431 protein-coding genes, 12 tRNA genes, 9 rRNA genes, 2 other RNA genes and 3 riboswitches (1 of these 457 only partly in view) are annotated in these 461,373 nt (G+C 55.3%); of the genes, 197 read left to right on the top strand and 257 right to left on the bottom strand.

The genetic code is table 11. From position 1 onward, the window contains the following. Both LG301_RS02270 and LG301_RS02265 read left to right on the top strand, forming a co-directional pair. On the top strand, positions 1-1,123 hold the 3' portion of the coding sequence (locus LG301_RS02270; protein ID WP_404473059.1) for a glycerate kinase. 17 nt of this gene lie to the left of the window's left edge; 1,123 of the gene's 1,140 nt are visible here — the last part of the coding sequence; the start codon falls outside the window, past its left edge; it ends in the stop codon at positions 1,121-1,123. Between the two features lie 227 nt (positions 1,124-1,350). Beyond that, positions 1,351-1,827, top strand: coding sequence for a Dps family protein (locus tag LG301_RS02265; RefSeq protein WP_404473057.1), 477 nt, complete (start codon positions 1,351-1,353; stop codon positions 1,825-1,827). A 75-nt stretch (positions 1,828-1,902) separates the two neighbouring features. Here LG301_RS02265 and LG301_RS02260 read toward each other — a convergent pair whose 3' ends face one another. Both LG301_RS02260 and LG301_RS02255 read right to left on the bottom strand, forming a co-directional pair. Then, positions 1,903-3,369 (bottom strand): aminoacyl-histidine dipeptidase, encoded by a 1,467-nt coding sequence (locus LG301_RS02260; protein WP_404473055.1) that lies wholly within the window; start codon positions 3,367-3,369, stop codon positions 1,903-1,905. A 93-nt stretch (positions 3,370-3,462) separates the two neighbouring features. Further along, positions 3,463-5,607 (bottom strand): tRNA(Met) cytidine acetyltransferase TmcA, encoded by a 2,145-nt coding sequence (locus LG301_RS02255; RefSeq protein WP_404473053.1) that lies wholly within the window; start codon positions 5,605-5,607, stop codon positions 3,463-3,465. Positions 5,608-5,923: 316 nt separating this feature from the next. Here LG301_RS02255 and dctP point away from each other — a divergent pair, with 316 nt between their 5' ends. The 4 genes from dctP (at position 5,924) to LG301_RS02235 (ending at position 10,804) form a co-directional block, all read left to right on the top strand. Continuing rightward, positions 5,924-7,027 carry a TRAP transporter substrate-binding protein DctP gene (gene dctP / locus LG301_RS02250; RefSeq protein WP_404473051.1) on the top strand — a complete coding sequence of 368 codons (1,104 nt, stop codon included), beginning with the start codon at positions 5,924-5,926 and terminating at the stop codon, positions 7,025-7,027. 62 nt (positions 7,028-7,089) lie between these two features. Further along, complete coding sequence (locus tag LG301_RS02245) at positions 7,090-7,593, top strand: TRAP transporter small permease subunit (protein WP_404473050.1); 504 nt, start codon at positions 7,090-7,092, stop codon at positions 7,591-7,593. Beyond that, complete coding sequence (locus tag LG301_RS02240) at positions 7,590-8,918, top strand: TRAP transporter large permease subunit (protein ID WP_404473048.1); 1,329 nt, start codon at positions 7,590-7,592, stop codon at positions 8,916-8,918. Before LG301_RS02245 ends, LG301_RS02240 begins: the two co-directional genes overlap by 4 nt. Positions 8,919-9,103: 185 nt before the next feature. Next, complete coding sequence (locus LG301_RS02235) at positions 9,104-10,804, top strand: ABC transporter permease (RefSeq protein ID WP_404473046.1); 1,701 nt, start codon at positions 9,104-9,106, stop codon at positions 10,802-10,804. 16 nt (positions 10,805-10,820) lie between these two features. Here LG301_RS02235 and LG301_RS02230 read toward each other — a convergent pair whose 3' ends face one another. After that, positions 10,821-11,918 carry an ABC transporter ATP-binding protein gene (locus LG301_RS02230; RefSeq protein WP_404473044.1) on the bottom strand — a complete coding sequence of 366 codons (1,098 nt, stop codon included), beginning with the start codon at positions 11,916-11,918 and terminating at the stop codon, positions 10,821-10,823. Positions 11,919-12,142: 224 nt separating this feature from the next. Between LG301_RS02230 and LG301_RS02225 the strand changes: the two genes are divergently transcribed. Continuing rightward, positions 12,143-13,168 carry a Fe(3+) ABC transporter substrate-binding protein gene (locus tag LG301_RS02225; RefSeq protein ID WP_404473042.1) on the top strand — a complete coding sequence of 342 codons (1,026 nt, stop codon included), beginning with the start codon at positions 12,143-12,145 and terminating at the stop codon, positions 13,166-13,168. 121 nt (positions 13,169-13,289) lie between these two features. Here LG301_RS02225 and polA read toward each other — a convergent pair whose 3' ends face one another. Continuing rightward, on the bottom strand, positions 13,290-16,070 hold the full coding sequence (polA, locus tag LG301_RS02220) for a DNA polymerase I (protein WP_404473040.1): 2,781 nt from the start codon (positions 16,068-16,070) through the stop codon (positions 13,290-13,292). A gap of 173 nt (positions 16,071-16,243) precedes the next feature. Between polA and LG301_RS02215 the strand changes: the two genes are divergently transcribed. Both LG301_RS02215 and speA read left to right on the top strand, forming a co-directional pair. Next, positions 16,244-17,200 (top strand): homoserine kinase, encoded by a 957-nt coding sequence (locus LG301_RS02215; protein WP_404473038.1) that lies wholly within the window; start codon positions 16,244-16,246, stop codon positions 17,198-17,200. Next, on the top strand, positions 17,200-19,119 hold the full coding sequence (gene speA, locus LG301_RS02210) for a biosynthetic arginine decarboxylase (RefSeq protein WP_404473036.1): 1,920 nt from the start codon (positions 17,200-17,202) through the stop codon (positions 19,117-19,119). The genes LG301_RS02215 and speA overlap by 1 nt, the downstream gene beginning before the upstream one ends. A gap of 245 nt (positions 19,120-19,364) precedes the next feature. Here speA and LG301_RS02205 read toward each other — a convergent pair whose 3' ends face one another. Further along, entirely contained in the window at positions 19,365-20,030 is a 666-nt protein-coding gene (locus LG301_RS02205; RefSeq protein ID WP_263066222.1) for a fumarylacetoacetate hydrolase family protein, read from the bottom strand. 137 nt (positions 20,031-20,167) lie between these two features. Further along, entirely contained in the window at positions 20,168-21,130 is a 963-nt protein-coding gene (gene thpD / locus LG301_RS02200) for an ectoine hydroxylase (RefSeq protein WP_404473034.1), read from the bottom strand. Between the two features lie 320 nt (positions 21,131-21,450). On the opposite strand from thpD, the gene LG301_RS02195 reads away from it, so the two are divergent. Continuing rightward, a complete protein-coding gene (locus LG301_RS02195; protein ID WP_404473032.1) occupies positions 21,451-21,924 on the top strand; it encodes a DUF4124 domain-containing protein in 474 nt (157 codons plus the stop codon). A gap of 665 nt (positions 21,925-22,589) precedes the next feature. Here the strand turns inward: LG301_RS02195 and LG301_RS02190 are convergent. Next, positions 22,590-23,654, bottom strand: a complete 1,065-nt coding sequence (locus LG301_RS02190; RefSeq protein ID WP_404473030.1) for a phage portal protein — start codon at positions 23,652-23,654, stop codon at positions 22,590-22,592. Then, positions 23,651-25,441, bottom strand: a complete 1,791-nt coding sequence (locus LG301_RS02185) for a terminase large subunit domain-containing protein (protein ID WP_404473028.1) — start codon at positions 25,439-25,441, stop codon at positions 23,651-23,653. The genes LG301_RS02190 and LG301_RS02185 overlap by 4 nt, the downstream gene beginning before the upstream one ends. A gap of 143 nt (positions 25,442-25,584) precedes the next feature. Here LG301_RS02185 and LG301_RS02180 point away from each other — a divergent pair, with 143 nt between their 5' ends. The 29 genes from LG301_RS02180 to LG301_RS02040 all read left to right on the top strand — a co-directional run bounded on the left by LG301_RS02180 (position 25,585) and on the right by LG301_RS02040 (position 47,266). Beyond that, positions 25,585-26,400 (top strand): GPO family capsid scaffolding protein, encoded by an 816-nt coding sequence (locus tag LG301_RS02180; RefSeq protein WP_404473026.1) that lies wholly within the window; start codon positions 25,585-25,587, stop codon positions 26,398-26,400. 45 nt (positions 26,401-26,445) lie between these two features. Next, positions 26,446-27,468, top strand: a complete 1,023-nt coding sequence (locus tag LG301_RS02175; protein ID WP_404473024.1) for a phage major capsid protein, P2 family — start codon at positions 26,446-26,448, stop codon at positions 27,466-27,468. Beyond that, positions 27,468-28,148 (top strand): phage terminase small subunit, encoded by a 681-nt coding sequence (gene gpM, locus LG301_RS02170; protein WP_404473022.1) that lies wholly within the window; start codon positions 27,468-27,470, stop codon positions 28,146-28,148. Before LG301_RS02175 ends, gpM begins: the two co-directional genes overlap by 1 nt. A 104-nt stretch (positions 28,149-28,252) precedes the next feature. Continuing rightward, positions 28,253-28,714, top strand: a complete 462-nt coding sequence (locus LG301_RS02165) for a head completion/stabilization protein (RefSeq protein ID WP_404473020.1) — start codon at positions 28,253-28,255, stop codon at positions 28,712-28,714. After that, a complete protein-coding gene (locus tag LG301_RS02160; RefSeq protein WP_404473018.1) occupies positions 28,711-28,926 on the top strand; it encodes a tail protein X in 216 nt (71 codons plus the stop codon). Before LG301_RS02165 ends, LG301_RS02160 begins: the two co-directional genes overlap by 4 nt. A gap of 23 nt (positions 28,927-28,949) precedes the next feature. After that, entirely contained in the window at positions 28,950-29,294 is a 345-nt protein-coding gene (locus tag LG301_RS02155; protein ID WP_404473016.1) for a putative holin, read from the top strand. After that, positions 29,291-29,560 (top strand): phage holin family protein, encoded by a 270-nt coding sequence (locus tag LG301_RS02150; RefSeq protein WP_404473014.1) that lies wholly within the window; start codon positions 29,291-29,293, stop codon positions 29,558-29,560. Before LG301_RS02155 ends, LG301_RS02150 begins: the two co-directional genes overlap by 4 nt. A 1-nt stretch (position 29,561) precedes the next feature. Continuing rightward, positions 29,562-30,374 (top strand): N-acetylmuramidase domain-containing protein, encoded by an 813-nt coding sequence (locus LG301_RS02145; protein ID WP_404473012.1) that lies wholly within the window; start codon positions 29,562-29,564, stop codon positions 30,372-30,374. Then, positions 30,371-30,721, top strand: coding sequence for a hypothetical protein (locus LG301_RS02140; RefSeq protein ID WP_404473010.1), 351 nt, complete (start codon positions 30,371-30,373; stop codon positions 30,719-30,721). Before LG301_RS02145 ends, LG301_RS02140 begins: the two co-directional genes overlap by 4 nt. Next, a complete protein-coding gene (locus LG301_RS02135; RefSeq protein ID WP_404473008.1) occupies positions 30,705-30,842 on the top strand; it encodes a hypothetical protein in 138 nt (45 codons plus the stop codon). The genes LG301_RS02140 and LG301_RS02135 overlap by 17 nt, the downstream gene beginning before the upstream one ends. Continuing rightward, on the top strand, positions 30,839-31,324 hold the full coding sequence (locus tag LG301_RS02130; protein WP_404473006.1) for a phage tail protein: 486 nt from the start codon (positions 30,839-30,841) through the stop codon (positions 31,322-31,324). The genes LG301_RS02135 and LG301_RS02130 overlap by 4 nt, the downstream gene beginning before the upstream one ends. Next, positions 31,321-31,776 (top strand): phage virion morphogenesis protein, encoded by a 456-nt coding sequence (locus tag LG301_RS02125; RefSeq protein ID WP_404473004.1) that lies wholly within the window; start codon positions 31,321-31,323, stop codon positions 31,774-31,776. The genes LG301_RS02130 and LG301_RS02125 overlap by 4 nt, the downstream gene beginning before the upstream one ends. 78 nt (positions 31,777-31,854) lie before the next feature. Beyond that, positions 31,855-32,424 carry a phage baseplate assembly protein V gene (locus LG301_RS02120; protein ID WP_404473002.1) on the top strand — a complete coding sequence of 190 codons (570 nt, stop codon included), beginning with the start codon at positions 31,855-31,857 and terminating at the stop codon, positions 32,422-32,424. Continuing rightward, positions 32,424-32,762, top strand: coding sequence for a GPW/gp25 family protein (locus tag LG301_RS02115; RefSeq protein ID WP_404473000.1), 339 nt, complete (start codon positions 32,424-32,426; stop codon positions 32,760-32,762). The genes LG301_RS02120 and LG301_RS02115 overlap by 1 nt, the downstream gene beginning before the upstream one ends. Further along, a complete protein-coding gene (locus tag LG301_RS02110; protein WP_404472998.1) occupies positions 32,759-33,664 on the top strand; it encodes a baseplate J/gp47 family protein in 906 nt (301 codons plus the stop codon). Before LG301_RS02115 ends, LG301_RS02110 begins: the two co-directional genes overlap by 4 nt. Then, a complete protein-coding gene (locus LG301_RS02105; protein WP_404472997.1) occupies positions 33,657-34,745 on the top strand; it encodes a phage tail protein I in 1,089 nt (362 codons plus the stop codon). Before LG301_RS02110 ends, LG301_RS02105 begins: the two co-directional genes overlap by 8 nt. Beyond that, on the top strand, positions 34,742-35,101 hold the full coding sequence (locus tag LG301_RS02100; protein ID WP_404472995.1) for a phage tail protein: 360 nt from the start codon (positions 34,742-34,744) through the stop codon (positions 35,099-35,101). Before LG301_RS02105 ends, LG301_RS02100 begins: the two co-directional genes overlap by 4 nt. A gap of 9 nt (positions 35,102-35,110) precedes the next feature. Then, entirely contained in the window at positions 35,111-37,141 is a 2,031-nt protein-coding gene (locus tag LG301_RS02095) for a DUF1566 domain-containing protein (protein ID WP_404472993.1), read from the top strand. Between the two features lie 65 nt (positions 37,142-37,206). Next, complete coding sequence (locus tag LG301_RS02090) at positions 37,207-37,599, top strand: four helix bundle protein (protein ID WP_404472991.1); 393 nt, start codon at positions 37,207-37,209, stop codon at positions 37,597-37,599. A gap of 397 nt (positions 37,600-37,996) precedes the next feature. After that, on the top strand, positions 37,997-38,995 hold the full coding sequence (locus LG301_RS02085) for an RNA-directed DNA polymerase (protein ID WP_404472989.1): 999 nt from the start codon (positions 37,997-37,999) through the stop codon (positions 38,993-38,995). Then, on the top strand, positions 38,992-39,513 hold the full coding sequence (locus tag LG301_RS02080) for a hypothetical protein (RefSeq protein WP_404472987.1): 522 nt from the start codon (positions 38,992-38,994) through the stop codon (positions 39,511-39,513). The genes LG301_RS02085 and LG301_RS02080 overlap by 4 nt, the downstream gene beginning before the upstream one ends. Before the next feature lie 198 nt (positions 39,514-39,711). Next, the gene (locus tag LG301_RS02075) at positions 39,712-41,220 is read left to right on the top strand and encodes a phage tail sheath protein (protein WP_404472985.1); all 1,509 of its coding nucleotides are present in this window, start codon (positions 39,712-39,714) and stop codon (positions 41,218-41,220) included. Between the two features lie 36 nt (positions 41,221-41,256). After that, the gene (locus LG301_RS02070) at positions 41,257-41,766 is read left to right on the top strand and encodes a phage major tail tube protein (protein WP_404472983.1); all 510 of its coding nucleotides are present in this window, start codon (positions 41,257-41,259) and stop codon (positions 41,764-41,766) included. 65 nt (positions 41,767-41,831) lie between these two features. Continuing rightward, positions 41,832-42,185, top strand: a complete 354-nt coding sequence (locus tag LG301_RS02065) for a phage tail assembly protein (protein ID WP_404472981.1) — start codon at positions 41,832-41,834, stop codon at positions 42,183-42,185. A 32-nt stretch (positions 42,186-42,217) separates the two neighbouring features. Beyond that, a complete protein-coding gene (locus LG301_RS02060; RefSeq protein ID WP_404472979.1) occupies positions 42,218-42,343 on the top strand; it encodes a GpE family phage tail protein in 126 nt (41 codons plus the stop codon). Positions 42,344-42,387: 44 nt separating this feature from the next. Further along, positions 42,388-45,171 (top strand): hypothetical protein, encoded by a 2,784-nt coding sequence (locus LG301_RS02055; RefSeq protein WP_404472977.1) that lies wholly within the window; start codon positions 42,388-42,390, stop codon positions 45,169-45,171. A 5-nt stretch (positions 45,172-45,176) separates the two neighbouring features. Then, positions 45,177-45,626, top strand: coding sequence for a phage tail protein (locus LG301_RS02050; RefSeq protein ID WP_404472976.1), 450 nt, complete (start codon positions 45,177-45,179; stop codon positions 45,624-45,626). Further along, on the top strand, positions 45,623-46,624 hold the full coding sequence (locus tag LG301_RS02045; protein WP_404472974.1) for a contractile injection system protein, VgrG/Pvc8 family: 1,002 nt from the start codon (positions 45,623-45,625) through the stop codon (positions 46,622-46,624). The genes LG301_RS02050 and LG301_RS02045 overlap by 4 nt, the downstream gene beginning before the upstream one ends. Before the next feature lie 96 nt (positions 46,625-46,720). Beyond that, the gene (locus tag LG301_RS02040; RefSeq protein WP_404472972.1) at positions 46,721-47,266 is read left to right on the top strand and encodes a hypothetical protein; all 546 of its coding nucleotides are present in this window, start codon (positions 46,721-46,723) and stop codon (positions 47,264-47,266) included. A 58-nt stretch (positions 47,267-47,324) separates the two neighbouring features. Here LG301_RS02040 and LG301_RS02035 read toward each other — a convergent pair whose 3' ends face one another. The 4 genes from LG301_RS02035 to LG301_RS02020 are packed head-to-tail and all read right to left on the bottom strand — an operon-like array spanning position 47,325 to position 49,455. Beyond that, on the bottom strand, positions 47,325-47,447 hold the full coding sequence (locus LG301_RS02035; RefSeq protein ID WP_404472969.1) for a hypothetical protein: 123 nt from the start codon (positions 47,445-47,447) through the stop codon (positions 47,325-47,327). Beyond that, on the bottom strand, positions 47,444-47,803 hold the full coding sequence (locus LG301_RS02030; protein ID WP_404472966.1) for a hypothetical protein: 360 nt from the start codon (positions 47,801-47,803) through the stop codon (positions 47,444-47,446). Before LG301_RS02030 ends, LG301_RS02035 begins: the two co-directional genes overlap by 4 nt. 10 nt (positions 47,804-47,813) lie before the next feature. After that, on the bottom strand, positions 47,814-48,686 hold the full coding sequence (locus LG301_RS02025) for a hypothetical protein (RefSeq protein WP_404472964.1): 873 nt from the start codon (positions 48,684-48,686) through the stop codon (positions 47,814-47,816). A 25-nt stretch (positions 48,687-48,711) separates the two neighbouring features. Then, a complete protein-coding gene (locus LG301_RS02020) occupies positions 48,712-49,455 on the bottom strand; it encodes an XRE family transcriptional regulator (protein WP_404472962.1) in 744 nt (247 codons plus the stop codon). A gap of 96 nt (positions 49,456-49,551) precedes the next feature. On the opposite strand from LG301_RS02020, the gene LG301_RS02015 reads away from it, so the two are divergent. The 15 genes from LG301_RS02015 to xerC are packed head-to-tail and all read left to right on the top strand — an operon-like array spanning position 49,552 to position 56,707. Then, on the top strand, positions 49,552-49,764 hold the full coding sequence (locus LG301_RS02015) for a hypothetical protein (RefSeq protein WP_404472960.1): 213 nt from the start codon (positions 49,552-49,554) through the stop codon (positions 49,762-49,764). Between the two features lie 37 nt (positions 49,765-49,801). Further along, positions 49,802-50,005, top strand: coding sequence for a hypothetical protein (locus tag LG301_RS02010; protein ID WP_228168520.1), 204 nt, complete (start codon positions 49,802-49,804; stop codon positions 50,003-50,005). A 37-nt stretch (positions 50,006-50,042) separates the two neighbouring features. Beyond that, the gene (locus LG301_RS02005; RefSeq protein WP_404472957.1) at positions 50,043-50,234 is read left to right on the top strand and encodes a hypothetical protein; all 192 of its coding nucleotides are present in this window, start codon (positions 50,043-50,045) and stop codon (positions 50,232-50,234) included. After that, positions 50,227-50,511, top strand: a complete 285-nt coding sequence (locus LG301_RS02000; RefSeq protein ID WP_390903862.1) for an ogr/Delta-like zinc finger family protein — start codon at positions 50,227-50,229, stop codon at positions 50,509-50,511. The genes LG301_RS02005 and LG301_RS02000 overlap by 8 nt, the downstream gene beginning before the upstream one ends. Further along, the gene (locus LG301_RS01995) at positions 50,508-50,900 is read left to right on the top strand and encodes a hypothetical protein (protein ID WP_404472955.1); all 393 of its coding nucleotides are present in this window, start codon (positions 50,508-50,510) and stop codon (positions 50,898-50,900) included. Before LG301_RS02000 ends, LG301_RS01995 begins: the two co-directional genes overlap by 4 nt. Before the next feature lie 10 nt (positions 50,901-50,910). Next, the gene (locus tag LG301_RS01990) at positions 50,911-51,318 is read left to right on the top strand and encodes a hypothetical protein (RefSeq protein ID WP_404472953.1); all 408 of its coding nucleotides are present in this window, start codon (positions 50,911-50,913) and stop codon (positions 51,316-51,318) included. Continuing rightward, positions 51,315-51,671 carry a hypothetical protein gene (locus LG301_RS01985; RefSeq protein WP_404472951.1) on the top strand — a complete coding sequence of 119 codons (357 nt, stop codon included), beginning with the start codon at positions 51,315-51,317 and terminating at the stop codon, positions 51,669-51,671. The genes LG301_RS01990 and LG301_RS01985 overlap by 4 nt, the downstream gene beginning before the upstream one ends. Continuing rightward, entirely contained in the window at positions 51,668-51,940 is a 273-nt protein-coding gene (locus LG301_RS01980; protein ID WP_404472949.1) for a hypothetical protein, read from the top strand. Before LG301_RS01985 ends, LG301_RS01980 begins: the two co-directional genes overlap by 4 nt. Then, positions 51,940-54,243, top strand: coding sequence for a replication endonuclease (locus tag LG301_RS01975; protein WP_404475137.1), 2,304 nt, complete (start codon positions 51,940-51,942; stop codon positions 54,241-54,243). Before LG301_RS01980 ends, LG301_RS01975 begins: the two co-directional genes overlap by 1 nt. 14 nt (positions 54,244-54,257) lie before the next feature. Next, positions 54,258-54,551 (top strand): hypothetical protein, encoded by a 294-nt coding sequence (locus LG301_RS01970; protein WP_404472947.1) that lies wholly within the window; start codon positions 54,258-54,260, stop codon positions 54,549-54,551. After that, complete coding sequence (locus LG301_RS01965) at positions 54,544-54,732, top strand: hypothetical protein (RefSeq protein WP_404472945.1); 189 nt, start codon at positions 54,544-54,546, stop codon at positions 54,730-54,732. Before LG301_RS01970 ends, LG301_RS01965 begins: the two co-directional genes overlap by 8 nt. Further along, positions 54,722-55,069 carry a hypothetical protein gene (locus LG301_RS01960; protein WP_404472943.1) on the top strand — a complete coding sequence of 116 codons (348 nt, stop codon included), beginning with the start codon at positions 54,722-54,724 and terminating at the stop codon, positions 55,067-55,069. Before LG301_RS01965 ends, LG301_RS01960 begins: the two co-directional genes overlap by 11 nt. Continuing rightward, the gene (locus tag LG301_RS01955) at positions 55,066-55,356 is read left to right on the top strand and encodes a hypothetical protein (RefSeq protein WP_404472941.1); all 291 of its coding nucleotides are present in this window, start codon (positions 55,066-55,068) and stop codon (positions 55,354-55,356) included. The genes LG301_RS01960 and LG301_RS01955 overlap by 4 nt, the downstream gene beginning before the upstream one ends. Continuing rightward, positions 55,353-55,562 (top strand): hypothetical protein, encoded by a 210-nt coding sequence (locus tag LG301_RS01950; protein ID WP_404472939.1) that lies wholly within the window; start codon positions 55,353-55,355, stop codon positions 55,560-55,562. Before LG301_RS01955 ends, LG301_RS01950 begins: the two co-directional genes overlap by 4 nt. Continuing rightward, positions 55,559-56,707, top strand: a complete 1,149-nt coding sequence (xerC, locus tag LG301_RS01945; protein WP_404472937.1) for a tyrosine recombinase XerC — start codon at positions 55,559-55,561, stop codon at positions 56,705-56,707. The genes LG301_RS01950 and xerC overlap by 4 nt, the downstream gene beginning before the upstream one ends. A gap of 89 nt (positions 56,708-56,796) precedes the next feature. Here xerC and LG301_RS01940 read toward each other — a convergent pair. The 7 genes from LG301_RS01940 to LG301_RS01910 form a co-directional block, all read right to left on the bottom strand. Continuing rightward, positions 56,797-56,872: transfer RNA gene (locus LG301_RS01940), tRNA-Thr, on the bottom strand. Positions 56,873-56,944: 72 nt separating this feature from the next. After that, a tRNA-Gln gene (locus LG301_RS01935) sits at positions 56,945-57,019 on the bottom strand. 5 nt (positions 57,020-57,024) lie between these two features. Then, positions 57,025-57,100: transfer RNA gene (locus LG301_RS01930), tRNA-Phe, on the bottom strand. A gap of 178 nt (positions 57,101-57,278) precedes the next feature. Further along, positions 57,279-57,554, bottom strand: a complete 276-nt coding sequence (locus LG301_RS01925; protein WP_404472935.1) for an oxidative damage protection protein — start codon at positions 57,552-57,554, stop codon at positions 57,279-57,281. A gap of 62 nt (positions 57,555-57,616) precedes the next feature. Beyond that, on the bottom strand, positions 57,617-58,714 hold the full coding sequence (gene mutY, locus LG301_RS01920) for an A/G-specific adenine glycosylase (protein ID WP_404472933.1): 1,098 nt from the start codon (positions 58,712-58,714) through the stop codon (positions 57,617-57,619). A gap of 93 nt (positions 58,715-58,807) precedes the next feature. Then, positions 58,808-61,141, bottom strand: coding sequence for an AsmA family protein (locus LG301_RS01915; protein WP_404472931.1), 2,334 nt, complete (start codon positions 61,139-61,141; stop codon positions 58,808-58,810). Beyond that, entirely contained in the window at positions 61,142-61,624 is a 483-nt protein-coding gene (locus tag LG301_RS01910; protein WP_404472929.1) for an acetyl-CoA sensor PanZ family protein, read from the bottom strand. Positions 61,625-61,829: 205 nt separating this feature from the next. On the opposite strand from LG301_RS01910, the gene hisB reads away from it, so the two are divergent. From hisB to LG301_RS01885, 5 genes are read left to right on the top strand one after another with little or no spacing between them, the layout of a single operon-like run. Next, on the top strand, positions 61,830-62,423 hold the full coding sequence (gene hisB, locus LG301_RS01905; protein WP_263066228.1) for an imidazoleglycerol-phosphate dehydratase HisB: 594 nt from the start codon (positions 61,830-61,832) through the stop codon (positions 62,421-62,423). A gap of 10 nt (positions 62,424-62,433) precedes the next feature. Continuing rightward, positions 62,434-63,075, top strand: a complete 642-nt coding sequence (gene hisH / locus LG301_RS01900) for an imidazole glycerol phosphate synthase subunit HisH (protein WP_404472927.1) — start codon at positions 62,434-62,436, stop codon at positions 63,073-63,075. 11 nt (positions 63,076-63,086) lie between these two features. Next, positions 63,087-63,833 (top strand): 1-(5-phosphoribosyl)-5-[(5-phosphoribosylamino)methylideneamino]imidazole-4-carboxamide isomerase, encoded by a 747-nt coding sequence (hisA, locus tag LG301_RS01895; RefSeq protein WP_404472925.1) that lies wholly within the window; start codon positions 63,087-63,089, stop codon positions 63,831-63,833. Beyond that, positions 63,830-64,603: an imidazole glycerol phosphate synthase subunit HisF gene (gene hisF / locus LG301_RS01890; RefSeq protein WP_404472923.1), complete on the top strand. Its 774-nt coding sequence runs from the start codon at positions 63,830-63,832 to the stop codon at positions 64,601-64,603. Before hisA ends, hisF begins: the two co-directional genes overlap by 4 nt. Before the next feature lie 9 nt (positions 64,604-64,612). Then, positions 64,613-65,119 (top strand): hypothetical protein, encoded by a 507-nt coding sequence (locus tag LG301_RS01885; protein WP_404472921.1) that lies wholly within the window; start codon positions 64,613-64,615, stop codon positions 65,117-65,119. Between the two features lie 8 nt (positions 65,120-65,127). Here LG301_RS01885 and LG301_RS01880 read toward each other — a convergent pair whose 3' ends face one another. After that, positions 65,128-65,730 carry a YjaG family protein gene (locus tag LG301_RS01880; protein WP_404472919.1) on the bottom strand — a complete coding sequence of 201 codons (603 nt, stop codon included), beginning with the start codon at positions 65,728-65,730 and terminating at the stop codon, positions 65,128-65,130. 111 nt (positions 65,731-65,841) lie between these two features. Here LG301_RS01880 and LG301_RS01875 point away from each other — a divergent pair, with 111 nt between their 5' ends. After that, a complete protein-coding gene (locus LG301_RS01875; RefSeq protein ID WP_404472917.1) occupies positions 65,842-66,534 on the top strand; it encodes a type 1 glutamine amidotransferase in 693 nt (230 codons plus the stop codon). Positions 66,535-66,563: 29 nt separating this feature from the next. On the opposite strand, the gene mnmH is transcribed toward LG301_RS01875, so the two are convergent. The 4 genes from mnmH to LG301_RS01855 all read right to left on the bottom strand — a co-directional run bounded on the left by mnmH (position 66,564) and on the right by LG301_RS01855 (position 70,675). Continuing rightward, the gene (mnmH, locus tag LG301_RS01870; protein ID WP_404472915.1) at positions 66,564-67,655 is read right to left on the bottom strand and encodes a tRNA 2-selenouridine(34) synthase MnmH; all 1,092 of its coding nucleotides are present in this window, start codon (positions 67,653-67,655) and stop codon (positions 66,564-66,566) included. After that, positions 67,652-68,689 (bottom strand): selenide, water dikinase SelD, encoded by a 1,038-nt coding sequence (gene selD, locus LG301_RS01865; protein ID WP_404472913.1) that lies wholly within the window; start codon positions 68,687-68,689, stop codon positions 67,652-67,654. The genes mnmH and selD overlap by 4 nt, the downstream gene beginning before the upstream one ends. Before the next feature lie 84 nt (positions 68,690-68,773). Continuing rightward, complete coding sequence (radA, locus tag LG301_RS01860) at positions 68,774-70,144, bottom strand: DNA repair protein RadA (RefSeq protein ID WP_404472911.1); 1,371 nt, start codon at positions 70,142-70,144, stop codon at positions 68,774-68,776. An 81-nt stretch (positions 70,145-70,225) separates the two neighbouring features. Further along, entirely contained in the window at positions 70,226-70,675 is a 450-nt protein-coding gene (locus LG301_RS01855; protein WP_044630451.1) for a copper resistance protein NlpE N-terminal domain-containing protein, read from the bottom strand. Positions 70,676-70,867: 192 nt separating this feature from the next. On the opposite strand from LG301_RS01855, the gene hisC reads away from it, so the two are divergent. Next, a complete protein-coding gene (gene hisC, locus LG301_RS01850; RefSeq protein ID WP_404472909.1) occupies positions 70,868-71,929 on the top strand; it encodes a histidinol-phosphate transaminase in 1,062 nt (353 codons plus the stop codon). Between the two features lie 155 nt (positions 71,930-72,084). Here the strand turns inward: hisC and rrf (LG301_RS01845) are convergent. From rrf (LG301_RS01845) to ilvC, 5 genes are all read right to left on the bottom strand, one after another. Next, positions 72,085-72,200, bottom strand: a 5S ribosomal RNA gene (rrf, locus tag LG301_RS01845). A 133-nt stretch (positions 72,201-72,333) separates the two neighbouring features. Continuing rightward, positions 72,334-75,224: ribosomal RNA gene (locus tag LG301_RS01840) — 23S ribosomal RNA — on the bottom strand. A 293-nt stretch (positions 75,225-75,517) separates the two neighbouring features. Next, positions 75,518-77,050 (bottom strand): 16S ribosomal RNA (locus LG301_RS01835). The 16S, 23S and 5S rRNA genes sit together here, the layout of an rRNA operon. A gap of 451 nt (positions 77,051-77,501) precedes the next feature. Then, the gene (pssA, locus tag LG301_RS01830; RefSeq protein ID WP_404472907.1) at positions 77,502-78,389 is read right to left on the bottom strand and encodes a CDP-diacylglycerol--serine O-phosphatidyltransferase; all 888 of its coding nucleotides are present in this window, start codon (positions 78,387-78,389) and stop codon (positions 77,502-77,504) included. A gap of 146 nt (positions 78,390-78,535) precedes the next feature. After that, positions 78,536-79,552, bottom strand: coding sequence for a ketol-acid reductoisomerase (gene ilvC, locus LG301_RS01825; RefSeq protein ID WP_404472905.1), 1,017 nt, complete (start codon positions 79,550-79,552; stop codon positions 78,536-78,538). Between the two features lie 194 nt (positions 79,553-79,746). Here ilvC and ilvY point away from each other — a divergent pair, with 194 nt between their 5' ends. Beyond that, positions 79,747-80,634 (top strand): HTH-type transcriptional activator IlvY, encoded by an 888-nt coding sequence (gene ilvY / locus LG301_RS01820; protein ID WP_404472904.1) that lies wholly within the window; start codon positions 79,747-79,749, stop codon positions 80,632-80,634. Positions 80,635-80,733: 99 nt separating this feature from the next. On the opposite strand, the gene ilvN is transcribed toward ilvY, so the two are convergent. From ilvN to rluD, 5 genes are all read right to left on the bottom strand, one after another. Beyond that, complete coding sequence (ilvN, locus tag LG301_RS01815; protein ID WP_009101679.1) at positions 80,734-81,225, bottom strand: acetolactate synthase small subunit; 492 nt, start codon at positions 81,223-81,225, stop codon at positions 80,734-80,736. After that, positions 81,225-82,949 (bottom strand): acetolactate synthase 3 large subunit, encoded by a 1,725-nt coding sequence (locus tag LG301_RS01810; protein ID WP_290955174.1) that lies wholly within the window; start codon positions 82,947-82,949, stop codon positions 81,225-81,227. Before LG301_RS01810 ends, ilvN begins: the two co-directional genes overlap by 1 nt. A gap of 498 nt (positions 82,950-83,447) precedes the next feature. Continuing rightward, a complete protein-coding gene (gene clpB / locus LG301_RS01805) occupies positions 83,448-86,027 on the bottom strand; it encodes an ATP-dependent chaperone ClpB (protein WP_404472901.1) in 2,580 nt (859 codons plus the stop codon). Positions 86,028-86,181: 154 nt separating this feature from the next. After that, a complete protein-coding gene (pgeF, locus tag LG301_RS01800; RefSeq protein WP_404472899.1) occupies positions 86,182-86,937 on the bottom strand; it encodes a peptidoglycan editing factor PgeF in 756 nt (251 codons plus the stop codon). Then, on the bottom strand, positions 86,934-87,893 hold the full coding sequence (gene rluD, locus LG301_RS01795; protein WP_404472897.1) for a 23S rRNA pseudouridine(1911/1915/1917) synthase RluD: 960 nt from the start codon (positions 87,891-87,893) through the stop codon (positions 86,934-86,936). Before rluD ends, pgeF begins: the two co-directional genes overlap by 4 nt. A 208-nt stretch (positions 87,894-88,101) precedes the next feature. Between rluD and LG301_RS01790 the strand changes: the two genes are divergently transcribed. The 3 genes from LG301_RS01790 (at position 88,102) to LG301_RS01780 (ending at position 93,107) form a co-directional block, all read left to right on the top strand. Then, positions 88,102-88,914, top strand: a complete 813-nt coding sequence (locus LG301_RS01790) for an outer membrane protein assembly factor BamD (RefSeq protein WP_404472896.1) — start codon at positions 88,102-88,104, stop codon at positions 88,912-88,914. A gap of 243 nt (positions 88,915-89,157) precedes the next feature. Continuing rightward, positions 89,158-90,867, top strand: a complete 1,710-nt coding sequence (locus LG301_RS01785; protein WP_404472894.1) for a methyl-accepting chemotaxis protein — start codon at positions 89,158-89,160, stop codon at positions 90,865-90,867. Positions 90,868-90,950: 83 nt separating this feature from the next. Continuing rightward, positions 90,951-93,107: a putative bifunctional diguanylate cyclase/phosphodiesterase gene (locus LG301_RS01780; RefSeq protein ID WP_404472892.1), complete on the top strand. Its 2,157-nt coding sequence runs from the start codon at positions 90,951-90,953 to the stop codon at positions 93,105-93,107. 45 nt (positions 93,108-93,152) lie between these two features. Here the strand turns inward: LG301_RS01780 and LG301_RS01775 are convergent, their stop codons facing one another. Beyond that, the gene (locus LG301_RS01775; protein ID WP_404472890.1) at positions 93,153-94,787 is read right to left on the bottom strand and encodes an NAD+ synthase; all 1,635 of its coding nucleotides are present in this window, start codon (positions 94,785-94,787) and stop codon (positions 93,153-93,155) included. Between the two features lie 146 nt (positions 94,788-94,933). Between LG301_RS01775 and LG301_RS01770 the strand changes: the two genes are divergently transcribed. Continuing rightward, positions 94,934-95,200, top strand: a complete 267-nt coding sequence (locus tag LG301_RS01770) for a PP0621 family protein (RefSeq protein WP_404472888.1) — start codon at positions 94,934-94,936, stop codon at positions 95,198-95,200. A 24-nt stretch (positions 95,201-95,224) separates the two neighbouring features. Here LG301_RS01770 and thiO read toward each other — a convergent pair whose 3' ends face one another. Beyond that, on the bottom strand, positions 95,225-96,325 hold the full coding sequence (gene thiO / locus LG301_RS01765; protein ID WP_404472886.1) for a glycine oxidase ThiO: 1,101 nt from the start codon (positions 96,323-96,325) through the stop codon (positions 95,225-95,227). Between the two features lie 100 nt (positions 96,326-96,425). Between thiO and LG301_RS01760 the strand changes: the two genes are divergently transcribed. Further along, positions 96,426-96,962 carry a GspH/FimT family pseudopilin gene (locus LG301_RS01760; RefSeq protein WP_404472884.1) on the top strand — a complete coding sequence of 179 codons (537 nt, stop codon included), beginning with the start codon at positions 96,426-96,428 and terminating at the stop codon, positions 96,960-96,962. 34 nt (positions 96,963-96,996) lie between these two features. On the opposite strand, the gene trxB is transcribed toward LG301_RS01760, so the two are convergent. Next, positions 96,997-97,947 (bottom strand): thioredoxin-disulfide reductase, encoded by a 951-nt coding sequence (gene trxB, locus LG301_RS01755; protein WP_404472882.1) that lies wholly within the window; start codon positions 97,945-97,947, stop codon positions 96,997-96,999. A gap of 276 nt (positions 97,948-98,223) precedes the next feature. Here trxB and acnA point away from each other — a divergent pair, with 276 nt between their 5' ends. Next, a complete protein-coding gene (acnA, locus tag LG301_RS01750; protein ID WP_404472880.1) occupies positions 98,224-100,956 on the top strand; it encodes an aconitate hydratase AcnA in 2,733 nt (910 codons plus the stop codon). 75 nt (positions 100,957-101,031) lie between these two features. On the opposite strand, the gene LG301_RS01745 is transcribed toward acnA, so the two are convergent. The 4 genes from LG301_RS01745 to fliD (LG301_RS01730) form a co-directional block, all read right to left on the bottom strand. Then, entirely contained in the window at positions 101,032-102,711 is a 1,680-nt protein-coding gene (locus LG301_RS01745) for an NAD-dependent malic enzyme (RefSeq protein ID WP_404472878.1), read from the bottom strand. A gap of 349 nt (positions 102,712-103,060) precedes the next feature. After that, positions 103,061-104,272, bottom strand: coding sequence for a YeeE/YedE family protein (locus LG301_RS01740; protein WP_404472876.1), 1,212 nt, complete (start codon positions 104,270-104,272; stop codon positions 103,061-103,063). A gap of 350 nt (positions 104,273-104,622) precedes the next feature. Further along, positions 104,623-106,026: a flagellar filament capping protein FliD gene (gene fliD, locus LG301_RS01735; RefSeq protein WP_404472874.1), complete on the bottom strand. Its 1,404-nt coding sequence runs from the start codon at positions 106,024-106,026 to the stop codon at positions 104,623-104,625. A gap of 233 nt (positions 106,027-106,259) precedes the next feature. After that, complete coding sequence (gene fliD, locus LG301_RS01730; RefSeq protein WP_404472872.1) at positions 106,260-107,612, bottom strand: flagellar filament capping protein FliD; 1,353 nt, start codon at positions 107,610-107,612, stop codon at positions 106,260-106,262. A gap of 251 nt (positions 107,613-107,863) precedes the next feature. On the opposite strand from fliD (LG301_RS01730), the gene LG301_RS01725 reads away from it, so the two are divergent. Further along, on the top strand, positions 107,864-108,193 hold the full coding sequence (locus tag LG301_RS01725; protein ID WP_404472870.1) for a hypothetical protein: 330 nt from the start codon (positions 107,864-107,866) through the stop codon (positions 108,191-108,193). Between the two features lie 392 nt (positions 108,194-108,585). Further along, positions 108,586-109,599, top strand: coding sequence for a serine hydrolase domain-containing protein (locus tag LG301_RS01720; protein ID WP_404472868.1), 1,014 nt, complete (start codon positions 108,586-108,588; stop codon positions 109,597-109,599). Here the strand turns inward: LG301_RS01720 and LG301_RS01715 are convergent, their stop codons facing one another. The 24 genes from LG301_RS01715 to rlmE form a co-directional block, all read right to left on the bottom strand. Then, positions 109,600-110,160, bottom strand: a complete 561-nt coding sequence (locus LG301_RS01715) for a YqhA family protein (protein ID WP_404472867.1) — start codon at positions 110,158-110,160, stop codon at positions 109,600-109,602. 13 nt (positions 110,161-110,173) lie between these two features. Further along, the gene (locus tag LG301_RS01710) at positions 110,174-110,764 is read right to left on the bottom strand and encodes an exopolysaccharide biosynthesis protein (RefSeq protein ID WP_404472865.1); all 591 of its coding nucleotides are present in this window, start codon (positions 110,762-110,764) and stop codon (positions 110,174-110,176) included. After that, positions 110,757-111,221 (bottom strand): TerB family tellurite resistance protein, encoded by a 465-nt coding sequence (locus tag LG301_RS01705; protein WP_404472863.1) that lies wholly within the window; start codon positions 111,219-111,221, stop codon positions 110,757-110,759. The genes LG301_RS01710 and LG301_RS01705 overlap by 8 nt, the downstream gene beginning before the upstream one ends. 81 nt (positions 111,222-111,302) lie before the next feature. Continuing rightward, positions 111,303-112,316 (bottom strand): nucleoid-associated protein, encoded by a 1,014-nt coding sequence (locus LG301_RS01700; protein ID WP_404472861.1) that lies wholly within the window; start codon positions 112,314-112,316, stop codon positions 111,303-111,305. A 46-nt stretch (positions 112,317-112,362) separates the two neighbouring features. Next, positions 112,363-113,124 (bottom strand): ABC transporter permease, encoded by a 762-nt coding sequence (locus LG301_RS01695; RefSeq protein ID WP_404472859.1) that lies wholly within the window; start codon positions 113,122-113,124, stop codon positions 112,363-112,365. Then, positions 113,121-114,056 (bottom strand): ABC transporter ATP-binding protein, encoded by a 936-nt coding sequence (locus LG301_RS01690; RefSeq protein WP_228168759.1) that lies wholly within the window; start codon positions 114,054-114,056, stop codon positions 113,121-113,123. The genes LG301_RS01695 and LG301_RS01690 overlap by 4 nt, the downstream gene beginning before the upstream one ends. Positions 114,057-114,157: 101 nt before the next feature. Further along, entirely contained in the window at positions 114,158-114,436 is a 279-nt protein-coding gene (locus tag LG301_RS01685; RefSeq protein WP_016915098.1) for a peptidylprolyl isomerase, read from the bottom strand. A 55-nt stretch (positions 114,437-114,491) separates the two neighbouring features. Continuing rightward, positions 114,492-115,577 (bottom strand): serine hydrolase, encoded by a 1,086-nt coding sequence (locus LG301_RS01680; protein ID WP_404475135.1) that lies wholly within the window; start codon positions 115,575-115,577, stop codon positions 114,492-114,494. Between the two features lie 62 nt (positions 115,578-115,639). Then, entirely contained in the window at positions 115,640-116,746 is a 1,107-nt protein-coding gene (locus LG301_RS01675) for a heparan-alpha-glucosaminide N-acetyltransferase domain-containing protein (protein WP_404472857.1), read from the bottom strand. A 164-nt stretch (positions 116,747-116,910) separates the two neighbouring features. After that, positions 116,911-119,073 (bottom strand): polyribonucleotide nucleotidyltransferase, encoded by a 2,163-nt coding sequence (pnp, locus tag LG301_RS01670; RefSeq protein WP_404472855.1) that lies wholly within the window; start codon positions 119,071-119,073, stop codon positions 116,911-116,913. 136 nt (positions 119,074-119,209) lie between these two features. Beyond that, complete coding sequence (gene rpsO / locus LG301_RS01665) at positions 119,210-119,479, bottom strand: 30S ribosomal protein S15 (protein WP_009723734.1); 270 nt, start codon at positions 119,477-119,479, stop codon at positions 119,210-119,212. Positions 119,480-119,612: 133 nt separating this feature from the next. Beyond that, on the bottom strand, positions 119,613-120,533 hold the full coding sequence (gene truB, locus LG301_RS01660; protein WP_404472853.1) for a tRNA pseudouridine(55) synthase TruB: 921 nt from the start codon (positions 120,531-120,533) through the stop codon (positions 119,613-119,615). Further along, a complete protein-coding gene (gene rbfA / locus LG301_RS01655) occupies positions 120,533-120,949 on the bottom strand; it encodes a 30S ribosome-binding factor RbfA (protein ID WP_404472851.1) in 417 nt (138 codons plus the stop codon). Before rbfA ends, truB begins: the two co-directional genes overlap by 1 nt. A 17-nt stretch (positions 120,950-120,966) precedes the next feature. After that, on the bottom strand, positions 120,967-123,510 hold the full coding sequence (gene infB / locus LG301_RS01650) for a translation initiation factor IF-2 (protein ID WP_404472850.1): 2,544 nt from the start codon (positions 123,508-123,510) through the stop codon (positions 120,967-120,969). 27 nt (positions 123,511-123,537) lie between these two features. Then, complete coding sequence (gene nusA / locus LG301_RS01645; protein WP_263066272.1) at positions 123,538-125,052, bottom strand: transcription termination factor NusA; 1,515 nt, start codon at positions 125,050-125,052, stop codon at positions 123,538-123,540. 69 nt (positions 125,053-125,121) lie between these two features. Next, on the bottom strand, positions 125,122-125,583 hold the full coding sequence (gene rimP, locus LG301_RS01640) for a ribosome maturation factor RimP (protein WP_263066273.1): 462 nt from the start codon (positions 125,581-125,583) through the stop codon (positions 125,122-125,124). Positions 125,584-125,933: 350 nt separating this feature from the next. Beyond that, a tRNA-Met gene (locus LG301_RS01635) sits at positions 125,934-126,010 on the bottom strand. A gap of 164 nt (positions 126,011-126,174) precedes the next feature. Continuing rightward, positions 126,175-126,261: transfer RNA gene (locus tag LG301_RS01630), tRNA-Leu, on the bottom strand. Between the two features lie 34 nt (positions 126,262-126,295). Beyond that, entirely contained in the window at positions 126,296-126,655 is a 360-nt protein-coding gene (secG, locus tag LG301_RS01625; protein ID WP_404472847.1) for a preprotein translocase subunit SecG, read from the bottom strand. Between the two features lie 4 nt (positions 126,656-126,659). Then, positions 126,660-127,409: a triose-phosphate isomerase gene (gene tpiA, locus LG301_RS01620; RefSeq protein ID WP_263066276.1), complete on the bottom strand. Its 750-nt coding sequence runs from the start codon at positions 127,407-127,409 to the stop codon at positions 126,660-126,662. Between the two features lie 92 nt (positions 127,410-127,501). Further along, the gene (gene glmM / locus LG301_RS01615; protein WP_404472845.1) at positions 127,502-128,851 is read right to left on the bottom strand and encodes a phosphoglucosamine mutase; all 1,350 of its coding nucleotides are present in this window, start codon (positions 128,849-128,851) and stop codon (positions 127,502-127,504) included. After that, a complete protein-coding gene (folP, locus tag LG301_RS01610) occupies positions 128,848-129,765 on the bottom strand; it encodes a dihydropteroate synthase (RefSeq protein WP_404472843.1) in 918 nt (305 codons plus the stop codon). The genes glmM and folP overlap by 4 nt, the downstream gene beginning before the upstream one ends. A gap of 101 nt (positions 129,766-129,866) precedes the next feature. After that, positions 129,867-131,864, bottom strand: coding sequence for an ATP-dependent zinc metalloprotease FtsH (gene ftsH / locus LG301_RS01605; protein WP_404472841.1), 1,998 nt, complete (start codon positions 131,862-131,864; stop codon positions 129,867-129,869). A 212-nt stretch (positions 131,865-132,076) separates the two neighbouring features. Beyond that, positions 132,077-132,724 (bottom strand): 23S rRNA (uridine(2552)-2'-O)-methyltransferase RlmE, encoded by a 648-nt coding sequence (gene rlmE / locus LG301_RS01600; protein ID WP_404472839.1) that lies wholly within the window; start codon positions 132,722-132,724, stop codon positions 132,077-132,079. Positions 132,725-132,838: 114 nt separating this feature from the next. Between rlmE and yhbY the strand changes: the two genes are divergently transcribed. Then, complete coding sequence (gene yhbY, locus LG301_RS01595; RefSeq protein ID WP_404472837.1) at positions 132,839-133,165, top strand: ribosome assembly RNA-binding protein YhbY; 327 nt, start codon at positions 132,839-132,841, stop codon at positions 133,163-133,165. A 118-nt stretch (positions 133,166-133,283) separates the two neighbouring features. On the opposite strand, the gene greA is transcribed toward yhbY, so the two are convergent. The 3 genes from greA to carA form a co-directional block, all read right to left on the bottom strand. Then, positions 133,284-133,760 (bottom strand): transcription elongation factor GreA, encoded by a 477-nt coding sequence (greA, locus tag LG301_RS01590; protein ID WP_404472835.1) that lies wholly within the window; start codon positions 133,758-133,760, stop codon positions 133,284-133,286. Next, positions 133,757-136,987 carry a carbamoyl-phosphate synthase large subunit gene (gene carB / locus LG301_RS01585; RefSeq protein ID WP_404472833.1) on the bottom strand — a complete coding sequence of 1,077 codons (3,231 nt, stop codon included), beginning with the start codon at positions 136,985-136,987 and terminating at the stop codon, positions 133,757-133,759. The genes greA and carB overlap by 4 nt, the downstream gene beginning before the upstream one ends. A gap of 77 nt (positions 136,988-137,064) precedes the next feature. Then, on the bottom strand, positions 137,065-138,210 hold the full coding sequence (carA, locus tag LG301_RS01580) for a glutamine-hydrolyzing carbamoyl-phosphate synthase small subunit (protein WP_404475133.1): 1,146 nt from the start codon (positions 138,208-138,210) through the stop codon (positions 137,065-137,067). A 186-nt stretch (positions 138,211-138,396) separates the two neighbouring features. Here carA and LG301_RS01575 point away from each other — a divergent pair, with 186 nt between their 5' ends. Then, the gene (locus LG301_RS01575; RefSeq protein WP_404472831.1) at positions 138,397-138,597 is read left to right on the top strand and encodes a hypothetical protein; all 201 of its coding nucleotides are present in this window, start codon (positions 138,397-138,399) and stop codon (positions 138,595-138,597) included. On the opposite strand, the gene dapB is transcribed toward LG301_RS01575, so the two are convergent. After that, positions 138,594-139,400: a 4-hydroxy-tetrahydrodipicolinate reductase gene (gene dapB / locus LG301_RS01570; RefSeq protein WP_404472830.1), complete on the bottom strand. Its 807-nt coding sequence runs from the start codon at positions 139,398-139,400 to the stop codon at positions 138,594-138,596. The two genes, LG301_RS01575 and dapB, sit on opposite strands and share 4 nt — an antisense overlap. A gap of 114 nt (positions 139,401-139,514) precedes the next feature. Next, positions 139,515-139,796 (bottom strand): DUF2218 domain-containing protein, encoded by a 282-nt coding sequence (locus LG301_RS01565; RefSeq protein WP_404472828.1) that lies wholly within the window; start codon positions 139,794-139,796, stop codon positions 139,515-139,517. 172 nt (positions 139,797-139,968) lie between these two features. On the opposite strand from LG301_RS01565, the gene LG301_RS01560 reads away from it, so the two are divergent. After that, positions 139,969-140,913 (top strand): HNH endonuclease, encoded by a 945-nt coding sequence (locus LG301_RS01560; RefSeq protein WP_404472826.1) that lies wholly within the window; start codon positions 139,969-139,971, stop codon positions 140,911-140,913. 66 nt (positions 140,914-140,979) lie between these two features. On the opposite strand, the gene dnaJ is transcribed toward LG301_RS01560, so the two are convergent. The 3 genes from dnaJ to grpE all read right to left on the bottom strand — a co-directional run bounded on the left by dnaJ (position 140,980) and on the right by grpE (position 144,951). Further along, complete coding sequence (gene dnaJ / locus LG301_RS01555; RefSeq protein WP_404472824.1) at positions 140,980-142,131, bottom strand: molecular chaperone DnaJ; 1,152 nt, start codon at positions 142,129-142,131, stop codon at positions 140,980-140,982. Between the two features lie 111 nt (positions 142,132-142,242). Next, on the bottom strand, positions 142,243-144,177 hold the full coding sequence (gene dnaK, locus LG301_RS01550; protein WP_404472822.1) for a molecular chaperone DnaK: 1,935 nt from the start codon (positions 144,175-144,177) through the stop codon (positions 142,243-142,245). A gap of 144 nt (positions 144,178-144,321) precedes the next feature. Then, a complete protein-coding gene (gene grpE / locus LG301_RS01545) occupies positions 144,322-144,951 on the bottom strand; it encodes a nucleotide exchange factor GrpE (RefSeq protein WP_404472820.1) in 630 nt (209 codons plus the stop codon). A gap of 202 nt (positions 144,952-145,153) precedes the next feature. Here grpE and recN point away from each other — a divergent pair, with 202 nt between their 5' ends. Further along, positions 145,154-146,827 (top strand): DNA repair protein RecN, encoded by a 1,674-nt coding sequence (gene recN / locus LG301_RS01540; RefSeq protein ID WP_404472818.1) that lies wholly within the window; start codon positions 145,154-145,156, stop codon positions 146,825-146,827. Between the two features lie 42 nt (positions 146,828-146,869). On the opposite strand, the gene LG301_RS01535 is transcribed toward recN, so the two are convergent. Continuing rightward, positions 146,870-147,736 (bottom strand): LysR family transcriptional regulator ArgP, encoded by an 867-nt coding sequence (locus LG301_RS01535; protein WP_404472816.1) that lies wholly within the window; start codon positions 147,734-147,736, stop codon positions 146,870-146,872. A 289-nt stretch (positions 147,737-148,025) separates the two neighbouring features. On the opposite strand from LG301_RS01535, the gene LG301_RS01530 reads away from it, so the two are divergent. After that, on the top strand, positions 148,026-148,637 hold the full coding sequence (locus LG301_RS01530; protein WP_404472814.1) for a LysE/ArgO family amino acid transporter: 612 nt from the start codon (positions 148,026-148,028) through the stop codon (positions 148,635-148,637). A 91-nt stretch (positions 148,638-148,728) separates the two neighbouring features. On the opposite strand, the gene fur is transcribed toward LG301_RS01530, so the two are convergent. Further along, a complete protein-coding gene (gene fur, locus LG301_RS01525; protein WP_263066293.1) occupies positions 148,729-149,181 on the bottom strand; it encodes a ferric iron uptake transcriptional regulator in 453 nt (150 codons plus the stop codon). Positions 149,182-149,253: 72 nt separating this feature from the next. Between fur and LG301_RS01520 the strand changes: the two genes are divergently transcribed. After that, positions 149,254-149,724, top strand: coding sequence for an outer membrane protein assembly factor BamE (locus tag LG301_RS01520; protein WP_404472812.1), 471 nt, complete (start codon positions 149,254-149,256; stop codon positions 149,722-149,724). Between the two features lie 6 nt (positions 149,725-149,730). Here LG301_RS01520 and LG301_RS01515 read toward each other — a convergent pair whose 3' ends face one another. Both LG301_RS01515 and LG301_RS01510 read right to left on the bottom strand, forming a co-directional pair. Further along, on the bottom strand, positions 149,731-150,042 hold the full coding sequence (locus LG301_RS01515; RefSeq protein ID WP_404472810.1) for an RnfH family protein: 312 nt from the start codon (positions 150,040-150,042) through the stop codon (positions 149,731-149,733). Then, on the bottom strand, positions 150,032-150,466 hold the full coding sequence (locus LG301_RS01510; RefSeq protein WP_404472808.1) for a type II toxin-antitoxin system RatA family toxin: 435 nt from the start codon (positions 150,464-150,466) through the stop codon (positions 150,032-150,034). Before LG301_RS01510 ends, LG301_RS01515 begins: the two co-directional genes overlap by 11 nt. A gap of 125 nt (positions 150,467-150,591) precedes the next feature. Here LG301_RS01510 and smpB point away from each other — a divergent pair, with 125 nt between their 5' ends. The 5 genes from smpB (at position 150,592) to LG301_RS01485 (ending at position 155,898) form a co-directional block, all read left to right on the top strand. Then, positions 150,592-151,083: an SsrA-binding protein SmpB gene (gene smpB, locus LG301_RS01505; protein WP_263066297.1), complete on the top strand. Its 492-nt coding sequence runs from the start codon at positions 150,592-150,594 to the stop codon at positions 151,081-151,083. Positions 151,084-151,127: 44 nt separating this feature from the next. Continuing rightward, positions 151,128-151,508: a transfer-messenger RNA gene (gene ssrA / locus LG301_RS01500) on the top strand. Positions 151,509-151,868: 360 nt separating this feature from the next. Beyond that, complete coding sequence (locus tag LG301_RS01495; protein WP_404472806.1) at positions 151,869-153,584, top strand: methyl-accepting chemotaxis protein; 1,716 nt, start codon at positions 151,869-151,871, stop codon at positions 153,582-153,584. A gap of 90 nt (positions 153,585-153,674) precedes the next feature. Next, positions 153,675-153,775, top strand: a riboswitch (TPP riboswitch). 48 nt (positions 153,776-153,823) lie between these two features. Further along, positions 153,824-154,606 carry a 3-oxoacyl-ACP reductase gene (locus tag LG301_RS01490; protein WP_404472804.1) on the top strand — a complete coding sequence of 261 codons (783 nt, stop codon included), beginning with the start codon at positions 153,824-153,826 and terminating at the stop codon, positions 154,604-154,606. 11 nt (positions 154,607-154,617) lie between these two features. Then, the gene (locus LG301_RS01485) at positions 154,618-155,898 is read left to right on the top strand and encodes an LLM class flavin-dependent oxidoreductase (RefSeq protein ID WP_404472802.1); all 1,281 of its coding nucleotides are present in this window, start codon (positions 154,618-154,620) and stop codon (positions 155,896-155,898) included. A gap of 46 nt (positions 155,899-155,944) precedes the next feature. On the opposite strand, the gene LG301_RS01480 is transcribed toward LG301_RS01485, so the two are convergent. Both LG301_RS01480 and LG301_RS01475 read right to left on the bottom strand, forming a co-directional pair. Continuing rightward, the gene (locus LG301_RS01480; RefSeq protein ID WP_404472800.1) at positions 155,945-157,390 is read right to left on the bottom strand and encodes a sodium:solute symporter family protein; all 1,446 of its coding nucleotides are present in this window, start codon (positions 157,388-157,390) and stop codon (positions 155,945-155,947) included. A gap of 83 nt (positions 157,391-157,473) precedes the next feature. After that, positions 157,474-157,585, bottom strand: a riboswitch (TPP riboswitch). 92 nt (positions 157,586-157,677) lie between these two features. After that, positions 157,678-158,619 carry a sodium-dependent bicarbonate transport family permease gene (locus LG301_RS01475; RefSeq protein WP_404472798.1) on the bottom strand — a complete coding sequence of 314 codons (942 nt, stop codon included), beginning with the start codon at positions 158,617-158,619 and terminating at the stop codon, positions 157,678-157,680. A gap of 142 nt (positions 158,620-158,761) precedes the next feature. Here LG301_RS01475 and LG301_RS01470 point away from each other — a divergent pair, with 142 nt between their 5' ends. Both LG301_RS01470 and nhaD read left to right on the top strand, forming a co-directional pair. After that, a complete protein-coding gene (locus tag LG301_RS01470; RefSeq protein ID WP_404472796.1) occupies positions 158,762-159,736 on the top strand; it encodes a LysR family transcriptional regulator in 975 nt (324 codons plus the stop codon). A gap of 205 nt (positions 159,737-159,941) precedes the next feature. Beyond that, a complete protein-coding gene (nhaD, locus tag LG301_RS01465; RefSeq protein WP_404472794.1) occupies positions 159,942-161,420 on the top strand; it encodes a sodium:proton antiporter NhaD in 1,479 nt (492 codons plus the stop codon). 62 nt (positions 161,421-161,482) lie between these two features. On the opposite strand, the gene LG301_RS01460 is transcribed toward nhaD, so the two are convergent. The 4 genes from LG301_RS01460 to LG301_RS01445 form a co-directional block, all read right to left on the bottom strand. After that, complete coding sequence (locus tag LG301_RS01460) at positions 161,483-164,101, bottom strand: EAL domain-containing protein (RefSeq protein ID WP_404472792.1); 2,619 nt, start codon at positions 164,099-164,101, stop codon at positions 161,483-161,485. 5 nt (positions 164,102-164,106) lie between these two features. After that, positions 164,107-164,778 (bottom strand): glutathione S-transferase, encoded by a 672-nt coding sequence (locus tag LG301_RS01455; RefSeq protein ID WP_404472790.1) that lies wholly within the window; start codon positions 164,776-164,778, stop codon positions 164,107-164,109. A 205-nt stretch (positions 164,779-164,983) separates the two neighbouring features. Then, the gene (locus LG301_RS01450; protein WP_404472788.1) at positions 164,984-165,562 is read right to left on the bottom strand and encodes an antibiotic biosynthesis monooxygenase; all 579 of its coding nucleotides are present in this window, start codon (positions 165,560-165,562) and stop codon (positions 164,984-164,986) included. Positions 165,563-165,690: 128 nt separating this feature from the next. Beyond that, a complete protein-coding gene (locus LG301_RS01445) occupies positions 165,691-165,918 on the bottom strand; it encodes a DUF2835 family protein (protein WP_404472786.1) in 228 nt (75 codons plus the stop codon). Positions 165,919-166,117: 199 nt separating this feature from the next. Here LG301_RS01445 and LG301_RS01440 point away from each other — a divergent pair, with 199 nt between their 5' ends. After that, complete coding sequence (locus LG301_RS01440) at positions 166,118-166,717, top strand: putative metalloprotease CJM1_0395 family protein (RefSeq protein WP_404472784.1); 600 nt, start codon at positions 166,118-166,120, stop codon at positions 166,715-166,717. Between the two features lie 63 nt (positions 166,718-166,780). Here the strand turns inward: LG301_RS01440 and LG301_RS01435 are convergent, their stop codons facing one another. The 8 genes from LG301_RS01435 to LG301_RS01400 form a co-directional block, all read right to left on the bottom strand. Further along, positions 166,781-168,496, bottom strand: a complete 1,716-nt coding sequence (locus LG301_RS01435) for a putative bifunctional diguanylate cyclase/phosphodiesterase (RefSeq protein WP_404475131.1) — start codon at positions 168,494-168,496, stop codon at positions 166,781-166,783. Between the two features lie 287 nt (positions 168,497-168,783). After that, positions 168,784-169,263 carry a C40 family peptidase gene (locus LG301_RS01430; protein ID WP_404472782.1) on the bottom strand — a complete coding sequence of 160 codons (480 nt, stop codon included), beginning with the start codon at positions 169,261-169,263 and terminating at the stop codon, positions 168,784-168,786. Positions 169,264-169,338: 75 nt separating this feature from the next. After that, positions 169,339-169,968 (bottom strand): histidine phosphatase family protein, encoded by a 630-nt coding sequence (locus LG301_RS01425; RefSeq protein ID WP_404472780.1) that lies wholly within the window; start codon positions 169,966-169,968, stop codon positions 169,339-169,341. Positions 169,969-169,992: 24 nt separating this feature from the next. Next, positions 169,993-170,808, bottom strand: a complete 816-nt coding sequence (gene phnE, locus LG301_RS01420) for a phosphonate ABC transporter, permease protein PhnE (RefSeq protein WP_404472779.1) — start codon at positions 170,806-170,808, stop codon at positions 169,993-169,995. A 57-nt stretch (positions 170,809-170,865) separates the two neighbouring features. After that, positions 170,866-171,693, bottom strand: a complete 828-nt coding sequence (phnE, locus tag LG301_RS01415; protein ID WP_404472777.1) for a phosphonate ABC transporter, permease protein PhnE — start codon at positions 171,691-171,693, stop codon at positions 170,866-170,868. Beyond that, the gene (gene phnC / locus LG301_RS01410; RefSeq protein WP_404472775.1) at positions 171,690-172,565 is read right to left on the bottom strand and encodes a phosphonate ABC transporter ATP-binding protein; all 876 of its coding nucleotides are present in this window, start codon (positions 172,563-172,565) and stop codon (positions 171,690-171,692) included. Before phnC (LG301_RS01410) ends, phnE (LG301_RS01415) begins: the two co-directional genes overlap by 4 nt. A 123-nt stretch (positions 172,566-172,688) precedes the next feature. Next, complete coding sequence (gene phnD / locus LG301_RS01405) at positions 172,689-173,654, bottom strand: phosphate/phosphite/phosphonate ABC transporter substrate-binding protein (RefSeq protein ID WP_404472773.1); 966 nt, start codon at positions 173,652-173,654, stop codon at positions 172,689-172,691. Between the two features lie 103 nt (positions 173,655-173,757). Beyond that, on the bottom strand, positions 173,758-175,512 hold the full coding sequence (locus tag LG301_RS01400; RefSeq protein ID WP_404472771.1) for a bifunctional diguanylate cyclase/phosphodiesterase: 1,755 nt from the start codon (positions 175,510-175,512) through the stop codon (positions 173,758-173,760). 378 nt (positions 175,513-175,890) lie between these two features. Between LG301_RS01400 and LG301_RS01395 the strand changes: the two genes are divergently transcribed. Then, on the top strand, positions 175,891-177,630 hold the full coding sequence (locus LG301_RS01395; RefSeq protein WP_404472769.1) for a methyl-accepting chemotaxis protein: 1,740 nt from the start codon (positions 175,891-175,893) through the stop codon (positions 177,628-177,630). Positions 177,631-177,653: 23 nt separating this feature from the next. Here LG301_RS01395 and LG301_RS01390 read toward each other — a convergent pair whose 3' ends face one another. The 4 genes from LG301_RS01390 to LG301_RS01375 are packed head-to-tail and all read right to left on the bottom strand — an operon-like array spanning position 177,654 to position 182,031. Then, positions 177,654-179,570 carry an alkaline phosphatase family protein gene (locus tag LG301_RS01390; protein ID WP_404472768.1) on the bottom strand — a complete coding sequence of 639 codons (1,917 nt, stop codon included), beginning with the start codon at positions 179,568-179,570 and terminating at the stop codon, positions 177,654-177,656. A gap of 33 nt (positions 179,571-179,603) precedes the next feature. Continuing rightward, positions 179,604-180,968: a sensor histidine kinase gene (locus LG301_RS01385; RefSeq protein ID WP_404472766.1), complete on the bottom strand. Its 1,365-nt coding sequence runs from the start codon at positions 180,966-180,968 to the stop codon at positions 179,604-179,606. Then, complete coding sequence (locus LG301_RS01380) at positions 180,965-181,639, bottom strand: winged helix-turn-helix domain-containing protein (RefSeq protein ID WP_404472764.1); 675 nt, start codon at positions 181,637-181,639, stop codon at positions 180,965-180,967. The genes LG301_RS01385 and LG301_RS01380 overlap by 4 nt, the downstream gene beginning before the upstream one ends. A gap of 11 nt (positions 181,640-181,650) precedes the next feature. Then, positions 181,651-182,031: a PepSY domain-containing protein gene (locus LG301_RS01375; protein ID WP_404472762.1), complete on the bottom strand. Its 381-nt coding sequence runs from the start codon at positions 182,029-182,031 to the stop codon at positions 181,651-181,653. 155 nt (positions 182,032-182,186) lie between these two features. Between LG301_RS01375 and LG301_RS01370 the strand changes: the two genes are divergently transcribed. Beyond that, a complete protein-coding gene (locus LG301_RS01370) occupies positions 182,187-182,663 on the top strand; it encodes a PepSY domain-containing protein (protein WP_404472760.1) in 477 nt (158 codons plus the stop codon). Positions 182,664-182,864: 201 nt separating this feature from the next. Continuing rightward, on the top strand, positions 182,865-183,863 hold the full coding sequence (locus LG301_RS01365) for a DUF1853 family protein (protein ID WP_404472758.1): 999 nt from the start codon (positions 182,865-182,867) through the stop codon (positions 183,861-183,863). A 12-nt stretch (positions 183,864-183,875) separates the two neighbouring features. Here the strand turns inward: LG301_RS01365 and proB are convergent, their stop codons facing one another. From proB to rplU, 4 genes are all read right to left on the bottom strand, one after another. After that, positions 183,876-185,015 carry a glutamate 5-kinase gene (gene proB / locus LG301_RS01360; protein ID WP_404472757.1) on the bottom strand — a complete coding sequence of 380 codons (1,140 nt, stop codon included), beginning with the start codon at positions 185,013-185,015 and terminating at the stop codon, positions 183,876-183,878. A gap of 81 nt (positions 185,016-185,096) precedes the next feature. Beyond that, entirely contained in the window at positions 185,097-186,290 is a 1,194-nt protein-coding gene (gene cgtA / locus LG301_RS01355; protein WP_404472755.1) for an Obg family GTPase CgtA, read from the bottom strand. 141 nt (positions 186,291-186,431) lie between these two features. Beyond that, positions 186,432-186,689 (bottom strand): 50S ribosomal protein L27, encoded by a 258-nt coding sequence (gene rpmA, locus LG301_RS01350; RefSeq protein WP_404472753.1) that lies wholly within the window; start codon positions 186,687-186,689, stop codon positions 186,432-186,434. Positions 186,690-186,718: 29 nt separating this feature from the next. Then, entirely contained in the window at positions 186,719-187,030 is a 312-nt protein-coding gene (gene rplU / locus LG301_RS01345; RefSeq protein ID WP_404472751.1) for a 50S ribosomal protein L21, read from the bottom strand. A gap of 285 nt (positions 187,031-187,315) precedes the next feature. Between rplU and ispB the strand changes: the two genes are divergently transcribed. The 3 genes from ispB (at position 187,316) to LG301_RS01330 (ending at position 189,598) form a co-directional block, all read left to right on the top strand. Then, a complete protein-coding gene (gene ispB, locus LG301_RS01340; protein ID WP_404472749.1) occupies positions 187,316-188,320 on the top strand; it encodes an octaprenyl diphosphate synthase in 1,005 nt (334 codons plus the stop codon). 112 nt (positions 188,321-188,432) lie between these two features. After that, positions 188,433-188,509, top strand: a tRNA-Pro gene (locus LG301_RS01335). Positions 188,510-188,689: 180 nt separating this feature from the next. Beyond that, positions 188,690-189,598, top strand: a complete 909-nt coding sequence (locus tag LG301_RS01330) for a homocysteine S-methyltransferase family protein (protein ID WP_404472747.1) — start codon at positions 188,690-188,692, stop codon at positions 189,596-189,598. Here the strand turns inward: LG301_RS01330 and LG301_RS01325 are convergent. The 4 genes from LG301_RS01325 to LG301_RS01310 all read right to left on the bottom strand — a co-directional run bounded on the left by LG301_RS01325 (position 189,595) and on the right by LG301_RS01310 (position 195,049). Next, entirely contained in the window at positions 189,595-191,856 is a 2,262-nt protein-coding gene (locus LG301_RS01325; RefSeq protein ID WP_404472745.1) for an ATP-dependent DNA helicase, read from the bottom strand. The genes LG301_RS01330 and LG301_RS01325 overlap by 4 nt on opposite strands. Next, a complete protein-coding gene (locus tag LG301_RS01320) occupies positions 191,853-193,541 on the bottom strand; it encodes a VRR-NUC domain-containing protein (RefSeq protein WP_404472744.1) in 1,689 nt (562 codons plus the stop codon). Before LG301_RS01320 ends, LG301_RS01325 begins: the two co-directional genes overlap by 4 nt. A gap of 32 nt (positions 193,542-193,573) precedes the next feature. Next, positions 193,574-193,945, bottom strand: a complete 372-nt coding sequence (locus LG301_RS01315) for a hypothetical protein (RefSeq protein WP_404472742.1) — start codon at positions 193,943-193,945, stop codon at positions 193,574-193,576. 198 nt (positions 193,946-194,143) lie between these two features. Beyond that, the gene (locus tag LG301_RS01310; RefSeq protein WP_404472740.1) at positions 194,144-195,049 is read right to left on the bottom strand and encodes a LysR family transcriptional regulator; all 906 of its coding nucleotides are present in this window, start codon (positions 195,047-195,049) and stop codon (positions 194,144-194,146) included. Positions 195,050-195,159: 110 nt separating this feature from the next. Between LG301_RS01310 and LG301_RS01305 the strand changes: the two genes are divergently transcribed. The 7 genes from LG301_RS01305 to LG301_RS01275 all read left to right on the top strand — a co-directional run bounded on the left by LG301_RS01305 (position 195,160) and on the right by LG301_RS01275 (position 202,366). Beyond that, positions 195,160-196,527, top strand: coding sequence for an aspartate aminotransferase family protein (locus LG301_RS01305; protein WP_404472738.1), 1,368 nt, complete (start codon positions 195,160-195,162; stop codon positions 196,525-196,527). Continuing rightward, positions 196,524-197,225, top strand: a complete 702-nt coding sequence (locus LG301_RS01300) for a CoA transferase subunit A (protein WP_404472736.1) — start codon at positions 196,524-196,526, stop codon at positions 197,223-197,225. Before LG301_RS01305 ends, LG301_RS01300 begins: the two co-directional genes overlap by 4 nt. Continuing rightward, positions 197,215-197,868 (top strand): 3-oxoacid CoA-transferase subunit B, encoded by a 654-nt coding sequence (locus LG301_RS01295; RefSeq protein WP_404472734.1) that lies wholly within the window; start codon positions 197,215-197,217, stop codon positions 197,866-197,868. The genes LG301_RS01300 and LG301_RS01295 overlap by 11 nt, the downstream gene beginning before the upstream one ends. Then, complete coding sequence (locus LG301_RS01290; protein ID WP_404472733.1) at positions 197,868-199,151, top strand: ArgE/DapE family deacylase; 1,284 nt, start codon at positions 197,868-197,870, stop codon at positions 199,149-199,151. Before LG301_RS01295 ends, LG301_RS01290 begins: the two co-directional genes overlap by 1 nt. Further along, a complete protein-coding gene (locus tag LG301_RS01285) occupies positions 199,148-200,335 on the top strand; it encodes an acetyl-CoA C-acyltransferase (RefSeq protein WP_404472731.1) in 1,188 nt (395 codons plus the stop codon). The genes LG301_RS01290 and LG301_RS01285 overlap by 4 nt, the downstream gene beginning before the upstream one ends. Before the next feature lie 62 nt (positions 200,336-200,397). Further along, complete coding sequence (gene nhaC / locus LG301_RS01280) at positions 200,398-201,876, top strand: Na+/H+ antiporter NhaC (protein ID WP_404472729.1); 1,479 nt, start codon at positions 200,398-200,400, stop codon at positions 201,874-201,876. A gap of 85 nt (positions 201,877-201,961) precedes the next feature. Continuing rightward, the gene (locus tag LG301_RS01275; protein WP_404472728.1) at positions 201,962-202,366 is read left to right on the top strand and encodes a universal stress protein; all 405 of its coding nucleotides are present in this window, start codon (positions 201,962-201,964) and stop codon (positions 202,364-202,366) included. A gap of 26 nt (positions 202,367-202,392) precedes the next feature. Here LG301_RS01275 and LG301_RS01270 read toward each other — a convergent pair whose 3' ends face one another. Genes LG301_RS01270 through LG301_RS01255 form a run of 4 tightly spaced genes read right to left on the bottom strand, consistent with a single transcriptional unit; the run spans position 202,393 to position 207,785 of the window. Beyond that, the gene (locus LG301_RS01270; protein WP_404472726.1) at positions 202,393-202,701 is read right to left on the bottom strand and encodes a GIY-YIG nuclease family protein; all 309 of its coding nucleotides are present in this window, start codon (positions 202,699-202,701) and stop codon (positions 202,393-202,395) included. Positions 202,702-202,710: 9 nt separating this feature from the next. Then, positions 202,711-206,199, bottom strand: a complete 3,489-nt coding sequence (locus tag LG301_RS01265; protein WP_404472724.1) for a putative bifunctional diguanylate cyclase/phosphodiesterase — start codon at positions 206,197-206,199, stop codon at positions 202,711-202,713. Positions 206,200-206,235: 36 nt separating this feature from the next. Then, positions 206,236-207,291, bottom strand: a complete 1,056-nt coding sequence (locus LG301_RS01260) for a Bug family tripartite tricarboxylate transporter substrate binding protein (RefSeq protein ID WP_404472722.1) — start codon at positions 207,289-207,291, stop codon at positions 206,236-206,238. Positions 207,292-207,323: 32 nt separating this feature from the next. Next, entirely contained in the window at positions 207,324-207,785 is a 462-nt protein-coding gene (locus tag LG301_RS01255) for a YchJ family protein (RefSeq protein WP_404472719.1), read from the bottom strand. A 176-nt stretch (positions 207,786-207,961) separates the two neighbouring features. Here LG301_RS01255 and LG301_RS01250 point away from each other — a divergent pair, with 176 nt between their 5' ends. Next, positions 207,962-208,273 (top strand): hypothetical protein, encoded by a 312-nt coding sequence (locus LG301_RS01250; protein WP_404472717.1) that lies wholly within the window; start codon positions 207,962-207,964, stop codon positions 208,271-208,273. A gap of 80 nt (positions 208,274-208,353) precedes the next feature. Here the strand turns inward: LG301_RS01250 and argE are convergent, their stop codons facing one another. After that, entirely contained in the window at positions 208,354-209,523 is a 1,170-nt protein-coding gene (gene argE, locus LG301_RS01245; RefSeq protein WP_404472715.1) for an acetylornithine deacetylase, read from the bottom strand. Between the two features lie 214 nt (positions 209,524-209,737). On the opposite strand from argE, the gene ugpB reads away from it, so the two are divergent. The 7 genes from ugpB (at position 209,738) to phnE (LG301_RS01210) (ending at position 216,810) form a co-directional block, all read left to right on the top strand. Beyond that, the gene (ugpB, locus tag LG301_RS01240; RefSeq protein ID WP_404472713.1) at positions 209,738-211,063 is read left to right on the top strand and encodes a sn-glycerol-3-phosphate ABC transporter substrate-binding protein UgpB; all 1,326 of its coding nucleotides are present in this window, start codon (positions 209,738-209,740) and stop codon (positions 211,061-211,063) included. A 98-nt stretch (positions 211,064-211,161) separates the two neighbouring features. Further along, positions 211,162-212,046: a sn-glycerol-3-phosphate ABC transporter permease UgpA gene (gene ugpA / locus LG301_RS01235; protein WP_404472711.1), complete on the top strand. Its 885-nt coding sequence runs from the start codon at positions 211,162-211,164 to the stop codon at positions 212,044-212,046. Positions 212,047-212,077: 31 nt separating this feature from the next. Further along, on the top strand, positions 212,078-212,920 hold the full coding sequence (gene ugpE, locus LG301_RS01230) for a sn-glycerol-3-phosphate ABC transporter permease UgpE (RefSeq protein ID WP_404472709.1): 843 nt from the start codon (positions 212,078-212,080) through the stop codon (positions 212,918-212,920). A 1-nt stretch (position 212,921) separates the two neighbouring features. After that, on the top strand, positions 212,922-213,977 hold the full coding sequence (locus LG301_RS01225; protein ID WP_404472707.1) for a sn-glycerol-3-phosphate import ATP-binding protein UgpC: 1,056 nt from the start codon (positions 212,922-212,924) through the stop codon (positions 213,975-213,977). Between the two features lie 208 nt (positions 213,978-214,185). Next, a complete protein-coding gene (gene phnD / locus LG301_RS01220; RefSeq protein WP_404472705.1) occupies positions 214,186-215,061 on the top strand; it encodes a phosphate/phosphite/phosphonate ABC transporter substrate-binding protein in 876 nt (291 codons plus the stop codon). A 143-nt stretch (positions 215,062-215,204) separates the two neighbouring features. After that, on the top strand, positions 215,205-216,008 hold the full coding sequence (gene phnC, locus LG301_RS01215) for a phosphonate ABC transporter ATP-binding protein (RefSeq protein ID WP_404472703.1): 804 nt from the start codon (positions 215,205-215,207) through the stop codon (positions 216,006-216,008). A 1-nt stretch (position 216,009) separates the two neighbouring features. Next, positions 216,010-216,810, top strand: a complete 801-nt coding sequence (gene phnE, locus LG301_RS01210) for a phosphonate ABC transporter, permease protein PhnE (protein ID WP_404472701.1) — start codon at positions 216,010-216,012, stop codon at positions 216,808-216,810. A 27-nt stretch (positions 216,811-216,837) separates the two neighbouring features. Here phnE (LG301_RS01210) and LG301_RS01205 read toward each other — a convergent pair whose 3' ends face one another. Both LG301_RS01205 and LG301_RS01200 read right to left on the bottom strand, forming a co-directional pair. Continuing rightward, positions 216,838-217,503, bottom strand: a complete 666-nt coding sequence (locus LG301_RS01205; protein WP_404472699.1) for an SDR family oxidoreductase — start codon at positions 217,501-217,503, stop codon at positions 216,838-216,840. Positions 217,504-217,644: 141 nt separating this feature from the next. Next, positions 217,645-218,649, bottom strand: coding sequence for a porin (locus LG301_RS01200; RefSeq protein WP_404472697.1), 1,005 nt, complete (start codon positions 218,647-218,649; stop codon positions 217,645-217,647). Between the two features lie 456 nt (positions 218,650-219,105). On the opposite strand from LG301_RS01200, the gene LG301_RS01195 reads away from it, so the two are divergent. Together LG301_RS01195 and LG301_RS01190 are read left to right on the top strand one after the other, a co-directional pair. After that, the gene (locus LG301_RS01195) at positions 219,106-220,269 is read left to right on the top strand and encodes a glycosyltransferase family 4 protein (protein ID WP_404472695.1); all 1,164 of its coding nucleotides are present in this window, start codon (positions 219,106-219,108) and stop codon (positions 220,267-220,269) included. Beyond that, positions 220,232-220,771 (top strand): phosphatase PAP2 family protein, encoded by a 540-nt coding sequence (locus LG301_RS01190; RefSeq protein WP_404472694.1) that lies wholly within the window; start codon positions 220,232-220,234, stop codon positions 220,769-220,771. The genes LG301_RS01195 and LG301_RS01190 overlap by 38 nt, the downstream gene beginning before the upstream one ends. Positions 220,772-220,913: 142 nt before the next feature. Here the strand turns inward: LG301_RS01190 and LG301_RS01185 are convergent, their stop codons facing one another. Further along, entirely contained in the window at positions 220,914-221,045 is a 132-nt protein-coding gene (locus LG301_RS01185; protein WP_404472692.1) for a hypothetical protein, read from the bottom strand. A gap of 741 nt (positions 221,046-221,786) precedes the next feature. Here LG301_RS01185 and LG301_RS01180 point away from each other — a divergent pair. The 4 genes from LG301_RS01180 to LG301_RS01165 all read left to right on the top strand — a co-directional run bounded on the left by LG301_RS01180 (position 221,787) and on the right by LG301_RS01165 (position 223,584). Next, positions 221,787-221,921: an entericidin A/B family lipoprotein gene (locus LG301_RS01180; protein ID WP_404472690.1), complete on the top strand. Its 135-nt coding sequence runs from the start codon at positions 221,787-221,789 to the stop codon at positions 221,919-221,921. 5 nt (positions 221,922-221,926) lie between these two features. Continuing rightward, positions 221,927-222,454, top strand: a complete 528-nt coding sequence (locus LG301_RS01175; RefSeq protein ID WP_404472688.1) for a YqiA/YcfP family alpha/beta fold hydrolase — start codon at positions 221,927-221,929, stop codon at positions 222,452-222,454. An 87-nt stretch (positions 222,455-222,541) separates the two neighbouring features. Beyond that, positions 222,542-222,718, top strand: coding sequence for a DUF6435 family protein (locus LG301_RS01170; RefSeq protein WP_009097255.1), 177 nt, complete (start codon positions 222,542-222,544; stop codon positions 222,716-222,718). 8 nt (positions 222,719-222,726) lie between these two features. Then, positions 222,727-223,584, top strand: a complete 858-nt coding sequence (locus LG301_RS01165; RefSeq protein ID WP_404472686.1) for a ChaN family lipoprotein — start codon at positions 222,727-222,729, stop codon at positions 223,582-223,584. A 37-nt stretch (positions 223,585-223,621) separates the two neighbouring features. Here the strand turns inward: LG301_RS01165 and LG301_RS01160 are convergent, their stop codons facing one another. The 5 genes from LG301_RS01160 to glnA form a co-directional block, all read right to left on the bottom strand. Next, positions 223,622-224,791 carry a diguanylate cyclase gene (locus tag LG301_RS01160; protein WP_404472684.1) on the bottom strand — a complete coding sequence of 390 codons (1,170 nt, stop codon included), beginning with the start codon at positions 224,789-224,791 and terminating at the stop codon, positions 223,622-223,624. 144 nt (positions 224,792-224,935) lie between these two features. Next, positions 224,936-226,366 (bottom strand): nitrogen regulation protein NR(I), encoded by a 1,431-nt coding sequence (ntrC, locus tag LG301_RS01155; protein WP_404472683.1) that lies wholly within the window; start codon positions 226,364-226,366, stop codon positions 224,936-224,938. Further along, on the bottom strand, positions 226,363-227,421 hold the full coding sequence (gene glnL, locus LG301_RS01150; RefSeq protein WP_404472682.1) for a nitrogen regulation protein NR(II): 1,059 nt from the start codon (positions 227,419-227,421) through the stop codon (positions 226,363-226,365). Before glnL ends, ntrC begins: the two co-directional genes overlap by 4 nt. A gap of 275 nt (positions 227,422-227,696) precedes the next feature. Next, positions 227,697-228,242, bottom strand: a complete 546-nt coding sequence (locus LG301_RS01145) for a DUF4124 domain-containing protein (RefSeq protein WP_404472680.1) — start codon at positions 228,240-228,242, stop codon at positions 227,697-227,699. A 138-nt stretch (positions 228,243-228,380) separates the two neighbouring features. Further along, positions 228,381-229,787 carry a glutamate--ammonia ligase gene (glnA, locus tag LG301_RS01140; RefSeq protein ID WP_404472678.1) on the bottom strand — a complete coding sequence of 469 codons (1,407 nt, stop codon included), beginning with the start codon at positions 229,785-229,787 and terminating at the stop codon, positions 228,381-228,383. A 556-nt stretch (positions 229,788-230,343) separates the two neighbouring features. Between glnA and LG301_RS01135 the strand changes: the two genes are divergently transcribed. The 6 genes from LG301_RS01135 to LG301_RS01110 all read left to right on the top strand — a co-directional run bounded on the left by LG301_RS01135 (position 230,344) and on the right by LG301_RS01110 (position 235,471). Then, a complete protein-coding gene (locus tag LG301_RS01135; RefSeq protein WP_404472676.1) occupies positions 230,344-231,003 on the top strand; it encodes a hypothetical protein in 660 nt (219 codons plus the stop codon). Positions 231,004-231,160: 157 nt separating this feature from the next. Next, positions 231,161-231,481 (top strand): hypothetical protein, encoded by a 321-nt coding sequence (locus LG301_RS01130; protein ID WP_404472674.1) that lies wholly within the window; start codon positions 231,161-231,163, stop codon positions 231,479-231,481. Between the two features lie 474 nt (positions 231,482-231,955). Further along, on the top strand, positions 231,956-232,690 hold the full coding sequence (locus LG301_RS01125) for a metal ABC transporter ATP-binding protein (RefSeq protein ID WP_404475129.1): 735 nt from the start codon (positions 231,956-231,958) through the stop codon (positions 232,688-232,690). After that, the gene (locus LG301_RS01120) at positions 232,674-233,564 is read left to right on the top strand and encodes a metal ABC transporter permease (RefSeq protein ID WP_404472672.1); all 891 of its coding nucleotides are present in this window, start codon (positions 232,674-232,676) and stop codon (positions 233,562-233,564) included. The genes LG301_RS01125 and LG301_RS01120 overlap by 17 nt, the downstream gene beginning before the upstream one ends. Before the next feature lie 52 nt (positions 233,565-233,616). Further along, positions 233,617-234,654, top strand: a complete 1,038-nt coding sequence (locus LG301_RS01115; RefSeq protein WP_404472670.1) for a metal ABC transporter solute-binding protein, Zn/Mn family — start codon at positions 233,617-233,619, stop codon at positions 234,652-234,654. Positions 234,655-234,766: 112 nt separating this feature from the next. Continuing rightward, the gene (locus LG301_RS01110) at positions 234,767-235,471 is read left to right on the top strand and encodes a cupin domain-containing protein (protein WP_404472668.1); all 705 of its coding nucleotides are present in this window, start codon (positions 234,767-234,769) and stop codon (positions 235,469-235,471) included. On the opposite strand, the gene LG301_RS01105 is transcribed toward LG301_RS01110, so the two are convergent. Then, positions 235,468-235,833, bottom strand: coding sequence for a DUF6164 family protein (locus LG301_RS01105; RefSeq protein ID WP_404472666.1), 366 nt, complete (start codon positions 235,831-235,833; stop codon positions 235,468-235,470). The genes LG301_RS01110 and LG301_RS01105 overlap by 4 nt on opposite strands. 2 nt (positions 235,834-235,835) lie before the next feature. Beyond that, entirely contained in the window at positions 235,836-236,369 is a 534-nt protein-coding gene (gene gloA / locus LG301_RS01100; RefSeq protein WP_404472665.1) for a lactoylglutathione lyase, read from the bottom strand. A gap of 189 nt (positions 236,370-236,558) precedes the next feature. Here gloA and LG301_RS01095 point away from each other — a divergent pair, with 189 nt between their 5' ends. The 4 genes from LG301_RS01095 to thiE all read left to right on the top strand — a co-directional run bounded on the left by LG301_RS01095 (position 236,559) and on the right by thiE (position 239,152). Beyond that, complete coding sequence (locus LG301_RS01095; protein ID WP_404472663.1) at positions 236,559-236,933, top strand: DUF2237 family protein; 375 nt, start codon at positions 236,559-236,561, stop codon at positions 236,931-236,933. Positions 236,934-237,140: 207 nt separating this feature from the next. Beyond that, the gene (locus tag LG301_RS01090; protein ID WP_404472661.1) at positions 237,141-237,485 is read left to right on the top strand and encodes a hypothetical protein; all 345 of its coding nucleotides are present in this window, start codon (positions 237,141-237,143) and stop codon (positions 237,483-237,485) included. A gap of 76 nt (positions 237,486-237,561) precedes the next feature. Further along, a riboswitch (TPP riboswitch) is annotated at positions 237,562-237,654 on the top strand. Between the two features lie 24 nt (positions 237,655-237,678). Beyond that, a complete protein-coding gene (gene thiM, locus LG301_RS01085) occupies positions 237,679-238,518 on the top strand; it encodes a hydroxyethylthiazole kinase (RefSeq protein WP_404472659.1) in 840 nt (279 codons plus the stop codon). Then, a complete protein-coding gene (gene thiE / locus LG301_RS01080) occupies positions 238,508-239,152 on the top strand; it encodes a thiamine phosphate synthase (RefSeq protein WP_404472657.1) in 645 nt (214 codons plus the stop codon). Before thiM ends, thiE begins: the two co-directional genes overlap by 11 nt. Here thiE and yegQ read toward each other — a convergent pair. The 49 genes from yegQ to LG301_RS00835 form a co-directional block, all read right to left on the bottom strand. Then, the gene (yegQ, locus tag LG301_RS01075; RefSeq protein ID WP_404472655.1) at positions 239,128-240,498 is read right to left on the bottom strand and encodes a tRNA 5-hydroxyuridine modification protein YegQ; all 1,371 of its coding nucleotides are present in this window, start codon (positions 240,496-240,498) and stop codon (positions 239,128-239,130) included. The genes thiE and yegQ overlap by 25 nt on opposite strands. 156 nt (positions 240,499-240,654) lie before the next feature. Then, complete coding sequence (locus tag LG301_RS01070; RefSeq protein ID WP_404472653.1) at positions 240,655-241,530, bottom strand: DMT family transporter; 876 nt, start codon at positions 241,528-241,530, stop codon at positions 240,655-240,657. A gap of 108 nt (positions 241,531-241,638) precedes the next feature. After that, entirely contained in the window at positions 241,639-243,009 is a 1,371-nt protein-coding gene (locus LG301_RS01065) for a D-alanyl-D-alanine carboxypeptidase family protein (protein ID WP_404472651.1), read from the bottom strand. Positions 243,010-243,198: 189 nt separating this feature from the next. After that, positions 243,199-243,585 carry a 50S ribosomal protein L17 gene (gene rplQ, locus LG301_RS01060; protein WP_263066368.1) on the bottom strand — a complete coding sequence of 129 codons (387 nt, stop codon included), beginning with the start codon at positions 243,583-243,585 and terminating at the stop codon, positions 243,199-243,201. A gap of 39 nt (positions 243,586-243,624) precedes the next feature. After that, a complete protein-coding gene (locus LG301_RS01055) occupies positions 243,625-244,620 on the bottom strand; it encodes a DNA-directed RNA polymerase subunit alpha (RefSeq protein WP_009099031.1) in 996 nt (331 codons plus the stop codon). Positions 244,621-244,748: 128 nt separating this feature from the next. After that, positions 244,749-245,369 (bottom strand): 30S ribosomal protein S4, encoded by a 621-nt coding sequence (gene rpsD, locus LG301_RS01050; protein ID WP_404472648.1) that lies wholly within the window; start codon positions 245,367-245,369, stop codon positions 244,749-244,751. A gap of 12 nt (positions 245,370-245,381) precedes the next feature. Continuing rightward, a complete protein-coding gene (gene rpsK / locus LG301_RS01045) occupies positions 245,382-245,768 on the bottom strand; it encodes a 30S ribosomal protein S11 (protein ID WP_009099028.1) in 387 nt (128 codons plus the stop codon). Positions 245,769-245,820: 52 nt separating this feature from the next. Continuing rightward, positions 245,821-246,177 carry a 30S ribosomal protein S13 gene (gene rpsM / locus LG301_RS01040; RefSeq protein WP_404472646.1) on the bottom strand — a complete coding sequence of 119 codons (357 nt, stop codon included), beginning with the start codon at positions 246,175-246,177 and terminating at the stop codon, positions 245,821-245,823. A 121-nt stretch (positions 246,178-246,298) separates the two neighbouring features. Beyond that, on the bottom strand, positions 246,299-246,412 hold the full coding sequence (gene rpmJ, locus LG301_RS01035) for a 50S ribosomal protein L36 (RefSeq protein ID WP_009099023.1): 114 nt from the start codon (positions 246,410-246,412) through the stop codon (positions 246,299-246,301). A 51-nt stretch (positions 246,413-246,463) separates the two neighbouring features. Further along, a complete protein-coding gene (secY, locus tag LG301_RS01030; protein WP_263066371.1) occupies positions 246,464-247,795 on the bottom strand; it encodes a preprotein translocase subunit SecY in 1,332 nt (443 codons plus the stop codon). Further along, a complete protein-coding gene (gene rplO / locus LG301_RS01025) occupies positions 247,796-248,230 on the bottom strand; it encodes a 50S ribosomal protein L15 (protein WP_263066372.1) in 435 nt (144 codons plus the stop codon). Positions 248,231-248,233: 3 nt separating this feature from the next. Beyond that, positions 248,234-248,416, bottom strand: coding sequence for a 50S ribosomal protein L30 (gene rpmD, locus LG301_RS01020; protein WP_087108933.1), 183 nt, complete (start codon positions 248,414-248,416; stop codon positions 248,234-248,236). Between the two features lie 6 nt (positions 248,417-248,422). After that, on the bottom strand, positions 248,423-248,923 hold the full coding sequence (gene rpsE / locus LG301_RS01015; protein WP_078089853.1) for a 30S ribosomal protein S5: 501 nt from the start codon (positions 248,921-248,923) through the stop codon (positions 248,423-248,425). A gap of 11 nt (positions 248,924-248,934) precedes the next feature. Continuing rightward, positions 248,935-249,285, bottom strand: a complete 351-nt coding sequence (gene rplR, locus LG301_RS01010) for a 50S ribosomal protein L18 (RefSeq protein ID WP_008959159.1) — start codon at positions 249,283-249,285, stop codon at positions 248,935-248,937. 9 nt (positions 249,286-249,294) lie between these two features. After that, entirely contained in the window at positions 249,295-249,825 is a 531-nt protein-coding gene (rplF, locus tag LG301_RS01005; protein ID WP_009723891.1) for a 50S ribosomal protein L6, read from the bottom strand. Between the two features lie 9 nt (positions 249,826-249,834). Beyond that, the gene (gene rpsH / locus LG301_RS01000) at positions 249,835-250,227 is read right to left on the bottom strand and encodes a 30S ribosomal protein S8 (RefSeq protein ID WP_404472643.1); all 393 of its coding nucleotides are present in this window, start codon (positions 250,225-250,227) and stop codon (positions 249,835-249,837) included. 32 nt (positions 250,228-250,259) lie between these two features. After that, on the bottom strand, positions 250,260-250,565 hold the full coding sequence (gene rpsN / locus LG301_RS00995; protein WP_009099007.1) for a 30S ribosomal protein S14: 306 nt from the start codon (positions 250,563-250,565) through the stop codon (positions 250,260-250,262). A 10-nt stretch (positions 250,566-250,575) separates the two neighbouring features. Beyond that, the gene (rplE, locus tag LG301_RS00990; RefSeq protein WP_009099005.1) at positions 250,576-251,115 is read right to left on the bottom strand and encodes a 50S ribosomal protein L5; all 540 of its coding nucleotides are present in this window, start codon (positions 251,113-251,115) and stop codon (positions 250,576-250,578) included. Between the two features lie 18 nt (positions 251,116-251,133). Further along, the gene (rplX, locus tag LG301_RS00985; protein ID WP_007111996.1) at positions 251,134-251,448 is read right to left on the bottom strand and encodes a 50S ribosomal protein L24; all 315 of its coding nucleotides are present in this window, start codon (positions 251,446-251,448) and stop codon (positions 251,134-251,136) included. 14 nt (positions 251,449-251,462) lie between these two features. Then, the gene (rplN, locus tag LG301_RS00980) at positions 251,463-251,834 is read right to left on the bottom strand and encodes a 50S ribosomal protein L14 (RefSeq protein ID WP_009723896.1); all 372 of its coding nucleotides are present in this window, start codon (positions 251,832-251,834) and stop codon (positions 251,463-251,465) included. A 50-nt stretch (positions 251,835-251,884) separates the two neighbouring features. After that, complete coding sequence (rpsQ, locus tag LG301_RS00975; RefSeq protein ID WP_009099001.1) at positions 251,885-252,145, bottom strand: 30S ribosomal protein S17; 261 nt, start codon at positions 252,143-252,145, stop codon at positions 251,885-251,887. Between the two features lies 1 nt (position 252,146). Beyond that, positions 252,147-252,338 (bottom strand): 50S ribosomal protein L29, encoded by a 192-nt coding sequence (gene rpmC, locus LG301_RS00970; RefSeq protein ID WP_009098999.1) that lies wholly within the window; start codon positions 252,336-252,338, stop codon positions 252,147-252,149. Further along, entirely contained in the window at positions 252,338-252,751 is a 414-nt protein-coding gene (gene rplP, locus LG301_RS00965; RefSeq protein WP_007112000.1) for a 50S ribosomal protein L16, read from the bottom strand. The genes rpmC and rplP overlap by 1 nt, the downstream gene beginning before the upstream one ends. Positions 252,752-252,766: 15 nt before the next feature. Beyond that, complete coding sequence (gene rpsC / locus LG301_RS00960) at positions 252,767-253,471, bottom strand: 30S ribosomal protein S3 (protein WP_263066376.1); 705 nt, start codon at positions 253,469-253,471, stop codon at positions 252,767-252,769. A gap of 11 nt (positions 253,472-253,482) precedes the next feature. Beyond that, positions 253,483-253,815 carry a 50S ribosomal protein L22 gene (rplV, locus tag LG301_RS00955; RefSeq protein WP_009098995.1) on the bottom strand — a complete coding sequence of 111 codons (333 nt, stop codon included), beginning with the start codon at positions 253,813-253,815 and terminating at the stop codon, positions 253,483-253,485. Between the two features lie 18 nt (positions 253,816-253,833). After that, positions 253,834-254,109: a 30S ribosomal protein S19 gene (gene rpsS / locus LG301_RS00950; protein ID WP_027337511.1), complete on the bottom strand. Its 276-nt coding sequence runs from the start codon at positions 254,107-254,109 to the stop codon at positions 253,834-253,836. A gap of 33 nt (positions 254,110-254,142) precedes the next feature. Next, complete coding sequence (gene rplB, locus LG301_RS00945; protein ID WP_263066377.1) at positions 254,143-254,973, bottom strand: 50S ribosomal protein L2; 831 nt, start codon at positions 254,971-254,973, stop codon at positions 254,143-254,145. Between the two features lie 17 nt (positions 254,974-254,990). After that, positions 254,991-255,287, bottom strand: coding sequence for a 50S ribosomal protein L23 (gene rplW / locus LG301_RS00940; RefSeq protein ID WP_009098989.1), 297 nt, complete (start codon positions 255,285-255,287; stop codon positions 254,991-254,993). Continuing rightward, positions 255,284-255,889 (bottom strand): 50S ribosomal protein L4, encoded by a 606-nt coding sequence (rplD, locus tag LG301_RS00935; protein ID WP_263066378.1) that lies wholly within the window; start codon positions 255,887-255,889, stop codon positions 255,284-255,286. Before rplD ends, rplW begins: the two co-directional genes overlap by 4 nt. Before the next feature lie 15 nt (positions 255,890-255,904). Then, complete coding sequence (gene rplC / locus LG301_RS00930; RefSeq protein ID WP_404472637.1) at positions 255,905-256,543, bottom strand: 50S ribosomal protein L3; 639 nt, start codon at positions 256,541-256,543, stop codon at positions 255,905-255,907. Positions 256,544-256,692: 149 nt separating this feature from the next. After that, positions 256,693-257,004 (bottom strand): 30S ribosomal protein S10, encoded by a 312-nt coding sequence (gene rpsJ / locus LG301_RS00925; protein ID WP_009098983.1) that lies wholly within the window; start codon positions 257,002-257,004, stop codon positions 256,693-256,695. A 160-nt stretch (positions 257,005-257,164) separates the two neighbouring features. Beyond that, complete coding sequence (tuf, locus tag LG301_RS00920; RefSeq protein ID WP_263066380.1) at positions 257,165-258,358, bottom strand: elongation factor Tu; 1,194 nt, start codon at positions 258,356-258,358, stop codon at positions 257,165-257,167. A gap of 29 nt (positions 258,359-258,387) precedes the next feature. Next, positions 258,388-260,511 carry an elongation factor G gene (fusA, locus tag LG301_RS00915; RefSeq protein WP_404472634.1) on the bottom strand — a complete coding sequence of 708 codons (2,124 nt, stop codon included), beginning with the start codon at positions 260,509-260,511 and terminating at the stop codon, positions 258,388-258,390. A 162-nt stretch (positions 260,512-260,673) separates the two neighbouring features. Beyond that, the gene (gene rpsG / locus LG301_RS00910) at positions 260,674-261,144 is read right to left on the bottom strand and encodes a 30S ribosomal protein S7 (protein WP_009098975.1); all 471 of its coding nucleotides are present in this window, start codon (positions 261,142-261,144) and stop codon (positions 260,674-260,676) included. 144 nt (positions 261,145-261,288) lie between these two features. Continuing rightward, entirely contained in the window at positions 261,289-261,663 is a 375-nt protein-coding gene (gene rpsL / locus LG301_RS00905; RefSeq protein ID WP_009098973.1) for a 30S ribosomal protein S12, read from the bottom strand. 196 nt (positions 261,664-261,859) lie between these two features. Further along, positions 261,860-266,074 (bottom strand): DNA-directed RNA polymerase subunit beta', encoded by a 4,215-nt coding sequence (rpoC, locus tag LG301_RS00900; RefSeq protein WP_404472632.1) that lies wholly within the window; start codon positions 266,072-266,074, stop codon positions 261,860-261,862. A gap of 10 nt (positions 266,075-266,084) precedes the next feature. Continuing rightward, on the bottom strand, positions 266,085-270,161 hold the full coding sequence (rpoB, locus tag LG301_RS00895) for a DNA-directed RNA polymerase subunit beta (RefSeq protein ID WP_404472630.1): 4,077 nt from the start codon (positions 270,159-270,161) through the stop codon (positions 266,085-266,087). A 355-nt stretch (positions 270,162-270,516) separates the two neighbouring features. Continuing rightward, entirely contained in the window at positions 270,517-270,888 is a 372-nt protein-coding gene (gene rplL / locus LG301_RS00890; protein WP_038480362.1) for a 50S ribosomal protein L7/L12, read from the bottom strand. Between the two features lie 113 nt (positions 270,889-271,001). Beyond that, complete coding sequence (gene rplJ / locus LG301_RS00885) at positions 271,002-271,508, bottom strand: 50S ribosomal protein L10 (RefSeq protein WP_404472627.1); 507 nt, start codon at positions 271,506-271,508, stop codon at positions 271,002-271,004. Between the two features lie 312 nt (positions 271,509-271,820). Further along, the gene (gene rplA / locus LG301_RS00880) at positions 271,821-272,513 is read right to left on the bottom strand and encodes a 50S ribosomal protein L1 (RefSeq protein ID WP_404472625.1); all 693 of its coding nucleotides are present in this window, start codon (positions 272,511-272,513) and stop codon (positions 271,821-271,823) included. A gap of 2 nt (positions 272,514-272,515) precedes the next feature. Next, positions 272,516-272,947: a 50S ribosomal protein L11 gene (gene rplK, locus LG301_RS00875; protein ID WP_009098963.1), complete on the bottom strand. Its 432-nt coding sequence runs from the start codon at positions 272,945-272,947 to the stop codon at positions 272,516-272,518. A gap of 123 nt (positions 272,948-273,070) precedes the next feature. Next, positions 273,071-273,604: a transcription termination/antitermination protein NusG gene (gene nusG, locus LG301_RS00870; protein WP_404472623.1), complete on the bottom strand. Its 534-nt coding sequence runs from the start codon at positions 273,602-273,604 to the stop codon at positions 273,071-273,073. 8 nt (positions 273,605-273,612) lie between these two features. Further along, the gene (secE, locus tag LG301_RS00865; RefSeq protein ID WP_404472621.1) at positions 273,613-273,996 is read right to left on the bottom strand and encodes a preprotein translocase subunit SecE; all 384 of its coding nucleotides are present in this window, start codon (positions 273,994-273,996) and stop codon (positions 273,613-273,615) included. 72 nt (positions 273,997-274,068) lie between these two features. Continuing rightward, positions 274,069-274,144: transfer RNA gene (locus LG301_RS00860), tRNA-Trp, on the bottom strand. Between the two features lie 143 nt (positions 274,145-274,287). Then, positions 274,288-274,362: transfer RNA gene (locus tag LG301_RS00855), tRNA-Thr, on the bottom strand. 14 nt (positions 274,363-274,376) lie between these two features. Next, a tRNA-Gly gene (locus LG301_RS00850) sits at positions 274,377-274,450 on the bottom strand. 106 nt (positions 274,451-274,556) lie between these two features. After that, positions 274,557-274,640, bottom strand: a tRNA-Tyr gene (locus tag LG301_RS00845). A 129-nt stretch (positions 274,641-274,769) separates the two neighbouring features. Beyond that, complete coding sequence (locus LG301_RS00840) at positions 274,770-275,609, bottom strand: type III pantothenate kinase (protein WP_263066390.1); 840 nt, start codon at positions 275,607-275,609, stop codon at positions 274,770-274,772. Beyond that, positions 275,606-276,589 (bottom strand): biotin--[acetyl-CoA-carboxylase] ligase, encoded by a 984-nt coding sequence (locus tag LG301_RS00835; RefSeq protein WP_404472619.1) that lies wholly within the window; start codon positions 276,587-276,589, stop codon positions 275,606-275,608. Before LG301_RS00835 ends, LG301_RS00840 begins: the two co-directional genes overlap by 4 nt. Before the next feature lie 163 nt (positions 276,590-276,752). Between LG301_RS00835 and typA the strand changes: the two genes are divergently transcribed. From typA to LG301_RS00805, 6 genes are all read left to right on the top strand, one after another. After that, complete coding sequence (typA, locus tag LG301_RS00830) at positions 276,753-278,585, top strand: translational GTPase TypA (protein ID WP_404472617.1); 1,833 nt, start codon at positions 276,753-276,755, stop codon at positions 278,583-278,585. Positions 278,586-278,862: 277 nt separating this feature from the next. After that, the gene (locus LG301_RS00825) at positions 278,863-280,299 is read left to right on the top strand and encodes a sodium-dependent transporter (RefSeq protein WP_404472615.1); all 1,437 of its coding nucleotides are present in this window, start codon (positions 278,863-278,865) and stop codon (positions 280,297-280,299) included. Between the two features lie 53 nt (positions 280,300-280,352). Continuing rightward, the gene (locus LG301_RS00820; RefSeq protein WP_404472613.1) at positions 280,353-281,123 is read left to right on the top strand and encodes an ABC transporter ATP-binding protein; all 771 of its coding nucleotides are present in this window, start codon (positions 280,353-280,355) and stop codon (positions 281,121-281,123) included. Positions 281,124-281,226: 103 nt separating this feature from the next. Further along, positions 281,227-281,949 (top strand): ABC transporter ATP-binding protein, encoded by a 723-nt coding sequence (locus tag LG301_RS00815; RefSeq protein WP_404472612.1) that lies wholly within the window; start codon positions 281,227-281,229, stop codon positions 281,947-281,949. A 16-nt stretch (positions 281,950-281,965) separates the two neighbouring features. Then, a complete protein-coding gene (locus tag LG301_RS00810) occupies positions 281,966-282,970 on the top strand; it encodes a branched-chain amino acid ABC transporter permease (RefSeq protein WP_404472610.1) in 1,005 nt (334 codons plus the stop codon). Further along, complete coding sequence (locus LG301_RS00805; protein ID WP_404472608.1) at positions 282,970-284,295, top strand: branched-chain amino acid ABC transporter permease; 1,326 nt, start codon at positions 282,970-282,972, stop codon at positions 284,293-284,295. Before LG301_RS00810 ends, LG301_RS00805 begins: the two co-directional genes overlap by 1 nt. A gap of 126 nt (positions 284,296-284,421) precedes the next feature. Here the strand turns inward: LG301_RS00805 and LG301_RS00800 are convergent, their stop codons facing one another. From LG301_RS00800 to LG301_RS00785, 4 genes are all read right to left on the bottom strand, one after another. After that, positions 284,422-286,179 (bottom strand): methyl-accepting chemotaxis protein, encoded by a 1,758-nt coding sequence (locus LG301_RS00800; RefSeq protein WP_404472606.1) that lies wholly within the window; start codon positions 286,177-286,179, stop codon positions 284,422-284,424. A gap of 218 nt (positions 286,180-286,397) precedes the next feature. Continuing rightward, on the bottom strand, positions 286,398-287,609 hold the full coding sequence (locus tag LG301_RS00795) for an ABC transporter substrate-binding protein (RefSeq protein WP_404472604.1): 1,212 nt from the start codon (positions 287,607-287,609) through the stop codon (positions 286,398-286,400). Between the two features lie 288 nt (positions 287,610-287,897). Further along, entirely contained in the window at positions 287,898-288,134 is a 237-nt protein-coding gene (locus LG301_RS00790; protein ID WP_404472602.1) for a hypothetical protein, read from the bottom strand. 106 nt (positions 288,135-288,240) lie between these two features. Next, positions 288,241-289,716, bottom strand: a complete 1,476-nt coding sequence (locus tag LG301_RS00785) for an SLC13 family permease (RefSeq protein ID WP_404472600.1) — start codon at positions 289,714-289,716, stop codon at positions 288,241-288,243. Between the two features lie 166 nt (positions 289,717-289,882). On the opposite strand from LG301_RS00785, the gene LG301_RS00780 reads away from it, so the two are divergent. Together LG301_RS00780 and rapA are read left to right on the top strand one after the other, a co-directional pair. Next, a complete protein-coding gene (locus LG301_RS00780) occupies positions 289,883-290,686 on the top strand; it encodes a redoxin family protein (RefSeq protein WP_404472598.1) in 804 nt (267 codons plus the stop codon). A gap of 110 nt (positions 290,687-290,796) precedes the next feature. After that, positions 290,797-293,742, top strand: a complete 2,946-nt coding sequence (gene rapA / locus LG301_RS00775; protein WP_404472596.1) for an RNA polymerase-associated protein RapA — start codon at positions 290,797-290,799, stop codon at positions 293,740-293,742. 21 nt (positions 293,743-293,763) lie between these two features. Here the strand turns inward: rapA and LG301_RS00770 are convergent, their stop codons facing one another. Continuing rightward, entirely contained in the window at positions 293,764-294,666 is a 903-nt protein-coding gene (locus tag LG301_RS00770; protein ID WP_404472594.1) for a TIGR01777 family oxidoreductase, read from the bottom strand. Positions 294,667-294,855: 189 nt separating this feature from the next. On the opposite strand from LG301_RS00770, the gene LG301_RS00765 reads away from it, so the two are divergent. From LG301_RS00765 to LG301_RS00725, 9 genes are all read left to right on the top strand, one after another. Continuing rightward, positions 294,856-295,917 (top strand): NAD(P)/FAD-dependent oxidoreductase, encoded by a 1,062-nt coding sequence (locus LG301_RS00765; RefSeq protein WP_404472593.1) that lies wholly within the window; start codon positions 294,856-294,858, stop codon positions 295,915-295,917. A gap of 222 nt (positions 295,918-296,139) precedes the next feature. After that, positions 296,140-297,060, top strand: a complete 921-nt coding sequence (locus tag LG301_RS00760; protein WP_404472591.1) for a MerR family transcriptional regulator — start codon at positions 296,140-296,142, stop codon at positions 297,058-297,060. A gap of 120 nt (positions 297,061-297,180) precedes the next feature. Further along, positions 297,181-298,593 carry a deoxyribodipyrimidine photo-lyase gene (gene phrB / locus LG301_RS00755; protein ID WP_404472589.1) on the top strand — a complete coding sequence of 471 codons (1,413 nt, stop codon included), beginning with the start codon at positions 297,181-297,183 and terminating at the stop codon, positions 298,591-298,593. A 49-nt stretch (positions 298,594-298,642) separates the two neighbouring features. After that, complete coding sequence (locus tag LG301_RS00750) at positions 298,643-299,074, top strand: nuclear transport factor 2 family protein (protein WP_404472587.1); 432 nt, start codon at positions 298,643-298,645, stop codon at positions 299,072-299,074. Between the two features lie 64 nt (positions 299,075-299,138). Next, positions 299,139-299,924, top strand: coding sequence for an SDR family NAD(P)-dependent oxidoreductase (locus LG301_RS00745; RefSeq protein WP_404472585.1), 786 nt, complete (start codon positions 299,139-299,141; stop codon positions 299,922-299,924). Continuing rightward, on the top strand, positions 299,921-301,273 hold the full coding sequence (locus LG301_RS00740; RefSeq protein WP_404472583.1) for an NAD(P)/FAD-dependent oxidoreductase: 1,353 nt from the start codon (positions 299,921-299,923) through the stop codon (positions 301,271-301,273). Before LG301_RS00745 ends, LG301_RS00740 begins: the two co-directional genes overlap by 4 nt. Next, the gene (locus LG301_RS00735; RefSeq protein WP_404472581.1) at positions 301,270-302,034 is read left to right on the top strand and encodes a DUF1365 domain-containing protein; all 765 of its coding nucleotides are present in this window, start codon (positions 301,270-301,272) and stop codon (positions 302,032-302,034) included. Before LG301_RS00740 ends, LG301_RS00735 begins: the two co-directional genes overlap by 4 nt. Then, positions 302,031-303,299, top strand: a complete 1,269-nt coding sequence (locus LG301_RS00730; protein ID WP_404472579.1) for a class I SAM-dependent methyltransferase — start codon at positions 302,031-302,033, stop codon at positions 303,297-303,299. Before LG301_RS00735 ends, LG301_RS00730 begins: the two co-directional genes overlap by 4 nt. Next, entirely contained in the window at positions 303,300-303,821 is a 522-nt protein-coding gene (locus tag LG301_RS00725; RefSeq protein ID WP_404472577.1) for a DUF2878 domain-containing protein, read from the top strand. It begins immediately after the preceding gene. A 29-nt stretch (positions 303,822-303,850) separates the two neighbouring features. Here LG301_RS00725 and LG301_RS00720 read toward each other — a convergent pair whose 3' ends face one another. Beyond that, positions 303,851-305,689, bottom strand: coding sequence for a putative bifunctional diguanylate cyclase/phosphodiesterase (locus LG301_RS00720; protein ID WP_404472575.1), 1,839 nt, complete (start codon positions 305,687-305,689; stop codon positions 303,851-303,853). A gap of 275 nt (positions 305,690-305,964) precedes the next feature. On the opposite strand from LG301_RS00720, the gene fabA reads away from it, so the two are divergent. Further along, entirely contained in the window at positions 305,965-306,480 is a 516-nt protein-coding gene (fabA, locus tag LG301_RS00715; protein ID WP_009097700.1) for a 3-hydroxyacyl-[acyl-carrier-protein] dehydratase FabA, read from the top strand. Positions 306,481-306,492: 12 nt separating this feature from the next. After that, positions 306,493-307,710 carry a beta-ketoacyl-ACP synthase I gene (gene fabB / locus LG301_RS00710; protein ID WP_404472573.1) on the top strand — a complete coding sequence of 406 codons (1,218 nt, stop codon included), beginning with the start codon at positions 306,493-306,495 and terminating at the stop codon, positions 307,708-307,710. Positions 307,711-307,792: 82 nt separating this feature from the next. Here fabB and LG301_RS00705 read toward each other — a convergent pair whose 3' ends face one another. The 4 genes from LG301_RS00705 to LG301_RS00690 form a co-directional block, all read right to left on the bottom strand. Beyond that, entirely contained in the window at positions 307,793-308,527 is a 735-nt protein-coding gene (locus LG301_RS00705) for a lysophospholipid acyltransferase family protein (RefSeq protein ID WP_404472571.1), read from the bottom strand. Beyond that, the gene (locus tag LG301_RS00700) at positions 308,524-309,414 is read right to left on the bottom strand and encodes a sugar nucleotide-binding protein (protein WP_404472569.1); all 891 of its coding nucleotides are present in this window, start codon (positions 309,412-309,414) and stop codon (positions 308,524-308,526) included. The genes LG301_RS00705 and LG301_RS00700 overlap by 4 nt, the downstream gene beginning before the upstream one ends. Positions 309,415-309,460: 46 nt before the next feature. Beyond that, positions 309,461-310,129, bottom strand: a complete 669-nt coding sequence (locus tag LG301_RS00695) for a single-stranded DNA-binding protein (RefSeq protein ID WP_404472567.1) — start codon at positions 310,127-310,129, stop codon at positions 309,461-309,463. A 102-nt stretch (positions 310,130-310,231) separates the two neighbouring features. Further along, on the bottom strand, positions 310,232-311,611 hold the full coding sequence (locus tag LG301_RS00690; protein ID WP_404472566.1) for an MFS transporter: 1,380 nt from the start codon (positions 311,609-311,611) through the stop codon (positions 310,232-310,234). A 170-nt stretch (positions 311,612-311,781) separates the two neighbouring features. Between LG301_RS00690 and uvrA the strand changes: the two genes are divergently transcribed. Then, positions 311,782-314,631: an excinuclease ABC subunit UvrA gene (uvrA, locus tag LG301_RS00685; protein ID WP_404472564.1), complete on the top strand. Its 2,850-nt coding sequence runs from the start codon at positions 311,782-311,784 to the stop codon at positions 314,629-314,631. Positions 314,632-314,772: 141 nt separating this feature from the next. After that, entirely contained in the window at positions 314,773-315,516 is a 744-nt protein-coding gene (locus tag LG301_RS00680; protein WP_404472562.1) for a Crp/Fnr family transcriptional regulator, read from the top strand. A 62-nt stretch (positions 315,517-315,578) separates the two neighbouring features. Here LG301_RS00680 and LG301_RS00675 read toward each other — a convergent pair whose 3' ends face one another. After that, the gene (locus LG301_RS00675; RefSeq protein WP_404472560.1) at positions 315,579-316,355 is read right to left on the bottom strand and encodes a ribonucleoside-diphosphate reductase; all 777 of its coding nucleotides are present in this window, start codon (positions 316,353-316,355) and stop codon (positions 315,579-315,581) included. Between the two features lie 60 nt (positions 316,356-316,415). Beyond that, positions 316,416-318,527 (bottom strand): adenosylcobalamin-dependent ribonucleoside-diphosphate reductase, encoded by a 2,112-nt coding sequence (locus LG301_RS00670; protein WP_404472558.1) that lies wholly within the window; start codon positions 318,525-318,527, stop codon positions 316,416-316,418. 205 nt (positions 318,528-318,732) lie between these two features. Between LG301_RS00670 and LG301_RS00665 the strand changes: the two genes are divergently transcribed. Further along, positions 318,733-319,314 (top strand): hypothetical protein, encoded by a 582-nt coding sequence (locus tag LG301_RS00665; protein WP_404472556.1) that lies wholly within the window; start codon positions 318,733-318,735, stop codon positions 319,312-319,314. A gap of 3 nt (positions 319,315-319,317) precedes the next feature. On the opposite strand, the gene LG301_RS00660 is transcribed toward LG301_RS00665, so the two are convergent. From LG301_RS00660 to LG301_RS00525, 28 genes are all read right to left on the bottom strand, one after another. Beyond that, positions 319,318-322,041, bottom strand: a complete 2,724-nt coding sequence (locus LG301_RS00660) for an EAL domain-containing protein (RefSeq protein WP_404472554.1) — start codon at positions 322,039-322,041, stop codon at positions 319,318-319,320. Next, positions 322,038-324,041 carry a diguanylate cyclase gene (locus LG301_RS00655; RefSeq protein WP_404472552.1) on the bottom strand — a complete coding sequence of 668 codons (2,004 nt, stop codon included), beginning with the start codon at positions 324,039-324,041 and terminating at the stop codon, positions 322,038-322,040. Before LG301_RS00655 ends, LG301_RS00660 begins: the two co-directional genes overlap by 4 nt. A 20-nt stretch (positions 324,042-324,061) precedes the next feature. Then, positions 324,062-324,736 carry a flagellar motor protein MotB gene (locus LG301_RS00650; protein ID WP_404472550.1) on the bottom strand — a complete coding sequence of 225 codons (675 nt, stop codon included), beginning with the start codon at positions 324,734-324,736 and terminating at the stop codon, positions 324,062-324,064. A 4-nt stretch (positions 324,737-324,740) separates the two neighbouring features. Further along, complete coding sequence (locus LG301_RS00645; RefSeq protein ID WP_404472548.1) at positions 324,741-325,556, bottom strand: motility protein A; 816 nt, start codon at positions 325,554-325,556, stop codon at positions 324,741-324,743. A 39-nt stretch (positions 325,557-325,595) separates the two neighbouring features. Further along, the gene (locus LG301_RS00640) at positions 325,596-326,297 is read right to left on the bottom strand and encodes an RNA polymerase sigma factor FliA (protein ID WP_404472546.1); all 702 of its coding nucleotides are present in this window, start codon (positions 326,295-326,297) and stop codon (positions 325,596-325,598) included. A gap of 27 nt (positions 326,298-326,324) precedes the next feature. Beyond that, positions 326,325-326,762: a flagellar protein FlhE gene (locus LG301_RS00635; RefSeq protein WP_404472544.1), complete on the bottom strand. Its 438-nt coding sequence runs from the start codon at positions 326,760-326,762 to the stop codon at positions 326,325-326,327. 79 nt (positions 326,763-326,841) lie between these two features. Beyond that, complete coding sequence (locus tag LG301_RS00630; protein ID WP_404472542.1) at positions 326,842-327,408, bottom strand: hypothetical protein; 567 nt, start codon at positions 327,406-327,408, stop codon at positions 326,842-326,844. Continuing rightward, complete coding sequence (gene flhF / locus LG301_RS00625; protein WP_404472540.1) at positions 327,405-329,576, bottom strand: flagellar biosynthesis protein FlhF; 2,172 nt, start codon at positions 329,574-329,576, stop codon at positions 327,405-327,407. Before flhF ends, LG301_RS00630 begins: the two co-directional genes overlap by 4 nt. Positions 329,577-329,644: 68 nt before the next feature. Continuing rightward, positions 329,645-331,726: a flagellar biosynthesis protein FlhA gene (flhA, locus tag LG301_RS00620; RefSeq protein WP_404472539.1), complete on the bottom strand. Its 2,082-nt coding sequence runs from the start codon at positions 331,724-331,726 to the stop codon at positions 329,645-329,647. Further along, the gene (flhB, locus tag LG301_RS00615) at positions 331,723-332,889 is read right to left on the bottom strand and encodes a flagellar biosynthesis protein FlhB (RefSeq protein ID WP_404472537.1); all 1,167 of its coding nucleotides are present in this window, start codon (positions 332,887-332,889) and stop codon (positions 331,723-331,725) included. Before flhB ends, flhA begins: the two co-directional genes overlap by 4 nt. Before the next feature lie 116 nt (positions 332,890-333,005). After that, on the bottom strand, positions 333,006-333,701 hold the full coding sequence (cheZ, locus tag LG301_RS00610) for a protein phosphatase CheZ (protein ID WP_404472535.1): 696 nt from the start codon (positions 333,699-333,701) through the stop codon (positions 333,006-333,008). 43 nt (positions 333,702-333,744) lie between these two features. Beyond that, positions 333,745-334,134 (bottom strand): chemotaxis response regulator CheY, encoded by a 390-nt coding sequence (gene cheY, locus LG301_RS00605; protein WP_404472534.1) that lies wholly within the window; start codon positions 334,132-334,134, stop codon positions 333,745-333,747. Between the two features lie 64 nt (positions 334,135-334,198). Next, on the bottom strand, positions 334,199-335,890 hold the full coding sequence (locus tag LG301_RS00600; RefSeq protein WP_404472532.1) for a methyl-accepting chemotaxis protein: 1,692 nt from the start codon (positions 335,888-335,890) through the stop codon (positions 334,199-334,201). Between the two features lie 72 nt (positions 335,891-335,962). Then, the gene (locus tag LG301_RS00595) at positions 335,963-337,024 is read right to left on the bottom strand and encodes a chemotaxis response regulator protein-glutamate methylesterase (protein ID WP_404472531.1); all 1,062 of its coding nucleotides are present in this window, start codon (positions 337,022-337,024) and stop codon (positions 335,963-335,965) included. 91 nt (positions 337,025-337,115) lie between these two features. Next, positions 337,116-337,988, bottom strand: a complete 873-nt coding sequence (locus LG301_RS00590) for a CheR family methyltransferase (RefSeq protein WP_263066440.1) — start codon at positions 337,986-337,988, stop codon at positions 337,116-337,118. Then, entirely contained in the window at positions 337,985-340,150 is a 2,166-nt protein-coding gene (locus LG301_RS00585; RefSeq protein WP_404472528.1) for a methyl-accepting chemotaxis protein, read from the bottom strand. Before LG301_RS00585 ends, LG301_RS00590 begins: the two co-directional genes overlap by 4 nt. A gap of 68 nt (positions 340,151-340,218) precedes the next feature. Next, a complete protein-coding gene (locus LG301_RS00580; protein WP_404475127.1) occupies positions 340,219-341,511 on the bottom strand; it encodes a methyl-accepting chemotaxis protein in 1,293 nt (430 codons plus the stop codon). Positions 341,512-341,609: 98 nt separating this feature from the next. After that, entirely contained in the window at positions 341,610-342,110 is a 501-nt protein-coding gene (cheW, locus tag LG301_RS00575; RefSeq protein WP_263066442.1) for a chemotaxis protein CheW, read from the bottom strand. Beyond that, the gene (gene cheA / locus LG301_RS00570; protein WP_404472526.1) at positions 342,107-344,212 is read right to left on the bottom strand and encodes a chemotaxis protein CheA; all 2,106 of its coding nucleotides are present in this window, start codon (positions 344,210-344,212) and stop codon (positions 342,107-342,109) included. Before cheA ends, cheW begins: the two co-directional genes overlap by 4 nt. A 43-nt stretch (positions 344,213-344,255) precedes the next feature. Continuing rightward, on the bottom strand, positions 344,256-345,173 hold the full coding sequence (gene motB, locus LG301_RS00565; protein ID WP_404472524.1) for a flagellar motor protein MotB: 918 nt from the start codon (positions 345,171-345,173) through the stop codon (positions 344,256-344,258). Beyond that, entirely contained in the window at positions 345,170-346,039 is an 870-nt protein-coding gene (gene motA, locus LG301_RS00560) for a flagellar motor stator protein MotA (RefSeq protein WP_404472522.1), read from the bottom strand. Before motA ends, motB begins: the two co-directional genes overlap by 4 nt. A 227-nt stretch (positions 346,040-346,266) precedes the next feature. Further along, positions 346,267-346,800: a flagellar transcriptional regulator FlhC gene (gene flhC, locus LG301_RS00555; RefSeq protein ID WP_404472520.1), complete on the bottom strand. Its 534-nt coding sequence runs from the start codon at positions 346,798-346,800 to the stop codon at positions 346,267-346,269. Continuing rightward, on the bottom strand, positions 346,797-347,129 hold the full coding sequence (gene flhD / locus LG301_RS00550; RefSeq protein WP_404472518.1) for a flagellar transcriptional regulator FlhD: 333 nt from the start codon (positions 347,127-347,129) through the stop codon (positions 346,797-346,799). The genes flhC and flhD overlap by 4 nt, the downstream gene beginning before the upstream one ends. A gap of 112 nt (positions 347,130-347,241) precedes the next feature. Continuing rightward, positions 347,242-347,526 carry an EscU/YscU/HrcU family type III secretion system export apparatus switch protein gene (locus tag LG301_RS00545; protein WP_404472516.1) on the bottom strand — a complete coding sequence of 95 codons (285 nt, stop codon included), beginning with the start codon at positions 347,524-347,526 and terminating at the stop codon, positions 347,242-347,244. Next, positions 347,510-348,766 (bottom strand): flagellar hook-length control protein FliK, encoded by a 1,257-nt coding sequence (locus LG301_RS00540; protein WP_404472514.1) that lies wholly within the window; start codon positions 348,764-348,766, stop codon positions 347,510-347,512. Before LG301_RS00540 ends, LG301_RS00545 begins: the two co-directional genes overlap by 17 nt. After that, the gene (gene fliT, locus LG301_RS00535) at positions 348,763-349,161 is read right to left on the bottom strand and encodes a flagellar protein FliT (protein WP_404472512.1); all 399 of its coding nucleotides are present in this window, start codon (positions 349,159-349,161) and stop codon (positions 348,763-348,765) included. The genes LG301_RS00540 and fliT overlap by 4 nt, the downstream gene beginning before the upstream one ends. Before the next feature lie 7 nt (positions 349,162-349,168). Next, on the bottom strand, positions 349,169-349,585 hold the full coding sequence (gene fliS, locus LG301_RS00530) for a flagellar export chaperone FliS (RefSeq protein ID WP_404472510.1): 417 nt from the start codon (positions 349,583-349,585) through the stop codon (positions 349,169-349,171). 216 nt (positions 349,586-349,801) lie between these two features. Then, entirely contained in the window at positions 349,802-351,493 is a 1,692-nt protein-coding gene (locus tag LG301_RS00525) for an HD domain-containing phosphohydrolase (RefSeq protein ID WP_404472508.1), read from the bottom strand. Positions 351,494-351,780: 287 nt separating this feature from the next. Between LG301_RS00525 and LG301_RS00520 the strand changes: the two genes are divergently transcribed. Further along, a complete protein-coding gene (locus LG301_RS00520) occupies positions 351,781-352,140 on the top strand; it encodes a flagellar protein FlaG (protein ID WP_404472506.1) in 360 nt (119 codons plus the stop codon). 128 nt (positions 352,141-352,268) lie between these two features. Here LG301_RS00520 and fliE read toward each other — a convergent pair whose 3' ends face one another. Then, entirely contained in the window at positions 352,269-352,595 is a 327-nt protein-coding gene (fliE, locus tag LG301_RS00515; RefSeq protein WP_263066454.1) for a flagellar hook-basal body complex protein FliE, read from the bottom strand. A 256-nt stretch (positions 352,596-352,851) separates the two neighbouring features. Here fliE and fliF point away from each other — a divergent pair, with 256 nt between their 5' ends. The 13 genes from fliF to fliR all read left to right on the top strand — a co-directional run bounded on the left by fliF (position 352,852) and on the right by fliR (position 364,164). Next, entirely contained in the window at positions 352,852-354,618 is a 1,767-nt protein-coding gene (fliF, locus tag LG301_RS00510; protein ID WP_404472504.1) for a flagellar basal-body MS-ring/collar protein FliF, read from the top strand. Next, positions 354,611-355,618 (top strand): flagellar motor switch protein FliG, encoded by a 1,008-nt coding sequence (gene fliG, locus LG301_RS00505; protein WP_263066456.1) that lies wholly within the window; start codon positions 354,611-354,613, stop codon positions 355,616-355,618. The genes fliF and fliG overlap by 8 nt, the downstream gene beginning before the upstream one ends. Next, entirely contained in the window at positions 355,611-356,378 is a 768-nt protein-coding gene (gene fliH, locus LG301_RS00500) for a flagellar assembly protein FliH (protein WP_404472502.1), read from the top strand. The genes fliG and fliH overlap by 8 nt, the downstream gene beginning before the upstream one ends. Before the next feature lie 8 nt (positions 356,379-356,386). Further along, on the top strand, positions 356,387-357,775 hold the full coding sequence (gene fliI / locus LG301_RS00495) for a flagellar protein export ATPase FliI (RefSeq protein ID WP_404472500.1): 1,389 nt from the start codon (positions 356,387-356,389) through the stop codon (positions 357,773-357,775). 2 nt (positions 357,776-357,777) lie between these two features. Then, complete coding sequence (gene fliJ, locus LG301_RS00490) at positions 357,778-358,230, top strand: flagellar export protein FliJ (protein ID WP_404472498.1); 453 nt, start codon at positions 357,778-357,780, stop codon at positions 358,228-358,230. 23 nt (positions 358,231-358,253) lie between these two features. Next, complete coding sequence (locus LG301_RS00485; protein ID WP_404472496.1) at positions 358,254-359,561, top strand: flagellar hook-length control protein FliK; 1,308 nt, start codon at positions 358,254-358,256, stop codon at positions 359,559-359,561. A gap of 161 nt (positions 359,562-359,722) precedes the next feature. Continuing rightward, the gene (gene fliL, locus LG301_RS00480) at positions 359,723-360,196 is read left to right on the top strand and encodes a flagellar basal body-associated protein FliL (protein WP_404472495.1); all 474 of its coding nucleotides are present in this window, start codon (positions 359,723-359,725) and stop codon (positions 360,194-360,196) included. 21 nt (positions 360,197-360,217) lie between these two features. Continuing rightward, entirely contained in the window at positions 360,218-361,273 is a 1,056-nt protein-coding gene (fliM, locus tag LG301_RS00475; protein WP_404472493.1) for a flagellar motor switch protein FliM, read from the top strand. Continuing rightward, positions 361,270-361,845 carry a flagellar motor switch protein FliN gene (gene fliN / locus LG301_RS00470; RefSeq protein WP_404472491.1) on the top strand — a complete coding sequence of 192 codons (576 nt, stop codon included), beginning with the start codon at positions 361,270-361,272 and terminating at the stop codon, positions 361,843-361,845. Before fliM ends, fliN begins: the two co-directional genes overlap by 4 nt. Next, entirely contained in the window at positions 361,842-362,291 is a 450-nt protein-coding gene (fliO, locus tag LG301_RS00465; protein WP_404472489.1) for a flagellar biosynthetic protein FliO, read from the top strand. Before fliN ends, fliO begins: the two co-directional genes overlap by 4 nt. 8 nt (positions 362,292-362,299) lie before the next feature. Further along, complete coding sequence (fliP, locus tag LG301_RS00460; RefSeq protein ID WP_404472487.1) at positions 362,300-363,070, top strand: flagellar type III secretion system pore protein FliP; 771 nt, start codon at positions 362,300-362,302, stop codon at positions 363,068-363,070. 29 nt (positions 363,071-363,099) lie between these two features. Continuing rightward, complete coding sequence (gene fliQ, locus LG301_RS00455; RefSeq protein ID WP_404472486.1) at positions 363,100-363,369, top strand: flagellar biosynthesis protein FliQ; 270 nt, start codon at positions 363,100-363,102, stop codon at positions 363,367-363,369. Positions 363,370-363,372: 3 nt separating this feature from the next. Beyond that, on the top strand, positions 363,373-364,164 hold the full coding sequence (gene fliR / locus LG301_RS00450; protein ID WP_404472484.1) for a flagellar biosynthetic protein FliR: 792 nt from the start codon (positions 363,373-363,375) through the stop codon (positions 364,162-364,164). 50 nt (positions 364,165-364,214) lie between these two features. Here the strand turns inward: fliR and flgL are convergent, their stop codons facing one another. From flgL to flgB, 11 genes are all read right to left on the bottom strand, one after another. After that, entirely contained in the window at positions 364,215-365,483 is a 1,269-nt protein-coding gene (flgL, locus tag LG301_RS00445) for a flagellar hook-associated protein FlgL (protein ID WP_404472483.1), read from the bottom strand. Between the two features lie 19 nt (positions 365,484-365,502). Beyond that, positions 365,503-367,443, bottom strand: a complete 1,941-nt coding sequence (gene flgK, locus LG301_RS00440) for a flagellar hook-associated protein FlgK (RefSeq protein ID WP_404472481.1) — start codon at positions 367,441-367,443, stop codon at positions 365,503-365,505. 67 nt (positions 367,444-367,510) lie between these two features. Continuing rightward, positions 367,511-368,542, bottom strand: coding sequence for a flagellar assembly peptidoglycan hydrolase FlgJ (flgJ, locus tag LG301_RS00435; RefSeq protein ID WP_404472479.1), 1,032 nt, complete (start codon positions 368,540-368,542; stop codon positions 367,511-367,513). Next, on the bottom strand, positions 368,542-369,678 hold the full coding sequence (locus LG301_RS00430; protein WP_404472477.1) for a flagellar basal body P-ring protein FlgI: 1,137 nt from the start codon (positions 369,676-369,678) through the stop codon (positions 368,542-368,544). Before LG301_RS00430 ends, flgJ begins: the two co-directional genes overlap by 1 nt. Positions 369,679-369,711: 33 nt before the next feature. Continuing rightward, on the bottom strand, positions 369,712-370,401 hold the full coding sequence (locus LG301_RS00425) for a flagellar basal body L-ring protein FlgH (RefSeq protein WP_404472475.1): 690 nt from the start codon (positions 370,399-370,401) through the stop codon (positions 369,712-369,714). 38 nt (positions 370,402-370,439) lie between these two features. Further along, entirely contained in the window at positions 370,440-371,222 is a 783-nt protein-coding gene (flgG, locus tag LG301_RS00420) for a flagellar basal-body rod protein FlgG (protein WP_404472473.1), read from the bottom strand. Between the two features lie 30 nt (positions 371,223-371,252). Continuing rightward, positions 371,253-372,011, bottom strand: a complete 759-nt coding sequence (locus LG301_RS00415) for a flagellar basal body rod protein FlgF (RefSeq protein ID WP_404472471.1) — start codon at positions 372,009-372,011, stop codon at positions 371,253-371,255. A 25-nt stretch (positions 372,012-372,036) separates the two neighbouring features. Further along, positions 372,037-373,317, bottom strand: a complete 1,281-nt coding sequence (gene flgE, locus LG301_RS00410) for a flagellar hook protein FlgE (RefSeq protein ID WP_404472469.1) — start codon at positions 373,315-373,317, stop codon at positions 372,037-372,039. Between the two features lie 57 nt (positions 373,318-373,374). Continuing rightward, complete coding sequence (locus LG301_RS00405; RefSeq protein ID WP_404472467.1) at positions 373,375-374,073, bottom strand: flagellar hook assembly protein FlgD; 699 nt, start codon at positions 374,071-374,073, stop codon at positions 373,375-373,377. 3 nt (positions 374,074-374,076) lie between these two features. Next, entirely contained in the window at positions 374,077-374,487 is a 411-nt protein-coding gene (gene flgC / locus LG301_RS00400) for a flagellar basal body rod protein FlgC (protein ID WP_404472465.1), read from the bottom strand. A 25-nt stretch (positions 374,488-374,512) separates the two neighbouring features. Continuing rightward, entirely contained in the window at positions 374,513-374,941 is a 429-nt protein-coding gene (gene flgB / locus LG301_RS00395) for a flagellar basal body rod protein FlgB (RefSeq protein ID WP_404472463.1), read from the bottom strand. 194 nt (positions 374,942-375,135) lie between these two features. Between flgB and flgA the strand changes: the two genes are divergently transcribed. From flgA to LG301_RS00375, 4 genes are all read left to right on the top strand, one after another. After that, positions 375,136-375,852 carry a flagellar basal body P-ring formation chaperone FlgA gene (gene flgA / locus LG301_RS00390; protein ID WP_404472461.1) on the top strand — a complete coding sequence of 239 codons (717 nt, stop codon included), beginning with the start codon at positions 375,136-375,138 and terminating at the stop codon, positions 375,850-375,852. Positions 375,853-375,937: 85 nt separating this feature from the next. Next, positions 375,938-376,204 (top strand): flagellar biosynthesis anti-sigma factor FlgM, encoded by a 267-nt coding sequence (gene flgM, locus LG301_RS00385; protein WP_404472459.1) that lies wholly within the window; start codon positions 375,938-375,940, stop codon positions 376,202-376,204. 10 nt (positions 376,205-376,214) lie between these two features. Then, positions 376,215-376,664: a flagella synthesis protein FlgN gene (locus tag LG301_RS00380; RefSeq protein WP_404472457.1), complete on the top strand. Its 450-nt coding sequence runs from the start codon at positions 376,215-376,217 to the stop codon at positions 376,662-376,664. Between the two features lie 88 nt (positions 376,665-376,752). After that, positions 376,753-377,493: an SDR family NAD(P)-dependent oxidoreductase gene (locus tag LG301_RS00375; RefSeq protein ID WP_404472455.1), complete on the top strand. Its 741-nt coding sequence runs from the start codon at positions 376,753-376,755 to the stop codon at positions 377,491-377,493. Between the two features lie 270 nt (positions 377,494-377,763). Here the strand turns inward: LG301_RS00375 and rrf (LG301_RS00370) are convergent. The 6 genes from rrf (LG301_RS00370) to lldD form a co-directional block, all read right to left on the bottom strand. Then, a 5S ribosomal RNA gene (rrf, locus tag LG301_RS00370) occupies positions 377,764-377,879 on the bottom strand. A gap of 132 nt (positions 377,880-378,011) precedes the next feature. Beyond that, positions 378,012-380,902: ribosomal RNA gene (locus LG301_RS00365) — 23S ribosomal RNA — on the bottom strand. Between the two features lie 231 nt (positions 380,903-381,133). Further along, positions 381,134-381,209, bottom strand: a tRNA-Ala gene (locus LG301_RS00360). Positions 381,210-381,320: 111 nt separating this feature from the next. Next, positions 381,321-381,397 (bottom strand) — tRNA-Ile (locus LG301_RS00355). Between the two features lie 86 nt (positions 381,398-381,483). After that, positions 381,484-383,016, bottom strand: a 16S ribosomal RNA gene (locus LG301_RS00350). A 471-nt stretch (positions 383,017-383,487) separates the two neighbouring features. Beyond that, positions 383,488-384,654: an FMN-dependent L-lactate dehydrogenase LldD gene (lldD, locus tag LG301_RS00345; protein WP_404472453.1), complete on the bottom strand. Its 1,167-nt coding sequence runs from the start codon at positions 384,652-384,654 to the stop codon at positions 383,488-383,490. Positions 384,655-384,963: 309 nt separating this feature from the next. Here lldD and LG301_RS00340 point away from each other — a divergent pair, with 309 nt between their 5' ends. Genes LG301_RS00340 through LG301_RS00330 form a run of 3 tightly spaced genes read left to right on the top strand, consistent with a single transcriptional unit; the run spans position 384,964 to position 389,013 of the window. Continuing rightward, positions 384,964-385,734 carry a GntR family transcriptional regulator gene (locus tag LG301_RS00340; protein ID WP_404472451.1) on the top strand — a complete coding sequence of 257 codons (771 nt, stop codon included), beginning with the start codon at positions 384,964-384,966 and terminating at the stop codon, positions 385,732-385,734. Continuing rightward, positions 385,731-387,638 carry an ATP-binding protein gene (locus tag LG301_RS00335; protein WP_404472450.1) on the top strand — a complete coding sequence of 636 codons (1,908 nt, stop codon included), beginning with the start codon at positions 385,731-385,733 and terminating at the stop codon, positions 387,636-387,638. Before LG301_RS00340 ends, LG301_RS00335 begins: the two co-directional genes overlap by 4 nt. Beyond that, positions 387,631-389,013 carry a sigma-54-dependent transcriptional regulator gene (locus LG301_RS00330; protein ID WP_404472448.1) on the top strand — a complete coding sequence of 461 codons (1,383 nt, stop codon included), beginning with the start codon at positions 387,631-387,633 and terminating at the stop codon, positions 389,011-389,013. The genes LG301_RS00335 and LG301_RS00330 overlap by 8 nt, the downstream gene beginning before the upstream one ends. Here LG301_RS00330 and LG301_RS00325 read toward each other — a convergent pair. The 3 genes from LG301_RS00325 to LG301_RS00315 form a co-directional block, all read right to left on the bottom strand. Beyond that, a complete protein-coding gene (locus LG301_RS00325) occupies positions 388,989-389,660 on the bottom strand; it encodes a metal-dependent hydrolase (protein WP_404472446.1) in 672 nt (223 codons plus the stop codon). The two genes, LG301_RS00330 and LG301_RS00325, sit on opposite strands and share 25 nt — an antisense overlap. A gap of 103 nt (positions 389,661-389,763) precedes the next feature. Continuing rightward, positions 389,764-390,309 carry a gamma carbonic anhydrase family protein gene (locus tag LG301_RS00320; protein WP_404472444.1) on the bottom strand — a complete coding sequence of 182 codons (546 nt, stop codon included), beginning with the start codon at positions 390,307-390,309 and terminating at the stop codon, positions 389,764-389,766. 39 nt (positions 390,310-390,348) lie between these two features. After that, positions 390,349-391,689 carry a sodium-dependent transporter gene (locus tag LG301_RS00315; RefSeq protein WP_404472443.1) on the bottom strand — a complete coding sequence of 447 codons (1,341 nt, stop codon included), beginning with the start codon at positions 391,687-391,689 and terminating at the stop codon, positions 390,349-390,351. A 168-nt stretch (positions 391,690-391,857) separates the two neighbouring features. Between LG301_RS00315 and prlC the strand changes: the two genes are divergently transcribed. The 4 genes from prlC (at position 391,858) to LG301_RS00295 (ending at position 397,835) form a co-directional block, all read left to right on the top strand. Next, the gene (gene prlC, locus LG301_RS00310) at positions 391,858-393,903 is read left to right on the top strand and encodes an oligopeptidase A (RefSeq protein ID WP_404472442.1); all 2,046 of its coding nucleotides are present in this window, start codon (positions 391,858-391,860) and stop codon (positions 393,901-393,903) included. A 67-nt stretch (positions 393,904-393,970) separates the two neighbouring features. Then, positions 393,971-394,219 (top strand): YheV family putative zinc ribbon protein, encoded by a 249-nt coding sequence (locus tag LG301_RS00305; protein ID WP_404472440.1) that lies wholly within the window; start codon positions 393,971-393,973, stop codon positions 394,217-394,219. 335 nt (positions 394,220-394,554) lie between these two features. Continuing rightward, positions 394,555-395,535, top strand: coding sequence for a TAXI family TRAP transporter solute-binding subunit (locus tag LG301_RS00300; protein ID WP_404472439.1), 981 nt, complete (start codon positions 394,555-394,557; stop codon positions 395,533-395,535). A gap of 95 nt (positions 395,536-395,630) precedes the next feature. Continuing rightward, on the top strand, positions 395,631-397,835 hold the full coding sequence (locus LG301_RS00295; protein WP_404472437.1) for a TRAP transporter permease: 2,205 nt from the start codon (positions 395,631-395,633) through the stop codon (positions 397,833-397,835). Between the two features lie 141 nt (positions 397,836-397,976). On the opposite strand, the gene metF is transcribed toward LG301_RS00295, so the two are convergent. Next, complete coding sequence (gene metF, locus LG301_RS00290; protein ID WP_404475125.1) at positions 397,977-398,816, bottom strand: methylenetetrahydrofolate reductase [NAD(P)H]; 840 nt, start codon at positions 398,814-398,816, stop codon at positions 397,977-397,979. A gap of 140 nt (positions 398,817-398,956) precedes the next feature. Here metF and LG301_RS00285 point away from each other — a divergent pair, with 140 nt between their 5' ends. Further along, positions 398,957-399,892, top strand: a complete 936-nt coding sequence (locus tag LG301_RS00285; protein ID WP_404472435.1) for an AEC family transporter — start codon at positions 398,957-398,959, stop codon at positions 399,890-399,892. Here LG301_RS00285 and ligB read toward each other — a convergent pair. Both ligB and metK read right to left on the bottom strand, forming a co-directional pair. Further along, positions 399,889-401,610 carry an NAD-dependent DNA ligase LigB gene (ligB, locus tag LG301_RS00280; RefSeq protein ID WP_404472433.1) on the bottom strand — a complete coding sequence of 574 codons (1,722 nt, stop codon included), beginning with the start codon at positions 401,608-401,610 and terminating at the stop codon, positions 399,889-399,891. The two genes, LG301_RS00285 and ligB, sit on opposite strands and share 4 nt — an antisense overlap. Positions 401,611-401,786: 176 nt before the next feature. After that, positions 401,787-403,007, bottom strand: a complete 1,221-nt coding sequence (metK, locus tag LG301_RS00275; protein ID WP_404472432.1) for a methionine adenosyltransferase — start codon at positions 403,005-403,007, stop codon at positions 401,787-401,789. Between the two features lie 242 nt (positions 403,008-403,249). Here metK and tkt point away from each other — a divergent pair, with 242 nt between their 5' ends. The 7 genes from tkt to LG301_RS00240 all read left to right on the top strand — a co-directional run bounded on the left by tkt (position 403,250) and on the right by LG301_RS00240 (position 410,345). Beyond that, positions 403,250-405,241 carry a transketolase gene (gene tkt / locus LG301_RS00270; protein ID WP_404472430.1) on the top strand — a complete coding sequence of 664 codons (1,992 nt, stop codon included), beginning with the start codon at positions 403,250-403,252 and terminating at the stop codon, positions 405,239-405,241. 33 nt (positions 405,242-405,274) lie between these two features. Beyond that, positions 405,275-405,628: a CidA/LrgA family protein gene (locus LG301_RS00265; protein ID WP_404472429.1), complete on the top strand. Its 354-nt coding sequence runs from the start codon at positions 405,275-405,277 to the stop codon at positions 405,626-405,628. Continuing rightward, the gene (locus LG301_RS00260; protein ID WP_404472427.1) at positions 405,618-406,337 is read left to right on the top strand and encodes an LrgB family protein; all 720 of its coding nucleotides are present in this window, start codon (positions 405,618-405,620) and stop codon (positions 406,335-406,337) included. Before LG301_RS00265 ends, LG301_RS00260 begins: the two co-directional genes overlap by 11 nt. 45 nt (positions 406,338-406,382) lie before the next feature. Further along, complete coding sequence (locus LG301_RS00255) at positions 406,383-407,426, top strand: type I glyceraldehyde-3-phosphate dehydrogenase (RefSeq protein ID WP_404472425.1); 1,044 nt, start codon at positions 406,383-406,385, stop codon at positions 407,424-407,426. Between the two features lie 48 nt (positions 407,427-407,474). Then, positions 407,475-408,644 (top strand): phosphoglycerate kinase, encoded by a 1,170-nt coding sequence (locus LG301_RS00250; RefSeq protein WP_404472423.1) that lies wholly within the window; start codon positions 407,475-407,477, stop codon positions 408,642-408,644. Positions 408,645-408,725: 81 nt separating this feature from the next. Beyond that, positions 408,726-409,790, top strand: a complete 1,065-nt coding sequence (gene fba / locus LG301_RS00245) for a class II fructose-bisphosphate aldolase (RefSeq protein WP_404472421.1) — start codon at positions 408,726-408,728, stop codon at positions 409,788-409,790. Between the two features lie 210 nt (positions 409,791-410,000). Beyond that, positions 410,001-410,345: a hypothetical protein gene (locus LG301_RS00240; protein WP_404472419.1), complete on the top strand. Its 345-nt coding sequence runs from the start codon at positions 410,001-410,003 to the stop codon at positions 410,343-410,345. On the opposite strand, the gene LG301_RS00235 is transcribed toward LG301_RS00240, so the two are convergent. Next, complete coding sequence (locus LG301_RS00235; RefSeq protein ID WP_404472417.1) at positions 410,342-410,665, bottom strand: hypothetical protein; 324 nt, start codon at positions 410,663-410,665, stop codon at positions 410,342-410,344. The two genes, LG301_RS00240 and LG301_RS00235, sit on opposite strands and share 4 nt — an antisense overlap. Positions 410,666-410,891: 226 nt before the next feature. Here LG301_RS00235 and LG301_RS00230 point away from each other — a divergent pair, with 226 nt between their 5' ends. Genes LG301_RS00230 through LG301_RS00220 form a run of 3 tightly spaced genes read left to right on the top strand, consistent with a single transcriptional unit; the run spans position 410,892 to position 412,931 of the window. After that, positions 410,892-411,590, top strand: coding sequence for an HAD-IA family hydrolase (locus LG301_RS00230; RefSeq protein WP_404472415.1), 699 nt, complete (start codon positions 410,892-410,894; stop codon positions 411,588-411,590). Position 411,591: 1 nt separating this feature from the next. Then, positions 411,592-411,966: a translation initiation factor Sui1 gene (locus tag LG301_RS00225; protein WP_404472413.1), complete on the top strand. Its 375-nt coding sequence runs from the start codon at positions 411,592-411,594 to the stop codon at positions 411,964-411,966. A gap of 56 nt (positions 411,967-412,022) precedes the next feature. Then, a complete protein-coding gene (locus LG301_RS00220; RefSeq protein ID WP_404472411.1) occupies positions 412,023-412,931 on the top strand; it encodes a nuclease-related domain-containing protein in 909 nt (302 codons plus the stop codon). 7 nt (positions 412,932-412,938) lie between these two features. On the opposite strand, the gene LG301_RS00215 is transcribed toward LG301_RS00220, so the two are convergent. The 4 genes from LG301_RS00215 to LG301_RS00200 form a co-directional block, all read right to left on the bottom strand. Then, the gene (locus LG301_RS00215; RefSeq protein WP_404472409.1) at positions 412,939-414,270 is read right to left on the bottom strand and encodes a deoxyguanosinetriphosphate triphosphohydrolase; all 1,332 of its coding nucleotides are present in this window, start codon (positions 414,268-414,270) and stop codon (positions 412,939-412,941) included. A 110-nt stretch (positions 414,271-414,380) separates the two neighbouring features. Continuing rightward, a 5S ribosomal RNA gene (gene rrf / locus LG301_RS00210) occupies positions 414,381-414,496 on the bottom strand. 132 nt (positions 414,497-414,628) lie between these two features. Further along, positions 414,629-417,519, bottom strand: a 23S ribosomal RNA gene (locus LG301_RS00205). Positions 417,520-417,812: 293 nt separating this feature from the next. After that, a 16S ribosomal RNA gene (locus LG301_RS00200) occupies positions 417,813-419,345 on the bottom strand. Positions 419,346-419,897: 552 nt separating this feature from the next. Here LG301_RS00200 and LG301_RS00195 point away from each other — a divergent pair. Then, positions 419,898-420,923 carry an aspartate carbamoyltransferase gene (locus tag LG301_RS00195; RefSeq protein WP_404472408.1) on the top strand — a complete coding sequence of 342 codons (1,026 nt, stop codon included), beginning with the start codon at positions 419,898-419,900 and terminating at the stop codon, positions 420,921-420,923. 20 nt (positions 420,924-420,943) lie between these two features. Here LG301_RS00195 and ruvX read toward each other — a convergent pair whose 3' ends face one another. From ruvX to LG301_RS00160, 7 genes are all read right to left on the bottom strand, one after another. Further along, the gene (gene ruvX, locus LG301_RS00190) at positions 420,944-421,399 is read right to left on the bottom strand and encodes a Holliday junction resolvase RuvX (protein ID WP_404472406.1); all 456 of its coding nucleotides are present in this window, start codon (positions 421,397-421,399) and stop codon (positions 420,944-420,946) included. A 12-nt stretch (positions 421,400-421,411) separates the two neighbouring features. Next, positions 421,412-421,969 carry a YqgE/AlgH family protein gene (locus LG301_RS00185; RefSeq protein WP_404472404.1) on the bottom strand — a complete coding sequence of 186 codons (558 nt, stop codon included), beginning with the start codon at positions 421,967-421,969 and terminating at the stop codon, positions 421,412-421,414. 67 nt (positions 421,970-422,036) lie between these two features. Next, the gene (gene gshB, locus LG301_RS00180; RefSeq protein ID WP_404472402.1) at positions 422,037-422,993 is read right to left on the bottom strand and encodes a glutathione synthase; all 957 of its coding nucleotides are present in this window, start codon (positions 422,991-422,993) and stop codon (positions 422,037-422,039) included. Positions 422,994-423,072: 79 nt separating this feature from the next. After that, positions 423,073-423,777: a S1 RNA-binding domain-containing protein gene (locus LG301_RS00175; RefSeq protein ID WP_404472400.1), complete on the bottom strand. Its 705-nt coding sequence runs from the start codon at positions 423,775-423,777 to the stop codon at positions 423,073-423,075. A 153-nt stretch (positions 423,778-423,930) separates the two neighbouring features. Continuing rightward, positions 423,931-424,698, bottom strand: a complete 768-nt coding sequence (locus LG301_RS00170; RefSeq protein WP_404472398.1) for a 16S rRNA (uracil(1498)-N(3))-methyltransferase — start codon at positions 424,696-424,698, stop codon at positions 423,931-423,933. A gap of 3 nt (positions 424,699-424,701) precedes the next feature. Further along, positions 424,702-425,211 carry a protein-export chaperone SecB gene (gene secB / locus LG301_RS00165; RefSeq protein ID WP_404472396.1) on the bottom strand — a complete coding sequence of 170 codons (510 nt, stop codon included), beginning with the start codon at positions 425,209-425,211 and terminating at the stop codon, positions 424,702-424,704. A gap of 60 nt (positions 425,212-425,271) precedes the next feature. Then, entirely contained in the window at positions 425,272-425,694 is a 423-nt protein-coding gene (locus tag LG301_RS00160) for a rhodanese-like domain-containing protein (RefSeq protein WP_404472394.1), read from the bottom strand. 253 nt (positions 425,695-425,947) lie between these two features. Between LG301_RS00160 and gpmI the strand changes: the two genes are divergently transcribed. The 3 genes from gpmI (at position 425,948) to LG301_RS00145 (ending at position 430,061) form a co-directional block, all read left to right on the top strand. Beyond that, positions 425,948-427,516: a 2,3-bisphosphoglycerate-independent phosphoglycerate mutase gene (gene gpmI, locus LG301_RS00155; protein WP_404472392.1), complete on the top strand. Its 1,569-nt coding sequence runs from the start codon at positions 425,948-425,950 to the stop codon at positions 427,514-427,516. 5 nt (positions 427,517-427,521) lie between these two features. Beyond that, entirely contained in the window at positions 427,522-428,661 is a 1,140-nt protein-coding gene (locus LG301_RS00150) for a murein hydrolase activator EnvC family protein (protein WP_404475123.1), read from the top strand. Positions 428,662-428,756: 95 nt separating this feature from the next. Further along, a complete protein-coding gene (locus LG301_RS00145) occupies positions 428,757-430,061 on the top strand; it encodes a S41 family peptidase (RefSeq protein WP_404472391.1) in 1,305 nt (434 codons plus the stop codon). Here the strand turns inward: LG301_RS00145 and LG301_RS00140 are convergent. The 4 genes from LG301_RS00140 to LG301_RS00125 all read right to left on the bottom strand — a co-directional run bounded on the left by LG301_RS00140 (position 430,058) and on the right by LG301_RS00125 (position 434,597). Continuing rightward, the gene (locus tag LG301_RS00140; protein WP_404472389.1) at positions 430,058-431,314 is read right to left on the bottom strand and encodes a UbiH/UbiF/VisC/COQ6 family ubiquinone biosynthesis hydroxylase; all 1,257 of its coding nucleotides are present in this window, start codon (positions 431,312-431,314) and stop codon (positions 430,058-430,060) included. The two genes, LG301_RS00145 and LG301_RS00140, sit on opposite strands and share 4 nt — an antisense overlap. A 27-nt stretch (positions 431,315-431,341) precedes the next feature. Beyond that, entirely contained in the window at positions 431,342-432,568 is a 1,227-nt protein-coding gene (gene ubiH, locus LG301_RS00135; RefSeq protein WP_404472387.1) for a 2-octaprenyl-6-methoxyphenyl hydroxylase, read from the bottom strand. A gap of 73 nt (positions 432,569-432,641) precedes the next feature. After that, complete coding sequence (gene pepP, locus LG301_RS00130) at positions 432,642-433,982, bottom strand: Xaa-Pro aminopeptidase (RefSeq protein WP_404472386.1); 1,341 nt, start codon at positions 433,980-433,982, stop codon at positions 432,642-432,644. Between the two features lie 36 nt (positions 433,983-434,018). Beyond that, positions 434,019-434,597 (bottom strand): UPF0149 family protein, encoded by a 579-nt coding sequence (locus LG301_RS00125; RefSeq protein ID WP_404472384.1) that lies wholly within the window; start codon positions 434,595-434,597, stop codon positions 434,019-434,021. A 167-nt stretch (positions 434,598-434,764) separates the two neighbouring features. Between LG301_RS00125 and LG301_RS00120 the strand changes: the two genes are divergently transcribed. From LG301_RS00120 to LG301_RS00110, 3 genes are all read left to right on the top strand, one after another. Continuing rightward, positions 434,765-435,073, top strand: a complete 309-nt coding sequence (locus LG301_RS00120) for a cell division protein ZapA (RefSeq protein WP_404472382.1) — start codon at positions 434,765-434,767, stop codon at positions 435,071-435,073. Between the two features lie 42 nt (positions 435,074-435,115). After that, a non-coding RNA gene (ssrS, locus tag LG301_RS00115) (6S RNA) lies at positions 435,116-435,298 on the top strand. A 6-nt stretch (positions 435,299-435,304) separates the two neighbouring features. Beyond that, positions 435,305-435,952, top strand: coding sequence for a 5-formyltetrahydrofolate cyclo-ligase (locus LG301_RS00110; RefSeq protein WP_404472380.1), 648 nt, complete (start codon positions 435,305-435,307; stop codon positions 435,950-435,952). A 413-nt stretch (positions 435,953-436,365) separates the two neighbouring features. Here the strand turns inward: LG301_RS00110 and ilvA are convergent, their stop codons facing one another. Then, positions 436,366-437,880, bottom strand: a complete 1,515-nt coding sequence (gene ilvA, locus LG301_RS00105) for a threonine ammonia-lyase, biosynthetic (protein WP_404472378.1) — start codon at positions 437,878-437,880, stop codon at positions 436,366-436,368. Between the two features lie 161 nt (positions 437,881-438,041). Between ilvA and rpiA the strand changes: the two genes are divergently transcribed. Beyond that, on the top strand, positions 438,042-438,716 hold the full coding sequence (rpiA, locus tag LG301_RS00100; RefSeq protein ID WP_404472376.1) for a ribose-5-phosphate isomerase RpiA: 675 nt from the start codon (positions 438,042-438,044) through the stop codon (positions 438,714-438,716). On the opposite strand, the gene waaA is transcribed toward rpiA, so the two are convergent. From waaA to LG301_RS00085, 3 genes are read right to left on the bottom strand one after another with little or no spacing between them, the layout of a single operon-like run. Beyond that, positions 438,708-439,997: a lipid IV(A) 3-deoxy-D-manno-octulosonic acid transferase gene (gene waaA, locus LG301_RS00095; RefSeq protein WP_404472374.1), complete on the bottom strand. Its 1,290-nt coding sequence runs from the start codon at positions 439,995-439,997 to the stop codon at positions 438,708-438,710. The two genes, rpiA and waaA, sit on opposite strands and share 9 nt — an antisense overlap. Further along, positions 439,997-441,427: a bifunctional D-glycero-beta-D-manno-heptose-7-phosphate kinase/D-glycero-beta-D-manno-heptose 1-phosphate adenylyltransferase HldE gene (gene hldE / locus LG301_RS00090; RefSeq protein ID WP_404472372.1), complete on the bottom strand. Its 1,431-nt coding sequence runs from the start codon at positions 441,425-441,427 to the stop codon at positions 439,997-439,999. The genes waaA and hldE overlap by 1 nt, the downstream gene beginning before the upstream one ends. After that, a complete protein-coding gene (locus tag LG301_RS00085) occupies positions 441,417-442,514 on the bottom strand; it encodes a glycosyltransferase family 9 protein (protein WP_404472370.1) in 1,098 nt (365 codons plus the stop codon). Before LG301_RS00085 ends, hldE begins: the two co-directional genes overlap by 11 nt. Here LG301_RS00085 and LG301_RS00080 point away from each other — a divergent pair. The 6 genes from LG301_RS00080 to LG301_RS00055 are packed head-to-tail and all read left to right on the top strand — an operon-like array spanning position 442,513 to position 448,257. After that, on the top strand, positions 442,513-443,226 hold the full coding sequence (locus tag LG301_RS00080) for a 3-deoxy-D-manno-octulosonic acid kinase (protein WP_404472368.1): 714 nt from the start codon (positions 442,513-442,515) through the stop codon (positions 443,224-443,226). The two genes, LG301_RS00085 and LG301_RS00080, sit on opposite strands and share 2 nt — an antisense overlap. A gap of 24 nt (positions 443,227-443,250) precedes the next feature. After that, a complete protein-coding gene (locus LG301_RS00075; RefSeq protein ID WP_404472366.1) occupies positions 443,251-444,009 on the top strand; it encodes a glycosyltransferase family 2 protein in 759 nt (252 codons plus the stop codon). Then, positions 444,006-444,836 carry a glycosyltransferase family 2 protein gene (locus tag LG301_RS00070; RefSeq protein ID WP_404472364.1) on the top strand — a complete coding sequence of 277 codons (831 nt, stop codon included), beginning with the start codon at positions 444,006-444,008 and terminating at the stop codon, positions 444,834-444,836. The genes LG301_RS00075 and LG301_RS00070 overlap by 4 nt, the downstream gene beginning before the upstream one ends. Continuing rightward, positions 444,823-445,812 (top strand): glycosyl transferase family 90, encoded by a 990-nt coding sequence (locus tag LG301_RS00065; protein ID WP_404472362.1) that lies wholly within the window; start codon positions 444,823-444,825, stop codon positions 445,810-445,812. Before LG301_RS00070 ends, LG301_RS00065 begins: the two co-directional genes overlap by 14 nt. 57 nt (positions 445,813-445,869) lie before the next feature. After that, entirely contained in the window at positions 445,870-446,577 is a 708-nt protein-coding gene (locus LG301_RS00060) for a glycosyltransferase family 25 protein (protein WP_404472360.1), read from the top strand. 30 nt (positions 446,578-446,607) lie between these two features. After that, positions 446,608-448,257, top strand: a complete 1,650-nt coding sequence (locus LG301_RS00055) for a sulfatase-like hydrolase/transferase (protein ID WP_404472358.1) — start codon at positions 446,608-446,610, stop codon at positions 448,255-448,257. On the opposite strand, the gene waaF is transcribed toward LG301_RS00055, so the two are convergent. Further along, positions 448,247-449,293, bottom strand: coding sequence for a lipopolysaccharide heptosyltransferase II (gene waaF, locus LG301_RS00050; RefSeq protein WP_404472356.1), 1,047 nt, complete (start codon positions 449,291-449,293; stop codon positions 448,247-448,249). The genes LG301_RS00055 and waaF overlap by 11 nt on opposite strands. Continuing rightward, positions 449,286-450,242, bottom strand: coding sequence for an ADP-glyceromanno-heptose 6-epimerase (gene rfaD / locus LG301_RS00045; protein ID WP_404472354.1), 957 nt, complete (start codon positions 450,240-450,242; stop codon positions 449,286-449,288). Before rfaD ends, waaF begins: the two co-directional genes overlap by 8 nt. 109 nt (positions 450,243-450,351) lie before the next feature. Here rfaD and glyQ point away from each other — a divergent pair, with 109 nt between their 5' ends. The 4 genes from glyQ (at position 450,352) to gmhB (ending at position 454,983) form a co-directional block, all read left to right on the top strand. Next, positions 450,352-451,323: a glycine--tRNA ligase subunit alpha gene (glyQ, locus tag LG301_RS00040; protein ID WP_404472352.1), complete on the top strand. Its 972-nt coding sequence runs from the start codon at positions 450,352-450,354 to the stop codon at positions 451,321-451,323. Beyond that, the gene (gene glyS, locus LG301_RS00035) at positions 451,323-453,389 is read left to right on the top strand and encodes a glycine--tRNA ligase subunit beta (protein WP_404472350.1); all 2,067 of its coding nucleotides are present in this window, start codon (positions 451,323-451,325) and stop codon (positions 453,387-453,389) included. Before glyQ ends, glyS begins: the two co-directional genes overlap by 1 nt. A 408-nt stretch (positions 453,390-453,797) precedes the next feature. After that, positions 453,798-454,394: a hypothetical protein gene (locus tag LG301_RS00030; RefSeq protein ID WP_404472348.1), complete on the top strand. Its 597-nt coding sequence runs from the start codon at positions 453,798-453,800 to the stop codon at positions 454,392-454,394. Positions 454,395-454,401: 7 nt separating this feature from the next. Beyond that, entirely contained in the window at positions 454,402-454,983 is a 582-nt protein-coding gene (gene gmhB / locus LG301_RS00025; protein ID WP_404472346.1) for a D-glycero-beta-D-manno-heptose 1,7-bisphosphate 7-phosphatase, read from the top strand. A gap of 111 nt (positions 454,984-455,094) precedes the next feature. On the opposite strand, the gene gyrB is transcribed toward gmhB, so the two are convergent. The 4 genes from gyrB to dnaA all read right to left on the bottom strand — a co-directional run bounded on the left by gyrB (position 455,095) and on the right by dnaA (position 461,373). Then, positions 455,095-457,515: a DNA topoisomerase (ATP-hydrolyzing) subunit B gene (gene gyrB / locus LG301_RS00020; RefSeq protein ID WP_404472344.1), complete on the bottom strand. Its 2,421-nt coding sequence runs from the start codon at positions 457,513-457,515 to the stop codon at positions 455,095-455,097. Between the two features lie 39 nt (positions 457,516-457,554). Continuing rightward, on the bottom strand, positions 457,555-458,658 hold the full coding sequence (gene recF, locus LG301_RS00015) for a DNA replication/repair protein RecF (protein WP_404472342.1): 1,104 nt from the start codon (positions 458,656-458,658) through the stop codon (positions 457,555-457,557). Between the two features lie 87 nt (positions 458,659-458,745). Then, complete coding sequence (gene dnaN / locus LG301_RS00010; protein ID WP_404472340.1) at positions 458,746-459,849, bottom strand: DNA polymerase III subunit beta; 1,104 nt, start codon at positions 459,847-459,849, stop codon at positions 458,746-458,748. Positions 459,850-459,906: 57 nt separating this feature from the next. Continuing rightward, on the bottom strand, positions 459,907-461,373 hold the full coding sequence (dnaA, locus tag LG301_RS00005) for a chromosomal replication initiator protein DnaA (RefSeq protein ID WP_404472338.1): 1,467 nt from the start codon (positions 461,371-461,373) through the stop codon (positions 459,907-459,909).

Raw genomic sequence — 461,373 nt, 5'->3', positions numbered from 1 at the left:
CCCCGATAGTTTTAAAGATGCACTGAGTGCCGAACAGGCAGCTCAGGCAATGGCCTGCGGTGTTAAGCGCGCCACCCCCTCTGCCACACTAACGGTATGCCCGCTGGCCGATGGTGGAGAAGGTAGCCTTGAGGCGCTGGTGGCCGCCACCGGCGCCGAACGCCGCGAGCTAACCGTGCAAGACGCCCTGGGACGGCCCCGCCAGGCTTTTTGGGGCTGGCATCGCGAACAGCGTACCGCGTTTATCGAACTGGCAGAAGCGAGCGGTTTACAACACCTTTCTGCACAAGAGCGCAATGCTCTCCACACCTCCACCTACGGCGTCGGCGAACTCCTTAAAGCCGCCTTAGACGCAGGGGCTGAAAAAGCGCTGCTGCTGCTCGGCGGCAGCGCCACCAATGATGCCGGTGCGGGCATGCTTCAAGCCTTAGGCGCCCAACTGCTGGATCAGCAAGGCTCCCCGCTACCGCCTGGCGGCGCAGCGCTTCAACGGTTGGCTACCCTGGATCTTGCAGCGCTAGACCCACGCCTTGCCAAACTCCAGGTCGAGGCAGCGGTCGATGTGGACAACCCGCTTCTCGGCGAACGAGGCGCCAGCGCGGTGTTTGGCCCACAAAAAGGCGCTTCTCGTGACGACGTCGCTCAACTGGATCGCGCGCTTGGTCACTTTGCTGACCTGTGTGCAGACGCACTTGGCCGCGATGACCGCGAGCATGCCGGAGCCGGAGCGGCGGGCGGCATGGGTTTTGCGGCGCGCACGTTTTTAAACGCCACGCTTACCCCGGGTATTAACATGATTATGCAGCAAGCCAAGCTGCCTGACCTGCTAGCCCAGGCTGACTTGGTCATTACCGGTGAAGGCCGCTTGGACGGCCAAAGCCTCGCTGGAAAAACGCCGATTGGCGTTGCCCGCGCTGCCCACCAACAGGGTAAGCCCGTCATTATTTTAGCCGGCAGTTTAGGTGAGGGTTGGCAAGCCTGTTTTGACGAGGGCGTTACCGCTGCCTTTGCCCTTGCAGATGGCCCTATGAGCCTTGAGCAAGCCCTGCCGCGCACAGCGGAATTGTTAGCGGCACGCTGCGAAAGCATTGCCCGGCTATGGATAGCAAGCGCTAAACAGTGAATAAGCAGTTACTGAAGATATCGGCGTAGCCCTTGAAAAACGCCGTAAGTGCCTGCACCTCTTAACCAGATGTAAGCCATTTCAGCTTACTGCCAGCGTCATATTATGGCGCTATGGCCGCGATGCAGAAAACTTGCTTTGCCGCTTCCAAAAAGCGTCTTAAGCTAAATCAAATGATTTGATGGCCGCTTAACGTCAACGCGGCTCCAACCATGGAGGAGCACCACATGACTGATATGAACAGCATTGGCCTACACGAAGGCAGCGCTAGCCAGCTGGCTGAAAAACTCAACCACCTGCTGGCCAACTACCAAATTTTTTACATGAACGTCCGTGGCTACCACTGGAACGTCAAAGGCAGCGACTTTTTTGAGCTGCACGCTAAATTCGAAGAGCTCTATACCGACCTGCTTACCAAAGTAGACGAAGTCGCCGAACGTATTCTCACGCTCGGTCACAAGCCGGTACACGCTTATAGCGACTATATAACGCTGTCGCACATCCAAGAAGATAAAGATGTGCACGACGGCAATACCTGCGTAAAAGGGGTGCTTGCCGGTTTCCAAACGCTCATTGAGCTGCAGCGTGAGCTACTGTCACTCGCGTCAGATGCTGACGATGAAGGCACGGCCGCCCAGGCAGGTGACTACATCCGCGAACAGGAAAAAACCGTCTGGATGCTCAATGCCTATTTAGGTAAGTAAGCGTTAATAGAAAGCCCAAACATAAAAACGGCACCTACACGGTGCCGTTTTTTATGGCTAGCTAATAAGATACATTTAACGCGACGTCGCTAGTTGCTCAATCAACGCCCGCAGCATGTCCCAAAACTCCTCTACCGAATTCAGCTCGACGCGCTCGTCCGGTGAGTGGGCGCCGCGAATCAGCGGGCCGAACGAAATCATATCTAAATGCGGATATTTACTGCCTAAAATACCGCACTCAAGCCCCGCATGAATCACCTTTACCTCAGGCTCGCGACCAAGAAGCTCGGCATGGCGCTGTTTAAACGTCGCCAGTAGTTCGCTTTCGGGGTTAGGCGCCCAGCCAGGGTAGCCATTTTCCACCTTCACCCGTGCACCCATCAGCCCAAACAGCGCTTGAAAGCGGTCAGCCATCGCTTCCGTCGCACTATCGTGCAGCGAGCGTACTAGCGCGCACAGATGAAAACGTCCGGCCTCCAAACTCAGCACACCCAGGTTATTCGACGTTTCCACCACGCCCGGCACGTCGGCACTCATACGCTCAACACCACAAGGGGCCGCATGGAGTGTTGCAAGCAGCATAGCGCTGGTGTCACGAGTGAGCGGCTCTGTTCCGCTGGGCAGAGTGATACGCTCGGCCGTTAGCGTCAGGCCGCTGTCACCGCTGCCAAGCTCGGCTTTTAAGGTACCCTCTAAGCTTGCCACGGTGGCGAGCGCTGCCTCTACGTCGTCAGAAGGCAGTGCCACCTGGGCAAATGCCTCGCGAGGGATGGCATTGCGTAAGGTGCCGCCTTGATAGCGGATGAGCCGCGCATCGAAGGTTTCCAGCGCACGCAGTACCCTTACCAGCAAGCGGTTGGCATTGCCCAGCGGCTTATGGATATCCATGCCCGAGTGGCCGCCCTTCAGGCCTGTCAGCGATAGCGATACGACTTGCTCATCTTCATGCAGCTTGGCGCTGGGTAGCTGAGCATCCACCACGACATCGGCACCGCCTGCACAGCCGATATACACCTGGCCGCGGTCTTCGCTGTCCAGGTTGAGCAGCAGTGAACCCTCCAACCAATTCTCAGCCAGATTTAACGCGCCCCCCATGGACGTTTCTTCTTCCAAGGTAAACAGCGCCTCAAGCGGCCCGTGGGTAAGCGCGGGGTCTTCCAGCACGGCAAGAATCGCCGCGACGCCCAAACCATTATCAGCCCCCAGGGTGGTGCCATCGGCATGCAACCAGCCCTCTTTGACGTAGGTGCTGATTGGGTCGCGGGTAAAGTCGTGATCTTTATCCGCATTTGCCTGGGCCACCATATCCAAATGCCCCTGTAACACCACGCCAGGCGCCTGCTCGCAGCCCGGCGAAGCCGGCTTGCGAAGCCGCAGATTCCCAAAGGCATCACGGTCGTGGGCAAGCCCTTGGGCATCGGCCCAGGCTTCCAAGGTCGCCACCAGCGCGGCTTCATGGCCCGATGGGCGCGGCGTATTACATAGCGTACGGAAATGGCGCCAAACAAGGTTTGGTGCGAGCGCTTCTAAATGTGCGTTCATGGTAGCTCTTCAGTATCGATAACCGGACTATCCTAACGCTCAGAACAACGCCGGGAAAGCGTGTGCTTGCTCTCTCTACATCCGTTTGAATATCTACTTACCTTCTGGCGCTTGGCGGAGTATGCATTGGACGGCCTGTCGCAGTCGGCTAATCGCCTTGCTGTGGGCGCTTGCCAATGGCTGGTTTTGAAACGCCCACGCGGCCAGTTGCTGATGAGCTAAGCGTGCCTGTTCATCCAACGGCCAGTGGCTGGCTTCCCGGGCCAGCGACTGAAGCGCCGCCCGAGCAAGCGCAGGGTCGCGGTGAGCGTACGCCACATCATCAACCGCCTGCCGCTCCGGCGTGCTGAGTGGCGCGCCAGGTAGCGAAGGCAGCATCAGCACCAGTACCGCAGCGGGCAGTGCGTTCAATTCAAACGCCAAGAGGCCTGGAAGTGACGCTGCAAACTGACGCCGCAGCGCCTCAAGCACCACGTTGCCCTCGGCATTTAACGCCTGCGCCACCATCACCGCATACTCGCCGGTGGCGGTTTCGCGGGTAACGCCCAGGCGCACCGGTACAAACCCCAGCGCCAGCCAGAAGCGCAGCAGTGACGCCTCGGCGCCAAAGGTGGCGCCATAAAGGGCGACCCCTTGCTGGGCAGCACACGCAACATCCTCGTTTACCAGCCGCCGCGCGAGCCCCTCGCGACGCCGTTCAGGGTGAGTCGCGATTCGTGATACCCGACGCCAGCGGGCGATCAGCGCTTCCCTGCTCCCGCTGTGCGCGGCTAGCGACTGAGCCAGCAAATGCCCCTGAGGACGCCGCTCGCCACGCGCCACCTGCTCGGCAAGCTCCGCTGTAAAACCGCCCTCTTCACGGGTCACTAAGACTGCCTGGGGCTCATCGTCATGGATGATGATACGCAGCCCGGTGCTGGGGCCATCCAACAGCTGACGTAGATCGCTCGGCGTGGTGCGGTAGTGTGACTGCACCAAGAGACCAAACAATTTTTCAAGCAGCGTTTCTTGCTGGGCCAGCTGGGCTTGGGCCAAAAGCACGCTTCTCCCGGCGCCCTGCTTGGCCTGAGGCAGCGACGCCTTTAGCAGCAGCAGTTGTTGAATGGCCACTTCAAGGGGGTCATCTGGCGACCAGCGGACAGGCTCGGTGAGTTCAAGGGCTCGCCACTGTGGCGCTTGGCGATTGAGCACGTCACGAAAGCGCAACGCGAAACCTCGCCCCGAGCCCTCATAACCATGCACCGTGGTCGCAAAGGCAATGCGCGGAAACGCCGCTAACCACTGCCCCAGCAGCCCGGCTGGCATGGCGGCCGCTTCATCCACCAGCAAATAGCTACCGTCACCGCCCAGCCGCTGGCCATTCACGTACTCCGTGAGCAGGTCTGGCGGCAAAAAATCCAGCACGGCGCCATCGGGCATTACAAAGCGTCCTGGCGTTTCTCGCTGCCCATCGGGGCATAGTGCGGCCAACCGGGCAAAAAAGCTTTCCAGGGCGCTTAACCGAGGCGCGGTTACCACAATACGCGCGATGCCTTTGGTGAGCAGCCGCGCGCAGGCGATGCCTAACGCTGCACTTTTACCGCGCCCACGGTCAGCGGTGATCACCAGTGGCCGACGTCGTTTAAGCCCCACCAACCCGGCAACCGCCTTGGCCTGATCGCGCGTCAGGCAGTCTGCGTCGTCAGCATACGCAGCCTGCAGGGGGCGCACAGTTAACTTGGGGAGCGTCAAGACGCCCTCGGCTGACCAGTGAATAATGCTGGGAGACGACAGCAAGCGCGCCATACGCGCTAAATAGTGCGCAGTCAGCGACGTCCAGTGCCAGGGGTGATCGGCAAAACGGGCGTAGTCTGGGTCAGGGTGGGCGCCAAAGCCCTCAGGCGTGATCAAGATGCACAGCCCGCCGGCCGTCACGGTGCCTGCGAGTGCGCCTAGGGCATCGGGGTCTAGCCCTTGGGCGCCGCTGGCATCGATCACCATCAGCTGATGCTCAGCGCCTAACCGGGTACGCGCTTTGCGCGCCGTTACGCACGAAGCAACCGGCGCTTCCCCTGCCTCGCCTACCCAGAGGGGTGACTGCCAAGGTGCCGCTTGCCAAAGCTGCAAGGCCTGCTCGCGGCACTCGCTGGGCGGCCCAACTAACCACACTAGCTGCCGCCAGCGGCGACGCTGCAAGCGCATTGCGTGCCAAACCAACGCATTAACATGACGCGTGCGCGTCGTACACGATGAGGCCATATCAGCTCCCAGACGAGCATTGTGCTTACAACTTTGGTATGGGAAATACTGCTTTTCAACGGTCAAAGGTGTCTTGCTTTCGCCATAAATAAGTCATAACCATTTGTTAAATTTAACAATAACAACTAAAACGTTAATACGCGCGCGGCTAGTTTCCGCTAAACACTGATATTGCGCCGCAGCGGGTAGATTATGATAGCTTAGGTCTGTAGCGGAACGGAGGCATCGCTTACGTAAACGTCACCTACCGCTCATTACTTTCCTGTCTCCAGGTAACAAACACTAATAAATCCGTACGCCAAACCAGGAAATCATCATGAAAAAAATGGCAAAATTCGCCCTAACAGGCCTCGCGGCTGGCGTTGCCTTCGCCGCACTCACTACCACCGCTCAGGCCCAAGAACAGTGGACAATGACCTCCACTTGGCCCGACAACCTGGATCTTATTAAAATCGATCAGCACTGGGCTGATTTAGTCAACCAACTGGCCGGGGATGAGTTGCAAATCAACTTCCGTGCTGGCGGCACGCTGATGCCTGGTACAGAAGTATTCGATGCCACTGAGACAGGTGCTATCCAAGCCTCAGGCGACTGGCCTGGCTACTGGGCTGGCTTGAATCCTGCGTTCTCGCCACTGGCGACCACCACGAGCCTGTTCAACGGCGTCGATTATCTAAACTGGATCCAGCAATGGGGCGGTTTTGAGCTCTATCAGGAGATTTACGGCCAGTACAATATGGTCTATCTGCCTTATGGCATTACCAACAACGAATCAGGCTTTATGGGCCGCACGCCCATCGAGAGTATTGCCGACTTAGAGGGCAAGCGCTTACGTCTTTCTGGTCGTGACCAGGGGCGCGTGTTAGAAGAGCTTGGCGGCTCACAAGTCACCCTCGCCGGTGGCGAAGTGTACCAAGCGATTGAGCGCGGCGTCATTGACGCTGGCGAATTCTCAACGCCGGGCGTTGATTTCAAGGCAGGCTTTGCAGAAGTAGCTGATTACTGGGCGACCCCTGGCTGGCACCAGTCGGCGAGCGTTTTCGGCGTCATGATCAACAAAGACTCATGGGATGCCCTCTCAGAAGAGACGCAGGCGAAGCTAAAAATTGCGGCTGAAGCTACCATGGCTTGGTCACTCTCTTGGTCAGAGCGTGAATCCACCGAAGCCACCCAGAACTTTATTGATGCGGGTGTCACCATTAACCAGTTCTCCGAAGAGGATCTGGCGCGCATTCAAGAAATCACTAACGATGTGATTGTGCGCGGTGCCTGTGAGCACGCCGACCATGCGAAGGTCTACCACTCCATGATCTCCTACCTCCAAGAGTACGCTGCATGGCGTGATGTAACCGTGCCGTTCAACATGAGCCGTACGATGGACAACCTGCCCTCACTGGAAGAGATTGAAGCCTGCCTATAAGGCGCTTCTGTGCCGCCCCGGTTCGCCGGGGCGGTTTTTTGTGCTGACTGCGGAGATCTTCCATGAATGCGATTGCCAAGGCGATCGATGCGATTAACGAGCTATTCGGGCGAATTATTGCCCCGTTAATTGCCATCATTACCCTGATTGTTCTTTATGACATTGCGTCACGTTTTTTCTTTGGCCGCCCCAGTGACTGGGCGTTTGATGTGACCAAAATGCTGTTTGGCGCCCACTTTATGCTGATGGCTGCTTACGGGCTTCGCCATCATGCCCACGTAGAAGTTGACGTTATAAAGCGCTTGTTATCGCGTAAAAAGCAGGCGGCACTCGACCTGCTCGGCTACCTGATCTTCTTTGTCCCCTTCATTTGGTTACTGTTGACCTACGGCTGGCGTTTCTTTGAGCGCTCATTTAGCCGTGGAGAAACCACCTACGGCATGGTCTCAATTCCGGTATACCCGGTAAAAGGCGTTATCGTCGTAGCCGCCATACTTATCTTATTGCAGGCGATTGCTATCGTTCTGCGCGCTGTTATGCAGCTGCGTGAGGAGAAATCCGCATGAGTGCAGAACTACTAACGCTGGTGATGTTTGGCGGGCTTCTGGTGGGCCTGTTTATGGGGCATCCACTGGCCTTTGTACTGGGTGGCATGGCCGTCATCGGCGCCTACCTAGGGCCAGGCATCAATACGCTGGGCATTATTATTAATAACGTCTATGGCAATGCCATGGATAACTACGTGCTGGTCGCCATTCCACTCTTTATATTAATGGCGCGCTTTCTTAACGATTCGGGCGTCACTGAAAAAATGTTTGATGCCATGCGGCTGCTGTTGGCGAACCTTCGTGGCGGCCTGGCGCTCACCGTTGTTGTTGTATCGGTGCTGCTGGCCGCCACCACGGGCATTGTGGGCGCTTCCATTGCGGTCATGGGCATGATCGCCTTAGTGCCGATGCTTAAATATGGCTACAACAAAGAGTTAAGTGCTGGCGTGATTATGGCCAGTGGCTGTCTAGGCATTTTGATTCCCCCCAGCATTATGCTGATCCTAATGGCCAGCTATTCACCTGTTTCAGTCGGCGCACTCTTTGCTGGCGCCCTGGTACCGGGTTTGATGCTAGGCGTGATGTACGCACTTTACGTGCTGGTAATCTGCTGGCTAAAGCCGAGCTATGGCCCACGAGTACCTGCAGCAGAGCGTGCAGAAGTCAGTACCAAACAGCTGCTGATTATGCTCGCCAAGTACGTCGTCCCACCGATGTCCTTGATTCTAGGCGTTCTTGGGGCACTCTTCTCGGGCGTCGCCACGGCGACAGAAGCGTCAGCAATTGGCGTCTTCATTGCTTTTCTGCTGTTTCTAATCTTTGGTGACCGCAAGATTTCAACGTGTTACCACACGCTGATCGAGGCCGGCAAAACCACCACGATGGTTATGTTAGTACTGGTGGGCGCCACGGCGTTTACAGGGGTTTTCTCAATTGGTGGTGGGATGACGGTGATCAGCGACTTTGTATTGGCCGTGCCGGGTGGCACCGTGGGTGCGCTGCTGCTGATGCTCTTCTTGGTCTTTGTCCTCGGCATGTTCCTCGACTGGACCGGCATCGTGCTGCTGAGCTTCCCGATTATGCTGCCGATTATTGCGCAAATGGGCGTGGATGTACTGTGGTTCGTCGTCATGGTGGCCGTTGTGCTTCAAACATCGTTCCTCACCCCGCCGTTTGGCTATGCGCTGTTCTATTTAAAAGGCGTGGCACCGCCAGGAGTAGAGATCGTCGACCTTTACAAAGCGGTTATCCCTTTTGTTGCCATCATCATTTTTGCCTGCATACTGATGGCCATATTCCCCGGATTAATAACCGGGCTACCCAGCATGATGGTGGGCTATTAGAGATAGCGCTTTTCCTCCAAGCTAAATGTCGTCTCCCCCCGCTATGCGGGGGGATTTTTTTGAACGCTGTTATGTTGGCTGCAGCCAACATGCGCAAGTGATACTATTTGCACCCGTTACTTTTTCGCATTGACGTTCGCATTTGCAATGCCGTCACTGCCCGCCTCGACCTAGGAGACAACGACGTGTCGCTATCTGCTCGCCGTTCACCGCAGGCTCTATTTTCAGATTTGGCCTCGCGTTTTAGGCTGTCGCTGAACCCTTGGTCGATTGCGCTATTCTTGATAGCCCTGTCGGTAGCGCTGCCTATCCTGGTGGTATTTGGACATATCGTGGTTCCCACCGAGGGCGTGTGGCAACATCTCGCCAGCACGGTGCTTCCCCGCTATCTCTCCAACACCTTTTGGCTAGTGCTGTGGGTGGGACTGGGTACGCTGATTATCGGCGCAAGCTCTGCCTGGCTGGTGGTGATGTGCCGCTTCCCCGGCAAGCGGATCTTTGAGTGGGCGTTATTGCTACCCTTAGCGGTTCCGACCTACGTGATCGCCTACGCCTATACCGACTTCTTGCAAGTTGCCGGGCCGTTACAAAGCGCGCTGCGGGAGTGGTTTGGATGGCAGTTTGGCGATTACTACTTCCCAAATATACGCTCCCTCGGTGGGGCGGCGACGCTCATCACCTTTGTGCTCTACCCTTACGTCTATCTGCTCGCTCGCGCCTCGTTTCTTGAACAGTCGGTGTGTGTGCTGGATGTGGGCCGCACGCTAGGCCGTGGGCCGTGGCACCTGTTTAGTAGCGTTGCCCTGCCGCTCGCTCGCCCTGCATTAGTCGGCGGGGTGTCGTTGGTGCTGATGGAAACGCTCAACGAATTTGGCGCCGTGCAATTTTTTGGCGTGGATACGTTTACCACCGGCATCTACCGAACGTGGTTTGGCTTAGGCGAGCCGGTGGCCGCCGCTCAGCTGGCGGCTTGCCTGCTGACCTTCGTGATTGTGCTTGTGCTACTGGAACGCTATTCGCGTGGTAAACGGCGCTATTTCCATACCACCAACCGTTACCAACAGCTGCCAGAGTACCGTCTCCGCGGCTGGCGGGCATTCGGCGCTACGATGGTATGCTTTTTGCCCATCTTAGTTGGCTTTTTACTGCCCAGCGGCATTTTGCTGGAAATGGCCATTACCACTGGCGACAGCCTGTTTGGCACACGCTTTGTCGGCTTTGCAATCAACAGTTTAAGCCTAGCAGCGGTAGCCTCGCTGATTGCCGTGGGAATGGCCGTGCTGCTGAGCTACGGCGTGCGGCTGCACAACTCGCCAAGCGCGCGGCTGTTCACCCGCATTGCAGCCATGGGCTACGCGATTCCTGGCTCGGTAGTGGCAGTGGGGATTTTAATTCCCTTCGCTTGGCTGGATAACACTCTTAACACCTGGCTACATGAGCACTACGGAAAAATCATCGGCCTGGTATTTAGCGGCTCGGCATTTATTTTAATTTATGCCTACGTGGTGCGTTTTTTGGCGGTGTCGTTCAATGCGGTGGAAGCAAGCCTGGGGAAAGTCACGCCGAGTATGGACGCCGCTTCGCGCACCTTGGGCCAAACAGCAGGTGGCACGCTGCGTAAAATACACACTCCATTAATGCGTAGTAGTTTGCTGGCGGCTGGTATTTTGGTCTTTGTGGACGTCATGAAAGAGCTACCTGCCACGATGATTCTACGACCATTTAACTTCGATACGCTGGCGGTGCGTGCCCACAGCCTGGCCTCAGACGAGCGTTTGGCCGAAGCATCAACGGCCTCACTGACGATTGTGGTAGTAGGCATATTACCGGTCATACTACTCAGCTTGGCAATGCGCCGGGCGCGGCCCGGCAGCCAAGCGGAGTAGCCTGCCGTAGGAAGGGTTAGCGCGGAAAAATGAAGACCTGGGAGTGGTCCAAGTCGATATCGATCGGCTGGCCCTCCTCGGGAAGAAACACGCCAGGCACACGGGCGTGCAGGTGCGCTTCCTGGCCATCTTCGCCGTGGGCACAAAGGTGGATGAGACTCGTTCGTCCCAGTAGCTTCGCCATGACCACGTGACTGTGGGTATGGGCCTCAGCAGGCAGGTCGCGCTCTTTAATGCGCAGCGCCTCGGGGCGAATCATGATTTGCGCCTCACTCCCCTCCTCTAACCAACTGGCGTCTACCGCGCCAACAGGAGTCTGCACTTTGCCATTGTGCACCGTGCCGCTAAGTTCATTCACCTCGCCAAAAAAAGTCACCACAAAAGGATCGATCGGAGCGCAGTAAAGCTCACGCGGGGTGCCGGTCTGGATGATTTTGCCATCACGCATCAGCGCAATACGATCCGCCATAAACATCGCTTCTTCAGGATCGTGGGTAACCAGCAAGGTGGCAGACCCAAGCTTCTTAAGCACGTGGAGTGTGTCATCGCGAATGCGATCTCGCAGTCGTGCATCCAAACTAGAGAACGGCTCATCCAACAACATTAACTTTGGCGTGGGCGCCAAGGCACGCGCTAACGCCACGCGCTGCTGCTGCCCACCCGACAGCATATGCGGATAAGTTTCAATATAGTTAGCCATGCCTAGCTGGGTGAGAAGCCCAATCGCACGCTCGCGACGCTCTTTGCTCGGCAGGTGTTTGAGGCCAAAGGTCACATTTTCCAGCACGCTTAAATGGGGAAACAGCGCGGAGTCTTGAAAGGCGAGGCCGACATTACGCTTCTCAGGTGGCACGTGGCGCTTACCGGGCGCCGCGATGGGCTTGCCATCCAGGCTCACCGCGCCATCCTGTAATACCTCCAACCCCGCCGCAATGCGTAACAAGGTGGTTTTACCACAGCCCGACGGCCCCAACAGGCAAACTACCTCGCCGGGCGCGATGTTTAAATCTATCCCCTTGACCACGTGGTTAGCCGCAAACGTATGGTGGACATCACGTAGAGCCAAGGCCGGTGCGGGAGCCGCAACGTCGGTAAGTGACACAATTGCCGTCATTTTTTCACCATTGTTTCGTTCGACTATGGCACTGCTAACGCAATGCAGTTACGAACACGGTTGAAAGTTATTTGCATTCTAATTTCTATTGCAACGAGATGCACGCCCCATCCATACGTTGAATGATTTTAGTTACCATTTGGCTTGACGTCAGCACAAAGAAACGCTTGAATACTCACCACGATAATGCAACTTATTATCATACACATTTAGGGGATATTTTAATGAACAAAACACGTCTTGCGGTATCCGTTGCGGCCATCATGGCGGGCTCTGCCTTTGCTAGCAGCACCCTGGCTAATGAGGTCAACATTTACTCCGCGCGCCATTATGACTCAGATGAAATCCTCTATAGCGCCTTCACAGAAGAGACGGGTATTGAGGTGAACGTGCTGGAAGGCGACGCTAACCAGCTGATGGAGCGTATGCAGCGTGAAGGCGTGGCAAGTCCTGCCGACGTCATGTTGACCGTGGATGCAGGCAACCTGTGGCGCGCTGAACAAGACGGTCTGTTCCAAAGCGTTGAGTCTGATGTGCTCAACGAGCGCCTGCCAGAATCCATGCGTCATCCGGAAGGCATGTGGTTTGGTTTTAGCCAGCGTGCACGGGTTATTTTCTACAACCGCGAAAACTTCGACCCAAGCCAGATCTCTACCTACGAAGATCTCGCTGACCCGCAGTTTGAAGGCCAAGTGTGCATTCGCTCTTCCAACAACATCTATAACCAGTCCCTGCTGGCATCGATGATTGAACACCATGGCGAAGAGGGCGCGCAAGAGTGGGCTCAAGGCGTTGTGAATAACATGGCTCGCGACCCAGAAGGCGGTGACACCGACCAAATTCTTGGCGTAGCGAGCGGCGAGTGCGACCTTGCTGTGGCCAATCACTACTACTATGTACGCCTACTGCACTCTGACGACGCCGCAGATCGTGAAGCCGCCCGCAAAGTCGGCGTGATTTTCCCCAACCAAGATGACCGTGGCACCCACGTCAACGTCGGCGGCGCGGGCCTCGTTGCCAACGCACAGAACCCGGAAAACGGCATTCGCTTCCTGGAGTTCCTGGCCTCTGACGAAGCCCAAGAAGTGCTGGCCGAGCGTAACTACGAGTTCCCTGTGGTAGCAGGCGTCAAGCAAAATCCGGTGCTAGAGTCTTGGGGCAATTTCGCTAAAGATGACATTAACATCAGCATCCTGGGTGAGAACAACCCCGAAGCGGTACGTATTTTTGACCGCGTTAGCTGGCGTTAAGCCTAGAGGCCTAGAAATAGGCGTAAAGGTAATACGGCTTTAAACCATCACCCGCAGCTTGGCTGCGGGTGATTTGCGTTATGGCGCGTGGAAATAGAGCACCCGCGGCCTGTGCCCAGCACTAGTGCGCTTCATCCCAGTTAGCACCGCTTTGAGCCTCGACAATCAGCGGCACACTGAGCGAGGCAGCCGCCTGCATGCGTTGCTGCACCTGTTCAATAAACGCTTCGACCTGCTTTTCAGCCACTTCAAATACCAGCTCATCGTGCACCTGCATCACCATTAGGGCATCAAACTCGCCTTCTGCCAGCCACGCATCTACATCAATCATCGCCTGCTTGATGATATCCGCCGCCGTGCCCTGCATGGGTGCATTGATCGCGGTGCGCTCAGCGCCCTGGCGACGGTTGCGGTTTTGCGAGTGAATTTCTGGCAGATAGAGTCGCCGACCCAATACGGTTTCCACAAAGCCATCTTCCGCCGCCTGGGTGCGAATACGATCCATATAGCGTGCAACCCCCGGATAGCGGTCGAAGTAACGGTCGATGTACGTTTGCGCTTGATGGCGATCAATATGCAGCTGACGCGATAATCCCCAGGCGCTCATGCCATAAATCAGGCCAAAGTTAATCGCCTTGGCGCTGCGCCGCTGGTCTCCCGAGACCTTATCTAACGACGTACCGAAGACTTCCGCCGCCGTAGCGGTGTGAATATCGCGCCCGGCGGCAAACGCGTCTAGCAGCCCTTTATCTTCAGAAAGATGCGCCATAATGCGCAGCTCAATTTGCGAGTAGTCGGCCGCGACAATGCAGTAGCCAGGGCGAGCGATAAACGCCTGACGAATTTTACGGCCCTCTTCGGTACGAATAGGGATATTTTGTAAATTTGGGTCCGACGACGACAGCCGCCCGGTAGCGGTAACCGCTTGGTGATAGCTGGTGTGCACTCGGCCAGTGGCTTTGTTGAGCAAGCGCGGCAGCTTATCGGTGTAGGTAGATTTCAGCTTGGCAAGACCACGGTGCTGCATAATGACTTTTGGCAGCGGGTAATCCAGCGCCAGCTCTTCAAGCACTGCTTCCGCCGTGGAGGGCGCCCCTTTTGGCGTCTTCTTGATGACTGGGATCTTCTGCTCTTCAAACAGAATTTGCCCCAACTGCTTGGGTGACCCAAGATTAAACTCACGACCCGCCAGCTCAAACGCTTCGCTTTCAAGCTCACGAATGCGGCTTTCAAGCTGCTGGCTTTGCGTGTGAAGCAGCTCGGCATCCAGGGCAACACCGTTGCGCTCAATGCGCGAGAGCACATTGATCAGCGGTAGCTCAAGGTGGTCCAGCACGTCGGCCAAGCGCCCTTCTCGTTCGACCTGGGGCCGCAGTGTTTCCTGAAGCCGCAAGGTGATATCGACATCTTCGCAAGCGTAGGGGGCCGCTTGCTCTAAAGCAATTTGATTAAAGGTGAGCTGCTTTGCCCCTTTGCCTGCAATCTCTTCAAACGAAATGGTCTTTTCACCGAGGTACTTCAGCGCCAGCGAGTCCATATCATGGCGCGTGGCGGTGGAGTTCAGCACATAGGAGGCCAGCATGGTGTCGGCCAATGGCCCCACCACGGCAATCGCATAGTTGGCTAGCACCGAAATATCGTACTTCAGGTTTTGGCCAATCTTGGTTTTGCGAGGGTCTTCTAGCAGTGGTTTTAACGCGGCCAGCACGGTTTTGCGATCTAATTGCTTGGGGGCGTCTAAATAGTCATGGGCCAGGGGAATATAGGCCGCTTCACCGGCCTCCAGCGCCAAGCCAATGCCAACAACTTCGGCGTCCATGTAGTTGAGGCTGGTGGTTTCCAGATCAAAACAGAAACGCTCGGCGCGGTTCAGGCGATCAAGCCACGCTTCAAACTCACTCTGCTCAACAATAACGTGGTCGTGACGTTCAGCAGGCGCAGCGGCGGGGCTATCATCAGGCCCATCTTCAGACTTATCTTCAGGTACGGGCGCGCCACCTTTTACGTCATCCACGCCTTCGTCCCGGCCTTCCAGGAGTTCAGCCAGCCACTGTTTAAACTCCATCTCTTTATACAGTTCGACCAGCGCTTCCCGGTCAGGGTGGGCAATGTCTAAATCATCCAGCCCCACCGGCAGCTCACAATCGGTTTTAATCGTTGCCAGCTGATAAGAGAGAAACGCCTGATCGCGATGCTCTTCAAGCTTTTTCGGCAGCGTTTTCGCGCCTCTAAATGTCAGGGTTTTTACCCGTTCTAAATCGCCGTAAATGGTCTCTAACCCACCGCCCATGCCTTGCAGCAAGCCAATGGCGGTTTTTTCACCGACCCCTGGCACACCTGGAATGTTATCCACTTTATCGCCCATCAGCGCCAGGTAATCGATAATCAGCCCCGGCGGTAAGCCGAACTTAGCTTCTACGCCCGCCTCATCCAGGGTTTCATCTTTCATGGTATTAACCAGCGTGATGTGGCGATTAACCAGCTGCGCCATATCTTTGTCGCCGGTAGAAATCACCGCATCGCGCCCGGCTTGCGTTGCGTGGTGCGCCAGCGTGCCGATGACATCATCGGCCTCAACGCCTTCAATACACAACAGCGGTAAGCCCAGGGCTTCTACACACGCGTGCAGCGGTTTGATTTGACTGCGCAGATCGTCAGGCATTGGCGGCCGGTGCGCTTTGTAATCGCTATACATCTCATCGCGGAACGTTTTTCCCGGCGCATCAAACACCACCGCCATGGGGCTTTCAGGGTAGTCTTTGATCAGCCGCTTTAGCATATTGATAACACCTTTCACCGCGCCGGTCGGCTGGCCGCTGGAGGTGGTGAGCGGCGGCAGCGCATGAAACGCGCGATACAAGTAGGAAGAGCCATCGACAAGCACGATAGGGGCACGGGCCATAACCAAATTCCATTGTTAGCAAAACAGGTAAACGTCTAATGGGATGATACGCGTTCATCGCCGCCGCTGCAGAAACAACCGCTGTGAATAACTGCTTTGAGAGCGTTACAACGCTGCCAACTAGCGCGGCAAGCCGCTACAATAACGGGCTTAGCAACCTGGGCGAGACTCAAATGGCTGTATTCACCCCGCTTAGCGACGCACAGGTCGCTGCGTTTTTGGAAAAGTTTGATGTAGGTAGCTTCGTTTCCCTTCAGGGGGTGGCGGGCGGCACAGAGAATTCCACGTTTTTTGTAACGACCGACCACCGCGAGCTGGTGTTAACGCTGTTTGAACAGGGCGAACATGAAGAGCTGCCGTTTTTTGTTGAGTTACTGGATTATCTAGACGAGCACCGTCTGCCGGTGCCTGGCACCATTCATGACCGTGAAGGCATTGCGCTACACAGCTTGGCGGGCAAGCCTGCGCTGCTGTTTCCGCGACTGCCAGGCCGTCATCCTGAAGCGCCCAATGTGACGCAATGCAGCGTGCTAGGTGAAACACTTGGCCGCCTGCACGTGGTTTCTCAGCGTTTTCAAGGACACCGCCCCAACCCACGCGACCTGCATTGGCTACGGGCAGTACATCACAAGGTACTCACTTACCTAAGCCCGGAAGACCAGGCACTGATGAAGAATGAAGTGGATGACTTCGAAAGTGCCTTTAGTCAGTATGGCGAGCTGCCCCAAGGCGCACTGCACGGTGATCTATTCCGTGATAACACCTTATATGACGGCGACCAGCTGGGCGGCATCATTGATTTTTACAATGGCTGCACGGGTGATTTGCTGTTCGACCTAGCTATTGTTATTAATGACTGGGCAACGAACGAAGATGGCTCACTCAATGCGCAGCGCCATGACGCCATTCTCAGCGCCTATCAAGCACGTAGGCCCCTCACTGCCGACGAAAAAGCATTATGGCCCACGATGCTACGCATGACGGCGCTGCGCTACTGGCTTTCACGCTTACTGGTGGTGTACGTGGACCCGCCAGCTCACGACTTAACGCCCCACGACCCTGAGCGTTTTCGTACTATTCTAAAGGCACGCATCTTATTGGGTGCGCTACCGCTTCCAGAGGCTTCTTAATGAGCGAAACGGTCACCAGCAACAGTCCCGCGCTTCGCGCACGTCGCACATGGAATATTGACCAGTGGGGCAGCGGTTACTTTGATGTCGACGATCATGGCCAGGCATTGGTGCGCCCTCATGGCAACGATGCCGAAGGGCCTGCGCTGCCCATTAGCGGGTTGGTACGCCAGCTCCAGCAAGCCGGGCTACGCCTGCCGGTACTGGTTCGCTTCAGCGATATTCTCCACGACCGGGTAGAACAGCTATGCGGCGCCTTTGACGCCGCTATGCAGGACGCAGAGTACCAGGGTGGCTACACGGCGGTTTACCCTATCAAGGTCAACCAGCAGCGCCGCGTGGTAGAAGAAATTCTCGCCACAGCGGAGCGGGGCAATGGTCGCGTGGGTCTGGAAGCCGGCAGTAAGCCAGAGCTTCTGGCCGTGCTTGCTCTATCAGACGGTGGCTCTTCGCTGATTGTGTGCAATGGCTATAAAGACCGCGAGTATGTTCGTCTTGCTCTGTTAGGCGAAAAGCTTGGGCACCGCGTTTACCTGGTGGTTGAAAAGCTCTCTGAATTAACGGTCATTCTGGAAGAAGCCCGCGAGCTGAATGTTATGCCCCGTATTGGACTACGGGCACGGCTTGCCTCGGTGGGCAAAGGCAAGTGGCAAAATACCGGCGGTGAAAAATCTAAATTTGGCCTGACCGCGAGCCAGATTCTTGAGGTTGTGGAAACGCTTCGTGCCCAGGACGCCCTGGCAAGCTTACAGCTAGTGCACTTTCATCTTGGCTCTCAGATCGCCAATATCCGCGATATTCAACGCGGCCTGCGCGAGTGCGCGCGCTTTTATCAAAACCTGATTACCCTCGGCGCGCCCATTGACACCGTTGACGTGGGCGGCGGCTTGGGTATCGACTACGAAGGCACCCGCTCGCGCAGCTACTGCTCCGCCAACTACTCCATGCGTGAATACGCCCGCAACGTTGTGAGCGCGTTTGCCCAGCTGTGCCAAGAAGCCAGCCTGCCCCAGCCTCATTTGATCAGTGAGTCTGGCCGCGCGCTGACGGCGCACCATGCAGTTCTAGTAACCAACGTCATTGGCGAAGAACGTATTGATGACACTCCCCCGGAGCACACACTGCAGGATGACCCTCAGGTAGAGGCGCTGTGGCGCGTGTTCGAGCAGCTGGCCGAAACTCAAGAACCGCGAGTGCTGGTAGAAGCCTGGCACGATTTACTCCAGGCCGTGAGTGAGCTTCAAGACCGCTTTGTGCTGGGATTAAGCGATATAAATGCTCGCGCTATAGGCGAGCGGCTCTATATGGCCGCCTGTGCAAGGCTACGGGGCCAGCTGGACACCCGTAATCGCGCTCATCGTGAAATACTGGATGAGTTAGCCGAAAAGCTCGCCGACAAACTGTTTGTAAACTTCTCGCTCTTTCAGTCGGTGCCTGACGTGTGGGGGATTGAGCAAATCTTCCCCGTACTGCCGCTCAGCGGGCTAGACCAGGCGCCAACGCGACGCGCCGTTATTCAGGATATAACCTGTGACTCCGATGGCCGCATCGACAGCTATGTAGATGGTCAAGGCGTGGAAAGCACGCTACCGCTACCTGAGTGGAAAAGTGAAGATGAGCGCTGGATCGGCTTTTTCTTGGTGGGTGCGTATCAGGAAATTCTTGGCGACTTACATAACTTGTTTGGTGATACCGACTCGGTAGACGCCGCGCTGGATGCCGATGGCAACTGGGTGATCTCCAATGCCCAGGCAGGTGACTCGGTGGCTGATGTGCTGGCTTACGTCAATTTTGACGCTAAGGTGCTTCAGCAAAAGCTGTTTGCACAGCTTGAAGCGAGCGGCTTCTCCCCCCAAGAGCAGGTGCACTTTGCCGCAAGCTTAAATGAGGGCCTTGAGGGTTATACGTATTTAGAGTAGTAAAGCAACGCCCTAACAGGGCGCTACAGCGTGTTCTCAAGCACTATCGTCACGAACTATCTTCAAGAGCTCTCTCAAGAACTCTCTTCAAAAACTTTCTTCAAGAACTCTCTTTTAATACCCACTCTACACAAAAATGCCCCAGTGCTGGATATCGCACCGGGGCATTTTTTATCGCTAACTGAAGGAGTGGCTCAATTAGCTAGGCAGCCAGGGGTATACGGCTTACCTGTTCACGTATCGGCTTACTCTACCACGCTCGTCGTGATGTCTAGCCCGCCGGTCAGTGTTAAACGTAGCTTGGCACCCCGTGGCAATACCCCCACGCCGGCAGGCGTGCCGGTGAGCACAATATCGCCGGGCTCTAACGTAAAATGACGGCTCATTTCCGCTACCAAGGTGGGGATAGCAAAAATCATGTCAGCGCCTTCACCATGCTGGCGCTCTTCCCCATCAAGCTCAAGCGTAAAGCTCAACGCATTCCAGTTAGGCACGCGGCTTAGCCGAAGAAATGGCGACAGCGGGCAAGCGCCATCGAACGCTTTCGCGATTTCCCAGGGATGGCCTTTCTCTTTTAACTGCGTTTGCACATCGCGCAGCGTGAGATCCATAGCAAGGCCGATACCGGTAATCGCACGCTCTGCCTCGTCTTGCGTCGCATGGGTCAGCGTTTCACCGACGAGAAGCGCCAATTCAACTTCATAATGCACATCGCCCCTGGAAAAAGGCGGGGCCAGCGGCTTGGTTAAATCAACAACACTCGTCGCTGGTTTAATAAATAGCAGTGGCTCACTGGGAACAGGGTTATCCAGCTCTTTGGCATGGTCGGCATAGTTGCGGCCGACGCATACGACTTTGCCCAGCGTGTGGGGAAACTCCTGCCCATCGGTAAATTGTGGAACAAAACGCATGGCGGGTGCTCTCCTTCTCATTATGCGTGCCGCATTCGCAACGACAAGCGCAATAGTCTACCCCACCTATACCTATGTTCCACAACCTAACGCAGGCTTTTTACTCAATGGCGGGCTTTTCGCCTAAACAACGCCCCCTACTCCGGCTCGTGGGCTAGAAAATCTGGACGCTGTTTGGGCGCCGCAAACGGCTTAACGCAGCGGTTATCAGATCGATTAAACACGAAAAACACGTTGCTACGCGGATCGGGCGAAAGATTAGCGTTTGACGCATGCAGCGTGTTGCAATCAAACAGTAACAGCCCACCTGCTTTACCCTTCGGCGCTTCAATGCCGTGCTTCTCCACCAGCGTTGTTAACACCTCATGGCTTGGAACGCCTACCTCCTGCGCTTTGAGCGAGCTTTTGTGGTTATCCTCAGGGGTTTTCCCCAAGCAAGGTACAAACTCTAAGTGCGAGCCCGGAATTAGCATCAGCGGCCCGTTAAATTCATGATTATCCGTAAGAATCAACGATGCGCTGACGGCGTGCATATTGGGCATGCCATCTTCTGCATGCCACGTTTCAAAATCAGAATGCCAATTGAACCCCTTACCAGCGAAACCAGGCTTATAGTTAATCCGCGACTGATGCACATAAGGGTCATCACCAATAATCTGCCGTGCGGCACCTGCTAAGCGCTCATCCTTCGCCAGCTTTTCAAACCGTTTAGACAGCTTATGAACCGCAAAGAGCGAGCGTATCTCGTGGCTTGCAGGCTCTGTGACGCTAAACTCTTTATCTCGGTAGGCGTCATTATTCATCAGCTCGCTCATCTCTTGGCGCAAAGCATCTAGCTCATCGCCACTAATGAGATTAGGAATAAACAAAAACCCATTACGCTCAAACTCATTGAGCTGTTCTTGAGATAGCGGACCTGATAAATCCCGCCCTTTGACCACCGCGTCACGTCGCGGATGGGTAGAAGCTGCTGGCGCTGCTGCTAAACGCGTGGGGTACATGTCGTCTACCTTCGCGCTCTGGGCAGACGGCATATCGGTCATTTCGCTGTATTGCTTATGGGCCGTGACCGTATTGAAAGGGGTACTTTTGACTGTCATCTAATCCACTCCTTGTATGATTAGGTTTCAGATCTACACCATGGCAACTTCAGCCGCGAAGGGCCAATCCACCATGCAGTAGAGAAGATAGACAATCTAGGCAGGCCTGCAAGCAAGAACCAGGCGCATCATAACGTGTGTTATTACAAAAGCGTTTCAGCACGCCAAAGCATGTTTCTGTGTACACTTTTCAGCTACTTAACCACACCCACCAACTATGCCAAAACGCGCATTTTTAAGAAATTTGATTCAAAGCATCCTAAAACCAAATTTATATTGGTAATGTTATGTTTCCGATATTTGCTTAGGCATCATGGAAGATGAACAAATACACCTTGGCTGCTCTCCTGGCTTTGCTTCCCCTCTCTGCCCACGCTGAGATTTTCCGGTGTGTTTCTAACGGACATACTGTCTTTCAAGATTTTCCTTGTGAGGGTTCGCCCTCTGAGCGTGTCAACGCCAACACGATCAATATCATGTCAGCCCCTACGTATCAACCGCCCAGGCCATCCACTCCACAACCTCAATCACGTAACAACAATAACAATAGAAGCCATCAAACGTGGACAGATCGCCGTAACGCCGAAACAAGGTCTCGTCCATCACTGGTCAGAGGGATGCCCAGGCAGCGTGTATTTGATGTTTATGGCTCGCCTAATTCACGATCTACCGTCATGAGAAATGGACAGGCGTGCGAGCGCCTTACATGGCATAGTCCCCGTGCATATTCAGGCACCATTACAGCTATAATTTGCGATCAGAAAATTTATTCTGTTTACGGGCCACATCGTTGAATTTATTTTACCCCTTAGCGGTGTCTACAGCGTGGACACTTTGTAGACACATACGAAAAAGCCGCCCCGAGGGACGGCTTGATCATGTTCTCTAACGCTTTGCTTTATAACCACTTTTAGTGGTGCCGACACCAGGAGTCGAACCCGGGACCTACTGATTACAAGATATATCAATTTAATATAATAATCAGTTTGATATAAGAAAAAGAACTATGTAAAAGGGGTGTTGATAGCCCATAAAAAACAATAACTTAAAGAAACGTACTACGAAGCAAAACCGCAAAAATAATGGGCGGCAGAAAAGCGCATGATTGCGCATGAAAACGCATAAAAATATAACCCCTTATAACCACCATTCCGCCCAGTAACGGCGCGGCTTTGATGCCTGCCGCAAGAGTGCATAAAAAATACTATATTTAGCGCGCGGGCGGGGCGGGGTGACGATAGCGCGCCGTGGGTCGCCGCCGTGGGTGGGTAGGCGAGCCGTACAGCTCGCACAAGGCGCGTTCTCTGTTTGGATGAGGTCGGGATCAGGTAAAAATAAAGGCGCTTAAAACGAATAATAAAGCTAATAAAAAGACTAATGCGACTCATTTAAAAAATAGCTTCATGTGTGCGCGCACAAAAAAGCCGCCCAGGCAGGCGGCTTTGGTTAGCGCGTTGCTTTACTCTTCGCTGGGATCGCTAAGCGTATAAGGGTCGAACTTCACCACCTCTTCACCAACGTGTTCGTTAATCTCTCTCATGGTCGCTTGCAGTGGTTCCAGTTCGTTGGCTACGAATACACGCGCCGCCTTCTCGATATCACCAAAGCCCCCGGTGTTTTGTGGAATGATGCCCATCAGCTGGGGTGGTATGCGGTGCCCTGCTAGCTGGTCATCGCGGGTAATGTTTTTGATGTTGTAGAACTCGTCTTTGGCCGCGACCTCGCTAACCGGAATAATCTGCACCCCATCCTTCTTACCCCTGGGGGAGTATAAAAACAGGTTGCGGAAGTTGCCCGGCCCCTTGCTCTCTTTAAGCGCTTTACGCATCGCATTGATGTCTTTCTGATCATGGGCGGGGTCGTTCACGTACATAATGAAACCCGCATGGCTGCCGTTGAGGTAGTACCGCCGGCGGAACAGGGTGGCACTCTCATTCAGCCACGCGCTTTGCAGTGAGCCGATATAATCGGGCACCCCATAAATGCTTTGATCGATATCGGGTTCAAGCAGGTGGATGGTGCGGCCTTCGGGCATTTCCACCCGCTCCATGTAGTTAGGTATCCACCAGTAGCGGTCATCATCACCGCGCCGCATGTATTTAGCCGCGCGATGCTGCAGGCCTAGCCGACGACCAAGCCGCCCTTTCACTTCCTCAAGGTAGCCATTACCAAAAACCATATAATCAAGGGCAAGCGCACTAAAGTCGCGGCGGCTTAGCAGGGGGTGGGGGATAAACGTCTTTAGCAGGATGTTGCGCTTAACCTGCATCGCGCTGCCATGGTGCGGTGTTGCCCGGTAGGTTTTTGCCAGCACGCTAAGCGGGATCGGCGGCTCGTACCACTCATCAGGCGTTAACCAAACACCCTCATACCAAACATCACGCATTGAGGTGACCGGCTCAGGGTCGCCGAAGCTAAATGCCTCCATCCGTCCGCTGCTGGCGGGCGCCGCCGGTGCAGTCTGGTCAGTCTCATAGGCATAAACACGGTGCCGGGGTTTTTCCGCAGCGGTGGTCGTTGTCATTCGTACATCTCCATTAATGATTGACCGGCGCCCTCATTTGCCGGGCCGTCGAGCGGTTCGAAGTGAAGGGCGTGCATAGTGGCCCAGGCCAAGTCGGCGTGGCCGGTAGCCTTGTTGCGGCCTGATACGTAAGTGAATTGGCGACCGCTGCCGGTAAGCTCTTTTTTGATCGCCATAAAAGAGGCCGCCAAGTCAGACCAGCCCGCATCAAACTCTAGGCGGTCTTTTCTCATGATCTGCTGTGCCTGCATGACCATTTGGGTCTTCAGGGCAACGTCATAGCGATATCTGATAACGGTGGGGAACCACTTTTCGACATACTCAGCGACAGCGCCGCCGATGCCCGTGGTATCAATGCCAATGTGGCCAATGTTGTATTTGTCGCGGAAGGATTCGATAAACTCGGCCTGTTTTTCATAGTCCTGGCCTTTCAAGCGATGCCGCTCTAATACGCGGTGCTTCTCATCGCTAGAGCGTGCAGGCAGCACAACCACCAGCCCAGCGCCGTCGCCATCTTCGCCGGTGCCGGTGGGGTCGTAGCCAATCCACACTTCCCGATCACCCACCGGTCGAGGTGCAAATGGTCGGTAGTCGTCCCACACTTCCCAGCTGTCGACCATGCAGGCCTTCATCGTCGCCAGCGGGAACGCGCTTTGTGAATCATCGACAAACCCGCACATCAGCAAGTTATCGAACTCTTCGGGGGAGTATTCGAGGCGCAGCTGCTTAAGATCGAACAGGTCGCAACCGCCCTCCATTGCGTCAATGACGGTGACGATCTGCCGCCAATGGCCATCGGGGCAGAGCTTCCCGCTCTTCAGCGCATCGTGAGAAACATCAAACTCTTCGCGCTCAGATTTTTTACGCCGCTTATTGAACAGGTCACCGTTCCAGAACGGGTAGCCCTCATGACCAACGCTGGAAGGCGTGCTGAAGTAGGTCTGCCGCCACTTCTTATGCATGGCCATGCCGCTGGTGACCTTGCGGAACTCGGCAAAGCGGTGAATCCAGAAATACTCATCAAGATAAACGTCACCGTGGTACCCCTGGGCGGTTTTGCTGTTGGTACCCAAAAAGTGCAGCTCGGCGCCGTTATCCAAAACAATCGGATCACCCTTCAGCTCGACATCGCATACTTCTTTAACGAACTGAACGATGTAGTTACGGAATATGTGGGCCTGGGCGCGGCTGGCAGAAAGAAAAATCTTGTTGCGACCATGTTGGAATGCATCAACGATGGCCTCGCGGGCGAAGTACCACGTTGCCCCAATCTGGCGGCTTTTGAGGATGTTACGAATGCGGTGTTTCTGCCCTGCCTCATGCCACACCGCCTGATATTCGAACAGCGAATCAAGAAACGCCGCTTCAAGCGCCTCGACCTGCTCATCATCCAAAGCGTTGCGCCGTGGCTTCTTCTTGGGCCCAGCGTTGCGCGCATCAATGTTCGGGTTTAAGTCGCCCTCGCGCCCGGTTTCGTCATATTTGCGAACCCTGGCCAAGCGCTCCATTTGCCGCCCGAGCAGATCAATCTCTTTATAGTGTTTGCCCTCTTTCTCAGGCAGCGCGATCAGTTGCACCATTCGCGCTTCAAGCGTGTGCTCTACCCGCTCGGTGGGCGTGGCATCTTCCCACCGGTCGCGCGCCTTCCAGCTATGCACCGTTGCCGGTTTCTCGTTAATAAACTCAGCAATGCGCGCAACCCGCCACCCTTGCCAGTAGAGGTGGCGGGCGGTCATGCGCGGCGATTCTTCGGCGCTCGGTATCGTGTCGTGGGCTGTCGTCGTCATGCCGCCAGCGTACCCGCCGCGCGCGATACCCACGCCCGCCAAGGCTTGTCCTATTCCAGTCGCACAACGCGCAACCGTTGAGCCGGAACGCTTACGCGCGGAACCTGAGCGCTATCAACCGAAAACCGCTCAGGATGCACACCATGGCAAAGTTTTTCCGCGTCGCCACCGAAGGCGCAACTACCGACGGCCGCGAGATCCAGCGCGAATGGATCGAGCAAATGGCCGCTAATTACGACCAGAACATGTACGGCGCGCGAATTTGGATGGAGCACATTCGCGGCATCGGTGCGGATAGCGCCTTTGGTGCGCTAGGTGACGTGCTCTCAGTCGAAGCGCGGGAAGTGGAAGACGGAAAGCTAGCCCTGTTTGCTGAGATCGAGCCGACCGAGCAGCTAAAAGAGATCAATAAGCGCCGCCAAAAGGTTTACACCAGCATCGAGGTAAACCCGAAGTTTGCAGATACCGGTGAAGCCTATCTCGAAGGGCTGGCGGTAACAGACTCCCCAGCATCGCTAGGCACCGAGTTCCTGAAGTTCAGCCGCGACAAAGGCAGCGCCTCACCGCTTGCCAGTCGCAAGCAGCACGCTGACAACCTATTCACCGAAGGGGTGGAAGTGGAGCTGAATTTCAGCGAAGAAAAGCCCCCGGCATCCGAAGGCTTGAAGGCCAAAATTGCCAGCCTGTTCAAGCGTCACGACACAAAAACCAGCAAAGGCTTTGAAGCGTTCCGCACCGAGCTTGAGGGCACGCTAGAAGTCGTCGCAGAGCATTACAACGCGCTCGCCGATGACCTAGAAAACCGCCCAACCGCCGAAGCGTTCAACCAGCTGCAAAGCGATCACGACGCGCTGAAAAATAGCTTCGATGAGCTGTACGCCGCGCTCGACAAAGAACCAGACACCCCGCGCCGCGCTGCTGCCACCGGTGGCGGTACGGTTGAAGAGACCGACTGTTAGGCATCGCCCAGCAAACGCCACCGCCACTAATTCAAGGGAAACACAATGCGCAACGATACCCGCAAGAACTTCAACAAATTTAAAACCAAGCTGGCTCAGCTGAACGGCGTTGATAACACCAGCGAGCAATTCAACGTCGCGCCCAGCGTTCAGCAAACGCTAGAAGCCCGCATGCAGGATAGCAGCGAGTTCCTATCACAAATCAACATGATCGGCGTGGATGAGATCAAAGGGCAGAAAGTCGGCCTGGGCGTATCCGGCCCTATCGCCGGTCGCACCAACGTAGATGCCAATGAGCGCGAAACCCGCGACGTAACAGAGCTGAGCGACAACAGCTACGAATGTGTCAGCACCGAGTTTGATACCCACATTCGCTGGTCGCAGCTAGATGCATGGTCGCGCTTCCCAGATTTTCAGGCGCGCATCCGCAACGCCATTCTGCAGCGCCAAGCCCTCGACCGCATCATGATCGGCTTTAACGGCACCAGTGCCGCCGCCGAAACCGACCGAGCAGCCAACCCGATGCTGCAAGACGTTAACAAGGGCTGGCTGCAAAAATACCGCGACCACGCACCGGCGCGCGTGCTAACCGGCGGCGCAGCAGCAGGAAGTGTCACTGTGGGTGCAGGCGGTGATTACGAAAACATCGATGCCCTGGTGTTCGATGCCGTTAACGAAATGATCGACCCCTGGTACCGCGAGGACACCGCCCTGGTGGCCATCATGGGCCGCAAAATGTTGGCCGATAAATATTTCCCGCTGATTCAGCAGCACGCCGAAACGCCAACCGAAAACCGCGCGCTAGATCTCATGATCAGCCAAAAGCGCGTGGGCGGCCTGCAGGCAGTGCGTGCGCCGTTCGTGCCAGACGGCTCCATCCTAATCACCTCGCTAGCCAACCTGTCCCTCTATTGGCAGCTCGGCAGCCGCCGCCGTTACGTCATGGACAACCCTAAGCGCAACCGCATCGAAAACTACGAAAGCTCCAACGATGCCTACGTGGTGGAGGATTACGGTTTCGGCTGCCTGGTTGAAAACATCACTGAAGTAGCCGCCGGGGGTGCGTGATGAAAAGCCCAGCCCGTAAACACTTCGAGCGGGTGTGCGCCGCGAAAGCGGCGGGCACCGCAACCCCAGGTGAGCAGCAACAAGGCGAGCAGTACGAGCTACACGCTCACGCGCTCTACGAAGCCCGCCGCACGCTGAAAAAGATCAAGTCGACTCAGGCAAAGATCGAAGAAAAGCGAAAGATGCTGCCTGACTTCATGCCATATGTGGACGGCGTTCTATCAGAAGGCAAAGGCGCAAAAGACGACGTGCTAATGACGCTAATGATCTGGTGCATCGACGTAAGCGATTTTGAAAAAGCGCTAGAAATTGGAGCCTACGCAATGAAGCACGGTATTGATACGCCCGACCAGTTCGACCGCGACACCGTCAGCATCCTAGCCGAAGAGATCGCCGAGGGCGTGAAGGTCCAGCTCGAAAAAGAAGGGGCCGATGCCGACGCCCTCGCTAACGTGATGGCGCGCACCGTAGCGGTCGTTGGCGATCACGATATGCACGACCAGATTAAGGCCAAGCTGCACAAGAGCTACGGCTACGCCCTACGCGCCGCCGAAGACGCAGAGGGCGCACTGGAACAGCTAAAGCAGGCACTAACGCTCAATGAGCGAATTGGTGTCAAGCAGGATATTCAGCAGCTAGAACGGCAGCTAAAGAACGCAGGCGAAAAGGCTAACGCCTAACGCCCGACCGAGTCGCACCCCGACGGCAAGGGGGCACCGCCAAGCAAGGGCTTTCAGCCACGCGCGAAGCGGTTCACCCCCTTCTTTCTTAACAGGTGGCCAGCATGATTGCCCACGGCAACAACCCAGCAAGCCCGCCGCTAGAAACGATAGGCAACAACGGCTTTTGGCCCGATATCGACCCCAACGAATTCAAAGACGAGGAGCGCGTGCATAACGTCACGCCGCCACGCATCCGGCAATCACTGCGCGCAGCAATGGCGGATATCAACCGGCAGCTAGCCAGCTACCAGGCAGAACAGCAAAGCAGCGCCCGCACCACCATCGATGAAGTGCCCATCGAGCCATGGCAAACACCCGGCGATCTACAGTTGCTCTACTTGCGCGCCGTCTACGCCCAGGCTCAAGCCGACCTGCTGGAACGCTACCGCGACGCATCAGCCACCGGAGAAGGCGACGAACGTGGAGAAGCCAAAGACCTCGCCGCCGACGACTACCGCGCCGATGCCCGCTGGGCCATTGCAGAACTAACCGGCCGCAATCACACCACCGTCGAACTGATATGAAGCGCACCGCCCGCGCCCACCAAGGCGAAACACTCGACGCCCTGCTCTATCGCGTCTACGGCAAAACCGCCGCGATTACCGAGCAAACGCTTCAGCTAAACCCGCACTTGGCAGAGCAAGGCCCGGTGCTCAAAGAGGGCACGGCGGTAGTGCTACCACCACCGCCAGAAACCCGCGAAACCAAAAAGCCCAAAATTCAGCTGTGGAGCTGAGCAAAACAGGAAAAGGGGAACACATGGCCGAACCATCAACCGCCGCTGCCGCCGGTACCGCATCGCTCGCCGCGCTGGTGATCGGCATGCTACCCGGCATCGACGCCAATGCAGTCGTCGGCGCGTTTTGCGGCGCCACGCTGTTTGTTATCAGCGCAAAGGAGCTAGGCATCCTAGAGCGCCTGGCGTACCTGTTAATCAGTTTTTGGGTGGGGTACCTCGGCGGCCCCGCCACACTCGGCAGCATGCTGGAACACTCTGCCGTAGCCGCGTTCATCGCATCCGCCGTTTCCGTTACTGCCGGGCTGAGAGCAATCGAGGGAGTAAAAACGCTCGACCTCAAGGCATGGCTGGGGGGTAGAAAGTGAGCCTCGCCTACGCAATCACCATCGCCGCCGCGCTTGTCGTCGTTGCGCGGCTGCTAACGTTTCGCCGCCGTGGGCGCTACCGCCCAGGCGTATCGCTCGCCGCATGGCTAATCATCGTACTGGCCACCGTGCTAACAGTGCTTGGCCCACCGCCAAGCGATGCCGCCCGCTGGCTAATCGCCCTCGCCATGGTGGCATTGGCCATCGGCCTAATTCGCACCGGCGGCAACGTCGCCCACCTCATCCGCCCACTACGGAGGCAATAGCATGTTGCTACGCCAAGGCTCCATAGGGCCAAGCGTTACCGCCCTGCAGCGCGAACTTAACGCCGCCGGCTATGCCGTCAGTGTTGATGGCCACTTTGGCCCGGAGACCGAGCAAGCAGTGCGCAGCTATCAGCGCTCGCAAGGGCTGGTAACCGACGGCATTGCAGGCCCAAAAACCCGCGCGCTACTGCATGGCCAGAAAGATGAGCGCCTGCTTAGCCAAATGGATCTGGTAGACGCCGCCGAGCGCCTAGGGGTAGAGCTAGCCGCCGTCATGGCCGTCAACGAAGTGGAGAGTCGGGGAAAAGGTTTTCATCATGGCGGCCCGCGCAATGGCCAGCCGATTATCCTGTTTGAACGCCACATCATGCGCCGCCAGCTGCAGCACCACGCAATTAACCCTATGCCGCATCAGCACAAGGCGCCCGACATCGTAAACGCCAGCCCCGGCGGCTATATCGGTGGCCACTGGGAGCACAGCCGACGCGAGCGAGCGGGCAAGATTCACGCCGCCGCGTCGATTGAGTCAGCCAGCTGGGGGCTGTTTCAGATCATGGGCTTCCACTGGAAGCGCCTGGGTTACGAATCCGCCGAAAACTACGCCGCTGACATAGCGATTAGTGAAGCAAACCAGCTAGATGCGTTCGTGCGTTTCGTTGAAGCGGATAGAGGCATTCACGCCGCGTTGCGCCGCCAAGACTGGGCAGACTTCGCCAGCCGCTACAACGGCCCCAATTACGCCGCCAACGACTACGACACCAAGCTAGCCGCCGCCTACCGCCGCCACTCACAAGGCTTGAGGCTGGCGGCATGAACAAAATCACTCTTATGGTGGGTGCTGCTGCAATACTTATCGCCTTTCACTCAGGATGGAAGGTCGCCCACTGGCAAAACGAAAGCCAACAGCTCACCGCTGAGCGCGCCGCCCAGCAAGCAATCAACGCCGCTATGGCGCGTGAGTCAGAGATCGCCGCCAACGTCGAATCACGCCTGGCAGAGTTGCAGGCCAACGAACGGGTAATCGATAGGGGGATCATCCGTGAAATTCAAAAGCCGATTTACCAGCGCGTTTGCCTTGAGCCTAGCGTTATCAGCCTGCTCAACAACGCCGCCGCCGGAACCGAGCCCGATACAGCAGAACTTGATGAAGCGCTGCCCTAGCGTGCTGCCACTGCTCAGCACTGGCACCGGCAAAGATGTCGCTCTAACAATGAGCGCCTGGGCAGCGGAGTACCACCGCTGCGCAACCCGCCATAACGGCCTAGTGGAAACCCTGCAATGATCAAACTGCACTCGCTACGCCAACACCTGCTAAGCGCGGTGCCCGAGCTAAAGCGCAATCCCGAGCAGCTACACACATTCGTAAACGACGGCAAAGTGAAGTTCTCACGTGGGCAAAACCTCAGCCATCAGTATGCCGTAGACGCCCAAATCATCATCACTGACTACAGCGGCTCACTCGATACCGTGATGATCCCGTTATTGCAGTGGCTCAACACCTACCAGCCTGATTTAGTCGAAGACGAAGCCGTCCAGCTAGAGGCCGAAATCCTCAACAACACACACTGGGATCTCGCATTAACCGTCCGTCTAACAGAGCGCGTGGTTGCAAAAGTCGATTGCGAAACCGGCAGCATCAACGCAGAGCACCGCATGCCCGCCTTCCCGGTTGACGCCTGCCCCGCCAAGCAATGGCAGCTCAACATCAAGCACCCGGGCAATGACGACTACACCCAAGAAGCCGAATGGGATAGCCCAGAATGAGCGACGAACTCAAACAGCTAGAAGACTGGGTGGCGCCGCTAATCGAAAAGCTCACGCCAAAAGAGCGCCGCGTCCTAGCGCGCGAAGTGGCGCGGGATCTGCGCGTTGCCAACCGCGAGCGCATAAAGGCCCAAGTCAACCCCGATGGCACACCGTTTGAACCTCGCACCGAGCTGCGCGGGCAAAGCGGTGCTATTCGCCGCCGAGCCATGTTCACCAAACTGCGCACCGCTAAATACCTCCGCATCAAAACCAGCGCAAACGACGCCAGCGTTAATTTTCTCGGTAGAGTCTCCCGCATCGTCCGCGTGCACCACTACGGGCTACGGGATCGTGTAGAAAAGGGCGGCCCCCAGCACCGCTATGCAAGCCGGAAGCTGCTGGGGTTCGATAACGCAGACCGTGAACGCATCCGCGACAGCCTCATCAACCACCTAACCCCGCGCGGCTAAGCGTCGTCGCTTGTCCTAGCGCGCTCGCACAACGCAACTCGCTACCCCTTCGCGCGTAAGCCGCGCAGCATTGGCGGCATGAATAACGCCGCCGAACTACTCCGCCTAATTGAAAACCTACTCCGCTTTGGCGCAATTGCCGAGGTAGACCACGGCGCGCCCGGTGAGCGCCTGCCTGCCGTGCGCGTGCGCTCCGGTGCACTGCTCACCGGCTGGCTGCCCTGGGCCGGTGGTCGCGCGGGAACAACCCGCGATTGGAACCCGCCCACGGTCGGCGAACAGGTAATGATACTTTCGCCCGGCGGCGACCTCGCCAACGCGGTGGTAATGCCTAGCCTGTTCCAGTTATCAGCACAGCCGCCCAGCAATGACCCCAGCAAGATTTCCCGCGAATTTCCCGACGGAGGGCTATTCGAGTACGACCACGAAACGCAGGTATTCAGGATCAACCTGCCAAACCGGTTAGAAATCGTCGCGCCTGGGGGCACTCAGTGGCTCGGCGACATTAGTCATCAAGGCGATATGCAGCGAGAAGGCAGTTACGCCCAGGAGGGAGGTAGCCACACCCACAACGGCAAAAACACCGGCAGCGACCACAAGCACGGCGGCATTCAGCCCGGCCCCGGCAATACAGGGGAGCCGATCTAATGTCAGGCATGAGCGCACAAACAGGTCGCAAGCTAGAAGGCCTCGACCATATACGCCAGAGCGTGGCAGACATTATCACCACGCCCATCGGCTCCCGCGTCATGCGCCGCGACTACGGCAGCCTAGTGCCCGAGCTGCTCGATATGCCCATGAGTGACGCGCTCATGATGCAGGTATATGCCGCCACCGTGATTGCAGTCACCCGCTGGGAGCCTCGCATCCAGATCACCGGCACTCGTCGCACTGTTAACGCCAAGCAGCCAGGCGCCGTTGTTATCGAGCTAATCGGAAAAACCGCAGCGAGCGAACCGCTGAGCATAGGGGTACCCATTGCATGAGCACGCCCATCGACCTCTCCAAGCTGCCCGCTCCGACGATTATCGACCCGCTCGACTTTGAGCAGTTATTCGAAGAGCGCAAGGCACGGCTAATCGAGCTAACGCCCGAAGCTGAGCGCGAAGAGCTAGCAGAAACCCTGCAGCTAGAAAGCGAGCCCCTGGTCAAATTCCTGCAAGAGTCCGCCTACCGCGAACTGATTTTAAGGCAGCGCCACAATGAGCGCGCCCGCGCGCTAATGCTCGCCTACGCCGAAGGCCCTGAGCTGGATCACATCGGTGTCACCTACTACATGACCGAGCGACTCACCCTGCAGGCAGCCGACCCCGACGCCACGCCGCCGGTGGAGGCGGTCATGGAAAGCGACCCCGACTACCTGCGCCGCATCCTGCTGGCACATGACGCATTCAGCACCGCCGGTGGCCGCAACGCATACCGCTACTACGCGCTAGGCGCTGACCCGCAAGCTAAGGACGCCGACGCCATACGCCCGCTGGCGGGATTGGTTCAGGTCTACGTGCTATCCCGTGAAGACGATGGCGAAGCATCGCCCGCACTAATTGCAGCGGTGGAAAGCGCCTTGAATGCCGATGACGTGCGCCCGCTAAGCGACACCGTGCGAGTCACAAGCGCAACGGTGTTGCCGTTTACAGTCACAGCCACGCTTGAGCTACGCAACGGCCCCGATGCCGATGTGGTGCGTGAAGAGGCCATCGCGGCCGCCCGTGATTACGTCAACCAGCGGCATGCCCTTGGCGAAGTGATCGTCGCGGGCGCGCTGGAATCCCGCCTCTACGTGCCCGGCGTCGAGCGCGTCATCATGGCGTCGCCGCTGCAGGACATTGGCGGCGATGCCAGCGAAGCGCCCTACTGCATCGCTATCGAGGTGGTAGTTAATGGCTAGCCTGCTTCCACCCAACGTCACGCCGCTAGAGCGCCGCATAGAAGCAAGCGATGCGCTGATCGAGCGGGCGGACGCGCCGTTAAACACCATTTGGAGTGCGCAAGATCAGCCCGCCGACATGCTGCCGTGGCTCGCCTGGGCGGTCGGCGTCGATGATTGGGATAGCCAGTGGGAAGAACAGCAAAAGCGCGACGCTATCGACGAAGCCATACCCATTCGACGCAAGCGCGGCACGGTGTGGGCAGTCAAACGCGCCCTGGAAGTGCTCGGCTATAGCGATGTTGAGCTACTTGAACACACCGGGCAGCGCGAAAAGTGGTTGGCTGCTGGTGGGCTGCTGCTAGACGGCAGCTGGACGCTAGACGGGCGCTCAATGCAGGTCGAAAACGCCCCGCGCGTAGTGACAACGCATTGGGCGCAATACGCCCTAGCGTTCAATATCAACGATGCCCCCTTTACAGCCCGCAGTCAGCGCCGCCTCCGCCGTCGTGTCGAAGCCGCCGCCCCGGTGCGCTCCGAGCTCATCGCCCTCATCTACCGCTACGCCACCGAGTTCGATGCGCGGATCTGGTTATCCGCTCCGCAAAATCGCATTAGCCAGCGCTATACCGGTTGCCGTGGCGAACAGGTGCACCGCGCACGGCTGCTTAGCGGCTGCTGGTCACTTAGCGGCGGCTACGTACCGCGCCTGCTCAACGACGCCAAACGCCTTGATGGTAGCTGGCAGCTCACCGGCCAATCACCCACCGGCGAGCCGCTAAATCATGGCTGGGGAGCGGTGGCCACGCGCGTCAAGCAGCGCGCCGCCATGGGGGTGCAGTCGCAAAGCCGCAACCACTGGGCACTCAACGAAGTAGAAGTCGACCGGCTCGACGGCACCTGGAAGCTAAACGAAGTGGTTGATGGCCATCGGATGCTAGACGGCAGTTGGCCACTTTCCGTTGGGCGACTCACCCAGCGCCGCCGCCCGCTGCTAAACGGTGCTCGCACCTTGGGCGGTATGCAAACCCTCGACAGCATCGGCACCACTGCCCGCGCGGTAATGCGTGACCGCCGCATCAAAACGGAGATCCGCCTGTGAGCGATGTTATACCAGCCAACAAACAGTTTCGCGCCAAAGTCGCCGCCGCCGTGGCAGCGGGAACCGCGCCGCCCAGCATTACCCATGCCGCGTGGGGCACCAACGGCGACCCGGCTAGCGATGACGATCAAGCCCTCGGTAGCGAAGTACACCGCCAGCCGGTGGATAGCGCAACCGCACAAGACGCGCTGCTAACCGTGCTTGCCACACTTCGCGGCGCTGACGTAGAGGGCTACGCCGTTCGCGAGATCGCCATTATTGACAGCGATGGCGACCTCGCTGGCCGTCGCGCATTCCGCCCGCTTGAGTTGGAGCCGGGTACCGAAATCGAAACCACCCTAACCCTGCAGTTTTAAGGAGGCATCATGGCCGACTACCTAATCCCAGGCGCTGAGCCCGGCTTCAGCGAAGAGCTGCGAGCCATTACTGAAGCTGACCCCGCTCACCCGGACACCTGGAATCCTCAGAACCTAGCGCTACTGAAAAACGACCACTGGCTTCGTGCCAAGATCCTAGAAACCCAAGGGCAAGTGGAAGACATTCTCGGCAGCGACCCGATTAACCTATCGGATCGTCTTGACGCACTGGTCGAATACGGCGCTCAGCGCGTATTCGTTGAGCGCCGCGAGCAGGTGCCGACGTTTGTCGTCACCAGTGCCGTGGGCGGTGATGACTCTATCGACCTAGAAAGCACCGACGGTATTCAGGCTGGCCAGCATTACTTCATCAATGATGCCAGTAATGTGCAGATAGTCCGCGTCGCTGAGGTTCTATCGGGGCAGCGCATCACTCTGACCACCGTCCTGACCAGCACCGTTGCTAGCGGGTCAACGCTGAGCCGCATTGCGCCTAGCGATTACGCCACGCCAGAGCTGAGCGATATGGATCGCGGTGCCTACTTGTACGCCCAGGGTGAAAGCCTGAGCGCCCGCTACTGGACGGGTAGCGCCTGGCAGAACCTGAACCAGCGCGCCGACGGAAGCTGGGACATACCCAGTAATATCACCCGCGTTCGTGTTAGCGGCAGCGTGAGTCGCGTGGCCGTGATTACAGCGCTACCTATTGGGGTAACACGCCGCCCTGAGAACGTGAGCCCAGCAGAAGGCGCTACCGGCGTGACCGCGACGCCCACGCTAACCGGGGGCGCCTATTATCCGCTGTATGGCGTGCCGCAAGAGCGCCGCCGTTTTTGGGTATTTGAGGCCGGTGGCGACGCACCCATTTATGAGGCCGATGAAACGCCCGCAGGCGACACGCCGGTCGTATCGCATACGGTGGCCACGCCCATCAGCATTGGCGCCAATCATGAATGGCAATACCAAGATCGCAACGTCGAAGGCGAGTGGGGGCAGCGCTCACCGCGCACGCGCTTTGGTACCGCCAGCACCTATGTGGACGCGCCGAGCGTTACCTCACCACTAGACGCCGCAACGGGCATCCCAGAGCAGCCGGTCATCGAGCTATCAGCGTTCAGCGTGGTAAATGGCAGTGACACGCATGCGGCTACATCGCTGCGAGTGAAGGACGACACCGGTGCCGTCGTTTACCTGCTCGACCGCTCCACTAGCCAGCTGAACAGTGTCACCATTCCCGAGGGCATTTTGCAGCCGGGTGAGCGCACCTACACCATCGAGCCACGCCACCACGGGGCCACTTACGGGGATTCAGCCTGGGGCGCGGCCATCAGCGTGACCACGGCGGCTAGCTTCGTGCCTGATTTTGAGAGCGAGATCGGCGCACCTTACGGCGGCGGGTACGTCGCGGGAACCATCGTTTCGGATTACGACGGCCAAACCTACGGCCTGATCGTCTCGGACGGTGGCGGCGATAGCGTGCAAGTGGGCGATGGCACCATGAATTGGCGCACGTCACGCACATCAGTAACGACCACCAATGGCGTGCCACCGATGACGCTAGCGGACGGTCGAGCCAATCACAATGCGATTCTAGCGGTAGGCAATCTGAACGCCTTCCCTGCCTTCAAGTGGATCGAGGATAACTGCAACGCAGGCGCGGGGCTTAATGGACACACCGATTGGTACCTGCCAAGCCGCGATGAGCTGGAAATCATTTACCGAAACTTCAAGCCGACCACGCAAGACAACAGCACAAGCACGCGCACCACATCGGGTTTTGGTGGCGATGGCGCGGTGTTCGGTACCAACGCTAGCTCAATACCTGCCGGTACTGGCTACACCTTGTCAGCACCGTCGCAAACCGCTCAAGCCAGCTTTCAGGAAGGCGGTGCAGACGCCTTCGAGGCCAGTATCTACTGGTCAAGTACGGAGCGCGACGCCAGCTACGCCTGGTACCAGATCTTCTACAGTGGCCTTCAGGGCTACACCAACAAGGACAATAGCTACCGAGTGCGCGCCGTCCGGAGAATTGCCCTTTAACACTTCACCCTTTAACCCTTTAGGGCGGTGGTGACACCGCCCAGGACGATCAAGGCAAGGACGCAATGAAGGCCAAGGAAACGCCGATATACGCCACCACCTACCAGCTAGCCGAAATGCTGCTGAGGGTAACTCGCAATTTTCCACGCGACCTAAAACCAACGCTCGGGCAACGCATCATGGACACCAGCATGAACATGATATTGACCATTTACCGCGCCAATGCCGCGCGGGAAGGTCGCGCCGAGCTGGTCGAAAAAGTGCTGGAAGATCTGCAGGTGATCGAAATGGCGATACGGCTAGCGAGCGACCAGCACCTCATCAGTCGCAAACAGCATGGCCAGTTGATCGAGTTAACCGACTCCATCGGCCGCCAAGGCTACCGGTGGAGGCAAGACGCCCAGCGGCGCCAAGCGCCGCGCACCAACACCAGCAAAAGGTATGGCCAGAATGTGTAGAGCCAAGGCTGTACGCAGCGAGCCGATAATCTCGGACTGCTCCCGCAGCGATATGCAGCCGCAGGGCGCACGCAGCGAAAAGGAAAATACCAGTTTCACCGCGGTTCATGACGTCCCGTGGTGCGACGTGTCAGTGAGCAGCTTAACGAAGACGCCTTCGAGGCCAGTAACTACTGGTCAAGTACGGAGCGCGACGCCAGCAACGCCTGGAACCAGAACTTCAACAGTGGCAATCAGGGCAACAACAACAAGGACAATAGCAACCGAGTGCGCGCCGTCCGGAGATAATGATGCCTTTACCGCAGGCGAGGTGTTCAGGGCTTATTTTGACTGCCGTAAGAACAAGAGAAACACGGCTTCCCAATTAGCGTTTGAGGCGAAGTTAGAGCGCAATTTGATGCGCCTCACGCGCGAGCTAAACGACGGTAGCTACCAGATCGGGCGCTCCATCGCGTTCGTGGTTAGCTACCCCAAGTGGCGGGAGGTGTGGGCCGCGCAATTCCGCGACCGCGTCGCCCACCACCTCATGTACAACCGAATTGCTGAGCGCTTCTACCGCCGCTTTATTCACGACAGCTACGCCTGTATACCGGGGCGCGGTTCGCTCATGGGCGCGGATCGCATTCACCGCTTCATGCGGCAGGCCACCGAGAACTGGCAGAAGTCCGCCCACTTCCTGCAGGCGGATCTCTCTAACTTCTTTGTCAGTATCAACAAAGAGGTGCTTTACGCTCGCCTATGCGATCAGGTGCCCGAATCCGTCACGCGCACCCTAATCAGGCAAATACTGTTTCACGACACCACGCAAAACCCGATCATCAATAGTCCAGCCTGGAAGTTTCGGCACGTACCCCAGCATAAAAGCCTGTTCAATAGCGGCGGCAAGGGGCTGCCGATAGGCAACCTTAGTAGCCAGTTTTTTGCCAACGTCCATTTGGATGCGCTCGATCAGTTCGTCAAGCGAGAGCTAGGAGTCCGATGGTACGGGCGCTACGTCGATGACGTGGTGATGATTGATCACGACCCGAAAAAGCTAAACCGCGCCTTTGAGGCCATGCAGGCGTTTGCCAGCGAACAGTTAGACCTGCAGTTCCACCCCAACAAGACCCAGCGCAATAGCGTTTATCGCGGCATCAACTTTTGTGGCTACGTCATGAAACCGTACCGCCGCTACGTTCGCCGCCGCTCCACTAATGCCATGAAAGAAGTGGCGCACAGCGCAGAGCGCTACACCAACCCTGAAGCCTGGGCGGCCAGAATGAACAGCTACCTAGGCCTGTGCCAGCACGCCAATACCTACCGGCTGCGAAAGCAGCTAGCTATCGACACCGGTGCAACCTTCGGTGCCGGGCTCGATAAGGTCATCACCCGCAAAACCAAGAGGAACGCCGCATGAGTATCAAGCACGTAACCGCCTACTACGTAGACGCCAAAGATGGACGCCCGGCCAGTGAAGCGCCGTTGCGCCACGGCCCAGCCCTGCCCAGCGACGCGCTAACCGTCACGGCAGTCGACCGCCGCGAGAGCCCTTCGCTCATCGTCGGCACGCTGCCAGCCAGTATCCCGCTAACGCCGGGCATGCAGCTCATCGAAGAAGCGGAATACACCGCCCGCGTTAACGACATCGAGCAATGGCGGGAAAGCAACGCACAGCGAGAGCTGGAAAAGAAACGCGAGGGAATGGTGGTTAGCGCATTTCAGGCCTTCGCCGCACTGGATGCCGCCGGGTATCTCGACCAGGTCGAGGCCATGATGGCCGACCCCGAAACCCCGCGTGTGCATCGCCTGGCATTCCAAAAAGCCCAAGAGTTCCGCCGCACCGCTGACACGGTAGCCGCATGGAAAGAACGCTTAGAACTGACCGACCACCAGGTCGATGAGCTGTTCGAGCACGCCGCCACCATCGTGGCGTAATGTCAATGCCCAGGCCCGCCGCCCGGCGGGCTATCCCTCCCTGTCAAGTCTCTTTGGTACCAATGAAGCCTATTGGGCGCTTGTTGGCACCACTCCGCACAACGCCCAACACTACCCTCCCGCGCGTAAGCCAATCACGATGGCACCACTAGCACCACCAATTAACCCCGCTTGAACCTGCGCAGGAGACAAGCACACATGGCTGATTATCATCACGGCGTCCGCGTCGTTGAAATTAACGAAGGCACACGACCCATTCGCACCGTGTCCACGGCTGTTATAGGCCTGATCGGCACAGCACCCAATGCCAGCCCCGGCACGGCGGCGGCCGTCACCGTGAACGGCAGTGCCGAAAACGGGAACATCACCTACACCGCCAAAACAAAGGGCATTGCGGGAAACGGCATCCGCATCACTCACGCAGCACCCAGCGAGCCGTCCGCGCCGATTAGCGTGTCAGTGGATCAAAAGCACATCACCGTAGCGCTGGCGACCGATGCCGAGGGCGCAATCCTCAGCACTGCCGATGAAGTCGCCACCGCGATTGCTGCAGAAACGGCAGCCGCCGCCCTGGTCACGGTAGCCGCCGAAGGCGACGGCCAAGGCACGGTGGCCACCGCATCGCGGGCAAGTCTCACCGGCGGCACCGACGAACCCTTCCCACTAAATGAGCCGGTGCTGGTCACTAATATTTATACCGCCATCGGCCAAGCCGGTGCCGGTGGCACACTGCGTCGTGCGCTAAGCACCATCGTGGAAGAAACCAAGGCGATGATTGTCATCGTCCGCGTAGAAGAAGGGGAAGATGCCGAAAAAACCACTGCCAACGTCATTGGCGGCGTGGATCAAGTCACCGGCAAAAAGACCGGCATCCAAGCGTTCACGGCTGCGGAAACCAAGTTTGGTGTTAAGCCCCGCATCTTCGGCGCGCCGGATCTCGACACCCAAGCGGTCACCGCCGCCTTCGGTGGCATCGCTCGCCAGCTGCGCGGCTTCCTCTACGCCTTCGCTCACGGCTGCGAAACCAAAGAAGACGCCCGCATGTACCGCGAGAACTTCGGTGATCGGGAAATCATGATCATTTGGCCGAACTGGCAGGCGTTTGACGTTGATGCCGAAGAAACCCGCCCGCTGCCTGCCGTCGCCAAAGCGCTTGGCCACCGTGCCCGCCTGGATAACGAAATTGGCTGGCATAAGACGCTGTCCAACATGCCGGTTAACGGCGTCACCGGCATTACCAAAGAGCTGTCCTGGGATCTGCAAGACCCTGCCACCGACGCGGGCTATCTCAACGAAGCCGATGTAACCACGCTGATCCGCAAAGAAGGCTTCCGCTTCTGGGGTTCTCGCACCTGCTCGGCAGATCCGCTTTTCGCGTTCGAGTCCTACACCCGCACCGCCCAAGTGCTGGCGGACACCATTGCGGAGGCGCACTTCTGGGCAGTCGATAAGCCCATGCACCCCAGCTTGGTACGCGACATCATCGAAGGCATCAACGCCAAATTCCGCGAGCTAACCCGCAAGGGCTACATCCTCGGCGGCTCCGCTTGGTTCGATGAAGAGCTGAATACGCCAGAAGTGCTCAAGAGCGGCAAGCTCTACATCGACTACGACTACACGCCGGTACCGCCGCTAGAAAACCTCATGTTCCAGCAGCGCATCACCGACCGTTATTTGGTTGATTTTGCCGCCCGCATCACCGAATAAGCCGCCAAGCGTTAGGCGCTAACAGGAGCAAGCCCAATGGCACTACCTCACATCCTCAGAGATTTTAATTTGTTCGGCGATGGCAATAACTGGCAAGGCCAGATCCCCGAGCTAACGCTGCCGGAACTCGCACGCCGCATGGTCGAGTACGAAGGCGGCGGCATGGACGGCCCGATTGAAGTCGACCACGGCAATGAGCTGCAAACGTTCGAATGGACAGCGGGCGGCATGATCGTCGATATCTTCGACACCTACGGCAGCCCTATCCACGATGCCGCGATGCTACGCATGACCGGCTCTTATGAATCCGATGAAGACGGCGGGATTATTCCTGTCGAGATCGTCATGCGCGGCCGTCACAAAAACATCAACCTGGGCGATGCCAGCAAAGGCGACAACAACCAGATCAGCGTCACCACCACGCTTTCGTACTTCAAGTTGACGGTAGACGGCGAAGAGGTCATTGAGCGCGACGTACCCGGCTACGTGTTCAAAGTGCGCGGCACCGACCGCCTCGCCGAACGTCGCGGCGCGCTCGGCGTATAACCCACCACACACTCCCATAGCGGCCCCAAACGGGGCCATTTGCAACGATCAAAAGAGACCCAACGATGACCGATAAAACTGAATCCCAAAGCACCGAAACCAACGCCAACGAAGTGACCGTTGTAGGTGGCACAGCCCCCGGCGTGCCAACCAAGCTGATTGAGCTAGACACCCCCATTCAGCGCGGCAAAACCACCGTTAACGAAATCACCGTGCGCAAACCGTTAAGCGGCGCCCTTCGCGGCGTCGCGCTGGTGGATCTGCTAAACATGGATACCCGCAGCCTGCAAAAGGTGTTGCCGCGCATCACTGAACCGGCGCTCACCGAAGGTGATTGCCGCGACCTCGACCCCGCCGACCTGCTGCAGCTAGGCACAGCGGTCTCCAATTTTTTGTTGGGCAAGCGGGCCGAAGGGTAGCGCCCAGCCTGCCCAATGACGTTGAAGAGGCGATGGCCGATATCGCCTTTATCTTCCATTGGGCGCCCACCGCCATGGATGGCATGGAACTGGAAGAGCTAGCCCGCTGGCGAGAAAAAGCCCGAGAGCGCAACACGCCTAAAAAGCGCGGGCGATAACCCCATAAGCCCCTTCGTTGGGGCTTTTTGCTGCAGGAGGCCGCATGGCCCGCAACCTAAACCTAAGCGTCACCTTACAGGCCATCAACAAGGCCACCGGCCCCCTTCGGCAAATCATGGAAGGTTCGCGCGGTGCCGGTGGAGCCATCCGCGAAACCCGCGACCACCTGCGCAGCCTGGAAGACCAGCAGAAAAAGCTGACGGCGTTCCGCGATATGTCGCGCCAAAGCCATGCCACCCGCCGCTCGTTGATGGACAAGCGCGAAGAGCTAAGGCGCATCACCCAAGAGCTGGAAAGCACCACCGGCCCCACCCGGCGGCTCACCCAGCAGCAAAAAAACGCCCAGCGAGAAGTCGATAAGCTCAGCGGCGAATACCGCCAAAACCGGGACCGTGTTCGCGAGCTAGCCCGTGAACTACCCGCCGGTGCCGAAGGCGCGCGCGGGTTCAAGCAGCAGCAAGAAGCCCTCGCCACTCAAATCGAAGCCACTAACCGCCGCCTTGCCAGCCAGCAAGACGCCCTTCGCCGCCTGGGTGAAGCCAACGTGGGCGGGCGTTTTAACGCCATGTCTGGCGAAATACGCCGATTTACGCGAAACGTCACTATCGCGGGCGGCATCGCGACCGGCTCTATTTTTGCCCTCAGTAGCAGCACCGCCAGCCTCGGTGACGATGTCGCCAAAACCGCCGATAAAATGGGCATTGGCACCACCGAGTTGCAGCAACTGCAATACGCTGCCGAACGCGCAGGCGTGGGCACCGACGGACTCAATAGCAGCATGCAGCGCATGGTTCGCCGCATCGGGCGCGCCGCAAACGGAACCGGCGCGGCAGTGGGGCCATTAGAGCAGCTAGGGCTATCGGCCCAAGAGCTGAATAACATGCGACCCGAGCAATCCGTGGCGGCTATTGCCGACGCGCTAGAGAGCGTCGAAAACCACGGCGACAAAATCGCCATCATGAGCGGCATCATGGGTAACAGCGGCGAAGCCATGATCAACATGTTGCGCGGCGGCAGTGACGAGCTAGCAGCGTTGATGGCTGAGGGGCTTGATACCGGCAATGTGCTAAGTGAAGAGGCGGCGCGAGGCGCCGAGGATTTTCAAGACGCCCTTCTGGATTCGCAATACGCAGTAAAGGGGCTGAAAAACACCATTGGCGCCGAGCTAATGCCCGCCGTAACCGATGTGATGCGTGCCTTTGTAGGCTGGATGCGCGAAAACCGCGAACAGGTGCAAGCCTTTGCGCGGGCGTTTGGCGAGCGCCTGAAAAACGCCGTGCCGATCCTAATCGACCTCGCCACCGGCGCCGCTGGCATGGCCAGCAGTATTGCCGATATCGTCACCCGCACCGCCGATATGGTGGGCGGGTTCGACAACCTCGCCATGGTCGTGGGCGCCCTGTTTGCCGCCAAGATGATCGCCAGCATCGTCATGTTTGGCGTCAGCCTGTTCAAAGCAGGCGGTGCCATTATCGCCCTGGCGAAAACGCTGCCCGCGCTCGGCTTGGGCATTAAGGCTATCGGCGCGCTAATGATGGCCACACCCATCGGCTGGCTAATGGCAGGCATCGCCGCCGTCGCCGGTGCCGCCTACCTCATCTACAGAAACTGGGAGCCAATCAAAGAGTTTTTCGGCGGCCTGTGGCAGCAAGTTAGGGACGCCTTCGGCGAAGGTATCGGCGGCGTTACCCGTCTGCTGGTCAACTGGTCACCCCTCGGCCTGCTGTGGCGCGGCCTATCGTCGGCACTAGGCCGCCTGGGTATCGAGCTACCTGCATCGCTCACCGAGCTAGGCGCCAAGATGATCGCGGGGCTAGTGAGCGGCATTACCAGCGCCGCCGCCACCGCCCGCCAGGCAGCGGGTAGGGTGTGGGCAGAAATCAGCGCCGCCTTTAGCGAGGGTATCGGCGGCATTGCTCGCCTGCTGGTCAACTGGTCACCCCTCGGGCTGCTATGGCGCAGCATATCCGCCGGCCTTTCATTGCTGGGCGTTGAGTTGCCTGCAACGCTCACCGCGCTGGGTGGCAGTATTATCAGCGGCATTGTCAATGGTATCACCGGCAAGCTCGGCGACCTGCGCGACAGCATCACCGGCGCCGCGAGCAGTGCCGTCGGCTGGTTTAAAGAGCGCCTGGGCATCAACTCCCCAAGCCGTGTGTTTGCCGGGTTCGGTGACAACATCATCGGCGGCATTGTTGAAGGCGTAACCGGAAAGTTAGGCGAACTGCGCGACAGCATCACCGGTGCCGCGAGCAGCGCTGTTGGCTGGTTTAAGGATCGGCTCGGCATTAACTCCCCTAGCCGCGTGTTTGCTGGCTTTGGCAACAACATCACCGAAGGCCTGGCCAACGGCATTGCAGACGATGCCGACACGCCGCTCAGGCAGGTGGACGGCCTCACGAAGCGGATGCGCGACGCTGCAGCGGGGCTAATGCTAACCGCTGGCATTGCATCACCCGCCATGGCGCTAGACGTTCAGCGGCCTGATTTGCCCGAGCTGCCGGGGATTGCTGCCCGCGTTGAAAATCCCGCACTACCCACGATGGGGGCTATTGGTATCGAGCGCCCAGAGCTGCCGCACCTGGGCGCTCTGCGCATCGATGAGAGCAGCGCCCAGATAGATACCCGCCCAGCGCTGCAAAACGATAGTGCAGCTAGCGGCGGACTGGTGATTCATGGCGGCATCAACATCGAGGTGCACGCCGCGCCCGGCATGGATGAGCAAGCGCTGGCACGGCTGGTCAATGAGCAGGTTCAACGCGCCCTACAAGATGCCGATCGCCGCGCATCAGCTGCGCGCCGCCGCAACTTCCACGATAACGACTGAGGTCAATGAATATGATGATGAGCTACGGAATGTTCGTGTTCGGCCTAAACAGCGCGGCCTATCAAGAGTTGCAGCGCCAAACCAGCTGGCGTCACGCCAGCCAGAGCCGCGTGAATGCGCGGCCCACCCATCAGTTCCTTGGCCCTGGTGACGACACCATAAGCCTGACTGGCACCCTGCTGCCCATGTTCACCGGCGGTCAACAAAACCTAGATATGCTTCGCGCCCTGGCGGATCAGGGGCAAGCGTGGCCGCTGATCGAGGGCACCGGCACTTACTACGGCATGTACACCATCACCAGTCTAAGAGAGCGCAAAAGCGAATTTTTCCGCGATGGTGCCGCTAAGCAAATCGAGTTCGACCTGCAGCTAACCCGCATTGATGAGGGGCGAACCGAGCTGCTCGGCGTGCTAGAAGGCAGCGCCCTGCGCGCAATCACTGGGGCACTGGCATGAGCATGCAACCGGACTACCGCATTACGCTGCAGGGGCAAACCATTAGCCCCGAGTTTCGCGCCCGCCTCGGATCGCTCACGCTGCACGACAGGCGAGGCATGCAGGCCGACCAGCTCGACATCACGCTAACCGACGATGACGGCATGCTGGATATACCGCCCACCGGTGCCGAGATCGTCCTGGCCATCGGCTGGAAAGGCCAGCCGCTCATCGAGCGCGGCACGTTCACCGTCGATGAGGTCGAGCACACCGGCGCACCGGATACGCTCAGCATCCGCGCATCCAGTGCCGATATGCGCCAAGGGCTGCCGGGCAAGCGGACGCAAAGCTGGGACGGCGTCACCGTCCGCGACATTATTGAAACCATCGCCGCTCGCCACGGCCTCACACCCAGCACTGGCGTTTCCATCGCAGGCGTTCGCATTGAGCACATCGACCAAACCGACGAAAGCGACCTGCACTTCCTCACGCGCCTGGCGGAACGCTTCGACGCGGTGGCCACCGTCAAAAGCGGCAACCTGATCTTCGTGCCCATGGGCCAAGCCACCACCGCTAGCGGGCTAGAGATCCCACCCATCCAGCTTCGCCGCCAAAGCGGCGACCAGCACCGCTACATGCTGGCAGAGCGCGACGCCTTCACCGGTGTTACCGCCCAATGGTATGAACGCGACGAGGCCGAACGCCTCACCGTCACCGTGGGCGACCCCGAAAACACCCAGCAGCTACGCCACACCTACGCAAGCGAAGAAGAAGCGCTAGAAGCCGCCCAGGCCGAATGGCAGCGCTTGCAACGCGGCACCGCCTATTTCAGCATTACCCAGGCAGTAGGCGACCCCGAGATATTCCCAGAAACGCCAGTATGGGTAATTGGCTGGAAGCCCCAGATTGACGCAACGCCCTGGATAATCACCGAGGTAACCCATAACCTCACAGAAAGCAGCTACACCACCGCCCTACAGCTAGAAACCCGCCAAGGCAGCCCCACTGCACCTAATTAGCGCTTGGAAAAAGAGCAAAGCGGCAGGGTGGTGGTGGATGTTTGGGCGAGCAATGTTATAAAGGGGCCTTAGAAAAGCGGCATACAAGGGATGGGCATGATCAAGAAGCTAGCAATATGCGCAGCGGCGATGACATTGGTAGGGTGTGGCCCTTCGCTGGAAATGAGCGAAGACCAGCAGCGCTTTGTAGATATCGTAGAAGGCTCAAAAGATGACTACTCCGATGCGGAAAACAGCATTCAGAAATCAGCAGCTAGGGAGCGGCGAGCTGAAAGGCTTTGCGCCCACTTCGCCGATGGGCTAGAAGTCAACGGCTGGCAGGGCGAGATTGATAGCATAAACAGAACAATGACAGGTGATGCTGGCGTAGAGTTAGTCGTGGCCAAAAATCTAACATTAAAGACAGCCAGCAGTTCACTCACGTTCAATAACGACACCCAGAGAACGCTTATCTCAGAGGAAAGCCCGTTATTTAGAGCCGTATCAGAGCTTAAAGGCGGCGATACAGTGCAGTTTAGCGGGGCTTTTTTAAGAGGCAGTGAAAGAGATTGCTTGCTAGAACTCAGCGTAACGGAGTCGGGAAGCATGAGAATGCCTGAGTTCATGTTTAATTTTAGCAAGATAGAAAAAGTAGGCGGGTAACCTGCAGGTGAAGCTATAAAGCAGCATAAAAGCCCCGCTTAGTGCGGGGCTTCTTCGACTACGGCAGCCAGTGAATGGCCAGCCTCACAAGGGCAGTCAGCAGCGATAAAGCGACAACGCCCAAGATCACGTTGCCCAGCATTGGGCGGCGCTCTATCCAGCGAATAAGCCGCATCCTCATAGCGCCTCATCCATCGCAACACGCGCCTGGTGAACAACAACGCCTCGCACCATCCGCGCGGTGGCCATCAGCCCGCTGCCTCCATTGGGTGGCAAAAGCCGGTACCGAGACCCCACGCGAAACGTCTTGTAAAGGTGTAGCGCGTCGTCCATTTCCACCACCACCAAATCATCGTGGCCCAGGCTGCGCGACTCATCCACCACTAGCACATCGCCTTCAATCACCGCGCCATGCACGCCCGCCTCCGCCCCCACTTCAACCGCAAAACAGCTAGGCGACATTGAAGAGAAAGGCGAACGGCTAAGCGCGGGGTGGTCAATGCCAATAGCAAGCGGCCCCAGATACGTTAATCGCATGTTGTAAGCCTTATGGGCGCTCTGGAAGCTCGCCGCTTTCTAGCAGATCATAAAAAGCCATCTCGTCTAAAACGGTGGTCCCCCGTTCCTCTGCTTGAGCTTGTTTCGAAGGTGCTGCCTTTGGGCCGACGCAAAGAAAATCCAGCGCTTTTGTGACGCGCGTCCGCACGATCATGCCTTCTTCAGTAGCCTGTTCTTCAAGATCGGCACGCTTGTCCTTAGGAAATCCGGTAAACAAAATTTCCATTGGCTTATCATAGGTAACTGGGTTGCGGGGCTCTGGCATATCAGCACTACCTCGCAGCAAGTGCTCGCCTTCACTAAAAGCGACAATGCGATCTTTACGGAAGGTGCGAGTATCGCGGCGATCAAGGCAAAAGCCTTTTATATAAGCGCCTTCCTCTTTCCAGCTGGTAAGCGTGCGCTGAGTGAGGCCACCGTTAAAGTCTTCATAAGTAAAGCGCAAGGTGTTGGGTGGCAGCTCCTCTTTGCTAGCTGGCTCTGGCTCTGGCTCTGGCTCTGGCTCTGGCTCTGGCTCTGGCTCTGGCTCTGGCTCTGAATTTTGCAGCGGCTGTGTTGCAAGTGCCAAGAGGGCATTTTGCTTAGCAGCCCGCCGCGAAATCCATAGAGGAAGAACCAGAGGAATGAGAACAGTGATGCCACTAAGCGCGCCGGTAACACCTAATGGCTCGCCTTCTGCATCGGAAAGCCCGAGCATGCTGCCCGCAAGCATTGAGCCGCCCAGAACCGCTAAAGGTGACAAGAGCGCTGCTGATAAGTGACGCCACCACCATGGCCTACCGTTAATCTTCATTGATTTAGTAAGCAGAAACCAAAAGGCTGCGCAGATAGCAAAGCCGATAGCGACCGCAAAAGCGTCCATTCCCTTCTCCCTGTCGTTTTTATTCCTAGAGCACCTGCCCCAGGTTCACCAAACACCGGCCCAGCACTTCTACGAACTGCTTTTGCTCCGGTGCAATCAACTCTTTGTCGTAGCGGGGGTTGTCGCTAATCAGCAGCCACCCGCCGCCCGCTACGCGTTGCATGCGCTTAATGCGGCGCTCACCATCCATCAGAATCAGGTACACGCCTTCGCGGCTAGGGTCGCGCTGAGTGAAATCCACAAACACATAATCGCCATCGTCAATGGTGCCCACCATCGAATCGCCGCGCGCCCGCACCCATGCGCCCGAATCAGAAGGCAGCTTTAGCTCGCTTAGAACGGTTCTATCCATGTGGAAGTAGCCCAGCACCGGCTCCCCTTCAAAGCTGCGCCCGCTACCCGCTGCACACTCCACGTCATACATCGGGATAGACGCAACGTTGGGATCGTTCATGCGCTGGTTGAGGTAGGCGGCTTGATCTTCTGCAGTTGCAGAATGGTTATTTTTGCTTGAATTAAATCGCTCGCCGCTTCCGTCTGAAAACGAATTATTCGAACGAAAGCCATCCGAGCGTGTACCCGAAAAAAGGTAGTTAACGTCGACGCCCAAGGCCCTTAGCTTTTGAAGGTAATAGGCGTCAGGCGCCCTCTTATCAGTCTCGTAGTTATATTGGGCTACCTTTTTGACGCCGCCAGCCTCGCCGAACGCCTCTTGAGACATCCCAAGCCTAACCCTCTCTTCTTTAAGTCGACTGCCGAAGCTATTCACGTAAAGATCCTTTTAGGAGTTGACGTATTCACGTTTGTGAATCATCATTCTCGTATGTATACAGACCGATAAGACCCTTTAGAGGAAGCCTAACTCATGACGCTATTGAACGCCACGAAGGCCACTCATCCGAGTGCACAGCCTTCCAATAACAAAACAACTCAAGTGCTCGTGCGTGTTACTCCGAACGTTAGGGCTGAGCTGGAAAGCATTGCAGAGCTAGAGCAGCGCTCCTTGTCTGCGGCAACGCGAATCATGATTGAGCGAGGCCTAAGCCAGTACCAGCAAGAAACACTCATCGCTGATTAACTCCCGTTGTTTGTGACGCCGCATAAGGAACCAAGCCATGCACCAAGATACTCGTCGCATCCGCTCTCGCTACTCAGCCGTCAATCTCGACGACTACGAAGCCAAGCTCATTGATGCCCTGGTGGATTACACCGGGATGTCCAAAGCCACCCTGCTACGCCAGCTGATTCTTAAAGAGGCGCTAGAAACACTAGGCGTTAGCGACATCGTTAACGGCAGTGTGGATCAGCGCGCCTCTTAATGGCAGGTACACAAAAGGCCCAAAAGGAGCACCCAAAATGGCCGAAGAGATCCACCTGGCGCTAGATGACGAATTGGAGCGAACGCTAGAGGCGGTGCGACACCAGCAAGGCCTTGAAACAAAAGATCAAGCTGCCGAATGGCTGTTGCGCCGCCGAATGAGAAAAGGCGTGGGAAACCTCACCGGCAGAGGTAGAGCGCTTTACGAAGTAAGGGGGCGAAGTGACTGAGCAAACCGACGCGCTAAGCCGGTTGCGATTCGACTGCCCCCACTGTGGGGCACACATGAAAGTGCGGACTTCGAAGACGCATTTACCTGTGTTCAGAGAGCTTTACCTGCACTGCAGTAACGATTTTGAGTGCGGGTACCGCTGCAAAGCCGACCTAAACGTAACCGAAACGCTAGCACCCAGCCGCACGCCAAACCCGGACATCAGCGTAAAAACGTCCTCATGGTTGATGCAGCAAGTGCGATTAGACCTAACCGAAAAGGAACCTAAAAAATGAACGTATTGCCAATCAACTCAGCAAAAGCCCCCTTCGATATCGCTACCGAGCTGCTGTGGTCGCACCGCCGCGACAGCCGCGCCGAAGCGCTGCGTATCACCATCGGCACTCTGGTGAATGACTACGGGCACAGCGAAGCCACCGCCGAGCTAGCCGCCATGCAGGCGTTTGCCGACCTCGATAGCGTCAATACAGGCGTTTCCATTGATATGGATAACAGCACATCCAGCGTGGTGGTGTTGCGCCAAGGTAACGGCGTGCCGGTGATGCTCACCGTGCGTGACCTAGATCGCATCCTACGCCAAGCCCGCCGCGAAAACATGATTCAGGTAGTAGATGCCGATACCCGCCGCCCGCTGGTTCTCGACGTTGCCGACGCCATCCACTGAGGTGCTGACCATGACCAATGTAACGCCACTCCCCGCCCGCCAAGCGCCCCGCGTCCAGCCAGATCGCGCGGGCTTTGGCGAACTCCGCGCCGAGCTGCATGGCCGTGCGGCGGATCAAGATCTTATCGAGGTGTGGGCGGGCCTGCCCTTTGCTGAGCGCCGCCTTGTGCTGAAAAGTGCCGGGCTGCCGGTAGACGCTACCCAGCAGATCAGCCAGATGACCAAGCCCGAGCGGGCCGCCGTGCGCGCTGCCATTCACCGCATGAGCGACTACGCCACCGGCCTGAGAGACCAGCTACGCAACCGCACCCAGCACCCAAGCTGTGAACTCGCCAGTCACGCCCGCGCCGCGCTGGAAGAGGGGAACACCAAAGCCGCCATGCACTGGCTAAATCTGATCGAAAAGGGGGTGGCATGAACAACCCAATCATACCGATGAGCTTAGAAAACAAGCTGTGCCATGGTGAGAATGACTTTGCCGAAATGTGCGCCTGGAGTGACAACGTTAGGCAGCTTCGTCAGTTCGCTGAATTGATGACCGATCTAGCGGCTGACTGCGTGATAGAGCGCCGAAAGGGCGAAGCTAATATGGAACACGCATACGCCCGCGCCCGACTTAACGGGCATCGTGATTTAGCGCGCGAGCTGGTGGCCATGGTCGCTAGGCTCAGCGAGATGGAGCGCGAAGCCGCCCAACAGAAAGCGATATTTAAAGAAGAGTACGAACTGGCAAGGCAAGTGCATCTAGCTAGAGCGCGGGGTGGCGAATGAATGTTTCAACCACGATGGACGGCTTGTACGTCATCAAGGCGCGCTTCGATTACCTCGCCAAGCAGTTGGAGCAAGCGGGTTATCAGCAAGCCGCCGAAGAACTGAACCGCGAGTCTCACCGCTTCGGCTGTCAGCTTACGCAGCTAGATAGCGTCTTTGGTGACTACCGCGCTGATATTGCAAGCGCGCAAGAAAGTGAAGGGCAGGCCTCGCGTTCAGCAAAGGCCCCACGCGCTTCGCAGTTTTGCCATGGGGTGATGCTGCGGTGATGGAGGCTATTGAAAAGGCGTTTGCATACAGCTCAGGCACCCGGGATTGCCGCGAATTCATCGAAGAGCAGCTTTCCCCGCTGCCCTCGATTGCCGATCAGGTCGCCGATGGCTATGTCCACGTATCAAAGCGCCACGGACACGCCGCCGCCAACCGCTGGCTTCGGCGCAACGCGCAAGAGCTTATCGAGCCGTCCTTCGTGCTGGGCCGGTTTACTCCGATCCGCCCAGCACTCACCCGCGCGATGAATGCGTTAGTGAATCGCGGTTCAACCACCATTGAAGGGCTGCAGGCCGCAAGCCATTGGCTAAAGAGCGTCGAAAAGCGCCTAGCCATTGGCAGCCTAAATGCAACCCACGACGATGAAGCCCTGGTGAATCATGCCCAGGCACAAGCCGCCGCCATCGATAAAAAAGCGAGCCTCTTGATAGGCGATATTGCCAAGGTCAACCGCTTACAGCGCTTAGGCCTATTGCCCGCCACCGCGCCGCCGCGCATGGCCGCCAGTGGCCAGCCGCTCTCTGAGCAGTTTCGCGCCTATCAAGACGCTTGCGCCCGCCAGCGCAACCAGTTCACACCGCCGCCCTTTATCGGCAATTTCCGCTTTCAGCAGTGGCACTATTTGCGCCCGCTATCGCTAGCCGTGGCGCGCGTTCAGGCTATTGAGTTTGGCCGTACCAAGTGCAAGAGCCACGGTATAGCGCCCCCCAGCGACAAGCTTCCGGGCAAAACCCAGCTAGCGCGCCTGAGTTGTTCGCTCTGGTGGCGTCGTAAGCTGCGCCGCCAGTGTGGTCGTGCGGTCGAGCAGGTCATGCGTGAAGCCCACCGCGTGCACAAGCAAGCAGGTATCTACTGCAGTGATTTTACGGTGGAGCGCCGCCGCGCTCAGAAATTCCGCAACAACGCCCTGCTGGAGACCATGGAAGCCATCAACCAAGAGGGGCAGGTTTTCACGCTGGCAGAGCTAGCAGAGAAGGGGCTGGCGAATCCCGACCACCGCCGCGCCGAACTCATGCTGCGCATCAGCGACACCGAGGCCGAAGCCCGCCGCCTGGGGCATGCGGGCATGTTTTACACCATGACCACGCCATCAAAGTTTCACCCAGTTATCGCTAAAAACTGCGTGCGCAACCCTAAGTACCAAGGCGCAACACCCCGCGAGGCTCAGCAGTATTTGCAAGGGCTGTGGGCGAAGATTCGCGCCAAGCTAGCCCGCGACGATATCGGCGTTTATGGCATCCGCGTGGTAGAGCCGCACCACGACGGCACGCCGCATTGGCATCTACTGCTGTGGATGAAGCCGGAAGACCAGAAGACCGTCACCGACACGCTACGCGAGTACGCCGAAGAGGCGCACCCCGAAGAGCTATTCAATCGCTGGGGAAAAACAACCGCCCGCTTTGATGCTAAGAAAATCGACTACAGCAAAGGCACCGCCGCCGGTTACGTCGCTAAGTACATCAGCAAAAACATTAACGGCGAACAGTTCATGGATGCGGACAAATACGACCACTCCATGACCGACAGCGCGCCGCGTATTGAAGCGTGGGCAAGCGTGTGGGGCATTCGCCAGTTCCAGTTTCTGGGTCTGCCGTCCGTCACGGTATGGCGTGAAGTGCGCCGACTCACCGAGAAGCAAGACGCCATGCTGAAAGATTGGGAAGCCGCCACACGTCCGCACCCCTGCGCAGCACAGCGCTTTGCCCAGATCCGCAAGGCGGCCAGCGCTGGCCAGTGGGACCAGTTCCTACGCCTCATGGGCGGCCCGATGACAAAACGTAAAGACCAGCCGATAAAGCCGTGGGTAGAAACCAAGATGAACACCGGCCCCAACGTTGAGCAGTTCAGCCACGCAACCGGCGAATACTACGGCGCCGAAGCGGTGGTGGCCAAAGGCCGCTATGGCGAAGAGCAGAAAGTGACGTTTGGCCTAGTGGCCACCGGTCGTGCGGGTTTTTCTAGCGAGTACATGACCCGCGTTTATAAGTGGGAAGTGCGCCCGAAAGGCTCGCGCGCTGGGGGTGATTTTCAGGCTGGAGGCGAAGCCGAAAGCCCTTGGACTCGTGTCACTAACTGTACGCAGGGGCCAGATATTCAGCCCCGCGAGCCATCACCAGCAGAGCTAAAAGCCCAGCTCGAACGCTTCAAAGCGTGGCAGAGCTCAGAAATTTATCGAGTTGAACGCGATGCAGAGTACGAAGACGCCATCGCAGCAAGAGAAGCCGCGCGAATCCTGTTCGCGCCGGTACCTAAACGCGCCCAAAGCGAGGAAGACGAATACTTCCCGCCCGAGCTTTGTTGATAAAGGAGCATGTTATGCAGTGCAAATGCAGCGATACCGTCAAAGAAAAGCTAATGGAAGCAATAATCGAGCAGCTTCCAGAAGGCTACGAAGGGCTTGAGGTAACAGTCGGCGACTACGTTTTCCCCTTCACAAAAGATGGTATCGACCATCGTTACGCGGTGCCGGTCGAGATTGAATATCAGGCACCCAAGAAGCGCGGCGGCGGCATGACCACCAAGAGACAAAAGACTAGTGTGCTTTCTAAGTTTTGCCCGCATTGCGGAGAGCGCGCGGCACCGGAAGAAAAAGGTGGCGACGATGAATAGAGCAAGCCCGGTTGAAATGAGAAAGGCACTGGAAGCAGCCGAGGTCTACAGATCGGCCGGCATTCTTTTTGTGCCAATGCCGGTATTCAGAAAGGGAGAAAAGATCGCACGCCAAGTAGAGGCCTACGTGCGCCTTGCTGAAGCAGCGGATGAAGCGGAGCGCAGCAGCCATGGCTATTGATCCAAATTGGGTTCGTGAAAACCCCGAAGAGGCAGCGCGGCAAGTGGATGCAGAACCGTTCATGCGATCACCAAAGGCCTGCGTAAGCTGCAGGCAATATAAACACCTTGGCTATGACCAAGATGAGTATTGCCCTTTTGAAAACACTCATGCATTGCAGCAAAAGCCCAACAGAACACCGTATGGCCGATGCGATCGCCACCGCGTTGAGGTCTTCGCATCGCAAATCTGCAATTCACATGAATCAGATCCGCAAATTGAGTGCTTTGAAGTTAGCAATCGGCCAGAGCCTAGGGTGGCGATTCAGGAAGGCATGTATTTAGGGGGCGCTCAGTGAACGAAGTGAAAACAGCTAAAGGCGGCGCCTACGCCCGCCAAGCCGCGATGCTTTGCCAAGATCGCGCCTTTCAGCTCTACCTAGATCGCCGCCGTCGCGTGAAATTCCAGATTGCAGAGCAGGATCTGCCAGACGGCACCCATAACGAGGAAGATGCACGCGACTGGCTGTGCGCTGCCTGTAAAATCAGTAGCCGCGCCGAGCTGGATAGCAACCACCAGGCATGCCAAACGTTTCGCATGATCCGCAACCGCTTCAACCACTGGCGGGCAAGGAACAAGTCATGAGCCTACAAAACGTACTAGACTGCGAAGAGCTTAAAGCAATCACCGGATACCAGCGCCCCGCCGATGCGGCGCGCTGCCTGCGTGAGCAAGGCGTCGTTGTGTTCAATGGCCGCCGTGGCCCATGGACAACCATCGACCTGATTAACAAAGCGGGCGGCATTGAGGCCGCCCCAACAAAAGAGTTTAGCCCTAGCGAAATACTATGAAGACACGCCCGCGTAAGCACAGCCCCGATATACCTGCACATATCAACCAGCAAAAGCTCCCCAATGGAGTGTATTTTGATAAGCGCGGCCGGGGCCGGTGGTACGTTCAGTTTCGAGACGAAGCGGGCAAGTTGAAGACCGAGCGAATCGCCGGTGCCGATGCCACGCTGTCAGAACTTCACCGAATCATGGAGCAGCGCAGCGGCATAGATCGCCGCACACTGCGCTACCTGGCTAAACAGTTTCACGACTCCGCACAGCTCAAAGAGCTGGCCATAAAAACACAGCAGGATTACGAATACTGCCGCGCCGCACTGCTGGAAATACCCACCAAATTAAACAAGCCGCTGGGGGATCTGCCAACCGCGCAGTTCTCACCGGCGCTGGTTCAGCGGCTGGTAGACAAGATCGCCGCCGAAGGCACGCCATCCAAGGCAAATCACCTGCTGCGCTATTTGCGCCGCCTATTCCGCTGGGGAATAAATCGCGGCTACTGCGATAGCAACCCAGCCCAAGGCGTAGAGTCAGCCAAAGAGCGAAAACAGCGCCGCTTGCCCGAGCTAACCACTATCGCGCGGCTAGCCGAGTTCGCCCAGCAGCGCGGCCAGCGCACGCGCGGCGAAAAAGGCGCGTGCGCGCCCTACCTGTGGATGGTCATGGAGCTGGCATATATTTGCCGGTTGCGTGGTATCGAGGTCATCACGCTGAGCGATGCCAACAGCACGGCCGCTGGAGTAATGACCAACCGCCGCAAAGGGTCGCGGGATAATGTCGTTCGCTGGTACCCACGTCTAACCGCCGCATGGACAGCCGCCACCGAACGCCGCGCCGGGATCTGGAAAGCAAAAGGCAGGCCGGTTCCGATGCACCCAGAAAACCGCCCGCTGATCGTCGCCGCCGACGGTGGCGAGCTGAGAAAATCCAGCCTAGATACGGCATGGCAGCGCCTGATAAAGCTAGCAATCGAAGAGGGAATAATCACAGAAGAAGAGCGCTTCGGCCTTCACGACCTAAAGCGTCGCGGCATTACCGACACCAAAGGCACCCGCCACGAAAAGCAAGAAGCCAGCGGCCACCGCTCAGCGAGCATGATGGACACCTACGATCTAAGCGTTCCGCTGGTGAATCACCCCGGCGAAGAATGATCTATGTAAAGATCTATGCAAAACAAAAAAGGCCGCTCACTGAGCGGCCTTTTAATGTCTCTAACGCTTTGCTTTTCAACCACTTTAAGTGGTGCCGACACCAGGAGTCGAACCCGGGACCTACTGATTACAAGTCAGTTGCTCTACCAACTGAGCTATGTCGGCGCTTCGCATTTTCTTGAGAATTTGATGGGCTTGCTATTACACTAGCCGATCAACAAGAAATCTTGTTGGCAATGGCTGGGGTACCAGGATTCGAACCTGGGAATGCCGATACCAAAAACCGGTGCCTTACCACTTGGCGATACCCCAACGTTTGGTGGCCAGAGACGGAATCGAACCGCCGACACGGGGATTTTCAATCCCCTGCTCTACCAACTGAGCTATCTGGCCGCTGCCAACGGTGCGTATTAAACTAAAAAAGCCGCTTTTCGTCAACACCTTTGTGAAACTTTCTTTCTAGTCACACGGTTAGGGCTGGCTTGTTGCTGAGCGAAAAAGGGTAAAAGCCACGCCATCCGTGGCTTTTAGGGCCTTACGTCACCGGCGAGGCCACGTGGCATTGATCGTATTAAGCTTGTGAGGGCGGTACGTAGCCTTCTGCTTGGTCGGTTGTTTCGTTATTCAGGTAGCGCTGCATTTGATCCATTAAGTAAGCACGCGCTTCGGGTTCTAACATATTCAGGTGCTTCTCGTTGATGAGGCGCGTCTGTAGCGCCTGCCACTCTTCCCACGCCTGTTTGGAAACCGTGGCCTGGATCTCTTGGCCCTGTTTACCCGGAAGCGGTGGGAATGGCAGCGCGGGCAGCTCTTTTTGATACTTGCGGCAGAAAACCATCTGGCTCATTACGTGCTCCTATAGAGAAGTAGAGAAATGAAGGTCATAACACAACGCACATGCGAGGGGCATTAGCGTGACGGCCCTGGCGTTGGGTCTAGCGTAAACGGGGCAAGCTGGCTAAGCAGCGCTTTTACCGGTGCTGCTAAGCCTAGCGAAGGCGGATCGTTAACGTCATACCATACGCCTTTTTCTCTTATCCCCCCTAGCCTATCGCAAGTGACCGGCTGTGGCGTAATGGCTAGCCGAAAATGGCTAAAGGTATGAGTAAAAGTGGGAAGCGCTGAGTGGCGTGTTGGTGTAACCACATTATCGTCCAGCCAGTCATTCAGTGCTTGTGGGTGCTCAAACTGCGGCAGACTCCATAAACCTCCCCACAAACCGCTCGGTGGCCGCTGCTCTAACCATACCCGCCCCTCTCTATCGCGCAACATCAGCATAATGGTGTGACGTTGGGGCAGCGCTTTTTTAGGCTTGGATTCAGGGAAGCGCTGCGGCTCGCCTTGGGCGTAGGCACGGCAAACGTCGTTAAAGGGGCAGATCAAGCAGTCTGGCTTGCTGCGCTTACACAGCGTTGCGCCAAAATCCATCATTGCCTGGGTAAAATCAGCCAGTCGCGTATCAGGCGTGTAGTACTCGGCAAGTGACCATAGCTGACGCTCTACCGCAGGCTTGCCCGGCCATCCGGCAATGGCATGAAGGCGAGTCAGCGAGCGCTTTACGTTACCGTCTAAAATGGCGGCTCGCTGACCGGTGCTTTGAGCAATAATGGCACCTGCAGTAGAGCGTCCGATGCCGGGCAGCGCCATCAGCGTTTCAACACTGTCAGTAGGCAGCTCACCGCCGTATTCTTCCATCGCTACTTGGGCCGCCTTGTGCAAGTTGCGCGCCCGCGCGTAGTAGCCAAGCCCCGTCCAAAGATGCAGCACCTCATCTTGGGGTGCGTTGGCTAACGCCCCTAGGGTAGGGAAGCGGGCCATAAAACGTTCGAAATAGGGAATCACCGTCGTTACTTGGGTTTGCTGCAGCATAATTTCAGACACCCACACGCGGTAAGCGCTACGTGGCGACTGCCACGGCAAGTCGTGACGACCGTGCTGATCGAACCAGTTGAGCAGACGGCGTTGAAACGTTTCTGCCGCTAGGCACGGCGTCGGTGCATCAGCCATACGAATTCCTTGGAGCAATAACGATGAAAAACGCCGGCAGGGTTAGGGCCGGCGCGGTATAGGTTGCTTTTCTACAAAGGGTCGTTTGAAAGCTTAATCAAACAGACGGCGAATACCGTCACGAAGCTCCTGGCCTGCCCCCTCCCCTAGGCGCTCGTCAATACGGTCGAGGGAGTCGCCTAGCCGCTCTTCTAGCTCTTCCGACACTCGGCCGCTGGCCTCATCACGCAGCAGGCCGACTATCGAAGACTGGAAGGCGTCACGGTCAAAGCGGCACCATTGAGCTTTATCATCGCCTACGTGGCCTTCACATAGCACCGGCAGAGGCAACTCTGTTAAACGTGGATTCACTTGGCAGGCAGCATCGGCAGTGTCTACCAAGCGCGCATTTGCACGAGTGAGGAAATTCATGCTCGTAAGATCGAACTCGCCTTCACCTTGGACGTTAATCCCTGGCAGCGTGATCAACAGGTCATCGCTGGTGATCAGGCCATTGCGCACATTCAAGGTGGCGTCAAAGCGCTCAAAACGAGTATCGGAATGCCAATCGCGCAGCGTCCCTTCGCCCTCTAACTGAGCGACAAGCTCGCACATTTCTTGTGAAACGTTGGTGTCTAAAATGGCACCGTCGTTTAGCCTTGCAGTTAACTGGCCGTTAAGATTGCTTGCCAATATCTCGTGGGTGTTACCTTGGGTGGTCAGCGCGCCCTCCAAAGTAAACCGCCCGCGCAGCGGTGACTCCTCTTCACTAAAGGTTTCAATAAGCGGTGCAACCTGAACGTTGTTAACCTGGGGGGAGAGCTGCCACTGGAGAATGCTTTCGCTGGCATCAATACGCCCGGTGGCGCTAAGTTCTCCGCCGTAAAAGCGCGATTCGAACGCCGATAGCTCATGAACGCCATCGGCACCGCGTAGCTGTAGATGCGGTTCGTCAAACGTGAGTCCTGCCAGTTGAAGCTGGCCAAGCTGCAGATCACCTTCTAAAGACAGCGTGCTTAGCCACTCCTGAGGCAGCAGCACACTCTCTGTTTGCGCAAAGGCGTTACGCAGCAGCCCCCGGCTGGCCTGCTGGGCGGTCACTCGTCCCGGCAGATAGTGATCCAAGTTGAGCTGGTCGCCGTCTAAATCAAAACGTAGCTGTGTGGCATCAAGCGCCGCAGATGCGGAGCCTGTGAAGGTGCTGCTATCCACCACTAACGAGAGACGTGGCAGAGAAATTTGCTGCCTATCACCCTCAACGGGGCTTGTCATCGCCACATCGCTGAGCGCCGCTTCATTGGTGGTATTTAGCGCTATACCGGCCCGTGAGAGCCAAGGCCGCAGAGTGAAAGGCGCCGCGTTCAGCTGGCCACTGTACTGCGGGGCATCCAAAAATTGTTCGACATTTAGATGGCCACTCACCCGTAAGCCATCGGGCCCGGTCAGCTGAGCATCTTTTATCTGGACCGTTTGCGCGCCCCAGTTACTCTCAAGGCCAAAAGCCAGCGAAAGCGCCAGGCTACCTTGCCAATGCTCGGGGTGGCGCAGCCCTGCCTCTAACACTCCTTCTTCAATCGTGAGCTGCTGATCACCTATGCGGGCCACCATTTCCGACGCTTTGAGGCTTAACTGCTGAGGGTCGCTCTCTCCTAAGCGTTGCGTTCGCGTCGTCAGCTGGGTGCCTTCAAACACTAATTGCTCGTCCTGCAAGCCTAAACGAAGACGCGTTTCAAGGTTCACTTCGCTGGTCAGATCCGGCGCACGCTCCGATGTCTCTGTATCTAAGCGATTATGCTTTGTCAGAGTAAACATCGTTTTTAAGGGAAAAGAGCGCACGGGATTAACGTTGCTTCCTGAAATATTCAGCGGCTGCAAACGCCAAAGCGCTTGGCTTTGCTCATCCCGGAAGCGTATATCGGCCCCTTTAACTTCTACGTTGGCAATATTAAGCACCACGGATAGGCTGCCCGCATCGGCATGAGGGCCAGCGCTGGCTGGCGCCAGCACCGTTTCAGCAGCGTCGTTATCTTGCTCGGCCAAGCGCTCTAACAGCGGCTGCCAGTTACCCTCGCCTTCTGCATTGCGCTCAAGATTGAGACGCATACCGTCAAGCGTTAACCCGTCGACGGCAATCTCACCTCTTAGTAAAGGCGCAAAGGCAACACTCACTTCAGCTCGTTCAATAGCGGCAAAGGCAGCATCATCGGGCAACTGCTCTGGCAGCCACGCGCGCGCGCGCTCAACACTAACGCCAATACGAGGGTAGAACGACCAGGTAATCGGGCCATCAAGAGAGAGGTTAAGCCCAGTCTGCTCTTCCACAACAGCGGTCAAACGAGGCTTAAAGTCCTCAGGATCAAGAAAGGTAGTGACATACACCACGGCGGCCACTGCTGCGATGGCGAGAATACCAATTGCGGCCAGTAAAATACGTAATAGATGTCTCATTTACCCTTTTCCTTGTGGGTCTAGCTCAACAAAATCACTGGTGGCTGGGGCGCCTGGCGCAGCGGCCTGATCATTAGCCACTGGTCGGTAGCCCATCTTGGAGAGCAGCACGCGGTCAGCAAGCGGAAGCGTTGTGGTCGCAATACGCAACACACTGCCCTGCTGCTTGGCTTGCTCGCCTAACAAGGCCATTAAGCGCGTACCCACGCCTCGACGCCGAGTTGTTTTGCGCACACACAGCTCGGACAGCCACCACGCACGATCCGCCGCTTCCTGAACGGCTACAGCTCCTAACAAGCGGTCGTTGAAGTGTGCGCAGGCAAAAAAACGCGGCTCTTTTAGATACTGTTCTATAAAAGGCATGACCGATGGGGCGGGCATACGTTCTTGGGGGGCATCTTCATAAATGCGTACCAAGTCGATCCGCACCTGCTCTTCAGCTTCCCAACGGGCCTGGTCGACATACTTCAGTGTCACCGGCATGGTGAAATCCTCTTTGCCATTGCAGCAAGGCTGCTATTCTACCGCCGTGAAAAGCGGTTACATTTCGCGCATTGTAGCGGATGGGGCCGCCGATTCTCTATAATGCTCGCTTTGGCCGCAGGTTATGCCTTGATTATATGGCGGTGAAGTCGCCTACTAGCCACTAACACCCCCTCAGAGTGCGCCCCAGCGCAGGAGATGCAACATGTCAGCGCGTATTGCCACGGTAAGCCGTGACACCAACGAAACGCAGATTACGGTCAGCGTCAACCTTGACGGTGAAGGCCGCCTCCGCTGTGAAACAGGCGTCCCGTTTCTTGACCACATGCTTGACCAAGTGGCGCGGCATGGGATGGTAGATCTCGATATTCAGGCCAACGGGGATCTGCATATCGATGATCACCACACGGTGGAAGACCTGGGCATTACCCTAGGCCAAGCTTTTCACCAGGCAATCGGTGATAAGCGTGGCATTTATCGCTACGGTCACGCCTATGTGCCGTTAGATGAAGCACTTTCGCGGGTGGTAATCGATTTTTCTGGCCGACCAGGGCTTTTCATGAATGTCGACTTTACTCGAGATACCATTGGCCGCATGGAGACCCAGCTCTTCTGGGAGTTCTTCCAAGGCTTCGTCAATCATGCGCGTGTCACGCTGCATATCGACAATCTAAAAGGCTTTAATGCTCACCACCAGGCTGAAACTATTTTCAAAGCCTTTGGGCGAGCGCTGCGCATGGCGGTGGCAGAAGACCCACGCATGGCGGGCCAAATGCCGTCGACCAAGGGAAGTTTATAAGGAGCGCTTCATGACCATTGCGGTAATCGATTATGGAATGGGCAACCTGCACTCGGTAGCCAAGGCGCTTGAACACGTCACCCATGAAAATGTCATTATCACCCGTGACCCGCGGCGGATCCTCGGCGCCACGCGCTTGGTACTTCCTGGCCAGGGCGCGATTCGCGACTGTGTGGGCGAGCTTGAGCGCACCGAACTGCGCGGCTTAGTTGACGATATTCTTAGCCGCCAAGCCAAGCCCCTGCTGGGCATCTGTGTTGGTCAGCAGATGCTGATGGAGCGCAGCGAAGAGAATGGTGGCGTTGACTGCTTAGGCTTTTTTCAAGGTAGCGTTGACCGCTTCCCAGCCAATATGCGCGACGCGCACGAGCAGCGACTGAAAGTGCCTCACATGGGCTGGAATCTAGTAGCCCAGCATCACGACCACCCGCTGTGGGAAGGCATTGACGATAATGAGCACTTCTATTTTGTTCACAGCTACTACGTCAATGCGGCGGACGATGCACAAGTGTTCGGCACCACCCAGTACGGTAAGGTTAATGCCCACGTAGCGATTGGCCGCGATACTACCTTTGCCGTGCAGTTCCACCCGGAAAAAAGCTCCCGTGCAGGCCTTCGTCTGCTGGAAAATTTTGTCACCTGGACGCCCTGAGAGGTTTCATTATGTTGGTAATTCCCGCGATTGATCTCAAAGACGGCCAGTGTGTTCGTTTAAAGCAAGGCCGCATGGAAGACTCAACCTCTTATGGCGACGACCCTGTCGCCATGGCGGCGCGCTGGGTAGAAGCGGGCGCAAGACGCCTACACTTAGTTGACCTCAACGGCGCCTTTGAGGGCAAACCGGTCAACGGCGATGCGGTGACGGCCATTGCCCGCGCCTACCCCCAGCTACCTATTCAAATTGGCGGCGGCATTCGCACGGCAGAGACCATTGAGCACTACCTGAGCGCCGGGGTTTCTTACGTCATCATCGGCACCAAAGCGGTCAAAGAGCCTGAGTTTGTCAGCGAAATGTGTCGTGCCTTTCCCGGCCATATTATTGTGGGCTTAGATGCAAAAGATGGCTATGTGGCCACCGACGGCTGGGCGGAAGTCTCCACTATTAAAGCGACAGAGCTGGCCAAACGCTTTGCCAACGACGGCGTTTCCAGCATCGTCTATACCGATATTGCCCGTGACGGCATGATGCAAGGCGTTAACGTTGAAGCGACCGCCGCACTTGCCCGCGACGGCGGCCTGCCGGTGATTGCCTCAGGCGGCGTGACGAACCTGGATGACATTCACGCGCTGTGCAACGTGGCCGATAGCGGTATCTTAGGCGCCATCACCGGCCGCGCCATTTATGAAGGCAGCCTGGATGTCGCAGAAGCTCAGCGCTTAAGTGACCAACTGACGGGAGGCCAGCAATGAGTTTAGCCAAGCGCATCATTCCCTGCCTGGATGTGGATGCTGGGCGCGTAGTGAAAGGCGTGAACTTTATTGGCATCCGCGATGCAGGTGACCCCGTTGAAATTGCTCAGCGTTACAACCTCCAAGGCGCTGATGAAATCACGTTCTTAGACATTACCGCTAGCCATGAAGACCGTGCCACCACGGTAGATATGGTGGAGCGTATCGCAGGCGAGGTATTTATACCCCTCACTGTCGGCGGCGGCATCCGCACCTGTGACGATATCCGCACCATGTTGAACGCTGGCGCTGACAAGGTCTCCATCAACACTGCCGCGGTGACTAACCCTGAGTTTGTCCGCGAGGCCGCTGAGCGCTTTGGCAGCCAGTGCATTGTGGTGGCTATTGATGCCAAAAAGGTTTCCAAAGACGGCGAACCCGATCGTTGGGAAATTTTCACCCATGGCGGGCGGCGTTCCACTGGACTGGATGCCGTTGAGTGGGCCCAAAAGATGGTCGACTTTGGCGCAGGCGAACTGTTGCTCACCAGCATGGACCGCGATGGCACCAAGATTGGCTTTGACCTGGGCGTTACTCACGCGATTTCCGAGGCAGTGAGTGTTCCGGTGATTGCGTCAGGCGGGGTAGGCAATTTAGATCATCTCGTAGACGGCGTGCTCAAAGGCGGTGCTGATGCGGTACTCGCAGCCAGCATTTTTCACTTTGGCGAGCACACTATTCCAGAAGCTAAACGCTATATGGCGGAACGCGGCATCGAAATGCGGCTCTAGGAGTTTGTCATGCCCCGCGTTTATCCATGGATAGGAGGATGGGTAGGGATTTGGTTGAGCGCATCTGCTTCCGCCTTGTCTCTGCCCGACTGGCCCCCCAAACTGGAACTTGATCATACCCTGGTACAAACCAGCCTATTAACGCGCCACTTTTCTCCCGACCCAGAGCATACCGATCAGCAAAATTTGGTCAGCATTGAACTGCATAACCCTGATGATTGGCTCGCCGGAGCAGCGTGGTTTAAAAACTCCTTCGACCAGCCAACGTGGTATTTTTATGCGGGTCGAGAATTTCCCCTAGGGCAGCTAGGGGATGCTATTAATGTGCGCGCTAAACTAACAGGCGGGCTACTACGCGGTTATAAGGGCGAATACCGCGATAAAATTCCCTTGAACCAATATGGCATTGCGCCCGCTTTGCTACCTAGCATTGGCCTACAGTGGGGGAGTTTTGAGTCGGATCTGATCGTTTTTGGCACGGCTGGCATGATGGTAACAGCCGGTTGGCGCTTTTGATGAATCGGCTACTCGTCTTCTTCATTAAGCGACAATCCTAAGTTACTGATGCCACCGTTGCGGCCCAACTGGCGAATCTCTTTCAATGAGGCTTTGGTGATGGGTTCGCTCACGGCATCGAGCACTGCATCCTGATAGTTGTTCTCATCGGCCATTAGCGGGTGATCACGAATAATCAGTGCAAGCGCCTGAGCGTCCTCTTCACCTTCGGTAAGCTCTATAAAGGCGCGAACCCCAGCCCGCGAGGTACGGCTAACATCCAGCACGGCCTCAACGGACTCACCCTGCAGGGTGTCCAACAGTGCAGACACCGAGACGACAGCATCTAAGGCCCGGCGGGCGCCAAAGCTATCGTCCTCTTCCGGTGGCTCACATTCGGCGAGCTTCTCTGCTTGGCGGGCAAAGTCGATACTTGCATTAGGTACGCTTAGCCGCTCCCATACTAAACTAAGCACTGTACGCAAGGTGTGGCTATCGCCATGGCCCGTGGTTTGCTCGTACAGCGCATAGTTAGGCAATAGCCGCTCACAAAGTGCGGCCATAAAGGCTTGTTGAGCGGGCAGCGGCAAGAGTTGCAGACGCTGATAAAATCCAAGAGGTTTAGCCACCATGCTGATTTCCTGATTCACGATATTGGTGAAATGAACGCGATACGTTATCGTCATATAGTTGCGGCGGAAAGACTCACCGCCGTTGATTTATCGGCCGTCGAGGAGATTATCATGCATATTCATCTGCTACAGCACGGCCCTGAACACGGTCCCGCCCGTTTAACCGACTGGCTAGAGAGCATGGGCCATAGTTACACCGTTTTTCATCTCTATGAAGGCGAACTTACGCCACGTTTAGGTGAGTGCGATGCGCTCATTGTACTCGATGGCCCCGAACAGTTGTTAAATGCGCCGCCGCGATGGTTTAAAGCTGAGAATAAACTGATCAACCGCTATTTGGATGGCCAAAAACCCCTGCTGGGGATCGGTTTGGGAGCGCTTTGGACAGCGGAGGCGCTAGGGGCGGTCGTGGCGCCCGGCACCTACCCTGAAACGGGTTGGCACCAGATCACCCTGGCTCCGGAAAGCAGCATTGATTTGCCGGAGCAGTTCGAGGCGTTTCTGTGGCATCGCTATGTATTCAGCCTACCGGATGAGGCGCTGCCCTTGGGGGGTAGCGCGGCGGCACCGTTACAGGGGTTCTCATGGGATGCTGGTCGTGTAGTGGGCCTGCTATGCCATTTAGAGGTAACACGCGCTAGCGTAGAAGCACTGCTTGAACATGCACAGCGCCCACTGCCAAGAAGCGGAGCGACTGGCTATTTTATCCAAACTGACCAACAAATATTTGAAGATCCCGCCCGCTTTTTACGCTTAGCGCCACTGCTTGATCGCGTCATGACTCAGTGGCTGAAAGCCGCCTAATCACTTGCTACAACCAACCCAGCACCTTACTACGCCATTCCCCACTGCTTAGCGGCTTCTAAACAGCTCTCCCAATCCCCCACATGCAGCTCAACAGGTGAGCTGCCGCGTTTTTTTTCAAGGTGATAACGATAAAGGGGGTCGTAATACTCGGTGAGCAGTGGGGCAAGCCACGCTTCGTGCGCCTGAATATTCCCGGCGGCATGAGCTTGGAAAGCCATGGCCTGCAGGCGCTGTAGGCGCTGCAAGCGGGCATTACCCAGACGCTTTGCAAGCCGCTCTAAGGCATTAGCTAGCTGGCGCTGCATGCGCTGCCACCCCTCCTGCGGGCCAAAGCGGTCGGCGTAGCCCCGCTCTAGTGCTTCAATATAGTCGCGGCGCAGCTGATCAAGCCGCCAATCCAACGGCATTTCGATGCGAATACGCGGCGCACGCTCTAATGCATGCCAAAAATCGAGCGGAATGTTGGCATGGCCTATCTGGCGAGACTCATCTTCCAGCACAAGCTTACCCGCCTGGCCTATTAAACGCTGGCCCAGCGCGTGCTCAAAGTCGATTTGCGTGGTGGGATCATTCGGCTGCCGCCCAAACGCAGAGCCTTTATGATTAGCGCAGGCTTCTAAATCAATCCCGTTGGGCAGTTGATTGATCAGCTTCGTTTTAGCGCAGCCCGTCAGCCCTGCCACCACCAACATAGGTTGACGAGCGGCTTCATCAATCCGCTGGCAAAGCCGCTGGCGTAGCGCTTTCCAACCGCCCTCAATACGCGGTCGGTCATGCCCAGCATCGGCAAGCCACTGCTGGGCAATTTGTGAGCGCAGGCCACCACGAAAGCAGTAGATAATCGCCTCCGGGTGCTGAGCTAAATAGCGCTGCCACGCGGCAACACGCGCTTGCTTTACGTTACCGCTGACCAATTGCTCACCGAGCGCGATGGCAGCCTGCTGTCCTCGCTGCTTGTAGGCAATGCCCACCTGGTGGCGCTCTTCATCCACCATCAGCGGTAGGTTGACCGCCCCCGGCAGGCTGCCTTGGGCAAATTCTACCGGGGCGCGTACATCAATCAGCGGCGTTTTTGCAGCGACTAACTCAAGCGTTGCGGGTACCGTGGGTAGCGTCATCCAATCATCTCTATCAGCGCTTCGCCTTGCGCCGCTTTCATTTCACCAAAGGGAGTGAGCGTTAAGCCATGGTCACGGCCAATGCGCTCTACATCGTCTTCCCAGGCGGGATCAACGCTGATCAAAAGCCCACCGGAGGTTTGCGGGTCGCACAGCCACTGCCAGTGCGCCTCGTCCATCGCGGGCAGCATGGCACCCAAGGCGTCGCGGTTACGTAGCGTGCCTCCAGGCACTGCCCCTTGGCGGCGATAGCCTTCCGCTTCAGCAAGCCGTGGCAAGCGGCGAAAATCAACGTGGGCCATGACACCGCTGGCGCTGCACATCTCGGTTAAATGACCGGCTAAGCCAAACCCCGTGACGTCGGTCATCGCGTTGACGCCTTTCACCTTGGCCAAATCAATGCCAATGCTGTTGGCCTTGAGCATCGTTTCACGGGCCAGACCGTGATGCCCAGCTTCTAGCAAGCCGCGCTTTTCAGCGGTGGTCAATAGCCCAACGCCCAACGGTTTGGTGAGAAACAGCAGGTCGCCGGGTTTGGCTTGGCTATTAAGCTTTAAGTGCTCAAGATCAACCAGCCCATTCACTGCTAGGCCAAACATCGGCTCTGGAGCGTCGATGGAGTGGCCGCCGGCCAGGGCAATCCCCAGCTCACGGCAGACCGCTTGAGCACCCGCCACCACGTCACCCGCAATTTCAGGGCTAAGCTTATCCAACGGCCAGCCTAAAATACCTAGCGCCATAACCGGCGTGCCGCCCATGGCGTACACGTCACTAATGGCGTTGGTCGCGGCGATACGACCAAAATCAAAGGGATCATCAACAATAGGCATAAAGAAGTCGGTCGTTGCAATCATGCCGCGACCGTCCCCCAAATCATACACGGCGGCATCTTCACGCCCTTGGTTACCTACAATGAGCCGCTTATTGCCAGCCCCTGGCCCAGCCTTCGCCAGAATACCGTCCAGTACATCAGGAGCGATCTTGCAGCCGCAGCCTGCTCCGTGGCTATATTGGGTTAACCGAATCGTACTCATGATGCCTCTCCTTAATTCTTGTACGTAATCCGTTCTTACTTAGAGCCGCTTTCAATAACGCCACCACGTTTAGCATAGCTTACGCTACAGCGCTTCCAGGGCATCGCTCAATTTATCGACAGGGATAACCTCCATCCCTTTGGGTGCCTGCTTGGGTGCATTTGCCCGTGGCACAATAGCGCGTAAAAAGCCATGTTTGGCAGCCTCTGCAATGCGCTCTTGGCCGCTGGGCACCGGGCGAATCTCGCCAGAAAGGCCAACCTCGCCAAACACCACCAGCTCTTTCGGTAAGGCACGGTTTTGTAGGCTGGAGACCACCGCGAGCAGCACCGCTAGGTCGGCACTGGTCTCCAGCACTTTCACCCCACCTACTACGTTAAGAAAGACATCTTGGTCGCCTGTGAACAATCCACCATGGCGATTTAATACAGCGAGCAGCATAGCTAAACGGTTTTGATCGACCCCAACGGCAACACGGCGGGGGTTGCCCAATGCTGACTCGTCCACTAGCGCCTGTACTTCTACCAAAATAGGCCGGGTGCCTTCCCACACCACCATCACCAAGCTACCCGGCGCTTGCTGTTCAGGGCGAGAAAGAAAGATCGCACTGGGGTTTTTCACTTCTTTTAGGCCTTGCTCAAGCATGGCGAACACACCCAGCTCGTTCACTGCACCAAAGCGATTTTTTTGCCCCCGCAGAGTCCGAAAGCGTGAGTCGGCACCGCCTTCCAACAGCAGCGACGCATCAATCATATGCTCAAGAACTTTGGGCCCAGCGAGGGTGCCATCCTTGGTGACGTGGCCCACGAGTAGCAGCACGGTATTGGTTTGCTTAGCAAAGCGAGTAAGCGCAGCGGCGGATTCACGCACCTGAGCCACGCCACCCGGCGCTGAACTAATGTCTTCCAGATGCATGGTTTGAATGGAGTCGATCACTAAGATTTCGGGCTTTTCACGACCGGCAACGGCAAGAATAGTTTCGACGCTGGTTTCAGCCAGCATTTGCAGCCCGTTAGTAGGTAACTGCAGACGGTGTGCCCGCATCGCCACTTGAGAAAGCGACTCTTCACCGGTGACGTACAAAATACGGCGCTGCTGAGCCAGTTTGCAGGCCGTTTGAAGCAGCAGTGTAGATTTACCCGCTCCAGGATTACCCCCCAACAGCACTGCAGAGCCTGGAACTAAACCACCGCCCAAGACCCTGTCAAACTCGGCAAAGGTCGAGGTCAAGCGTGGCACTTCGCTGAGATCCACATTGCTAAGATCGACAACATCCCGAGATAAGTCACCCGCGTAACCGCTTCTGCCAGTGGCTGCACCGCTACCAGGCCGCGCGCTGGCCAAACGAATCTCGCTTAGCGTATTCCACTCTTGGCAGCTGCTGCATTGACCCTGCCACTTTCGGTACTCCGCACCGCATTCAGTACACACAAAAGCACTCTTAGCTTTCACCACCGCCGTGTTGCTCCTATCGCGTTCTTTACAAACAGAAAAACAAAAGGCGGCCAGTGGCCGCCTTTGAGCGTTACGAGCGTGTTATTGACGCTGCAGTTGCAGCATCTCGCCATTTTCAAAACGACGACGCTCAGGGTCGATCAGCTCAAGCGTGCGCTCATCGATACGCTGGAAGTAGTAGATCTGGCCGTCGCCGTTTGGCGTTAGCTCATATACCGTGGCATCTGGGTCAGAGGGGGTTCCGGTCAGCACTTCCCAGTTACCGGCATAGTTTTCATCTGGCGGGGTTTGGGGGTGATTACGGTAGGTGGCATCCAGCGTGAATGTACGCTCTTCGGGGGCGCTCATTTCTTCGCCTACCAACGTGACATCCAGGTCAATGCCGTCACAGTTACGACAAGGCAGGGTGCCCTGATAGTTAGCCTGTGATGCGGTCATGCCTGCATCCTCGCGCTGATCTGTTGGGCCAGCGGCACAGCCCGCCAACAGTGCCAACATAGCCGAGCCGGCTAGCAAACTCCTAAATTGCATTGGGTGTCTCCTTATCGTGTTGGACATACTTTTTTCGCGCGCTTATGACAGCATAACCGCTACAAGGTGCAACGCACACCCCCCGCTAGGTTTGATAAAAGGTTACGCTGCTTCCGAGAGCAGAATGCTTGCGCTCTGACAGCCGTCAGGCGACCATGGTGTTATCACCGCTAGGATAATCAGGTTACCCTTATGAGCCAATACTGGAGTCCTGCCGTTAGGGCATTAACCCCTTATGTGCCAGGCGAGCAGCCTCGTGAACGCGTTATTAAACTCAATACCAACGAGAACCCTTACCCGCCTGCTTCAGGCGTCAGCCAGGCGCTGCGCGAGTATGCTACTGACCACCTGCGCCTTTATCCTGACCCAACGTCAAAGGCGCTACGTGAAGCCCTTGCCACAACCTATGGCGTAAGCGTAGAGGAAACATTTGTCGGCAATGGCTCTGATGAAGTTCTAGCTTTTGCTTTCCAAGCGTTCTTCTGCCACAACGCGCCGCTGGATGTGCCCTCCATTACTTATAGTTTTTATCCAGTATATGCCAACTTGTACGGCGTGGAGCTACGCAAACATCCGTTAGATAAAAACTGGGAAGTCGATATTGATGCCCTTGCCAGCGCTTCTCAGCGTAGTGGCGTCGTTTTTGCTAATCCTAACGCCCCCACCGGACACGCTCATTCTCTCGAGGCTATCGAAGCACTGCTCAAGCAGGTAACCGATCGCGTGGTGTTAGTAGATGAAGCGTACGTGGACTTTGGCGCGGAGAGCGCGGTGGCACTGGTTGGTCGCTACCCGAATTTGCTGGTCACTGGAACCTTCTCCAAATCCCGCAGCTTGGCAGGTTTACGCTTAGGCTACGCCATTGGATCGCCCGAGCTGATTGAGGGGCTACAGCGAGTGAAGGACTCGTTTAACTCCTACCCAGTGGATAGCTTGGCGAGTTTAGTGGGTATTGAGGCACTTAAAGATGTTCAGCATTTTAACGCCTGCCGGGATCACGTAATCGCTACCCGCGAGCGTACCCGACAGCGGCTGGAAGGGCTCGGTTTTGAAGTGCTGCCTTCTAAAGCAAATTTCCTGCTGGCCCAACACCCCCACTTTGCAGGTGCACAGCTGTTTGCAGGCCTTCGCGAGCGGGGAATTTTAGTCCGCCACTTTAATACTGACGCCCTTAACAACTTTCTGCGTATTTCTATCGGCACTGATGATGAGATGGATAGCTTTATCGAAGCGCTAGAAGCCCTTTGCAGTTGATAGCTTATCTAGTTCTCTGAACGCTTAAACGCAAAAACCCAGCCATATGACTGGGTTTTTATTTCGCTTGATCTTTTAGACAGTTTTCTTCGGCACAACTTTCTTCGGCGCAACAAAAAACCCAGCCGGTTGGCTGGGTTTTTTGTTCAATAAGTGCCTGACGATGACCTACTCTCGCATGGGGAGACCCCACACTACCATCGGCGCTAAGCGGTTTCACTGCTGAGTTCGGCAAGGGATCAGGTGGTTCACGCTCGCTATGGTCGTCAGGCGTAACGGGTAATGTACATCATGCTGGGGCGTCATTGACGTGTTTTGTGATCGTCTCTTGTCAGCAAGCGCTTTGGCTCACTGCTGCGTATCCGGTTTTCGTTATCACTACGACCAGACCCCTTGGGTGTTATAGGGTCAAGCCTCACGGGCCATTAGTACACGTTAGCTCAACGCCTTGCAGCGCTTCCACACCGTGCCTATCAACCAGCTGGTCTCGCTGGGCCCTTTAGGAGGATCAAGTCCTCGGGGATGTCTCATCTTGAAGGGGGCTTCCCGCTTAGATGCTTTCAGCGGTTATCCTGTCCGACCATAGCTACCCGGCAATGCCACTGGCGTGACAACCGGAACACCAGAGGGTCGTCCACTCCGGTCCTCTCGTACTAGGAGCAGCTCTTCTCAAACATCCAACGCCCACGGCAGATAGGGACCGAACTGTCTCACGACGTTCTAAACCCAGCTCGCGTACCACTTTAAATGGCGAACAGCCATACCCTTGGGACCGACTTCAGCCCCAGGATGTGATGAGCCGACATCGAGGTGCCAAACACCGCCGTCGATGTGAACTCTTGGGCGGTATCAGCCTGTTATCCCCGGAGTACCTTTTATCCGTTGAGCGATGGCCCTTCCATACAGAACCACCGGATCACTAGAACCTGCTTTCGCACCTGCTCGACGTGTCTGTCTCGCAGTCAAGCACCCTTATGCTCTTGCACTCATTGCACGATGTCCGACCGTGCTGAGGGTACCTTCGTGCTCCTCCGTTACTCTTTGGGAGGAGACCGCCCCAGTCAAACTACCCACCACACACTGTCCTCGATCCGGATAACGGACCTGAGTGAGAACGCCAATGATGCCAGGCTGGTATTTCAAGGTTGGCTCCACCCGAACTGGCGTCCGGGTTTCAAAGCCTCCCAGCTATCCTACACAGGCAACATCAGCGTCCAGTGTGAAGCTATAGTAAAGGTTCACGGGGTCTTTCCGTCTAGCCGCGGGTACACCGCATCTTCACGGCGATTTCAATTTCACTGAGTCTCGGGTGGAGACAGCGTGGCCATCATTACGCCATTCGTGCAGGTCGGAACTTACCCGACAAGGAATTTCGCTACCTTAGGACCGTTATAGTTACGGCCGCCGTTTACCGGGGCTTCAATCAAGAGCTTCGTCCGAGGACTAACACCATCATTTAACCTTCCGGCACCGGGCAGGCGTCACACCCTATACGTCCTCTTACGAGTTAGCAGAGTGCTGTGTTTTTACTAAACAGTTGCAGCCACCTGGTATCTTCGACCGGTTCGGGCTTAGAGAGCAAGTCTCATCACCCTACGCCGGCGTGCCTTCTCCCGAAGTTACGGCACCATTTTGCCTAGTTCCTTCACCCGAGTTCTCTCAAGCGCCTTGGGATTCTCACCCTGACCACCTGTGTCGGTTTGGGGTACGGTCGCACATGATCTGAAGCTTAGAGGCTTTTCCTGGAAGCGTGGCATCAGTGACTTCCTGACCGTGGTCAGTTCATCTCGTGTCTCGGCTTTAAGGTGCCGGATTTTCCTAGCACCTCGGCCTACTCACTTTCACCAGGACAACCAACGCCTGGCTCACCTAGCCTTCTCCGTCCCCCCATCGCAATCATGTCCGGTACGGGAATATTGACCCGTTTCCCATCGACTACGCCTTTCGGCCTCGCCTTAGGGGCCGACTCACTCTGCTCCGATTAGCGTCGAACAGAAACCCTTGGTCTTCCGGCGAGGGAGTTTTTCACTCCCTTTATCGTTACTCATGTCAGCATTCGCACTCGTGATACCTCCAGCGAACTTCTCAATTCACCTTCATCGGCTTACACGACGCTCCTCTACCGCTCATCCATAGGATGAACCCGTAGCTTCGGTACCTGGTTTAGCCCCGTTACATCTTCCGCGCAGGCCGACTCGACTAGTGAGCTATTACGCTTTCTTTAAAGGATGGCTGCTTCTAAGCCAACCTCCTAGCTGTCTGAGCCTTCCCACATCGTTTCCCACTTAACCAGGATTTGGGGACCTTAGCTGACGGTCTGGGTTGTTTCCCTTTTCACGACGGACGTTAGCACCCGCCGTGTGTCTCCCACGCTCATACTCGCCGGTATTCGGAGTTTGCCTCGGGTTGGTAAGTCGGGATGACCCCCTAGCCGAAACAGTGCTCTACCCCCGGCGGTAATACGTGAGGCGCTACCTAAATAGCTTTCGAGGAGAACCAGCTATCTCCGAGCTTGATTAGCCTTTCACTCCGATCCACAAGTCATCCAAATCTTTTTCAACAGATCCTGGTTCGGGCCTCCAGTTGATGTTACTCAACCTTCACCCTGCTCATGGATAGATCGCTCGGTTTCGGGTCTATATCCAGCGACTGTGTCGCCCAGTTAAGACTCGGTTTCCCTACGGCTCCCCTAAACGGTTAACCTCGCCACTGAATATAAGTCGCTGACCCATTATACAAAAGGTACGCAGTCACAGAACAAGTCTGCTCCTACTGCTTGTACGCACACGGTTTCAGGATCTATTTCACTCCCCTCTCCGGGGTTCTTTTCGCCTTTCCCTCACGGTACTGGTTCACTATCGGTCAGCCAGGAGTATTTAGCCTTGGAGGATGGTCCCCCCGTCTTCAGTCAAGGTTTCTCGTGCCCCGACCTACTCGATTTCACATACGCAGATTTTCGACTACGGGGCTATCACCCGCTACGGCCGTGCTTCCCAGCACGTTCGTCTAATCAGTTGCATGCTTAAGGGCTGCTCCCCGTTCGCTCGCCGCTACTAGGGGAATCTCGGTTGATTTCTTTTCCTCAGGGTACTTAGATGTTTCAGTTCCCCTGGTTCGCCTCCTACACCTATATATTCAGTGCAGGATACTCAGCTTATGCTGAGTGGGTTTCCCCATTCAGAAATGCCCGGGTCACAGGTTGTTTGCCACCTCGCCGAGCCTTATCGCAGGCTACCACGTCTTTCATCGCCTCTGGCTGCCTAGGCATCCACCGTGTGCGCTTCATTGCTTGACCCTATAACCCGAAGGAGTCTGGTATCTCGCAATGATAACGATTGCCGGATACGCTTGAGACGTATCACAAAACAATTACGTATAAACACTTCGAAGAAGTATTTATGTCAGCATGATATACATTGTTAAAGAGCGACTGCTATGCGCAGTGATAAGCGTTCTTTCACGTTAAAAAAAGAGAAAAGACCTTTTTTTCTTTTAATGTGAAAAAAGCATTCGCTTATCACTGCGTATCAACAGCATTCTGATCAGGTAATTCATTGTGAGCGCTTACCGCGAGAGTGATGCATCGTTTAAGGAGGTGATCCAGCCGCAGGTTCCCCTACGGCTACCTTGTTACGACTTCACCCCAGTCATGAACCACACCGTGGTGATCGCCCTCTTGCGTTAGGCTAACCACTTCTGGTGCAGTCCACTCCCATGGTGTGACGGGCGGTGTGTACAAGGCCCGGGAACGTATTCACCGTGACATTCTGATTCACGATTACTAGCGATTCCGACTTCACGGAGTCGAGTTGCAGACTCCGATCCGGACTGAGACCGGCTTTTCGGGATTAGCTCACTCTCGCGAGTTGGCAACCCTTTGTACCGGCCATTGTAGCACGTGTGTAGCCCTACTCGTAAGGGCCATGATGACTTGACGTCGTCCCCACCTTCCTCCGGTTTGTCACCGGCAGTCTCCTTAGAGTTCCCACCATTACGTGCTGGCAAATAAGGACAAGGGTTGCGCTCGTTACGGGACTTAACCCAACATTTCACAACACGAGCTGACGACAGCCATGCAGCACCTGTCTCTGCGTTCCCGAAGGCACCAAGTGATCTCTCACAAGTTCGCAGGATGTCAAGAGTAGGTAAGGTTCTTCGCGTTGCATCGAATTAAACCACATGCTCCACCGCTTGTGCGGGCCCCCGTCAATTCATTTGAGTTTTAACCTTGCGGCCGTACTCCCCAGGCGGTCGACTTATCGCGTTAACTTCGCCACAAAGTGCGCTAGGCACCCAACGGCTGGTCGACATCGTTTACGGCGTGGACTACCAGGGTATCTAATCCTGTTTGCTACCCACGCTTTCGCACCTCAGTGTCAGTGTCAGTCCAGAAGGCCGCCTTCGCCACTGGTATTCCTCCCGATCTCTACGCATTTCACCGCTACACCGGGAATTCTACCTTCCTCTCCTGCACTCTAGCTTGACAGTTCCGGATGCCGTTCCCAGGTTGAGCCCGGGGCTTTCACAACCGGCTTATCAAGCCACCTACGCGCGCTTTACGCCCAGTAATTCCGATTAACGCTTGCACCCTCCGTATTACCGCGGCTGCTGGCACGGAGTTAGCCGGTGCTTCTTCTGCGAGTGATGTCTTTCCTAATGGGTATTAACCACTAGGCGTTCTTCCTCGCTGAAAGTGCTTTACAACCCGAGGGCCTTCTTCACACACGCGGCATGGCTGGATCAGGCTTGCGCCCATTGTCCAATATTCCCCACTGCTGCCTCCCGTAGGAGTTCGGGCCGTGTCTCAGTCCCGATGTGGCTGATCATCCTCTCAGACCAGCTACGGATCGTTGCCTTGGTGAGCCTTTACCTCACCAACTAGCTAATCCGACATAGGCTCATCCAATAGCGGGAGCCGAAGCCCCCTTTCTCCCGTAGGACGTATGCGGTATTAGCCTGGGTTTCCCCAGGTTATCCCCCACTACCGGGCAGATTCCTATGCATTACTCACCCGTCCGCCGCTCGTCAGCATCTAGCAAGCTAGATCTGTTACCGCTCGACTTGCATGTGTTAGGCCTGCCGCCAGCGTTCAATCTGAGCCATGATCAAACTCTTCAGTTTAAAATCATTGTGATGCTTACTCGTCACCCGAAGGTAACAAAAGCGCATCAAACTTGGCTCAAGGTTCAAACGAATTCATTCAAACTTTCGTTCTCATGACCGCTTGCCTTGATATTTGGTGATTTATCACCCTCATCGGCAAGCGCCCACATGAATTACCTGATCAAATTGTTAAAGAGCTGTTTCGCTGTGCTGGCTCGGTGACCTGAACCGTGTTGCCTCAGCGAGGAAGGCGTATTCTACGCACTTCCTGGTGGTTGTCAACCGCTGTTTTCAGTGACTGAATTCAGCGAACGAGGCGAGCCATACAACCGCTCTAACCTATTGACAAACCGAAGGTTTTCACCTTCATACACCGCTGGTAACGCTTGGCGTCCCCGGCAGCGGATGCGTACTTTACGGATTCGCGGCCGGGTTGGCAAGGGCTAATGTGAAAAAGTTTTCAAAAAGGTCAGTGTTTCGGTTTTGCCTTACGCATAACAGCGAGTACCGGCCCGGAACACACATAAGCTGCAAACAGCAGCAATAGCATCACTGAAGGCTCTACTGAAATCATTACAAACCCTAGCACGACAGCGAGCAACACCACGAAAGGCACCGGCTTTTTGAAGTCCAGGTCTTTAAAGCTGTAGTAGCGAATATTACTGACCATTAGAATGCCGGCCGCACCCACTACCACCAGCATGAGCAGCTTATAACCGAACGCATCGGCATCGAAGCTATGGAATGTCCAAACACTCGCAGCAACTAAAGCAGCCGCAGAGGGGCTTGGCAAACCAATGAACCACTTTTTATCAGCACTACCGATCTGGACATTGAAGCGCGCTAAGCGCAACGCAGCGCAGGCGACATAAAGAAATGCGACGACCCATCCAGTTTTGCCGATATCTTGCAAAATCCAGGTAAAGGCGACCAGTGCAGGCGCCATCCCAAACGAGATCATGTCTGCAAGGCTGTCGTACTCCGCGCCAAACTCACTTTGTGTATTGGTCATGCGCGCAACACGCCCATCTAGGCCGTCCAGCACCATGGCAATAAAAATAGCCACTGCGGCCGACGTGAACTCACCGTTAATCCCGGCGATAACGGCAAAAAAGCCAGAAAAGAGTGCGGAGGTCGTGAACAGGTTGGGCAATAGATAGATGCCTTTACGGCGTATCTTCTTGCCATCTTCGACGGCCTCCTCAACAACCTCGGTTTCACGCAAAAATGCGGCGGCGAGATCTTCATTGCCGACAACATCGTCTTTTGACGATGCTTGCTGAGAGGACTCACCGCTGGCCGACGTTTCGGAAAGCTGCGTAGTTTCGTGCTCTTGATCGCGAGCATCCTGGGTCATAAGTGTCATCCATTTGAAGTGAAGTCACATAAACAGTGATCTCTTCACATTCTACACGGTGACGCCCAGGCAGCCAGCCAATTGCCATGGACGACGAAAAACGCCCCAAGGCAGGGCCTCGGGGCGTTAGCAGTTCAGTGAACTGATTAGTTTTTGGACTTATCGACCAGCTGATTGGCAGCAATCCACGGCATCATACCGCGCAGCTTGGCACCTACCTGCTCGATTTCGTGCTCAGCGTTTAAACGACGACGCGCTGTCATCGACGGGTAGTTAGTGTTGCCTTCCTGGATGAACATCTTCGCGTATTCACCGGTCTGGATACGCTTGAGCGCATTGCGCATAGCGGCACGCGACTCATCGTTGATCACTTCAGGGCCAGTCACGTACTCGCCATACTCTGCGTTGTTAGAGATGGAGTAGTTCATGTTGGCAATGCCGCCTTCATACATCAGGTCAACGATCAGCTTAAGCTCATGCAGACACTCGAAGTAAGCCATTTCCGGTGCGTAGCCAGCTTCTGTCAGCGTCTCGAAGCCCGCTTTTACCAGCTCAACCGCGCCACCGCACAGTACCGCTTGCTCACCGAACAGATCGGTTTCGGTTTCGTCTTTGAAGGTGGTTTCGATGATACCACTGCGGCCACCGCCTACACCGGCAGCATAGGAGAGCGCCAGCTCTTTGGCACTGCCAGATGCATCCTGGTGAATTGCGATCAGATCGGGAATACCGCCGCCTTTAACGAACTCAGAACGAACGGTATGGCCCGGCGCTTTCGGCGCGATCATGATCACGTCGAGGTCTTTGCGCGGCTCAATCTGGTTGTAGTGAATGTTGAAGCCGTGGGCGAACGCCAGCGTCGCGCCTTCTTTCAGGTTCGGCTCTACTTCTTGCTCGTAGATAGCTTTTTGGTTTTCGTCCGGTGCCAGGATCATGACCACGTCAGCGGTTTTGCACGCTTCAGATACGCTCGCTACCTTCAAACCAGCCGCTTCTGCTTTCGCTGCCGACGAAGAGCCTTTGCGCAGTGCCACAGTGACGTCAACGCCAGACTCTTTCAGGTTGTTGGCGTGGGCATGCCCTTGAGAGCCGTAACCAACGATGGTGACTTTTTTGGCTTGGATCAGGGACAGGTCGCAATCTTTATCGTAATAAACGTGCATGGCGAGACTCCAGAAGTCGTTGATATCAAATTTTTATAGCGTATAGGTCAGCGTTGATGGCCACCCGTGCCGTCTTTTGCAGCACTGGGATTCGGCGTTGAAGTCACTCTACGACAGTACGACCGTTGCGTAAAACGCTATGTTTGCAACATACTATTTCATATTATGAAATTACGCCTAGGATGTCGGTCGTTATGGATTTTCGCCTACTCAAGCACGTGGTCACTCTGGCCGACACACTGCACTTTGGCCGCGCCAGCGAGCTGTGCCATATCAGCCCCTCGACGCTCAGCCGCTCGATTCAGCAGGTGGAGAGCGAGCTGGGTACGCGCCTCTTTGAGCGCGACAATCGTCACGTCACACTGACCCCACAAGGCATCACCTTCCAACGCTATGCCAAGGAGACGTTAGAGCAGTGGGAAACCCAAAAGCGCACCCTTTCGGCAACCTCGACACAACTCAGCGGCGACATCAGCATTTACTGCTCTGTCACCGCAAGCTATAGCTTTCTGTATGAGTTATTAAGCGATGTGCGCACACGCCATCCCGGTATTGAATTAAAACTGCATACCGGTGATCCCGCCGATGCGATGTCACGGGTCTTAGAAGGCGCAGACGATATGGCGATTACCCCTCGCCCGCGTATTCCGCCTAGCGCGCTGGCCTTTAAGTCACTGACCCGATCACCACTACTGTTCATTGCCCCCACCGAAACCCACCCGTGGCTGCCGCCACAGCCAGAAAGCTCTACCGCTGAGCAGTGGCAGCACGTGCCGATGATTTTGTCGGAAGCGGGGCTTTCCAGAGAGTTCGCTAATACGTGGTTCAAAGCGATGGGCATTTCTCCGCGCATTTATGCCCAGGTAGCGGGTCACGAAGCCATTGTCAGTATGGTGGGGCTAGGCTTTGGCGTGGGCGTGGTGCCCAAAATTGTGCTCGATAACAGCCCATTAGCCGAGCGTGTTCAGGTGCTGAACGTGAAACCGGAACTACCGCACTACGATGTAGGGCTTTGCGTACTCAATCGGCGGTTAAAAAACCCGATCATTGATGCTTTTTGGGCAGCGGTAAACGCGCGCTAACGTGTTGAATAACAAACTTCGCGCATAAAAAAGCCGCCCAACAAGGGGCGGCTCTTCACCGGCATAACACCGCAGCACATCACTGCGTTAAAGCGCGGCTTACAGCGACAGCACTTTATCGCCCCGAGCAATACCGGACACCCCGGTACGCGCCACTTCAAGAATGCCTACCGGCGCCATGGCCTGCAGGAAAGCATCCAGCTTGCCCGCATCGCCGGTAATTTGCACCGTGTAGAGACTTGGCGTGACATCGACAATCTGCGCCCGGAAGATATCCACCGTACGCTTCACTTCGTCGCGGGCAGCGCCTAACGCTTTCACCTTCACCAGCATCAACTCGCGCTCGATGTGGTTACCTTCAGTGAGATCCACCAGCTTAACCACATCAATCAGCTTATTAAGATGCTTAGTGATCTGCTCGATCACACGGTCATCACCAATGGTAGTGACCGTTAAGCGAGACAGCGACGGATCTTCCGTCGGTGCCACGTTCAGCGTTTCGATGTTGAAGTTACGCTGGGAGAACAGCCCGACCACACGTGACAGCGCACCCGGTTCGTTTTCCATCAGAATCGAGATGATATGACGCATCAGGTACGCTCCGTTTTAGACAGCAGCATGTCACGCATAGCACCTAACGGCACCTGCATCGGATAGACGTGCTCAAAAGGATCAACCTTCACATCCAGGAACACCAGCTCATGCTTGTTGGCAAAGGCACGCTCTAGCGCCGGCTCCAACTCCTCAAGGGTATTCACGGTGATCGCGGTAAATCCGTAAGCCTCAATCAGCATATGGAAGTCTGGTAGCGACTCCATATAAGAGTGCGCATGGCGAGATTTGTAGTTCAGATCCTGCCATTGGCGCACCATACCAAGCGATGCGTTATTGAGGTTTACAATCTTGACGCCTATACCGTACTGCTTACAGGTCGAGAGCTCCTGCATCATCATCTGGAAGCTGCCTTCACCGGTGACGCAGACCACGTCGTCATCCGGGAAGTTCTGCTTGATGCCCATGGCCGCAGGGAAACCAAAGCCCATGGTGCCCAAACCGCCTGACGTGATCAGTCGGTTAGGCTTGTCGAACTTGTAGTACTGGGCAGCAAACATCTGATGCTGGCCAACGTCGGTGGTCACGTAAGCTTCACCGCGCGTAACGCGGCACAGCGCTTCGACGACTTCCTGAGGCTTCAACACTTCGCCCGGCTTAGAAGGCTCGTAAAGTTTGCCTTCACGTTCAGCACGCCAGCCGTCAATCTTTTGCCACCACTCGCTCAGCGCTTCAGGTTGTGAAATTGACTGACCTTGAACCAGGCTGATCATTTCATTAATGACGCTAGACGCTGGCCCAACGATAGGCACATCCGCACGCACGGTTTTAGATACCGAGCTTGGGTCCACATCCACGTGAATGATTTTTGCCGTGGGGCAGAATTTCGACGTGTTGTTGGTCACGCGGTCATCAAAACGCGCGCCAATGGCAATAATTAAATCCGCATGGTGCATGGCCATGTTGGATTCATACGAGCCGTGCATCCCCAGCCAGCCCAGACACTGCCGATCACTTTGCGGGTAAGCACCAATGCCCATCAGCGTGGTGGTAATGGGGAAGCCCAGCTGTTTGACCAAATCGGTCAGCCCTTCACTCGCCTTGCCCAACACCACGCCGCCGCCGGTATAGAAGACTGGGCGCTTGGCTTTCAGCATCAACTCAACGGCTTTTTTGATTTGGCCGGTATGCCCACGAGTCACCGGGTTATAGGAGCGCATCTTGACCTTTTTCGGGTAGACGTACTCATAACGCTCGGTGGGCGCGGTCATATCTTTGGGGATATCGACGACCACGGGGCCAGGGCGCCCAGTAGCGGCCAGATAGTAGGCTTTTTTAAGCACTTCAGGAATTTCGGACGGATGCCGTATTGAGAAGCTGTGCTTCACGATCGGACGCGTCACACCGACAATATCGGTTTCCTGGAAGGCGTCATCGCCAATCAGGTGGCTCATTACCTGGCCGCATAGCACCACCAATGGAATCGAATCCATATAAGCGGTCGCAATGCCAGTGACCGCATTGGTAGCGCCAGGGCCGGAGGTCACCAGCACGGTTCCAGGCTTGCCGGAAGCGCGGGCGTAACCGTCGGCCGCATGGGTCGCTGCCTGTTCGTGACGCACGAGAATGTGCTTCACTTTGTCTTGACGGAACAGCGCATCGTAAATGTGCAGCGCCGCGCCGCCGGGATAACCATAAATGTATTCCACGCCCTCATCTTGTAAGAAGCGGGCGATCATATCTGCGCCGGAAAGCAGTTCCACTGTGTTTCTCCCCTGGAGGTCTCGAGTGCGATCCGCAGGACATCCTGCGGTGTCGAGTGCGGCGGTATGCCGCTGCCGGCCCTTGCCGGCACCTGATGCCAAACCCTGGCATGTGACCCGGTTAGGGCCTGCACTCTCATCGGAAGCACTCATTTATTGCAATATAAATCAGTGGCTTCCTCACACGGCGGTTTGCCGTGTCGGGGCGTTGGCCAGGTTGGGCGGTTAGCCCAAGCCCGGAAGTCCTTCGGCGGGTAAAGGCCATTGCCTACCCTTCGCGCGGGGATTAGGGGTTGCCCGTTGGTTCCGCGCCCGCAAATCAGGAACCCACAAGATTCCATTAGCGCCCTCGGCCTGTCAACCTCCGATCAAGACAAACGCAACAAACGTTGCAGGAAGCCATTAAAAAAGCCCCGCTAGCCGAGCTAACGGGGCTTTTGCCCTATTCAATTGCGCAGCACACCGATTGCGCCTGCGCACTAAATCACCAAGTTAGGATCATTCAAACACCAGCTTGCCTTCGCTTGCACTGATGTGAATCGTATCGCCGGGGGCATACTTGCCGGCCAGCAGGTCTTGCGCCAATGGGTTCTCGATGCGGCTTTGAATCGCACGCTTCAATGGCCGTGCACCGTACACCGGATCGAACCCTACCACCGCCAACTGCGCCATGGCGTCATCACTGATCTCCAAGCTCAAATCATGTTCAGCTAAGCGAACTTTCAAACGCTCTAGCTGAATACCGGCAATGGCTTGGATTTGCGCTTGCCCAAGGGCATGGAACACTACGACTTCATCGATACGGTTAATGAGTTCAGGCCGGAAGTGGTTACCCACTACTTCCATGACCATATTTTTCATCACCTCATAATCGTTATCGTCCCCGCCCATACGCTGGATAATGTCCGAGCCCATGTTAGAGGTCATGACGATCACGGTATTGCGGAAATCCACCGTGCGGCCTTGCCCATCGGTTAAGCGACCATCCTCCAGCACTTGCAGCAAGATATTGAACACATCCGGATGCGCCTTTTCCACCTCATCGAGCAACAGCACCGAGTAGGGTTTACGGCGCACCGCTTCGGTTAGGTAGCCACCCTCTTCGTAACCCACGTAGCCGGGAGGCGCACCAATCAGACGGGCCACGGAGTGCTTCTCCATAAACTCCGACATATCGATACGCACCATGGCCTCTTCCGTATCGAACAAGAAGTTAGCCAGCGACTTACATAGCTCCGTTTTACCCACCCCGGTGGGGCCGAGGAACAGAAACGAGCCGTTAGGCCGATTGGGGTCAGAAAGCCCTGCTCGCGAGCGACGCACGGCGTTCGCCACCGCTTCAACCGCTTCATGCTGACCAATCACCCGCTCATGCAGCGCTTCTTCCATGCGCAGCAGCTTGTCCCGCTCGCCTTCCAACATTTTAGAGACGGGAATGCCTGTCCAGCGGGAAACCACCTCGGCAATCTCTTCCTCGGTAACGTTGGAACGCAACAGCTGGTGGCTGGCCGTATCCGCCTCGCCTTCCCCCGCTTCGCTAATCTTCTTCTCAAGCGCCGGAATTTTGCCGTACTGAATTTCCGACATCCGACCTAAATCACCCTGGCGACGCGCCTGCTCAAGGTCAATGCGCGCCTGCTCCAGCTCCGCCTTAAACTGGGCTGCGCCTTGAATACTGGCTTTTTCGGCTTTCCAGATTTCATCCAAGTCAGCGTATTCACGCTCTAACTCGTGAATCTGGTTATTCAGCGCTTCAAGGCGTTTCTTAGTCGCCTCGTCGGTCTCTTTCTTAAGCGCTTCGCGCTCCATTTTCAGCTGGATTAGGCGACGATCCAGTCGATCCATCTCTTCAGGTTTAGAGTCCAGCTCCATGCGGATACGAGACGCGGCTTCATCGATCAGATCAATCGCTTTGTCGGGCAGCTGCCGATCCGTGATGTAGCGAGTAGAGAGCTTCGCGGCAGCAATGATCGCCGAATCGGTAATATCCACACCGTGGTGCACTTCGTAGCGCTCTTTTAAGCCGCGCAGAATAGCCACCGTATCCGCTTCGGACGGCTCATCCACCAGCACCTTCTGGAAACGGCGCTCCAGCGCGGCGTCTTTTTCGATGTACTTACGGTACTCGTCTAGCGTGGTCGCACCCACACAGTGCAGCTCACCCCGCGCCAGCGCAGGCTTAAGCATATTGCCCGCATCCATCGCGCCTTCAGCCTTGCCCGCACCGACCATGGTGTGCAGCTCGTCAATAAACAGGATGACCCGCCCTTCTTCCTGGGAAAGCTCTTTGAGCACGGCTTTTAGACGCTCCTCAAACTCGCCGCGGAATTTAGCGCCTGCCAGTAACGACCCCATATCCAACGAGAGTACGCGCTTATCTTTCAGGCCCTCGGGCACTTCACCGTTCACAATACGTTGCGCCAGCCCTTCCACAATGGCGGTTTTACCCACGCCCGGTTCACCGATCAGCACCGGGTTATTTTTGGTGCGGCGTTGCAGCACCTGAATGGTACGGCGAATTTCGTCGTCGCGGCCAATCACTGGGTCGAGTTTGCCGTCCAGCGCACGCTGGGTAAGGTCGAGGGTATATTTGTTCAGCGCCTCTCGCTGATCTTCGGCGTTAGCATCGTCGACGGTAGCGCCGCCGCGTAGGCTGTTAATCGCGGATTCGAGGGATTTGCGATTAATCCCGGCCTCTTTAAGCAGCTTGGTAATCGCTGAATTCATCTCCAACGCTGCCAGCAGCACCAGCTCAGACGCGATGAACTGGTCACCACGCTTCTGCGCTTCCCGGTCAGTTAAGTTAAATAGCTTAATGAAGTCGCGGGAGGGCTGAACATCCCCGTCGAACTGGCTAACTTTGGGTAAGTTATCTAATTGCTGCACCAAGCCATCGCGCAAGCGCGAGCTGCTACCCTCAGCTTTTTCAACCAGGGCTTTAACGCCGGTGTCTTTGGTATCTAATAACGCCAGTAGTAAGTGCGCAGGGTCAAGCTGATTATGGCCGTGCCCAACCGCAAGCGACTGTGCCTCAGAAATGGCGGCCTGTAATTTGGCTGTAAATTTATCGAATCGCATGGAATTCCTCCTGGGGGTGCCGTGCGTTTGGACCCACGGTGTTTCCCAATAACCTGTCTTAAATGTGCTAAAACGTTTAGCTTGACAAGTTAAATGGCGTCAGTTCCATGCATTTCAAGAGGGACGCCTCACAACCACGAAGGAATAGCGTTGCTTAGTTGATCCAGATCACACTCGCCATGCGCCCGGTGTTGCCGTTGTCCCGGCGATGGGAGTAAAAGCGCGACTCGCAGGCGGTGCAGAAATGGCCGCCGCTGATGTGGTGAATCCCCAGCGCCTCCAAGCGAAATCGCGCTAGCCGATATAGGTCTGCCATGTAGTGACCAAGACGGTAGGGGCTGTGGTCAAACGCGTCGGCCGTGTCAGGGTGTACCGCGACAAACGCGCCATAGACCTCAGGACCCACCTCGAACTGGGCGTTAGAAATAGCAGGGCCTAGCCACACTAAAATGTCGTCAGGGTCACAGTTCATCGCGGCGACGGTGGCTTCCAGCACACCGCCTGCTAGCCCTCGCCAGCCCGCATGCGCCACTCCCACCTGGGTGCCTTGGCGGTTACACAACAGTACCGGCAAGCAATCTGCGGTAAGAACCACACAGGCGTAGTCGTTGCTGCTGGCAACCGCCGCGTCGGCTTCCGGCGTGTCGTCTTGATACGCCTGTAAGACACGTGCGCCATGAGTTTGATTGAGCCACAGCAGCGGGCGGTCGTCGCCGATCTCTTTATGCATTAACCGGCGGCACAGCGCGACGTGATCAGCATTGTCGCCTACGTGGGTCGCGGGATTGAACGCTGCAAAATCATCTTGGCTTGGCCCTGTTTCCCGAGTAGTAACGAACGCCCGCACATTGGCAGGCGCGGGCCAGTCGGGCAGCAGCAGCGTAGGCTTTAGATCAATGGCATCGCTCATCGCATGGTCTCGTTGTCTTCGCGCAGGTAGTCCAACAACATTAGCAGATCGTCAGGCAGATCAATTTGAAAGGTAGCCGTTTCGCCGCTTACAGGATGCACAAAGCTGAGTTTGCGCGCATGCAGTGCCTGACGCGGAAATTCACGCAGAATCTCTTTTAACGGCTCGGCGGCGCCCGGCGGCAGCTTGGCACGACCGCCATAGAGCGGATCACCAATCAGCGGGTAACGCGCGTGGGCCATATGGACACGAATTTGGTGAGTACGCCCGGTTTCAAGCGTGCAACGCACGTGCGTATGGGCGCGAAAACGCTCCACGACGCGATAATGCGTCACCGCTGGTTTTCCTGACGCCGTGACCGCTTGGCGCTTGCGATCTTTCGGATGCCGACCAATAGGTGCATCAATCTTGCTGCCCGCTACCGGCTTACCAATCACTACCGCATCATACTGACGCGATACGCTGCGCGCCTGGAGCTGATCAACCAGCGCCGTTTGGGCGGGCAGGGTTTTGGCGACCATCATCAGCCCGGTGGTGTCTTTATCCAAGCGATGGACGATCCCCGCTCGCGGCACCTCCGCTAACGCCGGATGATGATGCAGCAGCGCGTTCAACAAGGTGCCATCGGGATTACCCGCCGCTGGATGCACCACCATCCCTGCCGCTTTATTGATCACCATCACCGCATCGTCTTCGTACACGATATCGAGTGCAATATCCTGGGGTTCAAAGCGTGTGTCTTCTTCAATGGTCGCTTTAAGCACCAGCATTTCGTGGCCGTGCAGCTTCGCTTTGGGTTTTAGTTTTGCGCCATCGACCGTTAATTCACCGGCGTTGATCCACGCTTTAAGGCGTTCGCGAGAGTAGTCACTGAACAACTCTGCTGCGACTTGGTCAAAGCGTGCGCCGGCTAACGTGGCCGGCACCCGCTGCGTAGCTTCAACGATACGAGACATTCAGCACCTCTTCGATACGCAAAAAACCTAGCCGTGGCATGAAACTTTTCCTTTGACTGCACCCGACGAAACGTTACTTAGGCGTCGCTAAGCCTGCGTTTTGCGCCGAGGTGATTTATAGTGGGCTAACTGCGACCTATTCTACCATTTCTACTTATGGCCATCGTCGCTTTTCGGTGATTGAGGCTTGTTTGCAACGAGGATGATGATGCGCGTTTTTTCCGCTGCCAACCGCTTTGGCGCCCTAGCCTTGAGCCTTGCCCTGTTAGCAGGCTGTGCCAGTAATGATACGACCCCTGAAGAAGAAGATGAGTTTGCGGGCGTACAAGAGCGTGAACTCTACGAGTTAGCGCGCACAGCGCTAGATAGCAACCGCTTCCCTATCGCCATTGAGCGCTTGGAAGCACTCGACACGCGCTACCCATTTGGGCCGCATGCCGAGCAGGCGCAACTTGAGCTGATATACGCCTATTACGAAAACAGCAACTGGGAAGAAGCCAGAGCGGCGGCCAGCCGTTTTATCCGCCTGCATCCGGATCACCCCCAGGTGGATTACGCTTACTACCTGCGCGGCCTCTCCGCTTGGCAAGCCGGACGCTTTAGCCTAGAGCGACTTCGCCTGATCGATATCTCCAAGCGCGACCTGGGGGCGTCACGGGATGCGTATAACGATTTTCGCGAGCTAATTCAGCGCTTCCCACAGAGCCAGTATGCTCCTGATGCCCAGCAGCGTATTGTTTATCTGCGTGAGTTGCTGGCCCAGCACGAGCTGCATGTTGCCGATTATTACCTTCGCCGCGGCGCTTACTTAGCCGCCGTTGAGCGGGGTCGCTGGGTCGTAGAAAACTACCCTGAGGCGACTGCCACCCGCGATGCCCTCGCCACGATGATTGAGGGTTACCAAGGGCTGGGGATGGATGACCGCGCCAATGAAGTGCTTGCGGTACTGCGTGAAAATGCCCCCAACCACGCGCAACTTCAAGGTAGCCGCTTTATACCCAAACACGGCAGTGGCGACTAAGCGTTGAATCGTGCGCTAGAGGCGACCACGATTAAGCTGTATAGTCAGCCAACATCAAAAAACCACGCGTATGCGTGGTTTTTTTTGTTTAAGCCTAATACCACATTACTTTACAAAAGTTTAACAAATCCTTTTGGTCAAAAATAATCATACATATGTTGTACAAAATTTATATTCACCGCTATCATTCTGCCTAATTAACATAATAAAGCGCCTGAACGGCGCCTTAAGGAGCTCCCCTGCATGACCTCTCTGATGAAACGACTATCAGGAACGAAAATAAGCACCCGCCTTACGGTTGGCTTTTCTATTTTGCTGGCACTGCTCGTACTACTTACCGTCGCCGGAGTACTACAGGTCAACCAAGTTGACCGCGGCCTGAGTGAGATTAACGATGTCAACGGCGCTAAGCAGCGTTTCGCGGTGAATATGCGCGGCAGTGTCCATGACCGCGCTATCGTGTTGCGGGATATTGTTATCACCTCTGGCGACGGTAACCTCGCCCCATTGCAAGAAGAGATCACACGCTTACGTCGCGATTACGATACTGCTATTAGTGAGATGCAGGCGCTCAATCGGCAATACCCGCCAACCTCACAGGAACAAACGCTGCTAGACCGGATAAGCGAACAGTCTGCTGTGACCATTGATCTATCCCAGCAGGTTATTGACGCACGAGATATTGACGATTACGAACGCGCTCAAACCATAATGCTGCAACAAGCAGGCCCGGCTTACAGCGAATGGCTAAGCCGAGTAAATCAATTTATTGACCTACAAGAACAAATCAACAATGTCACCACAAATGACGCTCGGTCAATTGCTTCTGGTTTCCAAATCCAGATGCTTGGTTTAACCCTGTTTGCATTGATCATTGGCGCTTTTATTGCAGTGTTCTTGTCTCGCCAACTATTAAAAGAGCTGGGCGCAGAGCCCTACGAAGTGAAGGCTTTTGCCCAAGCCATCGGCCAAGGGAAATTAGCCACAAAAGGGCGTCTAAAAAAAGGCGATACGCGCAGCATCATGGCTTACCAAGTGGAAATGGCGAAGCATCTGCAAGATATCGTGACGCAAGTACGTGCTTCAGCTGAAGCGGTTGCTTCAAACAGCGAGCAAATCGCAGAAGGCAACAACGACCTTTCCTCTCGTACAGAACAGCAGGCCAGCGCCTTAGCCGAAACCGCCTCTGCAATGGAAGAGCTCAACAGCACGGTGACACAAAACGCTGACAACTCTGAGCAAGCGAGCCAGGAAGCGAACAGGGCATCACAAACCGCCACACGCGGCGGCGATGCTGTGCATCAAGTTGTGGCCACCATGAATGATCTAAACAAAAGCTCACAGGAAATAGCGGGCATTATTTCTACTATTGATTCGATCGCCTTTCAGACCAACATACTGGCGCTTAACGCTTCGGTAGAAGCAGCGCGTGCAGGCGAACATGGCCGCGGCTTTGCGGTAGTGGCCGAGGAAGTGCGAAAGCTCGCCCAACGTAGCGCAGACGCCGCACGCGAAATTAACCAGCTTATTTCCAGCAACTTAGAGCGTGTGAATCACGGTAACGAGCGCGCCGAAGAAGCCAGCAAATCCACCGAAGAGATTGTCGAAGCGATCCAGCGCGTGACGGCCATCATGAAAGAGATTAGCAACGCCAGCGCTGAACAGAGCGCCGGGGTACAAGAAGTTGGCCAAGCAGTCACCGAAATGGATCAGGTCACGCAACAGAACGCCTCGCTTGTCCATGAAAGCGCGACGGCGGCTAACAACTTGCGCCAAAATGCCCATCAGCTACTGCACGCAATGGAGGCGTTCAAGCTACCCAACACCTCAACGCAAAGTGCTCATCGCCACGCCGCTCCCGCATCCGCTCTCCAGCGCTCTAACACGGCAAAAGCGCCTGCGTTGCCCACCGCCAAATCCAGTGCCTCTGAACCTGAATGGGAAAGTTTCTAAATAAAACGTCTCATCTGCCGTTAGCTATTTAGAGAGGTCGTGGTGTTGAGCACCACGGCCTACTACCTTTCCCTGAGGTTGCTATGAAACCTTCGCAAAGCCTGTTCATGGTGTTCTTACTACCTATCCTGATGGTGGTACTGCCCGTTCTGTTGCTGCTGGGTCTCGCCACACAAGTCATTAAAGCCCAGTCGCTGCAAAACTATCAGCTTCAGTCCAACGACCTGGATACCCTCGTTCAGATGGCAACCTTTGATCGCCAGTTAGGCGATCTCCATCAACGTATGAGCGATGTGTTCAGCCAAGCGGAAGAGACCGATATTGGCGCCATGCAGCGCTACTCCGAATACGGCCTCATTAACCAAGAGCTGTCACGCATTGGTGAAAGTATCGATCAGTTGACCACCTCTCCGCTGATCTTTGATCTGAGCCAGGAGAGCGCCGATACCCTGCAACGCGCCTTCCACGCGTATCGTCGGTTTGTCAGCATGGCGAACGAGGCAGCCACGCTGAATCAGGGAGACCCAGGATTTTATCTGCAAGAAGCCCAACGCCACTTCACGACGTTCAGCCTTTTCTCGCAGCAGATTTTTGAGGCACTTACTCAGCGCGCCAGCGACCGGCATCAAGAGTCCTACGCCGACCTCACCCAAGCTCGTAACTCCACGCTGTGGCTGAGCATTGGGCTCTTTGCTCTGTTGATCAGTGCGGCTTTTCTAGCGGCGTGGCGCATCAATCGACGGCTCGTCACAGTGGGAGACGCCATTCTGGCCCTGTCAGATAATCGTCAAGCGCTGCCCGACATGCAGGCGGTCGAACGCTTAAGCCAACAGCATAGCGGCCCGCTACAGCGCATTGCGCTCTCGCTGCTCTCTTTCCGCGATACCGAGCAGCAGCGCCGTGAGGCAGAGCGCCAAGTACATCAGCTGGCCTACTACGACACGCTCACCGACCTGCCCAACTGGCGGTTAATGAAGGAGCACTTACAGCACTCTCTGGAAACCAATAGCCAAACCAACACCTATGGAGCGCTGATCTACGTGGATGTGGACGAGTTCAAGCGCATTAACGATGGCATCGGCCACCAGGCGGGAGACAACTTGCTTAAACAGATGGCCACACGGCTGCAAACACTGGAAGAGCAGAGCTGCACCATTGGCCGTCTGAGCGGCGATGAATTTGTCTTGATCATTGACGGCTTGGATGGCGATAAGCTGAAGGCTGCTGAAAAGGCCGAGTGCTTTGCCCTACAGATTAATCATGCGCTCACCCAACCCTACTGCTTGGATGGGCATTACCAGTACCTGAATGTCAGCCAGGGGCTAGTGCTGTTCAAGGGCGTCGACGATAGCGTCGACCAGCTATTCCAGTACGCCAACTCGGCCGTCCACCTCGCCAAACGCGATGGCCAGAATACGATCCGCTTTTATGACCCGGTGGTGCAAGCGCAGTTAGAGGCCCGCACCGAGCTGGAGCGGGATCTGCGTCTAGCTATCGAGCGAAAAGAGTTTGTGCTGGTGTATCAGATGCAGGTGGATGGCAAGGGGCGCGCCATCGGTGCGGAAGCGCTCATTCGGTGGCAGCACCCCACCCGTGGATTTGTGTCTCCGGGTACGTTCATTCCACTTGCTGAAGAGACAGGGCTCATCGTCCCCATCGGCACTTGGGTACTGCAGGCCGCCTGTGAACAGCTGGTTATGTGGCAAGCCGCAGCACATACCAATGACTTGGTACTGGCCGTCAATGTCAGCGCGAAACAGTTTCAGCAGCCGAATTTTGTTGAAGAAGTGGCAAACGCCTTGGAACTGAGCGGTGCCTCGCCCCATAAGCTGAAGCTTGAACTTACCGAAAGCATGGTGATAGGCAAAGTAGAGGATACCATCGCCCGCATGCACCAGCTGAAGACGTTAGGCGTCAGTTTCGCCATGGACGACTTCGGCACTGGCTACTCATCGCTACAGTACCTGAAGCGTTTGCCGCTGGATCAGATCAAAATCGATCAATCTTTCGTGCGAGACCTTCATCAGGATGAGGACGATATGGCCATCGTTGAAACGATTATTGCCATGGGACACTCGCTGGGCCTAAACGTCATTGCGGAGGGAGTGGAGACCGTGGAGCACTGGCGCTATCTCAACGAGCACCAGTGCCACGCCTACCAGGGCTATTACTTCTGCAAACCCGTGACACCGGAAGAGATGGCCAAGCACTGTCTGGCGCCTCCCCCGGTGTTGTCCTAAATCCGTGCGGTCGTAAAACGCGCTTTGTTAGGCGCGGTTACGCCGTTAGTCACCGGGCTGCCAGCCATTGACGATGGGGTAGCGACGGTCACGCCCGAAGCCTCGTGGCGTGACCCGCACCCCTACCGGTGCCTGGCGACGTTTATATTCACAGCGGTCGACAAGCTTAACGACTTTATACACGTCCTCATGTTCAAAACCTGCCGCAATAATCGCTTCGGCGCTCATGTCACCCTCAATGTAGCGCACTAAGATGGCGTCCAGCACGTCGTAACCGGGCAGCGAATCGCTATCCTGCTGATCCGGCGCCAGCTCAGCACTGGGGGGGCGCTCAATCACCCGCTCAGGAATCGCCGGTGATTGCGTGTTACGCCAGCGCGATAAGCGATACACCCAGGTTTTGTACACATCTTTAATCGCGTTGTAGCCGCCCACCATGTCGCCGTAAAGCGTCGCATAGCCCACTGCCATTTCGCTTTTATTGCCCGTGGTTAATACCATCAAGCCTTTTTTATTGGAGATTGCCATTAACAGCACACCGCGGCAGCGAGACTGCAGGTTCTCTTCGGTGGTATCACGCTCGGTGCCAGCAAAGCTTTCCGCCAGTGTCTCCATAAACGCCTCAACCATCGGTTCAATGGGCATAACATCATAATGCACGCCCAGCATCTCGGCCTGTTCAGCGGCGTCTTGTTTGGAGATATCCGCCGTGTAGTGGTAGGGCATCATGACGGCCTGAACCCGCTGCGGCCCCAGCGCATCCACCGCAATGGCTAGCGAGAGCGCTGAATCAATGCCGCCGGAAAGCCCCAGCACCACGCCTTTAAAGCCACTTTTATTGACGTAATCCCGCAGGCCGGTCACCAGCGCGCAGTAGAGGCTCTCTTCTGGCTCAACATCGGGTTCAATCTCCCCCGCCTGGGGTTCCCAGGTGGTCGCGCTGGTTTGTAGCAGCTGAACCGGCATCAGCCCTACCTGCCAATAGGGCGCAAGCACCTTTAATTGGCCTTGAGCATCCACACAGCTGGAGCCGCCGTCGAACACCAGCTCATCCTGGCCGCCGATGGTGTTGACATAAATAATCGGGCGCTGCACGCCTTGCGCATGCTCAGCTAACAGGCGCAGCCGTTCGGCTGGCTTGTCCTGGTGGTAAGGCGAAGCGTTTAAACTGATCAGCACCTCGGCGCCTGCGTCTCGGGCGGCCTGCACCGGCGAGCCTTCCCATAAGTCTTCACAAATCAACAGCCCCAGCTTGGCGCCCTTATGCTCGTATACCAAGGGCTGGGTGCCCGGTGTGAAGTAGCGCTGCTCATCAAATACCTGGTAGTTGGGCAGTGCCTGTTTGGCATACTCGGCTTCCCACTGGCCGTTATACAGCACGCCCGCTAAGTTGTAGCACTTGCCCTCACGCACGCCGGGGTAACCAATGATGACTAGCACATCGCGGGAGACCTTTTCCGCCATTTTAGCCCGCGCTTCTCGCAGGCGGGTTTCCATGGAGGGGCGAAGCAGCAAATCCTCCGGCGGGTAGCCGGATAAAAACAATTCTGGGAAAACGACAATATCCGCCCCATGCTCGATCCTCGCTTCACGCACGGCTTCGATTGCACGGGCGGCATTGCCGGGAATATCTCCCACCAAGGGGTCGAGTTGGGCCATAACCAGCGTTAAGTCTTGCATGGGCGTTAAAATCTCTTGAGAATCTTTAAGACAGAGTGGCACCTTACTAGGTGCATTGTCCCGCAAGGCTCGCCAACTGGCAAAGGTCGCGCGGTGTCCGCATGTTGCATGCCCTTGCCACATCCCACCACGGGAGCAGAAAAAGGATGAACCTTTTGATCATTCGGCTAATTATCTTTGCCGTTCTTTTTTACGTAGGTTTAAAACTTTATGGCCTCTACCGCGAACGGCGGCTCTCCCACGAGCAAAGCTCTCTAAAGCGTCACGAGGGGGGGCAAATGGTGCGCTGCCGCTGGTGCGAAGTACATGTGCCCGAGGATGAGGCGCTACGCGACAACGAGCAGTGGTTTTGCTCCAGCGCCCATCGTGACCGCTTCCTGCAAGAGCAGCAGGACAAAGAGAGCCGCGACTAGCGCGGCAAAAAAAGCGTTGACGGTTTAAACCGTTAACCGCTCAGCGGTGGGCAGAAAGGGCGTTGGGTCGATCAAGGCGTCGCGCCCCAGCAGCTGGTCGACCAGCACATGGGTAGACGCGGGGGCAAGCACCAAACCATTGCGGTAGTGCCCCGCATTGACGAACACATTGGGCCAGTGGGGCAGCGCGCCGATAAACGGCAGCCCCTCAGGGGAGCCTGGTCGTAGGCCTGCCCAGTGATGAGCAACGGGAAGCTCGGCAAGCGCTGGCACGATGCCTTCGGCACTTTGCTTCAGTGAGGCCAGCGCCTCGGCGTCAGTGGATTTATCAAACCCCGCTTCTTCTAGGGTTGAACCCACCAAGATCAGGCCATCGCTACGGGGAATGACGTAGCGGCCATCTTTTAAAATAACCCGCTGCACTAGCCCCGGCGGCGCCTGGTACGCAATCATTTGCCCCTTCACCGGGCGCACCGGTAGCTGCACGCCTAGCTCAGCTAATAATTGGGCTGTCCAAGCACCGCCGCATACGACCACTCGCTCAGCCAACTTATCGCCCTGGCTGGTCGCGACGCCTGCTACGCTGCCTTCGTGTTTAATAAACCCGCTTACCGCACACTGCTCAACGAGCGTTACGCTGGGCATAGCATGTAAGCGCGCCCGCAGCGCCTGTCCCAAGCGTGGATTACGCACGCTGCCTAGGGTCGGCATCCACAGCGCGTTACCCTCAGGAGCAGCTGCCTGGGGTTCCTTTTGGTAAACAAAAGCAGCGTCGACGCGCTCAAGAGGCTTACCTAACTGGCGCGCCCAACGCAGCGCAGCGTCATCGTCGTCCACGTTCAGATAAAGCAGCCCTTTTTGGCGGTATTCAGGATCAATGCCCGTCTCTTCTAACAAACGCAGCGCAAGCGTTGGGTAAACGCCTTCTGACCAGCGCGATAGCTGAGAAACCGGCGGTGCATAACGCCATGGGTACAGCGGTGATACAATACCACCACCGGCCCAGGAGGATTCTTGGCCACAGGTGCCCCGCTCTACTAAGGTTACTTTTTGGCCCGCATCTGCCAACTGTAGCGCGGTCATCATGCCGATGACCCCGCCACCAATAATAAGAAAATCACTCACGCGCGTTGCCCGTTATTATTAGAATGAAGCCAGCTCTTAGCCAGCCAAGGAAAGCCAGCATAACGACGCGAACCATTAGGTCAAGCCACTGAGAGACGTCATGCCGCATATTCGATCCCCATTACACGCTAAAACAACAGGGTTTACGCTCATAGAGCTACTCATCACATTAGCCTTAATGGGAATACTGGCGGCCTGGGGGCTTCCCAGCTTTCAAGCATTGGGAGAGCGTTCGGCGGTCGCCAGCGAAGTAAATCGCTTACAAACAGCGCTAACGCTGGCGCGCAATACGGCGATTACACAGCGCAGTGACGTGACGGTTTGCCCTGCCAATGAAGGCAGAACGGCCTGTAACGGTGACTGGAATAACTCTGTCATGGTGGTGATAGGTGATAAAACATCGGGAATTGACGATAGTGAAGTAGTCAGGGTATTTCCACCAACATCAGGTGTTGACGTTACCAAGAGTGGTCATAGCCGCATCAAGTACAGTGCGATGGGACATACTACTGGCTTCAACAGCACCTACTCTATATGCCCCACTAATGAACAAACCAGCACATCAGGTAAAAGCTTAGTAGTCAGCAATCTAGGCCGCGCAAGGGTAGAAGAAGATCCCATTAGCTGTGCTGACTAATGAGACCTATCAATAGCTGGTGGCATGTGCCTAATTACGCAATACCATCCAAATAGCGCTCAGCATCCAGTGCCGCCATGCAGCCGCTGCCTGCTGAAGTAATCGCCTGGCGATAGATATGATCCATCACGTCTCCACAGGCGAACACACCCGGCACACTCGTCGCCGTTGCGTTGCCTTCCAGGCCAGAATTCACCTTGATATACCCGCCGTTCATTTCAAGCTGGCCTTCAAAAATACCGGTATTGGGGCTATGGCCGATAGCGATAAACAGTCCCGGTGCATGAATTTCTTTGGTCGACCCATCTTTGGTGGACTTAACGCGCACGCCGGTGACACCGCTGTTATCCCCCAACACTTCCTCGACTTCATAGAACCATTCGAGGGCAATTTTGCCAGCTTCCGCTTTCTCAAATAGTTTGTCCTGAAGGATTTTTTCTGCTCGCAGCGTATCGCGGCGATGCACCAGAGTAACCTTGGACGCGATGTTGGATAGATATAACGCTTCCTCAACGGCGGTGTTGCCGCCGCCCACCACAATCACTTCCTGGTTGCGATAGAAGAAGCCATCGCAGGTCGCGCAGGCCGACACCCCTTGCCCCATAAACTGCTGCTCCGTGGGCAAGCCGAGGTAACGGGCGCTAGCACCGGTGGCAATAATCAATGCATCGCAGGTGTAAGTACCGCTATCCCCTTTCAAGGTGTACGGTTTTTCACCCAAGCTGACCTCGTTGATGTGATCAAACAACACTTCCGTGTTAAAGCGCTCGGCATGCTGCTTCATACGCTCCATTAGCTCTGGCCCTTGTACACCTTGGGCATCGCCAGGCCAATTATCCACGTCAGTGGTGGTGGTCAACTGGCCACCCGCCTGTAACCCGGTGATCAACAGCGGCTTTAAGTTAGCGCGCGCTGCATACACCGCCGCAGTATAACCAGCAGGGCCGGAGCCCAAAATAATCAAACGTTCATGACGCGTTTCCATGACACCACCTTTGGTCACAATTGAGCAGAGTTCGTTGCCAGAATTTGTTGAAAGAGAGTCTGCCTGAAATGGCGTCAAGTACAAGCAATTACAAGGGTTAACCTAGGCTATTAGGCGAAGATGACTTGAAAGCCATGGGTGAAACACCATGTACTGTGGGTAGAAGGAAGCACTATTAACAGCGCTATTAGTCAGGTGAGCCATACTGGGGAAAGCAGAGACCGACACGCATCGTCAGTGCGAAGACACTACGCTAAGCAATCAGAGGAGAAAGCCATGAGCAAAATACCCGATACGCAGCATACGTTAGAGGTAGGCAACCAGACGTACCACTATTACAGCCTGCCCAAAGCCGCTGAAGCCCTTGGCAACATCGATCGGCTTCCCAAAACGCTCAAAATTCTACTCGAAAACCAGCTGCGCTTTGCCGACGATGAAAGCGTCGACGTCGACGACATTCAGGCGTTGATAGACTGGCAAAAAGAGGCTAAATCCAGCCGGGAAATTGGCTACCGCCCGGCCCGGGTGTTGATGCAGGATTTCACCGGTGTCCCCGGCGTGGTGGATTTAGCCTCCATGCGCGCTGCCGTTGAAAAGCTCGGCGAAGACCCAGCGAAGATCAATCCGCTAACCCCCGTTGACTTGGTCATCGACCACTCGGTCATGGTCGACAAGTTTGGCAACCCCGCCGCATTCCAACAAAACGTTGATATCGAAATGCAGCGCAACCGCGAGCGTTATGAGTTTCTGCGCTGGGGCCAGCAGGCGTTTGATAACTTCAGCGTTGTGCCCCCCGGCACCGGTATTTGTCACCAGGTCAACCTCGAGTATTTAGGCCGCACCGTCTGGACCAAAGAGGAAGACGGCAAAACCCTTGCCTACCCGGACACCCTCGTTGGCACCGACTCCCACACCACCATGATTAATGGCCTGGGCGTACTCGGCTGGGGCGTAGGCGGCATTGAAGCCGAAGCGGCCATGCTCGGCCAGCCGGTATCGATGCTGATCCCCGAGGTCATTGGCTTTAAATTGACCGGCAAATTACGTGAAGGCATCACCGCCACTGACCTAGTGCTCACCGTTACCGAAATGCTGCGTAAAAAAGGCGTTGTCGGTAAGTTTGTTGAGTTCTACGGCGACGGTTTGAAAGATCTGCCGCTGGCAGATCGCGCGACCATTGCCAATATGGCTCCTGAGTACGGCGCCACCTGTGGTTTCTTCCCAGTTGACGAAGAAACGCTCAACTATCTGCGTCTAACCGGCCGCGAAGATAGCCAAGTCGCGCTGGTGGAAGCTTATAGCAAAGCCCAGGGTCTGTGGCGCGAGCCCAACGACGAGCCGATCTTCACCGATGCGCTGCATCTAGACATGACCGAGGTGGAAGCCAGCCTCGCAGGCCCCAAACGTCCTCAAGACCGGGTGGCGCTTCAAGACATGGCGGCGGCCTTCGATAAATTTTTGCAGGAAGACACCAAAGCCGACTCGACGGCCAAAGGCAAATTCTCCTCTGAAGGCGGCCAAACCGCCGTGGGCGTAGAGCGCAGCTTTGAACATGACACGAGCCAAGCTGTCAAGCTGAATGACCATGACTTCAGCCTTGACCCCGGCGCGGTAGTCATCGCTGCTATTACTTCGTGTACTAACACTTCCAACCCTAGCGTTATGATGGCGGCAGGCTTGCTGGCCCGTAAGGCGCGGGAAAAGGGCCTGACCACCCAGCCATGGGTGAAAACCTCACTGGCACCCGGCTCCAAAGTGGTCACCGACTACCTGGCCGCCGCTGGGCTTAACGACGATTTGGATGCCCTAGGTTTCAACTTGGTCGGTTACGGCTGCACCACCTGTATCGGTAACTCAGGCCCACTGCCGGATGAGATTGAGCAGGCGATTAACGATGGCAATCTAGCCGTCGCGTCAGTGCTATCCGGTAACCGTAACTTCGAAGGCCGCGTTCATCCGCTGGTGAAAACCAACTGGCTGGCCTCTCCCCCCCTAGTTGTTGCTTATGCCCTGGCGGGTAACGTTCAGCGTGACCTTACACAAGAGCCGATTGGCGAAGGCAGCAACGGCGAGCCGGTCTACCTTAAAGACATTTGGCCCACTCAAGCAGAGATTGCCAACGCTGTCGAGAAGGTCAACACCGAGATGTTCCGCAAAGAATACGGCGCGGTGTTTGAAGGTGACGACGTTTGGAAAGCAATCAACGTGTCAGATAGCAAGGTGTACCAGTGGCCCGAGTCCACCTACATTCAGCATCCAAATTTCTTTGAAGGCATGGGTCGCGAACCGGATGCTATCGAAGATGTACACAGTGCCCGAGTGTTGGCGATGCTGGGCGACTCCGTCACTACCGACCACATCTCACCTGCCGGTTCTATCAAGCCCGACAGCCCTGCCGGGCGCTATCTACAAGAGCACGGCGTGAAGCCCGTCGACTTCAACTCCTACGGTTCGCGTCGTGGTAACCATGAAGTGATGATGCGCGGCACCTTCGCCAACGTACGGATTAAAAACGAGATGCTGGACGGCGTGGTAGGCGGCGAAACGCGCCACGTGCCCAGCGGCGAACAGATGGCGATTTATGACGCCGCCATGAAGTACAAAGAGGAAGGTGTACCGCTAGTGGTGATTGCTGGTAAAGAGTACGGCACCGGCTCCTCGCGGGATTGGGCGGCCAAAGGCACTCGCTTATTAGGCGTGCGCGCGGTGATTGCCGAATCCTTTGAGCGTATACACCGCTCTAACCTCATTGGCATGGGTGTGGTGCCGCTGCAGTTCCCCGAAGGGGAAAGCCGCGAAACGCTAGGACTGACCGGCGATGAGGAGATATCAATCGCAGGATTAAGCGATTTAAGCCCCGGTAGCACCGTGCAGGTGGTGATCAAAAACGGTGACGACGAACATACCGTTGATGCCAAGTGCCGAATTGATACGGTCAACGAACTGGCTTACTTCCGTCACGGTGGTATCCTTCACTACGTGCTGCGCAAAATGATCGGCGCAGCCTAAGGGTAAAACCTACCAATGCTTGCATGCCCCCACCTCGGTGGGGGTTTTTTTTGTGCTCAGACGTAGCTAGCTGACTTAGAACGCACGACGGCGGTAGGTACGGTACTCCGGTGACCAGCTTGCGCTTTCAATCCGTTCACGCAGCACCGTGCCACTGGTTTTAAGCGCCACTCCATTTTGCTGCGCTTGCGCCGCCACCTCAAAAGCAATCGACTTGCTAATATCACGGATACGCGACAGCGGCGGCAACAGTGCGCCTTTGCCCTCTTTGACCAGCGGTGCCTCGCGGGCAAGCGCACGGGAAGCACTCATTAACATCTCATCAGTGACGCGGCTTGCCCGCGCAGCGACCACGCCCAGGCCAATACCGGGGAAAATATACGCATTATTGCACTGCGCAATAGGATAGGTGCGACCATTGTGCACTACCGGTGCAAAAGGGCTCCCCGTTGCAACCAGCGCTTGGCCATCGGTCCAGCGAATAATATCTTCCGGCACCGCTTCCGCCTGGGAGGTGGGGTTCGAAAGCGGCATAATGACCGGGTGCTCGCAGCCTGCGTGCATGGTGCGCACTACTTGTTCGGTGAAGATTCCCCGCTGGCCACAAACACCAATCAAAATAGTGGGCTTAATATGCGCAATGGTCTCTTCCAAACCTTGACCACCCCACTCTGCCACCAGCGCTGGGTCGTGGGCTAGACGGCGTTGGAAATCCCGCTGCCAAGACTGATCCGATGTCATTAAGCCTTCACGATCAACGACAAAAATGCGTGCGCGCGCCTCGCTCTCTGTCAATCCCTCGGCTTGCATCGACACAATCACCTGCTCAGCAATGCCGCAGCCCGCTGAACCGCCGCCGACAAACACCACACGCTGCTGGGCGATCGTTTCTTCACGGGCTTGGCAGGCCGCCATTAGCGTGCCCACCACAACGGAGGCGGTGCCCTGCACATCATCGTTGAAACAGCACAGCTCATCACGGTAACGCTCAAGCAGCGGCACCGCGTTTGCTTGAGCAAAATCTTCAAACTGAAGCAACACGTTAGGCCAACGACGCTTCACCGCCGTAATAAACTCCGCCATAAAGGCATCGTACTCGTCTTGCCCTACTCGTTCATGGCGCCAGCCCATATACATCGGGTCATCCAGCAGCGCTTTATTATTGGTGCCCACATCAATCATGATCGGCAGCGTATACGCCGGGCTAATGCCGCCGCAGGCGGTATACAGCGCCAGCTTACCAATGGGAATTCCCATGCCGCCGATACCCTGATCACCTAGGCCTAGAATCCGCTCGCCGTCGGTCACCACGATGACTTTAACGTTATCTTTAGTGGCACTGCGCAGGATATCGTCCATATGCTCGCGATCCGGGTAACTGATAAACAGCCCCCGGTGATTGCGGTAAATATTAGAGAACTCCTGACACGCCTTGCCCACCGTAGGCGTGTAGATAATCGGCAGCATCTCTTCTAGATGCTGAGAGACCAAACGAAAATACAGCGTTTCATTATCGTCTTGGATAGCGCGCAGATGAATATGCTTTTCAAGATCACTATTGCACTGACGGTATTGGCGGTACGCCCGCTCTAGCTGGTCATCAATGGTTTCTACTTTTTGAGGCAACAAACCAATCAAATTAAATGCTAGCCGCTCCTCATGGGTAAAGGCACTGCCTTTATTCAATAGCGGCATTTCAAGCAGTGAGGGGCCAGCATAGGGAATATAAAGGGGACGTTTCTCTTGGGGGGTCATGGCACTCTCTACTTTTATATCAATACACTGTTTTCGTGTTTTCTATGAGCGCTCTTTTAGGCGCCCTTTCGCACATATGGTTGGCACTTACTTCTGACACATACTGTTGGCGCCCTATGGCGAACAGATGCTGCGCCGCAATAATGTCAAGCGCATACAGAATATGTAGTAATGTAACACGGAGCGACTATAAACGTAGGTCATGTTGTGTTTTTACAACAGGGCTACGAATAAAATCTGCCGTTTTTCGAGTATCTCTCAGCCGGCCATATAACGTGATGTGGTGAACGAAAAAGCCCCAGCACTGTGGACACAGCGCTGGGGCTTGGCGATTAAGGCATAACCGCCTTTAGCAGGTTTTTGCCACGGGCTTACGCGCAGCCTCGCCGGTAAAGAAGAAAGGCCGAAGTTTGACCCCTACCATATTCCCCGCAAAGGCCGCGACCATCCATACCCAGCCGTGTAAGCTGCCGGAAGCAATACCGCTGAAGTACGCCCCAATGTTGCAGCCAAACGCTAAGCGTGCGCCGTAGCCAAGCAGGATACCGCCGATCACAGCCGCCAGCAGGGACTTAAAAGGAATACGGAAGTTAGGCGCAAAACGACCTGCCAAACTTGCCGCTGCCAATGCGCCTAACATAATGCCCACATTCATTACCGTGGTGATGTCACTCCATACGCTTGCGTCTAACGCAGCTGCATTACCCGGTGACTGCCAGTAGCCCCACTGGCTAACATCGCCACCCACTAGTTCAAAGCCTTTAGCTCCCCACAGCGCAAACGCTGCTGTGATACCCCAAGGACGGCCTGCCAACGCCAGCGTAGCAAAGTTAAGCAGCGCGAGGGCTACCGCCCCCGCCACGAGTGGCCACGGGCCAGTAAGCCATCGCTCTACGCCGGGCTTGTCTACCCGGGGTGCTTGCTCCAGATGGCCGTGGCGGCGTTTTTCCATGATCACGGTAAACACGGTAATAGCGGTAAACAACACCAGGCTAATACCAATACCCCCGCCTACCCCTGCCACATTCACCAGCGATACCGGTTGAAATGCGGGCAGACTCTGCCACCAGGTAAAGTGCGCTGAGCCAATCACCGAACCGACAATAAAGAAAAGCAGCGTGATCAGCATACGAGCATTACCACCACCGGCGGTGAACAGCGTGCCCGACGCACAGCCGCCGCCTAGCTGCATACCCACCCCAAAAATAAATGCCCCAAATAGCACTGAAATGCCAATAGGGGCCACAAACCCTCGCACGTCGGTACCAAACAGCGACCCCGCACCAAGTGCAGGGAAAAACAGCACAACTGCAATCGCCAACATAATCATCTGCGCGCGCAAACCACGTCCGCGTCTTTCAGTGATAAACACCCGCCATGCAGAGGTAAAGCCAAACGCCGCATGGTATAGCACCATGCCAAACAGGCCACCGACAATCATCAGCAACCCGGTATTGGCGCTGAACACCACGCCAATGATCAACGCGCCCAGCACAATGGCCGCCGTGGCGAGTATCGGTACGCGGTAGTTCATGGGATTCGCAGCAGAGGTTATAGCCATAACTCACCTTTTCAAAACGCCAAAAGCGCCTGCTAAAAGCAGACGCTTGACCGGATGGTACAATGGGTAGAGCCTACCGTTGGCGGTAAAGGGCTGGAAGTTCTTTATTCAGCAGTGTATATACCAAAAATGAATATAAAGCATATTGATGCCATCGCGACGTTAAGCTGATTACCTGTAGAACGCTTCGGGTGTTGTTGTTAGCTGCTTGCGCATTAAACTCTGCCATCAAACGTATAGGCCACTAAGCGGCCAAATGGCAACTTGCTGGACAGACGAGCACGCCATCCTCAACACCTGCGCAAGCGACGGATCTACATTAAAAAATTGGGCATGTTTATGTTTAGTTATTACCTTTTACGCCCCAACTGGGCATCGAGCGCATCGAACTGCTGGGTAAGGTAGCTACTCATACTATTCATCTGTGCGATCATGCCGTCTAACTGACTGAACTGCTTACGGTATCGAGCGATGGTGCCCTCAATGCTTTTTTCCATACGCTCAAATCGATCGTCTAGACTTTTGACGCGATTTTCTGCACCGCTAATCGCCAGTTTAACCACGCCATTACTGCCAAGCATCTGCTCTATGCTATTCGTCAACTTACCAGCTAAACCGTTGATGTCTTTATCGCCGGCAAAGAAGTCCTTAAGCGCCTGAGGGTTGTTAGCAACCAGGTCGTTTAGTTTATCGTCTTCTACTTTTAATTTTCCATCCCGCTGCAGAGTAATGCCCAGCTGACTCAGGGTAGAAAGCTCACCTCCGGTTTCCCCACCCGTCAGTACACTGCGCAGACGCGACTCAATAGTGCGTACGGTGCTGTCGCCAACCAGCTCACCGGCGGTTTCGCTGTCGCCACTGAAGCTGGTCAACTTACCAATGGTGCCTTTTAAGTCGTTATACGCTTTTACAAAACCGTTAATCGCTTCACGCTGCTTTAGCGTATCGCGCTCTACGGTAATAGTGCTAGAAGCAGTTTCACCTTCGGCAATACTTAGCTCGGCCAAGTTGAGGGTTACGCCCTGGATAGCCCCTTCTATTTGGTTTTTATCGCTGGTAATGGTAATGCCGTTTACTTTTAGCTCGGCGTCTTTACCACCGTTCCTAGTGCCAGCATCTTCTGTGAAGGGGCCTGCCACCGCTCCCACAGGGTCTTGGCTAGCATCAATAAAGCTAAAGCCATCAATGGAGGCGGCAGCTCCCGTATCTTTAGAACTTAGGGCGAGCCGGTAGCCTTGGCCGTCGTTAATAATAGTGGCATTAACACCGGCATCTTTGTTGGCGTTAATAGCATCACGAATCTCAGAAAGCGTGCTGCCAGGGGCAATGGCGATATCCACTGAGTCAGCACCGCCAAAATTAAGCCGCATCGCCGTGGCGCCCTGCAGGTCTAGCGCTTCATTTTTTCCTTCAGTAATTCTGCTAGAGGCTAGCGTGCCAGAAGTAGCAAGTTTCGAAACCTCCACACGGTAGCTTCCCGGCAGCGCATCGGCAGTAGTGGTAGCTTTGACAGCATCGCCCCGCACGCTAGCAGAAAGGCTTTGATAAAGCTTAGGATCGTTGATTTTTGCAACTGAGTCTTGGAAAGCATTCAGTGAGGTTTGCAGCTGCCCAAAAGCGGAAATTTTCGCCTGCTGCTGTTTTTTCTGAAGCGTAATGGGTGCAAGCTTGCCCCGCTCGGCTTCTTGCAGCTGATCAAGCAGCCCAGTTAAGTCAAGGCCAGAACCAACGCCAAGAGAGGTTATTGTCGCCATGCAGGGTTTCCTCAGTGCAAAAGCTAAACCACGGCTAAGTCAAAAAGCCATTTTCAACCACTGGAATGGCGCACGCTGTCATCTTGAGTGTGCGCCAATGAAGAAGAAGATAATATCCCTATCGACCGAAAAGCGCACACCTTTAGCGCTTTTCCAGGCTTTCAAAGAAAGCGTTAGGCTTATCAAATAAAAACGCCTGCTTAACGCAGGCGTTCGATACTCACTAGCGGCGGTTAACTACGGCCCAGCTGAGCATCCAGTGCATCGAACTGCTGAGTGAGGTAATCACTGGTTTGGTTCATTTGGGCGATCATGCCATCCAACTGACCAAACTGAGTACGGTAGCGTGAAATAGTCTGCTCGATGGATTGCTCCATACGCGTGTAACGTTCTACCAACGACTCCGAGCGGTTTTCAGCGCCAGAGATCGCGCCTGTCACCGTTCCGTTAGAGCTTAACAACTGCTCAAGGGTTTGGTTAACCTGGCCTGCCATGCCCTCATTATCCGCACTACCTGCAAAGAAGGCCGAGAGAGCATCCTGATCGTTAGCAATGGCATCGTCTAATTTGCCGCTATCAATTTCCAGCGTGCCGTCTCGCTGCAGCGAAATACCGATATCAGTGAGCATAGAGAACTGGCCTTCTACACCGCCACTCAGCACGCTACGCAACCGGGACTCCACCGTGCGCACAGCACTATCACCTAAAAGCTCGCCTGCAGCACCTGTTTCTGCATTAAAGCTGGTGAGTTCGCCCATAGTGCCTTTTAGGTCATTGTAGGCATCGACAAAGCCGGTAATCGCTTCACGCACAGCGCGGGTATCTTGTTCAACCGCAACGGTACTATCACCTTCAGCCTGAAGGTTGAGCGTCACGCCTTGAATCGCCCCTTCAACTTGGTTGGTGGGGCTTGTGATAGTAATGCCGTTAACGTTTAACGAGGCATTTTGGCCAGGTTGAATGACCTCAGTATCAGTGGGGGTAACATTGATAACATCATTGAAGTTGCTGCTTGAAATCGACGCATCGGCACCGGTTTCAGACGAACTAAGAGCCAAGCGATAACCTTCACCATCATTGATCACTGACGCCAAAACACCGCTGCCCTCCTTGGCATTAATGGCATCGCGAATATCTTCCAGGCTATCACCCTGTGCAACGTTGATATTAACGCTATCTTGCTCTTGGCCTGTGAAATTCAATGTCAGAATGGTGTCAGCATCAACTAGTGGAACATCTGATGCATTGATACGCCCCGTGGCTAATGTGCCCGCGGTCGCTAATTTGTCGACCGTTACGTTGTAGCTGCCGGGCTGCGCTTCGCCATCTGCCGTGGCGGTAATGGCTTCTCCGCCTACACTGGTAGAGAGGCTCTCATAGAGCGAGCTATCATTTAGCGCCGCTGAGGCCGTTTGAAACTGTGAGAGCGCGCTCTTGAGCTGCCCATAGGCAGAAATTTTAGTTTGCTGAGATTCCAGTTGACGCTCTATAGGTTCCAGCTTGCCCCGCTCAGCCTCCTGCAACTGATCCAGTAAACCATTTAGGTCTAGCCCTGAGCCAATGCCAAGTGATGAAATGGAAGCCATACGATATCGTCCTTTTTTTAACGCCCTCTACTGCTTTGACGCTACTTATATGTTGAAGTCGAGTAATAATTTAATATATCGGCTATTAAACCCTAAACTTAAGCAGTAAAGGAAAATTTTAAGCATCTAATAGTTACCGTATGTAAAGCAAAGCCTTGCAGCTGGCTATTTTTAGACCTTGGTCTAACACCCTGATTGCTTTATAATGCACTGCAGCAAGCCCGTTTTGGTTCTGTTTGCAGGAGAAAACTATGCCCTCCCCGGTGTTCCAGCCCGCACCCCAAGTGGCTACAGCCGCTTACCATGTGCAGCGCAGCCTTCGCCATTGTCTCTCCACCGTTGCCGAACTGCTTTACGACAACGGCTATGTGCTTGAGACTCTCACCTTACCTCAACGCGGCCTCACTCAGCGTGAGCTTAATCAACTGAGCGCGCAGCATGATAATTGGCAAACTTGCCAGCGGGTGCTGACAGAGAGCGAAGCAGCTGAATTTAATGATTATCAGCGTTTTGTACTCACCGCTATGGGTCGGGAGATAATGTTCGATATGTTTGGTCAAGGGGCGGCAGATTGTGCTTAGCACTTATTGAACGCCAATGTGTGGCATCGTTTTTACTAAAAACGGTATTTAAAATACAAAACGCCCGCAGGCTCTAGTTAAAACCAACTAGCTGCGGGCGCTTAATTTGCGGCTTAAACAGGGCGTACTAAATTAACGCAGGCCGAGCAGCGACAGAACAAATAAAACCACCACAATTAAACCTACGATATAAATAATGCTACGCATGACGGCACTCCTTGCTTATTGCGTTTCCGATAAATCAAAGGGTTGCTTACCTTGAAGCTAACTACCCAAGCCTAGCAGGCTTTCCCGCTTTTTGCGTAATACTCACTTTTTCGTAATGGAACCTCTCTGACATCTTAGCCTCGAATCTTTGCTTGCTCCGCCACTTGTCTTATCGAGGTGCTACGATGCGTTTATTTGGTCACGCTATTTCCTGTGGCGCTATTTCTCTGTTGTTAAGCGCTGTGGCGGCAGCCCAGGCACCCAGCCCCCATGCGTTGCAGGCACTCAATCAGCAAGCCGCCGCGCTATCCCCCGTGCATACGGTGGTAATCGCTTATCAGGGCAATATCGTTCACGAAATTCACCAGGGCGGTCCCGGCACGTCTGCGCCTGCGAATATCAAATCGCTTTCCAAAACCGTCCTCGCTGCGGTAACCGGCGCGGCGATTGAGGCGGGAGTGATCGAATCTACCGAGCAAACCTTGGTGACGCTTTTAGGCTCGCTACCCAACGGCGTAGACCCACAGGTGAACGATATTACCGTGGCGCACTTATTGGCACAGCAGGCTGGCTTAGAGCGCACCTCCGGCAGCAACTACAGCGCTTGGGTCGCCAGCAACAATTGGGTGAATAACGCACTCTCCCGCCCATTTGTGGATGAGCCTGGTGGCCGCATGCTTTATTCAACAGGCACCAGCCATTTGCTTTCTGCCGCGCTTACTCAAGCGAGCGGTGACACCACTCACGCCATTGCGCAACGTTTGCTGGGTGAGCCGCTAAGCATCGCCATTCCTCCCTGGCTGCGCGACCCCCAGGGCATCTACTTTGGCGGCAACGATATGCAGCTTTCGCCCAGGGCGCTAATAGAAATAGGCGAGCTTTATCGTAACGATGGCATGGTCTTTGATGACAGCGGAGAGAGTCAGCGGGTGCTGCCAGAAGGCTGGGTTGAAGACTCGTGGACAGCCAGAGGAGAATCTCAGTGGACAGGTGATGGCTACGGCTTTGGGTGGTTTATCACCACTCTAGCGGATGTGCCAGTGTATTACGGCAGGGGCTACGGTGGTCAGGCGCTCTATGTAATCCCGGAGCGGGAAATGACGGTGGTGATAACGTCCGACCCAACGCCACCCTCTCCGGGCGGACAGTTTCAGCAGCGGCTAAACCAGTTAGTGATTGACCTGCTGTCAGAGGAGTAGCTACTCATCCTTATGCCCCAAGCTCATTAAATACAGCGCTGCGGCGAGAGCCAGCACCGAAAGCGCCAAGTAGATCGCCTCCAGCGGCGTACTAAAGCGGATATCAACGACCGCTCGGAAAAACTCGATAATCACTGCCAAAATCACCACACGAGCAATTTTGTCCTTGAGTTGATCGAGTGAGCCTACGTTAAACGGATGCTTTGGAGAACTCACTTCTGCTTGGTCGATACGAGAGACAAACAGCCGATAAATGCCTAGCCCGAAGATCAGCAGCACAATCGCGATTAAATAAACATCAACAGCAATGATGATGTCAGGCACCAAGGTGTCGTGAATATCTATGGAGCTGTCAATCAGGTAGTAGCGCAGCACGTCACCCACCACGGTTAAAATATCCAGCGTACCAACGATAAACAGCATCAGTGAGCCTAATAGGCTGGGCACCACCGCCAGCATGACAAGAAAGCGCGAGTTCCATAGCGTGGTTTCAATGCGTCGCTCCCAGTGATTCTGCTCGTCTGGCCGCTTAGGTGGCGTTGGTGGTGAAACATTAGGCATATCAGGTTCCTTATTAAACATTCATCGCGATTAATGTGCAGGTAGCACCAAACAGCGCCAATCCCAGCAGTAACACGATGCCATCACGCGCAACCAGCCCTAATCCAAGCAGCACCAGCGCCAGGCCAGCACCATTGGCAGAGAAGGGAATGAATTCCATTGGCGGCATGGCTAACGCAATCATTAAACAGATCAGGGCCGTCACGCGAATACCGATATAGCCAGTAAGCCACGGTAAGCGCACGCGTAAAAGCCCGTCCACCCAGCGGGCAGGCTTCTTCATAAGCTGAAGACCCTTGTTAAATTTTTGCCGCGAAAGAGAGCGCTTTAGCAGAAAGCCGGGCAGCCAGAACGCTTCTCGCCCTGCCAATAGCTGCACTGAAACCAACAGCACTAGCACGGCCATCAGTGTCGGCATTCCAGGTATATCGCCAATAATTGGCGTCAGCGTAATTAACCCCGCGACAAGTAATAACGGTCCAAAAGAGCGTCTGCCTACGGCATTCACCACATCGTTAACGCTTACCCGGGACGCGTCCTTCTCCATATTCTCTATAGATTCAATTAAATCCATTAACGTCGTGTCTTCGCTACGGTTATACATTGTGGTTGTGGTGCTCCTCCGCCTGCAATTTGCTTCGTATAAAGTCGATGTGGCTCACGTGTAAAAGATCCGCCAGCCGCCGTATACGATGCTCTTCAAGCGGGTCGATGTTGCCGTCTGCCCAGGCTAACTGCCACATTAAGGCCACCAGCTCGCAGCGCTGTGGGTAGCCGTAGTGCTGCTTAATCAGGCTGACGAACTGATAGTGATCCACCGCATCGTCGACTTCCGCTTCCGCCAGCGTCATTAACTCGGTGACTTCGCTGTTGCTTAACCGGTAGCGAGTGATGAGCATCTGTTTAAGCGCGTCGCGTTCGGCGTCACTTTGGTCATAGTCGGCGCGCATCACTTCGCACAGCAGCGCTGCGGTGGCCAGCTCTAACGTAATAGTTCGATTCTCACGCTGTTCTGGCTCCGCCAGCGCCCGTTGAAAAAAGTTACTAATGGCATCCAGCACGGCTTCTCTCCTGTTAACCAACCTATCGCTTCGACTTGCGAGATAGCGCTTAGTGCCCATCTAATTAAGGGTAATCCTCCCTCACTCCTTACGCTTGGCGAGCTGCTCTTTGAGCTGTTTAGGCACTTGTTTGATGATCAGCCGGTCCTGAGTTTCGTCATACTCAATACTGGAACCCAGCAGGTGTGAATCAAAGCTGATCGAGACGCCGCCAGAGCGCCCAGTGAAGCGGCGAAACTGGCTGATAGTGCGTTTGTCCGGTGGGATTTCCGGCGAAAGACCGTAGTCGGCGTTGCGAATATGGTCGTAAAACGCCTTGGGCTGTTTCTCATCCACAAGCCCGGAAAGCTCTTCCAGCGTCATGGGCTCGCCACGGCGCAGCTGCTCGTTGGCGTAATCGACCAGGGTATCGGTTTTTTCCCGGCTGGCGTCGTCGTCCAGGTCCTCTTTTTCGACGTAGTCGCTAAAGGCTTTCAGCAGCGTGCGGGTTTCAGCGGGGGCATCAATGCCCTCCTCCATACCCAGCAGCGCCGCTACGCCATCGGCAAGCTTTTTACCGCCCCGATCTTTTAGAAACGAGACGTACTGCGTACTTTCCGCACCGCTCTGCCACTGAGTCAGGTTTATGCGGGCTGCCAGGGTGAGTTGGCTGGTGTTTAGTTGGGCGGCAGGCACCGCGTGGTGCGCGTCGTTAAAGCCGATACCTTCCCGCTGATGAATAAGGCCCATCAGCAGCGTTTCCGTGTCGCCCTGTTGTAGATGAGCGATGACCAAGTAACCGCCCACCGAGAGCTGACCCTGCAGCGTTTGCGCTAAGCGCTCGGCAATGGCGTTCGCCAGTTGGGCAAAGGTTTGCTCGTCGGCTTGATACGCCGTGAGCCACGCCACCAGCGGCCCGGCCTGCTCGCCCTGCTCGGCAAAGCGCCCCCAACCCTTCGCTTTGGTGTTGTAGGTATCGTTTAGCGCATTCACTAGGCTGGCCATCACCGTGTCGTCGCTGGCTGCAGCGGCCTCGGCAGGCGGGGCAGTGACACTTAAGCGCTCGCCGTCGAGGGATGGCTCAAGGCGGTAAACAGTACTTTGCAGTAGCGGCATAAACAGGCATTACCTTTATAAAAACGTCGAAGAGGTCACTTCAGCATCAGGGTTTTAAGCGGTAACCGGTGCGGAAAATCCAGGCAATGGTGGCAAGGCTTGCCGCCAAAAACAGCAAAATCATCGCCACGCTGGCGCCCAAGCTGACATCGCTAATGCCGTAGAAGCTCCAGCGGAAACCGCTGACGAGATACACCACCGGATTCGCCAGGGTCACACTCTGCCAAAACGGAGGCAGCATATCGATGGAGTAGAAGCTGCCGCCCAGGAACGTGAGCGGTGTAATCACCAGCAGCGGCACGAGCTGCAGCTTGTCGAAGCCATCTGCCCAGATGCCGATGATAAAGCCCAGCAGGCTAAAGGTGACGGCGGTCAGCACCAGAAACGTCAGCATCCAGAACGGGTGGGCGATCTCAAGCGGCACAAAGAAGCTGGACGTGCCGAGAATGATCAGCCCCAGCAGTATCGATTTCGAGGCCGCCGCCCCTACGTAGCCCACGACAATCTCCAAATAGGAGATCGGCGCTGACAAAATCTCATAGATGCTGCCGGAGAATTTGGGAAAAAAGATGCCAAACGAGGCGTTCGAGACGCTCTGGGTCAGCAGCATCAGCATAATCAAACCAGGGACGATAAACGCGCCGTAGCTCACCCCACCAATCTCGCTGATCCGCGAGCCAATCGCCGCGCCAAACACCACAAAGTAGAGCGAGGTAGAGATCACCGGTGAGACAACGCTCTGTAGCAGCGTGCGGCGAGTGCGGGCCATCTCCGCCATATAAATCGCACGAACGGGATAGAGGTTCATGAGCGCTCCTTCACCAGGTCTACGAAGATATCTTCCAGCGAGCTCTGCCGGGTATGTAAATCTTTAAAGCTGATGCCCGCCTGCTCTAGCTGCGTTAACAGGGTAGAGATTCCTCGCCCCTCCTCTTCCTGACGGCCATCGTAGGTGTACACCAGCTCATAGCCGTCGGCAGTTAAGCTGAGTTCTTCCTGCGCCAGCGCAGGCGGCAATTCTGCCAGCGGGCTGTGGAGCTGCAGGGTGAGCTGCTTGCTGCCCAGCTTTTTCATTAGCGCGGCTTTCTCTTCCACCAGCACGATCTCGCCGCGATTGATGACGCCAATGCGGTCGGCCATCTCTTCGGCTTCTTCAATGTAGTGGGTGGTGAGAATGATCGTCACCCCATCGTCGCGCAGCCCGCGTACCACGTTCCACATATCCCGCCGTAGTTCGACGTCCACCCCGGCGGTCGGCTCATCCAAAAATAGAATGCGTGGCTCGTGGGAGAGCGCCTTGGCAATCAGCACCCGCCGCTTCATGCCGCCGGAGAGCGTCATCAGGCGGTTGTGTCGTTTATCCCACAGCGAGAGCGACTTGAGCACTTTTTCGATATGGGCGGGGTTGGGGGATTTACCAAACAGGCCACGGCTGAAGCTCACCGTGTTCCAGACCGTTTCAAACGCTTCATTGGTGAGTTCTTGCGGCACAAGACCAATTCGCTCGCGGGCTTGGCGGTAATCGCGCACGCTGTCGAAGCCGTCGACGATAACATGGCCTTCGCTGGGATTAACCAGGCCACATACCAAGCTAATCAGCGTAGTTTTACCCGCCCCGTTCGGGCCGAGCAGTGCAAAAATTTCGCCGCGCTGGATGGTTAAATCCACGCGGGTGAGCGCCTGAAAGCCACCTTCGTAGGTTTTATTCAGGCCATCGATGGTAATGATGGGGTCGTTCAAGGCGTGCTCCTTACATCGCGGGCCAGCGCAGAACCGGCGCAGCGCGATGCCAATGGCACCGCGACATGGCTGCCGCGGTGCATGACGGCCTTTAAAAGGTATTAAGTGCGGCTGGTGATTTCGAGCAAGTGATAGCCAAACTGAGTTTGAACCGGCCCGTGAACTTTGTTGAGCTCACCGCTGAAGACGACTTTGTCGAATTCCGGCACCATTTGGCCGGGGCCAAAGCTGCCCAGGTCGCCGCCCTGGCGGCCAGAAGGGCAGCTGGAGTGCTGCTTGGCCACATCCGCGAAATCGCGGCCGTTCTCGATCTCTTGTTTCAGTGCGTTGCACTGCTCTTCACTGCTTACCAAAATATGACGGGCGCTGGCACGTGCCATAACAAACTCCTCAATAAAAAACCCAATACGGTAGGCCAGTTTATCACGCTCGCTGCTAGTCGTGACCCAAGGCACCGCTATAACGCAGCGCTTCGCCCACACTCGCCAGGGCACGCTCATGGGCCTGCACCGAGAGCGGCCCACGGGTACACGCCACGATGACCCAGGGGCCATGGGCGGCGTCACCTGCTTGAGAGGCACGCGATGCAATACCGGCATCGCAGCTTCGCCGGTGCTGCGTGCCTGTTTTGTGCGCAAAGGTGAACTCGCTGCCCATGCCTTGTTTCAAGCGCCGCTCGCCGGATTGGGTCCGCTGCATGATCGCCAGCAGCGTTTGGCGCTGTTCGGCATTCACATCCTCCATACCACCGTGATGCAGGCTGGCCAGCAGGTCGCCATAGGCGCGCAGCGTGCCCACGTTTTCACCGGTGGCTTCGTAGGCATCGAAGGCGTGGTCATAGTCGGGCTGCTCAAAGCTCCCTTCACCCACATCCAGCGCTTGCGCCAAGGCGGCCGGGCGCTGGTTCACACGGTGTTGGCGCAGGGCGATAAAATCTAACCCGCCCAGTTGGCGAGCCTCGGGGTGTAGCTGGCCATATACGCCTTGGCGCACTTCCACCAGCTTGCTGATAGGGCCAAGGTGCTCCGGCTTGCCGTTGCTGGCGGCTACCATACGGCGGGCGCGGGCATTCACGGCATCCAAGCCCACACGGTCAATCAGCATATCCGTGGCGGTGTTGTCGCTGACGGTGATCATTTGCTCAATCAAATAACGAACCGAGATCGTTGTACCGGGGTCGTGCCAGTTGACCGGCCCGGCGCCATCGACAAAGTCGCTGCGTGCCAGCGTAAGACGATCATCCAGAGAGAGCGTGCCAGCTTGGCGTTCAGCCAGCACCTGAGCCGCTACGGGCACTTTAATCAGCGAGGCCAAATACCAGGGGGCATCTGCCCGCCAGGAGAACGCCTCGCCTGTTGCGAGGTTCTGAACATAAACACCTAGCGCGCCGCCAAACACTTCTTCAATAGCACTTATTCGCGCATCTAGATCGCCTTGCCAAGGGCTCTGTTTATCGACCTCGTAGTACCAGTTCGTACTTGCCAATACCGCCGCGCTGGCTGGCAATAAAGCGCACAGCATCGCTGCGGCTAGCCAGCGTTTAAGATGTCGCAACTTTACCTCCTACCGCTGCTGGTGGCGGGTTATTTGTAACGGGCGATCCAGCGCGTTAGCCAAATCCATAGCGCGGCCCCAAGAATTAACAGCCCACCCACGCCAAGCGCCTGTGGATAGGTGTACATGCCTTCGCCTTCCAGCAGAAAACGCAGCACTAGAAAAATCATCACAATGTGGAAAATAAACGCTTTGAGCGCGTCGCTCCCCACCATGGTTAATGGCTGTAGCGCCTTGGCTGCCGCAGCTCCACCAGCGAGTACAGCGCCTAAAATAACCAGCGCGCCGCCCACACTGTACAGCGTGAATTTCAGCCCAGGCGGGTGTTTGCCATCGTTATTCGCCACCGCCAGCATCGCAGCGGAAACATCGCCTTCGGCAAAGGCCAAGCCATAGAACGCGGCGACCATGACAACCCCCACACCCACCAGCGCCAGCACCAACTTTCGCCGCAGCGCCGTATCAAAATAGCAGCGCAGCAAGGCTTCACCGATCAGCAGGCCCGCCAAGATCAACGGCGCGCGGCTAAGCTGGCCCCAGGTGTAATGGTCTTCATGGTCCACCAGCAGCGCTTTTAAGGTGTCGTTACCGCCAAAGCTCAGCCCCTGCAGCCAAGCGGAGAGCGCAGTTAAGCCAATAATAAGCGCACACCGCCCCCACAGCGGTGTACGTGCCCATAATGGAAGTACCGGCGGCACCCACAGCAGGGCGATGGCGTAAAAACCGAGGATTTCTACCCAAATCGCAAAGCGCTGATAAAGCAGCGCATCAACAATATCGCCTGGGGCGTAATACGGCAGCATCTCGACGACCGTCAACGCCTTGTACCAAAACCACACTTCAACCGCGCGCACCCATAGTTTTAGCCGCCGTTTTGGCCACGTCTCTGTTTGGGTAGACGCTAAAAACGCCACGGCTAGCGCAATCCCAAAGACCAGGATGAACAGGGAAGAAGAGAACTTAGTGAGAAAATGGACGGGCACCATGCCCCAATCGGGCACGTTGCGTATGCCAATCAGCCCACTCACCGTATGGCTGAGAATCATCAGCCCAATCGCTATACCACGGGCGAGATCAATCGCTTCAATGCGCCCTTCCGCTTTAGGAAGTTTAGGCACTTCCTTCCAATTGAGCATGTGAACGTCCCTGTGGCTGAGCTATTTAGCGAACCCATGTGTTCGTATCATAACCATAGACGAAACTTGGACGGCATATAAAAAACCGCCCCCAAAGCCTGAGGCTTCGGGGGCGGGCAGTACGTCACTGGCTAAACGCTCAGCTGACGGGCAAACGTCCTGTTTTACTTAGTGACGTCTGCATCAGCAGCGGCAAATGCTGCTTTCTCTTCTTCGGTGATCTCTTTGATCGAGAGCTTCACCCGGTTGCGGTTGTCGATATCCAGCACTTTAACGATCACATCGTCGCCTTCGTTTAGGAAGTCACGAACGTTGTTAACGCGCTCGGCGACAATCTGTGAGATATGCACCAGACCATCGGTACCCGGCATGATGTTCACAAACGCGCCGAAGTCAGCGATACGTACCACTTTACCGTTGTACAGCTTGCCGATTTCCGCTTCTGCGGTAATGGCCAGCACGGTATCAATGGCGCGTTTCGCCGCGGCTTTATCTTCCGCGTAGATGCGCACGGTGCCGTCATCGTCCAGATCAATAGAGGCACCGGTGTCTTCGCAGATTTTACGAATCGTCGCGCCGCCTTTACCAATCACGTCACGGATTTTATCCGGGGCGATTTTGATGGTCGCCATGGAGGGGGCATTTTCCGATACGTCGGTACGGCTCTGGCTAATCACGGCGTTCATCTGCGCAAGAATGTTGATACGCGCATCATGAGCCTGCTGCAGAGCCTTCTCCATGATCTCTTCGTTGATGCCTTCGATCTTAATGTCCATCTGTAGAGCGGTAACGCCCTCTTCAGAACCGGCTACTTTGAAGTCCATATCGCCCAGGTGGTCTTCGTCACCCAGGATGTCGGTAAGCACGGCGTAGCCGTCTTCGTCTTTGACGAGGCCCATGGCAATACCCGCCACCGGCGCTTTCAGCGGCACACCGGCATCCATCAGCGCGAGCGAGGAGCCACATACTGACGCCATGGAGCTTGAGCCATTGGATTCGGTAATTTCCGACACCACGCGAATGGTGTAAGGGAAGGTCTCTTCGGACGGCAGCATGGCTTGCACGCCACGGCGCGCTAAACGGCCGTGGCCGATTTCACGACGCTTCGGGCCGCCCATAAAGCCTGCTTCACCCACACAGTAAGGGGGGAAGTTGTAGTGCAGCATAAAGCGGTCTTTACGCTCGCCTTCCAGGGACTCGATCAGCTGTGAGTCACGTAGGGTGCCCAGGGTAGCAATCGCAATCGCCTGGGTTTCGCCACGGGTAAAGACAGCGGAGCCGTGAGTCTTGGGCAGTACGCCCACTTCAATATCCAGCGGACGCACCGTGGCATTATCACGGCCGTCAATACGCGGCTCGCCTTTCACCACACGCGAGCGTACAACGCGCTTTTCAAGACCCGCAAAAGCACCTTTCACGTCATCTTTGCTGAATTTGCCTTCAGTTTCTTCGCCTTCCGCCGCCGCGAGCTGCTCAACGGCTTCGTCTTTCAGTGCTGACAGCGCATCTTGGCGAGCCATTTTGTCGGTAATGCGGTACGCATCGCCTACTTTGGCTTCAAAGGCGTCGGCCATGGCGGTTTTCAGCGCCACGTTTTCGGCCGGTGCCTGCCACTCCCAGCGCGGTTTACCTGCTTCGGCAACCAGCTCTTTAATGGCACTCACCGCGACCTGCATTTCCTGGTGGCCAAAGAGGACGGCCCCTAGCATTTCGTCTTCGAGCAGTTCTTGCGCTTCAGACTCCACCATCAGTACGGCGTTTTCGGTACCGGCAACCACCATATCCAGTTCGGAGGTGGTCAGCTCTTCAACGGTGGGGTTCAGGAAGTAGCCTTGCTCTTCATTGAAGCCAACGCGGGCGGCACCAATCGGGCCATTGAACGGCACACCCGCAATACCCAGCGCGGCAGAGGTGCCCAGCAGGGCTGCGATATCCGGGTCGTGATTACGGTCGGTCGAGAGAACGGTACAGATAACCTGTACTTCGTTCATGAACCCTTTGGGGAACAGCGGGCGGATCGGACGGTCGATCAGACGCGACGTGAGGGTCTCTTTTTCGGTAGGACGGCCTTCACGCTTGAAGAAACCACCGGGAATTTTACCGACGGCATAGGTTTTCTCTTGGTAGTGTACCGAGAGCGGGAAGAAGGGTTGATTTGGATTGGCTTCTTTCTTCGCCACCACCGTACACAGTACGACGGTTTCATCCATGGTCACCATAACGGCGCCAGTGGCCTGGCGGGCAATGCGGCCAGTTTCTAGGGTGACGGTGCTACGACCGTATTGAAACGTTTTTTTTACCGGATTCACGGCGACTTCCTTTAACATTAATATCTACTTGTCTTTTCGCTTGGGTCGTTTTGACTCGCCACCATTCTAGGCGCTGTGGCGTCGTACGGCTACCACAAACAAAAAAACGGGCAGCCCACAAGGGCTGCCCGTTTTTGATCGTTGCCGCTAATACTTAGCGACGCAGACCTAAACGCTGAATCAGAGACTGATAGCGTTCAAAATCTTTACGCTTCAGGTAGTCCAGCAGCTTACGGCGCTGGTTTACCATGCGGATCAGACCACGACGTGAGTGGTGATCCTGCTTGTTGGTTTTGAAGTGGTCCTGCAGGCCGTTAATGTTGGCGCTCAGCAGTGCAACCTGAACTTCAGGGGAACCGGTGTCGTTGTCGCCGCGGCCGTATTCGTTGACGATCTCGGCCTTCTTCTCAGCGGTTAATGCCATCTGTCTCTCCAGTAAGCAATATGCCTAAAAATGAATGGGGTGAGACCACGCATATTTGCAGTCTCATGCTACTTTTTTCTACAAACAATTTTCGCGCAAATCGCCGCTTCCTTGCAACGCTTTACAGGCGAATTTACGAACGAGCGACCGTGCTTAACAATCGCTTGGGCGCCACTTCCTGGGCACTTTTTACAACGCCAAGGCCGATAAACGTCTCGGCGTAATAAAGTCTTGCTAGCGCATCGGGCGCAAGCGCTTCGATGGCTAACGTGGCTGACTGGCCGTGAGCAAGGCAACCGTAGCCTGTTTCGTCTACGTTTAGCGACGGCAAATGGTCGACCAGCACATCCACGGGCATTAGCTCTGCCTCGCGGTTGGCTTGGCTTTCCAAGGCCTCTAACGCTTCCAGCGTCCACATCGCATCACTGGTAAAAGGCCCTGTTTTAAGCCTTCTCAGCTGGCTGATATGGGCGCCACAGCCCAGTGCTTGGCCAATATCTTCAGCCAAGGTGCGGATATACGTGCCTTTGCTGCAGCTGACTTCAAGCTCAAAGGCGGTGCCCTCAATCTGAAGCAGCCGCGCATCATACACGCTTACCCGCCGCGCTGCACGCTCTACGTGTTTGCCCTCACGGGCGAGTTCATAGAGCTTTTTACCTTGATGCTTGAGCGCCGAATACATCGGCGGGACTTGCTCAATCTCACCACGAAAGCGCGTTAAAACAGACTCGATGTCCGCCGCTGTGAGGCTTGGCACCTCACGACGTTCAATAACGTTACCTTCTGCATCGCCGGTGTCAGTGATCACCCCGAGTTCAACTCGGGTGCGATACATTTTATCGGCTTCCAACAGGTGCGCGGAAAATTTGGTGGCTTCCCCCAGGCAAATAGGCAGCAAGCCTGTGGCCATGGGATCTAGCGTCCCGGTATGCCCAGCTTTTTGCGCCTCAAACAGACGACGCACCCGCTGCAGCGCGTGGTTGCTAGAAATACCCTTGGGCTTATCCAGCAGCAGCACGCCATTAACCGGTAATCCGCGACGGCGACGGGCCATTAGCGCGTCTCCTCACCATTTTCGTTGTTGCTACCCTCTTCATCATCCTGTTGACGAGCGCGGTCAGTAGAGACCGCTTCCTCAATCAGCGAGGAGAGGTGCTGGCCACGTACCACGCTTTCATCGTAATGAAAACGCAGCTCAGGCACGTGACGCAGCTTAATACGCTTGGCAATTTGGCTGCGTAGAAAACCCGCGGCACGTTTCAGCACCTGCAGGTTCTCTTTGATACGCGCGGGGTCTTGCTCACCCAGTAGGGTGACATAGATATCGGCGTAACCCAGGTCACGGCTAACGGTGGCACCGCTTACCGTAACCATGCCTAAACGCGGGTCTTTTACTTCGCGTTGAATAAGTACCGCCAGCTCCTTTTGGAGCTGGTCGGCTACTCGGTCGGTACGCTTAAATTCGCGCATGGTTGCTCCTCGCGGCCTTAGAGGCTGCGCTCGACCTTCACTTGGTCAAAGACTTCGATCTTGTCGCCGACCTGGACATCGTTGTAGTTCTTCACGCCGATGCCACACTCAATGCCGTTACGCACTTCTTGAACGTCATCTTTGAAGCGGCGCAGCGATTCGAGCTCGCCTTCGTAAATCACTACGTCATCGCGCAGTACACGAATCTTCTTATTACGGTGTACGCTGCCTTCAACCACCATACAGCCGGCAATTGCACCAATCTTCGGTGCACGGAAGACGTCGCGTACTTCAGCAATACCAACGATCTCTTCTTTCCACTCAGGTGCGAGCATACCGCTCATCGCCTGCTTGACTTCGTCGATCAGCTGGTAGATGACGCTGTAGTAGCGCAGATCCAAGCCTTCACGTTCGATGATCTCGCGGGCAGCAGCGTCGGCACGGACGTTAAAGCCGACCACGATCGCCTCAGAGGCAAGCGCCAAGTTGGCATCGGTACCGGTGATACCGCCAACACCCGAGGAGACCACGGCGACTTCAACTTCACCGGTGGAGAGCTCTTCCAGGGCGCCTTTGATGGCTTCCAGCGAACCCTGTACGTCGGCTTTGAGGACGATGTTGACCTTGGCCACTTCGTCTTGGCCCATCTGGCTGAACATGTTCTCCAGCTTGGCCTTCTGCTGACGTGCCAGACGCACTTCGCGGTATTTACCTTGACGGAAGTTAGCGACTTCGCGGGCTTTCTTCTCGTCGGCGACGACCATGAAGTCATCACCGGCATCCGGCGTACCGCCCAAGCCTTGAATCTCGACAGGCATTGCCGGGCCAACCGAATCAACTTGCTGAGCAAGCTCATTGGTCAGCGCACGAACGCGGCCGTAGTGCAGGCCTGCCAGGACGATATCGCCCTTTTTCAGCGTACCGTTTTGAACCAGTACGGTAGCGACCGGACCGCGGCCTTTATCAAGGCGCGACTCAACTACGACACCTTTACCTGGCGCAGAAGGTACGGCTTTAAGTTCAAGCACTTCAGAGGCCAGCTGGATTGCTTCCAGCAGCTCTTCCATACCTTCACCGGTCTTAGCAGACACGTGAACAAACTGGGTATCACCGCCCCACTCTTCCGAAATCACGCCGTGCTGCGAGAGTTCGTTCTTGATGCGATCCAGATCAATGCCCTGCTTATCAATCTTGTTCACCGCCACGACCAACGGTACTTCAGCAGCTTTGGAGTGCTCAATCGCTTCAATGGTCTGGGGCATCACGCCGTCATCGGCAGCAACCACCAGGATAACGACGTCGGTTGCCTTCGCACCACGGGCACGCATGGCGGTAAACGCCGCGTGGCCCGGGGTATCTAGGAAGGTCACGCCGCCGTGGTTATCTTCCACGTGGTAGGCACCAATGTGCTGGGTAATACCGCCCGCTTCACCTGTGGCCACTTTCGCTTTACGAATATAATCGAGCAGCGAGGTTTTACCGTGGTCAACGTGACCCATAACGGTAACCACCGGTGAACGAGTGATCTCTTCGCCTTCGTAGGAGATGCCTTCGAGCATTTCCGTTTCCAGCGCGTCATCTTTCACCAGCTTCGGCGTATGACCCATCTCTTCCACGACGATAGCCGCTGTATCCTGGTCAATCGTCTGGTTGATGGTGACCGCAGCGCCCATGTTGAACATGGCTTTAATAACTTCATTAGCCTTGATCGACATTTTGTCAGCCAGCTCAGCGACGCTGATTGACTCGGGGATCGAGACTTCACGCACGATTGGCTGCGTCGGCTTTTGGAAGGCATGCTTGCCATTGCCCGTCTGATTGCCACCACGACGACCGCCGCGACGCTGCTCGGCACGTTTTACTTTCTTGCCGCCACCGCCACGCTTACGCTCTTCGCGATCACCACGATCGTCTTCATCGTCACGACCTTTCTTCTTCGCAGCCGCTTTTTTAGGCGGTGCGGTGCGACGGTCGGTACGGCCTTCTTTCGGCGGTGCAGGCGGCATATCATCGGCTGCAGGCGAATCGTCGATTTGAAGCTCAGGCACGGGAATCTTAGGCGTTTCTGCTGCTTTGGCTTTCGCTTTTTCTTCCGCTTCTTTACGTGCGGCGTCTTCGGCGGCCTTGGCTTTAGCAGCAGCGGCTTTCTCTTCCGCCTCACGGGCATCACGAGCTTTACGCTCCGCTTCCGCTTCCGCCATATCGCCTACCAGTTGGCGCGGGCCAGAGTGCTTAGGCTCAGCAGCTTTCGGCTTCTCGCTTTCAGCACTTTTGACGTAAGTTTTTTTCTTACGTACCTGCACTTCAATGGTTTTGCCGCGCTCGCCCGTTTTAATACGGCTGCGCGTTTTACGGGTCAGCGTAATGCGGTTTTTACCTGCATCCGTTTCACTGCCACCGTGGCTTTTCTTTAGAAAGCTAAGCAGCTTTTGCTTATCTTCTTCTGACACCGCATCGCCCTCTGAGGCGTGCTGCAAGCCAGCTTCTTTCATCTGTTCCAATAGGCGGGGCACATCACGGCCCACCTTTACTGCAAAATCTTTAACTGTCATATCTGACATAGTGACCCTCCTAAACCCGTGACCTGTTTACTGTGTGTTTGAATCCGATGCGTTATCGTCTTCAAACCAGGGCGCACGGGCAGTCATGATCAGTGCCGCTGCGCGCGCTTCGTCCAACTCCTCGATATCGACCAGATCGTCGACGGACTGCTCGGCGAGATCTTCCATTGTAACGATACCGCGGCTGGCCAGGATGAAGGCCAGGTGGCGCTCCATGCCGTCCATTTCCAGCAGATCTTCTGCCGGTTGGGCACCGTCTAGCGCTTCTTCCGAGGCAATCGCCATCGTCAGCAGCTCGTCTTTCGCACGTGCACGCAACTCTTCTATCAACGCTTCATCGAACTCTTCGATTTCAAGCATCTCTTCAAGCGGCACGTAAGCAACTTCTTCCAGGGTGGTAAACCCTTCTTCTACCAACAGGCGGGCAACGTCTTCGTCCACTTCTAAATGCTGCACGAAAGAGTCCACCAGGCTGTCAATCTCTTGCTCGCGCTTAGACTCAGCTTCGTCTTCGGTCATGACGTTGATGCGCCAGCCGGTCAGCTCAGAGGCTAAGCGAACGTTCTGCCCGCTACGACCAATCGCCTGTGCGAGATTATCCTGAGCAACCGCGACGTCCATTGCGTGGGCGTCTTCGTCCACTAGAATAGACGCTACGTCGGCTGGCGCCATGGCGTTAATCACCAGCTGAGCGGGGTTATCGTCCCAAAGCACGATATCGACACGTTCATTTTGTAACTCGGACGATACGGCTTGAACGCGAGAACCGCGCATACCCACGCAGGCGCCAACAGGATCGATACGGCGATCGTTGGTTTTTACAGCAATTTTAGCCCGTGAGCCTGGATCGCGAGCGGCGCCCTTGATTTCGATGAGCTGCTCGGCAATTTCCGGCACTTCAATTTTGAATAGCTCAATAATGAAGTCTGGGCTGGTGCGCGATAGCTGAAGCTGGGCACCGCGTGCGTCTGGGTCAACTTTAACCAGCAGCGCACGAACGCGTTCGTTCATGCGGTAGCGTTCGCCGTGAATCATCTCGTTACGCGGCAAGAACGCTTCGGCGTTTTCGCCCAAATCAATGATCAGCCCGTCACGGGTAGTCTTTTTGACAATACCTGCCACCAGCTCGCCTTCGCGATCGGCGTACTGGCGTACGACTTCGGCGCGCTCAGCTTCACGCACTTTTTGTACGATCACCTGTTTGGCTGTTTGCGCAGCAATGCGTCCAAAGACCGCGTTTTCAATCTTTTGCTCGACAACATCGCCTAGCTTCAGCGGCGGGTCACGCTGCTCGGCGATGGTCTCTTTAATTTCGTAATCCGGCGTTTCAAACTCGTCGTCTTCGACAACGGTCCAGATGCGGAATGTATCGTAATCGCCTGTACGCCGGTCGATATGTACCCGCACGTTGGCTTCTTCTTGATCAAAGCGTTTACGTGACGCGCTCGCCAACGCGGCTTCTACCGCTTCAAAAATAACATCGCGGGGAACGCCTTTTTCGTTCGAGATCGCGTCCACGACCATTAAAATTTCTTTACTCATGCGTCTGCCTCGCCAGAAAACCTGTCCTTTTGTGCATCACTCCGGCAACCGCCGGATGCCGCCACCCGTTTAATCCTCGAACTGCGGGACAACCTGCGCAGAATCGATGCTTTCGATGGGGAAGCAGTACTCTTCACCATCCAGCTGTAGCAACACTTCATCACCGTCAACACCGGCGAGAAGCCCTTGATACTTGCGCCGTCCATCAAAAGCAACGCGCAGCTTGAGCGCGACCTGGTGGCCTTGATAACGGATGAAGTGATCCAGGGTATACAAGGGGCGCGCCATGCCGGGGGAAGAAACTTCCAGCCGGTATTCGCCAGGAATGGGGTCTTCTACATCCATGACGGCACTGACTTGGCGACTGATATCAGCGCAATCCTGCACGCTCACACCATTTTCGTGCTCAATGTAAATCACTAGCCGCGAGTGCTTACCCTGGGAGATATGGTCGATACCCCATAGCTCAAAGCCCATGGCGGCAACGACAGGTTCGATCAGCGCGTGAAGCGCAGCGTGTTTTGTGGCCACAGACAAAGCTCCTATAGCCGTTGCATCAGGCACCTGGCCAGGAGTTATAAGAAAAGCTAGGTGGCTGATTGGCGTTACCCGGAAATGTGTCTCTGGCTACTCGGAAAACATCCGCTCTTGAGACACGCTTGGCTCGCAAAAAGCTTTAACAAAAAGCGATTAAAAAATTTTGTTCGCAAAATCTTAACGAAAAAGCTACTAACAAAAAGCCCCTTCACAGGAAGGGGCTTTTTGAAAGAAACCTGTAATACCACTTTAACAATATGCGGAGAACAACGTCATACTGACTTTCTCACTAACTCAGCTACTCATTAAAGACCACAGCTGAGATAAAACATATCACTTAAAGATGGTAGCGGGGACCGGATTTGAACCGATGACCTTCGGGTTATGAGCCCGACGAGCTACCAGACTGCTCCACCCCGCATCAATCTAGGTCGACGATAATAGACACTTGAAGAACTTACGTCAAGAACTCATTTCCAAGAACTTGCTTCAAGTACTCTTTACGTCTCAGGTGCCAACCCCTGCTTTCTTTTACAAAAGCGTTTTGGGCAAAACTCTGGGAAGCTGATGAATCAGCAAAACAGATGGTGCCGAAGGCGGGACTTGAACCCGCACGACCATACGGTCACTACCCCCTCAAGATAGCGTGTCTACCAATTCCACCACTTCGGCAACAGGGGAGGCTAAAGAAAACAACATCAATACCTTACTCGCCGCTTTCCTCTAGCACTGGCGCGGTATTATCCATACTTGCGGGTTCGTCGTCAAGCGTTGGAATGTTGCGCTGTTGCTCGATGAGGCGAGAGTCAGGAATACCCGCTTCTGGTGCTTGGCTCGCCTGAGTCGCAAAGTAAGCCAGCGCCATGGAGGTGACGAAAAAGCCTGCGGCCAGCAGGGCGGTCGTACGCGACAGGAAATTACCACTTCCTCGCGAACCAAAAACGGTTTGCGATGCACCACCACCGAAGGCAGCTCCCGCTTCGGCCCCTTTACCCTGCTGAAGCAGGATGAGTACAACCAAGGCGATCGCAATCACCACGTGAACCATAAGAATTGCAACTTGCATGGCGTTATCCTGCTGACTGACAAATGGCGTAAAAATCGTTGGTTTTGAGCGAAGCACCGCCCACTAAACCACCGTCGATATCCGGCTGTGCGAGTAGCTCAGCCGCATTGCTTGCGTTCATGCTGCCGCCGTACAGCAGCTTAAGCTGCTCGGCAAGCGAGGAATCAAACCCAGCCTGATAGGCGCGAATGCCCGCCATCACTTCCTGGGCCTGCTCTGGAGTAGCCGTGCGCCCGGTTCCGATGGCCCATACCGGCTCGTAGGCAATCACAACGTGAAGGCGTTGGGCAGGCTCCAAACGGGCCATGACATGACCAACTTGGCGGAGCACGATATCCATCGTATTGCCCGCATCACGCTCTTCAAGAGTTTCGCCAACGCAGAGAATCGGCGTTAGGCCAACATCCAAAGCCGCCACCAAGCGATCAAACACCTGCTCATCGGTTTCACGATAGAGCTTGCGACGCTCTGAGTGGCCGACCAGCACGTAGCCAACCTCAAACTCTTTCAGCATCCGCCCGCTAATTTCACCCGTGTGCGCCCCAGAGTGCTGGGGGTTGAGCGTTTGCGCCCCTAATTGCAGCGGCGTGTTCTTAAACGCATGACGGGCCGCATCCAGATACGGAAACGGCGGTATGATAACAACGTCCACATTTGCAGACAGTGTTGCTGCCGCAAAAGCGTCGCCAAACGCTTGAATCAATGCCGTCGAACCGTTCATTTTCCAGTTACCGGCAATTAATGGCGTGCGCATTGACTATCCTCACTCAAGGTGGAGCGAAATGGTATAGGAGCAGCCTTGTCAAGACAACCGCTGTTAGACGCATCGAGCGGTTGTTATGCTACTTAACTCAGCAGCGCCTGCACCTGATTAGCAAGGTGGCTGGCCAGCTTATCTACATCGAGATGGGCTCGACCTTCAACCATCACACGGATGAGCGGCTCAGTGCCTGAGGGCCTCAACAGAACACGCCCTTGGTCGCCTAGTTCTTTCTCAAGCGTGGCAACCGCTTGCTGCAGAGGCTCAGAAGCCATGACCTCTTTAGCACTGGCGCCTTTTGGCAGCCTAACATTCACCAGCGACTGCGGCACTTTTTCCAACCCTTTAAGCAGCGTAGGCAAGGTTTTTTGCTCGCGCATCATTAGCGCCAATACCTGCAGCGCTGAAACAATACCGTCTCCTGTGGACTGGACGTGGCCGCAGACGATATGCCCCGAAGACTCTCCGCCTAGCTCCCACCCCTTTTCAGCCATCATTTCCATCACAAAACGATCACCGACTTTAGCGCGAGCAAAGGGGATACCGAGTTCTTCAAGCGCCATGGCAAGGCCAAAATTACTCATGAGCGTGCCCACCACGCCGCCCTCCAGCAGCCCACGTTCATGACGATCCCGGGCAATCAGATAAAGGATATCGTCGCCATCCACCTCACGACCATCGGCATCGACCAGCAGCAAGCGGTCGCCATCGCCATCAAAGGCAATGCCTAAATCAGCCGCTTGCTGAATAACCGCCGCCCGCAGCGCTGCAGGATGGGTAGAGCCTACCTGTTGATTAATATTTAGCCCGTTCGGGGCCGCCCCGATGACGCTAACGTCCGCGCCCAGCTCGCGGAACACATTAGGCGCAATGTGATACGTTGCGCCGTGGGCGCAATCGAGCACCACTTTCAACCCATGCAAGCTTAAACGATCCGGCAGGGTGGATTTGCAAAACTCAATATAGCGACCGGCAGCATCCTCAATCCGCGTTGCTTTGCCTAGCGACGCCGCTTCCGCTGTGGTTAAGGGAGCGTCCAGCATTGCCTCAATGCGGTCTTCGATCTCATCGGGTAGCTTTTTACCTTCTGCAGAGAAGAATTTAATGCCGTTATCGTCAAACGGGTTGTGCGAGGCAGAAATGACAATACCGGCATCCGCACGAAAGGTGCGCGTAAGATAGGCAATACCAGGCGTTGGCATTGGCCCTAAGAGGGATACATCTACCCCCGCCGCTGAAAGCCCTGCTTCCAGCGCTGACTCAAACATATAGCCAGAAATACGCGTATCTTTACCTATTAAGACGCGAGTGCGTCCTTTTTCGCGACGCAGCACTTGCCCTACGGCCCAACCCAGCTTAAGCATGAAGTCAGCGGTAATCGGTGCCTGCCCAACGGTGCCACGAATACCATCTGTACCAAAATAACGTCGTGTCATGCGCCAGACTCCTTGTTTAACGGCGATTCGCAGCCTTCTTGCAAGACCGCCCACGCCATATTAACGGCATCGACTGTCGGCCCTACATCATGCACGCGTATAATATTAGCCCCTCGCTCAACCGCCATGGCCGTTAACGCAAGCCCTCCTGCTAGGCGCTCCTCAACCGGACGCCCCAACACTTTACCAATCATACTTTTGCGCGACATACCCACCAGTAGTGGCAGCTCTAACGACTGTAGCGCTTCCATGTATTTGAGCAAGCGCAGATTATGCTCAACGGTTTTTCCAAAACCAAAACCTGGATCAACAAGCAGTCGGTTGCGGCGCAACCCTGCCGCCTCGCAGACTGCCACACGCTCAGCTAAATAAGCCGCAACCACGCGCTCCACTGGCTGCTCATAATGGGGAGAAAGCTGCATATCTTGAGGCTCACCTTGACGATGCATCAGGCATACCGGCAAACCGCTGCTGACAGCGGCGGCTAAGGCGCCCTCACGCTCTAAGGCGCGCACATCATTAATCATCCCCGCGCCGAGTGCGCTGGCTTCGCGCATGACCGTGGGGCTACTGGTATCGACCGACACCAGCGCATCTAGCTCTCTCACCAGCGCCTCTATCACAGGAGACACACGATCCAGCTCTTCTTGCTCAGAGACAAAGGGCGCACCAGGACGCGTCGACTCACCGCCAACATCAATCATCACCGCCCCTTCAGCCAGCATACGCTCCGCATGGCGCAGAGCATCGTCCAACGCAACATGCTGGCCGCCGTCGGAGAATGAATCAGGGGTTACATTGAGAATACCCATTACGCGCGGAAACGAAAGATCAAGCAAGTGGCGTCCACAGCGCAGGTGAAAAGCGCTGTCTGCTGCCTTTAGAGAGGAAGAGGGGTCAACTGTCGATTTCATGCGGTAGCCTGATTAAAAGGAAGTGTTGCGGCTCTTGTTACCCACAGCATAACAAAAAGGCGCCCCATAATGGGACGCCTTTAATAACACTATCCAAACACTTAAGATCCAGCTGGACCACCTAACGGATCAGAGGGGCGGCGACGTGGTTCATCGTCATCTTCTTCACCGTCATCTTTGGCCGAGTTGCCATCGACCGGCGCATCAGCGCTGGCTTCGGGCTTATCATCATTGACAGGCATGCCACCGCCAGAGGAGTCACCATCATCCCAGCCTTCCGGTGGGCGAGGGTCGCGACCTTCCATAATGTCTTTTAGCTGAGTGGCATCAATGGTTTCAAACTTCATTAACGCTTCGGCCATGGCATCTAGTTTGTCGCGATTATCATGCAGAATCTGGCGCGCTTGCTCGTAGCATTCGTCAATAATCTTGCGTACTTCTTTATCAAGACGCGTGGTTGTTTCGCCGGACTTCAGCTTGCCGCCCTGACCAGGGCCACCAAGGAATTGGTGAGACTCATCCTCGTCGTACATGATCGGACCCATGGCGTCCGAAAGGCCCCACTTAGCCACCATATTGTGAGCAAGCTCGGTGGCACGCTTAATGTCGTTCGAGGCGCCCGTGGTCACACCATTGGGGCCTAACGTCATCTCTTCGGCGATACGGCCACCAAACAGCGAACAAATCTGACCGAGAATTTGCTGACGAGAGAGGCTGTAGCGATCCTCTTCCGGCAAAAACATTGTCACGCCCAGCGCACGACCACGCGGGATGATAGTCACCTTGTAGACAGGGTCGTGCCCTGGTACTACCAAACCAATAATAGCGTGACCTGACTCGTGGTAGGCCGTATTCAGCTTCTCTTTATCGGTCATGACCATGGATTTGCGCTCAGCGCCCATCATGATCTTGTCTTTAGCAAGCTCTAGCTCTTCCATAGAAACTAAGCGCTTGTTGCGACGAGCAGCGAAGAGTGCTGCTTCGTTAACCAAATTGGCTAAGTCGGCACCAGAAAAGCCAGGCGTACCACGTGCAATCAGCTGCGGCTTCACATCATCGGCCAGCGGCACTTTACGCAGGTGAACACCCAAAATGTGCTCACGACCGCGAATATCAGGCAGGCCCACGGTGACCTGACGGTCAAAACGGCCTGGGCGCATTAACGCGGGGTCAAGCACGTCAGGACGGTTCGTCGCGGCGATGACAATGATGCCTTCGTTGGCTTCAAAGCCGTCCATTTCTACCAGCAGCTGGTTGAGGGTCTGCTCACGCTCGTCGTTACCACCACCCATACCGGTACCACGAGAGCGGCCGACCGCATCGATTTCATCGATAAAGATAATGCAGGGCGCCTGCTTCTTGGCCTGTTCGAACATGTCGCGGACACGGGATGCACCCACACCAACGAACATCTCAACAAAGTCAGAGCCGGAGATCGAGAAAAACGGTACTTTTGCTTCGCCCGCAATCGACTTGGCCAGCAGCGTTTTACCGGTACCCGGCGGGCCCACCATGAGCACGCCGCGGGGAATGGTGCCACCCAGGCGCTGGAACTTGGTGGGGTCGCGAAGGAAGTCGACCAGCTCTTCGACCTCTTCCTTGGCTTCGTCACAGCCCGCCACGTCAGCAAAGGTGGTTTTAATCTGATCTTGAGAGAGCAGTTTAGCTTTGGATTTACCAAAGCTCATTGGGCCGCCTTTACCGCCACCGGCACCGCCCTGCATTTGGCGCATGAAGAACATGAAGATAGCCAGGATTAGCAGAATCGGGAAGCTGGCGATCAACAAGCGCATCCAAATACTTTGCTGCTCGGGCTCTTTACCCACAACAGTGACGTTGTTGCTCAACAGATCGTCCATCAGCTTAGGATCTTCTGCCGCGGGACGAATAGTTTGAAACTGCGATCCATCCGTGCGCTCACCGGTGATGGTATAGCCATCAATCGTGACGCTACGCACCTGTTGATTTTGCACCTGCTGTACAAACTGTGAGTAGTTAGTAGCTTGCGGTGCGCTTTCCGTACTGAAATTATTGAACACTGTCAGTAGAACGGCCGCGATGACCAACCACAGAATCAGGTTCTTCGCCATATCATTCAAGGGGCTACCCTCATTACAAGAATCCGTCAGTTAACCGTCAATACTCAGACATTACACTAGAGCTTAACGTTCAACCATTGCCAAAGCACATATGGCTTTGGGCCATCTGTGTCACGTTCGTCCAATATGCACAATGTGACACACCTACGCCTGCCTGTCTGGCAATCGAGGTGATAAAACTTTGCTATCGCGCCAATGAACCATACTGCTGGCTAGCCACGAAACCCCTCCGCCAGGAAATAGACTTCACGGGACCGCGCCCTGGAGGCATCAGGTTTACGCGTCACCACCCGCTTAAAACTTCCCCGCAACTCTTTCAAATAAGCGTCAAACCCTTCTCCCTGGAATACCTTAGCAAGGAAGCGTCCGCCGGGAGGCAACGTTTCACGGGCAAGCTCTAAGGCTAATTCTACCAGATACATGGCCTGAGGCTGGTCAATCGCTGCCATACCACTCATATTGGGGGCCATATCGGACATCACAAGATCTACCGGGCGATTTCCCAGGCGTTCAAGAATCGCATTAAGCACCTGCTCTTCGGTAAAATCGCCCTGAATGAAGTCCACGCCCGCTAGCGCATCCATTTCCAGTATATCAGAGGCAATAACCACGCCTTCCGGCCCGACTTTTTCTGCGGCAATTTGACTCCATCCCCCGGGCGCCGCGCCTAAATCGATTACCGTCATACCGGGGCGGAAAAGCTTGTCCTTTTCGTCTAGCTCTAAGAGCTTGTAACTCGCACGGGAGCGATAGCCATCCTGCCAGCTTTGCTTCACATACTGGTCGTCAAAATGTTCCTTCTTCCAGTTATTGCTGGTCTTACTCACTGAGTGTTTACGGCTTGGGGGCTTTTGCTGCATGTAGGAATCTAACACTGATAGAAGAGATGGGCGCATTGACGTGATCGCTTTCACTTAACGGCATTTCACCGTAAGATGGAACGTTAAGCGCTAACCGGGATACCGCAAGATACCATGAGCTTGTCACAGGCACAAAAGAAAGCATTTCGTAGCATTGGCCACCACCTGAACCCGGTGGTTACCGTTTCTGAAAACGGCGTCTCCGAAAATCTGCTCGCAGAACTCAACCGCGCGCTCCATGATCACGAGCTGATTAAAGTTAAGCTCGCACTGCCCGAGCGCGACGACCGCGCAGCAATGATCAGCGAGCTGCTGGCCGACAGCAAGGCCGAGCTCGTGCAAACTATCGGCAAAATGGCGCTGCTTTACCGCCGCAACCCAAAGGCGAACCCAAAGCTCTCTAACGTCACGCGTTTCGAAGGCCACCATGGCCGGCACTAACGCCTAGAAAGCGTATTAACGCATAGAGCGTATTAACACCGCGCCATATGCCGCTAAGCCAAAAGGCCCGACGCAGTCTCCTGCATCGGGCCTTTTTTATGGCGCTAGCCGTAGGGCATTAGAGGTGTTCAACACGCTCAATTTCATACTCAACATCGCCACCGGGGGTTTTCACCACCACAATGTCGCCCTCTTCTTTACCGATCAGCGCGCGGGCAATCGGTGACGTTACTGAAATGCGGCCCTCTTTAATATTGGCCTCATCTTCACCCACGATGCGGTAGGTCACGCTAGCATCGCTATCCAGGTTTAGCAGCTCGACGGTAACGCCGAAGATTACCTTGCCTGTCTTAGGCAGTTTCGTTACGTCAATTACCTGTGCGCCGGAAAGCTTACTCTCAATTTCCTGAATACGGCCTTCAATAAACCCCTGCTGCTCACGGGCAGCGTGATACTCAGCGTTCTCCTTAAGATCGCCATGCTCACGCGCTTCTGCGATAGCGGCAATGACTTGCGGGCGCGCTTCACCCTTCAAATGAGCCAGCTCATCACGAAGGCTTTTTTCTCCCGCTACCGTCATCGGGACTTTGTTCATTGCGTTGCTCCTGCATGCAGATCCTGAAGGCGCCGCACCGTAATCTCCCTACCGTACTCAAGCGCCATGCAAACAGCATTAGCGCCCGCCAAGGTGGTCGCATAGGGCACCTTGCGCGCGAGAGCAGTACGGCGAATGACCGACGAGTCGTTAATGGCTTGACGACCTTCGGTAGTGTTCACAATGTAGGCGATTTCGTCGTTCTTGAGCAGATCGACGATATGGGGACGGCCTTCGTAGACTTTATTGACGTGCTCCACGTCGAGTCCGGCAGCTTCAAGCGCCGCTGCCGTTCCGCGCGTTGCACAAAGTGTAAAGCCCAATGTTAGCAGAGAACGGGCGACTTCGATAATCCCCTGCTTATCCGGCTCACGCACTGACAGGAACGCTTTACGGTCGCCCTCTAGCGCGGGAATCGCCTCACCCGCACCTAGCTGCGCCTTGAAGAACGCTTCGGCAAAGGTATCGCCTGAACCCATTACCTCACCGGTCGACTTCATCTCGGGCGAGAGAATCGGGTCAACGCCCTGGAACTTATTGAACGGGAAGACCGCTTCTTTGACGCTGTAAAAGTGCGGGATTATTTCGCGCTCAAACCCCTGTTCGGCGAGTGTTTTACCGGCCATGCAGCGCGCAGCAATTTGCGCAAGCGAGGTGCCGATGCACTTGGACACAAACGGCACCGTACGCGAGGCACGGGGGTTCACCTCAATCACGTAGATTTCGCCATCCTGCCAAGCCAGCTGCACGTTCATTAAGCCTTTAACACCCAGCTCTACCGCCATCTGCTTAACCTGGTCGCGCATCGCATCCTGCACATCAGCAGGCAGGGAGTAAGGCGGCAGCGCACAGGCAGAGTCACCGGAGTGAACCCCCGCTTGTTCAACGTGCTGCATGATGCCGCCGATCACCACTTGCTGACCGTCCGAAACGGCATCGATATCCACCTCGACCGCCGCACTCAGGAAGTGATCCAGCAGCACCGGTGAGTCGTTGGAAACTTTCACCGCATGCGTCATGTAGTTTTCAAGCTCAGAGGCGTCGTAGACGATCTCCATAGCACGGCCACCCAGTACATAGCTGGGGCGAACCACAAGCGGATAGCCAATTACTTCTGCCTTAGAAAACGCTTCTTCAAAGCTGCGCGCCGTAGCATTAGGCGGCTGCTTCAGGCCCAGCTTGTCGATCATCACCTGGAAACGCTCACGGTCTTCAGCGCGGTCGATGGCATCCGGCGTGGTACCAATGATCGGCACGCCTGCGGCTTCCAGCTCACGGGCCAGTTTCAGCGGCGTTTGGCCACCGAACTGAACGATCACGCCCACCGGCTTCTCTTTATCGGCAATTTCCAGCACGTCTTCCAGCGTAACCGGCTCAAAGTAGAGACGATCCGAGGTGTCGTAATCGGTAGAAACGGTTTCCGGGTTACAGTTGACCATGATGGTTTCATAGCCGTCATCGCGCATCGCGAAAGCGGCGTGAACACAGCAGTAGTCAAACTCGATACCCTGGCCGATACGGTTGGGGCCACCGCCCAGTACCATAATTTTCTGGCGATCCGACACATCTGCTTCGCACTCCTCTTCGTAAGTGGAGTACATGTAGGCGGTATCGGACGCAAACTCGGCGGCACAGGTATCAACGCGCTTATAAACCGGGCGAATACCGGCAGCCTGGCGGGTTTTGCGGAACTCTTTTTCTGACACGCCGAGCAGCTTGGCCAAGCGCGCGTCGCCAAAGCCCTTGCGCTTAAGCTGGTAAAGCTCGCGGGTGGAGAAATCGGACAGCGCCCGCTTAGCCACTGCATTTTCAGTCAGCACCAGATCTTCAAGCTGGACCAGGAACCACGGGTCGATATTAGTGAGTGCAAATATCTCATCGACGCTCATGCCTGAGCGCATGGCATCCGCCACGTAGAAAATACGCTCGGCACCGGCGGCCTGCAGCTCGCCCTGAATGATCGCCATGTTGTCCGGCGTGAAATCAGTGATGATCGGATCAAGACCATCGTTGCCGGTTTCCAGGCCGCGCAGGGCTTTCTGCAGCGACTCTTGGAAGGTACGGCCAATCGCCATCACCTCACCCACCGACTTCATCTGGGTGGTTAGGCGGTCGTTCGCTTGGGGGAATTTCTCGAACGTAAAGCGCGGAATTTTGGTGACAACGTAATCGATGGACGGCTCAAACGACGCAGGTGTACGGCCACCGGTAATATCGTTTTGCAGCTCATCCAGGGTGTAACCCACCGCCAGCTTCGCAGCGATTTTAGCAATCGGGAAACCGGTGGCCTTTGATGCCAGCGCCGACGAGCGCGACACCCGCGGGTTCATCTCGATCACGACCAGACGACCGGTTTTCGGGTCCATACCAAACTGTACGTTGGAGCCGCCGGTTTCCACGCCGATTTCACGCAGTACCGCGAGGCTCGCGTCCCGCATGATTTGGTACTCTTTATCGGTCAGCGTTTGCGCCGGCGCCACGGTGATGGAGTCGCCGGTGTGGACGCCCATCGGGTCGAAGTTCTCGATCGCGCAGACGATAATGCAGTTATCGTTTTTGTCGCGCACCACTTCCATTTCGTACTCTTTCCAACCCAGCAGCGACTCATCAATCAGCAGCTCGTGGTTATTGGAAAGCTCAAAACCGCGGGTACAGATCTCTTCGAACTCTTCCTTGTTGTACGCCACGCCGCCGCCGGAGCCACCCATGGTGTAGGAGGGGCGAATAATCGTCGGGAAGCCCAGCTCTGCCTGAATCTCCCACGCCTCATCCATGGTGTGCGCCACTTTGGCTTTCGGGCACTCAAGGCCAATGCGCTTCATGGCTTGGTCGAACAGGTCGCGGTCTTCCGCCATATTAATGGCATCGGCGTTGGCACCGATCATCTCAACGCTGTACTTAGCCAGCACGCCGTGCTTCTCAAGATCCAGCGCGCAGTTCAGCGCAGTTTGCCCGCCCATGGTCGGCAGGATGGCATCTGGGCGCTCGGCTTCGATGATTTTTTCAACCGCCTGCCACGTAATCGGCTCGATATAAGTGGCATCGGCCATGGCGGGGTCGGTCATGATGGTGGCGGGGTTGGAGTTGACCAAAATAACCCGGTAACCCTCTTCGCGCAGTGCTTTACACGCCTGGGCGCCAGAGTAGTCGAATTCGCAGGCCTGGCCGATGACGATCGGGCCAGCGCCAATGATAAGAATGCTGTTGATATCGGTACGCTTAGGCATAACGGTTCCCGCAAAAAGTGGTGACGATGAGCATCAAAACGGCGTAACTGAGCAATGAGAGGCAGCGCAATATATGATTAGCGGCGCGCCTGCATCATGGCGATAAAGCGGTCAAACAGCGGCGCTACATCGCGCGGGCCGGGGCTGGCTTCCGGGTGACCTTGGAAACTAAATGCCGGCCGGTCGGTACGCTCAATCCCCTGTAGGGTGCCGTCGAACAGCGAGCGATGCGTTGCGCGCACGTTGCTGGGCAACGTTGCTTCATCAGCGGCAAAGCCGTGGTTCTGACTGGTGATCATCACCGTACCGGTGTCTAAATCCTGTACCGGGTGATTGGCACCGTGGTGGCCGTGGCTCATCTTGACCGTTTTGGCACCCGAGGCCAGCGCCAGCAACTGGTGGCCTAGGCAGATACCAAATACCGGAATGTTGGTTTCGAGCACTTCTTGGATCGCCTTAATGGCGTAGTCGCAGGGCTCGGGGTCGCCAGGGCCGTTGGCCAGGAACACGCCGTCTGGGTTCATCGCCAGCACGTCTGCCGCGGGCGTTTGCGCAGGCACCACCGTCAGGCGGCAGCCGCGTGCGGCCAGCATCCGTAGGATATTGAACTTCACGCCATAATCGAACGCCACCACATGGTAAGGGCGCTCACCCTGGGTGGTATCCGCGTAACCTTCGCCCAAAGTCCACTCGCCTTCCGACCACTCATACGCTTCTTTGCACGAGACTTCTTTGGCTAAGTCCATGCCCTTCAGGCCCGGAAACGCTTGCGCCGCCGCCAGCGCCCGCTCGACAGCATCATCGCCCTCTGCATCAGCACCCGCCAGAATCGCGCCGTTTTGGGCACCTTTATCGCGCAGAATGCGCGTCAGGCGACGGGTGTCGATATCCGCAATCCCCAGCACGTTTTGGCTTTTCAGGTAGTCAGAAAGGGTTTGCTCAGAGCGGAAGCTGCTGGCTAACAGCGGCAAATCGCGGATGACCAAGCCCGCCGCCGCAATAGAAGCAGACTCAACATCTTCAGAATTAATGCCGGTATTGCCGATATGCGGGTACGTCAGAGTGACGATTTGGCGGGTATAAGAGGGGTCAGTGAGGATTTCTTGATAGCCGGTCATGGCTGTATTGAACACCACCTCACCGCTTGTCATTCCCTCCGCGCCAATGGCCGTTCCATGAAACACACTGCCATCTTCCAAGGCCAATATCGCGGGTTTGCTCAATGCGGGGTTATTCAAAACACGTTCTCCCATGCTGGTGGGAGCCTGTGGGCGCAGGCTCGGCGATCCGGTTACGGCGTTTATAAGCAAACGTCGGGTCGTAAAAAAGCGGGACGAAGCCGATAGTGAAAAAATCGGTTTCATCCCGCTTGTTGTTCTCTTTCCATGGCGTTTGTGACGGTGTTAGCCATGGCGCAGCATTTAGCTGACTATTTTTTCCAACGTAACGGCCAGTGCAACAAGCGCGGTGCTTTTTTGCAGACTTTCCTGCAGATACTTTGCTGCTTTTTGCAGCCACTGGGCCAAAATTTTTGGAATGTTACAGGATTTATCGACCTTCGGCTAGCCCTTTATGACCAGCGCTGCGCCAAAGGCCGCTTTGCTGATTAATCCAGCCCCAGCACATCCTGCATATCGTAACGGCCGCTCTCTTTGCCAGCGACCCAGCGCGCCGCGCGCACCGCGCCTTTGGCAAAGGTCATGCGGCTAGATGCCTTGTGGGTAATTTCGATGCGCTCGCCTTCGGTGGCAAACATCACCGTGTGCTCGCCGACGATGTCGCCCGCACGCACGGTAGCAAAGCCGATCTCTTTATCGGTACGCGGGCCACACTGCCCCACCCGCTCAAACACGCCGTGCTCTTTCAGGGTACGGCCCAAGCTTTCGGCCACCACTTCACCCATTTTGATCGCCGTGCCGGAAGGCGCGTCGACTTTATGGCGGTGGTGAGATTCGATCACTTCAATGTCGTAGCCTTCGTCACCCAGCGCCTTGGCCGCTGTTTCCAGCAGTTTCAGCGTCAGGTTCACACCCACGCTCATATTGGGGGCGAAGACCATGGCGACCGTATCGCGGTAGCTATCGAGCGTTGCTAGCTCTTCGTCATTCATGCCGGTGGTGCCAATCACCATGCGCTTACCGTGCTCGGCACAGAAGGCCAAATTGGCCAGCGTCACCTGAGGCGCAGTGAAGTCGATCAGCACGTCGAAGTCATCCACAATCGCGCTTAATGAATCCACTGCTGCTATACCGCGCTTCCCCACGCCCGCCAGTTCGCCAATGTCGGCACCGGCGAGTGAGCTACCCGGCTCCACAATACCGCCTGCAAGCGAGGCACTTTCCTCTTGCTCAACGGCGTTGACTAACGTGCGGCCCATACGGCCTGCTACGCCCACAATGGCTATTCGGGTCATGGAAACTCCTACGCGTGCGCTGTTTGGCATCAACTAGAAACAAAAAAGGTGGCCGCGATTATAGCAGACCACCCCTATGGATGCGGCGCTAAAGGCAGCATCCACCATGCATACTTAGTTCTCCCAAACGATCTCCAGCGGCTCGTCGTTCGCCATACGTACCAGATGGTTCTCCACCACCCCTTCAAGTTGATCCAGGTGCTCCTCTTCCAACGTCTCGATGGACACCAGCAGGCGCTCAGGCTCAGCGTGGAGCAGGCAGGTGCCGGTCTCAAAATGAATCGTTGCCTGCTGCTTGCTTTGCTCAACGTCCAGCTTATGCGACCAGTGCTTGCAGAGACGGTTGATCAACCGCTCACCAGAGGGGGTAGCAATTTCAGCGCGGGATAAAGGCATAGAGATCTCTCCATATAGGTGGCGGGTGAGTACCCACTAGCCTAATCCCCACCGCGATAAGAGCCAAGCGTTGAATGAGAATTCGTTGCAACGGTGTGTTGAATGAAACGCTGCGTCTGATGAACAATCCTTGCTAAGCTCTTTTGAATCCTAAGCGAGCCTTGAGACCAGCATGAAAGATGATACGCTCACCTGCCTGACAACCCTTCGAGTTGGCCGCAGCCGAAACCAGCTTGCTGCGAATAAGCCTTGCTTACTACTAGCCGTTATTTGCGAAATTCAAAGCCGACATATTTCAACGCCGCATGTATCAATTGATGATCGTTTGCTGTCACGTTATTTCGATTTATATGAAACAGCTACTGGCAATCGTCGAGCAGCCAATCCACATTTACCCCTCTGGCACTTAAAAAGCGACCGAGGTGCTTCTGGCGCAATCTGGAAACCCATTTTCAACAGCAGCGTTTCCAAGGTCGCCCAAAGTCTTGGGCAACCGAAATCACTGAGTAAGTTATTGGATCTTTTTGCCGAAGCAAAGCTTGATAGTGCACTATTCAGTGCCTTTCAGAACAAACAAACGGCTCATGAGGCTTGTGCGCTTATCGTGGCGAACTATTTTGCGAGTCCTGCTCAACAGCATGCGCTCAATACCTATTTAGCCACAGCGCTTGAAAGCGGCGAGTACGAGAAGCAGCCTGACCGCTTAGTTGGGGAGGTGAAAGAGACCGCCCAGCAGCAGGCGCGCTCTGCGGCATTTCGCATGCTAGTGCTGGAAGCCTACGACTATCGTTGCGCGGCCACCCGCTTACGTTTTATCACGCCAGACTATCGCTATCTTGTTGAAGCCGCTCATTTGATTCCCTTTGCTAGTAGCCACGATGACCGGCCAACAAATGGGTTAGCACTGACGCCTGACTTACACTGGGCGATGGATAACCACCTGATCGCTCCTGGCCCAGATCATAAGTGGCATATCAGCCCAACCCTTGATGACCTAATGCCAGATAATGCATGGCTTCAGCAGCTGGATGGTCAAGCCGTCGTGCTGCCCAGAGCCAAGCATCGGCAACCTTGCCAACAAGCTTTGGCGTGGCGTCTGGATAACCTGCTGCGCTGATCAGATACAAAAAAGCCCCAGCACGCTACCGTGCTGGGGCTTTTGCCTCAAGGCGTTACACCACCCTTACGGCTTCATCTCTTCAAAGAACTTCTTCACGCTGTCGAAGAAACCGGTCTTCTTCGGCGAGTGGCTGTGGCTGTTGCTGCCATCGAAGCTCTTTTGCAGCTGGCGAAGCAGGTCTTTCTGCTCGTCGTTGAGATTGACGGGCGTTTCCAACACCACTTTGCACAGCAGGTCGCCGGGGGCGCCGCCGCGTACCGGCTTCACGCCTTTGCCGCGCAGACGGAACAGCTTGCCGGTTTGCGTTTCCGGCGGAATCTTCAGCTTCACGCGACCGTCTAGCGTGGGCACTTCCAACTCGCCACCGAGGGCCGCGTCGACAAAGTTGATGGGGACATCGCACTGGAGGTGCTTTCCATCACGCTGGAAGATATGGTGCGGCTTGATGGCCACCTGAACGTAAAGATCTCCGGGTGGGCCACCATTTACGCCGCTTTCGCCTTCGCCGTTTAAGCGAATACGGTCACCGGTATCCACACCTGGCGGAATTTTCACCGATAGCGTACGCGTTTCCCGCACTCGGCCTTCACCGTTACATTTGTGGCACGGCACTTTAATGTGCTGGCCACTGCCGTGGCAGGTAGGGCAGGTTTGCTGAACCGCAAAGAAGCCCTGCTGCATACGTACCTGGCCGTGACCATGACAGGTGGGGCAGGTCTCTTTGGTGGAACCAGGCTCGGCACCGCCGCCGTCGCAGCGGTCACACTCGATATGACGCGGTACGCGAATATCGACCGTCGTACCAGCCACCGCGCTCTCAAGATCAAGCTCTAGGTTGTAGCGCAGGTCTGAGCCACGGGCGGGTGCGTTAGGCCCACGACGGCGGCCGCCGCCGCCACCGAAAATATCGCCAAACACATCGCCAAAGATGTCGCCGAAATCACCAGCGCCACCGCCGAAACCACCACCGCCAAAGCCGCCGCCCTGACCATCCACACCGGCATGGCCAAACTGGTCGTAGGCTGCGCGCTTTTCACTATCGCTTAAAATTTCGTACGCTTCAGACACTTCGCGGAATTTTTCCGCTGCGCTGTTATCGTCCGGGTTTCGATCGGGGTGGAATTTTTGCGCCAAGCGGCGGTAGGCCTTTTTGATCTCTTTCTGATCGGCCCCTTTTTCGACACCCAGGACTTCGTAATAATCGCGTTTGGACATGGGTCCTACGCCTCCTGGTTAGCTACGCACTTAATAGGCGTCTCGGCCCTGGAAACAGCAACGCGGGAGTTGCCTCCCGCGTCACCGCTTTCCTTGGCAGAAAGAGGTTAATTACTGCTTTTTCTGATCGTCGTTGACTTCTTCGTACTCGGCGTCAACCACATCGTCGTCCTGCTTGGCGTTAGCATTTTCAGCGCCTTCACCTTCAGCCTGCTGGGCAGCTTCTGCCTGTTCGGCGTACATTTTCTGCGCCAGCTTGCCTGAAGCTTCGGTCAGGGCATCCAATTTCTTCTGGATGTTGTCCTGATCGTCAGTTTTCAGCGCTTCTTCCAGCTCAGTGATGGCAGTTTCGATGGCCTGCTTCTCGTCATCGGTCGCTTTATCGCCCGCTTCCTGGACGGTTTTGCGGGTAGCGTGAATCATGCCGTCCGCTTGGTTACGCAGCTGCACCAGCGCTTCGAACTTTTTATCTTCGTCCGCGTGGGCTTCGGCATCGCGCACCATTTGCTCAATCTCGTCATCCGTGAGGCCGGAGGACGCTTTAATGACGATAGACTGCTCTTTACCGGTCGCTTTATCTTTGGCCGATACATTCAGGATACCGTTGGCATCCAGGTCAAACGCTACTTCAATTTGCGGTACGCCGCGCGGTGCCGGCGGAATGTCAGCGAGGTCGAAACGACCCAGCGACTTGTTCTGCGACACTTGCTTGCGCTCACCCTGTACGACGTGGATCGTTACAGCCGTTTGGTTGTCATCCGCGGTTGAGAAGGTTTGTGTCTTCTTGGTCGGGATGGTGGTGTTCTTGTCGATCAGCGCGGTCATCACGCCCCCCATGGTTTCGATACCTAGGGTCAGCGGCGTCACGTCGAGCAGCAGAACGTCTTTCACGTCACCGCCCAATACGCCACCCTGAATCGCAGCACCCACGGCCACCGCTTCGTCCGGGTTAACGTCTTTACGTGCTTCTTTACCGAAGAAGTCAGCGGCTTTCTTCTGCACCATCGGCATACGTGTCTGACCACCGACCAGAATCACTTCGTCGATTTCAGCAGCCGACAGGCCCGCATCTTTAAGCGCCATTTTGCACGGCTCAAGCGAGCGCTGCACCAGCTCTTCAACCAGTGATTCCAGCTTGGCACGGGTCACCTTCACGTTAAGGTGTTTCGGGCCAGTGTTATCCGCCGTGATGTAGGGCAGATTCACGTCGGTTTGCTGGGCGCTGGAAAGCTCAATCTTGGCTTTCTCGGCAGCCTCTTTCAGACGCTGCATGGCGAGGTTGTCGCCGGACAGATCAATACCGCTATCGGCCTTGAACTGGTCAACCAAGTAGTTGATCAGCGCCAGGTCGAAATCTTCGCCGCCCAAGAAGGTATCGCCGTTAGTGGCCAACACTTCAAACTGGGTTTCACCGTCAACGTCAGCGACTTCGATGATGGAGATATCGAAGGTACCGCCACCCAGGTCGTAAACCGCGATGGTTTTATCGCCGCGCGACTTGTCCATGCCGTAAGCAAGGGCTGCTGCGGTCGGCTCGTTGATGATGCGCTTAACATCTAAACCAGCAATGCGGCCCGCATCTTTCGTTGCTTGGCGCTGGCTGTCGTTAAAGTAAGCCGGCACGGTGATAACCGCTTCGGTCACTTCTTCGCCGAGATAGTCTTCGGCGGTTTTCTTCATTTTCTTCAGCACTTCCGCACTTACCTGCGGCGGTGCCATTTTTTTGCCTTTCACTTCTACCCACGCATCGCCATTATCAGCTTCAGCGATTTTGTACGGCACCATCTTGATGTCTTTTTGTACAACATCATCTTTAAAGCGACGGCCGATCAAACGTTTGATGGCGTACAGCGTATTTTCTGGGTTAGTAACGGCTTGGCGTTTTGCCGCCTGACCTACCAGCGTCTCACCGTCATCGGTGTAGGCAATAATGGAAGGCGTAGTACGACCGCCTTCGGCGTTTTCAATAACTTTAGCGCTATCACCATCCAGCACGGCCACACAAGAGTTGGTGGTGCCTAGGTCGATACCAATAATGCGTCCCATAGCAAAAACCTCGAATTCAGTTGTTACAAAACTAAAAAATTTGTTCTTTAAACAAGTTGCGGGCTTATCCCGCGGGGTTGACCTTTATTTGGGGGCCGCCAGCAGCATTTCAAGGGCTTTTTTTCGCTTAGCGGCAACCTTTTTTTACTTAGCTTTTTGGCTTACGACGACCATGGCTGGACGTACTAGGCGTCCGTTAAGCAGATACCCCTTCTGCATCACGTCCATCACCGTGTTGGGCTCAAGCTCCGGGTTCGGCACCATCGCCATCGCCTCATGCACCTGCGGGTCGAAGGGTTCGCCGTGGGGTTCAATACTTTCCACGCCAAATTTGTTCAGCACATCTAGCTGCATTTTCAGCGTCATGGACACCCCTTCACGGTGAGCGTCGGAGGCACCTTCCTGCATGCTCTCAAGGGCTTTTTCCAGGCTATCGACGACAGGCAGGAGCTCTTTAACAAACTTTTCGAGCGCAAACTTGCGCGCTTTTTCAGCTTCCTGCTCGGCACGACGGCGAACGTTCTGGGCTTCAGCAGCCGCACGCAGGGCTTGGTCTTTAGCCTCTGCCAAACTTAACTCCAGCTCTTCTACCTTTGCTGCTAGCACGTCGGCCTCAGGGTCGACCTCTTCATTTTCCAACGGCGCTTCATCGTTAATCAGGCCGTCTAGTTCACCATCAATTAAGCGCTCTTCTGCCGCCTGCTCCGTCATTTCGGCTTCTTGCTCACGGCGGGCCAACTCATCATCCATGGGGGTTTGCGGTTCTTTAGCCATGCCTTGCTCCTAAACATATACAGCGGTGCCTGAAAGCGGCACATCAGAATTACAGAGGAAGTGTTAACTACGTATGCACGCTATATGGGGGCCATAGAGAGCATCTCAAGAGGGGCATTGAAGTGAGTTATCGACTACTGTATAAAACAACAACCATTGGATAAGTATCCAGCTTCTGTGCCGCACCGCCTCAGGAGGCCTTATGCTTACGCAGCTAGCGATTCAAGATTACGCTATTGTTACCCGCCTGGAACTCGACCTCACCCGTGGCATGACCGCGATTACCGGCGAGACCGGGGCGGGTAAATCGATCCTACTGGGCGCCCTGGGCCTCTGTTTGGGCGAGCGTGCCGATGCCGGCAGCGTGCGCCACGGCTGCGAACGCACAGATCTTTCGGCCCGCTTTGATATTCAGCATCTTCCTGGTGCCACAGAGTGGCTCAACGCTCGCGACCTGCCTACGGAGGAGTGCCTGCTGCGCCGTGTCGTGACGGCTAGCGGCCGTTCCAAAGCGTGGATCAATGGCCACCCTGCGACTATCGCCGATCTAAAATCGCTGGGCGAGCAGCTGATTCAAATCCATGGGCAGCACGCGCATCAAGCCTTGATGCGTGAAGAGACCCACCTTGCGCTGCTGGATGACTACGCCGGATTGCGCGAACGCAGCCAGCAGCTCGCCGAGACATTCCGTGAATGGCGCAGCGCTCGACGCCGCTTAAAAAAGCTCAGCGAAGAAGGCAGCGAAGTGGAAGCCAAACGGCAGCTGCTGCGCTATCAAGTAGAAGAACTCGACCAACTAGGGCTGGCTGAAGGGGAGCTGCAAACGCTTGAAGAGGAGCAGCACACCCTTGCTCATGCCGAAGAGACGCTGCGTGAAACCCAGTTTGCTGCCGACTGCTGCGAAAGCGATGAAGGCGGCGCACTATCGCTGTTAAACCAAGCGTATGCCCATTTAAGCGCCTTACCTGGCAGCGATAAGGGCACGCTCGCCAACACATTAGCGATGTTAAGCGATGCGCGCATTCAGGTTGAAGAGGCCGCGAGCGAGCTTAATCGCCTGGCTAGCACCACCGAGCTAGACCCCGAGCGCTTGGCCTGGGTAGAAGAGCGCATGGGCGATGTGCATCGTGTTGCCCGCAAACACCACGTCGCCCCCGAAGAAATCTGTGCGCTGCATGCGCAGCTTCAACAGGAAGTGGCCCAGCTAGAAGCCAGCGATGATGACCTTGAGTCGCTAAGTACCCAAGTGGCTGAATACCGAGAGCGCTATCGCAGTGAAGCAAAACAACTGAGCGAGGCGCGCCAGAAAGCCGCTGTTCGCCTAGGCAAGGAGGTTCAGCAGCAGCTCGCCTTCTTAGCCATGGGTAAAGCGCGCTTTGAAGTGGACGTAACCCCACGCGAAACGCCAACGCCAGAAGGTTTGGATCACGTGCAGTTCTTAATTAGCGCCAACCCCGGCCAGCCTGCCCGCCCGCTGACCAAAGTGGCCTCGGGCGGTGAGCTGTCGCGCATCAGCTTGGCAATCCAGGTCGTCGCCGCATCGCACTCGACGATTCCAAGCCTCGTGTTCGATGAGGTGGATGTGGGCATTTCAGGGGCCACGGCTGAAATTGTTGGCCAACTGCTGCGCAAGCTAGGGGAAAATGGCCAAGTGATGACGGTAACCCACCTGCCCCAAGTGGCTGCCCAGGCACACCAGCATCTGCATATTGAAAAGCGCTCCAAGCGGGATACCACATTGACTCACATGGCGCTGCTGGATGAGCGTGGGCGCATTAGCGAGCTGGCCCGCATGCTCGGTGGCATAACGCTTTCAGATCAAACGCTCGCCCACGCCCGTGAAATGCTCCATGCCAGCCAACGCCCACCGCACTAGGCGTTACACAAAGCAGCGCCCTCGTTATTGGGCGCTGCTCCGTTAACGTAATACTTGGCCAGCATACCCAATGACGGCATGCCTCAACGCCGTCAGCGATGCGCTCTCGGTTTGCCAGAAGTGCCAATAAAGCGGTACATCCAGTATAAATTCTGGCCCTACATCCACTAACCCTCCGTTGGCTAAGTACTCCTCTACCTGAAGCTCTGGCAGCATGCCGTACCCCAGCCCCTGCAACGCCATCTGAACGAACCCCTCAGAAGAGGGCACGCGATGCTGACGGGCGGGCGGAGGCAGCCCCTGCGCCTCTAAGAACTGGTGCTGCAGGCGGTCATCGCAATTAAAAATTAGGCAGGGCGCATCGACCAACCGGGCAGTGTCGATACGCGTCTGATAATGCTCAATAAATGCCGGGCTCGCTAGCGCCCGATAGCGTAAAACGCCCAGCGGACTCACCGCTCCCCCATTAACCGGCTGTGCTTCAGCGCAGATACACGCCATTACTTCGCCATTACGCATTCTGCCAAGGCCCACTTCTTGGTCTTCTACCACTAGATCAAAGTCCATTTGGTGACTTAATGGGCACGCTGCTAGCGCCTGCGCCAGCCATGTTGCCATTGAATCCGCATTGACCGTCACACGCACCTTCAGTGGCTCACCCTGCGCCTCGTCTAACAATCCTAACTCTAACTGTTTGACCTGCTGCAAGTGGTTATTCAAACGGCGTCCCAGCGCGGTTGCCACTGGCGGTGAGCGCCTTAGCACCACCGGCTGGCCTAAGCGGTGCTCGAGCTGGCGAATACGCTGACTCACCGCTGACTGCGTGATATGCAGCTTCTGGGCGGCTTTTTCGAAACCGCCTGTTTCAATGACGGCACTCAGCGCCTCCAGTAGCCGGTAGTCCAACATGTCGTCATCTCCTTCACCGCACATTGAGAAAGCATAAATTCAGCACACCTTTTCACCAGCTTGCTCACCGGGTGCTCACACACTTAACCACAAACTTATCCACAATCCGGTCACTGAACTGGAAAAGCGTTTGCAGGCATTTCGCATACGCTTAAAACCGATCTATACGCTGCATGTATCCTTCACGTCATAAGCGCTGATTATGACGTATAAATATTATTCGTTAGATTAATAAACAAGCCCGCCTTTATTGTAAAAAGCTCATTTACCCGCACGAGAGGCACCCTGCATGACACCATCGCTACTGACGGGCTTTGGCATTTCTCTTGGTTTGATTGTTGCCATTGGCGCCCAAAACGCCTGGGTGCTTAATAAAAGTATGCGCCAAGAGTATCCCTGGGTAGTGGCGGCTATTTGCGCCAGTCTTGATGCCCTCTTAATTACGCTAGGTGTTTATAGCATCGAGTCGCTTCAGCAACGGCTGCCCACGCTAGTCCCTGTCATGACATGGCTAGGCATCGCCTTGTTGTGCTGGCTGGGTGGGCAGGCTTTCAAACGCGCTTGGCAGGGCAACAGTGGTTTATTAACTAGCCAGGAGCGTAGCGTTTATAACGGGTGGCAAATTGCGGGCCAAGCCATGGCTATTTCGCTTCTCAATCCACATGTCTACTTGGACACCGTTGTGCTGATTGGCAGCGTCGGCGTCCAGCAAGCTAATACGGTCGCATTCGTGGTGGGAGCTGCTTCTGCATCACTGCTGTGGTTTTTCTCCCTGGCAGGATTCGGGCGTTTCCTTGGCCCCAAACTGCAATCACCCCGCGCGTGGCGAATCTTCGACACACTGATTGGCATAATTATGCTGCTGGTCGCAGTCTCACTTATTCCCGCCACCCAGCATTAAACAACCATCAAACGCTAGATGTAAAAACGCCCCCGGGCCGCCGGTGATATGCCACTGACGACCAGAGGGCGTTTTTAAGCAACGCGGACGACTACTTTTTGTTGGTAGGGCCACTATCCTGGCGCGTAATGTCCGACCCGCGAGGGCGCACATACAGCACAAGGGCATGATCCACTAGCTCGTAGCCGTGCTCTTCCGCTATTTCTTGCTGGCGACGCTCGATGATGTCATCAAGAAACTCGATGATTTCACCGCTTTCTAAACACACCATGTGGTCATGGTGGTCTTCTTGGGTCATCTCAAATACCGCATGACCACCGTCAAAATTGTGACGAATCACCAAGCCCGCCGACTCGAACTGAGTCAGCACGCGGTAGACGGTAGCCAAGCCAACATCCTCGCCCGCATCTATCAGTGTTTTATACACTTCTTCTGCGCTAAGGTGGTGTTGGCCCGAAGCATTTTCGAGAATCTGCAGGATCTTGACGCGCGGCAGGGTCACTTTCAGCCCGGCTTTGCGCAGTTCATGGTTCTGATCGGCCATGGTTGCTCTTCGCAGTGACAGGTTAGGTCGGGTATCATCGACCGAAACCACGATAGTGAAGAACAGGCTCAAATGCAAAAATTGACTCGTATCATTACTCTTTCCGTTGCTCTAACCGTTGTTAGTGGCTGTAGCTACGTTGGCGTTTACAAGCGCGACATTCCCCAAGGCAACCTGATCACCCAAGAAATGGTCAGCCAGCTCCAACCGGGAATGACCCAGGAACAGGCAGCCTACATCATGGGCCGCCCATTGCTGGAAGCGCCTTTCGACTCCCGCGAGTGGGATTACGTTTACCGTCTCGACAAAGCTTACGGCGATGTTGAACAACGCCGCGTGACCCTTACTTTTGATAACGCCGGGCGTCTGGTCAATATTGATCAGCAGGGCGACTTCTCAGGCGACATCCCAGTCAGCACCAATACTAGCGCAGGCCCAGCGACTGAAGGCACTGACCCGCTAGATGCACTGCCGGCGCCTACACAGCAAGCCACCACCCCTGAAAATTCCCCATCGTCACAGCCAGTGATTATGGCTGAGTAAGGCGTACTATTGGCCCTTGGCTTGGCGCTTTGCGCGCTCAAGCCTTGCGGCTTTGGGGTCAACCTGCAGCGGGCGATACACCTCTATGCGGTCGCCCGCGCGTACTGTTTCTTTTTCAGGTTGGCGCAGCGCTTTGCCAAAAATGCCCAGCGGCGCCAGTTCAAAGGTAGTGCTAGCCAGCTCAGGAAACAGGCTCGGCAAATCAGCCGCAGCAACAGCTTGGCGTGCCGTTGTCCCTTGAGGCACCACAACCGCCACGATGCGCTGCTTTTGCGGCAACCCAAAGGCAACCTCTACGGTAATCGTCTCAACGTCCATATAGCTCGTTGGCACGCTTAGTAAAGGCATCCACCAGCTGCCCGGCAATTTGCTGGAAGAGCTTGCCAAACGCCATGCCTAACAGCCGATTGGCGAATTCAAAATCCATTTCCAAGCTAACTTTGCAAGCGTCCTCCCCCATAGGAGTAAATAGCCAGCGGCCTTTAAGTCGTTTAAAAGGCCCTTTAACGAGTGACATCTCGATCCGCTCCGGCTCAAACAGGTCGTTGCGGGTGGTAATAGTTTGTTCAACACCGGCGCGCCCGAGGGTCATTTCGCCAATTAAGTGAACATTATCGCGCTCATGAAGGCGCGCGCGGCGACACCCCGGCAGAAATTCAGGATAGCGTTCGAAATCATTGACCAAATCGAACATTTGTTGGGGGGTGTGCCGCACCAAGGCGGTACGATTAACGGTTGGCATTGACCTCTCCGCTGACTTCACAGTGCCCAAAGCGTATCATGGGAAATATTTTTCAGACCTTAAATGGTATCACGCCTCCTCCGATAACGAAGGAGCCGCTACCGACAGATTAATGATGAGGTTCCATGGCCACTAAGAAAGGTAAGAGCAAGGGCCCCAGCAGCAGCGTAATTGCCCAAAACAAGAAAGCGCGGTTTGAGTACCACATCAACGAGGTGCTTGAAGCCGGTTTGGTGCTTGCTGGCTGGGAAGTAAAGAGCTTGCGCGCCGGTAAGGCGCAGCTGACGGATACCTATATCCTAGTGCGCAACGGCGAGGCATTTCTGCTGGGTAGCCACATCATGCCGCTGAATACGGCAAGCACCCACGAGATTGCCGACCCCACGCGCACCCGCAAACTGCTGCTTCATCGCAAAGAGATTGCTAAGATTTTCTCGGTGACTCAGGACAAAGGCCATACGTGCGTACCGCTCAAGCTCTATTGGAAACGCAATAAAGTAAAATGCGAGCTAGCCTTGGTAACCGGTAAACAGCTGCATGACAAACGTGCGACAGAAAAAGACCGCGATTGGAGCCGCCAAAAAGGCCGAATTATGCGGGAACATAACAAGGCATAGCTGGTCAATTAGCAGCGAGCACGTTAGAATGCTTGCTGCAATCAGGGGGCGACATGGTTTCGACGCCGGTGACAACCCTTGCGGTGCATGCCGAGAGCGTGATGTATCTCGTAAATCCCACATCACGATAAAATAGTCGCAAATGACGAAAACTACGCTCAAGGCGCGCTAGCAGCTTAAACACTGTTAGCTTCTTGTCTGACCCCAAGGTGATGTGCCTATTCATCACTGCGGGGATATGAGCTAAAGCTGATAGGACCGCGGTTGGCGGTGTCTTCTCGTCAACCGTTAAACTTTAGAAGGCTCGCGTGGCTGAATCCTGACCGTCGGAGTCAGTCGCGTTAAAGCAAATGACGGAATCTAAGCATGTAGAGCCAATAGGCGCGTGCTGGCGGACGCGGGTTCAATTCCCGCCGCCTCCACCAGACACCCCTACAAATCAAGCACCTACGGGTGCTTTTTTTGTGCCATCGCTTTTCTGCCGGGCTTCCTCCACGGCTGCATATTGCTCTTAATCAATCACAGCATGGCGAGCAATCTTCTTACGCGGCCAGGCAGTATTGCTTCACGCTTTAGTGTTGGCTGCTTCGATTTCTGAGCTACACACCACGCAAAAACGATCACGGCCATTGAAAAATTTAATACTTGGCGATCGGAGAATAACGATAAAATAGAAAAGAATAAAAAACATCAACTGGTTACAACAAATAAGTGGGCACACCACCCACCCCCTCCCTGGCATTTGCAGCAAGCCGTTAACTACCCCTCACTCCTAGGAAGTTTGGATGTCCCTTACTATCAAAGCGCGCCTGATCCTTTTGATCGCCTTTTTAATTGCCCTGATCGCCGTTGTTGGCGGCTTTGGCATACGCGGCATGACCGCTATGGACGGCGCCATAGAAACCATTTATGAAGATCGGTTAGTTCCCGTGCAGCAGCTCACCCGCATTGATGAGTTAATGCGTGACAGCATCATTGAGCTCAACCAAATCAGCTTGACTCATGAGATCGCCAGTAGTGAGTCCGCCAACAGCGCTAACCGTCGGTCTTACTTAGACACCGTAGCCGCCAATACTGAGACGATGGAGCAGCTTTGGTCAGCTTATATGGCTACCTTCTTAACGCCCCAAGAGGCAGAGTTAGCCGAACGCTATAGCAACCAACGTCGCGCTTTCTTTCAGCAGGGCATCGCGCCAGCCATCGCTTTCTACGAGGCTGGCAGTATTGATCGCGCGACCGTTCATATGGTTGAGGTCGCACGCCCCGCGTTCACGTCTGCCAACCAAACGCTGCGCAATTTGATTGACCTGCAAAGCGAAGTAGCACGCGCCGAATATGCTTCAGCACAGTCGACGTTTACCTTTATGCGCGCTCTAACCGCCGCCATGATCATTCTGGCGCTGCTGATTGGCTCTCTGGGCGGCTGGATGTTGATTCGTGTTATTACCCAGCCCCTCGGCCGTATGATCGGCTATTTTAAGGCGATTGCCGCTGGCAACCTGAATAACCATATTGAGATCGAGCGCCGTGATGAGATCGGCCTTGCCCTTGAATCGTTAAGCGAAACACAGGTTCAGCAGCGCGAGCTGGTCTCGCGGATTCAGCACGCTTCCAACGCTATCCATAGTGCTTCTGGCGAGATCTCCTCAGGTAACCACGACCTCTCTCAGCGTACTGAAGAACAGGCCGCCAGCCTTCAGGAAACCGCCACTAGCATGGAGCAGGTGGCCGCTACGGTGAAGCAGAACGCCGACAATACCCGGCAGGCAAACGACCTAATGCGCAGCGCTCGTCAACTGGCCGATAACGGAGGCGATCAAACCGCCCAGGCCATGGGCAAAATGAATGAGCTTGAAGAGAGCGCCGCGAAAATAGGCAGCATTATTTCGGTCATCGACAGCATTGCCTTCCAAACCAACATACTGGCGTTGAACGCCTCAGTGGAAGCCGCCAGAGCGGGCGAGCAAGGGCGAGGGTTTGCCGTGGTGGCCAGCGAGGTTCGCAACCTTGCCCAGCGCTGCGCGACAGCTGCCAAAGAGATCCAGACGCTCGTTACTCACGACGGTGAGCTGGTTAGGGATGGCAGTGCCTTAGTGCAACAGGCTGGCGAAGCTATGCAAAAGGTGGTTGGAAGTGTGCGGCAGGTCTCCGAACTGATGGCGGACATCAACGCCGCATCAGAGGAGCAGTCCCAAGCGGTTGAGCAAGTCAGTGTCGCGGTGAGCCAAATGGATCAAGTCACTCAGCAGAATGCTGCCTTGGTAGAGCAGTCGGCAGCGGCAGCATCAGCACTGAAGTCTCAGGCAGACCTACTCGCCAACACGGTAAGCGCATTTCGCATGAATAATCGCACGTCAGCGCTACCAACAAACTCAACTATATCGCAGCCCCTGACCACTATAAGCAATCTTGACTTCCCGGTGGCAGCGGCTCCCCCGACCGCCCGAGCGAATCACCACCGAAAGGCAGTCGAAGCAGAACCCGAATGGGAAGCCTTCTAGGCGCTGGCGATTCTGACAAGCGCGGTGGGTGGCGCTCAAAGTGAACCTTGTAGTATGAATCGAGCTGGATTATCAGTTAGGATACATTCAACAAACGACACGGGGTGTCCTGGCGTTACGCCAGGGCTGAGATAAGACCCGCTGAACCTGATCCAGTTCATACCGGCGAAGGGATGTCACACTCATGACCCGCAATGGGGTCGGTATGCATCCCTCGCTTTCACGAGGGAGCTACCACAATGCCAACAACGCCCACCGCACTTCCGATTTCCCAGCAACTTGTGTTAATTACCGGCGCTAGCCGTGGCCTCGGCGCGTGCTTAGCACACGCCTTTTTAGCCCAGGGCGCGCGGGTTATCGTGAACTACTTAAACAGCGCTGATGCAGCAAACGCCCTAGCGGCACACGCCCCTGAGCGCGCGCTAGCGATACAGGCCGACGTGCGTGCCCCAGAGGCCGTGAAGGCGATGTTCGCCACCGCGCAAGCACATTTCGGTATGCCGGTAACCACGCTGATTAACAACGCCCTACCGGATTTTTCGTTTAACGGCGACGCCCGCCCAACCCCAGACACGCTCACCTGGGAAAACCTCGACCAGCAGCTGCAGGGCGTGGCACGCGGTGCCCTCAATGCTATTCAAGCAGCACTACCCGGCATGCGTGAACAGGGGTTTGGGCGAATCATTAACATTGGCACTAACCTGTTCCAAAACCCGGTCGTGCCGTATCACGATTACACCGCTGCCAAGGCGGCGCTGCTGTCGCTCACTCGCACTTTTTCTAACGACCTGGGGCCTGACGGCATTACGGTGAATATGCTCTCAGGAGGGTTGCTACGCACCACCGATGCCTCGGCGGCTACGCCTGAAGCGTTGTTTGATCTCATCGCGGCCAATACGCCGCTGCGCCGCGTCACTACCCCTGAAGAGTTTGCAGATGCAGCGCTGTTTTTTGCATCGCCTTGGAGCCGGGCTGTCACCGGCCAAAATTTGGTGGTCGATGGCGGCCTGGTTAAAAACTAATGGCTACTCAGATGCATCTCAATCTTTTTATCATGGGCTGCGGCCACCATAAGGCAGCCTGGCGCGAGCCAAACTCAGCCGTTGAGCGCATGGGGGATATTGGCTACTACGAGTCGCTGGCACGTACCGCTGAACGCGGAAAATTAGACGCCGTCTTTTTTGCCGATGGCCATGCCGCAGGCAACGTGAGCGGAGGGCCGCAGTGGTTTTTAGAACCGTTGACGGCGCTTTCCGCTATGGCGCGGGCGACAGAGCACATCGGCCTGATCTCAACGATATCCAGCACGTTTTTTAGCCCGTTTCATGCGGCGCGGATGCTCGCTTCGTTAGACCATATCTCTAACGGCCGCATGGGATGGAATTTAGTCACCTCAATGTTTGATAGCGAAGCGCGCAACCATGGCTGGGGAGCCATGCCCCCTCAGCACCTGCGCTACGCCCGCGCCGAGGAGTTTGCGCAAACGGTGTTAGCACTGTGGGATTCATGGACGGATGACGCGCTGCGCTGCGACCGAGCAGGCCAGTATGCTGACCCCAGCAAAGTGCGGCCGATTGCCCATCATGGCGAACACTTTTTGGTGGATGGCCCCCTCACCGTGCCACGCCCTCCCCAGGGGCATCCCGTGCTGTTTCAAGCCGGTGCTTCTGAACCAGGACGTAACTTAGCAGCGCGCTATGCAGAAGCGATTTATGCGGTGGCCTACGACCTTCCCTCGGCGCAAGCCTACTATCAAGACATTCAAGCCCGCGTACGCGACGCTGGCCGCGCGCCCGTGGCGATAATGCCTGGTCTAGTAACCTACGTCGCTTCTACCGAAGCCGCGGCGAAAGCCAAACAGCGCGAACTGGATGAACGCTTGCCCACCGAGGATTCGCTACACCAGTTGAGCCAGTTTATCGGCCAGGACTGCCGCCACTGGGAGCTGGACGCACCGCTACCGGCACTGCCACCCCTAGAGGATTTTGCAGGGCCTAAAGGACGCTATGCCACCATTCTGCGCATTATTGAAAGCGAAACACCTACGCTACGCCAGCTATTAGGCAGGCTCGCGGCTGGCGGCGGTCACTGCACCATGGTCGGCACGCCAGAGCAGATCGCTGACGAAATGCAGCGCTGGGTAGAGAGAGGTGGTGCCGACGGCTTCAACCTGATGCCGCCGACGCTGCCGGGCAGTATTGAGGACTTTATTGAGCAGGTCGTACCGCTGCTACAAGCTCGCGGCCTATTTCGCCGCGAGTATACGGGGAGCACGCTGCGTGATCATTTAGGTCTGCCCCGCCCGGCAGCATAAGCGATGCCGGGCGGCCGTGTTAGCGAACTGTATCGGCTGCCTGGCTTTACCCTTTAAAACGGCGTACTGCCGTGTGCAGCAAGCCAAAATCGTAGGCTGGGCGGGCGGGCAGCACGCGCAATAGCAGTAGCGAGACCGCCACGGGCACCAGTGCCGCCAGTAGGAAAGATTCCAATAAGGTTGCCGTACTCCCACCGGGGGCAGGGAACATCGCTAGGCCCGCCACAAGCCCCAGCGCGGTGCTGATGACGGCATTAAGGCCCGTGTAACGGCGATAAAAAAGCCCGAAAAACACCGGAAAGGCCGCTGCCGAGCAGAGCAAATCCGCAAGCAAAAACAGGTACAGCACGCTGTACCCCTGAGAGGCGACCCAGGTAATGGGGATGGCGGCCAACACAATTAACCACCGCGCCAAACTCATCAAGGTGGTATCGCTGGCCGTGGGAATCAACCGCCCCATATCCACGGCGATAATGCTGGATGTCGCGCTGATGGTGGAGTCAGCGCTGCTCATCACTAACGCCAAGCCTAGTGGCACCAACGCTAACGCGAACCATAACGGCACATCCGCCAACAGCACGCTGAACAGCGCCACAGAGCCATCGCCTTCAAGCCTAAGCCCTACAAACGCCAGCCCAAACAGCCCCATCAACGCCACCACGATGAAGCTACACACGCCGCTAATCCAGAAGCCACGGCGCAGCACCTTGGTATCTTTCGCCGCATAGATACGCTGCCACGTGCCTTGATAAAAGAGGCCGGTAAGCGCTACGGCAAGAAAGAACGTTAACCCCGCGCGGATACCGCCTATATCGCTCACCTGCAGCAGCTGGGGCGCACTGTCAGCCAGCCCTGCCAGCGTCGGTGCAACGCCGCCCGCCGCCTGCCAACCAAACACCAGTAGCAGCCCCAACAGCGGCATAATAACCAGCATCTGTAGCTTGTCCGTGTAAATAGACGCGCGCAGCCCGCCGTAAAAGGTGTAGATCAAGGTAGCGATCATGACCACGCTGGCGGTTAACCACAGCGGAATAGGCGCTAGCAACCCCACCATACGCGCCACGGCGGTTAATCCTGCGGCCAATAAAATAAAGAGGTAAAACAGCATAATCACCAGCGTGAAGGCATACATAGCGCGGCCGTACCGATGGATCACGAACTCGGTTAAGCCATGCCCTTCAGGGATCAGTTCACGCATGCGTCGGCCAAGCGGAATCATCACCAGCCGGGGAACCATCGAACCAAACGCGTAGCCGAGTATGGCCCCAATTCCCCCCCAGGTCGCCGCCTGGGCAGGGCCAAACAGAATCCAAGTGCCCAGCGTGGTGGCCACCAGTGTTAGCACCGTGGCGCGGGTATTCTGGCTATTGCGGGCGATGATGTAATCTTCAAGGTTATCGCGATGGCGACGGGCGTAAATCAGGCCGGGTAGAGCCAGCGCGATGGCGCATAGCGACAGCCACAAGCCGGTCCAGATAGGGTCAAGCATCATGAAAGCGGGTCCTCTTTGCCTGTATTGTTAGGCCGGGGTGTGCGGTGAGCGCACGGCAGGCAGGCGAAAGCAAAGAGGGTGTATTGTTAGGCTACATCCTTCCCTTCGCCGGCATGACCCGGATCAGGTTCTAAGGGTTACCAACGCCAAATGGCGGTGGAGTCTCAGCCAGTGCAGGCTCCCCTAGGACAAACGCTACCGTAGGTGCTGCGCCGGACGTTGTCAATTGGTGCTACTGACGAAACACCGCCCAACGACCGACGCAGCAACGCTTCACGCAGGCGGCACTATCCCAATATTCGCTCGATAAGATAATGATAAAGCGGAATGCCCAGCATAACGTTGAGCGGAAAGGTGACACCCAGTGACGCCAGCATCGCCAGACCGATATTGGCCTCGGGAATGGCGGCACGCATTGCTGCTGGGGCGGCAATGTAAGAAGCGCTTGCCGCCAGTGCCGCCAAAATAACTATTGAGCCTAACGGCAGCCCTAGCGCGGCACCCAGGCCTATGCCGAGGAGTGACAACAGCACCGGCATCACCAGGGCGAACGTCACCAAGCGCCATTGGTGCCACGGCATCGGCCGTAAAGTTTGCGCAGCGGTCAGGCCCATTTCCAGCAAAAATAACGCCAGTACACCTTTGAACGCGCCGGTGAAGAGCGCGGTGACTTCTTCTCCTTGAAAAGGCCCATAGAGTGCTCCGATAACCACCCCGCCTGCGAGCAGAATCACGCCCCGATTGGTCAACGTTTCATGCCAGAGCTTGCGGGTGCTCTCTTTAACCGCAGCCCCTTGGTAACGCCTAAAGAGCGCGATGGCTACCATTATCGCTGGCAGCTCCATAGCCACTAAATAGAGCGTGACCTCGCTACCGACCGCTAGCTGACGCGCCTCCACGTAGGCCAGCGCCACGGCAAACGTCCCTGCACTCACCGAGCCATAGTGCGCGGCAATACTCGCGCTATCCGCCGCAGAGAGGCGCACCCAGCGCCGCAGGATAGGCATCAGCATTAGCGATGTGATCGCCGAGAGCAGCGCAACGCCTAACAGCTCGGGCACCAATCCCCAGTGAATATTGCCGTGCAGCGCCATGCCCCCCTTTAAGCCAATCGTCAGCATTAACAGTAGGCTTAACGTATCGTAAGTCGCCTTGGGCACCTGCAAGTCTGACTTCACCGCGCCTGCGATGAGTCCCAGTAAGAAAAACATCACCACAATATCTGGCATTGCCGACACTCCAAAGCTTTTAAAGAGGCTGCATTTTGCGAGGATTTACGTGAGACAACTAATAATAACTTGTAAGATAGCCATAGATAATCATCTATGCGAGTCACTATAAAAACGTGATACTTCAGGAGAAGTAGGGTTCATGAACATCCGCCATCTAACCTTTAGATTGCTGCAGGTTTATGTCACCGTCGTGCGCTGCGGGTCAATCAGCGAAGCCGCAAGACAGCTGCATCTCACCCAGCCAACCGTATCACAACAGTTAAAACGCCTGAGCGAAGCGGTTGGCATGCCTTTGTTAGAGCACCATTCACAAGGGTTAACGATGACAGCCACTGGGCAGGCGCTGTATCACGTTAGCCGCGATGTATTAGGCCGTTTTGATGACTTTGCCGATCAGCTCAGCGACTTTCAGCAAGGCAGCAAAGGCCGCTTTAGCATTGCCCTGGTGAATACGGCTCAATATGTGTTGCCACGCTTGCTAGGCCCGTTTAGCCAAGCGTTTCCTGACGTAGATGTCACGGTACACATTGGCAACCGCCGCCAAGTGTTAGCACGGTTTGAACGCCAGGAAGACGACCTGTATGTCTTTAGCCATCCACCGGCGCTCGCCCATGCAGTGGCAGCACGCTTTATGCGCAACCCGCTGGTGGCCATCGCGGCTGCAGACCACCCTCTTACACAGCACGCCACTCTATCTATGGAACAGTTGCTTAATGAGCGTTTGCTGCTGCGCGAACCAGGCTCAGCCACGCGCATGCTATTGGAAAGTTGGCTTCAAGAGCATGGGTTAACCATGAAAAAGACCCTGCAAATGGCCAGCAACGAAGCGATTCGCGTAGGCGTGGCAGCAAGAATGGGGGTCGCTGTTTTATCCGAGCATGTGCTGCCTAAAGAGCACCCCGAAATTTCGATACTGCCGATAGAAGGATTCCCGATTGAAAGCCACTGGCAGATGATTGCGCGCAACGACCAGCGGCTACCCCAGTCTGCTCAGCGCTTTCTCCACTATGTGCACACACATCTCGTCCATTGGATTGAACCACGCTTTCTCTGCAATGAATTAGATACCTTGCTTTTAAACATGGATAAAGGGCACAACCATGGGCTTAGCTAGCCACAGCATACCGTCAGCCGCCGCTATTTGAATAAAAATTATCTTTACTATTAGCTAAATGGGTAGTTTCTAAAAAAAGATGTAATCACTTGCTTATTAACAGTTTTCATTCGTTTTTATTCCGTATTGCAATGCAATACAGATTGTTAAACTAATCGCGATTTAAAACCCTTATCTTCTCATCATTATTAGGACAAAGCCCATCATGTTGATGTTGCACCAACCCCCTGGCCAGCCACGAGTCTCTCGTCGCTGGCTTTTTCTGTTTGCCGCTCTATTACTCGGCATAAGCCCTGCGGCGTTCGCCGTAACGGGTGATATCGATTTAACCACTTCAGCCGTTGGCTTCTTTGCGGTGGCGGTTTTCGTTTTGGCTTATGCGTTAGTCATGGCTGAAGAGAAAATCCACATGCGCAAGTCTAAGCCTGTACTGGTTGCCGCCGGTATCATTTGGGGACTCATTGGCTGGGTGTACGTCCAAAATGGCATGTCGGAAACATCAGAGTATGCGTTCCGCGTGACCCTTTTGGAGTTCACCGAGCTAATGCTGTTCCTGCTGGTAGCGATGACCTATATCAACGCCATGGAAGAGCGCCGCGTGTTTGATGCGCTGCGCTCCTGGATGTTGCGCAAAGGCTTTAGCTACCGCCAGCTGTTCTGGCTGACGGGGGGGCTCGCGTTTGTGCTATCCCCCATTGCCGATAACTTAACCACGGCGCTACTTATGTGCGCCGTCATTACCAAAGTGGCAGAAGGTGATAAGCGCTTTATTAATGTCGCCTGCATTAACGTTGTGGTGGCCGCCAATGCTGGCGGGGCATTCAGTCCGTTTGGGGACATCACCACACTGATGGTCTGGCAGGCAGGGCTTATCCAGTTCCAAGAGTTTTTCATCCTGTTCCTGCCCTCGCTGGTTAACTTCTTGATTCCTGCTGTCATCATGAGCTTCTTTATCAAAGATCAGAAGCCCAGCAGCGTTTATGAAGATGTGTGGCTAAAACGCGGTGCACGGCGAATTATTGCGCTATTTTTGATCACCATCGCGACTGCTGTTATGTGTCATACGCTGCTGCACTTACCGCCGGTACTCGGCATGATGACCGGCCTTGGTTATCTTCAGTTCTTTGGCTATTACCTACGCCGTAGCCTGCCACGCTCGCTGGAACGCAAACGTGAACGCTACAGCCGCCGGGGCGACAATAAGAAGCTTGAGCAACTAGGTGGCGTCGTACCGTTTGATGTCTTTAACCGCGTGGCGCGAGCCGAGTGGGACACACTGCTGTTCTTTTACGGGGTAGTGATGTGCGTGGGCGGCTTGGGCTTTATGGGCTACCTTGGGTTGCTTTCCGAAGCGCTTTACACGGGCTGGAACGCCACCTGGGCCAACATCGTACTCGGGGTTGTCTCGGCGGTGGTGGATAACATTCCCGTAATGTTTGCCGTGTTGACCATGGAGCCAGAAATGTCCCACGGACACTGGCTGCTGATTACACTAACGGCTGGCGTAGGGGGTAGCCTGCTCTCTATTGGTTCCGCAGCCGGGGTCGCCGTTATGGGCCAAGCCCGAGGCGCTTACACCTTTATGGGCCACCTGCGCTGGGCGCCGGTGATACTTCTGGGCTACATCGCCAGCATCATTGTGCATATGTGGCTGAACGCCGATAGCTTTGCTGTCTTTAGTTAATAAACGACTGATATAAAAACCGAAGGCCCGCGTTTAGCGCTCACAGTCGCTGCGCGGGCTTTTTAGGACTCCTCAAACAGATATTCGATGGGGGTCGGCCTACCCAGCAGGTACCCCTGGTAGCGGTAGCATCCATGACCGCGCAGCCATTCCAACTGCTCTTTCTTTTCGACACCCTCGGCCACCACGGTTAAACCTAGGCTAGCCGCTAGCAGAATTGTTGTATCGACAATGGCAGCGTCGGTCTTTTCGGTCAGCAGCTCACGAATAAACGACTGGTCAATTTTGAGTTCATCCAGTGGTAAGCGCTTTAAATAACTCAGCGACGAGTAGCCCGTGCCAAAGTCATCCAACGCAAAGCGTATGCCTTGGGCACGCAGTTTAAGCATGGTATTGCGTACCCGTGTCGGCTCCCGCATCAGCAAGCTTTCCGTTACTTCCAACACCAAACGATTGGGCGGCGCCTGGGTTTCGGCTAACAGCCCTTCCAAATCCCGCACAAACTCAGGCTGTTGAAATTGCACCGAACTGACGTTGACCGAAATCGTCAGTGATGCATAAGCAGGCTGAGAGGCCCACTTGGCCAACTGCTCACAGGCGGATTTAAGCACCCAATAGCCAATCGGTAAGATGAGGCCGTTCTCTTCGGCAATAGGAATAAAGGTCCCGGGCGATACCCAGCCCCGCTGGGGGTGGTACCAACGTAGCAGTGCTTCCACCCCGACCGTCACGCTGCGGTGGTCAACTTGCACCTGATAGTGAAGCGCCAACTCATGGCGCGCTAACGCATGATGCAGATCGCCTTCTAAACTCGCGCGTTCCAGTACGCTGGTTTGCATATCGTGATTAAAGAAACAGAGCTTATTACCACCCGCCACCTTGGCCTGCTGCAGGGCAATGTCCGCCTGCTGTAATACGCTATTCATGCTGTGGCCTGCCCCTTTAAATAGCGTAATACCGATACTTGCGCTGACCGGCAGCGCCCGGTCATTGCGCAGTTGGGACACCGCATCCAGCAACTTACTCGCGACACGCTCAGCGCTAATCGCTGCCACTTCTTGCTGCTCGCCCAGCGTATTTAACAGTACAACAAACTCATCGCTGCTGACCCGAGCGACGGTCGCTTCGTGAGTGGAATTATCAAGCGACTCCTGCAGGCGCACCGCAACATTAATCAGTAGCTGATCGCCGCTTTCGTGGCCATGGATATCATTCACCAAGCGGAAATTATCCAGGTCCATAATCAGCACGGCACTAAACGTCGATGTGTTGCTCTCTTGCTCAGTGACCAGCGCTAGAGAGTCCATCAACAGGCGTCGGTTTGGTAATCCCGTCAAGGCATCGTAAAAAGCCAAATGATGGGTACGCGACTGCATCTCCAGGTATTCCGTCAGCTCGGTTGAAATACCACAGATGCAAGGCGCTTCCCCTTTGCGCATCACAAGAGGCATTTTTATGGATAAAAACGTACGCACCTGCTCCTCCCCTTTGAGCAGGTTATGCTCTTCCAGCGTCGTTTTTTTGCCCGATGCCAATACCTGACAATCTATTTGATGCATTTCGGCGGCGCTTGCCGCATCAAAAAAAGCTTCGTCACGCTGACCAATAATTTTCTCAGCAGGGATGCCAAACAGCTCGCAAACCTGACGGTTAACGAAACGATACTCTAGGGAAGGCGATTTGATATAAATATGCGCATCGACACTGTCTAAAATGGTGGCCAATAGCGCCTCATGAGCAACAAGCTGCTCATAGTTGTCCACTACCCGGCGATTTAGCCGCACATTACGGCCTAACGCGAGTGCCAGGCAAAGCGTAAGTAAGCCAACCCCCCACCATACCCAAGTGGGCACCAGGGGAGAAGATGGAGTTGAGACGCGCCAAGCGCGTAATGTATCAAAATAGGGCGAGTTACTATCTTGCTTCCACGCTCTGAGCGTCGTGTCGATAGGCGCTAGTACGCGATCAGCAGCCTGATAAGATGCTGCATAAAATAGCTGTGCTGGCTGGAAAACAATCGGGGTCTCACGCAGGCCATATTCGCGGGCTCGCCAGTCACCGTATAAGTGATTTGACGCCACCAGATCCGCCTCGTCATTTGCAACGGCTTCAAAGCCCTCTGAAAAACTGTTCACAGAGACCCACGTTACCGGAACATTAAAGCGCTCGGTAACAGCCGCTAAGTAACGTTGCTGTATAGCATCTTCAACTACCGCCACGCGCATCTGAGCCAGATCTAAAATCGCCTCAACGCTCATTTCTTCACGCTGATAGAGCAGTGACCAACTGTGCATCACCGGTTCGTTATGGAAAGCAACGCGCTGAGCGCGCTCTTCACTCCACGCGACATCCGGCAACAGGTCAATGTCACCCCGCTCAAGCAGTGTTAAACAGTGTGAAAATTCACAGTGAAAGGTCTCTAACTGCCACTGCTGCTGCTCAGCGATTGCGTCGAGCAACTCACCCAACACACCGCGCAGCTGGCCTTGGTTATCAGCAAACAGCTTCGGCGGATTATGGTAAACCCCAACACGCAAAGCCTCATTCGCGAGTCCAGCAGGAGCCCACAAACAGGTGCCTAGCACCATGGCGCCGGTAAGCCTGCGGCATGGTAAGCACCTAACCCCACACCTAGTGCGCGAAACGCGAGCGCCGAAGAGTTGCCGCCTGCGCGATATCATCGGTCCTACTCACCGGGCATGGTGAGCGGGCCAGCACGCGCCACGACGCGTTGCCAAGCAGCGTCATGCTCGATACGATCCACAAATGCGGCAATATGCGGATACTTTTCCAGCGACTGAGTCGCCGCTACCGCTTGCAGCGGGAAACTCATTTGAACATCAGCACCGCTTGGCCAGTCTCCGGCAAAGTTACCCTTTGACCCCAAGTGCGAGTTAATCACGTCTAGATGCTGATTCATTTGCGGCTGAATAAAACGCTGGCGCACCGTTGAGCTAATGCCTTTCGCCAGGGGCTTGATCAACCAAGGCGACTGTTTAGGAATTTGGCTAAATACTAAGCCCATCACCAGCAGCGGCATTAAGGAGCCTTCGGCATAGTGCAACCAGTAACGATAATCTACCCAGTCATTCGTATCAGCCTCCGCTGGCTGCAAGCGCCCTTCACCATAACGGCTGATAAGGTAATCAATAATAGCCCCAGACTCAGCAACGGTAAGATCGCCATCGGTAATGACAGGAGATTTACCCAGCGGATGGATTTTTTTCAGCGTATTTGGCGCCTGCTGGGTCTTACTATCGCGTTGATAAACATGAACTTCATACGCAACGCCGAGTAGTTCAAGAAGCCATAAAACTCGGTGGGAACGAGACTTTTCCAGATGGTGGACGTGAATCATAAACACTCCATAGGGCGTACTTGTCACGCTGGCAAATTGCCAGCGCCAGTTATCCTTTTACTGCAAGCTTATATAGCGTAGCACCCTTGCAGCGTTGAACCCTATGGAAGTGTTAAGCAAAGCTTAGTTTTTGACTAAAGACAACTATTTGCACAATAGGAGTGCAAATAGCGCACCGTTTTGGCCACACTGACGCTCTACTTACTTATGCTTTGTGCTCGTGGCGCCACTTTGCCAAGAGATCAGCGAATGACCATTTACCCTGCAACCAGGGAGCCAATAAACGCATTGAAAGCGGGATAAACACAAACACCATCACCGGGGTAAGCATCAGCGTGCTAACGACTACCCGGGGAATCAGCGCCCACTCAGCGATCACACCTCCGAACAGCCATTGAAACAGCAGCGAGATGGGGAAAAATGCTAGCCAAACGGCCACCGCTTGTTTCCAGCGCGGTGGTGTGACGCCTGGATTCACCTGAAACCAGGCATCAAGCCCCGTCGCGCGATGCTCATGAGGCGCGTCATAAAGGTCTTTTCCACGGGCAAGCCAGGCGTGGCGTGAAGCGGAGTGTTCCCAGGCGTTTAGCGTCTCGCTACTGCTAAAGCGGAAGATAATTTGATACTCATCGTCATCTTTTGGCGGTGCCAAAACGCCTGACCCCAGGTATCCCGGAAAGTCAGCCGCTAGTTCACGGCCTTCATTTAACCAACGATTAAAGTCCTGATAGCGGCCATTCGCCACGCGGCGGGCCACCATTAAGGTGACAGGTGAGGCAGACATGGTATATCTCCTAAAAACACGACGGTCGTTGCCGGGTAGGCAGGCCGTTTACGGGAGGGCGGGTAAGCCCATTACATGTACCTCAGTATACATGCAATGTTAATGCCATGTGAGCACTGATAAAACGCTTAGCTGCTTGGGAGGCGTTGGATACTAACAAAACGCCCCTGGTCAGAAAACTCAAGTCGATAGATGCCCTGAACACCCTCTCTTGTTACAACACGGCGCAGCGCATCAGCAGGAAAGACCACCCAGCGGCCATCCACGCTTCGGGTGCGTACATTAGCGTAGCGCCCTTCATAGTGGGCCAAACATTCACTTTCAGAAAGATGTATCACCACATCGATGGCAGGCATAGGCACTCTTAAACAAGTAGCACTTAAAAATGATAAAGATAATAATAGAGCGGCTCTTGAGAGGACAGCACTCACCACGCTGAGGCGGTTAGATAACGCAGACGCTGGTTGAGAAAAATAGAATGCTATATTTGCGTACCGACACTGACTCGCTAATACTCAAGACTATCTGACACCTCTTATACGCCGGTAACTGCTTATGGAACTCTCCTCAATTAGTGCGTTTTCTGCTCAGCCCGTAGTGGCTAGAAGCTCATCAGCACCCGCTGTTAATGACGAAGAGCCGCAACCCAGCAAGCAGACCGGCGACACCTCACAGGTGAACGAGGACGATAGCCGCACGAGCGACACTGCTGGCCCTACACGGGCAGACGGCACGCCGATGGCGCCTGAAGAAATTCAGTATTTAGAGCAGCTAAAGCAGACCGACCGCGCAGTGCGCCAGCATGAAATGGCCCACCAGATAGCGGGCGGCGCTTATACCGGTGGCGCCTCTTATGAATACGAGTTAGGGCCTGATGGCAAGCGTTACGCGGTGGCGGGCGAAGTCCCCATTGACTACGGCAAAGTGCCAGGTGACCCGCAAGCTACCATTGAAAAAATGCAGACAGTCATTGCGGCCGCATTAGCTCCAGCAGACCCGTCGCCTAAGGACTTGCAAGTTGCAGCCCAAGCGCGGCAGTACCTGCTTGAAGCAAAGCTAGAAGCCGCGATGGTACAGAGTGAAATGAACCAAGCGCGTAGCGGTGCCTATGGTAACGACCCTATGGAAGCACCCGCTACCGAACAAGCCGCTTAATTGCGATGCCGGTAGCCCATACGGCACGGCATGCTATTCCCGTGGGGTTTAATGCCGTGTGACTCACTGCAGTGTGGTGAGTTGACGCCAATCGTCGCGTAGGGGCCAATGAGACAGCCAACCTATCATCGCCTCGGGCGGCATAGGGCGCGCTATGCCATACCCTTGCGCCAATTCGCAACCCAGCCCCATCAAGGCTTTCGCATGCTCAAGGGTTTCCACACCTTCTGCGAGCATAGGCCGCTGAAAGCGGTTAGCCATGTAAATCACGCTTTCCACAATCGCCATATCATCTTGGTCAGTCAGCATATCGCGGACAAAGCTTTGATCAATTTTAATTAAATTTACCGGCAGCTGACGAAGATGCGTGAGCGAGGAAAAGCCAGTGCCAAAATCGTCTATCGCAAAGCTCACCCCTAACGCCTGACAGCGCGCCATATTTTTAAGCGCTGCTTGCGTATCGTGCATAGCCGCGCTTTCAAGCACTTCAAGCTTAAGCATGTCAGGCGCAATCGCAGGATACATTGCCAGCAGTGCCGCTAGTCGCTCACTGAAATCTTTAATTAATAAATGTGTGGGGCTAATGTTGACGTTGATTGGCAGTGCAATACCGACTTTTTGCCATTCGGACAGCTGCTGCAACGCCTGTTTAATCACCCATTCGCCAAGATCAACTTCTAGTGGCGTGGCGTCAATAATGGGTAAAAACGCGGCCGGAGAGAGCAGCCCGTCAGTAGGGTGCTGCCAGCGAATCAATGCTTCCACCCCCACTACGTGGCCGCTGGCCATATCCACCTGAGGCTGATAAAACAGGCGAAGCTCGTTGTGGTTAAGGGCGTCCATAAAGCGCTGGCGCTGCTCATGGCGCACTTGCAACAGCCGATCTTGGGTGGGGTCAAAAAAGTGGTAGGTATCCCGCCCCCGCTGCTTTGCTCGGTACATCGCTTGGTGCGCATGGCGCAGCAGCACATCGCCCTGGGCATGGTCGTTCGGGTAGTGTGTGATACCCAAACTCGCGGTGAGATAGATACTTTGACCATCGATGAGCAGCGGTTTCCGGATCGTGGTCAACAGCTTCTCAAAAAAGTGCTCGTCATCGCCGTGATGCAGTAGCAGCACAAACTCATCGCCCCCCACCCGTGCCAGTACGTCATCGCCAAACAGCAGGTGACCAATACGCTGTGCGAAGGTGGAGAGTATGCTATCGCCGACGTCGGAGCCTAGCTGGTCGTTAACCGTCTGAAAGTGGTCAATATCCAGCGAGCATATTGCCAGCGGTCGCTGTTTGGCTTCCGCATGCTGAATCGACTCCTGAATTAACTGGGTGAGTAATTGAAGGTTGGGTAACCCGGTCAGCGCATCAAAAAACACTTCACGGTTCAGGTGGCGTGCGTGAGCAGGAATAGCGGAAAGGTCTGCCAACACAATAACGTGATGATCAACATGTCCCTGTTCATTGCGTACACGATTTATCGACATCATCCCCGGGTAGTGCTGGCCGTCGTGGCTGCGGTAACTTACTTGCGATTTACTACGGTCACGCAGCTGCTTCTCTTCATGTATAAAACGCTTGGTGCGACTTTCATCCAAGGATAAAGAGCTGAATACTTCCGGAGTTTTATCTTTGACCTCTTCCTCAGACAGGCCCGTTAATTCACAAAACGCAGGGTTAACAGCGACTATCCGGTTATCTGCGTTGGTAATGATGATAGCTTCGTTGGCAAAACAGAAGACTGTTTCAGTAGGGCATACTGCATCATTAGTAGGCGCAACGGGCATAACATCAGACGGGAAAAGTGACGATTTTGTATGAGAGGAGTGTTGAGACAAGGACTTTACCTCTGTGGGATACAAGGATTGAAGCATCAGCCTTAGCCCCCATTGTTTTTGGTAGTTAAATTTCGCCACAAACAGGCAAAAGCAGGCCCTCCCTAGTACAGCTTTACCTAAAACGAAAAAATATTTAATCATATTAACACTGCATGGCGCATCAGAAGCCAAGCAAAAATTAATGCTTTCGACTAACGGTTCAACCTGCTAAACAATAGGGTGGCTTGCTGCAACTATTAAGGCGCAGGCGCCGCGGCTCCCAAAAAGCGCTGCTGCCAGTAGTCGATATCCAGCGGCACGCTAACCACGGCGCGACCGCTGCCGGGGGCGTGAATCATCTGGCGATTACCGCCATAGATCCCCACATGGGTGGCTTTGTTGCCATCGCCGAAAAATAGCAGATCACCGGGGCGAGGCGCATTGACCTGGGGAAGCGCACGGAACTGGGCGTCAGCGGTGCGGGGTACACGAATACCTGCGGCACGGTAGGTCATTTCGACTAACCCAGAGCAGTCCAAGCCATCCGGCGAGCTGCCGCCAAAGCGGTAGGGTGTGCCAATCGCCTGCTGCGCATGGGAAAGAATCAGCGCGCGCTCCATCGAGATGCCTGTCGACGGGCTGGGCGCAGGCGCCATGGCAACGTCTTTACCGGCGCATCCCGCCAAGAACAGCAGGGTAAATAGCGCAAAAAACGGTGAAAAGCGGGTGAACGGCATGGCAACGCTCCAAGTCAGCCTAGTGATCTTATCATGGCCTAAGCGCCGCTGACCCGCTACTGCTTCCCGCGAGCGTTAACGCCCTACCCACTCGATAAAGGTGCTTTCGCCCAGAGCATGGCGTTCGTGGCGTAATCGGCTCATCGCCGCGTAGGGCAAATCCATCACCAAACCATTGCGTAACGGCTGCTCTAACACTTGGCGCAGCAGCGCGTTGCATACGAACAGGTGCGCTACCACCAGCACATGCTTACCAGGAGGATTGGCCAGAAGCTGCTGCCAGGATTCGCTAACCCGCGCATCTAGCTCGGCGAGGGTTTCACCGCTGGGTGGCGCGCTGCGATCAGGGTCGTGCCAGAAAGCACTCATCTGCTCACTGCCTTCCTGTTCGTACACCTGGGCGTAAGTTTTCCCTTCCCACTCGCCTAGGTGCAGCTCAGCAAGATCATCATCGACTTGTACCGGCACATCAAACTCTTCCCCTAACCACAGCGCAAATTCGCGACACCGTAGCAGAGGCGAGCTGATCACCGCATCGTAGGGTGGCCTGCCATCCACAGTGTGGCGCATCACCGCATCGGTCATCTGCTTCCAGCCCGTTTCACTCAGCGGATGGTCGGTGCTGCCACGCAACATGCGCCCGCCCACCGGTTCACCGTGGCGCATAAGGTCAATAGTGGTGATATCGGCATGTGGAAAGCGCATGGCGGTTCTCCTGTGTTGAATGGGTTAAATAATGGCGTGACGCACGCGGGCAGAAACCCACTCCGATACCAGCACCGTGGCGAAAATCAGCACGAAAATAACGCTCACCTGATTCCAGGCCAGGCTGTTGATCGAGGCATTCAGCTGCAGGCCGATACCGCCAGCGCCGACCAGCCCCAGCACCGTCGATTCACGGATATTGATGTCCCAGCGGTACACGCTGATGCCTGCAAAGGCGGGCATGACTTGCGGCAGCACGCCGTAGTTCATCACCTGCAGGCGGCTAGCACCGGTGGCGCTGATGGCTTCCACAGGCGTGGGGTGAATCTCCTCAATGGCCTCATAGAGCAGCTTGCCCACAAAGCCAATCGAGCGCAGCGCGATGGCGATGATGCCCGCCAGCACGCCAGGGCCAAGAATAGTCACCAGCAGCATGGCCCAGATAAGCGAATTAATGGAGCGCGACGAGACAATAATCGTCAGCGCCAAGCTGCGCACGAGCGGATGTGGCGTGGTGTTGCGCGCAGCCAAAAACGCCACGGGGAACGCCATTATGATACCCAGCGCAGTGCCCAGCGTGGCGATATTGATGGTGTCCCACATGGGTTTCCACAGCTGGCTGGCATACTCCCAGCGCGGCGGCATCATACGGCTAATCAGGTCGCTGCCCTGACGGCCAGCGTCTTCGACAAACACCCACATAGTGTTGTCAGAGATCACTTTCCAGCAGAGCAAGAACAGGCTAACGCCCGCCAGCCAGGCAAGGTACTGCAGCCACTGGGCGCGGGTGGTGCGCCGCTGCCACTGCGGCACGCCTTGGGGGGAAGTTGAAACCGGCATGAAGAATTCCTTTGGCATAAAGGCCGTACGAAAAGGGTTGGCAACAAGCGTGCGGCGCTACTGCGTCCAACGACGCACATGACTAGAGGCGTACTCACTCATCAGCACAATGGCGATGATGATCAGCAGAATGGCGGCCGACGTGCCGTACTCGTAGCGGCTGAGCGATGTGTTGAGCGTCGCGCCAATACCGCCGGCCCCGACAATGCCGATCACCGACGACTCGCGGAAATTGATATCCAGCCGGTACATAGAAAGCCCGATCAAACGCGGCATCACCTGCGGCTGCACGGCGTGGTTCATGGTTTGCCACCAGCTCGCGCCGGTGGCGCGCACGGCTTCTACCTGCTTCCAATCGAGGTCTTCAATATCTTCCGCCAGCAGCTTGGCCATAAAGCCGATGGTGGCAAACGCCAGCGTGAGCATGCCCGCAAAGGGGCCAAAGCCGAACATCACCACAAACAGAATGGCGATAATAATCTCTTGAAAGGTGCGCGAGACGGCGATGATGGCCCGGCATACCGCGTAGATCGGCAAGGGAGCGATATTTTTGGCCGCGCCCAAGCCCACCGGGATCGCTAGCAAAACGCCGATGACGGTTGAGGTCAGCGTCATGGTGAGACTTTCCATCAAGCCCGCCAGAATATCGCTTTGACGGCTAACAAAATCCGGCTGCAAAAATGCGCCGAGAAAGTTCAGCGCGCGCCCAGAGCCTTCTGCTACCCGTGCCCAGTTCACCTCCACCGAGGCCAGCGCCAGCATCAGGTAAACCACGCTACCCAGCGCTAGCGCCCAGCGCAGGCGGCGGCTCTCAATCAGCGGCAGCCGCCGCCACCGGCCTTGGCGGGCGGCCTGCTGGCGAGCCAGCGCGTCTGTCATACTCATTGTGCGCCTCCACTCGCTAGGCGGTTTTGGCGAGGCGTGTGTTGCGCGCTGGGCACCTGCTGCGACGCGGCATGAGGGGTGGGCACTTCATTCTCGTCTTCGTCATCGTCGGCGGGTTCGGGCGTCGTGTCCCAATCCTCTTCACCGTAAATAGTGGTCAGCATCTCGCTGGTCAGCTCGCTGGGCTTACCGTCGAAGACAATCTCCCCGGCACGCAGCCCGACGATGCGGTCAGCAAACTGCTGAGCAAGCGCCACATCGTGGATATTGATGATGGCGGCCAGCTCGCGTTCAGCGCACAGCTCGCGAATCAGGCGCATAATTTGGCGCGAGGTTTTCGGGTCCAGGCTCGCAGTGGGTTCATCCACCAGCAGCAGCTTGGGGCTTTGCAGCAGCGCCCGGGCAATACCTACCCGCTGGCGCTGACCGCCAGAGAGCGCATCGGCGCGCTTATCAATGGCGTGCGGCAGGCCAACGCGCTCTAGCAGGCGAAACGCTTCTGCCACGGCTTCCTGGGGGTAGCGGCGTAAGAAGCTGCGCCAAAACCCTACATAGCCCAGCTGGCCAGAGAGCACGTTTTCCATCACGCTCAGGCGATCCACCAGCGCGTACTCCTGGAAAATCATCCCCATGGAGCGGCGCGCGTGGCGCAGACGACTGCCGGAGAGCTTGGTCAGCTCTACTTCTTCCAAGCGAATGCTGCCTTGAGTAGGTTCGACCAGACGATTCACGCAGCGAATCAGGGTGCTCTTCCCTGCGCCAGATGGGCCAATCAGGGCCATCACCTGCCCTTTCGGCAGCGAGAGTTGGATATCGGTCAGCGCACGGTCGCCGGTAGGGTAACGTTTGCCAACGCCGGTGAGTGTCAACATGAAAGGTGCCTCAGTCTCTTATGCATCCGTGCTTGCATTCACAAGCACTTATCTAATGGCTATATAGCGGCTCGGCCAGGAGGACGCCCTCCTGGCCGAGAAAATCATCGCGCGATGGCTGAGTTAATCGCAGTCGTACGTCACGCCGTTGGCCTCGGCGATAGTACGAATGACCGACCAGTTCTCTTGATAGGTGATCGGAATGAACTGGGCTTCACCGGAGTTGGCAAACTCTGCTTCCAGCGCAGTGCCTTCCCAGTCGTAGCTGAAGAACGCGTCCTGAATCTGCTGGGCAAGCTCTGGGTTCAGGTTGTGCGCCAAGCCGTAGGCCGTGGTGGGGAAGGTTTCCGAGGTGTAGATGACGTTGTAATCGCCTTCGCTCACCACATCGCGTGACAGCATGCGCTTGGCCACAGAGTTAGCAATGGCGGCCGCGTCGTAGTCTTTGTTCACTACGCCCAGGATGGAGTTGTCGTGGGAGCCAGAGAACGCTGTCTCGAAGTCTTCGCCCGCTTCCAGGCCGTACTCAGAGCGCAGCAGCGCGGAGGGGGCGCGGAAACCGGAGTTGGACGTTTCGGAGGTGAACGCCAGCTGACGACCGGCTAAATCTTCCACCGACTCAATGCCGCTATCGGGGTAGGTGATGATTTCCATCTCATAGCCGAAGCTGCCGTCTTCAGCGGCCATCATGGCAAAAGGACGGAAGCCGCCGCAATTAACCGCCACCGGCACGCCGCCGGTGTTAAAACCCGCTACGTGGAGACGACCGGCGCGCAGCGCTTCCTGCTGGGCAGCGTTAGACTGTACCGGGAAGAACTGGACGTTTTTACCGGTCGCATCGCTCAAGTGATCCAGGAAATCGGCCCAAACGTCGGCATAAACCGCGGGGTCTTCTACCGGCGTGTAAGCAAATACCAGCGTATCTGGGTCGGCCCACTGCGACTCATCGCTGGGTATGTCGGCGATCATGTCACCGTCGTTGTCCGTATAGCGCGAGGAGAGATCAGCCGAGGCAGTCACCGCTGCCAGTGCAAACGTGCCGACGACGGCGGCGCTCAACAGCGTACGAGAGAAAGAGAGTGTGTGCATGGATCACCTAAACGGGTTGTGAAACGTTAGGCGTCATCATGATGCCAAGATATGACAGCGGCGGGACACTCTTATGACGGCTAGGTGACGAATAAGTGACGCGTTAATGACAGTCAACCACGCGTCCGCCGCGCCGCTCTACGAACAGGCTGTTACCCGCGATTTTCTTAGCCTGATGCTTGAGTTCCGAAAGCTGTGCGGCGATATCCAGCGCCTTGCAGGGAGCCGGGTCGGTGATCGGCTTAACCGCAATCGAGACGCTCACAAAGGGAAAGAACGTGACACCTCCCTGGCGGCTCTCAATGGAAATCCCTCCCTGCAGGCGGTCATGCTCTTCGTAAAAACCAGGCGCCATCACTGCAAAGGAGTGGAGAATCTGCTGGCACACGCTTTCCCAGTGCTCCAGCGGCAGCAGCATCATAAAGTCGTCGCCGCCAATATGGCCGATAAAGCCCCCCGCGCTCTCCACCTGGGCCTGCAGCAGGCGCGATAGCGAAATAATCACGTGGTCGCCACGGGCGTAGCCATAGGCATCGTTAAACGCTTTGAAGTTGTCCAAATCCACGTAGGCCGCTGCAAATCCGCGGCCTTGAGCCAAATAGGAGGCCAGGGTTTCATTAATCAGTATGTTGCCGGGCAGCCCAGTGAGCGGGTTGGCATGGCGCGCTTGGCGCACTTGAATCGCGGTAATTTCCCGCAGCAGGTCGACGATATTGCCCATACCAAGGTAGTGACCGTCGCTGCCGACGATCACGAAATCTTCCTGCTCGATGTCGCGGCTGTCGGTGAGCTGCTGGCTCAGTGCCTCCAAGGAGAGCTCCGCCTCTGCCACGATCATTTTGGGGTCGGCGATCTCCAACACGCGGCGTTTGGCGTACAGCGCGTGGCTGTACTGGTTAGTGAACAGCGTTAGAAAAGCGTTGCGTCGCACCACCGCCACGGGCACGCCCTCTTCGATCACCGCCACGCAGCGCAGGCGGGGGTCTTCGCGAAAGCGCTCGGCCAGTGCGGGCACCGAGCAGGTGGCCGACACGCTCTCAATGGGCCTTAAAATAGAGTGCGCGGTGCGCCCCGCAGGGCTTTTAAGCTGGGTAGTGGCAGGCAGCAGCGTATTAAGCTGCATGGGCGGCTCAAGGCTTGGCCGAGCAAAGTAGAACCCTTGCAGCAGCGCGAGGCCTCGGTCTAGCTCCCACAGGCAGAGATGCTCGGCGGCCGTCTCGACCCCCTCGGCAATAAGCTGGCAGTCGAGGCTGCGCGCCACGTCTAAAATAGAGCGCAGAAACTCCCGCTTGGCAGGCTCTTTATCAATCCCCGAGATAAAATGGCGGTCGAGTTTAACGAAATCGGGCCGCAGCTCCGACCAGTGGCGCAGGCTCGAATGCCCCGCACCCAGGTCATCCAGCGCCACCTGAAACCCCATATCGCGGTAGTGGTCCACCGCTTGGCGCATCAGTTCGTAGTCGTGAATCGGCACGTGCTCGGTCAGCTCAATGACCACCCGCTCAGGGGGCAGGCCGCTCTCTTGAATAAAGCGCATCGTCAGCCCCTCGCGGAAGTCACGCTCCACGATGGTCAACGGCATCACGTTGAGAAACAGCAGTCCCGGCAGCTCAAGCTCGGCAAACCGGCGAATGGCGAGCCGTCGGCAGAGCAGATCCAGCTCGACCAGCAGGCCAGCCTGGGTCGCTACCTCAAATAACCGCAGCGGCGAGTGAAGCGGGGACGTTTTTGGCCCGCGAATCAGCGCTTCATAGCCGTAAATAGCCTGCTGGTTGGCGTCTACAATAGGTTGGAACAGCACGTGCAGCTCTTCTGCCGCAATAATGTGATTTAGCCACTGCGCTTCTTGTGCGGTCATATACTTGCTGCCCTATCAAACGTCGACTATCCCTATGACATGTAACGCGCCATAAGGAGGGTATCTGGGCGGCAAGCGTGCGTTATTTTTGTGACATCAATGTGACAACCCACTGTGCAACAGCCCGTGCAGCGCTCAAACGTGCACCACCACGTGGAACGGATATACCTAATCGATGGCTTAAGGGTTAGTGAACGCAAGCCTTCGCAACAACATGTTATTTAATGCGTTATATTCTTGCTATATGCAAATTAACGGTTTAAATTTTTAAAAAATTATACAAAAGCTCCCTCCCCTGGAAACTCGTGTCACTTAGAAATAGTTCTGAAGAATAGTTCTAAAGAATAACTCTAAGGAATAGCCCTAAGGAATGGTTCTATGCGCGATAACGAGCTGGTTAGCCAGCGGGAGTACCCTCTCGATGAGGATGCCGTCTTAATTTCAAAAACGGACAAAAAAGGGCATATTCTTTACGCTAATCAATCATTTATTGACGTTAGCGGATATGAGTACGAAGAGCTTTATCGAGCGCCCCATAAGATTGTCCGCCACCCGGATATGCCCGAGCTTGTCTTCAAGGATATGTGGGATAACTTGAATGCAGGTAAATACTGGTCGGGACTGGTTAAAAATCGGCGTAAAAACGGTGACCACTACTGGGTGCGCGCCAATGTGGTGCCGCTTCGGGAAGCCGGCAAAGTAACGGGGTTTTGCTCAATACGCGTCAAGCCTGAGCGTGAAGACGTTGAGCACGCTGAAGCCGCTTACCGCGATATACGCGAACAGAAAGGCCGCTTTTTCGTTAAGCACGGGGTGGCTTACCGCCGAACGCTTCGCCAACGCTTACTACCTGTTAACTTCGCGAGCATGCGCGTCCGCACCGCCTTGTTTAGCCTTGTGAGTGCAGGCGTGGTTAGCGGATTAGGTATTGGCGCGGCGGCCACGATTTACTCGCTCTCACCAGGAAGCGTCGCTGCTCCCACCTTTTTAACGCTTGGCCTGGGTGCTGGGCTGATGGTGGGCGCATACCAATGGCTAAGCGGTTTACGTACCCGCCGCTTTATGTATAGCGCCAACGACTTTGCGCTTCAGCTTGCAGCAGGCAATCTCGCGGCAGATATTCCTACCATCGGCCACCGGGAGATGGACCAAACGCTTAAAACCATGAACTTTATGCGGCGCTCGTTAGACGCTCTTATTGGCGACCTTAATACGCGCGTTAGTCGGGTCGGTCCTGCTGTGGAGAGCATTGCTCTGGGTAATGATGATATGGCCTCGCGGCTTGAACAGCAGGCCAGCGCCGTACAGCAAACCGCCGCCAGCGCAGAAGAAATCTCCTCAACAGTGGCGCAAAGTGCTGACAACGCTATACAGGCGAGCAATGCCTCCATGGGCAACGTGGGTGAAGTCGATCACACCAGCCAAGTGATGAGCAGGCTGGCCAACGCTATGGACGACATCACTCAGCACGCGGATAAGATGGCAGGCATTGTCAGTACCATCGACACCATCGCCTTTCAGACCAATATCCTTGCACTTAACGCATCGGTGGAGGCCGCTAGAGCAGGCGAGCATGGGCGTGGTTTTGCGGTAGTCGCCGAGGAGGTTCGTAAATTGGCACGCCAATCGGCTGAGGCGGCGAAGCAAGTGCAGTCGTTAATCGACCAAGCGCGTGACAGCATCCACGGTGGCCAGACGCAGGCCAATGAAGCCACTGAGGCCATGGAGAAAATTCGCACGGCCAGCCATCAGGTAAATGATTTGATGGGCGAAATTACGGCGGCAGCCCGTGAACAGAGTCAGGGGATCAGCCAAATTAGCAGCGCTATCAATGAAATTGACCAGAGCACTCAGTCAAGCGCCACCAGCATGGGCAGCTATAAAGATGCAACCTCCGAGCTGACCGAGCAGATCCGCGGGCTTTCTCACAGTGCGATGGCTTTTTTAAACGAACAGGAGCGAAATAGGTACTCACAGGCACTGCCTAGTGCCAGCCACTCGTTCAGCACGCCCCGTTTAGACAACGCCTCCCACCCGCTTAATCAGCGCGCCCAACCAGCAATTGGCTCAGCCCAAGACAGCCAAAAGCAGTTAACACACGAATGGGAAGCCTTCTAGCGACGCTTACGCGCCTAGATAGGCTACCCACTCTCGGTCGGCGGCGGAAACACCACATCGCCGCCGCTCGCATCGAGCTGGCGAATATCCGTTGGGTGGCCACGCTCATCCAGGCTTACCAGCCCAATGCCACTGGCATTCCACAGCCGCTCACCGGCGCTGGCCCGATCCGGGTCGCGGGGGTGAATGCTCAGCTTACGGCGCTTGGTGAACCAGTTAAGTGGCGACAGCGGCGCATAGAGCCAACGGTTTAAGCGGTCAAAGGTATTCAGCAGCTGTTTGGGGAACGTATTTTTGATTCCACTGGAGGTCACTTGCCAAAGGTGCGGCGACTCTTTTTGACGGCGCACCACAATATCGTAGGCAAACGAGTAATGAACGTCGCCAGATAAGATCACGTAGTTACCCGGCGTTTTCGAGTGCCGCCAAATATGCAGCAGCACATTGGCAGCCCCGCGATGCGCCATCCAATTTTCTGCGTCCACCACCAGCGGTTTGCCTGCCAAGGTAAACAGCTTTTGAATAATCTCTATCAGCTTGACCCCGAACATCGGGGCTGGGGAAACAATAACAGCGCTTTTAGTCCCCAACAGCGCCTGCTGCATTTCCATCAGCGCTTCCCAGTCCATTAATCCCGAAGGGCGGTTGGGGTTTCTTTCGCTGCGCCAACGGCGGGTGCGCGTATCCAGCACGATTAATGCAGGCGTACCCGGCACTTGGTACTCCCAGCCCTGAAAGCGCAGCAGCTGTTCGATAAAACTATCCTGAGCGCTCGCGTTAAGCGGGCCTGCCCCTTCAAAAAGTGTCGACGCTTGAAGCAGCAGCGGATTGAGCTTCTCCGGGGCGTTGCCCCATCCCTGACACAATAGATAGGCCACCAACGCATTACCGATAATCCGCTTTGAAAACGGATGACCGTAGGCACAGCGCTCCCAGTCAGCCGTCAAGTTCCAGTCATCGGTAACATCATGATCATCAAAGATCATCAGGCTGGGAACGTGAGCCATTAGCCGTGCGCACTGGGGCAGCCCGGCAACAAAGTCATCAATCACCGCTTGCTCTTTCTGGTAGGTGTCTGCTTCTTTATCACCCAGCTCTGGCGGTTCAACGTCAATGAGCTGCCAGGGCGTCGGCGACCATACCAAGCAGTACATGGCGAGCATTTCCGCCAGTGTCATCAGGTGATTTTGCGCATTGGCAGAGGTAAATACGGGCTTTTTAACGCCACCAAAAAAACGCTCACGAAGCGCAGCATTGCTGGTCACATCCGGTAGCAGCGCTTCACGGTGATAATAGCTTTCGGGGGCGGCATAGAGCGCTTGACTGTCCTCTACCGTGGCACCCTCCAACCGCTCATCCACCAGTCCCAGGCGGGCGATCAGCCCATGCACCGCCCGCAGCATCGGGCCGGCAACGTCATCAACATAAACTTGGTCACCGGTCATCAGCAGCCAAGCGGGCCACTCTTTTGGGGAGGCTTGGCGTTCGGCCAACCACGTATCTGCCCGCACCAAGCCATCGGCGCTGTTGTGATGGGGCTTACGGCACGAACCGTGCATCAACCGGTGATGCCGAGAGGCCAGCACAAAGCCTGGGTACGACGCTCCCTCATGGCATAACCAGGGCGCCCAATCCGGCAGGCGCTGCCATTCGCCTTGCGCACTCTGCACCTGCAGATCGTAAGCAATTCGCTCATCGGTGGGCAGCGCGGCCGGCAAGTTCAGGTCAATAAAATAGAGATAGGCGTGCTGCCCAATCGCCAAGCACTGATGGGCGTTGTCTAACGCGTGGGCTTGCTGGTTCTCTTGCTTGGGATACAACACGAGCTGCATGGTCAGCGGCCGGGTCGCCACTAGCCATAGGGTAAGCCGTGACGGCGACAGCCGGCGCAGCAGTGGCCCTACGAGTACGTCCGGCAATGTCTTGGCGATGTGCGTCATGTCATTGTCCCTTGGTTAGGTCATGTATAGTGGCTACCGAGCAACGACAGGTAACTCAATAACCACCTCTAATCCCCCCGTCTGTGCACGCTGCAGCTGCATTTGCCCCTGATAGAGCGTGACAAGATCCGTTACGATGGCCAACCCAAGCCCACTGCCAGAACGTTGTTCGTCAAGACGCTTCCCCCGCTGTACGGCGGCTTGGTACTCCTGTGCCGACATACCTGGGCCGTCATCGCTCACCCGCAGCAACAGCTTTTGACCATCGGCTTGCAAGCTAATGCCTACCTCGGTTGTCGCCCAGCGAAGTGCGTTATCCAGCAAGTTGCCGACAATCTCCTGAAGATCTTGCCCATCCATATGAACGCGCATGCTGCTGTCCACGTTTTGCCCCAGGCGAATATGACGCCGCTGCGCCAGACGCGTCAGCCCGGCAATCAGCGCTGCCAGCGTATCTTGTACGGCAACGGGGGCAAAGCGCGCTCCCTCGCCAGCAGCGGATGCCCGCGCCAAGTGGTGGCGCACTGCGTTGTCGATGCGCGAAAGCTCTACCTCCCAATGCGCGCGGCTTTCGCTGGGCAATTGCTTAACAAGTAATCGCATAACGCTTAGCGGGGTTTTTAACGCATGAGCAAGGTTGCCGGCGGTATGGCGGCCTCGCTCAATTAGGCGCTGATCACGCGCAAGCACGGCATTCATTGATTCAGCGAGTGCCGCTAGCTCATTTGGCAGGCGGGTATCGAGCTGCTCAGCCTGCCCTTGCTCGACATCCCGAAGGTCGGCATTCATGCGTCGCAGCGGTGCCAGCCCCCAGCGCACCTGCAGCGCCAGCACACTCAATAGCAGCGCCCCCAGGCCCGCCAGCCCTAGCCATAACGCGTATTGAAACTGTTGAATACCGTCGCGTAAGGCGTCATCACGGGCGGCCACGCTCACATGCAGCGATGTTTCCAGCGGGGCAAGATAAATATCTCGTTCGACAATACGCAGCTGCTGGCCTCGCGGGCCAATCAGCGTGCGGGCCGATACGTTTCTATTATCGACAACCGGTAGGCGCTGATCCCATAGCGAGCGCGACGTTGCTGAAAGCTGGTCATGATCGGTAATTTGCCAGTACCAACCGGAATAAACCTGATCAAAACGCGGGTCACCTAGCGAGCGATCGAAACGTATCTGCTGGGCGACCGGGTCAAAGGTCACCCCCGCAATAATCACGTTCAGCGTTGTCTCTAAACGCTCATCAAAGGCATGAAGGGCTGATGTACGATAATAATGGGTAAGCAGCCAACCCGCTATGGGCAACGCCAGCACCACCATTAGCAGTGCCGCTAACAGGAGGCGCAGCGTAATCGAACGGGTTGACCAACGCTGCGCCCAGCGGGTAATCGCTGGCCTCATCCGTCGGAAGGCTCTTCAGCGAGTAAGCGATAGCCCTGACCGCGCAGCGTGGCAATCCGCCAGGCGCCTAATTTACGACGTAACCGACTCACTTGAACATCAATCACGTTGGAGTCGGGTTCGTGATCACGGTCATAAACATGCTCAGCAAGTTCGCTACGGCTAACCACGCGGGGGGCAGCGTGCATTAAGTAGCTGAGCAGACGCGTTTCCTGAGCAGTAACGCTAACCGGCCTGCCCGCCAGCGTGACATGCTGAGTGTGGGTATCTAGGCGTAATTCACCCACTTTCAAAACGGGGTGGGCATGGCCGTGGCTACGACGCACCAGAGCACGCAGCCGGAACATAACCTCGGCAGGTTCAAAGGGTTTCGTGACATAGTCATCAGCCCCTGCGGTAAAGCCCGCCGCTTTATCAGCCCAGCGCTCGCGTGCCGTTAAAATCAGTACCGGCAGATCAATACCGTCTTCACGCCATGCAGAGAGCCAGCGGGTGCCTTCACCGTCGGGTAGCCCCACATCAAGAATCACGGTGTCATAGGCTTCCGTGCGCACCAGAAAGTCTGCTTCCTGCCCATTTTCCGCATGCTCTACCAGCCAATCGCCTTCCCGTAGCGCTTGAATAAGCTCGCGGGCAAGCGCCTGGTCGTCCTCTACCAGTAAACACTTCATGAATCGCCACCTTATGGGCGGCGCATCTCATTAATGCGCACACCTTCTATTTTCATTAACTGCCCGCTATGACCATCAAACACAAACTCAACCACTTGATTCTGAGCACCCAGCAGCTTGATCTCATACTCCACGTGCCCGTCCTCACGCTCTATCTCTACTTCTATTACCTCGCCGATATAATTAGCCTCCAGCCAGTCAAGAATGGACTCTAGAGGGACGACGTCGCCTCGCCGCACTTCACTGTGCAACGCTTCCCAGTGCTTGTCACCCATGGCACTACCGGCCAGTGCCATGGCAAACACCGCGACAACGACGCTCACGGGCAGCGCCTTGCGCATGCGTGAAAGGCGCTGCCAATAACGTGAAAGAACTTGCGTGAGGGGCTTCATGTTCATCGTACTAGCATGCCTAAAGCAACATGAACGTTGGATGAATGGCTCTGTCAGCTTATGGAAAGAGCCGCGGTGTTATAACGGTGTTGTCTTATGACGCATGCGGTCTCATTCAACAGACGACGCCATTCAACACCAAGAAGGAATTTGATATGAACGCTCTTAAAAAAGTATTACTGATCCCAACCTCCGCGCTGCTGGTCACGGCGGCTGTAGGTAGCGTGCAAGCGGATACATTGCCGGTTGATCAGATTGATAGTGTGCTAACCCATGCCACTGACTATGGGTTCACCCATTACGAAGAGATCAGTATTAAAAGCCGAGGCCGTGCCGAGGTTGAAGGCTGGCTTGATGACGAGTGGTACGCTGACATTGAGTTTTCCATCGATAGCGGCGAACCCCTGCAGGAAGAGCGTGAGCGTCTCATTACCGGTGCTTGGGGCATGAGCGAAGATGATATTCGCCAGGCACTCGAAGTAGCTAGCCAAGAGGGCATGACGGAATTTGAAGATATTGATATTGATAAGCGCGGTATGATTGAGGTTGAGGGGCGAGACCAACAGGGCCGTGAGCTTGAGGTCAAACTTCGCCAAGGGTCTTTCCAAGTGGGCGACATTGACCGCGACTAGATGGTTTAGCACGTCTCAGCATTAACTAACGCACAGCATCATGCGGGCCAGCACGGCCCGCTTTTTTGTGTTATCGCGCAGCAATACAAAGGATGTCTTGTAAAGGTCGCTGTTAACGTCGCATGGTAATGTGCTTAACATAGCCATTAACCACCCAATGCGTACGCTCAGCAGGGACGCATGCAACCAGGGGAGTTGCCTTTGACGCTACCTACCACCACCGAAGGCGTCAGCGACCGTTTAGAACACGCGGTACTGCGTGATCTTGCGTGGTTGCTAGCCACGCCAGATTTGATTGAATTATCAGGCCCTAATACCTATCCAGGCAGGCCTACACGACAGGAGCTTGGCTTAGTCGATTCCGTTGATGACTGGCTGGCGCGCCTTTCGCCACTGGTAAATGCGCTAGATGGCAAGCTGGCGACGCGCATGGGGCACTACCATGAGCGGCTGTGGCACCTGATGTTAGATAACGCGCCCAACACACGACTGCTCGCCAGGAATCTGCGTATTACTCAGCGGCGCAATACCCTGGGCGAGCTGGATATGCTTTATCGAACGCGGAATAACCCTGACCCTATTCACCTGGAAGTGGCGATAAAGTTCTATCTCGGCCTACCAGAAGGGCCTGGGAATGCCACTAGCCAAAGCCGCTGGATTGGCCCTGGCGGGCTGGATAGCCTGGCGCTGAAATGTAGCCATCTTCGCCATCATCAGCTGCCGATTTCAGGTACGGCCAACGCGCAGGCGATCATCGCCCACTGGCTATCTCCTAGAGACCTCGGCCATGCCCCACCTCATTATCCGCTGACACAGCGACTCGCGATGCCCGGCGTTCTGTTTTATCCCTGGCACACAACGTTACCACCGCCCGTTGGGGCGACCATCGATCATCGGCGCGGTAAGTGGTGCTACTTAAGGGATTGGCCGACGCTTGCGGCCCAACAAAGCGAGGCGCTGAAAATGGCTTGGCTAGAGAAGCCTCACTGGCTAGCACCGCCGCCACTGCATGCGTTTTACGCTGCCAAGGACTATATGGCAGACGTCGCGCCACTGATCAACCGTTACGGGCCGCAGCAAGTAATGCTATACGACCCACAGGAAAGAGAGTTAACGGCGGAAAAGCCGCTTGAGCGGCTAGTGATCGTGCCTGATGACTGGCCACGCCAAGTGCCGCTCCCGCCCCGCGCTCGCGATTAAACAATCACCACGTTAAACAACGACTAAGTTATCGCGATGAATCAGCTCGTGAGCTTCCACATAACCCAGAAGTGCCTCAATTTGGTGGCTAGGCTGGCCTGCCAGCTGACGGGCTTCATCGGCGCCGTAGTTTACTAACCCTTTAGCCACGCGTGCGCCCTGCTCATCCACGCAGAGCACCATATCACCGCGCTTAAAACTGCCCTGAACGTCGCGCACCCCCACCGCCAACAGGCTAGAGCCTTTACCGCGCAGCACATTCACCGCCCCAGCATCCAACACCAAGGTGCCCCGCACCTGCAACTGGCCTGCCAGCCAGCGCTTGCGAGCAGCGATGGGCGCTTGATCTGGGCGCAGCAGCGTACCCAGCGCTTCGCCGGCCATGATGCGGTTAATCACCTCTGGCTGGCGGCCACTGGCAATCACGGTGACCGCGCCGGAACGCGCCGCCAGCTGCGCCGCGCGCACCTTGGTGCTCATACCGCCGCGCCCCAAGGCCCCGCCGCTGCCGGCAACTGCTGCTAAGCGCGGGTCATCGGCACGGCCCTCAGCAATCAGCGTGGCATTGGGATCGTGGCGAGGGTCGGCGTCGAACAGCCCTTCCTGGTCGGTGAGCAGCAGCAGCGCATCGGCTTCGAGCAGGTTAGCCACCAGCGCGCCGAGGGTATCGTTATCGCCAAAGCGGATCTCGTCGGTAACGACGGTATCGTTTTCGTTGATGACAGGTACCACGCGCATCTCGACCAGCGTGCGCAATGCCGAGAGCGCGTTCAGGTAGCGCTTGCGGTTAGAGAGGTCGTCGTGGGTGAGCAGAATTTGAGCCGTTAACATACCGTGGCGAGCAAAGTGCTGCTCGTAGCACTGGGTCAGGCCGTTCTGGCCTACCGCCGCGGCCGCTTGAAGCTCATGAACGGCACTGGGGCGCGCCTGCCACCCCAGGCGCACCATGCCCGCCGCTACTGCGCCAGAGGAGACCAGTACGACCTCTTTGCCCTGCTGGTGCAGCGCGGCAATCTGGTCAACCCAGCCACCAATCGCCGCTTCATCCAAACCGCGACCATCATTAGTGAGCAGCGCGCTGCCAATTTTCACCACCACCCGACGGGCGCTGCTTAACGCCTCACGGCCCGGCAACTGCTCATTGCTTTCCACGTCGCGACTCTCCTACGCCATTGCGCTCACGCGTTTAATTCCGTTATCCCTGCGGACGCCTACCCTTCAACCAACGGACGATTACGGGGCGTACTCTACTTCGACATCGTAATCATCGTCGTCGAAATCGTCATCGTCTTCTTCATCGTCGTCGCGTTTACGGCGACGGCCAAGACGCGCTTCCGTACGGGCCACTGATTCTTCCTCCATGCGGCGGCGCATTTCCTGCTCGCGGGCATGGGCTTCTTCATCTTCATTTTCCAGGCGCTGCTGCTCGGTGAGCCAGCGGTACGCCGCCTGTACCAGCTTATCGGTACCATCGCTGCTGATAGCCGAAATACGAAAGACCGGGCCATCCCAGTTCAGGGCATCGATAATCGCCTGAGCACGGGCTTCGCGATCCTCTTCCGGCAGCAGATCAAACTTATTCAGCACCAGCCAGCGCGGCCGCTCAGAAAGCGCCGGTGAGAACTGGCCCAGCTCATGAATAATCGCCTGGGCCGCTTCCACGGGGTCAGACTCGTCAAACGGCGCCACATCCACCACGTGGAAAAGCAGCCGCGTACGGGTCAGGTGCTTCAAGAAACGCAGCCCCAGACCCGCGCCGTCTGATGCGCCTTCAATCAGCCCCGGCACATCGGCCATCACAAAGTGCTCGTGCATCCCCAGCTTTACGACACCCAGATTAGGCACCAGGGTAGTAAACGGATAGTTTGCCACTTTGGGTTTGGCCGCGGACACCGAACGGATCAAGGTGGACTTGCCCGCATTCGGCATGCCCAAAAGACCCACATCGGCCATAACCTTCATTTCCAGGCGCAGGTTGCGGCGGTCGCCTTCGGTGCCCGGCGTGGTACGGCGAGGCGCACGGTTGGTGGAGGATTTAAAGTGAATGTTCCCCAACCCACGGCGACCGCCTTCGGCCACCAGTACCACCTGTCCGATATCAGTGACATCGGCGATCACCTCAAGGGTATCCTCATCGATCACCGTGGTGCCCACCGGCACTTTCACATGCAGGTCTTCACCGGCTTTACCGCTCATTTGGCGGCCCATGCCGCCCTGGCCGTTTTCCGCTTTGTAAAAACGCTGGAACTTGAAATCAATCAAGGTATTCAGCGAATCGTCACCAATCAGGTAGACGCTGCCACCGTGGCCACCATCGCCACCATCGGGGCCACCTTTGGGCACATATTTTTCGCGGCGAAAGCTCAGACAGCCATTGCCGCCTTTACCTGCCTCAACAATGATCGAGGCTTCATCGACGAACTGCATTGGATTCTCCCGGCCGCTTCCGCCGCCCTAACTGCAATATCCCACCTGTAGACAACAGGTAAAAGGGATTGAAAAGACAAAAAAGCCCCGCCATGGCGGGGCTTTTATTTCGTCATCTTCGTCCTGCGCAACGTGTGTTGCTTAGGCAGAAACGATGCTAACGAATTTACGGTTGTTCGGACCCTTGGTCTCGAACTTCACGAAGCCGTCGTTCAAAGCGAACAGCGTGTGATCACGGCCTAAGCCAACGCCAGTGCCTGCGTGGAAACGCGTGCCACGCTGACGAACGATGATGCTACCCGCGTTGGCCGCTTGGCCACCGAAGAGTTTCACACCTAAGCGTTTGGACTCGGAATCGCGACCGTTACGCGTGGAGCCGGCTGCCTTTTTATGTGCCATTGCAAAATCCTCCTAAGGGAATTGACCGCTTACGCAGAAATTCCGGTAATTTTGACTTCAGTGAACCACTGACGGTGGCCCTGACGCTTCATGCTGTGCTTACGGCGACGGAACTTGATGATCGTCACTTTATCGCCACGGCCGTGGGAAACGATCTCAGCAGACACTTTGGCACCGCTAATGAAAGGTGCGCCAATGTTGACGTCATCGCCATCTGCAACCAGCAGCACTTCATCAAACTCAATCGTTTCGCCGGTAGCAACTTCGATTTTTTCGAGCTTGAGGGTTTGACCTTCTTGAACGCGGTACTGTTTGCCACCGCTTTTAATAACTGCGTACATGTCGCTCTCCGGACTTGTCGTTAATGCCGGTTACGCCCCGCGTAACCAACGCTCATCGCCTTCCGCTCTTATTGACCTGCTGCGAGTGGCGCCCCTTTTGGCAGCCATCTGACAGGGAGCATGATGAGTGGGTCGCGAATTATAGCGACTATCGTTGTCTACCACAAGACTACAGGGCATTGTCAATCACACCTTACGCCATGAGCGCTTACCTCTACCTTGACGCCTCACAACCAGCCCCATAGCATGGCCTCAACTACCCCACCCCCGCGATGAACGGAACCCATGACAGCCAACGTCTCTCAAACCCCGCCTGCCAGCCCAACGCCTTCACCGCTGCACGCCGTGGTGGCCGATGACTTTGACGCCGTAAACCGCACTATTGTCGCGCAGCTGAACTCCAAGGTGCCGCTGGTCGAAACCATCGGCCAATACATAATTGAAAGCGGTGGTAAACGCCTGCGCCCGTTGATGGTGCTGCTGGCGGCCCGCTCGCTAGGCTATGAGGGCGACAAACATATTACGCTCGCCACGCTGATCGAGTTTATGCACACCTCCACTCTATTGCACGACGACGTGGTGGATGAGTCGCACATGCGCCGGGGCAAAAAAACCGCCAACGATGCATGGGGCAACGCACCGTCCGTGCTGGTAGGTGACTTCCTCTATTCGCGCTCATTTCAAATGATGGTGGACGTAGGCTCCATGCGCATCATGGCGATTCTCTCTGGCGCGACCTGCGTGATCGCTGAAGGCGAGGTGCTGCAGCTCACCAACATCGGCAACCCGAGCATCTCTGAAACGGACTACTTTGAAACCATTCAAGGTAAAACAGCGATGCTGTTTGAAGCCGCCTCCCACAGCGGTGCCGTGCTTGCCGACGCTACCCCTGAGCAAGAGCGCGCCCTGCAGTATTACGGCCGCTATTTAGGCCTCGCTTTCCAACTCATTGACGACCTGCTGGACTACCAAGGCGACGCCAAGGCCATGGGCAAAAATGTTGGCGACGACTTGGCAGAAGGCAAACCAACCCTGCCGCTGATTCACGCTATGGAACGCGGCACGCCGGAACAGGCGAAGCTGATCCGCCAAGTAATTCGCAAAGGCGGGCTAGAGCAGCTCGACGAGGTGCTGGAGATTATCAATGCCACTGGCGCACTGGAATACACCCGCGCACGGGCCGTTGAGATGGCCGATAAAGCTCTCGCTGAACTTGATGCTCTGCCCCCCAGCCCCTACCGCGACAGTATGGCGAACATCGCTCGGTTAGCGGTTGATCGCAAAGCATAAAGTCTGCGCCACAAAGCAACACAGCGCGTAAAAAGGGGCTTGAAAAAACTCCTTCGCCTGCGTATGATTCGCTCCGTTGTTAAACACTGCCCAGCACGCTTTTAACAACCTTCGGAATATAGCTCAGCTTGGTAGAGCGCTGCCTTCGGGAGGCAGAGGTCGTAGGTTCGAATCCTGCTATTCCGACCAAAAATTACAGAAAACGGCCACTTAGCTAACACAGCTAGTGGCCGTTTTTGGTTTAAGCCGACCACCTCGGTGGAGGTAACGCTAGACAGGTTTGAAATGGCCTCCATTAAGACCTAGTCTCGTTAAGCACTGCATCAGTGGCCGAGTCGTCACGATGCACCACTAAAAGGGTATGCGTAGATGATTGCTAAAGAATGCCAGATAACCCTGCTCGATGGCGGCATGGGCCAGGAACTGCGCAGACGTAGCCGCTACCCCGCCTCGCCCTTATGGTCGGCACAGGTCATGCGCGATGAACCGCACTTGGTCATTGCTGCCCACCGCGACTTCATCGAGGCAGGGGCAGACATCATCACGCTTAACAACTACAGCGTTACCCCCCAGCGGCTAGCACGGGACGGCGACCCAGCGCTGTTCGCAACGTTACATGAGGCGGCGCTGACCGCTGCTCGACAGGCGCGGGAAGAGAGCGGCCGCGCTGTAGCGATTGCTGGCTGCCTGCCGCCTCTGGTGGCAAGCTACCATCACACGGCAGTGCCTGATGATACCACCTGCCTGAGCAGCTACCGCCAGTTAGTGGACGCCCAGGCGGGGGTGGATCTTTTCATTTGTGAGACCATGTCGCTGGCGCGTGAAGCGCGAGCTGCGACGATGGCGGCGATTGAGCGCAACACGCGAGTATGGACAGCGTTTACCGTCGATGACAGTGATGGCACACGCTTGCGCTCTGGCGAGCTTTTGGCTGACGCGGCACAGGCGACAATGGCCGCAGGCGCTGAGAAAATACTCGTGAATTGCTCTGTACCCGAAGCCATTACCACAGCAATGGAGGTGCTGGCAGCTGCCAATATTCCCTTCGGTGGCTTTGCCAACGGATTTACCTCTATCGCCGCGCTTCAGCCAGGGGGCACCGTGGATACATTAACGGCGCGAGAGGATCTTGGCCCACAGGCCTATGCCGATTACGCGCTTAAGTGGGTAAAGCAAGGTGCAACGGTGGTCGGCGGCTGCTGTGAGGTTGGCCCTGCCCATATTGCAGCCATCGCCGCACGCTTAAAAAATGCCGGGTACACGCTGGCAATCCCCTAGGGCGCTAGCCCCCACCAGCGTGGCAGCAGGGCGCGCACTTTGGCCTGGGCAAAACGGTCGTCCATTAATATCACCACCCCTTTATCGTCAGGGCTACGGATCACCCTTCCAGCGGCTTGCACGACTTTGATCATGCCGGGTATGCGGTAGGTGTAGTCATCACCCTGACCGAAACGGGTGTTCATGCGCGCTTTCAGCGCTTCATTAAAGTCGTTAAACGGCGGCAGGCCTAAAGTAGCGATAAACGCGCCGATTAAACGCTCACCAGGAAGATCGATTCCTTCGGCGAAAGCCCCGCCCAGTACGGCAAAGCCGATGCCCTTACCGCCTGGGGTGAAGCGTGCCAGAAAGGCGTCGCGCTCGGCTTCCTGCATTCCTCGGGTTTGGGCAAACACTGGCACACCGGGGTGTGCGTACTGAAACTGCCCCATCACCTGCTCCAGATAAGCAAAGCTACTAAAAAACGCCAGATAGTGGCCAGGTTGCCGCTGATACTGATCCGCCAGGGCATCCACAATCGGCACCACAGAGGCCTCCCGATGATGATAGCGCGTGGAAATATCGGCGCGAATACGCACTTCCAACTGGCGGGCGGCAAACGGTGAGGCCACTTCCCGCCACACGCTGTTTTCCGGTAACCCGAGTAAATCGCGATAGTAGTGAAACGGGGTCAGCGTGGCTGAAAAGAGCACTGCACTGTGCGCCGCTTTGAAGCGCACCGCTAAAAAATCAGCAGGAATGACATTGCGCAGCCCCAGCACTGCGTCGCCTCGGCCATATATAGCAAGGTCGCACAACGAGTGGTCACCAAACCGCTCCGCCAACCGGCAGAAAGCCAGCGCTTCAAACAGCAGCTCTTGAAGCTCAACGCCTGCGGCGTCAGGGTGCTCAACCAAATAATCGGTGATCGCGCCCGCCAAGGTCTGCACCGCACCCACCAGTTTGTTGGGCAGCGCCGCCAGTAAATGGTAGTGGTTCGATGTCGCCGCGTCGGTGGTCACTTCTTTCGTTAGTGCCTGCCACTGCCGCCCCACCCGAGCAAGCGGTTTGGCAAGCGCGGGGGGTGAACGGCGCCGCAAACGGCTCAAGCGCTGCTGAGACAGCTCGGCGCTGTACATGTCCCGCGCTCGTTCAACTAAGTTATGCGCTTCATCGACCAACAGACCTACCCGCCAGTCGTTGGCGTAGGCCAAGCCGTGCAGCAGCGCATGGCTGTCAAACCAGTGATTCACATCGCCCACCACCACGTCGGCCCAGCGGGCGAGTTCCTGACCTAGATAATACGGGCACACACTGTGGGCAAGCGCCATCTCACGCAGTCCGTCACGATCTAGCCAGCGACGTTCCACTGCGGCTTGACGAGCGGCAGGCAGGCGGTCATAAAAACCCGCTGCCAACGGGCAAGCATCGCCTTGGCAAGCGGTACCTGGGTATTCGCAGGCTTTTTGCCTGGCCACCAGCTCCAGCACACGCAGCGGCTGAGTGGGAGCGTCCAGGCGGGCTAATGCATCCAGCGCCAAGCGGCGGCCTGGGGTTTTCATCGTCAGAAAGGCCACTCTATCCAGCTGCTGACGGGGCATTGCAGAGAGCATTGGAAACAGCGTGCCAAGGGTTTTGCCGATACCGGTAGGCGCTTGGGCCAGTAGGCACCGCCCGGTGCTGGCGGCTTTATAGACATCTTCCGCCAACGGGCGCTGCCCAGGGCGAAAACCTGGGTAGGGGAACGTCAGCGTCGCCAGCCACGCGTCGCGGCGCTGGCGATGGGCAGACTCCTGCTCCGCCCAGGCCAAAAAGCGCTGGCATTGATCGATAAAAAACGCCTGCAATTCAGCCGCGCTAGCCTCGTGGGTCAACAGCGTTTCCTGGCCACTAGCGATGTCCAGGTACACCAAGGCCAGCGTCAAACGCTCAAGATGCCGTTCGGCGCACAGCAGCGCGCCATATATTTTCACCTGCCCCCAGTGCAACGCACGCTGATTGGCGGCCATGCGATCTAGATTGCCACGATAGGTTTTAACCTCTTCCAGCCGGTTAGCGCTGGGGTCAAAGCCGTCAGCGCGACCCGCCACGCGAAGCGCCTGATACTCACCGGAAAGCGGCAGTTCAGCCAGGTAATCCTCGCCCCGGCGGCTAGCCACTAACCCATGCCCTTCGATACCTTCCTGAGCGCTGGGGGCTGGCGTAAAGCGGTGATCAAGATCGCCCTCCCGTGCGGTGAAATCACACAGCGTACGCACCGCTACCCGATAGCGATTCATTGATGCCCTGCTTGCTGCCAGCGCACGTGGCATACCTCAACGGGCATGCCGTGGCGGCAAAAAAAGTCGATCCAGCGGCGTTGGTTATCCTGCAGCCGGTCTCCTGGGCCTTTCACTTCTATCATTTTGTAGCGTGGTTCGCCGGGAGGTGCATCCGGCATCAACTGAATCAGATCAGGCAGCCCCGCTCGGTTATGCTTAAGATCATCGAGCAGCCGCGTAAAGCAAGCACGCAAATGAGCAGGAGGCAAACACGTAAGCGCAAGCGTTAGCAGATCCTCACGGACGATTCCCCAGTGCACAAACGGCGAGGTAATACCTTGCTTAGCATGCCATGCACTAAGCATCGTCTCCTGATAGCCACCGTTATCCAGCTCTGCCAGACAAGCGTCAATATCGGCTTGGCGCTGAGAGACAAAATCCTCGCGGTATAAATCCGCTGGTCCGCTATGAAACGGGTGGAAAAACGCCCCTGGCAACGGTTTAAAAATAGCGGGCCAGAGCAGTAAGCCAAACAGCCCGGTAAGCAGGCTGTTTTCCACATAGAACACAGGGGCCTTTGAGGTGGAAAGGTGCTCGGCAACGGCGCGCTCCACCGGCTGCGGGCCAGGGAGTTCCAGCTCGTAGGTCGGAGCATCAGCCGCGTGAGCGACATGAGGCACAGGCTGGTTCAATTTACGCGCCAAACGCGGTAACAGCCGCCTAAGCGCTTGCTGCTCACCGTCGTTTGGCTGCGCGTCCAGCGCGCTGATGGTGAGCTGATAGGCCTCAGAATAACGACGCAGACGCTCCAATACCCGCAACCTGCGGATGCGTGCCTCGCTGTTGTTCGACTCAGCGTAAAGTGAAAGCGCCAGCTCCGCGTAACCGCTGCGCTCTGCCGTGCGACCGAGGTTAAGCAGCAGCCGCGAACGACGGGCGTCTAGCCATCGATTGCCGAACGCAGCGGGTACTTCTTGCGCCAGCAGGTTAGGTGGCTCGCCGTCGTCCAGGCGTTCCCGCAGGCGGTGCAGCGTTAAGTAAGTAGTCACTTCATCGCGGCTTTGGAACGCGCGTGATGCGGCGGTAATCGGCACCTGCTCAAAGCGCTGCAGGCCCAGCTCCGTTAGCACAAACTCTGCCCAGTCCTGGCGCAGGTTGCCGAAAAACATCAGCCGAAGACGGTCACAAAGCGCCATTATCGTTAGCCGAACAATCTGCGTCGACGCCGTTGGCCACCACTGCTGAAGGGGGGCGGGTGCTTGTAGCGACCCTTCCAGTGCTGCTTGAAGCGCCGCTTTCGTGCTGTTGCGGGCTAGCCCTGCGCGGGTGATTTCGCCTGCCAATGCTTGGCGCAGTTCACTCAGTCGCAACAGGCGAAATAGCTCGCGACTGCTTAACTTAGGTGCGCTGTCCACCCAGCCCAACGCGACCAATGGCGCCAAGGCCTGCTCGGTATCACCAATTTCCGCATAGGCCAGTTTGTCCAGACGAAACAATTCCCCTTTGCGCATCACCATGCGCACCAATAGCGCCTGAGAGGCTTGGGGTAACGTCTCAAAATGATGAATCGCGTCGCGCTCAGCAGCGCTTAAGAGATCGTGATGGCGGGCTTCTACCCACGCCAATACGTAACGAAAATTCGTCAGGTAGTAGAAAGGGTCATCTAGGGAGGCGGTCGCTGACGCGACAGAGGCACTGTTCATTTATCCATTGTAACAGCGCTTGATGGAGCAAGTTAACCCACCCGGTGCTGATAGAGCACGTCCAGCGCATCTTGGTCATCTGGCTGCTGAGCGGGAGCCGGCGCATCTGTATTTAAAGAAGGTTTGAAGGTCGCCGGTTTGTGACCGCCTACCAGCACATACCACTCTGCTTCTGTCAGATAATGTTGGCACCAGCGGCTTAAGCCAGCGGCCACGTCATCGCGGATACGCTCGCCGCTACGGAAAGCGTGGGCGAGATGCAGCAAGTCCTGGCGAGCAGTGCGGGCGCGGGCGTTGCCACCGTGCACTTTGGAAAGTGGGCAGCGTCGATCATAGGCCGCGTTGGTTAATGCATTTAACCAGCGTTCCAATTCATGCGCCTGAATACCGCCATAAACTGCCACACTGCACTCCATGCTGAATGATGATTGAAATTTAATGAACTCCGCCCATTAGCACTGGCGAAAAAGGGCGTTAGATTGCCCGATTGTGGTGCAACTGTCATCTTCGGGATATTCCTGGCCCCCGGGCATAGCCAAGGCAAGACGTAACGCCCTATGTCTGTACTATAACTGCTAATCGATCGAAATAATTTTTTAACGTTAGTAATTCATAAGCGCCTTTTTCGCTTTGTGCTTAAGCGACGCCAACACTTTAGACTCATGCCATTCTGGGCGATAAACAATGCCAAAACCAAACGACAACGCAGGCATAAAAGGCAGCACTTTGACATGGTCGTGGCGCGACAGCTGATCTTTCGCAGTAATCGGGTTCATCACCGTGACACCCACCTCATTAGCCACCAACGCACTAATGGTACCGATATTAGCTTCCGTTTTACCTGAAATTTTAACCCCATGCTCGGCGACAAGCTCCAGTAGCGGATTCGTACTCACACTTGGCTGGTTGCTGATCACTAAATGTTGACCACGCAAATCACTGACTTCAACCACCTCACGCGTGGCTAATTCAAGCTTGTCAGGCACCAGCGCCACGGCTTCTGTCACCAGCAGTGTTTCTGTTAAGAGCTGAGGAGACGTCGCTGGCAATGTAATAAAGCCGATATCCGCATGGCTTGATTCCACCGCTGTTTGTACATCGTGGCTCGACATCATATCCAGACTAATACTTATTCGGCTGTTTTCAGCCAGTAACGCAGCGACTATTTGGGGCACAAAGCCAAAACATAGCCCGGGAATCGCGGCAATTCTCAAGCGTGATGTGCCGAACTCCTTTAGCGCCAACACACTATGGCGTAGCTCTTCAATATTGCCCATCAGCCTGAGAATCTCATCGTACAGCTCGCGTGCTTCAGGCGTTGCTAGCAAGCGATTTTTTTCACGTAGAAAGAGCTGGATCCCCAGGTTCTCTTCAAGCTGCGCCAGCGAACGACTCACTCCCGATTGCGTCATGCCAAGCAGGCGTGCCGTCCCTGAAGCGCTACCTACTTCATACAGCGTCTTGAAAGTTGCTAATGCTTTCAACGAGTTAATGGTGACTTCAGGCATGACTTTTACTCATTGATATTCGAAAAACGATCATATATTGAAATATAGTAACAAGCCTACCTAGACTGCAAGTGAGATTTTTCACCACACCATAAAAAACGGAAAACGTGATGACCGACTCTCCGCTGTTCTACCAGGCAGGTCCTGCCCTGCCGGAAGTCAGCCACGCTGATGGCGTTATGCTCTGGGATACCCAGGGCAAGGATTATCTGGATGGCTGCTCCGGGGCTATTTCCTGCAACCTTGGTCATGGCCGACAGGATATTCGTGACGCCATGCTCGCCCAGATGGATAAGGTGGCCTTCACCTATCGCACTCAGTTTGAAAGCGCCCCTGCCGTTGCGCTTGGCCATCGGCTAGTCGAGCTATTTGAGGGTGAACTCGGCAAGGTGTTTTTCATTTCCAGCGGTTCCGAGGCAGTGGAGTCGGCCCTAAAGCTGGCAAGGCAATACTTTTTCGCCCTTGGTCAGCCTCAGCGCCAGCGCTTTGTATCGCTGCGCCCGTCTTATCATGGCAGCACCATGGGGGCACTGGGCATGACCGGCTATCAGCCGCTGGAAGCGCCCTTCACCAGCATGACCCATGCGTCCATCAAAGTGCCGGGGCCGGATTTCTATCGTCATCAGGAGTGTGATGATGACACTCACGTTGACCGCATCCTGGCAGAGACCCGCGCCGCCATGGAAGCCGCTGGTCCTGAATCACTGATTGGTTTTGTCATCGAGCCAATCGGCGGTGCCAGCACCGGTGCACGGCTATTAGGCAAACGCTACCTGCAAGGCATTCGTGCCTTATGCGATGAATTCGGCTGCTTGCTGATTGCCGATGAAGTGCTCACCGGCGTGGGCCGAACTGGCACTTGGTTTGCCTGCCAGCACTACGATGTGGTGCCGGACATCCTGGTCACCGCAAAGGGACTGGGCGCGGGCTACTACCCCATTGGCGCGATGCTCGCCCGCAGCGCTATCGTCGAAACGGTCATGGCCAGCGGTGGCTTCCAACACGGCCACACCTATGCTGGCAACCCTTTGGCCTGCGCTACTGGCCTGGCCGTGCTTGAGGCCATTGTGCGCGAAGATTTGCTGGAAAATACCCGCCAGCGTGGCGCGCAGCTGGAAGCAGGGCTGCGCAAGCTTGCCGAGCGCTACGACTGGGTCGGCCATGTGCGCGGTGCTGGCTTGTTATGGGGCGTCGAACTGGTCGCTGATGGCGAATCGCGCCAGCCTTTCCCTGCCGAGCAAAACCGCTTTGCCCAAATCACCGCATTGGCCAAACAGGAAGGTCTTCTGATCTACCCTCGCCGCACTCTGGATGGCGTGGCCGGTGATCATTTCCTGGTCTGCCCGCCGCTGACCATTCAGCCCGAGGAAGTCGACACCCTGCTGGAACGCTTAGCGCGTGCCATGGCGCGTTTTGATCAAGCGCTCACCGCCTCTGATTTGCCCCCACAACCTTCCCGGGAGCGCTTAACACCATGACGCTGCTAAACCACAAAACCTGTGATATTGACGCGGCCATCGCCGAGATTCCTAATGGCGCGACCATCATGGTGGGCGGCTTTGGCTCGCCGGGCACGCCGTTTGCGTTGCTCGACGCTCTGCTCGCCAGCGGTCAACGCAACCTGACGCTGATTAAAAACGATGCCAATGAACCCGGTATCGGTATCGGCAAGCTAATTGAGGCAGGCCGTGTAAAGCGCTTGATCACCTCTCACTTAGGCCTCAACCGAACAGCCATTGACGCCATGAATGCTGGCGAGATGGAGGTCATTTTTCATCCTCAGGGGCTGTTGGCTGAAAAAATCCGCTGTGCAGGCGTTGGCCATGGCGGCTTTCTTACCGATATCGGCATCGGTACGGAAATTGCCGAAGGCCGTCGAGAAATCAGTGTGGAAGGTTGCACCTGGGCGATTGAGCCTGCCTTACAGGCTGATGTTGCTCTCATTCATGCCGAGCGAGCCGACCGTTACGGCAACCTGATCTATCGCGCTACGGCCAGCAATTTCAACCCCTTAATGGCCATGGCTGCCGAGCGGGTGATTGCCCAAACCTACCGTATCGACCAACCCGGCGACCTGCCTATCGACACCATTCATACGCCTTGTGCCTTTGTCGGTCATGTGGTGCAGGTCGACCGCGCGTCCAGCCAGCAAGGAGTTCGCCCCCATGCTTTCTGATCAGCAGCGTATGTTGACCCGCGCCGCCCTTGAAGTCATCGACGGCCAGATCGTCAACCTGGGGATCGGGCTGCCAACACGGCTGTTCCACTACCTGCCCGATGATATGAATGTCCTAGTGCATTCCGAAAACGGCGTGCTGGGCTGCCGCCCCCGCCAAGAAGGTGAAGCGCCCGATATCGACATGATTGACTCCGGCGGCGCGTATATCACCACCCGCGCGGGGGCTAGCGTGTTCGATAGCGCCACATCCTTTGCAATGATCCGCCGCAGTCGCGTGGACGTTACCTTTATGGGCGCCTTCGAGGTGGATCAGGAAGGCAACCTGGCCAACTGGAAAATTCCTGGCAAATTCTCGCCTGGCATTGGCGGCGCCATGGAGCTGGCCCAGAAAGTCGCCCGACTGGTGGTGCTGTGCTCCCACAACGACAAGCACGGCAACCCCAAGATTCTCACCCGCTGCCAGTTACCCCTGACCGCCAGCCGCTGTATTTCCCGCATTATCACCGAGAAAGCCGTGATGGATGTGACCTCGGAAGGACTTGAGGTAGTAGAAATCGCCGAAGGGCTGAGCGTTGAAGCGCTGCTCGAAGCTACCGACGCCCCCCTGCTGATTGATGAATCACGTTTAGGGAGATTCTGATGCTCGACGCCACCGAACAACGCATCCTTGCCTGCTGCAATGCCTTGATGGACGACACCCTGGAACTGACCAGTGACTTGGTGCGGGGCTATAGCGTACTCGGCCAGGAACAGAGTGCGCTGGACACCATGGAGCGCCACCTTGAGCGCCTGGGCCTGCCAGTGACCCGTGTACCCTTGGATGCCCCAGGCTTTGAGGAGCACCCCCATCGCGCCCCCACTGAGTGGCCCAGCAACGGCCGCTACAATGTCATTTCAGACTTAAACCCCGGCGCGCCAGGCCCACATTTAGTGTTCAACGGCCATCTCGATGTAGTGCCTGCCGAACCCATTGATATGTGGACCCGCCCCCCCTGGGAGCCGTGGCAACAAGATGGCTGGCTGTATGGCCGTGGCGCGGGCGATATGAAGGCGGGGATTGCCGCTATGGTCATGGCGGTTGAAGCGGTGCGTCAGGCAGGCGTCGAGATTAACTTTCCCTTTACCCTGCAAACCGTGATTGAAGAAGAGTGTACCGGCAACGGCGCGTTAGCCTGCCTTCATCAAGGCTTTACCGGTGACTTCGTGCTGATACCAGAACCGTTCGGTGCCCAGATTTACGCCGGTCAGGTGGGCGTACTGTGGTTCCGCATGCGCCTGGATGGCGTGCCCGCTCACGTGCTTGACCCTTCCGCCGGGCGCAATGCGATTGAGTCTTTGCAGGCATATATGCCCACACTGAAAGCGCTGGAAGCCGAAATGAATGATTTACCTCGGCCAGCGCTCTACGTTGACCATCCTCACCCGTTCAACCTTAGCGTTGGCCGTGTGGATGCGGGCAACTGGGCCTCCAGCGTGCCCGCCCACGCCATTCTGGAAGGGCGTGTTGGCTTCCCGCCCGGCATGTCACCGGAGGATGCCATGCAGCGGGTTCGCGATACACTGATGGCCCGCCACGCCGAGCTTGACGACGCGACACCTCCACCAATGGTCAGCTTCCACGGCTTTCGCTCCGAAGGGCATGTGGTCGATCTCGACACCCCTGGTATCCGGCTCCTCTCGGAGTGCCACGAAGCCTTATTGGGCGAACCACCTGCTCACTATCTGTCCACCTGCACCACTGACCTGAGGGCCTTCCACGTTTCCGGCGAGATCAACGGCACCTGCTACGGCCCAATTGCTCAGCGCATTCACGGTGTAGACGAGTGCGTCAACATCGACTCGATCCGCCACGTGCTAACCACCTATGCCCTGTTCATCCACCGCTGGGCGCGCATGGCAGACAACCAGGAGACCCACTCATGAGAGATGTCTATCTCGCCGACTATGCGCGTAGCGCCTTCAGCCGCGCGCACCCCCGCAAACCCGAGGTCGATGCGTGGGCCGACACCCGCAGCGATGCCCTTCTGGCCAGCGTGCTCGATGGCTTATTAGCACGTAGCGGCGTTGACGGCGCGGCGGTGGAAGACCTGAGCATTGGCTGCGCACTGCCAGTGAAAGAGCAGTGGAGCTTTGGGGGACGTTATCCCCTGTGGCTTGCCCAGCGGCTGGGAGCACATGGCCAGGGCTGCGCAACCCGTCAAATTGATCAGCAATGTGGCTCTGGTCTTGCCGCCCTACGCAACACCGCACGGGAGATTCAGGCGGGCGCGGTTGAGGTTGGCATGGCCGGCGGCGTGGAAAATATGACCCGCGTACCCATGGGCCCGGCACTGTTTAAAGAAGGCGTGCTGACCAGCCCTCAAGCGCTGCAAACAGCCGACTGGCTGACGCTCGACGTGGTGCTCAACATGGGGCTGACCGCCGAACGGCTGGCCAAAGCAGCGGGTATTTCGCGTGAGGCAATGGATGCCCTCGCCCTCAGCTCCCACCAGCGTGCCGCCAAGGCCAACGCAGCAGGTCACTTTGACGCTGAGCGTTTGACCCTGAACAACGCGGCGGGCGAACCGGTTAGCGCGGACAGCAATATCCGCGCGGATACTAGCGCTGAGCGCCTGGCAGGGCTGGACCCGGTATTTATGCAAGGCGGCACCGTGACCGCAGGCAACAGCTCGCCGCTGACCTCGGGTGCCGCCGCCACGCTACTGATGTCGGAATCTGCCCTGCGCCAGCACGACATTAGCCCCTTGGCACGCGTTGTGGCCATCGCCGACTGCGGCGTCAAGCCAGAGGAGATGGGCGCCGGTGCCGCCGCCGCCATTCGTCGCGCGCTGAAACAGGCTCAACTGACACCGCAGGACATCGGCGTGTGGGAAATCAACGAAGCTTTCGCCGCAGTGCCTTTGCATGCCATGGGTGAGCTTTCGATTGACCCTGAGAACGTCAATATCTGGGGCGGCGCCATGGCACTGGGGCACCCGTTAGGCGCGACCGGCATCCGCCTCGCTGGCACACTTAGCCGACTTCTTCACTCCCGCCAACAGCGCTATGGCTGCGCAGCGGCCTGCATCGGCGGTGGGCAAGGCATCGCCATCATTTTAGAACGTTAGAGCAACTGGACGCCGTTTAACCAGGCGGTAAACAACACTAACTCCTTATAAGGAGAACAATAATGTCGACGACAACGTCAACAACAACGAACGACGAAAATAAACGCCCCTCGTTTTTGGGGGCCATTATTGGCATCGGTTTCTTATGCTTCATGATGTTTGCGCAGATCTTTTTACTGGGTGAAGACTGGGTTACCCATATCTCGCTGATCTTCGCCATTGTGGTCTGCGCCATCATCGCACTATATTCTGGCTTCAGCTGGCAGGATGTTCAGAAAGGTATTTTGTATGGCTGTGAAATTGCCATGCTCCCCATGCTGATCTTAATGATGGTCGGCGTGTTAGTGGCCAGCTGGATTGCCTCCGGCACAATCCCCTCACTGATCTATTATGGTCTTCAGTTAATCAACCCTTCTTACTTTCTTGCCACAGCTGTCATCGTGTGTGCCGTTGCTTCACTGGTCACCGGTAGCTCATGGACCACCGCCGCCACCTTCGGCGTGGCCTTTATCGGTATCGGCAGCGGGCTAGGCATTCCACCAGCAATGACCGCGGGCGCGGTTATTTCCGGCGCTATCTTTGGTGACAAGATTTCACCGGTATCAGACTCCACCAACCTCGCCGCTGGGGTTGCCGAGGCTAATCTGTTCGATCACATCCGCTCAATGTTTTACACCACCGGGCCTGCGCTCATCATTACTATTATTCTGTTCTTCTTTATTGGCATGCAGTTTGACGGCGAAGGTGCGGATATTTCACGCACCGCTGAGCTGCTATCAGGCATTAGCGATAATTTCTCAGTGGGTTTGCTCGCTTTCCTGCCCCCATTAGTAGTGGTTGTTTTGGCCTATCGGCGCATCAATGCTCTGGCAGTCATGGTCATTGGCAGCCTATTGGGGGCAGGACTTGCCATCGCCACTCAAGATGTCGGGCTGGGCAGCATGATGAATTACATGAACTACGGCTATGTCTCGGAAACCGGTGTTGAAGCCGTCGATAGCCTGCTTAGCCGTGGCGGCCTGCAAGGCATGATGTGGACGATCTCGCTAGGCTTTATCGGGCTTAGCCTAGGTGGCCTGCTGGAGAAGACCCGCATGCTCGAAGTCTTATTGGAAAAGATGGGCAAACTGGTCAGTAATTCACGCGGGCTAATCGTTACCCATGTGTTCTCGTCATTAGCCACCAACCTGTTCTCTGCAAGCCAGTATATTGCCATTATTATTCCGGGCCGCATGTTTGTACCCGCCTATCGCAAACTCAAAATCCTGCCATCGGTATGTTCGCGCACCTGTGAGGACTCGGCCACGGTTACTTCGCCGCTAGTTCCTTGGGGGCTGGGCGGTGCTTACTACATGGGCGTGTTGGACGTCTCCGCGTGGGATTACATGGGCTGGACCTTCCTCGCCATTATCACTCCAGTGATTGCCATTGTGTACGGCCTGTTCAATATCTGCATTTGGCGTGAAGGCGAGCGTAACGAAGTCAATACCTATAACCAGCCATACACCGAAAGTCTGCCGCAAGCCGAGCTAGCGAAGTAGATCTCCACCGACCAGACCAACACGAGGCTAGAGGCGGCCGAGCTGTCGCCTCGCACCACTGCCTATCAACCTGAGGGCACTCATTATGTATAAGAACATCCTAATCACTACGGCGGCAGATAATAACTCCAATGTTCTGCAAAAAATCGAAGTGGCACGCAAGCTGGCAGATGAAGACAGCACCATACAGATTATTTCGGTGATGGAACGTATTCCGCCTTATATAGCTCCATCGCTGCCTAGTGATTACCGCGAAACCACTGCGCAGCGCATTAAGGACGGTATTCGTAAGAAAATTGGCAACGAAAGCTATGAAATTCATGTTGTGGAAGGCAACGCCGCCCATCAGGTGGTTAAGTTTGCTAAACGCAACGGCGTCGACTGTATCGTCATTTCATCGAACCGCCCCGGCTTCCCCGACCACTTTATGGGATCCACCGCTCTGAATGTTGTGCGCCAAGCAGCGTGCACTGTGACGGTGGTTCGGTAGACAAGCTCTTCGGTCAGATAAAAAGGTTACCTATCCAACGCCGAGTAGGGAGAATCGCCAATCGGCCACTGGGCGGCCCATTGGCGTTTTTGCGAAGGCGATTGCTGCTTCAATTGATACTCTGCCCGACTGGCCGTGGCACGGTTGGGAAAGGGTTGCGCGCCCAGCAGTGCAATGGGCGGGTTCGCTCGGGTGTAGCGTGCGCCTTTACCGTCGCAATGTGCTTGGTAGCGTTTGGCCAGATTATTGGTAATCCCGACATAGGTGCCGCGTTTGCACTCGAGTAAGTAGAGGTACCACGAAGTCGCTGCCGCTGGGTGTAACGCCGTTACCATATCCACTCGCTAAGGCATGTCGGTTGAGGAAACCGCATGAACGGTGATTAAATCTTCCAACGCGGATAGCGGCATTGGTTTTGCTAATCCAAAGCCTTGGAAAAAATCGCACTGGTAAGCCAGTAGCCGTTGATACTGCTCATCGGTCTCGACGCCTTCGGCTACCACGCTTAATCCTAAGTGGTGCGCCATGGAAATAATCCCCTGGACAATGGCGGCATCGTCGTTTCGATGGGTTAATTCGTTAATAAAGCTGCGATCAATTTTAACGGCACTAATCGGCAAATGCTTTAAGTAGCTCAAGCTTGAAAAGCCAGTACCAAAATCATCAATGGAGACGCGGATCCCCATGCTGCGTATCGAGTGCAGCGTATCAATGGCATTCGCCGTATTATCCATCAAGATACCTTCGGTTAGCTCCAGCGTTAGCTGGGCTGGCGGCATCTCGGTACTTTTAAGCGTTGCGCCCAGCGTCTCCAGGAAACTCGCGCGATGAAACTGTAGAGGAGACAAGTTCACCGCAACGCATATGGCTCCCAGTCCTTTATCATGTAACTGCTGCATATCTCTGCACGCGCGGTTCAGCACCCACTCGCTAATGGGCATAATTTGCCCCGTCGCTTCTGCCAGCGGGATAAATCGCTCGGGAGAGATATAGCCCTGGATAGGATGGGGCCAGCGCAGCAAGGCTTCTACACTGGCAATTTGACCATCGCGGTTAAAGATCGGCTGGTAGTAGAGCTCAAACGCTTGGTGCTCAATAGCGTCTTGCAGGTCATTGCGTAGCGTAACCCGTTCGCTGGCGATATCGTTGCCGTTGTGATGAAACCAAGCGTAAGCATTGCGGCCCTGCTGCTTGGCCCGGTACATGGCGATATCGGCTTGTTGTATCAACGTGTGCGGTTGTGGGGTGTCTGGTTGGCTCATCGCGATACCAACGCTGGCACTTAAATGAAGCTCGCGCCCTTCGATACAGTAAGGCTTTGCCAAAGCGAGCAACAAACGTTCAACAACCTCTTCTGCCTGGGCCTCATGGGGCGTGTTGGTCAGCAGCAGGACAAACTCATCGCCCCCCAAACGCGCCACCGTATCCTCTTGACGAAGCGTATCGCGTAAGCGCTGGGCCACTTCCACCAGCACCTGATCTCCTACCGCATGGCCTAGGCTGTCGTTAATCGGCTTGAAATCATCTAAATCAACAAACAGCACGCTGATGCGCTGATGATGCGTATTGGCTAGCGCAAATTGCTTACACAGCGTTTCCTCAAACAGCATGCGATTAGGAAGCCGCGTTAGATCGTCGTGACTCGCGTAGTAAGATAAGCGCGCCTCAGACGCTTTCTGCTGAGAAATGTCGTGCTGAATGCCCACAAAATGTGTGACTTTTCCCTCTTGATCTCGTACGGGCGATATATAGAGTTCATTCCAAAAGGGAGTACCGTCTTGCCGGTAGTTGCAGATGGTAACGTGCGTTTCGCGCTGCTCTTTGATACCGCGCCTGAGCTGGGCCACCACGTCAGGGTCACTATCAGGCCCTTGTAAAAAACGGCAGTTCTTGCCAATCACATCTTCCTGAGAGTAGCCCGTCATCCTGGTAAATGCCTTATTGGCATAGACAATCGGTGTATCGGGCAGGCTAGCATCCGCAATGAGCACGCCGTTCACACTGGCTTCCACACTACGCTCAAGGGTTCTTAAGCGGACTTGCTGTTCACGGCTGGCGGTCACGTCCTGGGCAATACAGTGCACGCCCACAAAACTACCATTAATACTAATCGGTAAGGCGACTAAGTCGAGAAGATGCGCTTCTCCATCACGATCCCGAAGAGTGAGCTCAAACCGAGCACTGTTGCCCGTTACCACATGTTTAAAATATTCACCCACACGCTCAACATCAGCTACCTCGATGAAATGCCTAAAATGCTGGCCAATAATTTCAGCGTTGGTATAGCCGGTGATGGCGCCACAGCTATTATTCGCCGTCACAAACTGCCCCTCGGCATTGAGAGAAAACACTGCATCGGGGTGATGTATAAACAAAGAGCGATAGTGCTGTTCGCTTTGCTCTAATGATTCCCGCGCCAGGGAAAGCTCTTTCGTACGGCCCATGCTTACGATGACGACGCCCACACTAAACGCCAGCAGCCAGCTCAGCAATAGCCCCCCTAGGGCCACCCCCACCGGTATGACGCCGACCATATACCAATTATGATGCTCGCCGGGATACGCATGGAGCGTTACGTTTATGCCACCGGGCAGCCCCACATGGCGCGACACTATTGCCTGACCAGGCGCCAGCGCCTCATTCGCACTAAAACCAGCGGGATGAAGCACCATCAGTGTTTCGGCCCCGCGGTTTATCCCCACCTGAAAAGGCCCCAGGCCTAGCCTCAGCTCATGGCCTAGTAGCGTGCGCAGGTCAAATGCCGCCAGCAGTTGCTGTTCACGGCTCTCGATGGGCACCGCCATCATCACCACGCTGTTCTGCGTCTCATCGGGCTGAAATAAACGGGGGCGGCTAAAGGGCACGGCTAGCCACGACTGAACCGAGGGCTGGTTCAGCTGCGCTAGTAGCCACGCATCACCGTCGTTGCTACGCCCTTGTGACCACACTGCCTCGCTCTGGGCATTCACTAACGCGATGGCTTGCAAGCTGGGCGTATCAAGGAAATAGCGCTGTGCGTCACTCTCATGTAGCACCAGCCCCTGCTCAGCGGGTACTACATCCAAACGATTTGCCATTCGCTGCATTAGCTGTAACCGCGCAGTCATCACCTGATCAGCATTGAGTTGAACACTATCAAGCAAGTAGCCAGCCTGCTGCTCAATCTCATTGCGCTGGTTGATGCTCAAAAACAGCCAGGCTAGGCAACTGATCACGACGCCCCCCAGCGCGACGATCACCGTGTGTTTGCCTGGGCTTAAGCGTTTAGAGCGCTCGCGCCAACTGGCCACCAGCAGAGCCGTCCCGGTTAGAAACACAAACACCAGTGCGGCAAGGGGTGACGAGCTAAAAGGCGGACGATAAGCAACGCTTTCTTGCCACATCAACACGATGACAACGCCACCAAACAGCCATAGGCCCAGCCCCACCGTGCGCCAAACCACACGGCTACGGGAAGGCGCAATACCCAACCAACAGCAGAGATTAATCAGCAAAAGCATGACGGCAGATAGCGACGTCATGCGCGACTCGCCGGTTATCAAGGAGGCGCTAACGCCGTTATCCAGCTGGTTGTGTAATAAGGTGTATATCAGCAGTATGGATAACAGCGCTGCGCTGGCGAGCCTGACAACGGCAGCGTGAAAAAGCGTGGCCAACAGAGCACTGCCAATCAGTACCGTGACGATAGATGCGTCGGGCACTAACATGGGCCCTACCAGAATGCCCGGGAACATCATCCAGCCGATTAACCCCGCACACCCCATCACTAGAAGCGTTGCCGCCGCCATCAGCAGCAGCGTTTGTGCTGCTAAGTCTCGCGTATTTAATGGCATGAAACGCACTTACTCCTTTTCAACGCTTGCACGCGACTAGCGCTGAAACTGTATCGCGCTGGCAAGGGCCTGCAGTTGCTGATACTGCTCTTCCAAGTAGTGGTCGTAGGCATCTAAGGCTTTAAAATCAACGAAAGAGCCATACGTTTGCTCTAGCGCTTGCACCAACTCGGGCGCCGCCAGCGCTTGCTCGAATGCTTTGGCGACGACTCCCAAGCGCTCTTTCGGTGTATTCAGCGGTGCAAATAAGCCACGGTCAGTGGTGTTAACCAGCGCAATGCCCTGCTCATGCAGTGTAGGCACATGGGGTAAATCAGCTAGCCGGTCTTCACTGGCCACGCCAAGGGGTAATAAAGCACCAGCATTAAAAAGCGCGCGCGCCGAGGGCAGGTTCAACATGGCAAAGTCTAGCTCGCCTCCCAGTAACGCTTCCACTTGAGCGCTGGTGCCCGGGTAGTGCACAAATTGGACATCCGCCTCTGAAATGCCTTCTTCGGCAAAAAAATGCAGCCAAAAAAAGTGATCAGTCGAATGAGGGATAACGCCAAACGACAGCGGCTCGCTCTGCTGATGAATCAACCTCTTGATGTCCCCAGCCCCCGTAGCGGCGTGGCCTGCTCGGGTAGCAGGAATGTTGACCGTTCGCGTAAGCAGTGCCACTGGCGCAAACGCTTGGTGAGAGTACGCGGCGACTCCCGAGAGATAGGAAAGGTCGATGGTTTGGTGGCTGCCTAACAGCGTATAGCCATCGGGGGCGCTCTCCTTGACGAACTGCGAACCTAGAATCGCACCGCCTCCCGGCATGTTAACGGTAATAATGGGTGCATCGAGATACGCTTCAGCCCGGGCAGCCACGGCACGAAAAATCACATCGGTTGCCCCACCCTCGCCGTAGGGCACCACAATGGCTACCTCTGCAGAGGGATACGGCTCATCGGCCAGTAAGGGCGCGCTCGCACTGAATCCCATCGCTCCGATGCCAATCACGCCAAACCAACGTAACAGCATTAACCAAGCCCGGTAAAAACTCCTTACCCAGCGATGGCACAGACAGGCGTAATCATAGATGGGTAGTGCGTGCTGCTGGCTCATTGCTTGGCATGCCTCATCCTGCTTAGCGTTATCTACTCACCGCAACATACCTTTAATTTACGCCCGCTACCACATAAGCAGCGCTCATTTCGACGAGGCTTCAGCCGCTCGACCCGAGGTTCGCCATCTAAATACCACCAGCGCTCCTCTTCAAAACAAAAACGCGAGACTTCCTCCAACACATGCCAGCCCACTGAATCACGAAAAAAAGCCCGGAAGTGCACACTCCCCGTGGTACCACTCGGCAAAGGCGCAGCCACAATCACCAGCGACGCCCACTGTGTGTCTGGGTCTGGCGGCAGCTGTGCTGGCCGCGTGGAGGTATGCCACGTGTCTAACAGATACCCCGTTTGGTTCAATGCAAAGGCCGTGTAACGTGAGCGCATCAGCACTTCTGGGGTGGGCGCTTTGGCCCCTTGAAGATACGGCTGACAGCACTCTTTTAGCGACGTGCTGCGACGACAGGGGCAACTCTCGGCGGTTAGTGGCATCATAATAGTGCTCTAGCGTGTATAGAGGATGGGCGCAGTCAATAACTTGTTGCAGTATCGCCTAGCGTAGGTGTATCGGTGCCGCCCTAGAGTGGGTATAGTAGCAAAGCAACATCACCAGACAGACGGAGTACGTAACACGATCGATCATTCTTTCCAAACGCAGTGGAGGTTCTCCTATGAAGGTTTACAAACCCGAATGGCAGTGCACGTTTAGCGTAAACGAAGGCGCGGAAGAATCAGCAACCTGGAAAGAGCGAATCGCGTGGCAGCTAAGAGCGTTTGCCGACCGCCTTGAAGGCGGCGGCCGCACGGTGAAGATCGACTACAACGTCTCTCCCCACGTTAGCCGAGACGAAGTTGATACCTGTTTGGGAAAAGGGTTTGAGGTGACTCAGCGGCTGCTGACGCAACTTGCCCGCCAACAGGCCTGCGAAGATGTGATGCGCCATGTGAAAGCCGAGCTTTACGAAGAGCAGCATCAGCACTAATAGCTAGACCGTAAGCGTCTTAAGAAAACACCCGCCCGATATATCTGGCGGGTGTTTTTTATGGGGTGCAAATAAACGCGTTAGCCCGCAAATGGCGTTTCCAACGCTTGGCCTAACCGTTGCATAAACGCCGTACATGCTTGCAGCTGGGCCGTTTCAATATACTCATCCGGCTGGTGCGCCTGGGCGATACTGCCCGGCCCCAAAATAATCGTTTGCAACCCCTTCCCCTGGAACTGCCCTGCTTCTGTCGCGTAAGCAACCGCGTGGCTGCAGCAGGCATCAGGCAAATGGTCTTTGGCCAAGCGGAGTACCTGATCGTTATCGCGGTCGGCTAAGCCTGGCACCGTGACGTTTAACGGCTCTGTGACTATCTCAACCGTTTTGCCTTTCGCCGATAGCGCCTCGCTAAGCTGAGCGCAGTACGCCTCAAAACGTGCATATATTTCGCTGAACGACTCCGTTGGAAGGTGGCGAATTTCCCATTCGAACTGGCACTCCCGCGCCATGATATTGATCGCCGTACCGCCTTTAATTTTACCGACATGCAAACTGGTATGGGGCACATTAAATGCCTCGTCGACTCGACCTTCTTCTACCAGTGTCGCCATCGTGTCTTCAATAAACGTCACCAGTCTTGCCGCCACGTGGATAGCCGACGTGCCTTGATTCACCTGACTGCTGTGCGCTTCACGGCCCAAGACGGTAGTCCGCAGGTTGGTCGCGCCCTTTTGCGCTACCACCGGCTGCATGCTGGTGGGTTCCCCCACAATGACGTGGGTCGTGGTGGTGTAGTGTTCATAAAAGCGTTTAATCAAGCTAGGGGCACCGACGCAGCCAATCTCTTCGTCGTAAGAAAACCCAAAATAGATAGGCTGCTTAAGGGGCGCATTCACCCAGGTGGGCACCAAGGCCAGCGCACAGGCAATAAAGCCTTTCATGTCACAGGTGCCACGTCCGTACAAGCGGTCATCGCCGCCATCACGTAGAGTAAACGGATCGCTCGACCATGGCTGGCCTGCCACCGGCACCACATCGGTATGGCCAGAAAGCATCACACCGCCAGGGGCATCGGGGCCTAGGCGGGCGATCAGGTTGGCTTTGGTGCCGCAGGGACTCATGACGCGCTCTGAGCTAACGCCGTAGTCGGCCAAATAACGCTCAACAAACTCAATCAAGGCCAAATTGGATTCGCTGGAGGTGGTGTCAAACGCTACTAGCTTCGCCAGCAAGGTGGTCACGTCCGTCATACTGTTCTCGTTAGTTAGTCGTTCAATACGCCCTATTGCCGCTAACCCTATCACCGTCATTCGCCTTTTCCTACAGGCAGGCTTGCTGAACGCTAAACGTTGACTGTCACGTCGAGTTCATCGTGCATTCATGAAAACGTCATCTACACTTTCTACTGTTCAGTGCACCCAACAACTTAATAAACGTACTGCGCACGACCCACAAGGAGCCGTTATGTCTCGTTTCACGTTGCACGCGCTTGCCCTAGGGGTGGCTACCGCCACGTTTAGCCTTTCTGCCCATTCCGCGACCGAAGTTACTTGGTGGCACGCCATGGGAGGCCAGCTTGGTGAAATCCTTGAAGAAATGACGGAGGAGTTCAATGCTTCCCAGGATGATTACCGCGTCACACCTAGCTACCGTGGCAATTACACCGAAACGATGACCGGCGCCATTGCAGCGTTCCGTGCAGGCGAGCAGCCCCATATTCTGCAGGTGTTTGAAGTTGGCACCGGCACCATGATGAATGCTGACGGCGCCATTTATCCGGTGTATCAGCTCATGGAGGATCATGGCCGCGCATTTGACCGTGATGCCTTCCTGCCTGCGGTGGTCGGCTACTACACCGACACAAACGGCAACATGCTGTCGTTCCCGTTCAACTCCTCAACGCCCATCATGTACTACAACCGTGACGTGTTTGAGGAAGCCGGTTTAGACCCTGAACAGCCGCCACAAACCTGGGATGAAGTCGCGGAGTACGCAACGCAAATCACCGAGTCTGGTGCTGCTAACTGTGGTTTCACCACCTCATGGCCGAGCTGGGTGATGCTGGAAAACTTCTCTGCCATGCATAACTCGCCGCTTGGCACGTTAGAGAATGGCTTTGGTGGGATAGAAACTGAGTTCAATTTCAACAATGAACTGGTGGCCCGCCATTGGGATAATTTAAAGGCATGGCAGGATGCGGATGCCTTTAATTGGGGCGGCCCAGGTTCCGGGCCAGACTCTGAACCGCTGTTCTACTCACAAGAGTGTGCGATTTTCTTTGGCTCTTCGGCATCTCGTGCAGATGTCGCGGCTAACTCCGACTTTGAAGTCGGTTTCGGTATGCAGCCCTACTATGACGACGTAGAGGGTGCGCCGCAGAACTCCATCATTGGCGGCGCCACCCTGTGGGCACTTCAAGGTCACACCGATGACGAGTATGAAGCTGTTGCTGCCTTCTTTGAGTACCTCTCACAGCCTGAAGTACAAGCCCAGTGGCACCAGCAAACCGGTTACCTGCCAATCACTCAAGCGGCGTGGGACTTAAGCAAAGAGCAGGGCTACTACGATGAGAATCCAGGGGCCGATATTTCGCTGAAGCAGATGACGCTGAACGAGCCAACGGAAAACTCCAAAGGACTGCGCTTTGGCAACTTCGTACAGATCCGCGACATCATTTCTGAAGAGATGGAAGCGGTGATGACCGGCAATAAATCGGGCCAAGAAGCCGCTGATTCAGCCGTTGAACGCGGTAATCGATTGCTACGCGACTTCCAATCAGCCAACCAGTAAGTAAGCACCTGCTCCGCCGCCTGCCCCTGGCAGGCGGCGAGCCTGTTTTTAAGTGCCCCGCTTATTGGTGTCGTTTATAGATGTAGGATACGTCGCCTATGCAAACCAAACGCATGACCTTTCCAGGACGCTTTTTGCCCTATGCCCTGCTGGCGCCTCAGGTCATTGTCACGCTGATTTTCTTTATCTGGCCTGCCGGTCAAGCGCTTTACCAATCACTGCTACGCGAGGATGCTTTCGGGCTACGCACTACCTTTGTGGGCTTGGAAAACTTTGCACGACTCTTTCGCGACGGCGCTTATCTTAATTCGCTCTCCGTCACGGTAGTGTTTGCGGTAGGTACCACGCTGCTTTCCATGTCCGTTGCGCTGCTGCTAGCCAGCACGGTTAATCGCATGATTCGCTCACGCAGCACTTACACCACGCTACTGGTGTGGCCCTATGCGATTGCCCCAGCGATTGCCGGCGTGCTGTGGTGGTTTATCTTCAACCCGTCAATTGGCATTGTGCCTTACATACTGGACATGGTCGGCTACCAGTGGAACCACCGCACCTCGGGCACAGACGCCATGCTGCTAGTGATTTTTGCCGCCGCTTGGAAGCAAATCTCCTATAACTTCCTGTTCTTCCTCGCCGGGCTGCAGTCGATCCCCCAGTCTCTCATCGAGGCCGCCGCCATTGATGGCGCCAGCCCCATGAAGCGTTTTTGGACCATCGTTTTCCCGCTACTGACGCCTACGACTTTCTTTCTGATGGTGGTGAATGTGGTTTACGCCATGTTCGATACCTTTGGGATTATTCACGCCACGACCCAAGGTGGCCCCGCCCAGGCGACCAACACGCTGGTCTATAAGGTCTACGCCGATGGCTTTGTGGGCTTGAACTTAGGCTCGTCGGCCGCGCAGTCGGTAATTTTAATGGCCATTGTGGTCGCACTCACGGTGGTGCAGTTCCGCTTTATCGAGCGCCGCGTGAACTACTAGCACCACTGGCTGATTGTTTGGGAGACGTTCAATGGTTGAAAATCGACCCTGGGCAAACTTTTTTGCCCATCTCACATTAATGCTTGGCGTTGCGGTGGTGGTGTTCCCTGTGTACGTTGCGCTGGTAGCCTCTACTCAAGCGCCAGGCGACTTGCTGCGCGGTACGCTGCCGATGCTGCCCGGCGCCCACGGCATCGAAAACTTTACCCGGATGTGGCAGTCCGGCGTTTCCAACGCAGGCGCCCCGCCAGCCGGCATGATGCTGTGGAACAGCTTTATCATGGCGATGGCGATCACCATAGGAAAACTGTCGATCTCGCTACTGTCGGCGTTTGCGATTGTTTACTTCCGCTTTCGTTTTCGGATGTTCTTCTTTTGGCTGATTTTCATCACGCTGATGCTACCCGTCGAAGTCCGCATTATTCCGACATTTCAGGTCGTTGCAGATCTCAATATGCTGAACAGCTTCGCGGGGCTTTCGATACCGCTGATTGCATCGGCAACGGCGACGTTCCTATTTCGTCAGTTTTTCATGACGATTCCCGAAGAGATGCTGGAAGCAGCCCGGGTGGATGGCGCAGGTCCGCTAAAGTTCTTTAAAGACATTTTGATGCCGCTCTCGATCACCAATATCGCGGCGCTGTTTGTGATCATGTTTATTTACGGCTGGAACCAATACCTGTGGCCGCTGCTGATCACCACCGACCCTGACTACTACACCATCGTGATGGGCATTCAGCGCATGACCTCTGAAGAGAACCCCCAGTGGCATCTGATTATGGCCGCCGTAGTAATGGCCGCCCTGCCGCCGGTACTGGTGATTCTGTTTATGCAACGCCTGTTTGTAAAAGGCCTGACCGAGACGGAGAAATAACATGGCCAGCATTACCCTGGAAGGGCTTAAAAAAACCTATGCGGGCAACGTCGCTGCGGTCAAAGGGATCGACTTACAGATTGAAGACGGTGAATTTGTGGTACTGGTCGGGCCATCCGGTTGTGGCAAATCGACCTTACTACGTATGGTCGCTGGGCTTGAAACCATTACCGACGGCACGCTCAAAATTGGCGATCGAGTAGTTAACAAGCTAGAACCCGCCGAGCGCGATATCGCCATGGTGTTCCAAAACTACGCGCTCTACCCGCACATGACTGTCTACAACAACCTCGCTTATGGCTTAAAGAACCGTGGTTTCAAAAAAGATGACATCGACCAACGGGTGCGTACTGCCGCTAAAATGCTGGAGATTGAAGACTTCCTGGAGCGTAAACCCCGTAAACTTTCCGGCGGCCAGCGCCAGCGGGTAGCCATGGGCCGAGCGTTGGTGCGCGAGCCTTCAGCTTTCTTGTTCGATGAGCCACTTTCCAACCTAGATGCCAAGCTGCGCGTGCAGATGCGCGTCGAAATCAAGCAGCTTCAGCGGCGGTTAAAAACCACCAGCCTGTATGTGACCCACGACCAGCTCGAAGCGATGACGCTGGGCGATCGCTTGGTGGTACTCAACGCTGGGCAGATCGAGCAGGTAGGCACACCTATGGAGATCTACGCCCGGCCAGCCACCATGTTTGTGGCGGAGTTCATTGGCTCCCCGGCCATGAACATGCTGCCACTGGCCTACCTTCAGCAGCAAAATACCCAAGGCGTGCTGAGCCATCTTCCCCAAGAGACCGATACGGTTGGCATACGCCCCGACGACATGCAGCTCACCGCGCCAGCCGAACCCTATGTCACGCTGGATGCCACTCTGATGCTGTTTGAAGCCGCCGGAGCAGAGAGCCATCTCTACGTTAACTTGGCAGGCAGCGAGCAGCCCACGGTAATTCGGGCGGCGGGCCAGCCGCCGGTTCGTGAAGGTGAAACCCTGCAGGTGTACGTGACCGGCGACGCGCTTCACCCGTTTAATAGCAGGACCGGCCAACGCACCGCCCATTAACGTGTGACGCCTTAGGCGAGCAGCAGCGCTACTCACCTAAGGCGCGCTCGCTACGGCTACCCCACTCACAGCCTGTCACTTTTACGTGATCATACCGTCATCTTGGCTACACCTGAGTGTCACAGTCACCTGCCACCCTAATACTGATTTTTACGTTTGCCTGCTGTTAAAAGCAGGTAGCGCACATAACAGCATCAGGGAGCCGACCATGACGAAAACACTATTAACGATGGCGATTGCAGCCACAGCCTTCACCGTATCTACCGCCCACGCCAATAGCGATTTAAGCAACGTATGCCCCAATCCTATCCGTATGGCTGATACCGGCATTGAAGGCATGGGCCCGCTCGCAGAAGCGTTCGGCCCCTTTGCTGAAGCGTTTGAAGAGACCACCGGCCTCACGCTTGAAATGTTTAGCCTGAGTAACCGCACGGCGGCAGGCACCGCGCTGCAGTATGATGACGTGGACCTCGTGTTTGCAGGCCCGTCTGAGTTCGTCCTGTTTGACCGCGAAAGCGACATTGAAATTCTGTTTGCGATTGAGCGCCCCCACTACGGCAGCAGCTTTTATGTTCCCGCCGATAGCGATATTCAGTCGCTGGAAGACCTGGCAGGCCACCGCGTTGCTTTGAAAGATGTGGGTTCCACCAGCGGCCATATTTTCCCAAGCCAAATGCTGGTTGATGCAGGCCTGGATATTGATCGCGACCTTGAGATCATTATGGCGGGCGATGCCCGTATCGCCGCGCTGGTTAACGGCGATGTGGATGCCATGGGCGGCGGTAACCGCGATATCGAAGAGATCCAGGCGATGGACCCGGACGGCGAATACCGTGTGATTGCCACCAGCGATGTTTTACCCGGTGACCCGGTGGTGATGCGCGGCTCGCTAGACGACGCTTGTAAAACAGCGCTACGCAGCACCCTGGAAGAGAACCGCGACACCCTGTGGAACGCGCTGATTGCCACCGACCGCAACGAAGATAAGTTTTTGAACCGCGACTCCTCGCTGGGCTTTGACCGCACCAATGAAGATTACGATGTCGTGCGTCAGGCCTACGAAGCGGCGGGCATAGCCCTTTAATTCGTTTTCCACCGCTCCCTTTATCGTGATCGCACAGGGACGTGCGTTGAACGAGCGAAGGCTCTGTTAGTACCAAGACACGGTAGGTCTCTCATGTCTGTTGTTTCACTCTCCCTCCTGGCATCCGCGCAGGAGGTTTTTGTATGAATGCCATCGATATTTCTAATGTTCACAAACATTACGGCAGCTTACATGTCCTGCGTGGGCTAACGCTCAGCATCCCCAAAGGGGAGTGTGTCATTTTGCTGGGGGCTAACGGCTGTGGTAAATCCACACTGATGCGCTGTATCAACGGTTTAGCCCCTCACGATCAGGGCGATATTCGCATTTTCAACGAATCGCTTTCGCAGCTTTCCAAACCGCGTTTGCGCACGCTACGCCAAAAAGTCGGCGTGGTTTTTCAGCAGTTCAACTTAGTCCAGAACGTCAGCGTGTTTCAAAACGTGCTGTATGGCGCACTGGGCCAGCAGCGTCTTGGCTTACTGTCGACACTCTCTTGCACCGCAAGTCACGAGCTTCGCGAGCGCGCCATGCAGTCACTCGACCGAGTGGGGTTGGCCCATAAGGCCCAGGCCAGCTGTCGTGAACTGTCTGGCGGTCAGCAGCAGCGCGTCGCCATTGCCAGAACGCTAATGCAGGACGCTCAAATCATCATTGCGGATGAACCCATCGCCAGCCTGGACCCAAAAGCGGGACGCGAGATTATGGACCTGCTGCTAGAGGTAGTGAGCGAACGTGGACTCACCGTGCTGTGTACGCTGCACCAGCTAGAGCTAGCGCAACAGTACGGCGACCGCATTGTGGGCATGAAAGCGGGCACCGTAGTGCTCGATACGCCTCGAGAGGCGGCCACGCTAAGCGATATGCAGGCGCTCTATCAAGGTGACACCCGCGTCGAACAAACGCCCTCTTCTTCCACAACCAGCCAACCGCTTAGGGCGATCTAATATGCCGTCGAAACTTCCCACCACCGGTCTGCCTCCCCGGTTTCGCCGACCTTCCCTGTTTGTTTGGGGCATCAGCCTTGGCTTTTTAGCGCTGTTTATTCAGGGCGTCATGGCCACCAATGTCACACTCGAGCGTTTGATACGCGGGGCGACGAACCTAGGTCACTTTATAGGACGGGCTTTCCCACCAGATCTCAGCAATTTAGACGTACTGGCGTGGTCGATGTATGAAACCCTCAACATTGCCATTGTCGGCGTAACGCTGGGCGTTATTCTCAGCGTGCCGTTTGCACTGCTGGCAGCGCGCAATACATCCCCCGCGCCGTGGGTGCGCTCCATTACACGGCTGATGATTGCCACCATGCGCACTATTCCAGACCTTATCTGGGCGCTGATTTTTGTAGTGGCAGTCGGGTTAGGCCCGATGGCGGGCGTACTCGCCATCGTGATGGACACGATTGGTTTTGCCGCCCGCTTTTTCTCAGAGCGGATTGAGGAAGTCCACCCCGGCCCCTCCGATGCGCTAACCGCCACCGGGGCGGGCAGGCTATCCGTGATTGGGGGGGCGATTTTGCCAGAAACCCTCGCATCGATGACGGCCACCAGCTTATACAGTGTCGAAAAAGCGCTGCGTTCAGCGGTCACGCTAGGGCTGGTGGGCGCAGGCGGCATTGGCGTCGAACTCGCTGCCGCCATGCGGCTATTTAACTACGACCGCGCCCTCACCATTATTCTGGTGATTCTGGTCGTGGTTATTGGTTTTGAACAGCTCTCGTCGCAAATCCGCAAGCGCGTTATCTAAGCTACCGATAGGCGGTTATCTGGTGCGTTACCAAGGCAACTGTTCGCCATTGGAGTGCCAGAAGCCGCCGCTATTCTCTACGTTGAGCGCTTTAATGCAGGCGGCAATGCCCGTCGCCGACTCCTGCGGGCTAATGTGGCCACCAAAGTTAACCATGCGGGTTTTCACATAGCCCGGATGCAGCTGCGCCACGGCGATGCCGCGAGGCTTGAGATCAATGGCCAGTGATTTACCAAAGGCGTTCAGCGCCGCTTTTGACGCGCGATAGCCGTAGCGACCACCTGAGTCGTTATCGGCCAAAGAGCCCATGCGACTGGTGATATTGGCGATTTTACTGCCCTTTTCCATCAGCGGCAGCAGCGCTTCGGATACTCGCAGCGGCGCATAGGCATTGATTTCCATCTGCTGGCGTAAGCTGTCGATCTCGATACCTCCCAACACATCATCGCGCAGCAGGCCCGCGTTGTTGATCAACAGGTCAATGGTGTGCCCGGCTAACGCCGCAGAAAGGCGCGCGATATCGTCGTCCTGGGTCACATCGATCCCTTCTATCACTTTGACGGCGACACGCTCTAACTCATCAGACGTTTGACGACACACGCCGATGACGTTCCATCCCTCCTGTTGATAATGCTCAGCAAGGGCTAACCCTACGCCACGATTTGCGCCTGTAATCACAACGATGGAAGACATTATCTCTCCTTAAACATGCGATTAAATAATAAAACAGCATAACGCAAAAAGCCGATGTGTCATGAACACATCGGCAAAAACGATCTTACAAAGCTTAAAACATTAAGGAACCTAGGGCATGAATTAGCCCCAAACGATCACTTAGAAGTGATAACGCGCACCTACCGCGTAGTACAGATCATCTTCATAGTCATTTACGGCATCTTGATTGGCGTCGTTCAACTCAACAAAAACGTCGAAGTTGTTGGACAGGTCATAATGCGCGGCAGCGGCCCATGCATCGCGGCTGTCGGAAACGTTGTCCAGCTCGATGTTGTAGTAGTCGAGGTGGAAGGTCCATGCGCCCGTGGCAAATGAACCGCCTAGACCAACGGTGTCAAAACCACCGCCCTCAACGTCGTTATCGCCGCGGGTTTCGTAACCTAAACGCGCCGAGAAAGCGTCGTTGATGGCATACTCGGCAGTGGCACCGAAACGGGTTTCATCGTTACCACCACCAACGGCTTTATCATCAACAAAACCGGCGGCTAAACGCAGCGGGCCAGTTGCGTAAACAACGCCACCCTGGGCAGCGATTTCAGAGCCATCTTCCGTTTGCTGGGCAGGCGTCAGGCCACGCTCAGAATAGTGCTTGGCAGCCACGAAAGCTTGGAATCCGTTCAAATCCGGCGTCATGTAGGCTAAAGAATCGCCACGTGCCTGCAAACCGCCGCCAGCAAACTCATAGCCGTTTTCAACATATACGTCGAACACGCCCATTACTTCGCCGTTATAGAAGCTGTCGAAGTTACCGGCAGTGAAGGTACCGAACTGCTGGCTTTCTAAACCGATGTAACTATTACGCACCTCTTCAAAACCAGGTTCGCTTTGCTCATCACCATTAAAACGCCACTCTACACGGGCAAATGCGCGTAGGTCAGACGTGATCTGGTGGCCTGCCGTCACGCGCAGACGAGAACCAAAGTTGCGGAACTCTTCACCGTTATCAGCACCATCTTCTTTATCACCGCCCCCTTCAAACCCCATAGCGATACGGCCATAGAGATCCAGCGTGGTGCCGTCTTGGTCATATACCACCGCCGCTTGGGCCGCTGAGGCACCTAACAAACCGCTAACAACCAGAGCAAGTGTCGTCTTTTTAAACATGATTGATCCCATTAAAGTAGTAAGCGCCGATTGGCAGCACTTTTTTCGTTGCATAAACGCTAGCGCTGCGTTTTTCTGCGAAAACTGTAGGGCTAACGTCAACTAGTTATCAAAACGCAAAAGAGTGAAAGCTTTTTAGCAAAGCGCCATTGAGCAACTTTAACCTCCACCTTTCACGGCGTTACAAATCCTTTTGAGGCTTAACAAATAAAACTAAGGAGATATCTCTCTCGCCACTGGCTACATTAAAGGGGATATATTTCATTATCTTTAAAGTTTTATTTTATTAATGTTGTCTTTTAAAAATATAAAAATGCAACTTAATTGACACTTTTATCTGTTATGGGTGTTGCTACTAAACACTCTGCCTGTCATCAGTTCTTCATCCTGCTGTCTTACCAATGTCACCCGCACGGCCCATTGTGTGGTTAAACGTGATGAAGGGATGAATCGCACATGCGGCTCTGTATCGTCAGCGAAACATGGTCACCCGATGTTAACGGGGTAGCGCACACCCTGGGCAGGCTATGCCGTGAACTAGTGTGCCAGGGCGTCTCCGTCGATGTGATACGCCCACAGTCCAACGTTGCCGGTAGCGCATCTAGGGTAGATAACGAGCTGCAGGTGCGGCGCCTAGCGTTACCTGGCTATGCTGAGGTGCAGGTGGGACTATCCACGCCTGCCAAAATAGGTCGTTTTTGGCAGCTACACCGGCCTGATGTGGTCTATTTGGCGACCCAAGGCCCACTAGGCTGGGCGGCACGTCAAGCGGCTCGGCGGTTAAAAATCCCGCTGGTAGCGGGGTGGCATACTAATTTTGACCACTATTGCCACGACTATGGCGTGCCCTGGCTGTCAGCCATTACCCGTCGTTACCTGAACTACTTCCATAATGGCTGTGCGCTCACGTTGGTGCCTACTCATCAACAGGCAAAGACGCTGCAGCAGCAGGGCATTCACGATGTGAACGTGCTGTCTCGCGGTATCGATGGTGAGCACTTTTCACCCGCACACCGCGACGGCCAGCTGCGCCGCCAATGGGGCGTTACCGACCATCAGCCTGTTGCCCTTTATGTGGGACGTTTAGCGCCTGAAAAAAATTTAGCGCTGCTTCAAGAAACCCTGCAGGCCATGCGCAACGTTCGCCCAGACATGGCACAGGTGATTGTGGGCGACGGCCCGGGGCGTGCCCAACTGCAAAAGGCACTGCCCGAGGCGCACTTTACCGGCTTTGTCGATAAGCCCACTCTGGCACGTCACTACGCCAGCGCCGACATTTTTGTGTTTCCTTCGCTGTCTGAAACCTGGGGCAACGTGGTGAGTGAAGCGATGGCCAGCGGGTTGGCAGTCGTTGCTTACCAACACGCCGCAAGCGCTGAGCTGATCCAAAGCGGCCACAACGGCATTACCGTTGCCCCGGGCGATACCGCTGCCTTTTCACAGGCGGCGATTGAGCTATGCCAACACCCCGCTGATTACGCGCGCCTTGGCCGTGTTGCCCGGCTACGAGTGTTAGAACAGAGCTGGTCAGGCATTGCTGAACAGTTTACGCGTTACCTTCATCAAGCCCAGGAGAGCCATCATGCGTCCACGCCCGCTTGCCGTATTCGACCGTCTTGACCTCTGGGAGTGGCGGTTTTGCCAGCGCATCACGCTGCTCAGCCTCTACCGCCCATGGCGCCTTGCGCTGCAAATAGCTAGCCGATTAGGCGACTGGCCGGTGTGGGTCGCGCTGATTGCCGCCCAGCCGTGGCTGCAGCCTCAGCATAATTGGCGGCTGGTGCAATACACCGCGACGGCCTGTGTGGCGATTGTGGCTTACCGGTTGCTTAAAACGCGCCTATGTCGCGAGCGGCCCTTTATCACCTATCGCAATGGCGTACACTGCGGCGAACCTGCCCGCGACCGCTACAGCTTCCCCAGCGGCCATACCATGCATGCGGTTATGTTTTGCGTTTTAGTCGCCGCACATACCCCGTGGTTACTGCCGATTGTGCTGCCACTTTCACTGCTGATCGCCGTATCAAGGGTGGGCCTGGGGCTGCACTACACCAGCGACGTGGTTGCAGGGGCCGCCATCGGGTATGGGTTCGCGCTTTTAAGCCTTTATGTGATGGGCTGAGCACAGCAATAGAAGCAATAGACGGGGAGGTTACTACGCTCAGCAGGTAGAGGTTTGAATGGCTCTATTATGTTGAGTAAATACTATCTGTTTAAACGCCAACGCCCGCAGCTGCGGGCGTTGGCATAATGATAAGACGGAGTCACCGATCAGGGGGCATGTCTTCAAGGTCATCCATAGTCGCCATGAACGATGTTTTAAACATCATGTAAATCCCAAGCCCTGAGAACACTAGAAACAGCACAAACATACATAACATCAGTACCATGGCCATAACGCTTGTCCCTGAAGATGTGCGGCGGCTGCATTGACGTTTTGTAACCGCGGATAATTGCTCATCCCGCAAGAATAGACCAAAAACCCTGCACCATCTTTACAAAAGCCGCGTACTGCACACGGGCATTGCTAAAATACCATAAGTATCAATACGTTAAAAAAATTTAAAACATGCAAAAAAACCACCTCAATTAAATGAGATGGTCGTTTTGCATCGCTGCCACTCCATGGCCTTGATGACCAGCACCTCCATGCGCTGGTAGTAACGAGCAAGCTGAGTGTCCTTGTAAGTCCTTTTCAACTGCTGGGCCTCATGCCTTCCTGTTTTACCGATCAGCTTACTCGCACCGTTTTCTGTCACAGCCAGTCGTCATACATCCTTACTGACATTTTTGCCGCTAATGGCGACTCTGTTAGCGATACTCCTTTCGCTGATAGCGTGAGATGACAGCTTTTCTTCAGGGTACACTTAGCAATTGCAAGCAGTAGGCCACTACCTACCAATAAAAATAAAAACATTTAAAAACAATGGCTTAAAAATTAAAAATGATGCCGCACTTTTGAGCAGATCAATTCAAAGATCGCTTTTATAATGTATAAAACTGACACATGGGACAAAAAATCTCGTTAAACAGCCGCAATGTGTCGTACTAAACCGGTGGCATCACACGCCAACTGAGCTTATTTTACTCATTGACCTTCATTACCCGTGCTGGGCCACTGTTGTAAGGAATTGACTATGAAACGTACACTTTTCTTTGGCATGCTCGTACTGGCGATGCTGCTTGTGATCAGTGGCTGCAATACTGTTCGCGGCATTGGGCAAGATCTTGAACAGGGCGGCGAAGCCCTCCAACGCTCAGCGAGTCGCTAACCACTATGATGACCGTCTACCTCTCCCACGGCTTAGAAAGCGGCCCAGGCGCGTTAAAGATCCAGGCGCTCAACGGCATTGCTGAACAGCTAGAGGATTGTGAACCAGTGGTGATGGACTACCGAGGAATGCCGGAACCACAACAGCGTCTACAGCACCTGCTGGCCACCATGTCATCCCGGCGCGACACCCCAGCACGCTGTGTTTTAGCAGGTTCAAGTATTGGTGGCTGGTTAAGTGCGTCTGTGAGTGCCCAGCAGCCGGTGCTTGGCTGTTTTTTACTGGCCCCCGCGCTGGGCTTACCCGACTACCCCGAAACTTCGCCCACTATTCAAGCAGACGTTACGCATATTATTCATGGGTGGCGAGATGATGTGGTTCCGCCCGACCCGGTGATTGAACGCGCCCGCCTGCAGCGGCTATCGATACGCTTGGTCGATGACGACCACCGTTTACACGGCAGTCTGGATACTATTCTTGCTGATTTTGAGCGCTTTTTAGACCAATGCGCCGCCTTTAACCGATCACGCTAGACAATCTTCTTGGCGGTAACTCAACAAATATTCGACATACACCCCACAAACCTATACAAATAGTATACGTCAATCAGGAGAGTGCTCATGTTCGGACTATTCAAGCGCGACCCCAAAAAGAAGCTACAGCAAGAGTATGAACGCAAACTGCAGGCGGCCATGGAAGCCTCTCGCAATGGTGACATGCGAGCTAACGCCACTTTAACCGAAGAAGCCGAAGCCCTGCTGGCCGAGATCAACCGCCTCAAAGCGGCTGAGAAGTAGGCACTCCGATGAATTCACGTTGGATAGTCGCCTCGCTAGCAGCGCTTAGCTTAACGCCGCTTAGCGTGAGCGCCAGTTGCCCCAGCCCAGGAGAGTGGTGGCAAGCTAATCAAGCGGTGCCCAATAACGAACTTCTCGCACAGGCTGCCCAGCAACAGGTAGTGCTGCTAGGCGAGCGGCATGACGCTATTGACCATCACCGCTGGCAGCTAAGCACACTGGCGGGACTTTATGCGCTGCGTAATGAGATGATTATCGGGCTGGAAATGCTGCCACGTCATGCGCAGCCGGTATTAGATAATTGGGTGGCAGGCGCGCTGAGTGAAGATGAGCTGTTAGAACAGACTCAATGGCAAGAGACGTGGGGCTTCAACCCTGCGCTTTACTTACCCATTTTTCACTTTGCGCGGTTACAGCAGATCCCGCTTATTGCCTTAAACATTACCCCGGCATTGCGCCAGCGCTTGTCTGCAGAGGGGTTTGAAAGCGTTCCCGCTGACCAGCGCCACCATATTCCCACCCCACAAGACGCGCCTGCATCCTACCAGCAGAGGCTACAAGCGGTATTTGATCAACATCCCATGGCGTCAGACGACACTGACCAGTTAACGCGCTTTATTAATGCGCAACTAAGCTGGGATGTCGCTATGGCACATGGCTTGGCAGAAGAAGCACATCAAGGGTATTTAGCCGTGGGCTTAATGGGCCTGGGCCACGTTCTTTATAACGAAGGCGTAGCTCATCAGCTACAGGGAATGGGCGTAGAACGCACCTTGAGCCTGCTCCCTTGGGAGCTTAATGGTTGCGAGCCGCCTGATCCCACCCTGGCTGATGCCGTTTTTATCTTGAATGATAGCGCTGAATAACCCGTCGCCTCCCACATCAACACCCGGTAGAGATAGGTTATTCGCTGCTACTGACCACGCAATTACGCCCATCGGCCTTTGCGCGATAAAGGTAACCGTCCGCGCGCTTGAGAACGTCTTCGCTGGTCTCCGCCGCCTGGGGGCACGCCACTCCAACACTGGTAGTGACGGGCACTGGGTGGCCATCATGGTCAAACAGCATGGCGCTTTCAACGGCGTGACGGATACGTTCAGCAATGCGCACAGCGTTGGTGATATCTGCCCCCATCATCACGACCACAAACTCTTCCCCACCAAAGCGTGCCACCATATCGCCTGTGCGCACTTGCAATGCGATTACCCGGGCAAATTCACGCAGCACTTTGTCACCGACGGAGTGGCCATGGGTATCATTCACTTGCTTAAAGTGATCTATGTCCATCATGAGCAGCCCATACGGGATCACTTTGCCCGTGCGTGCAGCTTCGCGCTCAAGCTCGTCAAAGCGACGCTCCAACGCACCGCGGTTCAACAGCCCCGTGAGTGCATCATGGGTTGCTTGCCGATAAAGCCTGAGCAGCAGGCTGAGCTGAAAATGGTTGGCCGTCAGTGCAACCACTAGCAGCGCCGCTAAGAGCCACTGCTCTTCTAAGCCTACTGGCGTTAGCCACGTGCCTGCTACTTGCTGTGAGTACGTTAATAATCCTTGGAGTAGAACTCCCGCCAGAAGTGACTCTACCAACGTAAACGGAAAAATACTCAGCGATGCAACCAAAAGAAAAGGTATAAAGCTATAGCCGATCAGCGCCTGGCTATCACCCGGTGGGACTAAACTTAGCACCAATGCATAAAACAGCGCTGGTAACGCAATCAGCGTGCCGGTACTAAACCGTATCCGGTGTATTTGCTCCTCACTGCGCCACGCCCACCATACGACCAGCGCAAACCCCAGCATCATCACCACACGCCCTACCAAGGTATAGCGGTGCAGTGGCTCGGGTAACATCATCGCATCAATCAATAGCCATAACGGCGAGAGCATTAAAAAGATAAACCCCATGGCCATGACCCGGCTGCGCAGATAATGACCATAGGCATAGATAAAATCGCGACTGTGATGACGTGCCGTCAGCGTATCGCGCAGCGCACTCACAGTATTTGATAGCCAAGCGGTGCTGGCCAATTGTGTGGAACTGACTTGACGGCGGCGTTCTAAACGCGAAGACATAGCAGTGAGCACTCTGATGTATACACAGAAGGTGTATATACGATTTATTGTTGAGATCGCTATGCTAACGTTAAACCATCTTATAAGTAACCAGCGTGATATACGTCATGCGAAAACGCTTAACGTTTAACTTTATAAGGTGTCTTATCCCTCGTCAGCCAATGCAGGCAATAACGTTTTAAGTTTCCTTGTTAGCGTATTACGTCCCCAGCCCAGTAGCTCTGCCGCCTCCCCTTTTCGGCCCCCGGTATGTTTAAGCGCCGTTTCTATTAAAATGCGCTCAAAATCAGGTACGGCTTCTTCCAATAAATGGGTATGCCCTTCCGCCAGGGCATGATCGGCCCACTCCCGAAAGGCAGAGCGCCAGTCGCCGTGGATACTGTTTTCTGTCGCGCTTAGCGTACGTAGCTCCGGCGGCAGGTCTTCGATGAGAATCTCACGCCCTGAGGCCATGACCGTTAACCAACGGCAAATATTTTCTAGCTGCCGCACGTTGCCCGGCCACGGCAAACGGGTAAGATGAGCCTCCGCTTCTGCGGTGAGCACTTTGATATCCGTTGACAGCTCTTTTGCCGCCTCAGCTAAGAAGTGGCGCGTGAGTCGCGGGATATCTTCTCGACGCTCCGCGAGGCACGGTAAGTGAACGCGAATAACATTTAAGCGGTGAAACAAATCCTCCCGAAAGCGCCCATCGTCGACTAGCGATTCAAGGTTTTGGTGCGTGGCGGCAATAATGCGCACATCAACTTTGACCGGCGTATGCCCCCCCACGCGATAGAACTCACCATCAGCCAGCACGCGCAGCAGCCGCGTTTGTGTCTCGGCAGGCATGTCACCGATTTCATCCAAAAACAGCGTACCGCCGTTGGCCTGCTCAAAGCGCCCCTGGCGCTGCTGGGCAGCACCGGTAAACGCGCCTTTTTCATGACCAAACAGCTCAGACTCAATTAAGTCACGCGGAATTGCCGCCATGTTCAGCGCGATAAACGGCTTACCCGCCCGGGGGCTGTGTTGGTGCAACGCCTGGGCAACGCGCTCTTTACCCGTGCCCGACTCTCCGTTAATTAACACCGTGATATGCGAATGTGACAAGCGGCCAATGGCGCGAAACACCTCCTGCATAGCAGGCGCTTCGCCGATGATTTCAGCGCTTAAACCTTCTGGAACCGTAACCGGGCGCTGACGCTCTCGGGCATGGGCCACCGCACGGCGCACCAGTGCCAGCGCCTCGTCAACATCAAACGGCTTGGGCAAATACTCAAACGCCCCACCCTGGTAAGACGCCACCGCACTATCCAAGTCTGAGTGGGCGGTCATCACAATAACGGGTAAATCTGGATGAGCATCACGCACCCGCGACATCAAATCCAACCCATCGATCCCCGGCATGCGAATATCAGTCACCAGCACATCCGGGGGGCTTTCTAGCAAGCGTGCCAGCGCTGTATCGGCTCGCTCAATGCACTCTACCTGCAGGTCTGGCTGCGCCAGCGCGCGCTCAAGCACCCAGCGAATGGCGCGGTCATCGTCGACAATGACCACCCGTGCAACATCGGTACGTGTCGCCTCAGTCATGACGCTTCTCCGGTAAAGTTAATAACTAATGGAATCAATAAACGAAATTCGGTGTGGCCAGGACGTGAGTCGCACTCAATCAATCCTTGGTGCTGATGCAAAATAGACTGAGCAATAGAAAGCCCTAGGCCGCTGCCTTCCGCGCGGCCGGACACCATGGGGTAAAAAAGAGTTTCGCGTAGTGCATCAGGAATCCCGGGGCCGTTATCAATCACGCCAACCTCACTCACTAACCGATGGCGTTCAGCCCCTAGGGTAAATTGGCGCTTGGCGCGGGTTCGCAGGATGAGCTCTGGCGTGGGGGTGTCTGCATCGCTCATGGCCTGAACCGCGTTGCGGGCGACGTTCAACACTGCCTGAATCATCTGCGCCTCATCGCCGGAAAGGTCGGGCAGGCTGGGGTCATAGTCACGGCTTATCGTGACGTGTGGGTGCTCAGCGATTAGCAGCGCCCGTACCCGCTCCAGCACTTTGTGAATGTTGACCGGTTCATGTTTAACGATACGGTTAGGGCCCAGCATGGAATCGACCAAGTCACGCAGACGGTCGACCTCTTCAACAATGATATGCGTGAACTCGCGCAGCGCCGGATCGTCGAGATCCCGCTCCAGTAGCTGTGCAGCACCGCGAATGCCTCCCAGTGGGTTTTTGACCTCATGGGCCAAGCCGCGGGCTAAAATTTTGATGGTTTCCTGCCGAGTGGTTAACGCTTCCTCCCGGGAGATTTGCATCAAGCGGTCGCGGGGTTCCACCTCCAACAGCAGCTCATCTTCTGACAGCGGCGTGACGGTATAGTCAACGGTTAACGGTTCACTATTGAGCGGGGTAATGCGCGCCTCGCGCTGGGTAAAGGGATGAAACGCATCCCGGGCTTTGGCCAGCACGTCATCAATGCTATCGCCACTGCCCAGCAGAGTATCCAAACTGATGTTCTGTACACGGCTTAGGCTTACCGCCAGCAACGCTTCAGCGGCAGGATTCATCCAGCGAACGCGCAAATCGCCATCCAGCAACAGCACTGCCGTTGTGAGATGTTCTAGCAAACGTTGATACATGGCATACCCTGAATAAGTAAGCTGACGTAGTAAACTGAGACAGTAAGCTGACACAGTAAGCTGACACAGTGTGCTGAACAGGCGCTTCAGTCATCGTAAATGATGCCACTAAAAAGGCACGCTGCCCGCCGTGCAGGAAGCGCTGCAAAAAGCACGCCAATTATCGGCAAGCGCCTAGTTGCACGGCATAAGGGCACTGTTTGCCAACATGGCGAGACGTTCTAGCGCAATAAACCGGCGTCTTTACCAGTCAAACGCACCATTATAGTGCAGCGCTACTCATCAGCGACGGTAATCCTCACTGGGTCAGTGCGGTGTTGCACTCGACCGCTGCTATCTAATAACTCCGCCTGCAGCCGATGTTGTCCACGCGGCAGCCCCGTTAGCCAAAAGGCATCGCTATGCAGCGCTGTCTGGCTTAGCTCACCGTTTACAAGCAGCTGAACCTGGTGATCCTCCCGAAGCGGAGGCGACACGTGCAGCTCGACGGCGGTCATGCCATCGCGAATAGCTGCCCCGCCTTGGGGCGCGCTAATCGTAAAGCGGTCGTACGGCATAAAGGGTTGCCCCGGGCTACCCTGGCGGCGCGGGGCAGATGGGGTAGACGGAGCAGTACGGGGAGATGTGGAAACGCTGGGCAGCGGGGCGAGCGTCAACGCTTCACCGCCGCTCTCTGGATTATCGGTAAACGTGACTCTCCCCTGCTCATCCAACACCCGGTAAACGGTTTGTGACTGCACAGCGCTTACCCACAGGCATAGCGCCAGCAAACCACCTGTGAATAACACATCTTTTGCGTAAAAACGCCGTCCAATCGTCATTGCTTAACGTCCTTTGCGTTGTTGGCACTAATAAAAAAACCCCGCCGAGGCGGGGTTTTCATACTTATTACAGCACTTATTAGCGTACTTACGACCACCACTGGGGTGATAGTAGCAGCTAGGTTTTACCAGCGCTGTTTAGCAGCTGTAGTACATGTCGAATTCAATGGGGTGAGTCGTCATGCGGATACGCTCAACGTCTTCCATCTTCAGCTCAATGTAAGCATCGATCATTTCATCGGTGAACACGCCACCTTCGGTTAGGAACGCGCGGTCAACGTCAAGTGCTTCCAACGCTTGATCCAGGCTGTTGGCCACGGTTGGCACTGCCTTACCTTCTTCTGGCGGCAGGTCGTACAGGTTCTTGTCCATCGCATCGCCAGGATGGATCTTGTTCTTGATACCGTCGATACCCGCCATCAGCATCGCTGCAAACGCCAGGTAGGGGTTGGCGGTCGGATCAGGGAAGCGAGTCTCTACACGCTTGCCTTTCGGGCTAGCAGTGTAAGGAATACGGATAGAAGCAGAACGGTTGCGGGCACTGTAGGCCAGCATAACCGGCGCTTCAAAACCCGGCACCAGACGCTTGTACGAGTTAGTTGAGGCGTTGGTGAAGGCGTTCAGCGCACGGGCGTGCTTGATGATGCCGCCGATGTAGAACAGTGCCATTTCAGACAGGCCCGCATACTCATCGCCAGCAAACTGGTTCTGACCATCTTTCCAGAAGGACTGGTGGATATGCATACCAGAACCGTTATCGCCCACCAGCGGCTTCGGCATGAAGGTAGCGGTTTTGCCGTAAGCGTGCGCCACGTTGTGGATCACGTACTTCATTTCCTGCACTTCGTCAGCTTTCTTCACCAGCGTGTTGAACTTAACACCGATTTCGTTCTGACCCGCGTTGGCAACCTCGTGGTGGTGAACTTCCACAGTCTGGCCAATCGCTTCTAGGGTATTACACATCGCGCCACGAATGTCGTGGAAGCTATCCACCGGGGGAACCGGGAAGTAGCCGCCTTTCAAGCGCGGACGGTGACCCAAGTTGCCGCCTTCAACCACGTTATCAGTGGCCCAAGCGCCCTCATCAGAGGTGATTTTGTACATAGAGCCCTGGATATCAGACTTCCAGTGCACTTCATCAAAAATAAAGAATTCTGGCTCAGGGCCGAAGAAAGCGGTGTCACCCAGGCCGGTCGACTGCAGGTAGGCTTCTGCACGCTTAGCGATAGAACGCGGGTCGCGATCATAACCCTGCATCGTCGCAGGCTCGATAATATCGCAACGCAGGATTAGGGTAGCGTCTTCGGTGAAGGGGTCGAGGAAGCCAGTGCCATCTTCTGGGCGCAGAATCATGTCGGATTCGTTGATGCCCTTCCAACCGTTGATGGAAGACCCATCAAACATTTGGCCGTTTTCAAAAAACTCCTCGTCCACGTCCCGAGCAGGAACAGTCACGTGCTGCTCTTTACCGCGGGTGTCGGTGAAACGCAGGTCTACCCACTTAACATCATGTTCTTCAATTAGCGCGAGAGTCTTGGCTGACATAGTGTCCTCCGGAATGAGCGTGGCTTAAAGCGTAAAACAGAAAGCAATCGATAAAAATGTTATCCGACAAAACATCCAACACGCTAAGGGCATGTGCCATGTTTGTCATTCTTCTTTACTCAACGCTTGTTTGGATATGGATGACAAAGCGCCCAGTAATTATTCCAAACCGGCTGTTGTGGCAGCACCCAGCAGGGTATCTATCGACGACCCTTTAGCCGCTGAACAGCTGTTTGCAAAATATAAAGCACAGAGCATGCCAACCTTGCACCAATATGGCATAAAAATTCAGCAACTCATTGTATTAATTAATTTAAAAATCAAACACTCATGCCTCCTCATGTGGCATGGCACCTACCAGGGTAAGCCTACTCGGTAGGTAATGCAGCAAAACGCACCAAAAATAAACAGCCAATACGCCGTTTGCTTTATTTTGGTGCATAAAAAACTAACAACCGCTATTTACGTTAAACAACTTTCTCTTGCTACTTAAAGAAACCAAGAGCTACAATAAATTACAAACCTGGCAGGTTTCATAACATAGGAAGCCACTTTCATGGGTAGGGTCTGCTTTATTGTTGATGCGCTTGTAACGGGTGCCCGCTTGCCGCGTCACCTCTACTCCATTCGGCAGTCCGGCCGTGCAGATCATCAAGTGCCTATTATTGTCACCCACAACCGGACCGATAACCGCTTAACAGAAATAGAGCAGCGCTACCAAGTACACTGCGTGATTACGCCCTCGCGCCCACTGGGTGCAAGGCTGAATCAAGCCGCCTATATCAGCCAAGCAGAATGGCTGTTTATCGCGCTAAAGAAAAAAACCATCGACCCAGAGCAGTGGGACGACATTATCCCCTTGCTAGATACCGCTTCACTCGACGCGTTGATCATTGTGAGCGCGCCACCACGCTTTACCTCGCGATTGCTGCAGCGCTTGATAGGCTCAGCCATGACGGTACCTCCCTACATTGCCATCCGCCGCGCATGGCTAGAACGCATCGGTGGATTTGACCCCGAACTCGACGAGTCAGCAGTGAAGGATTTACTGCAGCGCCTCTATGCATGCCCAACACGCCTGAAGACCATCACGATCAAAACGTTACGCCTAGCCTGCTATTCATTAGCCGCGGCTAACAACGAACGCCCACCTTCCCACTCCCCATCGCCCCTTTTTGCACGGCTTTTTTCAGCCGCACGTTCACGTCCACGCTGAGCCTGACCAGCACCGCTCACTTGGGTAATACGCTGCCCACGCAACGCTACAAAATAGAGTCATAGCAGATGCTTACAAAGGTTGGCTGAATGGCACCCAGGCCATCTACACTAAAAGCACTCTGATTTCTTTCATCACTTTACGTAAGGATACTGCGATGCACCGGCATATCGAGTGGGACAACCCAGGCAGCGCCAGCGTAGCGGAACACTTTAAAAACGATCCCGACCACATGCCGCCCTACCCCGGCGCCATTCTTTCTGCCCGTTACATGGGTAAAATTGTGCGGGTTAAAGTGGAAGCCTACCGAGAGGAGGAAGCCGTCAGCATTGGCAGCGTTGCGGCCATCCTCGACAAACATGGCCACCGCTTTGAGACGCATCAAACACTCAACATTGGCGACATCGTCCGCCTACCCGACGACAAACGCGCCATGGAACACTGGCAAGAGGATGACGAGGAAACCGATAACGCTTAAGCCCAGCCCTACCACCTACCGCCCAGCGCTGCCTGGGTGGTGTGGTGTTGCCTTCTTGCATATTCAGTATACGCCTCTATCGGCCGGCCCTGTCACTTTAGATAGCGAACACGTATTCCAACTTTTCTGTTTCAGAAAATAGTTGCTGCATGGCGCGACTTGACTGCGTTCATTGCCGCGATGCCATGAGGTAGCTTTATGCGCGCATTTCACGTTTCAGGCGATTTAACATTGTCAGTACAACCGGAGCGCGTAAAATATCGGCCACTTTTTTTGGTTTTATCAATTGTTATGTTATAACTTATTCATTGGCTAGCGAGGACACTCTATGAGTGAGCACATGCATCGCCATAACAAGGAAGGGCCTTGTCATTTTTCGCTGATGTCGTTATCGGTCGCGAAGCGCTTGGGTTTGGTGGCACTGCCGCTATTGGGATTGTGGGGATTAGTGATATGGGCAAGCGGGTGGCCGCTATGAGCGAGCGTTCACTCTCACGCCTGCAACTGCATGATCTACATCTTGCCCAGGGCGGGCGCACGGTGCTTGAGCATGTAGATGGGGACATAAAGCCGGGGGCGATTACCGCGTTAATTGGCGCGAACGGAGCCGGCAAAAGCACTCTAATACAGGCCATTATGGGGGAGTTGCGGCCTATTAGTGGCAACGTGGTGTGCACGGTAGATAAAGCGCGCCGTGCTTGGTTGCCGCAGCAGTTAGCCCTGGATCTTACCTTTCCTATGAGTGTGGAGGAGCTGGTAATGACCGGCAGTTGGCCAAGCCATGGGGCAATGAAAGGCTACTGCGCGGCGCATTATCGCAAAGGTCGCGACATCATGGCGCGCTTGGGCATTTCCCATTTGGCCCATCGCCCGTTGGGAGAGCTTTCCGGTGGCCAGCGCCAGCGTGCGCTGATAGGCCGAACGCTGATGCAGGAAGCAGAGCTTCTGTTACTGGATGAGCCGTTTGCCAACGTGGATAGCGAAACCGTCGATATTTTGATTCGCATTTTGCGCCAAATGGCCGACGAAGGCGTCACCATCATTATTGTACTGCACGACATGGATCACCTGCGCCGCCTGGCCGATGAGGTACTCATGCTTAACGGCGGCCATGGCCGCTGGGTAGCTCCCAGCGTGCTCAATCAGCAGCATGCACCGGCCCAAGTGGTGCCGTTTACTTTAGGAGGGCGTCATGCTGGCACTGCTTGATGCGTGGTTTGTCGCACCGTTTGATTATGGCTTTATGCGCCGAGCGGTTGTCGGTGGTTTAGCACTTTCATTAGCCGCGCCGCCCCTTGGGGTTTTCTTGGTACTGCGGGGCATGAGCCTGATTGGCGACGCTATGGCTCACGCCATTTTGCCTGGGGTGGCCATCGGTTTTTTGTTGGCAGGCTTTTCACTGCCGGTGATGAGCGCTGGCGGTGTTCTGTTCGGTGTGATGGTGGCGCTACTGGCAGGAGCAGTGTCAAAAATGGGTGGGCAGCGGGAAGATGCGGCCATGGCAAGTTTTTTCATCATCTCGCTAGCAGCTGGAGTATTGCTGATCTCTATGGGTGGCAGCAGCGTGGACTTAACCCACGTGCTGTTCGGCTCCATTTTAGCGATTAACTCCACCGCCCTGCTGTTAATTGCCGGCATTAGCACGCTGATTGTCATCACCCTGGCGATTATTTTCCGCGCGCTGGTAGTGGAGTGCTTAGACCCGCTGTTTTTACGTGGGCAGAGCCGGCGTAGTAGCTGGGTTCATAGCATCTTTTTAGGGCTGCTGGTGCTTAACTTAACGGCGGGCTTCCAAACCTTGGGCACCTTAATGGCCGTTGGCTTAATGATGCTACCTGCCACGGCGGCGCGGTTTTGGAGTAAGCGGCTGGAAGGCTTGATCGGTATTGCCGTGGTATTGGCCATGATTGCCAGTACCGGTGGTTTATTACTTTCGTTTCATCTTGATACCCCCTCAGGGCCGAGCATTATTTTGCTGGCAGGGGTGGCGTATTTACTCTCGGCGCTGTTCGGCCGTTATCACAGCTTAGCTGCAAAGCTGCGTCGCAAAACCACGCCTTTGGCGCTGGAGTCGTCGCGCTAACAGGTTTTTCACGCTTTTTCATACGTAGATATTAGATACTTAGGAGCATGCTATGTCGCTTTTCACTTCCTCACGCTGGCTCGTGGGCGTTTCAGCCATGCTGGCCCTGCCTGCCGCCATGGCCAACGAGCGGGTGCAGGTGGTCACTAGCTTCTCTATCTTGGCGGATATAGTCGAAAACGTCGGTGGCGAACACGTTGACGTGACGTCCCTTGTCGGCCCTGACGGCGATGCCCATGTTTTCTCACCAAGCCCGGGAGATGCCCGCGCGCTGGCAGGGGCCGACTTGGTAGTCTTCAACGGCTTGCTGTTTGAGGGCTGGATGGAGCGGCTGATTGACGCCAGCGACTACAGCGGCTCGTTGGTCACCGCCAGCAACGGCATTGCTCCGCGCGCTTTTGCAGCGCACAGCGATGATGACCACGGGCATGACGACCACGAACATGGCGAGGAAGCGCATGGGCATGACGACCATGGACATGGCCACGATGACCACACTGATGATGACCACAGCGACCATGCGCATGGAGATGATGATCCCCACGCGTGGCAGGATCTCCAGCAGGCTAAGGTTTACGTTACCAACATTCGTGATGGCCTAATTGAAGCGGATAGCGCCAATGAGCAGAGCTATCAAGCTAACGCCGAGCGCTACCTGGCAGAGTTAGAGGCGACTGATACCGACATTCGCGAGCTGCTTAGCGAAATCCCGGCGTCTGCCAGCGTGATCACCGGGCATGACTCATTTGGTTACTTCTCTAACGCTTATGGGGTGAACTTCCTCTCGCCGGTTGGTCTTTCTACCGAAGCTGACCCCAGCGGCGCCAGCATGGCGGCCCTGGTGGATGTGATTAAGCAGGAGAACGTGCAGGCGCTGTTCCATGAGAACATGACCAATCAGTCGATCATTGTTCAGCTAGCCGAAGAGACGGGCCTGCCGATTGCGGGCACGCTGTATGCCGACGCACTGGCCAGTGAGGGCGAGGCCAGCACGTACCTAGGCATGATGCGCCACAATGCGCGCGTACTACACGATGCGCTGGCCGAGCCGGGTCATGATGACCACGACCACCATGGTCATGATCATTAAGCCAAAAAGCGAACGACAGAATACCGCCCCAGGGCGGTATTTTTTTGCGTTGCATTTTGCCCCAGGGATGGGGAGACTTGCAGAATATTCACCCCTGCAAAGAGCCAACACCATGCGCCTAAACGCCGATTTTAGCCACTTTGCCTCTATTACTCCGGAGCAGTATCGCTGGGTTGCCTCCCCCAGCGCAGGCGTGGAACGAATGATGCTGGACCGTATTGGCGACGAAGTGGCTCGCGCCACTAGCTTGGTACGCTATGCGCCCAACAGCCAGTTCAGCCGCCATACCCACGACGGAGGGGAAGAAATTTTGGTGCTGGAAGGAGTTTTTGCCGATGAGCATGGCCGCTACCCTGCTGGCAGTTACCTACGCAACCCCATTGGCACGGGACATACGCCACAAATAGGTGAAGAAGGCGCACTTATTCTGGTTAAGTTACACCAGTTTGATGAAAACGATATCTTGCAGCTGGCCGTACCGGCCCACCGACTTCCCTGGCAGCCCGACCGGCGACCCGGTATTCGCTATAAAATGCTGCATACGTACAGTTCAGAACAGTATGGCCCAGAGCGGGTGAGCCTGGAACGATGGAACCCTGACACACAGGTGACGTATCCACCGCTTGCCGGGGGCTTGGAACTGTTTGTGCTGGAGGGCTCTCTATGGAGTGACGGGCAGGAGTATAAAGACGGCAGCTGGTGCCGCTACCCCGTCGGTGCAGCACCTGAGTTGCAAGCGGGTAGCGACGGCGTGCAGCTTTACCTAAAACGCGGACATTTAGCGGCGCCTAGCGCACCCACTCAATCGCAGAACTAGCGTACCAAGCCCACAAACGGTAGCAGCGTTAATAGGGCGATCAGTGCTACAGCAATGACCACCAGTACCACTTGCACCGGGTGAGCGAGAAAGCGCCGCCATAACGTTGGCGCATCGCCCCTAGCCACAGCCTCTTCGTGCTCTTGGCGTGCGTTGGATTGACGGTTTGCTTGGTAGGCCGCCAACGCGGCCTCAGCGGCCTCCCGCTGGGCAGGATTACGCAGCCAAATGGCATCGACCCCCAGGCGGAAAAACCCCGCCTGGGTTTCGTATACATCAAAGCCCTGCTCATCCAGCAGTTGGCGAACTTCCATGGCTTCTTCATCGGTGACATGTCGTAACCGAAACAGCAAATGAGCCATCGTTAGTCGCCCATGGCCGCCATGCGATCAGCCTGAATCACTTCGATCCAGTAGCCGTCCGCATCTTTTACGAAGATGACGTCCTTCATCTTGCCTTGCTCGGCACGTTTAACGAAGGTGACCTCATGTTCGTCAAACCACGCCTGGGCGGCTTCTAAATCCGGCACATGAAAACAGATGTGGCCAAACCCCTGCGGCTCGGCGTTGCCATCATGGTAGGCAAAGTCCTGCTCATTTTCGGTGCCCCAGTTGTGGGTCAGCTCCAGCAGACCCTTCTGGCTAAACGTCCAGGCGGTGCGGGCACGAGTATCTTCCGGCACGCTGTCACTTTCCTCTACGTTGGCTAAGAAGTAGAGTGAGAACTTCATCTCTTCGAAATCCAGCCGACGCAGCACCTGCATGCCAAACACTTTGGAGTAAAATGCCAGGGCACGCTCAGGGTCTTTTACCCGCAGCATGGTGTGGTTTAAGCGAAACCCTTGGGTCTGGGGTGCGGTAGGCGCAACGCCTGGGTGCTGTTCGCCTTTAAACGACATAGGTCTCTCCTGCTGCTGAGTGTGAGAATACAGAGCGCCTTCATGGCGACTATATTTTGACGAAGCAATGGCTTTATATAAGGCTTTAGAGTGCTGAGTATTCACCTACGATAAAGCGCGTAACTGTCTTGAACGATACTTCATGAGGGCAGCGCTTTACGAATTCTAGTCTTTACCAATGGAGTCCGCATGTCACGCGATCGTAATGTATTAGGCGAACCGCTAACGCCTTGCTGTCACTCCCCTAAAACCGGCTTTTACCGCGACGGTTTTTGCCGGGTAGGGGTCGAGGATGCAGGCGTTCACGCAGTATGCGCCATGGTGACCGAGGAGTTTTTGGCGTTTTCACGCGCCCAAGGGAACGACTTAGTCACCCCTCGGCCTGAGTATGCGTTTCCGGGTTTAACGCCCGGTGACCGGTGGTGCCTGTGCGCTCACCGCTGGGCCGAAGCCGCTCAGGTAGGACTTGCGCCCCCGGTGATTCTCTCAAGTACCCATGAGCGCACGCTGGAAATTATTCCGTTGATTAAGCTACAGCAACACGCCTTAGATGCAGTGCGATGACCCTGAAATGGGAAACGGTACTCGCACCACTGGCAATTCTATGCAAACCCTCTACACTTATGCATCAAATGCTTTACAAAAACAGTTGAGCCGCCTCTTAAGCGACTCAGAGCGCTCTTAATGCTTAATGAAGATCGTTTTTACCAAAAAACGCGTTTATCGAAACTAGTTAGCTGCCCCGTAGGCGGGGTCAATCTGGAGCTTGTCATGACTGCAATCGATATGACCCTGGGCGATCACCTGACGCTAAAACAACTATCCTATGCGCTGCAAAATGGCTTTTCACCGATCGTGGAAGTTGAATCAATGGACGGTATTTACAAAGTCCGCTTTCACCACGCAAACGGCGTGTCTGATTTATGCAACAGCGATGGGCACGTCAGCACGTTTTTGGGCACCGGTGAAATACGCGATACTCTCGGGCAATTGGGATTAACTCACGGCGTGCTTACGTTTGCCGACCAGTGCGGCGATGAGATGATTGGTGTGGAAGGCAAAGCAATAACGCCCGATGAAATGCTGACGTATGGCACTCGCATTTCCTTTCGATAATTCCACTGCCAACTTTTTTGGAAAACACTTCCATTCATCTAAGGCTTTACAGACGCAACTAGGCCAAGGATAGTAGTCACCACGACAGGGGCGCCGTTGTAACGGCTGAGAAGCACCCTTTGAACCTGAACCGGATAACACCGGCGTAGGGAGTCGTGGTGTTGCGACGCCACCTCCCTCCCGGGAGGATGCTATGACCCCGCACTCCTTAAACAAGTACCCGCTAAATGAGTCCCCGCTAGGCGATTATCTTGAATCGTTGCGCCGTTCAACACCGCTTGTTCACTGCATCACCAACTATGTGGCTATGAACAGCACGGCTAACGTGCTGCTAGCCGTTGGCGCATCACCTGCCATGCTGCACGCCATTGAAGAAGTCGCCGACTTCACCGCAATCGCGGGCGCCCTTTCTATCAATATTGGCACGATCTCCTCGCCCTGGGCGGAGGCCATGCTAACGGCTGCCAACACCGCCAACCGTCAAGGAATACCGTGGATACTAGACCCGGTTGCCGTAGGTGCCACCCGCTTTCGCCAAACGCTGTGCGCTGAGTTACTCGCTCACCAGCCGACCGTCATTCGTGGTAACGCGTCAGAAATCCTGGCACTGATGGGTTTAGCTGGCCAAGGCCGTGGGGTAGACGCCACCACCTCAACTCAAGACGCGGTTAGCGGCGCCATAGCGCTTGCCCAACGCCATGGCAGCGTAGTGGCGATGACCGGCGAAGAGGACTTTATTACCAACGGTCACCAGCACGTTCGTCTTACAGGCGGCCATCCCCTGATGCCTAAAGTGACGACGCTAGGCTGCGGCCTTAGCGCTTTGGTCGCTGGTTTTGTAGCGTGCAACCGTGAACACCCTTTTGAAGCCAGCATCGCCGCACTCGCCAGCTTTGCGCTGGCGGGCAGCCGAGCGGGAGAGCGGGCAACAGGCCCTGGCAGTTTTCAAGTCGCGCTATTAGATGCGCTGTATCAACTCACCCCCAATGACCTTTCTACCGCTACCCACCTGGAGGCCGTGCATGTCGTTTGATCTCTCGCTTTACTTAGTAACAGACGCCAAGCTTTGCGCCCCTTTTGGCCTAGAGCAGACAGTTGCGGCCGCGGTGCAGGGCGGTGTCACTATCGTGCAGCTACGTGACAAGCACGCCAGCGACGCGCAGATGATTGCCCAGGCGAAACGCCTGAAAACGCTGCTTGCGGGAAGCGGTGTGCCGCTAATTATTAACGACCGCCTTAACGTGGCCATAGAGAGCAACGCTGATGGCCTGCACGTGGGCCAAAGCGATACGGCGGTGCAGGAAGCTCGTCAAGCGCTAGGCCCTAATGCCATCATCGGCCTCTCAATTAACACACTTCCCCAGCTCAAGGCCGTGCCGGTTGAGCTACTGGACTATGTAGGCTTAGGACCTGTCTTTGCCACAGGTAGCAAGCAAGACCACGCTCAACCGATTGGCTTTGATGGACTGGCAGGGTTGGCTGAGATTTGCCCGCTTCCCAGCGTGGCGATTGGTGGTCTAAAGGTGGAACACGCAGCGCGTGTTAAAGCGACAGGAGCTCATGGCCTGGCGGTAATTTCCGCTATTTGCGGTCAACCAGACCCGCGCCAGGCGGCGCAGGCCCTTTCTGAAGCGTGGCACACTCAGGAAGCAGGCATCCCCAGCTGAACGGCGGGAATAGACGCCGCTGGCTTGAGGTCACGCATAAGCAGCGCAAACTCAAGCTGTTCGGGCTGAATGTTCATTCCAGGTACCGGGACGCGAACTCGGTGCCCGGAACCAGGGGCCGCGTGTACGCCTTCACCACGCTGATTTTCAATATGCGCTAACGTAAAGCGACGGTTACCGCCGGGCAGCATTAGCTCCATGCTATCCCCCACTTCAAAGCGGTTTTTAACCTCTATGTCGAGCACTTCCCGTGAGGCATCGTAGTCCAGCACATCGCCGACAAACTGCTGGTGCACACCAATAGAGTTGCCCTGCTCGTAGTTCTGGAATTCATCGTGAACATGGCGCCGGTAAAACCCTTCGGTGTAGCCTCGATTGGCCAGGTTCTCAAGCTCATCCATCAGCCCCATGTTAAAAGGGCGCCCAGCAACCGCGTCATCAATCGCCTGACGGTAGACCTGGGCCGTCCGCGCTACGTAATAGTAGGATTTGGTACGCCCTTCAATTTTTAGCGATGAGACCCCCATCTCCGCTAATCGGCCCACGTGCTGAACAGCGCGCAGGTCTTTCGAGTTCATGATGTACGTGCCGTGCTCATCTTCATAAACAGGCATCAGCTTGCCTGGGCGCGTCACATCTTCAATCAATGCCGACAATTCATCTTCATCCTTCGCCGGAGCGGTCACCCCCTGATTGGCAGGCACCAAATCGCCCGTCTCATCGTGAGCCGCCGCCACCGTGTTGTACTTCCAGCGGCACGCGTTGGTACAGGTCCCTTGATTAGGGTCACGGTGATTAAAATAACCCGATAGCAGGCAGCGGCCTGAATAAGCGATACAGAGCGCTCCATGCACAAAGGTTTCAATTTCAAGGTCCGGGCACTCGTCACGTATCTCGCCAATCTCTTCCAGCGATAGCTCGCGGGATAAAATAATCCGGCGAATGCCCTGGCGCTGCCAAAACTTAGCGGCTGCCCAGTTCACCACGTTGGACTGTACGGAGAGATGGATCTCTTGTTCTGGCCAGCGATCTCGCACCATCATAATCAAGCCGGGATCCGACATAATCAGCGCATCCGGCCGCGCTTCAATCACCGGCTCCATATCCCGCAGGTAGGTTTTTAGCTTGCTGTTATGGGGGGCAATGTTGGACGCCACATAAAACCGCTTACCGCGTGCATGGGCATATTCAATGCCGCGGTGCAGGTTATCAACCTTAAAATCGTTATTGCGCACGCGCAACGAGTAGCGCGGCTGCCCGGCGTACACCGCATCTGCCCCGTAAGCAAAGGCGTAACGCATGTTGTTGAAGGTACCCGCAGGGGAGAGCAATTCAGGGGCTTGCATAAACAGTCACCGTTATCAGGACGATGGCCTGCGCGTCAGTAACGACCTAACGCGAACAGGCTAAAAGGGCCGGATTATAACCAGCCCAAACGTACTGTCTTGCTCAGCTAACGACTTTGCTGATCTGGATCAAAAAGTGGCGAGAACTTGGGCTATTTAAGCGCTCGGACGGCGCTTTAGCGTTGTACGTCGATCATGGTAGGCGATCGCCAACCCACTGCCAATAATCAGCACGCTACCTAACCACACCCACAGATCCGGCAGCTCTCCCCAGAACCACCAGCCCAGCAGAACCGCCCAAAGCATCGCGGTGTAATCAAACGGTGCGGCGATGGCCGCTGGCGCGAAGCGGAACGCCAACGTAATAAACGCAGTGGCGCCAATACCCAGCACCCCGGCTGCTAAAAAACCAAGCCAATGCCAGGGCTGCGGCGTTTGCCACACCCAGGGTAAACTGACCGCCGTAATCACAAAGGGCACTAATGTCATATAGAACACCATTGCCCAAAGGTGCTCTCTGGCACCATAACGACGCGCCGTAATCATCATGAGGGCATAAAAGAAGGCGGCCCCCAAGAGCGTTAGCGTGCCTAACTGGAAAGCATCGCCCCCCGGTCGCACCACAATCAGCACGCCTACAAAACCTACCAGCGAGGCGATCAGCACAGGTGTATCAATACGTTCACCCAGTAGTGGCACCGACAGCAGCGTGACAAAAAGCGGTGCAACAAAGGCGATGGCGGTCGCTTCTGCCAGGGGTAGCAACGTAAGCCCCCAGACGAAAAAGACCATCGTCGCGGTGTAGATAAGCCCTCGGACCAAGTGCACGCCTGGTCGCTTCGTGCCTAACTTTCGTAGCCCACCGGCGAAATAGGCCAGCAACGCAATCAGCGGTAACGACACCAGCGTACGAAAGAAAATGATCTGCAGCGGTGAATGCACTTCACCGAGCCATTTGGAAACAGCATCGCCCGATGCCAAAAAAAAGACGCCTAGGCACATGCAGAGTATGCCTTTTAACGATGTGGTCATTTATGACTCCTCTGTTCATCCACCACGGCCTCACGGCGCGGTAAACCACTAGCCAAAAAAAAGCCCGCCAATGCTGCATTGGCGGGGCAGTATGTCGTCTTGGGACGTTTACAAGCTTGCGTTCACCACCATGCAATCCATGCCTTGGGCCTGCAGTGATTGGCAAGCTTGTCGTGCCCTCCCTTCATCTAATGCCACTACGCGGGCGCGGAATACCGGTGATTGCCCTCCTAACGTATCAATGGCTACTCGGCCACCGACACTCTGGGGCAAACGCTGTGCTGCCTGCTGGGCTAACTGCTCAGCGCGGGATGCCTGACTAAAGGCGCCCACCTGAATACCCCAAACACCACCAGAAGCAGAATTGGATACTTGAGAAGTAGCAGCCATCACCCGTTCTCGCTCAATAAACGCCTGTAACGGGTCTGGGTCTGCCACAACGGCAGGTTGCGAGGGCTGCTCTAACGAGCGAGCGAGCTGCTCTTCTACCGCGACTGCTGACGTGCGCGCAGGGGATAGCGTGGTTGTTACGTTGGCAAGCATGGGTTGGCTGGGCATGGCGGGCGGGGTGAGCGGCTGCCCTCTTCCTGGAAACGCCATAAACTCACGTGAAAAATTAGTATTCGCTAACCATGTGCGCTCGTCGCGCAGCGCTGCACGGCTAAAGCTACGATCCAATAAATTGGCCATATGGGTATCACGGGAAGCGCCGGAAAACCCGCCCATCACAACGCCCACCAAGCGCCGATCATTATGTACCGCCGTTGTGGCAACATTAAAACCTGAAGCACGAATAAAGCCCGTTTTAAGCCCATCGGCCCCCGGGTAGTTCCGCACTAATCGATTATGGCTGGTATGACGCGTGCCTCGGTAAGTGAACTCTTGGAGACCAAAATAGTGGTAGTACTGTGGAAAGTCTTGCATCACACGTACCGACAGTATCAGCATATCCCGCGCGGTAGTCACCTGCTGGTCGTCTGGCAGACCTGAGGCATTACGAAAAGTCGTCGAATTCATACCCAGCTCGCGGGCTTTTGCCGTCATCAAGTGACTAAACCGCTGCTCACTACCACCAAGCGCTTCGGCAACAACCACTGCGACATCATTCGCTGAACGTACCGCTAACGCGCGAATCGCGGTGTCCACAGGAATCGAACTACCTGCCGCCAACCAAAGCTTAGTAGCCGGCATTGCAGACGCCTGCGCAGAAACAGGTAAGGCTTGGTTGAGGCTAAGCTCACCCTTTTCCAATGCTTCAAACGTCAGATACAGCGTCATCATTTTAGTCAGCGAGGCAGGATAGCGTCTTTTGTCGGCATTTTCCGCATACAACACTTCACCGTTTTCAAGATCCACCACAATGCCGGCATAACGTGGATTGGCGTGCGCCTGCGTAAACGCCCCCAGCACCAGTAAAGAGAGCGTGAGCGGCACCCACCATAGCGCCACTGCCCTTGCGTATATTCCCATTGTGGCCATACATGCCCCTTGCTTTTTAGACGTATGCGAACACTCAATAGCAGCTTAATCATCGATAAAAAAGACTAGCACGAGCGCCTCATAAATTAACGCTTATAAAGAGTATATAGGTTAACTATAAAACAGCGGGCATAAAAAAACCGACCCAGCTGGGTCGGTTTTCATTTTGCGTGAAAAAAAGTGCAAGCGTTACTCTGCAGCAGCTTCTTCTTCAGCAATCGGACGGTCAACTAACTCAACGTATGCCATAGGCGCGTTGTCGCCGGTGCGGAAACCGCACTTGAGAATACGGATGTAACCACCCGGACGCTCGGCGTAACGCGGACCTAACTCGTTGAACAATTTACCGACAGCTTCTTTAGAACGCGTACGGGAAAATGCCAAACGACGGTTAGCAACGCTATCCTGCTTAGCTAAAGTAATCAGCGGCTCGATAACGCGACGCAGTTCTTTAGCCTTAGGCAGGGTTGTCTTGATAACTTCATGTTCGACCAGCGAGACAGACATGTTCTTGAACATGGCCTGACGATGCGAGCTGGTACGATTCAGATGACGACCACTCTTACGATGACGCATGGTTGTAATTCCTTACCAAACTGGGACTCAAGTCGACGCTTACGCGGAGGCTTTATCGTCCTTCAGGCTAGCGGGTGGCCAATTTTCCAACCGCATACCAAGGGACAGACCGCGCGCCGCCAATACATCTTTGATTTCATTCAAAGACTTTTTACCGAGGTTCGGGGTCTTCAACAGCTCAACTTCTGTGCGCTGAATCAGATCACCGATGTAGTAAATATTCTCGGCTTTAAGGCAGTTAGCGCTGCGTACGGTCAACTCAAGATCGTCTACGGGGCGCAATAGGATCGGATCAACGTGATCCTCTTCCTCTTCGACTTCCTGCTCTTTATCAGCTTCCAGGTCGACGAAGGCGGCCAGCTGCTCTTGCAGAATGGTCGCACTGCGACGGATAGCCTCTTCCGGATCCAGGGTACCGTCCGTTTCCAAATCGATAATTAGCTTATCGAGGTCGGTGCGCTGCTCAACGCGAGCGGCTTCAACCGAATAAGAAACACGACGGACAGGGCTGAAGGTAGCATCCAGCTGCAGGCGGCCAATGGCACGCGTCTCTTCATCAGAGCCACGCGCGTCAGCCGGTTCGTAACCACGACCCAGCGCGACCTTAAGCTGAATTTTCAGCTCGGCACCTTCATTAACATGCGCAATGATATGGTCCGGGTTGACGATTTCGACGCTATGATCAAGCGCAATGTCGCCAGCGGTGACGACGGCTGGGCCCTGCTTGTTCAGCGAGAGCACCGCCTCATCGCGGCTGTGCATCTTGATCGCAACATCTTTCAAGTTCAGGAGGATTTCGATGACATCTTCCTGCACCCCTTCGAGCGCACTGTACTCGTGCTCTACACCGGCAATTTCAGCCTCTACCACGGCAGCGCCGGGCATGGATGATAGCAGAATGCGACGAAGTGCATTCCCCAGGGTGTGACCAAAGCCGCGCTCGAACGGTTCGAGAACGATCTTGGCATGATGTGCGCTGATTTCTTCGACCTTGATGTCGCGAGGACGAAGAAACTCTGTCACTGAACGCTGCATATGAACACCTTTCTTCAGGCTGCCAAACGGATACTGAGTACTCTAAAGTATGATACTCAAGAGCATCTGGGCGGTTAGCATTGCTATCCCGCCCAGGCCTCAAGAAGCAGAAATTAAAATCAAACTGCTTACTTGGAGTACAGCTCGACGATCAGGTTTTCGTTGATGTCGGCAGTCAGGTCACCGCGTTCAGGCAGAGCCTTGAAAGTGCCTTCCATCTTCTTGGCGTCGATTTCGATCCAAGCGATGTCGCCACGGTTGGCCGCGATGGTCAACGCGAGTTGAATACGCGCTTGGTTCTTCGCCTTTTCGCGAACAGAAACAACGTCACCCGGCTTCACTTGGTAGGAAGCTACGTTAACGGTGCGGCCATTCACAGAAATCGCCTTGTGGCTGACCAGCTGACGCGCTTCAGAGCGAGTCGAGCCAAAGCCCATGCGGTAGACGACGTTATCCAGTCGGGATTCAAGCAGCTGCAACAGTACCTCACCCGTCGCGCCTTTCAGGCGGGCGGCTTCTTTGTAGTAGTTGCGGAACTGCTTTTCGAGTACGCCATACATACGGCGTACTTTCTGCTTCTCGCGAAGCTGCAAGCCGTAGTCGGAAAGACGCTGACGACGCTGGCCGTGTACACCCGGGATCTGCTCGGATTTACACTTTTTCTCGAAGGGAGTCACGCCACTCTTCAGGAAGAGGTCGGTGCCTTCGCGACGAGACAATTTACACTTAGGTCCAATATAACGAGCCATGAATCTGTCTCCTTAAACGCGGCGTTTCTTAGGCGGACGGCAGCCATTATGGGGAATGGGCGTCGCGTCTACGATGCTTTGCACGCGGAAGCCGGCGGCATTCAGAGCGCGCACGGCGGATTCACGGCCGGGACCGGGGCCTTTGACCAGCACGTCTACGTTTTTCACACCATACTCGGCTGCAGCAGTTGCTGCACGCTCACTTGCCACTTGAGCAGCGAACGGGGTGCTCTTGCGAGAACCACGAAAACCCGAACCACCGGCTGTCGCCCAAGAAAGAGCGTTGCCCTGGCGGTCTGTGATCGTCACGATCGTGTTGTTAAAAGAGGCATGGATGTGCGCTACGGCGTCCACTACCTGCTTTTTAACCTTTTTACGGTTACTACGCGGGTTAGCCATGTTGATGTCTATTCCTGTCTTAACGTCAGCTCTCTATTAAAGAGCCTGCGTGTTATTTGCGGATCGGCTTACGCGGGCCCTTACGGGTACGCGCGTTAGTCTTGGTCCGCTGACCACGCAGCGGAAGACTACGACGATGACGCAGACCACGGTAGCAGCCTAAGTCCATGAGACGCTTAATGTTCAGCGTAACATCACGACGAAGGTCGCCTTCTACGGTGTACTTACCAACTTCAGAACGCAGGGTATCCAGCTCTTCGCTAGACAGCTCCTGGATCTTGGTAGTAGGCGCGATACCAGCAGCGGCACAAACGTGCTGCGCGCGAGTACGGCCAATCCCGAAGATATAGGTCAGCGAGATCGCCGCATGCTTGTTGTCCGGGATATTGACGCCTGCAATACGGGCCATCAGCTTACTCCGAAATTTGAGCGGCTTGCTCGTTTATTCATCTACAAAAGGCGCAATAGCATACCCCTTTATGAGCCTATAGGCAAGGGGTATGCTTACGCCCGCTTAAAACAACCCAGGATTAACCCTGGCGTTGCTTGTGCCGCGGTTCGATGCAAATAACGCGAACAGCGCCATTGCGACGAATGATCTTACAGTTACGGCACATCTTCTTTACGGAAGCTCGAACTTTCATCGTTCTTTCTCCAAAAACGGCTCGCGGCACGCCAATCAGTAAGGCGACGCCTTAGCGCATTATGCCGCCGCTACCGTAGCCTTTCAGGTTGGACTTCTTCATCACCGAGTCATATTGATGCGACATGAGATGCGACTGCACCTGAGCCATGAAGTCCATGATGACCACAACTACAATCAGTAACGATGTTCCGCCAAAGAAAAATGGCACATTCCACGCTACGATCAAGAACTGAGGCATCAAGGAAACCGCAGTGATATACAAGGCACCGAACAAAGTAAGACGAGTCATTACTTTATCGATATAGCGAGCGGTCTGCTCGCCGGGGCGAATGCCCGGCAGGAAGGCGCCTGACTTTTTAAGATTGTCAGCCACATCCTTGGGATTGAAGACCAGCGCTGTGTAAAAGAAGCAGAAGAATACCACTGCCGCCGCGAAAAGCAAGATGTAAAGCGGTTGGCCAGGGCCTAACGCTTGTGATGCACGCTGTAACCACTCCATCCCTTCACCAGCACCCACCCACTGACCGATTGACGCCGGAAAGAGGAGAATACTAGAAGCAAAAATTGCCGGAATAACACCGGCCATATTCACTTTCAGGGGCAGGTAGCTACTTTGGCCTGCATACATCTTATTGCCCACCTGACGCCGTGGATAATTCACTTTCAAGCGACGTTGGCCGCGCTCAATGAATACCACAAACGCTACGGTCGCAATACCTAGCACTGACAGCGCTAACAGCGGGAGAACATTCCAGGCCCCTTCGTTGCGAGCAAGTTCAAACGCTTGCCCCACGGCACTGGGCAGCCCAGCGACGATCCCCGCGAAGATCAGCAGCGAAATACCGTTGCCGATGCCCTTCTCGGTGATCTGCTCACCTAGCCACATCATAAACACTGCGCCCGACACAAACGTGACGATAGCGGTGAAATAGAAGCTGAAGTCAGCGCTGTACGCGATGCCTTGGCTAGCCAGGCCGACGGACATGCCGGTAGCCTGGACAAATGCCAGTATCACCGTGCCGTAGCGGGTGTACTGGCTGATCTTGCGGCGGCCAGCCTCGCCCTCTTTCTTGAGCTGTTCAAGATGAGGGGAGACCGCGGTCATGAGCTGCATGATAATCGACGCCGAAATATAAGGCATAATGCCCAAGGCGAGGACGCTCATGCGCTCCAGGGCGCCACCAGAGAACATGTTAAACATGCCCAAGATGGTGCCCTGTTGCTCCCTAAACAAGGCAGCAAGCTGGTCAGGATTGATACCGGGAACGGGAATGTGGGCACCAATACGGTACACCACGATGGCGAGGAGCACGAAGCGCAAACGCGCCCACAGTTCACTCAGACCGCTGCCCATCGCCGGCATATTTCCTGACTTGGCCATTTAGTCCTCTACCTTGCCGCCGGCGGCTTCGATCGCTTCACGGGCACCTTTGGTGACCTTGATTCCACGAACGGTAACCGCCTTTTTCAGTTCGCCGGAAAGGATGATCTTCGCATGAAGCGTTGCATCCTTTAGCACGTTGGCTTGCTTTAATGTTTCCATAGTGACTTCGTCACCGGCAACTTTAGCAAGTTCAGCCAGACGTACTTCTTCAGATACCATTGATTTAGCGGACGTAAAGCCAAACTTCGGCAAACGGCGCTGCAACGGCATCTGACCGCCTTCGAAACCAGGCTTGACGCTGCCGCCACTGCGTGATTTCTGGCCTTTGTGGCCACGGCCACCGGTCTTACCAAGACCGGAACCGATACCACGACCAACGCGCTTCTCAGCGTGTTTGGAGCCCGGTGCCGGACTCAGGGTATTGAGTTTCATGGATTACTCTCCCTCAACGCGCACAAGGTAATTAACCTTGTGAATCATGCCGCGTACGGCAGGGGTGTCTTCCAGTTCAACCGAGTGACCGATGCGACGCAAACCCAGGCCCTTCATAGTAGCCTTGTGCTTGGGCAAAACGCCGATGGTGCTGCGGATCTGGGTAACCTTGATCGTTGCTGCCATGGTGCCTTACCCCGTGATCGCTTCGACAGACAGACCGCGCTTAGCGGCGATGTCTTCCGGTGCTTGCATGGCGGAGAGACCTTTGACAGTCGCTCGAACCACGTTAACCGGGTTGGTGGAACCGTAGCACTTGGCCAGTACATCGTGGACACCAGCAAGCTCTAGTACAGAGCGCATAGCACCACCAGCGATGATTCCGGTACCTTCAGAAGCCGGCTGCATGTAAACCTTAGAAGCACCGTGACGGGCTTTCACCGGATACTGCAGCGTGTGGCCAGCAAGGTTGACCTTGACCATGTTGCGACGAGCTTGATCCATCGCTTTCTGAATCGCGACCGGCACTTCACGCGCCTTGCCACGACCAAAACCGACACGACCTTTACCATCACCAACGACGGTCAGTGCGGTGAAGCCGAAAATACGACCACCCTTGACCACCTTGGCGACGCGGTTGACCTGCACTAACTTCTCTTGCAGATCACCGCTTTGCTGTTCGTTCTTCGCCATCGTAAAACCCTTTAGAATTCCAGGCCGCCTTCACGAGCGGCGTCGGCCAGAGCCTTAACGCGACCGTGATACTTAAAGCCAGCACGATCGAAGGCCACCTGGGTGATGCCTGCTTCTTTAGCGCGTTCGGCAATCAGCGCACCGACCTTAGAGGCCGCGTCTGAATTACCGGTCGCACCCTCACGCAGTGCTTTGTCCAGCGTAGATGCGCTGGCCAACACTTTGCCACCATCCGGCGAGATAATCTGCGCATAGATGTGACGCGGGGTACGGTTGACGCACAGGCGATACACGCCCAGCTCGCGGATCTTGGCGCGAGCGCGGCGGGCACGACGGAGACGAGATTCTTTCTTCGCGTTCATAACCCTGCCTTACTTCTTCTTGGCTTCTTTGCGACGCACCTGCTCGTCGGCGTACCGTACACCTTTGCCTTTATACGGCTCTGGCGGACGGAAGGCGCGGATTTCCGCGGCGCACTGGCCGAGCATCTGCTTGTCCGCGCTTTTCAGCACGATCACGGTGTTTTTCGGCGTTTCCGCTGAGACACCCTTAGGCAGTTCATAGTCGACCGGGTGCGAGAAGCCCAGTGAAAGATTGAGCGTCTGGCCCTTAGCTTGGGCACGATAACCGACGCCTACAATTTCGAGAGTTTTTGTGAAACCCTCAGATACGCCCGTTACCAGGTTCTGAACCAAGGCGCGGGTAGTACCGGCCATTGCCCAGCTCTTGGCAGACTCACTCGGGGCGAAGGTCAGCTGGCCATCTTCTTGACCAATCACCACATCCTGGTGAATGGTCATAGATAGCGTGCCTTGGCCGCCTTTGGCGGTCAGCTGACCAGCGTCGATTTTAATCTCGACACCGGCAGGCACTTTAACCGGATATTTCGCTATGCGGGACATTCCAGCCTCCTAGAATACGGTGCAGATGACTTCGCCACCGACGCCTGCTTGGCGCGCGGCACGATCGGTCATGACACCATTAGAGGTGGTGACAATCGCGATACCCAGACCATCGGCGACCTTAGGCAGGTTGTCCTTGCCCTTGTACTGGCGCAGAGACGGCTTGGAAACCCGCTGAATGTGCTCAATTACCGGCTTACCCTCAAAATATTTGAGCGTAATGGTAAGCTCGGGCTTAACGCCTTCAGCCACCGTAAAGTCGGCAATGTAGCCTTCTTGCTTTAGCACTCGGGCCACTTCAACTTTCAGCTTGGAGGACGGCATGGTAGCCGTCTCCTTGGTGGCCATCTGCGCATTGCGGATACGGGTAAACATATCCGCCAGAGTGTCTTGCATGCTCATTTAATGTGCGCTCCTGATGATTCTACGTGGCGTTACCAGCTGGACTTTTTCAGACCAGGGACGTCGCCACGCATGGCGGCTTCACGCAGCTTGTTACGGCCGAGGCCGAACTTGTTGTAAAAACCGTGCGGACGGCCAGTCACGCGGCAGCGGTTACGCTGACGCACCGGGCTTGAGTCGCGCGGCAGTTGCTGCAGCTTCAGCGTCGCCTCGAAACGATCTTCTTCAGAAGCGTTCACGTCCGAGATGATTTTCTTGAGCTCTGCGCGCTTAGCCGCATACTTCTCGACTAGCTGAGTACGCTTGAGCTCGCGCTCTATCATACTTTTCTTAGCCATGATCCAACCCTTATTTCTTGAACGGGAAGTTCAGCGCCGCTAGCAGCGCACGACCTTCCTCGTCGGTGTTGGCGGTAGTAGTGATAGTGACGTCCAGCCCCCGAACGCGATCGATCTTATCATACTCGATCTCCGGGAAGATGATCTGCTCACGCACACCCATAGAGTAATTGCCGCGACCGTCGAAGGACTTCGGGTTGAGACCACGGAAGTCACGCACGCGGGGAATCGCGATGTAAACCAAGCGGTCTAGGAAGTCCCACATACGCTCAGCGCGCAGTGTTACTTTAATACCGATCGGCCAACCTTCGCGCACCTTGAAGCCCGCGATGGACTTGCGTGCCTTGGTCACCAGCGGCTTTTGACCGGAGAGCTTCTCCATGTCGCCGATGGCATTGTCGATCAGTTTTTTATCGCTGACCGCTTCGCCGATACCCATGTTCAGAGTCACTTTCGTGATCCGGGGTACCTGCATTACGTTGGCGTAGCTGAACTGCTCTTTGAGCTGCGCTACTACCTCGTTTTGATAACGTTCTTTCAAGTTCGCCATTGTGCTACCCGACTCGCGTTAGGCGTCGATCTGCGTCTGCGTCGACTTGTAGATACGTACCTTGGTACCGTCTTCCTTAACTTGGAAGCCGACGCGATCCGCCTTACCGGTCTCCGAATTGAAGATCGCTACGTTGGACGCGTGAATCGGAGCCTCACGCTCGACGATACCGCCCTGATTACCCGCCATGGGATTTGGCTTGGTGTGACGCTTAATCATGTTCACACCGGACACCAAGAAACGGTTTTCTAATACCCGCTTAACGGTGCCACGCTTGCCTTTATCCTTCCCGGCGATGACGATGACTTCATCGTCACGTTTGATCTTTTGCATATCCGCCTCGCTCCTTACAGCACTTCAGGCGCTAGGGAAATGATCTTCATAAACTTCTCGTTACGAAGTTCACGAGTAACCGGCCCGAAGATACGCGTGCCGATCGGCTGTTCGTTGGTATTATTCAACAAAACTGCCGCATTTCCATCGAAACGGATCAGCGAACCGTCACTACGACGGACGCCACTACGGGTCCGAACAACGACCGCTTTCAGTACTTGGCCTTTTTTGACCTTACCGCGCGGAATCGCTTCTTTCACCGTTACTTTAATGACATCACCAACGCGGGCGTAGCGACGGTGTGAACCGCCTAGCACCTTGATGCATTGCACCCGGCGCGCTCCGCTGTTGTCGGCGACATCCAGCATTGTCTGAGTCTGAATCATCGGTTTTCTCCAAACCTAATCTGACTGCACTGGTTGGACAGACCTAGGGATTAACCCTTGGCCTGCTCGACCACCTCGACCAGCGTCCAGGCTTTCTTCTTGGAAAGCGGACGGCACTCCTGAATGGAAACCGTATCGCCTGCCTTAGCCTGGTTCGCCTCATCATGGGCGTGCAGCTTGGTGGAGCGCTTAACGTATTTTCCGTAGATCGGGTGACGCTCACGACGCTCGATCATAACGACGATGGATTTATCCATCTTGTCGCTCACCACCTTGCCGGTGAGCGTACGTGCTTTCTTTTCTTCGGCCATCTCAATCACCTGCCTTCTCGTTGAGCATAGTCTTCACGCGGGCGATATCCCGACGGACCTGCTTGAGCAGATGAGTCTGGCTCAGTTGGCCAGTGGCCTTCTGCATGCGCAGGTTGAACTGCTCGCGGAGGAGCTCGAGGAGCTGCTCTTGGAGCTCTCCTACGGACTTTTCACGAATTTCCTGGGCTTTCATCACATCACCGTCCGTTTTGCAAAGGTGGTGGACAGGGGCATCTTTTGGGCGGCCAGCTCAAATGCTTCACGGGCCAGCTCTTCGGATACACCTTCAATTTCATACAGGACCCGACCCGGTTGGATCTGGGCTACCCAGTACTCAACAGAACCTTTACCTTTACCCATACGAACTTCGAGCGGTTTTTTGGAAATCGGCTTATCAGGGAAGACGCGGATCCAAATCTTACCGCCACGCTTAACGTGACGTGTGATCGCACGACGGCCGGCTTCGATCTGGCGCGCAGTGATGCGGCCACGACCGGTTGCTTTGAGACCGTACTCCCCGAAGCTGATCTTGCTTCCGCGATGTGCTAGGCCACGGTTGCGGCCTTTCATCATCTTACGGAATTTCATACGCTTGGGCTGTAACATCGACTCGCTCTCCCCTTACCTGGAACCTTTCTTCTTGGGCGCGTTGCCGGCAGGCTGTTGTTGCTTAGCCTTGGCACGAACTTCCTCGATACCGCCGAGGATTTCACCCTTGAAGATCCACACTTTGACGCCGATAACGCCGTAGGTGGTGTGAGCTTCGTAAGTGGCGTAGTCGATATCCGCACGCAACGTGTGCAACGGAACGCGACCTTCGCGGTACCATTCGGTACGTGCGATTTCAGCACCACCCAGACGACCTGACAGCTGAATCTTGATGCCGCCAGCGCCAAGACGCATTGCGTTCTGTACCGCGCGCTTCATAGCACGACGGAACATGACGCGACGCTCAAGCTGGCCCGCTACGTTAGCAGCAACTAGCTTGGCATCCAGCTCCGGCTTGCGAACTTCTTCAATGTTCACATGAACCGGAACACCCATCATCTCGGCGAGATCACGACGCAGACGGTCGACATCTTCACCTTTCTTACCAATCACGATACCCGGACGGGCAGTGTGAATGGTGATGCGGGCATTATTTGCCGGACGCTCGATGTGAATGCGGCTTACGGAAGCGTTTTTCAGACGCTCTTCCAGGAAGCTGCGCACTTCGAGATCGTTATTGAGCTTATCGGCATAGGCGCCGCGCTCGGCATACCAGACAGAAGCATGGTCTTTGACGATGCCCAGTCGAATGCCTGTTGGATTGACTTTCTGACCCATCTGGTCGACTCCTACTTCTCGGCTACCTTGACGGTGATGTGACAGGTGCGCTTCAAGATACGATCCGCACGCCCTTTGGCACGCGGCTTGATACGCTTGAGCGTCATGCCCTCATCGACGCAGATGGTCGAGACACGCAGCTCGTCGATATCCATGCCGTTATTTTCTTCCGCGTTTGCAATGGCGGACTGCAGCACTTTTTTGACCAATTGAGCAGCCTTCTTCGGTGAGAAGGTCAGCAGGTCGAGTGCTTCGGCGACCGGTTTACCGCGCACCTGGTCAGCCACCAAACGGGCCTTCTGGGCGGATAAACGAGCGCCACGCAGCTTAGCTGTGACTTCCATCTCTCAATCCTCTCTGGCTTACCGTTTGGCTTTCTTGTCCGCCACATGCCCGCGATATGTACGGGTAGCAGCGAATTCGCCCAATTTGTGACCAACCATTTCCTCGGAAACATGCACCGGGACGTGTTGGCGACCATTATGGACCGCGATAGTGAGGCCTACCATGTTTGGCAGGATCATCGAACGACGCGACCAAGTCTTGATCGGTTTGCGATCGTTCTTCTCCACTGCAGCCTCTACCTTCTTCAAAAGATGAAGGTCAATGAAGGGACCTTTCTTTAGTGAACGTGGCACAGCCGTTACCTCTTAATGTCTTGGCAATTTAGATTAACGCGTCTTATTACGACGACGAATAATCAGCTTGTCGGTGCGCTTGTTCTTACGCGTCTTATAACCCTTAGTCGGCACACCCCATGGGGTAACCGGGTTACGACCACCACTGGTGCGGCCTTCGCCACCACCGTGCGGGTGATCGACTGGGTTCATCGCGACACCGCGAACAGTCGGACGCACGCCTCTCCAGCGCTTCGCACCGGCCTTGCCAAGTTGACGCAGGCTGTGCTCAGAGTTGCTCACCTCACCCAAGGTCGCGCGGCACTCAGCCAACACTTTACGCATTTCACCAGAGCGAAGACGTAGTGTGGCGTAGTTACCTTCACGAGCAACCAGCTGGGCGCTTGTACCGGCACTGCGTGCAATTTGCGCGCCTTTACCCGGCTTCAGTTCGATACCGTGAACGGTAGAACCAAGCGGGATATTACGCAGCGGCAATGCATTGCCTTTTTTAATGGGCGCGTTAACACCAGATTCCAGCACGTCACCCGCGCTGACACCTTTCGGTGCAATGATGTAACGACGCTCGCCATCGGCGTACTTCAACAGTGCAATGTGTGCACTGCGGTTCGGATCGTGCTCCAGACGCTCAACAGTGGCAGGAACGCCATCTTTGGTGCGTTTGAAGTCGATCAACCGATAGTGATGACGGTGACCACCGCCCACGTGGCGGGTGGTGATGCGACCGTTATTATTACGGCCACCGGACTTGGACTGCTTTTCCAAAAGCGGTGCATAAGCACGGCCTTTGAACAGTTCCTCACCAACGATCTTAACGACGTGGCGACGACCGGCGGATGTGGGTTTGGTCTTGACGATTGCCATTATCCGTACTCCTGCCCTTATTCGGCGCCAGAGAAGTCTTCGAGCGTTTCACCCGCAGCCAGGGTCACATACGCTTTGCGGTAACCCTTACGCAGGCCAACGCCGTGAGCAGTACGCTTGGTTTTACCCTTGACGTTCAACACCTGAACGCCACCGACCTTCTTGCCGAACAGTGCTTCAACGGCCTTCTTGATCTCGGGCTTGGTAGCATCAGATGCCACCTTGAAAACGTACTGGTTACGCTCTGCTGCCATCGCGGCCTTTTCGGTCACGTGCGGTCCAAGCAGAACCTTGAATACGCGTTCCTGGTTCATGCCAGCTTCTCCTCGAATTTACGCAGGGCGGAGACGGTAACCAGAACCTTATCAAAGGCTACCAGGCTTACCGGATCAGCTGCCGCGACATCCACCACGTCAACGTGGGGAAGGTTGCGTGCGGCCAAATAGAGCTTTTCGTCCATGTCTTCAGTGACGATCAACACTTTCTCAAGGTTGAGCTCTTTCAGCTTGGCAGCGACCTGCTTGGTCTTCGGCGCTTCTACGCTGAACTCTTCAACAGCGACTAAGCGCTCTTGACGAATCAGTTCGGACAGGATGGAACGCATCGCCGCGCGGTACATTTTGCGGTTAACTTTCTGCGAGTGGTCCTGAGGACGCGCTGCGAAAGTTACGCCGCCGCTGCGCCATAGCGGGGAGCGAATGGTACCGGCACGTGCACGACCGGTGCCCTTCTGACGCCATGGCTTCTTACCACCACCACGTACGTCGGAACGGTTCTTTTGAGCGCGAGTACCTTGACGACCACCAGCCAAATAGGCAGTGACGACCTGGTGAACCAGCGCTTCGTTGAATTCTTTGCCAAAAGTGGCGTCGGCTACTTCAACGGTACCCGTGCCTGCAGCAAGATTCAGATTCATTGGTAATTATCCCCTTCAGCCAGCTTTCACGGCGCTGCGAACGATAACATCGCTACCGGTCGCGCCCGGAACAGCACCTTTGATCAGCAGCAGGTTACGCTCGGCGTCGACACGGACGATCTCAAGGCTCTGTACGGTGCAGCGGGCGTTACCCATCTGACCGGCCATTTTTTTGCCTTTAAATACGCGACCCGGTGTCTGACACATGCCGATAGAACCCGGCGCGCGGTGCGACAAGGAATTACCATGCGTCATGTCTTGGGTACGGAAGTTCCAGCGCTTAACAGCACCCTGGAAGCCTTTACCCTTAGAGGTGCCGGTCACGTCGATCATTTGACCAGCTTCGAAGAGGGATACGGTGAGTTCGCCACCCACTTCAGGAACTTCTTCGCCTTCTGCAAGACGGAACTCCATCAGCGAACGACCAGCCTCAACACCCGCCTTGGCAAACTGACCCGCTTGCGCTTTGGTGAGGTGCTTGGCTTTACGAGAACCTGTTGTCACCTGAACCGCTGCATAACCGTCAGACTCAAGGGTCTTAACGCGTGTCACACGGTTAGGATCAACTTCAATAACGGTCACGGGCACAGAAGCGCCGTCTTCGGTAAAGACACGGGTCATCCCGGCCTTTTTACCGACTAAACCGATAGTCATACTCAGTCTCCTATAGTGTACGGGGCTATCACCCGCTATGGCTGCCCTTTCCAGAGCATTCCACTAGCACATTGTGTGGCGCCTCACGGCGCGGCGGCTGCTGCTCACAATTATTGGGTGAGCGCTGGGCCGCGAAGTGACTAGTGTAATTAGTCGAGCTTGATTTGCACGTCTACGCCAGCGGCGAGGTCGAGCTTCATCAGCGCATCAACAGTTTTTTCAGTTGGCTCAACAATGTCGAGCACACGCTTGTGAGTACGAATCTCATACTGATCACGCGCATCTTTATTGACGTGCGGTGAAATCAGGATGGTATAGCGCTCGCGGTTGGTCGGCAGCGGGATGGGACCACGAACCTGAGCACCAGTACGCTTAGCGGTTTCAACGATTTCCGCTGTGGACTGATCAATCAGGCGATGGTCGAACGCTTTCAACCGAATGCGAATCTTTTGGTTCTGCATTTGCCCTAAACTCCAATGGATGTCGACGGCGCGAGCCGTCTACCCACGCATTCAAAGGATGCGCATTATAGGCACGCCAAAAGCCCATGTCAAACATTTGCTATTGGTGCGCAGAAAAGGGGGCTCGCAAGAGCCCCCTTGATCAACCAATCAAGCAAGCTTACTTGATGATTTTTGCAACAACGCCAGCACCAACGGTACGACCACCTTCGCGAATAGCGAAGCGCAGACCGTCGTCCATAGCGATCGGAGCGATCAGGGTAACAACCATTTTCACGTTGTCGCCCGGCATAACCATCTCAACGCCTTCCGGCAGTTCACACGTACCGGTTACGTCGGTGGTACGGAAGTAGAACTGAGGACGGTAGCCCTTGAAGAAAGGCGTGTGACGACCACCTTCTTCTTTGGACAGTACGTAAACTTCTGCTTCAAACGTGGTGTGCGGGTTGATGGTGCCCGGCTTGGCCAGTACCTGACCACGCTCGACGTCATCACGCTTAGTACCACGCAGCAGGGCGCCAACGTTCTCACCCGCACGACCTTCGTCGAGCAGCTTACGGAACATTTCAACACCGGTAACGATGGTTTTAGTGGTGTCGCGGATACCCACGATTTCCACTTCTTCACCGGCTTTAACGATGCCGCGCTCTACACGACCGGTAACAACAGTACCGCGGCCAGAGATAGAGAACACGTCTTCGATCGGCATCAGGAACGGCTGGTCGATAGCGCGCTCCGGCTCAGGAATGTACTCGTCCAGAGCTTTAATCAGGTTAGCTACCGCAGTAGTACCCATGCCGTTCTCGTCTTCACCGTTCAGCGCCATCAGGGCAGAACCAGTGATGATCGGCGTGTCGTCACCCGGGAAGTCATACTCGTCGAGAAGTTCGCGAACTTCCATTTCGACCAGCTCAAGCAGCTCTTCGTCATCGACCATGTCCGCTTTGTTCAGGAACACAACGATGAACGGAACGCCAACCTGACGAGACAGCAGGATGTGCTCGCGGGTTTGCGGCATCGGGCCGTCAGCGGCAGAACATACCAGGATTGCGCCGTCCATCTGCGCAGCACCGGTGATCATGTTCTTGACGTAGTCAGCGTGTCCTGGGCAGTCAACGTGCGCGTAGTGGCGCTCTTCAGACTGGTACTCAACGTGAGACGTTGCGATAGTAATACCGCGCTCACGCTCTTCAGGAGCGTTGTCAATGGTGTCGAACTCGCGCCAGTCACCGCCGAATACTTCGGCAGATACGCGGGTCAGGGCCGCTGTCAGAGTCGTTTTACCGTGGTCGACGTGACCAATGGTGCCGACGTTGACGTGCGGTTTGGAACGTTCAAATTTTTCCTTAGCCACTGCTATAACCTCTTTACGTTAGCTAACGGTTAACCGTTTTGGTTGATGACGGCTTCTACGACGCTGGAGGGCGCCTCGTCGTACTTCGCGAACTCCATAGAGTAGCTCGCACGGCCCTGGGACTGAGAGCGCAGATCGGTTGCATAACCGAACATCTCACCCAGCGGCACCGTTGCGCGGATGACTTTACCAGAAGAAGAGTCATCCATGCCCTGCACCAGACCGCGACGACGGTTCAGGTCACCCATGACGTCACCCATAAACTCTTCGGGGGTCACGACCTCGACCTTCATCACCGGTTCCAGCAGCACGGCCTTGGCCTTCCTGGCACCTTCTTTAACCGCCATGGAAGAAGCAATCTTAAACGCAGTCTCGTTTGAGTCCACATCATGGTAAGAGCCATCGTACAGCGTGACCTTAACGTCGATCATCGGGTAACCGGCGATGACGCCATTTTTCAGCTGCTCGTAGGCCCCTTTTTCTACAGCCGGGATGTACTCCTTAGGAACCACACCACCGACGATTTCATTGACGAACTTGAAGAAGATTTCGTCATCGCCTTCGCCCTTCTCTTCCGCAGTCAGCGGCTCGATACGCAGGTGCACATGACCGTATTGACCACGACCACCGGACTGACGTACGAACTTACCTTCTTGCTCGACGCTGCCACGAATCGTTTCGCGATAGGCTACTTGCGGCTTACCAATATTGGCTTCGACCTTGAACTCGCGACGCATGCGGTCAACGATAATGTCCAGGTGCAGTTCACCCATACCGGAAATAATGGTCTGCCCGGTCTCTTCGTCGGTCTTCACCTGGAAAGAGGGATCTTCCTGGGCCAGTTTGCCCAGAGCAATACCCATCTTCTCCTGATCAGCCTTGGATTTCGGCTCTACGGCAACCGAAATAACCGGATCCGGGAACTCCATACGCTCCAGGACGATTTTGTTGTCGATGTCACACAGGGTGTCACCGGTGGTAACGTCCTTCAGACCGATACAAGCCGCGATATCACCCGCCAGTACCTCTTTGATCTCTTCGCGAGAGTTGGCGTGCATCTGAACGATACGGCCAACGCGCTCTTTCTTCTGCTTGACGGAGTTATAAACGCCATCACCAGATTTCAGAACGCCCGAGTAAACACGGATGAACGTCAGAGTACCAACGAAGGGGTCGGTGGCAATTTTAAACGCCAGCGCCGCAAACGGTGCACTGTCATCCGCTACGCGGGTAGCGATGGTGCCATCTTTATCGTCCAGCTCACCTTCAATTGCCTTCACTTCTGTTGGTGAAGGCATATATTCAATGACACCGTCCAATACCGCTTGAACACCCTTGTTCTTAAACGCCGAACCACAGGTAACTAAAACAATCTCGTTAGCTAGTGTGCGTGCGCGCAAACCTGCTTTGATTTCTTCAATGGTCAGCTCCCCACCTTCGAGGTACTTATCCATTAATTCATCAGAACCTTCAGCGGCGGCTTCGACCATCTGCTCACGGTACTCTTCTGCTGTTTCTTGCAACTCAGCAGGAATATCAACAAGCTCATAATTCATACCCAGACTTTCTTCGTCCCAAAGGATCGCTTTCATCTGGATAAGATCAATAACGCCTTTAAAGTCCTCTTCCGTACCCCAGTTAATCTGGATCGGTACAGCGTTAGCACCCAGGCGCTCTTTAAGCTGATTAACTACCATAAAGAAGTCTGCGCCGGTACGGTCCATCTTATTGACGAACACCATGCGCGGAACTTCGTACTTATTAGCCTGACGCCATACGGTTTCTGTCTGCGGCTGGACACCGGACGAACCGCACAGCACAACAACCGCACCATCCAGAACACGCAGAGAACGCTCAACTTCGATAGTAAAGTCAACGTGCCCAGGCGTATCAATGATGTTGACACGATGCTCAGGGAACTGCTTATCCATACCCTGCCAGAAACAGGTAGTTGCAGCTGAGGTGATTGTAATACCACGCTCCTGCTCCTGCTCCATCCAGTCCATGGTTGCCGCACCGTCGTGTACTTCGCCCACTTTATGAGAAAGGCCGGTGTAGAACAGTACACGCTCAGTCGTCGTGGTTTTACCCGCGTCAACGTGAGCGACGATACCGATATTACGATAGCGATTTAGTGGAGTCTTGCGTGCCACGGTGAAACTCCCGTTAGTTGGCGATGCTCGTTAATCAAGCGGTGTAGTTTTCTGACACCACCGCCATCAACAACGATGGCGACAGTACGTTTAAGAGGCGCGACAAAATGTGCTAGCGCAGCCCAACCGGTAGAAAAATACACAAACCTATAAACGCCGAGCTTAGAAGCGATAGTGAGAGAAGGCCTTGTTGGCTTCTGCCATGCGGTGCACGTCTTCACGCTTCTTAACAGCAGAGCCTTTACCTTCAGCGGCATCCAGCATTTCACCTGCCAGGCGCTGAACCATCGTTTTTTCACCGCGACGACGCGCTGCGTCAACCAACCAGCGCATTGCAAGCGCTTGGCGGCGTGACGGACGAACTTCAACCGGCACCTGATAGGTCGCACCACCTACGCGGCGCGACTTCACTTCGACCATCGGCTGGATGGTTTCCAGCGCTTTGTCGAAGATTTCCAGCGGCTCTTCATTACTACGCTCGGCAACCTTGTCCAACGCACCATACACAATGCGCTCAGCTATGGACTTCTTGCCGCTGACCATCAGGTGGTTCATGAACTTCGCCAGACGCTCACTTCCGAACTTAGGATCCGGCAGGATTTCGCGTTTAGCTACAACTCTTCTTCTAGGCATGATAAGCCCTCAATTAAGGATCCTTCAGGTAAACCCGGAACTCAAACACTTAAAAGTGCTGCCCGACCTTACTCTTATCAGACCGTCATATTCGTATAAAAGGTAACAACAAAAACGCACAGGTGCGCTACGAACCAGGACGCCTTAGGACTTCGGACGCTTGGTACCGTACTTAGAACGACCCTGCTTACGGTTCTGAACGCCAGAGGTGTCAAGGGCGCCACGAACGGTGTGATAACGCACACCTGGCAAATCCTTTACACGACCGCCGCGGATCAGAACAACAGAGTGCTCCTGGAGGTTGTGACCTTCACCACCGATGTAAGAAGAGACTTCGAAACCGTTGGTAAGGCGCACACGGCAAACCTTACGCAGGGCCGAGTTCGGCTTCTTCGGGGTGGTGGTGTAAACGCGCGTACAAACGCCGCGCTTTTGCGGGCACGCTTGAAGCGCAGGCACGTCACTCTTAGTGACGGGGCGCTTGCGCGGCTTGCGCACTAGCTGATTAATCGTTGCCATGGTGTTTAGCTGACTCCAATGGTTGCCTTAGCCTTTAACAAGTACTAGCAGCAGGTGCGGGCGCACCCGCCCCACTGTTAAAGGCTGCGCATTCTAAAGGCTGACCCTAGGTGCCGTCAAGTCTTGCTGGCAGATTCGCCAGCTAGACCGTGCCATTTGGGTCAGCCACTCGTTGTAGCTCGCTGCCTACCGGTGATTACAGATCGTCGTCTGAATCAAGGGCGGTCAACTGAGCACCAAGCTCCTGCTCTACCTCGGTGGCCGAGGGGTTGAACAGACGCTCTACGTCTTCGCGTTTGCGGCGACGCTCTGCGTGGTGAGTCAGGCCGGTACCTGCCGGAATCAGACGCCCAACCACCACGTTTTCTTTCAGGCCACGCAGGTAATCGCGCTTGCCGGTTACCGCTGCTTCGGTCAGTACGCGGGTCGTTTCCTGGAACGACGCGGCGGAAATGAACGATTCAGTGGCCAAGCTGGCCTTAGTGATACCCAGCAGCAAGCGTTGATACTTGGCCGGGAATTTGCCTTCTTTTTCAAGCCGTGCGTTCTGCTCAAGCACACGCACCAGCTCAGCTTGATCGCCAGTGATAAAGTCAGAGTCGCCGGAATCCGTGATCTCTACCTTACGCAGCATCTGGCGAACAATGACTTCGATGTGCTTATCGTTGATGCCTACACCCTGCAGACGATAAACGTCCTGCACTTCGGCAGTGATGTATTTAGCCAGTTCCGCGACACCCAGCAGACGTAGTATATCGTGGGGGTTGCTCGGGCCATCGGAAATGACTTCACCCTTCTCAACCGCTTCACCTTCGAAGACGGCGATTTGACGCCATTTCGGGATCAGCGCTTCAAACGGATCGCCAGATTCCGGTGTAATCGTCAAACGACGCTTACCCTTGGTCTCTTTACCAAAGCTCACCACACCGCTGATTTCTGCCAAGATAGACGACTCTTTTGGCTTACGCGCCTCAAACAAGTCGGCAACCCGCGGCAGACCACCGGTAATATCTTTGTTAGCCGATGCCTCTACCGGAATACGAGCGACCACTTCACCCACGCCGATGGTCGCACCGTCGTCAACAGAGATAATCGAGTTACCCGGCAACAGGTACTGTACCGGCGTATTGGAACCGGACACAGAGACATACTCGCCGGCCGCGTCCTTCAGCATCACCATGGGGCGCTTGTCGCGTCCCGCCATTGGGCGTGCTGCGGCTTCAATCACCTCAATAGATGAAAGGCCGGTCATCTCATCGACGGTGCGGTGCATGGTGACACCTTCGTCAAGATCGATGAACTGCGCCTTACCTTCTACCTCGGCAATAACCGGGTGAGTGTGCGGATCCCATTTTGCCACTATCGCACCGGCATCAACGACATCACCGTCGCGAACAGAAAGCTCTGCACCGTAGGGCAGCTTATAGTATTCGCGCTCACGACCGTGGTCATCAGCGACCGCCAGCGCACTGGAACGCGACACGACAACTAGCTTGCCGTCAGCACGTTCAACGTGCTTGATGTTGTGCAGGCGCACTTTACCGCCGTGCTTCACTTGAACGCTGTCGACTGCTGAAGAACGCGATGCCGCACCACCAATGTGGAACGTACGCATGGTCAGCTGGGTGCCCGGCTCACCGATTGACTGAGCGGCAATAACACCCACCGATTCACCGATATTCACCTGGTGACCACGCGCTAGATCGCGACCATAACAGGAGGAACACACGCCGTGGGCGGTCTCACACGTAATGGTTGAGCGAACGATAATTTCGTCGACGCCCATGGTATCCAGCTCGGCGCACCATTTCTCATCCAACAGGGTACCGCGCGGAATCAAAATATCGTCATTGCGGGGGTCCACAACGTCGATGGCAACCACACGGCCCAGTACACGCTGAGACAGCGGCACGATGATGTCGCCACCCTCGATAATTGGGTGCAGCGTCAAGCCTTTCTCGGTGCCACAGTCGGTCTCGGTGATCACCAAGTCCTGCGCTACGTCAACCAGACGGCGGGTTAGATAACCGGAGTTAGCCGTTTTAAGGGCCGTATCTGCCAGACCTTTACGCGCACCGTGGGTCGAGATGAAGTACTGCAGTACGTTCAGACCTTCACGGAAGTTGGCGACGATCGGCGTTTCGATGATCGAGCCATCCGGCTTGGCCATCAGACCACGCATACCTGCCAACTGGCGGATCTGGGCGGCAGAGCCACGAGCACCAGAGTCGGCCATGATAAAGACGCTGTTGAACGAGTCTTGCTCAACTTCGTTGCCTTCACGATCAATGACGGTCTCTTTAGAGATACCTACCATCATCGCCTTGGCAACTTTATCGTTGGCCTTGGACCAGATATCGATAACCTTGTTGTACTTCTCGCCAGCGGTTACTAGGCCAGAAGAGAACTGGTCTTCGATCTCTTTAACTTCGGCTTCTGCAGCGTCGACGATTTCGGTTTTCGCATCGGGGATAACGAAATCGTTAACACCGATAGAGGCACCCGACCACGTTGCTAAGCGGAAACCGGTATACATCAGCTGGTCAGCGAAGATGACGGTCGGCTTCAGGCCGGCACGACGGTAAACTTCGTTGATCAGGCTGGAGATCGCCTTCTTCTTCATCGGCTGGTCGATCAGCTCAAACGGCACGCCTTCCGGCAGAATGCGGAACAGCAGCGCACGACCGACGGTGGTGTCGTAAATACGGCGATGGAAACTGCGCTCGCCGGTCTCTTCTTCAATATCGATCTCATCTAGACGCACTTTGACTCGGGCGTGCAGCGACACAGACTGCGTACCAAACGCGCGCTCTACCTCATTGAGGTCAGAGAACACCATGCCTTCGCCTTTGGCGTTGATCTTTTCGCGGGTCATGTAGTACAGACCCAGAACAACGTCTTGCGACGGTACGATAATCGGCTCGCCGTTAGCGGGCGACAGCACGTTGTTGGTCGCCATCATCAGCGCACGGGCTTCAAGCTGGGCTTCCAGGGTAAGCGGTACGTGTACCGCCATCTGGTCACCGTCGAAGTCGGCGTTGTAAGCGGCACATACCAGCGGGTGCAGCTGGATCGCCTTACCTTCAATCAGCAGCGGCTCAAACGCCTGGATGCCCAAACGGTGCAGCGTCGGCGCACGGTTAAGCAGTACCGGGTGTTCGCGGATAACGTCGGCCAGGATGTCCCACACTTCCGGCAGTTCGCGCTCAACCATCTTCTTCGCCGCTTTAATCGTGGACGCATGGCCCAGCGACTGCAGCTTGGAGTAGATGAACGGCTTGAACAGCTCAAGCGCCATTTTCTTCGGCAGACCACACTGGTGCAGACGCAGCGTCGGGCCCACGGTAATGACTGAACGGCCTGAGTAGTCTACGCGCTTACCGAGCAGGTTCTGACGGAAACGACCCTGCTTACCTTTGATCATATCGGCAAGCGATTTCAGCGGGCGCTTGTTAGAGCCGGTAATCGCACGACCACGGCGGCCGTTATCCAGCAGCGCGTCGACCGCTTCCTGGAGCATCCGCTTCTCGTTACGCACGATAATATCCGGCGCGTTAAGATCCAGCAGTCGCTTCAGACGGTTGTTGCGGTTGATCACACGACGGTAAAGGTCGTTAAGATCGGAGGTCGCAAAGCGGCCGCCGTCCAGCGGTACCAGCGGCCGCAGATCCGGCGGCAGCACGGGCAGCACTTCCATGACCATCCACGCCGGCGCATTGCCGGAGTGGTAGAACGCTTCCAGCAGCTTCAAGCGCTTAGACAGTTTCTTGATCTTGGTTTCAGAGTTGGTTTGCGGAATCTCTTCACGCAGGTGGTTAATCTCTTCTTCCAGATCAATGTCTTTGAGCAATTCTTGAACGGCTTCGGCACCCATACGGGCGTCGAAATCATCGCCGAACTCTTCTAGCGCTTCGAAGTACTGCTCGTCGTTCAACAGCTGACCACGCTCCAGCGTGGTCATGCCTGGGTCGATAACGACAAAGCTTTCGAAGTAGAGCACGCGCTCGATATCACGCAGGGTCATATCGAGGAACATGCCGATACGCGACGGCAGTGATTTCAGGAACCAAATGTGAGCGACCGGCGATGCCAGCTCAATATGACCCATGCGCTCGCGGCGCACAGCGGCCTTGGTGACTTCAACGCCACACTTCTCACAGATGATACCGCGGTGCTTCATGCGCTTATATTTGCCGCACAAGCACTCGTAGTCTTTGACCGGGCCAAAAATCTTGGCGCAGAACAGACCATCCCGTTCCGGTTTAAAGGTACGGTAGTTGATGGTCTCGGGCTTCTTCACCTCGCCAAATGACCAGGAGCGAATCATGTCCGGCGACGCCAGAGTAATCTTGATCGCGTCAAACTCTTCGGACTGAGATTGCGATTTGAGTACTTTCACCAAATCTTTCATGGAACGGCTCCTAGCTCTCTAACTCGATATCGATGCCCAGCGAGCGGATTTCCTTCACGAGTACGTTGAAGGATTCCGGCATGCCTGCCTGCATGGTGTGGTCGCCATCCACGATGTTTTTATACATCTTGGTGCGGCCTTCAACGTCGTCCGACTTGACAGTGAGCATCTCTTGCAGCGTATAGGCTGCACCGTAGGCTTCTAGCGCCCACACTTCCATCTCACCAAAGCGCTGACCACCGAACTGCGCCTTACCACCCAAGGGCTGCTGAGTGACCAGCGAGTAAGAGCCAGTAGAACGCGCGTGCATCTTGTCGTCTACCAAGTGGTTAAGCTTCAGCATGTACATGTAGCCAACGGTGACGGGGCGGTCAAACGCATCGCCCGTACGGCCGTCGTACAGCGCCATTTGGCCCGACTCGGGGATGTCCGCAAGCTTCAACAAGTGCTTGATCTCGTGCTCTTTGGCACCGTCAAACACCGGCGTGGCCATCGGCACACCGCCCTTGAGGTTCTTCGCCAGCGCAATGACTTCATCATCGCTAAGCGAATCAATATCCTCAACACGACTACCCGGCGTATTGTAGATCTGGCCCAGGAAGTCACGGATCTCAGCCACCTGCTGGCCACGAGCATCACGCAGCATCGCTTCGATCTTCATGCCTAAACCACGTGCCGCCATACCCAGGTGGGTTTCCAGGATCTGACCCACGTTCATACGTGACGGTACGCCCAGCGGGTTAAGCACCACGTCGACCGGCTCGCCTTTTTCATCAAACGGCATGTCTTCAATCGGCATGATGGCCGAGATAACACCTTTGTTACCGTGACGACCGGCCATCTTGTCGCCGGGCTGAATGCGACGCTTGACCGCCATATAGACTTTGACAATTTTCAGCACGCCCGGCGCGAGGTCGTCGCCCTGGGTCAGCTTGCGCTTCTTGTCTTCGAAGCGCTCGTCCATCTCTTTACGACGGTTCTCAAGCTGTTCGTCGGCCTGGGCCAGCAGCTCGTTATACGCCTCATCCTGCATGCGCAGCTTGAACCACTGCTGACGCGGCAGCTCGTCCAGGTACGCTTCGTCCAGCACGTCGCCTTTCTTAAGGTTCGGACCGCCGTTTACTGCCTGACCTTCCAGCGTACGCTTGAGACGCTCAAAGGTCGCGTCTTCGGCAATACGGTAGGTTTCTTGCAGATCCTTACGCACTTCGTCCAGCTGCATCTGCTCGATGGAAAGCGCGCGGGAGTCTTTCTCAACGCCGTCACGAGTAAACACCTGAACGTCGATAACCGTACCTTTCATGCCCGTCGGGGCACGCAGGGAAGTATCTTTAACGTCAGACGCTTTCTCACCGAAGATGGCACGCAGCAGCTTCTCTTCTGGCGTCAGCTGGGTTTCGCCTTTGGGCGTTACCTTACCCACCAGAATGTCGCCCGGACCGACTTCGGCGCCGATGTAAACAACGCCCGCCTCGTCCAATTTACCCAGCGCGGATTCACCGACGTTGGGAATATCAGACGTAATCTCTTCCGGCCCTAGCTTGGTGTCGCGAGACACACAGGTCAGTTCCTGGATGTGGATCGTGGTGAAACGGTCTTCTTGAACAACCCGCTCAGAAAGCAGGATGGAGTCTTCGAAGTTGTAGCCGTTCCAGGGCATGAACGCGATGCGCATGTTCTGGCCAAGGGCCAAGTCACCCATATCAACAGACGGACCATCGGCAAGAATATCGCCGCGGGCTACGTTGTCACCAGGGCGCACGATGGGGCGCTGGTTCATACAGGTGTTCTGGTTAGAACGGGTGTATTTGGTCAGGTTGTAGATATCAACACCGGCTTCACCGCCGATGATTTCATCTTCGTGCACCCGAACAACGACACGACGCGCGTCAACAGAGTCGATCACGCCACCACGCGTTGCTACTGCACAAACGCCAGAGTCACGGGCGACGAAGCGCTCCATGCCGGTACCGACCAGCGGCTTATCAGCGCGCAGGGTGGGTACTGCCTGACGCTGCATGTTCGCACCCATCAAGGCGCGGTTAGCATCATCGTGCTCTAGGAACGGAATCAATGCGGCCGCCACCGATACTACCTGACGCGGAGATACGTCCATCAGCGTCACTTGCTCAGGACGCATAAAGGTCGTTTCGCCACGGTGGCGTACCTGTACCAGGTCATCGCTTAGCTTGTTGGACTCGTCAACTGCGGCAGACGCCTGGGCGATAACGAAGTCGCCCTCTTCAATCGCTGACAGATGAACGATATCGTCCGTCACCTGACCTGCATTCACCTTACGGTACGGCGTTTCCAGGAAACCGTAACTATTGGTGTGACTGTACGTTGCCAGCGAGTTAATCAGACCGATGTTCGGGCCTTCCGGTGTTTCGATCGGGCACAGGCGACCGTAGTGCGTGGCGTGAACGTCACGTACTTCGAAGCCGGCACGCTCACGGGTTAGACCACCCGGGCCGAGTGCAGAGACACGACGCTTGTGAGTCACCTCAGAAAGCGGGTTGTTCTGATCCATAAACTGTGAAAGCTGGCTGGAACCGAAGAACTCTTTCACCGCCGCCGCCACCGGCTTGGCGTTGATTAAGTCTTGGGGCATCAGGCCTTCGCTTTCCGCCATGGAAAGACGCTCTTTCACCGCGCGCTCAACGCGCACCAAGCCAACGCGGAACTGGTTTTCGGCCATTTCGCCAACGCAGCGAATGCGGCGGTTACCCAGGTGATCGATATCGTCCACGTCGCCGAAGCCGTTACGGATATTGATCAGCTCGCGCAGTACATCCAGGATGTCTTTGCGATCCAGAACGCCGGAGCCTGTGTCGGTATCACGACGCAGACGACGGTTGAACTTCATGCGGCCAACGCCCGACAGGTCGTAGCGGTCTTCACTGAAGAACAGGTTGTTGAACAGCGTCTCAGCAGCCTCTTTAGTGGGCGGCTCGCCGGGACGCATCATGCGGTAAATTTCCACCAAGGCTTCAAGCGCGGAGTTTGTTGCATCCAGCTTTAGCGTATCGGAAATAAACGAACCGCAGTCCAGGTCATTGGTATAGAGCGTCTCGATATCAGTGATACCGCCCTGCGCCATGCGCTCTAGGACTTCCGGGGTGATCTCGGTGTTGCACGGGCAGATCAATTCACCGGTTTTGGTATCAATCTGATCTTTTGCCAGCGTTTTACCGAACAGGTACTCCATCGGCACTTCCAGACGCTCAAGGCCGGCTTTTTCAAGCTGGCGAATGTGCTTCTGGGTAATCCGACGCCCCTCTTCAACAATAACTTCGCCTTCACCATCTTTGATGTCAAAGGTAGCGGTTTCACCCCGCAGGCGTGAGGGCACCAGCTCGACAAAGAAGCCGGTTTTCTCAATATGGAAAACGCTGGTTTCAAAGAATTCGCTAAGAATCTCTTCGGTGCTCATTCCCAACGCACGCATCAGTACCGAGGCCGGCAGTTTGCGGCGACGGTCAATACGTACAAAGACGTTGTCTTTGGGGTCGAACTCAAAGTCTAACCAGGAGCCACGGTAAGGAATAACCCGTGCAGAGTAGAGCAACTTACCAGAGGAGTGGCTCTTGCCTTTGTCATGATCGAAGAACACACCGGGCGAACGGTGGAGCTGGGAAACGATAACCCGCTCAGTACCGTTGATCACAAAGGTACCGTTCTCGGTCATCAGGGGGATTTCCCCCATGTAGACTTCCTGCTCTTTAATATCCTTGATTGCCTTGTTCGAGGAGTCGCGATCATAAATGATCAAGCGCACCTTGACGCGCAGCGGAGCGGAATAGGTCACGCCACGCAGCTGACACTCCTTCACATCGAACGCCGGCGTGCCAAAACGGTAGCTGACATATTCCAGCGCCGCATTGCCGGAGAAACTTTCAATCGGGAACACGGACTTAAATGCCGCGTGCAGGCCGATTTCGTGACGCTCGTCAGGCGAACGATCCTGCTGGAGAAAGTCGTAGTAGGAATCAAGCTGGATGGCCAGCAAGTAAGGCACATCCATCACTTGGGGCAGTTTGCCGAAATCCTTGCGGATGCGTTTTTTCTCAGTATATGAGTAAGCCATCTGTATTCCCCAGCTTGTTCACCATGGGTGACCGATGCGTGGTCATCTGCCCCGCGGGCGTTTCAGACGCAGACAGCAAGCTCCTAAATCGGTAGCTCGCCGTCAAAAATCTTGATAGATAACAGTGTTACAGTAGTGCTGTTCACGCTTCGCTATCGCTTACGTTTACCATCACTCGCGCTTCACAACTTACGCTTCACAACAACGGTCTTACTGTGTTCGCTGCTATTTCACAGCGTTTCTGTTAGTGCCGCACTGAGCTAGCAGTACATTACAACAGAAAAAGGCCGACAGCGGGATATCCCGCCGCCAGCCGTGGAAGCTTACGCAGCGCGTAAAGCCGTCCGCACAAGAATTACTTGAGCTCGACGCTTGCGCCCGCTTCTTCCAGCTTAGTCTTAGCTGCTTCAGCGTCTTCTTTAGACATTGCTTCCTTGATGGTCGCTGGCGCGCCGTCAACGGCACCCTTGGCTTCTTTCAGGCCAAGACCGGTGATTTCGCGAACTGCTTTGATGACGTTAACTTTCTTGTCACCAGCAGAGGTCAGAACCAGGTCAAATTCAGTCTGCTCTTCAGCAGCTGCTTCGCCGCCGCCAGCCGGGCCAGCCATAACGGCTGCCGCTGCAGAAACGCCGAATTTCTCTTCCATTGCTTCGATCAGCTCGACAACTTCCATTACGGACATGTCGGCTACAGCATTGATGATATCGTCTTTGGTCAGTGCCATTGTTTCATTCCTAACTTTGCGGGAGGCTCGGTCTACCGAGCGCTCGGGGTTTCATTGCTTGGTTCAGGCAGCGCACCGATCAAATCGTTCACGCCGCCTGCAAGAAACGCTGCTTAGGCAGCTTCTGCTTCTTGCTTCTGGTCGCGCAGGGCGGCCAGGGTACGAACCAGCTTGCCAGCGGAAGCTTCTTTCATTACCGACATCAACTTAGCAATTGCTTCGTCGTAAGTCGGTAGGGTTGCCAGACGGTCGATGTCGGCAGCCGGAATCAGCTCACCTTCGTAGGCCAACGCCTTCACTTCGAAGTTCTGATCTTGCTTTGCGAACTCTTTAAACAGACGGGCAGCAGCGCCCGGATGCTCAGTAGAGAAAGCCAGCAGAGTAGGACCAACAAAGCTCTCGTTCAGGCACTCCCACTGAGTACCTTCGAGGGCGCGGCGTGCCAGCGTGTTACGAACAACACGAATCTGGACGCCATTCTCACGCGCTTGCTTACGCAGATCGGTCATTTTACCGACCGTTACGCCGCGAGAATCGGCAACTACGACGGAGAGTGCGCCTTTGGCCGCTTCACTGACCTCGGCAACAATCGCTTTCTTGCCTTCAAGTGCTAGTGGCACAGTGATCACTCCTTCGTGCCGGAACCCACAACAGGCTCCGGTGGTTACCATCTCTTCCAAGCTACTTACTGATTAGCTTGGAAGCCTTAGGGGATGGTGCACACCAGAAGCGGTTAGCTAAAAAGCGTTAACCCACTGGCGGCCACACCATCTGCGCAGGCGCTGTTAAGGCAATTAAGCCGCGCTGAACAACTGCGCGGCACCTGCGGTCTTTGACGATGCCCCGTTGGGCTTAAACCTAAACGGGGGACCGCAAAGTTCTTGCTCGACTCTTACTCAAACCGATGCTACTAAAACCTATCAACGACTCGCTTATACCAGCGCAGAGTGGTCGATGGTCAAACCCGGGCCCATGGTAGTGGACAGGGTAACTTTCTTGAAGTAAATGCCTTTAGAGGAGCTCGGCTTGAGCCTCTTAAGGTCAGCAACCAGCGCTTCCAGGTTGCCCTGAACCGCAGCTGCATCAAAATCAACTTTACCCAGCGTCGTGTGGATAATGCCGTTTTTGTCGGTACGGAAACGCACCTGGCCCGCCTTGGCATTTTTAACCGCAGTCGCCACGTCAGGCGTCACGGTGCCAACTTTCGGGTTGGGCATCAGGCCGCGCGGACCTAGAATCTGGCCCAGCTGACCTACAACGCGCATCGCATCCGGAGAGGCGATAACGACGTCAAAGTCCATCACGCCTTTCTTGACTTGCTCAGCCAGCTCTTCCATACCCACGATGTCAGCGCCTGCTTCTTTAGCAGCGTCGGCGTTTGCACCCTGGGTGAAAACCGCTACGCGTACGTCTTTGCCAGTACCGTTAGGCATAACGGTGGCGCCACGTACAACTTGGTCGGATTTACGCGGGTCAACGCCAAGGTTGATCGCAACGTCAAGAGACTCTTTGAACTTAACAGTAGACAGCTCAGAAAGCAGCGCAACAGCTTCTTCCAGAGAGTATGCTTTGTTCGTGTCTACTTTCTCGCGAATAACTTTCGCGCGCTTAGACAGTTTAGCCATGATCAGAGACCCTCCACGTTTAAGCCCATGCTACGAGCGCTACCAGCAATGGTGCGCACCGCGGCGTCGAGATCAGAAGCCGTCATATCCGGCTCTTTGGTCTTGGCGATCTCTTCGAGCTGCTCGCGGGTCACGGTGCCGACTTTCTTCTTGTTCGGCTCACCAGAACCAGACTTGATGCCCGCTGCTTTTTTCAGCAGTACGGCAGCAGGCGGCGTCTTGGTGACGAACGTGAAGCTGCGGTCAGAGTAAACAGTGATCACGACAGGCGTCGGCAGACCGGGCTCAATTTCTTGAGTCGCTGCGTTAAACGCCTTACAGAATTCCATGATGTTTACGCCGTGCTGACCCAGCGCGGGGCCTACGGGCGGACTCGGGTTGGCTTTACCTGCAGCAACCTGCAGCTTGATATAAGCCTGTACTTTCTTGGCCATGGTAAATACTCCAGTTGGGTAGTAGCGCCTCTCGGCTCCCCGGTACACATAAAGCAGCGACTAGCCGCTTCACATCATGCAGGGATGGCGTGCAACGCACACCACCCCACCACTTAATTCAGCTTACTCTTTTTCCACCTGAGAGAACTCAAGCTCCACAGGCGTTGCACGTCCGAAGATCAGCACGCTGACCTGCAGACGGCTCTTATCGTAATTTACCTCTTCAACAACCCCGTTGAAGTCGGCAAAAGGCCCATCAATAACGCGAACCGACTGACCCGGCTCAAACATTGTTTTAGGCCGCGGCTTGTCAGTGCCGTCTTTCACGCGACGAAGAATTGCTTCAGCTTCGCGGGTGGTGATAGCAGCCGGCTTCTCTTTCGTTCCGCCAATAAAGCCCATCACACGAGGCGTTTCGTTAACGAGATGCCATGTCTCGTCTGCCATCTCCATCTCGACCAGCACATAGCCGGGATAAAACTTGCGCTCACTCTTGCGGCGCTTTCCGTCGCGAACTTCTACCACTTCTTCCGTCGGCACTAAGATTTCACCAAAGCGATCTTCCATGCCATACATCTTCACACGCTCAACAAGTGAGCGCATGACATGCTTCTCAAAGCCGGAATAGGCGTGGACGACGTACCAACGTTTGGACATGAATGCTCCTAACCAATGACGCCGGACATTGCCCAGCCAAGAAGAGTATCGATCAACCACAGCATCAATCCGACCACTAGCACCGCGACCAGCACAATGGCGGTGGTCTGAACGGTCTCAGGACGGGTTGGCCATACAACGCGCTGAATCTCTTTCTTGGCGCTTACGGCAAGCTCTACCAAATCACGACCCTTTGTTGTAGCCAGCGCGATCAAACCCGCGACCACACAAAGCACCACCACACCTAAGACGCGGTAGAGAAGGCCAATATCAGCAAAATAAGTATTACCAACGACGGCAACGACAAGCAGCGCCACAACCGCTGCCCATTTGAGCCCGTCATGACGCGACTGTTGCACCTCTGCGCCATGTTTTAAAGAACTAGGCTTCATAAAAACGAGACTCCCAAGGGTGCAGCGAGCGACAAAGGAATTCTTGAAAAGACATACCAACCTGGGGAAGGTTGGCAGGCCAGGAGGGAATCGAACCCCCAACCTGCGGTTTTGGAGACCGCTGCTCTGCCAATTGAGCTACTGGCCTGTATCGTCATGTGCACAGGCATTCCCTGTACAACAGCGGGCGCCATGATAGCCGAGAAACTTCTATCTGACAACCCTACCCATGGCATTCAGCGCCAAAGGCAAAGACAAAAAAAGCGAGCTTCGCTCGCTTTAATCGCAATATGGAGCTCATGGACGGAATTGAACCGTCGACCTCACCCTTACCAAGGGTGTGCTCTACCCCTGAGCTACATGAGCGAAACACATCGAACTGGAGCGGGCGGCGGGAATCGAACCCGCACCATCAGCTTGGAAGGCTGAGGTTCTACCATTGAACTACGCCCGCAGAACTTGCCTTTAGAATGACAATCCGCTGCACGAGAAACAGTAGCTAATGCCCGCTTACCGGCTTTTCATTCCCAACCATTGATAAACTCAACGATTGATAAATCTGGTGGAGAGGGAAGGATTCGAACCTTCGAAGCTTTCGCGGCAGATTTACAGTCTGCTCCCTTTGGCCACTCGGGAACCTCTCCAGCTGTGGCGGCACATTATGCCAGCCTCCAAAGCAGTGTCAAGCAAGCAATTTCTTTATTTATCAAGACTTGCAGCTTTGCTATGCACACGTCGTGTGCAAGTTCTGCCTTGGAACGCGCTGCATTCTGTCAAAGCAGCATTGAGAATGCAAGGCCTGCGCGAATTTTTTCTAAGGAAGCCGGTTCAGGCACCCCTGGCGCGCCTGACATTTTCCCGGCACGCTCGGCAAAGGTCAGCGGAAAACTAGCCTCTAAGCCGCCGTACACCATATCTGGCCAGACTGCGTGGGGCACTTGAACACCGCGGGAAATCACCCGCGCATCGCCACCCGTCAGCAGTACCGGCAGTGCGATTCCTTGCTGATCACACACTTCGCTGTAAATGCGGTTAATCGCACTAACGGCGGCCATATAGATCCCATGGTTAACCGCGTCCACCGTTCGGCGCCCCGGCTCCAATAACGCATCAGCTTCACTTTCGGGATCAATAGCAACGTTTCGAGTACCTAACTTTAGGCTCTCCTTCATCAAACGCAGCCCAGGCACAATAAACCCACCTAAGTGAAGGCCACCCGGCAATACAAAGTCAATCGTAATCGCACTGCCACAATCCACCGCACAGCAACCGCCTGCCAACTGATACCCTGCTAGCGCACCCATCCAGCGATCCACTCCCAAACGCCCAGGCTCGTCATAGCCATTAACCACACCTAACGCTTCGGTCGTAGAGCGCGCCACGTACACCTGCCGCACTTGGCGCCGTAGCAAGGCAACGGTCTCCTCCAGCACGGCCGCCCGCGCCACGCTGGAAATACGCACCGCCTCGACTACGTCAAGATCCGGAATATCTGCCCCTGGCCGCCACTCCTCTCGCGTCCACACCGCTCCTCGTGAACGTATCTCACTACTTTCGGCATCTTTTAACCGCCATTTCGATAGCGTATTGCCGATATCCAAATCCAAAATCATAGGCGCCTGCGTACACTGATCTCACCGCCCGACAGGCGTCGCGAGTGATCATTTTCGGTAACCCAAAGATTACCACTCTCATCTACCTCTCCAGCGACTGCATCACTTGATCGCTCACCCTGAATAATGCGGATCGGCAGCCCTGCATAAGCATGACGGCGATTCCATGCGTCTCGCCAGGGGGCAAATCCTTCATTTTCGAAACCTGCCAGCATATCCAGTAAACCAGACACCATATCAGCGGCTAGCTGATTTCGCGAAAGGCCCGCCTTCATATCAAACAGCGCGGCAACCGGCTGATCAATGGTGGCACGCAGGCTATCCGGTAACGATAGGTTCATACCAATGCCAATAACCACCTCACAAGGACCCGCAGCATCCCCGGTGACTTCGATAAGAATACCGGCCAGCTTACCCAACTCATCGTTGTTCTCAGCCAGTAAAATATCGTTGGGCCATTTTAATTTTGGCGAAACGCCATACTGCTCCAACACTTGCGCCACCACGACGCCCACCGCAAGGCTTAACCCCTCCAAGGCGTTAATGCCAGAATCAAAACGCCAGCCCAGCGACAGCATCAAGCTTTGCCCCCACGGCGTGGACCATACGCGCCCACGGCGGCCCCGCCCGGCGGTTTGTAGCTCCGCGAAGCACACCTCGCCATGCCCGGCCCCCTGGGCAAACCGCTCGCGCACATACTCATTGCTGGATGGCAGCTGATCCTCAATGAATAGCCTGGTTAACAAATGCCGCGCATTTGCTGGCAAGCGCTCAACAATATTTGCTCCATCAAGAGGCTCAAGCGGATGAGCAAGGCGATAGCCTCGACCCTTCACCGCCACAAGCTCCACGCCCAGTGCGTCTAATTTTTTTAGCTGTTTCCATACGGCGGCTCGGGAAACGCCTAACGCTTCACCTAATTGTTCACCGGAATGAACCTCGCCATCGCTTAACAAACGCATCAGGTTACCGATGGTCATGTGCTTGCCCCAACTGGGAAAACGCCTATCTTAACGGATGCATGTCAAAGGCGAAAACTGCCGCGTTTAGGTTATTGACTTGATGCTTTATTTAAGACAGCGCTGGTAGTGGACCATGCCCAGACCCTATAATGCTGCCCTATTTTTCTAGCAGGATCGCGTCGTGATCGAGAATCTTCGCAACATTGCCATCATCGCCCACGTTGACCACGGTAAAACCACCTTGGTTGACAAACTGTTAAGCCAGTCTGGCACGCTCGACCGTAAGGCCGAAGGCCAAGAGCGCGTCATGGACTCTAATGACCAGGAGAAGGAGCGCGGCATTACCATCCTGGCCAAAAACACCGCTATTCAGTGGCAGGATGGTAGTGGCAAGGATTACCACATCAACATCGTGGACACCCCTGGGCACGCCGACTTCGGTGGTGAAGTTGAGCGCGTTATGTCCATGGTGGATTCGGTGCTGCTGCTGGTGGACGCGGTCGACGGCCCGATGCCGCAAACCCGCTTTGTGACCCAGAAAGCGTTTTCCCAGGGCCTCAAGCCGATCGTAGTCGTCAACAAAATTGACCGTCCCGGCGCACGCCCGGATTGGGTTATCGACCAGATTTTTGATCTGTTTGACAACCTAGGCGCCACCGACGAGCAGCTCGACTTCCCGATCATCTACTGCTCGGCGCTGAACGGCATTGCCGGCATGGACCCGGAAGCACTGGCTGACAACATGGACCCGATGTTCCAGGCGATCGTGGATATCGTGGAGCCGCCCGCAGTTGAGATTGACGGCCCATTCCAGATGCAGATTTCTGCCTTGGATTACAACAGCTACGTTGGCGTTATCGGTCTTGGTCGCATCAAGCGCGGTTCGGTGAAGCCTAACCAACAGATTTCAGTCATCAGCGTTGACGGCACTACTCGTAAGGGCAAAATCGGTCAGGTCATGACCCATATGGGCCTTGAGCGTGTACAAACCACCGAAGCCACCGCGGGTGATATCGTCTGCGTGACCGGTATCGAAGATCTATCGATTTCCGACACGCTGTGCGACCCGAGCGCGATTGAGGCGCTGCCGCCGCTGTCTGTGGACGAACCGACCGTCTCGATGACTTTCCAGGTCAACGATTCGCCGTTCGCGGGTAAAGAAGGCAAGTTTGTCACCAGCCGTAATATTAAAGATCGCCTAGACCAAGAGCTTATCCACAACGTGGCACTTCGCGTTGAGCAGGGTGACACCCCCGAGAAGTTTAAAGTCTCTGGCCGTGGCGAACTGCACCTGTCGGTACTTATCGAAACCATGCGCCGTGAAGGCTTCGAGCTGGCCGTTGGCCGCCCGGAAGTCATCATCAAAGAGATAGACGGCGTGAAGCAAGAGCCTTACGAAGAAGTCATCATCGACTGTGAAGAGCAGCACCAAGGCTCGATCATGGAAGAGCTTGGCTATCGTAAAGGTGAGATGACCAACATGAACCCGGATGGTAAAGGCCGCGTTCGTTTGGACTTCATTATCCCGGCACGTGGCTTAATCGGCTTCCGCGGCCAGTTCCTGACACTGACGTCCGGCACCGGCATCCTGACCAGTCGTTTTGATCACTACGGCCCGCTGAAGCCGGACGCCTCTATCGAGCGTCGTAACGGCGTCTTGGTCTCAATGGTGGGCGGTAAAGCGCTGGCCTACGCCCTCTACGCCCTTCAAGAGCGCGGCAAGCTGATCATCGATCACGCGACTGAAGTGTACGAAGGCATGCTGATCGGTATTAACAACCGTGCCAACGACATGGTGGTTAACCCGACCAAGGGCAAGAAGCTAGATAACATGCGCTCAACCGGGAACGATGAGAACATCGTACTGACGCCGCCGATCAAGTTCACTCTTGAGCAGGCCATTGAATTCCTGGATTCCGATGAGCTGGTAGAAGTCACGCCGACCCATATTCGTCTGCGCAAGAAGCACCTGACTGAAAATGAGCGTAAGCGCTATAGCAAGAAACAAGCTTAATACCCGCGCTTTCCGCACAACACCAGAAACCCGTCCTAGTGCGGGTTTTCTGCTTTTTACACCAATACTCACCAAATTATTCCGACCCCTCCTCCGCATCGCCCGCCAAGCGGCTCCATTAACGCAACCTAAACGCTAGCGGGCTGGAAAGCGCGTGCGTTCTATCGCAAAGTAGCGCTAACTGCAGCGCGGCCTCGGCCTACTCGCACCCCTTAATTCATACAGGTGTTTGGCTTATTACGTCTACCCAAACACCAGAACATGGGCACTTCTTCACATGAGCGGTCACAACGTCTGGACTCACAAAGGCACCTTTTTATTGGCGGCAGTCGGTTCTGCCGTCGGCCTTGGCAACCTATGGCGGTTTCCTTACCTTACCGGCGAAAACGGCGGCGGGGCGTTTATCTTGGTCTACGCCGTAACGATTTTTGCCGTGGGTATCCCTATTTTAATTGCCGAAACCATGCTCGGACGCACTAGCCGCCAAAGCCCCATTATGGGTATGCGCCACCTAACTAAAACCCATAAAACCTCCCGCGCCTGGGAGTCAATCGGCTGGTTAGGCGCGGCTTCTGCCTTCCTGATATTAAGCTTTTATTCGGTCATCGCGGGCTGGGCGCTGCACTACACCTGGCTAATGCTGACAGGCGAGTTAGTGGGCGCGGATGCGCAGACCATCGGCGATGGCTTTAATGCGCTGCTGGCCTCACCCGGGTTAATGACGCTCTACCATACGCTGTTTATCGCCGCCTCGGCCCTGATTGTCGCCATGGGCATCCACAAAGGCATTGAGTCAGGCCTGCGCATCATGATGCCCGCCCTGTTTGCCATCCTCATCCTGGTACTCGTTTACGGCATCATTAATGGTGATGTAGGCGCTGCTGCCAGCTTCTTGTTTACCTTCAATATCGGCGATCTCAGCCTTGAAGGCTGGCTGCAGGCCGTTGGCCAATCGTTCTTTACGCTGAGCCTAGGTATGGGCGCCATCATGGCTTATGGCGCGTACATGTCGAGTGACGCCTCGCTAACCCGCACCGCCATTGCGGTTGCGATTGTGGATACCGCCGTGGCGATGGTAGCCGGCCTGGCGATCTTCTCGCTGGTATTTGGCGCAGGCTTGGAAACCAGCCAAGGTCCAGGGCTGATGTTTGTCACCCTGCCGCTGGCCTTCGCCGACATGCCGTTTGGCGCGCTGGTGGGCGGCGTCTTCTTTATCTTGGTGCTAGGCGCTGCGATCAGCTCGTCGATCTCACTAATTGAGCCAGTCGCTGCCTTTTTGGTAGAGCGTTTTGATATGACCCGCCCGCAAGCAGTGACCATCATGGTCGTTGCCGCCTGGGCAATGGGCCTGCTGACCGTGGTGAGCTTTAACGTGTGGGCGGAAGGCACCATTTTCCACACCCTGTTCGGGCGCAGTGCGTTTGACTTTATTGAGCTACTAACCAATATCTTTATGCCATTGGGCGGTCTGATGATCGCGCTTTTTGCTGGCTGGGCGCTTACCCAAAGCGAAGTCAAGAAAGAGCTGGGCACTAACCAAACGTGGTTCAAAACCTGGCGTTTTTTAGTGCGCTTTGTTGGTCCCGCAGCTGTGTCGTTCGTTTTCCTGCGGACCATTCCTTACGTGGACGGTTACGTCATTCCCACGCTGGGAGCACTCATCATTGTGGGTGCATTCGCTCTTAGCCAACGCCTGCGTAAATCCACCTCCTAACATCATGCGAATAACGCAGGCGGCCTCAACGCCGCCTGCTCCGCGAGGTCACCATGAAACCGCTTATCGAAGTACAACACGTTAATAAAGCGTTCGGTGGGCTACACGTCATCAACGATTGTTCTATACGCGTCGAGAAAGGATCGATCACCGGCATGATTGGCCCCAACGGGGCGGGTAAATCGACTCTGTTTAATCTCATCGCGGGTGCCCTGACACCTGACAGCGGCTCTATTTTACTGGATGGCGAAGACATTACCTCGCTAAGCGCCGACCAGCGCTTTCACAAAGGGCTACTGCGCACTTTCCAAATTGCCCACGAGTTCAGCCAGATGAGCGCACTGGAAAACTTGATGATGGTGCCGCCCCAGCAAGCGGGTGAAAGCCTCTTCAACACGTGGTTCAAACCCGGTCTAGTGCGCCAGCAAGAGGCCGAGGTTCGCCGCCGCGCACTGGAGGTGATTGATTTTGTAGGCCTGCACCACGTGCGCAACGAACTGGCGGGCAACCTTTCCGGTGGTCAGAAAAAGCTCTTAGAGCTTGGCCGTACCATGATGACCGACGCCAAAGTGGTGCTGCTGGATGAAATTGCCGCTGGGGTAAACCGCACGCTGCTCGGCGACTTGATGGGCAATATTGAGCGGCTTAACCGCGAGATGGGCTACACCTTCTTAGTGATTGAGCACGACATGGACATGATCTCGCGGCTCTGCGACCCGGTGATTGTGCTTGCCCAGGGCAGCGTCATGGTCGAAGGGCACATTGAAGACATCCAGAATAATCCCGCGGTTATTGAGGCCTATTTCGGCACCGATGCTGCTTAAATAACGCGGCTTAACAGCGCGTTAAACGATAAACAAAAAAACACAGTCGCCTCGGTTAACCCACAGGCGGCACTGCTGAGACACTCTCACAGAGACGCTTTCTATGTCTTCAATGCAATCACAGCCACTGCTGGAAGCACGCGATGTGCACGGCGGCTATGGCAGTATGAATATTTTAAACGGGGTTAATATGACCCTGTACGCCAATGAAGTGGGCGTGATTGTTGGCCCTAACGGCGCTGGCAAATCCACCATGCTGAAAGCCGTGTTTGGGCTGTTAAACGTTAATCAAGGCGAGATCCTGCTCAACGGTCAGCCGATTCACAACCTGCCCCCCAACCAGCTGGTGGAGCGCGGTATGGGCTTTGTGCCCCAGGAAAAAAACGTCTTCCCCAGCCTCTCTGTCAAAGAGAACCTGGAAATGGGCGCCTACCTAAAGCCGCAGAATGTTAAGCGTATGCTGGAACAGGTTTACGACTTCTTCCCCCCCCTCGTGGAGAAGCGCCACCAGCCTGCGGGCGAGCTTTCCGGTGGGCAGCGCCAAATGGTCGCCATGGGGCGTGCCTTAATGGCGGAACCCAGCCTGCTACTGCTGGATGAGCCAACTGCAGGCCTTTCACCGCTGTATATGAACGAGATTTTTGATCGCGTGAAGAAAATCAACGCCGCAGGCGTGGGCATTTTAATGGTCGAGCAGAACGCCAAGCAGGCCTTGGCCATTGCCGATAAAGGCTTTGTCCTGGCGGCAGGCCAGAACCGCTTTACGGATACCGGGGCAGCGCTGCTTGCTGACCCTGATGTCGCCAAAAGCTTTTTGGGCGGCTAGCCCGGGGGAGATACACGTGAACGAACTGGTCTTTTTTATTAATAACGTGGTGATTGCGGGCAGTGTCACTGGCTCGATTTACGCCATTGGCGCGATTGGCGTCACGCTGATTTTCAGCATTATGCGCTTTGCCCATTTTGCCCATGCCGACATGATGACCTTCGGTGCCTTTATGGTGCTGCTGCTCACCACGGCGTTCCCTGCGGTGGGCGCTAGCATCGGCGTCCCCACGGCGCTGATCATGCTGCCGCTGGCCATGCTGCTCACCGCCCTGCTCGCAGTGGGTATCGATAAGGCATTTTACAAGCCGCTGCGCGCCCACGGCGTGAAGCCTATTGTGATGGTGATTGGCTCGCTGGGCGTCACACTGATGCTCCAAGGGCTTATCCGTCTGTTCTCCGGCACAGGGGGACAGAGTCTCTACGTCGACGACCGCAAAGAGATCTTTCGTCTCGCCCTGCCTTTTGAAGGTGTCCGTGCGCCGATCGTGATTACCGAACCACAAATTTACCTGTTTGTAATCACGCTGGTGGCGGTCGTTGCGCTCCACCTATTTCTTAACCGTTCTCGGTTAGGCAAGGCAATGCGCGCCATGTCGGATAACCCGGAGCTGGCGCAAGCGTCAGGCATTAATACCAATACCATTGTGGCGGTTACCTGGGTGATTGCGGGCGGCCTTGCAGCCATTGCAGGCACCTTGCTCTCCCTGGACGTCACCTTCAAGCCGGATTTGAGCTTCTTCCTGCTGCTGCCGATTTTCGCTGCAGCGATTGTCGGTGGGGTCGGCCACCCGTATGGCGCGATTGCCGGTGGCTTTGTGGTGGGCTTTGCCGAAACTCTGGCGGTATTTAACTGGAACGTACTGCTGCGCCCGTTCCGCGACAGCTTTCCGGCGTGGCTTGAGCTGCCTAACAATCTCGCCTTCGTGGGCACTGAATATAAGATTGTGGTGCCGTTCTTTATCTTGGTGGCCATCTTGGTGTGGCGCCCGACCGGCCTATTTAAAGGCAAGGTGATCTAATGAGCCATCCAACCAATAATCGCAATCCGGCCTACACGCCGCAAGACGCCACCCAGACACGCCGCTTCCCACTGCGCGAACTGGTGCTGTTTGGCGCGCTACTGGTCGCCGTGCTGGCGGTTTACGCCATGATGGGCGCTGCCTACAGCACGCGGATGTTAGTAGAAGCCGCCTGCTATGCCATTCTCGCCCTAGGCCTGACCATTCAGTGGGGCTACGCCGGGCAGTTTAATGCCGGGGTGATGGGGTTTGTCGCCCTGGGCGGCTTCTGCGCGATGCTGTTTAGCGTGCCGGTCAACGACGCCTTTTGGGGCACGGAATTGCCCGGCGAACTGGGCCAAGTGCTGCTCTATGGCATTGCGGCGACGCTGATAGTGATAGGAGCCACCAAGCTTGACCGCCTGGGCGTGCCAAAGAAATTGCGCACTGTCATTGCGGTCGTGCTGGCGGTAGTGCTCTACCTCGTTGTGATTAGCCTGCTGCGCGACGTGACCAGCCAAATTCAGTCCCAGGCGGGCTTTGTAGGCGGTTTTGGCTTGCCTGCCTGGGTGGGCTGGATAGTGGGTGGCGCGCTGGCCGGTGGCGTTGGCTACTTTATTGGCCATGTGTGCCTTGGGCTGCGCAGTGACTACCTCGCCATCGCCACCCTGGGGATTGCCGAGATCATTAAGGCATTTTTGAAGAACTCCGACTGGCTCACTCGGGGTACCGCCACGGTCTCGCCGCTGCCCTGGCCAACCCCTGGCCCCGCCGAGCTTGGGTTTACTCTCTCCCGCGCTATTTACCTTTCGGTGACGGCGGTGGTGATTGCGGTGATCTTCTTCCTGTTGCACCGCGCCTACCACGCCCCCTGGGGACGAATGATCCGTGCGATTCGCGATAACGAAGTGTCGTCAGCCGCCATGGGTAAGGACATCAACAAGCGTCGCCTGGAAATTTTCGTGCTGGGCTGCATTTTGATGGGCCTGGGGGGCGGCATGCTGGGCACGTTCAACAGCTTGTTCGACCCCCAAGGCTACCTGCCTCTGAACCACACGTTCTTGGTGCTAGTGATGGTGATTCTGGGCGGCCCAGGCAATAATCTGGGCACCATTTTTGGTGCGGTGGCGGTCTATATTATCTGGATTATGTCGGAGCCGCTGGCACTGTTTTTAATGCAGCTGGCCGTCGCATTTGGCGAAGGGACCTTTGGCTGGGAGGCGCCCAGCAATATGGATAGCCGAGCGCTTCAAGCGCGAGTGCTGGTCATTGGGATGCTTATTACGCTGGTACTGCGCTTCGCGCCTAAAGGGCTGCTGCCTGAAAAAATATCCCAGCATGGTTAACAAGCGCCGTCGTTAACAAGCAACATGGCCAACCAGCGTATTAACCCATAAGTAAAAACGCCCTTAAGCATATTGTTAAGGGCGTTTTCTTGTTAAACATACCTTTAGTACAAGTGCGCTGAGCGGCTAGAAGTCGTCAGTCGCCAACGCCACATCGCTTTTTCGTGCGGTGCTCGCCAACGCATTAGGTGAAGAGGGGCCATTTTTTGAAAGCTGGCCTACCTTTGGCGCGGCGTCGCCTAAGATAAAACCGCTTATCAGGCGATTAAGCTTCTCAGCCTGCTGGCGCATACGGCTGGCGGTGGCGGTACTCTCCTCCACCAGCGCGGCGTTTTGCTGGGTCATGCCGTCGAGCTGAACCACCGCTGTATTCACTTCGCTCACCCCCACACTCTGCTCTTTAGAGCCTGCGCTAATATCTGCGATAACCTGGGCCACCTGGTGCACACTGCCTAAAATCTCTCGCATTGTGTTACCTGCCCGCTGAACGATTTGGCTCCCTTTCTGTGAGTGCTCCACCGAAGTAGCTATCAGCGTTTTGATTTCCTGGGCTGCTTCTGCAGAGCGCTGGGCAAGCTTCCTTACCTCTTGGGCAACCACCGCAAACCCTCGCCCGTGCTCGCCCGCGCGAGCAGCCTCTACCGATGCATTAAGTGCCAGAATATTGGTCTGAAAAGCGATCGAATCGATGAGCGTAACAATTTCACTGATTTGCCCAGAGGACGCCTTGATATCGGCCATCGTCCGCTCGACATCTTCCATCGCCGTCTGCCCTTGGGTGACCACGCTCGCGCTCTCTTGCACCATGCGGTCAGCGGTTTGAGCATGCTCCGCATTATGCTCAACGGTTGACGTGATCTCTTCCATGGCTGAAGAGGTTTGCTGCAAGCTTGCCGCGGCTTGGTCGGTGCGCGTGGCTAATTCTTCACTGCCCTGGGCGATATTATCCGCCGCTTGATACACCGTTTGGGCGCTGCTTCTAACGTCGCTCAGCATGGACTGGATGTGCGCCAGAAAGCTGTTGAAGTCCTCTGCTAGTTTGCCCACTTCGTCACGACTAGTTACCTGCAGGCGCTGAGTAAGATCGCCACGGCCAGACGCCACTTCAGCCGCAACGGCTTGGATGTGGTGAGAGGTATGGCGAATCCGCTTCACTGTGCGCCGCGCCAACCAGATAGCCAGAGCGGTAATCGCAAGATTGATAAGCGTGGCAATGACCCAAAGCCGCAGAAAAGCCATTTTTAGATCCGCCATCGCGGCGGCTTCGATGGCCTCCATCGTCGCATCGATATCCGTCACATAGACGCCTGCGCCAATCACCCACTCCCACTCATCGACTGCTTCGGCATAGGAGTATTTAGGCTCGGCGTTGCCCGTTACTGGGTGCGGCCAGTCATACTGGTAGAAGCCACCTCCTTGCTGTGCCAGCACGGCCATGTCACGAATCATTTCGCGTCCACTCGCATCACGCGCGTCCAGCATATTTGTCCCGACACTTTCTGGCACTGCTGGCTGTACCAACATGGTGCCGTCCATCTCATAGACAAAAATGTAGTTATCATTTTCAAACCGCATGCCATTAAGAAGCTGAACCGCTTGCGCTTGAGCGCGCTGAGTATCGTCTTCTGTCGCTTGCAGCTCGCGTATCATTGAGCTTGCTAGCTCAACACTGCTGCGAACGCCCTGCTCCCGAGCCTCTACGAGCAAGGTACGCTGCTGCTCAATCTGGGCTTGGTTGTTGCGGTAGCGATCAATGCCCTCTAGCACGAGAAGGCAGCTGGAAGAGAGCACCAGCGGCATGAGGACGAGCAGCATAATTTTGAACTGTAGGCTGCCTTCCAAATAGTGGAAGAAGCGGGTCAAAGGACCCCGTGTTGTCGTCATTATTATTTTCCCCAGTGAAGGTCGTCAGTATTGTTAGGTCACCGCTATTTCTGAAACGAGAGAATAGCGCGCCTAACACGGCCAACAGGTGATCTTCATCAAGTCTATGCAACATAAGCGCCTAGCAAGGAAAAGGCGTGTGAACGACAACAGCAGGCAGTAAAAAGCCCTCGACGCCTGACGGCGCCAAGGGCTCAGAAAAACAACATATCGTTCGTTTAGAGGTCGACTAGCCCTTTGCTGGTAAAGGCGCCATTCTCAACGACCATTTCGACCACTACGCCGGGTACGTCACCGTTTGCGTCAAACTCATGGGAGCCAGAAGCACCCTCATAGTTAATCTCGGTGCCTGCGGCAATCAGCTCTACCGCTTTCTCCCACTCACCCGGTAAAATGGTTTCGCCAGGCGCGCTAGAGACACTGCGCAGCGCTTCGCTTAATCCCTCGCGTTCAGCGCTGCCATTTTGCTCAATGGCCAGCGCCACCAGGAAGGCGGCATCATATGCCTGGGCGGCAAAGACAGCGCTGGGGTCGATACCGGCGGCTTCAGCTGCTTCATTGAAAATCTCGGTACCTGGCAGATCGGGGCTACCGGGGCGGGTAGCGATCATGCCGTCCAAAACATCCGCACCAATCGCGCTTACCAGGCTATCGCCCACCATGCCGTCGGCTCCCACGTACTGGGTAAACATACCGCTTTCATAGGCTTGGCGAAGTACCGTTTGGCCAGAAGTATCAGCATACGCCAGCACCACAAGCGTTTCCGCACCGCTAACCGAGAGAGAGCCTAGTTCGGAGCGGTAGTCTGCACGGTTATCTTCATGGGCGAGATTTTCAGCGATCTCACCGCCGCCCTCTTCAAAGGCTGTGCTAAATGCATCCGACAGGCCACGTCCGTAGTCGTTGTTAACATAGGTAACGGCAACAAAATCGATACCTTTATCCAGTAGCAGCTTGGCTAGCATTTCGCCCTGGAAAGCATCAGACGGCACGGTGCGGAAGACCAAATCATTGTCGTCCAGCTCAGAGACCGCCGGCGCAGTAGACGCTGGCGAAACCATCAACACGCCGCCAGGGATAGCCGCGTTGTTCGCCGCCGCAATGGTGGCCCCGGTGCAGAGTGCGCCGACAATCGCCGTGACTTGCTCCGAGTTCACCATGCGGTCAGCCGCGTTAGAGGCCGCTGATGCATCCGAGCAGGTGGTGTCGCCAGAAGGCATCACTAGCGTCTGCCCGCCTAAAATACCGCCCTGCTCGTTCACCTGCGCCACCGCTAGCTGCGCACCTTCAAAAATCGGTGGCGTCAGGCTCTCGATCCCACCGGTAAAGCCACCCAAGAAGCCAACCTTGACTTCTTCTGCCTGAGCCATGCCCGTTAAGGCCAGTGACGAGACCGCCACAGCGGTGACTAATGCGCGCTTATTCATCATATTATTGGTCGCTCCCAGTATATTAAGTGTCCCAATCGTCCAGCGTGGGACTCTTCTTAATCTGGAACCGGAACGCAAAAAAAACAAGCAACGGTTTCTAACGCTAATTTACAATTTACTTAACGCTGGCGCCTGAGCAGCGTGTTTGCCCAGTCACGTATCCTGTGACTCCACTGATCCAGGGCTGACGTGATGCTCACGAACCACCGCATGGGTGCAACCCGCCATCAAGACAGCGCCCATAGCCACCAGTAGCTAACAGTTGCCATGGGGTGAAAGCGCCTAGTGTTAGTCATCGTGGTGGTCAGCAAACCGCTGCGCCTGCTGCTTACGCAGGCGGTTTCGGCGGTAAAGCCTTACCAACGCGATAGCCAGCGCGGCGGCCACCATAAGGGCAAGCACAACCCCCTGCCAGGGGCGGGCGGCATCCCCTATCACCGTTTCCAAAGTAATAATCAGCATTAAGCCCAGCGCTTGCGACCCAATGGCCAGCGCCCGCAGCACGTCAAAAGCGGGTTGCGGCATAGACAACTCCGTAATGGTTAATGTGGTTGATGTGATTGATGAGTGTACCTGCTTAACCAGAAGAGCATGAACGCAATTACGCTCTCAAACACAACGCAACAGGCCGCTACGTCCACCAACCAAACCCCAGCACCGGCATGGCAAGTGCAAAGACCGCCGTACAGATCACGCCCACGGCAACTAGGCTCATTACCGCCCCGGCACGCAGCATGTCGCTCACTTGCACTTTACCGCTGCCGAAGACAACCGCATTGGGCGGCGTCGCGACCGGCAGCATGAAGGCACAAGAGGCTGCCATGGCAACCGGTACGGTAAGCAGGAGTGGGCTTTGCTCCATGCTCACGGTTAGTGCCGCCGCTAGGGGTATAATAGCGGCGGCGGTGGCGGTATTACTGGTTACATGGCTCATTAACATGACGGTGACGACGACCATAAAAATCATCGCCCAAAGGGGCCAGCTTGCAAACACCGCCAGCAGGTTAGCCACGCTTTCCGCCAATCCCGAGCTTTCGATCGCGCTGCCCAGGCTGAGCCCACCACCGACAAGCAGTAACACGTTCCAGGGAAGGTTTTGTGCGCTTTTCCAGTCGAGTAAAAACTGGCGCTCTCTCCAGCGGGCTGGAATCACAAACAGTAGCAACGCCCCCATCACGGCTATTCCGCCATCGCTGAGGCTAAGGCCGGTCAGGTTTTCCAACAGTGGGCGCCCGATCCAAGCCAGCGCTACCAAGATAAATACGGCGGCCACCCGCTGCTCAGGACGGGTCATACGGCCCAGGTCCTCCTCCTGCTGCGACAGCACCGCCGCGATGCCCTCCAGCGGTAAACGGGGGACAGGATAAATCCAGCGGGTGAGCAGCCACCACCCTATCGCCAGCAGCAGCGCCGCAGGCGGAACTCCGACCAGCATCCACTGAGCAAAACCGATCTCAATGCCATAATTATCCGCCATAAAGCCGGCCAATAATGCATTGGGCGGTGTCCCTATCAGCGTGCCCATGCCGCCAATATTGGCGGCCAACGCGATACCCAGCAGCAAACAGAGCTGCATAGGCCGCTGATCTAGCGCGCTGCCCTGGCGTTCAAGCAGCGCCAGAACCGACAAGCCTATCGGCACCATCAGCGCCGCCGTCGCGGTGTTGCTGACCCACATACTCAGAAATGCCGTTGCCCCCATAAAACCGGCGACGAGCTGATCTGGACGCTTGCCCGCCACAGTTAGCACACCCAAAGCAATTCGCCGATGCAAGTTCCATCGCTGTATGGCCTCTGCCAACATAAAACCGCCTAAAAATAGAAAAATCAGCGGATTGGCATAGGGAGCAGCCGCTGCATTGACGTCAACCACGCCTAATAGCGGCAATAACGCGACGGGCAGCAGTGCGGTTACCGGCATCGGTACCGGCTCTAAAATCCACCAGACGGCCATCCACGCTGTCAGAGCGACAACACGCCATGCGTCGATGGGCATGTCGCCAGGCGCCTCTAACATTAGCAATATCGCCGCTAACAAGGGGCCGCCCAGTAGCCCTACGGTGATTTTGCGTCGCTGCCAATGTAGGGCATTTTCCGGCGCATCCATGGGTATTATCTCCTTAATAAAACGGCGCGCATGGGTACTTGATACGCGCCTCCATCCGCTAACTTCAGCGCCTTCATATGTTAACGTCGCAACGCGGCATCGACATCACCGGAATAGCCAAGGTGCATGGTATGGTTAGCCAGTGTACCTATTTGACGGGAAAACCATGAACGCGATTGCCCTTGGCCCACTGCTCATTTCACTGCCACGGCTCTATGCCATTAGCTGCGCACTGCTACTCCTGTTGGCCAGCCGCTATTTGCTTGGCGTGTCAGCGCGTCAGCATGGCCGTTGGTTCAATGGGCTGTTACTTGTCTGGCTATTGGGTGCGCGGGCGACGTATGTAGCACTCAACTGGGAAAGTTTCAGCGCCGACCCGGTAGACGCCTTAAAGCTGTGGCAACCTGGCTATCACGGCCTGGGCGGGCTGCTGGCCGGGTTACTCTGGACAGCATGGTCGCTGCGCAGGCACCTGCTGTCGATGATCGGCGCCCTGGCGATGCTCGTCGGCGCTTCTAGCCTGTGGCTTGTGGTGGTAACGCTCGCGCCGATTGGCAATCAATTTTCCGTTGAGGCATTGCCGGATGTCACCCTAGAAGATGTCGACGGTAACCCGGTGCATTTGCCATCGCTGACTGAAAGCGGCGACCTGATTATCGTCAACCTATGGGCCACCTGGTGCCCCCCCTGCCTGCGGGAGATGCCGCTGTTAGAAGAAGCCGACCAGCGTGATGGCGTCAGCGTCGTTATCGCCAACCAGGGCGAAGATTTGCTGCCTATCGTGCGCTACCTGGATGAGCAGGGGCTGACATTTCGCTATGCGCTGCGTGACCCCAGCCAAACCTTAACGGCCCAGTTCCAGGCGCCTGGCTTGCCCACCACGGTGTTGTTTGATCGACAGGGCAACACGCTGGATGTGCATGTGGGCGAGCTTACCAGTGCTCAATTAGCAGGCTGGTTGGAAGATTGACACCGATAGACCTTAATCCCCCCGCTGCTTTGCGTTAGAATCCCCCGCCCTGTTGCCACCGGCGCATCCCGGTGGCATATGACCCGTATTGAAGACTTCCCTGAGGCATCATGAGCGATTTTTCTCCCGGCCAGCGCTGGATTAGTGACGGCGAGGCTGAGCTTGGACTCGGCACCGTGCTTAACTGCGACGCCCGTAGCGTTACCATTTTGTTCAGTGCCAGCCAGGAAACCCGTACCTACAACACGCGTCAGGCACCGTTAACTCGCGTGATGTTCGGCAGCGGTGACCGCGTGCTCTCTGCCGATGGTTGGCAGATACTCGTGGATGACAGCAAAGAGTCTGGCGGTCTCATCACGTATATTGGCGAAGACAGCGAAGGTAATCTGCGCGAGCTGCCAGAAGCCAAGCTGGCAGATACCATGCAGTTCGACCAGGCTCGGGATCGCTTATTGACCGGCCAGGTCGACCGTAACGACTGGTTTGATCTACGCTTTCGCACCCTGCATCACTACCAGCGCATCGAGCAGCACAGCGCGCTGGGCTTTGCCGGGCCGCGTATCGACCTGATTCCTCACCAGCTCTATATTGCTGACGAAGTCGCTGGCCGCCACGCACCTCGGGTACTGCTGGCTGATGAAGTCGGGCTAGGTAAAACCATCGAAGCCGGGCTGATACTGCACCGCCTGCTGCTCACAGGCCGCATCGAGCGGGCGCTGATTCTGGTGCCGGATAGCCTCACTCACCAATGGCTGGTCGAGCTTTTACGCCGTTTCTCACTCAACGTCAGCCTGCTGGACGAACACCAAAGCCAAGCTCACGGCAGCGCCAACCCATTTGAGAGCGCCCAGATCGTGCTGGCGAGCCAAGGCTGGCTGTTCGCTAACATTCATCGCCAAGACCAGGCGCTGGCCAGCCGCTTTGACCTGCTGATCGTAGATGAAGCCCACCACCTGGACTGGAGCAGCGAAGGCAGCGGCCCGGGCTATCAGTGCGTTGAACAGCTTGCCGCCGAAATCCCCGGCCTGCTGCTGCTTACCGCCACGCCCGAGCAGATGGGCGTTGAGAGCCACTTTGCCCGACTGCGCTTGCTGGATGCCGAGCGTTATCACGATATTGAACGCTTCAAAGACGAAGAGCAGCACTACGTCGCGGTGGCCAGCGCGATCGATGCTTTGGATGAGTTGCCTCACACCGCCAGCGCTCGTGAACGCGTTGCAGCAGCGGCAGATGACCGCGATAGCCAAGCGCTGTTGGCAACGCTGTGCAACCTGGAAGCCAGTGCTGAGCAGCAAGATGCCGCCCGCGCCCAGCTGCGCGATGCGCTGCTAGACCGCCATGGCACAGGCCGAGTGATGTTCCGCAATAGCCGCCGCCACGTAGGCGGCTTCCCCGAGCGCCGCCTGCACCTTGAGGCGCTTGAGCTACCCTCCGCCTATCGCCGAGTGCTGCGCCGCCTGGAGCGCGATGAGGACTATCTGGATGAACTGCTGATCGAAACCGGCATGGATCATCCCGATGTGCTGATCTACCCGGACGCCATGTACCGGGAATTAAGCAACGACCCGCTGAACAGCGAGCCCTGGTGGCACATCGACCCACGCGTCAACTGGCTGCTTGAGAAGCTCAGCGACGATAGTGACGCGGGCTTTGCCAACGATAAAGTGCTGGTGATTGCCCACCACCGCGAAACGGCTGAAGGACTTGCCGAGGCGCTGCGCGTACTCGGCGGCTACCACGCGCCGGTCTTCCACGAAGGCTTATCGCTGGTGGAGCGCGACCGCGCCGCCGCGGCGTTTGCCGACGAAGAGGAGGGCTGCCAAGTGTTGGTGTGCTCGGAGATTGGCTCCGAAGGGCGCAATTTCCAGTTCTGCCGCCACCTGGTGATGTTTGATATGCCCCAGCATCCCGACCAGCTGGAGCAGCGCATTGGACGTCTCGACCGTATTGGCCAGCGCCACGCTATCGAACTTCACGCGCCGACCTTTACCGGCAGCCCCGGCGAGCGGCTGCTGCGCTGGTATCACGAAGGTATGGAGGCCTTTAGCGCGCCCCACGGTATCGGTAGCGAGCTCTTCGATGCGTTTGGCGATGCCCTTGCCGATGCTCTGCTCGACGATGAAATGCTTGATGAAATCATTGAAGAGACGCGGCAAATGTTCACCGCCAAACTGGCTGAGCGGGACGCCGGGCGCAACCGCCTACTAGAGCTTAATGCCTGCCGCCCGGCTCGCGCACAGCAAGTCATTGAGGCGGTGCGCGAACTCGATGAGGATCCCGCGCTGCCCAAATTTGTCGAGCGGGCGCTGGATATTTTTGGCGTTGACAGCCAGGAAATCGGCAACGGCTTGCTCCACCTTCAGCCAAGCCAGCACATGCTCGATGGCCTGCCCGGGCTAGTGAAAGGCGAAGAGGGCTTTTCAGCGACCTACAGCCGTGCTCAGGCGCTGGCGCGTGACGACGTGCAGCGGCTCTCCTGGGAGCACCCACTACTGCGCGAAATGATGGAGCGCATATTAGACGGCACCATGGGCAATACCGCGCTGGCACTGCTGCGCCATCCGGCGATCCCCAGCGGACGACTAATGGCCGAACTGGTGTTCCGCACCCACTGCCCGGCGCCAAAATCGTTACACCTTAACCGCTTCTTACCGCCGACGGCGATTCGCGTACTGCTGGATGAGTCAGGCGCCAATCTAACCAGCAAAATTTCCTTCACGGGCCTAGGCAAGAACCTGCAGAAGGTTAATAAATCGCTGGCGCGGGACCTGATCAAGAGCCGCCATGATCAGCTGCGCGACCTGTTGATTCAGGGTGAGGGCGAAGCCGAACGTGAGCTGCCTAGTATTATAGAAGCGGCCGAAATCCGCATGCGCGCCCAGCTGGACAGTGAGCTTGCCCGCTTGACCGCCTTGGCGGAGCACAATCCAGCGGTGCGCACCGAGGAGCTTGAAGCGTTGAAACAGGAGCGCCAGGCATTAAGCGACGCGATTGAGAACACCCGCTTACGGCTGGACTCCGTGCGGGTTGTCATCACCGTTGACCCCAATGCCTAACGCCTCCTAAAACAGCCTGCGTTAGAAGATGGCGGCTAACGCTTTGTCGAGAGTCGGATACTGGAAGGTAAAACCGGCCTCGACAAGGCGCGAGGGGCGCATATCCGCACCGGTGAGTAGCAGCTGCGACATCTCACCAAAACCTGCTTTAAGCACAAAGGCAGGCACTGGAAAAATGGCGGGACGATGCAGCTGTTTGGCCAGTGTCTGGGTAAACTCCGCATTCGTCACCGGGTGCGGCGCGCTACCGTTGAAGGCCCCAGAGAGCGCCGACTCATTCAGCAGGAAAATAATCGCAGCAACCAAATCATCGCGGTGAATCCACGGCATAAACTGTGTGCCATCGCCAAAGCGGCCCCCCAACCCCAGCTTAAATGGAGGCACCATCTTCTGTAGCGTGCCGCCGCCAGCATCCAGCACCAGGCCAATGCGCAGAAGCGCTAAGCGAACGCCAAGCGCTTCAACCGGCTTCGCCGCGGACTCCCACTGTTCGCACAGCCGATGGGCAAACTCATCATGGGGCGGCGTTGTTTCATCCACCACCTTACTACCCTGGTTGCCGTAATAGCCCATCGCCGAGCCGCTCACCATAACGCTAGGTACCGACTGGCCATTAGCTTTCAACTGCTCGCAGAGCATCACTAATTGCGCGGTGCTCTCCACACGCGAACGAATCAACTCGTTTTTTTGACTGTCGCTCCAGCGCTTGGCAGCAATCGACTCACCGGCCAAATTCACCAGCGCATCCGGCGGCGTATCCACAAATGCCTGGGCACTATCGCGGATATCGCAAGCCGCTGGCAAACGATCGCGTACCTTGTGCGGCGCGCGGGAGACCACCTGAACCTCGTGGCCTAACGCTACAAGCTGCTCAGATAGACGTTGACCAACAAAACCGCTGCCTCCGGTTATTAATACCCGCATCGTGTCGCTCCTGTGGATGAAAAGAAGTAAGCGCCGCCTGATTGAACACTGGTTGAGCGCACAAACTTATTGTACGATATTTATACACAAGTGCTACAATCAAATACTCAAAAAGACTTTTCAGCTTTTAGCGAGCGTTAGCTCACTCTCTTTTATTCGCTTTATTCATCTTTAGCGCTGCGAGGCTTTATGGCTGTATCATCGTCGCTTCCTACTCTTTCGGCCCCTTGCTCTGTCGCCGTTATCGGTGCAGGTATGTCCGGACTTGCCTGCGCCTACGAGTTAACAAAAGAGGGAATGAATACCTCACTCTTTGATAAGGCGCGTGGCCCCGGTGGCCGCATGTCTAGCAAGCGGCGTCCGCAGGCAACGCTTGATTTAGGCGCCCAGGCCTTCACCGTGCGTGACCCGCGCTTTGCAAAAGCAGTAAAAGAGTGGCAGCTGGCGGGTTGCGCAGCCCTTTGGCCCACCCACCGCTATCAGGCTAGTTCAAGTAGTTGGCAAACGCACAACGATGATCAGCTGCGCTACACGGGGGCGCCTCGCATGAGCGCCATCACGCGCCACATAACCGAAACGCTCTCCCCTCTACCCGGCGCAAGCATGGCTTTTGAAACCCCCATCGTTGCGTTAACAAAGGAGGAAGATGGCTGGCTACTCGCCGACCAACACGGCGCCACCCATGGGCCTTTTGCAGCGGTCGTCGTCAGCGCCCCACCCCCGCAAGCCTATACACTTATCGCCGATTGGGATGATGCCCTGTCAGCTGCCTGCCAAGCCGCCCCCCAGCGTGGCTGCTGGGCGGGCTGGGCCATTTTTGCCCAGCCGCTTCCACCTATTGAAGGCGTGGTGCCCAACTGGCACAGCGTTGAGACAGACCACGCAGCGCTGCGCTTAGCGACACGCAACAGTAGCAAACCTGGCCGTGAGCAGCAGCCTGAAAGCATTAGTCTACTGGCGCAATTAGAGTGGAGTGACACCCATATTGAACTCGCGAGTGACGATGCTGCCCAGCAGCTGCTTGCCGCTTTCACCTCGCTGTTCCCGGAAGGCACGGCGCTGCCTGAGCTGATTGACCTAGGCGCACACCGCTGGCGCTATGCCCAGCCTGCCAGTGCTGGACAGCAATCATACTTATACAGTGAGCAGGGCCTAGCGCTGTGCGGCGATAGTTTTCGCGGCAGCCGTGTAGAAGACGCATGGCTTTCAGGGTACGAGCTAGCACAGGCACTATTAGGCCGGTCGGTTTAAAAGCAGCGCGCTATCATATTTGCCCGAAATCACAGCAAAGGTTGTACCTAATAGCTACAAGTTGTACAAAGAGGCATATAATAGCGTGTCCCTATCTAGTCGATTAAGCGCTATCCGTTTTTGTGACCAGGACACCGTAGCAATACGCTATAACCTCGTCATAGCAATTACAGACAGACCCCTGCAGCACCGGCTGTAGGCAACCAAGAGGCAATGGCGCCCATGAGCAATAAGGCGACCCACCCACCCGACACCCCTCTCTATCCGATCCGGGAAGTTTCCCGTCTAACGGGTGTGAACTCGGTCACCCTACGTGCCTGGGAGAGACGCTATGGATTAATTCGCCCCCAACGTACCCCTAAAGGCCACCGACTCTACGCTCAAGACGACATCGCGCGAATTGAGCGCATCTTGCAGTGGCTCAACCGTGGCGTGCCGGTCAGCCAAGTGGTTGACCTGCTTGACCAGCCTGAAGCGATAGAGACGCCCGCGCCAGCCGCAGGCGACTGGGCTAGTCAGCGCCAACAGCTGCAAGCCGTCATTGAAGCAGTCGACCTGCCCAAATTAGAGGCGATGTATCATCAGAGCTTAGCTCTCTACCCTCTTAGCGTGGCTATTAATGAGCTGTGGCAACCGGTTATTTTGTCCTTAGAAGCAAAGTGGGCAACCCAACCTGATGACCTTGTTCGCCGCACGCTGGAAGCCTTTTTACGTAGCCAAGTAGGTATTCGGCTTTATTACGCTAACCAAGCCACCCGCGGGCCGCTGATTTTGCTGAGCGCAATGCCCGAGGACCCAGGCCCCTTATGGGTATTGATGTGCGCCCTGATGGCTAGTGAGCAGGGCTATCGAGTGCAGTTGCTTGACCACGCCCTGGCGCTGGCCGACCTTCCCCAGGCAGTAGCGCGGCTCCACTCGTCCATGGTGCTGCTCTCTAGCGGACAGCGGGAAAGCGATGACTATATCCGTCACGCACTCCCTCAAGCGGCCCACGCGCTGAACGTGCCCATTGGCGTATGCGGCGAAGTGGCACGTTTAAGAGAGGGCGAATTAAACGATGGCCCTGTGCATATGCTAGGCGATGACCTACCCCAGGCAATCGCGCGGCTTCGCCCACTGCTACGTGAATCGGGCACTCTTTAACAGCGTGTTTGTAGCTCTGAGGTGTTGTTAACGAAGTACCGGTAAGAATGAGTTGGCCGCTTTCCCGTCAGGGCAGCGGCCAATTTTTTAGCACACTTTAAGCCCTTTGCAGGAGTCGCCATGAACTTACAGCTAGTATGGTTGCGCAGCGATCTGCGCATTCACGATAATTCAGCGCTCGCGGCGGCAGCATCCAAGGGGCCCGTGATAGCGGTTTTTTTACGCAGTGTCGCCCAGTGGCAAGCCCACGGCCACGGCGCAAATAAAATCGACTTTTGGGCACGCGGCGTAGCGGCCATTAAAGCGTCACTTAACGGGCTTAACATCCCCCTCCTACACCGCGACATTAATCATTTTGATGAGGCCCCACAGGCACTACTTGAGATTGCCCGCGCCCATGGCGTCAAGCAGCTGCACTTTAATTACGAGTACCCGCTCAACGAGCAGCGCCGCGATCAGGCGGTGCTAGAGGCGTTCCAGCAGGCCGACATCGCCGCCCACGGCCATCACGACGCCATTGCCTTTGCTCCTGGCAGCCTCCTCACCGGCAAAGGCGATTACTACGGCGTCTTTACGCCCTTTTCAAAAGCGTGGCACAAGCAGATAACAGCAGAGCAGCTTGCCCTGCGCGACACACCCAAAGTGCAGTCGCCGCTCGATATCAAAAGTGACCCGCTACCGTCACTGCCCTCCCTCGACGACGAACCGCTCGATGGCCGCCACTGGCCCGCAGGTGAAAACGCCGCCAGCGACAACCTGGAGCGCTTTTTACGCTTCCGTGGACGCCACTACAAAGATCAGCGTGACATCCCTAAAGTGCGGGGCACCAGCGAGCTATCCCCCTACTTGGCGCTGGGAATGATCTCCTACCGGCAGTGCCTGCAAGCGGTGATGAGCGAAAACGGCGGGCATCTTGCCGATGGCGATGCTGGCCTGACGACCTGGGTCAACGAACTGATTTGGCGCGAGTTTTATCAGCACGTGGCGGTAGGCTTTCCCCAGGTGTGCCGCTACCAGCCGTTTCAAGCGCATACCCAACAGTTGCAGTGGCGCGATGACGACGACGGGTTTGCCGCTTGGTGCGAAGGCCGCACCGGCTACCCTATTGTGGATGCCGCCATGCGCCAGCTCGTTACAACCGGCTGGATGCATAACCGTCTGCGCATGATTACGGCGATGTTTTTAAGCAAGCATCTGCTGATTGACTGGCGCCGCGGCGAAGCCTTTTTCCTGCGCCATTTGGTCGATGGCGAGTTTTGCGCTAACAACGGCGGCTGGCAGTGGGCGGCCTCAACGGGTACCGATGCGGCGCCTTATTTCCGTATTTTCAACCCGACTACCCAGTCCACGCGCTTTGACCCAGACGGTGAATTTCTTGTTCAGTGGCTACCCGAACTGAAAACCCTGCCTGCCAAAGCGCGCCATGCGCCGCCTCGGGACATGCTCACTCCTATTGACTATCCAGCACCGATCGTTGACCACAAAGCGGCGCGCCAACGCGCACTGGATGCCTTCAAAGCACTCTCCCAATAATAGCCACACGAGCGACAGGTTTTGCCACGCCATCAACAAGGAGTCCTGCATGTCTAACCCGCCCGCGGTGGTGAAGTTTTGTGCCTTCTTCAATAAACTAGACAAAACATGTACAGAAAAGCTATACGAGGTATATACTGAGGAAATTGTCTTCAACGATCCGCTACACCACATTGAAGGACGCGAAGCGCTTGAACGCTATTTCGCCGCCATGTACGAGAACGTTGAGCGCTGCTGTTTCACTTATCACACGCAGCAGCAACAGGGAAATCAAGCGTTTGTGACTTGGACCATGGAGTTTGTGCACCCACGCTTAGCCCGTGGCAAGCCGGTAAGTGTTGAGGGCTGCAGCGCCTTAACATTTGCAGAGGATGGCAGGGTATCGCACCACCGCGACTATTTCGACGCGGGGGCCATGCTATATGAACACCTTCCGGTGATGGGTCGTGTTATACGCTGGTTAAAGCAACGCCTTGGCTAAAACAGTGTGACCTCGTTTATGAGCACGCACGTTGCGTGCTAACAGGCCGCTATAGGAGAGCAGAATGAGCACATGGAAAACGCCCCAGCGCATCTGGTTAACCGGCGCGACGTCCGGCATTGGCGAGGCGCTAGCCAAGCAGCTAATCGCCCAGGGACACACCGTGATACTCAGCGCCCGCAATGAAGAAGCCCTAAACGCGCTGTGCGATGGTCATGCCAATGCCTACCCACTGCCGCTGGATGTGAGCGATCATCAAGCAGTGCTGGCCGCGGGTGAACAGATTCGCGAGTGGCTGGGCGCGCTGGACATTGCACTGTTCAACGCAGGCACCTGCGAATACCTCGATGCACGCCACTTTGATATGGCGCTTGTGGAGCGCGTCTTCACGCCGAACCTGTTTGGCACCCTGTACGGCGTCGAAGCCGCGCTTCCGCTGCTGCGTGCCGCTCGCAAAGAGGGCAAGCCAGCCCGCTTGGCCGCGACATCGAGCGCGTCGGCCTACCTGCCGCTGCCGCGAGCAGAGGCTTATGGTGCCTCGAAAGCAGCGGTGAGCTATTTTTTAGAGTCGCTGCGCCTGGATCTTCACCAGGAGGGGATCGACGTGAGCCTGATCCATCCTGGCTTCGTCAAAACGCCACTGACCGATCGCAACGATTTCCCAATGCCCATGCAAGTCTCTGCTGAAGACGCCGCCGACGCCATTATCACAGGCCTTGTTAAAGGGCGTCTGGATATTCATTTCCCCCGTCGCTTTACTTACATCGTTAAATTTTTGGGCATTCTACCGCCCGCACTACGGCGCCACATCGGCTTACGTATGACGCGCCGTCAAGAGGAAGCACAATGAGTGGCACAGCATCCCAGCGTATTGCGATTATTGGCAGCGGCATTAGCGGCATGGCAGCAGGCTGGTATCTCTCCTCTCAGCACGAGGTGACGCTATTTGAAGCCGATAGCCGCTTAGGGGGCCATACCGCCACGATGGACGTTGAAGTCAACGGCACCCCGTATGCCATCGACACCGGCTTCATCGTCTTCAACGACTGGACGTACCCGCACTTTCAGCGCCTGCTGGAAACGCTCGGCGTACCCAGCCAGGCCACCGAGATGAGCTTTTCCGTTCATGAAACGGATGTCGATTTTGAATATAACGGCCATACGCTGGCCTCGCTATTTGCCCAGCGGCGCAATCTTTTGCGGCCCGCCTTTTATCGCCTGCTTAGGGATATTTTGCGCTTTAACAAACAGGCCACCGCCGACCTAGAGAGCCAGCGCCTGCCTAGCGACATGACCTTGGGCGAATATTTGGATCAAAACGGCTACGGCGAAGCGTTTCAGCGCCGTTATCTGCTACCGATGGGAGCGGCGATCTGGTCGGCAAGTATTGGTGATCTGCGCGCCTTTCCCTTAACCTTTTTTGTGCGTTTTTTCCGCAATCACGGGCTGCTATCAGTCAATCACCGCCCGCAGTGGTATACCCTGGTGGGCGGCTCCAAGCGCTACATTCCCAACTTGACGGCCCCCTATGCGACCCGCATCCGGCTCAACACGCCTGTCAGCAACGTTACCCGTAGCGATACCGGCGTGATGATTACGACCGCTCAGGGGACAGAGCGTTTTGATCAGGTCGTGCTAGCCTGCCACGCCGACCAAGCGCTGGCGATGCTGGGTGACGCAACCCCCGCTGAGCGCGATATTCTTGGCGCGATGCCATATCAGGATAACGAGGTGGTGCTGCACACTGACACATCCCTGCTGCCACGCCGTCAGCGCGCCTGGGCAAGCTGGAACTACCGGCTAGATGGCCGAGGGGCGGAGGAGCGGGTTTCGGTCACCTACAATATGAATATTTTGCAGCGCTTGGAGAGTGAGACAACCTTCTGCGTAACGCTAAATGATTCAGAAAGCATCAATCCCGAGAAAATATTAGGGCGCTACACCTATGCGCATCCACAGTTCACTCTGGCGGGCCAGGCCGCCCAGCTTCGTCATAATGAGATCTCGTCGGTAGCTCGCCGTACGCACTTCTGCGGTGCTTACTGGCGCAACGGCTTTCATGAAGACGGCGTTTGGAGCGCGCTGCGTGTGGCTCAAGCGCTGGGCTGTGATGAAGCCGCCGAGCCGCCCACCATGCCCTCTGCGCTGCCTGCCCACGAACTCGTACCCAACAACAGCGTTGGGGAGGGGCTGGGATGATAACCGCGCCCCGCTCGCGCATCTATCGTGGCACGCTGCGCCACCGGCGCTTTACCCCCAAAGCGCACGCCTTTAGCTATCAGGTTTGGATGGCATGGCTGGATTTAGACGAGCTACCCACCCTGTTTGATAACGTGCCCGGCTTCAGCGCACGCGGGCCTGCCTTGGCGCGTTTTCGTCGTGAAGATTATTTGGGGCCGACGGATCGCCCCTTACGCACTGCCGTTCGCGAAGAGTTAATCCGCCAACTAGGCAGCGCACCCGACGGCAAAATTTACGTGCTCACTCAACTGCGCACATTTGGTTCGGTCTTTAACCCTGTTTCGATGTACTACGCGTACGACCATGTGGGCAGGCTCTCGGCGGTGCTCGGCGAAGTGACTAACATGCCGTGGAAAGAGCGTACCTGCTACGCATGCCGCGTCGACACCGCCCGCCATAGCCACCACGCAAGCTTCGAGAAAGTTATGCACGTCTCGCCCTTTAATCCAATGGAGATGACCTACCACTGGAAATTTAACTCGCCAGGAGAAACGCTCTACCTGCATATGGAAAACTGGCAAGACAGCGAGCGTCACTTTGATGCCACGCTCACCTTAGAGGCCGCGCCAGCGACCCGCAAAGTGCTGATGACGACGCTGGCACGGCAACCCTTTATGAGCCTAAAAACAGTCGCGGGAATCCATTTTGAAGCGCTTCGCCTGTGGCTTAAGCGCATCCCCGTTTATAACCACCCCAAGCGCAAGGAGACTTCAAAATGACGACCCTGCGTACCACGCCCCCTACGAGCAAAGCCGCTCGCCAAGATCGCATCACTCGCTGGATCAAACCACGCTTAATGGCCCAGTTGGATGCTTTCCAGGGAGGCCGCATCACACTGATCGAGGGCGACCAGTGTCACCATCTTGGCCAGGCAGGGCCACTGCAGGTGACGGTTGTTATTCGCCACTCCCGCGCCTGGAAACGCCTTGCGTTTGGCGGCACCGTGGGCGCTGCAGAGTCCTACATGGATGGCGACTGGGATGCTGATGATCTCGTCGCGCTGGTACGCCTGTTTGCCGCCAACTTGGAACAAGTGAACGGCAAAATGGAAAACGGCAGCGCGCGCATAGCACGCTGGCTGTTAGGGTTTGCCTACCGCTTTCAGCGCAATAGCGTCACCGGCTCTAAGCGCAATATTTCGGCGCACTACGATATTGGCAACGACCTGTTCGCCACGTTTTTAGACCAGCGTCACTGGATGTACTCCAGCGCCGTTTTCCCCTATCCAGAAGCCAGCTTAGAAGAAGCCTCCACTTACAAGCTGGATATCATGCTCGAAAAGCTGGATGTTCAGCCCGAGCATCACCTGTTGGAAATTGGCACCGGCTGGGGTGGGCTGGCCATCCACGCGGCTAAAACCCGCGGTTGCCGGGTCACTACAACGACAATTTCCGAAGAGCAGTATGCCCACACCGCACGACGCGTTAAAGAAGAGGGCTTGGAAGAGCAAATTACGCTCTTGAAACAGGATTACCGTGCATTAGAAGGACGTTTCGACCGGCTCATTTCGGTCGAAATGATCGAAGCCGTCGGCCACCAGTACCTCAACACCTACCTGGAAAAGGTCGACAGCCTGTTGACCGATGATGGCCAAGCCATGCTTCAGGCGATCACCATACGTGATCAACGCTTTGAAGAAGCCAAGCGGGAGATGGACTTCATCAAGCGCTACATTTTCCCTGGCGGCTTTCTACCCTCTCATCACGCCATGCTTGCCAGCGTTACGCGTAAAACATCGCTTAACGTAGTCGCCTTAGACGAGATTGGTCAGCACTATGCCCGCACCCTACGCGAGTGGCGCCATCGGTTTGAGGCAAGCCTTGAGCAGGTGCGCCAACAGGGCTACGACGAGCGTTTCATCCGCATGTGGCGCTACTACCTTTGCTACTGCGAAGGGGGCTTTATCGAGCGCTCCATTGGTACCTGTCACCTGCTGTTAGCTAAGCCGGCCGCCAAGCCAGTGCCGCTAATGGGGGCGCTATAAGTGGCCGCACAGGGCTGGCGTCATCTACTGTTTAACGCGCTGCGGTTCGAGGCGGGCTGGCTTCTATGCGTCATCGGTGGCTCGTGGGTAGCCGCCGCGACGGGTATTGCCCTGCTTGGCTGGCATTTTTGGCGCTGTGCCCACCCCGGTGAATGGCGCTTTATTGGGGTGTTTGCACTGCTTGGGCTAGCCATTGATGGCGGCTTACACTTAGCCGGAGGGTTTGATTTTGGCGAGCATGCGCTAGTGGCGGGCTTGTTACCGCTGTGGCTGTGGATGCTGTGGCCGCTGTTTGCCACGCTCGTGTTCCACTCGCTTGCCTGGCTATGGCGCTATCGCTGGGTAGCGGCTCTCTGCGGCGCTATTAGTGGCCCGCTCTCTTACCTAGGTGGCGCCGCCATTGCCAACGTCAGCTTAGCGCCGTGGCTACTTCCTACTCAGGCAGCCATTTGGGCGCTGCTATGTTTAGGAATTAGCCACTACGCGGCCCGCACAGTAACGCCCAATTTTTCTAGCCGCTAGGTTTTCTAGCCGTTGAGTTAACGCTGGTTTTAATTGGCCCCAACCGCTTGCGGCAACGACGCCCAGCGCTGCTCTAATTCGCTGGCAGGTAAAGGTCGTGCAAAATAGAACCCCTGCACCTCTTTACAGCCCGCATTAACCAAAAACTCGCACTGCTCTTTGGTTTCCACACCTTCAGCCACTACCTCAAGCCCCATACCCGCCGCCATCGCCAGCACCGCCGTTACAATCGCTGCATCGGCCCGGTCGTTGGGTAGTTCGCGAATAAACGCGCGATCCAGCTTAATTTTATCCACCGGTAAACGCTTTAAGTAGCCAAGCGATGAATAGCCGGTGCCAAAATCATCAATCGCAATGGCATAGCCCAATTCGCGTAAGGTTTGTAGTCGTGGCCCCATATCTCCGGCACGCTCGTCCAGCAGTACCGATTCGGTCAGTTCCAAGCCAATTTGCTCAGGCTTAAGCCGGTAGCGCTCCAAGCAGGTCGCCAGCTGTGTTTCCAGGTCACCTTGGAAGAGCTGAAGCGCCGAAATATTGATCCATACGGTAATTTTCGGCATGCCGCTGTTTTGCCAGTGAGCCTGTTGGGCACACGCTTTTTCAATTACCCAACTGCCCAGCTCGGCCATCAGGCCGTGGCGCTCGGCAAGAGGAATAAAATCTCCTGGCGATATCATGCCATCGCTAGGGTGGCGCCAACGCAGCAGCGCTTCCATCCCAACTAACTCGCCACTACCAGGGTCGTGCTGGGTTTGATAGTGCAGCTCCAGCTGGTCACCTGATACCAGCGCCGCCCGCAAATCGCTAACCAACGCGAGCTGAGGATTATCCTGCTTATCCAGCGCTGGGCGAAACCGCTGGCTATTATTGCGGCCTAGCCGTTTAGCGCTGTAGAGCGCGGACTCTAAGCGCTGAAAAAGCACAGCCGAATCACGACCATCCTCAGGCGCTCGGCACGTACCAAACGTTAGCCCCAAACGCAGCGACTGTTCGTTAATTTCAAACGGGCGGCACATATGATCCCGCAAGTTAGCGACCCACTTATCGTGATCGTCAAAGGTCGTTGTGCGAATAACCATGAACTCATCGCCGCCTAGCCTGCCGACAACGCTTCCCGCCATATAGCTCGCCAGCCGCTGGCCAAAACGCGCCAGCAGACGGTCGCCCTGTTCAACGCCTAGGCTATCGTTGATTGATTTAAGCCCATCGATATCGATAAGCACCATGTCTAAACTCTCGCCAGCACGCAAACCACGCAGTCGCGACGACATCAAGTCATGTAAGCGACGCCGGTTGGGCAGCCCCGTCAGCGGGTCTTCATAACCGATGCGCCGCAAATCGTGTTCACGGGCTTTTTGTGCCGAAATATCGGTAAACAGGCTGATAAAATGGGTGATATTGCCGCGTTTATCCGTAATGGCTCTTACTTTCAACCACTCAGGATACTCGTCGCCGTGTTTACGGCGGTTCCACATTTCGCCTTCCCAGCGGCCCGTGGCTTTTAAAGTGCTCCAAAAGCTTTGATAAAACGCTTTATCGTGGCGCGGCGCAGCGAGCGTTTCTAGCTTACGGCCAATCATTTCCTGGCTGTCGTAACCGGTAATATCGGTAAACGCGGGGTTCACAGCGAGCACACGGTTCTCTACGTCGCTGATCACCATGGCATCGTTGGCCAGCCCCATGGCATCTTCGGTAAGGCGCAGGCGCAACCGTTGCTGACGCACTTGGCGCCAAGCATCCCATAAACCCAATGCCACTAAACTGGCCGCGACAATACGCAGCGCAGCATCGGGGATCCATACGCAGGCGGGCAGGGCCATCAGCGCCATCCACATCAGCGGTCGATTAAGAGAAACAGGCAGCCACATGTAAAGTTATCGTGTCCTATAAATGAGCAAAATAGAGGTGAGAAGCAGGCACGCTCACCTTGCTGCTCAATCAAAAAACCTGCGTGCTACATATTACGTCAACAGGACGTTTATTGTGCAAATTCGCTAATTATGAAATAAAACACCTTGTTATGGTTTATCGGCCGCTAAACAAAAAGCTGTAGAAATAGACGATAAGTCGCCTACGACGTGCATTCAGCGGTTTCGAGAAGTAGACTAGGCTCAACCACCATTTTAATACTCGGAACGATTCAGTGACCAAGCAACACTCTTTTGATCGCGAAGAACTGCTGGCTTGCTCGCGGGGCGAGCTATTTGGCCCCGGAAATGCACAGCTTCCGGCCCCTAACATGCTCATGCTTGACCGTATCTCACACATCCACAAAGAGGGCGGTGAGCACGGCAAAGGGGAGCTGATTGCGGAGCTGGATATCACCCCTGACCTGTGGTTCTTTGATTGCCACTTCCCAGGTGACCCGGTAATGCCTGGCTGTTTAGGGCTAGACGCTATGTGGCAACTCGTGGGCTTCTACCTTGGCTGGCTTGGCCACCCCGGCCGTGGCCGGGCACTGGGCTGCGGCGATGTTAAATTCAGCGGCCAAATCCTACCCGACGCGAAAAAAGTGACGTATCACATTAATGTGAAGCGCATTATTACCCGTCGGCTTATTCTAGGCATCGCCGACGGCACTGTGTCCGTCGACGGCCGCGATATTTACCAGGCTAATGATCTACGCGTTGGCCTATTCACCTCCACTGCGAATTTCTAACAGGAGGCTCCCATGCGACGAGTGGTAGTCACCGGCCTTGGCATCGTGTCGTGTTTAGGCAACGATCAACAACAGGTCTTAGACGCGCTCAAAAACGGGCGCAGCGGTATTCGTTTTAAGGAAGAGTACGCCGAACGCGGCTTTCGTAGCCATTTAGCGGGCAGCGTTGATATCGACCTTGATGCCCTTATTGATCGCAAGCTGCGCCGTTTTATGGGCGACGCTGCGGCGTATGCTTACGTTTCCATGGCCCAAGCCATCGAAGACGCAGGCCTAACAGAAGAGCAGGTCTCCAACGAACGGACCGGGCTTATTGCCGGGTCTGGCGGCGCTTCTAGCGCCAACCAAGTGGAAGCCGCTGATGTTATGCGCGAAAAAGGCTTGCGCCGGGTAGGGCCATACCGCGTTACCCGCACTATGGGCAGCACGGTATCCGCTTGCTTGGCAACGCCGTTTAAAATTAAGGGAGTTAATTACTCGATCTCCTCCGCCTGTGCGACCTCTGCCCACTGTATCGGCAGCGCCATGGAGCAAATCCAGCTGGGCAAGCAGGATGTCGTGTTTGCCGGCGGTGGTGAAGAAGAGCACTGGACACTCTCCTGCCTATTCGACGCGATGGGTGCTCTTTCGACGCAGTACAACGACACCCCTGAGAAGGCTTCCCGCCCTTACGACCAGGCGCGCGATGGCTTCGTCATTGCAGGTGGCGGCGGCATGCTGGTGCTTGAAGAGTTAGAGCACGCGAAAGCGCGGGGCGCCAAAATTTACGGCGAACTCGTAGGCTACGGCGCAACTTCCGATGGCCATGACATGGTGGCACCATCCGGCGAAGGCGCGATGCGCTGTATGCGCCAAGCGATGGCAACCGTATCGGGGGATATTGATTACATCAATACCCACGGCACCTCAACGCCGGTTGGCGATGTCGCCGAGCTCAAAGCCATCCGCGAGGTGTTTGGTAATTCAACCCCCGCCATGAGCTCAACCAAATCGCTCACCGGGCACTCACTAGGGGCGACCGGCGTTCAGGAAGCGATCTACTCGCTCTTGATGATGCAGCAACGTTTCGTTGCCGCCTCTGCCAATATTGAGCAGCTTGATGAACAGGCTGATGGCTTTGATATCGTTACCCAACGCCGTGATGATGTCACCATTGAGCGTGTGCTTTCCAACAGCTTTGGCTTTGGCGGCACCAACGCGTGTTTGGTTTTCCAGCGCTTTAGCGATTGATCGAAGCACAACGCGGAAAGAAACAGTAACGGCGCCTGATGGCGCCGTTACTGTTTTTATTAAGTGAAAATAGCGAGATGACTTAGCGAGTAGTGGGCCTTGGCACGTCGGAAATCTCCTGCAGCTGCCCTTCTATCCACGCTTCTACATCTACTAGTACCTCATCAGAGGTGCGTCCTGCGGTTTCAATCGGCCTACCTATACGCACTCGCAATACCCCAGGCTGCTTTACCCAATGCCGTCCGGGCCAGCGCTCACCCGCATTATGCGCCACCGGCAGTACCGGCACCCCTGCGCGGCACGCCACCACACTACCGCTTTTGTTGTAGCGCTTGCGAACGCCAGGATCAACGCGGGTGCCTTCTGGAAAAATCAGCACTGAAAGCCCGGTACCGAGACGTGCGACGCCTTGGGTTAGCACCTGTTTCATGGCGCGGGCGGGCTTTGAGCGATCTAAGCTAATGGGCCGCAGCAGCCTTAACCCCCAACCAAACACCGGTATTTTCAGTAGCTCTTGCTTCAGCACCGTGCATACCGGCGGTTTCATGACCTGCAAGAACACCGTCTCCCACTCGCACTGGTGGTTGGCCTGGATAACACAGGGCCCCTCAGGAATGTTCTCACGCCCCTGGATGTCGTAGCGCACGCCGCAAGCGATTTTGAACCACACCATCAAAAAATAGTTATAAAGGTTGAGCAAGCGGTAGCGGGCGGCAAGCGGCAGGAAAGGGGCTATCGGCAAAAAAAGCACCCCAATCACCAGCATGGCCGAGAAATACCCCAGGTAAAACAAAAGGCTGCGAACCACACTGATCAAGCCGTCTCTCCTGTTTCAGCGCCACTTTGGCTATCACGGGTCAAACACCACGCATCCAGCATGCGGCCTACTTCAAGCCGCCACGGCTTTTGATGCACTCCGAACACCTCCAAGACTCGGCGGCAGTTTAAAACCCGGCGCAACTTGGCATCATGGTGGTGATTTAACGCCTGTACATTGCCGAGGCTAATCGACTCACCCCGCCCTTCCAAATGGGTGGCCAGCTGCGTTCGCACCATGGAGGTAAATGTGAAGGCGCTGACCGGCTCAGTACCCGCCAAGTGATACGCCCCCCAGGCTTCCGCACCGCAGACCTGCTGCTGCAACATGCCGATTAAGGCCATGGCGACCGCATCCGCAGAGGTAGGGCAGAAGATAACATCCTCCGCCGCGCGGACATCCTGCCCCACAATCAGGCTATCGATAATTTCACTTAGCCACGCGAGACTGCCCTCAAGAGCAAACAACGGCCCTAATCGCACAATCAAATGGCGATGGTACTGGGCCCGAATACGGTCGCCAGTCTCTACTAAACGCCGCAAGCACTCATCCCGAGGTGCGGGCACCACGTGCTCATCAATCGGCACATCAAAACCGTCTTCGTAAAGCTGGTCGGAGACACACCATACGAGGGCCACTTCCTGGGCTTGGCAGGCTGCGAGACAAACATCGACCGCATCCGCATGCGCCTTAACCGCCGCCGGCGTCATACTAAGAGGATGCGCCAGCGGGGGAATAATGACCGCGTCTGGAGCGGTTGCCTGTAATTGTTCCGCCGTTACGGTCATACCTTGTTCAATAACAAGCTCCGCGTCGGTGCGGCGACTCGCCTCACGGGCGAGTGCCAAGCTTAGGCAGTGCCCGGCATCTAATATCAGCAGCTTCACGGCAGACTCTCTCCCTCAACCCAGGAACATGCTAGTGCTTACCAGCTCAGAACGGGATTTCGTCATCAAAATCGTCGAAGTTACCCGGGTCCGGCGCGCCGTAGTTGCTGTTTTGATTGCCGGGCGCAGGCTGATGTTGCTGCGGAGCAGGCTGTGGCCCACGCTGGGCGCCGCCTTGCTGTGGGTAGCCACCCGGCTGCTGGGGTGCATTTTGAGCCGGCGGAACCTGCCCTGGGTTGTTTTGCCCGTAGCCGTTTTGACCAGGAGCATTTTGCGGCTGACCCGCCGGTGCGGTATTGCCCTGAGCATAGTTATTCTGGGCAGTATTACCTTGAGCGTAATTCCCCTGCGGTGCGCCGCCGCCCTGGAAATCACCGCTGCGGCCATCCAGCATCTGCATGTCATTGGCAACAATTTCAGTACTGTAGCGATCTTGACCATTCTGGTCTTGCCACTTGCGGGTTTGCAGGCGTCCCTCAATGTAAACCTTGGAGCCTTTTTTCAAATACTGCTGGGCAATCTCGGCGGTTTTATTGAACAGTACAATACGGTGCCACTCGGTGCGCTCTTGTCGCTGGCCGCTCTGACGATCCATCCACGTATCGGAGGTCGCAAGGTTCAAGTTAGCAACGGCGGTACCTGAAGGCGTAAACCGTACTTCCGGGTCTTGCCCGAGATTGCCAATTAAAATGACTTTGTTAATGCCGCGCGCCATAGCTCGCTCCTTTAATAATCGATCATAAAAATAATGAGCCGACGATATATCAGGATCATCGGCCTCACTGCAGGCTGCCCCCTGCTGAGCAGCTTAGCAGGGTTAAGTATTGGGCGGCGAAATCAACTTAGTTAAAGCCGCCCGGTCAAGCTGCTGACGATTCACTTTTAAGTACATAAGGCGCTCTTCGGGCACTACCATCACGTCCTCAACCCCTACAACGTCCGCTAGATGCTCCATTAAGAGATCTAACGTATCGGGTTGCGTATCGTGTAGCGCAACGACCTCGCTGGATAGTGGCGGCGGCGATGGCATACGCAGCATGGCCAGCCACCATACCAGTGCCAAGCACGCGCAGCCGATAAATACCGCATTCAGACCCCAGTTATGCGCTAGCACTCCTCCAAGGGTGCCCCCCAGGAACGCACCTAAAAACTGGCTAGTGGAGTACACGCCCATGGCGGTGCCTTTCGCACCAGCCGGGGCTAGCTTACTGAGCATTGAAGGCAACGTCGCTTCCAGCAGATTAAACCCAGTAAAGAACACAAACAGCCATACGAATAGCCAGTGTCCTTGAGAGAGCGGCAGCCCTAAGCTTCCTAAGCTAACCCCGATAGCGCCGATAGCAAGCAAGCACATCATCTTCATCCGATAGCGCTTTTCAGCCACAATCACCAGCGGCACCATGGCGACAAAAGAGAGCGCCATGACCACCAAGTAGGCCAACCCATGGTACTCAACCGCAACCCCCGCATTGAGTAGCCGAAACGGAATCGCCACAAAAATGGCCATCAGGACCAGATGCAGAGCAAAGATGGAAAAATCTAAGCGCCATAGGTCAGGACGGGTAATGACACACTTCAACTGCTGACGATCCAGCCCGACATCGCGGTGACGCAAACGGCGCGGCGCGGGTGGCACCCAGCGCCAAAGCACGAACAAGCTCACTAAGGTGAGCAGGGCGGTAAACCAAAACACCGCCGACAAACCTGCCCAAGCCGCTAGCCACGGGCCTAGTACCATGGCAATCGCAAACGACACACCAATCGATAACCCGATCGTAGCCATTGCCACGGTGCGCACGTGCTCCCGCGTTTGATCCGCGAGAAGCGCCATAATTGCTGCGGCGACGGCCCCGCTACCCTGTAGCGCCCGGCCTAAAATAACGCCCCAAATAGTGTCTGCCATGGCCGCCACAACGCTACCTAGCGCAAAAATGACCAGCCCCATGGCAATGACACGCTTACGCCCTATGCGGTCGGAAAGCAGGCCAAACGGTATTTGCAGCGCCGCCTGGGTCAGCCCATACATTCCCAACGCCACGCCAATTAATAGCGGTGTCGACCCTGCAAGCGTATCGCCATACAGCGCCAACACTGGCAACACCATGAAAAGCCCCAACATACGAGACGCATAGAGGCCAGCCAAGCCGCTGATTGCACGGCGTTCAGTGGCCATCAGCAGTGCAGAAACCTTGCGCATAATGCCCTTGTGTATGGTGGATGGGCCGAACGGCCTAAGATAACCGCCCATTCTAGCGCTTTGTACTCAGGCTGGAAACGCCCAGTGCCGCCGTTTCGCTGCAAGCAGTTTTGCCGGGAGGGGTACAGGAAACGTATAATTACGCTTTTGCCATGCGATTCGAGGTGTTGATGGACAGCATTCTGGTCAGGGGTGCCCGCACCCACAACCTCAAGCAGATCGATGTGGAGCTGCCCCGTGACAAACTGATTGTCATTACCGGACTCTCCGGTTCCGGCAAGTCATCGCTGGCGTTTGATACGCTCTATGCCGAGGGGCAGCGCCGCTATGTGGAATCGCTCTCTACCTACGCGCGCCAGTTCCTCTCAATGATGGAGAAGCCCGATGTAGATCACATTGAAGGCCTCTCTCCGGCGATCTCCATCGAGCAGAAGTCCACCTCGCACAACCCCCGTTCGACGGTCGGTACGATCACCGAAATTTACGATTACCTACGCTTACTATTTGCCCGCGCTGGCACACCTCGCTGCCCTGAGCATGGCGAAGACCTGGAAGCCCAAACCATTTCGCAAATGGTGGACCAGGTGATGAACCTCGCCGAGGGTACCAAGCTAATGCTGCTGGCACCGGTGGTGAAGGGACGCAAAGGCGAGCATCTGCAGCTACTCGCCGAACTGCGTGCCCAGGGTTTTGTGCGGGTGCAAATCGACGGCCAGGTGCTGGAGTTAGACGATATCGCGCCGCTGGATAAGCGCAAAAAGCACGATATCAGCGTGGTGGTGGATCGCTTTAAAGTGCGTGACGATATCGCCCAGCGCCTGGCGGAGTCGTTTGAGACCGCGCTGAACCTGGCCGACGGCACGGCAATGATCCACTTTATGGATGGCGAGCAGGAAGACCTCGCCTTCTCGTCGCGCTTTGCCTGCCCGGTGTGCGGCTACTCGCTCTCTGAGCTTGAGCCGCGCATGTTCTCCTTCAACAACCCAGCCGGAGCCTGCCCTACCTGCGACGGTTTAGGGGTTGAGCAGTACTTCGATCCTGACAAGCTCATCAGCCACCCGGAGCTCTCTCTGGCGGAGGGGGTGATTAAAGGCTGGGATCGGCGCAACATTTACTATTTTACTCAGCTACAGGCGCTGGCCAAGCACTACCGGTTTGAGCTGGAAACGCCCTGGAGTGAGCTTGCCCGCCACGAGCGTGAGATCATTCTTAACGGCAGCGGCAGCGAGCAAATTCCGTTTGTGTACGTCGGTGATCGTGGTCGCAAAGTGACGCGCGAACACGCCTTTGAAGGCGTGCTGCCTAATATGCAGCGGCGCTACCGGGAAACCGAGTCCAACATGGTCCGCGACGACCTCGCCAAGTATATCGCCGTGCAGCCCTGTGCTACCTGCAGCGGCTCACGGCTACGCAAAGAGTCTCGCCACGTCTATGTGGATGACCACAATATCGCCTATATCGTGCGCCTGCCCATTGGCGAAGCGTGGCGCTACTTTGCAGACCTGAGCCTACCGGGCCGCAAAGGCGAAATTGCCGATAAAATCATTAGTGAAATCCATGCCCGCTTAGAGTTCTTGGTCAACGTGGGGCTTGATTATCTGAACCTTGAACGCAGCGCCGACACACTCTCCGGCGGCGAGGCCCAGCGGATTCGATTGGCCAGCCAAATCGGCGCGGGGCTAGTGGGCGTGATGTACATTCTTGACGAGCCTTCTATTGGTCTTCACCAGCGGGATAACGACCGCCTGTTGAAAACCCTGGAGCGGCTGCGTGATCTAGGCAATACGGTCATCGTTGTGGAGCACGACGAAGACGCCATTCGCGCTGCAGACCACGTGCTGGACATTGGCCCTGGCGCGGGCGTTCACGGCGGTGAAATCGTCGCCCAGGGCACGCCCCAAGATGTGATGGATAACCCCAACTCGCTCACCGGCCAGTACCTGTCGGGCACTCGGGAAATCGCGGTACCGCCCTACCGTATTCCTGGCAACCCAGAAAAGCAGCTGATACTGCGAGGCGCCACGGGCAATAACTTGCAAAACGTCACGTTGAGCCTCCCGCTGGGACTGTTTATCGCGATTACGGGCGTTTCCGGCTCGGGTAAATCTACCCTGATTAACGGCACGCTGATGCCGATTGCGGCGAGGGAATTAAACCGCGCAACCACGCTGACCGCCGCGCCTTACGAAAAAATAGAGGGACTGGATCAGCTGGATAAAGTGATCGATATTGATCAAAGTCCGATTGGACGTACACCGCGCTCCAATCCCGCGACGTACACCGGTATTTTCACCCCTATCCGCGAATTATTTGCCGGTACTCAGGAAGCGCGCTCACGGGGCTATAAGCCGGGCCGTTTCAGCTTTAACGTCAAGGGGGGGCGCTGCGAAGCCTGCCAGGGCGAAGGCATGATCAAGGTCGAGATGCACTTTCTACCGGACATTTACGTGCCTTGCGATGTGTGTAAAGGCAAGCGCTACAACCGCGAAACGCTGGACATTCACTATAAGGGCAAAACCATCCATGAAGTGCTGGAGATGACGGTGGAAGATGCGCTGGAATTTTTCAGCCCGGTGCCCGCTATTGCCCGCCGCTTGCAAACCCTTCTGGATGTAGGTCTTTCCTATATTCGCTTGGGGCAAAGCGCTACCACCCTATCTGGCGGTGAAGCGCAGCGGGTGAAACTGGCCCGCGAGCTTGCTAAGCGTGATACCGGCAAAACGCTGTACATCTTGGATGAACCTACCACCGGCCTGCACTTTGAGGATATTCGTCAACTGCTAACGGTGCTCCACCGACTGCGCGATCACGGCAATACCATTGTCGTGATTGAGCACAATTTAGACGTTATCAAAACTGCGGACTGGCTTATTGACCTTGGGCCGGAAGGGGGCTCTGGTGGCGGGCGAATTATTGCCGAAGGCACACCAGAGCAGATTGCCAAGCAGGAGGTTTCTCACACCGGACGCTTCCTCGCCCCGCTACTGGCCCGCCGAAGCCGCGCCGCCAAAGGCGCCTAAACCACAGCGCTCGGGCAGGCTGACGCCTGCCCTACTAATTTTTAGGACACCTAAAAGAGCGAGCAACATTGGCGCGCTGTGTTTATATTATTGAGCATAAGACGTAATAAGGACTGTTAACGCCTGAGGAGAACGTAAGCTGTGGAAGAGGATAAAAGCTGTATTATTCGCCACTTTAGTCACTACTGCTCACTGACCGAAGAGGAAAAACAGTTACTGGACTCCCTAGAGCAGAGCCCAACCGACATCAAGGCGGGTGCCTTACTGTGGGAAGCAGGTGCTTCGGCAGACGAGTTCTGCACGATCAGGAGCGGTTGGGCGTACTCCTTTCGCCATCTTGAAAACGGCGACCGGCAGATATTAGAAGTCTTTCTGCCCGGCGATATTATTGGCCTGCGCGAATTTGCTTTTTCGCAGCGGTTAGACAGCGTCCGTATGATGACGGATGGTGTCATATGCCACTTCCCCCACAGGCGCATGCTGGAAATATTTCGCCAATCGCTGACTTTGACCTCGGTGCTCTTCGCCATCAGCAGCCGCCAACAGGCGCTGTTGACCGAACGCCTCGTCAATATAGCAAGACGCACTGCAAAGCAGAAAATGGCGCATTTCCTTCACGAAATGTACCTTCGTCTGCGCCAAACCAACCGCGATATTGGCGGCCAGTTCCGTTTACCCCTCTCACAAGAGCAGCTCGCCGATATTTTGGGGCTAAGCCCTGTGCATGTTAGCCGTACGTTTAGCGCGCTCAATGAGGAGGGGCTCGTATTTCGTGATCGCCACCATGTCACCATTCCTGACCTGGATGCCCTGGCCACAGAAGGCGAGTTTGACGACTGTTACCTTACCGATAGCGTAAGGCCTCTAATTGGGCAGTCCGTATAAAAAAAGCCGCGAGCCTAAGGCACGCGGCTTGTTAGTTGCCTATTTTTTGTTACCCACCTTTATTAACCACACTTAGACCAACCGCAGCCTGCGTAGCAGGTGGGACAGCCGTCCATCATGATCAGCTCACCGCGACACTCCGGGCAGTTGCCTACGCTGGCGGGGCCGCTGCCTTCAGGCTTTTTTGCCGCTGCATCTGACCCGCCCATCGGCGCTACCGCGCTCTGTTCGACAGGGGTAGTCTCTTCAGGCTGCCAGGCATGGCCATGCTGCATGCGGTGTGCATAGCGCTCTACCAGTGTTTCCACCGGCACTTGGCTGCCATCCTGGTCCAGAAAACCACGGCGGTAGAGAATTTGCTGAATCGACCATGCGATGGCGGCTACTTCTGAATCGTGGAACATCGGTTTATTCCAGCGGTTCATCCCGCAGCGCACTAAACCTTTATCCCATGCCACTTTGCGCAAGTCGGCGACAGCCTGGGTCACATAGCCACCGCGGGCCGCCAGCGATAGGCTGCGCATGGTCGCCGTGATCCACTGGTGCTCGCTGGAAAGCTGGCCAGAAGGGAAGAAAAACTCAACAGGACGCTCAATCACCACCTGGCGCCCACCCACCACACCCTCTACGGGCATAAAGGAGACCAGTAAATAGACTTTTTTGCGCCCTTCGGCCCCCACGTAGGAAATTTTTTCTGATACGGCTTCCAACGTCCCTTCCGGGCGCGAGGGAATACGCACCGTCAGCGGGTCTTCTTCGAGTAGCTCAGGAGTAGGTGCCGCCTGCTCCTGCTGCTTAATGCGATAACCAACGATTTTTGACGTAATTTCAACAGCCATAGTGTTCTCCACGTAAGCAACGGTAGGCGTAGGGTGTTATTAGTAAGTTGCTGCCCGCACTTACCATTTGCCGTAGGTGCCCTCTTTTAAGCCATCAAACAAGTTGGCGGCATTATGCTCTTCGCCGTCGTAAATCACCGTTTCATCGCCGGTTAACTCAAGGGTTTCGCCATTTTCCAGCTCAAAGACATAGGTGGTGTTTTTAAGATCATCTTCGCGGACGAGAACGCCCTGGAAAGCTTCCGGGTTAAAGCGGAAGGTGGTGCAGCCTTTTAAACGGCTTTCGTAGGCTTGCAGGTAAAGGTTCTGGAATTTCTCAAACGGAAACTCAGTGGGAACATTCACCGTTTTTGAAATAGCCGAGTCAATCCACTGCTGAGCGGCCGCCTGCACAGCTACGTGCTGCTCGGGTGACACGGAATCAGCGGTAATAAAGTAGTCGGGTAGATCACTCTCTACCGCATCCGCAGCGATAAAGTGACGGTACGCCGCCAGCTCAAACGACACCACTTCGACCTGCTCTTTAGTCTTCTTGCCCGACTGAATAATATTGCGGAAGTAGCGGTGTGAGAACGAGGGTTCAATACCGTTAGACGCATTGTTGCCCATGGAGAGTGAAATGGTCCCCGTCGGCGCAATCGAGCTGTGGTGGGTAAAGCGCGCGCCGTGTTCGGCCAGTGCCGCCACCAGCTCAGGCTCTAGCTCAGCGAGTTTCGCCATATATTGGCTGTAGCGGGCATGGAGTATACGCCCCGGCACCTTGTCGCCCACTTCGTAACCATCGCTTGCCAGCTGCGGGCGCTCACGCATCATCTTCGGCGTGATGGTGTGCTCTTGCTCTAGCACCGGCGCCATCCCTTTCTCTTTGGAAAGCTCTAACGCCTGCTTCCATCCCTCCAGGGCAAGGTGACGGCTGACCTCTTCCGTGAAAGCTAGCGACGCGTTTGATCCATAGGGGATTTTGAGCATCGTCATTGTTGAGCCCAGCCCCAGAAAGCCCATGCCGTGGCGACGCTTCGCTTCAATTTCACGCTGCTGCTGGGGAAGTGGCAGGCCAGCAATCTCGACCACGTTATCCAGCATGCGGGTAAAGATCGCCACTACTTTACGGTAGCGCTCCCAGTCGAAGCGCGGCTTCTCGCTAAAGGGTTCGATCACAAACTGAGTCAAGTTGATCGACCCTAGCAGACAGGCGCCTTCCGGCGGCAGCGGCTGTTCACCACAGGGGTTTGTGGCGCGGATATCTTCGCAGAACCAGTTGTTGTTCATACGATTCACTTGGTCAATCAGTATGAAGCCCGGTTCGGCGTAGTCGTAGGTGGAGGACATGATGGTATCCCACAGCTCGCGGGCTTTGATCACTTCCACAATACGGCAGGCCACACGCCCTTGCGCATCTACCGTGTAGCCCTCTTCGATAACCGGCCAGTCACGGTAAATAAGATCTTCGGCCTTAACGTCCTCTTTTTCACCGGGGTGGAGCGGAAACGCCAGCGGCCAGTCGGCGTTGTTTTTCACCGCTTCCATAAACTCATCAGTGATCAACAGGCTAAGGTTGAACTGACGCAGGCGACCCGCCTCGCGCTTGGCCTGGATAAACTCACGCACATCTGGATGGCCGACATCAAAGGTGCCCATCTGTGCACCGCGGCGCCCACCCGCAGAGGCGACGGTGAAACACATCTTGTCGTAGATATCCATAAACGCCAGCGGGCCGTTGGTACCGGCGCCAGCGCCAAATACGAAGGCGCCTTTATGGCGCAGGGTTGAGAAGTCGTAACCAATGCCCGCGCCGGACTTCAGCGTCATGCCCGCATCCACCACGGAGTCAAGGATATCGCGCATAGAGTCGCGGATAGTACGCGATACGGTGCAGTTAATTAAACTTACCGCAGGCTTATAGGCTTCGGCACCTGCGTTAGACAAAATCCGCCCAGCGGGAATAGCGCCATTTTCCAGCGCCCAGCGAAACTTGGGCAGCCACTCTTGCGCTTTGTCACCCTCGACGGCAGCAAGCGCCCGTGCAACCCGCTCGAAGGTCGCCGCTACGTCCTGGTCAACAGGGCAGCTATGACGATCTTTAAGGCGATACTTGGCATCCCAGATCTCCCGCGAAGGTGCCTGCATCGGAACATCATTGGAAGTCTTCATAGCCTTGGCAGCGGTGCTCATATCGCAAAACTCCTTCACAGCGGGGTGAGTGCAGCTCTCAAATGGGGCGATTATACGTGGCATCGCAATGAAGTATAGACTTGACTTCACACTATATACGCCACTTTATTTAAACCCATCTACCATATATAGGAAAATCAGCGCGTTAGCTTTTGTTCTCTGTGAACACGCTATAGGCTAAGGTTTTGCTTATGTGAAACGCTCCATGCAAACCCTCAGATCTCTACCAACGCTTGTCATTCGCGGTATGGCGAGCAGCGCTTTTTGGCTTGCCGCCCCCTTGGCAACGGCAGCCACCTTTAACATTGAGCAGCCCGAAGCCCACGGACATTGGCAGTCGATGGTGCTTGCGCTCGGTGACGAACGACATGTTCGCGCAGTGGAAACCCACAGCTACTCGGATGCCACCTTTAGCCTTAACGCGACAAAGGGCGTCTGCGATCTGCCTTGGCTGGAGATGCGCGTGACCCTTGAGCAGCAGCAGGGCGAAAGCAAAGCGGTGAATCTCGTTCCGGCGCGGCTACGCATTGATGACCAACCCATCGTAGAGACGATGGCCGAGTTTATTACCGAGCGCGGTGACGATGGCTTTTACGCGCACTTCTATCTCAGCGACATGCCGCCCCTGATAGACGATATGCGCCGGGGCGAACAGCTATTTATCGGCTTTGAACAAGAAGCTAGCGAGCCGTGGTACATGACGTTTAGCCTTGCAGGCGCCGATGATGCGATTGCGCGCATGCAGTCACTGTGCGAGCAGCCCTTAGCTACCGAGACACGCCGTTAATGCCTACACGGCGTTTGGTAGCTGTAAATATTCAATAGGTTGAGGCCGTGAGAAGAAGTAGCCCTGATAGGCAAGACACCCTTGCGCATTGAGCCAGTCGCGGTGCGCCTGCGTCTCGACCCCTTCGGCAATGACCTCTAGCTCTAGGCTATGGGCCAACGCAATCACCGTCCGCACAATCGCGGCATCAGCCGGGTCTTCCAGCACGTCTCGAACAAAGGACTGATCAATTTTAAGCTGATCCAGAGGGAGCTGTTTGAGGTAGGCCAGGGACGAGTAGCCGGTACCAAAATCATCCAGCGAGAAACGAATCCCTAACTGCCGCAACGCCTCCATCCGGCAGCGCACTTCAGCGATGTCCTCCATTAAAAGCGATTCGGTCACCTCTAACTTTAGCCGCTGCGGCTGCGCCCCCGTGCGCGCCAACACGGCTTTGACTTGCTCAACAAAGCCCTCCTGACGAAATTGGTTAGGGCTAACGTTGACCGCAGCAATGAGTGCGGAGGTGTGCGGCTGCCGCGACCACGCTACTAGCTGCCAACACGCGGTTTCCAGCACCCACTCGCCAATCATGCCAATAAGGTGTGTTTCTTCGGCTAGTGGAATAAAAACACCCGGCGAGACGATACCACGCTCGGGATGGCACCAGCGCACTAGCGCCTCAACGCCCACCACCTGACCATGCTCGTTCACTTGCGTTTGGTAATAAAGCGATAGCTGCTGCCGCTCAACCACATGGCGCAGGTCAGACTCTAACTGTGCACGCTCCATAATGGCGGTCTGCATAGAGGGGTCAAAAAAGCATAGGGCATTACGACCAGAAGCTTTGGCTTGGTACATCGCCAAATCTGCCTGCTGTAAGATTTCACTTACGCCCACCTCCTGCCCAGCAAATAGCGTCACGCCGATACTGCCTGAAATTTGTAGCGGGTGGTCATCAATGACCAGCGGCTCCCTGAGTGCCGCCAGTAGCTTATACGCCACACCTTCTGCATGCTGTGCCGCTGTCGCCATATCACATCCCAACTCGTGCAGCATCACCACAAACTCGTCACCGCCTAGACGAGCAGCGGTATCGCTATCACGCACGATCCCCGCTAGCCGCTTAGCTACCGATACCAGTAACGCATCGCCGAGGTAGTGACCAAGACTGTCGTTAATGGTTTTGAAGTTGTCCAGGTCAATAAACATCACCGCACTGTAGTGACTCTCTTGCCGTATCTCCCGCTGGCGGGCCTCAATGCGATCAATTAAGAGGCGTCGGTTGGGCAGCCCGGTGAGTGCATCAAAAAACGCTAGCTGATGAATTTCCTGCTCCGCCGCTTTGCGCTGGGTAATATCGCTTAACGTGGCGACATAGTGGGTGATCGCTCCGTCATCGTTACGCACCACGCTGATGGTCAGCCACTGGGGATAAATTTCGCCATTCTTACGCCGATTCCACACTTCGCCTTGCCAGCTATCCTGCTGATTAAGAGATAGCCACATCTGACGATAAAACGCCGCATCATGGCGGCCGGAATTCAACATGCTGGGCGTATGCCCTACTACCTCTTGCTCAGCGTAACCGGTAATCTGACTAAACGTGTGATTCACCTGCACAATGCGGTTATCCGCATCCGCAATAAACATGCCTAGATGGGTTTCAAACGCCATGGCCGCGATTTTGAGCTGAGCAGCCTCAAGCTCGGTGGCTTGCTGCGCTTTCTTTCGTGCCGCCACTTCCTGGGTCAGTTGAAAACGGTGTTCACGCAAGCCTTGCTCTGCGGCATAAAGGCGCCGGTAGTGATGAAAAGCCGTTGCTCCTAATGCCACTAACAGCCCCACAATCACTAAGATAATCCAAAAGCGACGCCACCAGTCGGATAAGTAAAAGGTTGTGTCTTCTCCACTAATCACTAACCAGGGAGCATCACTCAAGCGACGCACGCTAAACAGTCGCTGCGTGTTGTCTAACGGTGAGACGCGTTCCCAGGTGGCCTCTATGTCACCACTGGCTAAAAAATGCGTTAACTCAGGCGTGCTGACCTCGCGGCCCAGCGTGGCAGGCACTTCCTCACCTCTCTGGGAGCGCTGCATAATAACGCGGGGCGTTGTCTCTAACAGCGCTAGGCTAGCGCCTTTGTTTAGTGTTAAACGCCCCATCAGCTGCACAAAATAAGCGGGATCTAGGCGTGCAACGATATAGGCCTCCGGCTCACCAACGCTGCTTTCTACACGTAATACGTGCAGCAAGCGTAGCCCTCCCGCTTGCTCTGACTGATAAAGCCGAGTGACGGCATCGCGGCGGTCGCCATGCTCAGCTAACGCAGCCAAAATATCGGGTACCCCCACCTCAAACTGTGTGTTCTGACGCGGAAGCGTTGAGGCTAAAACGTTACCACGCAGATCCACCAGCCCCACTTCGTCCCACAGGGCGACTTGGTCGCGTTGCTGCATCAAATAGCGAGTCAGCGCGGCGGTGTCCATGCGCTCCTCATGGGCGAGCCGATAAAGCGCTTCGACACTTTCAAGGGCATGGCGCGAGGTATCAAGGGCGCTGCCTAGCCATTCCGCCACCACATCGGCACTCGCGCCGGTGCGCGACTGCGCAGAAGCTCGCTGATCGAGGTAGTAGGTACGCATCTCCCATGCCACCAGCGAAATGATACTTAACAGTAATAAGCCTCCCAAAAACCCTACCCAACGCGGTGAGAGGTGCCGCCACTTATCATTCCAATGCCTCAAAATGGCTCCTTAATCGCAACTTCAACGCGATTACGCCCGGTGCGTTTTGCCTGATACATCGCCTTATCGGCTTGGGCCACGATGGTTTTACAGCTGTCCCCGGGGTGCCACGCCGCCACGCCCACACTAACCGTCACCGGCTGCGTTAACCCGTCAACCTCTAGCGTTGTTACGAGGTGGCGTAGCCGCTCGGCCAACCCAACAGCCGCGTCGATATCGGAGTGCGTCGCGAGCACGATAAACTCTTCGCCGCCCCAGCGGCCAAGATGATCACAGCCGCGTAATGACCCTTCCACTAAGCGGGCAAGCGATACCAGCACGTCATCGCCTAAGCTATGGCCATGGTTATCATTGATCTGCTTAAAGTGATCGACGTCGAAGAGCAACACCGCAAAAACCGCGCCGTAACGTTTAGCCGCCACCAGTTCAGCATCGATGGCTTGCTCAATACGGTAGCGGTTCCATACTTGGGTCAGCGGATCAAAATGCGCCAGCTGCTCTAAGCGCTGATTAGCTTCGGCCAGCGCTATGCGTTCGCACTCCAGGTACATGTTAAGCGTACTGATTTCGTAAGCCGAAATTGCCAGCGTTAGGTCCTCACCCAAGTCCACCGCCGCTAGGCGCTCAACCCGCTGCCACGATTCGCTTTTATCCACCACCTCTTCATGCCATGCCGCTGAAGGGGTGGCCAACGCCGCCTCCTGCAGAAACGTTTTAGGCTGCATCGCCCAGTAGAGGCTTTCTATCTGTTCTGGACGAAAAAACAGCAGCCAACCTCGTTGAGCAGGATTAACAGGCAGAGGAACCGCGAGCACACCACACTGCTGGGGCATGCACAACGACGCGGTGAGCGGCTCTTTCGATATATGCCGGGTGCACCATGGCCCGCTGTGGGCATGGGCTTTATCCAAACGCTTCACCAGCTGGCTAATGGTCTCTGGAGCCGGCGTATTGCCGGCCTGAAAAACGCTGCCCTTCGCCCATAGCGCCACACCGTGGGAGCGAAACAGTGCCATCCAGGTATCCGCCTGGTCAGCTAACAGCTGCTGTGGGCTTTGCGGCTCGACGCGAGCCTTTGTTGAAAGTGCCAGGCTGTCCTGCACGCGCTGCAGATAGCGCGCTTCTTGACGCGCCCGCAGCAGCAGTAGGCGCTGAGTCGCCATTTGCACCAGCATGCGCACCGCATCACGCACGGGAGGGGGCACTGGATGAGGCGTCGCCGAATGACAAAACAGCAGACCCCACAGACCCGTATCGCTCTGCATAGCAACGCTTAATGCTCCGCGCACGCCAAGGCGTCGAAGATAGCGTTGACGCTCTGGAGCAGGCGCACGCAAAAAACTGTCGTTAAGAACGACAGAACAGTCGCTAGGAACTAAATGCTCCCCTGGCGCCGCGACATCTTCAATGAGGCGCACCGGATGGCGCTCATAGGCAAGACGTAGAGAAAGAGGGAAATCACTGGCGGGAAAACGTTGGCCAAGCAGCGGCGGTAAGCTGCCATCGCATGCCTCTGCGACGATAAGGCCGTGCCAGTCGCTGTCAAAATGGCAGATCGATACGCGATCGTGACCGGTCAGCTCTTGAACAGTCCGCACCAGGTAGTCGAGCAGCTCTTCTTGATGGTTTGCTTCTGTCAGCTTCAGTAGGCGGTCGTTCACAGTGCCTAAGAGGCGCCGTTTAGCGATCGGCGTGAGTGGTTCCACTTCCACCACGACAAAGGCGTCCGAACGATAGGCATAAAGCTGAAAACGCGTTGCGCTAGCCGGACGCGTAAAGGTTAGTGGCCCAGCAAGGCGTTGCTGGCCTTTTAGCTCTCGGCGTAGCCGTTGGCTTAAGCGCTTACCCAGCACCCCCGACAGCGTCTGAACACGGCCGTTGGTAACGGCCGTGCCAACGAGTGCCGCAAGGTTGCTGCTGACAGCCTGAATGCGCCAACTGTCCGCATCCAGCACCAGCAGTGCGCCAAACGACTGAAGTAAAGGGTGATACTTCGACACAAAAATAGCCTCGAAAAAATCTATTCACCCTCAAGCTGCTGTTTTAGCAACAGCTCAACGCGACGATTGGCTGCTCTACCTTCTAGCGTCGCGTTGCTTTCCATGGGTTGGGTATCGGCATATCCGACCGCCCGCATTCGTGAAACAGCGATTCCCTGGCGTTCAAGGTGGCGCAAAACTGCAATCGCGCGCCCCACAGAAAGCTCCCAATTCGACGGGAATCGTGAAGTAGCAATAGGTATATTATCAGTATGTCCTTCTACTGAAATTTGGCCTTCAAAGGACTCAAGCGTGGCTGTCAGGCTTTCTAGCACATCCTGCCCTTGGGACGTTAGCACAGCATCGCCGCTGGGAAACAGAAGGCTATCATCGATACGCAAGGTGACGCCTTCCCGCCCCTGGGAAACACTGACACCGGGAATGTTTAGCCCCGCCATTTGTGGCCGCAACCCTTGATGACGAGGCTTGATACCCGTGGCCAGGGTCGCCAGGGGCAGCGATGTCACCGCGCTGGCCAAGCGCATGTTGTCGCTATCCGATGCCTCTCCTCCACCTGGTGGCGTTAGCGCCAGCAGTAGCACAAACAGGGTGATCAACAGCGTCAAAACATCCAGATAGCTCGTTAACCAGCTCTCATCACCCTCCCCTGCAGCCATGGGCATTTCCAGCGCATGACGGGCTTCACTATTCAGCATAGCGCTACCCTTTTGTCGCTGGGCTAGGCGTTTCGCGAGGCTTCACGTTAGCGTCGCGGATTTCATCATGGTAGTTAGCAACAAATGAGTTGAGTGTTTCTTCAATAAACGAAGGCAGGCGACGCTTGGTAATCAGCGATATGCCTTCGAGCACCATGTTCATGGTGATAAGACGCTCTTCGGTACGCCGCTCAAGCTTCACTGCAACCGGCTTAAACACTAAGTTGGCCAGCAAAATGCCATAAAACGTGGTGAGCAAGGCAACGGCCATACGCGGACCAATGACTTCTAGGTCGCCTGCATCCATGACTTCAAGCATATTGACCAACCCCACCAAGGTACCAATCATGCCAAAGGCAGGCGCGTAGGTGGCCATCGTGCGGAAAATTTGTGCCTCTGCATGCTCGCGCGCTTTTAAGCGTGCAATGCGCCAGCGCAGCATGTCGAAAATCTCATCCTCTTTGGTATTCGCAATCACCAGCTGAATACCCGTGCGTAGAAACGGATTTCGGGTGTGTTCTAGCTCTTTTTCCACCGCCCGCACGTCGCCTTTAAACCATAGCCGAGACATTGATACCAGTTCATTAATGTCGTCTCGCACGTAGGTGTTTTCACGACGAAACACGAGGCCGACCAAGCGCACGACCCTGAGCACTTCTTTCAGTGGGTAGCTGATAAACGTCGCCGCCAGCGTGCCGGTGATGACAATCGCAAGCCCTGGCAAATTCAGGAAGCTTTCGGGGGACTCTGCGGTAAAAAACAGTACGCTGACAAGCAGTAGGATGCTGGCAGATATACCGATTAGCGTAGATGGGTTCATCAACGGCTCCTCGCCGGGTTCAAATACGTGAGTGAGAGATTAATGGGCATCGTGCAGGCGGGCGCGTAAACGGCTAACAGCCTGACTATGCAGCTGGGAAACACGCGACTCCGTCACTCCCAGCACAGCGCCCACCTCTTTTAAGTTCATCTCTTCTTGGTAGTACAGCGCCATTAAGAGCTTTTCTCGCTCGGGCAGCGCCTCAATCGCCTCAATCAGGGCTTGCCGCTGCTGGGCACCCAGCAGCTGGTCAAACAGCCTATTGCCAGCGTCACTGCTGCTAGGCTCCCCCCCCTCTACAACCAGCTCTTCAAACGGCAGCAGCTGGCCACTATTCGTATCATTAAGCAGCTGCTGATAGTCGCTAAGCGGCATCCCTAAGTCACGGGCAATTTCCCCCTCGTCAGGCGCGCGGCCTAGCTGTTGCTCTAGCCGACGTACCGCTTCATCCATTGCCCTAGCTGAACGCCGCACGCTGCGGGGGAGCCAATCTCGCGTGCGTAGCTCATCCATCATCGCACCACGGATTCGCTGGCTGGCAAAGGTCGCAAAGGTCGCTCCCTGCGCCGCATCAAAACGCCCCAGGGCTTCTAATAGCCCCACCATCCCCGCCTGGATCAGATCATCTAGCTCGATACTTGCGGGCAGTCTCACCTGCAGCGTTAAGGCCTGACGTCTCACCAGCGGCATGTATTGCGTTAACAGCTCACTCTGTTTGATCCTGCCTTGTGCTGTATACATCCTCGTGCCTCGCGGCTGAACCACTTGTTACTGGTAATTCACGATTGCTTGTAGCCCCTGTATCCGCACCGGCTGCTGGCCAGGCATTAAGGCAAAACGAAAATACAGCGGCGCATCGGCGTGCTTGCCTGCCAGCGCCAGGGTGGTGCCTCGCATGCTGTTAAGCGGAACGCACTGTTCTGGGTGGCATAGCCAAGCATTGACCAACGCCGCAGGTGGTGCCTCATACCGCCACTGAATCCTGTCGATAACGGCATTGCCCACTTGCGCTGCGTTTGGTGCCACGATGGGGCCGCTGCTGCTGACCCTATCGCTCATGGCAACCATGACGCTGGGAACGTGACTGCTCCAACTGCCAGGCGCTGCCTGCACGTGGCTGGCGAGCGCAATGGCATTGAGCATTATCAGCATACTCAGCGCGACAATCTTTAACTTTATTTTGCCCTGCTGGCATTGTCGCTGCATGGGTTCCCCCGGTAACGCTGATAGGCAATGGCTCGCACGCGCTGCCAATACCCGCTGACTTATGAGCGCTGTGGCTCCCTTATCGGGCAAGCAACAGCAGCTCGGTGTCTAAATAACCGGCGGCTGCTTCTCGCAAGTTATCGAGTAATCCCTGGCGTGGCAAGTGAGGTTCATGCAGCGCCAACAAGCGCTTTGGGCCTTTGTTGTCATGCACTTGCCGCAAAATCCGGTACATGGACATAAACGCATCCGCATCGCTATTAACCCACAGTGCCCAGCGTGAATAACGCGCCGATAGCAATGGAAGGTTAGCGGTGGCAGGATCAATTAAATGTATGTCCCACTCATCAGGGTTGCCGGCCCAGCGGCGCCCCAACGCCGACCATTGGCTGAGGCGACTTTTAACTTTATCCACCTGGTAGTGATGGGAGGATAACCCCACCACCACTAGCGGCTGCTTCACCGCGGGCGGCACCTCTACAGTAGGCTGCATGGCGGATGCAGCGTAAACGGCAGCCGCTTCCTTGGAGACGGGCGCGGCGGGGGATACCTCGTCCATCAGCGCATCTTCAGGCATTTCTCCGCGCTGCTGGCGCTGTAAATCTGCCCATTTACGCAGCCCTGCCGCCTGATCCTGGCCGCTCATACCAAACCCTCTCGGCTAACACTGCCTAGCTGGCGAATCGCATCGCGGGCCATAAAGGCATGAATTAAGCCATCAAGCAAAGCGGTGTCTCGCCGCTTCCGCTGAGTACCTAACAGCAACATGATATCGGTGCGCAGCGCCAAGGCAGCGTCATCATCAGCACTGTCTAAATGCGCTGCCACGGCAGCAGCGCCGCTTGCCATTAGCAAGCGCACTTCTGTGCTGACATCACCGCTATCGGCTTCTTTCAGCTGCTGCCATGCGCGCTTGGTCAAGGCAGTGACCCCTTCGCCTTGCAGCTGGGTCGCCAACAGGGAAACCGCCTCTGCTCCCAACCGCGCAGGGGTCACCCAATATCTGCGGGCAACGCGTTTAGCGCTTTCGGGGTCACGTATTTCACCGTACCAAGCGAGTAACGCATTGCCCGCAGCGTCAGTCACCTCGGCGTAAGCACTCCATAGCTGCATAGGCTGGCCACGGAAACGCACGCTGATATGGTGTGTCAGCGTGCTGTCGATAAAGAGCTGGCGCTGAGCATAACGCGCGCTCTGGGAGTATACCCGCTGCCCGGCAGGCACTAGGCTGACCCAGGTCAGGTGTTGGGCTTCCAGCCATGCCAGCGCCTCGGTGTCGGGGAGCGTTGGCAGCAGATGAACCGCTACGCCAAGCGCGTCGCCTTGCGCAGCCAAACGGGGCTGCCAACCCGCTGGTTGGCGATGCTGCAAGTAAGGTAGCGCCGCCCAAGCCCCGTTGGCGTCTAGCCCAATATCGGGCATTGACCAGTCACAGCCCCGCTCATTGCGGCGAGGTGACCATGCCATCCCCAGGATGTTATTTGCCGTGGATGGATCAGCCAGCAAACGATCAAGCCGCTCATCCTGAACGGCGCTTGGCAACGCCGCTATATCCCATACGGCTTCTAAGCGCGCAAAATCCGCTACCCGTTGGCGAAGCCTTGTCAGTACCGATGACAGCCGGCGCCCCTGCCCAAGCACATCCCGCGACCAGCGGGGCAAACTTAACGACGCGGCAGCAGGCTGGCGAGCTGATGTTGCTTGGCTGTCCAGCGCCTGATCGATAAGCGCTGCCGGATTCGCCACCGCCATATCTTCGGGCACCTGCTGGCCATGGGAGCCAAACAGCACGCGCATTCCATGGCGCATGATAATATCGAGCACCGGGGCTAGACGTCCGGCTTCATCCTGTTTGGTGATAATACAGTCGTCTAACTCGGCGCCCGCCGCGCGGGCCGCTTGCCGGTAGCGTAGTACGACTTCTTCCAGGGTTTCGGGCTGGCTGGCGGCATTTAATAGCAGTACTAACCGCACCGATGACTGCCCTCCCTGTAAATGGGCAATCTGTTCAATCACTCGCTGGTCACGCTGGCTCATACCGACGGTATCGATAATCACCCACTGTTTACCCTGCAACCGGCCTAACAGATCGTCAATCGGCTGCTCAGCATCGAGGGCATACATGGGCGTATCCAGCAGCCGTGCATAAATACGCAGCTGCTCATGGGCGCCAATACGGAAGCTATCGGTGGTGACAAGCGCGACCGGACGCGTGCCGTGGCGCATCACGAAACGTGCCGCAAGCTTGGCGGTGGTGGTGGTTTTACCCACGCCCGTTGGCCCCACTAATGCAACAATGCCCGTTTGGTCGAAAAAGCTGTTTTCCTGGGCCAGTACGGGTAAGCGAGCCATCAGCTGTTCGCGCAGCCACTCAAGCGGCTGATCGTTCTCCGCGGAAGCATTGACCAGCGCGTCCGGCAGCCCCGCCAGCACTTCGCTGCTCAACTCATCGCTGAAACCAACGCGCGCGAGTAGCTGGCGCAGCCGCGTAGGCGTATCGGCGGCTGTTGCGCTGGGTGTTGACTGCTGGCGGGTCAACAATTCCCGCATATCCTGCATTTCGCGCAACAAGCGCTCGCTCATGGCCTGCAGCGGGTCAGCGGTGGGCGATGAGAACGCAGGCGTAGCGGCGCGCTCTGGCTCTGGCGTGGGGGATGGGTCGAAATGGTCGACCGCCTCATCTGCCATGGCCAAAATCTCAACGCCGCCCTCGGTGCGCCGGTTAGCAAGGATCAGGGCGTCATCGCCCAGCGCCTCGCGCACCTGACGCATCACATCACGACTATTTGCTCCGACAAAACGTCTAACACTCATGCTTTACCTTTTGCCTCTGCTTGGATGGCTGCCACCGTTTCATCGGCGTTTATGGCTATCTGTGCTCGCTAGCGTCCACCCACGATGGTGGTCACCCGTAGCGTACGATCATCCGGCACTTCCGCCTGAGACATCACCACCATATGGCGCATACGGCGGCGCAGGAAACGCGACAGCACTGCGCGTAACGAGTGTTGCACCACCAATACCGGAGCTTCGCCACTGGCTTCGTGCTGCTCTAGTGCTTGCTGTGCCTGGTTCATTAAGGTATCTGCTAAGCCGGGCTCCATAGCCCCGTTACCGTTCATCGCCTGAATAAGCACTTGTTCTAGCTGGGCATCCAATCCCATCACATGGAGCGTTTCCTGGCCAGCAAACCACTGCTGGGTGATAGCACGGCCTAGCGCAATGCGTACTAACGCTGTGAGTTCATTGGGGTCTTTCTGCTGCGCCGCATACTCCGCCAGGGTATCCAGCACGGTACGCATATCGCGAATAGAAACATCCTCATCCAACAGGTTCTGCAGGATGCGCTGAAGCACCGTCAGAGAAATCGCTTTTGGCACCACTTCTTCCACCAGCGATTTTTGCTCATCACCGAGCTTATCCAGCAGCTTCTGTACTTCCTGGCGACCAAGCATTTCCGGCGAGTGGCGATGCAGCAGGTGATTTAAGTGCGTGGCAATTACCGTGCTGGCATCTACTACCGTATAACCATACACCTGTGCGTGCTCACGCTGACTGGCATCAATCCAGACAGCGGGAAGGCCAAACGCGGGTTCTTGAGTAGGCGTCCCCTGCAGCTCGCCAGAAACCTGCCCAGGGTCGATGGCCAGCCACTTGCCGGGCTGCGCTTCGGCGCGCCCAATCTCTGCGCCCTTCATCGAAAGCACGTAGGTATTGGGGGAAAGCTCCAAGTTATCGCGTATATGCACGACCGGGGGTAAAAAACCCACCTCCTGGGCAAACTTTTTACGCACGCTTTTGATTCGGCCCAACAGCTCCCCTTTTTGGCGCGAATCCACCAGCGGAATCAAGCGGTGTCCCACCTCCAGGCCCAGGGTATCGACTAGCTGGACATCCTCCCAGCTCGCTTCGGGGGTTTCCTGTACCGGTGGCGGGGCCGCCGCAATTTCTTCCTTCACCAGTGCTTTGTCTTTTTGGCGAATCAACAGCCATGCTAGCCCAGCGAGCAGTGCTGTAAAAATCAGGAAAACCAGGTTGGGCATGCCTGGCACCATGCCTAGCAGCCCCATCACGATGGCAGATAGAATCATTACCTGGGGATTAACAAACAGCTGGCCGATCATTTGCTGACCAACATCCTGTTCGGTATTCACCCGCGAGACCGTGACGCCCGCTGCAGTTGAGATCACCAGCGCCGGTATTTGGGCGACCAAGCCGTCGCCGATGGTCAATAACGTATAGGTGCGGGCAGCATCGGCAAATCCCATATCGTGCTGCATCATGCCGATCAGCAGGCCGCCGATAATATTGACCACCATAATGACCAGACCGGCCATGGCGTCACCGCGGACGAATTTACTAGCACCGTCCATTGAACCGTAAAAATCAGCTTCCTGGGCAACTTCGGCACGACGCTTTTTAGCGTCTTCTTCACCAATCAAACCTGCGTTCAAGTCGGCATCAATGGCCATCTGCTTACCGGGCATAGCATCCAGCATAAAGCGGGCGCCCACTTCGGCAATCCGCCCGGCCCCCTTGGTAATTACCATGAAGTTGATAATCACAAGGATTAAAAAGACCACCAGACCAACCGCAAAGTTACCCCCCACTAAGAAGGTACCAAATGCCTCGATGACTTTACCTGCCGCGTCACCCCCTTGGTGCCCTTCCATGAGAACCACACGGGTAGACGCAACGTTAAGCGACAAGCGCAGCAACGTGGTAAACAGCAACACGGCTGGAAACGCCGCAAAGTCCAGCGGCTTTTGCGCAAACATGCTGACCAACAGCACCATAATGGCCAGGGCAATATTGAAGGTGAAGAGCAAATCCAGCGCAAAAGGCGGCAGGGGCAAAATCATCATGCCCAAAATCATTAAAATCAGCAGCGGGCCAGCGAGCAGCTTCATGCGTACATCGCCCATCCAGTCACGCTGATTGATCAATTGGCCTAAGCCTTTCATGACTGCGCCTCACTGCCACCGGCGCGGGGGCCGGGACTCGCCATTTCCGGGGGAACCGGCAAATTATCAGGGGTGGGGGGCACCTCGCCTCCTTGTTGTGCAACATGCTTTAGACGGTAAGCCCAGGCCATCACTTCGGCTACGGCGGTATACAACTCCGCAGGCACTTCGGCTTCTAAGTCCACATGATGATACAGGGCACGGGCCAAGGGCGCTGCCTCCAATCGTGGCACACCCGCCTCTGCACCAATGTCACGGATGCGCGCCGCCACCGCATCGGCCCCTTTGGCAACGAGCCGGGGCGCACCCATACTGCCCTCCTGGTACGAAAGTGCGACCGCATAGTGGGTAGGGTTAGTAATAATAACGTCAGCATCCGGCACTTTGCTCATCATGCGGCCCCGCGCCATCGCCTGCTGCTGCTGACGAATGCGGCCTTTGACATGCGGGTCGCCCTCGGACTCTTTATGCTCTCGCTTTACCTCTTCTTTGCTCATGCGCAGCTTTTTGGCATTGCTCCATAGCTGAAAAGGCACGTCGATGAGGATAACCACCACCAGTGACAGCACAATTAACCCAGCTGCTAGCGCTGCCATATTGAGCGTACTGACCAACGCCTGCTGGATAGGCTGATCCATCAGCCCCATAAACTTACCGATATTAATGTACAAAAAAGCCGCCGCGACGCTGCCGACCAGCACTGACTTAGCAATCGCTTTGGCTAACTCAACCAGTGCCTGAGCACCAAATATGCGCTTCACCCCTTTAATGGGATTCAGTTTTGAGAGCTTGGGCTGCATCGATTTTGCTGATACCAGCCACCCCCCCAACAGCGCAGGTGCTGCCAGCGCCACGACGGTAAGCAGTAAAAAGAGCGGAATCATGGCAAACAGGGTGCGCTGACCAAGATCCAATGCGTTCACCAGCATGGGAGTACTTTCCATTACCTGGCGACGCTCAAACAAAAATGCCTGCTCCATCACCATGCCCAACTGGTCATAGAGCATCTGCCCCATGCTCCACAGGCCTATCACGCCCCCTAAAAGCAGCATGAAGGTAGTGAGCTCTCGGGAACGCGGGACCTGGCCCTCTTCACGCGCTTTATCCAAGCGCCTGGGTGTGGCCTCTTCGGTTTTTTCCTGGTCGCTGTCATTATCTGCCATGCTACTATCCGGCCTGTCGTACGCGGCTCACCATAAATTCAGCCGCCCTAAAAGGCGGCTGAACAAAAGCCTATAGTGCCAGATGCGGCTTGTTACAATGTCTTAATAACAACGCATTAAAAGCCTAATTCGTCCAATAAGTCATCTACCTGATCTTGGCCTGTGACGATATCTGGGGCATTCTCCTGCACTTGAGGCCCATTGAGAAGGTCCTCGTTGCGACGCGCGTTCTCATTTTTCCACTGATCTTCGGCCTTGCGCTGCATGTTTTCGCGCGCTTGTGCACCCGGCACGTTGTCAATCAACACCTGCACCAGCTGATGTTCGATCTCGCGAATCACATCCATCATTTTCTTGATGACTTGGCCGGTCAGATCCTGGAAGTCCTGTGCCATCATGATTTCCAGCAGCTCTTTATTAGTCGCTGCGGCAATGGTGGGCACATCGCTTAAGTAAGTGCGCGTTTCTTTTACCAGTGCTTTAGCGTCATCAAGCTCCTGGGGAGCCTCAAACCAAGCTTCCCAACGCTTATCTAGCGATTCAGCGCGCTCAGACAGCTGATCCTGCAGCGGCTGCGCTCGGTCGATAGCGTTTAACGCTCGGTCGGCCGCCTGCTCCGTCATGGTCGCCACGTAGTGAAGGCGGTCACGCGCATCAGGAATCGCTTCCGCCGCTTTTTCGATCTCTTTGTCTAGCCCCAGCTCACGCATATTATCGCGCAGCATACGGGTAAGCTTGCCGATGCGATGGATAAGCTCTTCAGCGGCTTCTTCAGGCAGTTGGGCAGTGTTTTCCTGCTCATTCTGGCTCATTGTCGTGTCTCCTTGCTCACCGAGCCACCAAGGCTCAGCCGCATTATTTACCCATCTTGTCGAAGATTTTATTCAGCTTCTCTTCTAGGGTAGCGGCAGTGAACGGCTTAACGACATAGCCGTTAGCGCCTGCTTGGGCAGCTGCAATAATGTTCTCTTTTTTCGCTTCAGCCGTCACCATCAGTACCGGCAAATCTTTGAGCGCCGCATCTTGGCGAATCTCTTTGAGCATTTCCAAACCGTCCAGGTTGGGCATATTCCAGTCAGAGACCACAAACTCAAAATTGCCTGCTCGCAGCTTATTCAACGCGTCCTGACCATCTTCTGCCTCATCTACGTTGGTAAAGCCCAGCTCTTTTAGCAAGCTACGGACAATCCGACGCATGGTGGGAAAGTCATCAACTACCAGAAAACTCATATTTTTATCGGCCATTGGTCATCCTCTCATCAAACACATGGGTTAGGGTGACTGGAAATTCAGTCAGGGTTGATTAGGGTTAAAACTCTTCCCACTCATCGTGGTGATTTTTCTGGGGCGTGCCTTTCTGGGCAACAGGTCGTGCCGCAGGTGCCTGAGATGCCAGCTGCGCCGGCGCGGTAGACCGCGGCAACTCATAACGCTGTCCTTCAGCTTCCAGCAGTTTAAAGACAGCCACAGCTTCTTCTAGCCGGCTCGCTTGCTCTTCAAGTGAGGAAGCAGCCGCTGTGGCTTGCTGAACCAGGGCGGCGTTTTGCTGGGTCACTTCGTCCATTTGTCCCACCGCTTGGCTAACCTGCACAATACCGTCACTCTGCTCCTGAGACGCTGCGGAGATCTCATCCATGATGTCGGTAACCCGACGCACGGCAGTGACCACATCGCTCATTGTGCTACCCGCCTGCTCTACCAGGGTGGAGCCTTGCTTTATTTGCGAGACCGAGGCATCAATCAGCGTTTTGATCTCCTTAGCCGCATCCGCGCTACGGCTAGCCAAGTTACGCACTTCACCGGCAACAACAGCAAAGCCGCGCCCTTGCTCACCGGCGCGCGCTGCTTCTACCGACGCATTCAGGGCCAATATATTGGTTTGAAAGGCAATCGAGTCAATTACGCTGGTGATGTCAGCAACTTTTTGCGAGCTAGTTGAGATACCGTGCATCGTTTGCACAACCTGCTCAACCACTTGCCCGCCCTGCTCAGCGGTGGTGGATGCATCTGCGGCTAGAGTGCTCGCTTGCCGCGCATTATCGGCGTTCTGCTTCACTGTCGCCGTCATCTGCTCCATGCTGGCAGCGGTTTCCTCAATGGAGGCTGCCTGCTGCTCGGTACGCGATGATAAGTCTGCATTGCCACTGGCAATTTCTCGGGTGCCGTGATGAATTTCACTGCTACCCTCGCGCACTTTAGACACGATACCGGTGAGGTTTTGCTGCATCACCGCCATGGCAGCAAACAGTTGCCCTATCTCGTTTTTGCCTGACGCTGGCAGCGGTTCGGTTAAGTCGGCCTCGGCAATTTTATCTAAGCGACGAGTCGCATCGTTCAGCGGTGAAATCACTGTACGGCGTAGCCCGGTATACATCAGCACCGTTAGCAGCAGCGCAAAGAGTGTTGCGATCACGTTAATCAGGGTAAAGAAATTTCCCTGTGCATCGGCATCACTGCGGATGTCGTCCACACGTTGAAACCCGTATTGAATAAAGGCCGTTGCACTCTCATTTAAACTGGCTAATGGCCCTGTTAATTCACCACGAAGACGGTTGTACGTGGTGATATCCATGGTTTCAAAGCTTATTAATTGTTGATTTACTAACCCGAACACGGCTTGAAAATCTTCGACCAAGTCACGGCCAAGCACCTCACCTTGAGGCGTTCGCGGCGACGCCGCAAAGTTTTCAAATCGCTCCTCCGCGCGCTCAATACGATCAGCGGCAATAGCGACTTGTTCGTTCGACTGGCGCGTCTGCCCAACCATTAGCAAATTTGACGCTGTTTCCATGGCGAGCATGGCTTGATTTAGCAATGAGTCCGCACGATTAACTTCGTTTAGCTGATCGCTGCTAATAAGGTCTAATGTCGCCATGTTTTGCTGGGCGTTGCGTTCTGCTACAAAGTTGATTCCTGCTAACATCAATATCACGGCGATAAAACTGATCAGCGCCGCGATAACCGCTGTATGAATACTCATATTGCGAAATAAGCGAGCCATAAACGTTCCCCCGTTGCCCTTATTGTGTTGATGGTGCGTTTTTTTAATAACGTATTGTTTTAATTATTACCGCTATACCCGCTGTGCGCGGCCAGACGACGCGACCAGCGACATCAAGCGCGCTGGTATATCGTCTAACGCAACAACATCAACGGCACCCCCAACGGCAATCGCCTCCCTGGGCATTCCAAAGACCACACAGCTCTCTTCATTTTGTGCAATCGTTGGTGCGCCCGCTTGGCGCATTTCTAATAGCCCCGCCGCGCCATCTTTTCCCATCCCGGTCAGGATGACCCCAATGGCGTTCTTGCCGGCATGTTTTGAGGCCGAGTGAAACAGCACATCGACCGATGGCCGGTGACGATTAACCGGCGGGCCATCGTTGAGTCGTGCCACGTAGTTAGCGCCGCTGCGGACGAGTTCAAGGTGCTGATCACCCGGTGCGATATAGGCATGGCCGGGCAGCACACGCTCACCATCAGTGGCTTCTTTCACGGTAATCCGGCACAGCCGATCCAACCGTTCAGCAAACGAGCGGGTAAAACCGCCCGGCATGTGTTGGGTGATTAAAATAGCAGGCGCATTGGCGGGCAAGGGTTCCAACACGGCACGTATAGCTTCAGTACCACCGGTAGAGGCGCCAATGATGATCAGCTTCTCACTGGTGACTAACGGTGCTTTCAACTGTGCAGGAGGCGGCGTGTTTTTATGACGGGCCTGGCGGGGGCGGGAGCGTGCCGCAGCGCGCAACTTTTCAGCAATTTCGTTGGCGTACTCCATCATCCCGTTGCGAATGCCTAGGCTCGGCTTCGCGACAAAGTCTAAAGCTCCTAGCTCAAGCGCCCGCAGGGTGATTTCAGAGCCGCTTTGTGTCAGTGATGACACCATTAGTACCGGCATGGGACGCAGACGCATTAGCCGTTCAAGAAAGTCCAAGCCATCCATCCGTGGCATTTCCACGTCGAGCGTCAACACATCGGGGTTGTGCTGCTTGATCAAATCCCTGGCCACAATGGGATCGGGCGCAACGGCAACCACTTCCATGTCTGGCTGTGAATTGATGATTTCGGTTAATAAATCACGAATCAGCGCCGAGTCATCGACACATAAGACTTTGATCTTGGCTGCGCTCAAAGCACGCCTCCTTTTACGGTAGCTACCTACTGTGCCATGTCGCTTCCGCACTAACATTGCCTGTTAACGGAGCTTAAGCACATAAACGGTTTTATTTTTTAGCGAGGGTGTAAACCGTCTGCCCACGCAACTTAAATGCATCACTGATATAGGAGAAGTTTTCAGAGTGCCCGGCAAACAGCAAACCATCTGGCTTCATAAGCGGTGCAAACCGCTTTAAAATCTTCGCCTGGGTGTCTTTATCAAAATAAATCATGATGTTGCGGCAAAACACAGCGTCAAAGGGCCCCTTTATCGGCCATTGGGGCGCCAGTAGGTTAAGCGGCAAAAACTCGACTAATGCGGAAACTTCAGGGCGAATGCGCGCTAGCCCGATATGATTGCCGGTGCCTTTCTGAAAAAAACGTTTTACCCGCACTTCATCAAGCTTGCGCACCTGCTCTTGAGGGTAAATACCCGCGCGGGCTTTACTGAGCGCTTCGGTATCAATATCGGTGGCGATAACCTTCGCTTGTGAGGCTTTAGGGCCGAGCGTTTCGAGCAGCGTCATGGCGATAGAGTAAGGCTCTTCCCCCGTTGAAGCGGCAGAGCACCAAATAGTGACTGGCTCCTGCTTATGTTTAATGTGCTCAGCCAACAGGGGGAAGTGATGCGCCTCACGAAAAAATGCGGTTAGATTCGTCGTCAGTGCATTGGTGAAGGCTTCCCACTCTTTTGCATCCGGCTGGCGCTCTAAGCGAGACAAATAGTCGGTAAAGTGCGTTATGCCATGGTGGCGCAGCCGCTTGGCTAAGCGGCTATAAACCATTTCACGCTTGTGCTCAGCAAGCACAATACCAGCACGCTGGTAGATCAGTTCTCTGATGCGTGAAAAATCGGCGTCTGTGAGCAGCAAGTCGCGCTCAATTTGACCACTCGATGCCCATTGGCCGGCATCAGCTACCCGTTCGCGTTGTCCGCTCAAAACTCTTCCCACTCCTCTGCAGAGGCCGATTGTCGCTTCACAAGCGGCGCTGGGGATGTCGCGCTATTTGGCTTCGCAGACAGTGTATGCGCAGCAGCAGGTGCCCCAATGGCGGCGGGCATGGGCTGTAGCGATCGTTGATGGTTTAACCGAAAGGCTTCCACGGATAGCGCCAGCAAACCCGCTTGATGCTCTAATGCCGCTGCCGCTCGCGCGGTTTCCTGCATGCGGCCCGCATTTTGCTGGGTCGCTTGATCCATTTCCGCTACGGCTTGGTTCACTTCTGCAATACCGCTGCTTTGCTCTTCTGAAGCCGAAGAAATCTCGTGCATAATTTGCGTTACATTACGTGCCGCTTCAGCCACTTCACTCATGGCCATTTCAGCTTTTTCCACTAATCCGGCGCCTGCGCTCACTTCCTGACTCGAACCATCAATGAGTACGCGGATCTCTTGAGCGGCTCCTGCACTGCGCCCCGCCAAATTACGCACCTCTTCTGCCACCACCGCAAAGCCGCGCCCGTGCTCCCCTGCTCTGGCCGCTTCAACCGACGCATTAAGCGCTAAAATATTGGTTTGAAACGCAATAGAGTCGATGACATTAATAATCTCAGTCATTTTGCGAGAGCTTTCGGTAATACGCTGCATGTTGTCGACTAATTGCGTCATCAGCTCGCCGGTTTGTGTGACCCGTGTAGCATTGTTATCGGCAAGACGGCGGGCTTCTTGAGCGTTATCGCTATTTTGGCGTACGGTGGTGGTGATCTCTTCCATGCTGGAAGCCGTTTGCTGCAGCGAGGCTGCCTGCTGCTCCGTCCGCGATGAAAGCTCTTCGTTGCCACTGGCAATATCCTGCGCTGCAGGGGTGACCACTTCAATGCCGCTTTTGACCTCACCGATAATGCTGCTGAGGCTTTTACGCATGGTATTGAGCGAATCTAACAGGATGCCAATTTCATCACGACGACGCGCAGGCACAGGAGCCGCCAAGTTGCCCCCCGCTATCTGTAGCGTAAAGCGCGAGGCGCTTTTTAAAGGCCTGACAATGGCACGTAGCGTAAGCACACCAATCAGAATGAGTAGCAATAACCCTGTTGCCAACACGCCCGCCTGGGCGCTCAGCATCGTGGTTTGCCCCTGTTCAGCCTCTACCGCCATGTCTTCCGCAGCAGCCTGCTTTTGCGCAATCAGCTGATTCACCATGCCTGACAGCGCTCTTCCATCGGTATTCATCACGCGGATGACGGCATCTAAACCGGTAAACGCTTCATAGGTATCTTCCGCCTGTAGCACATTAGCCGCTTGCCTCATACCATTAGCCAAGAAGGCTTGGAGCTGCTGATTAAAGGTATCTGCCAGCGGGCTAGCGTTAACGTCACGCTGGTAGTAGGCCTCCCAAACCTCAGCCACCTCAGCGGCGCGTTCAGCCACGGCTTCGCCTATCTCAAACCGCTCGCTGATGAGCTGCATCCGCTCTGGTTCAACCATCGACTGGTGCGTCTGGGCAATGGTCTGGTCGATCTGCTGCAAACGAATAACATCGCGCAACCCATCATTATTGAGTCGGTCTAACCGTTCACTAGCAATATTTAGCCCATAGAGCCCTAGCCCACCACTGACCAGTAGCAGGATGCCTGATACGGCAATCATGCCTACCAGCTTGGCGCGAATAGTATCCAGGCGCACCCGCTTAAGGCGCTGAATCAGCCCTTTATAACGTATGCGCCCCTTATCCAAATAAACCTGTTTCAGGCGTCCCTCACGGATGCCTGCATAAACCTGCTCGGCATGAGCAATTGCCTCCCGCGATGCCTGAACCCGCACCGAGGCATACCCCACTACCTGCTCGTTTTCGACAATCGGCGTGACGCTGGCATCTACCCAGTAGTGATCCCCGTTTTTGCAGCGGTTTTTAACTAACCCGCGCCAGGTTTCTCCGGCTTCAACGGTTTGCCATAAATTGGCAAACGCCGCTGGCGGCATATCTGGATGCCGAATCAGGTTATGGGGCGCACCAATAAGTTCGTCATGACGAAAGCCGCTAATATGGATAAACGACGGGTTAGCATACGTAATGCGGCCTTTAAGATCCGTACGCGAGACAAGAAAATCATCTCCCTGTAGCTCAACTTCGCGCTGGGAGACTGGTTGGTTGTTACGCATTAATATGCCTTATTGTCAGGAGGGTATTGTTATTAGTTCACAGAGCGATACGCAATGTGGAGAGTGGTTTAGAACGCTTCCCACTCATCTACCGACGCCGTTGATGCAACTGCTTTAGACGGTCGCGGCGTGGCACTGGGCAAGGGGGTGTGAGTAGCTATCGGCACGGCGCTCTCTGATACACGAAAACGTTCAACCGCCTCGCGCAGGCGTGCGGCCTCGCTCTCTAGCTCATTGGCACTGCGCGCAGCCTGCTGCACCAGCTGGGCATTCTGCTGAACTACCTGATCCATTTGAGCAACCGCTTGATTGACTTGACCAATGCCATTGCTCTGCTCTTCTGAGGCGGCAGCAATTTCATCCATAATATCGCTAACACGCTGAACCGCCGCGACGAGATCTTGCATCGTCTGCCTTGCTTGGTTCACGCGCTGCGTTCCGGTATCAACTTTCCCCAGCGAGGCGTCAATAAGCGTGCGTATTTCTTTTGCGGCATTGGCACTGCGGCTCGCTAGGCTACGAACTTCCTGCGCCACGACCGCAAACCCTTTACCATGCTCACCCGCCCGTGCGGCCTCGACCGAGGCGTTCAGCGCTAAAATATTGGTCTGGAAAGCGATGGTGTCGATCAGCGTAATTATGTCAGCCACCTGATGGGAGCTAGCGCTGATTTCTTGCATCGTTTCAACAATATTGCCGACCTCTTCACCGCTACGCCGGGCCGTTAGTGTCGCGTCACCCGCCAGCTGACTCGCTTGACGCGCGTTATCAGCGTTATGGCCTACCGTAGACGCTAATTGCTCCATGCTAGAAGCCGTCTCTTCCAACGAGGAGGCCTGTTGCTCCGTACGTGAAGATAGGTCGTTGTTACCGCTGGCGATATGCTGTGAGCGCTCAAAAATTGAGGCGCCGCTTTGGCGAACGACCCCCACCGTCTCGGAGAGTGAACGCTGCATATGCGCCATCGCACTATACAGCCGGCCTATTTCGTTATTACCCGGCGAAGTAATTTGCTGATTCAAATCGCCTTGCGCCATACGCTCAAAATAACCCACCAAGTTATCCAGCGGGCGCAAGACGTTCGCCGTCACCCCCCAAATAACCGCCACAACGGTGAGCACCGTCATGATGACCACACCAACAAGTATCCAGCGGATGGGGGTTGCAAATGCTGCAAACGCGGCCTGCTGCGACGGCAAGTCGCTGGTCGCTTGCACAATGGCAGCGCCATGGTGAAGTGCGTAAAGGCCTATGCCGCACGCCAGGACAATGAGGAGTGAAAACGTAGCAAGTACCAGTCCCCAGCTTAAACGGACGGTCATATTGCCCATTATTTGACGCACTAGCTGTGTCACACGCATTACTCCAAGCACAACCCAATAGGCCACAGCACTCCATCGCTCGGGGCTTGGCTGTTTAGCTCCAACTAGGCACACTCCTTGTGCCTAGCGATCTACTATTAAGATTGGCTAGTGCTATCCACTAGCGCCATTTCTTCGCTGGTCAGAAGCTTATCAATATCCACTAGCACCAGCATTCGGTCGTCAAGGCTGCCTAGCCCGCTCAAGAAATCAGATGAAAGCGTCACCCCAAACTCGGGTGCAGGCTTAATCTGCTCTGGCGTTAGGGTCATCACATCGGAAACACCGTCGACCACAATCCCAACGATACGGTCGGCGACATTCACCACGATCACCACGGTTTGACCGCCATACTCGACATTTTCCAGATGAAACTTAATGCGCAGATCAACAATCGGCACGATGACGCCGCGTAGATTCGTCACACCTTTTATGAAATCCGGTGCGTTGGCTATACGCGTTACATTTTCGTAACCACGAATTTCCTGCACCTTCAAAATATCGATGGCGTACTCTTCTTCGCCTAACGAAAACACTAGGAATTCGCGATTTTCTGCCTCTGCAGCGGCTAGCACCGCCTTATTAGCTGCTTGACTCATGACGGCTCAGCCTCCTTGTAATAAGCGAGATGGGGATGATGGGTTACTTTACCTGCTTCTTTTTTGGCACGGCTCAAACGATGCAAACCCGTGATGTCCAAAATCAATGCGACACTACCATCGCCAAGGATCGTAGCCGCAGAAACGCCCGGCACTTTGCGGTAATTATCTTCAAGGTTTTTAACGACCACCTGCTGTTGGCCAATCAGTTCATCGACCAACATGGCATAACGACGCCCTTCGCCCTGTACGATAACGGCAATGCTCTTCGTCGGGTCAGTAATCGCATTTTCGACGTCTAACACTTCATGAATGGCGATAACAGGCAGGTATTCATCGCGTACCTTAATGACCACATCGTCGCCTGCCATGGCATACATATCCTCTTTGGCAGGCTGAAGCGACTCAAGCACGGTAGAGAGCGGTAAAATGAACGTTTCGCCACCTACTTTGATTGACATACCGTCAAGAATCGCCAGGGTCAGCGGCAGCACAATGCGCGTATTGGTGCCTTCTCCTTTCTTGGACTGTATTTCAACACGCCCGCCCATGCCTTGAATGTTACGCTTTACAACATCCATCCCGACACCGCGCCCTGACACGTCGGTCACCTCTTTGGCGGTCGAAAAACCCGGGGCGAAAATCAGCTGAAAAACGTCTTCATCGCTCATTGAGTCGGAGACGTTCAGTCCATTTTCGCGGGCTTTATCTAACAGCCGATCGCGGTCCATGCCCGCCCCGTCATCGCGCACTTCAATCAGGATATTGCCGCCTTGGTGGCGCGCCGAAAGCGTCAGCTTACCCACCCGGGGCTTGCCAACCGCCTCACGCTCATCGGGCATTTCAATGCCGTGGTCTAAACTGTTGCGCACTAAGTGTGTGAGCGGGTCGGTGATACGCTCCACCAGACTTTTATCCAGCTCGGTGGATTTACCTTCGGTAATAAGCTCAATCTCTTTATTCAGCTTACCGGCGGTATCGCGCACCACGCGGGGGAAACGGCTAAAGACAAACTCCATGGGAATCATGCGGATTGACATCACCGCTTCTTGGAGATCCCGGGCATTACGCTGAAGCAAGCTCATGCCGTTTTGAAGCGAGCTATTGCCTACAGAGTGATCATCAAGGTCACTCACCGTTTGATCGAGCATTGATTGAGTAATAATCAGCTCGCCGACCAGGTTGATAATTTGGTCAACTTTGTCAACGGAGACGCGGATTGAGGAGGACTCAGCGGCGGCTTTTTTGGGCGCGGCTTTTGCAGGCTTTTCGCTCGCTTTAGGTGCGGCTTTATCACTCGGCTTTTCAGGCGCGGGAGAACTGCTCTCTTGTTTGGCTGCGGGGGCCTGCTCTGGCGCAGAAGCAGCGGCGGGGGCCTCAGCTTTCTGGGGCGATGCTTGCTCACTGGCGGCGACGCTGCTGATAGCGATCTGCTCAGGCTCAATGATAAAGCACATCACCGCCTCAATATCATCGGCGCTAACATTACCTTTGAGAACGACCTCATAGCGCTTGTCATCGCCTGACTGCGACTGAATATCACCCAGTTGCTCCAGCTCTTCCACCAACAATGTGCGATCTTTATCGTTGACGTTCAGCAAGGCGACTAATAAGTGTGTTTCGCCCACTTCCGGGGCATCGCTCTGACTCGCTTCTGCCTTGCTCGGCTGCGGCATGGTTGGCTCGGGCACTGCAGGTGCATCGAGCGTTTGACCAATCTCTTCTAGCGCGATCTTTTGTAAAACTTGGCAAATTCGTTCATACGCTTCTTGATTGGGTTCTTCCTCGTTGCGATAGGCATCGAGTTGCTCATGCATGATGTCTTTAGCCTCTAAAAAGGTGTCAACGAGGTCCGCGCGCAGGGTCAGTTCGCCTTTGCGTGCATGATCCAGCAGGTTTTCGAAAATATGCGTGGTCTTTTGCAGCACGCTAAACCCAAACGTTCCTGCACCGCCTTTTATAGAGTGGGCCGCACGGAAAATAGCGTTCAACTGCTCGCTATCCGGATCATCGACATCCAGTTCCAATAAGTGCTGCTCCATATCGGCTAGCAGCTCTTCCGCCTCTTCAAAAAAGGTGTCAAAAAAATCCGCTATATCCATGCACCGCTCCACATTATCATCATATTTTTGTGACCAGCTTCGCTCATTCGGCTATGTCGGCCTGTGGCATGTCTGGCAGTAAGGCCTCTTCGGGCACTTCGGCCTCAGGTAACGGCACCTCAGTGCTAAGAATACCTGGGTCACGAATCGTCTCAGCAATTTCAGGCAACAGCACTAAAAGCTCAATACGCCGATTAATAGGATCCGAAGGAGCAGTGTCAGGCAGCAGCACCCGATCAGCAAAGCCTGATACGCGCAGTAGTTGATCTGGGTCAAGTCCACCAACAACCAGCTCGCGCCGCGACGCATTAGCGCGGTCACTAGATAACTCCCAGTTGCTGTAGCCCCGATAGCCACCCGCATAGGGCACGCTGTCGGTATGGCCACTGATACTAAGGTCATTGGGCAATTCATTGAGTAACGGCGCGATGGTGCGTAAAAGGTTGCGCATGTAGGGCGCTACCTGGTCACTACCCAGTTGGAACATGGGCCGCTGCTCTGTGTCGAGCAGCTGTATACGCAGCCCTTCTCGGGTAAGGTCAAAGCGCATTTGGTTGCGCAGTTGGCGCAGCTCTGGATCTAGCTCTATAGCCCGCTCTATACGCTCTTGTAAATCAGAGAAAAACCGCCGTTCCTGCAAACTAGGCCGCGGCTGCAACGACATATCTACCTGGGCGCGCTCGCCATCGCTATGCGCTGGGTCAGGCCCGCCACCTGGGATAACACGCGTACTGCCGCCGCGATCACCGGTCATCGCGGTGATCAGCGGCGTGCTAAAGTAGTCCGCCACACCTTGGCGTGTTTCGTCACTGGAAACACTTAAAATCCACATCACCAAAAACAGCGCCATTAGCGCGGTCATAAAATCGGCTAATGCGATCTTCCATGCCCCACCATGGTGGGCATGAACTACTTTTTTACGCCGAATAACAATCGGGCGTTTGTCACCGCCCTTACTCATGCATTACCGGCCTTTTTTGAATCGCGGACATACTCTTCAAGCTCTGAGAAGCTCGGCCGTTCGGCGGTATGCAGCGCTTTACGACCAAACTCAACGGCTAGCTGGGGCGCATACCCATGCAAACTCGCCAACAACGTGACGCGAATACACTGCAGCATTTTTTCCGCCTCTTTTGCCTGTCGATCGGCATAGCTAGCGATCGGGCTAATAAAACCGTAGCCCATCAAAATACCCAGGAAAGTGCCCACCAGTGCCATTGCGATCATTTGACCCATTTGCTCAGGGCTGGCATCGGCATAGGTCAGCGCTTTAATAACCCCCATGACTGCCGCCACGATACCAAACGCGGGCATGGCATCGCCTACCTTAGCTATCGCATCAACGGGAATATGGGCTTCTTGCTCGAAGACTTCGATTTCGTGCAGCATCAGCTCATCGATTTCCATCGGCTCCATGCCGCCGCTCACCATTAAACGTAGATAGTCGGTCAAAAAATCCATGATGTGGGGATCGGCAAGCACCGCAGGGTGCTCTTGGAACAGTGGGCTTTCCTGGGGGTTATCGATGTCGCGCTCGATACCCAACATCCCTTCGCGACGAATTTTAGAAAGCAGCTTGAACTGGAGCGCCATTAGCTCCATGTACAGAGCCTTGTTATATTTTTTGGTGCGTTTGAGCCTAGGCAATATTTTAAACGTGGCTTTGATCGCCTTGCCGTTATTGGCAGCGATGAACGCGCCTACGCCCGCACCGCCAATAATGAGCAGCTCTAGGGGTTGATACAGGGGGCCTAAACTACCGCCTGCCAGCACATAGCCGCCAAATACGCACAATATTACGACCACATAACCTAGGAGAATCAGCACAAGCAGTGTCCTTGCGATAGCAATTTTTATATCAACGGAACGCCATCCCCTGCTTCATCATTATGAAGACATTGGAAGACCCCATCCCAAGTGAAGCTTAGCCATATCATACTCATTCACAGGCAATGTTTAATGAAAAAGTACCACTGACTTTTAACGCTAACTATAGAGTAACGGCTGTTGCTATTAGCCATATGCCCACCTTTAAGTAGCGCAGGACTATATTTCTATACTGGGCGCTCCCGGGTCTTGCGTGTTTTTCCGGCCCGCGAAGGTGGCTGACAAATACCGCACACATAATCATGCGAAGGACTGTGCGCATGAGCCACAAAGCGTCCGCTACACCGAGTGCATGTATTTAGCTGCAGCAAGTCACTCTCAAAGAAACGCACCAGTGTCCATGCCCGTGTTAACCCCAGCACTGGCTCCACGTCTTCAAGTGCGATTTGTTCTTCATAAAGACGATACGCTTTAACGAACGCATCAATACGCTCGCAGCAAGTATCTTGTTGTAAACTTGCATAAATATTATAAAAAAGGGATGAGTGAACATTGGGCAACCAAGTAACAAACCAATCTGCCGAAAAAGGCAACATCCCTTTAGGAGGCGACATGCCACGCACTTCCTTATACAGCTTAATTAGGCGGGTACGGCTTAGATCCGTTTCCGTCTCTAACACCTGTAAACGTGCGCCTAATTCAATCAATTCGATTGCCAGCTGTACTTGATGCATTTCATCAACCAAGCTTTTCTGGCTCACTCTGCCCCTCCATTGGGTAATGAATCGAACGGTTCGCAGGCGGATAATAGTGATGCATGCAAACCAGAAAGCCCTTGATCCCTGGGGTTTTCCATAATTTGCCGCAAACGCTGCCCACTAGTTTGACTAAACCGACACACTAATTGATTAGTACGTGCCAACTTCGTCAGCTGCCATGCATTAAGTGAAACGAGTAAATCTGCCAGTTCGCTATCAACTTTCAGGCGAAACATGGCGGCCTCTCGATCTTCACTCAGTAGACGCTGGGCAAGAAGTAAGTACGCTAAGTTTAATTCTTCAATTTCATCAAGAAAGTTTGATTGGCTCATAGTGTTCCATCGAACGACACAGGCGCGGCCTTATAAACTTTATAATGACGCCATGGGTGACTTTTTCCATAAGCCTCATGGTTGCACACAACGTCTACATTGGCTACTTGCTCTACTCACGATGGCTTATTGTCCCTTCAGAAAGCTCAAATACCCACACTAGCAACTCAGCCACGACTTGATATAGGCTCGCTGGCACTTCAGCATCTAAATCTAGCTGCATCAACAGGGCCACCAGCTCAGGGGCATCGTGCACGTAAATTCCTTGCCGCTGCGCTTCTGCCATAATCCGTTCAGCCAGCTCTCCATACCCTTTAGCCACTACCCGGGGTGCCTGATCTCCTTCCTGGTAGGCCAGCGCAACAGCTTGACGACGACGATCACTGGGCGCCCTCATAGCTGCCCTCCCCACTGAGATGACGGGCTTTTACCTGCACTTTACGAAAATCCAGGGCGCCCAACCGCTGCTCTAACGCTCCGACCCCCTGCTCAAGCTGTTGATAGGTCGCTAGGTCGTCCGTTGAAAGATCTATACTAAGAACTGCCTGGTAGAGCGATAACGCAATACTAAACGCCCCGACATTAGGCACCTCAAGCTGCATTTCAGAGCGCCAACCCTCCTCTGCTTCCGCATCACCCTGGGCTTCCTCGCGCCCCTCATCCCGCGTGGGCAGGTGAACCACTAACGCCATAAAAATCCCAGCCCATACGTCACCCTCCCAACGAATGGTCGGCATCACGAGCATTTCCAACTGCTGACGCACCAAGCTCTGCAGGTTTTCATGCACAACCTCACGACCGCCACGCTGGATGGCGATATCCGTCAGCTCGCGTACGCCGCCTGCATCCACTCTGGCCTGGGCTGCCTCTGGCCTCTCTGCCGGTAAGGGAGCAGCAGGTGAGGTTGGCGTATTCGCAACAAGCACCGCAGGACGCTCAAGCATGGGCTTATCGCTTGCTACCGGCAACAGCGTGGTATTGGGTAAAATAGCCAAGTTATTCGCTGCTGCTGACGCAGAAGCTCCCACTACCAAGGCTGTTGGCACTTGCGCCGATGAACCCGCTTGAAGCGGCGTCGATACGGGGGTGGGCACCGGTAAATTAGCAGGCTGTAGAGGCCGTGAAACCAATTGCATTTGTGGCTCACGCAGTAGCTGCTGGCGGGAGACATCCCCCTGAAACCAGCGCTTTAGATGCGATTCATAGAATAAACCGCTATCGCGTATGCTTGATTCTAGGCGCGTCGCTAGCGTTGCCGCTGTCGGCGCATCCTGTGCACTCATCAGCGGCGCTTCTGCGCGCATTACGGTAGGCGGGGCGGGAAACCGTAGCAGCACATCCGCAATGGTGCGTGCCGCAGGACTTAAGTGCGTTTGAGTAGAATTTGGCCCCGCATTGGCGCCGTTTTGAGTAGGTAAACGCTGCCCATCCGGAGCAGTTGGCAAGCGCTTAAGATCACTTAGCGGTAGCGACATAGGCCGCCCGTCTAAGCTAGCATCGCCTTGCAATGCCCGCGGCCCTTCACCCGGAGGAACAGGCTGCACCGGGGCATTCAAAGAGCGCTGTAAAGAGGCTTCTCCTTGACGCCCCAGCACTTGGTGCATAAGGGTATCGATAAGTGGGTTGATGCCACTCACGGCGCGCCCTTACCTTCTGCGCCGTCAACGTTTTGACTGCCTTGCTGAGGCGCATAGGCACGGTGCAAATCACGTTGGCGCTGGGACACGCCAATCAACTTGCCTAGCTCTTCGCGCCGCGCTACTAGTCGACGTCGAATTTCTACATCGTGCTCCAGAATACTTTCCAGCAGTTCAGCCTTACGGGTCTTGGCAGAAGCATCTAACACGACTTGTTGATCACGCTCACGCAATTCCTCTACTAAGGTCACGTAATGCGTACGCTGCTCGATAAGCTCTGGCCACTGCTCTGCATCGGCCAGCTCGTGCATGTGCTTTGCACGTACAAGCAATTTGGCATAGGCCTCTAACAGCGCGTGCTGTGCAGTGCTTTGGAACGCTTCAGAACCCGACATAATTGCCTCACGCACTCTGCTGTTGGCCGATTTCACGCCATGCTGAGGCGATATCTTCCAATAGCCGCTCCGCCTGATTTAGGCTCTCTTCGTCATTACGTAGATTCGCAGTCAGAAGCAAGCGAGCAATATAGTCATACAGCGAGGCAAGCCGTTCAGCAATATCGCCGCCTTGCTCTTGATCCAATGCCGCCGCTAATCCATTGTTAATAATATCCAGTGCTTTGGATATCGATTTTCCCTTTTCGGCCGTGTTGCCTGCCTGCAAGTGAATACGCGCCGCTCGGATAGCGGCCTGGGCGCCATCAAATAGCATGACGATAAGCTGGTGTGGGTCAGCTGACATCACGCCGCTTTCTACGCCGACACGGGCATATGCCTTAGCACCACGGCCATAGGCGGCGCCACCGCGAGTGTATGTCATAAGCGGGCACTCCTTTACTAGGTAACACAACAGCCGTGATAGCAGGGCCAACACATGCTGCTAATGGTTCAAAATATGCGCTTTCGCGCTCAGCTATGAAGTTATATCGGCGCCATAACCTCCGACTTTAACCCTCAAACACGCTTTATCTCATAAAAGTAATGTTCATGTAGTAGAGGGCTGTCTAGCGGTTAGATAGCCGTGCGCCGCAGCAAGTTACGTGGACACTGCCACTTCTTTAACGGGCCGGCCCAATCTCTCAAGAACATCACCTCGCACGGATACCCCCAGCGTGTCGCGCAGTGGCGGCTCAGCGCCTTCGGCAAGCACCACCTCAGCAGGCGTTCCATCTTTATTAAGACGCACAATCCACGCCAGCTTCTCACTTGAAAAATAGGCCAGCGAGCCAACTGGGAGCGCTTTAAAGTGCTCGATATAGCGTTTGATCCAATGGGGGTCAAACTGGTGAGGGTGGCGCAGCAAGTGCCTATAAATCTGTTGTGCCGTTTTTGCCGGACGGTCGGCCCGGTCACGACGCATTGCCTCAACCACATCAACAATAGCGCTAGCCTTGGCTAACTCATTGATATCATTACCGGACAACCCCTCTGGGTAGCCGCTACCATCAAGCCGCTCGTTAATTCCCCCAATGACCGCCTGAGCAACAGAGGCTGAGAGCCATTGGCAGCTGTGCAGCCGATCCATCAGCAAAGACACATGCTCCCGCATCGCCTGCCGATGGGTCGCTTCAAAATTAGGCGCCTTAAATACCACCTGAGGAATAAGCGCCTTGCCTAAATCATGAATCAAACTACTGGCCACAACTGCCTTTTGCACATCGCGCGGCATGTTGCTTCCCACAAGATCCAACAAGTGTACGGCCACGGCGATACCATGACGCACCAGAAGCGGCTCAGGCGATAAACAGCGCGAAGCAAACAACAGCGCTTCACGATCTTCTTCATGCAGCATTAGTACTCTGTCTGCGTTGCGTGACAGCTGCCGAGAGTCAATATCACTCCCCTGCTGAAGCAGCAACAACTGGGCATCAAGGTAAGCTGCCACTTTCACCAGGCGCCGTGCCGTTGGGGTGGCGTAACGCCGGATATCACGGCGCCCAACAAGCTCTGTACCTTTCGCGCGCCTATCGGGTTGTTCAAAAAGCGGCGATGGCTGCCGCTCCTCTTGCGTCTCTTTTTTATAGCGCGCCGCTTCACGCTCTATTTCGCAAACGAAGTACCAAATTTGGCGCTCTTGATCCGATGTACAGTTGGCAAAACGGAACCCCACGCGCAAAATATGGCGCTCAGGATCTGTTTTTTGGTGCCGAGGTATGCCCTGCACCTCAAAGTAAGTCCCATCAGGAAACGTATAGGTGAGCTTAAGAGGGCTGTCCGCCTCAGCAAGTACACCACTCGCTGTTAAAGGCAGCTCTATCTGGCAGCCATCCTGGGACAGATCACGCAGCTCCCCCTGAGCACTCTCCCCGTCGGCACTCACCACAGCGGCAGGCACCACCATGCCCATACGCAGCTCTGCGCGAAACGATTCGCGCCGCTGCAGCACATCTACCGTGGCGGGATAGTCGCTACAGCACAGAAAGCGCCCGCCGGAGCGTCGCGTTTCAGTTAATGAAAGCAACGGCGTACGCAACACCTTGCCCTGCGATTGACCGCGTAGAAAAAATTGCTCCCCCTGCTGCAAACGACCTAACAAATAGTCAACGGAAGAGAGATCCATCACCAGGGTTTCACCCGCGTGCTGCTCCATTAACACGATAGGCTCAGGGCGCGCATCCGACGCAGCCAAGCAGAGCGAGACGCCACCACTTTCAATCATGGCATTTAAATAAGCGCTTATCGTTGAGGCACTGGTTACGCTTTCATATTCATCTTGCTGAACGGCCATGCTCGTTTCGCCTTCCCTACCACGTTATTGTTTGACACCCAACCCGAAGCGGCAGAGCATAACAGAAGCTTTCAGCATGCCACATACGCCCATCAGGCTACTTCGGTATTTCTTTTTGCTCATATACAAAAAGAAATACCGCCGACCGCTATGCACGTATAAAGATTAATGGATAACAGCCGATAGCTATCAAAGAGGCTAATAATTAAGCAATAAACCGCCTCAGCCTTTGATATTGCAACGTTACCTGGCCATTAGGCTTACTTACCTTTGGAGGAACGTCTCTTATGGGCCCACTGCCATTAGATAGCGCGTCTGCTGCGCTACCCACCCTGCCAACGCAAACGCTTACGCCGCGCCAAGAGTTTGAAAACAAGCTGAGCTTGCTGACAACAGCAGAAAGCCAAGCCCCCGCAAGCAGCACGATCAAAAAAGAAGAGCTCATTGAGCCAATAAAACGTATTAATGATGTTATGCGACCACGCGGCCTGGAATTTGATGTTAGCGAACAGTCGACGCGCATCATTACACGCGTGGTGGACCGCGATACGGGCGACGTGATTCGCCAAATACCCGCTGAAGAAGTATTGCTGCTCGCCGAAAAACTAGAGGAAATGCAAGGCCGACTTATTTCCGTAGATGCGTAAGGCAGTCATAGACAGCAAGCGAACGCTAAGCAGCATACTGCAATGTCTAAAATGTGGTTTAGATGGTCAGTCAGCGTTCGCCATGCCGCGTTTCATACTACGCATGGCTACCCATAGCTACCACTTGCCTATACCTGCATATTCATAACGTCTCGATAGGCCGAGACAAGACGATTACGCACTTGCAGCCCCATTTGGAAAGCAACGCTCGCTTTTTGCATATCTACCATGACGTCGTTTAACTCGACGTTAGGCTCGCCTGCCTGAAATGCCATCGCCTTCGTATTAGCGCTTTGCTGAAGACGATTAATGCGCTGTATGGAAGCCTGAAGCTCGCTACCAAAACCGCCTTGGCCAACAGCGGTAGAGACTTGCTCGCCCTTGATGGGCTGAGCCGCCTGAGTAGCCATAGTCTGCATCTGCTGCAGGGCAGCCTGAATCGGGGGAGAACTCATACGTATGCCTCAGTCGCATGAAAGTAAAATAATACCAGCAGCCTATCACTGGTAGGATAGGACTCATACGAACAAATAGGTACGAAAAGCCAAGCTTTTCGTTCATTTATGGTCGACGCGCGCCGGGATAATGGCGTTCATCATAATTCCGCTTACTACTTTCAGCGGATAACCGCGATTGACGGATATAGCCTATGCCTTCTTTGGTGATGCGCCTGGGCCGTCATCGGTTTTGCCTGCCCTCTAGGAGGGATGCATGAGCGAAACTGGTGCTACGGCAGGCCGTCAAAACAGTACGACACAAAATGCCGCACATAGTGGTACGGCAGAGAACCAGACTAAAAACACGCCCGCGGTTGAGCGCATGCTGAAGCAGCTGCGCAGTAACCCGCTGGTCGTGTTATTGGTCGCCGCTGCTGCGTCTATTGCTATTATTGCAGCCCTGTTCATGTGGGCCAGCAGCCCTGAATACCGCGTGCTCTACAGTAATCTCAGTGAAGCCGACGGCGGGCGGATCATTGCCGAACTTGATAGCCGAGGCATTCCTTATCAATTCAGCGAGGGCGGCCAAGCACTTTTAGTACAAGGCGAACAAGTCCACACACTTAGACTTCAGCTTGCTGAGCAAGGTCTGCCTCGTGGCGGCAATATTGGCCTTGAGCTGATGGATAACCAGGCCTTCGGTATTAGTCAGTTTGCTGAACAGGTCAACTTTCAACGCGGCTTAGAGGGCGAGTTAGCGCGCTCCATTGAATCACTTGGCCCCGTGGAAGACGTTCGCGTTCATCTCTCCATGGCCAAGCCGTCGGTCTTCATTCGCGATAGAGAGCCTGCCAAAGCATCCATTGTACTGACACTCTCACCCGGCCGTGTGTTAGGTGAAGGGCAAGTCAGCGCCATTGTGCACATGGTCTCCAGCAGCGTTCCCGAGCTAGCCACTGAAAACGTTACCGTTGTCGACCAAAACGGACGTTTACTGACCGCTAACTCCGCCCAGGGCAGCGACCTTGATGGCACACAGCTTGCCTATATCACAGAAGTAGAGCGCTCCTACCAGCGCCGTATCGAAAATATTCTTTCGCCTATTCTCGGCAGTGACAACGTGCGTGCCCAGGTAGCAGCACAGATCGATTTTTCACGCCGTGAAGAGACGTCAGAGCGCTATGGCCCTAACCAAGCGCCCAATGAGTCAGCCGTGCGCAGCCGCCAATTAAGTCTTTCTTATGACGGAGAAGATCCGTTAGCCACGGGCATACCCGGCGCACTTAGCAATACGCCGCCCGGGGTAGCACCTGCACCCATTAATCAACCAGACGCTGAAGAAGGTGATGAAGGTGAAGAAGACTTACCAGACAACGCGCTGCGCAACCTACGCCAAGACGATGTCGTTAACTACGAAGTAGATCGTAGCATCGAGCATATCCAGCACCGGCTAGGGCAGGTTCAGCGCCTCTCCGCGGCAGTTGTCGTAAATTTCCGTAGCGTTGTTAATGAAGAAGGCGAAGTAGAGCAAGTCGCTTTAAGCCCTGAAGAAGTGGCTCAGCTTGAGCGCCTTGTTCAACAGGCGATGGGCTTCTCGTTGGCACGGGGCGACCAAGTTGAGGTCGTCAACACGCCCTTTGCCAGTACTGATGAGGCGACAGAGGAAACTGAATGGTGGCAGCGGCCAGAGATGCTCTCGCTGGCATCCACGCTGGGGCGCTACCTACTTGTCGCTATTGCTGCGCTTCTGCTTTACCTGCTGATACTTCGTCCGCTGATCAAACGCTATACGCAGACACCGGTCATGGCCCCCGCTATGCCTGGCACTGGCAGCACCTTTAGCGCCAGCGTCGGCGATGAAAATGATGATCAAGAGGAAGAAGCGTCTTCAGAGGAAGATGACACCTACAGTAATAAGCCAAAACGTCGCCGTAAAACGTCGCTGTACGAGCACAATCTTAACGACCTGCGGGAAATGGCCCAGGAAGATCCCCGTATGGTCGCGATGATTATTCGCAGCTGGATGAATTCCCATGAGTAGCTCTATTGCCGAAATGAGCGGATCGCGTAAAAGCGCCATCCTCTTGCTTGCCCTTGATGAAGATAGCGCCGCCGAAGTGTTTAAGTTTCTAAGCGCTGGCGAAGTGCAAGAGATCAGTATGGAAATGGCGCGCTTACAACAAGTCTCCCACGAAGATATGAAGGCGGTCTTGGAAGCGTTCCATCGTGAGACGGAAGAGTTTGTGGCGCTCAACCTCAACTCTAGCGAGCATATTCGCTCCGTGCTTACCAAGGCCCTTGGCAGTGAGCGCGCCACTAGCCTCATTGAGGACATCCTTGAGACGACGGGAGGCAACTCAGGTATTGATGCGCTGAACCTGATGGAAGCCTCCATGGTGTCCGAGCTTATTCGCGATGAGCATCCGCAGATTATTGCCACCATTTTGGTGCATTTGGATCGCCATCAGGCCGCCGATATTCTCGAACTGTTTGAGGAGAAGCTCCGCAACGATGTGGTGCTACGGATCGCCACCTTCAGTGGTGTACAGCCAGCGGCACTGCAGGAGCTAACCGAGGTACTCACCAGCATGCTGGATGGTCAAAACCTCAAGCGCAGCAAAATGGGCGGCGTAAGAACAGCGGCCGAAATCTTGAACCTGATGAACTCTTCTCAGGAAGAAGTCGCTATCGAAACCGTGCGTTCGCACAGCGAAGACCTGGCACAGAAAATTATCGACGAAATGTTCCTGTTCGAGAACCTACTCGACCTGGACAACCGTGCCATCCAGATGGTGCTTCAAGAGGTCGAAACCAACTCCCTGGTGGTGGCCCTCAAAGGCGCTCAAGATGCGCTGGTCGACAAGTTCCTGCGCAATATGTCCCAGCGGGCAGCGGATTTAGTACGCGAAGATATGGAAGCGCGCGGCCCCATCCGCGTATCCCAGGTGGAGACCGAGCAAAAAGCTATTCTACAAGTGGTGCGCCGCTTAGCGGACTCTGGCGAGATCGTCTTGTCGGGTGGAGATGATGAGTATGTCTAATACTCACGCACCCGAATTTGATCGCCATGGTGCCTGGCGGCGATGGCAGATGGATGAGCTAACACAGCGCAACGCCCATTCCCAAGAGGGCGTCGCTGCCGCTCCCTCTGCACAGCAGCGCAAAGTAGAGGCCGCGAAGCGCGCAGCAGAACAAGCGCGCCAGCGTGAAGAGCAAGAGCGCCAGGCCCTCTATGAGAGTATTCGTCAACAAGCGGAAGAAGATGGCTATCAGGCGGGGTTAGCGCGAGGACACCAAGAGGGGCTAGAAAAAGGCCTTCAAGAAGGTCATGCACAGGCCGAGGAAGCACTGAAACAGCAAGTTCATCAAACTGTCACCCCGCTTCAGGCACTCGCTAAACAGTTTTCAGATGCCCTTGAACGCATTGACGAAACCATCGCCCATGACCTTACCGAACTGGCGCTTGCCACTGGAAAACAGCTGGCAGGTAATGCCCTTCAAGAAAAACCTGAACAGATTCTAGCTATTGTGCGCGAGCTCCTGCACACCGAGCCACCGCTGGTTGGGCAGCAGCGCTTATGGTTAAACCCGGACGATCATGCATTGGTAAAAGAGCACCTGGGCAGCGAACTAAGCGCCGCTAACTGGCAGCTCCAACCTGATGACCAGCTCGCGCGTGGCGGCTGCCGTGTTACAAGCGCCCAAGGTGAGCTTGATGCCACGTTTGAAAGCCGTTGGCAGGCTGCACACGCCCAACTTCGCAAGCGCCATCACGGCAGCGACACTTCGACCTCTTCGTAGGTACTACTATGAGCGATGCCACTTGCCCACACCACCACCGCTGGCGTAAAGCGCTGAACCGCACCACGCAGCGCGTTGGCCAGTTGCCCCGCTACCGCACGAGCGGCAGGGTAATTCGCGCCACAGGGATGGTGATCGAGGTAGTGGGCCTCCGCGTCGCGGTAGGCAGTGCATGTCGAATTGAGTTACCCGGCTCCGATGGAAGGCTTAACGACAGCGAAAAGCACGCAGAAGCGGAAGTGGTTGGCTTCTCAAACGATAAGCTGTTTCTGATGCCTCTCGAAGAGATCACCGGCTTGATGCCTGGGGCAAGGGTGACCCCCCTTAGCGATGGCAGCGGGCACAGCGCACGGCGCTTCCCGATTGGCGACGAGCTTTTAGGGCGCGTGCTAGATGGCAACGGCAATCCGTTAGATGACCGAGAAAGCATTGACGATGCACCCCGTGCCACGCTTCAAGCGACCCTATTGAACCCTCTCTCCCGCGCACCTATCGACGCACAGATCGATGTGGGCATCCGCGCCATTAATGCGCTGCTAAGCGTTGGCCGCGGCCAGCGGATGGGGCTATTTGCAGGCTCTGGGGTAGGTAAGTCTGTGCTGCTTGGCATGATGGCGCGCTACACCCAGGCGGATGTCATTGTGGTCGGGCTCATCGGCGAGCGGGGCCGGGAAGTACAAGATTTTATAGATAATATTTTAGGCCCAGAGGGCCGCAGGCGTGCCGTTGTCGTTGCTGCTCCTGCTGATACATCGCCGCTGCAGCGCCTCCAAGGAGCAGCCTACGCAACACGGCTAGCGGAAGGATTCCGTGATGCGGGCCGCAATGTGCTCCTCATCATGGATTCATTAACACGCTATGCCATGGCACAACGCGAGATTGCCCTGGCGATCGGCGAGCCGCCCGCTACCAAGGGTTATCCACCCTCGGTATTTGCCAAACTGCCCGGCCTAGTGGAACGGGCAGGCAATGCCGAACGCGGCGGCGGCTCCATTACCGCTTTTTATACCGTGCTGACCGAAGGTGATGACCAACAGGACCCTATTGCTGATTCAGCAAGGGCGATTCTGGATGGCCATATTGTGCTCTCACGCGGGCTTGCTGAGGCTGGCCACTACCCTGCCATTGATATTGAGGCTTCTATTAGCCGCGCCATGACTGCCATTGCGACGCCGGAGCAGCTACAGGAAGCACGTACGTTTAAGCAGCTTTTTTCACGCTATCAGCGTAACCGTGACTTGATTAGCGTAGGCGCTTACAGCCCAGGCCACGACCCAAAACTAGACGAAGCGGTGAACCGATTTCCAGCTCTGGAACGCTTTCTGCAGCAAAATATTGATGAATGCGCAACGCTTGAAGCGTCACGCCAAGCGCTGCATGCCACCGTGGGAGGCTAACCATGAGTCATTCGCAGCTCGATATATTAACCGGCTTAGCCCGAGATGCCAGAGACCAAGCGGGAAAACTACTGGCAGAAGAGCGTCAAACACAGCAACAGACACAGGCTCAGCTGGAGTCACTTAGTCGCTACCGCACCGAATATGCCACGCGTTTACAACAAGCTATGCGCGATGGCATTGACCCAGCCACCATGTACAATTACCAACAGTTTCTGGCCTCGCTAGACACCGCCCTTAGCCGTGCGAGGCAAGCGCTGGCTGCGCAACAAAAACGTGTTCAAGAAAGCCAACAACATTGGCAGCAAGAGCAGCGTAAGCTCTCCTCCTACGATACACTGGCTTCGCGCCGGTTATTAGAAGAGCATCGCCGCCAAGAGCGCCACGAGCAAAAAGCTAGCGATGATTTTGTCACTGGCCGTCTGGCTCGCCAACTAACTGATAAAACGCACTAACGTCGCGCCGGGGAACTCTACTTATGAATATTCAGCTGCTGCTTTCAGCGAATCAGGGTCAAAGCGCTCTGTCGTCCGCCCCGGCACAGATGCTGGGCGCAAAAGGGGCGCCGCAAGCCCTTTTTCACCAGGCATTAACGCAAGCAAGCGGCGCTCAGCCGCAGCGGTTAACCAGCACGACAGCTGACGCTACCGCGCCTGAGCCGCTAACTCGTTTTGCCGAGCTGTTAGCGTCGTTAGACATCGAACTAAACGAGGAGGCATTAGCGGACCTACTAGCTCAGCTGAAGGCCGCTGGCACAGACACTTTTCCTACAATCGCTCTAGAAGGTGCACTGGGTGAAGGTGAAACACCTGCGCTCACGCCACTGGATGAGATTGCAGCACGCTTATCACTAGTCGACGCCTTCTCGGGCACTGCGGCAACCACTTCTGGGCTCGAAACAGCTCCCCAAGTGCAGGATATTGCCCAACAGCTCGCTATTAGTGAACGTCAAGCCACCGAGCTGTTAGCCACCTTTAACGCTCTTCGCGCTGCTGCTCCAGAGGGCACAGCCCTTGTGGATATCCACCGCCAAGTTGCGAGCCTACTGCCCAGCGCTGTCATGACGGAAAATAACCCGTCATTATCCCGAGCATTGCCTGTCAATGGTTCACAGCCATCTATAAATTTAACGTCTGATTTTGACAGCCAGCAACTTGCTGCCTTTTCACGCAGCGCCATGGCCCCCCCTGTCGATGTAAATGCTAGCCCGCTGCGTGTTGGCAGTGAAATGTCGAGCATTGCATTAGCGGAGCTTGCACAAGGCGCTAGTCGAGGTGGCGAGCCGTCCTTTTTCTCTCCGTCCGGCACCCTGACGCCAGCAGCGGGGGGATTAATGTCCTCAGCCTCAATCGCGACGCCGGTTAGTAGCCCCGCATGGCCTTCTCAGCTTGGTCAGCAGCTTATACAGTTTGCCCAGCGGGGTGGTGAGCATGAGGTTAAGATGCAGCTTCATCCCGCAGAGCTAGGGCCACTCTCTATTTCCCTTAAAGTGAGCGAAAACGGAACACAGGCGCACTTTTTATCGGCTCACGCCCAAGTCCGCCAAGTGCTTGAGCAGGCGATACCTCAGCTGCGTGAAGCCCTCGCTGAACAAGGGATCTCACTGGGTGAAACATCGGTAGGGGAGCACAACAATCCAAATGAACAGGCCTTTGCACAACAGGGTACGGGTACCTCCAGCAGTGTAGATGGCAGCGGTAGCCTAGAAGAGGGCGATGGCGTGCTCATGCCCTCAGAGAAGAGTAACCCTTTAGTTCTTGATGGACGTGTCGATCTATATGCTTAAGCCATCACCGAGTGGCTCGTATGAAAATACTGGCATCAAGACGATTAGATAGCTAAACCAAAAGATAGACTCCCCAAAGGAGTCTGTTCATTTCATCATCAGCATCTGCGTTAGGCATAATGCTTGGCTAGCGTCATGCGTCAAGATCATGGGAACAGTAAATGGCAGAAACAAGCAGCGGATCCAAAAAACTGCTCTGGATAATGATTATTCTAGTAGTGTTGTCGTCTGCGGGCGCAGCGGCAGCGATATATATGGTGTTAGACCAGCGAGGAGGCACAGAAGGCGGCGAAATACAGCAGGTAGTAGAGCGCGAAACACCTGTCTTTACCCGCATCGAGCCCTTTACTGTCAATCTCGCAGACGACCGCTACGGCTCACGCCTTCTGTACACGGGCATTACGCTTCTTGTCGGCAACGAGCAAAGCAAGACCATTATTGAGGAGCACATGCCACAAGTGCGTAGCCGTTTGCTAATTTTGTTGTCGGGTAAACAGGCGAGTGAGCTGACCTCTACTGAAGGAAAAGAGGAGCTGGCGCAGGCGATTATTGGTCGGCTTAACGTACCTTTGACAGAAAATCAGCCGCCTCTCGATTTGCGAGAAGTGCTCTTCACTGAATTCATTGTGCAATAACCTCGGGAACTGGAGCCGTTCATGTCACAGGACGATCTACTGTCCCAGGAAGAAATTGATGCCCTTCTTAAGGGCGTCAGCGGAGATGACGAGCCATCGGCTTCGACCTCCCACTCTGAGAATGAAGCGCGTATTCGCCCCTATGACCCGGCCACACAGCACCGGGTCATCCGTGAGCGCCTGCACGCGCTTGATTTTATTAACGAGCGCTTTGCACGCTACTTCCGTAACAGCTTATTTAACTTGATTCGCCGTAGCGCCGATATCACCGTTGAATCCGTGCGCTATCAAAGCTTCAGTGATTTTTCGCGTAATGTGCCGGTGCCCACCAACTTGAACTTGGTGTCCATGAAGCCGCTGCGCGGATCCGCACTGGTGGTCTTTCCCCCTAATCTTGTCTTTATGGTGGTGGATAACCTGTTTGGCGGAGACGGACGCTTTGTCACAAAATCTGATGGGCGCGAATTTACCAATACAGAACAGCGCATTATTCAACGGCTTCTGAACCTTGCGCTTGAAGCCTATCAAGAAGCGTGGAAAGTGGTTTACCCTATCGAGGCGCATTTTTTACGCTCTGAAGTGCAGTCAAAGTTTGCCAATATCACTAACTCGCCTAATGAGATTGTGGTCAACACCAAGTTCAATATCGAGGTTGGCAACCTGTCCAGCAACTTCCAGGTATGCATGCCCTACGCGATGATTGAGCCGCTTCGTGACTTGCTGGTCAATCCTATTAACGACAGTAACCATGACCACGACGGTACATGGTCGCGGCGTATGGCTAGCGAACTACGCCACTCTGAAGTCGAGTTAGTGGCAGAATTTGCTCAGATCCCTAGCCGTATTGCCCATGTGATGGGGCTGAAAAAAGGTGACGTGCTGCCCATGGATATTCCACAAACCATCACTGCGCGCGTGGACGGTGTACCGGTCATGGAGTGTGAGTACGGCAGCCAGCTTCAACAGCGCGCGTTACGTGTCCTGCGTATGATCGACCATGCCGCATTGAATAACGTGTCGTCCAAGGACTTTATTAAAGGTTCAACGCGACAGAAAGCCAAGGAACCCAAAGCATGACTGATCCTAACAAACCCGATCAAAAAATCTCTACTGACGATTGGGCGGACGCCATGTCTGAGCAAGAAGAACCTACTGCCAACGCCGATAATGCCGGTGAGGACGATCTCTGGTCCGCCGCAATGGCGGAGCAAGAAGAGGCCAGCGCTACCAGCAATGACGAGGATCCTTGGGCAGCTGCCATGGCAGAGCAAGAGGCAGCAGAGCAAACAGAGGCTGCCGCTGAGTCCGAGCCAGAAGCGCCGGTAGCCAAATCAGCGAGTGACGAGGTGTTTCGCCCGCTTGGCCCTGAAAGTGGCAATGCCCAGTCGCGTGATCTTGAAATGATCATGGATATTCCGGTTAAGCTTACCGTCGAGCTAGGTCGCACCAAGCTTACTATTAAGCAACTGCTTGAGCTTGCCCAAGGGTCGGTGATTGAACTTGAAGGATTAGCTGGCGAACCGATGGATATCTTGATCAATGGCTACTTGATTGCTCAGGGCGAGGTGGTGGTCGTCGAAGATAAGTATGGCATTCGTATTACAGAGATCATTACTCCATCTGAGCGTATCCACAAACTAAATCGATGAGCGTCGCTACCTCTACCACACAAAACACGCCCATTGACGCCCTAAGCGGCAGCGGTGATGCCTTAATCGGGATGGCAATGCTCGGCAAAACAGCCGCCGCGCTTGCGCTTGTTATAGCAATTATTCTGCTATGCACCGCATTATTGAAACGTTGGCAAACTGTGCGTCACCATCAAGGTGCCCGCTTACGCATTGTGGACAGCACTGCGGTGGGCAGCCGCGAGCGCGTTGTTGTGGTCGAGATCGAAGACACATGGTTAGTCTTAGGAGTTAGCGGCGGACGTATTACTAAGTTACAGGAGCGTGATGCCCCTACTGATCGCCCAGCCGCCACCTCACAAGCACCTCAGAGTCGCTTTTCAAACCGCTTAGCTCAAGCGCTAGCAGGCCATCGTGGTAAACGGAGCAGTGAAGCTCCCCCCTCTTCTGACCCGAACAGAACATGAGATATGCAATGCACCTCTCCTGGCCTTACCGGCATCGCTGGTGGCTGTTAAGCGTTATTGTTGCTGGCTGTTTAACAGTCGCTTTCCCTACTCAGGCGCAACAGTTACCAGGACTCGTATCACAGCCGCTTGAAGATGGTGGCCAGCAATGGTCGCTTTCACTACAAACGCTGCTTTTTTTAAGCTCACTGGCGTTTTTGCCGGCGATGCTGCTCATGATGACCAGCTTTACGCGCATCATCATTGTGCTTAGTTTGCTGCGAACCGCAATGGGTACACAGGCCACACCGCCCAACCAAGTGCTATTAGGCATTGCCCTGTTTCTAACGTTTTTTATTATGTCTCCTGTTTTGGCCCAGGTATATGACAATGCCTGGGTGCCGCTCACAGAAGAGACCATCAATTTCGAAGAGTTCTTGCTACTTGCCCAAGACCCCTTCCGCGAATTCATGCTCGCGCAAACCCGTGAGCCTGATCTTGCGCTTTTTGTTCGACTGGCCGATGTTGGCCCCATGCAAGGCCCTGAAGAGTTACCGATGCGTGTGTTGCTGCCTGCCTTTGTGACTAGCGAGCTAAAGACTGCCTTTCAAATTGGCTTTACGATTTTTATTCCGTTTCTGATTATTGACTTGGTAGTGGCCAGTACCTTGATGGCACTAGGTATGATGATGGTGCCCCCTATTACGATTTCACTACCTTTCAAGTTGATGCTGTTTATCCTGGTAGACGGTTGGCAGCTAATTATTGGTTCATTAGCTGAAAGCTTTTACATGATTTAACTGTCGCAGCGGGCGACAAGGAGCAGACCATGACCCCGGAAATGGTAATGAGCATTGCTTACCAGGGCATGCGCGTGACCCTTTTTCTTGCAGGCCCGTTGCTATTGGCTGCCCTCTTTACGGGTCTATTGGTCAGCTTATTTCAGGCTGCCACGCAAATAAATGAAATGACGCTGACATTTATTCCCAAAATATTAGCCGTATTTGCTGTGCTCGTTCTTGCTGGACCTTGGTTGCTCGGGTTAATTACCGATTTTACCCACCGCTTATTCACCAATATTCCTAATATGGTGATGTAACCAATGGTTGAGGTCACATTTGCCCAGCTGCACGGTTGGTTAGTGGCTTTTTTTTGGCCGTTCGCGCGAATTACTGCCTTTATGGCGGCATCCCCCCTGTGGGGACACTCCAGTATTCCCAATCAAGCTAAGGTAGGCATCGCCGCGCTTGTTGCGGTAGTCATCGCTCCTGTTCTGCCCACAATGCCCAGTGTGCCCATTATGTCTTGGGCGGGGGTAGGCATTATGGTCGAGCAAATATTGATTGGCCTGGCCATCGGCCTAGTGATGCACATCATTTTTGCGGTTGTACAGGCAGCAGGGGAGTTTATCGGTTTGCAAATGGGTTTGGCGTTTGCGAGCTTTTTTGACCTCTCCAGCGGCACTAACATCATGGTGCTATCGCGTATTCTTTATATGATTACGCTGCTGATGTTTCTTGCGTTCAACGGCCACTTAATGGTGCTAGAAACGCTGGTTATGAGCTTTCAAACGCTACCGGTAGGTATTGGCACGCTGAACCCCAATGCCTTTGAACTGTTGGCACGCTACGCGGGGACTATTTTTGCGTCTGGCATGCTGCTTGCCTTGCCGCTCGTCAGTTCATTATTAATTATTAGCCTCTCGCTCGGCATCCTTAACCGCTCTGCTCCGCAGCTCACCGTCTTCAATATCGGCTTCCCCGCTTCCTTGACCGTTGGGCTAATCTTATTAATGGTGCTAATGACCGATATTGGTCGCTTCTTGCAGCGGCTATTTAGCCAAGGGCTAACCTTCATGCAGAGCTTGATCGAAACCATGGCGCCATTAAGCTAAAAACCCCCTGCGCCAATGGCACAGGGGGTTTTTGTCTGCACTCGCTTGGCTTAACGCATAAAGTCAAACAGTGACATACCTTTTACATCGACAAAGGCTTTTTGAGCAGCCTGCAGGCCAATTTGGCGCAGGCTGTACTCGGAAATCGCCGAGGCGTAATCGAGATCAACCAAGTCCGACAGCGTCTGCTCGTAGTTCAACATCCGATTGCCGCCGACGGCGTCAATCACATCCAGCTCGTTCAGGCGCGCACCTGCTGAGGCACGGACAGTCAGCACGTTGTCTAGCGAATTGTCCAAATTACGCATGGCAGTGTTCAGCGTATTACGAAAATCGGCCTTGACACGATCATCTTCAATGGGCGTTTCGAGTACGCGGATAGCCTCTTCCATGCTGTTAAACAGGTCGGCGTTATGATCCTTACTGCCGGCCTTCTGCACGGCGATGGTATCCCCGCTGACAGGCTCGCCCTCGAGGGTAATATTCATGCCACCAAAGGAGATAGTCTGACCGTCTTCGCCATTACCAGTGTAAGCCTGATCGGTGATGACATCGTTGCCGGTATCCAAATTTTTAACAGTAAAGGTCGGCACCGGAGGCGTGCTAGTATCTTCGCCAAAAGTGATTTCAAAGTTATCGCCATAGCCCGCCGCGTTGACATCAGCAACACTGGGCCCCTTGAACGTCACATTGCCGCCGTTACCGGTGTTTAGCTCAATATCTACAGGCGGCGTTTTGGCAATATAACCTGCGCCGCTAGGCACGCTTTGGAAAATAGACTTACCGTTTTCCGTAACGGGCATTAATCGCGAGGCATCCACACGCTGTTCACGGGCGTTACTGTCACCCTGATACTGCACATTACCATCGGCATCTTTAGCGAAGGGCGGCGCGTTGTCTGCGTAGCCACCAAACAGATAGCGGCCGTTACCATCGGTGGCATTGGCCTGGCCGATCATCGTTTCATAAACGCCCTTGAGTTCACTGGCAATGGATTCACGGTCCACATCGCTCAGCGTATCGCTGGAGGCTTGTATGAGCAGCGTCTTAGCGCTAGTCACCGCATCGCTAACACTGTTTAGTATGCTTTCGGTTTGCGCAAGTGAGTTACGGGCAGACACCCGCGCGTCCGTATACTGCTGCGTTACTGCTTTGGATTGATCAACTCCCACCGCGCGCGAGGCCGCTTGCGGATCATCCGAGGGATTAACCACTCGCCGGCCGCTGGCAATTTGCTGGCTAACTTTTAAAAAATCACCCTGCTGACGGTTAAGAGACGCGGTGCTCTGCTCGAACATAGTGACGGTGCTAATTCGCATGTCGCGGTACTCCTAAACGTTAGCTGCGCAGGCCAAGAATCGTATCGAAAATGTTAGAAGCCGTATCAATCACACGAGCATTCGCTTGGTAAAACTGCTGAAAGCGAATTAAGTTGGCCGCCTCTTCATCGAGATTAACGCCAGACTCCGACTGCTGCACAGCACGAAGCTGATCGGTCAGCCCCTGGCGCGCATCTAAGTTCACCTGGGTAATATTAGTGCGGTTACCCACATCGCTAACCATCGCGCCATAAGCACCGCTGAGCGATGCCTTGCCCCCCACAATCGATTCAGCTTGAAGGTTTTGTAGCGCTAGGGCGTTGCGGTTATCGCCCGAAGCAGATGTTGCTTGAGAAAGCGTTAAAGATGAGTCACTAATATCGTTAATCGTAAATGTTACGCCATCTATAGTGATGACGTTATCTTCTGTAATCACGAGTGGATCATCATTTTCATCTACAACAACACCTGCGCCATTGACTGAACGTGTCTCACCATCGACCTGAATCGTATCCCCGTTAAAGTTTTCTACAGTAAGTAAGCCGCCATTATCTAAGTTAAATTTTAGTGGCGGTTCTGAGTTAGCGAAGGCATTAGCCCCCGATACCTTTAAGCCACTTATATCCATATCGCTGTTCGAACCAACTGCGATATCAAAGCTACCCGCTGCAATCTTATCCAAGTCGCTGATATTCGCTTCCATGCCTGCACCAGCTCGACGAACGGGCTGAATCTCAAAGCGGTCCCCATTCGCCGGGGTGCCGTCAAATGTCATCGTAACGCCACCAAACTTCAACTCGTTTTCATCAGCCCACGCGTCTTCATCGAAATCAACCACTTGACCATTATCATTGCGTGTTACGACAGGCTCACCAGGGGTACCCTCAAAGCGCACGGTATAGTCGGTAGCCCGTAACTGATCGATGTTCGCCTCATCAAATTCAATAGACGCTACTTCTGCACTATTGTTGGTATTGCTGTACGCTTCGGGTGAGCGAACGGTGAAAAAATTTTCACCCTGCTCACCGTTAAGATCCACGCCCTGCTTATGCTGTTCGTTAAACGCCACCGAAAGTGAAACCGCCATCTGGCCGATTTGGTTCTGCGTTTTATCGAGAGTTTCTGACCGGAAGGACATTAACCCACCTAACGCACCGCCTGAGATTACGTTTTCATTCAGTGCCGATAGATTGCCACCACCGTCCCTGTAACCTACTACGATACGCTGAGGATCATTGGGCGACTCCACAGCCTCTAGTTTGAAAGAGTCCGTCCCTGTGACCAGCGGCTGGCCATTGGGTAAGCTGATGTTATAGGTTTTACCATCTTGAATATTAAGACGGAGATCCATCCGCTCATTCAGTTCAGAGACGAGGTTATCCCGTTGGTTCAGCAAGCTATTAGGCGCTTCGCCAGTGCGCGCACGCGCCAGCGCTATTTCTCGGTTTAAGCCCGCTATCTGCTCTGTGGTGTTATTAACTTGGGTAATTTCGTCTTTAATCTGATTATTGATGTTGCTCTGCATATCCTGCAGATAGCCATCAAACGAGCGGAACTGAGCGCTTAATGTGTTCGCCGTACCCAGTACGCCTTGGCGGGCAGCTGGGTCTGAAGGGGCACTTGCCAAATCTTCTAATGAAGAAAAAAAGTTCTGCATTAATGGCGCAAGACCGGCTTCACGATCCGCCAGCAGGTTGTCGATTTGCGATACCTGATTGTAGTAAGTGCTTAACGCGCTTGACTGGGTTTTTGCGCTGTTGAGCTGGGTGGCCACGTACTGGTTGAACTGGCGCTCAATATCATTGACCTGAACACCACCCGTTGACGCGAAACCTTCGCCCAGTTTAGTAATTTCCCGATTATAGCCAGGCGTATATACGTTACTGATGTTATTACTGGTTGTGTTCAGGGCGCTTTGTGCAGCATTGAGACCGCTTAGTCCTACTGAAAACATGCTCATGATTCACTTCCTTAGGCCGATAATTTCTTATCGGCAACGAGCAGAAAAACTTGAGTGCCTAATGGCGTTAACGCGCATCTGCCAACAGATGACGCCCTGAGTTCAACGGCCCCATGGTGTTCATGATAGCCACTAGCTTGTCCGCATAGAGGGGGTCTGTCGCATAGCCGCCCTGCTGTAGCTCGCGAGCCGCTTGCTCGGCATTAGCTGCTTGCACCACACCGGCATAGCGAGGGTTATTGCCGATCAGGTTTGCATAGTCGGTAAACGCGTGCTCAAACGAGTCATAAACGCGGAAAGTATCCACGACCTGAGTACGTTGGCCATTAATATACTCATGAGTAACCACATCGGTGGTCTTACCCTGCCAGTGGCTGCCTGACTTGATACCAAATAAGTTATGGCTGTTACTGCCTTGGCGGGTCGCAATTTCATGGCGTCCCCAGCCTGTTTCCAGCGCTGCTTGTGCCAAAATCAATTCCGCAGGTACACCACTCGCCTGGCTTGCCGCCTGTGCAGGTGCGGAGAGCTGTGTCAGAAACTGCTGAACATGATCGGGCGCATTAGAGAAAACAGGTACGTCAGCGCCTGGCGCAGCGGTTGCTTTAGTATGTGCTTCGGTACTAACCCCCACCGCACTCTGCCTGATGGCCTCTAGCTCGGACAGGAAGCGACCGCCGGTTTCACTCTGCCCTTGTGGCTGTAAAGCGCCATCCAACACGCGCGGTGTGCCACGGGGAATACCCGCAATCAGCGCCTGTAGCTCCTGATCCGCACTGCTCGCCGTACTACCAACGGCTCCTTGGCGTTGTAGCTGTTCCACCAGCATGTCCGCTAACCCCATCCCTTTAGATGAGACCACCTGCGACCACTGCTGATCCAGCATTTGCTGATAGGTATCCGTTGTCGTGCTGTTGAACAAATCAGAGGATGGCACCGCATCACGCATGCTTTTCATCATCATCTGCACGAACAGGGCTTCAAACTGCTGAGCGGCCCCTTGTACCCCGGCTTCCGGGTCGATTCGCGCATTGTGCTGAAGTCGCTGAAAGCCGTTCATATCAAGCGCAAACTGACTGGACATATCGTTCATGCTCATCAGATAACCTCCAGTTCAGCTCGCAGCGAACCAGAGGCTTTTAGCGCTTCTAAAATCGACATTAAATCTTGAGGGGTCGCCCCCAGCGCGTTCAGTGCGTTCACCACCTCGTTAAGCTGCGCGCCTTCAACAATCTGAAGAAAGGCTTCTTGCTGCTCAATTTCTATATCCGTATCAGGCACAACGACCGTCTCACCTTCGCCAAAGGGTGCTGGCTGGCTAACACCAAACTGCGTGTCAATCATAATGGATAGATTGCCATGAGCAACGGCAGCCTGGCGCAACGTGACCGCGCTATTCATCACCACAGAGCCCGTACGCGCATTAAGCACCACACGTGCCGGCGCATCCATCGGGGTGACGCGTACATTTTCAACGCGTGCCATAAAATTGACCCGGGCATTTTCATCCATAGGGCCGTCCAACGCAATCACACGCCCATTGCGCGCATAGGCAACGGTTTGGCCGAACTCGTTATTAATCGCCGTCACCACACGCTGAGCAGTACCAAAATCAGAATCGTTAAGCTGCAGCTCTAGAACGCCTCCATTGCCGCCTAAATTTAGCGGCACTTCACGCTCTACCAGCGCGCCATTAGGAATACGTCCAGAGGCCTGCTGGTTCACCTGAACACTGCTACCACCCGCTTGGGCACCCGCGCCACCGACCAGCATATTGCCTTGAGCAATGGCGTATGTATCGCCATCAGCCCCTTTCAAGGGCGTCATCAACAGCGTGCCACCGCGAAGGCTACGAGCATTGGCAATAGACGAAACGACTATGTCCAAGCGCTGGCCCGGACGGGAGAACGGTGGTAAGTCAGCCGTCACCATCACCGCAGCCACGTTACGCAGCTGCAGGTTGGTGCCGGGCGGTACAGTGACACCAAGCTGCGACAACATATTGGTCAAACTTTGGCTAGTAAATGGCGCCTGCGTGGTTTGATCGCCCGTGCTATCAAGTCCCACCACCAAACCGTAGCCCACCAGCTGGTTGTCTCGAACGCCTGCAAACCCGGCTAACTCGCGCACCCGCTCTGACGCAGAGACCGAGGTAACCGCACAGAGCAACAGTAGCGTTATTAACCGCAGCCCCCACCGCCTGAATGTCTGTTGATTGCTTTGCTGCATAGCCATTTTAAGCCTCTATTTGTCGGGCCTTGAACGCGCCTAGAATGGCGACACATTGATAAAGAAACGCTGCAACCAGCCCATATGTTGCGCCTCATTGATATAGCCGTCTCCCACATACTCTATGCGGGCATCGGCTACCTGAGTGGAAGGCACGGTATTTTGTGCGGTAATGGTGCGCGGGTTCACCACACCAGAGAAGCGGATAAATTCAGTTCCCTGATTAATCGCGATTTGCTTTTCACCACGCACGCGCAAGTTGCCATTATTCATCACTTCCAAAACAGAGACCGTAATCGTACCGGTAAATGTATTATTCGCTTGAGAGCCACCACCGCCCGCAAAGTCGCTCTCTCCCGACACATCAAAGCCGTACTCCGCCAGAGTGTCTAGCACATCCGGCAGTTGCGCCAATTCAAGACCTGCGCTGCCAGAACGGTTCGCATTCGATTGAGCGTTTTTACTCGCGCTCACCTCTTCGTCCAGCACAATGGTTAAAATATCGCCGATAGCGCGGGGGCGGCGGTCTTCAAACAGTGGCTGATAGCCACGGCGAACTTGATAAATCGAGCCATTGGCGACCGGTGGTGGCCGATCCACAATGGTAATTTGCTCTTGCTCTCCCACCACAGAAGCACGGGGAATTTGTGCGCATCCTGCAATAAGCACAATAAAAAACGCTAAACCAATTAACGTTATCCTGCGAGAAATAGCTTGCAGTTCCAGCATGGTACGCCCTGTGAAAAAAGCCCTATGAGTTAGCAATGTTAGAGCTGACTTAGGCGCGCCAACATTTCATCGCTGGTAGATACTGCCTTACTATTAATTTCATAAGCACGCTGGGTCTGAATCATATTGACCATTTCTTCAACGACGTTAACGTTGGACGTTTCTACATATCCCTGAAACAACCGGCCAGCGCCGTTATTGCCAGGAACATTTTGGTTAGGAGCACCCGATGCGCCTGTTTCCAGGTACAAGTTCCCTCCAATACTTTCCAGACCAGCGGGATTAATAAACGAAGCGACGTTGATTTGGCCAATATCCGCATCCTGGGCAATACCCGGCTGACGCACACTCACCGTGCCATCTTCACCAATCGTCACCGACAACGCGTTTTCTGGAATAAAAATAGCGGGTTCTAGCGGGTAGCCATTAGCGGTCACCATCTGACCGTTCTCATTTAGCTGAAAGCTACCGTCTCGGGTATAGCCAACCGTGCCGTCAGGCAGCAGCACTTGGAAAAAGCCTTCGCCATTAATCGCTAGATCACGGGAGTTACTGGTTTCTTCCAACCCACCCTGAGTATGCAGACGCTCAGTCGCAACGGCTCGTACCCCTGTGCCAATTTGCATACCGGAAGGGAGCCTGTCCTGAATATTGTTCTGTGCGCCGGGTTGGCGCATATTTTGATAAAGCAGGTCTTCAAACACCGGCCGCGAACGCTTAAAGCCGTTGGTACTGACGTTAGCTAGGTTATTGGAAATAACGTCTAGCTTAGTTTGCTGAGACTCAAGCCCCGTCTTAGCGGTCCACAAGGACGAAATCATGTTCGTGTTCCCTTAACTGAGAGGCGTTAATCAGCCTTGAATCGATAGAATACTGTTAGCCCGCTGAGCATTTTCATCGGCGGTGCTGAGCATTTTCATCTGCATATCGTAACGGCGCGCCACGTCAATCATCGACACCATGGCATCCACAGCGCTGACGTTGCTTCCCTCTAGCGCACCGCTAACGATCCGCGCTTCTTCATCTGCCTGCAGTACCCCAGGCGCCCCCTCTTCATTCACAGGTGCACGAAAGAGGCCATCATCGCCGCGTGTTAGCCCTTGCTCATCCGGCGTTACTAGCTTAATACGGCCAACATCAACCAGCGCCTCTGGCCCTTCGCCTTGGGGAATCGCACTAATCGTGCCGTCGGCACCAATCGATATTTGCGCCCCTTGCGGCAGAGCAATGGGGCCACCGTCGCCCATCACCGGCCGACCTACGCTTAACAGCACGCCGTCGTTATCTAGCTGTAAGTCGCCGCGTCGGGTATAGGTCTCAGTGCCGTCATCCGCTAATACCGCCATCCAGGCATTGTCCTGCATAGCGACATCCAAGGTGCGCCCCGTGCGCTCGATAGGGCCCTGGGAAAAATCAGTGCCAGGCGTAGTTGTCACCGCCGATACGCGGGTTGCCAGTGCGCCATCCCCCAACACCGGCACCGAGCGCGCTGCCTGCAGCTGGGCACGAAAACCAGCTGTCGAGACATTCGACAAGTTCTGGCTAACCACGGACTGCTGGTCCATCGTGTGTTTCGCGCCGCTCATGGCGGTATATAGCATTCGATCCATAGCTAACTCCCTACACGGCCATTAATTAGATATTGATAATGGTTTGCAGGAGCTCATCCTGGGTGCTGATGGTTTGCGAGTTGGCCTGGTAGGCACGCTGGGCGACGATCATATCCACCAGCTCGCGGGCTAAGTCGACGTTTGAGGTTTCAATCGCGCTCGCCTGAATCAACCCACGCTGGCCGGTACCCGGCGCACCCACCAACTCAGGGCCAGAGGAGGCGGTGGCTGACCAGAGGTTATCACCAGAGGGGTTCAGGCCTTCCGGGTTACGGAAGCTCACCATCGCAATCTGGCCCGCCGCACGTGACTGCTCGTTAGAGTAGTTCATCATCACGGTGCCATCTTCTTCAATGGTAGTGCCCACAAGTACGCCAGAAGTGTAGCCATTTTGGTTGATGTTGTTAACGGTGGACTGATTGGCGAACTGTGTGGTGCCAGCAAAGTCGATTGCTACTGTTTGTTGAGCCAAAATAGTATCGTCAAATTCAGTCGTTGCAGCCACTCCATCATCATCAACTACAGCACCCGCAGTGTGTATTTCTAAATCAAAGGCAGCAAAGTTTTCATCTAGACGACCATCAGGTGTAAAGCCAAAGTCAGAACCATTCGCGATATCAGCAAACCCATAGTTAGGCGCACCGGCAGGTCCACCGCTCATTCTGGCATCAACACGCCATTCATTATCATTAGTTTTAGTAAAGTACATCGTCAAATTACGCGCATTACCCTGCGAATCGTAAATGGTGGCATTGGTTGAAAATGAGTAGTCGCTTGGGTTTAAACCTTCTGCAATATCTGCAGCAGTGGCAGCGCTTCCAATAACTTCGTCCCCCGCATCCAAGTTAAGCGACACATCAAGCTCGTTTGTTGCACTTGCCGCTAAATCGCCAGCGGGTACAGTAAGCGGCTCAACATCCCCGCCTGCTTGAACTTCGCCTTCTTCAGCAGGAAAGCCCATAATCTGAGCGCCCTGAGAGTTCACCAAACGACCATCGGCGGTCAGGTTTAGCTGGCCGTTGCGAGAGTAGCCAATATCGCCATTGGGGAGCTGGAAGCGTAAGAAGCCTTCGCCGGCAATCGCTAAGTCTAAGTTGCGGCCTGACGACTCAATATTGCCCTGGGTAAAATTCTGCATGGTCGCTGAAACCCGCGTACCTAGCCCAACCTGCTGTGCATAAACATCAGAAAACTGCACGTTAGAACCTTTAAAGCCCACTGTTTGCGAGTTGGCAATGTTGTTGCCAGTAACGGCGAGCTTAGTTTGCTGTGCGTTTAGACCACTGAGTGCTTGTGAAAAACTCATGCTATTCCCCTGAATTTAGTCATGTAATGCGTTGTACAACTGCTTAGCGCAACGCCATCAAAGAATTTGTTTCACCTGGTCGAGTGTCACCTGACCATATATGGCGCCTAAATCCAGGCGCACTTCTTGACCTTTCTCTTGCGGCGTCACGCCTTGTACCAGGGCATAGTTCAGCGGCTGGGCGCTTATCTCATTACCTTCTGCATCTTTGGCGGCATAGCTAACGCGGTAGTCGCCAGCGGGTAGCGCTTCGCCGTCGTTAGTTTTGCCATCCCATTGGAAAGACTCAACGCCCGCTTTTACTCCGCTCACTTCGTTTCGGTAAACCACTTCTCCAGCACGACTGTGGATAACGATTTCGACGCTCTCAGCCGGCTTTTCAAGCTCAATACCAAATGGAGTAGCGAAGCTATTACCTTCATCATCAACATTGACTTTAACGTTGTTGCCCGGCACGAGCACGGCGTTACCAATTAAGCCGGATGCCTGAATCATCTGAGAGGCGTTCATCTGTTCGGTAATGCCGCTGAGCGTATCGTTGAGCTGCTCAATACCGCTTACTGTATTAATTTGTGCCAGCTGCGAGGTCATTTCCGCATTTTCCATCGGATTAAGCGGATCCTGGTTCTGTAGCTGCGTAATAAGCAGTGTCATGAAACTATTCCGCAGCTCGTCAGACTGGCTTTGATTCAGCTGCGCGCCGCCTCGACTACCATTGATGTTGCTTAACGTAGAGGTATCAATACCGTTCATCATGGCTTAGCCCTCTCCCAGCGAGAGTGTTTTCATCATCATTTGCTTGGTTGTGTTGAACACTTCAACATTAGCTTGGTAGGAGCGGGAGGCCGAAATCATGTTGACCATTTCATGCACTGGCTCTACGTTGGGCTTTGCAACGTAGCCATCTTCGTCAGCGGCAGGGTGATTGGGCATATACTCCAGCCGAAGCGGGGAGTCATCTTCCACAACCTCTGTGACACGAACACCACCAACGCCGTAGCGGTTATTTTGCGCCTGAGTTTGAAACATAACTTGCTTAGCTCGATAGGTTTCCCCGTCCGGCCCTGCAATGCTGTCGGCATTGGCCATATTGCTAGCCGTGACGTTCATCCGCTGCGCCTGGGAGCTCATCGCGGAACTGGCAATATCAAAGGCTGAAAACATCGACATAAGTTACTTTTCTCCTACCGCTGGGTTATTCCGGCTGCATCGCATTTTTCAAGCCTTGAATTCGACGGTTCATAATTGTTAGTGCTGCTTGGTAGCGAACGGCATTATCAGCAAACTGGGTACGCTCACGGTCCATATCCACCGTATTGCCATCTAGACTTGGCTGGTCAGGAACTCGATAAAGCAGATCCGCACTGCCTGCTCCACGCCATGCGGCGCCCTGGCCTTCCAGATGACGTTCAGAAGTACGTGCCAACGCGACACCACCGCTTTGCTGAGGAGCCGAACCATTGCCTACCGCTTTTTTAAGCTCGCTCGCAAAATCGATATCCCGCGCTTTATAGTTAGGCGTATCGGCATTTGCTATATTCGCGGCAAGCACATCGTGACGTTCTTGCCGTAAGTTCAGCGCCTGCTGATGAAAATTAAAGGCGGAACTAAGTTGGTCAATCATGCCGTCCCTCGCTCGCTGAGAGGCAAAAAATAAATCGGAAATTGTTGATAATGAATAATAGGCGTTGCTAAGTCAGCCTAAAGCATGGAACAGCTGCTGTTTACACCAGCATTTCGCATGATGCCTAGCAAGCTTTTGCACTACACTTTCTAGTCGATGTTTATCATCAGCCTTTAAGATTGAGCGATTCGCACATGCCCAGCCCCTCGCGCCCAGTATTACGCTGTTTGGCAGCTTTAAAACGTTTTCTACTCGTCTGTTTTGTCACCTTTCTTACATCTCTCCAGGCGCAGGCTAACGACCAGGAGCTGGTAGACGCTGTACAGCAGTTTCTTTATAGCCATTCTCAGGCGCTGGGGCAGGAAGTTGTTATCGATATCTCCCCCCCCTCGCCCCACCTTGCTGCCTGCGTAGCGCCCGAGCCTTTTTTCCCTAATGCGAACCAAACACCTATTGGGCGTGTCTCTGTGGGTGTGCGATGTGGTGAAGGGCGGCGTCAGGTACGCTATATCCAGGCTCAAATCGATATCATCGGCAGTTATTCAGTCGCTAATAGAGATATCGAGCGGGGCACGCTGATTACCCGCGATATGTTAAGCCAGCGCGAAGGCAATCTAGGGGACCTAGCAGCGCAAGCACTCACTGAGCTAGATGATATTATAGGCATGGTTGCTCAGCGCCCTATTCGCAGCGGCAGCACCTTCCAAGCCCACTACCTGCAAGCACCCCACCTGGTAGAAAGGGGGCAGCCCGTTACGGTGATCGCACAAGGCATGGGCTTTCGCGTATCCCGTGAAGGCGAAGCACTAGCTAACGGTGCAAAAGATGAGCGTATTCGGGTTCGCTTCGACACACGTGAACTGGTGACGGCACGCGTGGTTGGTCAAGGCATTTTGGTCGTAGATTTTTAACGCAGCGCCTAAAGTCTGCTCCCGCCTGGCCGATAGTTAATATCATAGCGCATGCCGCCCCAACGTTGACGATGAGGCAAACAACGTGAAAATCGACAATATCAATCCACTGCTCCGTTCTAACCAAACCCAGCAGCGTGATGACGTTCAGAAAGCAAATGGAGCTAAACCGCCAGAGGCAGGCAGCGCGACTCGAGAGTCTACGCAGCTTAGCCAATCTAGTGTTGACAGCTCTCAAGATATTGACACGGCGAAAGTCCAAGAAATCCGCGATGCTATTCGAGAAGGTCGGCTTGAAATACGCGCTGATCGCATTGCAGATGGCTTGATTGCTAATTTAAACGAATCTTAAGAGACAAATAATGAGTCTTGCACGTTTACTCAATGACCAGAAAAGCCGCCTTGATGAGCTAGAGGCTCTGCTCTCTAATGAGCAAGCCCAGTTAACGAAGGGCGATATTGATGGTGATGCACTGACCAATATTGCGCATACTAAGCAGGCTCTGCTTGGCGAACTGGAACGTATTGAGGGAGTGCGCCGCTCTGTACAAAAGCAGCTTGGCTATGACGATGGTGCTGCTGGCGCGCTTGCCGCAGCGACTGACGCAAACTGCAAGGCAGCTTGGGAAAGCCTGGTTGATAAAAGTGCGCGTGTTTCGCGTATGAATGAGCTGACAGGGCAAATGCTTTCTCTACGTATGAAGCATAATCAGCAAATGTTGGATTATATTCGGCAAATTGCTGAAAAAACCCTCTATAAGCCCAATGGTCGTAACAGTGCACAGCCAGGACGCATCAATGCTTCTGCTTAGTGACTCAATCCGCAATTAAAACATAGACAAAAACTGTACAAGAAGCTTCAATGAGAACCATATTGTTCTCTTTTTTTGGAGTGTGTCTATGCTTTCTCATCTTCCTAAAGACTTCACAGCTATTGTCACTGGCGCTGGCGGAGGCATTGGCAGTGCCGTTGTTAAAGCCTTACTAGACTCTGAACAAGCCGGTGAAGTCATTGCAGTAAGTCGTTCTCCACTTCCGTATGATGCTCCCCGTCTGACAGTGCTTACTGCTGATGTCACTACCGAGCGCGGCATTGAAGAACTTGCCCAGCTGGTAAACAAACGTCCAGTACACTTATTGTTCAATGCAATCGGCACTCTTCACAACGATGACCTTCATCTTCAGCCTGAAAAACGCCTTGAACAATTTGATGCTGCCTCGTTTGCTCACGTTATGCATATTAATGCTGCTACGCCTACGAGGCTCATTACAGCGCTTAAGCCATCCTTGCAAGGGACGCATCCAGCGATTATTGCCAGTCTGTCTGCTCGCGTTGGCTCGATTACTGATAACGGCTTTGGCGGCTGGTATAGCTACCGAGCCAGTAAGGCAGCGCATAATATGCTGATGAAAACTGCCTCAATCGAATTGGCTAGACTGAACAAACAGTTAATCGTGCTATGCCTCCATCCTGGCACTACAGACACTGCGCTTTCAAAGCCCTTTCAAGCGCGTGTTCCCAATGAAAAATTATTTACGCCTGACTTTGTAGCAGAGCAGTTGCTACAGGTAATGTCCAAACGCACCCCAGAAGATAGCGGCAGCTTTTGGGACTGGGCGGGTGAACCTATTGAATGGTGAATTTCCGACTCACGATGCTCTCTCTACCCTTACCCCTCACGCAAAAAAATCCCCCAGGGCATGAGTCCTAGGAGATTTTTTCGTATAAGTGCCCGACGATGTCTGGGCAGGATCCGGGCTCTTGGGGCTCTTGGGGCTCTTGGGGCTCTTGGGGCTCTTGGGGCTCTTGGGGCTCTTGGGGCTCTTGGGGCTCTTTATGGGGAGCCTTTGGTTTTTTTCCCATACAAGCAAAAAACCCAGCCGATGGGCTGGGTTTTTTGTTCAATAAGTGCCTGACGATGACCTACTCTCGCATGGGGAGACCCCACACTACCATCGGCGCTAAGCGGTTTCACTGCTGAGTTCGGCAAGGGATCAGGTGGTTCACGCTCGCTATGGTCGTCAGGCGTAACAGGTAATGTACATCATGCTGGGCGTCATTGACGTGTTTTGTGATCGTCTCTTGTCAGCAAGCGCTTTGGCTCACTGCTGCGTATCCGGTTTTCGTTATCACTACGACCAGACCCCTTGGGTGTTATAGGGTCAAGCCTCACGGGCCATTAGTACACGTTAGCTCAACGCCTTGCAGCGCTTCCACACCGTGCCTATCAACCAGCTGGTCTCGCTGGGCCCTTTAGGAGGATCAAGTCCTCGGGGATGTCTCATCTTGAAGGGGGCTTCCCGCTTAGATGCTTTCAGCGGTTATCCTGTCCGACCATAGCTACCCGGCAATGCCACTGGCGTGACAACCGGAACACCAGAGGGTCGTCCACTCCGGTCCTCTCGTACTAGGAGCAGCTCTTCTCAAACATCCAACGCCCACGGCAGATAGGGACCGAACTGTCTCACGACGTTCTAAACCCAGCTCGCGTACCACTTTAAATGGCGAACAGCCATACCCTTGGGACCGACTTCAGCCCCAGGATGTGATGAGCCGACATCGAGGTGCCAAACACCGCCGTCGATGTGAACTCTTGGGCGGTATCAGCCTGTTATCCCCGGAGTACCTTTTATCCGTTGAGCGATGGCCCTTCCATACAGAACCACCGGATCACTAGAACCTGCTTTCGCACCTGCTCGACGTGTCTGTCTCGCAGTCAAGCACCCTTATGCTCTTGCACTCATTGCACGATGTCCGACCGTGCTGAGGGTACCTTCGTGCTCCTCCGTTACTCTTTGGGAGGAGACCGCCCCAGTCAAACTACCCACCACACACTGTCCTCGATCCGGATAACGGACCTGAGTGAGAACGCCAATGATGCCAGGCTGGTATTTCAAGGTTGGCTCCACCCGAACTGGCGTCCGGGTTTCAAAGCCTCCCAGCTATCCTACACAGGCAACATCAGCGTCCAGTGTGAAGCTATAGTAAAGGTTCACGGGGTCTTTCCGTCTAGCCGCGGGTACACCGCATCTTCACGGCGATTTCAATTTCACTGAGTCTCGGGTGGAGACAGCGTGGCCATCATTACGCCATTCGTGCAGGTCGGAACTTACCCGACAAGGAATTTCGCTACCTTAGGACCGTTATAGTTACGGCCGCCGTTTACCGGGGCTTCAATCAAGAGCTTCGTCCGAGGACTAACACCATCATTTAACCTTCCGGCACCGGGCAGGCGTCACACCCTATACGTCCTCTTACGAGTTAGCAGAGTGCTGTGTTTTTACTAAACAGTTGCAGCCACCTGGTATCTTCGACCGGTTCGGGCTTAGAGAGCAAGTCTCATCACCCTACGCCGGCGTGCCTTCTCCCGAAGTTACGGCACCATTTTGCCTAGTTCCTTCACCCGAGTTCTCTCAAGCGCCTTGGGATTCTCACCCTGACCACCTGTGTCGGTTTGGGGTACGGTCGCACATGATCTGAAGCTTAGAGGCTTTTCCTGGAAGCGTGGCATCAGTGACTTCCTGACCGTGGTCAGTTCATCTCGTGTCTCGGCTTTAAGGTGCCGGATTTTCCTAGCACCTCGGCCTACTCACTTTCACCAGGACAACCAACGCCTGGCTCACCTAGCCTTCTCCGTCCCCCCATCGCAATCATGTCCGGTACGGGAATATTGACCCGTTTCCCATCGACTACGCCTTTCGGCCTCGCCTTAGGGGCCGACTCACTCTGCTCCGATTAGCGTCGAACAGAAACCCTTGGTCTTCCGGCGAGGGAGTTTTTCACTCCCTTTATCGTTACTCATGTCAGCATTCGCACTCGTGATACCTCCAGCGAACTTCTCAATTCACCTTCATCGGCTTACACGACGCTCCTCTACCGCTCATCCATAGGATGAACCCGTAGCTTCGGTACCTGGTTTAGCCCCGTTACATCTTCCGCGCAGGCCGACTCGACTAGTGAGCTATTACGCTTTCTTTAAAGGATGGCTGCTTCTAAGCCAACCTCCTAGCTGTCTGAGCCTTCCCACATCGTTTCCCACTTAACCAGGATTTGGGGACCTTAGCTGACGGTCTGGGTTGTTTCCCTTTTCACGACGGACGTTAGCACCCGCCGTGTGTCTCCCACGCTCATACTCGCCGGTATTCGGAGTTTGCCTCGGGTTGGTAAGTCGGGATGACCCCCTAGCCGAAACAGTGCTCTACCCCCGGCGGTAATACGTGAGGCGCTACCTAAATAGCTTTCGAGGAGAACCAGCTATCTCCGAGCTTGATTAGCCTTTCACTCCGATCCACAAGTCATCCAAATCTTTTTCAACAGATCCTGGTTCGGGCCTCCAGTTGATGTTACTCAACCTTCACCCTGCTCATGGATAGATCGCTCGGTTTCGGGTCTATATCCAGCGACTGTGTCGCCCAGTTAAGACTCGGTTTCCCTACGGCTCCCCTAAACGGTTAACCTCGCCACTGAATATAAGTCGCTGACCCATTATACAAAAGGTACGCAGTCACAGAACAAGTCTGCTCCTACTGCTTGTACGCACACGGTTTCAGGATCTATTTCACTCCCCTCTCCGGGGTTCTTTTCGCCTTTCCCTCACGGTACTGGTTCACTATCGGTCAGCCAGGAGTATTTAGCCTTGGAGGATGGTCCCCCCGTCTTCAGTCAAGGTTTCTCGTGCCCCGACCTACTCGATTTCACATACGCAGATTTTCGACTACGGGGCTATCACCCGCTACGGCCGTGCTTCCCAGCACGTTCGTCTAATCAGTTGCATGCTTAAGGGCTGCTCCCCGTTCGCTCGCCGCTACTAGGGGAATCTCGGTTGATTTCTTTTCCTCAGGGTACTTAGATGTTTCAGTTCCCCTGGTTCGCCTCCTACACCTATATATTCAGTGCAGGATACTCAGCTTATGCTGAGTGGGTTTCCCCATTCAGAAATGCCCGGGTCACAGGTTGTTTGCCACCTCGCCGAGCCTTATCGCAGGCTACCACGTCTTTCATCGCCTCTGGCTGCCTAGGCATCCACCGTGTGCGCTTCATTGCTTGACCCTATAACCCGAAGGAGTCTGGTATCTCGCAATGATAACGATTGCCGGATACGCTTGAGACGTATCACAAAACAATTACGTATAAACACTTCAAAGAAATGTTTATGTCAGCATGATATACATTGTTAAAGAGCAGCTGTTCAATGAACAGTGATAAGAAGACGTTTAACGTCGTGCTTATCAATGGTCACGAAACAATCACAAACGGGTATTATACTTCACGTTAAGACAATGGTGGAGCCAAGCGGGATCGAACCGCTGACCTCCTGCGTGCAAGGCAGGCGCTCTCCCAGCTGAGCTATGGCCCCATTGTTTTTGCTGACCTTACCTCTTGCCATTAATTTCTGTGAGAAAAGCCAAGATGCAGCAACGTATAGCCTGCTATACGAGGAGCATTTTAACGCAGTATCACAGGAATTTGGTGGGTCTGGGCAGACTTGAACTGCCGACCTCACCCTTATCAGGGGTGCGCTCTAACCAACTGAGCTACAGACCCAAGAGGGGATCGTGCTTAAACCGTTTGCTCTACTATCTGATCAGGTAATTCATTGTGAGCGCTTACCGCGAGAGTGATGCATCGTTTAAGGAGGTGATCCAGCCGCAGGTTCCCCTACGGCTACCTTGTTACGACTTCACCCCAGTCATGAACCACACCGTGGTGATCGCCCTCTTGCGTTAGGCTAACCACTTCTGGTGCAGTCCACTCCCATGGTGTGACGGGCGGTGTGTACAAGGCCCGGGAACGTATTCACCGTGACATTCTGATTCACGATTACTAGCGATTCCGACTTCACGGAGTCGAGTTGCAGACTCCGATCCGGACTGAGACCGGCTTTTCGGGATTAGCTCACTCTCGCGAGTTGGCAACCCTTTGTACCGGCCATTGTAGCACGTGTGTAGCCCTACTCGTAAGGGCCATGATGACTTGACGTCGTCCCCACCTTCCTCCGGTTTGTCACCGGCAGTCTCCTTAGAGTTCCCACCATTACGTGCTGGCAAATAAGGACAAGGGTTGCGCTCGTTACGGGACTTAACCCAACATTTCACAACACGAGCTGACGACAGCCATGCAGCACCTGTCTCTGCGTTCCCGAAGGCACCAAGTGATCTCTCACAAGTTCGCAGGATGTCAAGAGTAGGTAAGGTTCTTCGCGTTGCATCGAATTAAACCACATGCTCCACCGCTTGTGCGGGCCCCCGTCAATTCATTTGAGTTTTAACCTTGCGGCCGTACTCCCCAGGCGGTCGACTTATCGCGTTAACTTCGCCACAAAGTGCGCTAGGCACCCAACGGCTGGTCGACATCGTTTACGGCGTGGACTACCAGGGTATCTAATCCTGTTTGCTACCCACGCTTTCGCACCTCAGTGTCAGTGTCAGTCCAGAAGGCCGCCTTCGCCACTGGTATTCCTCCCGATCTCTACGCATTTCACCGCTACACCGGGAATTCTACCTTCCTCTCCTGCACTCTAGCTTGACAGTTCCGGATGCCGTTCCCAGGTTGAGCCCGGGGCTTTCACAACCGGCTTATCAAGCCACCTACGCGCGCTTTACGCCCAGTAATTCCGATTAACGCTTGCACCCTCCGTATTACCGCGGCTGCTGGCACGGAGTTAGCCGGTGCTTCTTCTGCGAGTGATGTCTTTCCTAATGGGTATTAACCACTAGGCGTTCTTCCTCGCTGAAAGTGCTTTACAACCCGAGGGCCTTCTTCACACACGCGGCATGGCTGGATCAGGCTTGCGCCCATTGTCCAATATTCCCCACTGCTGCCTCCCGTAGGAGTTCGGGCCGTGTCTCAGTCCCGATGTGGCTGATCATCCTCTCAGACCAGCTACGGATCGTTGCCTTGGTGAGCCTTTACCTCACCAACTAGCTAATCCGACATAGGCTCATCCAATAGCGGGAGCCGAAGCCCCCTTTCTCCCGTAGGACGTATGCGGTATTAGCCTGGGTTTCCCCAGGTTATCCCCCACTACCGGGCAGATTCCTATGCATTACTCACCCGTCCGCCGCTCGTCAGCATCTAGCAAGCTAGATCTGTTACCGCTCGACTTGCATGTGTTAGGCCTGCCGCCAGCGTTCAATCTGAGCCATGATCAAACTCTTCAGTTTAAAATCATTGTGATGCTTACTCGTCACCCGAAGGTAACAAAAGCGCATCAAACTTGGCTCAAGGTTCAAACGAATTCATTCAAACTTTCGTTCTCATGACCGCTTGCCTTGATATTTGGTGATTTATCACCCTCATCGGCAAGCGCCCACATGAATTACCTGATCAAATTGTTAAAGAGCTGTTTCGCTGTGCTGGCTCGGTGACCTGAACCGTGTTGCCTCAGCGAGGAAGGCGTATTCTACGCATTTCCTGGTGGTTGTCAACCGCTGTTTTCAGTGACTGAATTCAGCGAACGAGGCGAGCCATACAACCGCTCTAACCTATTGACAAACCGAAGGTTTTCACCTTCATACACCGCTGGTAACGCTTGGCGTCCCCGGCAGCGGATGCGTACTTTACGGATTCGCGGCCGGGTTGGCAAGGGCTTTTGTAAAAAAATGCCAGCACTGCTCTATCAAGCTGATTACCGGCTACCTAACAGGGTGCTCAAGTTCTTTTATAGCGCCAGATACTAATGATTCGGAGCTAAGGTCAGCTATCGTTCGCGCGCCTGTCAACGTCATCGCAACTCGCATCTCTTTATCGAAAAGCTCCAGCAAGTTGGCGACACCCGCCTCCCCAGCAGTCGCCAGTGCGTAAATAAAGGCACGGCCAATCAACGCTGTATCAGCCCCCATAGCAATCATCCTTACTACATCCAACCCGTTGCGCACCCCGGAGTCGGCCAGGATCGTCAGATCGCCTTTAACCGCATCCGCAATAGCAGGAAGGGCACGCGCAGTAGAGGGAACGCCATCTAACTGACGACCGCCATGGTTTGAAACCACAATACCATCTGCGCCGAAACGCACCGCATCACGCGCATCTTCAGCGTCGAGAATCCCCTTAATGATCATCGGACCATCCCACTGCTCACGAATCCAATCCAGGTCTTTCCAAGAGATAGAGGGATCAAAGTTGTCACCTAGCCAGGCTATATAGTCTTCAAGCTCTGTAGGTTTACCACGATAATCAGACACATTACCTAGATCATGTGGACGACCATGAATCCCCACATCCCAGGCCCATAAAGGATGCAGCGCGGCCTGCAGCATTCGCCTCATTGGCCCGCTCTTACCGCTCATGCCTGAATGCGCATCACGATAACGCGCTCCTGGAACCGGCATATCAACCGTAAAGATTAGTGTCTTCACGCCTGCGGCCTTAGCACGCTCCAGCACATGCTTCATGAAGCCGCGGTCTTTTAGCACGTAAAGTTGAAACCAGATGGGGCGATCAACCGCCGCGGCCACTTCCGCAATAGGGCACACCGATACTGTCGAGAGCGTGAACGGTATGCCTTTTTTGGTGGCCGCCCGGGCTGCCTGCACTTCACCACGCCTTGCATACATTCCCGTCAAGCCCACCGGCGCCAGCGCAAGAGGCATCGCCATTTTTTCGCCAAACAGCTCGGTTTCGAGTGAGAGCGACGACATATCCTTCAGCACACGCTGCCGCAATGCGATGCCTGCGAGATCCTCAACGTTTCGGTTCAGCGTATGCTCTGCGTATGACCCACCGTCAGCATAATGAAAAAGAAAGGGAGGGATACGGCGCTTGGCAGCTTGGCGGTAGTCCGTCGGTGCTGAAATGATCATGGCAGGCCCTATGCAATAAATAGATGCACTATTTATAAGTACTATCTACAAACGGTCATCGAAGCGTTGGTGTTAAGCGCCTCAGATTAAAATTGGTTTTACCAATTTACAAAAAATCAGACTCAACATTAGTGAGAGGTTACCGCTGTGTCAAACCAGCATCACGCTCTATAGCGCTTTTCAGCTATATACTTTAGTTTCAAACCGCATAAACAGTACCGTTAGCCATCCATTTGTTAGCTTTTTACTATTGAGACAAATCATTGAAGCCCCTACTATTGGTCTTACCAATTACGGGGACTCTCACCAATGACTTACCCACCGCTCCGCCAACAGCGCTTAGCCGATGTGATTACTGAACGCCTTGAAGCCATGATCCTGGAAGGCAGCCTGAAGCCGGGTCAGCGCTTGCCACCCGAGCGCGAACTTGCCGAACGTTTCGGGGTATCTCGTCCCTCACTTCGAGAAGCAATTCAAAAGCTTGCGGCTCGCGGCCTGCTCACCAGCCGCCAGGGTGGTGGCACGTTTGTCAATGAAACGCTGAACAATGGTTACACAGATCCGCTATTAGAGATGATGTCGCGCCACAATGAATTTCATCTCGATCTGCTTGAGTTTCGCGACGCCATGGAGGGTATTTCTGCTTACTATGCCGCGCTACGCTCGACGCCTGCAGATAAAGCCGTCTTGATTCAGCGCTTTGAAGAGCTTGATGGAGGCTTTGTGGGCACTAACCCAGCTCAAGAGGCCAAGTTAGACGCCGCCTTCCACCTCGCCATTGCCGAAGCCGCCCATAACGTACTGCTACTGCACACAATACGTGGAATTTTCCATCTGTTAGAGCAGAGCATCGTAGATAACTTGGCGCACCTGTTTGCCAAGCCCGACTCTCGCACCCAGCTGATGAAGCAGCACCGCGCTCTATTGGATGCGATTTTAGAAGGGCGTGCCGAAGATGCTCGCGCCCGTGCCCACGAACATTTGGTATACGTTGAAGAAGGTCTACTGGAAATGGCTCGTGCAGAAACCCGCGCCCAACGAGCGCTACGTCGTGCCCAGGGCACCAGCACGCCCGCATGACTCGCTGGCCGCTACGTTGGCGCTTGCTGTGGGTGATAGCGATTCCCCTGGGGCTGCTCGTCTGCATGTGGCAGGCGTCGCTACTGGCTCGTGATCAAGCGCTGAGCAACCTACAAGACGACGCAGAAAACGAGCTGCGCTTGTCAGCAGCGAACCTGAATGGCTACCTGCTGCGTTACGACTACCTGCCGCAAATGCTCGCCACCCGAGAGGGTATTCAGCGCTTTCTTGCCTCTCCGGATAGCCAAGATCCGATGCCGCTTAACCTGCTGCTTGACCGCTTTCGCTTCACCGCCGGGGTGTCCGATATCTATCTACTTGATCGAAACGCCGATACCCTTGCCGCGAGTAACTGGCACCGCCCCAATACGTTTATTGGTCAAAATTACGCGTTTCGTAGCTACTACACGGATGCCATTAAAGGCGGACAGGGGCGCTTTTACGGGCTCGGCGTTCAATCCCTGGAGCGCGGCTACTACTTCTCCTCGCCGGTCTGGCTAGATGACACGTCACCGGATGCACAGCCCGACGGCGTACTGGTCATTAAAGTGTTGCTGGATGATGTCGAAGCCAGTTGGGCTGAACAAGATGCAGAGCTCCTGGTAACCGACAGCGACAACATCATCTTTATGGCTAGCCATCCGGCGCTGCGCATGAATGCTCTTCACCCACTTAGCGATGAGGAGCGTGACGCCTTACGAGCCACGCGGCGCTACGCTATCGAGCCATTAGCACCGTCGGGTATTGAAATTGATATGCCTTACGAACCTGATAGCCATCTGGTCAGCTTCTCCCACGGGCCGCTTAGCGGTGAACGCTACTTGAGCCTCACGCGCCCCATTCCTGAGTTTGGCTGGCAAATGCACATTCTAAAACCCCTGACCCCGGTCATCAGCGCCCAGTGGATCGCTGCACTGATGGCTGGTGGGCTATACGGCATTGTGGCCCTTGGCGTTGGCATTGGCTGGCAGCGCTTGCGGTTACGCCGCGAGCGTGAGGCGTTTGCAGAACGCGAGCGCCAAACCTTAGCCCGAGTGCGCGATGAGCTTGAAGTGAGCGTTGAGCGCCGCACCCGAGACTTAGTTGCCAGCAATCAGCGCTTATCCGGCGAAATTGAAGTACGCCGCCGCGCCGAAGCAAACCTGCGCCAAACCCAAGATGAACTAATCCAAGCGGCCAAACTTGCCGTACTCGGCCAACTGGCCGCGGGTATTAATCACGAGCTCAATCAGCCTTTAGCGGCGATTCGCGCCTACGCTGAAAATGCGCGGAGGTTCATTGAGCTGGCTAGGGTTGAAAAAGCTGATGCTAACCTCGCACACATTGTCGAGCTTACTCAGCGCATGGCCGATATTAGCGCCCAGCTACGCCAGTTCTCCCGCAAGAGCAGCGAGCGGCAGGAGACCATCTCCGTACAAGCCTGCATCGAGTATGCCTTGCGCCTGTTTCATAGCCGCCTGAAAGAGGGTAGCGTTCAGGTGGAGCAGCAATGGGCAGAAGCAACGCTTTGGGTAAACGCTGATTTAGTCCGCCTAGAGCAGGTACTGGTTAACCTGATCGGCAATGCACTGCAGGCGATGAAAGAGACGCCTTCGCCGGTGCTCACGCTGAGCGCAGAAGTGATCAAAGATCAGGTGGTCATCAGCGTCGCCGACAACGGCCCCGGCATTGCCAAGCAGCATCTTGGGCAAATTTTTGAGCCTTTTTTTACCACCAAAGCCCCGGGCAGCGGATTAGGTCTAGGACTTTCCATCTCCTCACGTATCATGGACGACCTCGGCGGCAAGCTGCAGGCCAGCAACGCTAACGCTGGCGGCGCATGTTTCACCGTAACACTGCCCTACTCGTTACCGCCTGACTCGTTTACGGCCTCAAAAGTGAAGGAGAATAATAACCATGCATGAGCCGTCGACGCTCCCGGTGATGGTGATTGACGACGAACCGCACCTGCGCATCACCGCTAGCCAAACACTCGAACTTGCCGGTTATACGCCCTACTGCTTTGAGTCCGCCGAACAGGCGCTTGCCGCGCTGCCGAATGACTTTCCCGGGGTCATTGTGAGTGATATTCGCATGCCTGGGATGGACGGCATGGCGCTGCTGCATGAGCTACATAGCCGCGACGCCACGCTGCCGATTATTCTGATTACCGGTCACGGCGACATTTCGACCGCCGTAGAAGCCATGCGTGCAGGCGCGTGGGACTTTCTAGAAAAGCCTTTCGCAGGCGATCAATTATTAGATGTGGTGAGACGCGGGATTGAAAAGCGCCAGCTCAGCCTCGAAAACTTACGCCTTAAAGCAGAGCTTGAAGTTCAGCACGCTGCTCTTGGCCCTCGACTGGTAGGCCGAACGCCGGTCATTTCTCGCCTTGCCGCAATGATTCAGCGCATTAGCCAAGTTGAAGCCGATGTGCTGCTGTTTGGTGAAACAGGCACCGGAAAAGATCTCGTGGCCCGTGCCATCCATGAGCGCAGCGCACGGCGCAACAGCCCGTTTATGGCCATCAACTGCGGCGCGGTGCCGGAAAACACCATCGAGTCCGAGCTGTTCGGCCATGAGAAAGGCGCCTTTACAGGGGCGGTAGAGCGGCGAATTGGTAAGTTTGAGCACGCTAACGGCGGCACTGTCTTTTTAGATGAGATTGAGTCCATGCCCCTGGCACTTCAGGTGAAATTGCTGCGAGTGCTTCAGGAGCGTAGCGTAGAACGGTTAGGCGCCAACGAAGCTGTGCCGCTCAATATTCGCGTGATTGCTGCCACCAAAGTCGACCTCAAAATCGCCGCCGAAGAGGGGCGCTTTCGCGAAGATCTCTACTACCGGCTAAACGTTGTTACCTTACCACTGCCTGCGTTACGCGAACGGCGAGAAGACATTCCCTTACTGTTCCAACACTTTGCCGTGGTGGCGGCGAATCGCAGCGGGCTTGAAGCGCCCACTCTAGATAGCCACGCCATTGCCGCCCTCTTGGCCCACGACTGGCCGGGTAATGTGCGTGAACTGCGTAACCTAGCCGAGCGCTATGTACTGCTGGGAGCCGCGTTTGACTACCGTCTTGATGCCCTGCTGGAGGGTGTCGCTGCCGACACTCAAGAGCCAACGCTACCCCGCCAAGTAGAGCTGTTTGAAAAGAGCCTGATTAGTCAGTCGCTAGCGCGCCACCAAGGACGAGTGACGGATGTTTGCCATCATTTAGGCATCCCCCGCAAAACGTTTTATGACAAGCTCAAAAAGCACGGTTTAAGCGCTGGCGACTATCGCCACAGCAGCGAACCCTGATGAAATAGCTCAACCAGCACCCCCCAAGGCGGCACCCAGGGCACCAAGATAAGCATGGCGATCAACATTAATAGGTTGGAAAGTGGACGGCGGCTATCACCAAGCTTTAGCGCAGTACCGAAAGAGCGCTTTAAGCGCGCCCCTTCGAGGTCGACGCTAAACAGTTCATCCAAACTCAAGTGAATAATAAACCCAAACAGTACTGCAGCCCCGTGGCTCCACGCCAGCCAGGCAGGCTGGGCAAGCAAGTGAAAGCTTAGCGCAGCCGTAGCCAACGCACACAGCCCTGCCGCCATGAGTGAATGCCAGATACCCCGATGCACTGTCAGGCGTGAAAAAAGCACGGCTGCCAAGTAGCGCACACTGAAGTAAATCCCGCCGCAGGCCACCAGCAGTAACCCCGGCGTTAACCACGGCTGCAGTAAGAGCACACCCAGCACCAAGGAAGGCACTGACAATAGATTAAAAATCAACCGGATAGAGCGAGAACGGTCAGCATCAATATCTGGCAAAATACCGCCAAACGCGACCAGCGCAATCACCAAAAGCGCCTGACTGACGGGCCACCACTCCGCTTGCCAGCCCATATAAGCGAGTAGCGTGCCGCCCGCTGCTGCTACCGTTATATGCGTGCGAAAATTAGCCATAACGCGGCACCCTAGAAAACTGGATAAATTAACAGATTCTCGGCTGCCGCAACACGATTGCGTTAGAAAAAAGAGTGGTTAGCCAACTATTTAGGCCTGCTGGTCAATCCGCCGCCTGGGCAAGAAACGACTCCTTTAACTTTACATAGTTACCTGCCGTGTAGGGGAAGAAGGCACGCTCTTTGTCTTTAAGCGGGCGCAGCGCTTTGGCAGGGTTACCGGCATACACATAGCCACTCTCAAGCCGCTTACCCGGCGTTACCACCGCGCCAGCGGCAATAATCACCTCGTCCTCAACCACCGCGCCATCCATCACAATGGCGCCCATACCCACCAGAATGCGGCTGCCCAGGGTGCAACCGTGCAAAATTGCCTTGTGGCCAATGGTCACATCGTCGCCAATCGTGAGCGGGAAACCATCCGGATTGAAATCGCTGGCGTGGGTAATGTGCAGCACGCTGCCATCCTGCACGCTCGTTCGTGCGCCAATACGAATCCGATGCATATCACCACGGATAACGGTCATCGGCCACACAGAGCAGTCATCACCCAACACCACATCGCCAATTACGACGCTTGCTGGGTCAATATAGACACGCTCGCCAAGCTGCGGCGAAACGCCTTGATACGTTCGTAAGGCACTGCTCATGATTATCTCCTTAACACGATAAGGGGGCTGGAAGGCGCACTATAGCAACCCACCGAGTAAGACGATAAACGTCAGCGGAATCGACACCCAGCGAATCGTCGTGCGCCATAGTAAATAGCCGCGCCCCCCCGCGCCCAATGCGCTAATGACACGCGCTTGTGGCATCACCCATGCGGCAAAAATCGCGATTAACAGCCCTCCCATGGGGAGGAAAATATCAGGGGGAATACTGCTTACAAGCTCAAATACGTTACGCCCAAACAGCGGCCTGAATTCTGCCAGGGTTGAAAACGAGAACGCTGATAGCAAGCCGATTAACCATACGCTGAGCGCTACCGCCGCCGTTGCCGTACCGCGCCGCCAGCCAAGTCCCTGCAGTGTTGACACCATAGGCTCAGCAAGGTTGATCGCCGATGTCCAGGTGGCCAGTAGCAGCAGTAAGAAAAACACGCTTAACCACAACGACCCCCAAGGCAGCTCAGAAAACGCAATGGGGAGCGTCACAAACATGAGCCCAGGGCCATCCGCCGGGTCCAAGCCTTGGGCAAACACCACCGAAAAGATGGCAATACCCGCTAGCAAAGCCACACTAATATCCAGCACCGCCACAGCGAAGGCAGCCTTTGGCAGGCTTTGCTCATCGGGCATATAGGCGCCATACGCCATTAAGGCACACGCCCCCACCGCAAGCGTAAAGAAAGCGTGGCCCATGGCATGGAGTATAACGCTGGTCGTGACATCACCAAACGAGGGCAAAAACAGCCACGCAAGCGCCGTACCAAACCCATCGGTGGTGGTTGCATAAATCGCCAGCAGCAACAATAAGCCGTACAGCAGTGGCATTAATAAGTTATTTAATCGCTCAAGCCCTTTGGCAACGCCGGCGGCGACCACCGTCATGGTCATGAAGAGAAACAGCGAGTGGTTGAAAACCAGCAGGCCTGGGTTTGCTAAGAACGCCTCGAATCCGGCCCCAACATCAGCAGCGCTTGCTCCCTCAAAATTACCGTTTATCGAGGCCACCAAGAATTCGATCGACCAACCCGAGACCACCGAATAAAACGACAAAATACAGAACACCGTAAAGGCACCAAATAACCCCAACCAACGCCAGTGGCGAGAAGCCCCCGCCTCCGCCGCAAGCGCACCCAGCGATTGCATGGGGCCACGCCGACCTGCCCGGCCGATTAAAATTTCCGCCATCATCACCGGAATGCCCAGCAGCAGCACAAACGCGACATAAATCAATAAAAAGGCCGCGCCGCCGTTTTCGCCGGCCACATAAGGGAAGCGCCAGATGTTGCCTAGCCCCACCGCTGCCCCGGTTACCGCTAAGATAAAGGCCCGATTCGACCCCCAGCGCTCTAGCGTTTCACTCATTGTATGCTCCTGCCGTTAGTGGCACTAAAAGTCGGCAAGACTAGCAGGCGCTTTCACCCAGGCCAAACCTTGGCATTGAAAGAGCGCCCCCCTGCCCACACTGTGTCATCATTATCGCGCGTTTGATGCGCCCCCTAAACGTTTTACAACGATGCCATTGAGGTGCCTATGTCCCGCAATCCGCTGCTAGAGAGCCATGAACTCCCCCCTTTCGCCGAGATTCGCGCCGAACACGTGGTGCCCGCCATAGAAACACTGCTTAGCGAAAGCCGGGAAGCGATCGATCACCTTGCCCAGCAAGCAGCGCACACCCCGCCCACGTGGGAAAACTTTGCGGCACCGCTGGAAACGGTGAACGATCGCCTTTCCCAGGCGTGGTCACCGATATCACACCTGAATGGCACAATGAATACGCCTGAACTGCGCGACGCCTACCAAGCCTGTTTAGAGCAGCTGTCAGCCTTTAGTACTTGGGTCGGCCAACATGAAGGCCTGTTTCACAGCTGGCAGGCGTTAAAAGAGCATCAATGGGCACAGCTGGATACCGCGCAGCAACGCACGGTCGATAACGCCCTGCGCGATTTCCGCCTAGCGGGTGTCGATCTACCCACTGATAAAAAAGCCCGCTACGGTGAGATTCAGTCACGCCTCTCGACCCTGTCTAACCAGTTTTCCAATAATGTCCTGGATGCCACCCAGGCTTGGCATAAAGATATTGAAAACCTGCATGAGCTAGCCGGCGTGCCGGAAAGTGCGCTTGATACGCTAAAGGCGACCGCTGAAGCAAAAGGTGTGCAGGGCTACCGCATTACTCTTGATTTCCCGAGTTTTTTTCCTATTGTCAGCTATGCCGATAACCGCGAGCTGCGCCGGGAGGTGTATACAGCGTTTGTTACTCGCGCTTCAGACCAAGGCCCGGATGCTGGTACGTTCGACAACGCGCCGATTCTGGAAGAGATTCTAGCTCTGCGCCATGAGGTGTCCGAACTGCTCGGCTTTGATACGTACGCCGACTACTCGCTAACGACCAAAATGGCGGACTCACCCGAGCAGGTGCTTACCTTCTTAAACGATCTTGCTCGCCGCGCGGTTCCTCAGGCGAAAGAAGAGTTTGCTGAGCTGAGCGCCTACGCCCGTGATGAACTTAAGATCGATACCCTTGAGCCATGGGATGTGGCTTACGTAAGCGAGAAACTGCGTGAAGCGCGCCATGCCATTTCCCAAGAGCAGTTGCGCCCCTATTTTTCTGCACCGCGCGTGGTAGACGGGCTATTCCACGTTGTTGAGCGCCTTTTTGGCGTTCAAGTGAAAGAAGACAGCACCGCACCAAGCTATCACAGCGATGTACGCTTCTTCCGAATTACCGAGCAGGGCAAGCCCATTGCAGGCTTCTACCTGGATCTCTATGCCCGCGAAGGTAAGCGCGGCGGCGCCTGGATGGCCGACTGCCGAGTGCGCCGGCAAACGAGCGACGGTCTACAGCTACCCGTCGCGTTTTTGACCTGTAACTTTACCGCACCGGTAGGCGGCAAACCCGCACTGCTCACCCACGATGAAGTGACGACACTCTTTCATGAGTTTGGTCACGGCCTACACCATATGCTGACCAAGCAGCAGATTGCCGATGTGTCTGGCATTAACGGCGTCGCCTGGGATGCCGTTGAGCTACCCAGCCAATTTATGGAGAACTACTGTTGGGAGCGTGAAGGATTAGACCTACTCGCCCAGCATGTCGATACTGGCGAGCCGCTACCGGCGGAGCTCTTAGAGCGCCTGCAGGCCGCTAAAAACTTCCAGTCGGCGATGGGGATGGTGCGCCAAATCGAGTTTTCGCTCTTCGATTTACGCCTGCACCACGAGCTGACGGCGCCCAGCGCCAGCGATGTGCAGACGCTGTTAGATGAGATACGCAGCCAAACGTCCGTTGTCCCCGTGGTAGGTTTCAACCGCTTCCAGAATAGCTTTAGTCATATTTTCGCCGGCGGATACGCAGCCGGGTACTACAGCTACAAATGGGCCGAAGTGCTCTCTGCCGATGCCTGGAGCGCTTTTGAAGAGGCTGGAATTTTTGACCCTGAAACGGGCCAACGCTTTCGCCAAGAAATTTTAGAACAGGGCGGTGCCCAGGATGCGGCAGAGCTATTTCGCCGTTTCCGTGGCCGCGAGCCCAGCGTTGAGCCGCTATTGCGCCATAGCGGGATCCGAGCGGCTTAGCCGGTACTTTTCCTGTCATTGCCCAGCGCGACGGCCCTGATGCCGTCGCGCGCTAATGGAGTTTACTATGTCAAGCGTCAAACGTTTTATCGCCGGGGTAACCTGCCCACGCTGTGCCGCGATGGATCGAATCCGCGCCTGGGAACAAAACAACATCCGCTATCGGGAATGCGTTAACTGTGATTTCTTCGAACAGTTACCTATTGAGGATGAGTCGTCACCCGAGCTGACCACACGCGTTAACCAAGTGCGTGACGAGCAAAAAGTCCAGGATATTCAGCCGGTACGCATTCTCGATCCTGGCAAGAAACGCTAAGAAAACCTAATCGGCCACTCTCTACCGCGCTACAGTAGCCTCTTAACCTAAGAGGCTGCTTATGAGTTGCCAGACGTAAAAGGCTCTATACCTTTAGCCACCCTCTTTATGTGCGAAAAACCGCACAGCTATCAATTGATGTGTGCGTGAAACCAGACACTCTCCGCGATTTGAATTTCTACCAAAGTTTAATGCAAAAAAAGTAAATTATTGATTAATAAAAAATAAATGACATGTGGCACAACTCTCGCTTCCTGAAGACTGCTTAACGATAAAGCTACTGGCACTGCATATCTGCCAGACGATAATTCAATAACAGCTTAGGAAACCTCGCCATGCGCAACATGATGCCGAAAACGTTTGCTCTTCTTGCTAGCAGCGCACTACTTGCTGCAGGCACTGCCCACGCAGACCGCTCTGATTGGCCCAACAATTTCACCGTAGGAACCGCAAGCCAAGGCGGCACTTACTTCGTTTACGGCTCTGGCTGGGCCAATTTCATTTCAGACGAGCTGGGTGTTTCTGGTGGTGGCGAAGTCACAGGCGGCCCGACACAGAACTTGGCGCTGGTACATAGCGGTGATATGGCTTTTGGCCTCACCACGATGGGCCCGGCTTCAGATGCCGTTAACGGTGAAAGCCCACTCGCGCCTGGCCTTCAGATGGACAACGTCTGTGCGTTGTTCCCCATGTATGAAACACCGTTCTCCATTACTGCGCTTTCAAGCTCCGGTATTGAATCCATTGCTGACATTCCAGCCGGCGCTCGCATTGGTTTTGGCCCTGCGGCCTCCACGTCTGATACCTATTTCCCGGCTATTCTCGAAACCCTGGGGGTAGAGTTTGATCGCCGTAACGGCGGCTGGTCTGACCTGGGCGGCCAGCTCCAAGACGGTTTGCTTGATGTTATCGCCTTCGCTGCAGGCATTCCGATCCCTGCGGTTAGCCAGCTAGAAGTTCAAACCGATGTCAACATCATCGAGTTTACCGAAGAAGAGATGAACACTGTGCTGGAGAACTTCCCAGTCGCAGAGTTCTCTATTCCCGCTAGCACCTACACCACGCTTGAAGAAGACGCTCGTGCCGTTTCCATGTGGAACTTTGCCATTGCGGGTTGTGATCTGCCGGAAGACTTCGTCTACGAAGTCACCAAAGCCACTATGGAGAACAACGACCGCATGCGCTCCGTTCACCGCAGTGCTGAAACCACCATTCCGGAAAACATCGTGCACAACACCGTACTGCCCTTCCACCCGGGTGCTGCACGCTGGTACGAAGAGAATGGCTACGAAATCGAAGATGACATGATTAACTAAGCCATACGCCTCTTCCCGCTGCCCTGTTTCCCGATAGTCGGGCGGGGCAGTATTTTTACCCCCTTTCCCTGCTTTTGCTGTGAGGGTGACCTCTGATGAGTCACAAAACCGACCAAGATCCCAGCGGCTTCAAGGATGATGCCCAGACTGCTTCATCGATACCCGAGTCAATCGCCGAGGGTGTCGATGAGGAGGTTGTCGAGTCCAACCGCCGTGTATTTGTTGGTTGGCAGTTCGTTTTGTTCGCCGTTTTAGCCATTGGCTATTCGAGCTTTCACCTGTTTTCGCTCAATGTGTACCCCATGGAAACTTGGTCGTTTCGCATCGTACACATTGCCGGTGCGCTGATTTTAGGGTACGGGTTGTATGCAGGCGCCCGCTTCGCTGAAGATGACCAACAGGCTTCTCCTGCCTGGCTCAAGTGGGTGAGCTATGCGCTGCTAATCCCCGCTATTTACTCTCTGGTACAAGTGTTCCTGATGCAGCAAACGCTGAGTGGCGGCGCTATGCGCATCGACCCAAGCATTGAGACCCTGCACTACGGCTACCCGCTAATGGCCACCACCGCAGGAGCAATTGTGCTGTCCTGGTTCTATCGTCAAGCGCGTCACCGCTTTAACCCGGCAGACTTAGTGCTGATGGTGTGCGCTATTGCCAGCGCAGGCTATTTATTAATGGCCTTTAACACCAATATGCGCATGTCGACCGGCACCTCGTTCGCGCCTCCGGGCATTGCCTGGGCGGCAATTGCGGGGTCACTATTGATTCTAGAGCTTACTCGCCGCGTGGCCGGTTTGGCACTGGTGGTCATTTCCGCGGTTTTTTTGACCTACGTGTTTACAGGTCAGCACCTACCGGGTTTTCTAGGCTACCCAGGTTTGTCTGTGCAGCGCTTTTTCAGTCAGGTGTATACCGATGCGGGGATTCTTGGCCCCACTACCGCCGTATCGTCAACCTACATCATTCTGTTCATTATTTTTGCGGCATTTCTACAGGCCTCTAAAGTAGGCGATTACTTCGTCAACTTCGCCTTTGCAGCCGCTGGCCGTGCTCGTGGTGGCCCGGCTAAGGTGTCTATCTTTGCTTCTGGCTTAATGGGAATGATCAACGGTACCTCCGCAGGCAACGTGGTATCGACAGGCTCACTCACTATTCCTCTGATGAAGAAAGTTGGTTATCCGGCACGTAGCGCCGGTGCCATTGAAGCAGCCGCTTCTACCGGTGGACAGATTATGCCGCCCATCATGGGGGCAGGTGCCTTCATCATGGCAGAGGTCACCGGCATTCCTTATACCGAAATTGCCGTTGCTGCCTTGATTCCTGCCATTCTGTACTTCGCCTCTATCTACTTCATGGTGGATTTTGAAGCCGCGCGTAAAGGCATGCGGGGAATGCGTAAGGATGAGATTCCGCTATTTTCGAAGCTGGTGAAACAGGTCTACCTGTTTGCGCCGATTATTATTCTGATTGCCGCTCTCTTTATGGGCTACTCAGTGATTCGTGCCGGTACGCTGGCCACCGCATCAGCAGCGGTCGTTAGCTGGATTTCACCCAATAAAATGGGCATTCGCGCCATTTTAAGGGCCCTTCAGCTAGCAGGTACGATGTCCATCCAGATCATCGCCGTGTGTGCCTGCGCGGGCCTGATTGTGGGCGTTATCTCGCTCACCGGCGTTGGCGCGCGCTTCTCATCGTTGCTGCTTGGCCTTGCAGGCGTTAGCCAGCTACTGGCGCTAGTGTTTGCCATGCTGATCAGCATCTTGCTGGGAATGGGTATGCCTACCACTGCGGCGTACGCCGTGGCGGCTTCGGTCGTTGCACCGGGCTTGATCAACATTGGTATCGAACCACTCGTCGCCCACTTCTTCGTGTTTTACTTCGCCGTGGTTTCAGCAATTACCCCGCCCGTGGCGCTTGCGTCTTACGCAGCCGCCGGTATTTCTGGGGATAATCCCATGGGTACATCGGTCGCTTCGTTCAAGATTGGCCTGGCCGCGTTTATCGTGCCGTTTATGTTCTTCTACAGCCCGGCCATGCTGATGGAAGGCTCCGCAATGCAGATACTGCGCGTAGGCCTGACCGCAACGCTGGGGATCGTACTGCTCTCAGGTGTGGTACAAAAGTGGTTCTTCGGCCCCGTGAACCTGGTACAGCGCCTGGTCATGCTAGTAGGCGCGCTCTTCCTGATTTACGGCGGTATCTATACCGACGTGGCGGGCCTGGCAATTGGTACGACACTGTTTATCTTGCAGCGCAAGCAGCATGGCGGCAAAGGCAAAACAGCAGCAAACGCCTCTTAATCTACCGCGGTGCAGCCCCCCCCGTAAAAACCAACGCTGGAACCGAGAGGTTCCGGCTTTTTTTCGTACCTTTAGAACCACCATAAAAAACCGGCCTGCATCAAGTAGTGCAGGCCGGTATGAGACCGATAGGCGATAGCGTTAGCTTAGGTTGTCGACCACTTTCAGCACTGGTGCCGCTTGATTCAGCGTGTAGAAATGCAGTCCTGGCGCGCCGCCTTCCAACAGGCGCTCGCACAGGCGAGTCACGACATCGGTACCAAACGCGGCAATGGCCTCGCTGTCATCGCCGTAAGCTTCTAACTGCTTGCGAATCCAGCGCGGAATCTCGGCGCCGCAGGCATCGGAGAAGCGCGCCAGCTTGGTGTAATTGGTGATGGGCATGATGCCGGGAATAATCGGCTGTTCGACGCCCAGCGCCCGCGCTTTATCAACAAAGTGGAAGTAGGCATCAGCGGTAAAGAAGTACTGGGTAATCGCCATATTGGCACCCGCGTTCATCTTACGGGCGAAGTTTTCCACATCCTTGTCGAGATTAGGGGCCTGTGGATGAGATTCCGGGTACGCCGCCACAGCAATTTCAAAGTGATCACCGGTTTCTGCGCGAATAAACTCCACCAGTTCATTGGCATACCGCAGCTCGCCAATACTGGCCATCCCAGAGGGCATATCACCGCGCAGAGCCACAAGGCTATCGACGCCCTCTTCCCGGTACTGCGCCAGTAAATCGCGCAGCTGGGCTTTTTCACTGCCGATGCAGGAGAGGTGCGGCGCCGTGGTGATGCCACTTTGGCTAACGGTGCGCACGATATCCCGAGTGCGCGCCTGGGTGGAGCCACCCGCGCCGTAGGTGACCGAGAAAAAACGCGGGTTACGAGCGGCCAGCTCATCACGCACGTGAATTAGCTTCTCCCGGCCTGCATCGGTGTTGGGCGGAAAGAATTCAAAGCTAATACCTAACGGATGCTCTTGGCTGCTCATGGTTTGTCCTCGCAGTGCGGTAACGTGATCATTATTTAGGGTATTCTCGCTGCTTCGCCGCGCAGCGGCTAATGAAAGATTCCACGGTCGACCTTCAATTCGGCTCATGTTGGCACTATCGCGTCTATCAAGGAGGATATATGGACTTAGCACCCAGCACTTTAATGGGCCCACTGCTCATGCTGTTAGGGTATGTGGGGCTGGGCTTTATTGCCGCTCAGCGGTTGAAAATAGACCCGCGCCCCATCGCCACGCTGCTGGTGTACCTGATCGCTCCGCTGACGATTTTCCGCGCGCTGATGAATGGCGGCCCCACCGCCGAGTACCTCGTCCTTACCTTGGCGATGTTTCTGTTGGTCAGCACCATGGCACTGGCCGTGCGCTGGGCGACCCAACACCGCTTCGGCCCACAGGAAGGCGCGCTGCTGGCATTCTCCTCTGGCACTGGCAACACCGGCTACTTTGGGCTGCCGGTGGCGCTGATTTTGCTATCGCCTGAAGGCGTGACGCTTTACCTTTTCTGTATGCTGGGCATCAACCTGTATGAGTTCACTGTGGGATTTTATTTGAGCGCCCGGGGCCACTTCTCGGTACGCCAGAGCTTGGCCAAACTTGTTCGTCTGCCGCTGGTCTATGCCTTTTTCTTGGCGCTGCTGCTCAGCGCGCTCAACGTCACGCTGCCTGAGTCACTGATGAGTTCATTAGCGGTCTTTCCCGCGACCTATACCCTGCTGGGCATGATGATTATTGGCATGACGTTAAGCCAGGTCACCCTCGCCGCGTGGGATACGCGCTTTGTGGCGACCTGCGTGGGCCTGCGCTATCTGCTGTGGCCGCTGGTGATGCTGGGGGCGGTGCTGGTGCTCCAATCGTTCACGCCGCTGGCGCCGGAGCTTGCGATGGCGCTGCTGCTGCTGGGCGTGGTGCCCATGGCCTCCAACGTGGTGGTCGTGGCGATGGAACTAGGCATTCAGCCACAGAAAGGCGCTTTAGCGGTGCTCACCACCACGCTGCTGGCACCGCTGTTGATTCCGCTCTATTTGGGCCTGATGCTGCGCTTAACTGGGCTGAGTTAAAAGCCATCGACGCCCGCCTGCTGCAGTTGGCGGGCCATGCGCTGAACGTCTGGGTGGTTGAAGAAGGCAACGAGCGCCTCGCTTCGCACCGTGCCAACGCCGGGCACGGCTTGCCAGTCGGATCGAGAGTAACTCGCGAGGGTGTACCAATCACCCAGCCCAGCGTCGCCACCGGGGGGCATTCCCAGCGCCGTCAGCCATGTCGCATAGGGCGCTTGGCGCGCCGTGTCGAACTGTGCCATCAACGCTGCGGCGGTGGTCGCGCCAATACCGTGGGCTTGCTGTAGCTGCTCTGGCGTTAGTGCCAACCAACCCAATAGTTCCGTGACCACACCGGCCTCCATCAGCGCCTGCCACGTGCCTTCGCCAATCCCTCGCATGCCCAGCTGCTCGCTGAGATAGGTTAAGCGGGCCAGCAGCTGGGCACTGCATTCTGGCGCTAGCTCTGATGTGAGTTCTGACGCTCGCTCTGGCGTTAGCGTAAAGCAGCTCAACAGATGGTAGCGCTCGGGCGTCGGGGCACTAAGGGCGGCCCTTTCACGGGTTTGCCACACCACGCTGTCTACCCGAGGAATCGTCAAGCCCGCCAGTGTCACCGCCACTTGGTCGCCTGGGCGCACGTCCCACTCCTGCCAGCGCTCCAATGAGCCAAGCGACACGCGGCTGATACGCCGCCCTTCCAGAGTCACCGGGTAGAGCCATAGCAGCGGCGTTACGCGCCCGGTGCGCCCCACCCGAAACTCGACCCCGCGCACCTGAGCAAGCGCCTGCTGAGACGGATACTTCCATGCCACCGCCCACTCAGGGGGCGATGACGACCAGCGGCGCACGCCAGGGCGCTCAGCCTGTTTTAATACCACGCCGTCGGTGGCAAACGGCAGCGGGCCGTTAAACCACCGCTCGCGCCACTCGGCGGCCGCCTCCTGGCCGCTGATCGAATGGGTGTAATCGGCCGTATCGAACCCCAGCGCCGTCAGTTGCGCCAGCCGTTCGGTCATCTGCGTCGGGCCATCCGGCCAATCCCATACGAATAGCCCGATGCGATCCAGCGTCGCTTGGCTAGGCGCTCGCTGCGCCATGGCACCGGCCACGGCACCTCGGGCTCCCGAGTCGGGCTGGCGTGCCTGCACGTGATTCTCCAGCCGCCAGTAAAGCTCACCCTGCAGCACCGCAGAGACGGACTCAGGGAGCGATGCAGGCACACCGGGCAGTTGCTGAACCCGCGCCGTCCAATCCTGCCCCCGCTCGCCATCTCCCCGGCTAACCGCCTCGACAAGCTCCCCACTCTGGTAACGCAGCGTCACCGCCACGCCATCCACCTTGGGTTGAATCCACAAGTCTTCGCGGCGGCTGGTAAAGCGTCGAATACCGTCCTCATCGGCTTTAGTGAGCCCCGTTTGAGCAGCCGGATGCGTGCGGGTACCGCTGCTGCTCGTGACGCGGGTCAGTGGCCGATGGGGCGTCGGGGTATCCAGGCAGGCTTGCCAGTTTTCCAGCCGCGCCAGCGCTTGGTCGTACAGCTCATCGGCAATCAGCGATTCGCCGTCATCATGGTAAGCGCGGTCCCACACTTCGATATGTTCAGCTAGCGCCTGGGTTTCCAGCGCCAGCCGCTCGGCAGGCCAGTCGGGGCAGGTGTCGGCCTGTGCGGAAAAGGTGACACTCATGAACCAGGCTGCCGCCAAGCCTGCTATTCCATTCATTCGCCAACCCGGCATACGCATCCTCTCGCGGTAAACGGGAGATTTCTCAGCACACATTAAATTTAACTTATATGAAACTGGCGGATATGCAATGCGCGACTGCCGTGTTCGACCCATAAAAAAGCGCCCCCAGGCGTAAACCTGGGGGCGCTTTTCGCTAACCCGTGGCGCTCATTGCGCTAGCAGGAAGCTTATAGGCCAGCGGCCTGACGCAGCGCGTCTGCTTTGTCAGTTTTTTCCCACGGGAAGGCTGTAAACGTCTCGGTGTGCGTTTCGCCTTTGTCGTCCACCCAGCGATAGCTGTGCTCGAACGGCTCGCGGCCAAAGTGGCCGTAAGCCGCTGTCAGGCGGTACATCGGGTGCAGTAGATCCAGCATCTTGGTGATCGCGTAGGGGCGCAGATCGAAGTGCTCGCGCACCAGATCAACGATTTTCGCGTCGTCGATTTTGCCGGTACCGAAAGTGTCGATAGACACCGAGGTAGGCTCTGCAACACCAATGGCGTAGGAGACTTGAATCTCGCACTTATCAGCCAAGCCTGCAGCGACGACATTTTTCGCTACATAGCGGCCGGCGTACGCGGCGCTGCGGTCTACTTTCGACGGATCTTTACCCGAGAACGCGCCGCCACCGTGACGAGCCATGCCGCCATAGGTATCGACGATGATTTTACGGCCAGTCAAGCCACAGTCGCCCACCGGGCCGCCAATCACGAACTTGCCGGTCGGGTTGATGTGGTACTGGGTGTTGGCATCCAGCCACTCAGCGGGAATCACCTGCTCAATGACTTCACGCTTAATCATTTTGCGCAGGTCTTCTTGATCGATTTCCGGATCGTGCTGGGTCGATAGGACAATCGCATCCACGCCACAGGGCTGGCCTTCGGCGTTATAGCGGAAAGTGACCTGGCTCTTGGCATCTGGCCGCAGCCACGGCAGCAGGCCATTTTTACGCAATTCAGCCTGACGCTCAACTAAGCGGTGCGAGTAGTGAATTGGCGCTGGCATAAACGAATCGGTTTCGTTGGTGGCGTAACCAAACATAAGCCCTTGGTCACCGGCACCCTGGTCTTCAGGCTTAGAGCGGTCAACGCCCTGGGCAATATCAACGCTCTGCTTGCCGATCAGGTTAATTACCCCGCAGGTGGCGCCATCAAAGCCCACGTCGGATGAGGTGTAACCGATATCGGTAATCACATCCCGTACCAGTGCTTCCAAATCGACCCACGCAGACGTAGTGATCTCACCGGCAATAATCGCCACGCCGGTTTTTACCATCGTTTCACAGGCAACGCGGGCCTGTTTATCACGCGCGATAATAGCATCTAGCACCGCGTCGGAAATTTGGTCGGCAATCTTATCGGGATGGCCTTCTGAGACGGACTCAGAGGTAAACAGGGAATATTCGCTCATCGCGCACTCGACCCTCTGTATGACGGCTGCATCGTGACCGCAGCATCAGCAGGAAATCATGGCAGGAGGTTCCCTGCCCGTATATAGAAGCGGCTCAAGAACTTTCACGGCCACTTCGGGAGGCAGAGTCTACACGCTGTTGGGGGTTCTTCACAGAAGCGGCCCGCAGAATTTGCCGCCGCGAGGGAAGTCAGCGACAATAGAGGCTTTATTATTTCTGTTTTCAGGCGAGGAGCACCCCCATGCCGTCCCGTTTTGAGCTGGCCAATGCCATTCGCGCCCTTTCCATGGATGCCGTACAGAAGGCCAAGTCTGGCCACCCTGGCGCCCCCATGGGTATGGCTGATATCGCCGAGGTGCTGTGGAATGACTACCTCAAGCACAACCCCGAAGACCCCAAGTGGGCCGATCGTGACCGGTTCGTGCTGTCTAATGGTCACGGCTCCATGCTGCTCTACTCACTGCTGCACCTTAGCGGCTATGAATTAAGCCTGGAACAGCTGCAAAATTTCCGCCAGCTGCACTCGCCCACCGCAGGTCATCCAGAGTACGGCTACGCGCCGGGCATCGAAACCACGACTGGCCCACTGGGCCAAGGGTTTGCCAACGCCGTAGGCTTTGCGATTGCTGAGAAAACCTTAGCCGCACAGTTCAACCGCCCGGGCCACACCATTGTTGACCACACCACTTGGTGTTTCTTAGGCGATGGCTGCTTGATGGAAGGTATCTCCCATGAAGCGGCGTCATTAGCCGGCACTCAGCAGCTAGGTAAACTGGTTGCTCTGTATGACGACAACGGCATCTCTATTGATGGCGAAGTGGAAGGCTGGTTCACCGACGATACCGCCAAGCGCTTTGAAGCTTACGGCTGGCACGTGGTACCGAACGTCGATGGTCACAACCCGGAAGAGATCAAAGCCGCGATTGAACTGGCCAAAAGCCACGACGACAAGCCAAGCCTGATTATCTGCAAAACTATTATTGGTTTTGGCGCCCCGAACAAGCAGGGTAAAGAAGAAGCCCATGGCGCACCGCTAGGTGACGAAGAAGTGGCCCTGGCGCGTAAAGAGCTTGGCTGGGAGCACGCGCCGTTCCACATCCCCGAGCCGATTTACTCCGCCTGGGATGCGCGTAACGCAGGTAAAACCCGCCAGCAGGAGTGGGAAGTACGCTTTGCCCGCTATGCTGAGGCTTACCCCGCCGAGGCGCGTGAATTTAAGCGCCGCATGAAAGCTCAACTGCCCGCCGACTTAACCACAGAGGCGCTGATTGAGCAGGCCCAAGAGAAAGGCGAAAGCATCGCGTCACGCAAAGCCTCATTTGAAGCGCTGAACGTGATTGGCCCGCAAATGCCCGAACTACTCGGCGGCAGCGCCGACTTAGCGCCGTCTAATCTGACGTTTTGGAAGGGTGCAAAAGCGATCACTCCCGAAGATGCCAGCGGCAACTACCTGCACTACGGGGTACGCGAGTTCGGTATGGGTGCCGTAATGAACGGCATTGCGCTGCACGGCGGCTTTGTGCCGTACGGCGCCACCTTCCTGATCTTCATGGAGTACATGCGTAACGCGGTGCGTATGGCAGCGCTGATGGAAAAGCAGGCTATTTACGTATTTACCCACGACTCAATTGGCCTGGGTGAAGATGGCCCGACCCACCAGCCGATCGAGCAGCTGACCAGCCTGCGCACTACGCCTAACTTGAACACTTGGCGCCCCTGTGACGCCGTGGAAACCGCCGCCTCTTGGGATGCCGCCGTTAAACGCCACTCCGGCCCCACTGCGCTGGTGCTTTCACGTCAAAACCTGCCCCACCAGCCGCGTACTAAGACGCAGCTGGCGTCTATTCAGCGCGGCGGTTACGTTCTAAAAGATAGCAAAGGCACACCAGAATTAATTCTGATTGCCACGGGTTCAGAAGTTTCTCTAGCGATGGACGCTGCCGCTGAGTTGGAAAAGCAAGGCAAAGCCGTACGCGTTGTTTCCATGCCTTCTACCTACCGTTATAACGGCCAAGATGCTGATTACCGTGAAAGCGTGCTACCTAAAGCGGTGACTAAGCGTATTGCCATCGAAGCGGGCCACGCCGACTATTGGTACAAATACGTGGGCCTCGATGGTCGTGTGATTGGCATGACCACCTACGGCGAATCCGCCCCGGCGGGCGAGCTGTTCAAGCACTTTGGCTTTACGGTTGATAATATCGTCAAACAGGCTAATGAACTGCTCGGCTAACGCTAAGCAGGCTGTTCTAGCGCGGGTTATGCAATGCCCGCGTTAAATGGTCTGCTATGGCTGATTAGTTATTGGTTAATCGGAGAGGTGGTGATCCACTTCTCCGGTCTCCCTGTTTCTTCAGGGGTGGTGGGCATGCTGCTGCTGTGCGCCACCCTGGCACTACTTAGACGCGTACCCGCAAGCCTTGCCGCCGCTGCTCAACCGTTAATTGCCCTGCTCGCTATGCTGATTATGCCCGGCGTCGTCGGCGTGTTTTTTATGCTGGATGCGCTAGCTGGCGAATGGCTCGCGGTGCTAACAGCGCTGCTGCTAGGCACGCTGCTTAGCGTTATGACCACGCTATGGCTGCTCAAACGTCTCATTGGACGCCCAAATGCCCGCTAGTCTTCTGAGTACCCTAACCGCTACCCCTCTGTTTGCTGTCGGTTTAACGCTTGCCGCTTTTTTACTTGGCAGCGCACTCTTCAATCGTCTGAAAAAGCCTTCGTGGCTACCGGCAATTTTAATTGCCGCGCTGCTATTAGCAGCGACCCTCGCAGTGTTCGGCGTGCCCTACGCGACGTATCAGCAGGGAGCTACGTGGCTCACCATACTGTTAGGCCCCGCGACCGTTGCATTGGGCATGCCGCTCTACCAGCAGTTGCCGCGCATTCGTGAGCTATGGCGCCCACTGGTAGTGTGCCTACCTATCGCGGCCATGCTTGCGGCCAGCTACGCCTTACTAATCGGTTGGTTGATGGGCAGCAGTCAGCATATTCTCGCCTCGATTGCCGCTAAGTCGGTCACCGCGCCTATCGCTATTGGCATTACCGAACAGCTGGGTGGCAGCGTGGCGCTGCTGATGGGGGCTCTGTTGTTGACTGGCGTGGTCACTATTCCGTTTGTCAGCTTGTGCGCAAAATTGCTAAACATCGACGATGAGCGAATTATCGGCTTCGCTCTTGGCCTGAACGGCCATGCCATTGGCACCGTGCGGGCATTTGAACTCAGCCCAACGGCGGGGGCGTTTGCCTCGCTCGGCATGAGCTTAACTGGCATCTTAACCGCTCTGCTGCTACCGCTTGCTTGGCGGCTTATCGGCATCGCCGGTTGAAATACGCTATCATCTCGCCACTTTATTTAAGAGCCGCTCTGTCTCATGGCTAACTCAACACCCACGTATCGCATCGCCATCAATGGCTATGGGCGTATTGGTCAATGCGTGCTTAGGGCGCTGGTTGAGCGCAACCATCCCGAGCTTGAGGTGGTCGCCATTAATGAGCTTTCTGATCTCGCGACCATTACCTACCTAACCCGCTACGACACCACCCACGGCCGTTTTCCAGGCGACGTGGATCACGATGGCGAAGCGCTGTTGATCAACGGTCAGCGTATCCGCGTACTTTGCGAGCGAGACCCCACAGCACTGCCCTGGGCAGCACTGGATATCGACCTAGTGCTCGAGTGCTCTGGCAGCTTTAAAGATCGTGCCACGGCGGAACTGCACCTAGCAGCGGGCGCTAAGCGGCTACTGTTTTCTCAGCCCGCTGAAAGTGATGTGGATGCCACAATTGTGTGGGGCATTAACGAGCACAAGATAGCGCTTTCCCAGCGCATTCTGTCGGCCGCCTCCTGCACAACTAACTGCTTGGTGCCGCTGCTTACCGTACTGGATGAGGCGCTTGAGCTGGAGCACGGCGTCACCACCACCATCCACTCAGCCATGAATGACCAGCCGGTGATTGATGCTTATCATCAAACCGACCTGCGGCTGACCCGATCCGCCATGCAGTCGATTGTACCGGTAGACACCGGCTTAGCCGTGGGCATCAGCCGCCTAATGCCAAGCTTAGCCGGGCGCTTTGAGTGCTTGCATGTGCGTGTACCGACCATCAATGTATCAGCGATGGATGTGGCATTAAGTGTGCGCCGAGATACCACTGCCGAACAGGTCAACGTTCTGCTGCGTACCGCCAGTGCCGAGCGGCTTGCCGGTGTACTCGGCTATACGGAAGCACCCATGGCGTCGATTGATTTTAATCACGACCCGCGCTCTGGCATCCTAGACGCCACCCAAACACGGGTTGCAGGCACGCGCTTGATTAAACTGCTGTGCTGGTTTGACAACGAGTGGGGCTTCGCCAACCGCATGCTGGATATCAGCCAGCGGTTGGCGTCTCTAGAAGCGGGACACGCTGACTAGGGCTACATCACTACTTTTCACCTGTCTAAACACGAGGAAATCGCTCGCATGAACGTGCAAAAAATGACTGACCTGCCCCTGGAAGGGCAGCGCGTGCTAATTCGTGAAGATTTGAATGTACCCATCAAGCATGGCCGTGTTTCCAGCGATGCGCGCCTGCGAGCAGCGCTGCCCACCATTCAAGCCGCCGCCAAAGCAGGCGCAAAAGTCATGCTGATGAGCCATTTAGGTCGCCCCACCGAAGGAGAGCCCGCTGAAGAGTTCTCGCTAGCCCCGGTGGCCGAGCATCTGGGCAAATTACTGGGCAGCCCGGTCAACTTAATCAACGACTACCTTGACACTGCCCCGTCGCTCAATAATGGCGATGTGGTGCTGCTTGAGAACGTACGCTTCAACCGTGGCGAGAAGAAAGACGACGAGCAGCTGGCCAAGCAGTATGCGGCACTGTGTGACGTGTTTGTGATGGATGCCTTCGGCACCGCCCACCGCGCTCAGGCATCCACCCATGGCGTCGCTCGCTTTGCACCTCAAGCCTGTGCAGGCCCACTACTGGCCCAGGAACTTGACGCTCTTGAGAAAGCACTGGCAAATCCAGCGCGCCCCATGGCCGCGATTGTCGGCGGCTCCAAAGTCTCCACTAAGCTAGATGTGCTCACCGCGCTTGCCGATAAGTGCGACCAACTGATTGTAGGTGGCGGCATCGCCAACACCTTTATTGCGGCGGCAGGCTATAATGTAGGCAAATCGCTCTATGAAGCCGATTTGATTGGTCAGGCTAAGGCGCTGATGGACAAGGTTTCCATACCGTTGCCTACCGATGTGGTGGTGGCCACAGAATTCTCTGAATCAGCGGAAGCCGTGGTCAAGCCCGTGGATCAAGTTGCGGATAACGAGATGATTCTCGATATTGGCCCTGACACAGCAGCCCATCTGGCCAGCCTGCTAAAAGATGCCGGCACCATCTTGTGGAACGGCCCGGTGGGTGTATTTGAAATTGACCAGTTCGGTAAAGGTACCCAGGTAATCGCTCATGCCATCGCCGATAGCGCGGGTTTCTCGATTGCCGGTGGCGGTGATACCTTAGCGGCTATCGATAAATATGCCATTGCTGACCGTGTTTCCTATATTTCCACAGGTGGCGGTGCATTTCTTGAGTACGTTGAAGGTAAGCCGCTGCCTGCCGTCACCGCGCTCGAAGCTGCTGCTCTGCGCAATTAAGTCGCTCAGCGCTAAACCTGTGCGCTCACTGCCTCTATGCACATAGACGATCTCATTTAAAAACATACATAAGGTGACCCCATGGCTTTGATCAGCATGCGTCAAATGCTCGACCACGCTGCCGAATATGGCTACGGCATTCCGGCATTCAACGTTAACAACCTTGAGCAGATGCGCGCCATTATGGAAGCCGCTGACGCTACCGACTCTCCGGTGATCGTGCAGGCTTCTGCTGGCGCACGTAAGTACGCGGGTGCTCCTTTCTTACGCCATCTGATTTTGGCAGCGGTCGAAGAGTTTCCGCATATTCCGGTGGTGATGCACCAGGATCACGGCACTAGCCCTGCGGTTTGCCAGCGCTCCATCCAGCTGGGCTTCTCCTCTGTAATGATGGACGGCTCTTTGGGTGAAGATGGCAAAACGCCCATGGACTACGACTACAACGTTGATGTTACCCGCCGTACCGTCGACATGGCGCATGCTTGCGGCGTTTCTGTTGAGGGCGAGCTAGGTTGTCTAGGCAGCCTGGAAACCGGCATGGCTGGCGAAGAAGATGGTATTGGTGCTGAAGGCAAGCTGGATATGGAACAGCTGCTAACCGATCCCGAAGAGGCCGCCGCGTTTGTGAAGGCCACTCAGGTTGATGCACTTGCTATCGCCATTGGCACCAGTCACGGCGCTTATAAATTCACTAAGCCGCCCACGGGCGACACCCTCTCCATTCAGCGCATTAAAGAAATTCATGCGCGGATTCCTGACACCCATCTGGTCATGCACGGCTCCTCTTCTGTGCCTCAGGAGTGGCTGGAAGTCATTAATCAATACGGCGGCAACATCCCTGAAACCTACGGGGTACCCGTAGAAGAGATCGTTGAGGGCATCAAGCACGGTGTGCGTAAGGTCAATATCGACACCGACTTGCGACTCGCCTCTACTGGCGCAGTGCGTCGCTTCCTGGCCGAAAACCCCTCGGAGTTCGATCCTCGCAAATTCTTGAAAGAAACGGTCTCTGCCATGCGTGATCTTTGCATCGCTCGTTACGAGGCCTTTGGCACAGCGGGTAATGCGAGCAAAATCAAACCGATTAACCTCGAAGCGATGTTTGAGCGCTACGCGCGCGGTGAGCTGGACCCTAAAGTGAAGTAAGTGTAACGGGGTATATCTCTGCAAAGGCGCCCAAATGGGCGCCTTTTTTAATATATAATTGTTGCAATGCAGCACAATTGTACTATTACTTAAAGTAGGGGCTTTTATACGTAGTGCCAGACGCTGATCAACGTTTTATTTATAAAAAGCACTTACCCCTGAAGCAACCTCCGGGTCATGCACACGTTTCACCTAATAGGCATTCGTTTTATGAAGCACTCCCCTGCGACCTTATCAGCGCCACCCATGGCAATGCTGGATATTTGGAAAGCGAATTTTATGGCGTTTGAGCTTTGGAGCTCTTCGCTATCAACAATCGCAATGCGCCAACAGCTTTGGCAAACAAAGCCATTCTTCAGCCCTGCGATGATGCGTGAAAACCAACGTATGGTGACTGAAAAAATCGAGGCCAGCATGGAAGCTGGCCTCGTCATCCAAAAAACGTTATTGAGCGCTATGAGCGGCAACTACGCTCCGTGGTGGGTAACCAGCCAAAAGACAATGAAGCCCTATCAACGTCGCAGCAGCGCTAACTCACGGCGTTTATCGCGCTAGCGCTGTTCGCTATCGTACTCGCTCGCTTCATCTTCACCCTCTACGATAGCGTCTTCAGCACTACCCGTACCTCCCGTCCCTCCTTCAGCATCCTCCTCCTCATCACGGTTATTATCGCTGGAGGCCTCCTCGGTATCGCTAGGGGTAGCTTCCTCGCGATGCAGTGCGCCTGCCTTAATGCCATACTTTTCCTCCAGCGCAGCATCGTCTAACGCCTCGTTCGGAGCTGCCTCTGATTCCGTCTGCTCAGCTAAAAGAGGGCCCGCTGTTAATAGCAAGCCGCCCAACATAATCGACAGCAACCAAGGGGTAAGTCGCATAGAAGCCTCCTGTTTATGATAATCACAAGCGTAGCCTATACAGCGCATACCTACAGAAGAACCTTGAAGAAAGTACGTTAAAACCGGCTCCTTGCATAACCACCGACCAGCGCTATCTTATAAAAATTATGAAACAGTGTTCACAAAAGGCGTAAAATCTCGTTCAATAGCAGTGTGTCGGCTTCAACTAACATGGGCAGCGCCTTTAGCGCTCCAAGGAACGACAATGCCGCTTCCACTTTTGCTCTTTGACTGTGATGGCACCCTCGTTGATAGCGAGCCTCTTTTGGCCGAAGAGATGGCCGTTGGCCTTAACTCTGTCGGCTTGCCGTTTGCTACGTCTGATTATCTTGGAGAGTTTCGCGGCACGCGCTTCCGACGCATCGTGGCTGAGCTGCAGCACCGCTATGGTGAAGTAGAAGCCGAGCAGCTTGACCGTATGGAACATTCAATGCGCGCTAAGCTGGCAGAACGCCTCGCCACTGAGCTGACGACTATCCCAGGTGCCCGTGAATCGCTCGACGCACTCAGCCACTTTCCCAGTGCGGTTGTTTCTAATGGCCCTGAGAGTAAAATTCATACCGCTTTACAAACCACCGGCCTCTCCCACTATTTTGGCAATCGACTATTTAGCGGCTATACCGCCAATTGCTGGAAACCCGAGCCCTGTTTACATCTGCACGCAGCCAGTATCATGGGCTACGCTGCACAAGACTGCATTGCGATAGACGACGCGTTGGTAGGTGTGCGTGCTGCGCTGCAGGCGGGGATGACAGTGATTCATCTAAACCGTTTTCCAGATGCCGAAAACACCCCTGAAGGCGCTATCATGATCAGCAGTATGTACCAGCTACCGGCGGTGGTGAAGCGCCTGTCGCAAGAGTGGCAGCAAGCATCTGTGCCTCAACAATCTATAGGAAATTAGCATGGCTTCTTTACGTGACCAGCTTGGAGGACTTGTATACTCAACCGAGCATGGAAAAACGTGCCCCGAATGCCGAGCGCCGGTTGACGACTGTCGCTGTGAAGACACCAGCGAGCAAGAGCGGCTTGCCAGATTAGATGGTATTGTCCGCATCCGCCGTGAAACAAGCGGTCGTAAAGGAAAGGGAGTCACCACCATTAGCGGCGTGCCTTTGCCCCAAGCGGAACTCAAGACACTCGCCAAAACCCTCAAGCAGCGTTGTGGCACAGGCGGTGCTGTTAAAGATGGGATTATTGAAATTCAGGGCGATCACCGCGAGACGCTGCAGCAAGCACTCACGTCACTCGGCTACCAAGTAAAGCTGGCGGGCGGCTAACACACCTCTATAATGCCGGTTTACGTAGGTAAATCGCTAAAGGGTAAGGCACTGCAATGGTTTGGCTGGAATACCTGCTACCGCTTATTTTTCTGTTCCCCATGGCAGCCATGGGCGGCATTGTACTGGTACTACGCAGCCTGCACGATGCCCGCGTTCACTCCCCGTTTGACGCGCCGCTGCGCGAGCCTGGCCAAGCACTAAGGCACCGCCTGGACAAAGCTTTCTCAAGCCTATTTCTAAACGGTGCATTGGGCCCGATTATAAGCCTTGCGCCATTGGTTTATGGCATGGGTAGGATGCTGTTTGTCGAGCAGCAGGACTGGGTGGAGTGGGCGCTTTATGGCTTACTTAGCACTCTCTTGGTGCTAGCGTTTTCCCTGCTATTAATCCGTGATTACCAGCGTATTCGTCGGCTTAAGCTGGGGCTAGCTTGTGAATTAGCCGTTGGTCAAGAGCTAGAGCGCTTAGTAAGGCCCGAAGCGCACCCTTACTACGTCTTTCACGACGTCCCTACCGATAGCTTTACGATTGACCATGTCGTCGTGACTCCCCATGGTATTTTTGTTGTAGAGACCCGGGCGCGAGCGCTTGCGATCGGAACCGATGGCAAAGAGATAAACAGCGTCGCGGTCGAGCGCGAACGTCTGCGCTTCCCTCATTGGCAAGAGCGACGCCCCTTACATAAAACTCGCCAAGGAGTCAGTTGGTTATCCCAGTGGCTGGAGCGACGCTGTGGCGTGCCCGTGCCTGTCAAAGGGGTACTCGTCCTGCCCGGCTGGCAAATTGATAGTAGCGAAGCATCGCCGGATATTTTAGTGGTCAGCGGTGAGCACCTTGCGCGCCAGTTGACCGAATTAACACCTGGACAAATGAGCGATGCCATCCACGATCGAGTCATCCATATCCTGCTTGAGCGAGCACGACTGATGGAGCTTAAACATCTCCGTCAACCGTCAGTATAAACGCGGTTCAGTCACCGCGTAGGCGTCCGCCCATCTCCTGAGCAAGATCAACCGCGTAGTGATCCGTCATGCCGCCGATGAAGTCCAGCATACGTCGGTAGCTGTCATAGAGTGTCCAGGAAGGTAGCGGTGTGTTTTCACCAATTAACGCTAGCACTCGCTGGTGCTTAAAAGAGCTTTGACCGGTATGGTGCAGCTCGTGAGCCGCGCCGATAAAGGCCTCAAGCAGTATACCCAGCGTTGTGTAAGCACCAATCTCAAGCTTTGCTTTACGCTCGTTCTGGAAAATACGCTCCCGCGCTAGCTGTTTCGCTGCCTGAACGCCCCAACCCAAATCAGGATGGCAAAGCTCCAACAGATCATCGCTCAACGTGCCGCTGAGCAGCGCTTGCTCATGCTGTACAAAGACCGCCCCCACATCGTTCACGGCTCGCTCCATAGCCGCTCCTCTGAGTAGGGCTATTCGGCGACGTTGCGAGACATTTTTGCGCTGCATCTCGGCATACTCGGGCGGAAATTCACCGGCAATTTGACGCAGAATCTCGACGACTTCCTCGTAGCGCAGAATGCCCATCTCTAGGCCATCCTCTAAGTCCAGGAGGGCATAACAAATATCATCCGCCGCTTCGACCAGCCAGGCCAGCGGATGACGACACCAGCGCTGTTCTCCCTGAGGTAGCAAGCCAACGGCGTCAGCCACCTCTTTTAGCAGTATCTGCTCAGATTGATAAGCCCCGAACTTGCCCGCTCGTCCGCTATAGCGAACTGTCCACGGATATTTGAGCAGCGTGCCCAGCGTCGCCGCTGATAAGCGCATACCACCGTTGAACTGGTTGTATTCAATCTGGGTAATCACGCGAAAGCCCTGAGCGTTGCCTTCGTAGGTCAACAGGTCTTCACGCTCAGCTTTTGAAAGTCCGTCCAGTAGTCCACTTCCTTGAGCGCGCAGGAACCAATCGCGAATAGCGTACTCACCGGCGTGACCGAAAGGCGGGTTACCAATATCATGCCCCAAACAGGCCGTTTGCACGATCACGCCCAGATCAGCAGGGGTAATCCATTCAGGGAGACGATCGCGCAGTAGCTCACCCACAATCATCCCCAGTGAGCGGCCAACACAGCCAACTTCAAGAGAGTGGGTTAAGCGTGTATGGATGTGGTCATTTTCAGTCAGAGGGTGCACTTGGGTTTTGCGGCCCAAGCGCCGAAAAGAACCGGAAAAGACAATGCGATCATGATCTTTATGAAAGGGGCTGCGCCCAATTTCCCGGGTGCTGTCCGTTCGTTTATCGTGAAGGCGTCGAGGGGAAAGTAACTGATCCCATTGCATTTGTGTCATAGCGCTCCTCCTTGGAGTGCACATTCTGACATAAAAACGCTGGCATAAAATAACAGATAGACAAACAAAAAGCCCCGAGCACATTGTGCTCGGGGCTTTTCTTAATAAGTGCCTGACGATGACCTACTCTCGCATGGGGAGACCCCACACTACCATCGGCGCTAAGCGGTTTCACTGCTGAGTTCGGCAAGGGATCAGGTGGTTCACGCTCGCTATGGTCGTCAGGCGTAACAGGTAATGTACATCATGCTGGGCGTCATTGACGTGTTTTGTGATCGTCTCTTGTCAGCAAGCGCTTTGGCTCACTGCTGCGTATCCGGTTTTCGTTATCACTACGACCAGACCCCTTGGGTGTTATAGGGTCAAGCCTCACGGGCCATTAGTACACGTTAGCTCAACGCCTTGCAGCGCTTCCACACCGTGCCTATCAACCAGCTGGTCTCGCTGGGCCCTTTAGGAGGATCAAGTCCTCGGGGATGTCTCATCTTGAAGGGGGCTTCCCGCTTAGATGCTTTCAGCGGTTATCCTGTCCGACCATAGCTACCCGGCAATGCCACTGGCGTGACAACCGGAACACCAGAGGGTCGTCCACTCCGGTCCTCTCGTACTAGGAGCAGCTCTTCTCAAACATCCAACGCCCACGGCAGATAGGGACCGAACTGTCTCACGACGTTCTAAACCCAGCTCGCGTACCACTTTAAATGGCGAACAGCCATACCCTTGGGACCGACTTCAGCCCCAGGATGTGATGAGCCGACATCGAGGTGCCAAACACCGCCGTCGATGTGAACTCTTGGGCGGTATCAGCCTGTTATCCCCGGAGTACCTTTTATCCGTTGAGCGATGGCCCTTCCATACAGAACCACCGGATCACTAGAACCTGCTTTCGCACCTGCTCGACGTGTCTGTCTCGCAGTCAAGCACCCTTATGCTCTTGCACTCATTGCACGATGTCCGACCGTGCTGAGGGTACCTTCGTGCTCCTCCGTTACTCTTTGGGAGGAGACCGCCCCAGTCAAACTACCCACCACACACTGTCCTCGATCCGGATAACGGACCTGAGTGAGAACGCCAATGATGCCAGGCTGGTATTTCAAGGTTGGCTCCACCCGAACTGGCGTCCGGGTTTCAAAGCCTCCCAGCTATCCTACACAGGCAACATCAGCGTCCAGTGTGAAGCTATAGTAAAGGTTCACGGGGTCTTTCCGTCTAGCCGCGGGTACACCGCATCTTCACGGCGATTTCAATTTCACTGAGTCTCGGGTGGAGACAGCGTGGCCATCATTACGCCATTCGTGCAGGTCGGAACTTACCCGACAAGGAATTTCGCTACCTTAGGACCGTTATAGTTACGGCCGCCGTTTACCGGGGCTTCAATCAAGAGCTTCGTCCGAGGACTAACACCATCATTTAACCTTCCGGCACCGGGCAGGCGTCACACCCTATACGTCCTCTTACGAGTTAGCAGAGTGCTGTGTTTTTACTAAACAGTTGCAGCCACCTGGTATCTTCGACCGGTTCGGGCTTAGAGAGCAAGTCTCATCACCCTACGCCGGCGTGCCTTCTCCCGAAGTTACGGCACCATTTTGCCTAGTTCCTTCACCCGAGTTCTCTCAAGCGCCTTGGGATTCTCACCCTGACCACCTGTGTCGGTTTGGGGTACGGTCGCACATGATCTGAAGCTTAGAGGCTTTTCCTGGAAGCGTGGCATCAGTGACTTCCTGACCGTGGTCAGTTCATCTCGTGTCTCGGCTTTAAGGTGCCGGATTTTCCTAGCACCTCGGCCTACTCACTTTCACCAGGACAACCAACGCCTGGCTCACCTAGCCTTCTCCGTCCCCCCATCGCAATCATGTCCGGTACGGGAATATTGACCCGTTTCCCATCGACTACGCCTTTCGGCCTCGCCTTAGGGGCCGACTCACTCTGCTCCGATTAGCGTCGAACAGAAACCCTTGGTCTTCCGGCGAGGGAGTTTTTCACTCCCTTTATCGTTACTCATGTCAGCATTCGCACTCGTGATACCTCCAGCGAACTTCTCAATTCACCTTCATCGGCTTACACGACGCTCCTCTACCGCTCATCCATAGGATGAACCCGTAGCTTCGGTACCTGGTTTAGCCCCGTTACATCTTCCGCGCAGGCCGACTCGACTAGTGAGCTATTACGCTTTCTTTAAAGGATGGCTGCTTCTAAGCCAACCTCCTAGCTGTCTGAGCCTTCCCACATCGTTTCCCACTTAACCAGGATTTGGGGACCTTAGCTGACGGTCTGGGTTGTTTCCCTTTTCACGACGGACGTTAGCACCCGCCGTGTGTCTCCCACGCTCATACTCGCCGGTATTCGGAGTTTGCCTCGGGTTGGTAAGTCGGGATGACCCCCTAGCCGAAACAGTGCTCTACCCCCGGCGGTAATACGTGAGGCGCTACCTAAATAGCTTTCGAGGAGAACCAGCTATCTCCGAGCTTGATTAGCCTTTCACTCCGATCCACAAGTCATCCAAATCTTTTTCAACAGATCCTGGTTCGGGCCTCCAGTTGATGTTACTCAACCTTCACCCTGCTCATGGATAGATCGCTCGGTTTCGGGTCTATATCCAGCGACTGTGTCGCCCAGTTAAGACTCGGTTTCCCTACGGCTCCCCTAAACGGTTAACCTCGCCACTGAATATAAGTCGCTGACCCATTATACAAAAGGTACGCAGTCACAGAACAAGTCTGCTCCTACTGCTTGTACGCACACGGTTTCAGGATCTATTTCACTCCCCTCTCCGGGGTTCTTTTCGCCTTTCCCTCACGGTACTGGTTCACTATCGGTCAGCCAGGAGTATTTAGCCTTGGAGGATGGTCCCCCCGTCTTCAGTCAAGGTTTCTCGTGCCCCGACCTACTCGATTTCACATACGCAGATTTTCGACTACGGGGCTATCACCCGCTACGGCCGTGCTTCCCAGCACGTTCGTCTAATCAGTTGCATGCTTAAGGGCTGCTCCCCGTTCGCTCGCCGCTACTAGGGGAATCTCGGTTGATTTCTTTTCCTCAGGGTACTTAGATGTTTCAGTTCCCCTGGTTCGCCTCCTACACCTATATATTCAGTGCAGGATACTCAGCTTATGCTGAGTGGGTTTCCCCATTCAGAAATGCCCGGGTCACAGGTTGTTTGCCACCTCGCCGAGCCTTATCGCAGGCTACCACGTCTTTCATCGCCTCTGGCTGCCTAGGCATCCACCGTGTGCGCTTCATTGCTTGACCCTATAACCCGAAGGAGTCTGGTATCTCGCAATGATAACGATTGCCGGATACGCTTGAGACGTATCACAAAACAATTACGTATAAACACTTCGAAGAAGTATTTATGTCAGCATGATATACATTGTTAAAGAGCGACTGCTATGCGCAGTGATAAGCGTTCTTTCACGTTAAAAAAAGAGAAAAGACCTTTTTTTCTTTTAATGTGAAAAAAGCATTCGCTTATCACTGCGTATCAACAGCATTCTGATCAGGTAATTCATTGTGAGCGCTTACCGCGAGAGTGATGCATCGTTTAAGGAGGTGATCCAGCCGCAGGTTCCCCTACGGCTACCTTGTTACGACTTCACCCCAGTCATGAACCACACCGTGGTGATCGCCCTCTTGCGTTAGGCTAACCACTTCTGGTGCAGTCCACTCCCATGGTGTGACGGGCGGTGTGTACAAGGCCCGGGAACGTATTCACCGTGACATTCTGATTCACGATTACTAGCGATTCCGACTTCACGGAGTCGAGTTGCAGACTCCGATCCGGACTGAGACCGGCTTTTCGGGATTAGCTCACTCTCGCGAGTTGGCAACCCTTTGTACCGGCCATTGTAGCACGTGTGTAGCCCTACTCGTAAGGGCCATGATGACTTGACGTCGTCCCCACCTTCCTCCGGTTTGTCACCGGCAGTCTCCTTAGAGTTCCCACCATTACGTGCTGGCAAATAAGGACAAGGGTTGCGCTCGTTACGGGACTTAACCCAACATTTCACAACACGAGCTGACGACAGCCATGCAGCACCTGTCTCTGCGTTCCCGAAGGCACCAAGTGATCTCTCACAAGTTCGCAGGATGTCAAGAGTAGGTAAGGTTCTTCGCGTTGCATCGAATTAAACCACATGCTCCACCGCTTGTGCGGGCCCCCGTCAATTCATTTGAGTTTTAACCTTGCGGCCGTACTCCCCAGGCGGTCGACTTATCGCGTTAACTTCGCCACAAAGTGCGCTAGGCACCCAACGGCTGGTCGACATCGTTTACGGCGTGGACTACCAGGGTATCTAATCCTGTTTGCTACCCACGCTTTCGCACCTCAGTGTCAGTGTCAGTCCAGAAGGCCGCCTTCGCCACTGGTATTCCTCCCGATCTCTACGCATTTCACCGCTACACCGGGAATTCTACCTTCCTCTCCTGCACTCTAGCTTGACAGTTCCGGATGCCGTTCCCAGGTTGAGCCCGGGGCTTTCACAACCGGCTTATCAAGCCACCTACGCGCGCTTTACGCCCAGTAATTCCGATTAACGCTTGCACCCTCCGTATTACCGCGGCTGCTGGCACGGAGTTAGCCGGTGCTTCTTCTGCGAGTGATGTCTTTCCTAATGGGTATTAACCACTAGGCGTTCTTCCTCGCTGAAAGTGCTTTACAACCCGAGGGCCTTCTTCACACACGCGGCATGGCTGGATCAGGCTTGCGCCCATTGTCCAATATTCCCCACTGCTGCCTCCCGTAGGAGTTCGGGCCGTGTCTCAGTCCCGATGTGGCTGATCATCCTCTCAGACCAGCTACGGATCGTTGCCTTGGTGAGCCTTTACCTCACCAACTAGCTAATCCGACATAGGCTCATCCAATAGCGGGAGCCGAAGCCCCCTTTCTCCCGTAGGACGTATGCGGTATTAGCCTGGGTTTCCCCAGGTTATCCCCCACTACCGGGCAGATTCCTATGCATTACTCACCCGTCCGCCGCTCGTCAGCATCTAGCAAGCTAGATCTGTTACCGCTCGACTTGCATGTGTTAGGCCTGCCGCCAGCGTTCAATCTGAGCCATGATCAAACTCTTCAGTTTAAAATCATTGTGATGCTTACTCGTCACCCGAAGGTAACAAAAGCGCATCAAACTTGGCTCAAGGTTCAAACGAATTCATTCAAACTTTCGTTCTCATGACCGCTTGCCTTGATATTTGGTGATTTATCACCCTCATCGGCAAGCGCCCACATGAATTACCTGATCAAATTGTTAAAGAGCTGTTTCGCTGTGCTGGCTCGGTGACCTGAACCGTGTTGCCTCAGCGAGGAAGGCGTATTCTACGCATTTCCTGGTGGTTGTCAACCGCTGTTTTCAGTGACTGAATTCAGCGAATGAGGCGAGCCGTACAACCGCTCTAACCTACTGACAAACCGAAGGTTTTCACCCTCATGCACCGCTGGTAACGCTTGGCGTCCCCGGCAGCGGATGCGTACTTTACGGATTCGCGGCCGGGTTGGCAAGGGCTTTTAGAAAATAAGGGGAAGAAAGTTTCAGTAGGCTCAGATTTGGCTTTTGAAAGCACTTCGGCGCCACTGCATTGGCAGTTACACTTAAGGCCTGCCCGAACGCCTATCTACTTTGAGGTTTACGATGAGCCAGCACTTATTAACCGTCGATTCATTAAGCCGCGAAAGCGTTGATCACTTATTACGTGTTGCCGCACGCATGGAGCCGATTGCTCAACGTCAGCAGGTGACACGCGTGCTGGAGGGTGCGGTGCTCGGTAATTTATTCTTTGAGGCCAGCACACGGACACGGGTGAGCTTTAATGCTGCGTTCTGCCGTTTAGGGGGCAGCGTGTGCGATACCACCGGCTTTACGTTCTCTTCTATGGCGAAGGGGGAGTCGCTGTATGACACTAGCCGAGTGATGAGCGGTTACTGCGATGCGATTGTGATGCGCCATCCTGACCAAGGCTCAGTGGCAGAGTTTGCAGCGGCGACCAACGTGCCAGTGATTAACGGTGGGGATGGTCCAGGTGAGCACCCAAGCCAAGCACTGCTAGACCTTTATACGATTGATAAAGAGTTTCAGCGGTTGGGTAAATCGCTCAGTGGCGCGCATATCTTACTGACCGGCGATTTAAAGTATGGCCGTACCGTACATTCGCTGATCAAGCTGCTATCTCTTTATGATCCGTTGCGCATTACCCTGGTGTCTCCGCCTGGGCTTGAGATGCCTTCAACGCTGATTGACTTAGTGACCTCACGCGGGCACCGCATTGAGCAGCGTGACTCATTGGCCAGCGATTTCTCAGACCTGGACGTGGTTTACACCACACGGATTCAGAAAGAGCGCTTTACCGACGAGATGAACGAGAGCTTCCAGGGGCTTTCCGATGACTTTATGGTCAATCGCGAATTTCTTGACCATCGTTGCAATCAGAGCACGATTGTCATGCACCCACTGCCCCGGGATAGCCGCCCGGGCGCCAACGACCTGAATGTGGACTTGAACGGCGACCCGCGTTTGGCGATTTTCCGCCAGACAGATAACGGCATCCCCATGCGCATGGCAATTTTCGCAACGCTTCTGAAAGTTGACGACTTGATTGAGAAAGACCTGCGCTCGGTACGCTGGTTCGTACCGTCTCAAACCGGTACGCTAGATCGATAATTTTCTATTTCTATACCGCGTTAATAAGCGCTACGCCCGCCGGGTAGACCTTCCTGGTGGGCAAACCAGCCCTCTAAAATAAGCACGGCGGCGATGCCGTCCACGCTCTCTTCTCGGTAGTTACCACGATGGCCCGCCGCATGTGCAATTTGCTTGGCTTCGCGAGTAGAGCCGCGCTCATCGACCATTTCAATCGGCTTGCCGTAACGCCCATGAAGACGATTCGCAAACTTACGTGCCCGCGTGCTCATCGCTGATTCAGTGCCATCCATATTCAGCGGCAAACCCACTACAAACAGATCAGGCTGCCACTCTTTGACTAAGCGCGTGACAAGGTTCCAGTCAGGAATGCCGTCGCGTGCAGTAAGCGGCGATAGCTCCCGCGCGCTTTTTAGCAGCTCGTTAGCCACCGCAACCCCTATACGCCGGGTGCCAAAATCAAACCCGAGGATTAGCCGCTGCCCGCTATCAGCCATAACACGTCACCATCACGCATGCCCTGCATCACGGGTCATCAGATTGAGGTCAACGCCCAAAATTCCCGCGGCGGCCGTTAAGCGCTCGGCAGGTGGCGTATCAAACAGCACGCCTCCCTGGCCCTCAACGGTCAGCCAAGCGTTCTCTTTTAATTCATCTTCCAGCTGCCCTACATCCCAGCCAGCACAGCCTAGGCAAACCAGAAAATGATCAGGCCCTGTGCCATCAGCTAGCGCCTGGAGAATATCCATGGAGGTGGTGAGCGCAATGTTATCTTCCACCTGGACACTGGAGTCCCACTCTTGGCTGTCACCTATATGCAGAATGAAGCCACGGTCTTTGTGCATGGGGCCGCCGTAGTAGACCGGCGCATTACGGTGCGGGCTGTCATCACCGCCAAGCGAGAGCTGCTCGAACAGGGCGTCTAACGTGATTTCCAGCGGTCGATTAGCGATAACGCCCATGCAGCCGTTATTATCATGGTCACAAAGGTAGATCAGGCTGCCAGCAAAATTAGGGTCTTCTAAGTGCGGCATAGCCATTAAAAAGTGGTGCTTTAAACTTTGCATGCGTCTCCTACGGCTCGCCAGTAACTCGACAAGCCTCGAATTGTTTAGCGACTAGAACGTTCAACCTTTAGGCCAGCCGACGCTCAATCGCGTCTAGCAGCATGCCAGCAATATCGGTACCACGCTGATCATCGATTTCACGCACGCAGGTCGGGCTGGTGACGTTAATTTCGGTGATGTAATCGCCAATCACGTCTAAACCAACAAACATCAGCCCTTTCTCACGAATCATGGGCTGAACCTGCTGAATCAACCAGTGATCACGCTCGGTCAGCTCGCGGCTGACGCCCCGCCCACCGGCGGCAAGATTGCCTCGCGTTTCTCCAGCGGATGGAATGCGTGCCAACCCATAGGGCACCGGCTCACCATCTACCAAAAGAATCCGCGTGTCGCCATCTTTGATTTCCGGCAAATAGCGCTGCGCCATAATTTGCCGCTGACCTCTCAGTGTCAGTTGCTCAATCACGGCACCGATGTTACGGCCATCGGGGCCAATATGAAAAATACCGGTGCCGCCCATACCGTCCAGCGGCTTAAAGATCACATCGCCGTGTTCGGCGTGGAAGGCGCGCAATACGTCATCGCGGCTGGCAACGATGGTGGGGGCACAGCAGTGCGGGAACTGCTGGGCAAACAGTTTTTCGTTACACTGCAAAAGCGCTGCGGTGGGATTGACCACTAGCACGCCTTCTCGCTCGGCAAACCCTAATAGATGAACCGCATTGGTAAAATCAGCATCTACCGGCGGGTCTTTGCGCATGAGGATCACGTCTAACTCAGCGAGCGGGCGCTGCGCCGCTTCTCCCAAATCGTACCAGTGGCCGGGGTCACGGTGCACCGTCAGCGGGCGCATCCGCGCATAGGCGTGCCCCGCGTTCAAGAAGAGATCGTCCTGCTCCATATAATGCAGTGTGTAGCCGCGCGCTTGAGCCGCCCACAACATCGCCATAGTGGTATCTTTCTTGTAAGCGATGTCGCTGATGGGATCCATCACCACACCGAGATGCAACGTTGCCTGGCTCATTGAGGTACCTATCTATACATGAACAGTAGCCGTCAGTATGCCGCACTGCCCGAACGGCTCCAACCGCCGTGACTAGCGGCTACTCAGCTTGCTCATCGGAGAGCGCGCCGGGCACAAGACGCACAGCACCCGGCTCCAAGGTGATTAACTGCTGCTTATAAAGACGCCCTATCGCCTGTTTATAAGCGCTCTTGCTCACCCCCAGCCGTGTTTTAATCTCGTGGGCTGAGCTTTTATCACCCAAGGGCAGGTAACCGCCGCTTTCGCGCAGCGCTTTTAGCACCTTATCACCCACCACGTCTAAGCGGGCCGCACCTGGCGGCAACAAGGAAATGTCAACTCGGCCATCTTCACGGCGCTGCTTCACATAGCCCTTAAGCGACTGCCCGCGGCGCAGCGGCTGAGTAATATCATCTTGATAAATCAGCCCCCAGTAGCGGTGATTAACCACGACCTTCATGCCTAAATCCGTTCGGTCGGCGACCACCACAGAGACTTCATCTCCCTTCTCCAGCGCCCAGGCATCATCAGTCAAAAAACGGTCAAGACGCATGGTGGCCACAGGGCGCCCTTGGTCGTCGCTATACAGCATGACCAGCACTCGTTTACCAGGGTCAGGGCGAAAGCGCTGCTCGCTGTAGGGCAGCAGCACATCTTTAGGCTGCCCCCACTGTAGAAAAGCGCCCGTGTCATTCACCGCCGTCACGGTTAAGTACGCCACATCCCCTATTTGGGCAGATGTATCGCTTGCGGAGCGGGGAGAGGAGTGTGACTCACGTGCCATAGCTGGCGTCCTTACAGAAAGTAGAGCTTCATTATGGAGCCTGAATAACACAAGGCAAAGCGGCGCCCTTCAAAGTGGTCCCGTTAGGTGTCTTCGCTGGGTATAAAAAAACCGCTGCCGCAGCAAAGACGACAGCGGCTTGATAGTAAGCGCTTACAAATCGCCGAAGTGGTGTTGCAGTAGCGTTAACGCCACCACCGGGGCGGTTTCAGTGCGCAGCACCCTAGGCCCTAACGTTAGCGGCGTAAAACCACTGGCAACAGCGGCGCTCACATCCGCCTCACTCAAGCCACCTTCGGGGCCAATCAGCAGCGCCGCTGCCTCAGGGCGAGACACCTGGTTAAATGCGTTGCCTGTCGCTAAGTGGAGCATCAGGCGCAGCGGCTCTTGGCGCTCGACGAGCCACGCATCAAGCGATTTGGGTGGATAAACCGGGGGGACTACCGCACGCCCACTCTGCTCGCAGGCGCTGGCAGCCACTGCCTGCCAATGCGCCAGCTTTTTCTCTTCACGATCGCCTTTGAGGCGTACATCACCCCGCTCGGTGTAGAGCGGAGTGATCGCGGCAACGCCTAACTCAACGGCTTTTTGAATGGCGTAATCCATCCGGTCGCCCTTGGAAATGGCTTGCCCAAGATGAACCGCCAACGGTGACTCTCCGCTGCCTAGCCATACCGCCTCAACAGTGGCAGTGGTCTGCTTGCGACTGACCTCAGCCAGACGCACACCCGCCTCTCGCCCCTGGCCGTCAAACAGCATCAGCGGCGTGCCTTCGCCCATCCGCAGCACCCGCGTGACATGTCGCGCGGGGCCTTCGGGTAGCGGCAGCGTTGCGCCGACTGAAAACTCAGCCGGCACATAGAGACGCGGCATTTTGCCGTGCAAGGCAATCCAGTCAGCAGCACGCAACGTTTCCGACATAGCTTAGTGCGTGTTCTCTGCGGCTTGTTGAGCCTGCTGCGCTTCACGCTGCTTGCGCTGAGCGTACATGGCTTCAAAGTTCACCGGCGCCAGCATCAGCGGGGGGAAACCACCACGGTTGACCAAGTTATCGACACACTCACGGGCGTAAGGGAACAGTAGGTTAGGGCAGAACGCACCCAACGTTTGTTCCAGCTGTGCACCTTCGATACCTGAGATGCGGAACAGGCCCGCTTGCTCGACTTCAGCGAGGAAAGACGTGGTGCCCGTTTCGCTATCGTTCACCTGAGCCGTTACCTTTACGACAACTTCGTACTGGTCGTCAGCGATTTTCTGGCTGGAGGTGTTAAGGTCCAGGTTGACCTTCGGCTTGAACGCCTGCTTAAACACAGAAGGGGAATTGGGCGCTTCAAAGGAGATATCTTTTACGTAGATACGCTGTAAAGAGAACTTCAGCTGTGGCTTTTCGCCTTCTGCGGCGCCAGCTTGGGGGGTATTGTTATCTTCCGCCATTGGAATGCTCCTGATAATTCATTCGATAGATAAAAGCACGCGAGTATACCAACCACGTGATTACTTTTTGACGACCGGTAACCCATCGGCCTGCCACTGCACCATCCCGCCTTTCAGCTTAATCGCGCGCTCAAAGCCCGCTTTCGAGAGCTTTGCCTGCGCAGCGCCAGAACTCTGACCGTGCTTGCACACCACAATGATCGGCTGGCTTTTGACTTTCTCCAGTTCGCTCATGCGGCTGTCGAGGCTGCTTTGGGGAATGTTACGTGCGCCAGCGATATGCCCGGCTTTAAAGTCTTTGCTTTCACGAATATCCAGTACCACCGCGTCTTCACGGTTGATGAGCTGGGTGGCTTCCGTAGAAGTCACGGCATTAGTGGCAGCACTGCGCGTTTCATAGGCAAGCCACGCTATCAGTACCAGCAAAAACGCCCCTACTAATAGGGGGTGATTCATTACGAATTCGAACAGCTGATCGATCATCGCGAACACAATCTCTTGGTCTATGCAGAAAAAAGCGGCCTAGCCACTGTCAGAAACGCGACAAGTATACACGTCACACAGCATAACGCGCAGGTCATGACGCCCGATGGCTGCCTGCGTTATGATGCCCCATGCACGCGAGCGTCGCGACCCCGACCAATAGGTGTTGTCTGAAGACTGCTTGAGCAGCCTTTCATAAGGTCTCAAAGCGCTCCTCTCGCACTTTAGCGAGCCAACTGAACGAGGTGTTTCCATGGCTACATCGACTGCCACTCCGCGCCCTGTCGCACTGATCATTTTAGACGGCTACGGCCATAACCCAGACAGCGCTCACAACGCCGTGGCCGCCGCCCACACCCCCGCCATGGATAAACTGTGGGCCAGCCGCCCTCACGCCTTCGTCCACACCGACGGCCTTCATGTCGGTTTGCCAGAAGGTCAGATGGGCAACTCCGAAGTAGGCCATATGAACATCGGCGCGGGGCGCGTTGTGTATCAGGACTTTACTCGTATCACGAAAGCCATTGAAGAGGGCGACCTAGATACGATTGAGGTGCTGACCAAGCCGATTGATGAAGCCGTCGCCAACGGCCGTCCTGTCCACCTGCTGGGGCTACTCTCCCCAGGCGGTGTACATAGCCATGAAGATCATTTTATTGCCATGGCGGAATTGGCTGCCCGCCGTGGCGCTCAGCGTATCTATATACACGCGTTTTTGGACGGCCGCGATATGCCGCCGCAAAGTGCGCTACGCTCGCTTGAGCGTGCCAATGCCCGCTTAGCGGAGCTGGTGGGCGCAGACAACGGCTTTGTTGCCTCTATCATTGGCCGCTTTTACGCCATGGATCGAGACAACCGCTGGGAGCGTGTTGAGCAAGCCTACCGTCTGCTCACCGACGGCCACGCGGACTTTATCGCTTCTAGCGCGGAAACGGCGCTGCGCGACGCCTACCAGCGCGGTGAAACCGACGAGTTTGTCGCCTCTAGCAGTATCCCACTCAACGGTGATGCGATTACGCTGCAAGATGGCGATGCAGCGATTTTTCTCAATTTCCGCTCCGACCGCGCCCGCGAACTGACCCGCGCCTTCACCGAACCCGGCTTCCGTGGTTTCGAGCGTCGCGCTTGCCCGAAGCTCGCAGGCGACGGCTTGGTGATGATGACCCAGTACGCTGCCGACATTCCCGCGCCAGCGGCGTTTCCGCCGTCAGATCTGAGCGACACTCTCGGTGAAGTGGTTGCTAAACGCGGCCTTACCCAGCTACGCATTGCCGAAACCGAGAAATACCCCCACGTAACGTTCTTCTTTTCAGGTGGCAACGAAACCGAGTACGAAGGCGAAGAGCGCATTCTCGTCCCCTCACCGCGGGACGTCAAAACCTACGACGAAAAGCCCGAAATGAGCGCCTTTGAGATCACGGACAAGCTGGTGGAAGCGATCGACAGCGGCCGCTTTGACTTGATAGTGTGCAACTACGCCAACGGCGATATGGTCGGCCATACCGGTGATTTCGATGCGGCGGTGAAAGCGATTGAGACCGTCGACACCTGTGTTGGCCGCGTAGTAGACGCCATTGAGCGAGCTGGCGGCGCCTGTTTGATCACCGCCGATCACGGCAACGCTGAACAAATGGTGCATCCCGAAACCGGCGCCCCTCAAACGGCTCATACCACCTTTACGGTGCCGCTGATCTACGTAGGTGAGCGAGACGGCGCGTTAAAAGACGGCAGCCTATGTGATTTAGCCCCCACGCTTTTAACCATGATGAATCAACCCATTCCCGAGGCGATGACCGGGAAGCCGATGCTACGCTTTCGTTAATGCCTATGCGGCGCAGCTTAATGCTTCTTCTCATGCTGGTGCTAGGGTATGCGCCGGCGGTCGCGTTTGCCCAATCTGATGAACGCGCCGCACGCCAGCAGCTAGATGCCCTAGGCCAAGAAATCAACTCAATGGCTGAGCGCCTCAGCGCCACCGAGCGAGCACGCGACAGCGCTGAGCGCGAGCTAAGAGAAGTGGAAACAGAGCTTGCCCGAACGCACCAACGTCTCGACACGCTGCAAGCCGAACGCCGCCAGTTAACCGACGAAACCACACAGCTCCTCGCGCATCGGGAACGCTTAGAGAGCGAGCGCGATGCTCAGTATGCTGCGCTCGCCCAACAGCTGGCCGCGCTCTACCGCCTTGGCCCTACGCCTCAGCTTAAACTGCTGCTGAACCAAAACGACCCTGCCGAGCTAGATCGCATGCAAGCCTACTTAAACCGGCTTACCCAAGCGCGCCAACAGCGTTTAACAGATATTGGGCGCTTAGATGCCGCGCTGGCGGATACACAGCAGGCCTTACGCCAACGCCAATCACGGCTTGATACACTGGCAGACGAGCTGGAGACCCAAGGCGCCCTACTCGCCCAACGCACCGCTGAACGACGCGGCGTTGTAGAAACGCTCGATGACCGCTACGGCAGCGAAGCTGACCGCCTGGCGGACCTTAACCAAAGCCGTGAACAGGCCGAGCAGCAGCTGCGCGCCATTCAGGCAGAGCTTGCCCGGTTATCGCAACCCACCCCTACCACCCATATCACGCGCACCCAAGGCGATTTGCCCTGGCCAGTGCAGGGCTCCATTACCGCGGATTTCCAACGCCGCGACGGCGTACACTATAACGGCATTGTCATTCAGGCCAACGAAGGCACGGCGGTAACGGCGGTTCACAGCGGCCGCGTCGTTTTTGCTGAATGGATGCGTGGTTTTGGCAACCTGCTGATCATTGACCACGGTGACCAGATCATGACTTTGCACGCCCACTTACAGCAGTTCAGTGCCCGGCCTGGCCAGCAAGTCAACCGAGGCGATGAAATTGGTCGGGTGGGCACCAGTGGTGGCCAGTCCCGTTCGGCGCTCTACTTCGAAGTGCGCCGTGGCGGTGAACCAATTAACCCACAACGTTGGATTGCACGCCGCTGACGGGATAAGCTGACGTGTCTCACTACTCTATCCAGCTTTAACGTCTAACTTTGCGCAGCGCAGAGACGCGCTGCCTTTCGCCTAGCGGAGTCTGCATGACGCTAACTGTTACCGAGGTACCGGCCCCCGCCAAGCGCTTCTTGGCCACCCTGCTACCGTTTGTCCTGTTGTTAGCGCCGCTACCGCTGGCGGCTCAGCCCACAGGTAACAGCGCGGTTGACGATCTTCCTTTAGAAGAGATACAGACCTTTGCCGAAGTATTTGAGCGCATTAAACGCGGCTATGTCGAAGAAGTTGATGACCGAACGCTGCTGCGTAATGCCATGCGCGGCATGCTCAGCGAGCTCGACCCTCACTCGGCGTACCTAGACGAAGACGAGTACCAGAGTCTGCGTGAATCTACCCAGGGCGAGTTTGGCGGCATTGGCATTGAAGTAGGTACTGAGAATGGCCAGTTAATGGTCATCACGCCCATTGACGACACCCCCGCTTCCCGGGCCGGGCTTCTTTCCCGGGATATTATTATTGGCATTGACGGCACGCCCACTGACAGCATGTCGCTCCAAGAAGCGGTGGGCATGATGCGCGGTGAACCCGGCAGCCAGCTGCGCATCTCTGTGCTGCGAGCAGGGGAAGATGCACCGCGCGAGTTCACACTGACCCGGGAAATCATTCGTAGCGAAAGCGTTAAGCATGAGGTGTTAGCACCTGGCTATGGCTACCTGCGCATCAGCCAATTCCAGTCACGTACTACCGAACAAGCGCGTCAGGCGATTGAGCGTATGGGCCGCGAACAGCCCCTTGAAGGCTTAATTCTCGACCTGCGTAATAATCCCGGCGGTGTACTCCAGGCCGCTGTCGGAGTCGCTGACCTGTTTCTGGATGAAGGGCTGATTGTGTATACCGAGGGACGGCTCTCCGACACCGAAATGTCCTTTTCAGCCTCACCCGCCACGCCGGCTGGCGACGTACCGCTAGTGGTATTGATTAACAGCGGCAGCGCCTCAGCGGCTGAAATTGTCGCCGGTGCCCTGCAAGACCAACGCCGGGGCGTGATAATGGGAACCGAAAGCTTCGGCAAAGGCTCCGTGCAGCAGATTATGCCGCTCGGTAACGGCGAGGGCCTTAAGCTCACCACCGCGCTTTACTACACGCCCAACGGCCGCTCGATTCAAGCACAAGGCATCACACCGGATGTCGAGGTCGTTCGAGGGCGACTGGAAGTTGCCGAAAGCCGCCGCGAAATCCGCGAAGCTGACCTCGACGGCCACCTCGGCGGCCAGTCGGCGCTACCTCGCGAACGCTCTGCGTCTACCCAGCGGCTTCAGGATGATTATCAGCTTAGCGAAGCGCTTAATCTGCTTAAAGCGCTCAACGTCGTGGATCGCCGCCGCCGCTAACGGCACGACAGCGGCAGGCGCCCCCGCTCTCCGGTGGCCTGCCGCATAATCACGCGCTTTAACGGCACCAGTTGATTCATACCGCTCATCCCGATATTGCGCGCCAGCGTAAACACCGGCATATGGCTACCAAACAGCACCTTAAAGCCTTTCATCAGCCCTAACATGGCGCTGTTATCAAACCGCCGACGCCGCTCGTAGCGGGTCAAGGTGGTTAGCGCTCCCCACGGAGCGCCACGCTGCCACGCCGTGATCACTTCTTCGGCCAGTACCGCCGCGTCCATAAAGCCCAGGTTCACGCCCTGCCCGGCGAGCGGGTGGATACTGTGGGCAGCATCCCCCACTAAGGCAAAGTTGGGCTGTACATAGTGTGCCGCATGCCGCTGCACCAGTGGAAAGCGGTGGGCACTATCCACAACGGTGACCTTGCCTAGCCGGTGGTTAAACGCACTGCCTAGCGCGTCACCTAATTGCTCCCGTGAAAGAGATGCAAGCTCCTCTGCATGCGCGGGCGTGGTAGACCAAACAATCGAGCAGTAACGATCATCGCCCTTCACCGTCAGCGGTAAAAATGCTAAGGGGCTTCCCGCGATAAAGGCCTGACGCGCCGTGGCACCATGCGTTTTTTCGCACAAAACCGTCGTCACTAGCGCATCCTGCTTCATCGCCTCTTCTGCGACCTCAATCCCTGCCAGCTCACGCAGGGCAGAGCGCGCACCATCTGCGGCGACTAACAGCGGAGTGTGCAGCTGGCGCCCCCCCTCCAGCACCAGCCAGCGTCCGCCACTGCTGGTCTGGAGCGCCTGGATACGCGCACCAAAAAACGCATGGACACCGGGTAGGCGAAGCACTTGTTCATTGAGCGCTGCTAGCGTCACAACGTTTTCCACAATATGGCCCAGTACCGGCGCGCCCGCTTCATCAGCAGAAAAATCAATGCTGCCGCTGCCTTCTGCATCCCACACCTGCATATAGCGATACGCTGTTACCCGCGTTGTTGCCATGGCAGGCCACGCCCCTAGGTGGGTCAGCAACCGCTGCGAAACGGGTGTAAGTGCGCTCACTCTGGGTTCAGGGGGGTGATCTCCAAACGCGCTAAGCGCTAGCGGCGATGCCTTAGCTTCCACCAGCGCCACCTGCATACCCGCCTTTGCAAGCAGCCCTGCCAACGCCGTTCCTACCATGCCCGCTCCAACAATCACCGCGTCAAAGTTTTCAACCGATGCCTTGTTTGCCGCTGTTTGCGTTGTCATCGCATGTTCCTTAATGGCTTCGTAAAATCAACGCTCAAGACCCATTGCCCGGCGCGCGAGGCCACGGCGTAGCGGGCCGACCAGATTCAGCCCAATCAACCCCGCCGCCCGTGCATGCGGCAACAGGGGTAATGAGTAACCAAATAGGCGCACCAGGCCGTCACTGAAACGAATAACGTTGGCCCGATCCCGAGCGCGCCGCTGTTCAAAGGCAAGCAGCGTGGGCATATCACCCAGTGCCCGCTGGTGTTCAGCCCCCTGCTCCAACGCCTCTACCAAATCTATCACCGAGCGTAACGCAAGATTGAACCCCTGGCCTGCGACAGGATGAAGCGCATGTGCCGCATTGCCCAGCACCGCCAACCCAGGCCGAACGGACTCTTCAGCGGTGATCAGCGAAAGGGGGTAGCTGTAACGCTCTCCCACCCGAGTAAAACGCCCAACGCGGTCGCCAAAGGCGTTTTGCAGCTGCTGCAAGAACGCCCGATCAGACAAGGCTAGCCGCGCTTGCTCGGTGCCGCTGGCGTGGGTCCATACGAGTTCCATGGCTTGGCCGGGTAACGGCAACAGCGCAATGGGGCCCTCTGCTGTAAAACGCTCATAGGCAACGCCTTGATGGGGTTGACTCACTCCAACATGAGCGATCAGTGCGGTTTGGTCGTAGGAGTGGCGGCGGCTGCTAATACCTAGCTGCTCTTTAAGGCCGGAGCGACCGCCGTCTGCCAAAATCGTTAGCGCGGCGGTTAGCTCACTCCCGTCAGAGAGCACCAAGTGGTGGCCGTAGGCTTGCGGTGTTAGCTGGTCAACCTTCGCTGGGCAGTACCACTCAATGGGTAACCGCTGGAGCTGCTGATGAAGCACGCGCCCCATCCACGCATTGGGGATGACATGCCCTAGTGCTGTCACACCCAGCTCCTTGGCGCTTAACCGTGCAGCGCCTAAGCGCCCACGCTCACTAATATGAATACGCTCAATGGGGGCTGCTTCGTGCTGCATGGCTTCCCACACGCCTAGTTGGCGAAAGCGCTGGGCAGAGCCTTCGGCAATGGCGCTAGCCCTGGCATCAAAGCTAGGCTGCCAGGGCATATCCTGTGCGTTTTCAGGCAACGACGCCGCTTCAATAATCGCCACACGCCAACCGTAACGCTCAATCAGCGGCGCCAATGCACAGCCTAAGCTTGCCCCTACCAGGCCACCGCCGACTATCACGATATCGTGGCTGAGCGTTTGTTTCTCCTGCTTAGCGCTTTGCATTGGCCTCTCCTGAACTCTTAACGTAAACCGTAACGTAAATTACATAATGCAGAAACAACGTGTTTAAGACGGGTTATTTATTGCCCATTAACTGCTCTATTTCTGCTACCTGTTTAGGCACCGCAGAGGTCAGCACCTCATGCCCCGCGGACGTCACCACGACATTGTCTTCAATACGAATGCCCATGCCGCGATAAGCCGTGGGTATATCGTCTTCGTCAGGTATATAGAGCCCGGGCTCAACGGTCAGCACCATGCCTTCCGTTAGCGGGCGCGGGGTTTGCTCATCAAGCCGGTAAGTGCCCACATCGTGAACATCCAGCCCTAACCAGTGAGAAGTGGAGTGCAGGTAGAAGCGCCGATAGCTCTCATCATCTATACGCGCTTGAATTTCGCCCTCTAACAACCCCAGCGCAATCAGGCCGGCGGTCAGGTCATGCACAACGCCTTGATGGATATCGGCCAGCGTAGCGCCGGGAGCAACGGCTTCAACAGCACGCACCTGGGCGTCTAACACCACTTGGTAGAGCGCCCGCTGGGCATCATTAAAGCGTCCGCTAACGGGGAAGGTGCGCGTAATGTCGCCAGCATAGAGATCGAACTCGGCGCCGGCATCAATCAGCACCAGCGTATCGGCCTCTAGCTCATCGCTGTTTTCAATATAGTGCAGTACGCAAGCGTTCGCGCCACCGCCCACAATCGTACTGTAGGCTGGCCCGCTGGCTCCTTGGAACCTAAATTCATGCTCAAGCTCTGCCTGAAGTTGATACTCACTTAACCCCGGCTGGCAGGCCCGCATGGCCCGTGCATGGGCCTGGACAGAAATAGCCGCGGCGTGGCGTAGCAGCGCGATTTCTGCCGGGCTCTTAATCAAACGCATTTGGTGAATGAGCGGACGGCTATCCAGCCAGCCTTTTAGTGCAGGCTTGCCCCGCCGCAAGCCTGCCTGAGCATGGCCTAATGCGTCGTCAGCGATGCTGAGGGCGTCAGGATTATCCAGCGGTACGTAGAGCAGCTCACGGCCTTCCAATAGGCGTGGCAACAGTTCATCACGGTGGGCATTTTCATACGCTTGGTCAATACCATGCAGGCGCTCGACACCCTGGGCGCCCAGCCGCCTTCCCGTCCAGGCTTCTAGAGTGGGCTCACGGTCTTGGCAAAACACCACGCTTTGCCCCTCCTCGCGGCTGGGCAACAGCACTAACAGACCGTCTGGCTCTTGAATGCCGGTTAAGTAGTAGAAGTCGCTCTGCTGGCGAAACGCGTACTCGCTATCGTGAGAGCGCGTGACCAAGGACGCCCCCGGCACCACCATGGCAGCATTGTGCGGCAATTGCGCTATCAGCGCTTCCCGCCGCTTTTGATACTCAGCGGGTTCAATCGCGGCGGGACGTGGCAGTAACTCAGGCAACATAACAGCTCCTGTCAAGACGTTTGGAAAAGGCAGAGATCAGTGAACGGGGGCGTCAGCTTGCTCAACCTGGGGCATGCCGGGGTGCTGTTCGGTATACAGCAGCATGGCCGCCATACGCGCATGCTCAGTCAGCGCAAATAGGTCATTCTCGTTTTCTGAGCTATCGTCGATATCGGTTTCGATCTGCGCAAGCCCTGCCAAATCCTCGATGGCTTCACGCAGGGTTTGCGACCAGCGCTCGCGCAACGTGTCGTCGGCGACATCTTCGACCACTTCCATAAAGCCTAGTGTCCACTCTTTTAGGCCTTGAGCCTGTTCGGCTAATGAAAACAACTCATCCGGCAGCAGCGGCGCGTAATTCAAATCGCTGGCACTCAGTGCGCCTAACGTTTGCTTTCGCCAGCCGAGCAAGCGTTCTGCGCTGGCGGCGTCACGGGGCTGTTCAACGCCTAAGCTGAGGCAGACCTCTTCCAACCACGCTTGGGCAGTAATATCGCGCAGCGCCAACAGGGCCGATAGGCGGCCATCTAAAAAGGCCGGGGACTGCATACTGCCATGCAAAAGAAACACATCTGCAACATCAGAAAAGTCCTGGCGCTCATCAATAAGAGACATGGTGATAACTCGCGTTAGCTTAATTAAAGAAAAATACGTTACGACAGCGGTCAGTGCCTTCGCGTTGACCCCGCATAAGCGGCTCTCTTATAGTGGATGCCGTCTATCCTTTCTATGCAGTGATGTTAACGCATCGGCCAACAAAATGACCGGTGCTGGAGTCTTTGATGAGTAACGCTAAGCGGCCAACGAAAGAAGTCACCCTACTGGGTCGCCACTATGTAATTGCCTGCGACACCGGTGAAGAAGCCAAGCTTGAGCGCGCTGCTCGCTATTTAGACCGCGCCATGCAGGGCATTCACTCCCAAAGCAGCGTGCTGGGCAGTGAACGCATAGCCATCATGGCGGCGCTCAATATCACCCACGAGCTGTTGGAAACGTTAGACGAACACCGCGCCAGCGAAGCGAACCTCAGCCGCTTGAATGATCGGCTTGAAAAGGCACTGGCCAACACGCGACGGGGTGAAGAACCTTAACGCGATACTTTGGCATTAGCCCAGGCTCTGGTAGGATAGCGGTGTTCTCTGGGGTGTACGCCAGTCGTTATAGTCCCTCGAGCCTATGCGCAGTACCCAGGGGGCCAAATGCTAGCCAGGCCCGTGTGCATGTCCGTGCGTCGGAAAGCCTGACGGTCTGGCTGCGGCCACCCACCTGAACCAGTAGGTTCAGGGCCAGAACGACAGCGGCACTCTGGGGAACACTTTGTCATGCACGACCTCTCTTCTTGTTATATCACCTCTTTTCAGCGCTGGGATGATAAGCGCACCCTGCGGCGTGAGCTTAAGCAGAAACGACGCGCACTTTCTCCTTATCAACAGCGCCAGGCGGCCATTGCTCTGTGTCAGCGGCTAAAGCGACTGCCCGAAATTCGTCGTGCTAAACGCATTAGTCTCTATCTACCGGTGAATGGTGAGATTGACCCAACACCGCTCCTGCCTTGGCTACGCCAGCGTAATGTCGAGATTTATCTACCTGTGCTGCGCCCTTTTAGTGCCAATAGTCTCTGGTTTGTTACTTACCGGGCCACAACACCGATGGTTAAAAACCGCTTTGGCATTGCCGAGCCATGCCCACGCTTTGCAGCTAAAAAACGCCATCGGTTACCTGCCTGGGCATTGGATACGCTGATTGTCCCACTGGTGGGTTTTGATGCTCGTGCAAACCGTATGGGCATGGGCGGCGGCTTTTACGACCGTAGCCTCGCCTTTATGCGTCGCCCAGGACCTGCGCCTACACTCATTGGCGTGGCCCATGCCTGCCAACAGGTAGAAGCGCTTCCCGTGGAACCCTGGGATATCCCGCTCAGCGCGGTCGTTAGCGACCAGTCGACAGTGCGCCCAAAAAAAGCGGGCTGACTCTATGAGCCAGCCCGCTTTCAACACGTTTAATACCATAGGTGCAGCAGCGTTATGCCGAATACGCTGCGGGGTCATGTAGTGAATTAGCTCCCCGACACCGCTTGCGCATATCCAGTGGCGAGTACGCCGAGTAAAAAAACCACTGTTAACGCCATCACCATATCAGGCTTCTTCCGCCGCATGCCTCTTCTCCAACGTCTTTCGCAGTTGCCCAAAACCCCTCAGTGCGTCGCCAAGGCTTTACCTTTGGAAAGGAGACACACTGTATTAATTTCGCTCATGACTATAGGGCTATAGAGACCTACTGACAACTGCGATAAGCGCTATTTTTGACGGTCAATTAAACGTTTTGTTGTGTTTGAATTGCTTGGCTGCTCTCCCTCAACGCGTTAGTGAATACTCACTTACAATTAAGCCATAAACAAACGATAGGCTGGGTTATCGCTTTCCTGCCAGTAACGGTAACCAATGGCATCCAAGTATTCAGTCACATGGATACGATCCCCGTTTGGCACCTGCATGCCCACTAACACACGACCGTAGGCGGCGCCGTGATTACGATAATGGAACAGCGAAATATTCCAGTCATGGGGCAACTGGGTTAAGAAGTTCATCAACGCGCCGGGGCGCTCGGGAAATTCAAAACGGTAAAGCTCTTCTTCAAAGCGCTCGCTAGGGCGGCCGCCACTCAGGTGACGAATATGCAGTTTCGCTAGCTCGTTATCGGTAAGGTCTTCTACTTGGTAGCCCCCTTCGCGGAGCTTATCAATCACCGCCTGACGATCTTCTCCACCCGGTTTAACTTGAACACCCACAAAAATATGCGCTTCGCTATTATCCGCATAGCGATAGCTAAACTCAGTCACCATGCGCTTACCCAGGGTGCGGCAGAACTTTTTAAAGCTGCCTGGTTTTTCGGAAATCGTCACCGCCAAGATCGCTTCGCGCTGCTCCCCAAGCTCGGTACGCTCGGCGATATGCTGAAGGCGGTCAAAGTTGGTGTTAGCTCCCGAGTTGATACACAGCAGCGTTTGGCCTTCAACACCGGTTTGCTGCACGTATTTTTTTAGGCCTGCCAAGGAGAGTGCACCCGAGGTTTCCGCCACCGCGCGCGTATCTTCAAATATATCCTTCACCGCCGCGCACATTTCGTCGGTATTAACGGTAATGACCTCGTCTATCAAGTCGCGCACCAACGAGAAAGGCACTTCACCAATTTGCGCAACGGCCACCCCTTCCGCAAACACACCTACCTGGTCTAATACCACTCGCTCGCCGGCTTCCAAAGCGGCTTTCAAACAAGCGCTATCTTCAGCCTCTACGCCGATGATTTTGATATCTGGGCGTAAATACTTCACGTATGCCGCGACGCCTGCGATTAACCCGCCGCCGCCTACGGGGATAAAAATCGCGTCTAACGGCCCGCTGTGCTGGCGCAGAATTTCCACCCCGATAGTGCCCTGGCCTGCGACCACATCGATATCATCAAACGGAGGAATGTAGGTGTAGCCATGCTCTTTAATGAGTTCTTGGGCATGCTCGGCAGCAGCAGCGAAGGCGTCACCTTTCAAAATGACCTTGGCACCGCGGGCACGCACTGCCTGAACTTTGATATCGGGCGTAATACGCGGCATCACAATAACCGCTTTCACACCCATCAGCTTGGCGGCCATGGCTAGCCCCTGGGCATGATTTCCCGCTGATGCGGCAATCACACCTTTAGCCTTCTGCTCTTCAGATAGCTGGGCCATTTTGTTGTAAGCACCACGAATCTTAAAAGAGAATACTGGCTGAAGGTCTTCGCGCTTAATCAAAATTTGGTTATTGAAACGACGCGACAAAAAGGGAGCGGGTGAAATAGGGGTCTCACAAGCGGCTTCATAAACGCGGGCTTGGAGGATCTTTTTGACGGTTGCTTCGAGCATGCGGAATTCCCAGAAAAATAGCGTGGCCCTAACAGGATGCGGGCAAAGCCCTTATTGGTAGCAGATTACGCCTAGCGGCGTCTAGCGGCGTTTCCATCGGCAGTGGGCGTCAAGGCCGTTATACTAGGCAGCACTGCCTAACCCTGACGCGGAAAAACACGATGACCCAAGATGAACTGAAAGCAGCGGTAGCTGACGCGGCGATTAAAGAGATTGAGCCTCATCTCGAAAAAGACACTGTGCTGGGAATTGGTACCGGCTCAACGGCCAACCTGTTTATTGATCGTTTAGGCCCGCTGCGTGACCGTTTCAAAGGCGCTGTTGCCAGCTCGGAAGCCAGTGCTAAGCGCCTACAAGCGCTAGGTATCGAGATATTCGAATTAAACAATGTTGGCGATGTACCTTTTTACATCGATGGCGCAGACGAAGTAAACGCTAACTTACAAATGATTAAAGGGGGTGGCGCAGCGCTGACCCGGGAAAAGATCGTCGCCGCCTGTGCCAAGCGATTTATTTGCATTGCCGACGGCTCTAAATATGTCGGTCAGCTTGGCAACTTCCCGCTGCCGGTTGAGGTCATCCCGATGGCGCGCTCGTACGTCGCTCGAGAGCTGGTAAAACTAGGCGCAGATCCCGTCTACCGGCAGGGGGTTATCACCGATAACGGCAATCAAATCATCGACTGCTTTGATTTTATGATCGACGATCCTGCCTCAATGGAGGCGCGTATTAACGCTATCGTAGGTGTGGTAACGAACGGTTTATTCGCCCAGCGCGGTGCGGATGTCCTGCTGCTAGGCAAGGCAGACGGCGTAGAGCGAACTGCGTTACGTTAGCCACTGACTGAGCCCATCAAGCGTGCGCGCCAGCGCGCCTCGGTGGGCCTCAATCACCTCTCGCCCCGCCTGCCCGATTTGCTGGGCACGTAGAGGCCGTGCTAGCAGCTCTGACAGCGCGTTGGCCAAGGCGTCCGCTGTTTCCACTACACTTAATGCGCCTGCTGCTAGCAGCGGCTCTGCCACATCGCTAAAGTTCTCCAGCGAAGGGCCACACAGCACTGGTTTGGCTAACGCAGCAGGCTCTAACACGTTATGGCCGCCCACTGGCACCAAACTACCGCCAACATAGGCCACATGCGCTGCTGCATACAGCGTTGCCAGCTCCCCTAGAGTATCCCCCAGGTAGACCTGCGTTTGAGGCGTAACGGGCTGCTGCTGGCTGCGGCGGCTGAGTACCCACCCATCCGCAGTGCAGAGGTTTGCTACCTCCTCAAAGCGCTGAGGGTGACGCGGCACGATAACCAACAGCGCATTAGGAAAACGCTGACATAGCTTGCGATGTGCGTCTAACAACAGCGCTTCTTCTCCTTCACGCGTGGAACCGGCTACCCATACAGGCCGCCTCCCCCACTCGCGAAGTAAGCGCTCACTCTCTGCAATCGCTTTATCCTGGCGGGCAAGCTCAAATTTTAACGACCCCACCACCGTCGTGCTCTCGGCCCGCGCGCCGAGCGCTTGAAAGCGCTCGGCATCGGCGGCCGATTTTGCGGCCACCCACGTGACATTCGCTAACGCGCTCGCCATCAGCGGCCGTAGGCGCTGATAGCGCGCAAAGGCGCGTGGTGATAAGCGGCCGTTGACCACCACAACAGGTACCGCTTGCTGGTGGCAAGCATTCAGCAAATTGGGCCACAGCTCGGTTTCAAACAGAATGGCAAGCGAAGGCTGCACGCGCGTCATAAAGCGCTTGGCACCCCCCGGAAAATCCAAGGGAAGGAAACAGTGGGCAAGCCTTGTTTGATCCGGCGCGGTTTGCTCGCTCATTATCGCCCGCACCTGCTCAGCGCCGGTTGCGGTCATGGTGGTCAGCAGCAGGCTGTGCTTGGGGTAACGCGCCAGCAAGCCCTCTATTAGCGGGCGGGCAGCGCGCACTTCCCCCACCGAGGCGCAGTGCAGCCAAATGCGCGGTGTAGAAGGAAGCGAACCTAAGCGTATGCCAAGCCGCTGCAAGCGAGAGTAAGTAAGCACTTGCTCTCGCCAAATACGCCAGCCAATCAGCGGGGAGAGTAGATAGAGCGCCGCAGAATAGGCCAACCTTGGCCAGCAAGAGGCTGCCATTAGCTTTCGCGATCCAGGATTGAGCTAATCATCGCCGTGGTGGACACGCCATCCTCAAAGCCCAGTACTTTCACCTCGCCACCGTTGGCCATCACCGCTTCGCCACCGGCAATATCTTCTGGACGGTAGTCGCCACCTTTCACCAAAATATCCGGCAAAACGGTTTCAATAAGTGCCTGGGGCGTATCGTCACTAAAGGGCACGACCCAATCGACGGCGCCTAAGCCTGCCAGCACCTGCATTCGACGGTTAAGCGGATTGATTGGCCGCTTAGGGCCTTTTAAACGGCCAATCGAAGCATCGTCATTCACTGCCACGATAAGCCGATCCCCCAGGCGTTTGGCCTGTTCTAAATAAGCCACGTGGCCTGCATGAAGAATATCGAAACAGCCGTTGGTCATGACGACGCGCTCGCCGCGCAGCTGGGCTGCACGCACGGCCTCGACCAGCGGTACTGGGTCAATCACCCCGAACTCCGCCAACTTGTCACCGTGCAGAGCGGTGTAGAGTTCTGCTATCGAGAGCGTTGCCGTTCCCGGCTTAGCCACCACAAGGCCTGCGCCTAGGTTGGCCAGCATCATGGCTTCCGGGAACGCGTGGCCGGCCGCCAAGGCAAGGCCCATCAAGCCAATCACCGTATCGCCCGCGCCGGTTACGTCAAACACCTCCTGGGCGCGGGTGGGCAGGTGCAGCGGAGCGTGACCTTCACGAATGAGGGTCATGCCTTTTTCACTACGGGTAATCAGCAGCGCTTCCAACTCAAGCTCGCTGCGCAGCACCTCACCGCGTTGGGCTAGTTCTTCATCGGTGGCACATAGCCCAACAACAGCTTCAAATTCGGTTACGTTGGGGGTGATCAAGCTGGCGCCGCGGTACTTGCTGAAGTCTTGCCCCTTGGGGTCAATCAGCACCCGTTTACCCTGGGCGCGGGCCATCGCAATCAGCGCCTCCACCTGGTTGAGCGTGCCTTTACCGTAATCAGAAAGAATTACCACATCGCACTCAGGCAGCGCTTTTTCGACGTGCTCCAGCAGCGCCGTCGTGTCGACACCGTTGAGGCGCTGCTCAAAATCCAGACGCAGCAGCTGCTGGTTGCGGCTCATCACCCGCAACTTTGTAATGGTGGGAACATCAGGGCTGTGCTGAAAGTAAGTGCTTACATTTGAAGCCGCTAAACGCGACACCAGCAGCTCAGCATTCTCATCCTCGCCCACAACGCCTGCTAAAGCAGCATGACCGCCCAAGGAGGCCACATTAAGCGCTACGTTGGCCGCGCCGCCCGGGCGGTCGTCCGCGTTCTCAACACGCACAACTGGCACCGGCGCTTCGGGTGAAATACGCGTTGTGCCACCATGCCAGTAGCGGTCGAGCATAACGTCTCCCACCACCAGCACGCGGGCGTGCTCCAGTGCGGTTAAATCAACTTTCATCCATGGGTCCTGTTGTTGGCTGCGCTGCGGTATGCGCCAGCAGCGCGTCTAGCTTCGTAATTACATCATCAACTTTGATCAGATCCATTGCATCGGCATGGCGCACCCGCTGCCCCCAGCTCACTTCCTCTACCGATTTATGTAGGTACGTGCGCACTGCATCGGGGTAGGCATTGACGGCAAAATCGCGCCATAAATAAGGCGCTGCCCGCTGCGGATTAGTGGTGGCATAGAGGCCAAGCGTCGGCGTACCCATAGCGTTGCCCATGTGGGCAGGGCCGGTATCCGGGGCAATCACTGCCCGGGCATTATCGATCAGTGCCAGCACTCCTTTTAAGGAAGTGCCGCCGATAGCGTTAATCACGCTACCTGGCTGGCATAGCGCTTCAATCTGGTCGCTGACCTCACGCTCGAGGGAGCTTCCCCCGCCGGTCAATACGCTCTTTAGGCCATGCCGCACCCAGGCGTGCTCTATGACGCTTGCATAACCTTCTACTGACCAGTTTCGAAAGTTACGTAGCCGTGCGTTGCTGCAGGGGTTAATGACGATATAAGGCCCATCGCCACTGATGGCTCGTGCCTCGTCATACGCAACGGGGGGAACCGCCAGGTTCCACTCCAAACGGTCGTCTTCTACGCCCAGCAAGCGAGCGAAGTCCATAAACGACTCCAGCACATGGGCATTGGGATGCGGCATAAGCTGGCGCTGGGTAAACCAGTGTTGGGCATCTTTGGCGCGGGCTTTGTCGTACCCTATTCGCACGTTAGCTTTGAGACCCAGTGACAGCACGCTGGCGCGAATGGCTTGCTGCATGTGTAGCAGCACGTCAAAGTGGGTCTTAGCCAGCTCACGCCAGATGGCACGCATGCCTGAAAGCCCCGTCGATTTGTCGTATACAACAAACTCGACCCCAGAAAGCCCCGCCAGTAAACTGTGCTCCCCCTTGCCGATAATCCAGGTAATGCGTGTTTGGGGCCACTGGCGCTGCAAGGCCCGCACCGTGGGCACGAGATTGCACACGTCTCCCAGAGCGGAGAGGCGCAAAATGGCAATATGGTTAGGTTGAGCAGGCAGAGAGGGCTTCATGCGCTTAGCGGCACTCCAGCAGAAAAATGGGCTGATTTTACACGATGTAGACAGTTTAAGTGACGTGTCCACATCACACCAACTCAACCCAACGCTGTTTGAAGAGAAGTACTGGCGTCGGCAGGGACTCATCGTTGGTGAAGCGCCTGGGCGGGGCAGCAGTCTGTTTTTACAGGCTAGTGATCACGAGCAGTGGGTACTGCGCCCCTACCGCCGGGGTGGGCTGGTCGCTAAACTCAGTCATAAGCGATACTTATGGCTTGGGAGAGAGCGCACCCGAGCGTTTCGTGAGCTGCGCTTAACCGCTATGCTCTATGAACAGGGCTTGCCGGTGCCTCGCCCAGTCGCCTGCTGCGTCACCCGTTTTGGCCTCACTTATGAGGCAGCGCTGATAACCGTGCGCATTCCTGGTGCCCAGGCTCTGGCATCGTTGCTTTCTGATAATGCGGCAGATGAAGCGTTATTGAGGCGTGTAGGGGTGATGATCAAGCGCTTCCATCAGGCAGGGCTTGATCATGTAGACCTTAACGCTCGCAATATCTTAATCGATCTTAACGGCGAACCTTGGCTGATTGACTTGGATCGCTGCCGGCTGCGTACGGCAGGTACGTGGCAAAAGCGAAACTTGAAGCGGCTAGCTCGCTCATTGGAGAAGTTGCAAGCAGGCTCAACTATTCACGTCATAAAGACAGGGTATAACCAAAAGACCTAACATGGATTAGATATAGGTAGCGCTATGGAAATAAGTTATGTAACACCTGTCTTGATCGTCAAAAATGGAGAAGCCACCATTGGTGATACGTTAAATGCCCTCTCCGCATTTAAAAAAGTGGTTGTTTATGACAATGGCTCTGAAGACCGTACTTTATCAATAGCCAATGAGTTTGATAATGTTCAACTCATTCAGGGTGAGTTCTTCGGTTTTGGAATCACCAAGAATGTAGCTGCCAGCCATGCTGACACGGAATGGATTTTTTCGCTGGACTGTGACGAGGTGCCTGATCAAACGCTCATTCATAATATAGCAGCTTGGCATCCACAAGATGACAACTGCGTTGTTGAAGTTCATCGGGAAAACTTCTTTTGTGGAAAACCAATCAAAACCAACGGTTGGGGCAACGATTTTTTAATAAGGCTTTATAACAAAGGAACGCATCGCTTCACTAAAAGCCAAGTGCATGAAAAATTAGAACTGCGTGATAACTCTAATAAAACAAAGCTACCAGGTAAGCTCCAACATACCGCCATTACTGACTTAAAACAAATACTAGAAAAAGCACAACTTTATTCTGAGATTTATGCTAACTCAGAAAAAGCAAAGCTTTATCCATTCCCAATCATCGTTTTAAAAACAGGCTTTGCATTTATTCGCTCCTACTTATTAAAACTAGGTTTATTATCAGGCTGGCGCGGTTTTGTTATTTCCTTTGGCGATGCAATCGGCGTTTTCTTCAAATATGCCAAGGTATATCAAAAGGCTGAGGTTAAAAAATGAAAGTCAGCTTAATAGTCACCACGTACAATTGGCCAGAGGCTCTAAAGCTTGTTATTAGGAGCGCCTTAAAACAAGACTATCAGGATTTTGAAATCGTTATTGCTGATGATGGCTCCGATGACAAAACAACTTCATGCATTAAAAAATTTACTAAATCAAGCAACGTTACTATAAAGCATGCTTGGCAGGAAGATGCAGGCTTTCGAGCTGCCAGGATACGAAATAAAGCGGTTTCTATATCTGATGGAGAGTACCTTATATTTATTGATGGTGATTGCATTCTTCCTAAAACGTTTATTACAGATCATGTCAATTTATCGCAACACGGTTTTTTTGTACCAGGCTCAAGATTAAAAATCACTAAAGATTACACTCGTCAACTAATTGCCAACGGGGCATCATATAACTTTCAGCGCAGCGAAATTCTGAAGCTGTGGCTAAAAAGAAAAATAAAAAGAGTTCACCCCATTTTTAAAATGCCTGCTGACTCTTCGTTTCGTTTTCGAAGAAAAAATAAGTGGCAAGGTGCCGTTACATGCAATCTTTCGCTATGGCGGAAGGATTTTATAGACATTAATGGTTTTAATAACGACTTTATAGGCTGGGGTTTAGAAGATAGCGACTTGGTAATCAGGTTAATAAACAACAAGATCTATAGAAAAGATGGCAAATTTTATAGTTACGTTATGCACCTTCATCATAAGGAAGCTTCGCGCCTTAATGAAAGTGAAAACTATTCAAAATTCCAAATCTCTTTAGAGAAGGGAACGACTTATTGCAAATCTGGAATGAATATCATGTCAAAGGAAAGCAATGAACTTGTCTAAGCGTGTACAAAAACCTAGAAAAAATTTAGAAAAATTAAAGCGCTACTACAAGTATGCGATATTGAAGCTCACACCTAAAACCTATCAAAAGAAAAAAATAAACCGGCTTTTTGAATTATATTATAAAAAAGCAAACGCCTACGAAAGGAAAAACATACTTCAAAGAGTAGACTACTACAACAAATTAGACGATAAATTTTATATAAATAAGGAATTGAGTACTTACCAAACCTTAAACATTAAGAAAACAGGCAGCTGGTTTTATCATTATGATTTAACGATGCAATTGGCTGCTTTTACAGAAAACTCATTATTTCACTACCTCCCTGGTGATGTGCAAACCATTCCTGACACACCAACCTTTGTTAAAAGTAGACCTATATCTCAAGAAAATAAAAACTCTGTCTTATTGAAATTAAACACAATCAGGCATTTTAATTTTATAAAAGATCCTTTTCATTACGCAGAAAAAAAAGACTTACTTGTTTGGCGGGGGGCCTGTTATCAACCTCATCGTCGCTATTTTATTGAAAACTTTCACTCGCACCCACTTTGCAATGCTGGAGATACCAGCAGAGATGCTGAGCTGGGAAAAAAACCGTTCATGAGCATACAAGAACAGTTAACATATAAATTTATCTTAAGCATTGAAGGCAATGAGGTAGCCAGCAATCTAAAATGGATTATGTCGTCTAACTCTCTATGCTTTATGGTGAAACCTAAATTTGAAACCTGGTTCATGGAAGGACTGCTCATCCCCAATTTTCACTATGTTGAATTAAAAGAAGATTATTCGGATCTTGACGAAAAGATTAATTTTTACTTAAAAAACGAAGATGCAGCAGTTAGAATAATTGAAAATGCAAATGATTATATCAAACAGTTTTTAAATCATGATCGTGAAAATCTAATATCTTACTTAGTGGCCCAGAAATATTTATTAATGAGTGGCCAACATATAAAAGCACCTCTATGAACACACTCATACTATTTCTAATTTAATCTAAATAAACATGATTTTCAAAAGAGAAAAATGATGCATAGTGAAATGGATACGCAAAAAGAAATAGACATATATGTAATAACAACAGGAGATGCACAAAGATCAAAAAGAATTGAAAACTTGTTAGAAGAAATTAAATTTAACTATGTGTACTCTGATAGCATTGATGATCTCAATTTTTTAGCTAAAGAGCATAAAAAAAAGTCGCACAAATTTAGACAAAAAGCCATCATGGCTGGAGAAGTAGGCGCATTCAAAACACATGCGGCCGCATGGGAAAAAATTATTCAATCAAACAAACCATCAATAATAATTGAAGACAATATTCATTTCATTAAAGACCCAAAGACATTATTTGATCAAGAAATTATTAATCAAATTGAAAACTGTGGACTCGTCTCATTTACTGACTTTTCATATAAAAAGCATCCATATCAACCATTTTTAATATCTTCAATAAAAGAGAAAAAGCCTTTACCAATAGTATGTTACGGAATAACGCCAGAAAGGGCTTTTAATCTAGTATCTGCAATGAAAAAAACGGCTTATGTTATGCCTGTTGACAAATGGTTATCAATACCCAAGCTATGTGGCTGTTATGCTTTTGTTAGCCATATAACTATTGCAAAAAGAGACCAGTCACTTACCAGCATTGCTAATAGAAAGAAAGGTAAGAAAGCAAAAAACCCGATATGTGTATTTTACTGGGCTGTCAATAAAATCAAATATAGATATTAAGAAAAATATTTATAAATGAGTATTTAACATATGACACGGCTATCAACACCAAAAGTTACCCCATGGCTACCTCTAGTAATTACTGGCATCTGCCTGGGCTATTCCACTACGGTAATAACTCGCCTCCCCTGGTGGGCACTATTTTTTATTGCCGCCACCTGGGTTGGTGTGGGACTGAAGCTGCGCTGGGGGCGACCTGCCAATGCCCGTTACCGGAAAGTATGGCCTTGGTCGCTGTTGCCGATCAGCCTGCTTGGTATCTATGTCTATTTAGCCGATAGTTTTGGCAATGTTGACCTTGGTGCGGTGTTTTTTCACCTTCAGGCAGGCATGGCGGAGCACGGTGGCGCGGGGAAAATGCTGCTAGCGCTCACTTATGTCCTAACCGTGTCGGCTGTGCTAGCGTCAGTTACATGGCTGTCACGCCATGACCAACGTTGGCGGTTAACCGAGCGCTTTTTTGCTATTGCACTGCTGGCGGCCAATCCACTGCTCTACGGCATCGGCCAGCGCAGTGCCTCGATTGTGACTGACGATGGCTCTTGGTTAGACCGCAGCTACATCGCACCGCCTAGTACTGAACTGGCCGACCCGCCTAATTTATTGCTTCTCTATTTAGAGAGCATTGAGCGCACCTATGCGAATGAAGCATTTGGAGAGGCATATGCTGATCTTAGTGCTTTAGGAGAAGGTGGCGCTGTTTTCGAAGGCGTCCGCCAGATGGAAAATACTGGCTGGACAATGGCGGGGATGATTGCCAGCCAGTGCGGCGTGCCGCTGATGCCTGCGGGGCTACTCCACGATAGCCAGTTTGAACCGCTCTCCAAGGTGGTACCAGGCGTTGACTGCTTGGGGGATGTGCTGGCTAAGCGGGGCTATCGGCTCAGCTTTTTAGGCGGCGCCAGTACGCAGTTTGCGGGCAAAGGGCTTTTCTATCGAGGCCATCAGTTCAATACCGTTAAGGGGAAAGAGGAGCTGATGCCTGAACTTGAGGATCCCGATTATATAAACAGTTGGGGGCTTTACGACGATACGCTCTATGACATTACCGCCAACGAAGTACGCCGCCTGCACGAACAAGACGACGGCCCGTGGGCTGTGGTTAACCTGAGTATCGCTGGTCACGCTCCCAGCGGTTTCCCTTCCCAAACCTGCCTGGACCGCCAGGGCGAGTTCGACGGCCAGGATATTCTCTACTCGGTGGAGTGTTCTGCTCGCCAAGCGCGGGACTTGATCGAACAGTTAAAGCAAGAGGGGCTGCTGGAAAACACCTTGATCGTAGTGCTCAGCGACCATCTCACCATGCGAGTATCCGTATGGGATCAGCTCATCGCACTAGATCGTGATAACACGTTTATCATGCTGGGCAATGGCATCAGGCCGCAACGAGTGCAGCGGAGTGCCACCATGTTAGACGTGTTCCCCACGATTCTGGACGCCATGGGGTTAACATTGAACGAGAACCGCGCTGGATTAGGCGCTTCCTTACTCAGCAGTCAGCCCACGCTGGTCGAAACTCATGGGCTTGAGACGCTGAATGAGCGATTACGCGAAGAGACCGCTCTTCAGCAACGACTTTGGGAAGGGCTGGCCCCACAGCGACGTGAACAAGAAGCGACTGCCGAGCAGGTCACCGAAACGCCTACTGACCGGGCCAACGAAGTGGAGATTATGCGCTAACAATGACGCCTTGCGCGTTCTGCCCATCAGCACGCATGGCCTGATAGACGCGCTCTACGTCTAACTCGTTCAAGCAGTTTGTGTGTCCCAAGGGGCACGTTCGCTGAAAACATGGCGAGCAGGAGAGTCCTAAATAGTGGATGACGGCATTATCGGTGAGCGGTGGTGTGTATGCCGGTGAGGAGGAACCATAAAGTGCGTGTATGCGCACGCCTACAGCGGCCGCTACGTGCATCAATCCAGAATCGTTCGTGACCACTTGGCGGCAGTCAGCAAGTAAGTCTACCGCGTCCGCCAACTGCGTTTTGCCACATAAATTATGCGCATGGGGCAGTCCCTCCACGATGGCCTGTCCCGCCGCATGATCCTTCGCTCCGCCCAGCACCCGCACTTCAAAGCCATCTTTGACCAGCCTTTCTGAAAGTTGATGAAAGTATGCCAGCGGCCACTGTTTGGCTGGCCCATACTCTGCGCCAGGCATCATACCAATCGCGGGTCGAGACGAAAGCGCATGGCTAAGACGCAAATTCACCAGGTTATCTCGATCGATAGTGAGACGCGGTGTGGGAATTGAGAACTGGCCGGTTTGCGCCTCTTCCAAGGGTAGCCCTAGCGACACAAACCGTTTGACGGTCTGATCCAGCACCTGCTTGTCTAACTTACGACGCTCTTTTAACAGGCCGTAGCGGTGTTCGCCTAAAAAGCCCACCCGCTCAGGAATGCGGGCCATAAAGGGCACCAGCGCCGCTTTCCAAGAGCGCGGCAGCACAATGGCACGATCAAAGCGGCCCCGTAGCCGAGCCGCCAGCTCGCGGCGGCTAGCAAGGCCGAACTCCCCGTGGCCTACCGCCAGCGGCAATACTTCATCCACTTGCGGCATGCGCTCAAGAATCGGCTGGGACCAGGCAGGGGCAACGACCCCAAGCGTGGCACCTGGGTAGCGCGCTTTTAAGGTCATAAACAGGCTCTGGGCCATGACCATATCCCCTACCCAGGAGGGGCCTACTACCAGCAGCCGCTTGGTAGAATTAGCCATTTAACCACTCCAAGTAAGCTCTAACGCCTTGAGCAACGGTTTTGAACTCCACATCGCAGCCAGACGCTCGCAGGTTGCTAATATCAGCGCGGGTGTAGCTCTGGTAACGCCCCTTCAGCTCTTGGGGGAAGGGAATATAATCAATCTCTCCCTGGCCATAAAAGTCGATGACCGCCTCGCCAATCGCCTTGAACGGCTCGGCACGGCCAGTGCCCAAATTGAAGATACCTGATGCGCTGGGGTTATCCAAAAACCAGAGATTCACATCGACCACATCGCCCACGTAGACAAAATCGCGGCTTTGCATGCCCGCCTCGTAGCCACCGTAAGCACCAAAAAGCTTCAGCGTTTCGCCGTTACGGATCTGCAGGTGGTTGTGGTACGCCACGCTGGCCATCTTGCCTTTATGCTGCTCTCGCGGCCCGTAAACGTTGAAGTAGCGGAAGCCCACCACCTGGGTGGTTAACTCACTCCAGCGCGAGCGCACGTGCTGATCAAACAGCAGCTTAGAGTAACCGTAGACGTTGAGCGGTTTTTCATGCTCAGGCGCTTCCTTGAACACCTCGCTGCCGCCGTAGGTCGCTGCTGACGACGCGTACAGAAAAGGAATGCTCAGTTTTTCACAGTAGTTGAGCAGCACTTTGGAGTACTCGAAATTATTCTCCATCATGTAGTGCCCGTCCCACTCAGTGGTGTCCGAACAGGCTCCTTCATGGAAAATCGCATCGATGGTCGGTAGGTCGACCGTCTCACCGCGCAATGCTGCTTTAACGCGAGCAATAAAATCTTCTTTATCCAGATAATCGGCGAGGGTGCAGTCCGCCAAATTGACAAACTTAGTGCCATCGCGAAGGTCATCGACCACCATCACATCTTCACGACCACGAGCATTCAGCGCTTTGACAATATTGGCGCCGATAAACCCGGCACCGCCTGTTACAACGATCATCTCGTTCTCCTTACCAAAAGCGGCTCTTTGGCTATCGTGCCTATAACCCATCTGCCTGTGATTGTATACTTGACGGCTTATGAATTCATGGCCAACGGTGCTTTCCGCGATGAGTGTTTCGACAAACCAATCGACACCCGATGTGTCGACCTTTCAAGGCTTGATCCTTGCTCTGCAACAGTACTGGGCAGAACAGGGCTGTGTCATCCTTCAACCCCTCGATATGGAAGTCGGCGCGGGCACCTTCCACCCCGCCACCTTCCTGCGGGCGATTGGCCCAGAAACCTGGAACGCTGCCTACGTTCAGCCTTCCCGCCGCCCAACGGACGGCCGCTACGGCGAAAACCCTAACCGCTTGCAGCACTACTACCAGTTCCAGGTGGTGATGAAGCCCTCCCCCAGCAACCTGCAGGATCTTTACCTAGGTTCGTTAAAGCGCCTCGGGCTCGACCCGCTGATTCACGACGTACGCTTCGTGGAAGATAACTGGGAGTCCCCCACTTTAGGTGCCTGGGGCCTTGGTTGGGAAGTATGGCTCAACGGCATGGAAGTGACTCAGTTTACCTACTTCCAGCAAGCGGGCGGCATCGAATGCTACCCCGTCACCGGCGAGCTGACCTACGGGCTTGAGCGTATCGCTATGTACCTGCAGAACGTCGACAGCGTTTATGATCTGGTATGGGCCATTGCGCCGGACGGCAGCAAAGTTAGTTACGGCGATGTCTACCTGCAAAACGAGCGCGAGCAGTCGGCGTATAACTTTGAGCACGCAGATGTGGATCAGCTCTTCGCGGCGTTTGATCACCAGGAAAAAGAGTGCAGCAAGCTGTTGGCCGCGAGCCTGCCGCTGCCCGCTTACGAGCAGGTGCTGAAAGCGTCCCATACGTTCAACCTGCTGGATGCCCGCCACGCGATCTCCGTCACGGAACGTCAGCGCTTCATCCTGCGTGTACGCACCATGGCGCGTGATGTCGCTACCGCCTACTTCGAGTCTCGTAAAGCAGCAGGCTTCCCCATGGCATCGGAAGAATTACGCCGTGAACTGTTACAAGAAAAGCTCGCTGAGCAGGGAGACGCATAATGGCTGTTGATACGCTTTTATTAGAACTGGGCGCAGAAGAGCTTCCGCCGACCGCGCTGGACGCGCTTTCAGACGCCTTTGCTGCCGGCATTGAAAAAGGCCTACAGGAAGCCGAGATTCCCTTCCAAGCGGTGACCGCTTACGCCACGCCGCGACGCTTAGCCGTGCAAGTCACCGGGCTTGCCGACAAGCAGCCAGACCGTGAAGTAGAGCGCCGTGGCCCTGCCCTGGCCGCCGCGTTTAAAGACGGCGCCCCCACCAAAGCGGCCGAAGGCTTTGCGCGCTCCTGCGGTGTCAGCGTGGATGATCTGATCCATCTGGAAACCGACAAAGGCACCTGGCTTGGCTACCGCGAACAGCAGCAGGGTGACAGCGTTCAAGCGCTACTACCTGAGATGGTGCGTAAAACGCTCCAGTCGCTGCCGGTGCCCAAGAACATGCGCTGGGGTGCGTCCCGCGTTGAGTTCTCCCGTCCGGTTCACTGGTTGGTAGCACTGTACGGTAGCCAAGTTGTTGCCGCCGAAGCCCTTGGCCTTCAAGCCAGCCGTACCACCTACGGCCATCGCTTCCACTCGCCGGATGCGATTCAACTTGAGCATGCCGACGACTATCTGGCAGCACTGGAAAGCGCCTACGTATTGGCAGACCGCCAGCGTCGCCGGGAGCGTATTCGTGAACAGGTGCTCGCCGAGGCCGAAGTTCAGGAAGCCAACGCCGTCATCGACGAGGACCTGCTGGTAGAGGTCAGCGGTTTGGTGGAGTGGCCCGTCGCACTGACCGGCAGCTTCGACGAGCGCTTTTTGGAAGTGCCCGCGGAGTGTCTGATCTCCTCCATGAAGGCCAACCAGAAGTACTTCCACCTGTTAGATGACCAGGGCAAGCTGAAGCCGCTGTTCATCACTATCTCGAACATTGAGAGCCAAGACCCTGATCAGGTGATCTCCGGCAATGAAAAGGTTATTCGTCCGCGCTTGGCGGATGCGGCCTTTTTCTACGACACCGACCGCAAGCACACGCTGGCTTCGCGCATTCCGCAATTAGAAAGCGTGGTCTTCCAGCAGCAGCTGGGCACGCTGGCAGATAAAGCCCGCCGTAGCACGGCCATTGCGACCTTTATCGCCGAGCGTATTCACGGCGATGTGGCCCACGCGCAGCGTGCCGTGGCACTGGCAAAATGTGACCTCGTCACCGAGATGGTGCTCGAATTCCCTGAACTCCAGGGCATCATGGGTCGTTACTACGCCGAGCAGGATGGCGAGCCTGCGGAAGTCGCCCAGGCGTTAGAAGAGCAATACCTGCCCCGCTTTGCCAGCGATGCGATTCCGCAAAGCCTGACCGGCCAAGCCCTGGCACTAGCCGATCGCTTGGATACCCTGGTGGGCATCTTCGGTATCGGCCAACGCCCCACGGGCGCGAAAGACCCCTTCGCCCTGCGCCGCGCCTCCATTGGCGTGCTGAACATTCTGGTGAAAGGCGAGTTGAACCTCGACTTGCGTGAACTGCTGCAAGTGGCTGCTGATCAGCACCAGAACCTGCCGAAAGCCGACGGCCTGGTAGAAGACGTACTGACGTATATGCTCGACCGCTTCCGCGCCTGGGGCCAGGAAGAGGGTGTCTCTGCAGAGATGTACCTCGCGGTTCGCGCACGCCCGGTCACCAAACCGCTGGATTTTGCGCGTCGCTTACGTGCCGTCAAAGCCTTTGCTCAACGTGAAGAAGCCGCTGCCCTGGCCGCTGCCAACAAGCGTGTTTCTAACATCCTGAGCAAACAGGAACATGACGGCAGCACTCAGGTAGAGGCCTCGCTTCTTCAAGAAGCGGCGGAAAAAGCTCTGTTTGAAGCTGTCACGGCTAGCCAACAGCAGGTAGCCCCGTTGTTTGCCAAAGGCGATTACCAGCAGGCATTAGACGCACTGGCCACGCTGCGCGAGCCAGTCGATGCCTTCTTTGATCAGGTGATGGTCATGGCAGATGACGATGCTATTCGTCGTAACCGCCTTGCTCTACTTGCCAGCCTGCAGGCGCTGTTCCTGGAAGTAGCCGATATTTCTCAGCTCCCTCAGTAACACGGCTTAGCCTCTCAAAAGCGACTTATCACACCCTGAAGTCGTAACCGTTAGACAGCTCGTAGCCCGGCTTTTTAAAAGCCGGGCTTTTTGCTGCGGTGTGATGTTTCACGTGAAACATCAATGTAAAATAAATGAAACATTTTTAATTCTTACCACGCTTTAACAATATACGCATTGGCAATTTGCCCGCCAAGGAGTTGGCTTGTGTACGATATTTTTCTTTTCGATACCCTTCCTCAGCAGCAATCCAACATAGCGTCTTATCAGCTAGATGGCCAAAAAGTGTGGCTGAAAAAAGCCGCTAAGCGCAATTCACGCTGGGCCTATCTACCACTAACGCTGCTAGCCCGATGTTTAAACATCGACGCACTCAGGCCCGTACCCAACCTAGGAGGCGTACAAAGTTTGGCACTGGAAGCTGCAAGAATTAGAGCGCTTTGCGCTGCGGGTATTGCGGTTCCTACTATTCTGGCAGAAACTCCTGACGCACTCTTACTCGCAGATGCTAGTGCTGAAGAAACACCTACACAAACGCTACTGGACAGCCTGGCACAAGCAGAAACACCAGATGAAATTGACCATCTTCTGATTATGGGTATCTCAGCGTTGAACGATGTGCATAAACGAAGCTGTTATCTTAGTGAGGCCTTCGCGCGCAATATCCTCGTCAATAAAGAAAGAGTTGTGTTTATCGACTTTGAAACCGATCCTGGCCACTATCATAAGCTTACCGACTGTATGGTCCGCGATTGGCATTGCTTTATTTTTTCGCTTTACGGCAAACTGAGCCAACGCCCGTTGCATCGGGAGCGTTTAACCATTGCCCTAATGGATGGCCTGCAATACGCTCGAGAAGACGTACGTGAGCGCTTCATAACCACTCTGCCCCGCCTCAAGCGACTACAAAAAATACCGTTCCAACGGTTTGGCAGTGATGGCAAAAAAATTGCTCATACGCTGAAGGCGCTGGCGTTACTAGATCAACACTTGCGCACAAAATAGGAAAGGTATGCTCTCTTCACCACTCACGTCCACACCGTTAAAAAAGCTTGTGATTTTAGACCGTGATGGCGTGATTAATCACGACTCCGACGCCTACATCAAATCATTGGCCGAGTTTATTCCCTACCCTTCCTCGATTAGCTCAATTGCACGGCTCACTCAGGCAGGCTATACCGTCGCTGTCGCGACCAATCAGTCAGGCATTGCTCGCGGCTATTATGATGAGGAAACGTTGAGTGTCATGCATCAGCGGATGTGTGAACTTGTAGAAGCAGAAGGAGGCCGTATTGCTCGCATCGCCTACTGTCCCCACGGGCCAGACGATCAATGCCACTGCCGAAAACCACTCCCTGGACTGCTAACCGATATACAGCAGCAGCTGCATCTTTCCAGCTTAAAGGGCAGTTGGATGGTAGGCGACAGCTTACGAGATCTGCAAGCCGGTGAAGCAGTGGGATGTCGTAGCGTTCTCGTAAAAACGGGCAAAGGTGAAAAGACCTTAGCAAAAGGCATCGGACTAGAGCATGCTTTGATTTACGCTGACTTGGCTACATTTGTCGACGACTTGCTGGCAAATGTACTGGACTAGCCTTTATGCATTTTTCTCAATGTATTGAATGGCCTCACGCAAAAAAACCGCAGGCATTACGCCTGCGGTTTTTACGTTGCTATGTTTCACGTGAAACACATTGAAGATATTTTAGATATCGAGATTCGCCACTAACGCGTTGGTCTCAATAAACTCACGACGGGGTTCCACTTCATCCCCCATCAGCGTATTGAACATCATATCGGCGGCTACAGCATCTTCGATAGTAACGCGCAGCATGCGGCGGCTGTCTGGATCCATAGTGGTTTCCCAGAGCTGGTCAGGGTTCATTTCACCCAAGCCTTTGTAACGCTGGAAAGAGAGCCCACGTTGACCTTCTTGCATTAACCACGCCAGCACCTCTGAGAAGTGTGAAACCGGCTTTTGCCGCTCACCACGGGCGATATAAGCGCCTTCTTCCAGGAGTCCATTCAGCGTATCCCCTAGACCAGCAATAGCGCGGTAGTCGGCACTTTCAAAGAAGTCTAAGCCCCAGACATACTCTGTGGTTACTCCATGGGCAATCAGCGACACCGCCGGCAAGTGCAGGCCACGCTCCGTATCTTCATGGAGGTAGAACTGGTAGCGGGGACCACCTTCATACGCCACTTTATCATCCATCGCTTTTTGTAACTCAGCGATCCAGTTCTCCATCGTTACGCGATCTTTCAGGCTCGTTTCGCCTTGTAGTGCCGTTGTATGCACTGTCTGCTTGAGCACTTCAATCGGATAGACACGGGCAAGGCGGTCGATGCGCTTCATTACATTGCGGTACTGATTCACCAGTGCTTCCAGCTGCGAACCGGTGATGCCCGGCGCATCGGCATTCACGTGTAGCCCCGCCCCATCCAGCGCGGTGGTCGTTAGGTAGTCGACCATGGCTTGCTCGTCTTTCAGATAAAGCTCTTGCTTGCCACGCTTGATTTTATACAACGGCGGCTGGGCAATAAAAATATGGCCTCGCTCAATCAGCTCCGGCATTTGGCGGAAGAAGAACGTGAGCAGCAGCGTACGAATGTGAGAACCGTCGACATCGGCATCGGTCATGATGATAACCGAGTGGTAGCGCAGCTTATCAGGATTAAACTCTTCGCGGCCAATGCCACAGCCCAGCGCGGTGATTAAGGTGCCCACTTCCGCCGATGAGAGCATTTTGTCGAAGCGTGCTTTCTCAACGTTAAGAATTTTACCTTTCAGCGGTAATATCGCTTGGGTACGGCGGTCGCGCCCCTGTTTGGCGCTGCCGCCTGCTGAGTCACCCTCCACCAGGTAAAGTTCTGACTGGCTGGGGTCTTTCTCTTGGCAGTCGGCAAGCTTGCCCGGTAAGCCAGCAATATCTAGCGCACCTTTACGGCGAGTCATATCTCGCGCTTTACGGGCCGCTTCACGCGCACGAGCAGCATCTAGCATCTTATTGACGATAGATTTTGCTTCATTAGGCTTTTCAATCAGGTACTCTGAAAAGAGCCGCCCCATCTCCTGCTCAACGGCCGTTTTCACCTCAGAAGAGACGAGCTTCTCTTTGGTTTGAGATGAAAACTTCGGATCCGGTACCTTTACGGAGATGACTGCCGTCAAACCTTCACGCGCATCGTCACCCGAGGTATTTACCTTAGATTTTTTCAGCAGCCCTTCTGCTTCAATATAGTGGTTCAACGTGCGGGTGAGCGCCGCGCGGAAACCAGCCAGGTGAGTACCGCCATCACGCTGGGGAATATTATTGGTATAGCAAAAGATGTTTTCAGTGAATGCTTCGCTCCACTGCATGGCAACTTCGACTTCAACGCCATCTTCGCGAACGGCATTAAAATGAAAAACCGGATTCAATACGGTCTTGTTTTTATTTAGGTGGTCAACAAATGCTTTAAGACCCCCTTCATAATGGAATAACTCTTCTTTACCGCTGCGCTCATCCATCAGCCGGATAGCAACACCGGAATTCAAGAAAGAGAGCTCGCGCAAACGTTTGGCTAAAATATCGTAATGGAATTCGATATTAGCAAACGTTGCCGGCGAAGGACGGAAGTGGACACTGGTACCGCTTTTTTCAGTTTTTCCAACTACGCCAAGCGGTGCCTGTGGCACACCATGGCGATAAATCTGCTCAAATACCTCATTTTGACGCCAAATGGTGAGGCGCAGCTCTTCCGATAAGGCGTTGACAACTGAAACCCCTACACCGTGAAGTCCGCCTGAGACTTTATAGGAGTTGTCATCAAACTTACCGCCAGCATGCAACACCGTCATGATCACTTCTGCCGCAGATACCCCTTCTCCTTCATGAAGCTCAGTAGGAATACCTCGGCCGTTATCACTGACCGTTATCGACTCATCAGGATGGATAACGACTCGGATTTCACTGCAGTGACCTGCTAAAGCCTCATCGATGGAGTTATCCACCAGCTCGAAAACCATATGGTGCAGACCGGTACCGTCGTCGGTGTCACCGATGTACATACCTGGGCGCTTGCGTACTGCGTCTAGCCCTTTGAGCACCTTGATGCTTGATGAATCGTAAGCCTGCTCGCTCATTGACCACTCCGTCGTGAAGTCTGTCTCATTCCGTGTCGCCTACCCATCCGTTATTAACTGGCTCAGGCCCTGCCCGGAATGTTTCACGTGAAACATTCCAAGCGGTGTCTCTGGCTGCCACATGCCGTTTAAAGCGGCCGGGTCGACGCTGGTAATAAATGCTTGGCACTGCATCTCTTCAAGCAATTTGCAGAATCGCTGGCGGTGCTGTTCATCCAGCTCCGCAGGCAAATCATCTATCAAATACACACAGTGCCGCCTTGCTGTGCTTTCCAGAAGCCGCCCTTGGGCTAGCTTAAGCGCACTGACCACCAGCTTTTGCTGGCCTCTGGAAAGCACTTCAACTGCTGGCTGTTTATTTAGCCGAATGCGCAAATCGGCGCGCTGGGGGCCTTGCTGGGTAAACCCCATTTGCTGATCTGTTTCGCGGCTGCTTTGTAATACCTCAACCAAGGGCTTCTGCTTATCCCAGCCTCTGGCATACCGAAGCGTTAACCCCGGCAATGGCAGTAATCGTGCTAGCGTTTCCTCAAAAACAGGTAAAAACTCGCTAAACCAGTTTTGACGAAGCGTGTCCATCTGCTCGCCCCAGGTCGCTAATTCCTGCTCCCACACTGCAATTTCACCGGGTACTATTCTACCACGCCTGAGCAGCGCATTCCGATGTTTCACCGCTCGACGCGTTCGCTTCCATGCCTCTAAGAAGTGATGTTTCACGTGAAACACACCCCAGTCGAGAAACTCTCTACGGCCGGCTGGTGACCCTTCTAATAAACGAAACGCATCGGGGTTTATTAACTGCAGCGGCATGGCCTCTACCAACTCAGCCAAACGCACGCCTTTCTCACCCCTTAAACGCAGCTCAAGCTCTCTCTCTGCACGTAAGCGCCTAACGCCAAGGGTCACCTCAGGGCTACCGGCTAAACGCCCGTAAAGCGTCATATACGGAGCTTCTATTTGAATAGCATTCTTAAGCTGGCGTGTCCGAAATGAGCGCCCCATCCCCAATATATGGATGCCTTCCAACAAACTGGTTTTCCCACTGCCATTAACCCCGTAAACCACATTTATACGCGGAGAAGGGCGCATTTCTACGGGTGCGAGATTACGCAAGCCTTGCAGGTGTAGCTGAATTAGGCTCATTAACAGTCGCCACCAGATTGAAGGATTAAACGTGAAAACGGCGCTTCTGCTATCAGAAGCGCCGTTTTTTCATGGGGCTAACGCGTGTTATAGACGCATGGGCATAACAACGTACAGTGCATCGCCACCGCCTGGCTCTTCTAACAATGCGCTGCTGTTGGGGTCAGCTAAAGTGACCTGTACGCGGTCTTCGTTCAACACAGAGAGTATGTCGACTAAATAGCCTACGTTGAAGCCTACTTCCATAGCGCCGCCGTTGTATTCAACCGCTACGTTCTCTTCTGCTTCTTCCTGCTCCGGATTATTGGCCATCACCTTAAGATTATTTTCCTCAAGGTAGAGACGTACACCACGATACTTCTCGTTAGAAAGAATAGCGGTACGCGAAAGAACCTGGCGGAGTTCAGCACGCTCGGCAATCAGTACCTTGTCACCGTTGCGTGGCACAACGCGCTCGTAATCGGGAAACTTGCCGTCGATTAACTTAGACGTAAAGGTAAAATCACCCGTATGAGCACGAACATGCGTGGCCCCCAGCGTCAAACTAACCGGCTCGTCACTGTCATCTAGTAAGCGCGACAGTTCAAGAATCCCTTTACGCGGCACAATAAGCTTTTGCGACTGGCTAACAGAAATATCAATAGGTCGTGAACACATGGCCAAGCGGTGTCCATCGGTCGCTACGGTCCTCAATAAGTTGCTCTGAATCTCAAGCAACATACCGTTCAGATAGTAGCGAACATCTTGCTGGGCCATCGCAAACGAGGTGGCTTCAATAAGATGTTTTAACGTGCCACGTGGAACGCTTAGCTCTTGGCTACCGTCCGCATCCTCAATATTGGGGAATTCAGCTACCGGCAGGGTTGAAAGCGTGAAGCGCGAGCGGCCGCTACGCAGAACAGCCCTCCCCTCTTCAACAGCAAGCTGAATATCTGACTGGTCGGGCAGTGACTTACAGATATCCATTAACTTGCGTGCGGGCACTGTTGCCGCACCTTCCTGATCCACCTGGTTGGCCACCGTGCGCCCTATCAGCTCAACTTCAAGATCGGTGCCGGTCAGTGAAACTTGATCACCTTCTACTTGAATCAATACGTTAGAGAGCACAGGCAGCGTTTGGCGCCGTTCTACCACGCCCGCCACCAGTGTCAGCGGGCGCAGCAGCGCCTCTCGGGAAATTGAGAATTTCATCAATACTCCGGTTATATATCCTGAAAGGCCTCTCTACTTCAGACCCAACAATAGTGGTTAACTGGTTAACAGACGCAGCAGATTTTTATAATCTTCGCGTATATCCGCACTCTCTTCCTGCAGTGCTTTTACCTTTCGGCATGCGTGCAATACGGTCGTATGGTCACGTCCGCCAAACGCATCACCTATCTCAGGCAGGCTGTGATTGGTGAGTTCTTTGGCAAGCGCCATAGCGACCTGCCGAGGCCTTGCCACTGAGCGCGAACGCCGCTTGGACAGCAAATCTGCGACCTTAATTTTGTAATACTCAGCCACCGTGCGCTGAATATTATCGACCCCTACCTGCTTATCCTGAAGCGCAAGCAAGTCCTTAAGCGACTCACGAATAAAGTCTTGGGTAATGGTTTTGCCCATAAAATGCGAATCGGCAATAACTTTTTTCAGCGCTCCCTCAAGCTCACGGACATTTGAGCGAATTTTCTGAGCAATGAAAAAAGCAGCATCATGAGGGAGGTCGACTTTTGCTTGATCGGCCTTCTTCATCAAAATGGCAACGCGGGTTTCTAATTCAGGCGGCTCTATCGCGACGGTAAGCCCCCACCCGAAGCGTGACTTCAAGCGCTCTTCAACGCCACTGATCTCTTTGGGGTAGCGGTCAGAGGTGAGAATCATCTGTTGCCCCCCTTCTAACAGCGCATTGAAGGTGTGAAAAAACTCTTCCTGAGAGCGCTCTTTACCCGCAAAAAACTGGATATCATCGATGAGGAGCGCATCAACACTGCGATAAAAGCGCTTAAAATCATTAATGGCATTTAGCTGCAGCGCTTTCACCATATCTGCAACAAAGCGCTCCGAGTGCAGGTAGACCACTTGAGCATTTTCACGCCGCTCGGCCAGTGCATTACCTACCGCGTGCATCAAGTGCGTTTTACCTAAGCCAACACCGCCGTATAAAAACAAGGGGTTATAAGCACCACCTGGATTTTCCGAGACCTGACGGGACGCCGCACGGGCCAATTGGTTCGACTTACCCTCAACGAACTTATCAAACGTGAAATTAGGATTGAGGCCACTACCGTGCTTTAAACTACCTTCAACCTGCACCTGACGTTCATTACTACGACGTACCGGCGCCTCTTCCCTTAGCTGGCTAATTTCTCGCTCATCGGAAACATTACCCCGGGGTGACGTGTGAACGGCGGGTGCTATTCGTTGCGCAGGTGCTGCCGACACCGGGTTACCTAAATCACGCGGCTGTGGCGCAGGTGCCGCTACACGTCGGCTACCCACCGTTAAACTGACTTTGGGAGGCTTACCGGGGGCCAGCTCACGAATCAATTCGCTGATTCGTTTGGCGTACTTATCACTCACCCAGTCGCGCACAAAGCGGTTCGGCGCCAACAAGCATAGCTCGTTAGACTCTCCTTCTTCTGCCTGCAACGGACGTATCCAGGTATTGAACTGCTGAGAATTCAGTTCGTCCTGCAGGTAGTCCAGGCACTGTTGCCAAAGCGCGAGTGACAC

It is taken from the genome of Vreelandella venusta, assembly GCF_044809155.1.
Taxonomy (GTDB): domain Bacteria; phylum Pseudomonadota; class Gammaproteobacteria; order Pseudomonadales; family Halomonadaceae; genus Vreelandella; species Vreelandella venusta_B.
The sequence above is the reverse complement of the archived record's forward strand: the minus strand, read 5'-3'. Positions and strand labels throughout refer to the sequence as shown.

Excerpts from the sequence above, each read along its gene's own strand:
- LG301_RS02265 (WP_404473057.1), top strand. The coding sequence starts at position 1,351 with ATGACTGATATGAACAGCATTGGCCTACACGAAGGCAGCGCTAGCCAG.
- LG301_RS02260 (WP_404473055.1), bottom strand. The coding sequence starts at position 3,369 with ATGAACGCACATTTAGAAGCGCTCGCACCAAACCTTGTTTGGCGCCAT.
- LG301_RS02255 (WP_404473053.1), bottom strand. The coding sequence starts at position 5,607 with ATGGCCTCATCGTGTACGACGCGCACGCGTCATGTTAATGCGTTGGTT.
- dctP (WP_404473051.1), top strand. The coding sequence starts at position 5,924 with ATGAAAAAAATGGCAAAATTCGCCCTAACAGGCCTCGCGGCTGGCGTT.
- LG301_RS02245 (WP_404473050.1), top strand. The coding sequence starts at position 7,090 with ATGAATGCGATTGCCAAGGCGATCGATGCGATTAACGAGCTATTCGGG.
- LG301_RS02240 (WP_404473048.1), top strand. The coding sequence starts at position 7,590 with ATGAGTGCAGAACTACTAACGCTGGTGATGTTTGGCGGGCTTCTGGTG.
- LG301_RS02230 (WP_404473044.1), bottom strand. The coding sequence starts at position 11,918 with ATGACGGCAATTGTGTCACTTACCGACGTTGCGGCTCCCGCACCGGCC.
- LG301_RS02225 (WP_404473042.1), top strand. The coding sequence starts at position 12,143 with ATGAACAAAACACGTCTTGCGGTATCCGTTGCGGCCATCATGGCGGGC.
- polA (WP_404473040.1), bottom strand. The coding sequence starts at position 16,070 with ATGGCCCGTGCCCCTATCGTGCTTGTCGATGGCTCTTCCTACTTGTAT.
- LG301_RS02215 (WP_404473038.1), top strand. The coding sequence starts at position 16,244 with ATGGCTGTATTCACCCCGCTTAGCGACGCACAGGTCGCTGCGTTTTTG.
- speA (WP_404473036.1), top strand. The coding sequence starts at position 17,200 with ATGAGCGAAACGGTCACCAGCAACAGTCCCGCGCTTCGCGCACGTCGC.
- LG301_RS02205 (WP_263066222.1), bottom strand. The coding sequence starts at position 20,030 with ATGCGTTTTGTTCCACAATTTACCGATGGGCAGGAGTTTCCCCACACG.
- thpD (WP_404473034.1), bottom strand. The coding sequence starts at position 21,130 with ATGACAGTCAAAAGTACCCCTTTCAATACGGTCACGGCCCATAAGCAA.
- LG301_RS02195 (WP_404473032.1), top strand. The coding sequence starts at position 21,451 with ATGAACAAATACACCTTGGCTGCTCTCCTGGCTTTGCTTCCCCTCTCT.
- LG301_RS02190 (WP_404473030.1), bottom strand. The coding sequence starts at position 23,654 with ATGACAACGACCACCGCTGCGGAAAAACCCCGGCACCGTGTTTATGCC.
- LG301_RS02185 (WP_404473028.1), bottom strand. The coding sequence starts at position 25,441 with ATGACGACGACAGCCCACGACACGATACCGAGCGCCGAAGAATCGCCG.
- LG301_RS02180 (WP_404473026.1), top strand. The coding sequence starts at position 25,585 with ATGGCAAAGTTTTTCCGCGTCGCCACCGAAGGCGCAACTACCGACGGC.
- LG301_RS02175 (WP_404473024.1), top strand. The coding sequence starts at position 26,446 with ATGCGCAACGATACCCGCAAGAACTTCAACAAATTTAAAACCAAGCTG.
- gpM (WP_404473022.1), top strand. The coding sequence starts at position 27,468 with ATGAAAAGCCCAGCCCGTAAACACTTCGAGCGGGTGTGCGCCGCGAAA.
- LG301_RS02165 (WP_404473020.1), top strand. The coding sequence starts at position 28,253 with ATGATTGCCCACGGCAACAACCCAGCAAGCCCGCCGCTAGAAACGATA.
- LG301_RS02160 (WP_404473018.1), top strand. The coding sequence starts at position 28,711 with ATGAAGCGCACCGCCCGCGCCCACCAAGGCGAAACACTCGACGCCCTG.
- LG301_RS02155 (WP_404473016.1), top strand. The coding sequence starts at position 28,950 with ATGGCCGAACCATCAACCGCCGCTGCCGCCGGTACCGCATCGCTCGCC.
- LG301_RS02145 (WP_404473012.1), top strand. The coding sequence starts at position 29,562 with ATGTTGCTACGCCAAGGCTCCATAGGGCCAAGCGTTACCGCCCTGCAG.
- LG301_RS02140 (WP_404473010.1), top strand. The coding sequence starts at position 30,371 with ATGAACAAAATCACTCTTATGGTGGGTGCTGCTGCAATACTTATCGCC.
- LG301_RS02135 (WP_404473008.1), top strand. The coding sequence starts at position 30,705 with ATGAAGCGCTGCCCTAGCGTGCTGCCACTGCTCAGCACTGGCACCGGC.
- LG301_RS02130 (WP_404473006.1), top strand. The coding sequence starts at position 30,839 with ATGATCAAACTGCACTCGCTACGCCAACACCTGCTAAGCGCGGTGCCC.
- LG301_RS02125 (WP_404473004.1), top strand. The coding sequence starts at position 31,321 with ATGAGCGACGAACTCAAACAGCTAGAAGACTGGGTGGCGCCGCTAATC.
- LG301_RS02120 (WP_404473002.1), top strand. The coding sequence starts at position 31,855 with ATGAATAACGCCGCCGAACTACTCCGCCTAATTGAAAACCTACTCCGC.
- LG301_RS02115 (WP_404473000.1), top strand. The coding sequence starts at position 32,424 with ATGTCAGGCATGAGCGCACAAACAGGTCGCAAGCTAGAAGGCCTCGAC.
- LG301_RS02110 (WP_404472998.1), top strand. The coding sequence starts at position 32,759 with ATGAGCACGCCCATCGACCTCTCCAAGCTGCCCGCTCCGACGATTATC.
- LG301_RS02105 (WP_404472997.1), top strand. The coding sequence starts at position 33,657 with ATGGCTAGCCTGCTTCCACCCAACGTCACGCCGCTAGAGCGCCGCATA.
- LG301_RS02095 (WP_404472993.1), top strand. The coding sequence starts at position 35,111 with ATGGCCGACTACCTAATCCCAGGCGCTGAGCCCGGCTTCAGCGAAGAG.
- LG301_RS02090 (WP_404472991.1), top strand. The coding sequence starts at position 37,207 with ATGAAGGCCAAGGAAACGCCGATATACGCCACCACCTACCAGCTAGCC.
- LG301_RS02085 (WP_404472989.1), top strand. The coding sequence starts at position 37,997 with ATGCGCCTCACGCGCGAGCTAAACGACGGTAGCTACCAGATCGGGCGC.
- LG301_RS02080 (WP_404472987.1), top strand. The coding sequence starts at position 38,992 with ATGAGTATCAAGCACGTAACCGCCTACTACGTAGACGCCAAAGATGGA.
- LG301_RS02075 (WP_404472985.1), top strand. The coding sequence starts at position 39,712 with ATGGCTGATTATCATCACGGCGTCCGCGTCGTTGAAATTAACGAAGGC.
- LG301_RS02070 (WP_404472983.1), top strand. The coding sequence starts at position 41,257 with ATGGCACTACCTCACATCCTCAGAGATTTTAATTTGTTCGGCGATGGC.
- LG301_RS02065 (WP_404472981.1), top strand. The coding sequence starts at position 41,832 with ATGACCGATAAAACTGAATCCCAAAGCACCGAAACCAACGCCAACGAA.
- LG301_RS02060 (WP_404472979.1), top strand. The coding sequence starts at position 42,218 with ATGGCCGATATCGCCTTTATCTTCCATTGGGCGCCCACCGCCATGGAT.
- LG301_RS02055 (WP_404472977.1), top strand. The coding sequence starts at position 42,388 with ATGGCCCGCAACCTAAACCTAAGCGTCACCTTACAGGCCATCAACAAG.
- LG301_RS02050 (WP_404472976.1), top strand. The coding sequence starts at position 45,177 with ATGAATATGATGATGAGCTACGGAATGTTCGTGTTCGGCCTAAACAGC.
- LG301_RS02045 (WP_404472974.1), top strand. The coding sequence starts at position 45,623 with ATGAGCATGCAACCGGACTACCGCATTACGCTGCAGGGGCAAACCATT.
- LG301_RS02040 (WP_404472972.1), top strand. The coding sequence starts at position 46,721 with ATGATCAAGAAGCTAGCAATATGCGCAGCGGCGATGACATTGGTAGGG.
- LG301_RS02035 (WP_404472969.1), bottom strand. The coding sequence starts at position 47,447 with ATGAGGATGCGGCTTATTCGCTGGATAGAGCGCCGCCCAATGCTGGGC.
- LG301_RS02030 (WP_404472966.1), bottom strand. The coding sequence starts at position 47,803 with ATGCGATTAACGTATCTGGGGCCGCTTGCTATTGGCATTGACCACCCC.
- LG301_RS02025 (WP_404472964.1), bottom strand. The coding sequence starts at position 48,686 with ATGGACGCTTTTGCGGTCGCTATCGGCTTTGCTATCTGCGCAGCCTTT.
- LG301_RS02015 (WP_404472960.1), top strand. The coding sequence starts at position 49,552 with ATGACGCTATTGAACGCCACGAAGGCCACTCATCCGAGTGCACAGCCT.
- LG301_RS02010 (WP_228168520.1), top strand. The coding sequence starts at position 49,802 with ATGCACCAAGATACTCGTCGCATCCGCTCTCGCTACTCAGCCGTCAAT.
- LG301_RS02005 (WP_404472957.1), top strand. The coding sequence starts at position 50,043 with ATGGCCGAAGAGATCCACCTGGCGCTAGATGACGAATTGGAGCGAACG.
- LG301_RS01995 (WP_404472955.1), top strand. The coding sequence starts at position 50,508 with ATGAACGTATTGCCAATCAACTCAGCAAAAGCCCCCTTCGATATCGCT.
- LG301_RS01990 (WP_404472953.1), top strand. The coding sequence starts at position 50,911 with ATGACCAATGTAACGCCACTCCCCGCCCGCCAAGCGCCCCGCGTCCAG.
- LG301_RS01985 (WP_404472951.1), top strand. The coding sequence starts at position 51,315 with ATGAACAACCCAATCATACCGATGAGCTTAGAAAACAAGCTGTGCCAT.
- LG301_RS01980 (WP_404472949.1), top strand. The coding sequence starts at position 51,668 with ATGAATGTTTCAACCACGATGGACGGCTTGTACGTCATCAAGGCGCGC.
- LG301_RS01975 (WP_404475137.1), top strand. The coding sequence starts at position 51,940 with ATGGAGGCTATTGAAAAGGCGTTTGCATACAGCTCAGGCACCCGGGAT.
- LG301_RS01970 (WP_404472947.1), top strand. The coding sequence starts at position 54,258 with ATGCAGTGCAAATGCAGCGATACCGTCAAAGAAAAGCTAATGGAAGCA.
- LG301_RS01965 (WP_404472945.1), top strand. The coding sequence starts at position 54,544 with ATGAATAGAGCAAGCCCGGTTGAAATGAGAAAGGCACTGGAAGCAGCC.
- LG301_RS01960 (WP_404472943.1), top strand. The coding sequence starts at position 54,722 with ATGGCTATTGATCCAAATTGGGTTCGTGAAAACCCCGAAGAGGCAGCG.
- LG301_RS01950 (WP_404472939.1), top strand. The coding sequence starts at position 55,353 with ATGAGCCTACAAAACGTACTAGACTGCGAAGAGCTTAAAGCAATCACC.
- xerC (WP_404472937.1), top strand. The coding sequence starts at position 55,559 with ATGAAGACACGCCCGCGTAAGCACAGCCCCGATATACCTGCACATATC.
- LG301_RS01925 (WP_404472935.1), bottom strand. The coding sequence starts at position 57,554 with ATGAGCCAGATGGTTTTCTGCCGCAAGTATCAAAAAGAGCTGCCCGCG.
- mutY (WP_404472933.1), bottom strand. The coding sequence starts at position 58,714 with ATGGCTGATGCACCGACGCCGTGCCTAGCGGCAGAAACGTTTCAACGC.
- LG301_RS01915 (WP_404472931.1), bottom strand. The coding sequence starts at position 61,141 with ATGAGACATCTATTACGTATTTTACTGGCCGCAATTGGTATTCTCGCC.
- LG301_RS01910 (WP_404472929.1), bottom strand. The coding sequence starts at position 61,624 with ATGCCGGTGACACTGAAGTATGTCGACCAGGCCCGTTGGGAAGCTGAA.
- hisB (WP_263066228.1), top strand. The coding sequence starts at position 61,830 with ATGTCAGCGCGTATTGCCACGGTAAGCCGTGACACCAACGAAACGCAG.
- hisH (WP_404472927.1), top strand. The coding sequence starts at position 62,434 with ATGACCATTGCGGTAATCGATTATGGAATGGGCAACCTGCACTCGGTA.
- hisA (WP_404472925.1), top strand. The coding sequence starts at position 63,087 with ATGTTGGTAATTCCCGCGATTGATCTCAAAGACGGCCAGTGTGTTCGT.
- hisF (WP_404472923.1), top strand. The coding sequence starts at position 63,830 with ATGAGTTTAGCCAAGCGCATCATTCCCTGCCTGGATGTGGATGCTGGG.
- LG301_RS01885 (WP_404472921.1), top strand. The coding sequence starts at position 64,613 with ATGCCCCGCGTTTATCCATGGATAGGAGGATGGGTAGGGATTTGGTTG.
- LG301_RS01880 (WP_404472919.1), bottom strand. The coding sequence starts at position 65,730 with ATGGTGGCTAAACCTCTTGGATTTTATCAGCGTCTGCAACTCTTGCCG.
- LG301_RS01875 (WP_404472917.1), top strand. The coding sequence starts at position 65,842 with ATGCATATTCATCTGCTACAGCACGGCCCTGAACACGGTCCCGCCCGT.
- mnmH (WP_404472915.1), bottom strand. The coding sequence starts at position 67,655 with ATGACGCTACCCACGGTACCCGCAACGCTTGAGTTAGTCGCTGCAAAA.
- selD (WP_404472913.1), bottom strand. The coding sequence starts at position 68,689 with ATGAGTACGATTCGGTTAACCCAATATAGCCACGGAGCAGGCTGCGGC.
- LG301_RS01855 (WP_044630451.1), bottom strand. The coding sequence starts at position 70,675 with ATGCAATTTAGGAGTTTGCTAGCCGGCTCGGCTATGTTGGCACTGTTG.
- hisC (WP_404472909.1), top strand. The coding sequence starts at position 70,868 with ATGAGCCAATACTGGAGTCCTGCCGTTAGGGCATTAACCCCTTATGTG.
- pssA (WP_404472907.1), bottom strand. The coding sequence starts at position 78,389 with ATGACCCAGGATGCTCGCGATCAAGAGCACGAAACTACGCAGCTTTCC.
- ilvC (WP_404472905.1), bottom strand. The coding sequence starts at position 79,552 with ATGCACGTTTATTACGATAAAGATTGCGACCTGTCCCTGATCCAAGCC.
- ilvY (WP_404472904.1), top strand. The coding sequence starts at position 79,747 with ATGGATTTTCGCCTACTCAAGCACGTGGTCACTCTGGCCGACACACTG.
- ilvN (WP_009101679.1), bottom strand. The coding sequence starts at position 81,225 with ATGCGTCATATCATCTCGATTCTGATGGAAAACGAACCGGGTGCGCTG.
- clpB (WP_404472901.1), bottom strand. The coding sequence starts at position 86,027 with ATGCGATTCGATAAATTTACAGCCAAATTACAGGCCGCCATTTCTGAG.
- pgeF (WP_404472899.1), bottom strand. The coding sequence starts at position 86,937 with ATGAGCGATGCCATTGATCTAAAGCCTACGCTGCTGCTGCCCGACTGG.
- rluD (WP_404472897.1), bottom strand. The coding sequence starts at position 87,893 with ATGTCTCGTATCGTTGAAGCTACGCAGCGGGTGCCGGCCACGTTAGCC.
- LG301_RS01790 (WP_404472896.1), top strand. The coding sequence starts at position 88,102 with ATGCGCGTTTTTTCCGCTGCCAACCGCTTTGGCGCCCTAGCCTTGAGC.
- LG301_RS01785 (WP_404472894.1), top strand. The coding sequence starts at position 89,158 with ATGACCTCTCTGATGAAACGACTATCAGGAACGAAAATAAGCACCCGC.
- LG301_RS01780 (WP_404472892.1), top strand. The coding sequence starts at position 90,951 with ATGAAACCTTCGCAAAGCCTGTTCATGGTGTTCTTACTACCTATCCTG.
- LG301_RS01775 (WP_404472890.1), bottom strand. The coding sequence starts at position 94,787 with ATGCAAGACTTAACGCTGGTTATGGCCCAACTCGACCCCTTGGTGGGA.
- LG301_RS01770 (WP_404472888.1), top strand. The coding sequence starts at position 94,934 with ATGAACCTTTTGATCATTCGGCTAATTATCTTTGCCGTTCTTTTTTAC.
- LG301_RS01760 (WP_404472884.1), top strand. The coding sequence starts at position 96,426 with ATGCCGCATATTCGATCCCCATTACACGCTAAAACAACAGGGTTTACG.
- trxB (WP_404472882.1), bottom strand. The coding sequence starts at position 97,947 with ATGGAAACGCGTCATGAACGTTTGATTATTTTGGGCTCCGGCCCTGCT.
- acnA (WP_404472880.1), top strand. The coding sequence starts at position 98,224 with ATGAGCAAAATACCCGATACGCAGCATACGTTAGAGGTAGGCAACCAG.
- LG301_RS01745 (WP_404472878.1), bottom strand. The coding sequence starts at position 102,711 with ATGACCCCCCAAGAGAAACGTCCCCTTTATATTCCCTATGCTGGCCCC.
- LG301_RS01740 (WP_404472876.1), bottom strand. The coding sequence starts at position 104,272 with ATGGCTATAACCTCTGCTGCGAATCCCATGAACTACCGCGTACCGATA.
- fliD (WP_404472874.1), bottom strand. The coding sequence starts at position 106,026 with ATGGCGACAATAACCTCTCTTGGCGTTGGTTCTGGCCTTGACTTAACT.
- fliD (WP_404472872.1), bottom strand. The coding sequence starts at position 107,612 with ATGGCTTCCATTTCATCACTTGGCATTGGCTCAGGGCTAGACCTAAAT.
- LG301_RS01725 (WP_404472870.1), top strand. The coding sequence starts at position 107,864 with ATGCCCTCCCCGGTGTTCCAGCCCGCACCCCAAGTGGCTACAGCCGCT.
- LG301_RS01720 (WP_404472868.1), top strand. The coding sequence starts at position 108,586 with ATGCGTTTATTTGGTCACGCTATTTCCTGTGGCGCTATTTCTCTGTTG.
- LG301_RS01715 (WP_404472867.1), bottom strand. The coding sequence starts at position 110,160 with ATGCCTAATGTTTCACCACCAACGCCACCTAAGCGGCCAGACGAGCAG.
- LG301_RS01710 (WP_404472865.1), bottom strand. The coding sequence starts at position 110,764 with ATGTATAACCGTAGCGAAGACACGACGTTAATGGATTTAATTGAATCT.
- LG301_RS01700 (WP_404472861.1), bottom strand. The coding sequence starts at position 112,316 with ATGCCGCTACTGCAAAGTACTGTTTACCGCCTTGAGCCATCCCTCGAC.
- LG301_RS01695 (WP_404472859.1), bottom strand. The coding sequence starts at position 113,124 with ATGAACCTCTATCCCGTTCGTGCGATTTATATGGCGGAGATGGCCCGC.
- LG301_RS01685 (WP_016915098.1), bottom strand. The coding sequence starts at position 114,436 with ATGGCACGTGCCAGCGCCCGTCATATTTTGGTAAGCAGTGAAGAGCAG.
- LG301_RS01680 (WP_404475135.1), bottom strand. The coding sequence starts at position 115,577 with ATGCTGTGCGCTTTATTGCCAGCCAGCGCGGCGGTATTGGCAAGTACG.
- LG301_RS01675 (WP_404472857.1), bottom strand. The coding sequence starts at position 116,746 with ATGCTCAATTGGAAGGAAGTGCCTAAACTTCCTAAAGCGGAAGGGCGC.
- pnp (WP_404472855.1), bottom strand. The coding sequence starts at position 119,073 with ATGTTAAAGGAAGTCGCCGTGAATCCGGTAAAAAAAACGTTTCAATAC.
- rpsO (WP_009723734.1), bottom strand. The coding sequence starts at position 119,479 with ATGGCATTAACCGCTGAGAAGAAGGCCGAGATCGTCAACGAATACGGC.
- truB (WP_404472853.1), bottom strand. The coding sequence starts at position 120,533 with ATGGCCCGTCGCCGTCGCGGATTACCGGTTAATGGCGTGCTGCTGCTG.
- rbfA (WP_404472851.1), bottom strand. The coding sequence starts at position 120,949 with ATGCGCGAATTTAAGCGTACCGACCGAGTAGCCGACCAGCTCCAAAAG.
- infB (WP_404472850.1), bottom strand. The coding sequence starts at position 123,510 with ATGTCAGATATGACAGTTAAAGATTTTGCAGTAAAGGTGGGCCGTGAT.
- nusA (WP_263066272.1), bottom strand. The coding sequence starts at position 125,052 with ATGAGTAAAGAAATTTTAATGGTCGTGGACGCGATCTCGAACGAAAAA.
- secG (WP_404472847.1), bottom strand. The coding sequence starts at position 126,655 with ATGCAAGTTGCAATTCTTATGGTTCACGTGGTGATTGCGATCGCCTTG.
- tpiA (WP_263066276.1), bottom strand. The coding sequence starts at position 127,409 with ATGCGCACGCCATTAATTGCCGGTAACTGGAAAATGAACGGTTCGACG.
- glmM (WP_404472845.1), bottom strand. The coding sequence starts at position 128,851 with ATGACACGACGTTATTTTGGTACAGATGGTATTCGTGGCACCGTTGGG.
- folP (WP_404472843.1), bottom strand. The coding sequence starts at position 129,765 with ATGAAATCGACAGTTGACCCCTCTTCCTCTCTAAAGGCAGCAGACAGC.
- rlmE (WP_404472839.1), bottom strand. The coding sequence starts at position 132,724 with ATGCAGCAAAAGCCCCCAAGCCGTAAACACTCAGTGAGTAAGACCAGC.
- yhbY (WP_404472837.1), top strand. The coding sequence starts at position 132,839 with ATGAGCTTGTCACAGGCACAAAAGAAAGCATTTCGTAGCATTGGCCAC.
- greA (WP_404472835.1), bottom strand. The coding sequence starts at position 133,760 with ATGAACAAAGTCCCGATGACGGTAGCGGGAGAAAAAAGCCTTCGTGAT.
- carB (WP_404472833.1), bottom strand. The coding sequence starts at position 136,987 with ATGCCTAAGCGTACCGATATCAACAGCATTCTTATCATTGGCGCTGGC.
- LG301_RS01575 (WP_404472831.1), top strand. The coding sequence starts at position 138,397 with ATGGCGCAGCATTTAGCTGACTATTTTTTCCAACGTAACGGCCAGTGC.
- dapB (WP_404472830.1), bottom strand. The coding sequence starts at position 139,400 with ATGACCCGAATAGCCATTGTGGGCGTAGCAGGCCGTATGGGCCGCACG.
- LG301_RS01565 (WP_404472828.1), bottom strand. The coding sequence starts at position 139,796 with ATGCCTTTATCCCGCGCTGAAATTGCTACCCCCTCTGGTGAGCGGTTG.
- LG301_RS01560 (WP_404472826.1), top strand. The coding sequence starts at position 139,969 with ATGAAAGATGATACGCTCACCTGCCTGACAACCCTTCGAGTTGGCCGC.
- dnaJ (WP_404472824.1), bottom strand. The coding sequence starts at position 142,131 with ATGTCCAAACGCGATTATTACGAAGTCCTGGGTGTCGAAAAAGGGGCC.
- dnaK (WP_404472822.1), bottom strand. The coding sequence starts at position 144,177 with ATGGGACGCATTATTGGTATCGACCTAGGCACCACCAACTCTTGTGTG.
- grpE (WP_404472820.1), bottom strand. The coding sequence starts at position 144,951 with ATGGCTAAAGAACCGCAAACCCCCATGGATGATGAGTTGGCCCGCCGT.
- recN (WP_404472818.1), top strand. The coding sequence starts at position 145,154 with ATGCTTACGCAGCTAGCGATTCAAGATTACGCTATTGTTACCCGCCTG.
- LG301_RS01535 (WP_404472816.1), bottom strand. The coding sequence starts at position 147,736 with ATGTTGGACTACCGGCTACTGGAGGCGCTGAGTGCCGTCATTGAAACA.
- LG301_RS01530 (WP_404472814.1), top strand. The coding sequence starts at position 148,026 with ATGACACCATCGCTACTGACGGGCTTTGGCATTTCTCTTGGTTTGATT.
- fur (WP_263066293.1), bottom strand. The coding sequence starts at position 149,181 with ATGGCCGATCAGAACCATGAACTGCGCAAAGCCGGGCTGAAAGTGACC.
- LG301_RS01520 (WP_404472812.1), top strand. The coding sequence starts at position 149,254 with ATGCAAAAATTGACTCGTATCATTACTCTTTCCGTTGCTCTAACCGTT.
- LG301_RS01515 (WP_404472810.1), bottom strand. The coding sequence starts at position 150,042 with ATGGACGTTGAGACGATTACCGTAGAGGTTGCCTTTGGGTTGCCGCAA.
- LG301_RS01510 (WP_404472808.1), bottom strand. The coding sequence starts at position 150,466 with ATGCCAACCGTTAATCGTACCGCCTTGGTGCGGCACACCCCCCAACAA.
- smpB (WP_263066297.1), top strand. The coding sequence starts at position 150,592 with ATGGCCACTAAGAAAGGTAAGAGCAAGGGCCCCAGCAGCAGCGTAATT.
- LG301_RS01495 (WP_404472806.1), top strand. The coding sequence starts at position 151,869 with ATGTCCCTTACTATCAAAGCGCGCCTGATCCTTTTGATCGCCTTTTTA.
- LG301_RS01490 (WP_404472804.1), top strand. The coding sequence starts at position 153,824 with ATGCCAACAACGCCCACCGCACTTCCGATTTCCCAGCAACTTGTGTTA.
- LG301_RS01485 (WP_404472802.1), top strand. The coding sequence starts at position 154,618 with ATGCATCTCAATCTTTTTATCATGGGCTGCGGCCACCATAAGGCAGCC.
- LG301_RS01480 (WP_404472800.1), bottom strand. The coding sequence starts at position 157,390 with ATGATGCTTGACCCTATCTGGACCGGCTTGTGGCTGTCGCTATGCGCC.
- LG301_RS01475 (WP_404472798.1), bottom strand. The coding sequence starts at position 158,619 with ATGCCAGATATTGTGGTGATGTTTTTCTTACTGGGACTCATCGCAGGC.
- LG301_RS01470 (WP_404472796.1), top strand. The coding sequence starts at position 158,762 with ATGAACATCCGCCATCTAACCTTTAGATTGCTGCAGGTTTATGTCACC.
- nhaD (WP_404472794.1), top strand. The coding sequence starts at position 159,942 with ATGTTGATGTTGCACCAACCCCCTGGCCAGCCACGAGTCTCTCGTCGC.
- LG301_RS01460 (WP_404472792.1), bottom strand. The coding sequence starts at position 164,101 with ATGATATCGCGCAGGCGGCAACTCTTCGGCGCTCGCGTTTCGCGCACT.
- LG301_RS01455 (WP_404472790.1), bottom strand. The coding sequence starts at position 164,778 with ATGATTCACGTCCACCATCTGGAAAAGTCTCGTTCCCACCGAGTTTTA.
- LG301_RS01450 (WP_404472788.1), bottom strand. The coding sequence starts at position 165,562 with ATGTCTGCCTCACCTGTCACCTTAATGGTGGCCCGCCGCGTGGCGAAT.
- LG301_RS01445 (WP_404472786.1), bottom strand. The coding sequence starts at position 165,918 with ATGCCTGCCATCGATGTGGTGATACATCTTTCTGAAAGTGAATGTTTG.
- LG301_RS01440 (WP_404472784.1), top strand. The coding sequence starts at position 166,118 with ATGGAACTCTCCTCAATTAGTGCGTTTTCTGCTCAGCCCGTAGTGGCT.
- LG301_RS01435 (WP_404475131.1), bottom strand. The coding sequence starts at position 168,496 with ATGCCCGTTGCGCCTACTAATGATGCAGTATGCCCTACTGAAACAGTC.
- LG301_RS01430 (WP_404472782.1), bottom strand. The coding sequence starts at position 169,263 with ATGCCGTTCACCCGCTTTTCACCGTTTTTTGCGCTATTTACCCTGCTG.
- LG301_RS01425 (WP_404472780.1), bottom strand. The coding sequence starts at position 169,968 with ATGCGCTTTCCACATGCCGATATCACCACTATTGACCTTATGCGCCAC.
- phnE (WP_404472779.1), bottom strand. The coding sequence starts at position 170,808 with ATGCCGGTTTCAACTTCCCCCCAAGGCGTGCCGCAGTGGCAGCGGCGC.
- phnE (WP_404472777.1), bottom strand. The coding sequence starts at position 171,693 with ATGAGTATGACAGACGCGCTGGCTCGCCAGCAGGCCGCCCGCCAAGGC.
- phnC (WP_404472775.1), bottom strand. The coding sequence starts at position 172,565 with ATGTTGACACTCACCGGCGTTGGCAAACGTTACCCTACCGGCGACCGT.
- phnD (WP_404472773.1), bottom strand. The coding sequence starts at position 173,654 with ATGCACACACTCTCTTTCTCTCGTACGCTGTTGAGCGCCGCCGTCGTC.
- LG301_RS01400 (WP_404472771.1), bottom strand. The coding sequence starts at position 175,512 with ATGACCGCACAAGAAGCGCAGTGGCTAAATCACATTATTGCGGCAGAA.
- LG301_RS01395 (WP_404472769.1), top strand. The coding sequence starts at position 175,891 with ATGCGCGATAACGAGCTGGTTAGCCAGCGGGAGTACCCTCTCGATGAG.
- LG301_RS01390 (WP_404472768.1), bottom strand. The coding sequence starts at position 179,570 with ATGACGCACATCGCCAAGACATTGCCGGACGTACTCGTAGGGCCACTG.
- LG301_RS01385 (WP_404472766.1), bottom strand. The coding sequence starts at position 180,968 with ATGAGGCCAGCGATTACCCGCTGGGCGCAGCGTTGGTCAACCCGTTCG.
- LG301_RS01380 (WP_404472764.1), bottom strand. The coding sequence starts at position 181,639 with ATGAAGTGTTTACTGGTAGAGGACGACCAGGCGCTTGCCCGCGAGCTT.
- LG301_RS01375 (WP_404472762.1), bottom strand. The coding sequence starts at position 182,031 with ATGAAGCCCCTCACGCAAGTTCTTTCACGTTATTGGCAGCGCCTTTCA.
- LG301_RS01370 (WP_404472760.1), top strand. The coding sequence starts at position 182,187 with ATGAACGCTCTTAAAAAAGTATTACTGATCCCAACCTCCGCGCTGCTG.
- cgtA (WP_404472755.1), bottom strand. The coding sequence starts at position 186,290 with ATGCAGTTCGTCGATGAAGCCTCGATCATTGTTGAGGCAGGTAAAGGC.
- rpmA (WP_404472753.1), bottom strand. The coding sequence starts at position 186,689 with ATGGCACATAAAAAGGCAGCCGGCTCCACGCGTAACGGTCGCGATTCC.
- rplU (WP_404472751.1), bottom strand. The coding sequence starts at position 187,030 with ATGTACGCAGTTATTAAAAGCGGTGGCAAACAGTACCGCGTTCAAGAA.
- ispB (WP_404472749.1), top strand. The coding sequence starts at position 187,316 with ATGACAGCCAACGTCTCTCAAACCCCGCCTGCCAGCCCAACGCCTTCA.
- LG301_RS01330 (WP_404472747.1), top strand. The coding sequence starts at position 188,690 with ATGATTGCTAAAGAATGCCAGATAACCCTGCTCGATGGCGGCATGGGC.
- LG301_RS01325 (WP_404472745.1), bottom strand. The coding sequence starts at position 191,856 with ATGAATCGCTATCGGGTAGCGGTGCGTACGCTGTGTGATTTCACCGCA.
- LG301_RS01320 (WP_404472744.1), bottom strand. The coding sequence starts at position 193,541 with ATGAACAGTGCCTCTGTCGCGTCAGCGACCGCCTCCCTAGATGACCCT.
- LG301_RS01310 (WP_404472740.1), bottom strand. The coding sequence starts at position 195,049 with ATGCCTGAAGTCACCATTAACTCGTTGAAAGCATTAGCAACTTTCAAG.
- LG301_RS01305 (WP_404472738.1), top strand. The coding sequence starts at position 195,160 with ATGACCGACTCTCCGCTGTTCTACCAGGCAGGTCCTGCCCTGCCGGAA.
- LG301_RS01300 (WP_404472736.1), top strand. The coding sequence starts at position 196,524 with ATGACGCTGCTAAACCACAAAACCTGTGATATTGACGCGGCCATCGCC.
- LG301_RS01295 (WP_404472734.1), top strand. The coding sequence starts at position 197,215 with ATGCTTTCTGATCAGCAGCGTATGTTGACCCGCGCCGCCCTTGAAGTC.
- LG301_RS01290 (WP_404472733.1), top strand. The coding sequence starts at position 197,868 with ATGCTCGACGCCACCGAACAACGCATCCTTGCCTGCTGCAATGCCTTG.
- LG301_RS01285 (WP_404472731.1), top strand. The coding sequence starts at position 199,148 with ATGAGAGATGTCTATCTCGCCGACTATGCGCGTAGCGCCTTCAGCCGC.
- nhaC (WP_404472729.1), top strand. The coding sequence starts at position 200,398 with ATGTCGACGACAACGTCAACAACAACGAACGACGAAAATAAACGCCCC.
- LG301_RS01275 (WP_404472728.1), top strand. The coding sequence starts at position 201,962 with ATGTATAAGAACATCCTAATCACTACGGCGGCAGATAATAACTCCAAT.
- LG301_RS01270 (WP_404472726.1), bottom strand. The coding sequence starts at position 202,701 with ATGGTAACGGCGTTACACCCAGCGGCAGCGACTTCGTGGTACCTCTAC.
- LG301_RS01265 (WP_404472724.1), bottom strand. The coding sequence starts at position 206,199 with ATGCCATTAAATACGCGAGACTTAGCAGCACAAACGCTGCTGCTGATG.
- LG301_RS01260 (WP_404472722.1), bottom strand. The coding sequence starts at position 207,291 with ATGAGCCAGCAGCACGCACTACCCATCTATGATTACGCCTGTCTGTGC.
- LG301_RS01255 (WP_404472719.1), bottom strand. The coding sequence starts at position 207,785 with ATGATGCCACTAACCGCCGAGAGTTGCCCCTGTCGTCGCAGCACGTCG.
- LG301_RS01250 (WP_404472717.1), top strand. The coding sequence starts at position 207,962 with ATGAAGGTTTACAAACCCGAATGGCAGTGCACGTTTAGCGTAAACGAA.
- argE (WP_404472715.1), bottom strand. The coding sequence starts at position 209,523 with ATGACGGACGTGACCACCTTGCTGGCGAAGCTAGTAGCGTTTGACACC.
- ugpB (WP_404472713.1), top strand. The coding sequence starts at position 209,738 with ATGTCTCGTTTCACGTTGCACGCGCTTGCCCTAGGGGTGGCTACCGCC.
- ugpA (WP_404472711.1), top strand. The coding sequence starts at position 211,162 with ATGCAAACCAAACGCATGACCTTTCCAGGACGCTTTTTGCCCTATGCC.
- ugpE (WP_404472709.1), top strand. The coding sequence starts at position 212,078 with ATGGTTGAAAATCGACCCTGGGCAAACTTTTTTGCCCATCTCACATTA.
- LG301_RS01225 (WP_404472707.1), top strand. The coding sequence starts at position 212,922 with ATGGCCAGCATTACCCTGGAAGGGCTTAAAAAAACCTATGCGGGCAAC.
- phnD (WP_404472705.1), top strand. The coding sequence starts at position 214,186 with ATGACGAAAACACTATTAACGATGGCGATTGCAGCCACAGCCTTCACC.
- phnC (WP_404472703.1), top strand. The coding sequence starts at position 215,205 with ATGAATGCCATCGATATTTCTAATGTTCACAAACATTACGGCAGCTTA.
- phnE (WP_404472701.1), top strand. The coding sequence starts at position 216,010 with ATGCCGTCGAAACTTCCCACCACCGGTCTGCCTCCCCGGTTTCGCCGA.
- LG301_RS01205 (WP_404472699.1), bottom strand. The coding sequence starts at position 217,503 with ATGTCTTCCATCGTTGTGATTACAGGCGCAAATCGTGGCGTAGGGTTA.
- LG301_RS01200 (WP_404472697.1), bottom strand. The coding sequence starts at position 218,649 with ATGTTTAAAAAGACGACACTTGCTCTGGTTGTTAGCGGTTTGTTAGGT.
- LG301_RS01195 (WP_404472695.1), top strand. The coding sequence starts at position 219,106 with ATGCGGCTCTGTATCGTCAGCGAAACATGGTCACCCGATGTTAACGGG.
- LG301_RS01190 (WP_404472694.1), top strand. The coding sequence starts at position 220,232 with ATGCGTCCACGCCCGCTTGCCGTATTCGACCGTCTTGACCTCTGGGAG.
- LG301_RS01185 (WP_404472692.1), bottom strand. The coding sequence starts at position 221,045 with ATGGCCATGGTACTGATGTTATGTATGTTTGTGCTGTTTCTAGTGTTC.
- LG301_RS01180 (WP_404472690.1), top strand. The coding sequence starts at position 221,787 with ATGAAACGTACACTTTTCTTTGGCATGCTCGTACTGGCGATGCTGCTT.
- LG301_RS01175 (WP_404472688.1), top strand. The coding sequence starts at position 221,927 with ATGATGACCGTCTACCTCTCCCACGGCTTAGAAAGCGGCCCAGGCGCG.
- LG301_RS01170 (WP_009097255.1), top strand. The coding sequence starts at position 222,542 with ATGTTCGGACTATTCAAGCGCGACCCCAAAAAGAAGCTACAGCAAGAG.
- LG301_RS01165 (WP_404472686.1), top strand. The coding sequence starts at position 222,727 with ATGAATTCACGTTGGATAGTCGCCTCGCTAGCAGCGCTTAGCTTAACG.
- LG301_RS01160 (WP_404472684.1), bottom strand. The coding sequence starts at position 224,791 with ATGTCTTCGCGTTTAGAACGCCGCCGTCAAGTCAGTTCCACACAATTG.
- ntrC (WP_404472683.1), bottom strand. The coding sequence starts at position 226,366 with ATGACTGAGGCGACACGTACCGATGTTGCACGGGTGGTCATTGTCGAC.
- glnL (WP_404472682.1), bottom strand. The coding sequence starts at position 227,421 with ATGTATCAACGTTTGCTAGAACATCTCACAACGGCAGTGCTGTTGCTG.
- LG301_RS01145 (WP_404472680.1), bottom strand. The coding sequence starts at position 228,242 with ATGACGATTGGACGGCGTTTTTACGCAAAAGATGTGTTATTCACAGGT.
- glnA (WP_404472678.1), bottom strand. The coding sequence starts at position 229,787 with ATGTCAGCCAAGACTCTCGCGCTAATTGAAGAACATGATGTTAAGTGG.
- LG301_RS01135 (WP_404472676.1), top strand. The coding sequence starts at position 230,344 with ATGGGTAGGGTCTGCTTTATTGTTGATGCGCTTGTAACGGGTGCCCGC.
- LG301_RS01130 (WP_404472674.1), top strand. The coding sequence starts at position 231,161 with ATGCACCGGCATATCGAGTGGGACAACCCAGGCAGCGCCAGCGTAGCG.
- LG301_RS01125 (WP_404475129.1), top strand. The coding sequence starts at position 231,956 with ATGAGCGAGCGTTCACTCTCACGCCTGCAACTGCATGATCTACATCTT.
- LG301_RS01120 (WP_404472672.1), top strand. The coding sequence starts at position 232,674 with ATGCTGGCACTGCTTGATGCGTGGTTTGTCGCACCGTTTGATTATGGC.
- LG301_RS01115 (WP_404472670.1), top strand. The coding sequence starts at position 233,617 with ATGTCGCTTTTCACTTCCTCACGCTGGCTCGTGGGCGTTTCAGCCATG.
- LG301_RS01110 (WP_404472668.1), top strand. The coding sequence starts at position 234,767 with ATGCGCCTAAACGCCGATTTTAGCCACTTTGCCTCTATTACTCCGGAG.
- LG301_RS01105 (WP_404472666.1), bottom strand. The coding sequence starts at position 235,833 with ATGGCTCATTTGCTGTTTCGGTTACGACATGTCACCGATGAAGAAGCC.
- gloA (WP_404472665.1), bottom strand. The coding sequence starts at position 236,369 with ATGTCGTTTAAAGGCGAACAGCACCCAGGCGTTGCGCCTACCGCACCC.
- LG301_RS01095 (WP_404472663.1), top strand. The coding sequence starts at position 236,559 with ATGTCACGCGATCGTAATGTATTAGGCGAACCGCTAACGCCTTGCTGT.
- LG301_RS01090 (WP_404472661.1), top strand. The coding sequence starts at position 237,141 with ATGACTGCAATCGATATGACCCTGGGCGATCACCTGACGCTAAAACAA.
- thiM (WP_404472659.1), top strand. The coding sequence starts at position 237,679 with ATGACCCCGCACTCCTTAAACAAGTACCCGCTAAATGAGTCCCCGCTA.
- thiE (WP_404472657.1), top strand. The coding sequence starts at position 238,508 with ATGTCGTTTGATCTCTCGCTTTACTTAGTAACAGACGCCAAGCTTTGC.
- yegQ (WP_404472655.1), bottom strand. The coding sequence starts at position 240,498 with ATGCAAGCCCCTGAATTGCTCTCCCCTGCGGGTACCTTCAACAACATG.
- LG301_RS01070 (WP_404472653.1), bottom strand. The coding sequence starts at position 241,530 with ATGACCACATCGTTAAAAGGCATACTCTGCATGTGCCTAGGCGTCTTT.
- LG301_RS01065 (WP_404472651.1), bottom strand. The coding sequence starts at position 243,009 with ATGGCCACAATGGGAATATACGCAAGGGCAGTGGCGCTATGGTGGGTG.
- rplQ (WP_263066368.1), bottom strand. The coding sequence starts at position 243,585 with ATGCGTCATCGTAAGAGTGGTCGTCATCTGAATCGTACCAGCTCGCAT.
- LG301_RS01055 (WP_009099031.1), bottom strand. The coding sequence starts at position 244,620 with ATGCAGCGTTCAGTGACAGAGTTTCTTCGTCCTCGCGACATCAAGGTC.
- rpsD (WP_404472648.1), bottom strand. The coding sequence starts at position 245,369 with ATGGCTCGTTATATTGGACCTAAGTGTAAATTGTCTCGTCGCGAAGGC.
- rpsK (WP_009099028.1), bottom strand. The coding sequence starts at position 245,768 with ATGGCTAACCCGCGTAGTAACCGTAAAAAGGTTAAAAAGCAGGTAGTG.
- rpsM (WP_404472646.1), bottom strand. The coding sequence starts at position 246,177 with ATGGCCCGTATTGCAGGCGTCAATATCCCGGACAACAAGCATGCGGCG.
- rpmJ (WP_009099023.1), bottom strand. The coding sequence starts at position 246,412 with ATGAAAGTTCGAGCTTCCGTAAAGAAGATGTGCCGTAACTGTAAGATC.
- secY (WP_263066371.1), bottom strand. The coding sequence starts at position 247,795 with ATGGCCAAGTCAGGAAATATGCCGGCGATGGGCAGCGGTCTGAGTGAA.
- rplO (WP_263066372.1), bottom strand. The coding sequence starts at position 248,230 with ATGAAACTCAATACCCTGAGTCCGGCACCGGGCTCCAAACACGCTGAG.
- rpmD (WP_087108933.1), bottom strand. The coding sequence starts at position 248,416 with ATGGCAGCAACGATCAAGGTTACCCAGATCCGCAGCACCATCGGCGTT.
- rpsE (WP_078089853.1), bottom strand. The coding sequence starts at position 248,923 with ATGGCGAAGAACGAACAGCAAAGCGGTGATCTGCAAGAGAAGTTAGTG.
- rplR (WP_008959159.1), bottom strand. The coding sequence starts at position 249,285 with ATGAACGCGAAGAAAGAATCTCGTCTCCGTCGTGCCCGCCGCGCTCGC.
- rplF (WP_009723891.1), bottom strand. The coding sequence starts at position 249,825 with ATGTCCCGCATAGCGAAATATCCGGTTAAAGTGCCTGCCGGTGTCGAG.
- rpsH (WP_404472643.1), bottom strand. The coding sequence starts at position 250,227 with ATGAGCATGCAAGACACTCTGGCGGATATGTTTACCCGTATCCGCAAT.
- rpsN (WP_009099007.1), bottom strand. The coding sequence starts at position 250,565 with ATGGCTAAGAAAAGTATGATAGAGCGCGAGCTCAAGCGTACTCAGCTA.
- rplE (WP_009099005.1), bottom strand. The coding sequence starts at position 251,115 with ATGGCGAACTTGAAAGAACGTTATCAAAACGAGGTAGTAGCGCAGCTC.
- rplX (WP_007111996.1), bottom strand. The coding sequence starts at position 251,448 with ATGCAAAAGATCAAACGTGACGATGAAGTCATCGTCATCGCCGGGAAG.
- rplN (WP_009723896.1), bottom strand. The coding sequence starts at position 251,834 with ATGATTCAGACTCAGACAATGCTGGATGTCGCCGACAACAGCGGAGCG.
- rpsQ (WP_009099001.1), bottom strand. The coding sequence starts at position 252,145 with ATGGCCGAAGAAAAGAAAGCACGTACGCTCACCGGCAAGGTGGTGAGC.
- rpmC (WP_009098999.1), bottom strand. The coding sequence starts at position 252,338 with ATGAAAGCCCAGGAAATTCGTGAAAAGTCCGTAGGAGAGCTCCAAGAG.
- rplP (WP_007112000.1), bottom strand. The coding sequence starts at position 252,751 with ATGTTACAGCCCAAGCGTATGAAATTCCGTAAGATGATGAAAGGCCGC.
- rpsC (WP_263066376.1), bottom strand. The coding sequence starts at position 253,471 with ATGGGTCAGAAAGTCAATCCAACAGGCATTCGACTGGGCATCGTCAAA.
- rplV (WP_009098995.1), bottom strand. The coding sequence starts at position 253,815 with ATGGAAGTCACAGCTAAGCTGCGTGGCGCTCGTTTATCCGCCCAGAAG.
- rplB (WP_263066377.1), bottom strand. The coding sequence starts at position 254,973 with ATGGCAATCGTCAAGACCAAACCCACATCCGCCGGTCGTCGCCACGTC.
- rplW (WP_009098989.1), bottom strand. The coding sequence starts at position 255,287 with ATGAACCAGGAACGCGTATTCAAGGTTCTGCTTGGACCGCACGTGACC.
- rplD (WP_263066378.1), bottom strand. The coding sequence starts at position 255,889 with ATGAATCTGAATCTTGCTGCAGGCACGGGTACCGTTGAAGTAGCCGAC.
- rplC (WP_404472637.1), bottom strand. The coding sequence starts at position 256,543 with ATGACTATCGGTTTAGTCGGTAAAAAGGCCGGGATGACCCGTGTCTTT.
- rpsJ (WP_009098983.1), bottom strand. The coding sequence starts at position 257,004 with ATGCAGAACCAAAAGATTCGCATTCGGTTGAAAGCGTTCGACCATCGC.
- rpsG (WP_009098975.1), bottom strand. The coding sequence starts at position 261,144 with ATGCCTAGAAGAAGAGTTGTAGCTAAACGCGAAATCCTGCCGGATCCT.
- rpsL (WP_009098973.1), bottom strand. The coding sequence starts at position 261,663 with ATGGCAACGATTAATCAGCTAGTGCGCAAGCCGCGCAAGCGCCCCGTC.
- rpoC (WP_404472632.1), bottom strand. The coding sequence starts at position 266,074 with ATGAAAGATTTGGTGAAAGTACTCAAATCGCAATCTCAGTCCGAAGAG.
- rpoB (WP_404472630.1), bottom strand. The coding sequence starts at position 270,161 with ATGGCTTACTCATATACTGAGAAAAAACGCATCCGCAAGGATTTCGGC.
- rplL (WP_038480362.1), bottom strand. The coding sequence starts at position 270,888 with ATGGCACTGACCAAAGACGATATCATCAATGCTGTAGCCGACATGTCC.
- rplA (WP_404472625.1), bottom strand. The coding sequence starts at position 272,513 with ATGGCTAAACTGTCTAAGCGCGCGAAAGTTATTCGCGAGAAAGTAGAC.
- rplK (WP_009098963.1), bottom strand. The coding sequence starts at position 272,947 with ATGGCCAAGAAAGTACAGGCTTATATCAAGCTGCAGGTTGCTGCAGGT.
- nusG (WP_404472623.1), bottom strand. The coding sequence starts at position 273,604 with ATGTCCAAACGTTGGTACGTCGTCCACGCCTATTCCGGCTTTGAGAAG.
- secE (WP_404472621.1), bottom strand. The coding sequence starts at position 273,996 with ATGAAGCCTAGTTCTTTAAAACATGGCGCAGAGGTGCAACAGTCGCGT.
- LG301_RS00840 (WP_263066390.1), bottom strand. The coding sequence starts at position 275,609 with ATGATTTTGGATTTGGATATCGGCAATACGCTATCGAAATGGCGGTTA.
- LG301_RS00835 (WP_404472619.1), bottom strand. The coding sequence starts at position 276,589 with ATGACCATCGGTAACCTGATGCGTTTGTTAAGCGATGGCGAGGTTCAT.
- LG301_RS00825 (WP_404472615.1), top strand. The coding sequence starts at position 278,863 with ATGAGCGGTCACAACGTCTGGACTCACAAAGGCACCTTTTTATTGGCG.
- LG301_RS00820 (WP_404472613.1), top strand. The coding sequence starts at position 280,353 with ATGAAACCGCTTATCGAAGTACAACACGTTAATAAAGCGTTCGGTGGG.
- LG301_RS00815 (WP_404472612.1), top strand. The coding sequence starts at position 281,227 with ATGTCTTCAATGCAATCACAGCCACTGCTGGAAGCACGCGATGTGCAC.
- LG301_RS00805 (WP_404472608.1), top strand. The coding sequence starts at position 282,970 with ATGAGCCATCCAACCAATAATCGCAATCCGGCCTACACGCCGCAAGAC.
- LG301_RS00800 (WP_404472606.1), bottom strand. The coding sequence starts at position 286,179 with ATGACGACAACACGGGGTCCTTTGACCCGCTTCTTCCACTATTTGGAA.
- LG301_RS00795 (WP_404472604.1), bottom strand. The coding sequence starts at position 287,609 with ATGATGAATAAGCGCGCATTAGTCACCGCTGTGGCGGTCTCGTCACTG.
- LG301_RS00790 (WP_404472602.1), bottom strand. The coding sequence starts at position 288,134 with ATGCCGCAACCCGCTTTTGACGTGCTGCGGGCGCTGGCCATTGGGTCG.
- LG301_RS00785 (WP_404472600.1), bottom strand. The coding sequence starts at position 289,716 with ATGGATGCGCCGGAAAATGCCCTACATTGGCAGCGACGCAAAATCACC.
- LG301_RS00780 (WP_404472598.1), top strand. The coding sequence starts at position 289,883 with ATGAACGCGATTGCCCTTGGCCCACTGCTCATTTCACTGCCACGGCTC.
- rapA (WP_404472596.1), top strand. The coding sequence starts at position 290,797 with ATGAGCGATTTTTCTCCCGGCCAGCGCTGGATTAGTGACGGCGAGGCT.
- LG301_RS00770 (WP_404472594.1), bottom strand. The coding sequence starts at position 294,666 with ATGCGGGTATTAATAACCGGAGGCAGCGGTTTTGTTGGTCAACGTCTA.
- LG301_RS00765 (WP_404472593.1), top strand. The coding sequence starts at position 294,856 with ATGGCTGTATCATCGTCGCTTCCTACTCTTTCGGCCCCTTGCTCTGTC.
- LG301_RS00760 (WP_404472591.1), top strand. The coding sequence starts at position 296,140 with ATGAGCAATAAGGCGACCCACCCACCCGACACCCCTCTCTATCCGATC.
- phrB (WP_404472589.1), top strand. The coding sequence starts at position 297,181 with ATGAACTTACAGCTAGTATGGTTGCGCAGCGATCTGCGCATTCACGAT.
- LG301_RS00750 (WP_404472587.1), top strand. The coding sequence starts at position 298,643 with ATGTCTAACCCGCCCGCGGTGGTGAAGTTTTGTGCCTTCTTCAATAAA.
- LG301_RS00745 (WP_404472585.1), top strand. The coding sequence starts at position 299,139 with ATGAGCACATGGAAAACGCCCCAGCGCATCTGGTTAACCGGCGCGACG.
- LG301_RS00740 (WP_404472583.1), top strand. The coding sequence starts at position 299,921 with ATGAGTGGCACAGCATCCCAGCGTATTGCGATTATTGGCAGCGGCATT.
- LG301_RS00735 (WP_404472581.1), top strand. The coding sequence starts at position 301,270 with ATGATAACCGCGCCCCGCTCGCGCATCTATCGTGGCACGCTGCGCCAC.
- LG301_RS00730 (WP_404472579.1), top strand. The coding sequence starts at position 302,031 with ATGACGACCCTGCGTACCACGCCCCCTACGAGCAAAGCCGCTCGCCAA.
- LG301_RS00720 (WP_404472575.1), bottom strand. The coding sequence starts at position 305,689 with ATGTGGCTGCCTGTTTCTCTTAATCGACCGCTGATGTGGATGGCGCTG.
- fabB (WP_404472573.1), top strand. The coding sequence starts at position 306,493 with ATGCGACGAGTGGTAGTCACCGGCCTTGGCATCGTGTCGTGTTTAGGC.
- LG301_RS00695 (WP_404472567.1), bottom strand. The coding sequence starts at position 310,129 with ATGGCGCGCGGCATTAACAAAGTCATTTTAATTGGCAATCTCGGGCAA.
- LG301_RS00690 (WP_404472566.1), bottom strand. The coding sequence starts at position 311,611 with ATGCGCAAGGTTTCTGCACTGCTGATGGCCACTGAACGCCGTGCAATC.
- uvrA (WP_404472564.1), top strand. The coding sequence starts at position 311,782 with ATGGACAGCATTCTGGTCAGGGGTGCCCGCACCCACAACCTCAAGCAG.
- LG301_RS00675 (WP_404472560.1), bottom strand. The coding sequence starts at position 316,355 with ATGGCTGTTGAAATTACGTCAAAAATCGTTGGTTATCGCATTAAGCAG.
- LG301_RS00670 (WP_404472558.1), bottom strand. The coding sequence starts at position 318,527 with ATGAGCACCGCTGCCAAGGCTATGAAGACTTCCAATGATGTTCCGATG.
- LG301_RS00665 (WP_404472556.1), top strand. The coding sequence starts at position 318,733 with ATGCAAACCCTCAGATCTCTACCAACGCTTGTCATTCGCGGTATGGCG.
- LG301_RS00650 (WP_404472550.1), bottom strand. The coding sequence starts at position 324,736 with ATGCTGAATAGTGAAGCCCGTCATGCGCTGGAAATGCCCATGGCTGCA.
- LG301_RS00645 (WP_404472548.1), bottom strand. The coding sequence starts at position 325,556 with ATGAACCCATCTACGCTAATCGGTATATCTGCCAGCATCCTACTGCTT.
- LG301_RS00640 (WP_404472546.1), bottom strand. The coding sequence starts at position 326,297 with ATGTATACAGCACAAGGCAGGATCAAACAGAGTGAGCTGTTAACGCAA.
- LG301_RS00635 (WP_404472544.1), bottom strand. The coding sequence starts at position 326,762 with ATGCAGCGACAATGCCAGCAGGGCAAAATAAAGTTAAAGATTGTCGCG.
- LG301_RS00630 (WP_404472542.1), bottom strand. The coding sequence starts at position 327,408 with ATGAGCGGCCAGGATCAGGCGGCAGGGCTGCGTAAATGGGCAGATTTA.
- flhF (WP_404472540.1), bottom strand. The coding sequence starts at position 329,576 with ATGAGTGTTAGACGTTTTGTCGGAGCAAATAGTCGTGATGTGATGCGT.
- flhA (WP_404472539.1), bottom strand. The coding sequence starts at position 331,726 with ATGAAAGGCTTAGGCCAATTGATCAATCAGCGTGACTGGATGGGCGAT.
- flhB (WP_404472537.1), bottom strand. The coding sequence starts at position 332,889 with ATGGCAGATAATGACAGCGACCAGGAAAAAACCGAAGAGGCCACACCC.
- cheZ (WP_404472535.1), bottom strand. The coding sequence starts at position 333,701 with ATGAGCCAGAATGAGCAGGAAAACACTGCCCAACTGCCTGAAGAAGCC.
- cheY (WP_404472534.1), bottom strand. The coding sequence starts at position 334,134 with ATGGCCGATAAAAATATGAGTTTTCTGGTAGTTGATGACTTTCCCACC.
- LG301_RS00600 (WP_404472532.1), bottom strand. The coding sequence starts at position 335,890 with ATGGCTCGCTTATTTCGCAATATGAGTATTCATACAGCGGTTATCGCG.
- LG301_RS00585 (WP_404472528.1), bottom strand. The coding sequence starts at position 340,150 with ATGCGTAACAACCAACCAGTCTCCCAGCGCGAAGTTGAGCTACAGGGA.
- LG301_RS00580 (WP_404475127.1), bottom strand. The coding sequence starts at position 341,511 with ATGCGTGTGACACAGCTAGTGCGTCAAATAATGGGCAATATGACCGTC.
- cheW (WP_263066442.1), bottom strand. The coding sequence starts at position 342,110 with ATGAGTCAAGCAGCTAATAAGGCGGTGCTAGCCGCTGCAGAGGCAGAA.
- cheA (WP_404472526.1), bottom strand. The coding sequence starts at position 344,212 with ATGGATATAGCGGATTTTTTTGACACCTTTTTTGAAGAGGCGGAAGAG.
- motB (WP_404472524.1), bottom strand. The coding sequence starts at position 345,173 with ATGAGTAAGGGCGGTGACAAACGCCCGATTGTTATTCGGCGTAAAAAA.
- flhD (WP_404472518.1), bottom strand. The coding sequence starts at position 347,129 with ATGAGCCAATCAAACTTTCTTGATGAAATTGAAGAATTAAACTTAGCG.
- LG301_RS00545 (WP_404472516.1), bottom strand. The coding sequence starts at position 347,526 with ATGAGGGCGCCCAGTGATCGTCGTCGTCAAGCTGTTGCGCTGGCCTAC.
- fliT (WP_404472512.1), bottom strand. The coding sequence starts at position 349,161 with ATGTCGGGTTCTGAAGCGTTCCAAAGCACTGCACAGCACGCGCTGTTA.
- fliS (WP_404472510.1), bottom strand. The coding sequence starts at position 349,585 with ATGACATACACTCGCGGTGGCGCCGCCTATGGCCGTGGTGCTAAGGCA.
- LG301_RS00525 (WP_404472508.1), bottom strand. The coding sequence starts at position 351,493 with ATGGCCGTTCAGCAAGATGAATATGAAAGCGTAACCAGTGCCTCAACG.
- LG301_RS00520 (WP_404472506.1), top strand. The coding sequence starts at position 351,781 with ATGGGCCCACTGCCATTAGATAGCGCGTCTGCTGCGCTACCCACCCTG.
- fliE (WP_263066454.1), bottom strand. The coding sequence starts at position 352,595 with ATGAGTTCTCCCCCGATTCAGGCTGCCCTGCAGCAGATGCAGACTATG.
- fliF (WP_404472504.1), top strand. The coding sequence starts at position 352,852 with ATGAGCGAAACTGGTGCTACGGCAGGCCGTCAAAACAGTACGACACAA.
- fliG (WP_263066456.1), top strand. The coding sequence starts at position 354,611 with ATGAGTAGCTCTATTGCCGAAATGAGCGGATCGCGTAAAAGCGCCATC.
- fliH (WP_404472502.1), top strand. The coding sequence starts at position 355,611 with ATGTCTAATACTCACGCACCCGAATTTGATCGCCATGGTGCCTGGCGG.
- fliI (WP_404472500.1), top strand. The coding sequence starts at position 356,387 with ATGAGCGATGCCACTTGCCCACACCACCACCGCTGGCGTAAAGCGCTG.
- fliJ (WP_404472498.1), top strand. The coding sequence starts at position 357,778 with ATGAGTCATTCGCAGCTCGATATATTAACCGGCTTAGCCCGAGATGCC.
- LG301_RS00485 (WP_404472496.1), top strand. The coding sequence starts at position 358,254 with ATGAATATTCAGCTGCTGCTTTCAGCGAATCAGGGTCAAAGCGCTCTG.
- fliL (WP_404472495.1), top strand. The coding sequence starts at position 359,723 with ATGGCAGAAACAAGCAGCGGATCCAAAAAACTGCTCTGGATAATGATT.
- fliM (WP_404472493.1), top strand. The coding sequence starts at position 360,218 with ATGTCACAGGACGATCTACTGTCCCAGGAAGAAATTGATGCCCTTCTT.
- fliN (WP_404472491.1), top strand. The coding sequence starts at position 361,270 with ATGACTGATCCTAACAAACCCGATCAAAAAATCTCTACTGACGATTGG.
- fliO (WP_404472489.1), top strand. The coding sequence starts at position 361,842 with ATGAGCGTCGCTACCTCTACCACACAAAACACGCCCATTGACGCCCTA.
- fliP (WP_404472487.1), top strand. The coding sequence starts at position 362,300 with ATGCACCTCTCCTGGCCTTACCGGCATCGCTGGTGGCTGTTAAGCGTT.
- fliQ (WP_404472486.1), top strand. The coding sequence starts at position 363,100 with ATGACCCCGGAAATGGTAATGAGCATTGCTTACCAGGGCATGCGCGTG.
- fliR (WP_404472484.1), top strand. The coding sequence starts at position 363,373 with ATGGTTGAGGTCACATTTGCCCAGCTGCACGGTTGGTTAGTGGCTTTT.
- flgL (WP_404472483.1), bottom strand. The coding sequence starts at position 365,483 with ATGCGAATTAGCACCGTCACTATGTTCGAGCAGAGCACCGCGTCTCTT.
- flgK (WP_404472481.1), bottom strand. The coding sequence starts at position 367,443 with ATGAGCATGTTTTCAGTAGGACTAAGCGGTCTCAATGCTGCACAAAGC.
- flgJ (WP_404472479.1), bottom strand. The coding sequence starts at position 368,542 with ATGAGCATGAACGATATGTCCAGTCAGTTTGCGCTTGATATGAACGGC.
- LG301_RS00430 (WP_404472477.1), bottom strand. The coding sequence starts at position 369,678 with ATGGCTATGCAGCAAAGCAATCAACAGACATTCAGGCGGTGGGGGCTG.
- LG301_RS00425 (WP_404472475.1), bottom strand. The coding sequence starts at position 370,401 with ATGCTGGAACTGCAAGCTATTTCTCGCAGGATAACGTTAATTGGTTTA.
- flgG (WP_404472473.1), bottom strand. The coding sequence starts at position 371,222 with ATGATTTCGTCCTTGTGGACCGCTAAGACGGGGCTTGAGTCTCAGCAA.
- LG301_RS00415 (WP_404472471.1), bottom strand. The coding sequence starts at position 372,011 with ATGGATCGAATGCTATATACCGCCATGAGCGGCGCGAAACACACGATG.
- flgE (WP_404472469.1), bottom strand. The coding sequence starts at position 373,317 with ATGAGTTTTTCACAAGCACTCAGTGGTCTAAACGCACAGCAAACTAAG.
- LG301_RS00405 (WP_404472467.1), bottom strand. The coding sequence starts at position 374,073 with ATGATGAACGGTATTGATACCTCTACGTTAAGCAACATCAATGGTAGT.
- flgC (WP_404472465.1), bottom strand. The coding sequence starts at position 374,487 with ATGTCGATGTTTTCAGCCTTTGATATTGCCAGTTCCGCGATGAGCTCC.
- flgB (WP_404472463.1), bottom strand. The coding sequence starts at position 374,941 with ATGATTGACCAACTTAGTTCCGCCTTTAATTTTCATCAGCAGGCGCTG.
- flgA (WP_404472461.1), top strand. The coding sequence starts at position 375,136 with ATGCCCAGCCCCTCGCGCCCAGTATTACGCTGTTTGGCAGCTTTAAAA.
- LG301_RS00380 (WP_404472457.1), top strand. The coding sequence starts at position 376,215 with ATGAGTCTTGCACGTTTACTCAATGACCAGAAAAGCCGCCTTGATGAG.
- LG301_RS00375 (WP_404472455.1), top strand. The coding sequence starts at position 376,753 with ATGCTTTCTCATCTTCCTAAAGACTTCACAGCTATTGTCACTGGCGCT.
- lldD (WP_404472453.1), bottom strand. The coding sequence starts at position 384,654 with ATGATCATTTCAGCACCGACGGACTACCGCCAAGCTGCCAAGCGCCGT.
- LG301_RS00340 (WP_404472451.1), top strand. The coding sequence starts at position 384,964 with ATGACTTACCCACCGCTCCGCCAACAGCGCTTAGCCGATGTGATTACT.
- LG301_RS00335 (WP_404472450.1), top strand. The coding sequence starts at position 385,731 with ATGACTCGCTGGCCGCTACGTTGGCGCTTGCTGTGGGTGATAGCGATT.
- LG301_RS00330 (WP_404472448.1), top strand. The coding sequence starts at position 387,631 with ATGCATGAGCCGTCGACGCTCCCGGTGATGGTGATTGACGACGAACCG.
- LG301_RS00325 (WP_404472446.1), bottom strand. The coding sequence starts at position 389,660 with ATGGCTAATTTTCGCACGCATATAACGGTAGCAGCAGCGGGCGGCACG.
- LG301_RS00320 (WP_404472444.1), bottom strand. The coding sequence starts at position 390,309 with ATGAGCAGTGCCTTACGAACGTATCAAGGCGTTTCGCCGCAGCTTGGC.
- LG301_RS00315 (WP_404472443.1), bottom strand. The coding sequence starts at position 391,689 with ATGAGTGAAACGCTAGAGCGCTGGGGGTCGAATCGGGCCTTTATCTTA.
- prlC (WP_404472442.1), top strand. The coding sequence starts at position 391,858 with ATGTCCCGCAATCCGCTGCTAGAGAGCCATGAACTCCCCCCTTTCGCC.
- LG301_RS00305 (WP_404472440.1), top strand. The coding sequence starts at position 393,971 with ATGTCAAGCGTCAAACGTTTTATCGCCGGGGTAACCTGCCCACGCTGT.
- LG301_RS00300 (WP_404472439.1), top strand. The coding sequence starts at position 394,555 with ATGCGCAACATGATGCCGAAAACGTTTGCTCTTCTTGCTAGCAGCGCA.
- LG301_RS00295 (WP_404472437.1), top strand. The coding sequence starts at position 395,631 with ATGAGTCACAAAACCGACCAAGATCCCAGCGGCTTCAAGGATGATGCC.
- metF (WP_404475125.1), bottom strand. The coding sequence starts at position 398,816 with ATGAGCAGCCAAGAGCATCCGTTAGGTATTAGCTTTGAATTCTTTCCG.
- LG301_RS00285 (WP_404472435.1), top strand. The coding sequence starts at position 398,957 with ATGGACTTAGCACCCAGCACTTTAATGGGCCCACTGCTCATGCTGTTA.
- ligB (WP_404472433.1), bottom strand. The coding sequence starts at position 401,610 with ATGCCGGGTTGGCGAATGAATGGAATAGCAGGCTTGGCGGCAGCCTGG.
- metK (WP_404472432.1), bottom strand. The coding sequence starts at position 403,007 with ATGAGCGAATATTCCCTGTTTACCTCTGAGTCCGTCTCAGAAGGCCAT.
- tkt (WP_404472430.1), top strand. The coding sequence starts at position 403,250 with ATGCCGTCCCGTTTTGAGCTGGCCAATGCCATTCGCGCCCTTTCCATG.
- LG301_RS00265 (WP_404472429.1), top strand. The coding sequence starts at position 405,275 with ATGCCCGCGTTAAATGGTCTGCTATGGCTGATTAGTTATTGGTTAATC.
- LG301_RS00260 (WP_404472427.1), top strand. The coding sequence starts at position 405,618 with ATGCCCGCTAGTCTTCTGAGTACCCTAACCGCTACCCCTCTGTTTGCT.
- LG301_RS00255 (WP_404472425.1), top strand. The coding sequence starts at position 406,383 with ATGGCTAACTCAACACCCACGTATCGCATCGCCATCAATGGCTATGGG.
- LG301_RS00250 (WP_404472423.1), top strand. The coding sequence starts at position 407,475 with ATGAACGTGCAAAAAATGACTGACCTGCCCCTGGAAGGGCAGCGCGTG.
- fba (WP_404472421.1), top strand. The coding sequence starts at position 408,726 with ATGGCTTTGATCAGCATGCGTCAAATGCTCGACCACGCTGCCGAATAT.
- LG301_RS00240 (WP_404472419.1), top strand. The coding sequence starts at position 410,001 with ATGAAGCACTCCCCTGCGACCTTATCAGCGCCACCCATGGCAATGCTG.
- LG301_RS00235 (WP_404472417.1), bottom strand. The coding sequence starts at position 410,665 with ATGCGACTTACCCCTTGGTTGCTGTCGATTATGTTGGGCGGCTTGCTA.
- LG301_RS00230 (WP_404472415.1), top strand. The coding sequence starts at position 410,892 with ATGCCGCTTCCACTTTTGCTCTTTGACTGTGATGGCACCCTCGTTGAT.
- LG301_RS00225 (WP_404472413.1), top strand. The coding sequence starts at position 411,592 with ATGGCTTCTTTACGTGACCAGCTTGGAGGACTTGTATACTCAACCGAG.
- LG301_RS00220 (WP_404472411.1), top strand. The coding sequence starts at position 412,023 with ATGGTTTGGCTGGAATACCTGCTACCGCTTATTTTTCTGTTCCCCATG.
- LG301_RS00215 (WP_404472409.1), bottom strand. The coding sequence starts at position 414,270 with ATGACACAAATGCAATGGGATCAGTTACTTTCCCCTCGACGCCTTCAC.
- LG301_RS00195 (WP_404472408.1), top strand. The coding sequence starts at position 419,898 with ATGAGCCAGCACTTATTAACCGTCGATTCATTAAGCCGCGAAAGCGTT.
- ruvX (WP_404472406.1), bottom strand. The coding sequence starts at position 421,399 with ATGGCTGATAGCGGGCAGCGGCTAATCCTCGGGTTTGATTTTGGCACC.
- LG301_RS00185 (WP_404472404.1), bottom strand. The coding sequence starts at position 421,969 with ATGCAAAGTTTAAAGCACCACTTTTTAATGGCTATGCCGCACTTAGAA.
- gshB (WP_404472402.1), bottom strand. The coding sequence starts at position 422,993 with ATGAGCCAGGCAACGTTGCATCTCGGTGTGGTGATGGATCCCATCAGC.
- LG301_RS00175 (WP_404472400.1), bottom strand. The coding sequence starts at position 423,777 with ATGGCACGTGAGTCACACTCCTCTCCCCGCTCCGCAAGCGATACATCT.
- LG301_RS00170 (WP_404472398.1), bottom strand. The coding sequence starts at position 424,698 with ATGTCGGAAACGTTGCGTGCTGCTGACTGGATTGCCTTGCACGGCAAA.
- secB (WP_404472396.1), bottom strand. The coding sequence starts at position 425,211 with ATGGCGGAAGATAACAATACCCCCCAAGCTGGCGCCGCAGAAGGCGAA.
- LG301_RS00160 (WP_404472394.1), bottom strand. The coding sequence starts at position 425,694 with ATGATCGATCAGCTGTTCGAATTCGTAATGAATCACCCCCTATTAGTA.
- gpmI (WP_404472392.1), top strand. The coding sequence starts at position 425,948 with ATGGCTACATCGACTGCCACTCCGCGCCCTGTCGCACTGATCATTTTA.
- LG301_RS00150 (WP_404475123.1), top strand. The coding sequence starts at position 427,522 with ATGCGGCGCAGCTTAATGCTTCTTCTCATGCTGGTGCTAGGGTATGCG.
- LG301_RS00145 (WP_404472391.1), top strand. The coding sequence starts at position 428,757 with ATGACGCTAACTGTTACCGAGGTACCGGCCCCCGCCAAGCGCTTCTTG.
- LG301_RS00140 (WP_404472389.1), bottom strand. The coding sequence starts at position 431,314 with ATGACAACGCAAACAGCGGCAAACAAGGCATCGGTTGAAAACTTTGAC.
- ubiH (WP_404472387.1), bottom strand. The coding sequence starts at position 432,568 with ATGCAAAGCGCTAAGCAGGAGAAACAAACGCTCAGCCACGATATCGTG.
- pepP (WP_404472386.1), bottom strand. The coding sequence starts at position 433,982 with ATGTTGCCTGAGTTACTGCCACGTCCCGCCGCGATTGAACCCGCTGAG.
- LG301_RS00125 (WP_404472384.1), bottom strand. The coding sequence starts at position 434,597 with ATGTCTCTTATTGATGAGCGCCAGGACTTTTCTGATGTTGCAGATGTG.
- LG301_RS00120 (WP_404472382.1), top strand. The coding sequence starts at position 434,765 with ATGAGTAACGCTAAGCGGCCAACGAAAGAAGTCACCCTACTGGGTCGC.
- LG301_RS00110 (WP_404472380.1), top strand. The coding sequence starts at position 435,305 with ATGCACGACCTCTCTTCTTGTTATATCACCTCTTTTCAGCGCTGGGAT.
- ilvA (WP_404472378.1), bottom strand. The coding sequence starts at position 437,880 with ATGCTCGAAGCAACCGTCAAAAAGATCCTCCAAGCCCGCGTTTATGAA.
- rpiA (WP_404472376.1), top strand. The coding sequence starts at position 438,042 with ATGACCCAAGATGAACTGAAAGCAGCGGTAGCTGACGCGGCGATTAAA.
- waaA (WP_404472374.1), bottom strand. The coding sequence starts at position 439,997 with ATGGCAGCCTCTTGCTGGCCAAGGTTGGCCTATTCTGCGGCGCTCTAT.
- hldE (WP_404472372.1), bottom strand. The coding sequence starts at position 441,427 with ATGAAAGTTGATTTAACCGCACTGGAGCACGCCCGCGTGCTGGTGGTG.
- LG301_RS00080 (WP_404472368.1), top strand. The coding sequence starts at position 442,513 with ATGCGCTTAGCGGCACTCCAGCAGAAAAATGGGCTGATTTTACACGAT.
- LG301_RS00085 (WP_404472370.1), bottom strand. The coding sequence starts at position 442,514 with ATGAAGCCCTCTCTGCCTGCTCAACCTAACCATATTGCCATTTTGCGC.
- LG301_RS00075 (WP_404472366.1), top strand. The coding sequence starts at position 443,251 with ATGGAAATAAGTTATGTAACACCTGTCTTGATCGTCAAAAATGGAGAA.
- LG301_RS00070 (WP_404472364.1), top strand. The coding sequence starts at position 444,006 with ATGAAAGTCAGCTTAATAGTCACCACGTACAATTGGCCAGAGGCTCTA.
- LG301_RS00065 (WP_404472362.1), top strand. The coding sequence starts at position 444,823 with ATGAACTTGTCTAAGCGTGTACAAAAACCTAGAAAAAATTTAGAAAAA.
- LG301_RS00060 (WP_404472360.1), top strand. The coding sequence starts at position 445,870 with ATGATGCATAGTGAAATGGATACGCAAAAAGAAATAGACATATATGTA.
- LG301_RS00055 (WP_404472358.1), top strand. The coding sequence starts at position 446,608 with ATGACACGGCTATCAACACCAAAAGTTACCCCATGGCTACCTCTAGTA.
- waaF (WP_404472356.1), bottom strand. The coding sequence starts at position 449,293 with ATGGCTAATTCTACCAAGCGGCTGCTGGTAGTAGGCCCCTCCTGGGTA.
- rfaD (WP_404472354.1), bottom strand. The coding sequence starts at position 450,242 with ATGATCGTTGTAACAGGCGGTGCCGGGTTTATCGGCGCCAATATTGTC.
- glyQ (WP_404472352.1), top strand. The coding sequence starts at position 450,352 with ATGAGTGTTTCGACAAACCAATCGACACCCGATGTGTCGACCTTTCAA.
- glyS (WP_404472350.1), top strand. The coding sequence starts at position 451,323 with ATGGCTGTTGATACGCTTTTATTAGAACTGGGCGCAGAAGAGCTTCCG.
- gmhB (WP_404472346.1), top strand. The coding sequence starts at position 454,402 with ATGCTCTCTTCACCACTCACGTCCACACCGTTAAAAAAGCTTGTGATT.
- gyrB (WP_404472344.1), bottom strand. The coding sequence starts at position 457,515 with ATGAGCGAGCAGGCTTACGATTCATCAAGCATCAAGGTGCTCAAAGGG.
- recF (WP_404472342.1), bottom strand. The coding sequence starts at position 458,658 with ATGAGCCTAATTCAGCTACACCTGCAAGGCTTGCGTAATCTCGCACCC.
- dnaN (WP_404472340.1), bottom strand. The coding sequence starts at position 459,849 with ATGAAATTCTCAATTTCCCGAGAGGCGCTGCTGCGCCCGCTGACACTG.